Source organism: Prolixibacter bellariivorans ATCC BAA-1284, from assembly GCF_000621705.1.
Lineage (GTDB): Bacteria > Bacteroidota > Bacteroidia > Bacteroidales > Prolixibacteraceae > Prolixibacter > Prolixibacter bellariivorans.
The window spans coordinates 57,672-449,048 of record NZ_JHXO01000007.1 but is presented as its reverse complement, the minus strand read 5'-3'; the positions used below and the strand labels follow the sequence as shown (position 1 = coordinate 449,048).

The window sequence follows — 391,377 nt, the reverse complement described above, 5'->3', positions numbered from 1 at the left end:
AAATTGCTTTTCTGCAATATCGATCATTTGTGAAAATCCTTCGGAGCGGAGTTTCTCATCTTCCAGTTGTTTTTCCAACTCCTTAATACGTCTCAGAAGGGCCGTTTTGGAGATTTTATCATCCGGTTCCATACCAACAGAATAAACCTTTTCATTACCAAATTTACGAATCCATTTTAAAACTGTTGTGTGCCCTTTAATATGGTACTTCCGTCGGGCTGCTTCTTTGGTAATAAGCCCCATTTGTACTTCGTTAACGACTTGTTTTATAAAACTCTCGCTATACATACTAAATCCTGCCATAAGTTTACTTTTTGTGTAAACCTATTTCAGGACAAGACAATGTCCTCCTCTGGAGGAGGTGGCCGCAGGTCGGAGGAGGATTTTTTGGTGGACAATGAGAAATGCTTCTTCCGGGTTCAGAACAACAAAAAGAATAGAAACCCTTATAACTACAGAAACCCCTCAGCGTAACCTGAAACCAAAAAAAATCCCCATCCGGGCGGAACCAGACGAGGATGAATTATATAGAATTGTTTTTGGTTTTGCGATTTCGCGGAAGCGACGGGTTATTTCCGGTCGGCTCCCTGGCGATCGAGCATCCAGCCGGGATATTCGGGTGCCAGCTGGCTTACCTCGTTGAGTTGAGCGAGCTCGTCGGCACTGAGCTGTACGTTCACCGAAGCAAGGTTATCGGCCAGCTGCTGCGGCTTGTTGGCGCCCACAATCACGGTGGTGACGGCTTCCTGGTGCAACAGCCACGCAAGGGCAATTTGTGCCACGGTGACATCTTTGGCTGTGGCAATTTCGCGCATCACATCGATGATGTCGAAGGCTTTGTCTTTGTTCACCGGCGGGAAATCGAAGTTGGCCCGTCGTCCTTCGCCCGATTCCACATCGCGGCCGTATTTACCGCTCAACAATCCTCCGGCCAGCGGACTCCAGACCATCAGGCCCAGTTTCTGGTCGAGAAGGAGCGGAACCAGTTCGCGCTCGAGGTCGCGTCCGGCAATGGTGTAGTAGGCCTGCAGCGAAACGAACTTGCTGAGGTGCTCGCGGGCCGAGATGCCCAACGCTTTCATGATTTGCCAGGCAGCCAGGTTGCTGCACCCAATGTGACGAACCTTGCCGGCTTTCACCAGCGAATCGAGGGCGTCGAGGGTTTCCTCGAGCGGTGTCAATGCGTCGAAGCCGTGAATCTGGTACAGGTCGATGTAATCCATGTTCAGTCGTTGAAGGCTTTCGTCGGCCTGTTGCAGGATGTGTTTCCGGCTTAGACCGGAATCGTTGGGGCCTTCGCCCATCTTACCACGCACCTTGGTAGCTACCACCAGGTCGCTGCGTTTCAGGCCTAAATCGCGGATAGCCTGTCCGGTCATCTGCTCACTGAGGCCTTCGCTGTACACGTTGGCCGTGTCGATGAAGTTAATGCCGCCGTCGACGGCCTGCTTCACCAGTGCGTTAACCTGTTCCTGCGGCAGGGTCCCGATGGCGGTCCACATGCCGCGTCCGCCAAAGGTCATGGTGCCGAGGCACAGTTCCGAAACTTTTAATCCGGTATTTCCTAATAAGTTGTACTTCATGATACGTCTTTTTTGTTAGTTATCTTTTCAGCGTGGAATGCTGTTTAGGTGCTGTTTATTGGTGTAAACTGCCGGAAGGGCCGAAAAGTTGAATGAGGCGGGGATTGTTTTGATTCTTTAACGTTTGTTCCTTATTCTTTGGGCTTCTGCTAAATCATTTGGGTTACGGAAATTTTGTTCAGTGTCTTTAATCTGTGTCATCCGGGTTCAGACAAAAAGAGACGCGATGATTCGCGTCTCTTCGGGTAGGTTATTTGTGGTCGCGTTAGGGGATTGGAATTATTCTTAATGCCAGTTAAACCGGTAGCCAACATTCAGGCTGAAGGTCTGGTTATAATAATACTGTGGATGGGGAATCAGGTCGCGGCCATATGATTTGCCAACCGTTCGGTTCCAGATAAATTCGATGAGGATATCGCCGGGTTTGTCAGTCATCGACCACAGGTAGCCGGCGCCTACAAAGTATCCGGGCTCGGTATCATTGGCCCCCCGGTCATTCTCGTATGTATAATCGCTTCCTCCGACAGTCACCTTTCCTTTTTCTTTTGAGTTGAGCAGTTTGGCAAACGTAGGACCGCCCTGCAGGTACAGTTCGTTTTCCTTTACCGGGAAATAGATTTTCAATGGAACATCCAGCGTCAGGTAGTTTTGAATCCAGTTAATGCGGCCATCCACCGGTTCGAAATCCTGCAAATCGTTGTTCCAATGTTGGGTGGCATTAATGCGGGTACCCTTTTGGATATACGATGTCCCGATACCCAATGATAGTAAGTTGCTGAAACGGAAATCGAGGACGCCGCCGAAATTCATTCCGGGTTTTAAGCGATCGCTGGCGGCGCTGTTGGCATAAAAGTTATCCGGTGAGTCTCCGTTCAGAAATGTCTCGCTTTGCACATCCTTTCCATACATGTTCGCCAGGGTGAGGCCACCTTTCAGCGATAAGCTAATTCCTTTTTTGTTGTCTTGTGCCTGCGAAACGACAGGCAGAATCAGTAGTAGATACAGTGCTAATTTCTTCATGACAATAGATTAGTTTATTATCAGATGAAGAGTGGGGCAGGATGGTTGCTTATTCAGATAAATTTATCTTCTTTATTCGTTTATCTATTCCCGTTAGGTGAATGAAACTGACCACGGCTAGGATTAAGCTGATGCTGACCATTTCCGGTGAACCGAGAAACATGTTGAACCGTTCGGGTTCGGTGAGGTTGATGTTAGTTTCCACACGGTACAACCGGCTGCCAAACAGGAGCACCATCCATCCGAAATGCAATGCCCACGAGTATCCGATATGCCGGTTACTAACGATGAGGCTATTTCGTACGAAGCCAATAAGGAAAAGGGTGGTTAGAGTGGTCGGCCCGAGTGTACCGCGTTGGAGGAATATCCACCGGTAAAAGGCGAAATGACCAGCAGCAAAAAATAAGGCCAAAGCGGCTGCGGCTAACAGCGAATTGATTTTCCATTTGCGGACAAGCAGATACAGCGGAATTCCGCCCAGGATGATTTCTTCGTTGAGTATGTAGAAAATATCATGGTAGTAGTTCCGGTAATTCGTGAACTGAATGGCTACCTGGTTCCGGCTTCCGATATGTTGGATGAGCAGCATGGAACCGATAACTACGATAAGCACGAGAAGAACGGTTTTAGTGAATATTTTGAAGGATATCTTCAATCCGGTGACGCGAAGAAACTCTTTTCCCCAGAGAAGGTAACTGAAAAACAGGATAAGAGCCGTCCCGATGGAGGAGTACCACCAGCCGTTGAAATAGTAATAGGAAAAGAGCAGGTAAGAGCTCAATAGCAGAATGGTTAATATGGTATTTCTAATTCGCTTCATCAGGACAGAATTGGTTTTATCTGTATTGTCAGGTTGTTTTGTCAGGCGCGTTGGCCATCAGCATGTCGATGAAGTTATCCAGGCTATATTGCTCATGGTTTTTCTGGGCTTCCTTTAAGGCCTCTTTACCGGCTTCTTTCAATGCCTCGATATTGGCCGGCGATGCATCCGCCATATCTTTGGCGTAATAGCGTTTGTCTTGCGGAACATCAACGCGTTTGTAGTTGTACTGCTGTTCTTCGGCCAGTGAGCCAAACAGTCTTTTCAACTGGTAATCGACCGTATCGAAGCTACCGTCCATCATGATGTCGGGTGTCGATTTAGCCCATTTCAGCAATCCCCAGTTACTGCTCTTTTCCACCGCCGGTAAATCAAACTGTCCACCGCCGGTCCCAATGGAGAGAATCAGCATCTGTTCGGCCGATGGATAAGAAGCTTGCGGAAAGACAGAGTTCCGGCATTCGGCGTAACCACACATCGTCGGATTATTGGCATACACACCGCCATCGATATTCACCATCGTATTGCCGGTAACGAGGTTTTTAATCACGGCCGAGGGGAAGTACGTGGGAGCGGCGGAAGTGGAACGCGCCACATCTTTCACATAGAACTCCCGCTGTTTGTGTTCCGGTTCGCGGCTACTGAAGAAGAATGAAGATTTGGAAGCTAAATCGTATGTAGTGACCAGGCATGGTTTCACCAGTTCGCTCATCTTCAGTTCGCCGAACTCTTCGGCAAAGATGGATTCCAGGTTGTTGGCCGTATACTTGCTGGCATTGTACAGCTGACGCAAGCCAAGCCACGAATAGTGTTTGGAGGCATTGAAGATGCGGTAACCTTTCTCGGAATAGAACTCCAGCGCTTGCGAGGCTTTGTATTTGGTCAGTGGTTGGCCTTCTCTCTGTTCAGGGTTAGGCGTAAGGTAGAAGCAGGTGAGTATCCCTCCGGTACTTGTTCCGATGATAAAGTCGAACAGATCGGCTAACCGGGCGTTGGGATTACCGGTTTTCTCGATGAATTTGTTCTCGATGTATTCTAAAACCGTAGCCGGAATAATGCCGCGGATACCGCCGCCATCAAGCGAGAGGATGCGTACTTTCTTCATGATGAGGTTAATTGTGTTGGAGAGTAAATTTATTGAATAAATGCTATTCCGGCAAAACGGAAGAGTAGGAAAGGGGTGTTCCTCAATAGAATATAAGATTTCTAAATTGCGAAAGTAAAATGATTCAGTGGAATATATACCGGGACGATCTAAGTTCATCCCGGTATATATTTAAAAGTATTAGAAGCGGTATCCCAAGACAAAGAAATATTGGCCAACAGGTGAGTTTAAGAACACATAAGGAGATGAACCTCCCGTTCTCTTGTACCGGGCTTCCAGGGAATAACGATGATATTTTAAGCCGACACCTCCGATATAACCGAATTCAAGTTTCCTGACTTCATCTAATGCCTTCTCTTTTGTGTTTTTATAAGTACTCGTCACGATTTTCTGATTGGTTTCACTTATTTTCAAACCAGTGGTAATTCCACCATTGATAAAAACGAAACACCTGCTTATCGGATATTTGAAACGTACCATGTTATTCATTGACAGATAGCCGAAACCAAGTTCAGAATTTGTTCGTGTAGCGTTAATGGAGGAGTTGTATTCCGCGACGGCTTTATACGAACAATAGATTAGCTCATTATAAATTGAAAGTTTTCCCTGACCGCGTGGTATAACGTAATTGAGATACAAGCCTGCCGTTGGATTAACGGACTTAGGAATATGGACTCTCGTTAGGTAGTCAAATAAATCACCCCCCGAAAATTCAGCCATTGTGATAGTTGTCCCTGCTACGATACCAAACTCAACGGTACCATTATCAACCTTTTTATTAAATTTTGTTGTTTGTGAGTTCTGTTTGTAGTAGGTCAGGAAGAGTTGACTCAAACTTGACTTAGTATAGTCCGTATGTGGAGCTAGCTCCTTTATCGATGGAGCATTGTTGAAATAGAATGCCAGCTGGCCGACATATCTTTTATCTCTGTAAATTTTGTTTTCTGAGTGTAACTTATAGACGTTGTAGATTAGTAGAATGTACTTGTTATGGTATTTGATATAGAAGTTATTTATTCCGAGGCGATTTTTGTAATGATACAGGCTTTTGTCGCCTTGTACCAATGTTTGAAGAAATGTTGTATCTACTTTTGCTTCCAGATTACTTTCATCACTTAGATTGCTGATAATCCTCGAGTTGACAGACGCTTTTACAATGGCACTTACATATATCTCGTCGCTGACCTGAAATGATTTGATGTCGAGCGGGGTGTACTTGTGAATACTTGGCTCATTGTCTTGTTTAAAAGCTATTTTGTTCGGATTCTCATCCCAATTCCGGTAGTCGATGGAGCCTTTTAACGTGTCCCCCTGAAGAGTCACAATGTATCCCGGTATGAAGTTTTGCTGTGAATAGGTGGTCAGAGATAGAAATGTGATCAGAATCAGGAATGATAGAGATTTGACGATTTTTGCTGTTTTCATAGGTTAAGCATTATTGTTTTAATAATTATCATCGGATTAGTTTACTTGTTTTAAAATGCAAGTTTCGAATCGATACTCTTTAAACCGATAAAAAGAGTTGGCCGGTGGTATCCGAAGTTCAGGAATTCCATAGCAACGACCAGGTATTTGTCTCATATGAAAGCCGTTTATACAAACAGAAACGTATAGAGTTAAACATGAAGGTTAGCCGGGCAATGATAAAAATCCGGTTATTTCCATTTGAGGAGACAGGTCTTTTGTTCATCTATTGTTGATTGTGTAGGTCGAATAAGCAGAATCAAAAATAGAAATTTATTTAATAAAAATAATAGCCGGGAGAATTAGACCTTTGTGAAGCTGACTATTTTTTCTCCTTTTTAGCTTTTTTCATCGATATTTTGGTGGAAGATGGAAACCATGTATTGGTACAATTCGGGATGTTTCTGGTGAAACTCGTGCGGACTGTTGAAGAAGTACTCGCTAACCACGGCCAGAAATTCTGCATTGTTGGTTAGTGCGTAGGGGTTGATATCCGATCTTCCCCTTTCAATTTTGAGCATTTCTTCTTTGATAGCTTGAAGCCAGGGCAAAACGTAAGCATTGTCAAGCAGAAATTCAGGTACTCCGTCAACAGCACCGTCAATTTTGTCAATCAAATGAACAAATTCGTGAACTCCCACATTGTTTTTGTTTTTTGTGCCGTCAAATCCGGCCAGTAAGTCGGGTTTCGAAAGGATGACCGTTTTATTCATGAAACGATTTCCCACCATACCGGTAATGTTTTCATGGACGCCGGTATAACGGGCAGTCTGGAACTTTTCGTCAAAAGAGTTGGGGTAAATTAATACCTCTTCTACATCGGGATATTCGAAATAGGGGAAGGCAAAAGTTGGGATAATGGCGCTGGCCGCTACCAAAAGACGTGTCGAATCATCAAGTGATGTATCAATCCCTTCGATTCTTTTCTCGGAAAGGAAAAACAGAATCCGTTCATTGAATAACTGACGCTCTTCAATCTTCAGGTTTCGGTAGAACAGGGAATGCTGCTCAAGAAACTGTACCCATTCGTTGGAGAATGGTTGATGAAGCAATTTCAACCGCTGGTAATATTTTCGGTTATAATGCCAATGGGCGAGGCCAATGCCCAGAACAATCACCAGTGCGAGAATGATTGGCCGGTCTGATTTAACCGTCAGGACAATTGCGGTATATCCCGCCAAAATAATAATACTTAAGACCGCTGAAGTGATTTGACTACGTTTGATTTTGCGGCGATAATAGTTCTCCAGTTCTGTCATATATTATTCAAATGATTTTGATACAGATATTTGTTTACTGCTTGTAATTACTGGCTCAATCTGCCTGTGCAACGACGGACAATTTACTATTTATGCAGGTAATACCTGATATGGCCCGGTAGGATAAATGCGACCAGCCAGCCAATGGCCTCCATCAGCAGTTGATCGGTTAACGGCAGCCAGGATGCCACATAAGCCAGTATGGCGAAGATGATACCTCCGACGAGGAGAAAAGGATAATGCAGGATACCGCCGCTAATCACAATGGCGAAAGCAATGACGACCATGAATATGGGATGTTGCAGCTCGAAGTTGATTTGGTGCAGTACATTAAACTGAATGAGGTTGATGAGCACCAGGCCAACAAACAGGGAAGCCCAGACATACCGCAGGTAGATTTCCTCTTTTGCCACAGGCCTGGTTTGACGCAGGAGATAAAAGACGGTAATAATAAGTGCTACAGCTCCCAGGACGATTCCCAGGTTTCCGAGTAAGGACTGTACATGCGAAGAGAGAAGAATTTTCTTAAAAATATAATTGGTCAAATAGCTGTAAAACATCACCCATCCCCAAAGGATGAGTAGCGCTCCGGGCCTGAAAACAAAGTGTTGGATGTGATGTGACAATCCGGAAAAGACTTCAAATGGTTGCTCTTCGTCAGGTTGTTTTGATTCCATGTCTGTTCAGTTGGTTGCTTATCAGACAACTAATTTAGCTATTTTCCTAAAAAAGAAAAGAGTATCCGGTCATTACGATTAGCCCAACAAAGAGAAAGCCTCTCCCGGTTTGTTAATACCGGGAAAGGCTATTTATCTTTTCGATTCCTGTTTGGTGTGGTACCCGTTTTACCTAACCAGTACCATACGCGCAATCAGGAATTTCGTTTTTGCGAATAAACGCGTGGCCGTTTGGGCCGACTGCTTCTTCCTTCGTTGTTGTTATTCCGATTGGCTTGCCGCTGGCCCTGAAAAGACCTTTGCGGTTTCGACTGATGCAATACAGGGGCTTCCATTCCATCACTTAGATAAGGATGTTCAGCTACCACCGGAATATTCTGAGCAATTAGCTTTTGAATATCACGCAGATAAGCCTTTTCCTCGGTATCGCAAAACGACATGGCGGTACCGCTGGCGCTGGCCCGTCCTGTCCGGCCAATGCGGTGAACGTAGGTCTCGGGAATGTTGGGCAGGTCATAGTTGATGACATGCGACAATTCTTCCACGTCGATGCCGCGTGCGGCGATGTCGGTTGCCACCAGAACGCCCATCCGGCCGCTTTTGAAGCTTCCGAGTGCACGCTGACGCTGACCTTGTGATTTATTGCCGTGAATCGCTCCGGCATCGATACCGGCTTTTCCCAGTATCCTGACAATTTTATCCGCTCCGTGCTTGGTGCGGGTAAAAACGAGTGCCGAATTCACCGACTCATTCTTGAGCAGGTGTACCAGCAATTTCGGTTTGCCCTGTTTGCTGACAAAGTATACCGACTGTTCTACCTTTTCGGCAGTCGTTTGTTTCGGCTGAATGGTTACCTTCTGTGGATTGCCCAACAGTTTGTTCGACAACTTGACGATATCCGGCGGCATAGTAGCCGAGAAGAACAGTGACTGCCGTTTGGACGGTAATTGGGCAATAATCTTTTTAATGTCATGAATGAAGCCCATGTCAAGCATTTGATCGGCTTCGTCCAGCACTGAGTACTCAATATCTTTTAAGGAAATATATCCCTGGTTCATCAGGTCGAGTAAACGACCCGGCGTGGCGACCAAAATGTCGACACCTCGTTTTAACGTCTGAACTTGCGGGCCTTGTTTTACGCCTCCAAAAATGACGGTGTTCCTGATGCCGGTATATCGACCGTACGTCGAAAAACTGTCTGCAATCTGAATGGCCAGTTCTCTTGTGGGTGTTACAATGAGCGCCTTGATTTTGCGCTGACCATTATGTTGTTTCCCTTTTTGATATAGATGTTGTAGGATGGGGATGGCGAAAGCGGCTGTTTTGCCGGTGCCAGTCTGTGCACAACCGAGCAGGTCTCTTCCTTTCAATAAAATGGGGATGGATTGTTCCTGAATCGGGGTGGGTTTTGAATATCCCTCAGCAGCAAGTGCTTTCAGGATAGGTTCGATAATCTCTAATTCTTTAAATGTCATATATTATATGTAGATCAAGGCGGCTAAGGTAGTGTAATTAATTGGATTTACTGTTATGAGTAGATTAAGGGAGAATTCAGAAGAAGGGGAAGGCGGGAGTTCTTGTATTTGTTGAAATGGCGATAGTGAAGCAAACTCATCCTCCACACCACCGGCTGGGGCGCGGAGGGTGAGCTGAATGATTATATTCCGATTGGCTGCACCACTTTGCGCAGTTCCGCAATATCAAAGATTTGGTATTCTACGTTCTCCGGATTGTTAAATGCTGAACGATTGTAATTCCAGCTGGAAATGTTTTGATTGATGGCTTTCAGGAAACTGTTATAGGAAATTTCCTGTTTGAGATTTTCCAGCGTCGCATAGCCGTTCAGGTAACGGTTGTAGGTATCGAGAGACAAATATCCGAGGTATTTATTCAGATTGTGTATCTCGCCGTTGGCTTCGTAGATTTCGTTCAGATTGATGTCACCTACCATGGTGGTTTCAAGAAGCTCAAAATCTGTTTTATCTTCCGATGTATAGAATCCCAGATACATATGGCCGGGAATGAGAACAAGAAAGGGCTTGATGTCGATCTTCATTAACACAGAAGCAAGAAAAACACTGCCATCGACACAGTTGGCCTGCGAATTCTGATAAACTTCGTCGAATGAACGGACATATTGTGAAAACACTTTTTGAGACGGATTGCTGGTGGCAGTAATCGAGCTGTATTTTACATTCCGGAGTTGAAGTGCATTCCAAATGGCAAACACCTGGTTCATCACTTCTTCTTTGCTTACCTGGTATCCGGTAAACGCATCAACCATATGGCGATAAAGGACTTCTTCCAGAAAGTTGTCGATACTTGGATTATTTTCATTCACATAAGCCGCAAACATCCAGCCCAAGTCGACATAGTTGCCCGAATCGTCGATAAAACCATACACACATTCATTCACCGAGCGGTAGTTTAACCGAAGGTTTTTATTGTCTGTTTCTTCTCCGTTAATGTAGCAGGCAAATGACAGGTCAACGGTACCGGGTTGTTTCAGGCTTTTCAGGTTCTCGTAGTTCCAGTTGATCATGGGGAAGAAAGCTTTTTCTTTTTCCGCCGTGTCGAGATGCGCATGAAAGGCAGATTCATTGTTAATCAGCGACGGTGAAAGATTGACTTTTACTTCGGTGTGCTCAGTCGGGTTAACCATGCTGTACTTGAAAAGCTCAAAACTTTCTGCGTTGCGTGCCGAGTAATTTGCTAATCCAAGTATCAACGACGGATAGACCGAACTCTCAAAGGCTTCGTCGTAGGCTACCTGAAAGTTGACCTGGTTGGAATAGATGGTCTGGTCAATGGGCAAATTGTCTTTCTCGCAACTATTAAGAAAGAGGAGGCCGAGCAGCAAAAGATAAAGCGGTGATTTGAAGATTAATTTTTTTTTCATCGGAAACTTGTAGATTAATTGATTAATAGAATTTATAGCAATCGTTTATTGCTGTAATATTGCTATTTGAATAGTTGTCATCGAGTCAGTTCGTTTTGGCAATTTCAGTTAATGCTCATTTATATCTATCCGGAAGAATTAAACTTTCACCAGACAGAATTCTCCTGCATGTTCCGAAACCGTTATGGTGCTTATTTTAATCTCTCGTTTGGTTAATTGGTCGGCGAAAGTAAATTCTACTTTTCATAATGCAAAATTCCGGTAAGAAATTGCTGCTCAAATGACGGTATGTCACCCGTTGCCTTTTTCCGTTCATCCCGGATTTTTGCACGTTCACCACACAAAATGATACGTTCACCATCAAATCGGGCTAAAAACGAAAGTTATCAACAGCTCAGAAATTAGAATGAATCTAATCTTAAAGAGGAAGGGAAGGAATGTAAAAACGCCGGGACAAATCGACCCGGCGTTTTTCTATATCGTAAGATGTTAATCTTTCTGCTATCCGGATTGCTCTCTCTGTTCAGCCTTTGTAAACCTGTCGCAGAAACTCAGGTACTGATACCGGATGTTTTCCGGTTACCCGGAAGATGATATCCGAAGTCTGCTCAAATTCGCCTTGTGCGATTCCTTGTGCGAAACCGGCAAAAAGTGCGATAAATTGGGCTGGGACACCTGCTTTGGTCAGTGTATTGTTGTACTCTTCCAGTGAAGGTGATACGTACTGAATGGATTTTCCTGTGATTCCTGATAGTTCTTCAGCCACTTCTGCAAATGAATATGCCTTTTCGGCAGTAACATCATAGGATTTGTTTTCATGTCCTTTTGATGTGAGAATTTCAGCAGCCAGGTTAGCCATGTCTTTTCGCGAGACAAAGCCTGTTTTCCCGTTACCTGCCGGAAGGTAAATGACTCCGGTTTCCATAACTTTTTCGCCAAGATACATGGGGAGCATGTCCAGATAAAGGTTCTGCTTTAAGATGGTGTACGTGATTCCGGATGACTTCAGCCAGGCTTCCGTTTTGATGTGTGCTTCGGCTACCATGGCAATTGGTGAAGTTTCGGTTTCGTTTATCCGTTCAAAGCTGGTATAAACCACATGCCCAACACCCGCTTCCACGGCTGCTTTCACCACGTTTTCATGTTGAGGTAGCCGATGGGGAATATCACTTCCGGAAACGAAATAGAGTTTACTGATTCCCTGGAAAGCTTTCACCAGTGATTCGTAATCGCCGTAATCGGCTTTACGCAGTTCAACACCTCTGCCGGCGATATCGACAGCTTCTTCCTTTTCGGGATTTCGAACCATTGCAGCAATATTCGAAGCTTCTGTTCTCGATAGTAGGCTTTTAACTACTTTTTGTCCCAGTTGGCCGGTTGCACCGGTAATTAAAATATTTGCCATCTCAGTGTGTTTTAATATTAGTATATAAAATATCTTTACTTACTTTTGGTAAGTCAAAGTTATTGGGGAATTATTAGGAATGCAATACGGTACGCGCGGGTTCGGTACTTACCCGGAAGTAACTAAAGGTGAATGTCAGGAGAATAGGATGAAAGAAAATTCAGAAGTTTTTTCGATGAGTGAAAGTTGCCCCATCCGGAATGTGCTGGATCGGTTTGGTGATAAGTGGTCAATACTGGTTTTACTGGTACTGAGTGATGAAGAGAAGATGCGTTTTAACGAACTGCATAAAGCAATTGGCGATATATCGCAAAAGATGCTGACCGTGACGTTGCGGACACTGGAAGCAGACGGTCTGGTTTCGCGAGAAGTGTTTCCCGAGATTCCCCCGCGGGTGGAATACCGTTTAACGTTGTTGGGGAAGAGTCTGATGCCACACATTCATGGTTTGGTGAAATGGGCAAAAGATAATCAGGAGGTTATTGTATCGAAAAGAAAGCAATATGCATAAACCGGAGGCAAGCAATAAAGCTCACCTCCGGATATATCTTATGCTAATGCGTCGTACATGACTTCGATGGGATGGATGGCTTTCCGGCCGGTTCCGTCTTTGATGTGGTGACGACAACTGGTTCCGGGCGCGGCAATGGTGGTTTCGCCCGCCGATTTCCGGACTTCCGGAAAGAGCACCATTTCGCCAATCTGCATCGACAGCTCGTAGTGTTCCTTTTCGTAACCGAATGAACCGGCCATCCCGCAACACCCCGATTTGATTTCGCTCACCTGGTAATTGGGTGGCAACGAAAGCATCTGTTTAGTCGGCGTCGTAGAGGCTACCGCTTTCTGCTGGCAGTGTCCGTGCAGTTTAATTTCGCGTTGTGCGGTGGTAAACTGCTCCGCCGAGATGTTACCTTTTTCCATTTCCCGCACAAAGAATTCTTCGAACAGCAGGGCATTTTCGCCTAACGATACGGCAGCTTCGCGTAGGGGTTCATCTACCAGTTCGGGGTATTCGTCCCGGAAGGTAAGAATGGTCGACGGCTCGATGCCAATCATTGGTGTTTCCACCGAAATCTTATCCTTCAGCATGCGCACATTGTCGTTGGCTATTTTCTTCGACTCGCGCATAAATCCTTTTGATAAAAAGGTACGGCCGCTTTCGCGATGCTTCGGTATTTCGACCGAATATCCCAACTTCGTCAGCAACAGAATGGCCTTGATACCGATATCAGATTCCTGGTAGTTGGTAAATTCATCGGCGAAGAGGTATACTTTGCCTTTCAAACCCTCTGGTTGCCGGTTTTTATTGGCCCAGCCTTTCAACGTTTTACTGGTGAAGGCTGGCATCGAGCGTTTGGGGTGAAAACCGATAAGCCGTTTGGTGAGGCCCATGTTCATGTTCCAGTTGGCCAGTGGTGAAACCGCTGAAGCCAAACCGCTCATGCGGGGCAACCAGGCAATCAGTTTCGAGCGAAGCGGTGCTCCGTGCTCGTCATAATAATATTGCAGGAACTCGGCTTTGAATTTCGCCATGTCGATGTTCGACGGACATTCTGCCTTACACGCCTTACACGAGATACACAAATCGAGCACCTGGTATATCTCCGGATGGTCGAGCGGCTTATCGTTTTCGGAATGGTGCAGGAATTCGCGCAGAATGTTGGCTCGTCCGCGTGTCGATTTGTCTTCATCGCGGGTAGCCATGAACGTTGGGCACATGGTTCCACCCACTACTTCCGATTTCCGGCAATCGCCGGAGCCGTTGCATTTTTCTACAGCCCGCAGGAATCCTTTCGTCGACGAGAAGTCGCTAACGGTTTCTATTTCGGGATAATGGTTGTTGAGGTTGTACCGGAGATTTTGCGTAATCGGCGGCACATCGGTGATTTTGCCCGGGTTGAGGATATTCCACGGGTCCCAGGTTTTCTTTAGCTCCTTGAACAGCCCGTATATTTCGTCACCGAACATAAACGGAATGAACGAACCGCGCAGGCGGCCATCTCCGTGTTCTCCCGAAAGGGAACCGCGGTATTTTTTCACAAGGCCAGCTACATCCTGCGCCAATGTAGAATACAGCTCCTGATCTTTTTTGTCTTTCAGATTGAGTAACGGGCGAAGATGGATTTCCCCGGTAGCAATATGAGCGTAAAAAACACATTGTAAGCCGTGACCGTCGAGCACCTGCTGAAATTCGGCCATGTACTCCGGTAATTTATCCGGACTTACCGCCGTGTCTTCAATCACCGTAGTACTTTTCCGGTCGCCCGGAATATTGGAAAGCAATCCAAGGCCAGCGGTACGTAGGTTCCAAACCCGCTGAATTTGCTCGTCGCCAAAGATGAGCGGGAAGTGATAACCGTAGCCGGCCTCTTCCATATCTTTCACCAGCGCCTCGTGGATGGCTTCAATTTCCTCTTTTGTTTCCCGCGCAAATTCTATCACGAGCACGGCTTTCGGCTCCCCTTGCAGGAAGAACCGGTTTTTACGTTGCTCGATATTCTCTTTGGTACACTCAATAATAATGTCGTCCATCATTTCGATGGCCCCAGGCTTGTGTTGCAGCGCTACAATATTTCCCCGGAATGCATCTTCCAGTGAAGAAAAGTGCGCCGCTATCACGCCTTTTACTTTCGGCGGAAGCGGAATCAGGTTCAGCTTGATGGAGGTCGAGAAAGCAAGGGTTCCCTCAGAACCGGCCAGCAATTTGGCTATATTAAATGGTACGCCGTTTCCAACGAACGGGTCAGTATCCATCAGAATGTCGATGGCGTAACCCATGTTCCGGCGGGTCACACTCTTTTCAGGGTAAACCTCCTCAATTTTCCGGCGGGTATCCTCGTTCTCCAGCATTTCTTTTAGCTGGAGATAGATTTTCGTTTCCAGCTTTTCGGGATCGGCGTTGCATTTTGCCTCAAATTCCTTTTTAGATAAAGGGCCAAAAGTAACTTCGGAGCCATCGGCCAGGAAAGCTTCTACTTCCAGAATATGATCACGAACACTTCCGTAGATGAGCGAATGGAGGCCGCAGGAGTTATTTCCCAGCATGCCGCCAATACGACAACGGTTTGCTGTTGACGTTTCCGGTCCGAATTGCAATCCGTAGGGTTTCAGGTAAAGGTTCAACTCCGCCAGGTTAACGCCCGGCTCCACACGCACCCATTTTTCTTCCTGGTTAAATTCCAGGATGCGGTCCATGTGTTTCGAGATATCCATCACGATGCCGCTTCCCACTACCTGTCCGGCCAATGAAGTTCCGGCAGCACGGGGAATGACGGAGAGCTGATTTTCGCGGGCATGTTTCAGAATGCGGATGATATCGGATTTATTCTTTGGAATCGTCACGGCCATGGGCTTCTCCCGATAGGATGATGCATCGGTTGAATAGATGATGCGATGTACCTGATCGGTAAATAGTTCGCCTTCCAGTTCCTTGGCCAGTGATTCAAATAGTTCGGTACTTGACATGTTTCAATGATTTGGTGAAGCTAAGATACAAAAGATCAGTTATGCAACATCCAAATTATTTATACTCATTAAATGCTTTGAAAATTAGGGAATAGAGCACTGTTTTGGTAGTTTTGTTTTCATCCTAAAGTTGTCATACAACCTACCAAAGCGTCGTGGATCGGGTAGGGATGTGAAATCTTTATTCAAGTCATAGCGGTGTAATTAACTAGCATAAGTGAAAAAGTTATGGGCCGTTTGTAAAACATGACGAATGAAACCTTTTGTCTGAAAAAATCGAAGTAGCTTGAATAAAGAGAATACATCAGAGGGCAAAGCGAACATTCATTTGAATAAGTTATCATTCGTTAACGAAAACATGACTTTGTTACATTTTCAGGACAGGCTATTTTCTGTAATTTTGCAGTAATTTTTGAAGGTTGAAGTCAAAAGTTTTAAAAGACATATAGTAATGGAATTATTGAATCAGATTAAAGAGCAGGCCCGGAAACTGAACCGGACGATTGTCCTGCCGGAAGGAGAGGAGATTAGAACGTTAAAAGCCACGGACATTATCCTGAAAGAAGGAATTGCGAAAATCGTGTTATTGGGCGATCCGGGTAAGATTGCGGACGAGGCAAAAAAATGTGGTGCCAACATCGAAGGAGCAGAAATGATCAATCCGAAGACCAGCGGAAAGCGTGATGCCTACGCCGACTTGATGGTGGAAATCCGGAAGAAGAAGGGGCTGACCAAGGAAGAGGCGCTGGAAATGCTGAACGATCCGTTGACCTACGGACCAATGATGATCAAGGCTGGCGATGCTGATGGCGAGATTGCCGGAGCGATTAATGCCACTGGCGATGTGTTGCGTCCGGCTTTCCAATTTGTGAAAACCATGCCAGGTGTTAGTGTGGTATCAGGAGCATTCATGATGTTTCTGAAGGATAAATCATTTGGACATGATGGCGTATTGGTATTTGCTGATTGCGCGGTAATGCCCGATCCGGACGCTCAGCAGTTGGCTGAAATTGCGGTAACCACAGCCAAAACCGCCAAAGCAATTGTTGGAATGGAGCCCAAAGTTGCCATGCTTTCCTTCTCGACAAAGGGTAGTGCCAAACACGATTTGGTCGACAAAGTTGCCCAGGCAACCAAGCTGGCGCAATCCATGGCCCCCGAATTAAAAATCGACGGAGAAATGCAGCTGGATGCGGCCCTGGTAAAAGAGGTTGGGGAATTGAAAGCTCCGGGAAGCGAAGTGGCTGGTCAGGCGAATGTGTTAGTATTCCCGGGACTGGAAGCCGGTAATATTGGTTACAAGCTGGTGCAGCGTTTGGCTGGCGCCGAAGCGGTGGGACCGGTATTGCAGGGAATGGCAGCTCCCATCAATGATTTGTCGCGTGGATGTTCGGTCAGTGACATTGTGAACATGGTCGCCATTACTGCCAACCAGGCACAATAAAAGAATACAATTGGTTTTTCCCGAAAGGAAAATACGAACAGAGATATTTCATATTTGATTTCGATATAAAAATGGCAGAGATTCAGGTAGAGCCCATTGAACTCTATGGACTCAGTAAAAAGCAGCAGATTAAAACGCTGTTTTCGAAAATTGGAATTGTTGGATGCGGTAGTGTAGGACAGAATATTGCCAGGATTGCCAGTGTTTACGGCATCGAAGTGGTATTCATCGAGCTTTCGCAGGAGAAAATTCAGGAAGCTTACGATCAGATGAGCAGAGTGCTCGATCAGCGAATCGAAAGCTGGGGAATGACCCAGAGTGAGAAAAAAGCGATTCTGGCTCGTATTAAGGGAAGTCTGGATTACAATGATTTGGCTGATTGTGATTTTGTGATTGAAGCAATTCGTTCGCAGGCTCATGAAGAGCGGAAAATCAATGAGCGGAAAGAGGTTTTTCACCGCATTGAAGAAGTGGTGAGTCCTGAGTGCATCATTGGGACCAACTCTACAACCATCATCATTACGGAACTTTCTTCCGAATTAAAACACCGGGAACGTTGTGTGAGTTTGCATTTCTTCGTGCAGTCGCCTGAAGCTCGCGTTTGCGAAGTTGTCAGAGGCTTGTACACCTCTGAAGATGTTTACGAAAAGGTGAAGAAGTTTGTAGTGATGGTCAACCGGCTGGTTATACCTGTTGAAGAAGCTGCCGGATTGATTTCCATTCGTCTGTTTTCATCTTTGTTGAACGAAGCTTGTGAGGTTTTGATGGAAGGAGTAGGCGAACTTCCCGACATTGATAAAGTGATGAAAATCGGTTTTGGAATGCGGTTCGGTCCGTTCGAACTAGCCGATATTTTGGGATTGGACAAGATGGTTCGCTGGATGGATAATTTATACAGCGAATTTGGCAAGACCAAATATAAACCGTCTCCCATTTTGAAGCGACTGGTTCGTGCCAAGCGTATGGGCCAGGAGGTCGGCGCAGGATTTTATACCTACGACGAAAATGGAAGAATGATAGATAATGCGCATTTCAAAACATTCAATGTTTAATTCGCTGCGGCGATATTTTACCGACAGTTTGAAAGACCATTCATTCTGTTCGGACAGAAAGGAAATAATCAAATGAAAATATTAGTTCTAAACTGCGGAAGTTCGTCCATCAAATATCAGCTCTTCAACATGGCTGATCAGCTTGTGCTGGCCAAAGGTGTTGTGGAAAAGATTGGAATGCAGGGCTCTTTCCTGAAACATGAAAAGGAGTCCGGTGACAAGGTCAAGTTCGAAGGTGAAATTCTCGACCATAAAATTGGTATTGAATATGTACTGGGCGTATTGACCAGTCAAAAGCATGGCTGTATAACAGGACTCGAAGAAATTGAAGCAGTCGGTCACCGGGTAGTTCATGGTGGTGAGGCTTTCAAAGGAAGTGTCTTCATTAATGATGAAGTGATTCAGGAAATGGAGAATTGTGTTGAGCTGGCCCCGTTGCACAATCCGCCGAACCTGAAAGGAATTTATGCAATGCAGGCGCTTTTGCCCGATGTTCCCCAGGTGGGGGTGTTCGATACAGCGTTTCACCAGACCATGCCGCAACATGCTTACATGTATGGAATTCCTTACGCATTGTATACTAAATATGGTATTCGTCGTTACGGTTTCCACGGAACCAGTCACCGGTATGTTGCGCGCAGAGCTGCTGAAATTTTGGGACTCGATCAGGAAAATTCAAAGATTATCAGCTGCCACTTAGGTAACGGAGCTTCGGTATGTGCCGTGAAAAATGGCGAATCGGTTGATACCTCCATGGGATTCACACCGGTTGAAGGCCTCATTATGGGAACCCGAAGCGGAGATATTGATTTAGGTGCGGTAACCTTTATCATGGATAAGGAAAAAATCGGCACCAAGTCGGCATCAACGTTGTTCAATAAACATGCCGGAATGCTCGGAATCAGTGGTGTTTCATCCGATGCCCGTGATATTGAAATTGCTGCATTGGAGAATGGTAACGAGCGCGCTCAGCTCGCCATGAAAATGTACGATTATCGTATCCGGAAATACATTGGCTCGTATGCTGCGGCTATGGGTGGAGTTGATGCGCTGGTATTTACCGGCGGAATTGGCGAAAATGCCGACATTACCCGTGCAGGCGTTTGCGAAGATCTGGAATTTCTGGGAATTGAGCTCGATGAGGACCTGAATAATGGTCTTCGTGGCAAAGAACAATTAATTAGCAAAGAAGGCTCGAAAGTAAAAGTGGTTGTCGTCCCAACCAACGAAGAACTGATGATTGCGATTGACACTGAAACCATCGTTAAGAATCAATAATTGAACGAAATATAAAAGCGTCGGTTGTGAAAATTCCGGCGCTTTTTTCAAACCAAAAATCAAACCAAAATGAACATCCTTGTCCTGAACTGTGGAAGTTCGTCTATCAAATATCAGCTGCTCTCTATTCATGGTAATGCGGATTTGTTAGCAAAGGGTATTGTCGATCGAATCGGGATCGAAGGAAGCTGTTTGTTGCATAAGGTTCCTAACCAGGAAGATTACCTGGTGAAGACCGAAATCAAAAATCACAAAACAGGTATTGGGCTTATCCTGAAGATGCTTACCGAACAGGAGGTAGGTGTTTTGAATCAGCTGGAAGATATCGAAGCGGTAGGGCATCGTGTAGCGCATGGCGGCGAAACATTTACCGAGGCGCGCATCATCGATGAAGATGTAAAGAAGGGCATTAGCGACTGTTTCGAACTGGCACCGCTGCATAATCCGGCCAACTACGATGGGATTAAGGCAATGGAAGAGCTTCTTCCCGGCGTACCGCAAGTAGCAGTTTTCGATACGGCTTTCCATCAGACCATGACACCGGAGGTTTATCTCTATTCGTTGCCGTATGATTATTACGAGCGTTTGCGGGTTCGTCGCTACGGTTTTCATGGAACCAGCCACAAATATGTTGCTGAGAAAGCCTGTAAGTTCCTGAAAAGGGATATCAAAAAACAGAAAATTATTACCTGTCATTTAGGGAACGGTGCTTCCATCACGGCTATCGATGGCGGGAAATCGATTGATACTTCGATGGGATTCACGCCCAACGAGGGGTTGATGATGGGAACGCGTAGTGGTTCTATCGATCCGGGGGCGTTGTTATATATTGGCTGCCGCGAAGGTATGGATAGTAACGAACTCAACGACATGCTGAACAAGGAAAGTGGCGTGAAAGGTATTTCGCAACTTTCATCCGACATGCGCGATTTGGCTACGGCTGCACGAGAGGGAAATGAGCGGGCCCGTTTGGCGTTGCAGATGTACGCTCACCGGGTGAAGCAGTACATCGGGGCTTATGCTGCTGAATTGAACGGGCTGGATATACTCGTATTTACCGGAGGAATTGGTGAAAACAATGATTATGTCCGGGATTTAGTCTGCAAAAATCTTCAGTATTTAGGAATCATCTTCGATGACGAGAAGAATGTGGGCTTGCATGGTCAGGATGAAATCATTTCGCTCCCGGGTTCTCATGTAACGGTGATGACAGTTTCCACTAATGAGGAGTTGGTTATTGCACGTGAAACGTACAACTTGACCAATGTAGAATAATTCTAAATTAAAGACGTTGCCTTTCGGAATTTTCAACGAAAGTTTTGAATTGTAAAGCCCCGCCATGGCATAAGATGAATTTTCTTATCCGGACGGGGCTTTTCTATCATCCTGAAAGTAATAGTTTAAGAGCATGTTATATCATGCCAAATCCTAACATTTCATAGGTTTTGGGAATATTTCATTTCGTAATTTCAACATGTGTAAACGGATGGATAAGTTCCACAGTCATTTTGTGCAGTTGATTGTTATGGTGAATAGAGAAGAATGACACAGACTATCGCCGTTTCGAAGCGAAATCGTTAAATGAATTTTGATAAAACAGATTATCCTATGGGAATTAATCGACTGGAAGATCTTTTTGAGGCGGTAAAAGGCCGTCCACGGCGCAAATTAATAGCCGCTTATGCCAACGACGAACATACCATTGTAGCCATCAGCAAGGCTATCGATCTGGGATTGATTGAAGGAATTCTGGTGGGAGATGAGGAAGTCATCGGTGGTGTTTGCCGTCATGAAAATATTGATCCGGCCAAATTTACCATTGTCCATCAGCCCAATGAGCAGTTGGCTGCGACCGAATCGGTCACCATGATCAACAATGGCGAAGGTGACATTATCATGAAAGGTTTGGTTAGCACCGATAAATTCATGCGGGCCATTCTCAATAAGGAAAACGGTTTGTTACCTCCTGGAGCTGTACTGAGCCACGTAACCGCGATGGAAATTCCTAATCATCATAAACTTCTCATTGCCAGTGATGTGGCGATTATTCCCGAGCCGGATTTGAAGCAAAAGGTACAGATGATTAACTATATGGTACAAACGGCTGTAGCATTGGGAATCGAGAATCCGAAAGTGGCAGCTATTGCGCCGACTGAGTTGGTATTACCCGGCTTGCAATCCTGCACGGAAGCAGCGCTTCTGTCGAAAATGAATGAACGCGGCCAGATTAAAGGTTGTGTAGTTGACGGTCCGCTGGCTCTGGATGCGGCTGTTGATGAAGAGGCAGCACAAATAAAAGGCATCAAAAGTCCGGTTGCCGGAAAAGCCGATTGTCTTCTGTTCCCCGACTTGAATTCGGGTAATGTATTCTATAAAACCAATACCAAACTGGCTGGCGCCGAATCAGCAGCATCACTGGTAGGAGCTAAAGTTCCTGCGGTTCTCGCTTCGCGGGGTGATTCCATCGAAACCAAGTTATATTCAATCGCATTGGCAGCAATGCTGGTTAAGTAAATAATTCATCTTATGAGAGATATACATATATTGGTTATCAATCCCGGTTCAACCTCTACCAAAATTGCCGTGTATGAGGATGTCCGGTGTATTTTCCTGAAAACGCTACGGCACTCAAAAGAGGAGCTGGATCAGTATAAAACGGTTACCGAACAGTACGAATTCCGGAAAAATGCCATTCTGGAAGAACTGAAAGCCGATCGCATTGATTTGAATAGCATGTCAGCGATTATTGGTCGGGGAGGCTTGACCCATCCTTTGGAATCAGGCGTTTATGAAATCAATGAGCGGATGGTGGAGCACTGCAAAATAGGCATTAGCGGTATGCACGCCTCCAATCTGGGTTCGATGATCGCTTACGAGCTGGCACAGGAAATTCCCAATTCGTTGGCTCTAACAGCCGACCCGGTTGTAACCGATGAAATGAATGATATTGCCCGTGTGAGCGGACATCCCAACTTCGAGCGTCGTTCGATTTTCCATGCCTTAAACCAGAAAGCAGTTGCCCGCCAACACGCTGCCAAATTAGGACGACTTTACAGCGACATGAACCTGATTGTTGTTCATTTGGGTGGCGGTGTTTCCATTGGGGCGCACAACAACGGCCGGGTGGTTGATGCCAATAATGCGCTCGATGGCGAAGGACCATTTTCTCCGGAAAGAAGTGGCACGTTGCCTGCCGGTCAGCTGGTGGACATGTGTTTCAGTAATAAGTACTCGAAAGAGGAAATTAAAACGATGATTAGCGGTGAAGGCGGCTTTGTGGCTTACCTGGGAACCAATGACGCCCGCGATGTGGAAATGGCGGTGAACGAAGGTGATGAGCGGGCCATTTTCTATCATAATGCCCTTGCATATCAGGTCGCTAAATCCATTGGCGAAATGGCTACAGTATTGAAAGGCCGCGTCGACGGTATCCTGATTACCGGCGGTATGGCATATGATAAAACCCTGATGTCGTTGATTCGTGAGCGGGTCGATTTCATCAGCCAGGTATACATTTATCCTGGACAGGATGAAATGAAAGCACTTGCTATGAATGCGCTGAATGTTGTAAGAGGAGAAGCAAAAGTGAGGGTTTATAGCCGATAAGTTAAGGAATACCTGCTATACATTAAAAAAAGGTTGTCGCTTCGTTAATACGTGACAACCTTTTTTATATTTACATGGTTTCATATTATTTTAGAACCAAACGATATTTCTGCCAACATGGATACCTATCATCTGATTATAGTCATCTGTCTTATTGTTATTACTTCATTTATTTTTAATGTATTAAGTAATAAGACCAATATACCCAGTGTATTAATGTTGATTACGTTGGGTATGGTTGTAAAATATTTTTTCGACCTGTCCGGATTTCAGCAGGCATTTATGCCAACACTGGAGCTGCTGGGGGTAGTAGGTCTCATCATGATTGTACTGGAGGCAGCACTCGATTTGAAGCTTTCACCGGAGCGCTGGCCGGTTATCTGGAAATCGACGCTGGTAGCATTTCTGACACTAAATATTACCACTTTCGGCTTTGCCGGAATGATGATGTTCGTTGTTCAGGGACTTGAATTTACGGTCGCATTATTATACTCGCTTCCACTGGCCATCATCAGTTCGGCCATCGTTATTCCCAGCGTACACAAGATGACGCGTACACGAAGAGAATTCATGATCTACGAAAGTACACTTTCCGATATTTTCGGGATTATGGCTTTTTATATTTTGTTGGAAAATACCAATGCAAATGGTTTTTGGGAAATAGTTGGGAATGTTAGCTTGAATCTGAGTTTAACGGTGTTGATCTCCTTTATCGGAAGTTTTATTCTCCTTTATATTTTTCAAAAGCTAGTGGTGATCAAAACAAAATTTTTCCTGTTTCTTTCACTGTTAATCCTTTTGTATGCCGAAGGAAAAATCTTCCATCTTTCTTCCCTGCTTATCATCCTGGTTTTTGGTTTGGTATTGCGTAATCAGTTTTTGTTTATTCGCGGAAAATTATCCAAATATTTCGATCATCAGGCCATAGGCGTTCTGTTCGATAGTTTTAAAATGATAACGGAAGAAACGTCCTTTCTGGTAAGATCCTTCTTCTTCGTGGTATTCGGTATGGCCATATCCATCGGCGATGTGTTGAACTGGCAGGTATTGTTGCTCAGTTTCGCCTTTTTGGTAATTCTGTACCTCATACGTTTTGTCATTTTTCGAACCGTGGTCGGCAAAGATATTTTTCCTGAAGTTTTCATCGCTCCCCGCGGATTGATATCCATTCTTCTTTTCTTCGATATCCCGGAAGAATTCAAAGTACATGAAATTGAAAGTGGGATTCTGGGAATTGCCATTCTGGTCACCAGCCTGGTGATGGGTTGGGCCCTGGCACAATGGCGTAATCGTATGCAAGTTGGTACCGAAGAATAAATCCCTTTATTGAAGATAATTTGCTGTTTCGTTGGCGATTAGCATCTCTTTTTCTAAATTGGATGCAGAAAAGAACGAGATATTGCAGTTATGAGGTGTTTTTTCTTGGCCCAATTCTTTGAGTCAAGGTATTTATACACACATAAATTAAGGATTGAAAAGCTATATCCGAACAGAGTAGATTCTTCATGCTTGAGTTTATTCTGTTGGGAGAGAGAGAACTCGCAGATGAAAGCGGATTTGTAAGTCCAGTTCACATTTCGTTCTATTCAAGGGGATTACAGGTAGAAGCAAGAAAGATTAGTATCTCAGGCAAGTAAAAAGCGTTTGTTCCGGGATTTTATGAGCTGTAGACAGAGGCAATAAAACAGATATTTTTCAGGTTATTATACTAAATAAGTATTATATCGTATGAGGAGACTATTCTTGCTTTACCTGGCAATTGCTGTATTTTCGCTGACAAGCTGCCATCATCATCGGGAACCGGATGTAAAAGTTACCGGCCAATTAAAACAATGGCACACTGTTACCCTGATGATAACAGGACCGTTGGTCGCTGAATTCTCAGCCGACAATCCGTTTCTTGATTACCGGCTGGAAGCCACTTTCACCAATGGAAACAAAACGTATGTAGTACCCGGATTCTTTGCAGCCGACGGGAACGCAGCCGAATCAGGCGCCGTGTATGGAAACAAATGGGAAGTTCGGTTTTGCCCCGATAAAACCGGTACCTGGAACTACAAGGTTTCGTTTGTGAAAGGCCGAAATGTAGCCATTGCCGACAACGCGGACGTGAAAGGTGAGGCGGTCAATCCCAATGGATTCGAAGGTAGTTTCGAAATAGCACCGTCGGATAAGAAAGGACGTGACTTCAGGGCACAGGGAAGGCTTGAATACACAGGCGGCCATTATTTGAAATTTGCCGGTTCTGGCAAATATTTCTTAAAAGCTGGTGCTGACAGTCCGGAGAATTTTCTGGCGTATGCCGGATTTGACGATACCTACAAACCAGGAGCATTGCAAAACCGTGAAGGCGAAGCAGCCTCCGGTCCAAAGCTTCATGAATACGAACCGCACATCAAAGATTGGCATGAAGGCGATCCTGTGTGGCACGGCGATAAAGGCAAAGGAATTATTGGTGCATTGAATTATCTTGCCTCGCAGGGAATGAATTCGGTTTATTTTCTGACGATGAATGTGCAGGGCGATGGCGACGATGTTTGGCCCTGGTCGCGCAGAAATGAACGCTACCGCTTCGATTGCTCCAAACTCGATCAGTGGGAAATTGTGTTCGACCACATGGATTCGCTGGGAATTATGCAGCATGTGGTTACGCAGGAAACCGAGAATGAAACCTTGCTTGATAACGGAAACACCGATGCGCAGCGAAAGCTTTACTACCGTGAATTGGTTGCCCGCTTTGGTCATCATCCGGCATTGGTTTGGAACTTAGGCGAAGAGAACGGACCTGCAGACTGGACACCCAACGGACAAAACGATGCGCAACGTAAATCGATGGCATCGTATCTCGCCAAAATCGATCCGTATCATCATCCAATCGTTATTCATACACATTCCGATAATGCAAATCGCGATAAGGTTCTTATTCCCATGCTTGGATTTAAATCCCTGGATGGTGTTTCATTGCAGATGGGCAATCCTTACGATGTACATCAGGTAACGAAAAAGTGGTGGCAGAATTCCGATACCACACAACATAGATGGGTAGTTACTCTGGACGAAATTGGTCCGGCATGGAAAGGTGCCTTACCCGATAAAAATGATGCGCAGCACGATACTATTCGTCACCAGTGCTTGTGGGGTAGCTTGATGGCTGGTGGAGCAGGAGTGGAGTGGTACTTCGGATATAAGTTCCCGAATAACGATTTGAACTGCGAAAATTGGCGCTCACGTGAGAATCTGTGGAAGCAGACTAAAATTGCTACGGATTTCTTCCAACAATATGTGCCATTCCAAAACATGCAACCCGCCGATAACCTGATTATCACCAACGACAGAGAGCAATCCTATTGTCTGGCAGATCCGGGAAAAACATATGTCATATACCTGGCCGAAGGAACAACCTGGTCGCGATTTAAAGTGAGCAAAGCAGGAGAAATCTACAATATCTCCTGGTTCAATCCCCGCACCGGTGGTGCCTTACAAAAGGGAACAATGGAAACAACCACAGGAGACGGGTGGATCGATTTCGGACGTGCTCCTTCCGACAAGGATAAAGATTGGGTGGTTTTGCTTCGAAGAAAAAGTTGATTTTACAACGAAGCCCAGATACGAGCCAATGAATGGCCCGGGGCTTTGATATCCAAATCGAGGAAGTAGCCGAAAGGCGTTTGCGCTGTTTGGTATTCAGCATTCTGCAGGCGTTTTTCGGCTGCGTCGAAAATGGCCTTGGTAAATCCGGGCGAAGCTTTCGATTCGGACAGGTGGGCAAATGAGTGCAGGACGATATACTGCGTGTCATTCTTCCGGGCTGTCCATTTCAAATGGTTTACCAGTTTTTTTTCCCTGCTGGCTATGCTTTTCTCTTCATCATCTTCCTCCATCTGGATAAACGCAACAATGCAGTTTTCGTGGGCTGCCCCTTTTTCAATGGTTTCCACTTCATCTAAATTCTTAATGGCAGGCTCATAAGCGAACCGGTCGGCATAAATAACCAAAACTTTCATATGAATATAGTTTGTTCTTTTTGCTGTCAGTGAAAAACGCTCACTGACAAGTACGATTTGGATGATAAAATTAACGATTCTGTGAAACAAACCGGCCGTGCTCCCAAAAAGCTACCGTTTTGATTAATGAAGTTTCTTATATTTACTTTGTAAATACTTCCCCTTTTATGAACAGGCATGTGATTTTCATTTTGTTGGCTTTTGGATTGTCACTTTTCCCGGAGGTCATGACTGCGCAAATTTCTTATGGAGGTCAGCCCGCTTCCTTTTCTTTAAAAGAAAAAGCGGCTGTCGTGATTCCGATTGTCCGGATGGAGCATGTATCCAACAGGCAGTTGATGAAAGCGGAACCGCAAAGTGGCTTGAGACTGAAGCCCTACAAGTTTGCTCACACCTTCAAAGTCGATATTACTCCGCAGAATTCGGGGACATGGACGGTGGCTGCTGATGGAACCAAAATTTGGAGGGTGAAGATTCTGTCACAAGGAGCTTATTCCCTGAATGTCATTTTCGACCGGTTTAAGCTGCCCGACCATGCGAAACTTTTTATTTACAGTCCTAATCATAAAAAAGTATTGGGCGCCTTTACTGCCAACAACGAATCCGGCTATGGGACGTTGGCTGTTCGTCCTTTGGCGGGCGATGAGATGGTGGTTGAATATGACGAACCGGCGGACGCTGAATTTTCAGGCCAACTGCGTATTACGAAGGTCAATCATGATTACAAAAATGCATTTGGAGACCGGCCCCTTGGTCAAGCAGGTTTGTGCAACGTAGATGTTTATTGCACCGATGGGCAGGATTTGGCATTGCAAAAACAATCGGAAGTACGGTTGATTATAGCCGGAAGTGAGCTCTGCTCAGGAACCATGGTGAACAATACCTCTCAGGATGGAACCCCTTATTTAATAACCGCTGGCCATTGTATTACTTCAGCAACCGATGCGGAGCAAACTGTTTACTATTTCAATTACGAAAGTCCGGATTGTGGGCAGAACCTGGGAAGTATTGACGGGTACGTCGATCAAACTGTTTCCGGCTCCATTCTGAAGGCTCGTTCCGATTCACTCGATTTTGCTTTGGTCGAAATGCAAAACATGCCTCCAGCCAATTACCGACCTTATTTTTCCGGATGGAATAACAGCGCTTCCATTCCTGCATCAACTTTTGCGATTCATCATCCCAACGGAGATGTGAAGAAGTTATCGCGTGATAATGATTCGCCGGGAGTGGGATCCTTTTCATCCAAGTATATTTCCAATGCATTTTGGGTCATTCATCGCTGGGACGTTGGAACCACCGAAGCAGGTTCTTCCGGAAGCGGTTTGATTGTTAATTCCAGTCACCAGTTGATTGGAACACTAACTGGTGGAGCAGCAACTTGCGCGGACCCCGTGAACGATTACTTCGCCATGCTGAATAAGCAATGGAGTTACTACAGCGCATCGAATATGCAATTGGCCATTTGGCTGGATCCTTCTGGTAGTGGAAGCACTTCTGTCAATGGCTTGGATCCGTATGCAACAAATCCTAATCCCTGCGAACTGTTTTCGAATGTTCAGTACGGTGAAAAGTATGTAAAACAGAAACTGGCCGATAATTCAGGTTATATAACCGGAAAAAACTCGTTGAAAATTAGCGCTTACGCTGAAAAGTTTAATCAGTCGTCGCAGGCTGAATTGCAGGCCGTGGCCATCGCGTTCAGTCAAACGGTGACGAGTCCGATATCCGCAGGAAAGTCTTTTAACCTGAATGTTTACGATGCAGACCCAAACACTGGTTTGCCTAACAATGTGATAGCTACCCAATCGGTTTCGATAAGTAGTTTGCAGGATTCCTCGATGAATTACATTCCATTGACGAATCCGATAACCACCACCGGTACGTTTTACGTTGGTTACGATCTCGATTACAATAATACGCAAGACAGTATTGCTGTTTTCAATGCTCCGGCCCGCGACGCTGCTACCTATCCGGTGAATACTGCTTATGGCAAAATTGACGGAGCTTGGCTTCCGTTTGACCAGATTGCTGACATCGGCATCAAAACGTCGTTGCTCATCAAAGCTCATGCCTGCAACGTTTTACCAACGGATGTTGTGGATACCAATTATCATGATAAGCAGTTCGAGGTTTATTATCCTACTGGTGGTTTGAACAACTATGTGTATTTGCAAAATAACGGAGCGGAAGGAAATGCGGAGATATCTATTCTGGATGTAATGGGAAGGACCTTACACCAGGAGCAACGCTACCTGACAAATGAACCAGTAAAAGTCTCCATTGGAAATCACAATTCCGGAATTTATTTCATTGCGGTAAAAACCGATAAGGTTAGAGAAGTGATGAAAGTCCGGTTAAGAACCGGACGATGATTTTTCGATAACGAAAGTTAGGCTTATCTTTGAGAAAATTTTCATTGGATGCTTCGTAAACTCTTATTTCTGGCCTTATTCATTCCATTTTTTCTGTTTGGATGCAAGTCAAAAAATCACGGTTCACCGGAAGGGAAAACTACATCTGTGTCAACTTCAGTGAAATACGCACAGGGATTTACCATCGAAGATTTTAAAACGTATAAAAAGCTGACGGTGCTCAACCCATGGCAGAAGTCGTCCGGTATCTCGTACAGTTACTATCTGGTACCACGAAATCAAAAGGTGCCGTCCTCGCTGAAAGGGAAGAACATCGTGCGGACTCCTGTTCGACGGGTCGTTTGTCTCTCTACTACACAACTTGGATTTCTCGAAGCACTGAACGAAACTTCTTCGTTGGTAGGAATTCCTGACATCAATCTGGTTTCCGATTCATCGATTATTCAACGATATCACGATAAGAAATTATCAGAAGTAGGATACGCACAAGGCTTGAATTATGAATTGTTACTGAGCCTGAAGCCGGATTTGGTGTTAACCTACGGTGTTGATGGCGAGGTAAGCGCGCAATTAAATAAACTGAAGGATCTGGGAGTTCCGGTGATGTTGGTGGGAGAATATCTCGAAAGTACTTCAATGGCCAAATGTGAATGGATAAAGTTCGTTGGTGCGATCTATGGCAAGCAAATGGCAGCGAAGAAGTGGTTCAGCCGGATTGATAGCAGCTACCAGCAAATTAAGGAGGAAGTGGCAGATGTGGATTACCGTCCCAAAGTATTAGCCGGTTTACCCTGGAAGGACAACTGGTGGATGGCGGGAGGAGAATCCAACCTGGCCAACCTGATTCGGGATGCCGGCGGTGAATACCTTTGGCATGAGAATACTTCCCGCGATGCTTTTGTGGTGTCTATCGAAGATGTTTTCATGAAAGCAAAATCAGCTGATTTCTGGATTAACAGCGGTACGGCCGCATCAATCAAAGATTTGCTATCTGTCGATGGGCGCTTTTCATCTTTGCCGCCGGTAAAAAAGCATAAGGTTTATAATAATAATGCCCGGATGAGTGACGGAGGAGGTAATGATTATTGGGAAAAAGGGGTTGTCCGGCCTGATTTGATATTGAAAGATTTGGTCACCATCTTTCATCCCGATAAAGTGACCGACGGAAAATTGTATTTTTACCGGCAATTAAACTAACAGATGGATCATACGAGCCCAACAAAAACAAAACGAAGTCTTCGTCCGGAAGGAAGCCTTTTTCTTTTGGCTGTTTTGGTTGTTATATTCTTCATTCTCGATCTGTTTATTGGCTCCTATCATATTTCGCTCAGTAATATTTTAAAAGCGCTTTTTGCTCCCGGTCAGGTCGATTCGCAATTAGTGACCATCGTTCGTCAATTCCGTTTGCCTAAAGCATTAACAGCTTTGTTGGCCGGAGCTGCATTGTCAGTTGCCGGACTGCAAATGCAAACCGTTTTCCGGAACCCATTGGCCGGACCGTATGTGTTGGGCATTAGTTCCGGGGCAAGTTTGGGTGTGGCATTGCTGGTGTTAGGCGCGGGAAATTTATTTGCTGCCGGGGCATTCAGCGTAATGGGCGCCTGGTCGGTTGCAGGAGCAGCCTGGATTGGAGCGGCTATCATTCTTTTATTGATTCTTGCTGTTTCGGCTCGCGTAAAAGACATCATGACCATTTTGATTTTAGGCATACTCTTTTCCAGTGCTACGTCAGCCATTGTGAACATCATGCAGTATTTCAGTAACGAATCGATGCTGAAATCCTTCGTAGTCTGGACCATGGGAAGTCTGGGAAGTGTGACCAATGCACAACTTCATGTGCTCTTGCCCGGTGTGCTGTTGGGACTGTTTTTGGCGATTATTTCCGCCAAGTTACTCGATGCCTTTTTGCTGGGCGAAGATTATGCGCGAAGCATGGGAATGAATGTGCAACTGGCCCGCGTGTTGATTTTTATTTCGACTTGTATTTTGGCCGGAAGCATTACTGCTTTCTGTGGTCCCATTGGTTTTATCGGCATAGCCGTTCCACACATCGTTCGGATGGCCTTGAGAACGGCGCGTCACCAACGCCTGATTCCGGGTTCTATTCTACTTGGTTCAGCTACTATGCTTTTCAGCGATATCATCTCACAACTTCCCGGTTCAGAATCAACTTTGCCGATTAATTCCGTTACAGCGTTGCTGGGAATTCCGGTGGTTGTTTGGATTATTTTGCGGAAGAAAACAGTAGGAGCGTTGAGTTGACATGAGTGAGAGCACTACCATAAAACTGAAACAGGTATCAGTGGGTTACCGCGATTCGCGTGGCAAAGAACGAATTGTAAAGAGCGGAATATCGCTTGGCGCTGAAAAAGGCGAACTCGTTGCACTCATTGGTGGAAATGGAATTGGTAAAAGTACGCTACTAAGAGCACTTGCCGGATTTCAACCGCCCATTACTGGTGACATTTCCGTTTCCGGAAAATCCATCAGTGCCTATCGGGAAAAGGAATTAGCGACGATGATGAGTTTTGTTTCCACCGAAATCATCCGGGTAGCGAATCTCAGCGTTTTTGAGATGGTGGCATTAGGACGGTTTCCGCATACCAACTGGTTTGGTAAATTAACGGATGAAGATCGGCAAATTGTCAATGAATCCATTCGGATGGTGGGATTGGATGGTTACCAAACACGACCCATCAACCAAATTTCCGACGGCGAACGTCAGCGGGCCATGATTGCCCGTACACTGGCTCAGGACACCGATATCATTGTTCTTGACGAACCCACAGCTTTTTTGGATGTCCCGAATAAATATGAGATCGTTAGTATACTCCATCATCTGGCTCGCGAAAAAAACAAAACCATCATTTTTTCGACGCACGATTTGAATATTGCCGTCAGCGAAGTCGATATGATTTGGTTGATGCTGCAGGATGATGTGGTTCAGGGAGCACCGGAAGATCTGATCTTAAATGGACAGTTTCCGTTACTGTTCCAAAAGTCAGACCTGACTTTCGATATGGAAAAAGGTGATTTCCGTATCAAAAGGCATTTAAAGCATGCGGTACAATTGACCGGAAAGGGGGCGGAATTATTGTGGACGCAAAAAGCGCTGGAAAGAAACGGACTGGAAGTAACAAATGAAGCGGATACCAATATTGAAATCACTGTCCGGTCAGAACCACCATGTTGGCAGGTCCAAACAGCGGACAGTGATAAGACATTTTATTCGGTTTATCATTTATGCCGGTATTTGCGCGAACTGTAATTTCGTCACTTCTGCGCCAGCAAAGGGGCGGTAGCTTCCAATGGTTTGTCCTGCATGTTGGACGCGTGTTCCATCAGTAGCAGAACGCCGTGCTTCTCCCACCGTAGGCGCAAATACTCCAATTGTCTCAAATCAGTTGCGTAATAAGCACCTTGCCGGAAATCTATCTTCTCGAAAGGAACATTTGTTTCTTCGTCAAGAGCGGTTGTCCAGTTATTGGTTAGGTGCTTGAGGAAGTCAGACCGACGAAACATCGTTTGCAATGTTCCGTTATCGTAGCAACGGCGTGTGTCGAGGAATCTTACTTCATCCGGCTGCGAGCCGTATCCGTATTCCATTCGTATGAAAGAAGCCATCAGCAGTTGCTGACCATCGATGAAATATGACTGCTTCATCATGCCTCCCTCTTCAGAACTGGACTCCTCGAGGAGGAACAGTTTATCGTGGTAATACCAGGCGGTTATGTAACCTTCGGTATCTCCAATCAGCCAGTGCTTGACCAGTCGCTGGGTGGCAGGGCTGTTTTTAAGGGATGTCTCAATTTCGATCAGCTTTTCGGGGGAATTTTGGGGGGAAGAATAGTCATCCACAACACCTGCTTTCCCAGGGTAAGCAAAAAGAAATATAAAAATCATCATCCCGGATATGGCTCTTTTTTTCATCAGTGGGGTTTTAAAAGATGCCCGTTAGAATGATTGGATTAGTTGGTAACGTCACTTAGTTTTCTTAGGTTTCGAAAAAAGTTACGGCAAAAGGAGGGTACAATGCCACAAATTGAATTAACAGTTATTAACAATTTTAGGCTGTATTTGCAAATATATTGTTTAATTGAAAGATAATCAGTCAATAATAAAATGGCAATTGTTCATTACTTTTCGGAGTTTGAAGTCGAATATTGCATTATTATGTTTATAAAATGACTGGGATTAAAGTGTCCTGCTTCTCTGAATTTCTCCCATCCATCCATTCCGACAATGACGTATACTGACTTATTTGCCTCTATTTTAAAGCGTTTTCGGAGAATTTCCAATTCCTCTGATGACAATTGGGCATGCAATTTTCCCGAGTTCTTTCCGGTTAAATCGATGAATACAAATTCATTTTGCTTGAAAAGCTGGTAGTTTTTATCGATGGTTTGCTGAAAGGCAAGTTCCTCTTTAACCGGTTCTTCTTTTAATTGATAAAGCACCACCACGTTTTTCCACAGGTATGGTTTTAGCGGATTCGACGCCTTTATCGCATCAGGGTGGAAAATGGAGAGTAAGGTAAATGCAAAGAGTAGAACAGAAAGTTTATTCGACATGATAGGTTTTGTTCAATTATTGTGAAAAGATACTAAAATCAGGAGATATTGTATTTCAGGAATGTGTAATTTAAAGGTTGAAAGAACATCGTTATTTTATTTAGAATAGACGAGTGTAAAGCTGAATTATTAACAACCAACAAATCAACGAACCTGAAAACTAAGCTTATGTTGAAGCAATTTTTTGTTCCTGTAGTCATTGTTTCATTATTCCTGATAGGATGTCATCAACGGGAAAACAAGACAGAGAGAAACACTGGCACAGTTAAAACAGAATTGAACAAGCCTCTTGGTCATGCTAAAGCTGATACATCAGGTATGGCATATTTTGCCGGTGGTATCTTCATGATGGGGGCAGACAGTGGATTGTCAAATGAGAAACCGGTTCATCAGGTAACTGTTAAATCATTTTATATCGATAGGACGCCCGTAACTGTAGTTGATTTTAGGCGGTTTATAAAAAGTACAGGCTATATCACTGATGCTGAAAATTTTGGAAATGCCGGAGTATTCAATTTTCAGAAAAATCAATGGGAGCTTGTTTCGGGTGCTACCTGGGAATATCCTTTTGGACCAGACGGACCAAAGGCCCAGGGCAATCATCCGGTTACGCAGGTCAGCTGGAATGATGCATCGGCTTACGCCGAATGGGCAGGAAAGCGATTACCGTCGGAAGCAGAGTGGGAGTATGCAGCACGTTGTGGAGGGAAAAGCAAATCCCGGTTCAGTTGGGGAAATGAGTTGGTCGTTAATGGTAAATATCAGTCCAATGTGTGGCAGGGGAGTCAATTGACTGCTCAACAGGGAGCCGATGGATTTGTATACACTTCACCGGTAGGGTATTACGGTAAAACCGACTGTGGTTTATCCGATATGGGCGGTAATGTTTGGAACTGGTGTGCCGATGTCTATGCGGCTTATCCGGGTAGTCAGTACCAATATCAACCAACCGAGAATGTCAGGGTCATCCGGGGAGGTTCTTTCTTTTTCGATGCCAACGGTGCTTATAGTTATACTGTTTCCGGCAGATCGATGAATTCCATTGAAACGTCGCTGTTCAATACCGGTTTTCGTTGTGCAATAGGTAAAGAGCAAGAGATAGTGAAATAACGTCCATTTTCTATCTATTTTCATCATCTAATAGAAATATGTCCATATAATAGATATAACTTTTTAAAATCCTTGTACAGTTCATACCATATTCCTATCTTGGCATTGGTGTGAAAAGGGAAAGCTACCTGTTATTCGGGTAAGCTTTCCTTTTTATGTTTGTATGAGGTGATATTTAAACAGCTAATCGTCCACTATTTTAAAGATTACCTTATAACGATAAATATTGTTGTAAAAGATTTTATTAAGACTCAAATCTAAAAATTAACCGACCATGAAGATTCAACGAGTAACTCCGCGTGAATTATTGTTTTTTCTGGCAGGCGTACTGATTGTATTTCTGCTGGTTGTCGCGTGGGAGTGGAACGACATCAAGGATGTTGTATCCGGAAAAGGGACCACAGATATTGAAAATATTCATTTTAGAGAATAACTGATTTTAGAATGCTTGTTTCCAGATGACAATGGCATACATAGATTGTAAGTGAATCCAACCTGTATTTAGTCAGTTGCCATTGGGTTTATTTCGGTCACAATACTTTGATTGTTAATAGAAGACTCTGCTTGTTTAATAATGCAGAGAATGAGTCGTCTTTTACAATAGGTCTTTGCGAAACTATATAAGCTCCCAGGGAATTCGATTCAGCTGTAGATGAAAAATTTGTTCTTACCGCAAACAATCCTTATTTTCCATTTATAAACAATAGATTTCGTGCTATCACAATCATAGTTGCTGGCTGAATGGAAAAGATTTTATTTGTCATGAATCCCGTTTCCGGAGGCATTGATAAGGATGAAGCCATCCTCCGGATTCACTGGCTCGCAGTGAGAGAGAAATTTGATTTCAAATTTCAATATACGACCGGAGTGAATGATGACGAAGCTTTGCGCCATGAAATCAATTGGTATCGTCCGGACAGGGTGGTTGCATGTGGTGGAGACGGTACGGTTTTGCTGGTAGCCCGAAACTTGCTCAATGAAGACACCCCGATAGGCATTTTGCCTTTGGGATCGGCCAATGGTTTGGCAACCGAACTGGCTATTCCAGACACATTGCCCGAAGCAGTAGAGTTGGCTGTAAATGGACAGACTTCACGGCCAATTGATTTGCTTCGATTTAACCAGAAATATCTGGGAATACATTTGGGAGATGTTGGCGTTAATGCGTTGATTGTGAAAAACTATGCCAAATCTGGCGATAGGCGAATGGTTGGTTACGCCAAGCATCTGTTTCGTGCATTTCAGGAAAGTGAACTGATGCGGTATACCATTAAGACGCCCGAAGGTGAGTATCAAAAAGAAGGTTACATGTTGGCTTTTGCCAACGCGCGAAGATTTGGAACCGGCATATATCTGTCGCTAAATGGTTCCATGTCGGACGGTCTTTTTGAAATATGTAATTTCCGGGAAATAGAACTCGAGGAATTGATCAATTTGGGGCTGACCAAGTTCGAACTGTTTCTCGACGAAGAGATGTATTCCGATGTAATTAGCTGCAAGGAGGCTGAGATTACCATCGACCGGAAAATCGATTTTCAGATTGACGGAGAATACATCGGCAAAGTGGATCATCTGACGATATCGATGATCGAATCGGCTGTTAAGGTAATTGTGACAGGAGGTGAAGATGAGGAATAAGAAACCGGTCTTGCTTAGTTTTCATGCCATTTCGAACGGCAGTACAACATTGGTATTCGGGCAACTGATTTACACCCGGTACCGGAAATTTTCATTCACGGATTATTCCCGGATGGAAACCTTCAGGCGACTAGCCGCTTTGTATCTGGCTAATCGAAGTCGGAATTGCCGGGTTGAGTTGGTTTTTGACTCTGCTACCATCGAAATGAAAACGGACAGGAATGGTCTTTTTTTTGGGAAGCGAAATTTTAAGAAAACGCCTGCACATTTAGAGGAAGTGCGCATCATGGGAAATACCGAAGTACACATTCCTGAAAATTTGTACACCCGGCACGTCCGCCATCTCGATGCACATACGCTGGTGATTTCTGATATTGATGATACGTTGCTCCATTCGTTTATTTCGAAAAAGCTTCTGAAATTTAAAACCTTAATGTTGACCCGTGTTGAAAAGCGGAAAACCGTTGATAACATGGTCCGGTTGGTGAACCGTTTACACGAAGATGGGGCAGCACTGTTTTACTTATCGAACAGCGAACAAAACCTGTATCCGTTGATTTACCGTTTCCTTCGCCAAAATAACTTACCTCCGGGACCTGTTTTTCTGAAGCACTTCCGGAAAATGCGCCATGTGTTGACCGGAAGAAAACTACCACGTAAGGATTTACATAAGTTGGAAATTCTCGAAGAAATTATTCAGCTTTTCCCGGCCAAAAGTTTTGTGTTGGTCGGAGATAATACACAAAATGATCTGAGCATTTACATGCAGGCTGCCGCTGATTATCCAAAGCAGATTATTGAAATTGTGATTCGCCGGGTTGTGGAAAGTGAACGAAATCAGCTGATTGTTGATGAGTTTACGGAGGAATTAAGGTCCCGAGGAATCGGTTTACATTATGCCGATAGTTTTCCCGAAAGCTTACTACAGTAGTCTGTCTCTTCAATGAAAGACATTAATTTCCTATCTTTCACTTGCCATAGTAAAATGGTAACCTTAACAGGAAACTAAACCTGCACCATCTGATTGATAAGGAATTTCCGGTGATATGGTGCAAAACTCTTTTCGGGTATGCGCAAGTTATTTCTTTTCCTTTTGTTGATGAGTCTCATTTCCGGTTGTGAAAGAGGAGAGGAGTTTTCTTTTGAATGGACACCCGGTGCATTTACAGTGAATCCGGATGCCTCACCCGAGGCAAAGCAATTGTTGCAATTGCTGTACGATGTCAGTGGGAAATATACCTTGACGGGGCAGCATAATCATCCGGTTTTTATTTCCGGACGAACCGAAGAGGCGAAGCAGCTGACAGGTTATTATCCGGCCGTTTGGGGGCAGGAATTTGGTCAAAGCCTCGCCAATTCGCTTGATGGCGTTAATTTTAGACAGCGGAATATGGAAGAGGCGATTCGCAAATATCACCAGGGCTTTGTGATCACGCTGATGTGGCATGCCATCCGCCCGATTGATGATGAGCCGGGAACCTTCGACGGCAATGTAATGGCCAGGTTGACCGATACGCAATGGAGGAAGTTATTGACTCCGGGAACACGTCTTCATCAACGTTGGTGCGATCAGGTCGACGTAATTGCCGGCTATTTGGCTGAGTTGCGCGATGCCGGTGTGCCTGTGTTGTGGCGTCCGTATCATGAACCAAATGGTGATTGGTTTTGGTGGTGTGGCAATCCGGAGCGATACAAAAAGCTCTACCGGATGTTGTTCGACCGTTTTATCAACGTGCATCATTTGAATAACCTCATTTGGGTTTTCAATGGAACAGAAATCCGGAATAACGTAATGCCATATGCGGATTTTTATCCAGGTGACGACGTGGTAGATGTATTGGCAACAGACGTGTACAGCGAGAATTTCCAGCGCTCGGATTATCAGGATTTACTAACGTTGGCCAACGGAAAACCGATTGGTTTGGGCGAAGTAGGAAAATTGCCTCCGCCCGACACGTTGGCGAATCAACCGAAATATTGCTGGTTTATGTGTTGGAGTGGTTACCTGGCGGAAAAGAATAAAGCAGCTGATATCGAAGCTGTTTACGATGCTCCCAACACGCTCACGTTAGACGAATGGAAGGAATTCGTACGGGAAAGTACTCCACCGAACTAATCTTGCTCCTTCTTCGCAATACTCAATCCCAGCCGAATCTTATGGTAGGGAATCTCACCGTTCAGGTGGTCATAAATTGGTTTCAGCTCGTGTTTTAAACCGGGTGTCAGTAATGCTGCTTCAATTTTTTGCAGCTCTTTCTTTTCCAAAAACTCCTGTAGTGAAATATCGTAGTCGCTTTCGTACAAATAAGCCAGATGCGAGCAAACCGTAACAATGTTCAGGTTCAACCGTTCGGCAATTTCTTCCGGATTGTATCCCTTTTTCAGGAAATCGTAGGTTTTTTGATACCGATTGGTGGCTTGCTTTTCATTCGTATTGCCAAATTGGTTGAAATCCATGATAGCCCGAATGAAGATAATGCCAAACTGTTCATATTTGAATTCGCCAACACCGGAAATCTGCCGCATGGCAAATTCGGTGATCGGTTTGGATGTCGCCATTTGTTTCAATGTGGCATCGGAAAAGATGATGTAGGGTGGTACATTCCGTTCTGCAGCCAGCTCCTTCCGAACGGATCTGAGGTGTTCGAAAAGAGCATTGTCCAACTCTTCGACTTTGTTTTGTGGCTGTTTCTTTTCCTGCTGCTGCTTCCAGCGATTTTCTGCTTCTTCCGGCGAAACCAGATTGATTTTCTTTCCGTCGAAAAGGACATCCCGGCTCAGCGACGTTAGTTTCAGTTTGTTTCCGTCGTTATAAGCTACTTCGAATAATCCCATATTCAGCAGTTGAAGCAGATATTCTTGCCAATCCCGGTAAGAAATGTCACGGCCGGCCCCGTAGGTTTTAATTTCGGCCCAACCGTTATCAATCAGTTCCTTTCGCGCAGAACCTCGCAGAATATCAATTAACAATCCCGAAGATATCTGTTCTTTTACTCTCGCAATGGCGGAAAGCGCTTTCTGCGCGATGACCGTGCCGTCGAAAACAGCCGGCGGATTCTGGCAGACATCGCAGTTCCCGCAGTCTTCATCGTAAGCCTCGTTGAAATAGTTGAGCAACACTCGTCGCCGGCAGGTCCGCGCATCGGCAAATTGCTGCATGCGTTCTAATTTCTGCGTTAGCAAATCTTTCTGGGTACTTTCCTCAATAAACTGTTTCAGCGTCAGCACATCCCGGTAGGAATAGAAAAGCAGGGTATCGGCCGGAAGTCCGTCACGGCCCGCTCGTCCGATTTCCTGGTAATAACTTTCGAGGTTTTTCGGCAAGTTGTAATGAATTACCCACCGGACATTCGGCTTGTCGATACCCATCCCAAATGCTACCGTGGCACAAACAATCTGAACGCGGTCGTTAATAAAATCCTCCTGAGCAGCTTGCCGTTCGGAATCTTTCATGCCGGCATGATAACTTACGGCATCAAGCCCTTCGCCGTTAAGTTTGTTGGCCAGTTGTTCGGTTTGTTTTCGGCTCAGGCAATAAATAATGCCGGACTGGTTTTTTCGTTTGCCAATAAACCGTTTGATGTTTTCATATTTTTCCCTTCCGGGAAGGACGGTAATGCTCAGGTTTTCGCGGTCGAAAGAACTAATGTAGGTCTGTGGTTTTCGCAAACCTAGTTGTTGTATAATATCGCTCCGGGTAATGCGGTCGGCAGTGGCCGTCAATGCAATAATGGGAGCCTTGAATTCGCGCGAAAGAAAGTTCAATTGGGTGTATTCCGGACGAAAGTCGTGTCCCCATTGTGAAATACAATGTGCTTCGTCAATCGCAAACAGGCTGATATCTATGGTTTTGATTTGACGGTAAAAATCCTGCGAAAGCAGTTTTTCGGGGGAAACATACAACAATTTGATTTTCCCTGAAATGACGTCCCGGAAGATTTGAATTGATTCAGAAGGTGAAATGGTTGAATTCAGGTAGGCGGCACCGATTCCATTGGCACGCAGCGCATCTACCTGGTCTTTCATCAAGGAAATGAGCGGTGAAACGACGATAGCCGTTCCTTTCTGTACCAAAGCCGGAAGCTGAAAGCAAAGCGATTTTCCACCGCCGGTAGGCATAATAGCGAGGCAATCGTGACCATCAAGTATTGCCTGAATAATCTCTTCCTGTAATGGCCTGAAGGTTTCGTAACCGAAGTATTTCCTGAGGGTTTCGTATATCATGGATATGAAAAATGCCCAAAGATACAATTCCTCACCTGTCCAAAAACGGCTTTAACTGTTTTTCTTGAGATGAGATTTTTGTTAGTCGTCGTAACGTCCGGCGGAAAAATCGATCATGGCTTTCATCACACCATCTTCGTAATTGGCTACCAAAGCATAAGCTTTGTCTGTCTCTTCAAACGGGAAATGGTGAGTGACCATCGGAGAAACATCCATGGTGCTATCGGCCATTAAATCGAGTGCCGGCCGGGTAAAACCATTTTGGCGACGAACATTTTTAATGGTAATTTCCTTTCGGCGAAGTTCATCGACAGGGAAGGACCAGTGACTGAATTCTGGTATGCCGACTATAAGTAAAGTTCCACCCGGTTTGAGCAACTGAATAGCCTGCTCGACAGCTTCCTGTTTCCCGCAGCATTCGAATACAAAATCAAGTTGCAGAGGTTCTTTTCGGGTGATTTCACTTACTACATCCGTTTCATCGGGATTACCGGTCCAGCCGGCTCCGGAATCCCGGGCAATTTTCAGCCGGTGTTCGAGTCTATCGGTCACATATACTTTAGCAGGTTCCTGTAACTGTGCCGGAAGTAAAACACTCATCCCGATAGGTCCGAATCCTAAAATTCCAATGGATTTTCCTTTTAAATCGCCGGCCAGTTTGGTGGCATAATACCCAATTGCCAACGGCTCTGAAACCACGGCTTCATCAAATCCCAAACGATTGTTGATGGCAAAACAGGAGCTCTCGGGGATGACTATGTATTCGGAAAGACAGCCTTCGGCCTGACCGGGATTGCCCAGAAATTTAAGATTGCGGCAGGTGTGAGGCCGTCCCGCTTCACACTGATCACAATGACCACAAGACATAGCCGGGTCGATAGCCACTCTATCACCAATATTTACGTGCTGAACACTTTTGCCTACAGCAGCTACAATACCAGCCCCTTCGTGGCCCGGCGTAAACGGATAGCTGATGACCTGACTTCCGATACCGCCTTCTTTGTAATAATGCATATCGGAGCCACAAACCCCAACACGTATCATTCGTATGAGAACATCGGTATCATTTACAATCTCTGGCATGGGACGCTCCTGTATTTCCATCTTTTCTTTGCCGGTCAGTGCAAAAGTTTTCATGTATTTATTCATGGCGATACTGTTTCAGTTTTTATTGTCAGGCTTCGGTTCTTATTTCAACATTCCAGCACAAGCTGCATTTACCTAAGCCAGTAGAAAGGGGGCGAAAAATCTTCCAATTTACCGGATTACAACAGGAAAATAAACTCTGCGAAAAGTTGTCTTGATATACCTTGTGTCTGTAAATCTTAATTGATTAGGATAAGATATAAAAAAAGACGCAAAATCAAAGCATTCGGCCTTGAAAATTGCGTCGTTAAAATATTATCAGTTATAGGGAAATCAGGAAGAAACTTTTCGGCCGATGGTTTCCATTTCCAGTTCTTCTAACGATTTGCCTTTTGTTTCGACTAATGCAAAGTGATAGAATAGGATACTCAACAACGTAGCGGCGAAGAAGAATGCAAAAACCCATCCGACGCCAATTTTTGCCGATACCAACGGAAACAACAGCGCTATTACAAAGTTGAAAAACCAGTGAGAGAAAGATCCGATGGCTGCTCCCCGCGAACGAACATTGTTGGGGAACATTTCCGACAGAATAACCCAAATGACAGCTCCCTGCGAGAAAGCGAAAAACGCAATGTACCCAACAAGGTAAGCCAGCAACTGGTATCCTGCATAATTACCGGTGATGTACGACCAGGCAAACAACCCGAGAAATACAGACATACCGGTAGCCCCCACATAAAGCAGGAATTTACGCCCGAACCGGTCGATGAAAATCATGGCAACAATGGTAAAAGCCAGGTTGGTTATACCAATCAACACAGACTGGAACATAGCAGATTCGGCAGAGAAACCGGCAACCCGGAAAATATCGGTGGAATAGTACATGATGACGTTGATTCCCGCCATTTGGTTAAACATCCCGACCGCAATGCCAATCAACACTAATTTCAGGTAGGGAGGCTTGAACATGAATGAGTACTTCTTCATCACGTTTTGGTCGAGCGAATCCCTGATCTGATTCATCATGATTTCCGCATCCTGGTGCGGATTGACCTTGTGAATAACAGCGAGCGCTTCGTCGATACGGTTCATTTTCACCAACCAGCGCGGACTTCTGTCGATGAAGAAAAGCAAAAGGAAATAAACGCCTGACGGAATGGTTCCGGCCAGAAACATCAAGCGCCAGTTACTGTGTCCAATGCTGTCGATGATGTAGTTGGAGAAGAATGCCATCAAAATACCGGTGACAATAGCTAGCTGATTAGTGGCAACCAATCGTCCTCGCAGTTTGGGCGGGGCAATTTCGGAGATATACATGGGAGTTAGCACTGATGCGCCACCTACTGCAATTCCGCCAATTAAGCGGGCCGTAATGAAAACGGTCAGGTTGGTAGCCAATCCGGCACCAATCATCGAAAGGAGGAACATAACAGCCATTACTTTCAGCATCTGGCGCCGACCGAATATATCGCCGGGTTTTCCAATGAAAAGTGCTCCGATGATACAGCCAACCAGTGCCATACTCACTACCACACCTTTCATCGCTTCAGAAAAGCCGAAGAATTGCTGCACATAAAAAATTGTTCCGTTGATGACGGCAGTCTCGAATCCAAACATCAGTCCGCCAAGGGCCGCCACGAAGGTGACAAAGTACAAGTGATTTCTCATGATTCGGATAGATCTATTGATTAAGCGCCTCAAGATAACGATTTTCTGTACAATGGACAGAACACTTTGTTAGGATTGATTATCAAGTGGATGATTGTTGCCAAAATTAAAACCAGCCTCAATTGAAGCAGGTTTTAATTTCATCAGAAAGGAGTAATTATTTTATTGCGGATAAGCTTCCATATCTTCATCGCAATGCCATTCTTCTGGGCAAAATCTTTCCGTTTCAGAGAAGAAAAAGGCAGCTTCTTTAGCAGCATTTTCGTCACTATCGGAACCATGAACGGCATTGTGCGAAAGCGACTCGGCAAATAATTTTCGTATGGTACCTTCACTGGCTTTTTCCGGATCGGTGTTGCCGATGAGTTCGCGAAATTCAGCTACAGCATTGTCTTTTCTTATGATGGCAGCCACGATGGGACCGGAAGACATGTAGTTGACCAGACCATCGTAAAAGGGTTTTCCTCTGTGAACCTCATAAAATTTGGCAGCTTGTCTTGCCGATAATTTCGTTAGTTTAAGTGCTTCCACCTTGAAACCATGTTCTGTAATCATGCCGAGAATGGGACCAATCAAATTACGGCGAACGGCTCCGGGTTTAATCATCGTTAGCGTTGTATTTCCAGCCATGTTGACAAATTTAGTTGCGAATAGAAACATCCGTATGACCGATGAGTTCATCAGGGTAACCATTTATAACGGATGGCAAACAGTATTTTTGTTCGAAAATCACATTGATTTCTCTTCAATCAAAATTAGGAAATTGAATAGACTGACCGCTAATAATTAGTTGCTGTTAAACATAGTATCAATTTTTTCTGAAATTGGATCCGTCTCAGACTTTTAGGTTTCTTCCGGTGAAGAGTCAGGGAAATAATTTAAAATGTTCAGGTGCGAAACAACCAATATTCCTATCTTTGCATCTTACCTTTAAAAAGAGATCAATTTTGAGAAAATTATCCCCCGAAACAATAGCGAAAGTAAAGGAAGTGCTGAGTGAAAATGTTCGGAACATTGTTATCATACCGCATGTGAATCCGGACGGTGATGCTGTTGGTTCAAGTTTGGGATTGTGGCGAGTGCTGAAGAACGCGGGATATGCACCAACGGTTCTTTCGCCGACAGATTATCCAGCCTTCCTGAAGTGGGTGAATGGAACAGATGAAGTGAAAGTGTTTGAGCATGAACCAGCTGTTTGTGAAGAAATTCTCAATCACGCCGATTTGGTTTTCCTGCTCGACTTTAACGCTCCGGACAGAGCTGGTAATCAGCTGGGAGCACTTATTGAAAAGGTAACCAAACCCATTATTCTGATTGATCATCATCCCGATCCGGCTGATGTGACAGAATTGATGTTTTCGCATACCGAGGCCAGCTCAACAGCGGAATTGGTATACCGGTTTGTAGAAAGCCTGGATTTGGATAAACACCTCGATAAAGATGCTGCTGAAGCATTGTTCACCGGATTGATTACCGACACCGGTTCTTTCAGTTACAATGCTTCATCTCCTGATATGTACGAAGTGGTTAGCCGGTTATTGGAAAAAGAAGTTGATAAGGACCGAATCAACGACCACATTTATAACAACTTTTCGGCACACCGAATGCGGCTTTTAGGTTACAGCTTGGATAAAAAAATGAAGGTTTTTCCGGAATACCATGCAGCTTATATTTCATTGAGTCGGGAAGAATTGGAGAGCTACCATTTTGAGCCAGGTGATACGGAAGGTTTTGTGAACTATCCGCTCTCGATAAGCGATGTAATATTTACTGCTTTGTTTATGGAAAAGGACGATTTAGTGAAAATCTCTTTCCGTTCAAAAGGAGGTTTCCCAACAAACGAATTTTCCAGTATGCATTTTAACGGCGGAGGTCATATAAATGCTTCCGGAGGAGAATCAAGATTATCGCTCGCCGATACCATTAAGAAGTTTGAAGAGTTGTTGCCTGAGTTTTCTGCAAAACTAAAAGCTGAGCACCGGAAACTCAGACAATGAATTCGGGAAAGGAATGGGAAAGGTGAACCGAATTTTAATAAATTAGCGCTGAAATTTTAAATCAGTCGGAGCTAAAAGGGTATCTGAAGACCGACATACGTAAGTTTGAATAGTTAATGTATGAAATATATGAAACGTAGGGGATTAAATTTTTTATTACTGGTTGTTGTGTTGGGTGTGGGGTTTGTTTCCTGCAGTAAAACAAGCCGCCAAAAAGCCAGGGAATTGGAAGTGGAATTACGGGATAAATATGTCGCAAAGTATTATCCGGATGCACAACCAACCCCGTCAGGACTTTATGTCATTAAAGAACAAGACGCGCCAGCGGGAGCCGATTCGATTACTGTTGGTGATCAGGTAAAGGTATTTTATACCGGAAATTTGATTGAAAGTACTGATTCAACCGGTGTTCAGGATGGTTATGTATTTGATAGCTCTGGTGATTACGAACCATTCACCTTTACAGTTGGTGCCGGCTCTGTAATATCAGGCTGGGAAGAAGCCATTCAGCAAATGAAAGAAGGGGAGAAAGCTGTATGGATTATCCCATCAACTTTGGGATATAGTGGAACGCCTCAATCGGGTGTCCCTGCCTATTCAACGCTTGTATTCCATGTCACGGTCTACAAAGTGATAAAAAGCAATTCCGATCCAGTGATAATCGAACGACAATTTTAAATACGGACCGCGGAACTTCACCGCGGTTTTTTTCAATAAATGAATTGGTAACGTGACGCGTACGGATCTCATCAAAAAACTGTTGCCAGGGTTTATCCCGCTTTTTGTTTTTATCCTTGCGGATGAAATATGGGGAACCCAGGTTGGTATTGCCGTTGCGGTAGGTGTTGGAGTTATTGAGTTAATCATAACCGGAATCAAAGAGCGACGCCTCGAGAAATTTGTGCTTATCGATACGGCTTTGCTTGTGGTTCTTTCGCTGATTTCCATTCTACTCGACAACGATATCTTCTTCAAACTGAAGCCCGCATTGATCGAATTGATTCTTTGTGCTGTTTTGGGGGTTTCTGCCTTTGGTAAATTGAATATCGTGCAGATGATGGCCGGACGTTACATGAAGGATGTTTCGTTCAACGAGCAGCAAAAGGTACAGATGCAGCGGAACCTTCGGAATATGTTCTGGATTTTTCTGGCGCATACCGGCCTGATTGTTTTCTCTGCCTTTTACATGAGTAAAGAGGCCTGGGTTTTCATCAGCGGAGGATTATTTTACCTGATTTTCGCGGCGTATTTTGCCTTCGAATGGTTTCGCAACAAACGCATGCACGGAAAAATGCCGATTATAGCCGATGACGAAGAGTGGTTACCAGTAGTAGATGAAACGGGAAAAGTGATTGGGAAAGCTCCTCGCTCGGCTTGTCACAACGGCCAGAAAATTTTGCACCCGGTGGTGCATCTTCATGTTTTTAATCCGAAGGGACATATTTACCTGCAGAAGAGACCGGAAAATAAATTGGTACAGCCCGGTAAATGGGATACAGCCGTGGGCGGTCATATTTCTTTCGGTGAATCTGTAGAGACGGCATTGAAGCGCGAAGCATATGAGGAAATTGGTTTGACGGATTTTCAGGCGCGTCCGATGGCCAGTTACAAATGGGAGACCGAAGTTGAAGCCGAACTGGTGTACAGTTACCTCTCATACGATTACAAGAAAATCCGTTTACACTCCGACGAAGTTACGGAGGGAAAATTCTGGAGCCGTGCTCAAATAGAAAAGAATCTGGGTAAAGATGTATTTACACCTAACTTCGAATTTGAGTTCAAGATGATGAATCAATTGCGTGACCAGAATAGCGCATTAGCTTGATTCTATTGTTTTTGTGCGGAAAATGCTTTCTGACAAGCGGAAATAATTTCTTTCCTAAAGTTGAGCAACTGATTTTGTTGTTCTTTCGATAATCCAAAACGCAAACGAAGCCGGTTTCGAAAAATTCTCCAGCAACGGATTAGCCGGTAAGCAAAAACTCCACTCACTGGCATGGCGATAAGATAAAGCACTTTCCACCATCCGGGGAATAGTCTTCCCCCAGTCAATAATCCAACAACATACATGGCTGAAAAGGCCAGCATTCCCAGTACAAAATAGAATGAACTCCTCATTTGTGAATCCTCTATCTTCCTGTTAACATGCCTTTTCAGGTAGTAGTGGGGGAGCGCATGATGCAACCAACCAAAGGCGATAATCGGAGAGACTAATAGGAAACCTAAACCGGTTATAAATGCTTTTCCGGGTGTATAAAGTTCTCTTTCCAGCGCCTCTTCTTTAATTTTTAGTTCGCATTGTAACTCATCGTATTTCTGTACTTTACCAGATAGCGACTCAATAAAAGAATCATCATTTTCTGCCGCTTTTTCCAATTTCTGAATGGTGAGTTGGTCGGCTAGAAAATGGTCCTTCAACGAACTGGCCGAAAGGTTTGCTTCTTTCAGCATGGTTTTCCTGTACAGCAGCCTAATCGCTTCATACAACTCGTAATGTTCGGTGTCCCGGATATCAATCATCAACGGCGATAACTTTTCCTGTATTGCATCACGCAGCTCCAACTGAGCGCGCTGCGGATTTTCCCGGTAGGAAGACAGAAAGTCATTAACTTCTAATGGGGTGCCATAGTTGATTTGAAGAGTTGATTGCGTATTCTGGTAATCGCTGTAAAAGATGCCCACCGGGATGATCACTAAATCTTTCCCCAAACCACCACTTTCTTCAGCCTGAAAAGCAATCCGGGGAACAGCCTTTTTGAGCGGTAACAGACTGCGCTTATCGGTGTGTCGAGCTTCCGGGAAAAGGCAGAGTGGCGTTTTATGCTGCAAAATTTCGATGGTCTGCCTGAAGGTTTTTTCGTTTTTCCCGAGGTTCTCCACTCCGTCACGAATTCGGTATACCGGAATAATTTTAAGAAAACGGAGGAACGGGCGGTTCGTTGCACTTTTAAATATATCGGCCCGACCGAGGAAAACAATTTGGGATGGAAGTGTGCAAACCAACGCCAGCGGATCCATTAGGGCGTTCTGATGATTTGGGGCAAAGATGACGGGTTTGTCTTTGGGAATATTCTCCCTTCCGGTTACAATTACTTTTCTGTAAAACAGCCGATGCGATGTTTTTACGAGTACGCGAACGAAATCATATGCGATGGAGTAGCGATATATCTTGCCCATAAGTTCTCTTTATTTCCCTTCCACATGGCTGTGAACATTCGCCACTTGTTCTTTATCCGATTCGTCAGTTACAGGATTACGGGACCAGAACCACGAAAGGCTCAAGCCGGAAACGATATGCCAGATGCCCCACCAGGCAGCAATGATGGCCATGCCGCCCAATTCCATATCGGGCGGGAATATTTTGGGATTGAAGATCAAAGCAAGTCCCAGACCCGAGTTTTGAATACCCGTTTCGATGGCAATCGTACGCCGATCGGTTTGTGGTAACTTCATCAGGCTGCTGGCGCTATAGCCGGTGACCAGAGCCAGTGCATTATGAATTAATACAATAATGAAAATCAAATGGATGAACTGGATGAAGAACTCAAAATTCTTGGCCAATGCAATCACCACAAAGGCGATGAAAATGCCAACTGACAATTTCCGGATTGGGCCACGTATTTTAACCGTTAAACGGGGAAAACGGCGGGCAAAAATCAATCCCAGCACCAACGGAATACCAAGCAAAATAAACACCGTCTGAAACATTTGTCCGGAATCAATATGCAAAGGACGCAATAATGCTTCAGCATCGTGGCGGTTGTAAAAATGTGTATATAGACTTCCCCAGAAGGCGAAGTTTAGTGGTGTCATGAATGTGGCAGCAAGTGTTGCAATGGCCGATAAGCCAATGGATAAAGTGGTATTTCCTTTCGCCAGCGACGAAATAAAGTTGGAAATATTTCCGCCGGGACACGAAGCTACCAGAATCATTCCCAGGGCCACAGTTGGCGTCGGGCGCAAAAACAGAACGAGTAAATAGGTAAGAGCCGGTAGAAGCAGAAATTGAGAAACCATTCCCGTTAGGGTCGATTTCGGGCGGGTGATAATTTTACGGAAATCGGAAACATGAATATCCAGCGCAATACCAAACATGATAAAGGCCAGTGCTATGTTTAGAGCCAGGATTCCGGCCGGACTAAAATGCAGGCGCACGTGATCCAATACTTGCAGAGAATCTTCAAACATAGGATTAGACTTTCAGAGCCCAAATATATTGATTTGTGGCTAAAATCAAACGGTTGTTGTTGTGCATGTGCAGCTATCGTGCTCGACTTCAGTCTTTATGAAGCAGAAAAATCGCTGGTCTTTTGTGCAGTTCCGGCAATCCTTTTTTCCATTGAGCAACCGATTGCGTTTTGATGTATTCGCTTTCCAGCGTGATGTCGGCTGCGATGCAAAGCCTTGTTTGGTCATGACAAGCCTGCAAAATATCTTCCAGCAGTTTCATGTTTCGGTAGGGTGCCTCAATGAAAATCTGCGTTTGGTGTTCGGTGGCCGAACGTCGCTCCAAATCTTTAATGGCGCGCTGCCGTTCTCCTTTCGGAATGGGGAGATAACCCACAAAGGCGAAGTTTTGTCCGTTCATTCCGGAAGCCATCAGCGAAAGCAAAATAGACGAGGGGCCGACCATGGGAATCACGCGAATGTCTTTCTCATGGGCCAGCTTGACCACATCGGCGCCGGGATCTGCCACACCGGGACAACCGGCTTCCGAAATGATGCCCGTATCGTTTCCGTTTAAAACGGGATGCAGGAAACGTTCCAGCTGTTTCCGGTCGGTATGCTTATTCAGTTCCATGAACTCCAGCGCATCGATATCGATATCGCGGTCCAGTTTCTTCAGGTAACGGCGTGCCGTACGAACGTTTTCGACAATAAAATACCGCAATGAACGCACGGTTTCAACGAGTGTGGCGGGAACGACATGGCCGGGTTCGGTATCGCCAAGCGTAGTCGGTATGAGGTATAGATTTGCTGTTTTTTTCATTTGCGCAAAGGTAGCAAAACCTGTCTGTGAATGATCCGTTTTTCTTTGCGAACCGAATCGGCTTTTTCCATAGCGATGGTTTATTTTTGTTATTTTTGGAATCAATCGTCGGCAGGAATCGTCGATTTCCGGCCGATTGTTGCGATCTCCGCAAGACATAATTCCTCAGTTTAGGCTGGTAGTAACAGGGTATTTGTATTCTGCTACCGCGAAAAGTCCGGAGATGGTTAAAAAGAAAATTCAACATGAAAATAACATTACTGGGAACAGGAACTTCGCAGGGAGTGCCGGTAATTGCCTGCAATTGCGAAGTCTGCCGTTCAACTGACCCACACGATAAGCGATTGCGAAGTTCGATAATGATTGAAGAAAACGGTACCCGCGTTGTGGTGGATGCCGGGCCTGATTTTCGTCAGCAGATGCTGCGGGAGAAGGTGCAAAATATCGATGCTATTCTGTTAACGCACGAACACGCCGACCATATCTTCGGCCTCGATGACATCCGCAGTTTCAACTGGATTCAAAAAGCCCCCATCGATATTTACTGCGAAGCTCGTGTCGATAAGAACTTACGGACCATCTTCGACTATGTTTTCAGCGAAGAGAAATATCCCGGTATTCCGCAAATGAACCTGGTGCCTATTGATGGTTCGGTTTTGACAGTTGGATCGCTCGATATTGTTCCCATTCGGGTGATGCACCACCGGTTGCCGGTGTACGGTTTCCGGGTAGGGAAATTTGCTTATCTCACCGATTTCAGCACGATTGCTGACGAAGAGCTGGAGAAACTAAAAGGGGTAGAGGTCGTGGTGATTGATGCCTTGCGGAAAGAGTCGCATATTTCGCACCTGAGCTTGGGCGAAGCCATCGATATCATCGGGAAAATTGGTCCGCGCAAAGCGTATATCACACACATCAGCCACCAAATGGGACTGCATAGTGAGGTGATGAAAGAATTACCAGAAGGCGTAGAGCTGGGATATGATGGTGAAGTGTTGAAGGTGAATTGAGTTTATTGGTTGGCCTGCCGCATCCGCGAACGGTTTTGCAGGAAGGGCAGAAGGACGATAAATCCGCCGGTGAAGAAAACCATTCCGGCGATAGCCAGCGCTGATCCCAGCGAGAATTGGTCGGTGTACCAACCCAAAAACGGTCCCACACCGGCAAAGATAATCCGGATGACAAAGCTTCGCACCGAAAGTACCGTGGCTCGGTTGGCCGACGTGGTGTACTGAATGATGTAGTTCTTCAGCACCGGCGTGGCAATTCCCCTGACAAAATAGAAGATCACCAGAATTGCAATTCCCCAAACTGTCATGGTTTGACTAATCGCTACGTACGAACCGGTGATGAACACCAGAATGAGGAAGACCGTTCGTTTTTGACCCAGTGCATCTTCAAACTTGTAGGCGATGATAGAAACCAAGCCGGCCAATAGATTTAGCACGGTCCAAAGAACGCCGAACATTGAAAGTGGCAGCGATATCTCCTTGAAAAAGGGTTGGACGAACCATGCCATTGTTAAGGTGGCTGTCCCGATGACGGAGGAGTATAAAATAGCGGTGCGCAGTTTTTTGTTCTCGACCAAAGAATGGCTGACAACCTGCAGAATGTCTTTCCACCCCGGCTTTGCATGTCGATCGTCGCGGGGAGGTTCTTTCAGCGAAAGCGCAGCGGGAACGCCAATGAGGGCTACCAAGGTTTGCCCGTAATACGGATAGCGCAGGCTCAAGGTCGCCAACAATCCGCCCAGCACACCGGCAATGGCCTCGGCAAAGTTTCCGATGGAGGTCACGCGTCCTTCCAGCTTCAGGTACTCCGATTCACGTTTTTCGGCTTTCAGCGAATCATACAGCAAAGCTGAATCGGAGCCGGAAATAAGGCTTTGCCCAACGCCCAGTACCATTTCGGCTACCAAAAATTCACCAAACCGGTAGGAGAAGCTGTAAATACCAAAGCCAACGGCTCCCATTACCGTTCCGGCCACCAGCGTGGTTTTTCGGCCCCATACATCGGCAAAGTACCCGGAAGGAATTTCGAGCAATACAATAGCGACGGAGTAAATAGCCCGGAGGAAAAACACATCGTGCATGCTGAGACCGTTGTCCTGATAAAAGGGGACGACAATGGGCATCACCAGCATGAACCATTTGGCACATTTGATGATGTAGAGCCGGAAGATATTTTGGCTGTAGGAGCTCCCCATAACGCGTGCAAAAATAACGAAGCTTCCGGTATGGCCAATTAATTTAGTATGATCATTCCCGGGGGGCTATGTTGACTATTTTCGTTCATACGTATCGCCTGGCTCTGGCCAGACAGTTCTTTTAGTCTGGAGAACGTACATGGCTGGCTACAGGCTGTTCATTTGAATTAAATGGAGCATCTGGCTGCCGCCAGGTTGTTCATTTGAATTGAGTGGAGTATCTGGCTGCCGCCAGGCTGTTCATTTGAATTAAACGGAGCATCTGGCTACCGCCAGGTCGTTCATTTGAATTAAACGGAGCATCTGGCTACCGCCAGGTCGTTCATTTGAATTAAACGGGGCATCTGGCTGCCGCCATGTAGTTCATGTAAATTAAACAGAGCATTTAGCCAGCGATAGGCCGTTCATTTAAATGGAACGAAGGCACTGCCGATTGCCAGGTTGTTGCAATGCAGCAATAAAGTTGATCGCAGGAGTTGGTGTAGAGAAAACTATTTTCTTCAGGATTGGTTTATGGAGAAAGAAACTTAAATAGAACTGGTACAATATGCCCGACACCAACGGAAGTCTGCCAACGGCAGGATTATTAGTGATTAAAGACAATAGGTTATTGTTGGCCTACAGCAGGAACAAGCAGGCCTGGTATCTGCCGGGAGGGAAGATCGATAACGGCGAGACCGCTCTGGAATCGATTCACCGGGAAATTCGAGAAGAGTTGAACCTACAGCTAAAGCCTGATTTGTTACAGTATTATTGCCATATTACCGCTCTCGCTTATGGTGAAGAGCGCTTAATGATGGAACAGGAGTGCTATTTGTATGAATTATTAGACCAAAAGATTGTGCTGGGCAGTGAGATAGCGGCTGTTCAATATTTCGACCGCGAGACCTATTTACAAGAACCAGCGCAGGTGGAAGGAGTGCTGAAGGCGTTTGATAAGTTGGAAGCCGACCAGTTGTTGCATTGATTAACGAATCTCATTAAAAAAAAAAGGCTATCCATGACTTCATAGACAGCCTTTTCCTGTTATCAGCCAAGCTGCAATTTTCAGTTCTCCATCTTCCAGCCCACGTGTTTTTCAATGGCGGCAATCATTTTTCCGGCAATGTCCTTGTTCGTTGCCGATTCGATCCCTTCCAATCCGGGCGAGGAGTTGATTTCCAATAATAGTGGTCCCTTTGCCGAACGAATGATATCGACACCTGCTACTTTCAGGTTCATGGTTTTGGCCGCCTTGATGGCGATGCGCTTTTCTTCGGGAGTCACTTTTACGATGGAAGCAGTTCCGCCCTGGTGCAGGTTGGCCCGGAACTCTCCGGGGGCCGCTTCCCGCTGAATAGAAGCAACCACCTTGCCATCGATCACAAAGCAGCGAATGTCTTTCCCATTGGCTTCCTTGACAAACTCCTGCACGAGGATGTTGGCATGCAGACTCTTGAACGCATTGATGACACTTTCGGCTGCCTTCTTCGTTTCGGTGAGAACGACTCCTTTGCCCTGTGTACCTTCCAGCAGCTTCACGATAAGCGGTGAGCCGCCTACCATTTTAATCAAATCCGACGTATCGAGCGGCGAATTGGCAAAACCCGTAGTGGGAATATCCAAACCGTTTTGCAACAGCAATTGCAATGAGAAAAGCTTATCGCGCGACTGGCTGATAGCTGCCGCCGAATTGAGTGCAAAAATCTTCAATGCCTCAAATTGCCGGGTAAGGGCACATCCGTAGAAAGTCTGACTGGGGCGAATGCGTGGAATAACAGCATCCAGGTCATTCAGAATCCGTCCTCCACGGTAGTGAATTTCCGGATTCGTGGCATCCAGTTTCATGTAACAGTGCCGGATATTCAGGAAGTGCATCTCATGACCGCGTGATTCGCCGGCCTCCATAATGCGCTGGTTGCTGTACAGGTTCGGGTCAGAAGCCAGCAACCCGATTTTCAGTCCCTGTCGTGCCGGCTGGTTGGGCTGGTACAACTCATTCAGGTGGTCAGTCGATTTCTGTCCAAACAGAAAACGAGCTTCCGGATCGACGAGCATACGGCCACTCATGGCTTCCCGGCCCAACAACATGCGATATCCCATCGAATCGCGGTTGGCCAGCGTCAGTTCAATCTCCCACGAAGCATCACCCAAAGCAACCATTGTCTTGATGACATAGCGGCGTTCGCTGATGCCACTCGAACTTTTCACGGTTCGGCGATCAATAATTTCGGCTTCACAATGAACCGACGTTTTTCCATCGTTCTGAATGGGGGGAATGTCGAAGTTGACCCACGGAACACCTTCCTTTTTGAAAAGTTGGATATTTATAGCGTGAATGGAGGAGGTTTTCGCTCCCGAATCAACCCGCGCTTTAATGGCAGGGACATTCAAACCAGGAAGTGAGCACCATTCTTCGCTTCCGACAATGATCTTGTTTTCGTTTATCATGTTAAATTTTCATGCGATATTTCATTCTTCTTATCGGAATTCAGTTAAATATCGCTCTTCACCTTGTTGATAACTTGTTTTTTACAACCGTTTCGCAACGGTAGATTAGCAGTTGCAAATAAATCTTTTTTTTGGATTAAAACGGTGTTTTACTTTAACGCTGTGATAAAAAAGTTTAATTTTTTCACGTCATTTCATTTCTTCCTGGAAAGGGAAGTCAGATAGCAGACGATTCAATTTATTTAACCGACATAAACCTGTTGATAATGAGAAAAATAATTTTAGCCATGTTATTACTTGCCAGTTTTCTTCTCCCGGTAAGCGGACAAACACCGGTGGTTCCGGAGTTAACGCCGCAAAAAGCCGCTCAATTTGCCGACCTGGTATTGAAGAATGTCGATAAGATTTACCCAAATAAAATCAGTCATACCATGAACGGGCCACAGGATGCACAGACTCCGAATCGGTTGCATCCGGCTTTTTACGGTTGTTTCGACTGGCACTCAGCCGTACACGGACATTGGTTGCTCGTTCGCTTGTTGAAAATGTACCCCGATTTACCGCAGCGTAAACAAATCATCGATGTGCTTGACCGTCATTTTACCAAAGAGAATATGCAAACCGAAATCGCCTACTTTCAGGCGCCGGGGCGCGAAAGTTTCGAACGTCCATATGGATGGGGCTGGCTTTTGAAACTGCAGGCTGAATTGCTTACCTGGGATAATCCGAACGGAAAACAGTGGGCGAAGGCGCTGGCTCCGCTGGCGGAAGAAATTGTTCAGCGGTATCATTTTTACCTGCCGGGATTGTATTATCCCATCCGGAGAGGTGTGCACGAAAATACGGCTTTGGGATTATTGCTGGCGTTGGATTATGCGAAAGTAACCCGGGATTCGACCTTTGAAAATTTGCTGAAGGAACGAGCTTTGTTTTATTACGAGAATGACAAGGATATACCGGCTGGTTGGGAACCGGGTGGCGATGATTTCTTATCGCCTTCACTTATCGAAGCCGACCTGATGCTGCGTGTTCTCGATCGCAAAGCTTTTCAAAATTGGTTCAGAGATTTCATGCCACGCATACCGGAATCGCTGCAAGAGCCGGCTGTTGTGAGTGATCGCCATGATCCGAAAGGTGTCCATCTCGATGGCCTGAATCTGAGTCGGGCATGGTGTATGTTCGATATAGCCAAAGCGTTTCCGCCGGAAAGTGTGATGGCCCGGCAGTTGATTCAATCGGCACACCAACATGCTGCTGATGCTTTGCCTCACGTATTATCGGAGAACTATGTCGGGTCGCATTGGCTGGCCACTTTTGCGGTTTACATGTACGATTCGATGGGAAATAAGGACTAGGCTGGCTATTTCAGGGTAAGTTTTCTGATAATAAGCAAATGTCAGGATATGTTTTTGAAACTAATATTTTGAACCGGCCGAATATTCAAATCTGTTACATTTGGTGGAATAAAACTAATGAATCCAAACACGTGTGGTAGAAGCAGGAAAGCTGTATCTGCTTTTCGTGTGTCGATTGATGATAAAATGAAAACCGTATGAATCTTTATTTTCCTGAGAATTACAAGCCGCTTCTTGATTTGAAGAATACGGAGAAGGCCATCAAGTTTGTGAAGGATTTTTTCCAGGAGAACCTATCTGCAGAACTGCGATTGAGAAGGGTAACTGCTCCGCTTTTCGTTTTGAAGGGAACCGGTGTGAATGATGACCTGAATGGCGTGGAACGTCCTGTTTCATTTCCCGTAAAGGAATTCGATGATCAAGAGGCTGAAGTAGTTCAGTCGCTGGCCAAATGGAAACGAATGATGTTGGCGAAGTACGGAATCCCGGTAGGGTACGGTATCTATACCGATATGAATGCCATTCGGGCCGATGAAGAGCTTTCAAATATTCATTCTCTCTACGTCGACCAGTGGGACTGGGAAAAGGTAATTACCTCTGACCAGCGTACATTGGATTTCCTTAAAAAAGTGGTTCGGCAGATTTATTCTGTGTTGTTGCGAACCGAGTTTATGGTGTACGAAAACTATCCGAAACTGAAACCATCACTGCCCGATGAGATAACGTTTATTCATGCGGAAGAACTGGCGGAGCGTTATCCGGATCTTACTTCGAAAGAAAGAGAAGACGAGGCAGCTAAAGCCTACGGTGCAGTCTTCATTATTGGAATTGGCGGAACGATGGCTAATGGTGAGGTTCACGATGGTCGGGCTCCGGATTATGACGATTGGTCATCTTCCAACTCCGATGGGTACAAAGGTTTGAATGGTGACATCATTGTTTGGAACAGTATACTGAATCGCTCTTTCGAATTGTCGTCAATGGGAATTCGCGTCGATAAGAAGGCTCTGGAAAAACAACTAAAACTGACAGGCACGGAGGAACGCAAACAATTGTTGTTTCATAAAAAGCTGCTGAAAGGTGAATTGCCGCTGTCCATTGGTGGTGGTATCGGCCAGTCGCGTCTGTGTATGTATTTCCTTCGGAAAGCCCATATTGGTGAGGTACAGGCCAGTTTGTGGCCGGAAGATATGGTGCAACAATGTGCTGATCATAATATTGTATTGGTTTAAGGAATAAAATCAGGCAAAATATCCCCGTTTTCCTTTAGGTAACGGGGATATTTTATATATTTGCACCGCAAAATAAGGGATGGTCTGGTAGCTCAACTGGATAGAGCAGCAGCCTTCTAAGCTGCCGGTTGCGGGTTCGAGTCCCGCCTGGATCACGAAAAGCCGCTATCATGCGGCTTTTGTTTTTTGATGGAAACAGAAAGGAAAACTTTTTAAAGCAAGAACATTGCGCTGGATGCCTGAAAGAATGCAGTGATTAATGATAAGTGAATTACAACGTTGCAGCCTCTGCAAAATATTCATTCATTCCATCAATCCCCATTAATAAGAATTGATCTTGCAAATGCACAGCTCGATTAATAAGTTCTAAATCATCCAATTCATCTGCCTCGCGCAAAATTGTGGTTAATGTAGAAATCAAAGGTTTTGAATGCCATAAACGTGGTTGGGATTCAAATGATTGCAATTTAGAAAGCAAGCTTTCGCATAACTCTAATGCCACCACCGGATCAATTATTGCTTGATATTCGATCCAGTCGATAAAAGAATGCATTTGGGGCTCTTTATCATCATCTAGAATCAAAGAGTTTATGAATAACTTACCCGTTTCAACATTGATGTATTTACCTTTTTCATCTAGCCTAAAAGCTCCATCTATTTTATGTCCGAATTCCTTCTGAATGTTGTTTTCCTTAATAAACACTCTAAATGATTCTTGACATAATCCATCTTTATTTTTCTCCAAATTGGCTATAAATACACTTAATGCTCCATCCCAAACATCTTTTTTATTTATTTCTTTTAATTCACTGAAGAAAACTTGTTGATTAATATGGCCTTGAATCATACACAAAGCAGAAAGTCTACCCCACGTTGCCCCCGCTTCATTTATTGCTTCATTTTTTATCCGCTCCAGGCATGGTCTTACCATTTCATAATTTTGGTAGTATTGATGATACAAGAATTTTTCGCCTGCCCCCCACAAAAGTGTTTGCTTCTTACTAAAGATGATATTAAAAATCTGCCAACCCAATTCTTTGCTTTTATAACCTGTGTAAGGCAGACCCCATAGTAAAGCAGCTTGAACCTCTTGTGCCTTATCGTTTGCCAGTTTCTCTGTTAAGCTAGTAATGGATACAAATGGTTTTACCCCCAAATCCAGTAACTTATTCAATATTGCTATAGCAGAGTTGGCTACAACACCTCTTGTGCAGTTTAATGATTTGGTTAAAATATCATTAGATGTAACTTTATCGCCATTTAGGTCTTGAATATTTAACCTCTTGCCGTCTGGATCAGGATGGTTACTCAAAGGTAAAAGTAATTTAGTAGCCCGCTTTAAATCCTCTTCACTTGGCAATGCTTCAATACAATTTTCAATCATCCTTGCATAAGTAATATCTTTTTGAAATGAAGAGTGATTTATTTCTATTCTGTCAAGCAGATTATGAGCGATATTATTGATGTCAGGCAGGGGGCTTATTGGTTTATAACTACTGTCATTTACTTTCCCTAATCTACAACTAATATGATAGCCGACCCCATCCAATATTGCTTCTTCAATTGAATCTGAAAATTTATCGAACTTAGGGTTGTTTATTATTTTTAGGTATTTAGCAGGGTTATTCTTAGCCAAGATAGAAAGAGTACTGCTTAATTGTGGCAATCCTCCTTTATTATCATCAGCTGGATGGAAACTATGCCCTTTGTAATCCTTATAATAGTTGAAAAGGGTGAACAACGCTTCAATACTTAAGTTATCTAAAATTTCGGCGCTTACCGGAGAACCTACCCATCCACCACTTGAATATTTTTCCCTAACGGGGAGGTAGTAACCAAATTGTGGTATAAACTTGTTAATGAAATTATTTACACTATTTGCTCTCAAATAAGCTGGTATTCGGACAAATAATTCAAACTTAACACGATTATGCCAATTCTTAACATGTTCTTCTTGTTCCGTATGCTCAGGGAATAAGTTTTCAATTACATTTACTATTTTATCTTGAATTTGCTCTGGAAGCAGGTGAAAAGATTCATTTATTAGTAAACCCAATTCATAGTTTAATTCACCAGCTTCAATAAGCTCTTTGTCCAATAGTTGACTGGTTATTCCATCTAAATTTGTCTCAATATTTTCCAAATATGCCTTGATCAATATATATCGAAAAGCCAATTCTTTAGATGTTCTCAGTTTTGTTTCCTCTTTCTTCCACCATTCAGTATTATTTTTTGCATGGTTCAAAAACGCTTCTTCTACAGCTTGCATCAATATTGATATATTCTCGATATAGATGCTGCCAGAACGAGAAATATTATTCGGAATACTTGTGTATTCTAATAATTTGTAGGTCAGTCCATCTTCTTTCCAATAAGAAGAGCCTTTCACCCAGTTCAATAATGACTTCAATACAAGATTTCGAAATTCTTCTGATTTTATAAGATGTTTTTGAAGAAAAGTACCATCTTTTAGGTCATGGCTTTCGCAATACAGTTCATTTTCTTTACCCCAGTTGCTCATTTCTTTTATCGAAATATCACGAGTCATCCAATCCCACAACGTTTCATAACCATCGCCTGTAGCTTCTATGTAATTACAGTAAATTTTTCCCATAGAATGAGAGTCCGTATTATTGGATTCTTTAAGCGTGTGAATAAGATCTTTTACACCATCAACACGATAATGCTTAAATCGTGTCAAGCTATGACATATTATCCATACACTATTTCCGCCCCAGTTTTCCTTTAGAGCATTATTCCATATTTCTACAGTCTCATTGGGGTAAAAATTCATCCATGCATCCAGTTTCCATAAGAAGGTGAAAAGCCATTCATAATTATCTGGCTGATGAGCAAAAGATGGATACCATTTGTTTGCAATTAATTCAAACCAATGACTTGATGTTAAAGCATCAAGAAACCTTTTAAACAGATCATTTTGCCTCAAAAACATCCATCTTATCAAATTCCAATCATCATTTTTGGGAATCATTTCAGCGTATGTTTCCACTACTAACCTTTTGAAATGATAAGCTATATCATCATTTGAAAGAGTTTTGCGAATATTTTGGCTAAAGGATTTAAACGATTGACTCCTCACGAAAAACAAATAACTGCGGACTGATGGCCGGTAAAAAGGTAAAGGGGGATGACTCAATATCAGTTGAGTAAGTGTAATTCCGCTTTTTAAAGCATTGTTTGCTACAAAATTATCAAACAAGGTTTGATGACTAAAACCCACTTTGCCATCAGCTTCCTCGTTTAGAACACCTTTACTTATCAAGTGGTGAAGAATGTGTTCGTCAATATTTATCACCGTTTTAGGAAGACTGTGCTCCCTCTCTTTTAACAGCTTGTCCGCAAAAGAAAATATTTTTTCAAAAATGTGATCTACAAGATCTGTATCTTGTAACAATGAAAAATCGATAAAAGCCTTATATAAATCGTAGGTGGTACGAACATTAAATACACCTTGAAAACCTGATAATCTTTCAAAAAGGCTTAAATTTTGAGGAAGGCACAGCAACTCCTTCAAATCTGGATTTAATTGTCCAACATTAACATTTAACTTATTTAGGATTGGAATGACAGTATTTTGAAAGTTAAAGTCACTAAGCTTAATCTGAACATCCCATTTTCGATCACGAAGTTTTGGGTCGTATTTTAAATCGAATTCCCGACAAGCTGCGACAACTGTGACATTTTGTATAATCTGTAGTTGATCAATTAGCTTTAGAAAGAAATTTAGTGCGGCGTGATCGCGTTGGCAGGAAAGAACATCCAAAGAATCTATAACAACTACAACATGTGAAACAGAGCTTAACAAGCCGCAACTTTCCACAATTTCTTTGGGTAGGGAATTCTCCTCGGAATTAATCTTGGCAAACCGATCCCCTTTTATAAATAGCAACTGAAACTTGTTGTCACCATCAATCACATCAGCCAGGTCCAATAGCAAGCATGTTTTTCCACTACCTGGTCCATCCTGAATTAAAATGGTCCTTTTATTTTCTCGAATTTGTTTCAGCGTGTCATCAAGTTCTTTCCTTCTTATCTTTTCGCCTGTAATGGTTCTTTTCCAATCATTTCTGCCAATGACTGATGTTCTTTGGAATTGCTGAATAATTTCTTTTTTGCTGAAATTCGGTAGTCTTGTTAATCCTTTACCTGCTAATTCTCCCCATACATCTTGTGCCCTGATTTCGAATTTGCCGACTAAGTCCTTTGATTGGTATCTGTTTACAAAAGTTTCCAGCGTGTCTAACGCAAGAGCCGGATGTGTCACGAGTCTGCTCAAAGACTCCTCGTTCATTTTAATCCACTTTTCAGTATTATGATGTGAACCAGTACGGACTCTTTTTAATAAGTAGAAAATTTCTTCTTCAGAACGCTCCCATTCATCTACCAATATGGAAAGTGCTTCGGTTTTCGGCCTGCTTAACTGCTCTTTAAAATCACCGAAATTTGGGTGTATGCGACATTCCTCAGGTAGGGTTGTAAATTGCCCTAACGGCGTGGACGAGTACAATTCAACAGTAATGTGTTCGCCTTGTTCTAATTGAAGAAGAATCTTTGGTAGTTCGCTTCCCCAATCCTTTATTGACCATACTTTAGCATTTGTTTGATTTTTTTTGGCTTGAATGTGCCTTCTTGAGCCATTTTTACAGACAACGACAATATCGTCAACCGGAACTTTTTCTTTTATTCCAGATAATCCATTGGACTCTACCTGTATATATTCAATTGCATCATTGGTTAATAATTCAATTAGCCAGTTTATAGCTATTGCTCTTTGATAATCATCTCCCTGGTTTGAATAAGTTCCTGCTTTACTCATACGGAATTATATTGTTAAAAACTAGTAAATTAATGCTTTGTAATCTTTTGTCTACTAGTTTGCAGTTTTATTAGAAATGAAGTTTCTGCTTCTGAATTTCAGCAATCATAAACTTAATCAGAGTATTGCAATCTTCAAGCAAAAAGTTCGACATTTCTCAGGTTTGGTCAACACAAAAACTAAACTCCACGATCATATTGATGCGGAGTTTTTGTTTTTTTATCACTTGTGGGTGAAAAATTCGACCGGGAGAATCAAAATACGTTGGATATCTGTATTCCCAAAAACCATCCACTCCAAAAGCTGTTTTTGCCGTTCTGGAGCGCTCCTTCAATGTGGTTAGCATTGCTTGTGATTAGAATTTCTCCTGTTGGCTTTTCCGCTGATTTTTTGGGAATAAAATAGTTCTCGGAAATACCGCCTCTGAGACTGAGGTGTTTAAATAGATCATAATTCAATCCATGTCTCATGGTTAATTTAAGACCTTGAGCTGTCAGCTTTTTAGAATCATGTATGGAAGTGCTACTGATATCTGACCAAAAAGCAAATTTTTTGTTTAACGGGAAGTTACTCCCGAGACCATATCCGAATCCTAAGCTATTATTTTCTGCAGCCAGATTAATTATTGAATATAGTTTCGGATTTCCGGTTTTAAAATTAATATCGATTGGAAAAGTTTCGTTATGAGATAACTCAAGCGAGTAGGTGCCGTGTTTCACAATATTAATCAAACCTACCTGAAAGCCCGCATTGATGGTGTCTGCGATATTAACAAGTCCGAATTGCAAGCCGTTTAACGTCTTTGTTTTATTCAGAATCGTCGTTATTTGAGCTCCTTTAGCATTGTTTCGGTTCAGATTGATTAGCGAGGAAAGTTGCATACCGTTTATTTCTCCACTTTCATTATATATCCCCGCCAGTTGCAGACCTGTGGCCATTTTTTTCGAAATGTTGGCTACTCCGGCAATTTCGGCCCCGGATGCCTCATCGTGGTCGATATTAATCACACCGCTTATCTGAACTCCCGTTACTTTTCCTTTCGCTACATTTAAAACACCGGCAACCTGGGCTCCATTGACAGTTTTCATGGCAATATTTGAAATGCCACTGATTTGACCCCCGGAAATAGTACCCCGCAGAGAGTTATATACACCACTCACCTGAAAACCGTCGACATTGCTTAGGTCCATGGTGTAGATTCCCGAAAATTGTGTTCCATGTACATCACCTAAAACAACGTTGGCAATGCCCGCAGCCTGGAAACCTCTGACTTCTTGTTGAATAATATTGGCAATCCCACCAAATTCTGCTCCGCTTAGCCCTTTTGAATAGCCCGCCAGGATATTGAAAGAAGCATGGTTGACTCTTAATCCTTTGACAAAAGAATTGGTGCCGGCTTTGGGCAAAAAAGAAAGCTGTACCGGCATTATTTTTTCGGTACTAAGATTGGAGGAGGCATAAATTGCTTCCGGAGGTACGAGCCTTTGCACCAGTGACAAATTTTCGAAGTCTTTCAGTTTCAGCTCAGCATCCTCCGTTCCGATGGGAGTCAGGGCGATGGGAGAAGATTCCCTCTGGCGCAGCCTCAAATCGATTCTCTGGTTTCCCGGGGTAACATATATAACCGTGTCTTTATAAGAGCGAAGTCTGACGAAAAGGCTGATGTTTTTATCATTTGTGTCAAAATCAAAGGCAAATGAGCCGTCTTTCTGGCTAATGACCAGTTTTTGATTTTCCGGGTCATAAACAATGGCAGAGTCCAGCGGTGCATCTGAGCTATTGGCGATGTAACCAGTGATTTGGAATGAATTTTTCGCTTCGCTTTTTGGTGTGCTGTTGATGATGATATGATTTTCGACTTGTTGGAACGTTGCCTCATGTTGAAACAATTCCTTTAGCGCATCACGAACTTTAATATCCCGGGCTGAGAGAGACACGGTTTTGGTTTCGTCGATGTTGTCGGGATTGTAAGCAAAAAAGAAGTTTCCCTGTTTTTCAATGTCATGAAGTATTTCGCCAATGGTTGTATGCTGAACATTAATATTAATTCTAATATTCAGCAGATTTTGCGTTTTTGCGACTTGACTGAGAAACAAAAAGCTCAGAAAAAACAGAATGAAATACTTAATCTTCACTTTTTAGGGTAATATAATATTCATTATTCGATTTTTTAAATTTCAATCCGTAGGTCTGGGTAATTACATTCAGAATTTCGTTAATGCTGTTGTCTTTAAACTGCGAAGTAAAGCGCAAGTTTGTATTGACCGGATTATCAATATCAATTCTGACGGAATAACATTTCTCAAGGTTCGAAAATACCTCACCAAGAGGTACGTTGTTAAAAATTAACGTCTTGTCAATGCTGAAGAATTCTGAAGGGGCCTGCTTTGTTTCCCTAATCAGGTTATTATCGGCCGGAATAAAACCACTTTCTCCTTTGCGAAGCGTCAACGAATTTACATCTGGTTTCGAAAGCTTCACAACACCAGACAGGACATCAACATAAACCCCGTCATTTCTAATCACGTTCACATTAAACTGTGTGCCGAGAACCTCTACTTGCCCATAAAGAGTTTTAACGATAAACGCATGTGCAGTGTCTCTTTTTACATGAAAAAAGGCCTTTCCTGTGAGATGGGCTATTCGGATATTTGATTTCTTATCGAAAAAGTAGTCAAGCTTTGAGCCAGCATCGAGAATAACCTCCGTTCCATCCGGCAGAACTTCCTTTTGAGACTGATTATCGGCTGTAAATGTTACTTTGTCAGATTTTTCCGGAGTGAATAGGAAAAAGGCAATAATCAGAATCGCTGCAATTGCTCCCAGGTATGGAAGGATGATTTTGTACCTCGCCTTAGCGAGTAGGGGTTCCATCTTATGCCAGGCTGCTTCCGGATTGGGACGTTTTTTTTCATCGGCAGTGCTGTTTAACCAAATGGTTGCGAAACTCTCAAAATAAGCCATGTTTTGTTCCGATTCCTCCATCCACTCGGAAACCATTTCCTTATCGGCGGAAGTCGCTTCGCCCGACAGAAATTTGGCTAATAAAGCATCATCGATATGTTTCGACTTCTTATTCACACTTTTGGTTATGTAATGTTTGCTTATTTATTGTTCGTGCCCTGTAAAACAAAGCAAATAAAACCAACGGGGATTCTCCTGCCAGTTCCGTTCTTAAAGTGGAAAGTGCTTTTCCCATTTGGTTCTCAACGGTTTTGATTGAGATATTGAGCTTTTCAGCAATTTCTTTATATTTCAATCCGTCCATTCGGCTCAGCAAAAAAACTTTCCGACGTTCGGTCGGTAATTTTTCAATTGCTGCTTGAATTTTAGCGTTTAGTTCTTTCCCGATTAGCAGTTCATCCAGGCTTTCTCCTATATAGTTGCTCTCATCTTTATTTGCTATTTCATATTGTTTTATCACGTTTTTGTGTTTTAAATAATTAAGCGACGTATTACGAACCATTTGATATAGATAGGCCTTAACGGATGTTTCTATGGCAATTCTCCCTTTGTCCGTCCATAATTTGAAAAACACTTCCTGAACAATATCCTCACTCAGACCGTAGTCGGCTACAAAACCATAAGCATAGGCACACAGAACTGAATAGTGTTTTCTAAACAATATTTCGAAACCAGATTTTGTTTGCCATTTAGTACCGGTAGCTTCCATTCAAAAAGATTGTAGCTGCGAATCGATCTCAATATCGAAATTAGTAATTGCTGTATAAAAGTATGAGAAAAAAACGATCCGCAGCAACAATGATAATTTTGATTTTTATAATTTGATTACTACTCCTGCGTTTGCGCCAATCCATAGGGAGGTCGTGTGGTAACGGCCTTTGGCTTCAATAATAGAATAAGGGATCCGAATAGCATCATTTGTTTTCTTATTGTTCTTTTCAATATAACAATTGAATGTTGGTCCGATTTTTAAAGCGATGTGTTTGGTCAAATTATATTGATAATCCAGATTAGCTTGATTCAGGAAATCAGGTATGTATTTAAAATCATTTTCGAAAAATTGGGTCGTAATGAGCTCCAGGTTGATTTTATTCTTTGGAGTGATATCGAAGATGCTTCCCAGGCCAGATCCCGCACTGTAAAACTGCGTATTGTTACGAAAGCTAACGCCAAACTGAAAAATGGTATACAGCTTTTCAACCCCCATCTTGTATGAGATTTGGCTGAATAATTTTTCGTCGGTTGACAATTCAAAAGCATAGTAACCATCTTTAAAAATGTTAAGTAGTCCAAGAGGTATAATCGAATCACTGGCAGTTTGGCCAATATTGACTACTCCTAATTGGAATCCTTTTCCTCTGGGAGCAATATTCACTACCCCAATTTGAGCTCCGGTTACACTTTTCGTAGCAATATTAATGGTCGATAACTGCACCCCTTTTATTGCTCTGGAGGAATTAAAAACACCAGAAACCATTGCTCCGTTTACATCTTTCCGGGTTATGTTTGAAACGCCTGACAGGACAACGCCAGAGCTATTTCCGGTGGTTGTGTTGCAAACTCCGGCTATTTGCCACCCTTTTTGATTTCCTTTCACCATGTTACTTACCCCGGCAAGTTGTAAGCCATTTGCGGTTTCGCTACTGTCTGCTGCAGCCCTAATTGTCCCTGCCAAACTGCCTGGAGTAGCTATATTGAAAACTCCGGCGATTTGTAATCCTTTTACATTACCTCTGGCAATGTTCCCAACAGAACCTAATTCAAAGCCGTTTACACCACCAGTAATTCCATAAATGGTATTGAAAGAAAAGTGGTAATTGTAATTGGTTGAATTGAGGCCGGAAGAACCAATGGGGTAGAAGAATGTAACCTGAGCTTTTTTTTCATTCTGGGCTTCAGTTACTTTTACAATGCCTAAAACGAACAGCATCGTCGCTAATAAGAAATAAACCTTGTTCATTTTTTTCTCTATTACGTTTAATAAATTGTTTCGTCGATGCTGTGACAACTTTCTTCGAAAATCCCCCTATCGAAATGATTTTTTTTTGTTTCCTGGTACAACAAACACGTGAAGGGCGTGCAATAATTGATATGCATTAGTGTAGGATGGCGTGTGTTTTTTTGAATTTATCGCAGTAAGCGATGATAATAACACGGGGACAGGCCGATGGCTCTCAGCTTAGGCAGCAGATATGTTTAAGTTTTTAACCTGAACTTTTTTTGTGTATTTTTATGTTATATTAATCTGGTTTACCGGAAGAAATAACGCTAACGTCCATTGAATGAGTTAGAATTCCTTGAAAAAATCCTAAAAATTAAACAATAAAACTTTCAAATAAACGTAATATCTTTGAAAGAAAAGAAAATCCTTCTTCGCCGAAAAACCGCGTGATTATGAAAAAATTTCAATTCAGAATAGGTCTCATTGTATTACTTCTGGGGGTAAGTGGCTTTGTAAGAGCTCAACAAGTCGATATTGCACAACTTCAGCGTAAAGCAGTTTCCAATGATCCGGTAGCACAGTTTACGCTTGCGACGTACTACGAAGCAGGCCATGGAGTAAACCGAAACCCTAAAGCTGCGAGGTATTGGTATTTCAAATCGGCGGAGGCGGGATATGAAAAAGCTGAATACCGGCTGAGTCAGTTATATCAATTCGGAAAACTGGGCCTTTCGCAAAACGTTGACAGTTCGCGATATTGGCAAAAGAAGGCTGGATATGACGGAAATCTGGATGCACAGAAGGAGTTATATCATCATTTCGACAAAGTACAGCCTGAAAGGGAAGCAGCGCTATACTGGATGAGGCGATGTGCTGAAAACGGCGATAGTGTTTATATGTATTTGTTAGCCAAGGCTTATGCTGATAAGGAGTTTGGCGAAAAGGAAGCAGATGCCCAATCGTATGACTGGTATGAGAAGTCAGCAGAGGCCGGATATCGGTTGGCACAAACCGAGATGGGAAATATTTACCTGATGGGCATTGGCCGCAAAAAGGACTATGGACAGGCCATGGATTGGTTCAAAAAAGCAGCAGCGCAAAATGAACATGCTGCATTGTATAATATTGGTACCATGTATGAAAAAGGGCAGGGGGTAGAGAAGAATCACAGAAGAGCGCTCAGTTATTATAAGAAAGCCAGTGAAAATGGAGACGTGGTGGCCAAGTTTTATATCGCAATGAATTATGTACTGGGCGATGTTGCGCGGAGAAATCTTAAGCAGGCGGCCAAATATTTCAACGAATATTACGGCGAAGCAAAGAGTGAATTCCTGAAAAGTGAAACGTTAAAATATTGGAAGCGTTATAAGCTGGATGACTTTTTGGGTAAAAACGAAAAGCGAAACATCGAGAAAAAAGAAAGAAAAGCGGATAAATCCCACACGACTTCACTATTTTAAGATATTCTGAAAAATTTATTTTTTTAAAGGACGGCTTAGGCTGTCCTTTTTTTGCATTGGCAGATAATCCTGTTTATCAGAAGGCCTCACCATGTTAAATGAGGAGAGTTGGAGCACGAGCAGGAAATTAAAGACCGACTGGCCGATTTGGAAAGAATGAAACAAGATTTCCTCAAGTTACGTAAATAACTGAAAACACTTCCCAAACTTGAGATAATGGTCATTTTCCTTACGGGGAGAATGGCCTTTTTTCTTTCAATAATTAATGGCTGCCATTATTTTCAGGTGATTCGATTGTAACCGGTTAATTCGAAACGGAAATAATCCAAATCACCTTCCGGGAGTTTCCAGCTGATTGTTCCTTTGAAAGGAATCTTGAAACCTTCTGCCTCACGGTATTCCTCCAGATGTGCCACCCATTTATCCAGCTCAAAATGGCCATGTATTTCTCGGTAGCGTTTGGCCGTAAACATTTCAACCTCGCCGGCGGCGTTGAAATGAAATACACCTTCAGCGGTTGAATCACCTGCGATAATGGTAGCCATCGCAGAATTTTCATCCATTGGATGCCATGTTATTTCGTCCCGAAGAAAAGCTGTCGGATACCAAACCATTTCCGCTAAATAGCGCATTAAAGAGCCTTGATCGACCTCACGGGTTTCGGCCACAGCCAGGTTACGCAAACCGAGAAAATTGATGCGCATACTCCCTCTTTTGCCGTCGAACATATCTCTTACCAGGACGGGGAAAGTGTTGGCCCGCCATAGGAAACCTGGCTTTGCGGTAGAAACAAATTGTTCGGCTCTGAAAGGCATCCATTTCTGCTCCCTGTCTGTTCTGATTTCCCCTTTCTGGCTGATGCGTAACCGGAGCAACTCTCTTTTATCTTCCACTCCGGCATACCTAAGATACCGTTGTACCGGTTCCGGAAGTCCTTCAAGTTTATCGTCTCTGATAACGCCCGGAACGATACCTTTGCCAGCTGACATCAAGCGTTTTACCTCTAGTGATATTTTTCCTTTAAATACCAGCGAACCGATGATGATGACCAACAGTGATAAAACAACAATTCCGGCAACAATCATTAGTACAATGCTCATATTTATCGGACTTTAAGTTCAATTCGATCAAAGTTAGCAGGAATAAAAGGAAAGGCAAAAAGAGTGGTGGTTTTCGGTAGCCGGGAAGAAAATCGATTTTAAAAAAATCAGGTTGACCCTCTAATGACCATTCTACTGGTGATGTTGTGAATTTCCGGCGTTACCATAAAGCTATGTTCCGCCTGTATGCGATTGAATAATACTTCAGTGGCTATTTTGCCAATCTCGAAACCCATAGGCTGGATGGCTGATAAAGGCGGATTGTACATGGTACTAAATGGTTCTTCACAAAAACCAATGACGGCAATATCCTCAGGAATTCGGAGACGATTTGTGTAAATGGATTTCATTATCCCCGTCATGGTGAGGTCGCTGATGGCAAAAATTCCATCGGGTGGCGTATCCTGATTCAATAACTGGTGAGTTGCACTCTCCACTTCGTCGATTGACTGTCCGGAAATAATGTATTCGTCTTTAATTTCCATTCCTGCTTCATGCAAAGCCATTTTATATCCTTTCAGCCTATTTTTACTGATAAGCAGATTGGGGTGACCAATACATATGGCAATACGCTTTCTTCCGGTCTCCAGCAAATGCTTTACTCCATCGTAGGTTCCGCGGATATCATCCACCAGAACCATATCAGCTTTGATTTCTTCGGGAACACGGTCGAAGAATACAATGGGAATATCACGGTCGATCACATTCTTGAAATGGCTGAAATCTTCCGTTCTCCGGGAAACCGAAGCGAGAATACCTTCCACATTATTGGCCAGCATGGTATCAATGCCGTTGACTTCCCGGTCGTACGATTCATTTGATTGGAGAATCATCAGCTGATAGCCGTGCTGATGCACAATTTCTTCAATACCCTCGATAACTGACGGGAAAAAGAAGTAGGAGATATTGGGAACCAGCAAACCAATCATCCTGCTTTTACGGTGGCGCAGCGAAATGGCCACATGGTTTGGTTTGTAGTGCAGTCTTTCAGCGATTTCCTTAACTGCTCGTTTCGTTTCAGGGCTAATGTCAGGATGGTCTTTCAGTGCCCTACTGACAGTCGATTTGGATAATCCCAGGAGTTGTGCGATGTCTTTGATCGTAATACTCTGACTCATGCTTGGTTTAGCTGATGACATTTCAAAGGTAGAAATTTCTTCCAGTATTAATTCTTCGTAACGTAAATGTTAAAGAACAATGAAAAAGTTATCAACCGCAACCGGTTGCGAAACCGGTTGAAATGAAAAGCGGGCTTCAACCACCTGTAAATCTATTGTTTTTGGAAAGTTGGGAATATAGATTTGTCATCTGATTGGTACAAATGAAAACATGTTTTCGAAGAATTTCGGTTTGAAAATTTGTATTTGAAATCACATAAATCCAAAAACTATGAAACGGAAATTAATGCAGCTCACCCTGATGCTGCTAATGGTCCCTGTTATCTCACTTGCCCAGGGAACCGGAATTATTAAAGGGAAAATCACCGACAAAAAGACCGGTGAGCCGCTGGTGGGCGCCAGTGTTTTGATTAAAGGCACTTATACAGGTACAATTACCGATGCGAACGGAAATTACCAACTTACCAAGGTAAAGGCTGGTTCTTACGATCTCGTATCGCAGTTTATCAGCTACAGTAAGTCGCAAAAAAGTGTGACAGTTACTGCCGGTCAAACTGCAACGGTTAATTTTACGCTGTCGCAGGACCTCATCGGTCTGGATCAGGTAGTTGTGACCGGTGTGGTAAATCCTAAATCTGCCATCAACTCAAGTGTTTCGTTGACGAGTCTGAAACCGAAGGCGATGGAGCAGTTTAGTGCCACCACAACTGCTGAATTATTCAAGAATATTCCGGGTGTTCACTCCGAATCAACCGGAGGTGAAGGTAACGCCAACATTTCGGTGCGTGGTGTACCAATTTCAACCGGAGGTGCTAAGTTCCTGCAACTTCAGGAAGATGGTATGCCGGTAATGCAATTTGGTGATATCTCTTTTGGTAACGCCGATATTTTCCTGCGTTCCGATCAAACCGTTGCCCGTATCGAGGCACTGAAAGGTGGTAGCGCATCGACGCTTGCCAGTAACTCGCCAGCCGGTATCATCAATTTCATCAGTAAAACCGGCGTGAAAAAAGGTGGAAGTATCGGAACAACCGTTGGTATTGATTACCAGTCATTCCGAACCGATTTCGACTATGGAGCACCGATTGGTGATGGTTTCCGTTTTAACATCGGTGGTTTCTATCGCGAAGGTGTCGGTCCGCGTAACGCTGGATTTACGGCCAATAAAGGTGGTCAGATTAAAGCTAATTTCACCAAAGAGTTTGATAAAGGCTTTGTGCGGTTATATCTGAAGCACCTGAACGACCGGGCTATTTCGTACATGCCCATGCCGGTAATGGTAACCGGTACCGGTTCGAATCCTACTTACAAATCGATTCCCGGATTTGATGTAAAGCACGATGCCTTGCAAAGTCCTTACTTTCTTCACCAACTGTCAGTTGATGCTAACGGAAACAGTAAGTCGTTCAATATGGCCGACGGAATGCATCCAATTTCTGATGCAGTGGGAGCTGAATTCAATTTCGATCTGGGTAATGGTTGGACGGTTCATGACAGAGGACAGTTAGCGTTCAACCACGGTTCATTTAACTCACCTTTCCCGGTAAGCATTAAGCCAGCTGACGAAATGGCAACCAGTCTGGCAGGAGCCGGGTATACATTGAGCTATGCAAACGGTGCGAATGCAGGTACACCACTAACGCAGTCCCAACTTTCCAACTTGAATGGAAACGGCTTGCTGATGATGTTGCATACGTTCGATGTGGAACTGAACAACCTGGACAATTTCACCAACGATATACATATCTCGAAACAGCTGGACAACTTCCACGTAACTGCTGGTTATTATCACGCTTCGCAGCGTATTGCGATGACCTGGTTGTGGCAAACATATCTGACCGATGTTCAGAATCAGCCACGGTTGATGAACGTTGCCAGCGCGGATAATTCATTCTACAGCGAAGGCGGTCTTACGGCACATGGCGTTCCGGCATGGGGTAACTGTTGTACTCGTGGATACGATATGACTTACACCATTGATGCACCGTATGCTAACATGGGGGTAGATGTAACTGATAAGTTGAATGTTGATGCAAGTGTTCGTTACGATATGGGCGATGCTTTCGGTTATTACCTTGGCAATGAGCAGGCACAGGTTGACGTAAATAAAGACGGTAATATTTCGCCGGTAGAACAGAGCGTGACCATTCTGGACAACTCGAATCCACATCCGGTAGATTATACATTCCATTATGTGTCTTATTCAGTTGGTGCCAACTATAAATTCGATTCACATAAAGCTGTCTTCGCCCGCTATAGCAAAGGTGGACGTGCCAATGCCGATCGTCTGTTGTACACGCCTTTTATTACCGATGCTGGTAAAACCGTTAAAGGACTCAGCAACGATGGTCTTAAGCAAGCTGAGTTGGGATTTAAATACAACTCACCGGTTGCCGGTATCTTCCTGACAAGTTTTTACAACCACGTGGATGAGCAGAATACAGAGTTCAACAAGATCATCAATAATAAATACAAAGCATATGGTGCTGAACTGGAGGCGGTCATCCGGACAGGAAATCTGAATATCAATTCGGGTGGTACTTTTACGAAAGCAGAAATTACCAAGAGTCTCACAGCGGATAACGTAGGTAATACGCCACGCCGAGTTCCTACCTTGATGTACAACATCAGTCCATCGTACACAATTGGTAAGGGAGCATTGGGAGTGAGCATGGTAGGTACAACCAAAGTATATTCACAGGATGACAATTCGGTTGTGTTGCCAGGATTTGTATACCTGAATGCTTTTGCCAATTATTCCATCACAAAAGGATTATCAGTGAGGATGAATGTAAATAATTTAACCAATACACTTGGTTTTACTGAAATGGAAGCAGATCCATTTACGAATAATGCAGTCAACTACATGCGTGCCCGCCCGATTACCGGACGAGCAACAACCATGACCGTTACCTATTCATTCTGATGTAATGAGGGATTACTTGAAATTGCATAGGTAAGTTTGGAAAGGAGGGGAGGAAGGCGTTGGTTTTCCTTCCCTCCAAAACCAACGCGAATTGAGATTGAATACCCTGATATGGAGAACAAAGTACAGCTGATTACGTATATTGACCGGTTCAGTTGCCGGAATATAAATGAACTACATCAACAATTACTTCGGGAAGAACTGAAGCCGCTATTTAGTGGCGTTCATTTGTTACCGTTTTTTTATCCCATCGATCGGGCAGATGCTGGTTTTGATCCCATCGATCACCGAAAGGTAGATCCCCGTTTGGGAACCTGGGAGGATATCAAAGCGTTAAGCCGGGATGTTGATGTAATGGCTGACTTAATTGTGAACCACGTTTCCGCTGAATCGCAACAGTTTCTCGATTATTTGGAAAAAGGCGAAAGTTCTCCGTTTGCCGATATGTTTCTTACCTACCGGAAGATTTTCCCGCAAGGAGCGACCGATGAGGATTTACTAAAAATTTACCGCCCACGCCCAGGTTTTCCATTCTCCCGTTTTCAGTTTAAAGATGGAACCGAACGCTTTGTCTGGACAACCTTTACCAGTAACCAAATCGATATTGATGTCAACAGCGAGCCGGGGAAAGCATACCTGGAAAGCATTCTGGACACCTTTCAGGATGCAGGCATTCGCATGATTCGACTCGATGCTGCGGGCTATGCCATCAAACTCCCGGGAACTTCCTGCTTTATGATCGATCAAACGTTTTCGTTCATCGAAGCTTTGACACAAAAAGCCCGCGAGCGAGATATGAATGTGCTCGTGGAAATTCATTCCCATTACAAAACACAAATCAGTATAGCTGAGAAGGTCGATTATATCTATGACTTTGCCCTACCGGTGCTGGTGCTCGATACACTGTTTCATAAAAATGCAACCAATCTGAAAAAATGGTTGCGTATGAGTCCGCGGAATGCTTTTACCGTGCTGGATACACATGACGGAATTGGTATTGTGGATGTAGCCTCGGAGCAGGGAGAGGCAGGTCTGATTGACGACAAAGACATTGACCATATTGTCCGGAAAATTCATGAGAATTCCGGAGAAGAAAGCAAAAAAGCCACGGGCGCTGCTGCTTCCAATCTCGATCTTTATCAGGTTAACTGTACCTACTTTGATGCGTTGGGACGCGATGAAAACAGTTACCTCATCGCCCGCGCCATTCAATTCTTTTCACCCGGAATCCCGCAAGTTTATTATATGGGATTATTTGCGGGAAGCAACGACATGAAACTTCTTGAAAAAACAAATGTTGGTAGGGATATCAACCGGCATTATTACACAGCGAATGAAGTGGACGAGTCGTTGCGAAAACCTATTGTAAGAAATCTGAGAAAGTTGATTGAATTCCGCAATTCCCATCCAGCTTTCAATGGAGAATTTGAAATTGTGGACGGGGAAAACGATGAATTGAAATTGAACTGGAGTAAAGGGGACGAATTCACGCAATTATTTGTCGACCTAAACAATATGCAAATGTCAATCAACTATTCTTCTCCCAACGGAGAACAAAATCTGGACCTTATATAAAACTAAGTAATGAAAGACTTAAGTCTGAGCCCGCTTGATATTGGTATCATCATCGTTTATATTGTTGGTATCATCATTTATGGTCTCAAAAAAGCTAAGAGAAAGGACTCGGAAGAATATTTCCTGGCGGGAAGAAACATGACCTGGCCGATTGTCGGTATTTCGCTTTTTGCCGCGAATATTGGGAGTAGTACATTAATCGGCCTGGCTTCGGATGCATTTAAAACCAATGTGGCTGTTTATAATTACGAATGGATGGCCGCTGTAGTTCTGGTTTTCTTCGCCGTCTTCTTTCTGCCATTTTATCTGAAATCGCGAGTTTACACCATGCCGGAGTTTCTCGAACGCCGTTACGATAGCCGCTCGCGGTATTATTTTTCGTTTATTACCGTCGTCGGGAATGTCATTATCGATACAGCAGCCGGACTTTATGCCGGTAACCTGATTCTGAAACTCATTTTCCCGGAAGTCAATTCCACGGTAATCATCATTGTTCTGGCGCTGGCAGCTGCTGCCTATACTATTCCGGGTGGTTTATCATCGGTGGTTCACACCGAGGTTATCCAGGCCATGATTCTGGTCGTTGGCTCTACCATACTTACTTACTATGCTTTTTCGGCAGTAGGAGGCTGGTCCGGTTTAATGAATGGCCTGCACGCGCAGATTGATGCCGGAAAACTGCATACGACCACTAAAGAAATTTTCAGTCTGGTGAAATCAAGCAAAGATCCGTTAATGCCCTGGACCGGTTTGGTATTTGGTGTTCCGCTGTTGGGATTCTACTTCTGGGCCAACAACCAATTCATGGTTCAGCGCGTATTGAGTGCCAAAAACCTGAACCATGGTCGCTGGGGGGCATTATTCGCTGGTTTACTGAAGCTTCCGGTAATCTTTATTATGGTACTTCCTGGCGTGATAGCGATTGTACTGTATTCCAAAATGGATATTAGTAGTTTGCACTATTATACCGTGAACGATGCCACCGGAGCCAGAATGTTGTGTACCAACCTGTCACAATGTCCCAACTTGACCTATCCGGTGTTGATTTACAGTTTGTTGCCAAAAGGAGTTCTCGGACTGGTCATTGCCGGTTTGCTGGCTGCTATGTCTTCGAGTGTGAGTGCGACCCTGAATTCTGCGTCGACACTGATTACAATGGACTTTGTGCACAAGATGAAGCCGGGACTAACCAGTAAACAGTTGGTTCGCGTTGGACAAATTGCTACGGTTATTCTGGTGGTCATTGCCGCTTTGTGGGCTCCACAAATTGACCGGTTTGGTTCCCTATTTCAATACCTTCAAATGGTATTGGGACTGATTGCTCCTCCTGTCGTGGCCGTTTTCCTTTTGGGGCTATTCTGGAAAAGAGGCAATGCGAATGGTGCCTTTGTCAGTCTGATAACCGGATTAGTGATTGCCATATTTGTATTCCTTTCGGAAATGTATGGTTGGTCAGATACCATTAACAACATTCACTTCCTGAATAAAGCTCCATTACTGCTAGTTATCTGTATGGCAGTGCACGTGGGAGTGAGTCTCGCTACCGCGAAGCCATCAGTTGACAAGGTTGAAAATATGACCTGGTCAACAAAGATATTCCGGGAGGAAACAATTGAATTGAAGGGATTACCCTGGTATAAAAATTACCGTTACCTGTCAATTATATTACTGTTGCTTACCGCAGCCATAGTCTTTTGGTTCCGGTAGATGTTTTTTGAATCTATACAATAAGAAACCCTCTGTAAGTCCATGTTATCTTACAGAGGGTTATAATATAAAAATGGGGTAGCAACGTAATTTCTGAAAATTGAATTTCAGATTATTTTATACCAATTAAGCGTATAACACTGGCTTTACCATTGTGAAAAGGGCCTTCCTGTAACTCGATTTCCTCTTTCCAAATCTTCAGTTCGCTCAATTCCTGGAAATCAAATTTCAATTCTTCTTCCGAAAAAAGCATGGCCACATCTCTCGGACCACCGGTTTGATTATGAATTTGTTCTTTTGAGAATCCTTCCAGAATAAATGTGCCTCCCTCTTTCAGCGAACTCAGCATTCTTCTATGCCGTTTTGTTCTGTCGGATGCCGAAGCGTGAGTATATATCATCGCAACACAATCGAAATGCTCTTCAGGAAGGAGAACCTGGCTGTATCCGGCAACTTGATATTGAATGTGAACCCCTTTTTGCCCGGCAAGACGCAATGCCTTTTTTTGCCCTTCGGCACTGGTATCAAAGGCAACGACTTTCCATCCCCTCGATGCGGCATAAACCGAATTTCGACCCTCGCCTTCTGCTGGCAACAAAAGTCTTCCGGGGGCTAACTTTGCCAATTCCTCCCGAAAAAACTGATTTGGACTTGTTCCGTAAACATATTCTTCGGCGGCGTACCGCTCATCCCACATCGTTCTACTCATCTCACAGTTATTAATCAGAATGCAATATTATCTCAACCTGAAATTCTTCAAAAGGTTGACTCGTTTTGGTTAAAAAACGTGAAGGATAAGAACACAAGAGAGAAAAAGCAGGCGGAGAACTTCCCCTGCCTGCTTTTTATTCCATTGAAACGGAATGGATATTCAGAAATACTAGAGAATATTCCCGCGTTCGTCGAGTTCGGCTTTGGGATTGTATACAATTTCAATCATAAAACCATTTGGGTCGCTAATGTATCCGCGGTAGCCGCCCCAAAAAACAGTCTCGGGTTCCCGAACAACTTTCACTTTTTTCTTTTCGAGCTTCTTAATCAATTTGTCCACCTCATCCTTGGTGCGTGTGTTGTAAGAAATCGTGAAATTACTGAAACATCGGGCACCGGGAACGGTTTCGGCATCACTGGCCAAAGCCGCAACAGGGTACAAAGCGAGAATGATACCATTTAATTTGTAGAAAATGATATTGCCGGTACTTTCCTCTGTTTTTTCCCAACCCAACAGATTGCTGTAAAAATTTTCTGATTCTTTCAGATTTCTGACGCCAAGCGTTAAGTACGAGATTCTTTGTTCCATGGTTTGTGTTATGATTTAGCGTAATTATTGGTTTTATATAGTTTCGATATTCATGAATTTACGAAGCAGTTTGGTGAGCTTTATTCATTCATACGTCAGGGAATTTGTATGGTAACCCTCGTTAAATATTCTCTGGATTCTTTACGGTTAATTGGTTTAGCACTTCACCGGTATTGATGATGGTATTCGGTTCGAATAGCAGGATACTGACCTCCTTTTTAGCAACCGGACGATGCTCCGTTCCCTTTGGGATAATAACTAATTCGCCCTCGTTTACTTCAATGCTTTTGTCCCGAAGCTCCATAGTAAATGAACCATCAATGACCATGAACAACTCATCTTCGTTTTCATGGCTATGCCACACAAAATCGCCCCGGAATTTTACCACTTTCACCAACTGTTGATTGAGTTGTCCAATAACTTTTGGACTCCAGTGATCGGTGAATTTGGAGAATTTCTCTTTCAAATTGATTTTTTCAATCTCAGACATGACCGAATGTTTTGGTTTTAACCTATCCTCATCAATAACATTTCCGACGGTTGCATCGGAGGAGTATTACTATCGGAAATTGTATCGATTAATATAATGAAAGCGGGTGAGAATTAAAAAATGAAATAATAATTATCCGATAAATTATTAAATGCGATGCTAATGAAATAGAAAACCCGGCTCTACTGAACCGGGTTTCACTTCAGTTATGATGATAGATCAATCGAGTAATCCTCTGTTTTTCAGTAACGGTTCAATTCCAGGTTCTTTTCCGCGGAAGTTGACATATAGCTTCATGGCTTCATCGGTGCCACCACGTTCCAGAATTTGCGTGCGGAAGGCTGTAGCCACGGTTTGATCGAAAATGTTACCAGCTTCCCGGTAGGCTTCAAAAGCATCGGCATCGAGTACTTCGGCCCAGATGTAGCTGTAATAACCACTGGAATATCCTCCCGAGAAGATATGCGCAAAGTAAGTCGATTTGTAGCGCGGAATGATTTCGCCCATCAGCCCGATTTTATTCATCGATTCAGTTTGAAAGCTGTTGACATCAATATCCTGAGCTTTTGTAATAGTGTGGTAATCCATATCGAGGAATGAAGCTGCCAGGTACTCAACCGTAGCAAATCCCTGATTGAATTTACCGGCTTTCACCAGTTTATCGACCAATTCCTGTGGAATTACTTCTCCGGTTTTGTAATGACGCGCATACATTTTTAGCACTTCAGGTTGTGGTGCCCAGTGCTCCATAATTTGTGACGGAAGCTCAACAAAATCGCGGGCAACAGCAGTTCCCGAAAGTGAATTGTAATGCGAATGTGATAACAGTCCGTGCAAGGCGTGACCAAATTCGTGAAACAGGGTTTCAACTTCATCGTAGGTCAGCAATGCGGGTTGGTCGCCGGTCGGTTTTGAGAAATTGGTAACAACAGAAATCACCGGACGGACGTCTTTCCCATCCTGGTTAAAGTGTTGTTTCCGGTAGCTGGTCATCCAGGCACCTCCGCGTTTGGAAGCACGTGGATAGAAATCCATATAGAGTACCCCGATTTCAGAACCATCCCGGTCCTTTACTTCAAATACCTTACAATCGGGATGATACAGCGGCATGTTATCAAGTTGTGTAAACGACAGACCATAGAGTTTATTGGCTACCGCGAATGCGCCTTCCCGAACATTATTCAATTCGAAATAGGGACGCAATTGTTCTTCATCCAGATTGTATTTAGCCTTGCGGACTTTTTCGGAATAATACCACCAATCCCAGCTTTGCAGCTTGAAATTACCACCTTCGACATCAATCATGGCCTGCATATCGGCACGTTCCTCTTCGGCGCGCTTCAGGGCAGGAGTCCAAACCTTTTCGAGTAAGGCATAAACATTCTCCGGCTTTTTTGCCATACGGTTGTCCAGCAAAAAGGCCGACCAGTTGTCATAACCCATGAGGTTAGCTTTCTGCAAACGCAGATTAACCATTTTATTGATGATGGCTTTATTGTCGTATTCGTTGTCGTTATTTCCACGGTTATACATGGCTTTGTATAACTTTTCACGCAGGTCACGACGTTGGGAGTAGGTGAGGAAAGGAATCCAGCTGGGCTTCTGCAATGTAAAAACCCACTTTCCATCCATACCAGCTGCACTAGCTTCTTCTGCAGCTGCGGAAATGGTAGATTCCGGCAATCCGGCCAGATCATCCTGGTTATCGACGACCAGCTTGAAATTATTGGTTTCTTCAAGAAGATTTTCGCCGAACTGAAGGGAGAGAAGCGATAACTCCTCATTAATTTTCTTCAGTTGTTCCTTCTGTTCCGGTTCCAGGTTGGCGCCGCCTCTGACAAAACCTTTATACGTTTCTTCGAGAAGTCTCTTTTGCTCAGCCGATAAGTCGAGCTCATCTTTTTTGTCATAAACACTTTTGATGCGGGCAAAAAGCTTTGCATTCAGATTAATGGCATCGCTGTGTTGTGACAAGAGCGGAGCTACTTCCTTGGCAATAACCTGAATGGAATCGTTTGTATTGGCTCCCTGAAGATTGAAAAACACATTACTGACCTTGTTAAGTAGCTGTCCGCTGTATTCCAGAGCATCGATGGTATTAGTGAAGGTCGGTGCTTCTGAATTATTGACTATCAGGTCAATTTCGGCATTCTGCTCCTCCATACCCTTTTTGAAAGCAGGCAGGTAATCGGCATTGGTAATCTGCTCAAAGGGAGGAACCTGGAATGGCGTATCGAACGTTTCGAAAAATGGATTCACTCGCTGTTTTGGTTGTTTGTTTGCTGAGCATGACAACAAAAATACTGCTGTCATAAGCAGAATTAGAGATTTGCGTTTCACGTTAGTTAGGTTAATTGTTAATACTGGTAATTTGTTCGCAAAATAGCAAAATACCCTCAGACCCACAATGTGTTTTAGATACACCGGAAGGGGAATAAGGTCCCTGATTTTAATCTGAAAAAACTCATTTCAATAAGCAGGGCGGTTGAAAATGAAGTATTTTTTCATTTAACATGAATTAAAAACAATTGTCCTTAATAAATATTTTGTATCGAAAATTCATTGTAGATTTCAGGAAATCGAAAGATTTGTTGGTTGTGACCATAAAACCTGTTATTTTCAAGACTGTTTTAAGTGGTAGAAGCGGTTTCTTTTAGTAAATCAATTTGTTGAAGTAATATTGGCCCGAATGAATATTTTCAGGCATCATCATATCCGCAAGTATGTTGCATTGCTTTTCCTGCTGCTGACTCTGGAATTCAGTCTCGGGTATGGTAAAAGTTATGGTATGTTACCCATATCAAACGAAAGTCATGTCGAGCTTGCGACTGCAGGTGATTCTCCGGTCGACTATTTTGGTATAGCAGATTTCGACAAACAGGAGTTGTATGATACCTTGCTCATTATCATTTTTCTACTCCTGATATTTATCCTTCTTACATTCTGGTTACACACACAAAGGCGCAAGCTAAGAGCTATGAATATTGTCCTTTCGGAACAAAGAGCTGAGCAGGAATTGTTGTTGGATGAAATGCGGAAGAAGGAACGTGAAGTGAGTCATTTGAATCATGTTCAAAATCGTATCCTTTCCATTGTCGGTCATGATTTGCGTGGTCCGCTGTCGAGTATGTATGAAATTTTTCGCGCCTATGCTGCCGGTGATATGAAAATTCAAGAAGAGGAGTTGGATATTTTTATGAAGGAGTGTTACCAGCAAACGGGATCGATATACTTTCTGGCGGAAAATTTACTTTTTTGGGCGAAAAACCAGCATGATGGTATCGAATCATTTCCCGGTAACTATTCGTTGCGCCGAATGGGCGAGGATGCGATCAGCTTAATGCAACAAGTTGCCGGTTCGAAGGAGATACAAATTCAGTTAGATATTGATGATGAGGCCCGCGTACACTGTGATTACAACCAAATTAGTTCCGTTTTGCGGAATTTAGTCAGCAACTCCATTAAATTTACCACCGGGGGAGGGAGTGTGCTGATTAGCAGCCGGGCTATTAAAGATGAGTATGTGATAACGGTTAGCGATAATGGCGTTGGCATGGAGCAAAACAAGCTTGATTTAATGCTCCGACAACGTATTGGTTATACAACAAAAGGAACAGATAATGAATCGGGAACGGGTCTGGGAATAAGTCTGATTGCCGAATTTGTTGAGAAAAATGGCGGAAAATTGATTGGTTCAAGTCGTCCCGGGCACGGAACTTCTTTTTCCTTTTCATTGCCTGTCGCTGCGAAGGAAAGAAATGAAGCAAATAGCGATTCGGAAGTCTGAAAGTTCCGTTTCTTAAAATTTAAGTTATTAACTTATTACTTTTCAGAATAAACCAAACATCAAAGCCTCCGGGTCGTTCGAATTTTATATATTGAATTAGAATTCAGTTTGTCCATCAACCCGTTTATGAAAAAAAATGTACTCTTTTTCATCCTCTTTATAGCGACCATTCAGGCATACGGCCAACAAGTCCACGATGGTATTAACGCAGCGCAGTTTGGGTTGCGCGAGCAGAAAGATGCCACACCCGCTATTTTAAAAGCGCTGGATGCCTGCTATGAATCAGGTGCGTCGCGATTAATTATCCCAAAAGGGACATATCATTTCTACCCAGATTATGCCTTGGAAGAATATTTAACATTGACCGGGGCTTCTAATGGACTAAGAAGAATCGCTTTCCCTTTAATCAATTTTGAAGACCTGGTTATCGACGGTTCGGGGTCCACCTTTATTATGCATGGTATGATGTTGCCATTTGAAGTTCAGGAATGCAAAAATATCAGCATCCGAAATATCAATATCCGGTTTGTTTCATCGGTGTGGGGTGAAGGAACAGTCACGGAAGTAAATAAAGATGGTAGCTTCTTTACTATTGAGACAAACCGGGGCGATAGTCTGGAGGTGTCAAATGGGGCTCTTTCGATTAAGAACGGAGGAGAAAACCTACCGGTTGAGATAGTGGGTTGGCTGCGCCCGGGTACGTCCGGTAATTGTTCATTTTCACCCTCGAGTATCGAGAGTTCTGGTATTATATCGGTTAAACCACTAAGTCATGGTAATTTTTGGATTGAAGTTCGCGGCAATAAATTACCGCGCAAAGGATGGAAACTAGTTTGGGAGTCAGATAGTGAAAGGTTGGAAGGAAAAATTTCACCAGCATTTCATTTATCGGGTTCCGATGGAGTCAGGTTGTCCAATATCTCCATCGCTCATGCTCCCGGTAAAGTCATTGTTGCGGAACAATCTGGGAATGTAATGTTGGATAGATTGAATGTGCTACCTGACAGCGTGGTTGGGCGCAAATTATCGGTGTTGACCGATGGCGTTCATTTTATCGGATGTCAAAAGAAGATAGTGATTTCCAACTGTAAGTTTTCCGGCATAATGGGAGACGCCGTTTCGGTGTCCGGACTGACTCTGAAGATCATTAAACGAATTACTAACAATGTAGTTGGCGTTAGGCCGGTGAATGAAAAACAGTGGGGAAGTCAGTTCGCGCAAGTAGGAGATACCATCCGTTTCATTGATACGAAGAAATCCAGCCTTTGTTGTGAAAGAGTCGTAACGCGCATTCGCGATTTGAATGAGCAATACCAGGAATTTTGGTTTGACAGGGCTTTTCCTGAAACCGTTCGGGAAGGAACTTTACTGTCTAATATTTCGCGGCAGCCGGAAGTTGTTTTGCGAGGCAATCGATTCAGCAATATTATTGGCAACGGAATCAACTTGCAAACATCAGGAAAAATAATTGTGGAGGGAAACATCATTCGTTCCGGTAGGCACGACATTAATTTGGGTGGCGAATTCGCTTCGGCATTCCAACCAATTATGTTGGATCAGGTATTTATCAAAAACAACACATTTCGACGTTGTAGTACCGGTAAAGCGAATGACGCTCTTATTATGATTGGTCCGATCATTTCGGACACCCCGGCCGATACAACTTATTTTCATAAAGATGTAACCATTGAGGGGAATACGTTTTATAATGAAGGCAAGAGCATTCTGGCTGCGGTTGCTACCAGCGGGTTGGTTGTTCGTCAAAATACAGTATTCAATCCGGCTTCCGCCAAAATGACGAATTCGTTGATTCGCTTGCAACGTTGTAAAAAGGTTGGGATTGTAGGGAACCGATACTTGGATAAGCAGGAGGCCCGTTTGCAGGTAGAGCAGGTGAGCGACCTGTTGTTTTTTGATAACGAAGGGATTAAAGCTCCATAAGTTTCTGTTTCGATTTAAAACACTAACTAACAAACCAAACCATGAAAACGAATCGACGAACCTTTTTATCTGCTGCCGGTCTGGCATCGGGAGCGTTCCTGTTACCATCCATGAAGGCAGGTGTACCTTCTATTCCACAGAAAACCCGTGTTAAACTGGCTGTCTCAACCTATTCATACTGGCATTTCAAAGAACCCAAAGTTTCAGTTAATACCGTTATTGACAAGGCAGCCGGGCTGGGAATTGAAGGGGTAGATGTGCTGCACCGACAATTGGATAACGAGTCCAAATCCTATCTCAATCGGTTAAAACGACATGCATTTGTCAACGGTATCGATTTAGTCTGCCTCTCTATTCATCAGGATTTTGTATCACCTGATGAAGAAGAGCGGGAAAAGAATATTCAACACACTCTTCGTTGTTTGGAAATTGCATCCGAAATGGGGATTCCCTGCATTCGGTTAAATTCCGGAAGGTGGGGTACCCGCAAATCATTTGACGATTTGATGGCTCACCGTGGACACGAAGAGCCTATTTCCGGGTATGATGAAGATGATGCATTCCGATGGGCTATTGACAGCATAGAAAAGTGTCTTCCGCGAGCTGAAGAATTGGGTGTCGTGATGGCTCTTGAAAATCATTGGGGATTAACTTCCACTCCCGAAGGCATGCTACGAATAAAAAAAGCGATCGATTCGCCATGGCTGGGCTTGTTAATGGACACGGGAAATTTCATGGAAGACCCCTATCATAAACTGGAAATGATAGCTCCTTACACCATTTTTGTGCAGGCCAAAACTTACTTTGGAGGAGGGGAGTGGTATTCTCTTGATTTGAACTATAAGCGAATCGCCGAAATATTGGAAAATGTCGGTTATCAGGGTTATGTATCACTTGAGTTCGAAGGAAAGGAGCCTGCTAACGAAGGCGTTTCAAAAAGTATCTACCTGCTTCGGGAGGCATTTCATTCTTAATAAATTATCGGGCAGGAAGCAAAAAAGGGTGCAACTCCCGAAGAAGCAGCACCCCAAAAAAATGGTAGAATTATTTGTAGAAGCATAGGTAAAACGTGTACCTATCCCTCAATATTGTCTCTAATCGTTTTCTTATGTGCTTTTTTATTAACAAAATGAATTGATTCGACACCAAACTACCTGTTAATGTGTGGAGTTTGATAGAAATATTTTTTTTCATTCAAATTTTCCATCCTTCACGGTAGGTGTGATTGATCCATTCATTTGCCATTTTGGCTGCAGACAATTCCTCCGTCCAGCTGGTATGAAATTGTGGCTGACCATCAATCTTTTTGTATTGATGCGACCTAATGATTTTGAATTTGTCGTCAGTCGAAATGTTGGTAAACTTCATATTTTCACCATCCCATTGAAGTGGTCTGTTGAGCCCTTGTAGCCGAATGGCCAGATTGCCCATCAAAACCATTTCGGAAAGTGGACCAGCATAATCAAAATTCGAGGAAGTTAATGCAACGCCCTCTTTTCCTTTCATGCAGGCGCGTACCCATTGCATTTCATGTCTTCCACCTCCCAGCGGGTCATCAGCATATCGGGGCAGTTTAACCTTTGTTACTGGGTTGTCATGACCAGGAAGCAATAATTTCCAGTCGCGACCGTAGTAATCACACACCAGTTTTCCTTTGGAACCGATGAATAAATTACCACCGCCCCAGCCACCCATGGGCTCGCCATCGGGCAATTCTTTCGGACGGGGAGGCAACAAACCGCCATCGTGCCAGGTTACCTTTACTTCCGGAAAATTACAATGCTCCAGATTTGTCCTTGCCGGGAACGTGTACTCAATCCGCGAAGCTTCCGGTGCACTTTCGGTATTGCAAATGGTTGAACTGGCTTCGACCTGAACGGGATATTTGAGTTTAAGCGCATAAAAAGGCACATCCAGAATATGGCATCCCATATCGCCTAATGCACCTGTTCCAAAATCCCACCAGGCGCGCCAGCTCCATGGAGTATACGCCGAATGATAAGGACGATAGGCTGCCGGACCCAGAAATAATTCCCAGTCGAGGGTTTCCGGAATTTTTTCCGCCTGTTTAGGCCGTTCCAGGCCCTGCGGCCAGATTGGACGGTTGGTCCAGGCGTGTGCCTCTTTAATATCTCCCAGTATTCCGCTTTGTATAATCTCAGCAACTTCGTAAACGGTGTCGTCGGAGTGGCCTTCGTTTCCCATTTGCGTTACAACTCCTGTTTGTCTTGCCGATTCTGTTAACAAACGAGCTTCACCAACCGAATGAGTCAGCGGTTTTTGCACGTATACATGTTTCCCGGCTTTCATGGATGCAACCGCGGCTATTGCGTGTGTATGATCGGGCGTGGCAACAACCACTGCATCTATGTCCTTTTGCTTTTCCAGCATTTCCCTGAAGTCCTTGTATTTTTTAGCTTTAGGATACTGTTGAAAAACCGGAGTAGAATAATCCCAATCAACATCGCATAATGCTACAATATTTTGCCCGACCATGTTTTTCAAGTTCACTTTCCCTTTTCCTCCAATGCCAATACCGGCAATATTCAGTTTGTCGCTTGGAGCTATATGCCCTAAGCCGGAAACAGCATAGCTAGGGATAATTGTAAATGCAGCTGCAGAGCCGGCTGTTGTTCTGATAAATCGTCTTCTGGTAAGCTGATTGGATTTTTTCATTTTGTAGTGTTGTTAGTTTAGTTCAATAAATATAAAGATTTCAGAATTAACGATGTAAAACTATTTTGGCAGATAGTTCATTGACAAAATGACTTAATGGTAAAGAGAATCGTCTGTAATATTTAATACAACTCATAAAAAGGTTGTGAAGCTTAAAAGTCATATAACATTTGAGAACTTTAAGTATCATAAATTTGCAATGTGATTGTTGACTGCATAATTTTACTTTATTGAACCTGGCAGACGAATTAACAGCTTATGACAGAAAGTGTGTGCCACCTTTACAACGAACTAGATGATGAATAAAAACACCGTAACCATACTATTTACGGTTGCTTTGGCTTTTGTATATACCACAGCTTTAGGACAGAATCCAGACATTGATATACTGAAAGTTGTCAATCTTAACCGGAATTCCGCGCTAGATTGGCCATTTAAATTTATTTCAGCGGCGGCTTTCCCAGTATCTTATGGAATTCCTTTGATGATTTTGATGACCGGTTTCCGTAGGAAGAAGAAGAGTTTGAAACGTAAAGGTTGGTACATGGCCGGAAGTATGATAATGTCTGCCATTGTGGTCAATATTCTCAAGTATACTTTTGAACGCCCGCGACCTTTTATCAGCTACCCGTTTATTGAAAAACTGTCGGCCGGAGGAAGTCCGTCATTTCCATCGGGCCATACTTCCGATGCCATGGCAATGGCTATGGCGCTGAGTTTGATGTATCCCCGCTGGTATGTTATTATTCTCTCGTTCTTTTGGGCCGGGTTGGTTGGATATTCCAGAATGGACCTCGGTGTACATTATCCGAGTGATGTGTTAGCTGGAGCTATCGTAGGTGTAGGATGTTCCCTGGTTGTATATTGGCTTTTCAAAAAGCAATCGTCAAAAGTTGGCCATCCCATTTGGGCGTAAAAAAAAGACTGTCCGGAAAGAACAGTCTCATATTTGTATTGCATCTGAATCTTTATTCTTCTTCCGATTCTGATTCTTCATCAATCGGCTCCAAATCATCGGAATCATCGTCATCGGTAGCGCTATTGTCAGCCAGCAATTCGTCATCATTCAACGGACGAAGATTATCCGGAATGTCATCATCCTGACCAAAATAGGGAAATACATCCATAATCAGGCTTTCGTTGACGGCATTTATTTCAAAATCGGCCATCATCCCCTGCATGTTTTCCACTACCTTTTCATAGGCATCTCTCACGGTTTTTGCTAAAACCAAAACATATTGTGCAGTTCTTTTCTCTTTGCCCTTTTCCTCATCAATGGTAATGAACGACACTTTTGCTTTAAACCACCGATCACCATCTTCCGAAGGAATAATTTCGGCAACATTGGTTTTGGCAATTTTGGTAACGGTGAATTCACCACTCACCATTGTTTCCAGCTCTTTATAAATGCGGCTTTCTGCTTCGCTAAACGACACGGCATCCAGAAGGTAAGCTTCATTTACCTTTTTCTCCCGTCCGTTTTCATCAATCTTTACATACTTTGCTTTACACTCGAACCACGTATTCATATAATCATATTTTACCCAACAAATGTAACTTTTTCAATTCATCAGGCGGTATGCTTCAATGAATAAAAATGTGATTCAGGACTAAATGCCAGTAAGCATGTTGATTAGGCCGATTTTACCACGACAATAGGTCTGGTAGTTTAATATTTTGTCGAGATCCGGAAGGACAAATCTTCGCTAGATAATATTCTTTATAATTGGTTTTCAGATGAACAAGTGCTAAATTGAATAGCATTCAACCAGAAAAATGAACCAATTTAATCGAGTTTCAGTGATGAAAAAAACATGGATGTTACTTTTAATTCTTGCCGGTGCCTTATGTTTTACGCAACCGGTACAAGCCCAGGGCTTTTTAAAAAAGATGGCTAATAAAGCTTTGAAAAAGACCGAGGAAAGAGCGGAGCAGCGAGCTGAAGATAAAATGGATCAGCAAATTGATAAGGGGTTGGATAAACTGGAAGATTCGCTTGCAAGAGACAGTGTAAGCAATAGTGACGGTGAAGTTTCGAAGGAGGTCAGACAGCAGCAGCGAATGCAACGGATGATGAAAAGTATGGGAATGTCGGGAGAGCCAGTCCCTATTGAAAAGGAATATGATTTTAAGTATTCCACAAAGATGGTTGTAAAGTCCTATAAAAAAGATGGTACGCTTGAAAGTGACGGAACAATGGTCACATTTATGAATCCGGGAAAACATAATTTTGCCTATGAGTTTGAAGGAAGAAGTACGAACGAGGGCTCGAAAGGGAAAGGGATTTACATATTCGATTATAAAAATAAGGCCACAATTATTCTCTCCGATCAGGACGGAAAGCGCACGGGACTTGTTTATGGCCTGGATTTGATGATGAATGCAGATTCATTGTTTGATGCGGGTGAGGAGATGCCGGACAATGCCACCGATATGTCGACCCTAAATCCGAATTTGAAGAAAACCGGCCGTACAAAGACCATTGCCGGCTATAAATGTGAGGAGTATGTTTACGATGATGAAAAAGAGAGAGCTGATATTTGGATTACCCGGGATGTAAAATTGCAAACCAGGGATTTGATGTCTGCTGTTTTTAAGTCAGCTATGTACTCCAATGGTATGCCCTGGGGTTTTTTAATGGAAAGTGAATCGCTTGATAAAGAAACCGGTGAACGTTCGGTTTTAACAGTAACCGAAGTGAATAAGAATCGTGATATGAAATTTGATTTATCACAATACCAGGTTACCAATATGGGCTCATTTAAAATGCCGCAGTCCGATCAGAAATAGTATTGTAATAATTTTAACTTTTTTTATAATAAAATCCCTGTCCAGATCTTTCTGGTGGGGATTTTTTCTTTTTGCTTTGCCGTATATGCATTGAAGTTGTAAATAAAATCAAGAATTCCTGAACAAAGTGGCAACATTTCAGTTTCCTAATTAATCAAAATTCCTGTCATGAAACTAATACAATTAACGCTACTCCTGTTGTGCTTCCTGGTTGTTCCGGCTAGAAGCCAGAATGTAGCGCAGAGTAAGAAAGTAGATGAATCGGGTAACGATGTACTTCCCTGGAACAGGTTGCTCCGGCCCGCCGGTAAACAGATTTACTTTGGCGATAAAAGCCTGGAGAATCATGCGCTGGATGCAGCCTTATCACCTGATGGTAAATGGCTGGCGGTTGAAGAGCGGTACAGCGTAGTTTTTATCGATACCGAGGCCGATTCCATTGTTTTTACCCTGCCGATAAAATCGAGGTCGGAACTGGCCGGAGCCATGAGTACCTATTCCGGAATTATTTGGCACAAAACAAATAATGGGATGGAAGTATTGTGGAGTGCCGCAACGAGCGGTGGAAAATCATTTGTTATTCGTGCAAGCTGGAAAAATAGAAAAGCAGGAATTACAGACTATTTCTCATATGACCCGTTGCCACCGTCAAAAACAGCTCTGCCTAATGAATTGCTGATTCGGAAAGAAAACAACCGGGATTACCTCTATGTAGTACTGAACGGTAACAATGAACTGGTAAAACAGGATTTAGTAACCGGAAATGTGGTATGGAGACAAGATACCGGAGTTGCTCCTTATGGGATTACCGAAGCGAAAGGGAAACTTTTCGTAACCAACTGGGGAGGGCGATTGCCGCTTGGTGATGACGATGTAGTGGCAGGTGTTCCGTGGGGTGAAGCAAAGGTTTCGTTAACTACCGGGGCGACACGCGAAGGAAGCATTTCTGTATTTGATCCGAATAGTGGTCAGTTAATCAGTGAAATTATTACCGGGCTTCATCCCAACGAAATAGTCTCATCTCCGCGAGGAAAATATGTATACGTAACCAACTCCAACAGCGATAATGTGTCGGTTATTGATCCTGTTTCGGATAAAATTACCGAGAACATCATGGTCCGATTGCAGCCCGGCTTGAATAAGTACTGGGGCGATTCACCCGATGGAATAACCGTGTCGAAGAACGGGAAATTCCTGTATGTTGCCAATGGTATTGATAATGCTGTAGCGGTTGTACGTCTCGGAAAACATGCCTCAGCACGGGGATTGAAGCAAAAAAGCGAAGTCATTGGATTCATTCCTACCGGTGCATATCCATCCTCGGTTACCATTGCTGATAATAAGAAAATGTATGTTACCAATATCGAGGCGACTGGTGCACACGTAGGATTACATCAGGGGCCGGAAAAAACACTGGCATACAACACTCACCATATGTTGGCTTCGGTTTCGGTAATTCCCATGCCGGATAAAAAGGAACTGGAAAAACATACCAATACGGTAATCGCCGTCAACGATTTAGCAAGAGTTAAGCTGGCAGAGTTACCGGCACGTGTAGGTGTTGAACCAAAGCCTGTTCCTGATAGAATTGGTGAACCATCGGTATTTAAACATGTGCTGTATATCATTAAAGAAAACCGGACGTATGACCAGGTATTAGGTGATGTTCCGAAAGGCAATGGCGACTCTACCTTATGCATTTACGGACGAAAGATAACTCCGAACATGCACCGGCTGGTCAACGATTTTGTTTTGATGGACAATTACATGGCTTCCGGTAAATGTTCAGCCGAAGGACATCAATGGACCGATGCTTCCATTGTAACTGATTATGTGGAGAAGAACGTGCGTGCCTGGTTCAGAAGTTATCCGCACGTACAGTACGATGCATTGGTTTATGCTCCAACCGGATTTATCTGGGACAACGCTTTGAAGCATGGGAAATCGGTAAAAATTTACGGCGAAGCGGCTGTTCCTGAATTTGATAAATCATTGGGGTGGAAAGACATTTATCAGAAATTTGTTAATGGTGAACCATTTCATTTTACCAATAAAACAACGGTAGGACCGGTAAAACCAATCTTGAGTCAAACCTACCCTGGTTATGACCACCATGCCATACCTGATGTCATGCGGGCAGCTGCATTCGTTAAGGATTTGAAGAAATACGAAAATATGGAAGGAGACTCACTTCCTCAGCTAATGGTTATGGCACTTCCCGCCGATCATACGGCAGGAACTCGTCCCGGCTACCCAACTCCAAGAGCAATGGTTGCCGATAATGATGTTGCGCTCGGTCAGATTGTGGACGCCCTTAGTCATAGTCGTTTTTGGTCCAACACGGTTATTTTTGTTACCGAAGATGACAGCCAGACAGGATGGGATCATGTTTCAGCCTATCGTACGGTTGGAACTGTAATTAGCCCGTATTCCCATAAGGATAAAGCGGTACATGCTGCCTATAATCAACCGGCCATGGTTCGAACCATAGAACAAATTCTGGGGCTTCCTCCGATGAATATTCAGGATGCTATTGCGCCAACCATGGATGCCTGTTTCGGGCAAACACCCGATTATACTCCATATAACGGAGTTAAGAACGAGGTTCCGCTAGACGAAATGAATGCAGCACTTTCATCCTTGAAAGGAAAAGCATTGCATTATGCCAACATTAGTCTGGAGCCGCAATATGACCATATCGATGGGGGAGACGATGACATGTTGAACAAGATACTTTGGTTCAGCGCAAAGGGAAAAATCCCTTACCCTGCGAAACTGGCAGGAAAAGACGATGACGATGATTAACGTTCAGAATGATAGATGAGTAAGGGAGGCCGTCGGCCTCCTTTTTTTATGATGTTAAGTGTATTAACGTAAATTTTATATAAAAATATCTAAACGAGTATGCTCGATTTCAAAAAGTGTTGTACTTTTGTTAGTGAGTATTAACTAACGCATCATGTATACCGAAAGACAGCTGGAGATTATTCACACGGGAATCAAGCTAATTGCTGAAAAAGGCCTGCAGGGATTGACGATTAAAAATCTGTCGAATGCCATTGGTATATCAGAACCGGCCATTTATCGGCATTACAAAAATAAGAAAGAGATCCTGGTGAACATCATCGACTTCTTTTCAAAATCTACTGAATTAAAGATAACCGAGATTGCCAAAAGTGATTCACCAAGCTTCGATAAACTAAGATTGGCTTTTGAGTTTCAGTTTAGTCGGCTACAAAAAAATCCTGCGCTAATCTCTGTCATTTCCTCCGAGGAGATTTACCATGGGGAAGATTACCTGAAAGAGAAAATTAGAGATATAACGCTTTTGGTCGCAGGACAACTAGAGGCTATCGTGAAAGAGGGGCAGGCGAAGAATGAAATCAGGGACGATCTTCCTTCATCCCAGATAACAATCATCATTATGGGCGCGATGCGCATGATGATGATGAAATGGCAGTTATTTGATCAGAAAATAAACCTGGTGGAAGAAGGTGTCAAAATTCTGGAAAACGTATTAATGCTCATCTCGAAGAAGGAATGTTAGCATCATAGCTGGAATGAGTTAACAAGTATTATGGATTGGATTAAAATTGACAAGGATGAAAATAGTGCATCGAAATCCGTGGATGCAGTCCATCAGTGGAAGAGAAGTGGACTTGCAATATTTATACGAGAATAAATCACTGCAAATTCTTCAGTTTGATTTGTTACCCGGAGAAAGCATGGGACCAAAAATTTTGCCATGCGACATGATTTACTATATCGTGGAAGGAAATCCTACCATCCGCGTTGCTGAAGACAAGATGATTGGGTCGAAAGGTACATTGGTAGAGTGTCCTGCACATCTGGTGCATAGTTTTAGCAGTAATGTAGGCGATACCATTCAAGTGCTTGGAATCAAAGTGCCTGCGGGCGAAAAGACAGATCAATTCCGGAATCATTTTTTTTATGGTATGTAGGTTAGTTAGTATTAACTAATACTAAAATAACTTAATAAGTATAAAGGTTCAGACGTAATTGGACGAAGAGAATTGTGTGATGAAAAGTCTGTTTAAAGGCTCGTTGACGAAGTATGGTTTTTTGGGAATTATACTCCTGTTAACTACGACAAAGCTATTGGCTCAGGAAACATCGGAGTCACAAAAATTAATGTCAGAATACATTGGAATGGTGCATTCTCCCAGTTATATAACATTCAAACAGGGGATTGGAAATCTAAATCCGCTTTTGTTCGAAGCGGTAGTGGCACCCTATTATCTGGTGAATCTGTCGCATAATGGCGAGTGGGCAATGGACATTTCCTTTAAGGGAATCATCCGGATGAGAGATCAGCGTTCCTATCCGATTACTACGCCGAGTTACATGCCCAGTCTTACGGTGTACCGGAATTTTGGTGATCGGGATATTTACAAAGGAGAATTGCTTTCCTTTTTAACATTGGGGCATCATTCCAACGGACAAAGCGGACCGGTATATAATTCGGACGGTACATACAATACCGAAGACGGAAATTTTGCCACCAATTTTATTAAGGTTGGATGGATGCTCATAGACGATCAGTCAAAAGGAAATCAGCTTATTCCGGAGTATTTTAAATTCGGTTTTGAAACACATTTACTGAATTCGAGAGGCTTAGTGAATGATTATGGTCTTTTCAGACTCAATTTCGACTCGGAATTGAAGAATTATCTGGGAGCAGTAAGAAGCCTGATTTCTGGTAACGATTATCGGGAAAAAGAACCAGACAGTTATTTCAACAAAAGTCAGTTGAGATATCACATGCATTTTACCTGGATGATTGATAATCGCTCGCCGGAAAGGAAATATGATTTATCGAGACAATTCGATTTTTCATTTCGGGTGGCTTATCATCCTAAACTGCTGAATGATATATCCTTGTTCGCAGAATATTACTATGGACAGGATTATTACAATATCTACTTCAATAACGAACTATCAGTCTTTCGGATTGGTCTGATGGCTTCCAATTTTCGTGTCAGATAGATTGTAAGTAGCCGTTATAAAAGAGTTTATTTCAAAAATCAACACAGATTATAAAGTATTCACATTGTATGAAAAAATTCATTTGGGATAATAAATATTTCCTCCTTCCATTATTGATGTTCTGGACTGTATTGGCGTTTTTATTACTCGCTTATGGTTATCATGACAGCTTTCTGGTCATGAACAGCATTCACTTTAACTGGCTCGATTACCCTATGCTGATTTTAACATGGCTGGGCGATTCATTCTTTCTGTCAGCATTGATGTTACTTTTATTTATGCGCAAGGATATGAATATGGTAATAGTAGCCATAATGAGCGTGGCTATCACTGGTTTGCTCGCACAATTCCTCAAGCATTGGGTATTTTTTGAATGGAACCGACCGTTAACGGTATTTGCCGGAAAAGATATGGTGCACTATGTTGGTGATTATATCTTGCATAAATATAGTTTTCCATCAGGTCACAGTACAACAACAGCTGCTGCATTTACCGTTATTGCCTGGCATATCAGAAAGAGAAAAATAATGCCTGTTGTGTTGGGCTTGTTGACGGTTGTTGTATCCTATACCCGGATTTATCTGGGTGCCCATTTCCCTGGTGATGTATTGGCCGGAAATCTATTGGGCTTTATTGGTGCATACTTTACCATACGTTTTCTGGCTCCGGTTATTCGTCATTATTTTGGCAGAATATCAACGAGCAAACGTCGTCATTGGCAACGCTCTTTATTTGTGGCAGCATTAATTGTGATGATTACCATAATCATTCATCCTTTCAGTTAATAAGCAGTTATAATCTCATAGCTTGGTAAAAAAAAAGGCAGCCTGATAAACAGGCTGCCGGCAATCCGTATTGGATTAAGGAATAAAAAGGCAAAAATTGGATCGAATTTAGGAGCATGATCCAATGTCTTTATATATAATATTTTACTTGATTACGTCCTGGTCCGGTTATTCAATTCTGGCAAACTGAAATAACCATTATAAAATTAACAAAATATCTTTGAATATACAATCCTTTTTTTCACTTCCTCAAATAAATATTATGTAATACAATTTAATGTAGTGGTTATGAGTATTTTTTGATATAAACACTTATTATCACGTGTAGATGTTTGTAGTGTTGGTTAAAAAACGTTAAATTGAAGACGATTAATAAGAAAATTGACACTTTCTTCGTTGTAGTTAACGAGGAATTTGCATTTTTGCTTTCTGAAAAGCACTTCTCAAAACCTTAAGAATTATTGACGGAGCTTATTGATTAGCAGACTGAGATCATTTGGGAACCCCCACCATCATCCCAACTGTTCGTAAGTCCGTTTTTCGATGGAGCATTTGTTTGTGTTTTTAATAACAAATTCCCCTTTGTATTAAAAAGTAATCACTTGTAAACAAAATCTTATGGTTATGAAAAATAGGATGTTTTTGTCCGTAATTGTTGCAATGGCAGCTGTTGGAATGTGGAGTTGTTCACAGAACTCTGACGGAGGAGTTACCGATGTTAGTAATCAAACATTGAAGGAAGCCATCACGAATAGTGCAGATCAGGTAAGCACGGCGATGAGTGACATTAGTAGTTCTGATGGTTACAAGGTAATAACCTCTGGAAACAGTAATCTGAAGTCGGCAGATGTCTCTGCGACCGGAGATGAAATGTTTTCCGACAGTATTACCCTGGCCGATGTTAGCGGAGTTTATGAATACCAGGATTCGGTACTTAATGAAATGCATTGGGGATACAGTTCTTACATGTACAATCACTTCAAAATGACGGCAGATACTTCGTTGTTTATTATTAAGCTTCCTGAAAAATTGGCCGTACATCATCCGGAGTATTGTTTCTACAAACCACAACAGGATACGGATACCCTGGTGAATAATTTTGTCATCACTACATCAAAATACCGGTATAAATATGCTTTCCCCGGTGGTTTGTCCTATAGCCTGGGAAGTGATATTGCTGTTTCTGACACGGCAGTTGGTAATCTGGATATTGAGTGGATGATGGGCAGTCCTGAAAAACCGTACAGTTATGCATCAACATTTACTTTTGCCAGCGGTTACGCAGTTGGTATGCAGGCTGAGAGGACAGATACTACCAAGCTTTACGACTACAATCTCTCTGATGGCGATCAAACGCTTTACGACGAGATGGTTCAATGGAGTAAAGATACTGGTACTGGTGTCTATACCAAAGTACACTCTCTGACTATTGGCGACGTGAAGATCGTACATACCCATACAGCAGACTCCGATTCACTGGAAGTATATAAGGGTGGAGAACTCCAGCAAAATGCTACTGTAACTGTTGTTGACAATAGTAGTCAGAATGACAGTGACGCAGAATACACCACTTTCTGCAACAAGTATCGTGACTACGAGATTACCTTCGATGACAGTACCACGGTATTACTGTCTGATCTACTCGGACCGACAAGAGACACGTTGAGTCAGTTGTTCACCTCGATGCATGAGATGAAGTTTGCTACACATTTGGTCAACTACATTGCATGGAATGTATACTACCGTGATAAGATGAAATTGAACGATAATTAATCATCACATTCAATAGAATTAAAAAATCCGGTTAACGCCGGATTTTTTTTGCGATAAAGTGTGTATTAGTGGTGTAGTCATGCTGAATTATGATTCATCGTATCAATTTCATGTTGGTAAATAGTCCGGGATTTGAGTTGTTTGTTATCAGTTGATTAAATTCTTTCTAAATAAACATGCTTCTAACAAATATTACACTAATTTTGAAGCATTATTAATAAGCAGTTCCGAGCACTTGTTTAGCTGTTTAATATTTGAGTCTTCAAGTATTAGAGGGGCTTAATTAAACAGCATTTCGGGTTTAGGAAGTTTGCGTTGAATTGAAAAGGCGATTGCGTGCAATGCCTTAATTGACAAGTTTTAGATATTATGAGTAATACATTTGGTTCGGAAATGAAAAATGAGTTTCGGGCTGTGAATAGTGAAAGTGTTGCGCAGCAAAAGAAACAGCTGGACTGGATAAACAACCACTTGAAAGGGGAAAGTTTTATCCCCGGGAAATATTTCGTACACGCCGAACAGGAAAATGGAAATTCCGGAGATGGTAATATTCCCTTGACCATTTTATATGGAACGCATACTGGTCATAGCGAGGATATTGCGTACCGAATTTTTGACGTGGCAGAAGCCTCAGGTTTTGAAGCAAAAATCTTCCTGATGGAAGAATACAGCTATTCAGAGGTCGCCAATGCCAAAAATGTTCTGATGATTCTTCCCACACATGGTGAAGGCGACCCGCCAGTCAATTCGGTTGACATGCTGGCTTATTTACGGAGCGATGAGTGTCCTTCGCTTACCGATGTGAATTATGCCGTTTTGGCGCTTGGAGACAAGATTTACAAGAGCTTCTGTAAGGCAGGTGTTGACTTTGATGAGGTGATGAAGGAGCGCGGTGCCAATAATATTCTGCCCATTGTCAAGTGTGATGTGGATTATGAAGAAGATGCATCCAATTGGATCACGACTGTATTACAGGTTGTTCAGGAAGTAAATGGAGGTGCAGGCAATGAGCCTATGGCCGGGGTGACCGAGAGCAGTGACTCAAAAGATACCAGCTATTCGAGGAAAAATCCCTATTTCGCACGCGTTAAACGGAAAGTACGTTTAACCGGCGAGGATTCGTTGAAAGATGTTTACCATGTTGAACTAGACATTGCCGATTCGGGATTTACTTATGAACCCGGCGATAATGTTGGAGTGTTTGGTAACAATCCGGTTGAATTAGTCAAAGGCATTCTGGATTATACCGGCATCGATGGTCAAACGGAAGTGGCGTTGAAAGAATGGTCGCTTCCGCTTGAAACAGCACTGCGTAACCGGTTGGAAATAAATATTCTGACCAGCCATATATTAGCCAGTTATTACGAACTGACCAATATTGAAGCATTAGGAAATTTGCTCGCTGATGAGAAAAAACTGGATGCATATTTATATGGACACGATGCGCTGGATATGTTGACGGATTTCCCGGCAAAAATAACAGCCAGCCAGTTGGTAAGTGTGTTGCCCGAATTGTCTCCTCGTCTTTATTCCATTGCCTCCAGTCAGAAAGTATATCCCGACGAAGTTCACATCACGGTCGTCGCTGTTCGGTACCGAAATCGCGATCGTGACCGCAAAGGAACTTGTTCTACTTTCCTTACCGACCGAATTGAAGAGGGGAGCTGGATTCCGGTATTTATCGATCGCAACCTTGGATTTAAGATGCCGGAAGAATTGGATGCTCCGATGATTATGGTAGGAGCGGGAACCGGCGTAGCACCTTATCGCAGCTTTATTCAGCAACGAAATGGTGATCACATTAATGGAGAATCCTGGTTGTTCTTTGGCGATCAGCACAAAAAATCAGATTTCCTCTATCGCGAAGACTGGGAAAAGTTCAGACAGGAAGGTGTTTTGACAGAGTTGTCACTGGCTTTCTCGCGCGATCAGGAACAAAAAGTATACGTTCAGCATCGAATGCTGGAGAAGAGCAAAGAACTATATAACTGGCTTCAGAAGGGCGCCTATCTTTATGTTTGTGGAGATAAAACGCACATGGCCCGCGATGTTCACGAAACGCTAAAAAATATAGTCGCAGCTGAAGGCGGTCTTGAACCGGAAAAAGCTGAAGATTTTCTGAAAGAGCTAAAAAAGCAAAAGAGATACCAAATTGATGTTTATTGATTGATATTTTGCTACCGGAATTATTCCGGACTGAATGGAAAGAGGAGAGAATATCTCCTCTTTTTTTTGTTCAAAGTATTCTGTTGTATCATTAAGGTAGCTTTTCATCTTCATGGAAATGAAGTAATTTAGATAGATTGGAGTATGTGTATTGATTGTTGTGGTTCGGTTTGTGTGAAAAACTAAAGATACCGAATATGAAACATCCACTCAAACTTCTAATCGCCTTTACACTGGTAGCCATTGGTTTTGTGGTGCCAAATTTCTCTCGCGGCCAGGGATTATACGTTGAGCCGAAAAACGATTTAGATCGTAAAGTTCAGCAGTTTCTCATTGCACACAAGCAAAGCTGGCACGATATGAATATTCCAAGGGCTGATGGTAAGCTTCTCTACAAAATCATTGTCGACAATAACTATAAAAGTGCAGTAGAAATAGGTACCTCCACCGGACACTCCGGAATTTGGATTGCCTGGGCATTGAGTAAGACAGGAGGAAAACTCATTACTTTCGAGATAAATGAGCGCAGATACCAGGAAGCACTCGAACACTTCAGAGAGGCAGGTTTATCGGATTACATTGACGCCCGGCTGGGAAATGCCCGGGAATTGGTTCCTAAACTGGAAGGTAAATATGATTTTGTGTTTAGCGATGCCGATAAAAACTGGTACACTAACTATTTTAAGGCAATGGCACCGAAATTGAAAGTGGGCGGCTGTTTTACGGCACACAATATTCGAAAAGGTGGAGGCTATTACGGGACGGGTGAGTTTCTTCGATATGTTGAAAGTCTTCCGAATTTTAAAACGACGGTAGACGAAAATGGTGGCGGAGTTTCCATTAGTTATAAAATTGCTAAGCCTTAATCGATTGTGCTTTCCAGCGAAAATCATCAATTACAGCGTAAACTGGGTCTACTGGCATTGCTAAGTATGGTGGTTGCTAACATGATTGGCGCCGGGATTTTTACGACTTCCGGTCTTATCATGGCGCAACTGCGAAACCCTTTCCTTTTGTTATTATTATGGGCGTTCGGAGGTTTTATCGCATTTTGCGGAGCCTTAGTGTACAGCGAACTGGGCGCTGCAATGCCCGAGGCAGGCGGGGAGTATGTTTTTCTTTCTCGTCTTTACCATCCGTTATTGGGATTTCTCAGTGGCTGGATTTCCTTTGTAGTTGGTTTTTCAGCACCGATAGCTGCATCGGCCATAGGTTTCAGCGAATATATCATACAGGGTGTTCCATCTGATTGGGTAATGGAATATCATCTCTCTAATCTATTTGCCATAAGAGTGTTGGCTGTACTGGTGATTGCTCTGTTTACCGTTATTCATGTCCGGGGAATTGAGACCAGTGCCAGGTGGCAGAATATTTTGACAGTTTTAAAAGTAGTTTTGATTACCGGGCTGATCATTTCCGGCTTTATATGGGGAAAGGGTAGTTGGGAGCATTTTGTTTCCGAAGCCTATACCATAAAAGGTCCGGGTTGGCGAAGTATCGGACTTTCCCTTATCTGGGTCATGTTCGCTTATAGTGGATGGAATGCTGCTACCTATCTGGGTGGCGAAGCTGTTTGCCCGCAGAAAAACATTCCACGTTCGCTGCTTTTCGGAACCCTCGTTGTTATTTCTCTTTACCTTGCTTTGAACTTTCTTTTTATTTATGCCATACCTCCTGAAAAATTCCAGGGAGAAATAACGGTCGGTGCTACGGCGGTAGTCCATCTTTTTGGCGAGAATGCGAAATACATTTTATCATTTCTGATTGCATTTGCCCTTTTGTCCTCCATCAGCGCCTTTATCGTGTTAGGACCTCGTGTTTACTATGCAATGGCAAAAGACGGATTCTTCTTTCGTTTTGCTGCCAAAGTAAGTTCACGATACCGCATTCCGGTTCGTTCCATTATCCTGCAAAGTAGTGTATCCGCTTTAATGGTCATGACAGGTACGTTTGACCAGATACTAACTTTCATGGGATTCGCTTTGGGTATCTTTCCCATCATTGCTGTACTAGGAGTGTTCCGGTTGCGCAAATTAAAAAGAACAACCTACCGGCATCCCGGTTATCCTTATGTTCCGGTCATCTATGTGGTTACAGCAGTAACAATGCTGGTTTTAACTGCCATCGAACGTCCTGCAGAATCATTAATTGCCATCGCTGTGATTTTAGTTGGGATTCCTGCCTTTCTACTTTTCAAGAATAGTAATGCTTAGTCTTGTTAAAAATTCATTCATTGACTGATTGACATAAAATCAGTATTATATGCCTGTGAACTAGATGCGTGAGTTGATATCTAAAGAATATCAGATAACATAAATATTGAGTGTGTGAACAATAATTAAGATTATGAAAGTATTTATTTTAATAACTGATTATCAGGTGCTAATCATTGGTTTGTTTGTATTAGCGCATAAATAGGAGTAAAACATCTTAAATTAAGATTATTTCAACAGCGGACAGGGGAGTTAGTGCATTAAACAATTTAGATATTATTGTATAAATTAAAGAAAGTCAATATGTTAAAGTTTTCACAAAAGATGCGAATTTGGATCGTCAACATTTCTTTTGAGTTGAGAAAGGCATACATTTAATTGTTATTTAAACCAAATAAAAATAGCTATGAAAAAGACAATGTTCATTTTCGCAGTTTTGTGTCTAATGATTGCACCTTTCTGGGCACAGGCACAGGACGATTCCCGAATCCCATTAATTGGGGAGAAAGCTCCAAGTTTCACTGCTGAAACAACACAGGGTACACTAAATTTTCCGCGTGATTACGGACGGAATTGGAAGATTCTTTTTAGCCATCCACGTGATTTCACGCCGGTTTGTTCATCTGAAATTATCGAATTATCCCAAATGCAAGAAGGTTTCAAAGAGTTGGGTGTTAAATTGGCGGTCGTGTCTTCCGATACACTGTCTCAGCATAAAGCTTGGGTGAAAACCATCAATGAATTAAGATACAAGGACAGGCAACCTGTTAAAATTGATTTTGCTTTAATTGATGATAAGAATTATGTAGTTGCCAAAAAGTATGGTATGATGCACAGGCCAGTCAGTACATCGGAATATGTGCGCGGTGTATTTGTTATTGACGGTAAAAATATCGTCCGGGCTGTTTTCTTTTATCCTCACAGTGTTGGTCGTAATATGGAAGAAATAAAGCGTACGGTCATTGCTCTCCAGACAACTGATAAGGAACTGGTTTATACGCCAGCCAACTGGATGCCGGGAGATGATGTGCTGGTTCCTTATTTTCCTTATACAGATAAAGAATTGAAAGATGATCCTAAGGTAGCGGACAATTTCTACAACGTTGGACACCTAATGCATTTTAGAAAGTCCAAGTAATTGGATTGCCAATGCTCAAATAGTGAATGACTTCAGAAAAGTCATTGCTCTCCCCAAAGCTCCCAAATTCCCCACCGCTAACTGGTTGTTGCGGAGTAGGCCCGGCGAGGCTTAATAAAACACCGGTTAACCGTTCGGAAAATAAAACTCCGAACTCCTATCTAAAACTTGTGAGGTTTAATTCCCGTAAAAACGAATGAGACGGTGACAAACACAAAGACTAGCATAAATTTAAAATCAATTTATATTTAAAGCCTTGCAGATGACGCAAGGCTTTCTTTTTGTTCTGACTAAATCCATGTCTTTAAATATTTGGGAGGGACAGTATTGAAAAATCTAAATATGTCTATTCGAAGCCAACATTCTGCTATTTTTGCCGTTGGTATATTCATAAATACACTAAAGCCTAATCTAACCTTTTAGTGAACATCGATGAAAAAGAATTTCAATACACTAGAGCCAGGCATTTCTCAGCATAATTTTATTGCTTTTCTCTGGCATGCCGGCTTCCTGGCATTTGCCCAAAACTTTATGGATATCGATACGGTCATTCCAGCGATGTTGATTGAGGCCGGCGGAAATTCGGTGCATGTCGGTATCATGTCTGCCATCTTGCTGGGAGGTTCCAGTTTTACGCAAATCATTTTCGCGCCTTACCTGAGTAACCAGTCACATAAAAAGAAATTCCTGTTACTGGGAATCAATTCCCGGATATTGTCACTGTTAGGACTTGGACTAATCCTTTATTTCTGGAAATCGAACGGTAGTTTTCCCATCCTTTGGATGATTTTTCTTTTCATTACTTTATTTGCGCTGGGAGGAGCTTTTGCCAATATCAGCTACACCGATATTATCGGAAAATCGATTCGAACAGAGGCCAGAAAGTCATTCTTCTCTGCCAAACAAATTATCAATGGCACCATTGTGTTGTTGTCGGTTTTAGCGGCTCGTCAGGTGCTGGTTTCCAGACCATACCCGGTAAACTATGCTTTTATGTTTTTTATTGGATTTGCGGCCCTGTTTATCGCCTCATTAGGATTTTGGTCGATAAAGGAGACTGTTCCGTCGCGCACGCGAATTGCCGGTATACGTCACTTTATGGAGGTGATGAAACAGGAGTTGAAGGCCAATCCACGGTTAAAATACTTTCTGGGCTTTATTAATACACAGGGAATTGCCATCAGTTTTTTGCCATTTGTAATTCTCTATGCCAAGGAGTTCTACGGTACAGAAAGCAGCGATACTGGCTTTTTCCTTATTAGCAAAGTACTGGGCAGTGTAGCTGTTTCTATGCTGGTTTTCGGCTTTCGGAAACGCGTTCGTTACCGGTATCTGCTCTATTCCAACGTTGTTTTGGCCCTGGTCATGCCCTTGCTCATTATGCTACCTGGCGGAAGACCATCATTCTTTCCGGTATTTATTGTCGGTGGGGTAGTGTATGCCATGTATTCCATAGCCATGAACGGCGTGTTGCTGGAAGTTTCGGGTAATGATAACCGGGCATTGTATGCAGGCTTTGCCGGAGCTGGCAACATCATTCCTGCGTTGTTTCCCATTGCGGGTGGCTGGATCATCCATTCGTTCGGATTTCATGCTTTTTTTGGTTTGTTTATGGGGATCGTTCTGTTATCGCTCTTTTTCGTATTTAAAATTCATTGTAAAAAGTAAGTAAGCTCACCAACCACTCCGAAACGGTTCAATTTTTATTAAAGTTGGAGTTCCAACTATAATCATTAATTTTGTTTTCGAACTAAATCGTTTGTAATGGGAAAGCACCGTTCAGTTGGGCGACTTATCAGTATTCTTCACCGCGCATCGCAAATGTATTTTCAGCGAGAGTCACTGCCCTTGGGATTGCCACATGGCCAGTTTCAGGCACTTCATTTTATAGCTGAAAATGAAGGCTTGCCACAAAGTCAAATTCAGACCCACTTTGAACTCGACAAGGGAAGTGTTTCCAGCCTGGTGAAAGGATTGGAAAAAAATGGATTCATCGTGCGGAAGTCGGACGAGCTGGATAAACGTGCTGTAAAGATTTACTTGACAGCGAAAGCGCGAAAGCAACTTCCTGCCATCAATAAAGTTTTTAAAGAATGGACGTGTCAGCTATTGGCTGGATTTTCTGATAAAGAGAAAGAAACGCTGTTTGATTACATGGGACGGATGATGGCCAATGTAAAAGACTGAAAATTGGATTAGCTGAACTCATTTCAGAAATAAAAAACGAATAATATGCATTATTTCATGATTGAAGGGACGTTTTACGGCCCGGTTCCGGTTAGTCCGGAAGAATTGGAGAATGTTATTAAGGAACACATTGCTTACCTGCAACGAGGTTTCAATGAAGGTTGGATGCTTTTTTCAGGGCCAAAGGCACAAACTGGTGGCGGAATTATCCTGATGAAGGCTGGTTCGATGGAAGAAGTGGAACAATTTCTGGCAGATGATCCGCTGAAAAAATCCGGTGTGCAGGAATACCATGTAGTGGAGTTCCGTTTTCACGACGGTCAACCGGAAGTGAAATCGTGGTTTAGTTAATCTTTTCTATTTGCATTTTAACACCCCAGGCAGATATATGACCATTCAAAAAACGAGCAAATACTTTATCGTCGTTACTTCAGTGCTGTTGGCTTTCCTGACAGCTTTGTCGCCATTTGGCATTGATACCTATTTGTCGGCCATGCCGGTTATGGCTAAGTCATTCGGTGTTAATATCCATCTGATTGAAATTACCCTGACATTATATTTCCTGGGTTTTGCCATGGGGAATGTATTTGGCGGACCGCTTTCTGATTCTTTCGGTCGCAAAAAAGTAGCCTTAACCGGCGTTTTGCTTTACGGATTATCTTCTGCTGGTATTCCTTTTTCACCCAATGTAGAGATGGTCTGGGCACTGAGGGTTACACAGGCTTTTGGCGGCGGATTTGCTTCGGTAACGGCTATGGTATTTGTCCGCGATTGGTTTGAGGGAAAGCAAGTGGCAAAACTGGCAACCCTTATCGGGATGATAATGATGCTGGCCCCTTTGTTTGCCCCGGTTATTGGAGCTTTCTTACTTGACTGGGGCGGTTGGCATGCCATATTTTTCTTCCTGGCCACCTACGCCGTAGTGTTGTTTTTCATCTTTCTTGCGTTGATGCCCGAATCTCGTCATCATGCGCATCTCACACACAGGGTAACAAAGGAGCAGTTGATTGGGAAGTACCGGATATTTTTTCAACATCGCAAGGCGGTGATGATGTTGCTGACCATCAGTTTTGCCACAGCCGGCATGTTTACCTTCATCACCAGTTCGTCATTTATTTACATCGAATACTTTGGTTTTACCCATCGTGTTTTCCCTTTGCTTTTTGGCGCCAATGTGATTCTTTACATTGCACTTTCGTTACTGAATAACTGGCTGCTAAAAAATAAGGAGCCCGAGCAAATGATGAAGCTTGGGCTGCTCCTTCAGCTGATTGGCGGTATTTTTATGTTCGTTGGTGTATTACTTCCTACGCCACCCTTTGCCATCATATTTGGCGCCATCGTGTTGTTTGTGGGGAGTCTGGGATTGATATTTGGCAACGGGACGGCTGTTATCCTCAATCTGATGCCGGAAATCAGCGGTTCGGCCAATGCTACCATCGGTGTTTCGCGGTTTATTCTCAGCTTTATCGCAGGTACCATTCCAGCCCTGTTTCAAACGGGTACGCTTGTCCCGATAGGAGTAGTCATGTTTAGCTTGTCTGTGCTGGCCAACCTGTTCTATCTGGTTTTCAAGCGAAGCTGACTCTCTTCCGGACTTCATCTCCTGAGCAAAACCAAAAAGTCTCACGGGCTGTTTTAATGATGAATGCTTGCTAAAAGGCAGCTATCGACCAAATGATTGTCCACAAAAATATATATACATGAAATACCGGAAATTAGGAAAAACAGAAGAGGAACTCTCAGCCGTCGGATTGGGCTGTATGGGCATGAGCTTTGCTTACGGGCCTGCTAACGAACAAGAGAGTATGGCTACATTGGAGAAAGCCCTGGAACTGGGCGTCAATTTCCTCGATACAGCCGATGTATACGGAAATGGAGCCAACGAGGAACTTCTATCCAAAATCTTAAAACAGAATCGGGACAAAATCTTTCTGGCGACCAAATTTGGTTTCCGTTTCCCGGAAGGAACCGGGCACGTGCCGAATGCCAACGGAGCGTACATCGATTGCTCGCCGAAATGGATCAAACAGGCAGTAGAGAAAAGCCTGAAGCGACTGGGTATCGACGCCATCGATTTGTATTATGCCCATCGGATCGATCCGAGTATTCCTGTTGAAGACACAGTAGGGGCTATGGCCGATTTGGTGAAAGAAGGGAAAGTACGTTACCTCGGACTCAGTGAGGCCTCGGCCGAGTCCATTCGTCGGGCCAATGCAGTGCATCCTATCCAGGCGTTGCAAAGCGAGTATTCGCTGCTCACCCGCGATGTGGAAAAGGAAATATTACCCGTTATCCGGGAATTGGGCATCTCGCTGATTCCGTTCTCGCCGCTGGCACGTGGATTGATGACCAACAAGCTGGATGTTTCCGGCCTGACCGATACCGATTTCCGGAAATCGTTACCGCGCTATAGCGGAAAGCACTGGGACAACAACCTGAAATTGGCGTCAGCTTTCGCTGAATTTGCCGGTGAGAAAGGTTGCACACCCGCTCAACTGGCGCTCGCATGGGTATTGGCTCAGGGCGACGATGTGATTCCTATTCCGGGAACGAAACGCATGAAATACCTCGAAGAGAATGTTGGCGCTGCCGACGTAGAACTCTCTGCTGCCGATTTGAAAGCCATCGAAGTCCTGCTGAAACAATATCCCGATATTGGCGAGCGGTACAGCAAAAAGATGGCCGATCAGGCGTCGAAGTAACGTATAACCTCATAATAGGAAGAAAGCCGCAGCGAAATCCTCGCTGCGGCTTTTGTCTACCCTAAAATCAAACTTATGGCTAATGATGGACAAAACAATTCAACTGAATGAACCTATTCTACTACGGTTTCGTCTTTTTGACTGCGACCGCTGCGAATGGCCAGGGTATTCTGATAGTATTTGATTTTCTCGTTCAACTCGTTTACAAACGTTTCCACGCCATCGGCAGCTATTTCCAGCGTGATAGCTGCGTTAATGCGGTCGACGATTTTGTCGTACAGCGGGTCCAGTTGTTGACGTACTGATTTGACATTACCGTTGGGCCGGCCGGCCATTTCACTATTACGCAGATCGAAAGTCGTGGCAAATTCATCATTTTGAGTCTTCAATGCCTCCACCCAACTTGTCAGCCCGGTTTGGGCTACATGGGGCGCGTACGTTTCACCCTGCAAATCCTTCACCAGACTTTTCACGGCGGCGGTTTCCTCGTTGTAGGGAAGTTCGCGCACGTTTCCGTGCTGGTTCATCAGCCGTTCCAGTAAGGCAGCACTTTCCGCTTCCTCATCGATTGGGCTTGTCAAGGTCGATTTGATGCGGAAGTTAATGGCGCTCCAGGTATTATCGCGGCGAATATCCAGCAGACTCATTTTTTTCGATAGGCTGCTGCCATCTTCAACCCCGATGGCTATAGCCTCGTTACTTAGCACTACAGTAAAAGCGGGAAACTGGTTAACCACGCCTAAGGTTTCGGGAGTGGTCGCCGTAATCATCTTGCTAAAGTCAGACATGAACTGGTAGTGTTCGTTGTTACGCAGGGGGCGCAACGTAAAATCAATAATTTGTTCCATAATTTTTGGTCTTGGTGATAAAATAAGATAGAAGTTACGGCTATCCGTTTTATAAGGCAACAGGAAAAAACATGTTTATGATCATAAAATCAGTAATAAAAGAGCAAACAGAAACCGAATAGCAATTTCATGGTGTTAATTTATACATAATCTAAATAATATCAGATTAAGCGGAGCTATCATCCTCGAATAAGGACGTCCGTGAGCAATCCGGCTTCACGCATGGGAGGCATGAAAAAAAGCCTACGTATTTTAGTGCCCCGGAGCCATGGCATGGGAGAACGCGTACGGTTTTTGGTCCCCCGGAGTCAGGGCATGAGAAAACGCCCGCTGTTTTTCGTCCCCTGGAGCCAGGACATGAGAGAACGCACACGGTTTTTGCTGCCCACGTGTAAGGGCACGTGAAAACGCACACGGTTTTTTAGCACCCGAATACCGCGTAGCGGTTCCAGTATGGTAGAAAACAGCCCGGAAATGGATGAATCTTCCTCGTAGGGGATGGACGATATTTACTGCCAGGGCTACCATCGAAAAGAGGAAAACAGGCCAACCGGATAGGTTATTCCCACCGATGATGGATAAAAAGTGTAGGGGAGTGGAATATATTGTAAAATGAATTAGCTATTTTCGGTGATGGTTAAAAAACAGAGGCAAACAGCTACACTGAACTATTGATTGAACTGAATTATGATGATCCAACGAAAGCCAAAAAGATTCATTAAATGACCATCGAGCAATATATTGATACCGTTAGTAAACGATACCAGTCGGGTATATCCAGTGAACATAGCTATCGGGGCGACCTCGAAAATCTGATTCGCAGTTTAACCTCCGAAGTGGAGATTACCAACGAACCATCGCGGGTGACCGATTGTGGTAACCCCGATTATGTGATTACCCGGGGCAAGATACCAGTAGGTTACATCGAAGCGAAGGACCTGGGAAAGGACCTGAACAGTAAATCGTATAAAGAGCAGTTTACCCGATATAGAAAGGCACTCGATAACCTGATTATTACCGACTATTTGTGGTTCCGGTTTTTCCGGCACGGTGAATTGGTGCATGAAATCAGGATAGGAGAGATAAGCGATGGTGTTGTACAGCCATTGTCCGGTAATTTTCGTGAATTTGAATCGCTCGTAGCTGATTTTTGCACGTACATTGGGCAATCCATCTGGTCACCCAAGAAGCTGGCCGGATTGATGGCCGCCAAGGCCCGGCTGCTGGAAAATATTTTGGAACGGGCGCTCACTTCGGATGAAGAGACGCATGAAAATACCGCTTTAAAAGAGCAATACGAGGCATTCAAACAAATTCTGATTCACGACCTCACGCCCAAAGCCTTTGCCGATATCTATTCGCAAACGCTGGCTTACGGGATGTTTGCCGCCCGCTTACACGACCCCACAGAGGAAAATTTCAGCCGGCAGGAGGCAGCGGAACTAATTCCCAAAACCAATCCGTTCCTGCGGAAATTGTTCAACCACGTGGCAGGCCCCGATATCGATGAGCGCATTCGTCGCACGGTGGACAACCTCGCCGAGGTATTCCGGGCCACCAAAGTGGAACGGTTAAAGGCAAACTTTGGGAAAGCCACCCAAACGCACGATCCCATTATCCATTTTTACGAAACCTTTCTGGCTGAATACGACCCGAAGTTGCGCAAATCGCGGGGCGTTTGGTATACCCCGCAGCCGGTGGTCAACTTCATCGTGCGGGCGGTCGACGATATTTTAAAAACGGAATTTGGTTTACCCGAAGGGCTGGCTGACACCTCGAAAACCAGGATTAAGATAAAGGATGTGGCCAAGGCAACCGCCGACCGGCGTTCCAAGGTGAAACAAATTGAGCGGGAAGTGGAAGTACACAAAGTACAGATACTCGACCCGGCTACGGGAACCGGAACCTTTTTGGCTGAAGTGGTGAAACACATCCATAGCCAATATTTTGAGCATGTGCAGGGAGCCTGGAGCCAGTACGTGGAAAATGATTTGGTGCCGCGCCTCAATGGGTTCGAATTGCTGATGGCATCGTATTCCATGGCCCACCTGAAACTGGATATGCTGTTACGTGAAACCGGTTACGAACCGCAAAAAGAGCAGCGCTTTAACGTGTACCTCACCAACTCGCTGGAAGAACACCATCCCGATACCGGCACCCTGTTTGCCAGCTGGCTCAGTTCGGAGGCCAACGAAGCCAACCACATCAAACGCGATACCCCGGTGATGGTGGTCATGGGGAATCCTCCCTATAGTGGCGAAAGTGCCAACAAAGGGAAATGGATCATGAGGCTCATGGAGGATTACAAGAAGGAGCCGGGGGGTAAGCAAAAGCTGCAGGAGCGCAACCCCAAATGGTTGAACGACGATTATGTGAAGTTTATTCGGTACGGGCAGCATTTCATTGAGAAAAATGGGGAAGGAGTATTAGCTTACATCAATCCGCACGGTTTTTTGGATAATCCCACCTTTAGGGGAATGCGATGGAACCTGTTAAAGACTTTCGATAAGATTTATACCATCGATTTGCATGGCAATAGTAACAAAAAAGAGACTTGTCCCGACGGTTCTCCAGATGTCAATGTATTTGATATTAAGCAAGGTGTTTCTGTCAATTTATTTGTTAAGACAGGCAATAAAAAATTAAATGAACTCGGTCGGGTCTTTCATCGCGATGTCTTTGGAAGTAGAGAATTAAAGTATAATTTTCTTCAGACCAATAGCATAAAGACTGTTGCTTTCGAAGAACTACCAATTAGAGAAAAGATGTTTTACATGGTGCAAAAAGACTTTGATATAGAAGGTCTTTACCAGAAAGGTTTCAAAATTAACGAGCTTTTTATTACAAATAATGTTGGTATTGTAACATCCAGAGACTCATTTATAATAGATGCTGATACGATGACTTTATCAAACAGAATTAATGAATTTTTGGTGCTGTCAAAAGAGGAGATTAAGAGTAAATATGGATTGAAAGAGAATAGCAATTGGAAAATTAATGAAGTTAAGAGAAAGATATCTCGATTAAATCAAAATTTAATATCAAGAATTACCTATAAACCTTTTGATAATAGATACATATATTACGACCCTGTGTTTATTGAAAGGAGTAGATTTGATATTATGCAACATCTTTTAAATAAGGAAAATGTAGCACTGGTTGCATCACGACAATGCACTGATGAATGGAAGTATATTTATTGTACAAAATATATAAACGACTTTAATCTAACCGGAACTGCTGGTCGTTTTGGTTCTGGTAGTACTTTCCCTCTATATATTTATAATAATATATCACAAAAAACAATTGATAAGGAGCAGCGAAAACCAAACTTTGATATCAATATTATCAATTCTATCTGTAAAAAAATTGATTTAGATTTTACTTTCGAAAAAGAACCGGAAGGCAATGTTTGCATGGCGAACAGCCCGGAGGTACGGAATGATTACAGAACCACGTTTGCACCCATCGATTTGCTCGATTACATCTACGCCGTATTGCATTCACCTACCTACCGAGCAAAGTACAAGGAATTTTTGAAGATTGATTTTCCGCGGGTGCCGTATCCCAAAGATGCCGAAACCTTTTGGCAATTGGTGGAACTGGGCGGCGAGTTACGGCAGATTCATTTAATGGAATCGCCACGGGTGAACGAATACATCACCAGCTACCCGGAAGCCGGCGATAATGTCGTTACACGGAAAATTACCAAAACCAGTCCGGGCTTCGAGTTAACTGACGAAGAAAACCAATTGGGCAGGGTTTGGATCAACGACCGGCAATATTTCGACAGTGTGCCGTTAGTTGCCTGGGAGTTTTACATTGGCGGTTATCAGCCGGCGCAAAAATGGCTGAAAGACCGCAACGGCCGGATGTTGAGTTTGGAAGATATCCACCATTACCAGAAAATCATTGTGGCGCTGATGGAAACGGATCGCTTAATGAAAGCCATCGATGCGATTAAAATCGAATAACAAAGTGGTATGATGAAACTATTCGGTCAAAGTATAGTATCATTATCTTCTCCTTCAATTAATCTGCACCCGGGGGGGCTGGAACGATTATGATTAACTTAATACATTCAATTTGATGAAGACATTTCATAGTGATATATCAGGAAAAGAATTTCCGGTTGCCGAAAGGATTACAGGTAATTCAATCAGGCTATCGTTGATGAACCTCATACAAATGGATCATCCGGAATTTACACCGGATAAAAGTTTATCCGTTAGCGAACTGAACACCTACCGTGAAAAATACATTTCGGAATATTTGGTAAAGCAGGTTGGCGAACTGACCGAACTGGAGAAAACGGTCATGACTTCGCTGACAGACAGGACAACGCTGTCGGATAAAATTGATGATGATGAGGAGCAAGTTTATACGTTTGGACAACGAATTGCCGACAAGGTAGCCACCTTTGGCGGCAGTTGGACCTTTATCATCACGTTTGGTGTTATTTTGTTTTTTTGGATTCTCCTAAACGTTTATTGGCTCGGAAATAAGGGCTTTGATCCGTATCCCTTTATCTTATTGAATTTAATCTTATCCTGTTTGGCTGCTCTGCAGGCTCCGGTTATCATGATGAGTCAGAACCGGCAGGAGGAAAAAGACCGTGACAGGGCCAGGAAGGATTATATGATTAATCTGAAATCGGAATTGGAAATCAGAACGCTGCATGAAAAAATGGACCACTTAATGATTCATCAGCAACAGGAGTTGCTGGAAATTCAAAAAGTTCAGATTGAGATGATGAACGATATTATGGAACGCATTGATAAAAACAGGAGTAACCGATAGATTTTAGTATTTAAGGTCGGTTGTCCGAGAATATAGTATGATATAGTAAATTGATTAGCACGATGAAATCTTTCCGCAAAATCATCATCATTACCTTTTTTATATACTGGGGCGGGTACATCGGTGTAATGTATCTTTTCAGCCTGTTTGGACATAAAACATTCAATGAATCAACGGTCTGGGTTGGGTTTATATCGGCTGTTTTTTTCGAGGTGATTTACTGGGGCTTGCTTTGGTACACCTTCAAGCCTAAAATCAGGTACATTGAGGCGGAGTCCGATGCAGAACCGGAGTTTCGGGATACCCAAACACAGGAGGTTTCGGTGCCGGATGTTGAGTTCAGTGTAACGCGTTTGCGCGAAATTTTACCGCCACACGTGCATGTGACGTATATGGACGAAGAAGCGGGAGTAATGAAGTTCCGGACACCTTATAACCGTAAGGCCTGGGGAATCCTGACCCATATAGCCTGGCAGCAGGAGAGTGGAACGGTTATGTTGTCGAGTTTTCCTTTGTCGGTATACACAAAGACTGCCACGCGGAAAGCGAAGGAGCAAAACGAGGCCGTGGCACAATTGATTCATGCCCTGGGCGAAGATGTGTAATGCCTCTGGTGGAAAATACCGCGTAGTGGTTGCCGTATTGTAGAAGGAAATGTTCAAGGAAATGAAATATTCCCCGTAGGGGATGACCAATAACTAAGCAGAGCTAACGAACCAAATGAAACCGTACGTAAAACTGATTGTTATCTATTTCTTCCTGCTGCTGGGGATGTTTCTCCTGCTGCGCCTGCTGGCCATCTGGCTGCTCAACCGGCCAATGGACGCACCTGTGCTGGTCACCGGGATTGTTTGGATTATCCTGTTCAGTTTGATTTACTGGGGAGTCCTTATCCGGGAATTTAAGCCGCGGTTGGATTACATTCAGAAGCCCGGTTCGGAACCACCGGGCTTTAAAGTAACGGTTACTAAAGAGCTGGAGGTTCCTTATCAAGCTCTCTCTTTTCAAAAACTTCATGACGAACTGGCCCGGCGATATGAAGTAATCTATATGAATGAAGAGCAGCAGATTATTAAACTTCGCGATCGCTTTACCCTTTCTTCGTGGGGAGCCTGTACTTATCTTCATTACGATAAGGAGCAGAGTAAAATCGTGGTGGCCAGTTATCCCATGTCGAGCCGAACAATGAAGCAGGGGAGTGCCGGAAAGAGGCAGAATGAAGCTATAGCCGAAATAGTACAACAAACGACAGTTCTGTCGAAAGAGAATGCCATGGCGTAAAGAAGCCCAACGTTAATACGTATGCTAACCAACCATATACACTGCGACCAAATCGTTTGTCAGTCAGGGGCGATGGGAAGTTTGGCAAATATATTTTAAAGTCGGCTTAGGTAACGATTAGTAACGGAATCTGAATACTATGTCGTAGAGAATCAACGGTGGTACCATACACCATGTCTTTGACTCTCTTGTGGCCATGTGAACCTACCACCAGAAAATCGATGTCATTTTTGGCTATTAATTTACTGATTTCCGACGCCGGGTCACCAAACCCGATTTGTGAATCGGCGCTGTAACCAAGTTCTTCCAGGCTCTTCTGGTAGGCTTCCAGGTTGGCGGCATCCAGCTGCGTTTCATAATCCATCGACTTATCGCCATGGTAACGGGCCGCAGCACTTTCTACTACGTGAATGAGCGTGTACGAAGCTGATTTGCCTCCCTGCGACAATGCATTTTGAATAATTTTCTGCTCGTTGCCGGAGAAATCGATGGCAATGCCGATGTGTTTGTATTTTACAGGTTCATTCAATTGGAAGGCTTCGGCTTTACCGTGTGGCCATTGTTTTTTCTTTTTCTTGGAAGAAGTGAAGAACGGATACACAAAAATGAATGCCAACAACACAAGAGCTGCTATGGCTATCGGCACAACCAGGGTATAAATGTAAATCCGGTTGTCGCCGGCTGATTTAACCCAGGACGTGATTTCATCGACAACCAACTTAATGTTCAGGTAAACAATCACAGCTGCACTTAGCCAGGCCAGAATTTTCACCCACAACTTAATCGTGAATTCTTTCATCACTTTCCTGTCGGAATTGAAATGAATGAGCGGAATGACGGCAAATCCCAATTGAAGACTCAACACCACCTGACTCAATACCAAAAGGCTTCCCAAAGCACCGTCGCCAAAATATATGATAGTGAAAAGTGCCGGAATAATGGCGAGCAACCGGGTGATTAACCTTCTCAACCAGGGCTGAATTCGAAGATTGAGGTGTCCTTCCATTACGATCTGACCAGCCAAAGTACCGGTAATCGTAGAACTCTGTCCGGCAGCGATTAATGCGATAGCAAAAAATGTTGGAGCCGCTTTTCCGAACAATTTTTCAAGGAGTTTGGAGGCGTCTTGTATTTCAGCCACATGGAAATAACCGTTGACATAAAAGGCAGCAGCTGCCAAAATCAGAATAGTGGCATTTACCAGAAAGGCTAGGTTCAAGGCGATGGTTGAATCGAAGAAATTGAACCTAATCGCCGCTTTCAGCCCTTTGGAGGAACGGTCGATTTTTCGGGTTTGTACCAATGATGAGTGCAAATACAGATTGTGCGGCATCACGGTTGCTCCGATAATACCAATAGCGATGTATAGAGCGTTGCCACTCAGATTGGAAGGAACAAAACCTTTTATCACATCACCGTACACGGGCGAGACGATAACCATTTCAGCGAAAAATGAAAGCCCGATAATGAAAACGAGCGATACAATGAAAGCTTCCATGGTTCGCATACCCTTATTCATCAGAAAGAGCAATAGCACGGTATCCAGGGCTGTCAGACTGACGCCCCAGATAAGTGGCAGTCCAAAGAGCAGATTAAGACCAATGGCCATCCCGATAATCTCAGCCAGGTCGCAGGCTGCAATGGCAATTTCGGCCAATATATACAGCGGAATGTTGGCCCATTTTGGGTACGCATTTTTCGAAGCCTGTGCCAAATCCATTCCCCTGACAATTCCCAGCCGGGCGCTAAGCGATTGCAAAAGGAGGGCTATTAAGTTCGACATCAGCAGCACCCAAATCAGTTTGTAGCCAAATTCCGAACCTCCGGCAATATCGGTAGCCCAGTTTCCCGGGTCCATATATCCCACGCTAACCAGGTAAGCAGGCCCGATAAACGCTAATATTTTTCTCCAACCTTTCTTGTCGGTTTTGACAGTTGAATGTACTTCACTTAACGATTCTGTCTTCATATATTATGTCGTTATATTCTCAATAATTCGAGAGACAAAAGTATGGAGTTAGAGTATTCTAACAAAATTATTTTGATCTTTTTCTTACTTTTGTTGTCAATCACTGAAGAACTATGGCCTCAGTAACTGAAGAAAATTATCTGAAAGCACTATTCATACTCGTTTCGGAACGAGGAATGGCAACGATCTCTGACCTGAGTAGTTTACTAAAAGTAAGCCTTCCCACCGCGAACAGTATGATCAAAAACCTGAAAAAGCAGGATTTGGTCAATTACGAGAAATACAAGCCACTTTCATTAACCGAAAAGGGAAAGAGAGAAGCTGCATTGGTTTTGCGCAAACATCGTCTTACCGAAATGTTTTTGGTTACCCAAATGGGATTTGGTTGGGAAGTCGTTCACGAGATTGCCGAACAAATAGAGCATATCGACTCGTCAATATTTTTTGAGCGGATGGATGAATTGATGGGACATCCAACGATTGATCCGCATGGTTCACCTATTCCTGATAAAGACGGCCGGATTGCTGAAGAAGTTTATGAGCAGTTGAGTAGTTGTAAGGTCGGTGACAAAGTCCGGTTAATAGCGCTGGCTCATTCAGCGGCCGATTTTTTAAAGTATCTAAATAACCGGGATCTCCAACTCGGCGTTGAGATGAAAGTTATTTCAGTTGAGCCATTTGACGGGAGTATGGTGGTCAGTTATTCAAATCATTCGTCAGAGACCCTAACTCATCCGGTTTGTGAAAGGTTACGGGTAGAACTTTTGGAACATTGATAGATTAGGGGCGGATTAGGTAAAAAGGAGGAATCGATAAAACTGACGACTCGTCTTTGCATGCATTTCCTGTACAAATTGCACATGCTGCAAATATTTTGTTTTTTATTATCTCCATCATTTCTGCGTAGCCTTTCATTTCACAGTAGTTGTCAAGCCAGCCATTAGCTTTATTTCCTCTTGCCTTTTAAACTTAGGTTCAGTCCTTCCATGCAGCTTCTTTTGGAAACCATACTAAATTATTTTCCCACTGGACGATTGTTTCGTTGTTACTTCCTGGTTATCATATGTATTTAATAGATTTTAATGCATAGACAACCTTTTCATTAAGAGTGGGTGATACACTATTAACTACCGTGATATTGGATAATGAGCCATCGGATTGCCCCCAATGAACCGAATAGTTACAAAGCTATGTGAAAAGATTGTTCCTTTTTGACTTGTACGTACAAGTCAAAAGCCTTAGTTTTATAAAAATTTCATTTCAATGAAAGAAAAGAGATACAAGCAAGTTCAGGATTTCCTCAAGCTTCAGATTCAGAAAGGATATTATGATGTTGGCGATTATTTACCATCGGAAAATGAGCTTTGCTCTACCTTCAGTATTACCCGAACAACTGTCAGAAAGGCTTTGGATGAGCTTACCAGGGAAGGATTTATTGAGCGTCATCATGGAAAGGGGAGTATCGTTCGTGAAAGGAGGAAATCGCTTGGATTATTAAATGTGAAAGGTTTCTCGGAAGCTGTAGGTGAAGATGTCAGCACGATTTTTTTACAGGGTCCCCACTCTGATTTTTGGAGTCCTGAAATACATTTTAAAATCAGTGAAAAAGAACTCAGTCAGCCGTGTATTCATTTTTCCCGTTTAAGATGTGTAGGCGAAGTTCCGGTAATGATCGAACACAACTGGATGAACGGCACATGTCTTAAAGAGTTCTCAGATATCGATTTTGTCAACGGTTCGTTTTTTAAAACGCTTAGCCAACATTACCATATCGAGATTGTGGGTTCAGAGCAAGAACTTCGAGCGGAGAATGCCCATAAAGATTCGGCCGATTTATTAAAAGTACCACTCGGTTCGCCCATTCTACACATATCGGTAAAATTTCACACCAGTAACAGTAACTTTAATATATACAGTGAATTGTATTGTAACACGAATAACTACCCTGTTGGAAATAGTTATTACCTGTAACCGGTCTTTTTCGACATAAAAACCAACCAGACTATGAAAAAAAATGCTTCTCTTTCACGCAGAACTTTCTTCAAAACAGCAACACTTGCATCAGGAGCTGTATTGGGAGCGCCTCTAGTTACAGCATGTTCTGAGCCAGATGCCCAGAGAGACTCAGATGATCGGGCTTTGGGATTTGCGGACCCGGAATTTCACCAGGCAGGTGTTGCCGGTATACTCTTTTCTCAAATCGGATACGAAATCGGATATCCTGTCCGGATTATTGCCCGACTTCCTAAAAAAGATCTGTTTCACGAAAAAGCAATTTGTAAGCTGAATCCGGTATCTGATGAAAAAAAGTATCAAATGGGATTCAACTATTGGGGCGAAAAATGGGGAAGTCATTGGTGGATCGCGGATTTCCAGGCAATTGAGGAAACAGGTGAGTGGGATATTGAGGTTTCAGCAGATAATGAACGGATTTTTAGGGACAAGGGGTTACGGGTTGGCAAAGATATATTTTGGGACAGCACCATCGAGTTGTCGTCGGTAGATATGCTTGAGCGACGGACTCATTTCACAAAAGTGGGCGCCGGTTGGCAGGATGCTGGTACGTTATGGGTTGAAAGTCCTGCTCAAAGTGCAATGATCATAGCTCTTGCTGAATTGCTGGAACATACCTCCGGACGGTTTGATAAAGCCTTTTTGCAAAGGATACATAAGCAAATTATGGTGGGATGCGACTATTTGGTGATGACACAGGAAAAGGCATACGAACTCGGCTTTCCTGAAGGAGCGATGTCACACGACCTGCTGGGACACGAAAAGGATGTTTTGCCCAATGACGCAACAAAAGCAGTAGTGGCCCTTGAAAAGGCAATACGACTTCTACCGGATGAGTATCAGGGAAAAAGGACAACCTATAAGATAACATCACAAAAAACATTTAAGTGGCTGAACACAAAAGCGAAACCAATGGGTGATTATGGATTTAGCCGATTTCTCAGAGGATTGTCTGAAACAGATCCGGTACCAAACGATGAGTGGCAAACCCGCGATTTAGTGATGTTGTGCTGGGCGAGTATTGAGCATTGGAAGAACTCAAATGAGAAAGCGAAAGAAATGGCCATCGATTTGGCAAATAAAATTATGGCCCGGCAAATTCCAAAAGAACAAAGTGAAGATGGATATTTTGGGCACTTTAAAGAGTTTAATAGTGTCTCATATAGCGAAAAGTCGTTTATCCAGGGTATTGTTCTCGGGCAGTTTGGTGCTGATATCGGTGGATTTTACCCGAACTATCTGATGCCGATAATCGAAATGCTCAAACTATGGCCGGATGAAGCTGACGCGCCGAAATGGAAAAATTGTCTGCAGCAATTTAGCTATGGATACCTGATACCATCATGTGAAAACAATCCTTTTTTACTTGTGCCCCAGGGAATTTTCGGAAAGGAAGGCCCGGTTTGGTTTTGCGGGACTTTTCATGGCACCAACGCTATTTATGGCTACACGGCAGCTTTGGCTCTTGAATTATCGCGGCTGTTTAATGAGCCCAAACTTAAAAATATTGCCTATGGAAACCTGCAATGGCTCGTCGGGCTGAATGGAGGAATAACACGGGAAAACCTCCGCGAGGGGTGTGTAATCTTTAGCACTGATGTGCCTGAAAATATTGCGTTGCCTGCAAGTATGATGTGTGGAGTTGGAAGCAGGTGGGCAGGCACGTGGTTTCAAACCAGAGGAATAATTTGCAATGGGTTCTCAACCGGGAAACAATTTATTTACGATACCGAACCTAAAAGAGCAAATGACGGTCCTTTCTCCCTCACCGATGAGGACTGGATTCCACACAGTGCCGGCTGGTTAACCGGATTAATGAGACTTTAGGAAATAATTAAAAACATAAAAGCAATAAAAATGAGCAAAGTACACGAATTAGCAAAAATGATCGACCATTCCATTCTTCATCCCACACTGACTGATGAAGATTTGAAAAGAGAATGTGAAGTAGCCAAAAAGTATGATGTTGCTTCGGTATGCGTAAAGCCGTATATGGTTTCATCGGCGGTAGCACTGCTGAAAGATACAAACGTGTTGGTGGGCTGCGTTATTGGCTTTCCCGCAGGAAACTCAAAAATAGCGGTGAAAGTTTTTGAAGCAGAAACAGCTTGCCACGACGGAGCAGTAGAAATTGATATGGTAATCAATATTGGAAAAGCATTGCAGGGCGACTGGGAATACATCGAAGAAGAAGTTGGTGCTGTTACAAAGGCCTGTCATAAAAACGGCGCTATTGTAAAAGTAATTTTTGAAACAGACTACGTAGCCAAAGAGGCTGATCTCATTAAATTATGCGAGATCTGTACAAAAGTTGGTGCTGACTATGTGAAGACTTCAACAGGGTTTGGCTTTGCTAAAGGCGATGATGGGAAATATTCCTATGAAGGAGCGACCATTCCAAATCTTGAACTAATGAAAAAGAACGTAGGTCCCCACGTAAAAGTGAAAGCTGCTGGAGGAGTTCGTACGCTAGATGGTCTGCTGGCTGTTAAAAAGGCAGGATGCACCCGCTGCGGTGCTACAGCAACCAAAACCATTATTGAAGAAGCGATTGAGAGATTCGGGGATCACGGCTAATTAAAACTGACATCCCGGAAGAAAGCTTAAAAAAGGCGTTTACAATCCGTACCCAGAGCAATGCGTCTTAGTTCTGGAGAACTTTAAATATAATTTTTGCAGATACCAGTATGTGAAATAAAACACCATTTAAAATTGGAACTTTATAAATCAGCAAACCATGATTGAGGAAATTAATTTGTCAAACAGTCAACTGCTAAGCATTGCCAATGACTTTAAGGAAAAAATAAAAACCGGTTTAAAGACCGACAGTACCGAAATAAAGGCACTGCCTACCTATATTCATCCAAAGAAGAACGAATTAAAAGGGGAAGCGGTTGTATTTGACCTTGGAGGAACAAATTTCAGAGCCGCAGTCGTTTCGGTAGGGAATGATATTGTAATTAAGGAGATGGTCGAAAAGGATATTACAGAAATGAAAATTTCAGGGTATTCTCAAACCGATTTGTATCAGTCGCAATTAGAGATCATTCGTAAACTGAATATTCCTAAAGGCCTTCCGGTAGGCTATTGCTTTTCTTACCCGGCTAAATCGCTCTTTAATGGAGATGCTGAACTAATTAAATGGGTAAAAGGAGTGAGTATTGAAGATATGGAAGGTCATGCAGTTGGCAAACCTTTGATTGATTATTTGAATGAAAACAGTGATTTTGATTTCAGGGAAATCACGGTAGTAAATGATACGATTGCCAGTCTTTTCTCAGGATTGATGAATACCGGTTTTGATGCATATGTTGGTTTAATTGTCGGAACCGGTACAAACATGTCCACATTCTATCCTTCGGAAAATATCCCCAAACTGAATGAACTAAAAAAATGGATCGGTGAAACGCCGGTGAACCTGGAATCCGGTAATTTCTTTCCCCCACATTTATCAAAATTTGATGCTGTAGTAGATCAAAATTCAAACAGCCTGGGAGCGCAACGATTTGAAAAAGCTGTTTCCGGAATGTACCTCGGAAGTGTTTTCAGGGAAGCTGTTTCTGATAAAAATTCTTACAGAAACCTGGACGCTGCCGGGTTGACAAATATGATCAAAAACCCGGCTGATCATAAAAAAGAGCATATTGAACTTGCATACCGCATTTATGAACGATCAGCCAAATTAGTTGCTGCTTCGCTAGCAGGACTTATCGAATCGCTTCATGAAGTAAATCCGTCGATAAAACGTATCCAGATACTTGCTGAAGGAAGTTTATTCTGGAGCGAACTCAATGAAGGACAGGCGGGGTATTCGAAAATAGTTGCTGGTTGTTTAGATGAATTATTAAGCGAAATTGAACTAGGAACAAAAGAAGTAGTTTTTTCAAAGGTGTCAAATGCGAACCTTATCGGAGCAGCAATTGCCGCGCTTTCAAAATAGCAAGTGCTGCAATGATGAATTTATCGGAAAATGTGCGAAGAGAAACCGGTAATAAAAGAAAAAGACGAAATGGAAAAAATCCAAATCGTCTTATCTTGTCGGGGTGGCCGGATTTGAACCGACGACCTCGTCGTCCCGAACGACGCGCGCTACCGGGCTGCGCTACACCCCGAACTTTTTGTCAGGCGACTCATATCGTTTGACGGCTGCAAATGTAAGGGATTTTCGGTTTTTAGCAATAGCTTTTCCTGAAAAAAATGCGCGTTCTATCGCACTACATTGATAATGGAAGAAATAGGAAACATAAAATTTTTTCTTCCCAATATTTGGTGCTGAAGAAATCGATTGTAAAGGGAAACTTAAAAGCTTCAACTAAACTTTTCGCGGTAGTAATTTACTTTGAAATCCTGTAGAGGAGTGGGAGAGCCGGCATACTTGTGTTGATTGTCCTTCCATATTTTGGTTTGCGCCCAGGCGCGATTGGCTGCTCCGGAAGGAGAGTAGAGGATAGTTAGTTTCACAGGTCTTCCAAAAACTTTAGGTTCAAGCACTAATTCCCTGTTTCGTCGGATTTCAGGGGTAATTTGCCGTCCAAGTATATTGACATAAAACAACTTAAATGAATTGTTCTTCTGGAAACCACTGGTGAAAAAGATTTCACGAATGTTGGATTGGCGAATTTGCTCCAGTAATTCGTGGTTCAAACGAGTAGGAATCAAATCCTGGTCTGAAGCGGAGTTATTTGTTCTGATACATTCCCGAATGGTATCACTTACTCCAATCCGGTGTTTCCTCAAAAAGTGAAGGATGGAATCGAGCGTTAATTCCTGTCCAAACTCTTCCGGAAAGGCCTGCTGAAGAATTTTCCATAAACTAAGGCGGTTTCCATAAAAGAAAGGCAACTTAAATTGCGAAGCATCGTGAGGGTGGATGGTGCCCACAATCAATTTCTCGGCTTTTAGGGAAACGGGATACTTATCAAGGTATAAATGTCGGGTTATTCTTTCCATTGCATATTTTAGTGGCTTCGAACTGGTGCAGTAAATTAATTAAAATCCGGCAAACAGAGCTATACTGTATCGAGGACATTTATTGTGCGCATCCTTTCGGAATTAGTGGAATTATGCTTAATATTGGAAGACCTCCAACAGGCAATTTTTCATATTACTTGCTAAATGGTAATTGAAGATTCTGGCTAAATGACTAATAAATCTAAAATAACAAACTGATGAAACTATTTATGTTTTTGATTCCCATCATTGCTCTTTTTTCCTGTTCAACACCTCCGGCGAATGTAGCCGATATTGGTGTGTTTAACGAAGCCACTGACATTGGTCAGGTAAAAATAAAAGGGAGCACGGTTTATCATCCGGAAACGCAGACCTATACCTTAACAGGAAGTGGTACCAATATTTGGGGAACCAGCGATGAATTTCAGTTTGCCCGCAAAAAACTGGGTGGTGATTTTATCATGACCTGCATGGCTCATTTCGAAGGTGAGGGTGTTGATCCCCATCGCAAAATGGGGTTGATGTTTCGTAGCGATTTGACCGGCGGTTCGGTATATGCCGACGCAGCCATTCACGGTGACGGACTGACCTCTTTGCAATATCGCCCGGAAGCTGGAGCAGAAACGAAAGAAGTAAAAGCGGAACTGTCAGCTCCGGATGTAATTCAGTTGGAGCGTCAGGGGGATACCATCATTATGCGGGCAGCCAAATTCGGTGATCCATTGCAGGAAACCGGCCGTATTACTTTGCAATTGCCCGATACGGTATATGCCGGTTTATTTGTCGGTTCACACAATCCGGACGTATCGGAAACTGCTGTTTTTGAGAATTTCCGTATCGATGTTCCGGCACCGGAGGGAGTAAGCGGTTATCAGAACCCGTCGCCAAGCCGGTTGGAATTACTGGACGTAGAGACCGGCCACCGGAAAGTGATTTATGCAACCAATACGCATATCGAAGCACCTAACTGGTCGCCTGATGGCAAATTCCTTCTTTATAACTCAGATGGCAAAATCATCAAATTTCCGTTGGATACGATTAATCCACAGGTCGTGAATACCGGAGTGGCGCAGAGTTGCAATAACGACCATGGTATTTCATTCGATGGAACTATGCTGGCCGTTTCCAGTCAAACCAATTTAGGCGACGGTAAGTCGGGGTCTATCGTTTATACCATCCCGATTGAAGGCGGAGACGCTTTCCGGGTAACCGATAATGCACCTTCGTACTGGCATGGCTGGTCGCCTGATGGAAAAACGTTGGTGTATTGCGCCGAACGAAATGGCAATTACGACGTATACAGTATTCCGGCAACTGGCGGAAAAGAAATCCGTTTGACAACCGCGGAAGGACTGGATGACGGACCAGAATATTCACCGGATGGTAAGTATATTTACTTCAATTCGGTTCGCTCGGGTTTGATGAAAATTTGGCGCATGAAACCCGATGGAAGCGACCAGGAGCAAGTGAGTTTTGGACCATATAACGATTGGTTTGCACACATTTCGCCTAATGGCAAACGAATGGTATATGTTTCCTATCCACCTACCGTTGCACCGGGTAATCATCCACACAACAAACGGGTCATGATTCAGATGCAGGACACGGATAGCAAGGAATCGAAAGTGATTGCTTACCTTTATGGCGGACAAGGTACGATGAATGTTCCTTCGTGGAGCCCTGACGGAAAACAGGTCGCTTTTGTTTCATTTACTTACGGCGATCCGGAAGAATAGCCTTAGCGATATCGTTAAATAAAGTACCCTGTCTGTGAATTAACCCGGACAGGGTATTTTTTGTAAGAAGCCCATGAAACAGCAACGTTTTTTTTCATTAGCCATTCTTGGTTTATTATTGATTCTTTGTCCTTTTAGTAGTGCCGCTCAATCATCTGATGAAGTTAATGCGCTACTTGATGTGAGTGCACGTCATTTCCTTCCGGGACAAGTTATCAAGGTGGATGTACAATTGAATAATCACACATCGCGATTGATAAAGAGCCGGACAAGGTTGCAGGTTGTGAATCAGGGGGGGCTGGAAAGTTGGAGTACGTTACTCAGGATACCATTGAAAGCCAATCAGTCCTTCCGTATCCCGATGATGGTAAAAGCTCCTGAAGTAGACGGGAAATATATTTTACGGGCAAGTGCAGATGAAAACGGAGCTAAATTGAGCGATGACATTCCGTTTGATGTTTTTCAACCGGAGAAGTCGAAGAAGTTGTCGAAAATCATGGTCTATGTTCCCGATTACGAACCCGCGTTAAAAAAGTTTGTAGAGGAGTGGAAGATCAATGCGCCATCATTTAGCTGGGGGCAATGTATGCTTTGTTCGTACCGTACCTGGCAGCGCCTTCAAAACGGAGATACCGATGTCCGCGCTGAAGTTGAGCGGGCTCTGCGTCGCAATATGTCGGTTATTTTTCTTGATTTTGGACCGGCAAAGATGCCGGATATCGATCAGACTGAAATAGATCTTCCCTTCCGGATTTCCACCTATTTTTCCGGCAAGGCAAATCCGGAAAAAGCATTTTCGATAGTATCAAAAGATCAGGAACTGAATTATCATTTACAAAATATGGAGAGCGGGAACTGGAATGGTTTTGATGCAGTTACAGTTCCTCCTGTCCGGATGAATGTGAAGGTAAAAGGTGGCTCAAAAAAGAACATTGTTCAAGCCGGGAAAAATCCATACCGGTTTCCGGTTGTCTCAATTTCTATCGGGAAAGGGCGTGGTAAGGTTATTCTTTCGCAATTACTAACCGACGGACGTTTACTCAAGCCAGACGGGAAAACACCGACAAAAAAAGATGGATTACAATATGATCCATTGACAGTTCAATTGGTGCTAAACCTCATTTCCATGTCGGTCGACAATAGTTTGCTTCAAGGGGCTAGCAATTAGGCTACACATTCAATACATAGAATCATTCTTCCTGAAAAGGAAATAGATAAACGTGCCTATCGGGAAAAGAAAGAGAATGACGATGGCCCAAAATACACGGGTGTTGTAGCGGGACGTTCGGGAAAGCAAATCACGGATGGCTGAAATGGTTAAAGTCAGGAAGAACAGAAGGAGTAATATGGTAACAGTCGTAGTCATTTCATCCCATTAACTTTAACTGTAGCCATAACAAGCAACACTAGGTAAGGTTTGCTTTTTCGGGCGCATTATCTGCTCGTCTATGTTATTTGTTTTCAGTCTTATTAAACCGAATATTAGTTCCTTTGCGGAGGCTTGCTCAACAGAATATAAACTTGTAGTCGCGCAGCCGGTATGATGTTTTTCCCCGCTGAAAAAGGAACGGCTGTACCGATATCCAGCGTTAAGCCAGCCGAATTGCTAAAAGGAAATATCCGTCCAATGGTAATTAAGCCGGAAAAGGTGTCGTCACTGCCTCCAACTTCATGGTAATAATTAAGCCCTTGCCGGGTGAACCAGGCGTGTCGTAAACTTAACCTGCTAATGGCTCCAAAGGAATAATTATGGTCCAGCGTTAGCGAACGCATATTTAGTTCGAAGTCGCGAAACCATCCGGAAGAATTGTGAGAAGAGGAATGGATAAAACCATAATAGACGCCGAACTCTGAGCGGGGAGAGGTCTGTAATTTCAGTCCCGCGTGATACAATTCTGGGACACCCAAACCGCCGACTACTGATAGCTTTGGCACAAACTGAGCATTGGCAGCTAACGTGAGTGTAAGCATAAAACAGAAGCTGAAAATCCGTTTAATGGTTTGACGCAGCCACATGTTAGTTCTATGGGTTGGTTTCCTATATTCAAGTTACAACCCAATTGTTGTCAGTGCAAGCTGACCGTATTTTCTTTTCAGTGAAAAGAACTAAAATTTGTTCCAGTGGATGATTTCGGAAGCTTTTTTCCGCTTTTTTGCAGGAATAGCTTGTTCTTCCGGGTATCCTAACGGGATTAAAGCAATGGGCTCTAAATGACTAGGTAGTTTAAAAAACTCAGCACATTGCGATACGTGGAAATTGCAAACCCAGCAGGTTCCCAGTCCCAATTCTGTCGCAGCCAATGTAATGTGGTCAACCGCAATAGCCACATCAATATCGGTATGATCTTTCCCGTCTTCTTTGCGGTGCCAGCCCTGATGATGGTCGCCTAATACGACAATTACTGCCGGCGCGGTGCGAAACCAATCTCGGTGGTAAACCGGATAAAACTCCTCCAAAACATCTTTCTCCGTTAATACGATAAAATGCCAGGGTTGAAAGTTAACAGCTGATGGAGCCAAGCGGGCAGCTTCCAGAATCGATTCCAGTTTCTCGTGTTCAACAGGTTTAGCAGAAAAATTTCGTACAGAGTGACGTTGTTGTACAAGGTCTATAAATTGCATATCGAATGGATTTTAGGCGTGATGTGAACAAATATACAAAGAAAACTTTCCGTCGGCTATTCTGGTTCATGTTGTACTATGTTATCGGCATCTGCCAGCAATTTCATCCGGCGATGTACCCGGAATACCATGTAGAAAATAAACGGAATGAAAAGAGCCAGAAGAATCTGATTACCTGACATCAGAATGAAGTCATACATTCCGTGAAAAATAAAGGGAATCAGGAAAGCATATCCCAGAAATATTTTCCGGGCTTCGGGATAAAATTTAGCCATACTGAGATGAAATCCCATTAATGCACCAAACATGGCATGTGCCGGAACGGCGGTAAGTGCTCTGGTTAATCCGACCGACAGACCATTCGTGCTGGTGAATACGTACAACAGGTTTTCGACCAGCGCAAAACCCATGGAGACGAATACGGCATAAACAATTCCATCGAACCGCTGATTGAACTCACGGCTGTGCCAAACCAATATGAAAGAGGCAAGAAACTTGAAGCCTTCTTCCGTAGCTCCGGCTACGACAAATGCCTGGTAAAATGTGTTCCAGTAGCCGGTGAAGAGAGGCCCAAACATCATGAGTACTCCCTCTACCAATGTTACCGGTAGTACGCTGATAATACCGAACATAAGTCCCTTTGCCAACAAATAGAAAGGCTCTTTTTCATATTTATCTCGCGAATAAATATAAAAGAGGATGATAATTACCGGGGCAATTGCCAGGAGCATCAGATGCATGGTCGCGGTTAAGTTTTGTATTGAACACGGGAAAATACGGATAAATGAAAAAAGGATGACAATATTGCCATCCTTTTCTTTTATGATAATTCAATTTCTATTGAAATTCCACTTTACAGTAATTGATACCATAGGCATCGTAGCGTTTCACTTCATCCTGCATCCGATTCATAAAATCGTCGTAATTGCGGCTTCCCTTGGGCGACCAAACTACCTCAGCTAATGCCGCAATGCGCGGGAATACCATGTATTCGACACGTTCGGGAGTTGCCATGTATTCGGTCCAAACATTTCCCTGAGCGCCCAGAATATATTTCCCCTCTTCTGCAGACAACTCTTTGGGAATCGGTTCGTATCCGTAAACCTCTTTGAGCGGAGTAAACCCGCCTATCGCCAGAGGTTGTGTCTTGGGATCGGCTTGGTAATGGTCGAAATAACAATAATTGCCTGGTGTCATCACAGCATCGTGATGTGCCTGTGCAGCCGCGATACCGCCTTCTTCGCCGCGCCATGACATGACAGTCGCATTAGGAGCCAATCCACCTTCTAGAATTTCGTCCCAGCCAATCATTTTCTTGCCATGTGCATTCAGGAATTTTTCGATCCGTTGCACGAAATAACTTTGTAGTTCATGTTCGTTTTTCAATCCTTCTTTTTTCATGCGGGCCTGGCAGTAAGGGCATTTTTCCCACTGGGTTTTCGGACATTCATCGCCTCCAATGTGAAAATATTCGCCCGGAAACAGCGGCATCACCTCGGAAATAACATCTTCAAGGAATTGGAACGTTTCTTCTTTACCCGCACAATAAACATCGTCGAAAACGCCCCAAGTTGTTGCTACTTCATAAGGACCACCGGTACATCCCAATTCGGGATATGATGCCAACGCTGCTAAAGCATGTCCGGGAAGTTCGATTTCCGGAACGACTGTTACATAACGGGCTTTGGCGTATGCAACAACATCTTTGATCTCGTCCTGCGTATAAAATCCACCGTAAGGTTTTCCATCGTATTCTTTTGACTCATGAGCATGCCCTATGATTGTCTCTTTCCTTTTAGAACCTATTTCGGTCAGTTTTGGGTATTTCTTGATTTCAATACGCCAACCCTGATCCTCGGTGAGGTGCCAATGGAACACGTTCATTTTGTTCATGGCAATGTAATCGATGTACTTTTTTACGAAATCGACCGGCATAAAATGACGTCCCACGTCGAGGTGCATACCACGCCAGCCGAATCGGGGAGTATCTTCGATTTCAACGGCGGGAAATACAGCTTCCGATAGTTGTTGACGAGACGGGGGCAGTAGCTGAATCAAGGTTTGAACACCGTAAAACAAACCATTTGGTGCAGAGGCTTTCAGTACAATTTGTTTTGGCGTTACAGATAGATTGTAAGCTTCTTTCCCAAGGTTGAGACTTTTGTCGAGACCGATAAATATGGCCTTTTTTTGTGGTGAGTCAGCTACATCGACAGAAGCATTCAGACCATAAAAATCAGACAAGTGAGCCGTAAGAAAACCAGCAATTTGTTTCAGTTCCGGGTTATCTTCGTTTACCAGAACGGGTGTTTTTTTATTCAGGACAAACACGCCATCTGTGTTCACAACTTTGGCCGGTTCCGGAACAATTTTCACTTCAGGCCGCGTGTATTGCTTGTTTGAGCATCCAACAACTGCAGCTAGAATAACCAGCATAAAGAATCCTTTTTTAAGTTTCATGTGTTTGTTGTTTAGTTTCCAGTTTTAAATAAAGTGGGATATCATTCGGAAATTAATACAAGGTAGGTATTTCGGAAGAATGCAAAGCGAGCATTTCATGGTTGTCAGGTTTTGAGTTAGCGGCGAGTTAAAACTACAAAGAAGATCTTTTATGTCATAATGTGAACGGCTGGTTTCTCTAAAATATTGGAAGTAATATTAACCTGATTTTAAAAAATAGGAATTTGTCCGATTTTTATGTTGAGATGTTTGCATTTTTGAAATCATGTCCATATGTTTGTCAACACATCATGCATATTCTTGGGCAAAGAAGATGTTTGATATTATGAAGAAGAGTGGAGAGATTAGGCTCTGTGAAGCTCTGGCAACCGGAAACATCCATGGTGCCAAAACCTAATCATAATAAACAGCAAAACAATGAAAAAAGAACAAATCATTACACCAAAATTTACTGCCGAGGTAACCATTTACACCTCGGGATTGATGACTGCTTCTTCTATGATGCCCACCATGACTATGTCCATGCGATAGCCTTCAGGCATATCCGTGCTTGGAGGCATTTCCGACCGGTCCGTTCCGGACCACCCATCATCTGAAACAACTTATTTTCTTACATCTTATTAGGGATTATTATGCCGAAGATTGTCGTAAAATTCGGCGGCTCGAACCTAAAAAGCAAGAGTGACGTGCGCCGCGTGGTAAACGTTATCAAGAACTATGATGAACCTCTTGTGGTTGTTGTGTCCGCCTTCTATGGAGTTACCAACTACCTGATTGAATCGCTGGAGAAAGCCCGCCAAAATGAAAAAGTGGCCGGTGAAGTAGGCCGTTATCTTTATCAACTGAAGAAAGAGGCGCTGGAAGAGCATCCAATCGCAAGCGAATTGCTGGAGCGGGTAGAAACCGACATCCGGAACCTGCTTGATGAATTGGAGAATTACCTGCAGGGAATCGCCCTGACAGGTGATGCATCCCCCGCATTAGAGGATTTAATCCTGGCATTTGGGGAGCGTTTGTCGGCCGTATTCCTGCAAGGCGTGCTCGAGGGGTACGGTTTGGATGCTCAATATGCCTCACCCGAGGAAATTGGGTTGGTTACCGATGGCGAATTCGGTAGTGCATCCATTGATTTTCAGAAAGCAACAACTCCGGTGAGAGAAGCTCTTTCGGGGAATCGAATTTATGTTGTTCCGGGGTTTTACGGAGTATCAGATGAGGGAAAAGTAACCTTACTGGGCCGCGGAGGAAGTGATTATTCTGCTGCAGCTCTTGCCCGTTGCATCGGAGCCTCGTCGTTGGATATCTGGAAAGATGTAGATGGCTTTTTAAGCGCCGATCCGAAGCTTGTTGATGGGCCCGTACGGATTGAGCGACTGGCATATGCAGAAGCAGCAGAGTTGGCCTATTTTGGTGCAAAAATACTGCACCCTCGCACGGTTGAACCATTGGTCGACCCACACATCCCCATTCGGGTATTCAACATTTATGGCGACATGGATGTAGAAAAGCCGCTATCCATCGTGAATTCTGACCAAACCATTCGCGAGGGTGTGGTGAAGAGTGTTACCTACAGCGATGATTTTGGTGTGCTGAAACTGAAAGGTCCCGGTGTAGGGCTAAAACCAGGAATTCTGGCCCGTGTAACAACAGCACTGCATTTGGCCGGAATCAATATTAGCTCTGTTATTACATCTCAAATTTCCATCAACATACTTTTAGCCAAAAAGGATTTGCGCAACGCTTATGCGGTGGTCAGTGCCGAAGAGCTACCCGCTGTCAGCGAGTTGTTGGTGATCGAAAAAATTTCGGTCATCGCGGCAGTAGGCGATGGTTTGATCGACAACTACGGAATCGCTGCGCGGATTTTTTCATCGATGGCGAGCAAAGGAATTAACGTAGTGATGAGTTGTTCGGGGGCGTCACCGGTCGTCAGCTATTTTCTCGTCAACTGCGACGACCGTTCCAAAGCTGTAAGAGCAGTTCACCAGGAGTTTTTTGAACCAAAATCTATTCAGGTATAAAATCATTCCCAGGCGGGGAAAATGACACAGAGCGGTGTTCTGTGTCACATAAAACAGTAAAATCAATTATTAATTATAAAAATGAGCATTATGAGTCAGGGAAGTAAACACTTCGAAACGTTACAAATTCACGCCGGGCACGAACCGGATGCGTCTTCATTATCGAGAGCAGTACCTATTTATCAGACCACATCGTATGTGTTCAATGATTCGGAGCATGCTGCCAACTTGTTTGGATTGCAGGAATTTGGAAATATCTATACCCGGATCAACAATCCTACTACCGATGTGCTGGAACAGCGTATGGCTGCACTCGAAGGGGGAGTGGCTGCACTGGCGCTTTCATCGGGTCATGCAGCGCAGTTTGTTACGATTACTACGTTGCTGGAACAGGGCGATAACTTTGTGACCTCGCCATTCCTGTACGGAGGTTCGTTCAACCAGTTCAAAGTATCGTTTAAAAAGTTGGGGATTGATGCACGGTTCACCAAGGATTTGAAACCGGAAAGTTTCGAGGCGCTGATTGATGAAAACACCAAAGCGCTCTATTTCGAAACCATTGGAAATCCGAGTTTCGCTATTCCGGATTTTGAAGCGATTGCGGCTGTTGCCAAAAAGCACGACATTCCCGTGATTGTTGATAATACATTCGGTTGTGGTGGAAAGCTGTTCCGCCCGTTGGAACACGGTGCAAACATTGTGGTGGAATCAGCCACCAAATGGATTGGAGGACACGGAACTTCTATTGGCGGAATCATCGTCGACGGAGGTAATTTCAACTGGAATAATGGCAAATTCCCTGGTCTGACAGAACCTTCGGAAGGATATCATGGGCTGCGTTATTGGGAAACCTTCCAAAACATTGCTTTCATCATCAAAGCGCGAGTGGAAGCACTTCGTGACTTCGGTCCGGCATTGAGTCCGTTTAACGCATTCCTGTTATTACAGGGATTAGAAACATTGTCACTTCGGGTCGAGCGTCACGTGGAGAATACAGCGAAACTGGCTAAATGGCTGTCGCAGCATCCACAGGTTGAATCGGTCAGTTATCCGGGTCTGGAAAGCCATCCCGACCACGGTTTGGCAAAAAAATACCTGCCTAACGGAACCGGCGCCGTACTTTCATTCATTGTAAAAGGTGGAAAAGAAAAGGCGCGCCAGTTTGTCGATAGGCTGGAATTGGTTAGCCACCTGGCGAATGTAGGCGATGCAAAAACCTTAATCATTCAGCCTGCCGCTACCACGCACCAACAGCTGAGTGACGAAGAGCAGCTGGCAGCTGGAGTATTACCCGCCTCGTTGCGTGTATCGGTCGGTATCGAACACATCGACGATATCATTGCCGATTTTGAACAGGCTTTTCAATCGCTTTAGTTGATAAATGGCCGAATAGGAATAGTTTGCAGGATTCGTTATTTTCGAATCCTGCAATTTTAACTTCAAAAACAGAGTAAAATGCCTTTAAACTTGCCCGATAAACTGCCTGCCATTAAAATGCTCAAGAAAGAGAACATCTTTGTCATGAGCAAGAGCAGGGCTGCGCACCAGGATATCAGGCCGCTGAGAATTGCCATTGTGAATCTGATGCCGCTGAAGGTGAACACGGAGACGGATTTAATCCGGCTGTTGTCGAATACGCCTCTCCAGGTAGAGATCGACTTGCTGCAACTTGGCGGGCATACCCCCAAGCATACACCGGCTGAACACATGCAGGCATTTTATCAGCGATTTGATTCGGTTTCACAGAACAACTATGACGGAATGATAGTCACTGGAGCGCCGGTGGAATTACTGCCCTTTGAAGACGTTGATTATTGGAATGAATTAAAGGCTGTAATGGATTGGTCGGTTCATCACGTGACCTCTACCTTGTTCATATGCTGGGGAGCTCAGGCAGGACTTTATCATTTTTACGGTGTGCCGAAACATCCATTGGACAAGAAAATGTTCGGTGTATTTGAGCATTCGGTTACCGATAATAAATTGCCGATATTCAGAGGTTTTGACGACATATTTTATGTCCCGCATTCACGACATACCGAAACACGCAGGGAGGACATCGAAAAAGTTCCTGAACTGAAAATTGTTTCTTCTTCGGCAGAAGCTGGTGTGTACATGGTAATGGCACGAAAAGGAAAGCAAATTTTTGTTACCGGTCACTCTGAATACGCACGTATTAATCTCGATTCAGAATACAAACGTGATGTAGCGAAAAACTTGCCCATTGAAGTTCCCAGAAATTACTATCCCAATAACGATAGTTCTCAAAAGCCGCTAATGCTGTGGCGTGCTCATTCTAATCTGTTGTTTTCGAATTGGCTGAACTATTACGTTTATCAGGAAACGCCTTTTAATTTGAAAGATATAAAGTAGTAATCTGCTATTTTTTCTTTGTATCCAGGCTTTTGATTTCGACAGCAAATTTCTCTGGTTGGCTCACTATCCGGGTATTTCTCGGATGTTTGCGTTTGTAGTTTTGTGCTTCTTTCCCGGTCACATACAACATTGAAGCACTTACCTTGCTTGAGAAATCAGAAAGAAATTGCTCAAAGTCATCCTTTGGCGACGAGGTAATAATCGCTGTAAAATAATAATCGAAATGAAACGATTCAGCGATGGTGAGAATATCGGAAAGTGGAACTGATTGGCCCAGGTAGAGCGTGTGATGGCCGTTTTTTCGAGCGAGGTAATTGTAGAAAAGCAAACTGAATTCATGGTTTTCGCCTTCTGGCAGGAAGAAAAGCCCTGAAAGTTGCTCGTTCCCATCAGTCTTCGGTAGCTTATCGGTTTCAATAATTAGTTTCTGACGCAAAAAATTAAACACGAAATGCTCTTGCGCGGGAACGATACTGTTTGCCTGCCACAATGTGCCTATTTTCTCCATTAAAGGGAAGATATACTGATAGATGGCTTTCTCAACACCAGCTTCCTGTATCAACGATTCTACTTCCAACTCTAAGCTATTGACGTCTAGCGAAAGCATATAAAAAATCAGTTTCTCTATGCGGTCGTTGGTGTCTTCAGGTTTGGAATTAACCTTCAGTGCGTGATGATACAATTCTTCTTCGGAGAGAGCCGCAATTTTGGAGATTTTAAAGCCGCGGTTCACCAGTAAGGAGATATTGATGATTTTCTTCAAATCATCATCGGAATAACGACGAATATTCGTATCCGTGCGTTGGGGAACCAACAAACCATATCTTTTCTCCCAAATGCGAATGGTATGTGCTTTTATTCCCGAGAGATTTTCTAAATCCTTTATTGTATATGATGCTGACATTGCTTTCAAAATGAGGTTAGGCTAAAGATAAGCATTTTGAATAAAAGGCCGGAAATCAATTCCGGCCCTCCATTGATCAACCAAACGTATATATTTAGGGAACGATAACTTTATCGATGACGTGAATAACTCCGTTTGTTGCCTGTACATCGGTAGCCACCACATTGATATCTCCATCGATAGTTACTCCACTTTCTGCGACAGCAATATCCAGCGATTTGTTCGAATTAAGAGTTGGCACTGAGCCTGATGTAAGCGTGCTGGAGAGTACATTGCCATTTACAGCATGAGCTGTAAGTATCGGCGTCAGGTCTTCCGCTGTCAAATCGGTTGTGCCGGAAATACCCAACTGAGAATAGAGCGCATCAAATGCAGCATCTACAGGGGCGAAGACGGTATAAACATCGGAACCGTCAAAGGCAGCAACAAGATTAGCCTGTGAAAGCGCTGCAACCAACTGTGAGAATGCCGGATTGGAAACAGCGAAATCAGCAATTGTCTGAGGCAAAAGCACTTTGTCGATAACGTGTATGACACCGTTAGTTCCAAATACGTCGGTCGCAACTACGTTCGATTGGCCATTCAACTTCACACTACCATCCATTAACTGAATGTACAAACTCAGATTATTTTCATTGGCCACTGATAGGGTAGGAACGTATCCTTCAGCTACACTAGCGGCAGGAACGCTTGTTCCAAGAACATGATAAAGCAGAATGGGAGTAAGGTCCTCCGCAGTTAAATCATCAAGGCTCGATAACCCAAGGTCCGAAAGGAGCAAAGCAAACGCATCGTCCACAGGCGCGAATACCGTAAGGTTATCCCCATCATTCAGCGCACTCACCAGGTTGGCTTTGGTGACTGCATCAACCAATGATGAAAAAGAAGAGTTCATGACCGCATGGTCGACGATTGTCGGTGGTGCCAGCACTTTATCGACGATGTGAATCACACCATTACTGGCCTCAATATCAGCCGTTGTTACATTGGAATATCCATTAATCCGAGTCTCATTTCCTTCCGGGAAATAAATACTCACGTAATTATCTTCTGATGCAGGCAACAATGATGCTGCGTAGCCGGCTGAAATGTCAGATGACATGACGCGTGCATTAATTACATGGTAGAGTAAAACATTGGCAAGAACTTCTTTGGGAACTTCACTTAGTGAGCTGAAATTATTGTCCGTCAGAAATTGTGCAAACGCTTCGTTGGTTGGCGCAAATACGGTGTAGTCACCTGATTTGGTGAATGGGTCAACTAAATCGGCAGCCTGAAGAGCTGCAACAAGTGTACTCAGGTTTTCAGTTCCGATTGCTTTTTCAGCAATGGTCTGTTCCATTTTTGGTTGCTCTACCGTGGTGGTATTATCGTCATCGTCTTTACAGGACATAAAGACAAAACCCATAAGCAACATCGTGACTAAAAGTCTGGAAATTTTAATTGTTTTCATAACATGCAGTGTTTGATTAGACGTAAATCATTTTCATTCTGCATGTAATACGCATGAGAATACAATAATGTTTAAGAAAACATCAAAATAATTAAACAAAAACACATACAATACTGACTGTCAGCATTAAAATTGCTTATTTATTTTTCTTATTATGTATTCTAAACCATTGATTTTAATTTCGAGCATCTGTTCAAGCATTTTCCCCAAACTTCCTTTTGGAAAGCCTTTTTGTTTAAACCATACCAAGTAAGGTTCGGGTAAGTCAACCAGTAGCCGATCTTTATATTTCCCAAAAGGCATACGTGTTTTGGACAGATCAAGCAGTTCTTTCCGTTGTTGTTCGGCATTAATCTCCATGATTTTCATATTTAGATAGTCGGGGTAATGACCAATTCAGGCGGACGCTTAAAAGTCGGATTGTGATAATGACGACTATTGTTGATAATACATTAAATGATTCGGAAAGTGGGGTAAACTTATATAGGATTACGAACAGTACTCCACCGGCAAAACAAGCGGTAGCATATATTTCTTTGTGAAAAATCAGTGGAATTTCGTTGCTGAAAACATCACGGAGAATACCACCGGCCACAGCAGAAGCTACTCCCATCATAATGGCCATTGGTATGGGAATTCCAATTTGTAGTGCTTTTTCGAGGCCAATAACGGTAAAGACACCGATTCCAATCGTATCGAAAAGAAAAAGGGTTGTTCGCAGCTTTTGGACAAACTTTCTGAAAACAATAGTGAAAATAACAGCCGCCACAATGATATAGAAGTAGTGGATATCTTTCATCCAGGATACTGGAGTGCTTCCAATTAAAATATCACGGAGAGTCCCACCACCAACTGCTGTTACAAAGCCAATGAAGAGCGCTCCGAACAGATCAAATCTTTTTTGCATGGCGGTATGTGTACCACTGACGGCAAATACAAAGGTACCAGCTAAATCAAGGAAATTAATCATGGTGAAGTTTATATCAGATGCAGCCGCAGACGAATCCGTCAGCTAAGCCTTCCAGCAATTCGTCTACTTTTTGTTTTTCTGCAGCGGTATTATGACAATCAAGGCACACCGGGAGCATTACCTGGGGGTGAATCAGTAGTAATTTTTCCTCTTCCGATGCCTGACACACAAAACAATTTCTGGAACTTTTATTAGGCATAAACAAATTTAATTTATTCCAAACGAAATATCATCGGAGGAACCAGATGCCTGCACATTGACCCGTTCCATCACGAATTTGCCGGTTGTTCCCTCATCGTCAATACTATCTCCGGTTATCTTTCCCTCGTTGTTAATTCTTCCTTTCCACGAGTCCATTTCATATATAATATCCTGGTTATTAAACAGAATTTCACATGATTTGGATTTTAAAGAAACGATACGGCCGGTAAGGGTGCCATAAATTTCCTGTCGGACAATAAAGGTTTCTTCGCCTTCAATCTGTTCTGCAAACTGAAGCGTTCCCGATATTCTGGAACCCATTTGCTCCAAATCAGCGTATCCTGTATCGGTGCCATAGCCGAAATCTTCAGAGAACAGCCATCGGCCGGTTATATCAATCGTTTCCGACATACTTTCCAAATTAAATGGTGAAAATAAGGAAATTTTTGATTCCCGCTTAAAACAGATTTTCAATACCATCCATACCAATCCGGATGAATGTTTCGTTTATAGTAAGTTATAAGCTTATCGGCATGGGAACTTCTGGTCACCTGATGTCTCTTGTTTTTATCGATTTGGCATGGTCTAGATGATTGAAATTGCCAATATTTTGTAGTAACTTGAGCCATATAACCCCCAGATGTGTTATGAAGAAAGAATTCACAAAATATTTTTACCTAGCAGCAATTTTTCTGTTAATACTAAATTTTCAGGGCAGATCTCAGACATTTCCATCAGGAAATAGTCCGGTGATGGGAGCAGGAGGAGTAATTAGTTCAAATGCACCATTACTACAGGATCAGGATAGTACTTCCAGTGCATCGCCAGAATCAGCTCTTTATAAAGTGCCTGATATGTATGGAGTTGGTTGGGATATGCCTGTCGATCAGATTCTAAGCGGCAGACATTTTCCCAATTATATATATGTAAATGGCACAGAAGTGCAGCTGGCGCTGACGTCTTTAAAACCGCTGGCGTATCATCCGATACCGTTTGTTCGCGATACCACTTTTAACAAACTGGGAAATATGACTTTTAGGGCCAAAGCATTTCAGAACCTTTTGCTTTCGAATCTGGTACAGCTCATTAAAAGTGAAAAACAACGTACAAAGGAAGAGCAAATCAGTGTGGAAATAGATGGTTTGGTCATCGATGAGACATTATCCAAGGTTGGGCGCGATTTTTATGAAGCTTTCTATTCGAAATGGGCGGCTCCGCTCGACGCTAAAGACTATACCATATTTGTTAAAGAAACGCCTCCAAGGATGAATCGTTTTACTGTTTCAATCTATGTCAACGATGACGAAGTATTCTCCTCATTTTTGGCTCCAAGGGAAGAAATTATTGATGCATACGCTGATTATGCGGTCAGGCAGACAGAAAGTTATTTAGAGCAACGGGAGAATGTATCTCAAACATTGGAAAGCCCGGATATGGCCGGAAGCGGAATTTATTAATTAACCACATCTCTCAACCTGTATATTACATCCTATATCTTTTAGGATTAAGACAGTTCTGTCTTTGCGCGATTTTTTTCAGGCTCTCCATATTGAATACTAGTAATCAATATTTGAAAATTGTCTATCTGATAAGTTCTATCATCGCTAGGACGTTGATGATAGACGATTTTATCATTGTATACCATCGAAAAGGGGCCCACACTTTTTGCTGCAATTTGATGCTTGCCAGGGATATAAAAAGAAAGGGAACTTCAAAGAGTTCCCTTAATCTATATTTTGATATTCTGTATTTGTATTCGGTCTACCAATCGGGCATATCACCTTGGATAACCGCTGTAGCTGTACCCGTTGTTGTTGTATCAGAGGTGGCCTCCAGGTAAGCGTAATAAATCGTTCTTGGGCCAATTGTTCCGATACCAAGTGAATAAGTTAAACCGACACCGGCGCTTAATATTTTCGGGTAAAAAATACATTGTCCGGCCGTTTTGCTAATGTCAATCTCATGCTCGTTAGTACCATCAACGTTAATTTGATATAAGCGAGCGTCAAGCTGAGTACCGTCCGGTGCATCCAATCCGGAAGCATCATGTGTAAAGTAAACAGTTTCACCATCAAAGGAGAAAGTCGGTGAATCAGTACGTCCCGGCTCATTCCCAACCAGTAGGTGCATATCTGTACCATCATCATTCATTACATAAATCTCAGAATCATAGATGTTTGCACCGACGGTCTGAACTACGATTTTATGCCCATAACGTGACCAGTCACAATACCAGAAATCGCGACCAGGAGGAGCTGTTGCCAGAACGGTTGCATCATAACCTTCTTTGTTCACTTTTATCAACTTATCGTTGTGAGGGTAAATGATGTATCCACCATCGGGCGACCAGGCAAATCCGGTGCCATTGTTATTAAAACCGGTAATCGGTAATTGCGAGACTTGCGTAATATTTCTGCCATCCAGGGTCATGGTATAAATTTGATTTGCACTACTTCTGTCCGAAATAAATGCAACCTTATCTTCCGTTGGAGATTTTCTCGGGTACCAGTCTTTGGATGGATAATGCGTTATTTGATATTGAATTTGCGTGGTACTGTCGTACGAGAATATTTCGTAATTATTGTCGGTTACTTTCGTGTATACTAAAAGATTCTTCGGTACAGCCTGTGTTTGAAAAAATCGTTCTGTGGTACTACCAATTTCGGTACCCTCAGCTTCAACTTTAAGGTGCCATGCATAGTTGGCATTGTACTTAAGACCGGTAACTGTAAAGGTTGTGTCGGTAGTATTGGCTATCCATGTTGAATCTTCAAGAGTTTCCATGCTTCTGGTAACCAAACTTACATCTATCGTTTTCCCTTGATAAGTTGTCGAATTAAAATGCCAGTCGAAAGTCAAACTAACGGGTTGGTCAGTTGCTCCGTCTTGCGGATCTTTTATTTCAATAACATCATCAGCCGGATTGGTCGTTGTTTCCTTTGTCAGGTATAGGTCAAGCGTATTTGTTTCCCCCTCCGTGATCGTTGTTTTCTCAGTATAATTCAAATACCCATCTCTGGACGCCGTCATGGTTACATCACCCGCTTCCACCTCTGGAATGGAATAATGACCAACAGAATCGGTATATACAGTTTCAGATGTAGGTGACGTTGTGATTTTTACTCCCTGAAGTGGTTCATTGTCGAACTCACTCATGATAACTCCCTCAAGCACTCCGTACTGGACAATGTCATAAGGTTGCTCTTTGCATCGCCAGAAGCTGAGCAACAACAAAGTAACGAGAAGAAGTTTAAAAGAATAGTATTTTTTCATTGCCTGTGGGGGGTTAGATATTATTAATACACACCATTGATTAAGATGTTTTATTTGCCACCATTGTTAAGATGAAGTGTCATCTTACCGTTCATTTTAATGGTCATACCATTGATTTGGTTATAACCATTTTCCTGAATATAAAGCTTACTACCGCTTCCCCGTTGCGAAATATTATAGGTACTTCTTAAAGAACTATAATCAGAAAGAGAAGCGTCAATGGCATGATTATTTCCTTGCTGTATTATTTGGCCTGTTATATTGTTACCACTCAAATCCAGATTCAATGTATTTTCATTACCCATCTGTCTTGCATTTGTGACCAGACCTGAGCCATTTAAGGTTAATGCAGCCTGGTTGGAGTTTCCATATTGAGTCACAGTTGTATTATTCGAATGCGAATAACTGGTCATATCATTAATCTCAGCCTGATTGTAATTACCCGTCTGGTTTATCTGAGACTGAAGAGACATATTTTGCAAAGCCGCTTGCTCATTAATAAACATTTGCTGCATGAGCAATTGCTGATGAATTTGATCTTCTTGTGATGTTTGGACGTCCTGGGCCTGAATGTTTGAAGCGACAAACAACGTTCCCAACAATGTGAATAATATGATCAGATTTTTCATGACTTTCATTTTTACATAAGTTACGAAAAGTCAGGAATAATGTCAATCAGACATTATTTCCGTTTCTTAAAATCCAGATATAAATTAAGACCAATCTTTGCGCCGAGGAAATAATCATTGAAATATCCATGATTAATCCCGTCGATATTATCATTTAGAAAGTAATTGCTATTTACCTCCATAAATAAACCAGCATTACTGTGCAGGAGGTATTCCATTCCAATTCCACCCTTTATATATGGATAGATATTGTTGGTGTAAGCAGCACCAACTCCAACATCGAAGTAAGGAGAGAATACTCGTTGCGGAAATAGATTAATACCATAATTCAACTCACTATGGATTGCGGTAGTGCCAAAATATCTTCCACTCTTTAATCTTCCTATTCCAGCATTCAGCGACAGAAATGAAGTTCTTTTCTTAGGCAAATAGGAAACGCCGAAACTTCCTCCACCAGTGAGGCTCGTTTTTCCCCAGTCACTTTGAAGTTGGTATAAATCTGTAGAAAAATTCAGTGCAAATTTATCTCTGCGCTGCTGTAAAATATTCCCCCAGAAATTCTCCTCATCTCTTTGATCTTTTTCATGCAAATACTCTGTGAATATAGGAGCTTCAACATCGGTAGGGTTTTTGAGCTTCCATAATCCATCGAAAACTCCTTCCATAATTAAGTCGAGTACCGCCTTTTCAACGGCTTCCTGAACGGCTAGATCGGTAGGTTCATTATAAGTAAAGCCGGTTTCTGCTTCCAGTAATTTATTGGTTGCAACATATTTAAAAACCCCTGCACTAACCTCTTGTGAAATAATGCGTTTTGTGACGTTTACGGACTTCAGAATTCTCCCACTATTGGTTGATATGGCCCGTAAATAAATAGAAATTCGATCCTCCCTGTACTGTGTATTGGCTCCAATACCCAAATAACGGGCACCAGCTCCACCAGTAAGAATATTGTAATCGTAAGAGATAATACCACCTTCCAGAATGATACCTGCAAAGAGTAGGGGGGGGAGCGATGGTTCAGCAGAGCCAGAATTTTGCGAATAATTTTGGCGACTGGAATTAATGATTTTTCGCTCATTTAATAGATTGGCCAATCCCTCTCTTTCGATGGGAACAAACCACTTTGAATCTTCCAGTGCTTTCAGTAAGATGGAAGTAGCACCCTGAGTAATGGCTGTAGACCAGGAAGAACCATAATCCGAGGCCTTATATTGTCCTGTTTGATCTCTGAATTTATAAACAGCAGCAACGATTGGTTCTTCGGGGGCCGGAAGCTCCGCAAATTTCGAAGTTATTCTGGTGTCCTGACCAATACGCGCTGGGGTGGGAGCCATGGGTTGATTAAAGTAGGCATTGCACGATCCCAATAGCAGGGCAATAGTAAGAAATATGGGTATTTGGATTTTTTTCATGGGGGAAGATCGGTTATAAATTTACAACTGTTGTATTTACTGATTTGGAATCGTAATACTTGACTGACCCCCGGTTTGTGTATCCAAAATATTAACGTCTAACCCTTGAGTTCCCTGTTTAATGTCGATTTGATAATTACCAATGGTATATTGTCCATTCTGTAGACTGAAATTACCGAACTGATTCTGTAAGATTTGACTTGCTAATTGGTTCAGAATCTGGTTATTCAGATTGGATGCGAAGTCGCTGAGATTTGTTTGCGATTGGGCAAACGGGTCTGTGGAAGTACTGGTTGATGTCTGCTTTTTCTGTGCGTCGGCTGAACTCAACAACCAGCTGTAGTTATATGTGTTGCCTCCAAATGAAGGATTGACAGGCGTATAGACAAAGTCCTGTGCATTTGCCATAAATGGTAAAAGGCATAACCATATTATTAGGATCCTCTTCATAATGGTAAATTTAGTAGCATTAACTATATACTAAATAACTAAAATTATTTGACTTTAGTGTATGTAATAACAAAGTTATCGGCATAATCACTTCTTTCGTAATTCATTGAATGCATTGCATAGGTCACCCATTGATTTGCATTATCGTATTTAAAATCCAATGAGTCTGAATAATCAAAGTCTATTGATGTATATCCAGCTGGCTTGATACGCCATTGATTAAATGGAAGAACATTCTTATTGGATGTCAATTGATATTGCTCTTTGGATTCTTTCATGAGCTGAGTATGTACTTGAATGGGAACCGAAAAGTTAACACCTGGTAACTGGGTGTATTGCGTAACTTTCAAATCCTGGTTCTCATAAAAGGTTTTACCAAATAAAGGGAAAAGCAGTGACAAATTACTAAGGAAGCTAGTCGGTAACTGTTCAGAGGGAATATAGATGTTTTTGAGATTGATTAATGATTGTTTTACCTGTTCCTTGTCGAGTGGGCTTACATCGCGGGAGGGTAACTTTTTTAGAAACTCATCAACCATATTCAGATAAAAGGAGCGAACAGAATCGGGATTCAAAACAGAAATAGGTATGCCTAGGTTGTTAAATTTAATTAGCAAGTCAACGGTTTTTCCTTTGCTCCATTCCTGGAACCAATCGAACATTGGTCCGGGATAGTCCTGAAAAATATTAACTGGAAATCCCTGAGCTTTCCAAAGTACGACAAAACTTGAATCGTCTTTCGATTTAACCGTTAATTGCTGGATGCTGTTATAGTTTCCGGTCCAGTGAAAATCACCCTGTTTTACAGTTTTCTGAAGGTCGGCCTGGTATTTTATCGTGGTATTTACTTTCCATTGAGGCGCAAACAGAATAGTTGGTTTATCTTCCTTCTGTGCAGAAACTGTCATCATACTAAAAGTCAGTAACAGGGTAAAAATGACTGCTACTGATTTCATGTTTTTCAGAGTTATTTTCATAGTACATTAGTATTAAAAAAAGCTGCCTGCCGAAGCAGGCAGCTAAGACCCAAAATCAGTTATGATTTATCAATATAAATAATTCGTATGAAAATTGGATCGAAAACTAAGTGTGATTTTGAAAAATTAATTATTGAACGATGGTAGCCTGGTTTTTCATACCAAACTGCTGTACCAATGAAGTGTTACCAGAACCGCCGGTCACCTGAACACTCTTGTTAGCCCAACCATACTGTTCTGCTAATACAGTGTTATCATGTCCACAAACTTTCTGATAAGCTACGTTGAAAGCACCATTCTGCTCAACATATGCTTTGTTGTCTTTTCCGGATACAACCTGTGCAGACAAGTTGCCGAAACCATTCTGAGAAGCAAATGTTTCGTTGTCTCTTCCGGTAACTTTAGCAGAAGCTGAGTTGAAAGAACTATGAGCACCTTGCTTAATTACAACGTGGTTGTCTTTACCATCAACCCAAGCAGCGGCCATGTTGCCTAAACCTTGTTGCTTGATGCCAACTTTGTTATCTTCACCCATAACAATGATACCTGCGATGAGGAATGCACCGTCTTGAGAGATAGTAGCAACGTTGTTTTCACCAGCTGCAAAGATTCCAGGAACGAGAGGAGCAAGGTCAAATGAATAATAGTGACCAGGAATTTTACCGCAACAAGCCAAGTCTACAGACGACATGCAGACACCACCTTGTCCAGGATAAAATGAATAGTCAGTGTAAGCGCAGAATCCACCACAAGGATCGGTGTTAGCGTGAATCTGACCACCAGCTACGTTACCATAACCTACCTGCTTAATAGAAGCTTCGTTACCTACTCCTAAGATGCGAATAGTTGCCAATGATTTTTTAGCCTGAGTTTGGTTGATATTGGCTTTGTTCCACATACCCAGTTGAGAAATAGTTGCGTCGTTGTTATCCATTTGTCTGTGATGGCGGCGTCCACCGTCTGCAAATACGACACTGCTGATCATTACAGCTACTAAGAGTAAAATTACTTTTTTCATAATTTTCAATTTTAAGATTGGTTTATAAAAAAGGAGATTTTGGGTTTTAAAGTATTTTTATTAAGATTTAATCTATTTTAACGTAATACAATTTATGAACATCAATTCTAAAAAGCAATAGCTCAAAAGAATTTTTTAACTTATTAATTTTTTAATTAAAGAAGTAGTTGAGTTCATTAGTCGAGTGAGGCTGTTAAATACGACGTACTCAATAGCTTCAATTGTACTCTCGAATGTGACTGGATTGTTTTTCCCACCATAAACATGATCGGAGGGTGGACCCTCGAAACCTTCACTTTTAAACTGGTTTCCATACTGGGCAATTTCCTGGGGGAAGGAGGAAGTGTTGACCAAGAATTCAGGAACCAGCACCGTTAGATGCTTTGTCATAACCTGGTTTTAAAATTGGTTTTTGTTTTGTATTTGGTAATGCCAAGTTACGAAAGTCTAACCTTACGTGTCAAGATCTTTGACAAGAAATTTTATAAAAAAATCGTTATCGAATAGGTGTAGATAGGCTATAACCCAATAAAATCAACAACTTGAAGGGCGTAAAAAAAAGTTGATTTTTACAAAATATTTTAAAAAAACATACGTTGAAGGGAATGGTGAAGGTCATTTTGATCGATTTTTAATTAAGTAAATAACATCAATAGGGTAGAGAATTTGAGCCAAAACTGTTGTTTTTCTCATCAGGGTTTGCCAATATTGCAATTGAATCCACGACAGTCGTTTTCGGTTTTAAGATTGGTTTTTTGTATTTGGGTTTTAAAAGATCATTTGGTTTTAAACTGACTTCAATCTTGTCGTGGATTCTTTCGTCATTAAATTTCCTTTCTTTTTTCTACAAAATCGTTATCTGAAATCATTGAACAGAATCTTTTCTGCAGGGAGTTTCCATGCTTTTCTTGTGTTATATTTACATGACAAAAGATAAATTCAATCAAATTATATGAAGAAAATTATATCAACTCCGGATGCCCCTGCAGCAATCGGGCCCTATAGCCAGGCTATTGAAGTGAACGGAACGCTCTATATTTCCGGGCAAATACCGCTTAATCCTTTAACAAAGGAAATACCCGAAGGCATTACTGCACAAGCCGAGCAGGTAATGAAAAACATTGAAGCCATTTTAAAAGCCGCTGGTTTTGGTTTTGATGAGGTAGTGAAGTCCACTTGCTTTTTGACAGATATGGTCAATTTTAAGGACATGAATGAGGTTTACGGGAGGTATTATGAAACGAATCCACCGGCAAGAGCAGCTTTTGCGGTAAAAGAATTGCCGCTGGGTGTATTAGTCGAAATTGAAACCATTGCCGTAAAATCGTAGAGAAACTTAATCGGTAGTGACGTATTTCAGAAGACCAAAATTTTAATCAGATGAAAAAAGCCGTCAAAAATTGACGGCTTTTATATTGTTTGAAAAAATGTAATGTCGGAAAGAATTTAATCAATAATAATGTTTTATAAGTTATATAACCTTACTCGGAAACAACTTCGAATTCAAGTTCAAAGTATACTTCACGGTGCAGTTTAATTTTCGCAATATGTTTACCAACCTCTTTAATGGCATCCTGTTTAATGGTAATCTGTTTGCGATCGATGTCGAAGCCATTTTCTTTCAGAGCTTCAGCAATCTGAATATTATTAACTGAACCGAAGATTTTTCCGGTCGTACTGGTTTTTGCACCAATACTGATTTTCAAGCCTTCGAGTTTAGCTGCAACTGCCTGAGCTTCCTCTTTCAACTTCGCTTCTTTATGAGCACGTTGACGTTGGTTTTCGCTTAGTACTTTTTTAGCCGATTCGGTGGCCACAACAGCCTGTCTTTGCGGAATGAGGAAGTTACGTGCATAACCGTCCTTTACTTCTACAATGTCATCTTTACTACCCAGGCGGGGTACGTCTTGAATCAGAATGATTTCCATAGTCTTACCTCCTCCTTTTTTATTTCAACAAATCGGTTACATAAGGCAGCAAAGCAATCTGACGGGCTCTTTTTACGGCCTGCGCTACTTTACGCTGGTATTTCAACGAAGTTCCGGTAATTCGACGGGGAAGAATTTTACCCTGTTCGTTCAGGAATTTCTTCAGGAATTCCGGATCCTTGTAATCAACATACTTAATTCCGTTCTTTTTAAAACGGCAGTATTTTTTCTTTTTGATTTCGACTGACGGCGGGGTCAGATACCTGATTTCGCTTGTATTACCTGCCATGATTTAGTTCTCCTTCTCTTTTTTAGCTTTTACTTTGTTTCTTCTTTTCTCGCTGTACTCAGCTGCATATTTCTCCAGTTTCACAGTTTGGAAACGGATGACACGCTCGTCGCGACGAAACTCAGTTTCGAGCTTGTTAATAAAAGCCGGATCTGCTTTAAATTCGAAAAGGTGATAGAACCCAGTCGATTTTTTCTGAATGGGGTAAGCCAGTTTTTTTAATCCCCAGTGTTCTTCGTGGAGCAATTCACCTTTGTTGCCGGTAATCAGCTCTCTGAACTTGTCAACCGCTTCCTTTATCTGGGCTTCAGATAAAACGGGAGTTGCAATGAAAACGGTTTCATACTGATTCAACATACTGTTTCAGTTTTATTAATAATAATTGTTTTAAAACCGCGCAAATATAGGAACTATTTGTATGAATTCAAAGATTGTAATAGCCGAATTTGCTTCAATATTAAGCCAACTGAAACAGCTCAGTTTTATTCGGCAAAGTGTCGTACTTTTGACGCCGAAAACAAAGAGCCGCATGTTCCGGAATTATCGATCATATTATTATAATATATTACATCTTGCTTTTCCGCTGATGCTTTCACAGGCCGGACAGGTAGTGGTGCAGCTGGCTGATTCGGTAATGGTTGGACATGTTGGTACGCCCGAACTCGCAGCTGCATCGTTTGCCAGCAATCTGTTTTACCTGGTTATGATGCTGGGAATGGGGATTACATTCGGACTGACACCATTGGTGGGGCAGGCATTTGGCCGAAATCAATTCCGCGAGGTTGCGATATATTTTAAAAACAGCTTGTGGTTGAATTTTGCCTTCACCATAGTGTTGACTTCAGCTTCCTGGGGCGTTTCTTATCTCATGCCATATATGGGACAACCGAAGGAGGTAGTTGCTTTAGCGATTCCTTACTTCAGGGTTCTGAGCATTTCCATGCTGCCCTTTCTCTTATTCTTCACATTGAAACAATTTGCAGAAGGTCTGGGCAATACACATATTGCTATGATGGTGACCCTGACGGCCAATGCACTGAATATTTTTCTGAATTACTTTTTGATATTCGGAAAAGGCGGATTGCCTGCGTTAGGACTTCTGGGGGCCGGTTATGCTACATTAGTTGCCCGTTTTGCTATGCCGGTTATGATGGCGTTGCTTCTCTATTCCAGAGGTAATTTCAGAAAATACCTTTTATTCTTTCCATCGGTTCGGTCTGGCACACAAAAAATGGCTGAGCTATTGAAGATAGGTTTACCAATTGGGGTACAGCTCGTTCTCGAAATAATTGCTTTTAACTTTGGCGGAGTGATGATGGGGTGGTTGGGAGCCGTTCCGCTGGCTGCTCACCAGGTGGCGCTTGGTATGGCAACCATGACATTTATGATTTCCAACGGTATTGCCATGGCTACCACCGTTCGGGTCAGCAATTGGATGGGCGCGCACCGGTTAAGGGAAATGAGAATGGCCATTGAAGCATCGCGGCATCTTGTTTTACTCTTTATGGGACTGTCGGCCGTTGTATTTATCGTGTTCCGAAATATACTTCCAGTTGTGTTTACTCCTGATAAAGCTGTCATACATCAGGCATCGATACTTTTGGTCGTTGCTGCTTTTTTCCAGGTTTTCGATGGATTACAAGTAGTCTCACTGGGATGTCTGCGGGGAATGGCCGATGTGAAATATCCCATGTATATGGCCGGAATCTCGTACCTTTTAATAGGAATACCGGTTAGTTACCTGTTTGCATTCGTCCTGAAGTTCGGCCCTGCCGGAATCTGGATTGGGTTTCTTGCCGGTTTGGCTTCCGCCGGAATATTCTTTTATGTCCGCATTCGATACAACATCAGACACATTGCAAAATAAAAAGCGGGAAGTTGAAAACTCCCGCTTCATTAGTTTAGCATAGCTAGGTCAGAAAATGTTGTGGTTTTAGTAAAAGGTCTGAACCTTCAGATTCAATCAAAATGCTCATCAGGTTTAGCATTAGCTAATTTAGCACTAATTATTAATTTTTGTTAAAAATGTTAATGTAGTTACAACAATTACTAATTCTTTATTGAAGCAAAATGTCTCTAACATTCACATAAACAGTGAATAATATGACATTTGTTATTAATATGTTTTTCAGCATATTCTTTATATAAGACTAATTCATCCTGAATGCGAATGATTTAAAGCATGGCAGTCAAAATATTTCTGAATGGAGGCCTGCAATAGATGACATTTATTAGCGATTTGGATCGGCAAATTGCCTTATTTTGTAAAAGGAAGAGACATTTTTGCTTCTGCGAATGGATTGTGCAAATCTATCCGGATTGACAGTAATTAAAATCATTCATCCGATAAAAGAAGAAATTCATGAAAGCAATAAGAAAGAGTAAACCAGAAAAAGGACTTTGGCTCGAAGATGTTGCCATTCCGGAAGTTGGAGTAAATGAAGTGCTGGTCAAAATAAAAAAATCGGCAGTCTGTGGAACCGATTTACATATATATAAATGGGATGCCTGGGCACAGAAAACCATTAAGACGCCCATGACTATCGGACATGAATATGTCGGAGTAGTTGCCGATAAGGGAAACGAAGTAACACATTTCGAAATAGGCGAACGGGTAACGGTCGAAGGTCATATTGCTTGTGGTTATTGCCGTAATTGTCGTCGGGGGCGTAAGCACATCTGTGATCATACAGTCGGGATTGGTGTTAACCGCGATGGTGGATTTGCCGAATATGTGGTTGTACCTTCCGAAAACGTACTAAAGATTGATGCCCGGATTCCCGATGAGATTGTTTCCATTATGGACCCGCTGGGAAATGCGACACACACAACTCTTTCTTTCCCCCTCATTGGTGAGGACGTTTTGGTTACAGGTGCGGGTGGCCCAATTGGTTGTATGGCCATTGCCATCAGTAAATTTGTAGGAGCGCGCAATGTGATAGGAACCGAATTGAGTCCATACCGACGTGATTTGGCCATGAAAATGGGTGCAACAAATGTGATTGATCCGCGAACGGAAAGTTTGGAGAAGACGATGCATGATGCCGGGATGGTTTCGGGATTTGACATTGGCCTGGAAGTATCCGGTTCGCCTGTGGCTTTCGATTCAATGATTAAGCACATGTATAATGGCAGTAAAATCTCTTTATTGGGAATTTTGCCGGATACGACACAAATCGAGTGGGATAAAGTTATTTTCAAAGGAATTACCCTGAAAGGAATTTACGGAAGAGAAATGTACGAGACCTGGTACAAAATGGAAAAAATGTTGTTGTCAGGACTCGATATTTCGCCGGTTATTACGCACCGTTTCCATTACACCGAATTTCAGAAAGCGTTTGAAATCATGGAAGAAGGAAATTGTGGTAAAATTATTCTTGACTGGGAAGATTAAAAACTTCGATTTTCGGGGAGGGGAGTGTTGGAGTGAATTCCAATTTTACTAAATTTGCCACCCGAAAATTGCCACTTTAGCTCAGCTGGTAGAGCAGCTCATTCGTAATGAGCAGGTCGTGGGTTCGAGTCCCATGAGTGGCTCAGGTAAAAGTCTGTTGAAAGTTCAGCAGACTTTTTTTGTCTCCTGTTTTATTCGGAACGAAAGTTCATAATTACTACATTTATCGAAATTCTGTAAAATTATGGCTAACCGAAAGCGAAACCGAAAAGTCGCTATGCCGCCCACTATGGAAGGTTTCAAGCCGTTTGGTGTTCCTATGAAAAATCTCGAACCGGTTATTTTACTGTTCGAGGAATATGAAGCGATACGGCTGATTGACTATGAAAACCTGATTCAGGAAGAGGCTGCCGAACGGATGGGCGTATCCAGACCAACTATTACCCGGATTTACGAGAGTGCCCGGAAGAATATGGCAACTGCTTTTATCGAAGGGAAAGCCATTCTCATCCAGGGAGGTAATTTTGTTTCGGACGATTACTGGTATCGTTGTAACGAGTGCAAGGAAGTAATGATTACGATGAAGCCAATCTTACGATGCAGGAAATGCCACTCAGATGATTTAATTGAATTAAACGCAAAACAATGAAAAAGAAAGAAAATTCAGATAACTGCATCTGCGTTGTTTGCGATGTTCGTATTCCCCATCAGTGTGGCACCCCTTGCCGTGATGTTAAATGCCCGAAATGTGGAAGAAGTATGTTGAAAGAAGGTTCTTATCACCATCAACTTTATCTCTCCAAATTCATTCAAAATAAGGATGACTCAGAAAAGTAATGCTAATTACTGAATCATTTTTTCAATACACTTTCCTTTGATTATTGAATAACATCCCTGACTGTTTCTTAAGTTTTCTGCATTCAGCATGTAAATGTTGAAATGTTTTTCTTATTAAAAAGAACATATGTTCACCTTGTTCCTTACCTTTGAAAGGTGAATACTATTTTCATGGGTGAAGTGAATCTTAAAAAGAAATACATATGTTCCCGGAATGCGTTACATGCCTGATAAAACAAGCAGAATATTATTTGAAAGGTCTTTGCCGGAATGATGAGAGGGTGAATGATATTACACTCGATCTGATTCGTGACATGGCCAGTTCAGAACATTCGCAAAAGACAGCTCCCATTCTGCCTGAATTCCTCAATAATGCGATTGAAACCCGCTGTGCTAATGGGATGAAACTCAAAAAGGACAAATCCCTTCAGAATGCCCGGATGCTTCAATTAGCGGATGAATTTCGAAACGACATCTCTCTTTCGATAAGTCCTGTACAGCGCGCTTTACAGTATGCGCTCAACGGAGGCCGGATTTTTCCGAATGCATATAGTGAAAATATCCTGCGGGAATTTATGGTCGGCAACTCACGGATGATTCCGGCCATCGACGATTCAGGAAAATTGTTTAATCGAATTCGGAATGCCAAAACCATTTTGTATGTCGGCAATAGTTGCGGAGAAATTGTTGCAGACAAGCTTTTCATTGAGCGGATAAATCACCCGGGCGTGTATTATATCGTTCGTGAGCGTCCTATTTTAAATGAGGTAACCAAAGAAGATACAAAAGAAACCGGGATGAATGAAGTAGCCAAAACGATAGCTATGCCCTCCAATTTTCAAATACCGGTGCAACTGCAAAAGCGGTCGACGTTTCAGGAACTTTATCAGAAGGCAGATCTGGTCATTGCTAAAGGGCATAATAATTTCTGGAAATTTCAGGAGGAGAAAACAAAGGACGTTTTCTTCTTGCTGTCCGGGCACTGTCAGGTAATTAATGAATTACTGAATATTGAGAATAACGATACGGTGGTGTTGTACAATAAGGATTTTGCTAAAAAGAATAACCAGATGAATGTGGAAGAAACACTGTGTGGCTGAGTTCTTCGTAAAGCGGGTGTGTCAAATCAATAAAATTAAAAGTCATGTCAAGGCTAAATAGAAGAGGCCCCGAAAATGAAGGAGCTAAAACCGGATGCGGTCTGGGACGTTGCCGAAAACCGGATGACAATACCAGTAAAATGGCTTACGGCACGGGCATGGGAAAAAGAAGAAAAAGCACTGGAGAACAGGGACGCGGACAGCGTTTGCAAAGCGGACTTCTGCCCGGAATGAATAAATAAATCGTCCTTTTTTCGGAATAGATGAGTGCGATTCTTTTGTGCAATCGGCATTTTCCATACCGATTGCATAGAAATATTAAATGTGTAAATTGCTGAAGCTTCCACCAATAAAACCTGACTTTATGAAATCCAATTTGCGTTTTGCTTTAGCTGTGAATGCTCAACATCTGTTTGAGTCCAGACATTTTGGCGATGCCGAAAAATTCCTGCTATATGACTATCGTGCAGGTGAAATGGCCTTTTGTAAGGAATTAACTAATCCGGCTAAAAGTTTCCACCATTCATTTGCTCATGGTTCCGAAGAAAAAGCCAGTTTACTGACCGAATTATTTGCTTCCGAAAAGGTTGATATTCTTGTTTCAAAGAAGTTTGGGGGCAACCTGAAACGGGTCAATCGCCATTTTATTCCGGTCATCATAATGCAGGACTCTCCCAAAGAGGCTTTGGAAATCATGCAAAAGCATATCCATTGGTTGATGGAGGAACGTCACAAACACCCGGCAGCGTTCCAGCTTTTTCAAATCAATCAAGGGATTCTAAAGACATCAGTGCGGCAGGATAAACCTTTGCATCGAAACATGTTTTTTGATGAAACGGAAAGAAATTGATGAGCTGTTAAATCGGGTTTCCAACTTGATAGGAGAACAGCGTTTAGGAGAAGCTCTTAATGCATTGAACCAACTTGAGAAAGCAGAAAAACTTCCGGAAGTGAAGATATTGCGCATTCAGTTGGAAAGCATTCTCCGCTATCAAAATTTAGACATTTACGCCAATACCAATCTTTTTATGGATCCCTGGTTGGAGTAAAAAAGTCCCCGAAATTTGCCATTCACAACAAATCCGGGGACATTTCATATCACCGTTAATTACAGACTCTTTATCTCACTAACCAGTGCTTGCAACGAGTCTTTTGCGTTACCGAAAAGCAATCGGGTTTTCTCACCAAAGAATAATTGATTTTCAATTCCGGCATAACCTTTTCCTCGTCCGCGCTTCATAACAATAATGTTTTTCGCTTCATGAGCATGAATGATGGGCATTCCGGCGATTGGACTGCCGGGGTCGTCAATAGCTGCAGTATTCACGGTATCGTTGGCGCCAATTACCACCGCCACATCGGTATTGGGCATATCCGGATTGATGTCGTCCATTTCGACCAACTGACTGTACGGAACATCGGCTTCCGCCAGCAGAACATTCATGTGTCCGGGCATTCGTCCGGCAACAGGATGGATGGCATAGCGAACATTTACCCCTTTCGAAGCGAGTAATTGATCAAATTCATGGCAAACGTGCTGTGCCTGAGCCACGGCCAATCCGTAACCGGGAATAATGACCACGTTCTGCGAATAGCTTAGGAGGATAGAAGCATCACTCAGCGTAATTTCTTTCATGGTACCGCCTTCAGCTTCCGCAGAAGAGGGGCCGCCACCAAAAGCTCCGACAATCACATTGAGCAACGAGCGGTTCATGGCGTTACACATCAAAACAGTGAGTATACTTCCTGCCGCTCCAACCAGAATACCTCCAAGGATCATGGCCTGGTTATTATAAATAAAACCGGCCATGGCAGCAGCAATACCGGTAAAACTGTTCAACAGCGAAATGACGACCGGCATGTCGGCACCTCCGATAGGCATAACAAACAGAACGCCATACAAAAGCGACACTCCAAACAGCACGTATAGCTCCCAACTAAGCTCTGAAGTATTTTTTCCGGATACGAGCATGTATACAAAAATGGCCAGAACGAGAATGAGCAAGGCAATATTCACGTACTTCATGATACCAGCCCTAATATCCTTAATTTTTCCGTCAAGTTTTCCATAGGCAATCATCGAGCCGCTAAAGGCGATGCTACCGATAACCAACCCGAGCAGTGTAACCAAGACAAGCCGAACATCGTGAATATCGGCATGCGGAAATTCGAGTAACGCAACCAGTGCCGAAGCTAAACCGCCGGTAGCGTTGAAAAACGATACCAGCTGTGGCATAGCAGTCATTTTTACTGTCCGGGCGATGTACCAACCGAGAACTGTTCCGATGCCAATCGATATGATAATGATCCAGATGTTTGTTAATGCGATTCCCTGTCCATCCGCATTTTTGTGCAAGAACATGGTCGAGATCATGGCGAGCAACATACCGGCTCCTGCAATGATATTTCCGCGCCGCGCAGTTTCAGGATGACTCAGTAATTTCAATCCATAAACAAACAGTAGTGCAGCCAGCAAATAGCTAAACTGAAGAAGGGTTTCACCCATCGTAAAGGGCGTACCGTTTAGTGTTCCGATAATTTTATCCATATCGATCGCTTATTTCTTTTTCTTCTTAAACATTTCCAGCATTCTGTCGGTAACCACAAAGCCACCTGCCACATTGAGAGTGGCAAAAATGATGGCAAAGACGCCAAGAACCAGTTCGGTAGAAATATGGCTGGTATCGGCGTGGCCAACCAGAATTATTCCTCCGATGATGATAACACCGCTAATAGCATTGGCTCCCGACATGAGCGGCGTATGCAACACCGACGGCACGTGGGAAATCACTTCAATACCAAGAAAAATAGAAAGGGCGATGACAAAGATGACCTCCTTGTAGGTATAGAAATATACTAATATCTGTTCCATATCATTCGTTTTTATTGTTCATCAACGACTTGACCCGCTCACTAATTATTTCACCATCGCGGGTTATACAGGTTCCTTTGATGATTTCGTCTTCAAAATCGAGCAGAAGCTGACCTTCTTCATCAATCATAAGCGAAAGGAAATTGGAGAGATTTTTGCCAAACATTTTACTGGCATCCACAGGCATTAGGGACGGATAATTGGACTGCCCGACAATGCGAACTCCATGATGTTCGACTGTTTCGTTGTCTTTCGCAAGCTCACAGTTTCCTCCTGTTGAAGCCGCTAAGTCGATGATAACCGACCCGGGTTTCATCTTTTCTACCACTTCTTTGGGAACCAAAACCGGGGCTTTTTTACCCGGAATTTGCGCGGTTCCGATAACAACATCCGCTTTGATTGCTTTTTCGTTGATGGCTTCCTGCTGCCGTTTTTTGAAATCTTCGGTTTGTTCAATGGCATAGCCACCGGCCGCAGCATCTTCGCGGGCGCCTTCCACTTCAACGAATTTGGCACCCAGGCTCATTACTTCTTCTTTAACGGCCGAACGTACATCGAAAACCTGTACCTGCGCTCCCAGTTTTCGTGCGATAGCGATAGCCTGAAGTCCAGCTACACCAGCACCCAAAATCAGCACATTTGCAGGTCGAATGGTTCCGGCAGCCGTCATGAACATCGGGAAAAAAGAGGGAAGGAGAGAAGCAGCTTCCAGAACCGCCTTGTACCCCGAAACTGTTGCCATCGATGAGAGTACATCCATTGCCTGGGCCCGTGTAATGCGGGGAATGGAATCGAGGCTAAAACTGGTTATTCCGCTTGAAATAAAAGTCTTCACCAAATCGGTATTCCATAGTGGATTGTACTGGCTAATCCAAATTTGCTCCTTTCTCAGGCTTTTGACCAGCTCTGGCTCGGGAGGTTGAATTTGTATCACCACGGCAGCTTTTTCCAAAACTTCCTTTCGCGATACAATCTGAGCCCCGGCTTTTTTGAAATCCTCATCACTTTGGTAAGCGGTTTCACCGGCTCCTTTTTCGACGAGAATTTCGACTTTCTTCCCGATTAAAACGGAGACAACTTCAGGTAACATGGCGACCCGTTTTTCAGAACCGGCCTCCTTGAGTAATCCAATTATCATAAGTTGCTTATTTAATGGATAGTTTCTACATGAACGTATTAGTTTTTATTCTGTTTACCAACATATTGTACAACAGGAAATCATGAACGTTGAAAAACGATATCAATATGGGATGAACATGAGGAATCGGTAGTCGTGTTGAAATGACGATAATTACTTTTTCGTATAACAGGAAAGAAAGTTCCGCTTAGACTGCTTTTTATTAGAATATGAATGGAAAAGTCTTACGGGGAAGGAGTATTTTTTGAAGAAGAAAAAACTCAACTGAAAAAAATAGTACATTTGCGCTGATAATTTGAAAGGCGGCAGTAGCTCAGTTGGTAGAGCATCAGCTTCCCAAGCTGAGGGTCGCGAGTTCGAGTCTCGTTTGCCGCTCATAAAAAAGCCACCTACATACGTTGTCGTTGTAAGTGGCTTTCTATTTTGGTATCCTGTTATAATTTAAAGACTAAGCGAGCTGTTCAGCAATCAAAATCACTTTGTGTAATAAATGGTTGTTTTGTCTCATCGCTCAGGCGATTAAAATATACCGCTGCCTTCTCATTCTCTTTGCGATAGCTGAATAGTAGAAAAAGATCGAGATTGGCTGTTTCGTGGTTTACCTGTTTGTAGTTCTCCTGCGATATCAAGGCGAGTTCCTCAATTTCAGCGGCTGTTGGATGATAATCCCAAACTGTCTCCATAACTCCTCATTTTTAATGGTGAAAAAATGGTTTTGTGTTTGGAATCCAGTCAGTTTATATGGATAATAAATAGGTCGGTATCTGATTTAAAAATAGAAAAAAAGCTGAAAGTTGATTTTACGAAAACATCAATTATTCTTCGCGGCAGCCAAAAGTCTGTTCTAGTTGAAGAAATGCTGCATCCGTAGCCTTTTTGTCATCCAGCCCGCTTTGCACGAAAAAGCTGATCGTTTTACCTTCACAATTCAGGCAAATGATTTCACCTTCCATTTTGCTGCCGTTTACCAGGGTCGCATATTTGGAACGGTAAGCTTTTCGTCCGGCAAAAGTGACAGGTTCAATGGCGGTAAATTCAATTCCCGGCTGTTGATAGATTTGTGCCGCCCGCATATTTTTCTTGTGCGAATCAATAACCACATCCGGTTCAATATGTGCATTCAGCCAGGTAACCGTTATTACACCAGTAGCATCTTCGGTGTTGTGCTCAACCGAAAAATAATGTCCATCATCACCGACTGGTTCATCAGAGATGATTGTCCAGTCGGCTGGAAGACTGAAAGATACTCCATCTTTTAGAAACTGAATATCATCGTCTGCAGGCACTGCAGCGAAAGTAGTTGAAAGGAATAAAGCAAAAACGGAAAATATGGAAACCAGATGTTTCATAAGTCATATCTATTTAGATGTTACAAATATGATGAACCTTACCGGGAAAACGTGACAGTATTAAGAAAATTTAAGATAATTTGAACGCTGCCAATCGGTCCGGTTTTATAATTTGGCAGGGCATTTGTAAATCAGATAATGTTATTGCAAACGAAAGAAACTAAAAACAGAAAGATATGATTTGGATTATATTTATCGGATTTGCCCTTTTGAGCTGGTTGGTCAGTTACCAGTTGAAAAGCCGGTTTAAAGCGTACGGAAAAATTCCTACTGCTAACGGAATGTCCGGGCGTGATGTAGCAGAACAGATGCTACGGGACCACGGTATTCAGGGAGTGAAAATCGGCACGGTGTCAGGTCAGTTGAGCGACCATTACAATCCCGCCAATAAAACCGTAAACCTGAGCCGTGAAGTCTATTACGGTCAGAGTATTGCAGCGGCAGCAGTAGCTGCACACGAATGTGGTCACGCTGTTCAGCATGCAAAAGCATATGAATGGTTAGGACTGCGTTCAAAACTGGTTCCGATTGTAAGTGCCACGTCGAAGTACACCATGTGGATTTTGCTGGCCGGTATTTTTACCGTTCAGCGTTTCCCGGCCATTCTGCTGTTTGGTATTATCCTGTTTGGATTAACCACGTTGTTCAGTTTTATTACCCTTCCGGTGGAAATTAATGCCAGCAGCCGGGCTCTGGCCTGGTTGAAAACTACCGGTATTACGACAACTCAAACGCAGGAGAAAGCCCAGGATGCATTGAAATGGGCGGCATATACCTATGTCGTAGCTGCATTAGCCTCACTGGCCACCCTATTTTATTACATCATGATATATATGGGAGCACGCCGGTAAAGTCATTTGTAACATGTTTATGTCCTTTCATAGATTAAAAGGTCTGTTTCCATCGGGAAGCTGACCTTTTTTCGTAGCTATATTATTTCTAAACATTCAATTGTTTCGATTTATCTGCTTTTTCAGGATTAATGACCCGTGTATTTCCACCTTCACTTAATGAAAGGTCAACCGGGGTATTATTTTCCCACGAGCCACAGGTGAAATCGGGAACTTCAATGGAATTGGATTGGTTAGCAACCGACCACTCACTCAGTGGAGCAATGACACTCCATAGTGCTGCATCATACACATCTTGATCAAGTGGCAGGCCATTTCGAAGGCAATCGATCAGCCGCCAGTCCATAATGAAATCCATTCCACCATGTCCGCCGACCTCCTTAGCCATTTCACCAACGCGCTTCACAATTTCCGGCGTATACTGTTCTTCCAGCTTTTTTAACTCTTCAGGCGAAGCCCAACCGTGTTCCTTCGAAATTCGCTGTGGTGACGGCCATTTTTGTGCAGTGGCTTTGGTACCAGTAATCTGATGAATACGGGAATAGGGACGAGTGGAGGTAACATCATGTTTTACGGCGATGGTTCGTCCTTTCGTCGTCCGAATCAATGTGGTATTGTGGTTTCCCCGGTATTTTTTCCCGGCAAACTCCTGATAAAAAGAATCTTCCTCTGCCAATTCATTCGCCATTTTAGCCATCTGGAAATCGTTGGTTTGCATCGAAGTGAGGTATTCCATCTTATCACCACGGTTTACGTTCATTGCCTGGCAAACCGGACCTAGACCATGAGTGGGATAAAGGTTTCCATTCCGGAAGTTTTCCTTTAACCGCCACATATCGGTATAGGCGCCGTCAGATTGTTTATTGTCCTGCGGCTTGGCGAAATTCATTCCGAGTAAAGTATGGAGATAAGCTCCTTCAGCGTGCACAATGTCACCGAAGAATCCTTGTCGTGCCATGTTCAGTGTCAACAATTCGAAGAAATCGTAACAGCAATTTTCCAGCATCATGCAATGCTTTTTTGTTCTCTCTGAAGTTTCAACCAATTGCCATGCTTCATCGACGGTTGTGGCAGCAGGAACTTCGGTTGCTGCATGTTTTCTGTTTTCCATGGCATAAACAGCCATCGGCGTATGCCAACTCCAGGGAGTGCAGATGTATACCAAATCCAAATCTCCCCGTTCGCATAACTCCTTCCACGCCGAATTAGTTCCGGAATAGGCTGTAGCTTCGGGAAGTCCCATTTCCCTGAGTGCCTTTTGGGACGCGTCGACGGCCGCGGGACGTTTATCACACAATGCTTTGATTTCAACCCCGTCGATGTGGGCCAATCTAACCACAGCGCCTGAACCACGATCACCCAGACCAATGATACCAATACGCACTTTTTCCATTTTGGGAGCGGCATAACCTGACATGTTAAATCGCTGCGTGTGTTTCTTCTTAGCCGCTTCTTTGATTTCGGGAAGCGCGCTTACGGAAGTTTCATTTTGTTGTTTCTGCTGGCAGGAAGACAACCCGCCGGAAAGAATACCTGCACCAGTTAGGCCTGCCAGGCGGAAAAAATTTCTTCGGTTTGTTTTCATTCTTATTAGATTCAGTTCGTGTTAGTTTCAGGTAGATACAGGTACTAAGATCCAAAATTGAAAGTAATAAAAGAAATGATTGGCTAACTTTGCGCCGTTTCATTTTAACTTAAACAATCATTTTATGAACAAAACAACTGGCAAGCGCCAGGCACCCGAAGTGGTGACGTTCAGAAAGTGGGGCCGGAAAGGATACTCGGTCTTCAGCAGCCTGCACAAAGTGGTGCGTATCGGCTCGCTGGGGGCAATGTATCTCTTGCATGCCATACCTTCGAACGCCGCAGATAATCTTCTGGATGCCCGCCGCGACACCCTCGATCTGACGAAAGACGTTCATCAGGTCGATGAGGTAGTGGTGAGTGCGCAACGGGCCCCTGTAACCTTCTCGCAGGTGGCTCGTGTCGTTACCGTCATCGGGAAGGACGAGATTGAGGCTGCTCCGGTTCAGAGTATTCAGGACCTTTTAGAGTACGCCCTGAATGTTGATGTACGACAACGTGGTAATTTCGGTGTTCAGGCCGATGTCAGTATCCGCGGAGGTTCTTTCGACCAGGTTCTCATCCTGCTCAACGGCATCAACATCACCGACCCCCAAACGGGTCACCACAATTTAAATCTCCCCATCAGCCTCGATGCAGTCGAACGCATCGAAATCCTCGAAGGGCCCGCGTCCCGGGTTTACGGACCCAATGCCTTCAGCGGAGCCATCAACATCATTACCGGAACCAGTGACCAATCGAACGTGAAAGTACGCGCAGCAGGCGGACAGCACGGCTATTACAATGCCGGTATGTCAGGTACTGTGGTTTCGAAACACATGAAAAACTTCGTGGCAGCTGATTACCGGAAATCCGATGGTTATATCGACAACACCGATTTCGATATTGCCGAAGGGTTTTATCAAGGGAAAATCATGACCAATGCAGGTAACCTGGATATTCAGACCGGTTACACTAACCGCGGATTTGGGGCCAACAGCTTCTACACGCCTGCTTATCCCAATCAGTACGAGCGCATCAAAACTACTTTCGCCTCAGCCAAAATGGAGACCGGGAAGATTGTGCATTTCACACCTTCTGTTTACTGGCGGCGCAACCAGGACCGTTTTGAGCTTTTCCGAGGCATGGTTGATGCGCCTTCGTGGTACACACAACACAATTACCATTTGACCGATGTGTACGGAACGAATCTGAATGCGTGGTTTACTTCCCCGTTAGGAAAAACAGCATTTGGTTCCAATTTCCGGAGTGAAAACATCTGGAGTACCGTGTTGGGAAAAGATTTAGACAAACCAATTAATGTTCCGGGAGAGAATGGTATTCAGTTCACGAAATCCGATTCCCGGACCAACTTCAGTATATTCCTGGAACATTCGGTCTACCTGAAAAACTGGATGTTCTCGGCCGGATTAATGACCAACTGGAATTCACAACTGGGCATGAAATGGAATTTGTACCCCGGAGCTGATGTGAGTTGGAACTTCAGCAAAATAGCCCGTTGGTATGCCTCGGTGAACAAATCACTTCGCATGCCCACTTTTACCGATTTGTATTACAGCAGTCCGACCAATGTGGGAAATCCGGATTTGAAACCCGAGGAAGCCACCACACTTGAATCCGGAATCAAGCTGGAACAGAAAGGATTGATAGGCCACTTTTCATATTTTCACCGGTGGGGGAAAAACATGATTGACTGGGTTCATCAACCTGATGAGACAGTCTGGCATGCTGAGAATCTGACCAAAATAAATACCGATGGGGTAGAGTTCGCGGTACGAATCAATCCCAACGAGTTATTCGGAAAGAAGACCTTTATTCATTCCATCGATGTTTCGTATGCATGGATGAACCAGAACAAACAGAGCGGAATTTATGCTTCCAGGTATGTACTGGATTACATGAAAAACAAGCTCGACATAGGTGTTTCGCATGCTATTTGGAAACATTTGGGGGCAAACTGGCAGTTTTCCTACCAGGATCGAAATGGCGCTTACACCCGCTGGACAGGAACCAGTTACGGCCAGGAAGTGAGCTACAAGCCATTTTGGCTGGCCGATGCCCGTTTATACTGGAAGAGAAGAGGAACCAATATATATATGGGAGTCTCCAATTTGTTGGATAAAACCTATTACGATTTCGGCAATCTGGTACAGCCAGGTAGATGGATTCGGTTTGGAATAACACAGCAAATCGATTTCTGATAATAAACTAATGGATTCGATCCGGGATGTTGTAAAAATGCATTCCGGATTATATCCACTTTACTTTTGTCAAGGTTTTACGCCAATTTATTTACTATATTCGTGCACCAAAAAAATAAGAAACGAAGCATATGTTAAAAGGAATTTTGGCGATTTCCGGTCAGCCCGGACTTTTCAAAGTAGTATCCGAAGGAAAGAATAACATCATTGTCGAATCGTTGCTGAACGGAAAGAAGATGCCGGCATTTGCCAGCTCTAAAATCAGTTCGCTGGAAGATATTGCCATTTACACTTTACAGGAAGATGTTCCATTGAAGGAGGTTTTCAAAAACATCATTGAGAAGGAAAATGGTGGTAAAGCAATCAGCCATAAGGCATCAACGGAAGAGCTTACCAATTATTTTGCTGAGGTATTGCCTGATTATGACCGTGACCAGGTATACATTTCCGATATCCGGAAGGTTATTCAGTGGTACAACCTGTTGCAGGAAAAGGAGTTGCTGAATGACGATGATGAGGAAAATGAAGAAGAAACTGAATCTGAAACTTCGGAAGACGATACCAAAGAATAACTCATTTATAGATAAAAGGTGAGGGCATTCAGCATTGAATGCCCTTTTTTTATTTCAGAAATTTTTCGAGTACATGGAACAAATCCTCGAAATCGAGAGGCTTGGAAAGAAAATCATCAGCTCCAACATCAAACGCTTTCTTTCGATCCTCTTCCATGACATTAGCCGTTTGGAAAATAATCGGGATGTTATTTTGTTCTTTTCGCAGCTTTTTTGTCAAATCAAATCCATTGATGTCCGGGAGACGAATGTCCATCAGTATTGTCGAATAATTATTCTTTTTTAGACTTTTTATCCCTTCGCTTGCATTTTGAGCTAAATCTACCTGGCAACCGGTTTCCTTAAGCAGTCTTCTTAGCAGGAAGAAATTACTCCGATCGTCGTCAATTAATAGAATTTTCTTACCGGTCCAGTCGTACATTTCCGGATCAAAAGCTAGTTCATCAGGCGATGTATTTTCATCAGTGAAACCTGAACCTGCGGGGAAGGGGAGAGTTAAATAGAAGGTCGTTCCTTTACCAACTTCCGAAGTGAAATCGATAGTACCACCCAGTAGTTCCGCAAAACCTTTGGCGATGGACAACCCTAGCCCGGTCCCTCCGTATTTATTCAGATGCGTATCCTGCGCTTGCCGGAATCGTTCGAAAATGGCCTGGCGTTTATCCTCCGGAATACCAATTCCCGAGTCTTTCACAAAAAACCGAATGGTAGTATGGTCAGAAATCTCGTATCCAAATTCAATTTCGCCTTCTTCGGTAAATTTAAGTGCATTATCAACCAGGTTGATAATGATTTGTCTTAGCCGGCCTTCATCACTGAAAATGAAACTCTCCTGATCTTTCAGTGCTGCAGTGACGGCCATATTTACTTTCGACTTCGAAAGATTGAGCTTAGGCTGGAATAGTTTATACAGGTCGTTTAGCATCCGGTTCACCGAGAAACGGTTACGAACAATGTTGATCTGACCGGCCTCAATTTTCGACAGGTCAAGAATATCATTAATGATATTCAGTAATTTATATCCGCTTTGCGTGATATTCTCCAGAAAATCCTGTTTTTCGTCTTCACCAATATTCGAAAGTTTCAGCAACTCGGCAAATCCCATAATCCCGTTCAGCGGGGTCCTGATTTCATGAGACATATTGGCCAGGAAAGCAGACTTTAGCTTGTCGCTCTCTTCCGCTTTTTCTTTAGCGAACAGTAATTGCTGTTGTGCTTCTTTCATTAGTGTCACATCGCGGGAAACCGCCAGAACAGAAATGATTTTATTATTGGTCGAAAACTCTGGAGTTAGGCGCCAAAGCATGATCACTTGTTTCCCTTTGCGCTTGTGATGGGTTTCGATATGTTTTGACTCACCCGATTTTAATACGTACCCGAGTGTTTCATCCCATTTCTTCCGTTGACTTTTCTTCCAGACCTTTTCAGGAAGTGGTTGACTCATGATGTCAATCAAGCGGAGCTGGAAAAGTTCCTCTGCCTGTCGGTTCAGGTAGGTTACCCATTTGTGGCTGTCGTAGCGAATGATGGCATCCTGGTTGTTTTCGGCAAGACTTCGGAACTTTTGCTCATTGACCATCAACGAAGTTTCGGTCATTTTTCGTTCACTTACGTCTTCCAGAATCGCTGCTATTTGGTTTCCCTGCAAGGGGTAAGCGGTTATTTCCAAATACCGTCCGGTGTCTTTAATGAAAAATTCTTCCTGTATAACGGCCTGATTTATCAGTATTTCATCCAAATAGGGGAACCAGTAGCGGGCTTGTCTTCCCATCAAAACGGAGGCTAGTTTACCTGCGTATTGATTTCGGGGAAACCCGGTTACTTCTTCGATGGCTTCGTTGACTTCAACAAATTGAAAGTTCCTGATGTGGGCATCATCATCCTTTATTACATCAATAATCATAAAACCATTGCGCATATGCGAAAATAGCGACCGGAAGCGCCGTTCACTGGCTTTTAACGAGTCACTGATGGAAGTTTGAGTCGTAATATCTTCAATCATACAGACAATGTACTGTACTCGACTATCATCATCCTTGATGGAAGAAGCTGTTACTTTTAACCATAATGTCTCTTCATGATTTAACCGGTATGCCTTGGTCATGACAAGCGAATCAGTTCTCCCAACAACCAGTTTCTTCAAAGCCTCTCTGGTGTCGTTCACATCGTCCGGTTGCATGTGACGGGCAATGTAATCCATATCGATTCGTTCGCCACGTGCATTCAGGATACTGACAAACCGTTCATTCCACATGAACAGTTTTCCATTTCCATCGAGAATAATGATTCCCAGCGGAGCATTTTCAAAAATGGAAGAAAGTCGCTGCTGACTTTGCTTTAAGGCATTTTCGGCTAATTTGCGATCGGTAATATCCAAAAGCGAGGTGAGAATGGCATATACCTTTCCCGCATCGTTTTTAAGTGGCGCAATGGCCACTAATCCAAAAAGTAAGTGGCCATTCTTGCGCTCCAGCCTAATCTCCCGGGTTATCTCATTTTTTCTACCTTGAAAAATCTGTTCAATTTCAGGAAGCATCGCAGAATGATCTTCTTGATGGACAATTTGTGTCCAGTTCATTACTTTGAGCTCGGATTGAGCATACCCTAAAATTGAACAGGCTTTCTCATTTACTTCAGCAAAGGAATGATCGGCCAGGGTAATTATATTCCCAAGCAAGCTATTATCAAAGAACTTGCGAAATTTCTGTTCTGACTCGCGTAACGCGTTTTCAACCAGACTCTGCCGCGTGGTATCGCGCAGGTTGACTAGTAAAAGTTGCTGATTATTAACCTGAATAGATGACAACTGGATTTCTGCATCAAACAAATACCCCTTCCTGCTAAGATGCTGCCAATGAAATATGGGTTTCTCTCCTGAAAGCGCTTCATTGAAGATTGTAATAGCTTTTTCTTTTGAAGGTTTACCATTGGGTTGCCTTTCGGGAGACAGCTCCCAGGGGAAGTGACCAATTAACTCACTACGTGATGTTTCAAAAAGTGCGGCTGTCTTTCGGTTACAATCCACTATTTCGCCGGATTCCTTTAAGAGCAGAATAGCATCGTTGGACACTTCAAATAATCTCCTAAACTTGCTTTCACTTTCCGTTTGCCTGATTTCCGCTTCCTTCAACTGTGTGATATCTCTTGAAATCTGGAGAACATAAGGAGTCTTTCCGTTGTCGGACCAAATTCGGGTAAAGCGGGTATCCATAAAATGATTCTGACCTACTTGATCGTGAATACGGTATTCAGCCACCGAACTTCCTGACTGCAAGGCTGTCTGAAAGGCATTGTCGTAAATTTTTTTGTCGTCAGGCAGTACCAGATTGCGTTCCAGTAATTTCGATTGTTGCAATTCGCTATATCTAAGCGACTGGTAATAAGCGGTATTGACCAATACTTTCGTTTGATCTTCTTTTAGAAGGGCAATCCGGTCATTGGCCCCGTTTATTAAAGCATGGTAAGAGGTAGGGTTCTCCTTAGGCGAAGCATCTATCGTGAAAAAAGCCGAAATGTCATGGATTGTTCCGGTTAACATTTTTCGATTGTCGTCGGAAATAGTTAAACGAACCTTTTCCTGGACATGAAGAATATTTTTGTTTTTGTCAATGATCCGGTAGTTTAGAATGCGATTAACGTCAGGAACAAGTAGCGCATGTTGGCGGTCGACATATTTGAGATCTTCCGGGTGCACAACCGTATCGAGGAAAGTGTAAAACCGTTCATCAACCTCGCCACGATGGTATCCGGCAATTGCCAAAAGTTCGTTGGACCAGAAGCCTTTTATTCCATCATCTTTGAAATAGCCTGTGCCGGTTAGTTCCCAAACCTGCCCAAGTTCTTCAACTTTGTTTTCTAATTCAGCTATTCGTGCCCGAAGCCGAAGGATATCATTCCTTTCCGTCATTTTATTGTGTTTAACGCAACTAAAAGTAGCCAAAAGGGGAGTTTCGGCAAAATAGCCAACAAAAAAGGGGAATCAATTCGATTCCCCTCAATTACTAGCTTCGTATTATTGTCATTGAACGTTCCTGGCTAATACATCCAACAGATTTTTAAAATCTTTTGGAGTGTAGCCAATTGATTCAAAAATGATCTTACCATCAGGCCCGATGACGAAATTCCGCGGAATAGACTGCTCTGCAAACAAGCTGAAGATTTTCCGTTTCTCATCCGGAATAATAGGAAATGTATAATGATTCTCCTTCTTAAACTTGTTAAGCTCGTCAGCTGTCTGTTCGCGACCAAAAACTAACATGACAAAATTGGGATTATCCTTGTACTTATCCCAGATTTGCTTCTGAACTTCAGGTAATTCCTTCCGACAGGGAGGACACCAGGTCGCAAAGAAATTAATCATCACCACTTTTCCTTTGAAATCGGAGATGGATACCTTTTTCCCGTTTTGGTCGTGGAATTTGAACTCCGGAACAGATTGCCCGGTTTCAACTTTTGTTCCTGTGCCATTCGCAAAAACCAGGGTGGCAAAAGCCAGAAAAAGGCTGAGTAGGATGGTTTTTTTCATGTGACTTATTTACGTGAATAAATTGTCGTAACTAAAACTTTAGTTATGCAATGAGTTTTACGAAAGCTTCTGCTCGATATAACTTTTTACATTCGATTCGATACGGGCAGCAACATCATTTGCTTCAGCTTTTTGAAATGTGTCACCGGTAATCTTCTCGAAAAGCTCAATGTAACGCTCAGAAACCTGGTTAACGAACTCCTCATTCATTTCCGGAACTTGCTGACCTTCCTGTCCCTGGAATCCGTTTTCGATGAGCCACTGGCGTACAAATTCTTTCGAAAGCTGCTTTTGTTTCTCGCCTTTGGCCAGTCTCTCTTCGTAACCATCAGCATAGAAATAACGCGAAGAATCGGGCGTATGAATTTCATCAATCAGATAAATCTGACCGTTCTTCTTACCAAATTCATATTTGGTATCTACCAAAATCAGTCCTTTTTCGGCAGCCATTTCCGTTCCCCGCTGGAATAATTCACGTGTGTATTTCTCAAGTAACACGTAGTCTTCCTCACTTACCAGTCCCTGGGCCAAAATTTCCTCACGGGAAATATCTTCATCATGACCTTCGTCGGCTTTGGTAGTAGGAGTGAGGAGTGGCTGATCAAATTTCTGATTCTCTTTCATTCCTTCCGGAAGCGGAATTCCGCAAAGGGATCGTTTTCCGTCACGGTACTCGCGCCATGCGTGTCCGGTTAGGTAACCACGGATGACCATTTCCACTTTGAATGGCTCACACATATGTCCAACCGTTACCATCGGGTCGGGAGTCGCGATTTTCCAGTTGGGAACAATATCGGCAGTTGCATCCAGAAACTTGGCTGCAATCTGATTCAGTACCTGTCCTTTATAAGGAATACCTTCCGGAAGAACCACATCGAAGGCAGAAATCCGGTCGGAAACAATCATTGCCAGGTAATCGTCGTTGATGTTGTACACATCACGCACTTTTCCCTTGTAAACGCTTTTTTGTCCTGGAAAACTGAAATCTGTCTTAATAATGGCTTTACTACTCATGTTGACAAAGTTTAATGGTTTTTATAATGCTTATTTCGATTTGTCGTAATGGTCATATGCCTCCACAATATCACGAACCAGTCGATGCCGGATAATATCGCCTTTATCGAACTCGATGATGGAAATTCCATCCACCTCCCTTAAAATTCGCAGTGCTGTTATTAACCCCGAAGGCTGTTTTTTCGGCAAATCAATCTGCGTAATATCGCCGGTAATCACATATTTTGTGTTCAACCCCATACGGGTTAAAAACATTTTCAACTGTGGAATGGAGGTATTCTGCGCTTCATCCAAAATGACATAGGCATTGCTGAGTGTACGTCCGCGCATAAAAGCCAGCGGCGCAATCTGTATAACGCCGTCTTTCAGGAATTCTTCCAGCTTACGGGGAGGAATCATATCGAGCAGCGCATCATACAACGGCTGGAGATATGGATCGATCTTCTCTTTCAAATCGCCGGGTAGGAAGCCCAGATTTTCTCCGGCTTCAACGGCCGGGCGACTCAAAATAATGCGTTTTATTTCACGGTTCTTCAGCGCACGAACAGCCAACGCAATAGCGGTATATGTTTTACCGGAACCGGCCGGACCGATAGCAAAAATCAAATCATCTTTTTTTGCTTTTTCGACTAGCTTGTGCTGATTAGGAGTGCGGGCGCGTATGGGTTTGCCGGAATTGCCGAAAAGTAAGATATCTTCCTGTCCGGGAAATTGCTGGTCGATGGTCTTCACCGCGTCCATCATAATTTGATGAATGCTTTCGTCCGACAAAGAATTGTAATGGTAGTAGTGGTCAAGTACCAGCTGAAATTTGGTGGTAAACTCCTCTATTTCCGTAGGTTCGCCTTTTACTTTAACGCTGTGCCCACGGGCTGTGATGATTAGTTTTGGGAAGTAGGACTTTATCAGATCAATTTTGCTGTTCCGTACTCCGAAGAAAGAAGTATGTTCTACGCCTTCGAGTTCAAAAATCTTTTCGATCATAGACAGTTATTATCACCTCAATGAAAGGCACTACAAAATAAACACTTTTTTTCGTGTTGGTGCGACAACCTTTCGGCAGATTAACCCTACACAAGAATTTATTAACTTCGTTCGCAAATCAAAACTCGGTAAAGCCGTTTTGGTTCAAAAAAATAAATTGTCATATACTAAATAACGGATTACATGGCGAAGAAGGAACACCTGGAGGCATTTGGAAAGTTGCTGGATATAATGGACGAACTGAGGGTGAAATGCCCGTGGGATCGGAAGCAAACCCTTGAATCGCTTCGCAAGTTAACCATCGAAGAAACATACGAATTGGGTGATGCCATCATCGAGCGCGACTTTCCTGAAATAAAAAAAGAGTTGGGCGATATTCTGCTGCATATTGTCTTTTATGCCAAAATTGGTGACGAAATGAACTCATTCGATATTGGTGATGTGATTAATGCGCTGACGGAAAAACTAATTTACCGGCATCCACACGTATTTGGAGATGTGTCGGTTGCCGATGCATCGGAAGTGGAAGAAAACTGGGAAGCGTTGAAATTGAAGGAAAAAGGGCGTAAGAAGAAAGTTCTGGAAGGCGTTCCTGCAGCGCTTCCGGCATTGGTTAAAGCCAATCGGATACAGGAGAAGGCGAGGGGAGTCGGCTTCGATTGGGAACACCGGGAACAGGTTTGGGACAAGGTGAAAGAAGAACTGTCGGAGGTAGAGCACGAACTGAAAGTAAATGACCAGGTTAAAATGGAACAGGAATTTGGCGATCTATTCTTTTCGCTGGTCAATGCCGCACGATTGTACGATATTGATCCGGAAACAGCACTGGAACGCACTAATAGAAAATTCATCCGCCGATTCAACTACCTTGAAGAGAAAACGCTTGGTAACGGACGTTCCATGCATGATATGAGTCTGGAAGAGATGGACAAATACTGGGAGGAAGCGAAGAAACTGGATAAAAATTAATACAAAAGAAAACGGCCCCGAAGGGCCGTTTTTTAATTGCTGTTATTCTCTAATGCCTTGGGTGGCTCTGTCGGTGAGACAATCTTGACCACCATTTTTTCTTCTTTGGCATTGTAATCAATGGTTATTGTTGAGCCATCTTCAATACGGTTCTGAATAATGGCTTCAGCCATCTCATCCTCCAGGTATTTCTGAATAGCCCTTTTCAACGGACGGGCCCCAAACTGTGGATCGAAACCTTTATCGGCAATAAAATCTTTCGCCTTTGCGGTGATTTTAAGCTTATAGTTCAATGCTTCAACACGCCCGTACAAGCCTTTAAGCTCAATATCGATAATCTTGCCAATGTGCTCTTTCGATAACGTATTGAAGAGAACCACATCGTCCACACGGTTCAGGAATTCAGGAGCAAAAGCACGTTTCAATGCTTTCTGAATAATGTATTTTGCGTGCTCGTTCTCATCTTCAGTTGTTTTCCTGATATTGAATCCCAATCCTTGACCGAAGTCTTTTAATTGGCGGGTTCCAATATTGGACGTCATAATAATGATTGTATTCCGGAAATCAATTTTACGCCCCAAACTGTCAGTCAAACGACCTTCGTCCAACACCTGCAGCAACAAGTTGAATACATCAGGATGTGCTTTTTCGATTTCATCAAGCAACACCACAGCATACGGTTTTCTTCTGACTTTTTCCGTCAGCTGGCCACCTTCTTCGTAACCAACGTATCCGGGAGGTGCACCTACCAAGCGCGACACAGAAAATTTCTCCATGTATTCGCTCATATCAATCCGGATAAGCGCTTCGGTGGAATCAAACAGATACTCAGCAAGTACTTTTGCTAACTGCGTTTTTCCTACACCGGTAGGTCCAAGGAAAATAAAGGTTCCAATCGGTTTATTCGGATCTTTCAGTCCGGCCCGGTTTCGCTGAATGGCTTTAGTAATTTTCTGCAAAGCTTCATCCTGACCAACTACATTGGCTCGCATGTCGGCCAGCATATTCTTCAGCTTTTTACCTTCTGCTTCAGCAATACGCTGTACAGGTATACCAGACATCATGGAAACTACATCAGCAACTTCCTCTTCACCAACAGTTTCACGATGACTCTCCAGTTCCTTTTCCCACTCTTCCTTCTCTTTGTCGAGTTTGGCTAGCAGGTTTTTTTCATTATCACGGAAACTGGCGGCCAACTCAAAATTCTGACTCTTTACGGCCTGAATCTTTTCATTCCGGGTATTTTCAATCTGATCTTCCAGTTTTACAATTCTGTCAGGCACTGTAATGTTGGAGATATGAACCCTTGAACCTGATTCGTCCAGTGCATCAATGGCTTTATCAGGAAGATGTCGGTCGGTGATGTAACGGGTTGTGAGTTTCACACAAGCGTCAATTGCTTCCGGTGTGTACATCACGTTGTGGTGATCCTCATAACGTTCCTTAATGTTATTGAGAATTTCGATGGTTTCCTCAATGCTGGTCGGCTCAACCATCACTTTCTGGAAACGACGTTCCAAAGCACCGTCTTTTTCAATGTGCTGCCGGTATTCATCCAGGGTGGTGGCTCCAATACATTGAATATCACCACGAGCCAACGCTGGTTTCAGCATATTAGCTGCATCCAGCGATCCGGTAGCGCCACCAGCACCAACAATCGTGTGAATCTCATCGATGAAAAGAATCACGTTGTCCACTTTCGACAGCTCATTCAGAATCGCTTTCATGCGTTCCTCAAACTGTCCGCGGTATTTCGTTCCGGCTACAATCGATGCCAAATCAAGGCTTACTACACGTTTGTCAAACAACACGCGCGAAACTTTTTTCTGTGCGATACGCAAAGCCAAACCTTCCACAATGGCTGATTTACCTACGCCTGGTTCACCGATCAATACCGGGTTATTCTTCTTGCGACGGCTTAAAACCTGCGCAATCCGCTCAATCTCTTTCTGACGACCAACAATCGGATCAAGGCTGCCTTCAACGGCTGCTTTGGTAATATCGATACCAAAATTGTCGAGAACCGGAGTTTCGGTTTTTGGCGATGAACCTTTGGTGCTTCCTGAACCACCTTGTCCGCTTCCGCTACCACGACCACCATACATATCGTCCTGGTCATCGCTGTCTTCCGGAAAATCGGATTTGTTTTTGGTCTTTGAAAGATGCTCAAGTTCGGTTTTAACATCGTCATAACCCAAACCATAGTCATTGAACAGCTGACTTACCAGGCTATTTTGATCCTTCAGAATAGCCAGAAGTAAATGTCCTGTACTAATGGTCTGTTCGTTCAATGAGCGTGCTTCGAGGTACACAATTTTCAGAACTTTCTCAGTGCTCTTCATCAATGGAACCGAAGCATCGGGCTCAAGAGGTTTGTCATTAATAACTGCTTTTTCCACATCCTTTTTAATGCCGGAGAAATCAATGCCTAACTGGGTCATAATATCAATGGCAACTCCCTCACCATCTCTTAGAATTCCAAGAAAAAGGTGTTCAGTTCCAATATGATCATTCCCCAGTCGGATAGCTTCTTCACGACTGTAGGAGAGGACATCTTTTATTCTGGGTGAAAATTTTGAATCCATACTCATCAGCTAACTGTGTTTGCAATTGCTTATCAAATACTGTTCCGGGTAATCCGGAATTACTAAAATAGCTATTATTTCAGTTTTTTCATGATGTTTTAGCCAAATTAACAACCGACCACATCAGCATGTTCAGTGGATTAGTGCTGGAAACGAGAAAGTTTACCAACTCATAATTTATTATCTGTCAAAATAGGTAATCTTTCTGACTTTTCGTCATTTCAAAACCTATATAATATGTAAAACAGGAGTTTGAGTTTGTCAGGAAATTGAAGCGCAAATAATTCACATAGATACCTTAATTTTACTATTTTTGTGTGACCTTAAAAGACACGTTAGAAATTTTTAATTTAAAATAAATGGCTGACGGAGAAAAGATAATTAAGATAAATATCGAAGAGCAGATGAAATCTGCCTACATCGACTACTCGATGTCGGTAATTGTTTCAAGAGCTCTTCCGGATGTTCGTGATGGACTGAAGCCAGTTCACCGAAGAATCTTGTTTGGGATGGGAGAGTTGGGAATCTACTCCAATCGCTCGTATAAGAAATCAGCAAGGATTGTTGGTGAGGTATTGGGAAAATACCACCCGCACGGTGATTCCTCTGTATATTTTGCCATGGTTCGTATGGCACAACACTGGTCGATGCGATACCGGTTGGTTGATGGACAGGGAAACTTTGGATCAGTCGACGGTGATAGTCCGGCTGCGATGCGTTACACCGAGGCTCGTCTTCAAAAACTCGCGGAAGAAGCGTTAGCCGATCTGGACAAGAATACGGTTGATTTTGCGCCCAACTTTGATGAGTCGCTGAAAGAGCCAACTGTGCTTCCGGCCAAGTTTCCGAATTTGCTGGTGAACGGTGCATCGGGTATTGCAGTGGGTATGGCAACCAATATGCCACCTCACAACCTGACGGACACCATTGATGCGATCAACGCTTACATCGACAATCCTGATGTTGAAGTGGATGAGTTGATTGACTTGATCAAAGCGCCCGATTTCCCGACAGGTGGAATTATTTACGGATACTCTGGCGTACGTGAAGCCTATGAAACCGGTCGCGGCCGGATTGTCATGCGTGGAAAGTCAGAGATCGAAGTAACTCCGAACGGAAGGGAAAAACTGATCATTACTGAAATTCCGTATCTGGTTAACAAGGCAGAACTGATTATTAAAATCGCCGACCTGGTTAACGAAAAGAAAATCGATGGAATTGCCAATGTCAACGATGAATCTGACCGCAAAGGAATGCGTATTGTGGTCGATATCAAGCGTGATGACATGGCCAGCGTTGTGCTGAATAAGTTGTATAAATACACGCAGTTACAGTCGACTTTCAGTGTAAACAACATTGCGCTGGTAAAAGGCCGTCCACGTATGCTGAACCTGCGCGACCTGATTCGCTACTTTGTCGAGCACCGTCACGAAGTGGTTGTACGGCGTACACAGTACGAACTGGACCAGGCAGAGAAGAAAGCTCATATCTTACGCGGTTTAATTATTGCGATCGATAATCTGGATGCTGTTATCAGTCTGATTCGTGCGTCAAAAACGCCGGAAGAGGCAAGAGAAGGCTTGATGACGAATTTTGATCTGGATGAGATCCAGGCTCGCGCTATTCTGGATATGCGTTTGCAGAAACTGACCGGACTGGAGCGTGATAAACTTCACGAAGAGTATGATGAGCTAATGAAGCAAATCGAGCATCTGAAAAATATTCTGGCTAACGAGCCCGTCCGGATGCAGATTATCAAAGATGAATTACTCGAGATTCAGAGCCGTTACGGTGACGAAAGAAGAACGGAAATCATCCATTCAGCCGAAGAATTTAATCCGGAAGATTTCTATGCCGATGATGAAATGGTCATCACCATTTCGCATATGGGTTACATGAAACGTACGCCTTTAACTGAATTCCGTACTCAATCCCGTGGCGGGGTTGGTTCCAAAGGTTCAACAACCCGTGACGAAGATTTTCTGGAGCACTTGTTTATTGCTACGATGCATAATACCATTCTGTTGTTTACTGAGAAGGGTAAATGTTTCTGGCTGAAGGTTTATGAAATTCCGGAAGGAGCAAAAGCGTCCAAAGGCCGTGCGATTCAAAACCTGCTGAATATTGAACCGGACGACAACGTTAAAGCATTCATCAACGTTAAAAATCTCAAGGACGAAGAGTATATCAATAATAATTACATCATTCTTTGTACCAAGAAAGGTGTCATCAAGAAAACTTCACTCGAGGCTTATTCGCGTCCACGCCAAAATGGTGTAAATGCCATTACGATTCGTGAAAACGACCAATTATTGGAAGCACGACTTACGAATGGTAATAACGAGATCATGATGGCTGTACGCTCCGGAAAAGCCATTCGTTTCCCGGAAGATAAGGTGAGAGCCATTGGCCGAACAGGCGCCGGAGTGCGAGGAATTACGCTGGGAGGAGAGAAGGACGAACTGGTTGGTATGGTTTGTGTAGAGAATGAAAGCGAGGATATCCTTGTTGTTTCCGAACACGGATTCGGGAAGCGTTCTAAAATTGATGATTACCGGGTGACCAATAGGGGCGGTAAAGGTGTAAAAACCCTTAATGTTACCCCGAAAACAGGTTCTCTGGTAGCCATAAAAAGTGTGAGCAACGATGACGACCTGATGATTATTACACAGTCGGGCGTCACCATCCGTCTTCCCGTTCAGGATATTCGGATGACGGGGCGTGCAGCACAAGGTGTTAAGCTCATTAACCTGAGAGAAGATGATTCGATTGCATCTGTTGCCCGTGTAGAAGCCTCCGACACTGAAATTGAAGTTTCAGATGATACTGTACAGACTGATAATGAATCTGATAACGAAGTAGTAGAATAATTTGTTGGAAAATTTGTACTTTCTGAAAATTCAAGCAAATTTGTAAGTAGCAAAATGATAATCAATTCAAACATGAAAAAAGTATTTTTTGTAGCCATCCTACTTCTTGCCGGAACTACTGTATTCGCGCAGAAAGGTAAAGTATCCAGTGCTGAGAACTATAAAGAAAGCGGAAAGCTGGACAAAGCTCTGGAGACTATAGAGCAAACGGTTGATCCGAATAATGACAAATCAGACAAAACGCTTGATTGGCCTCGTACATGGGAAGTTCGCGGCGAAATCTATCAGGCAATTTTCGCATCGAAAGATGAGAACTATAAAAAACTGAGTGACCACCCCTTGGAAGAAGCCTACAAGTCATACATGAAGGCGCTGTCATTGGACGATAAAGGCCGTTATGCCAACGGTATCAAAATTAAATTGACATTTCTGATTCAGGATTTGACAAAAGCTGCTGTTAATGCCTTCCAAGCCGAAAAATATGATGAAGCCACTAAGTACTTTGAGAACATTTTGGATATCGAAAAAACCGATATGTTCAAGAAAGATACACCGGTTGACACAGTCATTATTTACAATACTGGTTTAGCAGCAACCAATGCCAAGCAGTATAAGAAAGCAATTGACTACTTTAAAGAGTGTATCAAGTACGATTACAACGGTGGTGCTTCATACGGTCAGATCATCAGTGCTTATGAAGCAATGGGTGATACAACTGCCGCAGTCAACTCAATGAAAGAAGGTTTTGAAGCATATCCGGAAAGTCAGAATATCCTGGTTTCGCTGATCAACTATTACATGTCGAAGAACAAATCGGAAGATGCGATTTCATATCTTGATAAAGCCATTGAGAAAGACCCGAAGAACCCGACGTTCTATTTTGCAAAAGGAGCAGCTCTCGACAAACTTGGTCGTTCGGACGAAGCATTGAAAGCATACCAGCAGGCAACCGAGGTAAATCCGAAATTTGCGGATGCTTATTACAACATGGGTGTTGTTTATTTCAACCGTGGTGTAAAACAACTGGAAGTTGCTGCGAAAATACCGCCGACAGAACAGGATAAATACGAAGCTGAAAAAGGGAAAGCCGATGTTCAGTTCAAGAAAGCAATTCCTTACATGGAAAAAGCCAGTGAACTGAATCCGAAAGACCGCTTTATCCTGGAGCATCTTAAAAACTTGTATTACCGTCTGAAAATGATGGATAAGTTTAAAGAAGTTCAAGCCAAACTCGACAGTTTGAAATAATTCAACAAGGATATTAAAAATGGGGAGGCCAAACAGCTTCCCTGTTTTTTTACATCATTAAAATAACATAATATTAATTATAAGACAGGTGATGGATTATTAAATTACTTATTTCGCTATTCAATGTATTTAATTAGTCCGAATAAGGTTTAACATATTAACTTTACCCTAAATTCATAAGTTTAACCTAAAGTTTAATTCAATGAAATTTTTGTTTTTTATCTCCATTCTATTTCTCTCGCTTAATTCGATGGCACAAAGTACATTAAAGCAAATTACGGCTGGTGAATGTGAAAATCCCAAGGTATTTGAGTCGTTTCGTAACAATACAAAAGTTGTGAAATACGTTGCCGCGGACGGAACAATTTTAGAATTAGGAGACACACTTGTTATGGGAAAGCCTTCCGGATTGGTTACTTCGACTGAAAATAACGTCGAAACTCTGAATGGTGTTACTGAAGCAAAATCCCAAACAAAGCGGGATTTCGTTACAATTACAATGGGAAAGCCGTTGGGAAATCCAAAGTTCATTAAAAGTGAAGCGTTTGCCAAGGCTAATATGCAAGGTGAAAAGGTCATTATATCGGAAATGCGACTTTACCATAAAGGAAGTAAAAAGAAACCGTTGGCACTGACAATTCTTCTAGGTGAACCTAATGGTCGCGCTTTCGGTCTGCATAAATACATGACCATTTCAGATTATGAAAAGTCTGTTTTGACAGGTGAGATTAAATCATTAAATACTCCACTAACTCGAGAAGAAGCTATTGCAAAGCTAAAAGAATCGAAAGATTTACTTGATTTGGGCGTCATTACAAAAGAAGAATATAGTAAACGAAAACAGCACTTGACACCCATCATTTTGAAAAAGTAGGTTGTTTAAAAATCATCTCTATGTACGTGTGGTCAGTTTGAATCAAATATTGAATTCTCAGGAAGATTAAAAGTCTGCGAATAAACAAAATTTAATGAAATACGTATGTAGTAGCATGAGACATGCAATTTTCATTATCGGACTTATTTTATTTGGAGCGATTACGAGCCAGGCACAAAACTCAAAATCGAAACAAAGCAATCAAACTATGGTGAAGAAAACAGACAAAGATTGGAAAGAAACCTTAACTCCGCTACAGTACGAAGTTACCCGGAAATCGGCAACTGAAAGGCCGTTTACCGGCGCTTATTACGATTTCTATCAAAAAGGTTCATACCATTGTGTTTGTTGTGGGGCATTGCTGTTCAATTCTGATTCCAAGTTTCAATCAGGCTGTGGCTGGCCTAGCTTTAGTGATATTGCGAACAACAAAAATATCAAAGAAGTAAGAGATACCAGTCATGGAATGATTCGAACCGAAGTTCGTTGTGCTCATTGTAACGCACACCTGGGACATGTTTTTAACGATGGCCCGCCACCAACCGGATTGCGTTACTGCATTAATTCAGCGGCGCTGAAATTCGTTCCAGATACAGTGAAATAAAAAAACATCGTCTCAGTTAATCTGTGGCGATGTTTTCAGTTTGCGTTAATTAATAACTCGTTCTTCATCAGGATAAATTTGTCGAATAATAATCTTCCAGGCTTAAATCAATAATCTCATTGAGATCGGCGATGATTTTCTTTTTAGGAGTTTGCCTGAATGAAACGTCATTTTCCTGTTTCTCGCCAATGATATCTTTCAACAGATACATGGCCTTAATCATTTTTCTCAATTTCTCTCGGTTTTTTCTCATAACTCCAGGGAATAGAGGTTAACAATATAAAGTTACGGCCTTTCCGTCGGAGAGAAATGAATAAAATTGTTATGTAAAAGTTAAATAATTATCTCTCAGGGCCCTACTCCATGTCAATAGAGCGGGTAATATAGCCTGAATAATCTTTAATGCGTGGCTTGTATTCTTTGTGAAACAGTTCCGATGAAATCAGAAAATCTGCTGTTGAACGGTTCGAAGCTGTTGGGATGTTGTACAATACCGAAATACGCAACAATGCTTTCACATCGACATCGTGCGGTTGTGGCTGCATGGGATCCCAAAAAAAGATGACCATGTCGATCAGTCCTTCGCAAATCATCGATCCTAATTGCTGATCACCACCTAATGGTCCTGATTTCAAACGGGTCACCTCTGGTGGAACAGCGTCATTTTCAACGCATTTCTGCTTAATGGTTTCTTCAACCAGCTTGCCGGTAGTTCCAGTACCAACCAGTGAATGCTGAGCCAGTTCATTCCAGTTGTAGGCCACCCATTCCATCATATCTTTCTTCCGGTTGTCATGCGCAACCAGTGCAATTCTTTTCTTCTTTTTCATTATTTCTGTCATTATACCCTGATTTAATCCAAGATGGTTGTTAAATCCTGATACGATTATGCTGTAAAACTAATAAATAAACATAACTGTCGAAGCGAATAAATGCTTACCAAAACTTCAACTTTTCCTGAAAGAACAGCACAATGCCCGATTTGTGTTCATATTCCCTTAATGAATAGTCGTCATATTTCTGTATGTTGTTCTCTTGGATAATCGAGCGGGCCAGCTGCGCGTACTGACTTTTCTCGGAATAGCGGCTTAAATACGGGAGTAGTTCAATGGATGAGGCTCCTTCCCAGCGTTTCATTCGGAATTCTTTGTAATATGGCACCCTGGCAATCGTCAGGTAATAGTTACTGATGGATTGTATGCAGGAAGAATAACTTTTCAGGTAAATTGTACGGCCATTTCGCTTGTATTTCGACGCGATGCGTGAATCGTCCTGGTCAAACGACCAAACACCAAAAATGTTATTCCCTTCCCGGAAGAAACGCGATGTACCCCAGCCCGATTCCAGTGCAGCCTGGGCAATTACGAGGCTCACGGGATGTGGGTAAATTCTTCTTTTCAGTACATCGATGGAATCCGTTCGGTATTTCAATAACATCCTGTTCAGGAAGACGGTATCGGCCGGAGCAACGGATTCTGATTTAACCATCCGATTATCAATAAATTCAACATGCCGTAAGTCTTCCATCAGCCGGTGGCGGACTATCATAACGGCCGGAAGCATAAACTGAATAAACTTCTCCTTGCGAATCTGCGGATCTAAATCGGTAAAGTCAGGTACGCCTTGGTACTTAACGGGAATAATAGTGGAATCGCCGGGAGGAATAATACTGTCAACACTGGTAATATTCTTCTCCAATAACTGTAGTTTCTGCGTTCTGAATTCAGGTGTTCGGGTTAGTAAAGCAACTAAAATCACTACTCCGGTAACGACAATAACTTGAAAAAGTCTGTTCCTTTGCCTTAGTTTCATAAGTTACAAATGAGCTACAAATGTAGCCTAAATATACGAATACCATGCCAGGGACAATCTCCCGCAGCATGGTATTGCATATTTTATCAATGAAAAGTATCAGATAATCAGTTAAATGACTTCTTGAGGTCAGCTACCCAATCTTCGATACGTTTATTGGTTTTCCGTGCCTGATTTTCCTGGTCAAGCGCAAGTCCTGCAAATTTGTCACCCCGAAGGCTTACCGAGCTTTCGAAGTTGTATTCATCGGCCGAAACAAACCCGACAAGTTCAGCTCCCTGCTGTTCCATCAGTTTGCCCATGATACCGATTCCGTCACAGAAATTCTCGGGATAATTGACCTGGTCGCCCAATCCATATATGGCCACTTTCTTGCCTTTCAAATCCATCTCCTCGATGGCCGGCACAAATTCGTCCCAGTAATTAGGCAATTCACCATCAAACCAGGTTGAAACACCCAGTATCAAATTATCAAAACTGGCGAATTTCTTTTCGTCAACTTCTTCTACGTTAAGGGCCTCTACATCTTTCTCGCCTAAAGCTTTCTGTATCTTTTCGGCCACTTTAGCGGTTTTCTGTGTATGGAAACTATAGAATAATCCTATTTTCTTCATTGCTAAATGGTTAATCTTCAACTAAAGTTTTAGTACTTGAGTAATGCGGCCATACCGTTATAAATCTTCTCATCATTCGGAAGAATGGCTTTCTCGAGAATACGGTTGAAACCTACCGGTGTAAAGGTTGAACCTAGACGCTGAACCGGTCCGTCGAGATATTCAAAAGCCTCAGAAGTAATGGTAGCAGCTACTTCAGCACCAAAGCCTGAGAATACTTTATCCTCATGAACCACCAATACTTTACCCGTTTTTTTCGCCGATTCAATGATGGTTTCCTTATCCAACGGAATAAGTGAACGTAGATCGATTACTTCAACACTATGACCTTCTTCCTCCAGCTTGTTGGCGGCACTGATACACATGTGGGTTGTATTACCATAGGTAATTACCGTCAAATCAGAACCTTCTTTGCGTACCCGGGCTTTGCCGAATGGAACCTCGAATTCTTCAGGAATCGGGGTTGCAGCAATTGGTGAATTGTACAGTGCTTTGGGCTCCAGGAATAAAGTCGGTCCTTTTGAACGAAGCGACGTACGCAACAAACCGGCTGCATCATCAGCAAACGAAGGATACACTACCCGGATACCGGGGAAAGAGGTCAAGGCACCCTCAATATTCTGAGAGTGATACAAACCACCACCGATATATCCACCTGAAGCCAGACGAATGGTCACATTCGGAGCAAATTTACCGTTGGTACGCCAGTATTCGTGCGTCATCTCGACAAACTGCTCCATGGCCGGCCAGAAATAGTCGGCAAACTCAGCGCCTTCCACTACAATGCGGATTTTGTCGCTAAAACGCGACATACCGTTCGCTGTACCGGTGATATAGTCCTCGGCAATCGGGCCGTTAAATACACGTTCAATGCCAAATTCCTGCTGCAATCCTTTAGAGACATTGAAGATACCGCCTTTGTCTTTATTGGCCATATCCTGTCCCCAAATGAAGGTATCGGGATTACGACGAAATTCTTCTTTCAGTGTACCATTCAGTGCTTCAATTAACTTCCTTTTCTCACCTTCCTCATTGTGAAGACCTTCCGGGAATTTTTCCGAAACGTATGGTTCAGGAAGTACAAAATCGAAGATCGATTCCGGATCCGGATCCGGAGCTTTCAATGCCTTTTTATGTACATCCTTAACTTCCTGCATTGCTTTGTTGGTCAACTCATCCAACTCCTCTTCAGTGAAGCGGTTGTAACGAAGCAACATACGACGGAATTTACCCAGCGGATCATATTCTGCCACATAGTTCAACTCTGAGTCGTTACGATACAGTTCGTGACGGTCGGAGTTCGAGTGTGAATGAATGCGCACGCAATTGGCTTGTACAATTACCGGTTTCTGATTTTCCATCGCCCACGCTTTCGCTTCAGCCATGGCATTCATCGAATCGAACACATCTTTACCATTACAGTGAATGATGCGCAGATTTTTGAATCCACTGAAGTTATTCGCCACTTTCCGGTTGGCCGTCTGGTCTCGTTTCGGAACAGAAATTCCATAACCGTTATCCTGGAAAACAAACACTACCGGCAGCTGCTCATTCGATGCACCGTTGATGGCTTCATATACATATCCCTCAGAAACAGACGATTCGCCCTGTGAGCTGATGGAAACACCTTTGTGCTTGTAGTACCGGATAGCGCGACCCACACCAACTGCATGAAGCGTATGATTACCAGTACAAGATGATACATTGTGAATATTCCACTCCGGCTTGGCAAAGTGGTTCGACATGTGGCGACCACCCGAACCAACATCCGTAGCTTTGGAAATCCCGTTCAGGATCAACTCCTCAGCAGTCAGACCGGCAGATAGGTTTGTCAACATATCACGGTAGTAAGGAAACAGGTGGTCTGTCTCTTTATCAAAAACCTGACCGATAGCCAGCTGAATGCCGTCATGACCGGCATACGGTGCATGATACGACCAACCAATCGCCTGTTTCAGGTAATTGGGAGCCTTCTCATCAATGGCACGACCAACGGTCATCAGGTAAAACCACTTGGCTAAGGTCTCCTTATCCGTCTTTTTAATATGGTAATTCTTGGGAACTTCAAGTTCGTGAAGATTCTCTTTCATTTTATTTCCTTTTGTAATAATCTTTTATCCGTTTGTCAATTAGATTTCGCGGTTGGGATCGTGTTCTTCCAGAATATCGGCCACACGGCGCAGGAATTTACCACCCAACATTCCGTCAATCACACGATGGTCGTATGACAGTGACAGGAACATTTTATGACGGACGACAATCGCGTCGCCGGTCGGTGTTTCCATTACGGCCGGTTTCTTTTCGATGGTACCAACAGCCAGAATAGCAGTTTGCGGCTGATTGATAATCGGTGTTCCGATGATGTTTCCAAATGACCCAAAGTTGGTGATGGCAAATGTTCCTCCCTGCAGATCATCCGGACTCAGGTTGTTCTTACGTCCCAAGGCGGCCAAGCGGTTGATATCCTTTGTCAAACCAAGCAGGTTCTTCATATCAGCATCTTTAATTACCGGAACCACGAGATTGTTATTCTCGGTTGCTACAGCCATACCAACATTAACATGCTTGCGCAAAACAATATTGTAACCGTCAACCGATGAGTTAACGTACGGGAATTCAGTCAGTGCTTTGGCAACTGCTTCAGTAATCAGTGGCATGAAGGTAATTTTCTCGCCGTACTTTTCAAGGTATTCACCTTTTACTTTGTTACGCCACAACACCATATTGGTCATATCGGCTTCAACAACCGAAGTAACGTGAGGGGCCACATGTTTCGATGTAACCATGTGATCAGCAATCATTTTGCGCACGCGGTCCATTTCCACAATCGTATCTTCGGCACCGATAGAAACCGAAACTTTGTGTTGCGGAGCCTGAGGAGCAGCTTTTGCAGTCTGGGCTGACGCACTGGCGGCTGCAGGTTTCGCAACTTTTCCTGAACCACGGTTCTCGAGGTAAGCCAGAATATCTTTCTTCTGAACACGACCACCCTGTCCACTTCCTTCAATCGATTCGAGCTCTTCGAACGAAACGCCTTCCTTATCGGCGATGCTGCGAACCAGCGGTGAATAGAACCGGCCCGATTGTTTGTTTACATTTCCTTGTGAAGCGCCGGAATCTTTTGCCGTTTCCGCTGCCTCTTCTTTGGCGGCAGGTTGTGTTTCTGCCTTTTTATCGGTAGTTTCTTCCGAAGAAGTGTCCTCTTCTTCGTCTTCCCCATCCATCGAAATCAACATAACAACTTCCCCAACCGCAACCAGGTCGTCTTCGTTGTATTTAACTTCTTTTACCTTACCGGCAACCGGTGAGGGAATTTCCGAATCCACCTTGTCGGTGGCAATTTCGAAAAGAACATCGTCCTCTTCAACAGTATCGCCCTTTTTGACAAACATTTTGGTGATTGTAGCCTCCTGGACACTTTCACCCATTTTGGGCATCATCACTTGAAAATCAGACATTGTAATTAAACGGTTTTATGGTGAATGATTATAAATCGATTTTACATTTTCACCTCCTTTAACACACTAAAGCGTGAAAGGTTTGAAAAGGGTTCATTCTACTTTAAAAATAATGCACAAAAATGTAATGTTCAGATATCAATTCAAAAAAAAGAGCACCAAAACCTGGTGCTCTTTTAATTTGTATGTGTTGTGTATTAGTTTATTGCAAGTATGTCTTTAGGCCGATGATATTCAAACAAATTTTGGTCAGGCCACGTTTTTACCCGCCGACAAATACGATCCATCAGGTGACCTAGGTCACCTGTAAAGTTGGGACCTTTCCAGCTGCTGGTATTGGTAATAATCACATATTCGAGGCCATCAGGACGACGTTTCATAATGGCAGCCGTTCCGGGCATACTACCTGTTCGCCACCAGTACCCCGAAGCGGTAGTACCACGCCAGCCCAATGGTTCGAATCCACGCGGATTCGGAGTAGTCATTTCTCTAATACTCTCAGGCGACAATATATCCGGTACACCGGGAAAACCGTCGATAACAACCAATAACTTCATCAGTTCGACAGGAGAAGCGACCCAACCCCCGGCTGAACTAAGGAGTGAAATGTCATTTCCACCATTTGATTTAGGAAGAATCAAACCAGAGCCATCACAAGCCGTAACCGGAAGAGAACCCCGTTGCTCGTAATACTTTACTTCGTTTGGATATTTGTTCTTATATAAATTGTGTCCGATGTGCATATCGGTAATCCCCGCCGGCAACAATACATTGGCCCGAACATAATCCTCGTACGGCATTCCGGAAGCACGGGCAATCACTTCGCCCAGCAACACAAAGCCCAGGTTTGAATACGAACTCATCGTACCCGGCTTGAAATGCAACCGATGACTGGTGACAAATTTTAAATACGTGTCGATGGTAGCCGGAAGCGGATCACCCACCTTGCGGGCAATAACATCGGGCATAAACATCGGGTCGCCGTATTTCTGTGTCCAACCGCCGGAGTGATTCAATAATTCCCGTACGGTAATATCGGTCATGCGCCGGTCGCGATACGGCATATATTTCTCGTCGTTGATAATTCCATCCTTGCCAAACACCTTTGAGTCGAGCGATAATTTACCACTCTCAATGAGTTTAAAAATGGCAACAGCCGTAATCAATTTTGAAACACTGGCAATTCTGAAAATATTACGAGGTTCGGTAATGACATTATTTTCTTTATCAGCATAACCGTAACCATGTGCAAAAACCAACTTCTCGTCCTTTACCACAGCGATGGAAACACCGCGCAACTCATTTCTATCCATAAAACGATCCACCGTACGTTCGATATAGTCAGAGTAATCAAACGTCGATAAGTCATTGGTAAGCCTCTCATTAAGCGGTTTCATGTCAGGAACCGAAAAGCTGTGTTTTGGAACACCCAGGTCAGAAAAGCCGGGTGTAAAGTCAGACATGACAAACAGTAATGCAAAAATAAGTCCCAATAAATACCTCATAGGCACTGTTCCGGAAATAGTATTGTGAAAATTCACTAAAATATCGAAGCACAATTAAATAAGTGCCGCAATTTTATAAACAAAAGCCTGTTCAAAAAACAGGCTGCATGTTATATAACGTTAAATTTCATTAATTCGTATATTCACAAATGTAATTACAATTGTAAACTACCGACTAAGTCAGTTACCGATTCAATTTTGTGACGCACCAGGTAATCCTCTATACCCTCTACAATCTTTACAGGAGCAAGCGGATCGACAAAACCCGCCGTTCCCACCTGGATCGCAGAAGCACCCGCCAGCATAAACTCAATTGCATCCGCAGCATTCATGATACCTCCCATACCAACAATCGGTATTTTCACTGCCTGTGCTACCTGCCAGACCATCCGCAGTGCAACCGGCTTAACTGCAGGTCCTGATAAGCCACCGGTAATTGTCGAAAGCACCGGTTTGCGCGTCTCAGCATCGATGGCCATCGCCAGCAACGTATTGATCAGCGAGACACTGTCGGCACCTACACTTTCCACCGCACGGGCAATTTCATCAATAGCGGTTACATTTGGCGACAGCTTCACCATTAAATGCTTTTTGTACACTTTCCGCACAGCGCGAACAACCGCTTCGGCCGACGGACAACTGGTTCCGAAGGTCATCCCACCTTCCTTCACATTCGGGCAGGAAATATTCAGTTCAATCCCCGGAATGTATTCCAGTTCATTAATCTGTTCAGCACATTCAGCATAATCCTCCGCCGTAGACCCCGATACATTAACCAGTACATTGGTCTGATACTTCACCAATTTCGGGTAGATATGTTCGCAAAAATACTTAACGCCAGCATTCTGAAGACCAACGGTATTCAACATTCCAGATGGTGTTTCAGCCATACGGGGATAAGGATTTCCCTGGCGTGGATTCAAAGTCGTTCCTTTAACAACGAAGCCACCCAGCCGGTCTAAATCGAAAAAATCCTCGAATTCAACTCCGTATCCAAATGTCCCGGAAGCCGTCATAACCGGGTTCTTCAGGTCTAGATCGCCTATCTTAACACGTAAATCTACCATTTCAAATCCCTTATATTAAACACCGGGCCATCTGTACAAACACACTGATGCCCACTGGTTGTTTCTGTCACACAACACAAGCAAACACCAAAGCCGCAAGCCATGGTATTCTCCAATGAGACTTCGCAAAAGACGTCAGCCGCCGCCGCTTTAGCTGCAACAGCTTTCATCATTGGCTCTGGTCCACATGTGTAAACTCCATCGAACTTTTGTAAATTATCGCTTAGAACCGAATGATCAGTCACCCGGCCTTTTAATCCGTGTGTACCATCTTCGGTAGTCGTATAAACCTGTCCATACTGAGCAAACGAATCCAGTTCCATCAGGTCATCTGCTGTTCGGGCACCTACCAGTGCATGAATATCAGCCTTGAGATTGAGTTTTGTCAGCTCCTGAGCGAAGAAAAGTAAAGGAGCGATGCCAAAACCGCCGCCTACCAGTAAAATACGTTTATTGTTTTCGGGGAATGAAAACCCATTTCCGAGTGGGAAAACAACATCCACTTCCTCACCTTCAGGCGTTGATGTAAGCACATGTGAGCCAGGGCCTACATCCTTAATAAACAAGGACATGGTGTTTTTTTCATAATCAACCCCGTAAATGGAAAACGGCCGGCGAAGGAAAGTACTCTGCGATTTCTCGACGCGAACATTTACAAACTGGCCGGGAGCGATTTGTTCCAACTTGACGGGAGCCTGCAACTCCAGGAGATGATGGTCCCGGTTAAGTTGGATATTCGAGAGAACCCTGAGGTTCTGAACAGTCTTATTCATCATCTTAAGCCACTATTTGAAGGGCAAAGATAGCTGAAAAAACTATTTTGAGGGTTTGTATGCTTTAAAAGTTTTATCGGAGTAAAATACCACAATACGTTCAATTTCGCCAGGACCGTCATCCCAAATATTCTCCACTTCCTTTTTTGACATATAGGTAGCCTGTTCCTCCGATTGTACCAACGCTGGTTCATTGGTTTGTTTCGGCACCGTTTCCAGTCTTTCAGGCTTTTGCAGAACTGGAGGTTCAGGTGAAAGCCGATTAGCAGGTTCTGCATCCCTGGTTTCGGCAAATAAGTCCTTGTTCGGCCGATTTTGCCGCTCGGTCATATCACCTTCGCCAAGCAGCAACCAACGGGTATTTAGCCCGGGAAAAGCAGCAATCATCTTTTGAATAAAGGAAGCACTGGGATTATTCCTTCCGTTCAATACGTGCGAAACACTGGAGCGTTGCACACCAATTTGATCGGCAAATTCAGCTGGCGACAGATGCTCACTTTGCAAAAACTGATTGATACGTTCTTTCATTTAATTACAATTGGTTCTTAGCGGACTGTTGAAATTCACAAATAGTAACAGCAAATGCCAACCCATGAGCCGACATTAATTTGGAACATTTCATTTGTGAATTCCTGTCATGACAAATGTAACAAAACAAAATATAACGGACAACATTAGTTGTACACATATTGCAATTTACAATTGTACTAAAGGTGAAAGTAGTCTATCAGTAAGAAAATGAGGAGAATTAAATTTTTTCCATAAACAATCATACACCATAATCCATTGTTTTACTAGCATATAATACTTAATCCTTAGGTATGCTATTGATGTAAATAACCATCAGTATTCAACTTAAAGTATTAGTGCCTATATTTGATGTAATTTACTGGTATAGATACTAATAATGTTATATTTGCATAGTGATTAAGCGTATTTCGTCATATTTGCATACAAATGTATTTAAACTCTTAAAGTTTTACTTGTATTTTTGCATGTAATATGTTGATTTAATGAACTTAAGCTATTGCTATGTCGATATGAAATTAACAGAGACATCCTGTTTACAAATTAAACTTTTCATTAATTAATAATGTGAATTTAAATTCATTTTGTGGAAATTTCATCAATTCACATTAGTGACTTATTGATATTGTTCACAAATGTTCTTCGAATTATCTTGAAACATATGTGAACTACGCATTGGTTGACATATGTCTTTTTTGAATGTATTTGCAGTTGGTTGCAAAACCAGACTAATTGAGGTTTGTAAATTCAGAATTTGTCTTCTGCACAAGCGAAGACAAAATTTTCAGGTATGTGCAATGACTCAAAAGGAAGTTTAGGAAGAATTTGAGACTTGAAGGGACGGATTTCTTTATCTGAGTGCGCTTTAACTACAACCCCATTGTATCCTAATTAACTTATAATCAACTGTAAGAAGATATTTCTTGGGCTATTAACTTGCTGAGAATTGAATGATTTGTGGTCAACCTGGTATTGATACAGATTTTTCAGCGTAGAAATGGATATGCAATTATCTGATGAAAGAAACCATCAAAACAAAATTCAGGTCTTCCTCTGTCAGAATTAATCCGCAGGTTCATTTCTGAAATTACAGTGCAGAAAAATTAACTGAGAAAAGTACATCGAGGCGATAATCATTCAAATCGGGCATATAACTGTACCTGACTCCCAGATTGGCAGGCGCTTTAAAACGGAGGAAATGACAATTGGTCGTAACTTCTGCTCCATAGGATTTAAAACTAAAGTTATAGTTGATTGTCTGGTTGTTCTGCGAAGCCAGCGCTTCCGTCCATCCATAATCATAAAAGCCACGCAGATTAATACGTTTTAGGTAAATCCATCTCCCCAGATTCCAGTCCGGGTAAAGTAAAGGCAACGTATAATCCGTTCGTAATGTAAACAACTGGCGGTTGGTAAAACTTTTGTAACCTCGTGGATACAAAATCAGGTCAGATAGTAGATTACCAGATGCAGAGAGCTCTTTTTGCTGATACCCGCCATAAATACGAATCCCATGATGGCGGAAGAATCCCGGAAGGTATTCATACCCTGCTGCCGACCACTCCGTTCCATAATCCAGATTCCCAATAGGTGTGTGCCGGAAATTGAAATCGACAATCTGTCCCCACCGCGGTTGCAGGTCGCGCAAACTTTGCCGGCGTAAATTGTGAAAGTACAACCGGTAAGTAACGGGCACGATATTCCCCTCAAAAAACTGAGAAGGTGTAGAGGCATTATGTCGGATACCGGTAAACTCCATTCTTGCTTCCGGCTGAAGTAGTCGGTACCACTTACCACGTGAAAAATCCAACGGAATCCGGGCATCCAAATCAACATTCCACTGATTCCAGGAAAAATCAACCAGCGAAGTATCGACACGAACAACTTCACCAGCCTGATTGGTATAATTGGTTACCTGATAGTACTGCGATTTACGTTTGCCAAAACTTGTTTCCAGTTTTAGAATGGGAAGCCATCCTGCATACTCAAGGTTCGCGTACCACTTGCCCGTCTTATCGTTCACTGAATAGTCATACCCAAATTGAGAAATCATACTGCTCAGCTTATTCTGCGACATGATGGAAAAACCAGGATGGATGGAATAGTCCGTCGTATTGACATACACCGGCGCCCAACTGTGAATATCGAAAAGGTGTCCGAGTTTGCTGTACCTGGTAGATGGATAAATGGCTGAGTCCGGTTCATTTATTTCCACGGCCCCCGGTCCTTGCTGTGCAACCGTTTTGGCCGGTTCCATATTGACTTCGTTAAGCTGCTGAGATTTTTTCCAAAGCAACGATTTTTCATTGGTCTGAACTACCCGGAAACCATCCGCTGAATAATCGGCATATAAAAGCTTTTTCCCATTTGGTGAAAACTGAATATCACGAATGCCAAACCGTGAAGAAGTGACTTGAAAATTTTCCCCGGTCGTTAAATCCAATGCAAAAATATTATCTATCCCTGTTTGGGCCGATGCATAAAACAGATAATTACCTTGTTGTACAGGCCGACGGATTTCGACATAGGAAAAAGGCATCAGCTTTTTAAGCTTGCCAGTTTCTGCATCCAGTTCAGCCAGCGTTTTTCCTTTGTCGCCCAACACTACCGTGAAAATATGCTTTCCATCCTCACTCCACGATGGTGTCAGAAAATACATGCCGTCAGGAGCCGGAAAAGACTTGATAATATCACCGTTCTCAGGCGAAAACAGCAAAATGGAACTTTGGTTCTCACTCCCGACTTCCACAGCACACAAATGTTTTCCATCTCTCGAAACCGACGGTGCCAGTACCTTTTCGTGATAACGGCGTTGCCAGGCCGTCCCTTTATAAATATCGTATACCCGAAGCAGCGAAAATTCCCGGTGCTCCCAGCGTACATCCGGTTGCTGCTCCACCCAGTAAATCCGATTGTTCCCATATGTTATCGATTCGCGATACCAAGGCCCCGGAGCCACCAGTTTTTTTTCAGTACCATCCGGCTGTAGCAAAACAAACCGACTAATATCATCGATGGAAGTTTTTAGCGTAACCACCGTTGAATCATTCACATAATAAGGATACTGGTAACTGGTGTAGTATCTGGGATGAGTAGAGAGAACTTGAATTGGGGTCAACCGATTTAAACTGTCCTGATGCTCCCACTTCGCTTTCAGACCGTTGAATATTTCATGGTACAGGCCGATTTTATTCTTCCCGGTAGCCAGTTTCAGTCCTTTGTCAAAGGCAGTAAGCGATAAAGGCTGTTTAGCAACCCGATCCAATACACCCGCCCAAACATCGGCACCATAACGACTTCGGGTTCCTGCAACCAATTGATATCCCAGCTCATAATGATCGGGAATAAAATTCTTGTATGAGCCCAGATATGCCTTGTCGTAAGAATAGATTTTCTTTTGCAGAACCTGAGCCCGCAAATTCATTTCGAAGGATGGCAGGCGCCCGCGACCTGCATGTGAAAGGGCTGTTTCAGTGGTAACGGCATCCCCTTCCAGGAACCAAAATGGCAGGTAAGCACCCACAGCCACAGCAGCAGCTTGCTGCCCCAGTATTACCTTGAAAATACCAGGCAGCTCCTCGCCGATTTTATCAATCTGCACCACATGCCTGAACTCATGAATTGCCAACTGCTCCAGCCATTTCTGCGGATACATATCCTGAGACGGAGTGGGAAACATCTCCACCCGGGCGGGAGCCCAGGCGGCAAAACCATTGGCATGAACGGTTTTGGTATGTAATATAACAGAGATTTTTCGTGGTTGATGTTCCAGTGTCTCGCTGGCATAACTGTACACTTTTTCCAGGATAAAAGCCACCTGTTGTGCTTTCTGCTCAAAATCTTCCGGATAAATTACCTGAAAATTCGGCGTATTTATTTGCCGCCAGTGAATCGAAGCAGGATCCTGTCCGTTGATATAGTACTGACCGTAGGAAGTCATACCGCTTGCCAGCAGGATGAGTAACACGAAAAACTTTCTCATATGCAGAAACAGTTAAAAAGCAATAGCTAATGTTTGGTCGATTGCAACTCTTCCTCAATTAAATGCGGGCACACTTCACTGTGAGCCACTCTCTTACTTGTCCCGAAACCAGAGGTCCGACTTCCTGAAGAACAACATGATGGTAATCATTCAGCCACTCCCGCTCTTCAGTCGTCAATAAATCCGGTATTACTGCACTCGTATCAATCGGGCAACGGGTAAGCGTTTCAAATTTCAGAAACCGACCAAAATCCGATTCTTGTCCCGGTATACAAAGAATCATGTTCTCCGTCCGAATACCGTAGAGTCCAGCTCTGTATATCCCTGGTTCGTTTGATAATATCTGTCCAGGCCGGATAATTTCCGGATTCAAATCCTGCCGGATACTCATCGGACCCTCGTGCACATTCAAGAAATGGCCAACTCCGTGCCCCGTTCCATGACCATAATCCATATCATTATCCCACAATGGCTTTCGGGCTAGGATATCGAGTGCCACACCCCGGGTTCCTTCAGGGAAACGGGCTAAACTCAAACCGATCATTCCTTTCAGTACCAACGTAAAATCGCGTTTTTGCTCTTCTGAAAGCGGGCCAACAGCAACTGTCCGGGTAATATCAGTCGTACCGTCGAGATACTGACCGCCCGAGTCGATCAGCAAAAATCCTTCAGGCAACACTTCCTTATCCGTTTCTTCCGTTACACTGTAATGAACAACCGCACCATGCTCGGCATACCCTACAATTGAGTGAAAACTTTCGCCGGCAAACAAATCCTGCTCAGCTCTGAACTCCCTCAATTTTCCATCAACGGTCAATTCAGTTATTTTTTCTTTTCCCAGATGTTTCTCCAGCCAATACAGGAAGTTCACCATAGCAGCACCGTCACGAATGTGCGCTTTTTTCATACCTGCTATCTCTACCGGGCCCTTAACAGACTTCAGCAAGTTCGCCAGTGAAGACGCTTCCACTATGTTGCAGGTTTCATGAACCGACTCATATAATAAAGCACTGGTTCGGTCTGGGTCGATTAACAGCGTTTTATTCTCAGTATTCTTGATAAATGAAAGAAACTCACCGTAGCGATGAATATGAATTCCTTCCGATTCCAATTTCTCATTCAACACCCGATCAATCTTTCCTTCCGGAACAAAAAGATGCGCTTCTTTCCTGTCGATATATCCATATCCAACAAAAACCGGATTGTAATCGATATCGCTACCGCGAAGATTAAATGTCCAGGCCAGTTCGTCAAGCGCGGTTATCAGGATTCCATCGGCCTCCTTCTCCAGCAAACTTTCCCGCAACTTGCTCAGCTTTTTCTTGCGGGAAGTACCGGCAAATTCAGGCATTAGCTCATAGGCTGGTGAATTGGGAAGTATCGGCCGATCGTTCCATAATTCACTGACCAGATCAACTGAAATATCCAAAGAAATAGTCTTCGCACCTAATGACGCTTCCAAACTACGTTTTTCGTTCATCGAAATGGTTAAGCCGTCTAATGCCACTTTGGAACCTTCCGGCAAGGCTTTCTTCAGCCAGATATCATAAGGAACCGTATCGATTTGCCGGTCTTTGAACATTTGAATTCCACTACCGGCCAGTTGAGTTTCAGCTTGCAGAAAATAGCGGGAATCAGTCCAGAGAATGGCTTCATTTTGTGTAACCACTACCCTTCCATAAGAACCGGTAAATCCGGAAATCCATTCCCTTGTATACCAATGTTTCGGAAGATATTCACTCATGTGCGGATCGGTACCGGTAATGATCCAGGCATCAATTCCGCGTTGCTTCATCAAATCTCTTGCCGCTGCAAGACGTTCTGGTACAGTCATTTTATTTCGTTTTCGATATAGAATTCAATAATATTCCGCATGCTGTCGGAACAAAGTTCATGAAAAGGAACCGCCTTTATGTCATAAAATTCGACGGCTGAAATATCGTCTTTCGGCTGAGCTGCCTTCAGATTATCAACTTCGCATACAAAAGCCAAATCAAGCGTAAAGACACTATAGCCCGAAAAGACGTATTCGTTGGGAAAGGAAGTCAGGTAGCGCAAACTGGTAACCGAAATACCCAGTTCCTCCCGGATTTCTCTCCGAACAGCATCTTCAGCTGTTTCCATCACTTCCACAAAACCACCAGGTAAATCGAGCATTCCGAAGTTTGGCTCAATAGCCCGGCGTGACAACATGAGTTTCCCATTCGAATTAAATATAAGGCAGGCAACCGCGGCCGAATTATTTACAAAATAAACAAATCCACAACCTTCGCAGGAAAATGAAATACCCTCTTCTCTTGCCTTAAAATGACTTGAACCACAACGAGGACAGTGACTTATCACTCTGTGAGGGTGTGTGTCTGACATCATATATTATAAACTTGACAATAAAATACTTTTCTGACTAAATTCACTCGTTATTTAAGGAATCAAATGCCGGACGCGCATCCAGTCGATCACTAAATTTCGCCATTGGTCATGTGGTTTTCCGCTAACGTGCATGCCAAATCCATGACCACCTTCCGAAAAAATATGCATCTCGGCCGGTACATTATTTTTCTTTAACGCCATGTAAAATTCAATACTGTTTTTCGGTGGAACAGCACCGTCATCATCTGCCAGGAAGAGAAAAGTTGGAGGAGTTTGTGGCGTTACCTGCAATTCATTTGAATATTCCTGAACCAACTCCTTTGATGGATTCTTACCAAGAAGATTTTCCCGTGATCCCATGTGTGTCCACTCCTTTTTCATGGTCACCACCGGGTACCCCAAAATAGCAAAATCGGGGCGGCAACTCTCCCGCTCTATCGGATCGGTAACATTCGGTTTTCCGGAATCGAAATGTGTTTCGGCAGTTGAAGCTAAATGACCTCCGGCTGAAAAACCGGCAATTCCCACTTTATTCGGATCGATGCCCCACTTTTTCGCGTTAGCTCTAACAGTTCGGAGAGCGTGTTGTGCATCCTGCAAAGGAATGCCGGGGTGACCGTAAGGTAAGCGATATTTCAGTACAATCCCAGCCACGCCATGTTGCTGAAGGTATTTGGCAAAATCGTATCCCTCGTGATCCATGGCTTCAATCCAATAACCACCACCAGGGCAAATGACCACTGCCGTTCCGCTGTTTTTTTCCTTTTCAGGAAGATAAACCGTTAATGTTGGTTCGGAAACAAACCGAACCCTTACGCCATCAAAAGTTTCCTCAGGTTTGGGCGAAACATTTGGTCCGGGAGTTCCATCGGGCCAAAGTTTCAACGTTTTCTGTGAGAAAGCAGATTGTAAACTAAACATAAACAGCAGGATAACTAACAGGAAATTTTTCATAAGACTAAATTCGACATTAAATTTTATCTAGTTATTGCCAAAGCAGGTTGTAACCTGCCGAAAAGGAAGTCCTTCTGCAGCCATAAACTTATTTTAAATTCTTTTAAAAACAGAATATTTGCTCATAAACATGGTTCCAATTTATGCCTTAAAATCGGGGGGTATAACAATTTTTAACTTAATTTTGCGGCCATGGAACTGGAATTAATCTGGAAAGGATTTATTATCGGAGTTGCTGTTTCTATTCCCCTGGGCCCAATCGGAATGCTTTGCATACAACGTACAGTAAACAAAAACTGGCGTTCCGGTATGTCGGCGGGTTTGGGCGCTGCAACATCCGATACGATTTATGCTATTATCGCCGGTTTCAGTATGACGATGATTATTGATTTCATCACGGCACATTCCATCTATTTCGAAATCTTTGGTGCCATCGTTCTCATCCTTCTCGGGTTGCACATATTTAATTCGAACCCTTCGCAGGAACTGCAAAAATTCAAGAAAAAAGGCTCGACCTACCTGCAGGATTACTTCTTTACATTGCTGTTAACCGTTTCAAATCCGATGGCTGTATTTGTATTTATTGCGGTGTTTGCCGGTTCGGGACTGGCGCTGAAATTGTCGGCTCCTATGAAGTCACTGATGATCATTACCGGTGTATTTGGCGGAGCTTCCAGCTGGTGGTTCCTATTAACGGGAATGGTGAATCTTTTCCGGCACAAAATTAATCTTCACATGCTTTGGTGGGCCAACAAAATTGTCGGCATTGTGATCATTATTTTCGCGATCGTATCTTTTATCTACCTCCGATTCGATTGATTATTTCCCCAGCTTATTGCGAAGAATTTCCTCAAAACGATCCGGTATTTTGCACGGTCGTCCAGTGTTGTAATCCATAAACGCCAGAACTACTTTTCCTTCATTAATCAACTCTCCTGCTTCGTTATAAATTTCCGAAATTAAGGGAAATTTCACTTTCGGTACCTCCTTGACTATTGTCCGGATCGTCAGCAACTCATCGTAATAAGCTGGCTTATGGTAATTGATGTGGAGTGAGCGTGCCGGCAGAAAAATCTTGTCCTCTTCTTCCAACAGACGATATGATTTATAGATTTCGCGAATCATATCTGTCCGGCCGATTTCGTAAAAACGGGGATAATTGCCGTAATATACCACTCCCATTTTGTCGGTGTCGCCGTAGCAAACGCGGTATTGACTATCGAATGAAAACATATCAGTGTTACTTAACAGGTGAATCCGGCTCTTTAGCCATATGATTGAATGTTAGTTTATCGAGCAACGATGGGAAAAACTTGCCCAGGAAAACCGTGAATTTTCCTTCCACGAAAGTGAGAATCAACTGCCGCTTCCGCTTTTTTACCGCATTGGCAATGTGCACGGCACACTCTTCTGCACTCATCATTTTCTCTTCATTACGCGGTGTTTCGCCTTGCGAAGTTCCGTTAGCCGTCAGTGCTGATTTTCGAACTTCGGAAGCAGTGAAGCCAGGAGCGGCCACCAACACATGCAATCCTTTTTTCAGGTTCTCGATGCGAACCGTATCTAAAAATCCGCGAACGGCAAACTTCGAAGCCGAATAGGCTGTTCTTCCCGGCAGGCCAACATGACCCGCAATGGAAATCACCCCTACCAGCGAACCTTTACTTTCGAGCAGATACGGCAAGGCATACTTGGTACAATATACGGTTCCATAGAAATTCACATCCATGACTTTATGCATCACTTCCAGATCCATATCCTCAAAATTCGCCCGCATGGAAATACCAGCATTGTTTATCAGGATATCGATGTGGCCAAACCGGGAAACTGCTTGCTCTACCAGGTTCCGGCACTCTTCTTCAACCGAAACATCGGTTTTCACCGAAAGGATTTCAGTGTCTGAAAGCTCTTTTTCTAATTCCTGCAGACGCTCGGTGCGTCGTGCTCCCAAAACAAGTTTCGCTCCACGCGATGCAAATTCGACAGCCAATGCCCGTCCAATCCCGGAAGAAGCACCGGTTATGATGACAACCTTATTTTTCATTGTACAAAAATTCGAAGTTACTAAACCGGAATGGTCCTTACCGGTTTATTTAAGGTAAACAAAAGTATGTTTTTTTCGCAAACCCACTCTGCCGAAGAATAAATGTTGCTTTTTAATTAATGTATAAATGCAGGCACATACTTTTAAACCACCTGAAAGCGTTGTATTTTTAGACAAGTTTCTTACCCCAACCAGAATTGTGAAACAATAAATAACAAGCACGTGAAACAAATCATTTTAATACTCCCGCTTTTGGCAATATTTCTTTTTGCAAGAGCACAAGATCCCCATGCTGAGATTCAGAAGAAAGCCCGGGAATTCCATAAAAAAATGGAATCGGCGATGAAAGATATGCGGGATGAAATGAAACAAGCCTCCAATCAGCAGACTGAGCCGGGCAACCTGGTGCAGGAGCATAAACAGCTTCACAACACTACATCACAGAACGAAATTGAGTTTCGGGTTACCCGGAAAATCACTCAACTCGAACTTTCTATCAACGGTCACAGCACCATTGGTAATATGGATATCGAGTTGCTGACTCCAAATGGAAATAAAATGGCCAGTATTCACATGAAAAACGGAAATTATGCCAGCTGGTCGCGCGTAGTTAATGTGAAGGAAAATCATTCGGAATTTACCGGACACTGGAAATTCATCATCAAAACCGAAAATACGACGGGCGAATTTACCATACGTGCCAACGGGAATTAGCCGGTTTTCAGAAGGATACTGAACGAACGAAAATTCATCGCTCAAAGAGTGGTAATTTTTTGTATTCATCTTTTGCATAAAAGAAAAATGACCGTATATTTGCACCGCCTTTGAAAAACAAGGGTACTACAAAGGATGACTGAGTAGCTCAGCTGGTAGAGCAACGCCCTTTTAAGGCGTGGGTCCTGGGTTCGAGCCCCAGCTCAGTCACTTTTCAGAAAAGCTTCTCCGAAACGGGAAGCTTTTTTTTGTTCGCCCCATTCCCGCTGTCGCGAAAATCGCCGGTTTTGATGCAAACTACTCTGCCACTCATGAAAAGAACAAACCGAATGATGCAAACTACTCCGAGCTTCGTGCAAAGTACCTGGCGACTGCCGCAAAGTCAGTCGGCGGTAAAGAAATGAACTCAGCGAGGCACGAAAACTACTCTGTCGGCAAAGAAATGAACCCGGCATGCAAAGAAACAAGCTTTGCAACCGAAGAACTCCTCTTCCCGGAGGGGAAAAAGCCGCACGCAACCTTAACACCTACTCATCTTTCGGAAGGGAGAATAAAACAGACTTGTAACCAGATTGAAAAATTTCGGTTAGTTTTGCATGACGACTAACTTTTGGGGATGCGAAATTGAAACCAATGCGGCTAAATCCGGATGAAGAAATTTGGGAACGCTTTAAGCGTGGTGATGAAAAAGCCTTTTCCTATATTTTCGACACTTATCATTTGCCTTTGTATGAATATGGGCAACGATTTACTTCGGACGAGTTTTTGGTTCGCGACAGCATCCAGGATTTGTTTTTCGAACTGGCCCGAAAAAAAGACAAACTCTCTTCTACTGACAACATTCTTTTTTATTTGCTGAAATCGCTGCGGTTGAAAATCTTTGCTAACCTCAGAAAGAACAACCGGAAAGGGGAAACCGTGCTGGATGATGAGCGACTGGACGAATTCCGTCTCAGTTATACCACGGAAGTCGATCCGGAAGAAAAAGAACTACGACTCGACCAGTTGGCACAAGCCATTAACGAATTACCTCCCCGGTTAAAAGAGACCATCTATCTGAAATTTTATAAGAATTTGTCCAATCAAGAAGTGGCGGAAGTGATGCAAGTGAACTACCAAACGGTTGGAAACAACGTGCAGAAAGCTATCAACAAATTAAAAGAATTGCTGGACACTACCTCCGAATCCATCCTCCTCTTTTTCAACTCTTCATTTCGCTAAAGCTGCAAAATCCGGACACCTCTCCCCTTCCTTTTAGCGGTAAAATCACAAATATGTTTTACAGCACATTTAACAGAGGGGTATATAACCAACGGTTTGGCTTTTTAGGATAAAGAGTAAACCGAACACCATGAAAAAGAACATCTCTGATCATTTGTTTGATAAACAATTTCAGAACAAGCTGACCAAAGATTCGCTCCGGGATTACCACGAGGAAAAAAGGAAAAACCGCGAATCGGCCCTGGCCCTGTTGATTGGTTATGTGCTGAAATGGAAACGAAATGAGATTCAACAATCACAAATCGGAGACGATGATTTCAAAAGAATAAAGCACGAATCACTCGATATCTTTCGCCGCAAAAGCAAGTTTTCAGGTCATTTTATCAAACGATTGCCTCGTATTGCAGCAGCAGCTTCCATTCTTCTTATCCTGGGAGTAACCAGTTATTTCCTGGGCGAAAGGCATTTCTTTTCTTCCGGTGATTTGCAAAGCCAGGTCATTGAATTCAATACTCCGCGCGGACAGCAATCGGAAGTAACGTTGCCCGATGGCACATTTGTGGCACTGAACTACGATTCCAAACTGAAATACCACATTTCGCCTGACAAAAAACTACAGGAAATCGAATTGGTTGGAGAGGCCTATTTCAAAGTGACACACAATAAATCACGCGTTTTTCGGGTCATTACGCCCAATATGAGTGTGAACGTACTAGGGACACAATTCGATGTTCGGGCCTATCCGGAAGACAACCGAACAGAAACCACGCTATTGAAAGGAGTTGTGGAAATTAAAGATATTCCGCAAAAAGAAGCGCCGGTAATGCTGAAACCGGGTGAACAATGGAGTTATGACAAGAGTACCGGGCAGGATAAAGTTGTAAAAGCCAATGCCAATCTGGTTACCACCTGGCGAACCGGCGAGTATCACTTCAACCGGCAACCACTAAACGAGATAGCGAAAACACTGGAGCGGATGTACAAAGTGAACATACACTTCCGGGATGTTGAACTCGGCAAAGAAGTCTTCTCGGGAGCTGCCTACAAAGACGACAACATTGAAAAATTCTTTGATCTGGTTAACCTGACGATTCCCATCAAAGTACAACGTGACAGCACTGATATATGGATTGAACGGAAATAAAAACAATAAAACCGGGAAATGTTGGAGCACTTCCCGGCTGTTAAATTAAAAACGAATAGTTGGAGCTATTCATTTGTAGAACTTAGCATTACAAATCTATGAAAAAAAAGTTTCGATTGCTTGCCTTTCCCAGGAATGGCATGATTAAACTATGGTTAATTATGCGACTAACGTTCGTCATTTTACTTCTAAGCCTGATGCAGGTCTCAGCCAGTGTTTATTCGCAGGAAACCCGACTTTCGGTCAACCTCGAAAATACGACCCTGGAAAATGCACTGAATCAGATTGAACAGCAAACTCAGTTTGTTTTCTTTTACAATGCTGACCAGATTCAGTTAGATGATCGCGTTAGCATAAAAGCGAACGAGAGTAACATTGAAGACGTTCTGAACCGGTTATTTGAAGGTAGAAACATTACCTACAAAATCATCGACCGACGCATTGTACTTTATCCCAAAAATGGTAGTGAGGAACCTACCAACACTACCCAGCCGCAGTCTCATCCTTTAAAAGGAAAAGTGACTAATCCCAAAGGAGACCCTATTCCCGGTGTTACTATCGTGATAAAGGGAACGACCAACGGAACGATCACTGATTTTAACGGGAACTACAATCTTGCAGATGCCCCGGTTGGCACCACGTTGGTTTTCTCGTTTGTTGGAATGAAAACCCGCGAAGTTGTTTTAAACGGCGAGCCTACTCTGAATGTAATCATGCAGGAGCAGGCCATTGGTTTGGACGAAGTGGTGGCTGTGGGTTACGGCTACCAGAAGAAAAAGGATTTGACCGGATCGATTGTCTCGGTACGTACCGGAGATATGGAATCCCTTCCGGTTCCTAGTGTAAGCGATGCCTTGCAGGGACGGGCAGCCGGCGTTCAGATTATCTCGAATGGAGCGCCGGGAAGTGATGCAACCATCCGGATCCGTGGGCTGGGAACCATTAACAACAACAACCCGTTGCTGGTTATTGACGGTGTTCCTACCCAGGACGGACTGAATCAGTTAAACATGAATGACATTGCATCGGTCCAGATATTAAAGGACGCTTCCGCTACCGCGATTTATGGTTCGCGTGGTGCCAACGGTGTCGTCATTATTACTACCAAGTTGGGTAAATCGGGCAAAGGCAACATTAATGTCGACTACAACTACGGAATCCAGCAAGCCACTAACATGATTAAAGTGTTGGATGCATCGCAGTTTGCCGCATTGCACAACGATATGATGGCCAATGCAGGTCTGGAACAGAATCCGGCTTATGCCAATCCCTCATCGCTTGGAAAAGGCACCGATTGGCTCGGAGCGCTGTTTAGCCCGGCAGGTATGCATAACCTGTCAGTCTCCTATTCCGGCGGAAGCGAAAAAACAAGCTATTACATATCCGGAAATGTATTGGATCAGGATGGAATTGTGATGAATACCAACTACAAACGGTACACCGTACAGTTCAATTCCGAGTCGAAGGTTTTCAAGAATGTCAAATTTGGCAACCGCCTGACTTTGAATCACGATATTAAAAGCAAAGGCGATTACAACATCGGGAATACGATTAAAGCGCTTCCTACACAACCAATATATAACGAAGACGGAACGTATGCCGGTCCGGAAGGACGTCCGTCGTGGGATGGCGATATCCGCAACCCGATTGGTTCGGCTAAACTCATCGACAATTCAACCAATGGCTACAATGTCCGTGGTGCAGTATACGCTGAAATTACCCTGCTTGATGGTTTGGTTTTCAAAACCAATGCGGGTTTGCAGGCCAATTTCTGGTACGATCGCACATGGTCGCCCAAGTACGACTGGAAACCGACTCCTCAGGATCAATCGTACCTATACCAGGCATCCAATAAGAGTATTACCTGGGTATGGGACAATACTCTCACCTACACTAAAACGTTTAAAGATGTTCATCATCTGACGGCCATGGTAGGTACCAGTGCCCAGGAGAATCGCTACGATTTCATGAAAGGTTCCATTCAAAATTTTGCCAGCGATTTAACACAGCAACTGGGCAATGGAACCGATCAAGTGACCCTGGACGGGAATGCTTCTGAATGGTCATTACTTTCCTACATGGCACGAGTAAACTACAACTACGCCGACAAATATTTGGTAACTGCCACCGTTCGTCGTGATGGTTCATCACGTTTCGGTTCCGGCAATAAATGGGGAATTTTCCCGTCGGGTTCGGTGGCATGGCGCATTTCGCAGGAGAAATTCTTCGAGAACATTCATTTTATCGATGATCTGAAAATTCGTGCCGGCATCGGTTTCACCGGAAACCAAGAGATTGGTAACTACTCATTCGCCTCGAAACTGGAAACTGTAAAATACAACTTTAATGACAACATTGTCAGTGCCGTTGTACCCAACATGATGCCTAATCCGAATGTAAAATGGGAATCACAGGAGCAGATCAACCTCGGTTTCGATGCCACGATTCTGAATCAGCGAATCAACATCACAGCTGATGTGTATCAGAAAAATACCAACGATATGCTGGTACCGATGTCGGTTCCGATTTCGACCGGATATTCTGACGTAGATGTTCCTTCCATCAATGCCGGTAAAATGGAAAGCAAAGGAGCGGAATTAACCATTTCGTCCAGAAACATTGACAAAGGCGGTTTCAAATGGAACACCGATTTCAATATTTCCTACAACGAAAATAAGGTGACCAGTCTGAATGATTCCATTCCGATGACTACCGGCAGCTTCAATTTCAACTTTGCAGCTGCACGTATAGCCGAAGGACAGCCGGTAAATGAATTCTACGGATTTGTGACCGATGGCATCTTCCAGAATCAGCAGGAAGTTGATAATCATGCCGTACAGGTTCCCGGACTCGATCCGTACAACCGTACCTCAGCAGGTGACATCCGGTTTAAAGACCTGAACAGCGACGGTGTTATCAACGACGCTGACCGTACCTACCTGGGAAATCCCAGTCCGAAATTCATTTTCGCACTCAACAATACCTTTTCCTATAAAGGATTCGATCTCTCTGTATTTCTACAGGGCGTATCCGGAAATAAAATTCTGAACGTTAACCGGATTTGGAGCGAAGGAATGGCTGTTGCATACAACCAGACCACCGAAACGCTGAAACGCTGGCAGAAAGAAGGTGATCAAACGAATGTTCCTCGTGCAATATTCAACGATCCGAACAAAAATACCCGTCCATCCAATCGCTGGATTGAAGACGGCTCGTACCTGAGATTGAAAAACGTAGTTTTCGGATACACGTTACCTGATAACCTTACCAGGAAATGGGGAATGAATAAAGTAAGAGTTTACTTCTCCGGTTCCAATCTTTATACCCTAACTAACTACACCGGCTTTGACCCGGAAGTACAAGACTCGAGCATTGATGGCGGTGGAACAGTCAATGGTATTGACAACGGACTATATCCGGTGACCAAAACATTCAGTTTCGGCGTCAACATGAATTTCTAACATGCAAAAGATTGAACAATGAAAAAATATTTCATACTGATATTAGCAATGTTTATGAGTGTCGCCTGCAGCAAAAGTTTTCTGGAAAAGGCACCACTCGACTCGATCAATACGGCAAACTTCTTTCAAACGAAAGAAGATGCCATCTCAGCCATTAATGGCGCTTACCAACCTTTACAGTGGCCCAAACTGTACAACATGCGTATGTGGACCACCGATATCATGGCAGGCAACAGTATCGTCGGTGCCGGTGGCGGAACTGACGGTATTGAGACACAAGATGAAGCCAACTTCGTTACCACGACAGACAATGCCGGAGTACTTGATTTATGGCGCGGACCGTCACCCGGTATACTGCGTTGTAACATCATCCTGCAAAAGGTCCCGGACATGAACATCGATGAAAATCTGAAAAACCGAATCATTGGTGAAGCCAAATTCCTGCGCGGATTATACTACTTCATCCTGGTACGCTTCTTTGGTGATGTTCCGTTGATTACCGTTCCACAGGAACCTGGTGATGACCTTCGTCCTTCGCGTACAGACAAAGCAGCTGTTTATGAACAAATCATTGCTGACCTGACGGATGCCGAGCAATTGCTCCCGCCCCGCTCCTCATATTCATCCAGTGACCTGGGAAGAGCATCAAAAGGTGCTGCCGCAGGTTTATTAGCAAAGGTATATCTGACACTTGGACAGTGGGATAAAGTGGTTACACTGGCAAACGAAGTAGAATCGCTGGGTTATGCTCTAAATCCCAATTATGCCGACAACTTCGATGTAGATAAGAAAAACTCAGTCGAGTCTCTTTTCGAAATTCAGTATACCGGAAATGCCGGTGAGGGTTTCTGGGACAATACCAATCAGGCATCATGGCTAAGTACCTTTACCGGTCCACGTAACTCCAATATGGTGGCCGGCGGCTGGGGATGGAACCAACCTACCCAGGAGTTTGTCGATTCATACGAACCTGGCGATCTCCGTAAGGATGTAACCATTCTATATGATGGGTGTCCGCAATTCGACGGCATGGATTACGATCCGGGCTATTCTACGACCGGATACAATCTGCGCAAATTTCTGGTTCCCAAATCAGTTGCGTCTTCATATGACAATAGTCCGATGGATTTCCCAATACTGCGTTATGCCGATGTGTTGCTGATGAAAGCCGAAGCGCTGAACAATTTGGGCAAAACATCCGAGGCTGAAGCACCACTGAATGAAGTGCGTGCCCGTGCCGGATTACCTGCAGTAACCGGTTTATCGCAAGCCGATTTCAAGGCGAAGGTATTGCACGAACGCCGCATGGAACTGGCGTTCGAAGGACAACGTTGGTTCGATTTGATTCGCGTTGACAACGGCGATTACGGGCTAAACTTCCTGCATTCCATCGGCAAAGTGAATGCCACCAGCAAATTTCTGCTGCTGCCCATTCCTCAAAAGGAAATTGATGCCAATCCGAACCTGACACAAAATCCAGGTTATTAAAACAGAGGAGAATAACCCGAATATTGACAATTTGGAAAAGAACAGAGTTTTATTCAGTTCATTTTTCCTCTGCGGAGGAAGCTCTGCTCCTTTTCATTTAAACCAATGAAATAATGAAAAAATACAATATTCATATACATCAGAAGAAACAGGCGTGGGCGAATATCAGCTCACTAACGCTCATTCTGTTGCTTAGCTTATCATCGGTGTTCATGATGAATTCATGCACCAAGGATGAACCCATTACTATTTCCATGGGAGCACCGGTGGCGCTGTCGACTTCAGCCGATAACGTTGTGCTTGCGCAGAAAAATGATGCCAGTGTTGCAGTCAGCATTAACTGGACAGCCGGCAGTAACCAGGGAACCGGTAACTCCATCTCCTACACATTGGATCTAGATCAGGATGGCAACAATTTTGCCAATGCCAAGTCCTACAACATGGGCAAAGCCGTTTACCAGAAAGATTTCACGGTAAGCGAATTGAATGACTTGCTTCTGAACTATTGGAACGTTCAGCCCGGAACCGCCGTAACACTGGAAGCTCGGATTACGGCCAAAATCGCCGGCGAAACCGTCCCGGATGACGTAACCGAAGCATCGAAGTTTGCTGTTACACCGTATGAACCGGTTTCCAGTACACTATACCTGATTGGTGATGCGTCACCAAATGGCTGGGATGCCAATAATGCAATAGCAATGACTCCGGATGCAAACGATCCGACCACATTCTCTTATCAGGGAACGTTGAAAGCCGGAAATCTGAAATTCATTACCACGCTGGGTTCATTCCTGCCTTCTTATCAGAAAGGCAAAGACGAAAATACGTTGATCTACCGCACAGATGCTGCACAACCAGACGATCAGTTTACCATTGCAGAAGATGGCATCTACATTATTAAGCTGAACCTGGTGAATTTGACCATCACCATTACCAAACAACCCGGTCCGCCTTATGATAAGCTCTATTTGGTCGGTGATGCTACTCCAAATGGTTGGGATATTGCCAATGCTACACCAATGGTTCAGAATCCGGATAACCTCTTCCAGTTTACCTACGACGGCGTGTTGACACCCGGAGATTTCAAAATTCCGGTCAACCGGAATACCGACTGGAGCCAGGATATGTACATGCGTGATCCCTCCGATTCAACAAAGATCTATTTGCACAACGGCGGTGATCCGGATGATAACAAATGGACGATAACCAATGAAAACCAGTATCACGTCATGGTTGATTTGAAAAAAATGACCATTACCATCGAGCCGTTGAAGCTCTACATTGTGGGATCGGCGACTTCCATTGGATGGGATATCACCAACGCGATTGAATTGACACAGGACCCGAATAACTGGTACATCTTCACATTCCAGGGAGATTTGGGAGAAGGCGAATTCAAATTCCCGGTTAACAGAAACAGCGACTGGGGACAAGATATGTATATGCCTGATCCGAATGATCCGACCAAAATGTACCGGCACATCGGTGGCGAAGCAGATGACAACAAGTGGACTATTTCTGCTGCCGATGCGGGAACCTACACCCTTACGCTTAATGTTCAGGATTTAACCATTAATATTCAGAAACAATAAATTTAATAGCTGGCGGAGTGTTCATCTCTCCGCCAGTTTTACAGCAGATTAAAACCTAACGGGGTTTCAACTATGATAGTTGTTATTCAGAAAGTTAACCGAAAATGACAAGCCTTAATAAACTATATTATCTACTTATCGTATTCATACTCGCAGGTTGCAGTAAATCGGACGCACCCGCTCCTTCACCTGACGGACCGGATAATCCGACGACCAACACCGCGGTAAAACTCTCAACCGACAAAGCCTTGTATCATCCCGGCGATGTGATACAGTTTACGGCCGACAAGGGGTTAACTTCCTCGGCAAAAATCAGATATCGTCATTTAAATGAAGTTGTCAAAGAAGAGGATTTCCCCGGGAAAACCTGGCAATGGACGGCTCCAAATACCGATTTCACGGGTTATATGGTGGATGTGTACGAAACCGTCGATGGCAAAGAAGTGGTGTATGGAAGTATTGGTGTGGATGTTTCATCCGACTGGACACATTTTCCCCGATACGGTTTTCTTTCAGAGTTTTCGGGTGATGTGACTAGTGATGATATCAATACGCAACTAGCAAAGGTCACCCGCTATCATATCAATGGAATTCAATACTACGACTGGCAAAACAAGCATCATGCACCACTGAAGATGGATGGCTCACAACCCGCCGCGGAGTGGCAGGATATTGCCAAACGAGATGTCTCCTTCGACGTGGTGAAAGGTTACATCGATAAAGCGCACGAATACGGCATTGCCTCCATGTTTTACAATTTGCTTTACGGTGCCTGGGACGATTATGCTACAGATGGTGTTTCATCTACATGGATGCTGTATAACGATGCCAATCATCAGAATGTGAACAAGCACGATTTGGATAACAACTGGGCATTGAGTGACATCTTTGTCCTCGATCCGGCCAATCTCGACTGGCAGAAATACATCGACGATCAAACGGCGTTGGTTTACCAGTTCCTTGATTTTGACGGCTGGCATCTGGACCAGTTGGGCGATCGGGGAACAGTCTACGATTATAATGGACAGCAAGCTGACTTGCCTTACGGATTCAGCTCGTTCCTGAATAATTTGAACCAACGTTTTCCGAATAAGAAAATGGTGATGAATGCGGTCAATCAATATGGTCAGGCCAACATTCTGTCGACGCCGGTAAATTTTGCCTACACCGAAGTTTGGTCCCCCAACGATAAATACGAGGACCTGGCTAATATCATTCAGGACAACACTAAAATGGGCGGAGCAGGTACCAAAACAGTATTGGCTGCTTACATGGATTACGACAAAGCCAACTCCACCGGCTATTTCAATACGCCGGGCGTGTTGATGACCGATGCCGTTATTTTCGCTTTCGGCGGAAGCCATCTGGAACTTGGAGAACACATGCTGGCCAAGGAATATTTCCCTAACAACAACCTGTTGATGCGGACCGACCTGAAAGAAGCGCTGACCACTTATTATGATTTTCAGGTAGCTTATGAGAATCTATTGCAGGCCAACGGCGATTTCAACACGCCGTCAGTGACTTCACTTGACGGACAAATTAATGTCAACAGTTGGCCGCCACAAACCGGAAGTGTTGCTGTGGCAGGAAAAGATTTCGGTTCTACGCAGGTTATCAACTTATTGAATTACATGGACGCTACCAGCCTGAACTGGAGGGATGCTTCAGGAACGCAACCTTTTCAGCGTGTGATAAAAGATTTATCGCTGCAGATTGAGACTTCAAAAACAGTGAAGAAGGTCTGGTACGCTTCACCCGATTATCGCTACGGTTCATCCGAAGAATTGGCATTTACGCAAGACGGTTCTAACCTCACCTGTACCGTTCCGGAGATGCAGTATTGGGGAATGTTGGTGATAGAATATAATTAGCAGAAAGACCAGAGAAACAAATAGAGAATAAGTAAAAAGAGTAGAAGGATCATCGGTTCTTCAGGGGATGCTTTGTGTTTCCTGAACCAAATAATAAGACGAAAAATGATAAAACGAATCATACAAACGGTAGCTTTTGTGCTCTTCTTTGCAGGAATAATAAAAGCTTCAGATGTTATTCATCCGGGGAATTGCCGGAGTTATTCAGTCGAGGGAAATACGGCTGTATTTACCTGTGAAAACAACATCAACGTTCAGATAAAAGAAGTCGGTCCCGGAATCATCCGAATATGGTACGATACCGACGATTTTCACAGAAATAATCAGTCATTTGCCGTAGTAGCCGACGAATCCAATGGGAACCAAAAGCTGAATATTTCGGAGCAACCACAACACTACGAAATATACACCGGCGATTTGATCATCCGGGTACGGAAAGCTCCTTTCCACATCAGTATTTTCGACAAGTATCAGAAACTATTGATGGATGATTACCAAAATCGCGGTTTCGAAATGGATTCCACCCGAATGGCCAGTTACGTTAGCCTGCGTCCGGGGGAACGCATCTACGGACTGGGCGAAAAAAACGGTTCCATCAATCGCGTTGGTCACCAGTTTAAAATGTGGAACAGTGATAATCCCTGTTACGAGGTCGACAAAGACCCACTTTACAAAAGCATTCCCTTTTTCATGAGCAGCGAGGGTTACGGAATCTACTTCGACAATACCTACAAAACGATCTATCATTTTGGCTCTGAATCAGGCGATAACTATTCGTTCGCAACTCCCGGCGGCGAGATGATTTACTACTTTATCTACGGTCCTTCTTACAAACAGATTATCGGCCGGTACATGAATCTGACCGGTCATCCCATCATGCCGCCCGATTGGGCACTCGGATTCTCGCAATCGCGTGGTATGCTAACCAATGAAAAGCTCACACGCGAGATTGCCAAAGGCTTCCGCGACCGGCAAATTCCCTGCGATATCATTTTTCAGGACATTGGCTGGACGCAGTATTTGCAGGATTTCAATTGGCGAAGGGAGAATTACACCGACCCGGTGAAGATGCTAGAAGACCTCGAAAATCAGGGATTCAAAGTAATTGTTTCGCAGGACCCAGTGGTTTCACAAAACAACAAAGCACAATGGACAGAAGCCGATTCGCTGGGCTATTTTGTGAAAGATATTCGTACCGGAAAATCGTATGACATGCCCTGGCCCTGGGGCGGAAACTGCGGCGTGGTCGATTTCACTAATCCTGCAGTCGCCGACTGGTGGGGTAACTACCAGCAAAAAGTAATTGACCAGGGTGTACGCGGTTTCTGGACTGATATGGGCGAACCCGCCTGGAGTAACGAAGAGAGCACTGACCGGCTCAACATGAAGCACTACCTGGGCATGCACGCCGAAATACACAACGTTTTCGGCCTCACCTGGGACAAGGTTGTAACCGAAGAATTTGAAAAACACAATCCGAATACTCGCATTTTCCAAATGACCCGTTCGGCTTTCGCCGGAATGCAGCGGTACACCTTCGGTTGGTCAGGCGATTCAGGTAATGGTGACGACGTGACTCAAGGCTGGAAAAAACTCACTGCACAAATTCCGTTGGCCCTTTCCGCCGGGATGGGCGGTATTCCCTTCTGGAGTTGTGATATTTCGGGCTATTGCGGCGATATAACCGACTACCAGGCCGAAGGCGAGCTCTATACCCGCTGGATGCAATTCGGGGTATTTAATCCCATCAGCCGCGCCCACCACGAGGGTAACAACGCCGTGGAACCGTGGCGGTTTGGTCCGGAAGTAGAAGCCATCTGCAAAAAAGCTATTGAACGGAAATACCAGCTTTTCCCATACATCTACTCGTATGCACGGAAAGCGCATGATACAGGCCTTCCGCTAATGCGCGCCCTAATGCTCGAATATCCCGATGATCCGGAAACAGCCGATCTAAATAGTGAATTCCTTTTCGGGAAGGAATTGCTGGTTGCTCCGGTAACGGAAGAAGGCGCCGCTTCGAAAAAAGTCTATCTCCCGGAAGGCGAATGGATTGACTTTGAGCATCCGAAAACGGTTTATACCGGGAAGCAGTGGATTGATTATCCGGTTTCGCTGGAAACCACGCCCCTCTTTGTCCGCAAAGGTTCCATCGTTCCCATGATGCCGGTCATGCAATTCATTAAACAAAACCCGCGTTATCCTTTAATCCTGCATGTTTATCCGGCTTCAGTGAATAAAAAGGCCACTTTTTCGGTATACGAAGACGACGGCGAAAGCAATGACTACAAACGAAACATCTTCGCCGAAAGACAACTGGTTTGCAGCACGACCCGCGAAGCTTATGCCATTAATTATTCACTGAAGGTATCAAATGGTTACGAACTTACTCCCAGAGAGTTAGTTTATCAGCTCTATTTGGATAAAGCTCCGCATTCCGTTATCACACAAGACGGAAAAATGAAGAAAGTAAAGGAAGCCTGGAATCCTTCCGGGAAACATTTCGCGAAGCGCGTTCAATGGTCCTGGGATAAGGCTGCACATGTGTGTACCATTTACGTCCCGGCCAACCAAACAGTAGCACATATAACCATCGAAAAATAGCGACTAACCGCATAACAATGAAACAATTACTATCAATTGCCATGGTATTGCTTTTCGTGGCGACCTTCTCTTCCTGTCGGAAAAAGGAAAAAGTGCTGTATCAAAGTCCGGAATTTACGGTCTATTCCGACCGGGTTGTTCAGGATTCCTTTGTAGCCAAAGCGCTTTCGGATACGCACATGGTGACCAACTACAAAAGTCCGGCGAAACAGGCATTCAGTCCTCTGCTTCAATTCAAATTCAGCATCAATGGCAAGGATAATGAGCTGGACTTCAATGTCAATCACGAGGCTGATTTAAGCCCTACCGGGAATCAACCGGTGGTCATCAATGCCGTATTCGGAAAACGAAGCGAACTTTCACCCGAGCATCAGTCTGCAGTAAACCTACCGGAGAATACCAAAGTGCAGTTCAATCTCGATATGCGTCCGGTACTGAACGCTTTCAAAACCAAAGGCTACTACGAAGATATTCATGGTAATAAAATTTACCGGAAGGATTTTAAGGGCGTGTACATTGCCGGAAGTGCTTATCCGTTGAACTGGGACTTCGAGAACCTGCCCAACAACAAACAACTGGAACTCACCGACCCTGATGGCGATGGCATTTACAGTGTAACATTGGTCTTCAATGCTTTTGATCCGGATGCGCATGTCGGACCTGAATGGAAACTGAAGAATGACATCGCTCAATATCCGGTTTTTAGGAGTGAGTCTCCGCTACTGAATTCCATCTACCGGCTTTCTTTGGACGAGCTGAAACAGGACATTGAAGCCGACAGTACCTTTCGCACCGGCGATAAATGGGGCGGTGTCTGGACCCGGGACATCAGCTACAGCATCGTACTGTCGCTGGCAATGTTAGAACCGGAGGTGGCCAAAATCAGCTTAATGAAGAAAGTGAAAGATGGCCACATTATTCAGGACACCGGGACCGGCGGTGCGTGGCCTGTTTCGTCCGATCGGGTTGTGTGGTCTTTGGCTGCCTGGGAGATATACAAAACCACCGGTGACAAAAACTGGCTGAAAACGAGCTACGAAATTGTTCGCAACTCGGTAGAATGCGATCAACGGACCATCGTTGACCCGGCAATCGGTTTGATGCGTGGGGAATCATCTTTCCTCGACTGGCGGAAGCAAACGTATCCGCGTTGGATGCAGCCCGTCGATATCTATGCATCAATGAACCTGGGAACGAATGCCGTTCATTACCAAACGCTCAAAGTGTTGGGCAAAATGGCCAATGAATTGGGAGCAACCGATTCGTGGAGTGCCAAAGCTGATTCACTGAAAAAGAGCATAAATGCACACCTGTGGGAAGCAGACAAGGGCTACTATGGGCAATACCTTTACGGTCGAAACGCCTTTAGTCTTTCGCCGCGTTCTGAATCCCTGGGCGAAGCGTTTACCTTGCTTTTCGGTATTGCCGATTCATCCAGAAGCCAGTCGGTGCTGGAAAATACACCGCTTCTCCCCTACGGAATTCCCTGTATTTATCCGCAAACCCCGGGTATTTCGCCATACCACAACAATGGCAGCTGGCCCTTTGTGCAGGCATTCTGGACTTTGGCTGCAGCAAAAGAAAAACAGCAAAGCATGGTCGCCTATAGCTATGCGACTCAGCTTCGGGCCGCAGCCTTATTTTTGACAAACAAGGAAAACATGGTTGCTGAAACGGGCGATTTTGCCGGAACCGTACTCAATTCCAGTCGCCAGTTGTGGAGTATTGGGGGTCAACTGGCCATGACTTTCCGAATCATATTTGGTATAATCCCGGGACCCGATAGTCTGCGTTTTCATCCGGTTATTCCGAAAAACTTTGGTGGAACTTACCATTTGGATAATTTTCATTATCGTGAATCTATTTTATCACTGACAGTAAGTGGATTTGGTAATTCTGTTTCAACTTTTAAATTAGATGGGAGGTTGCTCAAAACACCTGTTATTCCTTCCGGTTTAACCGGAAAACATACCGTTGAAATGGTGATGAACAATCATCCGGACAGACCTGCTGTGAAAATGGCTCCTTTTATAACTGCTCCTGCTACTCCCGAGGCAGAGCTCAAGGGAGAAGTTTTGACCTGGAACTCCATCAAAGGGGCTGCCAAATATCGCATCGTCAAAAACGGAACGGTTGTCTCAGAAATAAAGGATACCACAAGCCTAATTTTTAAAAAGAGTGTACCTGCAACTTACCAGGTTGACGCGGTGGCAAATGATGGTACAACTTCATTTTTAAGCCAGCCTGTTGAAATTTTTCCAACATCCTCTCTTATAGCAATTCAGGCAGAGCAATTCAATTATCCATTAAAGAAAGAAGTGAGTGGATATATAGGTAATGGTTACGTTGAATTCAATCTCGAAAACAATCGGCCTTTTAGTTTCAGGGTAACCCTCCCAACGACTGGAGTTTACCGCTTCCGTTTTCGATATGCCAACGGCAGCGGACCGGTGAATACCGACAATAAATGCGGTATTCGCTCTTTCTATCTAGACAATCAATTTAAAGGAGCGCTGGTTTTTCCGCAAAGGGGAAAAAACGAGTGGTCCGATTGGGGATGGAGCAATGTAGTGGATGTAAAGTTAAGCAAAGGTACACATCAGTTCAGTATACAGTTTGATGATTGTAACACCAACATGAATGGTAAAGTTAACCGATTCTTACTCAATGAAATTCAATTAGTTCGAATACAATAATAAACAGAACACCAGAGAAGCAGAGGCGCGAGGATTGGCGTCTCTGCTTCTTTGATAAATAGATACGGTGTTTAGAGTATTTAATGAAAAACAGCAACTTCCAGTCATTAGATGAGAGATAGCTACCTGGCTTGACGAGCATCACAGTCAATTCATTGCAAAAAAAATTCATTCTCCGTAACTTCGAATAAAGGAGTCCAGAAAGTCAGCATCTTATAAGAAATGCCATGGACAGGCAAACCACAAATTCGCAGACTTTTGTTCAAAAACTCACCGAAATAATTGAGACCAACCTGAAAAATGAACAGTTTGGAGTAAGTGAATTGGCCCGTGAAATGGGCATGAGCCGCTCAAATCTTTACACGAAAATAAAAAGGATAACGAAAAAGTCAGTTAGCCGTTTTATCAGCGAAGTCCGTTTGAAAAAGGCCATGGAATTACTTAAGCAAACTTCCTTGACGGTCTCAGAAGTTTCTTACGAAGTGGGTTTTGGTAGTCCAACTTATTTTAGCAAGTGTTTTCATGACCATTACGGAGTTTCCCCTGGAGAAGTTAACAAAGACAATGAAAGCTATTCTGAGTCTGAACCGACTCCCCAACATGATATTGATATTTTAAAAAGACGGAATAAAACGAAACTCATTTTCGCGGCAACCACCGTAATCATTTTGGTTATTATCTCTTTCATGGTTGTAAAGCCACTCTCCTTCCGGGAAAGAAATGAAGAAAAGTCCATTGCGGTTCTTCCACTTAAAAATTTGACCGGTGAAACAGAAAACGATTATTTGGTGGATGGTATACATGATGCACTAATTGGTGAATTGGGCCGGATTGAATCACTTCGGGTAATTTCCAGAACCTCTACGCTCCGTTACCGCGACAGCAACATGCTGTTAAAAGACATTGCCAACGAACTGGGTGTCAATACCATTATGGAGGGATCAATAATCGGTGCCGGTGATAGCCTTCGGATGCTGATCCAGTTAATTGATGTGTTTCCAAAAGAAAGGCACATTCTGTCCAATGAATATCATGACGGCATTAGTAATATTTTGACGCTTCAGTCTGAGGTGGTAAAAGATATCGCCAAAAAAACCGACTTGAAACTTTCGAAAAAGGAAGAACAGCAATTAAACAGAGCACGAACAATCAATCCGGAGACCTACAAAGCCTATCTGAGAGGCATGTATTACGTAAACCAGGGAACAAAAGAGTCATTTGAGAAAGGCATTGGTTACTTAAATGAAGCAATTAAAAAGGACCCGGGAGATCCACTTGCCTACGCAGGTCTGGCTCTGGGATATGCCACCAAGGGGCATGGGCAATTGGAATCGGAAGAATCATTTCGTCGTGCCATGTCAGCTGCTAACAAAGCAATCAAATTGGATCCAACAATTGACGAGGCTTATACAGCCTTAGCTTTGCTTTATTTATATGATTTATGGGACTGGGCAAAGGCAAAAGAAACCTTTGAAGGTGCCCTCGCCAATAATCCCAACAATGCAATTGCCAACGCTCATTTTGCCTGGTACTATGCTCTTTTTGGTGATTTTGAAGAATCGGTTCGTTATGCAAAAAGGGCGGTCATGATTGAACCGTTGTCAGCTTCGTACAATGCATGGTTAGCCATGTTGTATATTCACATTGAAGAATATAATTTGGCGGAAAACTATGCCCGGAAAGCGTTATCCATTAAAGAAGATACACCATATGGGTATTTTGTGTTGGGCGAGATATGTATCATAAAAGGTCAATATCAACAGGCCATTGAATATCAGGAAAAATTACCTAAAAAAGGAACCTATTATAAAGTAATGCGCGGCTATGCGTATGTGAAAGCAGGACAAAGGGAAAAAGCATTGGAACTCTGGAATGAGATAGAAGATTACGCGAAAAATCATCGGGTAAATTGTTGCTATAGAGGTATGATGGCGGCCTACCTTGGATTCACGGACAAAGCCTTCGAGTTATTAAATGAAGCCATCGATCGGAAAGATTATCCAGTAATTTATATTAATACTTATGTGTTTACCGAAAGTATCCGCAATGATCCCCGTTTCGATAAACTGCTTGTAAGACTGAATTTGCCAACGGGTAAATCGCCCGTCACAGCTCATCATAAAAGCAACAATCTGATTAAAAATGACCATTTCATTTGTCCAGACTTCATGTATTCACCAGATAATTTGTCCTTTAAAGAGCACTATTTCGACATAGTTTCAACCCAACAAACCATAATTTAAATTCCTTCCCGAAACTTTAAGTTTTTGCCGTCATAGTTGCTATGTAACCGCTGCCCAATGGTTATATATTTCTTTACCGATTGGAGAAAGAATGTCTAACCAAAAAATCAAAATCATGAAAACAAAACTGTTATTGCTATTATTATGCCTGGTCATCTCAGTTCCGGCATTTAGCCAGAATGAAAAAGACCATACGACACTGGAAGAGGTGCAGGTTTCGCCTCCCGAGTTTACAGGTATCGAAGGAGCAACGCGATTCCTGAACGGAGAGAATGCCAACGTATCGCTTCTGAGCCAGTATATGCTGAATCATGTAACGTACCCTGAGATTGATATTGAAAGTATCAGGGAAGGAAAAGAGATCATTCGTTTTACTGTCCATCCTGATGGCTCCTTAACTGATTTTGTTGTAGTCAACAGTGTATCTCCCAGCATTGATCAAGAAGTCATCAATGCCATAAAAACAACTGAGGGCATGTGGAAACCGGGTTACAACAATGAAACCATCGTCCCTATGGAAAAAGAATTCAGCATTGTCTTCAAAATTCCAGGAACGCGCAGTCTTCAATCCCTTGCTGCTAGTCGCTACAAAAGAGGCAGTAAGCTACTCCTGATTAAAGAGAATCCGAAGCGGGCACTTCGCCATTTTGAACAAGGCCTGGTTTATGTTCCAGCGGACAAACCGATGCTATTGTTACATGGGGTGTGCCTTTATGAACTGGGTGACAAAGAGCAAGCCTGTCAGGATTGGAACCGCATCAAAGCACTGGGTGGAATTGAAGCTGAGGGGTGGCTGGAAAATTTTTGTGAAATGAAAGGCTACGCTGAAATGACGGAAATTATTAGCAAATGATTGCAAATAACTCTATGTGTAAATGTCCATTGAGCATTGAGAAAAGAGAGGATTTTGTTACTAACACGGTTCCTCTCTTTTCTTTTGCGTTAGATGAAAATTTTTAGACACAACCAGTTGAGAAATATATCATCATTTGACGAGAACCAGTACCTTGAAAAAAGGGAATAGTGATTTTTAAAATCCCATCGTAAGCCTGAAAGTAGTTCCTTCCTTCTCACTATCCACAACTAGATTATTCTTAGAAAATTAAGAAGACAAAGATGCAGCTTATCAGAAAAGCGATTCTTCTCGTAACCGATGAACCTTCCTTTTGGTCGAAAAGGAAAAAATCTTTCAGAAAATGTAGTTATTTCCGAATACCTTCGTCTAATTGGGTGTAATAAGCTTACAAAAATGGAAATACCAACATCTGAAAAAGCATTCGAGCAGCTGATATTTGAAAATCAGGCAATGTTGATAAAGGTTTGCAACATTTTCTGTAAAACGCAGACCGACAAGGATGACCTTTTTCAGGAGATAACCATCAACCTGTGGAAAGGATTGTCGTCGTTCAAAGGGAATTCCAAATTGTCGACGTGGATTTACCGGGTAAGCCTGAATACCGCCATTTCGAAAGCTGGAAGAAAAAAGAAACGACTGGTGCAGTATCAGGATAAGCTGCCGGAAAGCGCGGCAATTGGTTCGAATGATGATTCAATTGACGAAGAGCAAATACGAATCCTGTATAAAGGAATCGAGCGACTCAAACCAGTTGAAAAAGCGCTGATTCTGCTTTATCTCGAAGAACACTCGTACAGTGAAATTGCCGACATCATTGGAATAAGCGAGAAAAATGCCGGAGTGAAACTACACCGCATCAAACGCAAACTCGAAAAGATCCTTCAGCCTTACATCACCCTCAAACACGCGGAGTCATGAAAACGAACGATATAAAACAAATCTGGAAATCAGCCAACACCGATGAAACAACAGGTAAACGGTACTCATTGAGTAAAATTCAGGATTACCGGAAAAATAAATCACATCAGATGTCAACGTCTGGTTCCCGGGCCATTTGGTTTGATATCGTCTTTAAAGCTTTGATTGCTGCAGCGTTGTTGTTTTTACTTGTTTTTCAGGTAACACAGCCAGTTTATCATCAAATTATTGTTGTTCTGATATCCGTTACCGTATTGCTTTTGGGATTGAATTTTAGTTATATCAAAAAGCTGAAAGCCGTTAAGGAAACAGATGCCATAATGGAAAACCTGGAGAATAAGCTGCATTATTTTAAAACTACCTTCCGGAATTTCATTATCAACAGTTCCCTGTCAAATCCATTATTTGTATTGACTGGTTTTTTCTTCTATTATCAGTTCAAATACCACGAAATAAGGATGGAACTCCCCTGGAACGATCCTATCCTATATCTGTTCCTGTTACTGGCATTCATCATCTCGTTCGGGGCTCAATGGGCCAATTACCGGAGCCAGGTGAAAGAATTGACCGAAACCATTGAAGACCTCTACAATGAAAGTCTCGCTTCAATGAAGATTGCAGAACGCCGGATAAAAAAGCGGAGAAACGTTATCATGTACACCATTTTAATCCTTCTCGGGTTATTGATTTTCCTTTACATTCTGCGATAATTGAAGATTTTTGGAACACGATTAAAAATAAAAGCCACTTCCGTTAAGTCAGGAAGTGGCTTTTTGCATTGTATTTCGATACGTTATTTCAATGGATCGGCTCCAAGCGTACCATATAACTCCTCGATATAGGCTTCTGACTGAACATGAGCCAGTTCTTTTCGGGCAGCTTTAAGTTTCGCTTCCAGCTCAAGCTTTTGAACGGCTTCTTTCAGGTTTTCACGCTGCATTGCATCTTCCAGGTAAGCGATGGTTTGATTCTGGAATTTGATATCACGATCCTGTTTAACTTTCAAGCGATGCTTGTACCAATCGCTGTTCATCACATAGTCCCGGGTAAACATTTTACGAACTTCGGGATGTTCCCGATCCTTGCCTTCATATTCTCCGTTAACCATAATGGAGACCAGTGACTGCAACGGCGGACACAATGCTTCGTAGGTTCCGTCCGTCATCAACCCTTCCGCTACCCGCTTTTGGGTAATCGAAAGATTCTTCAGCGAATGCACAAAAGTATCCATATCCTGCAATTCGGGCTGGAGCATATCTTTCGTAAAAACAGCATCCGGGTTATTGAAAATACGGCCAAGGAAATGGTGAACAAACTTGATGGTGATGCGGTATCCCAACAAACTCGCCTCTATTACCTCTCCATCGTGTTCAATATTGTTCACTTTTTCCAGGTAACCATTTTTGATCAAATATTTCGGGTCACGCTCGTCTACCGACATGCGCGAAATAACTTCAGGCATTAACAGGCTGATATCGTGATCGACTTTATATTTAGGACCAACATAACCGGCAGCTGATGAGAGCGGCTCGTATCCTGTAAGAATATACGACAGCAACGCATTGTTCAGGTCGGCAGCTACCAAAAGATTGTTAAACGGCCCTTTGGTAAGCGCACCCTCCGAACCAAAACCGGTAGTAGATGGTGATTTACCGGTAATGCTACAGATAAAGTCGATAAACAATTCCGGTAATTCCTGGTAATGAATTGGATTATAAATAGCCAGTGGCGGTACGTTAGCCTTTTCGTCGGCCGGGTTATTCCTTCTTCCCGGAAGGACACTGTTCACTGGTAAATAAAGGGGTTTATTCAATGGTATCTTGCGAAAGATTCGTTCGCAGGTTTCTGCCAGGTATTTGTCCGTTGAGTCCACCAAATCGGGGCGAACCTGCAAATACCGGGGATTTTGAGACGGAGCACCATTTACCAGGCGAGGCTCCGATGGCACTACCAGGTAATTGGGTTCATCACTTTCCAGGAAATTATTAATCAAATCCTTCACTGGCTTAGTATAGAAATCAAAGCCGATGGTATCTTCTTTAATCTCCTTCACCTGCTCACGTGTTAAAGGCTCGAAATTCGACAGGAAGGTATTCGGGTTAGTCAAATCAGCTTCGGCCTGTTTATCGTATCCTTTCACCACACAATCATCCGGACGTTGAAAGAGACGGGCTTCACAGTTGGTCAGTAACTTCACGCTGGGATTTGAATATTGCGGATTCAAGTCCGACAGCTGATCGGTTTTCACAATGATGGAAGCAGTAATATCATCTTCTACCTGAACTTTTTGGGCAGGATAGAAATCCTGTCGCAACTGGAAAATTCGCCACGAATTGTCCAAATCGTGGCCTACACGCAGATAGTTGGAAATCAGCTTGCGGCCCATGAATTTTAATTCATTTCCTGAACTGCCGTTTATCTGGTCGACCGAAAAATACTCGCGCCAGTGTTGGCTCCATTCCGTGTGATAACGCCTTTTAACAATGTAGATTAAGTCTTTTATCCGTTGTGGAACAGATTTCAACCAGTCGTTGTATTCATCGGTGTATTCATTGGCCGGTGTCAATAACTTGATAACCGAACCCAACGATCGGTTTGTATCCATAATACTGCGAGGCGGCCGTTTGTAATCAACCGGTATTTTGAAACGGTGGGTGAAATCTTTTTGCATGATTTCGTCTACCATATCCAAATCTTTCTGCAAATCATCGGAAACGATGACCGACCCCTGAATCATAGCATCCCTGATGGATTTAGAGATTTCCGATTTTCCACCACCGGAAACAGTACAGGGCTTGTGACACAGCGTTCCTTCGGCCACCGCACCGGTAAGATGCCAGTGGTGACCATTCATCCGTTTCCGCATCTGTATCCGGTAGCCCGACGGCAGAATGTAATATTTCGTAGGCAGGAGCTTAATACTATGATTGCCTTTACCATTCGTCCAACTGACCGTTTGTTCATAAATATTGAACTCAGCATTTTCAGGCACATAAAGAATATTCGGATAATTCTTATCCTGACCATATCCTTCCGGCTGAATATCCATCATATCGCCATAAAGCCTGGTTATTTCTTTAAAAGTAAGATTGTTGTCGGGAAGGCGGTCATCCAGCATGAAACGCTCACCTAAGTCGTAGCTTTGGAAAGCAAGCGCACCACCGGCATGCTCCTCTTCGCAAAGTCCGTATAGGTTGGCTGAGTAACTGATTTGTGTTTTCACCTCTTTTTTACAGTATCCGAAATAGTTATCGGCAATAATGGTTACCACCACTCCCCGCTCATCACGGGCTGTAATCTTAAATGCGCCTCCGTCGTTGTATAGCTCATTCTCATCCCTCCAGCACATTCCATCGAGGCGCTGCCGTTCGGTGGCGTCATCGTAATGTGGAAGTCCCAAATCTTTTTTCTTCATGTGAATGAGATGCGTAGCCAGAATAACGCATCCCGAATGTCCCGTCCAGGTTTCGGGATCAAGTGCCGCATCATTTTCCGGCAGATTGGGATCACCTGCATTACCAAAAATAGATTCGACGAAATCGAGGTTACTAATCAGGTTTCCGGGTGCCAGAAAGAGAATCTCCATAGCCTTTTCCTTTGTAACACCAGCGACTTCAGGTACGACAACCGGACGTAGCATCAGGCTCAGAAATACCTCCGCTTTTTCTTCCTGGTCGGAAGTAAACGGAAGCTCCATCAAATCGATTGGGGGAGCTAAAGCTGCTTCCAACAGTTTGGCAAAAGTTTGTTTCGGAACCGCTTTCTTATCGTTCGGAACGGGTAGCCCTCCTTCTGCCACGTGAAAAACTCCTTTGGTGGTACGTTTATCATGTTTCGGATTGTGCAGAATTCCCTGCGCAGTCCGGTACGACCGAACCATGTCTGTTTCGTAAGAATCTTTGTTGGGAGAAATAGACATCATGCGGGCCAGACCATGTGTGTCGAGCACAAAAGAATTTCCCGGCAAGGAAATATTTTTTTCCCCGGAAACATCAGCCAGGTAGTCGTTCAGGAAGGTTTGAATCCGTTTTCCGATAGGCGATAAATGACTGGACAGAATACGGGACTGCTCTTTGTAATTGTCCAGTAACGGAGAGGCTATTTCCAAAAACTGTGCGGTTCGTTCATCCTCATAGTAAGGATATCCAAGCGCAGCCAGTTTTAGATTAATGTACTGAATCTTCTTTTTCTTGTTGACAGTACGCGTCTTTGTATCAATACCAGCACCAAAAGTCTTTCTCATCGTCAAATCCTTTTTATTATTTAGTAATCTGCTATCAAATTTACAAATAAATCATGCAGTAAAACGTTGCAATATGTACAACGAGCAAGGTTTGCAAAAGTTTTAAAATACAGGTAATATACGGTGATTTGAAAGGATTAAAAATTGGATTCCACAACACAACTTTTTAGCTCATGTTTTGGAAAATCGTAATTAGGATGTTAAAATAAAAGCGCTAAAAAAGCCCTAAACATCGGCATTATTTGCTGTTCAGGGCACTTAACTAGTTATTTTAATACACTACATATCTAATATTTAAGTTTAAGCAGATAGCCGTTCTTGACGGAACGCACCAGTACAAATTGCAGCCCTACACCGACCACTTTCCCGACAACTGTTTCATCCTCTCCACCTTGCGTAAAGGTCGTTGCGTACATATCTCCCGCACGGTAACCTCTGTATTTTTTATTGGGCGAAAAAACGCTATTGACAGACATGTTTGCTACTTTAAAGTTGCCACGACTGGTTTTGTATGATACGCGCATCCGGCCACTCTTTTTAACAGCAACAACAGTTCCTCTGAGTGTCTTGTCAAATATAACCGAATCACCCACTTCAAATAACTTGTTCGCCATATTGGAGGTTCCAAGGCTATTAAGATAGTTAGGAGAAAATGGTGAAACGTCTTCGGTGCCGGTTTTCTTTACTACATCGGCGCTTACCGTCACCTTGGTTTGGATATAAACCAACCAATAACTCTGTTTAAAGTCGACCGTAAAATTCATGTACATTTCATCCTTCTTTAGCGGGCGCGATTTCATCATATTTTGTTTGGCCTGAAGGACCAACGCATCCTTCGATAAACCGCCTATACCGAATACATGGGCTGTTTGGGCGACGCCGACGGCCATATCTTCATACTGAATGTTTTGATCTGATACACCCGAACTTATCATTCCCAGGTGGGTTGCGCACGATGAAAACAGAATCGCTATCATTAGCGCCGGGATAATACGTTTCATAATATGGAATTTTTAATTAGTGAAAACATGTTACAAGTGGTAGATACAATACAACCCTTATTAGTTGCCCGTATCTCATGCCTTGTTGTCCTTTTTTAAGAATAAATTATCAACAGAATTACAACATCACCTGCCTAAATTAGCACTTTAAGACCAAAAAACGGATCAGGAAGGATACATTTTATTAACATATTTAGACGACATAAAAACATCCAAAAAGGATCGGCGGTAACGTTTCCCAAGAGCCACAAAGCATGAATCCGAACTGCAGCAACATTTCCCGAAAATGGGAAAGCATGAGTCAGAACTGCGGCAACGTCTCCCGGAAGTGGGAAGGTATGAATCAGGATTGCGGCAGCGTTTCCCGGAAGTGGGGAAGCATGAATCAGAATTGCGGCAACCTTTTCCGAAAATGGGAAAGCATAAATCCGGGATAACTGTATGACCAAAACCGCAGATACTATATTATCACATAACGAATTCAAGGATTTTCACTGCAAAGTAATTATACAACTACTCAGTTTATGAAAATACATAGGGTGTTTTACAATGTTTTTAGTCTTTATGACAATAAAATAATGATCATAAACATATTTTTTTGTTTTGAATTTCGTTGTCGAAAATTGTAAATTTCTAATGTTTTTCCACTATAAACTAATTATCATGAAACAAATCGAAGACTTTAACCTGTATCCGTTGCGCAACAATGAACACGACCAGTTCATGACCGATATCAAAAAGCTTATTGAGGCCACAACGCCCGAAACGCTGGGAATTACAGCCCTGTATCCTGAATTTATTGCCACGCTGAACAAACTTGATAGCGCGGTGCGTGTAGGCAACGGTAGTAGCCTCTCGGCTAAAATATCAGAGATGGATAATCGTCGGGACAGGACCTGGAGAGCCATACATAAACGGGTTGACGCCACGATTGACAGCCCGGTTGAAGAAGAGGTCAATAGTGCAGAGCTTGTTCAACGGGTTATTTCGCTTTACGGCGATATACGAAGAGTACCCTATAACGAAGAGAGTGCAGCCATAAGCAACTTAGTAAACGATTTACAAAGCGTGAAAAACGCTCCGCATGTGGAACAAATCGGGATAAGCCACTGGGTGGCTGCTCTGAAAGATCAGAATCAGGTATTTCAAGATATCTTCAACGAACGCAATACCGAGTTGTCGGAGCGTGGAAATGGCGATGTGCGTTCGGTCAGGCTTGTTATCGATCCATTGTATGAAAAGATAATTGAACGGATTAATGCCACTATCACACTTAACATGGCTGCCGAAAGTGTGGAGGCATTCGTCAATGAGCTGAACGAGAAAATCAAGTATTATAAAGTACAACTGTCCATTAGGGCCGGTCGCAACAACAAAGAATAAATGATAAACGAATAGATTTAATTTGTTTTTTGCTCATATTGTTGTTTTTCCCACATAGTGGTTTTTAAGGTTAAATAATTTGGTTAGAACGAGCTGTAACGCTAAGTCGGTTATGGCTCGTTTCTTTTGATATTAGGCGAACGATGAAATAAAAGTCATTCTCTTTTACATTTTTTTCAACCTCTGCCCTCTTTAAGTTGTTAAACCGGAGAAATAACCTGAAAAAAGAGTTTTAAACCATTCAATAAAAAAGAAACAATGGCAAAACTGGTATTGGTCCGTCACGGACAATCCCTTTGGAACAAGAAGAACGTATTTACCGGCTGGGTAGACGTCCCGCTGTCAACTGTCGGAATTGAAGAAGCGCTGAAAGCTGGTGAAACACTGGCCGACGTAGAATTTGATGCTGTATATACATCGGTACAGGTTCGTGCCCTCGAAACGGCAATGATTGCTATGGCACAAAACAAAAGCGAAAAAACACCGGTGGTGATTCATTCTGATGGCAAGATGAGCGAATGGGGTGTAATTTACAGCGAAGAGATGAATAAAAATATCATTCCGGTTTACCGCGACTGGCACCTGAATGAACGTTACTATGGTGAGTTGCAGGGAATGAACAAAGCCGAAACCGCAAAAACCTACGGCGACGAGCAGGTTCACATCTGGAGAAGAAGCTACGATGTTCCGCCGCCAAACGGCGAATGTTTGCAGGATACGGCTGAGCGTACCATACCCTTCTTCAAGGAAAACATCCTGAAACAGCTGAAAGAAGGCAAAAACGTGTTGGTTTCAGCTCACGGAAACAGCCTTCGTTCCATTGTAATGTTCATCGAAGAACTGTCTAAAGAGGAAGTACTGAAGCTGGAAATTCCCACCGGTGTTCCGTTGCTCTTCAGTTACGAAAACGATAAACTTACCCGGGAATAATTGACTTTTCCGGAACAAAAATATTAGGCGAACAAGGATTTCACTCCTGTTCGCCTTTTTTAGGGAACAAAAGAAAAAAGGATGTCTGAGTTGTCAGCAGAGACAGAACGGTTGGTTTTACGGTCACCGAAAGAAGAAGATGCCACTTTATTTCATAATTTTCTTGTCGAAAACAGAGATTTCCACAAAGAATGGGTACCCACACGAAATGAAAACTACTATACACATGAAAAAGCGCGGCAGCTTATTATAAACTCACGTGCTTCTTATGTGGAAGGTAGCAGTTGTCTCCTATTCATTTTTGAAAAAAGCAAAAATGAACTGATCGGCACCATTTCACTGACCAACATCGTTTATGGTCCCTTTCTTTCAGCATTCCTGGGCTATGAGCTCACCGCAAAAGAATGGAATAAAGGGTATATGACAGAAGCTGTAAAGGGAATGATAAAAATTGCTTTTCAAACCTTAGGATTACACCGAATTGAAGCCAATGTGATGCCTCGTAATAAGCCGTCTGTGAAGTTATTAAGTAAATCGGGATTTACCGAAGAAGGAATTAGTCGGAAATACCTAAAGATAAATGGTATATGGGAGGATCATCTGCATTTTGTAAAATTGAATAAGGAACTGGAATAGATCGATGATATCACTCAAACAAACCAACTCCGAAAACTCTGATTTTATACAACTTGTTTCGGAGCTCGACGCCGATTTACGGGTGCGCGACGGTAACGAACATGCATTTTACGCGCAATTCAACAAGATTGACCAAATCGGACATGTAATTGTGGCCTATCAGGGTGAAAAACCGGTAGGTTGTGGCGCAATAAAACCGTATGATGGTAACACAATGGAAATTAAGCGGATGTTTGTTCTTCCGGAATTGCGGGGAGAGGGTATTGCATCAAAAGTCCTGAATGCTTTGGAAAGATGGGCAGCGGAACTTGAGTATGAAAAATGCATTTTGGAAACGGGCGTGAAGCAACCTGAAGCCATTGCTCTATACACCAAAAACAACTACAACCGAATTCCCAACTACGGACAGTACAAAGATGCGAAGAGCAGTGTTTGTTTCGAGAAAAAAGTGAAGCAGTCGTAAAAAAGTCTGTCACAACGAAATGCGACAGACTTAGTTTTCATGTTTCTGTTTCTAACCTGAGCCTTATGACTGGTTTGTTTCTTTTCCCATCCAAATAAGAACGATGATTCCCAACCGGGCAATCAGGAAGACAATCAGTCCAAATACCGGAGCTAAAAGTGACACTTTAAGCCCGCCGGCAATTAGAGACATCGATATATCACCGACCTTCTCAATGACACCAAAAGCCTCAATTAAGCCGATCGTTTGTCCCAGAAATCCCCAGACAATGGTAAACAGGCCAATTGAGCCGATTAGAGAAAGTGTTTTCGGGTTATTCCCTTTTTCCAGAAATCCTTTTACGATAAGCACCAGAATCAGGATCAACAGGAATAAGATGGGGAACATGAAGAGCGGACCTCCTTCGATAAGTTTTGCGAAAAATGAAGACATAATTTTTTCTTTTTGGTTGAACACTAATCCAAATGTACCATGGTCTCTTGCTCCAAAATATTTTTTGCGACCAACGAACAGTCAACACCGGTTTTCGACCAGATAAGCAAGATAAAACGATTTTTCGGGCTTATTTCTGCAAAATCGGGATATAATTTGGTATTTCGTCTATAAAAATCCGCAGATTCAGCTAAATTCCCTATCATTATCGTCATGTTTCAGGGAACAACCATAAAACTTCGTTCGGTATTGCTGCATACCATGTTTTGGGTGGTAGTCTGGTTTTTCTATGTCTACTTCTTCAGTTATAAAACCGACAACATTACCTATGTGACCTGGTTTGCCAGCTTTCTGTTACCGGTCACTATGGCTGTCACCTACTTCGTGGTCTATTTTCTGATACCAAGATATTTACTAACAAAGAAGTACCGGCTTTTTGCACTATATGGGGTCTATACGCTCATCATGTCGACCTACCTGATTATTGTGACAATCATAGGGAGCTTTATCTTTCTCACAAACATCCACATAGCCGACATGCCGCTCATGAGCCGAAATTATATATTCATCCTGATTATCGTTTACCTGATAGTCGGTATTATCAGTTCGGTCAGTTTGCTGAATAATAACTTCCGGATTCAGTCACGCAACCGGGAGTTGGAAAAGAAAATTCTGGAAACGCAATTGCAATTTAAAGAACAGGAACTGGATTATCTCAAAAAACAGATTCATCCCCACTTTCTGTTCAATACCTTGAATACACTGTATGGTTTTGCACTGAAGCAATCGAAACAAACGCCCGAAATCATACTGAAGTTGTCCAATATTCTGGATTATATACTCTATCAGGTCAATAAACCAAAAGTTAGTTTGAGCGAAGAAGTTCTGCACGTAAAGGAGTACATTGAACTCGAGAAAATCCGTTTTCAGGATACATTGAAAGTCTCTATTGATGCAGAAGAAATCGACGACAATGTTCCGATTGCCCCCATGTTGTTGATTCCGTTTGTGGAAAACGCGTTTAAGCACGGAAGCATTATTGACGGATTTCTGACAATTGAAATGAATATTACGCTAAAAAACGGGCAATTACATTTCTTCATTCGAAATACGACCAGAAACCACAATGAAAATGACGGGAATGGTGGTATAGGCCTCGAAAATATCCGAAAAAGACTGGAATTGAACTATCCTGATCATCACGAATTAAAAATTGAAAAAAGAGAAAACTGGTACGCTGTTGACCTGACGATAACCGATTTAAAGAACTAAAAATGTCGAAAACCATTCACTGCATTATCGTCGATGACGAGCCCATCGCTCGCGAAATTCTGGAAAGTCATTTGAAGAAGATCGACTCCATACAAATTGAAGCCAGTTGCAAAAATGCAATTGAAGCGTTTCATATCATCAACTCGAAAAAAGTTGACCTGGTTTTTCTTGACATTAACATGCCCGACATTTCCGGCCTTTCTTTTGCCAAATCGATTAACCGAAACATCAAAATCATTTTCACCACCGCCTACCGGGAATATGCAGTCGATGGTTTTGATTTGCAGGCGGTAGATTATCTGCTCAAGCCCATTTCCTTCGACCGGCTGTTTCAAGCGGTCAATAAATATTTCGATGAAAATCTTTCCACTAACCACGATATTTCAGAAGAAACAGAGGAGGAAAAAATCGACTTCATTTTTGTTCGCTCCGACAGAAAAATGATTAAGGTGAATTTTTCCGACATTCTTTACGTCGAAAGTCTGAGCGACTATGTGAAGATTCATTTGGATGACAAAACCATTGTTACGCGGGAAACCATTACCAGTATCGAAGGCAAATTGCCACAAAAAGAGTTTCTCCGCACACACCGGGCCTATATTGTCTCCATCCCCAAACTCGAATCATTTACCAACGAATATGTGGAAATCGGAAAAAAAATGGTTCCTGTCAGCCGGACCTACAAAAATGCTGTTTTAGCGAGGCTTGAGAATTATTAAGAATCATTCCTGCTTTCCTTCATCTTCAACGGCGCTTTTTTGAATAAATAACATATTCGGTCAGCAGTAAAAACAAAGGAAACAGTATGCTTAGTACTGATTGTGTGTCTACTCCCACCACATTGGTTCCGTGAATAATATTCAATGAACGAAAAAGCAAAAAAATAATCACGCCAAGGGTAATACTCTGTAGGATACCAAATATCCAAAATGCAGTTGTTCTCATAGCTACTGGTTTAGTGATCGACTGATCAAGTTAATAGTTCCTCTCGAAAGAGAAAAGGAAGCAAGCAGGATTCACCTCACTTGTCTGTGATATCATCCAGCCAGATTAAGCCGTCGAACGATAACAACAGCTGGTCATATTTAAAAACAATGTCAGTTAATACAGTTATGAGGAAAGTCAAAAAAAATATTTTCAAAAAAAATCACCCGTTCTGAACTTCTGAAAAAAAAGTAGTTGCCCCATACGAAGGCCATTGTTTTAGCGGGATTCAGAATTCATCTTTTGATTTTCTAACAAAAGATTCTACATTTGCATCGCCTTTGAAAAACAAGGGTACAACAAAGGATGACTGAGTAGCTCAGTTGGTAGAGCAACGCCCTTTTAAGGCGTGGGTCCTGGGTTCGAGCCCCAGCTCAGTCACTTTTTTTCAACGTTCTTTTTTTCATTGAAATTATGGCAGAAAACGAAAAATATTTCAGCCATTACGATTAAAAAATACATTCAGTTTTGCATTTCAACGAAAAGAAAATATATTTGCACCGCCTTTGAAAAACAAAGGCATCTAAAGGATGACTGAGTAGCTCAGCTGGTAGAGCAACGCCCTTTTAAGGCGTGGGTCCTGGGTTCGAGCCCCAGCTCAGTCACTTTTCAAAAAAGCCTCCTATTATTGGGAGGCTTTTTTTGTTTCCCTCCTACCTTGAATCGCAAAAAGACTTTGTATTGATTATCATAAATTTCATTTCTTTTCATTAAAAGAAAATTCAATCAGTAAATACATTCCGGGCGAAACTTTATTAAACAATTTCGAAAAACACTTAACCTACAGTAATACTGTGAAATAGAATGACTATTCATGTTGTTTTATACTAAAAGGAAGCCCGCCTACCGCAAAGTGTATAAAAATGTTTCATTTTGTGCGTAATTTAGAATCAATCTTTAAACTTTTTTTTATAAAATAGTGTATCAGTGATTTATGTCATGCCTTATTTAGAATAAGTTCAATTTAATGAAAAGAATCCCCTCCGATCGTTTGCTAAAACAAAAAACTTAGGATAATTTTGATAGTACATTTGATCAACCAAACACGCATTTTAGTCAATCAACGCGAACTTTAATCATCAAAAACCATGACACAGATTCAATTTCAAAACACCTTAATCAGTCTGGAAGACCGGTTGTATCATTTTGCCCTAAGTTTAACAAGTGACCCGGAAAAAGCGCAGGATTTGCTTCAGGAAACCTACCTGAAAGCACTCACCTACCGCGATAAATTCCGGACAAACACCAATTTCAAGGCCTGGATTTATACCATTATGAAGAATACCTTCATTAATGACTACAGGCGCAACGTAAAGGCGAAAAAAACCTTTGATTCAGCCAATAACAATTTCCATCTCACCCTTTCCAAGGATGTTCATTATCCGGCTCCCGATTCTATTCATGCGGAGAAAGAGATTTACAAGAAAATTGACATGCTTGAGAAAGAATTCAGAGAGCCTTTCCAGATGTTTCTGAGCGGGTACAAATACAAAGAAATCGCTGAAAAGCTTGACTTACCGTTAGGTACAGTTAAAAGCCGCATTTTCTTTACCCGTAAAAAGCTCAGTAAGTGGTTAAAAGATTATGCAGTTTAAATAGCTGAAAAATAAGTCTTCAATTTTTCTTCAAGGCCCGGTTAACAATTGTTTCACCGGGCTTTTTGTGTTCAAGCCAGCTAATGATTAACTTTAGTCATCAAAAAAAATACACGATATGACCAACATTGCAGTACACCTTGCCGAGGGATTTGAAGAGATTGAAGCCATCAGCATTATTGATGTTCTCAGGCGTGCCCGTTTCGATGTTTCAACTGTTTCCCTTACAGGAAAGAAAGAGGTAAAGGGTAGTCACAGCATCCCGGTTGTTGCAGACAAACTATTCGAAGAAGTCAATTACGATGATATTGAAATGATTGTTCTGCCCGGAGGTATGCCGGGTGCACGCCATTTAAACGAGCACGAAGGTTTAAAAAAACAGATTAAAGCTTTTGCTGCCGAAGACAAACCCTTGGGCGCTATTTGCGCTGCACCGCTTGTTTTTGGGGAATTAGGACTTCTTGAAGGCAAGAAAGCTGTCTGCTACCCCGGATTTGAAAAATACCTGAAGGGTGCAACCATCCTGAAAGAACCGACGCTGCAATGTGAAAATATTATCATGGGAAGAGGCGCCGGCGTTGCCATTAAATTCGCATTAAAAATTGTCGAATACCTGGAAGACAAAAAGGTGGCAGAAAAACTGGCCGAAGCGATGCTGGTCGAGTAGCAATCGATATCCACATATCACTTGAAAATACTGATGGCATCTCATGCCGGATGCCATTGTCATATCTACCTGCTTGCATAAGTTAAATAATTGTAATAAACACAAAAAGCTATTTAACGTTTTTTCACAATCTCCTTCCTTTTATTAATTTTCGGCAGATTTGTATCTCTATTTAAGCCTAATCAATACTAAACGCATCATGTTAAATCCTAACCAAAAACTTTCCAATGCCCAGCTTGCAGCATTGCTCATACTTCGTGTGGTGATCGGCTGGCATTTTCTCTATGAAGGTATTACCAAGCTTTTGAATCCCAACTGGACTTCGGTTGGCTATTTAATGGATTCAAAAGGATTTTTTTCCGGATTTTATCATTCACTGGCGGCTTCCCCCAAATTACTTCCGGTTATCGACGCTTTAAACGAATGGGGACTTGTCCTCATCGGCGTAGCATTGATAATGGGCCTGTTTACCCATTGGGCCATTTACGGAGGCATGTTGTTGCTGGCCATGTATTATTTCTCTCATCCACCTTTCATTGGATTAACGTATGCCCTTCCTTCCGAAGGAAGTTACCTTTTCATTGATAAGGTGGTCATCGAATTTTTTGCCATGTGGGTATTATCCCTTTTTCCTACCGGGAAAATTATTGGATTCGATCGGTTGCTGGTTAAAACAAAGTGAAATTTAATTATTTGAGAGGAACGAGAAATGAGTGATAATAAGCAAAATCAGGAACATACAGAACAGACCGAGAATAAAAAGAATGTAGGCCGCCGCGACGTGATTAAAAGTCTGGCAACAGTTCCGGTGTTGGGTGCCTTTGCCTACGGTGTTTACAAAAAGAAACAATACGATCGCCTGCTGAGTAATTCAATTACCGATGAAGTTGGTATGAGTTATGAAGAGCCGGCCGCCACTCCCCCTTCGGACCTTAGCGGAAAACCGCTTCGCGTTGGATTGATCGGATACGGTATCCGTGGAAAAATGCTCGCGAAAGCGTTGGGCTTTGCTCATCCCACCATGGTGGACGAGTGGAAAGAAGGCGCCATGAGTAATAAGGACGATAAACGGTACGAAGAGTTTCTTCAACAGGAAAACCTCGGAATTCAGATTACTGCTGTTTGCGATATCTTCAACACTTACGAAAAAATGTGTGCCGAGGCCGGTGCCAATGTCAATCGTGAAGGAACCGGTGGAACCATGGGGCCAATGCCCAAAATCTTTAAGAATTACAAAGAGCTTTGTGCGTCACCCGATATAGATGCCATTGTTATTGCTGCGCCCGATCACTGGCATGGCCCAATGACCATTGAAGCAGCGAAAAATAGCAAGCATGTTTATTGCGAAAAACCCATGACATGGACCGTTGAAGAAACCTATGAGGTCCGAAAAGCAGTAAAAGAGAGTGGAATAACCTTCCAGTTGGGACATCAGGGACGTCAGACTGACAGTTACCAGAAAGCCAAAGAAGCCATCGAAAAAGGTGTGCTGGGGCCAATTAACCTGGTAGAGGTAACCACAAACCGGAATACACCAAATGGTGCTTGGGTATATCCAATACATAAAGACGCCAATCCTGGAACCATCGACTGGGAACAATTTATAGGGCCAGCACCCTGGCATGAATTCAGTCTCGAGCGCTTTTTCCGCTGGCGTTGCTGGTGGGATTACAGCACTGGTTTATCAGGCGACTTGCTGACACACGAGTATGATGCCATCAACCAAATTATGAATGTTGGTATTCCGGATTCAGCGATGTCAACGGGAGGCGTCTATTTCTACAAAGACGGACGGACGGTACCGGATGTGTTGCATACAGTGTTTGAATTCCCGAAACAAGATTTATCACTGGTATACAGCGCCACCCTTTCCAGCCAACATCAACGCGGGAAAGTAGTAATGGGACACGATGCCTGGATGGAGCTCGGACAAACCCTTACCATCAATGCCGACGTAGAATCGACGAAATACGCTGACAAGATCAAGAAAGGTATTATCGATCCGGAACTGCCTATTTATTCTTATATTCCCGGCAGGAAAAATGCAGATGCCGTTACTTCAGCTACCGAAAAGTATTTTGCCGGACGAGGTCTGCTATACACTTACAGGGGTGGCAAACGCGTTGATACAACGCATCTGCACATGAAAGAGTGGGTCGACTGCATCCGTGACGGGAGAGAGCCCAGTTGTAATATTGATCAGGGTTTCGAAGAAGCCATTACAGCACACATGGGAACACTTTCGTATAAGCATAACAAAAAAGTGTTCTGGGATGCTGAAAATGAAAAAATCATCGTGTAAATTTACATTCTAACTAACACTATAAACCGATAAAAATGGGAACAAGACGCGATTTTCTTAAAAAATCAGCTATGCTCACAACCGCTGCAATGGTAGCTCCCACAGTCCTTTCTTCCTGTGGTAAAAAACAAAAAGAAATTGGCCTGCAGATTTACACTGTACGCGATCAGCTAAATGAAGATCTGGAAGGCACACTAAAAAAAGTTGCTGAACTAGGATACAATTCGGTTGAAGCCGCCGGTTTTGGTAATGGTCGTTTTTACGGAAAAGAACCGAAGGAATTTACCAAGATGCTCAACGACATGGGCATGAAGTTCATGTCGAGCCATACGGTATTTGAACCGGATGTTGCTGATGACGTTTGTGCAGCTCACGCCGAAGCTGGTTGCAAGTACATTGTTTACCCTTATCTGCCGGGCCAGTTCCGCGAAAACCTCGACGGTTACAAGAATACTGCGGACAAACTGAATACCTTAGGCCAGATTGCTCAAAAGCATGGCCTTCAGTTTGCCTATCACAACCATAATTTCGAGTTCGAACCCATGGAAGGACAAATTCCTATGGATGTGTTACTAGGCAATACCGACCCGAAATTGGTAAAAAGCGAGTTGGATTTGTATTGGATTACCAAGGGCGGACATACCCCGGTTGAGTATTTCAATAAATTCCCTGGTCGTTTCGAACTCTGGCATGTGAAAGACATGGATAACACTCCGGAACAATTTTTTGCAGCTGTAGGTACCGGAACAATTGATTTTAAACCGATATTTGATGCACGCGAAAAAGCAGGAATGAAACATTTCTTCGTGGAAGAAGATCGTTGTAAAGGCGATATCTGGGAAGATTTGAATACCAGCTTTACGTATTTGAATAACGCAAGTTTTGTATAACGAAATAAGGTCCCGCCGGATTTATTAAAATCCTTCTACTCACCTTACAAAAAACAAAAAGCCCGGCGGGGCTTTTTTTATGCTTTAACGTTTGCTACAGACTTTTCAGTTTATCCAACTGTGTTTTCGGGTATGATTCACCGGGCTTAAGCGCCAGTGCTCTCCGGTAGTAAAAACGAGCAACCGAAATGTCCTTTTGGTCGAACGCCTCATCAGCCTTTTTCACAAAAGAACGGAATTGAGTTTCTTCTTCGGACGCGTGTTTTTGTTGAACCGCTTTCTCCACTTCAACCAGCTGCTTTTTCGGGTAGTCCTCTCCTCCTTTAATCTTCAGCGCCTGCTGATAATAAAATTTTGCCAACGTGAATTCTCCGGTTTTCAAACTCGCATCCGCCTTGCTGATGAAACCTTGATATTGTTTTTCTCTTTTAGCCAGCAACTCCGCTTCAATCGCTTTGTCACACAAATCAACCTGCTTTTGCGGATACTTTTCCGAAGGCTTGTACTTCTGTGCCTCGTAATAAAAGAAACGGGCAACCGTCCATTTTGACTCGGCGTAAGCGGCATCCGCCTTTTTGATATTTTTCAGATACAAATCCTCTACCACGCCGGTGTAGTGAAAATTCAGCGTGTCTTTTTGTTCCTGATACGTCGAACTTTTCTGTGATTGCTCAGCCAACTCTTTTTCTTTCGCAGCCTTTTCTTTTCGTGCTTGCTCTGCCAGCAGTGCATTAATCTCATTCACCCGGCGGATGGGATACGTTTCCTCCGGACTGATTTTACTGGCATCGGTATATGATTGCCTTGCCGCCATCAACTGATTATTTTTCGCTTGCTGGTCAGCCTTCGCAATCAAATCAGTATACTGTTTTTCCTTTTCTGCCTGTTCTTTTTCTGCCATAGCCCGCTGTTGCTGCAATTGCTTCTGTTCCGCCAGAGCCTGTTTTATTTTTTCAAGCATCGTAGCCGGATAAGTTGCATCGGGTTGTAATTGCAACGCTTCATTAAAAGCAGCAACGGAACTATCGTATTGTTTGAGTCCAAACAAACTATCGCCTTTTGCTATCGCAGAAGAAAACCGACGTTGTTCCGCTTCAGCTTCGGCCTGTTTTTGTGTTGCTTCGGCCAATGCCAACTTTTTCTGTCGCTGTTGTTCGGCAAGAGCAGCCTTTATTTTGTCAATTTGTTCCTGGGGGTATTGGGCATTCGGCTGAATCTGCAAAGCCTGTTGAAAAGCCAGCGTAGCTTCCTGGTAAGATTTAATCGTGAACAAACTGTCTCCTCTTGCTACCGCAGAATTATACTGTTGCTGTTTGGCCGCAGCCAGTGCTTTTTGCCGGGATGCTTCATCAGCTGCTTTCTTTTGAGCAGCCAGGGCATTCTGAATTTTGCCTAACATTTCCTGGGGATGTTTGGCATCGGGCTGCAGCTGCAAAGCCTGATTGAAGGATGTTGTTGCATCAGCATAGGATTGCAGGACAAATAGACTATCTCCTTTCGAAACAGCAGCATCGTATTGTCGCTGACGAGCTTCGGCCAACGCCTTTTGCCTGGCAGCCTCCTCTGCAGCTTGCTTTTGTGCGGCAACCGCAGCTTTAATTTTGTTCAACATCGCCTGCGGATGTTTTGCATCGGACTGCAACTGTAAAGCCTGATTAAAAGCGGTCGTCGCTTCAGGATAAGATTTAACGGCAAATAAACTGTCGCCTTTTGCAACCGCCTGCTCAAATTGTTTTTGACGTGCTTCAGCCAAAGCTTTCTGTTTAGCAGCCTCCTCCTGTGCTTTGTTTTGCTCAGCAATAGCCTCCTGAATTTTGCTTAGCATCTCTTTCGGATGCTGCGCATTCGGTTGTAACTTCAGGGCTTGGTTAAAGGCATCAGTTGCATCAGCATACGATTGTTGCTCGAATAATTTATCCCCTTTTGCTACAGCTTCGTTAAATTGCTTCTGAAGAGCTTCGGCAAGCGCTTTTTGCTTCGCAGCTTCTTCCTGTGCTGCAATCAAACCATTTACTTTATCAACCTTAGCTTTGGCATTCTGACTATCAGGTTTAATCTTCAGTGCTTTGTTGTATGTATTCAGGGCCTCCTGGTATGCTTTATTGGCAACCTTTGCATCTCCATCGGCTATTAGCTGTTTAAATTCTTCATCCTGCTTTGCCTGCTCTTCTTTCAGTTTGATTTGTTCACCAAGCAACTTAATCTTGTCCTTAACAAAATTGTCCTTCGGTTTTAAATCGGCAGCCTGTTGATATACGGCAATGGCTTCCGCCAGTTTTCCAGCTTCTTCGAGAGATTTCGCCTCATCCAGCTTCTTCTGATATGATTTGTCAGCCAGTTTGGTTTTTTCGTCATCAATCTTCTGACGTATTTGCATATCGTTGAAGTACGATTCCGAATCGAAATTATCCACCTTAGCCGAATAGAATATTTTCCCCACCGGTTTCTTTGAAAACGACGGATCGATTTCCGGCACAACCTTAAATAAGGTAACAACAAACTGAACAGGTGGAAAATAAGGATCACGCTCCAATACTTTATCCGGGATAACGGTTGTCAGAATCAACATCTTCGGGTAAAAACCACTTTTTCGGAAAAAGAGCTGATAATTATGCTGATACGGCAATTCAAAGTCGAATTTCCCTGCTGCTGTTACATCTATCTTTTTCTCAACTTTATTATTATCTGTATTGAGTACTTCAATGGTTGCCCCGTCAAATCGGCCTTCATCCAACCGCACTTTTCCGCCAACTTCTAATATTTTCGGTTTCTTTTTTTGAGCATGTGCAGAATCCGGAAATGACAACAATATCACTCCCAACAATAAAGGAATCAGAATATTATGCAACGAAGTAGAGAAAGTATTCATAAAGTACGGCGAAACCTGATAATAGATGAAACATAAAAGTAAGGAAAACTTTAATTCTACCTAACAAAATATTATCGGGGATTAAAACTTTTGGTATCTTTTAAACATCGGGTAAAACACACTGAATAAGTAAAAATACCTTTTCTTTGTAACGGTAATTTGCAGGAGATATTATATTCCTAATACCGAATATTCTAACCACTAACTAATTTTTTCGATTTTGAGTCAAGCACAAGAAGACCTAAACAAACCGGCTTTGTGGCAGGCATTTCTTCCGATTATCTTTCTGATAACGCTGCTCAGCATGAATGTCTGGTTTTTCGAGGACACACTGGCCGGTGCCAACCAGATTGCTCTTCTACTTTCGGCCGCTGTTGCAGGTCTCATTTGCCACAGGCTAAAGCGTAGCTGGACAACCATACAGGGACGGGTCCTAAAGAATATCAGCTCAGCAATGCCCTCGATGCTTATCTTACTGCTCATTGGTTCACTTGCCGGTACCTGGATGATTAGCGGTGTGGTTCCTGCGATGATTTTTTATGGATTGGATATTATTTCTCCCAAATTATTCCTTTTCTCAGCCGTGGTCGTATCCGCTATTGTTTCGGTTGCCACCGGAAGTTCCTGGTCAACCGTTGCGACCATTGGTGTCGCTTTGCTGGGCATCGGTAAAACGCTCGGATTTAGTGAGGCGGTAGTAGCCGGAGCCATCATCAGCGGGGCCTACTTTGGTGATAAAATGTCGCCCCTCTCCGATACGACGAATCTGGCTCCCGCTATGGCCGGCACCGATATCTTCACACACATCCGGTACATGATGTATACCACGGTTCCCACGATGACGCTTACGCTCATTATTTTCCTCATCATGGGAATCACTCACGACTTTACCCAAATCACCATTAATGTTGACGATGTAAAGACAGCCATTGATGGAACCTTCAATACGACGCCATTACTCTTCATCGTTCCAATAACGTTGCTGATCATCATTATCCGGAAAATGCCTGCCCTCCCTGCCCTTTTCATTGGAACCATGCTGGGCGCTCTATTTGCAGTCATTTTTCAACCACAAATCATTCAGAGCGTTTCCGGTGAATCAGGTATTTACCTGAAAGATGCCTATATAGCTGTAATGCAATCGATGTTTGGCGATATTAGTCTGACAACCAGCGACGCCGCGGTAAACGAACTGCTACATACCTCCGGAATGAGCGGGATGCTCGACACCATATGGCTAATCTTATCCGCCATGGTTTTTGGTGGCGTAATGGAAGCCGGCGGCCTGTTGAAGCGCATAACCAGCGAAATTCTCAAGTTTGCGCACAGTACCGGCTCACTGGTATTCTCCACTGTCAGCAGCTGCATATTTTTCAATTTCACCGCTTCCGATCAGTACCTGGCCATCGTAGTTCCCGGGCGCATGTTTTCGCAAACCTACCGGGAAAATGGTCTTAAGCCGGAGCTCCTCAGTCGCACATTAGAAGATTCTGGAACCGTTGTCTCCGTGCTGATTCCCTGGAATACCTGCGGTGCGACACAGTCACGGGTTTTGGGCGTCCCTACACTGGCCTATCTGCCTTATGCCTTTTTCAACCTGATCAGTCCGGTGATGACAGTTCTGGTGGCTTATCTCAACTTTAAAATACGCCGGTATACATCGGATGAGCTGCAGAAAGAAGGAATTGAACTGACAGGAAAATTGAAGCGGTGATCTGTTCTCCTACCGGGAAAATCTCAAAAAGACAGGGAACACTCTTAATCCTGAAAAGCTCCACTGACAGCGGGGATACGGACGAGCCTCGATCTTTCTACTGTTCTCTTTTCATCTTTCTACTGTTCTTTTTCTTCCTTTCTAAGTAGAAGTGATCCACCTTTCTAAGTAGAAGTTTTTAAAAAGAACAGTAGAAGTGTATGAACTTATACGTAGAAGTTTTCCCGGCAGAAAAAACAATTCAATTGCCCCTAACAGTGAGCAGGAAAAAATACTGCTGGGACGCATTCGCTAAAAGAAGAATCAAGAGACAACAAAAGGCCGTCCCCAAAAAAATATTATGGAGACGGCCTCTTTATATTTTGCTGTTTTTTAAATCGTTACTTAAACAGCTTATTCAGCTCGTTACCCAGCTTCTTCGCGGCATCCTGAATCTGTTTTTTCGATGACTTTTTGAACTCCTGCTCTACCAGCTTTTTGGCATCATTCAGATTCACTTTCACTTCCGGTTGCTTGAATGTACCTCCGATAGTCACTCCGACCGGCAGTTTTTTAATATTTTCAGTTCCGGGTACGAAGCCCAGGTACTTGTTAATATCGCCGCTTAAATCGTTCTTATTGACTTTGAAATCAATTTTGTAATCCAAATCCTGACTGACCGTTTGGTGTCCCGAAACAACTGCCTCCTGGCCGGCAATCTTTGTTTTAAATGGAGACACGTCCAGACCACCGTTCACGATTTTAAATTTCGTGGCAAAATTATCGATATCTACCTTGTCGAATTTGTTCTTCTTGAAATACTTACCGATTTCCTGGAATACCTTTGCTCCTACAATCTGAATATCAGATGTGGAAATGTCGCCGTTTCCGTTAAACGACTGAAAAACGGGTTCCATATTCTTCGTTAGAAAGCCGGAGATAGACAACCCCGTACTGAATTCGCCGGTACTGTTCGACGCAATCGGGAGCATGGTTCGTACCGTTGATAAAGAACGATAAGCCTGCGGAATATCAAATCCCTTCACCTTTAAATTGAAATCAAATTTTGGTTTTTGCGGCTGCGGCATTTCATAGGAGCCATTCATCGTCACCTGACCGTTCAGCATGTTCATGTTCAGACCATCCAACAAAAGTTTTTTGTTCCGGACAATTACCTGACCTTTTGTCCCGGTAATCACCATCTTATCGTACAGGATTTTATTGATGTTGGCCTGCATCACAAAATCGAGGTGATTGGGAACTTCAATGGCTTCCATTTTGGTAGTGTCGGTCTTCGCGGTATCGGTGGTTGCCATACTGGCCATCAACTGATTTACATCCAAAAGATTTGAACTCACCTTCAGGTTACCTTTCAACGTTTCATTCTTCAGGATATAAGGCCAGTAATTAGAAAGTGAACCGGATGCCGAAAAGTCTGAATGTCCCATATTCCCTTTTAGTGAAGCGAGCGATACTGAACGTGAGTTCATCGTCATATCAGCCGAGGAAATGGTAATTGGCATGGGCAAGTCTTTCGAAACCATCCGGAATCCTTTCAATTGAACTTTTCCTTCGGTTTCAAACTTGTCGTATTGCTGCTTATCGATAGCGGAATAAGGTCCGTTGAACTGAACAGCCGCATCAAGCAGACCGCGGATATCCATTGAATCCATTGGTAAAGCCTGTGCTACCGTCGTAAAATCGATTTTTCCGTTCAGCTTTCCTTTCAGCTGCATGTCGCTCATCGGATGCGCAATGGAGAGATTCGCCGAAACCGGGTTTCCGGCGGCGTTCGCTTCGAATTTATTCACATTCACGGTCATCAAATCCAAATCGCCTTCGGGTTTTTTCACACTGGCAGCCAGGTTGATATTTTCCACTGCTTTGGGTAGATCCGGATATTTCAACCAGCCATTATCCAGCTTCAGGTCGATACCAAAAGCCGGATAGCTGGTTTCGGTGTAGGCTCCTTTTACAAAACCTCCGAACGCCACATTGCCTTTAGTTTGAACATCCTTCAGATACGATTGGTACTCTTCCGGAACAAAGCCCAGCAATTCGTTAAAGCCGGAACCTGGTGAACTGAATTTCAAATCGAAATCATAGCTGGAATCGCCAATGGCGAAGCTACCGTCGATTTTCACCGGTAATTTATTGATGTGCGTCTCATTTTCGGCAACGGCAAATTTCATCTTATCGAAATTAGCCGTTAGAACCGTTTTCATATCGAGACTGATATCCTTCGCATACCGGCTTCCCTGGTAATCGAAGGTGATGTTTTTCACCTGTGCATCCGTTTTCAGGGTACTGTTGGCACCGTCCATGGTTCCCGACAAATTGAAATCGCCTTCATTCATCGAGAAAGACATGGGCGTTGATTCATCGGTATAGCTCAGCGATAAATTGTGCACCGAAATCTTGTCGAGGTTCAGCTGCATCTCTGATGCTGTTGTATCCGTAGTCGCCGGCTGCTCACTTGGCGTTGTAATATCCCAGTTGCTTTTGCCGGTCTTATTCACCTTGAGCGACACCTTCGGGTTATCAACGATAATTTCATTCACATCAATTCCCTCGTCCATGTGCCACAAGCTCGACAAATTAATGGTGGTCGCCACTGAGCCCACACTCACCAAAGTATCGTTGGCAAAATCACCTTTCCCGATAATTCGCAGCCCATCCAGTTCGGCATACACCTTCGGAAAGCTTTTGAACAAAGACAAATTGACACCATCGAGTTCGACTTTGGCGTCAACCATTTCGTTGGCCTTATCAAGTGCTTTCTTATAAATCTGATCTTTAAAAATCAGAGGAACGGCAATCATAGCAGCTAATAAAACCACCACAACAATACCAATAATGATGAGTGCTTTTTTCATATCATCGTTTTTTATTTATCTATATTTTTCTCATTCCGGTTAACCGGAAAACAAGCGAAGTTTTGAGAGTCAAAAAGAAATAAGTCTGGTTATTTCGCTGTCTGTCTTTTACTTCAACAAAGTATTGCGTAACAGGTTCAGGGCCGACTGCGACGAACGAACAATATTTCTTCCGCGGTCATTACCAAAGTTATATTTTTTTGAAACAACTCCGTCAGGACCGGCAACGGCTATCCAAACCAAGCCAACCGGTTTTTCCGGAGTACCTCCCGTTGGTCCTGCCACTCCGGACGTAGCTACGACATAATCAACGCCCAATACTTTTCGTGCACCAACAGCCATCGCTTCTACGACTTCGGCACTTACAGCTCCGTGTTCGATGAGCAATTTTTCCGGAACACCGAGCACTTTTTCTTTTACCTCGTTGGAATACGCTACCACGCTTCCGCGGAAATAATCAGAACTACCCGCATCAGACGTAAAAAAGTGAGCGATATTTCCCCCCGTACAACTCTCTGCTGTTCCGACAGTTTGGTTACGTTGCTTCAGCAACTTGCCAATATTTCCGGTGAGGGTTTCATCCTCGAAACCGAAAATCTGTTCCGGAATAATTTCCAGCAGCTCTTCCACTTTTTCATCGAGTACCTTGTTCATCACATCGCGATCTTCGCCGGAAGCACTCAATCGCAGCCGGATGTGCATCGGGTTGGGCAAATATGCCAGTTTGATGAACGAAGGCAGGCTGTTTTCCCAATCGGCAATGCGTTCGGCTAACATCGACTCAGGCAATCCCTGAGAAAGCACGGTTCGGTGAATAATGGGTGTGGTTTTGAAACGGGTACGAACCCGGGGCAAAATTTGTTCGCTGACCAATGTCTTCATTTCGAAGGGCACACCAGGCATGAAAACAAAAACACAGCCGTCTTTTTCCATCCAAAGTCCGGGAGCCGTTCCCATCCGGTTATGTAACACCACTGCACTTTCGGGAACCAGCGCCTGATCACGGTTAAGGCCGTTCATCTGCACTCCGCGCGGTGCCAGCAATGCCTGAATGTGCTTCAATACATTATCGTCATAAACAAGCTGTGTACCAAAAAACTGACAAATAGCGTCTTTGGTTCTGTCATCTTTTGTCGGGCCTAATCCACCGGTAATCAGTACCAAATCAACATTTTCGGAAGCATCTGAAAGTGTCTCCAATATGTGATCGTGTTCGTCTGATATACTGGTAATTTGCCGGACGGCAATTCCTTCGTCGTTAAGTTTTCTGGCCATCCATGCCGAATTGGTATCGATAATCTGTCCGATGAGAATCTCATCGCCAATGGTAATTAAATCTGCTTTCATCAAGTATTATCATCTGTTCATGGGCTAATGAAACCAACATAACCGATTTCATTACTCAGGGTTAAATTTCCGTCTAAATTACGGAAAACAACCTTGCGTTCATCTTCAGGATGCCATAAACTTGGACCATGGTTGCTTACTATTAACATCCTTTAGCACGAATACACTAATTACTGAAATCCACTCACCGATTCGCCATTTTTGGGACATAAAAAACCTGTCTGATTGAATTTCCAGACAGGTTTTTGTGTTGAGCCAATACAACTATTCAATCCGGATGGCAGTACCGCCGCCCGGTTTTAATGTTATTTCAAGTGGTGTACTGTTATTCACACGTTGCGAAATCACCATATAATCATCTCCGCGCCGGTCTGCATTCTTTCCGTCGACAAACATCTGTGCCTGATGCTGTCCCTCGCTGATAAAAGATAAATCAATCCTGATGGTACGTTCCGTCCAATTATTCAATGCACCGATGTACCACGTGTTTCCCTTTCTTCTGGCCAATACAACGTATTCTCCCAGTTTGCCGTCAAGCGGAATCGTTTCGTCCCAGGTAACCGGCACTTCCGACAGGAACTTCAGAATGTCAGGATATTTTTCGTATTCGGTCGGAGCATCGCAAAGCATCTGCAAAGGAGCGAAATAGCAAATGTACATACCCAATTGTTGGCATCGCGTTCCGTAGCTCATTGGCATACTGTACGAGGTAAAGAACTGCCCCTTGGCAGCGTTCCGCATGGCACCCGGAGTATAATCCATCGGCCCGGCCAGCATTCTGATATAGGTAATATCAACGTTGTGCTCCGGCGTATCGGGCGAGGTAAACTTGTTGTATTCATTTCCCCTCACCGATTCAAAATTCAGCACATTCGGATAGGTTCTTTCCAACCCGGTTGGCTTGGAACAACCATGATAGTCAACCAACAAGTGGTGTTTGGCAGCCTCGGCGGCCAGACGTTCATAGAAATTGACGGCTACCTGGTCATCCCGATCTATAAAATCGACTTTTACACCGGCTACTCCCCATTTTTCAAACAAGGCAAGCGCCTCATTCATTTGCCGGTCGATGGTATGCCAAACCGTCCAGAGCAGTATTTTCACACCTCTTTTTCGTCCATATTGCACCAACTCGGGTACGTCGATACCTGGCTTGGGCAATAAGATATCGAACTGATCGGACCAGCCTTCATCCATCAATACATAGTCGATGTGGTGACGTGCGGCGAAATCGATATAATACTTGTACGTATCCATGTTGATGCCGGCCTGGAAGTTGACACCTTCCAAATTCCAATCGTTCCACCACTCCCACGATACTTTTCCCGGTTTTACCCATGATGCATCGAATTGTGCTTTCCGGGCCAGACGATAGACAATATCATTTGCTGCCAAATCCTTGTCTTCCGGAGCAACAATCAGCACGCGCCAGGGAAATTCCCGTGTTCCGTCAGTCTGGGCCATATAATCGGCGCGTCTAGTTACCCTGAGATTGAAGTTCCCATGCCCGCCTTTTTTCACCTTTTCGGGATAGCGAGGAAATAGTCCCGTAAGAAATGGCCGACCAGACGCATTATCGAAATGTGTCAGATACATTCCCGGATAATCGTACAAATCAGCCTCCGTGACGGCAACTTTGAGATTTTCTTCGTCGACAATAACAGGAATGGATGTAAAATCAGCCTCCTTCAAAGACTGAATAGGTGCTTTGGTATAATTTTTTTCATAAGATGTCTGGAAGTCTCCAACCTGATGAGAAATCAGCAGATAGTTTTTCGGAAAACGATATTCAACTTCTTCATCCTGAACCTTGACATTTCCCCGAAAAGCGGTTTTCCACCGATAAGCTATTCCATCGTTATACGCTCTGAAGATGATAGAATACTTTCCTTCGAATACCAACTCCAATTCATTATAATCATCCGGAATTTCGCTGCGAAACCACCAATAGGGTTTAATCACAGAACTGTTGGAACGTGTTAGTTGACTAACAACCTGATCACGGAATCCAAGTCTCTGGTTGTCGACCGTCAGACTCAGCGGCGAGTACCAAAGAATATTCTGGTCATTATAATCAACCGAATAATAGAGCTTATCGGTTTGCCGAATAGTGACCTTAATTTTACCGTCGGGTGAACGGAGTGGTTGGATGTCAGCAGCCTGCAAAAACGAAAAACTGCAGAGCAATATAAAGGAAAGCAGAATCTTATTCAACTTCATCACGTCAGGTTTAATTGGTTAGCAACAGTCACAAATTTAATGACTTCGCTTTAAACTAACGTGATTAGCTACAAATAAATGGCTTATAAGTTATTTGTCACCTGAATCCAATCCATTGAAATTTTGCAGATAATTTTCCAGCCGTCTCATCCCTTCTTCCAGGTTTTCCAGCGAATTGGCATACGAAAAACGAAGATAACCTTCGCCATTTGCACCAAAGTCGATGCCTGGTGTAACTCCGATATGAGCTTTCTCCAACATATCGAACGCAAGTTTATACGAATCGTTGGAGAGGTGGCTGGCATCGACGAAAATGTAAAATGCACCGGTTGGTTCTACCGGAATAGTAAATCCCAATTCCCGTAATCGCTGAATGAGAAACTTACGTCGTCTGTCGTAGGTTAGCCGCATCCGTTCAATATCCGGACCACCTTTCTCCAAAGCTGCGATTCCTGCCCGCTGAGCCACCGAATTGGCGCAGATAAAGAGGTTTTGTTGCAAAATCTGCAAATGACGCATGTATTTCTCCGGAGCAATCAAATACCCCAGACGCAGACCGGTCATGGCATACAACTTCGAAAAACCGTTCAGCACAAATGCTTTATCGGTAAACTCCAGGATTGAATGTGCCTTTTCGCCGTATACCAATCCATGGTAAATCTCATCGGAGATAATATATGGAGAATACTGAGCAATGGCTTTCATGGTTTCCGGAGTCAGTAAATTTCCGGTAGGATTCATCGGCGAATTAATAAGAATGGCTTTGGTTCGTTCTGTCAGTTTCCCGCAAATACCTTCCGGAGTATATTGAAATCCGTTCGTTGCCTCTACAGGAACAGTTACCGGTTTGCCACCCGCATAAGTCACAAAATTAGCGTAACAGGCATATCCCGGATCGGAAAGAATTACCTCGTCTCCGGCATTCAGCAACACAGACAAAGCCAAAAGAATTCCGGGAGAAGTACCTGATGTAACCAGAATTTGTTCCGGTTTTACCGAAACACCATATGTATTCTTATAATGTCGGCTGATGGCTTCGCGCAGTTCCGGATCACCCAGGCTGTGCGTATAATGAGTATAACCACTTCGAATTCCTGCTTCACAGGCTGCTTTCACACATTCCGGCACATCAAAGTCCGGCTCTCCCACTTCCATGTGAATGATATCGACACCTTGTTTTTGCAGTTCATTGGCGCGTTCGAGCACCTCCATGACGATAAAAGGCTTTATCTGGCCAAGCAGACGGGCTTCCATGCTTCAACGGTTTTTGATTGGGTTTGATAATGCTAAAGTTACCCAACTTTCCCGCAAGGAGAAGAATTATCATAATTTTCTTGTTGAAATTATTAGCATTTACTCGCACTAATTCAGATAATTATATCCGAATATTCGTCAAGTTGCTGGTCATCCCGTTTGAAAAGCCGTAAATTTAATCAGCGATGTTCATTAAAGCACCTAATACCTGGCTTGCGAGGCCTCCACTCTACTTTACTAATCTTCAAATAACCAGCCATGAAAAAGAAAATCGCCATTGTACAGGTTCCCCCGATATTTATGGATTTGGAAAAGACCATTGCGCTCTGCTGTGAGTTAATTGCTGGAGCAGCCAAAAACAACGCCGGTCTCGTTATGTTTCCGGAAGCTTATATTCCCGGTTACCCGGCATGGATTTGGCGATTAAGACCGAGTACCGATTTTGAAAAAGCCAAGGTAATGCACCGCATACTGGTGGAAAATTCGGTCGATTTATCGAAAGACGGATTAGCGAAAATCCGGAAAGTGGCAAAAGACAACAAGATTACCGTGGCCATTGGCATGAACGAACTTAATGCAGAAGCTTCAGGCACTACGCTCTACAACACGTTTGCGATTATCAGTCCGGATGGAAAACTGGCTAATGTTCACCGGAAGTTAGTTCCAACGGTAGCTGAGCGGATGACCTGGGGACGCGGTGATGCCTCAGGGATGAATGTGGTGGAAACCCCTGCCGGGAAGATTGGCGGTCTCATTTGCTGGGAAAATTACATGCCCTTATCGCGATATGCGCTCTATACACAAGGCTTAGAGCTCTACCTGGCTCCCACGTGGGATTATGGCCCCAACTGGATTGGTACGATGGGGCATATAGCCCGGGAAAGCGGATGTTGGGTAGCCAGTTGCGCCACACCTTTCCAGGGAAATGACATCCCGGAAAATTTTCCTTATAAAAAAGAAGTTTTTCCGAATGAAGAGGAATGGTTCACCGATGGAGATGCTGTTCTGATCAATCCCTTCGGAAAGATTGCCGCAGGCCCGATGAAACGGGAAAAAGGTATCCTATACGGAGAGTATGACTTGCAGGATATCATCGATCGGCGGCGTTCGCTCGATGTAGCGGGCCATTATTCGCGACCCGATATTTTCAGTTTAACTGTGAAAAAGTCGAAACAGCCGCTCATCAATATGACTTAAAAAAAAGCGCTGAAATCACCTTCAACGCTAACTAAAATGACTTAACAGCTTACCGTAAGTCGTATCCGAAGGGATAGAATCCCAGTCGCATCAGTTTAAAATGCTGCAGGCCGAATGGAATTCCGACGATGGTGATACAAAACAGAATTCCGAACAGAAGATGTGTAACAGCAATCCAAAAACCGGCCAAAATGATCCAGACGACATTCAACAGAAACGAAATGACCGGGATACTGCCGCCGGTTGGAACAACATGCTTACCAAAAGGAGCCAGATGAGCAATTCCCAGTTTAAAAGCCTGCAATCCCCAGGGAATGCCAACAATGGTCAGGCAGAGTATCAAGCCGCCCCAAAGATACTCGAAGAAGATAAAAACGCCTCCAAAAACGAACCAGATAATATTTCCAAGAAGTCTCATAACGAATTAGGTATAATTGTCCTTTCTACGGACGTTTGGGTTCATAGAAACATCGCTTGGGAGAAACAATCTTCCCTTCGTCTTTCAGCTTTTTCAAAGCTTTGTCGACCATCTTTTTGTCAATGCCGGCACTCTCGGCGATTTCTCCACCTTTGAGTGGACGACCGGCTTCGTCCATGGTTTGCAAGATTAGTTCCGTGATTTCCATTGGTTAGAATGTTAGAGTTTTGAGATGCTATTCATCAGGAAATGATCAGCCAGAACCAGCGCTGCCATCGCTTCCACAATGGGCACAGCCCTTGGCAATACACACGGATCATGACGACCTTTCGGATTAATGGTCACTTCATGTGATGAGCTGTCCACCGTATGCTGCTCTTTCAACAAGGTAGCAATGGGTTTGAAGGCGACCCGGAAGTATATGTCTTCACCGTTGGAGATTCCTCCCTGCACACCTCCTGAATGGTTCGTTTTGGTGCGAATCGTCTCTCCGTCTTTCACAAATACATCATTGTGTTCTGACCCGGACAGACGGGTTCCGGCAAAACCGGAGCCATATTCAAAGCCTTTCACCGCATTGATACCCAACATAGCATGGCCCAAATCGGCATGCAATTTATTGAAAACCGGCTCACCCAGTCCTGCAGGAGCTCCGGTTGCAACGCAAGTAATGACACCGCCAACCGTATCGTGATTATGTCCGGCTTCTTCAATACGAGCAATCATTTTTTCAGCCGTTTCCAAATCCGGACAACGGACAATATTCGATTCGGTTAAACCGAGATCCAATTCAAGGTAACTTTTCTTTACTTCTACCTCGCCTACCTGCGATACATACGCCTGAATGTTTACACCTATATTCTGCAGTAATTGCTTGGCAACTGCTCCGGCAGCTACACGGGCAATGGTCTCACGCGCCGAGGAACGTCCGCCCCCACGGTGATCACGGCGTCCGTACTTCTTAATGTAGGTGTAATCGGCATGCGAAGGACGAAAGATCTCCCTGAGGTTATTGTAATCCCTTGAGTGCTGATCTTTATTTCGAATAATGAAACCGATGGGCGTTCCGGTGGTTTTTCCTTCAAAAATTCCGGATAGGAATTCAACTTTGTCTCCCTCTTTTCGTTGAGTCGTGATATGCGACTGGCCAGGCTTACGGCGGTCCAAATCTTTCTGCACCTTTTCCACATCCAGTTCCAGTCCGGACGGGCATCCGTCAATAACGCCGCCTATCGCTACTCCGTGTGATTCTCCAAAAGTGGTTAACCTGAATATTTGTCCAAACGTGTTCATAGGTTGAAATAAGAAACCCGGGAAAGTCCCGGGTTGATAAAAATACGTTAATTTCTTTATTCGGAAAAGAAAATGTTTTTAGGATTTGCTTAGCAACCGCAACTTCCGCCGCCGCTTCCGCTTCCACAACCACAACCACCGCCTGCATGGGCATGCTCGTGCTCGTGTTCATCGGTGCTACAGCTTCCGCTTCCACAACCGCCGCCGCTTCCGCAGCCACAACCGCCCTGGTTGTATACAGCAGCCAATTCTTCAGCTGTTGCATCGCGTACTTCCAGAACCTCACCTTTGAAGAACAAATCTTCTCCTGCCAGCGGGTGATTGAAGTCCATGCGTACTGTATCATCTTCAACCGCCAAAACAATTCCGTTCATACGTTGTCCTGAAGTCGACATCATCGGAACAGTATTTCCCGGTTTAACCAGCTCTCCATCAAACTCGCCGTTGACTTCAAAAATATGCTTGGGCAGATTAATGATGGCCTCTTCGTTCACTTCACCATAAGCATCTTTTGCCGGAATTTCAACGTCAAATACGGCACCATCAGACAATCCAGCCAGACGTTCTTCGAACATCGGCAGCATCAATCCGGCTCCGTAAAGAAATGTCAAAGGATTTTCTTTCCCGGCATTCTCGAATACTTCTCCTTCCTTCCCGTCTACTCTGAGTTCATAAGTAAGGGAAACCATTTTATCTCTAGCAATTGTCATAATAAGCTATTTAATACAAAAATTTTGCGTCGTACAAAGAAAGCATGAACAATTCTATCATGCAAATATCACTTATCAAAAATACATTAATTTAGATTAAATTTAACACAAAATATGTCATCGAGGTCGCTAATTAATAGCCTATAGCCTCTCCATCTTTTCTCGATTCAGATGCTCCGTAATAAACATCATTTTTCGCATCGTACATAATAGCCTGATAACCACCATAAATTCCATTTTCAAAACCAACACGATGTCCCCGTTGCATTAACGTTCTGATAGCTTCGTAGCCAAAACCGCTTTCCAGTGAAATCTGTCCGGTTCCGTCAGCTGGCGTGCCTGTCGGTGATGTAGAACCATCATGACTGATACGCGGAGCATCACCGGCCTCCTGCAGGCCCATACCAAAATCGATGATGTTCATCAAAATCTGCACATGTCCCTGCGGCTGAAAATCACCACCCATCACACCAAAACTCATATATGGCTTTCCGTCTTTGGTAACAAAAGCGGGAATGATGGTATGGAAGGGCCGTTTCCCCGGTTCGTAGGTATTGGCATGTCCCTCTTCCAGGTTGAAAAGCTGACCGCGATCCTGGAGCATAAAGCCCAGTCCCGGGGGAACCATTCCGGAACCCATTCCACGATAGTTCGACTGAATCAATGAAACCATATTTCCTTCATCGTCAGCAGCCGTCAGGTAAACTGTTTCTCCCTGGCTGATTTCGCCGGCTGAATATTTTCCTGCCCTATCGGGACGAATCAGTTTTCGGCGCTCTGCAGCATATTTTTCAGAAATCAAGGTTTTCACCGGAACATTGGCAAAATCCATATCAGCATAATACTTCGCCCGATCTTCGAACGCCAGTTTCTTAGCTTCCGTGAAATAATGAATGTGATCGGCTGAGCCGAATCCCATGGAAGCAATATCGTAGCCTTTTAAAACCTGGAGCATTTGTAACGCAGCAATTCCCTGTCCATTCGGCGGAAGCTCCCAAACATCGTAGCCGCGGTAATTAACCGAAACCGGCTCTACCCATTGCGAATGATGGGCAGCCAAATCCTCGTACGAAAGGTAACCTCCCTGCTCCTGAATAAAATCGGCAATAACATGCGCAATGCGGCCTTTATAAAAAGCATCGCGGCCGCCTTGGGCAATTTCCCGGTAGGTGCTGGCCAGCATAGGATTCCGGAATACTTTTCCTTTATAGGGCGGTTCACCGTCTGACATGTAAGTCTCTGTCACATTGGGGAATTTCTTACTGAAATATTCCACAGAGCGGCCAAAATAGTAGCCAATGATTTCCGTCACCGGAAATCCTTCTTCCGCATATTGAATCGTCGGTTCCAGAATATCTTTCATCGGAAGCTTACCAAAACGTTCGTGTAACGAGAACCAGCCATCGACACAACCGGGAACTGTTACCGGAAGCGGACCAAACGGCGGTATTTTCTTCAATCCTTTTTCTTTAAAAATCGCCAACGTTAAAGCTTTTGGTGAACGCCCGCTGGCATTTAGTCCGTATAGTTTTTTCGTCTTAGCATCCCAGACAATGGCGAACAGGTCGCCTCCCATTCCGCTACCAGTTGGTTCCATCAATCCCAGCGCCGCATTGGCTGCAATGGCGGCATCAACAGCCGAGCCTCCTTTTTTCAGAATATCAATTCCAATTTGTGTTGCCAGAGGCTGACTGGTACAAACCATGCCATGGCGCGCCATCACATCAGAGCGAGTGGCGAAATTCTTACCGGTTATCCGGTCCTGTGCAAAAAGTGAGATACCTATCAGGAAAAGCAATACCAGAGAAGCAAATTTCTTCATTGTTAGTTCGGTTAAAATAGAACGGAAATTTACAGAAATTCTGTCAAACGATAGAAAATCAACATGACAAACAAAAAAAACAGGCGTCCCCGAAAGGATTCACCTGCCTTTTTTAATGAAACTTTATGAACCTAAAAAAAAGCTAAACAGTCCAAACTATTTGCATCGCAATATTCCTTGTCACATGCTATTCGTTTTCTGTGGTATGCTCTTGTTTTGCTTTTCTCCTGAACCAAAGAAGAACAAGAAATGCAAACAATATCAATCCGAATATCGGAAGAATACCATTGGCTGAGTCATTACCATGTGGTTGTATTGACGCCAGTACCGAACCTTTATCTTCACTGTCAACTGACAAAGGTTCTGCTTTCTCCTGTTCTATTTTTTGAATCTCTGTAGTCTCTGTTGTTGCAACGGCTTCGTGTTTCTCCGTTTCGGTTTTCTCCTTTCGGGCGGAATCCTGTAGCACTTTCTCCGGCTCAACTTTTACGGTTTGGGCAATGATCTCAGCAGAATCTGATTGAGTTTGCACAGTCAGATTTTTCTTCTCGTTGATGGCGGTGACTTTGGGAGTTTTCCGAACAGAAGCCGATTGATTTGCCTGAATTTCCAGCGTATTGTCAGTCGTATCTGCTGTTTCCAGAGAGGCAGCCACTAGCTGGTTGTCCATACTGTCTTTTCTGGCAGCCTCTGCTTGGTTGGCCTGTTTTTCCTGTTCAATTTTCTTCCCCAATGACACTATTTTTTCCTTTACTGAATCGTCTCCCTGTTTTAAATTGACAGCTCGCTGATATTCATCCATGGCTTGGGCCAAATTTCCGTCTTCTTCAAGCGTTTTTGCCACATTCAGCTTTTCTTGGTAGGTAGTAGCCACTTCTTCATCGATTTTTTCGCGTATTTGCACATCATTGAAGTATGACTCCGAATCAAAGTTATCCAGCTTGGCTGAGTAGAATATCTTCCCAACTGGTTTCTCTGAGAAAGAGGGATTAATTTCAGGAATTACCTTAAACAAGGTAACAATCACTTTGATGGGGGGAAAATAGGGATCCCGCTTCAATACTTTTTCAGGAATCACTGCATTCAGAATCAATTTTTTGGGATAACATCCTCTGCTTCTGAAAATGAAGTAATAGTCATGCTGAAAAGCCAACTGCAAAGCAAACTTGCCCGTTTCATCAACGGTCGCAGTTTGTTCAAGCTCATCGTTGTCTGCTTTGTAAACTTCGATGGTTGCGCCGTTCAATCCACCTTCGTCGGTGCGTATTTTTCCTTCAACTTCTAAACCCTGTACTTCTTTGTTCTTTGCGTAGGCAATGTCGGGTAGTAGCAAAACCCCGAAATTCAGCATCAACAATAATATACTGACACGAAATGACATAGAAAAAGTGTTTTTTGGTTTGGTTAAAATACCGCAGAGTCCAAGGTCACTGGCAACCAACACGCAGCGATATTTCATTTTTATAACGAAACCGGGCGTCGCATTATTATATCACTGATAATGAATATTATTGAAAAATGTTTACAACTACTATTCAGTGAAGATAATTCAGTATAAAAAAAGACGAACGCCCACGTTTCGGGGACATCCGCCTTTTCACAATCAAGTATGTTAAGCAGGAATAGTGATTTTCAAAACAGTTACGACATAACAATGGTATATTCCTGCCAGATGTTGATTTGCTACTCTCCTTTCGAAACTACTTCGTAACGAATATTATCAAGACAAACATACTTAGGTGTATTGATGCCATAATCGCCAACATCAGAAGAGCCAAAGCGGAAAGTCAGTTTATTTACTTTGCCCAGACTCGATAAATCTACTTTGGTCCACTCGTTCACAATGTAATCCTGATTATTGTCGGTGAAGCGGTAATCGGCCAGGTAAAACTCTACGGTTCCAATCGAATCGCCGGCTGCATCATAGCCGATAATGTCCACTTTAAACCAGTCGGCATCATTCCCTGTATCGCCTCCGAATTTCTTGCTATAGGAATCTCCGTCTTTCATCGAAAGCGCTGAATAGGCGTCATTACACAGCTCAATGCTTTTTACCTGATATTCCTGATCATTCAGAAATGAAAAGTACGCATCACCTGAGTATGACGGAAAAAACAGGGCAAATGTATTGCCGTTATTGGCAGCGTCATAAACACTATACTGATTGCCGGAACCGGCAGTTTGGGTATCATTCAGTGTAGAATACGAAAAACTGTTCCAGCTTGACCAGTCAGCGTTATAACTGTTCGGGAAGATCATATCGCCAGAGTTAAATTCACCCGATGCATCGCTTCCGTTCCAGTAACCTGAAGAAGGTGTCTGGAGATCTTCAAAATCGATGGTTTTTACTTCTGTAATAGTTTCGTCCGATTTATCGCAGGCAGTAAAAAATAAAGCAACAGCAATTGTACTAATGAACAATCCATTAAATTTCTTCATGATTAATCTCTTTTTTTGTTTGATTTAGGTTAATTCGGAGGTCATTCTGAAGCTCACTAATGCATGACATACATAAACATGCTTCGTAGTTTTCCCTGAGCGTTTCACACAACGCATCAGGCAATCTTTCACGGGCACACCAACATTGCTGAATGTCGTCCTCCCGACACTCGAAGGTGGAACCACAGCGCGGACATACTTTTTCCATAATAATGACTTTAAATTAGTGGATGATTCCGGCTTTCTTTCAAATGTGAAAAATGAATAACAATTGCTTGCAGTTCATTTTTGCTATTTATCCCGAAAGCAAAAATTAATTGTTGAATCGTGGCAGGTCTTCTGGCTCACCCGGGTTTCCTGCACCTTCCCGTTTCAAACTGAAACAGTGGTTTTGCGGATCAGGAAACCCATAATTACGGGCTTACAGCTGCGGGAACAGCTCCGGATTTTCACCGGATTCCCTTTTCATTTTCTTCTCCCCGACCGGGAGTTGAAAAACCAAAATTCACGTCAAAGATATACGACATTTTCAAATTATGATCATTTTTTAACAGGATATTTTGCTTACTTGCCAGCAACAATAGCATTTGATTTTTTACTTACGACCAAGATTTTTAGGACATGATTAAGACCCGGAAGATGGTTAATCTGACCCGGCTGGTTGTGCTTGCCGGTATCGTCATTATCTATCTGATTATTATTTCACAATTTCATTAAAGTAAAAGAATTCGCTGCGAATGGCTTCTTTTTCTATTCCAGAACTGCCATTTTTAGTACTTTTAATTTTTTAAAATGTGGACAAAATGACTTCGGAAACGACCCGGAAACGCATTCTGGAATTAAGAGAAGAACTCGAGCAGCATAATTACAATTACTACGTATTAAATCAGCCAATTATCGGTGATGAAACTTTCGACCATTTGATGAATGAACTCATTGAATTGGAGAAGGAAGCGCCGGAGTTGAACGATTCCAATTCACCTTCACAGCGCGTGGGAAGTGACATCAACCAGCAGTTTACGCAGGTTCGTCACACCTACCCGATGCTTTCGCTGAGCAATACTTACTCAGAAAGCGAAGTTCAGGAATTTGACCAACGTACCCGAAAACTGGTGGATGAGCCTTTCATCTATGTTTGTGAGTTGAAATTCGACGGAACTTCCATCAGTATTACGTACGAGAACGGACAGCTGGTTCGTGCGGTAACCCGCGGTGATGGCGTTCAGGGCGATGATGTTACAGCCAATATAAAAACCATACGAAGCGTACCGCTGAAGTTGAAGGGTGATTATCCTGAAAAATTCGAGATTCGTGGCGAAGTGCTGATGCCGTTCAGTGCTTTTGAAAAACTCAACGAAGCACGCGCCAAAGCTGGAGAAGCGCCGTTTGCCAACCCAAGAAACGTTGCATCAGGAACCTTGAAGCTGCAGAACTCGTCTGAAGTGGCGAAACGCAACCTCGACGCCGTATTTTATTATGTACTCGGCGATAATCTCCCATCGGATGGTCACCTCGAATTGTTGGAAAAAGCGAAAAAATGGGGCTTTAAAATCTCGGAACACACGCGTGCCTGTAAAACAGTCGATGAAATTTTCGATTTCCTCCGTTACTGGGACGAAGAGCGGAAAAACCTTCCCGTAGCAACGGATGGTGTAGTTATCAAAGTCAATTCACGGAGAATTCAGGAAGAGATGGGTTACACAGCCAAATCTCCCCGCTGGGCCATTGCCTATAAATTCAAAGCTGAACGGCTGGCCACCCGCCTTAAAGCCGTTACCTACCAGGTGGGACGAACCGGCGCGGTTACACCGGTCGCTAATTTGGACCCCATATTGTTGGCGGGAACCATTGTGAAAAGAGCTTCCCTTCATAATGCCGATATTATTGCCAATCTCGATTTACACCTCGACGACCAGGTATACGTGGAAAAAGGCGGTGAGATCATTCCCAAAATTGTGGGTGTCGACACCAGCTCCCGTAAAGCCGACGCTGCAAAAGTTGCATTCATAACCAACTGTCCGGAATGTAATACACCTCTCGAACGGACTGAAGGCGAAGCTGCCTATTATTGTCCTAACGAAAACGGATGTCCTCCACAGTTGAAAGGAAAGATCGAGCATTTCTGTAGTCGCGGTGCCATGGACATAGAAGGACTGGGAAAAGAAACCATTCGGCTTTTCTTTGATAAAGGATTACTCACCGATGTAGCCAGTATCTATCATCTTCCTGAAAAGCAAAAAGAAATTCTTGCTCTGGATTTCTTTCAGGAAAAATCAGTTAACAACCTGGTAAACGGAATTGAAAAATCGAAGCAACAACCTTTTGAGAAGGTGCTGTTCGGTTTGGGAATTCGCTTCATTGGTGAAACAGCAGCCAAAAAAATTGTTCGTGCTTTTGGCTCTATTGAAAAACTGGAAGATGCCTCACTGGAAGAATTGATTGCCGTAGATGAGGTTGGTGAGAAGATGGCACAATCCCTCCGGAATTATTTTGACGACGAAAAAAACCGTATTTTAATCGGGCAATTGCGCAGTGCCGGACTCCGAATGGAAGCCGATCAGAGTTCTATGCCTGCTTCAGAGAAACTCAAAGGCCTTACCTTTGTGATTTCCGGAAACTTTGGCACGTCGCAGCGTCGAAAAGAACTGGGTGAATTAGTAGAGCAAAACGGCGGAAAAAATGCCGGTTCCATAACCGGAAAAACGGACTATCTGCTGGCCGGTGATAAAATGGGCCCGTCGAAAAGAGAGAAGGCAGAGAAATTAAAAATACCAATCATCGACGAAGATGAGTTTCTCAGGATGATTGAAGCGTAAGAAGCAATTATGATACAGCGAAGAAGACGAATAGTAGCGCGATTAAAATTTGTCACATTCAGACATGAATACTGATTAAATTACAGCGAAACCAATATGCGAGCTTACGATTTGTAAGCAGAAATATTATTACTGTCAATCTTAAATAAGAATAACCAATCAACGAATTCGTAAATTTGTCCCAATATGTTTAAAAAAGCTCTCCAAACTGTTACGCTGAAAAGGCTTCATAAAAGGTACCGGAACCCTGGTCGTAACGTGCTGGTCAATACATTCAACACGGCGAAATCTGCAGCAATTCTGTGGTATCCCGAAGATGACGGAGCAATGGAAAGCTACGAACATATGAGAAAAGTTCTTACAGAGCACGGCATTAGCACCCGGGGATTGGCGTTAGTTGATTCAGCTGACGAAAAAGAAACGTTCAGTAAAGCATCGCATTCGCGGTTCTTTACGGGAAAAGAAATCGACTGGAAAGGAAATCCCAAATCGGATGATTTGAAGAGTTTTACTGATACCCAGTTTGATTTGCTTTTGGATTTGTCCATTTCTGAACTGATTCCACTACAGAGCATTTTAGTCAACTCTGCTGCCAGTTTTAAAGTTGGCTGGAAAGAGCCGGAAAACAATTTTTACGACTTAACTGTAGAAATCTCAGGGAAAAAGAATTGCCGTTATCTGACCGAACAGATTATTCACTATTTGGAATACATCAATCGAAAAGGTTAATTAAGCATTATGGGACAGAAGTTTCGCGGAGCAGGTGTCGCCCTCATAACACCATTTAGGAAAGACAGTACAATTGATTTTGATGCACTTGGGGATTTAGTCGAGGATATGATTTCCGGAGGCATCGACTTTCTGGTTGTTTTGGGAACTACAGCCGAAACCGCTACCCTTTCGGCAGAAGAAAAGAAGAATGTAGTTGATTTTGTTGCTGAAAAGAATGCCGGCCGACTTCCCATCGTTGTTGGAGCCGGAGGAAATAACACGCAAGAAGTAGTTGAAGGACTGAAAAATCTGGATGCAGATAAAATCGACGGAATCCTTTCTGTTGTCCCCTACTACAGCAAACCTACACAGGAAGGCATTTACCAGCATTTTATGCAGATTGCCAAATACAGTCCGGTCCCTGTTATTCTGTATAATGTTCCTGGTCGTACCGGTATGCATATGGATGCAACAACAACTATCAGACTGGCCGAAGCTTCCGATAAATTTGTCGCTATTAAAGAAGCCTCAGGCGATTTGAATGAACTCGCTATTATTCTCCGTGACCGGCCCGAAAACTTCTCAGTTCTTTCGGGAGATGATGGTCTGACCGTTCCGGCTATTTCGCTGGGTGCCGACGGAGTTATCTCTGTAATCGCCAACGGATTTCCGGCACAAGTAGCTGATATGGTGCACTCGGCTGTAAGTGGAGACTTCCCAAAAGCGTCGGCACAACACATGCAGTTTCTAAACCTTTTCAATCTTCTTTTTGTTGAAGGTAACCCGGGAGGGATTAAAGCTGCACTGAATGTTAAAGGCAAAGTACAGAATGTTTTACGCTTACCTTTAACAAAAATCAGCGAAATCATTTACCGGGAAATTACCGAAGAAATGAAAAAGATCAACTGATAGCTGACGAGTAATCGTTATCTTGCGCCACCAAACGATATGAGATTTACCGCCATCTATATTATTTTTCTGATGGGCCTTTTGCAGGCCTGCAGCCCTCAGGTTTCCCAGCAAATGCAGGAACCTGACATGAAGACGCCGGACCCGGCGTTAAGCATTGTCTATTTTCCATCGAAGCTTCAGCACAGCCTGCTTAATTCAAGTTGGTTGAAAAAAGTCGGGAAAGATTACGCAACAGAACGACCAGTTTGTATTGTTGGGAGTATTGCGATTCCGGCTTCACTTGGTACATCGCCAAAAGCGGTTGTTCCCGTTGTGGAGGCCAAGCTGGCTGCTTCCGGTTTATTAAGGGTGATTCATGGAGGAGACAGAAGAGCCACGCTTTTTACGACCACTACGCTCCCATCGGAAAGCGCACAATTGAACTGGGCTGCCAACCAAAAGGCCGATTTTCTGTTGACTGGTGAAGTGATTCGTAAATCGGGAAACGGAAAATACAAGGTACACTACCAAATGAAATCCGTTCCTAACGGGAAAAAAGTTTGGGAAGATTCTGTCACCATCAACATGCAATAATCAACGGCAGACCCGGAACCAGGGTTGGTAAAAATCCTCCTTATTGTAAATCAACGGTTTTCCATTCCACTGTGTCACTTCGCATCCCGATGCTTCGCAGATAGCGTGGCCAGCAGCGGTATCCCACTCCATGATGTTGCTCAAACGCGGATAACAGTCGGCGGTTCCTTCCCCGACCATGCACATTTTTAATGAGCTCCCACAAATAACCACATCTACATTTTCTTTCCCCTTTTCCTCCATCAGCTTGTCGAAATACGCGCTGGTTTCCTTATTCATATGCGATAAACTTCCTACCAGCGTAAACTTTTCATGTTGGTTTTCCAGCGGAAGCTGAACGCCTTTGGCAAATATCTGCTCGGCCGAAAGCGTATCAGCATTGGCTGTGCGGTAAGCACCTTTATCGGTACTGCCAAAATAGAGATATCCGGTAACCGGAACGTAAATCACACCCAATACCGGCTGGTTTTTATCGATAAGCGCAATATTCACCGTGAAATCATCGCCGTTACGAATAAATTCCTTCGTTCCGTCAAGCGGATCAATCATCCAGAAATAGCCCCACTTTTCACGCTCTTCGTATGGAGGAAATGTTTCTTCTTCGCTTAAAAAGGGAAAGCCATAAGGAGTCAGCATTTCAATAATCACCCGACTGGCTTCCTTGTCAGCCAGTGTAACCGGACTTTCATCTTCCTTATACTCCACTTCCAGGTCTCTCGAACGGTGAACTTTCATGATGGCTTCACCAGCTTCCAATGCCGCACGGATGGCAGGCTTCAACAATGATTTGGGTTCAAATTTCTCCATAACATATTTTCAAACCCAATAAAGGTAGGAAAGTTCAACTGCCAGCAAAACTCGCTGTTCAACAAAAGAGATATCCGTTATCTTTGCGTTTGATGTACGCCATAATCGACATAGAAACCACCGGAACCAGTCACCGAAACGGGAAAATTACCGAAGTCGCCATCTACATCCACGATGGCCAACAGGTTACCGATTCATTCGTCAGCCTCATCAATCCGGAGTGCTACATTCCGTACAACATTACCCGGTTGACCGGCATCTCCAACGAGATGGTTGCTGATGCACCCAAGTTCTACGAAGTGGCCAAACAGCTCGTAGAAATCACGGCCGGGAAGATTTTCGTGGCGCACAATGTGGCATTCGATTACAACTTCGTTAAGGAAGAGTTTAAACGGCTCGGCTACGACTACCGTCGGAAAACGCTTTGCACCGTTCAGCTCAGCCGGAAGTTGTTGCCGGGACACCGCTCCTATTCCTTGGGAAACCTTTGTTCCGATCTGAATATTTCCATCAACGGACGCCACCGGGCCGGAGGTGATGCTTTTGCCACCGTTAAGCTGTTCGAGATTTTGATGCAGCAGAATAACGAGCAAACGCAGAATCTGTTTTCGAATGCGCCCAAAGAGCTTCCCAAAGAAAAACTCGAAGCGCTCCCCGGGCAAACCGGTGTTTACTACTTTCTGAATGACTCGGGAGAAATCATTTACATCGGGAAAAGCAAGGACATCCATCAACGGGTTCTTTCGCACCTGGCCAACAACAGCACCAAGAAGGCCATCGAAATGCGCAGCAAACTGGTGGATGTTGACTGGCAAATTACCGGCAGCGAGTTGGTTTCACTATTGCTCGAGTCGGATGAGATTAAAAGTCACCAGCCACTGTACAACCGGGCGCAACGGCGTACCCGTTTCCACTATGGCTTGTTTACTTTCCAGGACGAAGAGGGTTACCAGCGCTTCGAAGTCAGAAAGATTATCGACGGGGAATTGCCGCTAACCAGTTTTTATTCCGCCGCTGAAGCCAAAGAATATTTGCACAGCTTGGTTGACAAATACCAGCTATGCCAAAAGCTCTGTGGTCTGTATCAAACCGATGGCTCCTGCTTTCACTACGAAATAAAGAGCTGTAACGGTGCCTGCATTGGTGAAGAATCTCCGGAAGAGTACAACCAAAGGGCCGAAACGGCGGCTGCCAGGCTTCAGTTTCGTTCCCCCAACTTTTTCATCATGGAAGAAGGACGCCGGAAAGGCGAATGGGCCATTGTAAAAGTGCAGAACGGACGCTACACCGGCTTTGGCTATGTCGATGAGGAAAGCTCAACCGAAGGCGTTCAGGCTTTGCACGACTGCATTTCGTCCCGGCAGGACAACCGCGATACCCAGGGAATCATCCGCAGCTACCTGAAAAAGCATCCGGCAACGCGCATCATCGAATTTCGTATGGAAGAATAAAACTAAGCCGTCAGGAGAAGTCTCATTTGCTTAAGGGCGGTATGAGTGCCCGTCAGGACAGCTCGACAAGTCGTAAGATTCCATCGAATGCTTGTCAGGACAACTTGCCAGCCATTCAGGACGACCTGAAAGTTCCTAAGGACAACTCGCATGGTCGTAAGGACAACTCGCATGGTCGTAAGGACACCTCAAAAGGTCGTCAGGACAAGTTGCCAGCTCCTAAGATTCACGCTGTAGTGCTTCAGGGCAACTGTAACGATAAGGGAAAAGTTATCCTGAACCGTTTTCATGTTCTCCTGACAAGCTTTTCATCTGTTCTGAAAGGATTTTTACCTGTCCTGAACCGATTTCTTCTAGTCCTGAAGACCAGTCTGCCAGCCCTGAAGCCATTGGCCTATCTCCTGACGAAACACCGGGAAGCCCTTAACCTGTCCGATGGTGCGAAAATGCAGTGGTGGGCTCTCCTGACGGCTGAGGAAGTTGTCCCAGCCCCTTCCCCGGTTGCACCAAGAACATGTCATGGCCAAATAATTTTTTTGTTAACTTGGATGAGCTTAACAACCAACAAAATGACGACAGACCGAAGCCTATTGAAAAGATTAAGAATCCGGTTGACAAGCTTTTTGACGACTCAACATAATAGGTGTTGTTATACCCCCATAACTGGTAGTATAACAACACCTACAAATTTGTTAAAAGAGAAATAACAACCATATTTGATACACACTAGTTAACCATAAATTTGAAAAAATGAAAATACTTACTCTTTATATATTGAGTTTGATTTTGTCTAACGTTTTATGTGCGGAATCAAATTCAGAGCAAATTTTCGATGACACTAAACTGGTAATTTCCACTCCGCAAAATCAAATATCGAAAGACTCAATAGACTTAAAGAAACTTGGAGAAGATATCCTTAATGGAAAAGCACATCTAAACCAAATTGACGAGAAAAGCCTTGACCTATTGGTTCAAAAAATAATAATAAATGATTCAATAGAAAGGGCATTCTATATTATAGTATTTAAAAAAATACGTAAGAAATTACCCGAACTTATCGCTAATAGTGATTACGAATTCCTTCCCTCGGATATTGGTGATTATACGAAGCTATATTGCCTTAATTATCCCAACGAATTTTTTAAAATGGACAACAGCGACATAACATCATTTGCTTATGATATAGGTGAATTAATAAGAACTGAGGAAGAAGACCCTAAAGGATATGCAAAGGAATATATTTTGGAAATTAAAGAAAAAAGTGACCCAAAATATTCAAGTAAAATTGAAATATTTTCTAATCAAATCAATAGAGTTATTATAGATGGAAAATAAAAAATCTATGGTTAACAATTTGTATATGGCAGGCGGGGGTTTTAGCGGTCTGACAAATCAGACCTTGCTCCCATTTGCCTGCGGGTCTGACAGGATTTCTGTTGGAAATCCCGCCCGACCATATACAAGTGACCGTTAACCAAAATTTAGGAACAACGACCAAATGAAAAAAATACTGACAGGATTAATATTCTTATTAATAAATTTTACTTGCTTTTCACAGACTATAAAAAAACTTGAGCACGAATTGAGTTTTTATAAATCTGGCGAAGAATGGGGGAATAAAAAAAATATTGCTTACAAATTATTAGATATTGACAGTCTGAATGCAAGAGCGATTAATTACTTAGTTGAAGTCTATGGTAGAAATAATCAAAAAGATTCGATCAATTTTTTATTTGACAGATTAACAAAAGAGAATCCTAATAGTCCAAAACCATTCCTAATAAGAGCTCAAGAGCGAAATGCCCATTTTGCAAGACTAACCGATACTCAACAAATCAAATACTTAAAAGAAGCCTACAAACTCGACAGTGTAAATGTGGAAGCCATTTATAGCTTGGGTAAGTTGTATTATGAACTTTTCATTAAAGAATTTAAAACGACCAAGAAAAAGGCAAATCTTGATTATTATTCAGCAAATGCAATCAAATACTTTTCTACTCTCTGCAATCAAAACGAAAGATATAAGGAAACTCTAAAATTTCCATTAATACAACTTGCAAACTATAATGAAGACTTAAATAAGAAAAAACTTTATGAAAGCTATAAAATACAGTCATCTTATTTTCCAATATCTGCTTTTGTTGATTTACCAAGTGATTGGCAAACTAATTACTCAGTTAATGTAATTGATTTTGTATCAGATTCAGAATTTAAAGTTTCAGGAGTTGAGTCAGCTCTTTTTCATATCAATTGGTATGCATCACACCTCAATGCTTTGGATGAACCTGTATTAAGTGATTCTTTGCCGGCAAAAGTGTTTAGATTTACTTGGTTACGTACATTTCACAATCCCGTTGTAATCGGATTGGAAAATTTTAATGACACTGTAACATTGTATTGGAAAGTTTGTGATGGTGCTGGTGGTTATGCCCCAGGAAAAATAATAGAAAATAAGAGTAAGGTATTGACAATTAAAGAGTGGAATGATTTTGTAGTAAGTGTTAATTCGATTAATTTTTGGAATTTACCTACTACGCAAAGTGGAATTTTAGGAACAGACGGAGCACAATGGATTTTAGAAGGAAAAGAGCTTGGGAAATATCATGTTGTTGATAGATGGTCTGGTGGAAAAATTGAAAGTGTGTGTTTGAAATTATTAGATCTGACTGATTTAAAAATAAAGCAAGATGATATATATTGATAAAGAAAAACTTTAGCTAACATCGTATATTAAACATTAGGCAGTCTGTGGGTTATCGAACGTCTCAGCTCGTGTCAAAGTTACTTGTAACTTGACAGGAAAGTGCTTCGAAATGCCAAACGTTTCATATACGTAACCGTTGTGAGATACTTTGAAAAAAGAAAAACCATGCATAAAAAGTCGTAAATTGACTCAAAACATAGAAAGTATGAAAGCATTAAATTTATTCCTAATTAGTTTCATTTTTGCAACTACCGTTGCTGTTGCACAATCAAGTGATGAAATAAAAATCAAACAATTGGAAAAACATTGGACTGAATTACTTGATAAGGGGGATACAACTTCGTTGTTAAAAATCTGGTCTGAAAATTACGTTGTAAACAATCCCAATGGTAAAATTGTAACTCCTAAGGAAATAGTTGCACTCATGAAAAGTGGACATAAATTTCCGGCAGTTGAAAGAATAATTGAGAAAATCACGTTCAATCAAGACATTGCAATTGTAATGGGCAAAGAGTTACAACAACCCCAAAATATGACCACGAACCATGATGATTGGATTCCAAGAAGATTCACAAACGTTTGGATAAAAACCAAAGAAGGATGGAAACTGGCGGCAAGACAATCAACCCGGGTTATTTCGCAATAAATGATATAGATATAAATTACACTTTTACTAATTTATCCTAAACTGAACAATATGAAAATTTTAACTTTATCCCTGGCCTTTCTCTTCTTAATAATTACAACACAAGCACAAAACCAAAGTAAAGTGTTCGATTCGAAAACACTTCAAAGCAATATTTTAAAAATGGAACGTAAGTATTCGATTTATCTGCCAGAAGGTTATGAGTCGTCTGAACTTACTTACCCGGTTCTATACCTGTTGCATCCGGCAGGTCCATCTAATACTGTTCCAAATCAGCAATCATGGTACTACTATGGAGGATTAAAACATTATTTGGATAAAGCCATTGAAAGTGGTGAAATTACACCAATGATAGTCGTAACACCTGATGCCAACTTTGAAACAAAAAGAATCAGTTATTGGAATGACCCCGAAGGTGATTTTAATTTTGAAGATTTCTTTTTTGAAGAATTTATACCGTACATAGAAAAAAATTATCGTTGCAGAACAGAAAGAGATAGCAGGGCTTTGGCAGGTGCTTCTTTAGGTGGGGCAGCTGTTGTGCAATATATCCAACACCAACCTGAAAAATTCTCTGTTGCCTGTGCATTGTCTGGTGCGGTAAGAAAATTTGATTATGATTATTTGAGAAGAAAATTTCCAAATGTTAGTGAAAAGAAATTGATGGATTGGTATAAACCGTATGATGTTTTCGCTTATTATGATAATTTACCAGATGATACAGAAAGTAGTATAAGATTGTACATCAGTTGTGGTGATGATGACCACTTATCACCGAATAATGTAATGTTACATACTGTTCTTAAAAAGAAAGGTATAGAACATGAATTCAGGATTCAGAATGGAGCACATAATTGGAGCTACTGGCGTTCTGTTACACCTGAATTTATAAAGTATATTTCGGATTCATTTCGTAAATAAATAATATAATGATGCATCCTATCAATGTTAGGATAAAAATAAAAGGGATGACAATTAAGTGTGATATTGTTTTCTTGTCTAGTTACGCACTAGCTGGATTTAAAAATTTTTGAGATAAAAAGCCGGTCGAAAACTCAACCGGCTCCTGTTCTATTTCTGATGATTATCAAGCATCCAGTTTGTCGAGTGCAAAAGCATAAGCACCCAGCGAAATGGCACGGCTTGCTCCAATACGGCTAATTCCCACGGCCAACATCGGCTCCGGATTGTACACCACTGTTTTATCACTTTGTGGCACCTTAATCTCAGCCGTTTTCTGGTGCAATAAAGCAGATAAGCCCTCTTCGGTATCAGCACTAACCACTTTCTGTACCAAACGGGGCATCGTTTCGCCATCCGGCAAATCAAGCGTACCATTCATCTCAGCCAATGCTGCGGGCATGATCAGTTCGGCTGCGCCGGAAAGTCCACCTCCAATTACGATCAAGCCATCAAACGTAGTAGCTAGATGAGTCAGCACATCGCCTAAGGTGTCGCCTACCGAAGCAAAAGCCTTCATTGCTGCTTCGCTATTCCCGGGACGCATGCCTTTGGCAATTTCGAAAATATCTTTCGGCGTTAGTTCTTCTGCATTGGCATCGCCGCTGTACTCGCCATAATGACGTTTTACAGCGCGAATAGAAACACCGTCCTCCGCACACCAGTTATGATTCAGTTTATTCCGGTAGGCATAAATTTCAGCAGCCATGGCATTGTCTCCAATAATGAGCTTACCTTCGCGAACCAAACCACCGCCAAGACCAGTTCCCAGCGTAATTCCTACCAGATTGTGGTAACGTTTGGGTGAACCCGCATCCTCCAGGCTTTTATTGATTTCGGGAAGGAAACCACCCAGCGCTTCACCGTAAGCATATAAATCGCCGTCGTTGTTAATGTAAACGGGCAAATTGAATTTCTCTTTAAGAAATGGACCAAGAGCCACGCCACCACGGTATGCTGGCAGGTTCACCAAATCACCAATAATTCCATTGGGATAATCAGCCGGGCCTGGAAACGCAAAACTAATCGCTGCAGGCTCTTCATTCAGTTCGTCCTTCACTCTGGAAAAACCATCCACCATGTTGGCCAGACTTTTTTCCAAATTGTCTCCGTTTGAGGGCAATGTAATAGGTTCAACGATATTTTCTCCACCGCGAATCGCTGAAAAAACGAAGTTCGTTCCTCCGGCATCGAGCGTCATGACTACTCGCTTGTCTTCAAATAAGTTCATTGAATAACCGTGTTTGTGATTTTCGGAGGTTGAAAATACAAAATTCCCTCTAAAACGTGTCCGATTTCCAACCTTTTGGAAAGTGTCTAAACAAAAAAAGCCCGGACAAGTCCGGGCTTTTTTGAATTTTGTATCGTTTCTTACATATCCAGATTTTTCTGAATCAAGTCTTTCAGTTGTTTTGCCTGTGGGTCACTCGGGTCGAGTTTCACTGCTTTTTCAACAAAAGGCATAGCGGCTTTAAAATCAACCTTTGCTTTAGCAACCTGTGCTTTGTATTTGTCATCAGTTGTTTTGTACTTGCCGGCTTTTACATCATTAGCTGCGGCCTGTAAGATAGCAGCACCTTTTTTGTAATGAGCATTTCCTTCTTTCAGGTAATAAACGCCCAAAAACGATTTGATTTTTTTACTATTCGGGTACTTTGTAAGACCTGTTTCAAGTGTCTCTTCAAATTTTGGCATGTTATTCAAATGCCGGTACGAATTGGCAATGTACAAATAAGCATACTCAGCTTTGTAGCTAGCGTCAGCCGCCATGGTGAAATACTTAATGGCCTGATCCCACTTTTTAATTTTGTAAGCAGAATAACCCGTGTTGTAAATCATCACATAGTCCGGATCCTGGTCGCCCCAGTTCGCAATAGCTTTTTCGAAATTGGTCATCGCTTTTGCATAGTCTTTTGAACGCAAAGCTTCGTTACCAGCATTCTTCGATGCGATTGCATCTTGATTATTGTCCTGTGCAAAAGAGGTTCCCAAAAATCCCACAGTAAAAATTAAAACAGCGATCAGTTTCTTCATTGTTGCTCCTATTTTAAATTGTCTATCAATATTTATGTTTATCATATTCTATTAGTAAGCTCAAAAATAATGATTTTAAAAAAATATGAAAGTAGTTACATGTTTATTTTTCATCGTCGCTTTATACAACCGACCACTGAATATAATCGTATCTACTCATAAATCTCATCTTTTTATTGAAAACTCCCCCAAAAATAAGAGGGTCCTAAGCATAAAATGATTATCAGGGGTTGAATCGGTCCTTGTGGTAAAATTTTAAAATATTCTGAATCATATCGATATACCCTTTTGCATTTTTGTTTTCCGGTTCAACTGAAGTAACGGCGTTGAAGCAATTCAGCGCATTTCCCCATTGCTGCTTCTTATAATAACTCATTCCTAAAAGCATGTTGGCTTCCGAATCAGATTCATTTACTTCACCATTATTCAACAGTGAAAATACTTCATCCAACTCTCCCCGCTCGTATGCTTCTTTGGCTTTAGTCAAATCTTCTTTCATATTTCAAGCTTTCCCTTCTCAGTTTTATCTGTTCTCTTTATTTAACAGTACAAATTGTCACGAAAACTGTGCCATATTTTCTCAGGTATCTGATTACCTATCTGGATTTGATATTGTCTGCACGTCCAACCGACAGGACACCATGCACATTACGTAATTTCTTTATCAGAAAATCGAGGTGTTCCAAATCGTTTACAAAAACACGCAACGTCCCTTCAAAATTGCCGTTTTCCGAGTTAACCGAAATTGAACGCATTTGCACCCCAACATCTTTGGAAATGATATGCGAAATATCGCTGACAAGTCCCATCTCATCCGTTCCGGAAATGTGAATCGTTGTCTGAAAGGAATTTCGTTTTCCGGTATCCTTCCAACGAGCTTTAATGACCCGGTATGGATAACGTTCGAACATCTGAGGCGCATTAGGACAATTCATCCGGTGAATTTTTATCCCTTCCCGAATGGTGACAAAACCGAAAATATTGTCGCCGAAAATCGGGTTGCAACACTGAGCCAGTTTGTAATTGATATTCCGGATATCATTATCAATTACCAGGAAATCACCTCCCGTGTCGAAAGTTAAATCCTTCAAATCGGAAGCCGGTAAAATTTCCGACAACTTATCCTTAACTGTTTCTTCTTCCTTACCTCCGGAAAGCACCTCTTTTATCTCCAACGGCTCAATCTTCCCAATGGCAATATTGTAATACAAATCGGCAGCCAACTTCAGTTTGTAATGCTTTAGCAAGTTGCGAATAACCTGGTCGTTGTAATCAATCTTCCAGTTTTTCAGCTTACGCAGAAGCATTTCTTTACCATTATCAGCTTGTTTTTTCTGTTCCTCGTTTAAACTCGATTTAATGTGTGATTTGGCTTTTGACGTAACGACAAATTCGAGCCAATCGAGTTTTGGTTTCTGATTATTGGAGGTTTCTACCGAAATATGATCCCCGTTCTTTAGCTTGTGCTTCAGCGTCACCATCCGGTCGTTCACTTTACCACCGGTGCAATGATCTCCAATTGCGGAATGTATCTCGTAGGCAAAATCCAATAAGGTTGAGCCAGCAGGCAACTTCTTTAAATCACCTTTCGGTGTGAAGACAAAAATCTCATCTTCATAAATATTGACCTTAAACTCTTCGATGAAATCCACCGGATTCATTTCAGTATTCTCCAGAATTTCACGAATATTTTTCAGCCAGTCATCCAGTTCCGAAGTGCCCTTTCCACCTTTGTAACGCCAGTGGGCAGCCAGGCCGTTTTCTGCCACATCATCCATCCTGCGCGTGCGAATCTGAACTTCCACCCAACGCTTTCCTGGTCCAAGCACCGTTGTATGAAGTGATTCATAACCGTTTGACTTGGGAATGGTAATCCAATCGCGCAAACGTTCTGGGTTCGATTGGTACTCTTCGGTGACAACCGAAAAAGCCTGCCAGCAATCCGATTTTTCGTCATCCGGCTTCGAGGTTAAAATGATACGGATGGCAAACAGGTCGAACACTTCATCAAAATCGACTCCCTTTTTCTTCATCTTGTTCCAGATAGAGAAAATCGATTTGGTCCGGGCCTTCATCTCAAAGTCGAAGCCTCGCTTTTCCAGCTTTACTTCAACAGGTTTTACAAATTCCGAAACAAAGTTTTTCCGTTGCTCATCCGTCTCTTTCAGTTTATCAACAATATGCCGGTAGTCTTTCGGATGTAAATACTTCAATGAAATATCTTGCAACTCCGAGTTGACTTTATATAGCCCCAGGCGGTGAGCCAGCGGGGCATACAAATGCATCGTCTCGTGCGCATGCTTTTTGTGTACGGTATGTGGAAACCGATCGAGCGTACGCATATCCTGAAGTTTGTCGGCAATTTTAATCAAAATAACCCGCACATCGCCGGACAGCGCCAACATCAGCCTTCTGAAATTTTCGCTTTGCAGCGCGAGGTTATCTGTTTTGATGGCATTGATCTTGATTAAGCCGTCAAGAATCTCACAAACTACTTTGCCAAAAAGCTTCTCGATTTCCTGTCTACCCTTGATTCCTTCCTCTTCGGTATAAACATTGTGCAACAACGCTGAAATGACAGAATCCGATGCCAACCCAATTTCATTGGCCGCCAACTGCGCTACCGCGATGGAATGCAAAATCATCGGTTCGCCATTCGACCATGTTTTATCACCAATCTTTTCCTTGGCCAGTTCAAAAGCACGATGTACCTGCACCAACTCCTGATCACTGAAATTGCGGGAGCAACCAGCAATCAGTTTATTATACTCTTCTGAAATACTTTCCTTAAAACTATCTGTCACTACTATTGATTTACAAGATCCGTCACTGCATAAAATTAGCAAATATGAGAGGAGATTGGAAATGAAGTTTATTTCATCGGGTTGGGTGCGACCGGAGTGGTTCGGTAAAAGTCGGTTTGCGGGTATCCCCCCGGCATGTTGTAATACCCGCTATTATAAGGGTTTCCATACTTACTGATACTGAATTCGGCCTGCATGCTGAACTTATCTGAGAACTTATATCCCACAAATAAAGAGCTCCCGTAATTAGTGAGGTTTTTGATTGCCGGATTCATCTCATTTTCAGCCTGAAAAGTCTGTGAAACGAAACCGGTTCCGCCTAAGAATAATTTTTCGTTAACAGCATAGGTCACCTGCCCAATGAATGATGAATAATAATACCGACCGCTCATCACCGGGTATTCATTCAGATAGTAAGAATAAAGCGGCATATTTTCGAAGCGGGACACTCCCATTGTTCCCAACATATCGACGCGCCAGCGCTTATGAGGCGAAAAACTAAACCGGGGAGCGACATATTGGTTGAAGCCGTATCCACGCTTAAAATTAGTAAATACCGACGTTCCTACTTCAACACCGAAGTCATGCGGAATGACCGTATCTGTTGGCGATTGTTGCAACTGAAGCGACAAAGACACTGGTATTTCTGGTTTCTTCACCGACAATGAATCCGGCTCCCCGGCCAGGGCAGCCTGTATAAAAACTGTAATAAATAGCAACGTCAACATGCCATATTTCATCCTCATAATCACTACATTAAAGTGCATCTGATTGGGGCGAAAATATTCCCGGTTCAAGATTGCAAATATCGTTCATCATTCCTCACAAAAACCAGACCATCAATAATATGAACAGGGGTTTTTATTTTTTGATAAATTACCGTAACTTTTCTCAAAATTTTACCCTTTATCAAAATCAATTTTTAACCTAAATAAGTATTCCATGATGAAAACTTTACTCTCCCTCCTAAAGGTATTTACTTTAATGAGCATCGTATTGCTCTTCAGTAAATGTACTAACGATTACCACGTATCAGTGGATAGTCCGGTAAAAGAGAACATACCTCAAATAGATGCATCGGGATATCTGACACAAGTTAATGAAGTTATCCATCTACGTTCAGTAAATGATCAACTGAAGTCTGTCAGTACTTTAAATCTGACTCTCGTTCACAAAGCGGATGTAAGTGCGCCAGAAGGTGATTTGCCTCTGAGTGCATCTTGTCTTTATATAAAAGACGATGTAGCTGTTGTTGGTTATAATGTCCAGGGAAATGAATACGGTGGTGCATTTCAGATTATCAAATTTAAAGAAGAAACCGAGCAGGTAGAAACGGTTGTATCCAATCTGCCCGTCGACGTGAACGACATCCTGCTTAAGGATAATATCGTATATATGGCTTGTTCCGATCCGAAAACCGGTGCAGCACTTTATACCTATAATTTAACCACATCGGAATTTACGCGCGCTTTTATTCTTTCGAAATTGCTGGAAGGACAAACGGTTGCTTCGGCTAATGGTTTGGTTTTATCAGATTCTGAAGCCATGATGTCTGCCGGAAACACCAACGGTGGTTTGTTTTGGGTATCGGAAGGAACCGAAGGTTTCAGCGGTCTTAACTATTACGGAGCCACTTCAGCCAGCTCTATAGCCATGAGTCCGGATGGAAATCACCTGGCCTTGTTGGTCGGTGGTAACGAAGGCGACAAAGCTAGTCTTGTTTTGACCGGAACCGACGGCACTTATGAAAAGACGATAACGCTGTCTGATGAGCCGATAACGCATCAGAATGTTGCAACCGAAGATATGTACAGTGGAAAGACCAAGGTGCGTTTTATTACCAATAATTTGGTAATGGCTACGCTCGGAAGCCAGGGTGCTGTAATCGTAAATTTGAACTCCGAAGCAGTAAATTCAACCCCCTCATACATGTTGCATTCGGGAAATACAAACAGTTTTGCTTTCGATGATAAATTTGTGTATTACGCTAATGGAGCTGACGGACTATGGCTTGCATCCCTTAATACCATATATCCCACCCATATGGTGTCCCCCCCATGGTGGGTTTGGGATACGCAATCCAGTGCACCTCCAGGATCAGTTAACGATGTAGCATCCGATGGTTCGAAGTGGGTAGTGGTCGCTAAGGGGCTCGACGGCGTACACATTTTGAAGTTTGTCGATGACGGATGTGGCTGCAGTTTCTAATTGCGGTGCCTGGAACTCCGACAGAGAAGAAAAAAACTAAGCAATTGATAATTCAGTAAAGAACTCAGGCCGGTGAAAATCTGGCTTGAGTTTTTTTATAGGGGCCCAACTAACAAAATGAGGGATGAGCGTTTTGTCGCCACATTTATAAAAATTGCCGCGAAAGCTCTTTCCTCGTTCCAGTCCAATCATCGAAAAAGGAATTTCAACTGTGAGATTCCAATCCGATAGAACATCTTCAGGCGGTAATGTATCCGGATGTAAACTCGTGTTGCGTCTAATCAGTGCCAACTCTTCCGGCAGCAAACGCCGCCTCTTCTTCCGCTCAGCTCCCACCGCAGACAAACAAACTCCCAGTGCATTGAATTCAAAGTTCCGGTAGTTTTCATTCTCCTGCAGGAAAAATTCCACACACGAATCTTCATACACCGGTTCCTGATCGTTTCGGTTAACTGCCCTCACATAATCCTTCCGTACCGCATAGTACAGCCAAAGCGATTTACCCGAATGTCCCAGGCAAACGGAAACTTCCGGCTTATGCGGAAAATCGGGCCAGTTGATTTGCTGAAGTTGAATTGTTACTCCTTCAGTAAGAAGCAATTCACGGGCATTTTCCGAAGTAAGCGCTGGCAGATATGGAATTATTGGAGCTTTCATGACCTAATAAATTTGGTTGCTGCAAGCTACAAAATACACCTTGCACAAAAAAGCCGGAAAACCTGTATGACGATTTTCCGGCTCCAACAAGATCCATTTAACTAATTACTTCCTCACAGATGCCTCCTTGTGCACCCGTTCCAGTTCGACTGTAAAATGTCGCAGAATGGGCGCTTCATGAGTGATACTAAATCCATGTTTTAACTGGTCCCTGCGATCGTAAACATTCTTCAATATCGCAGCTACGTAATGCATATGATTGTTGGTATAAACTCTTCGCGGAATGGCTAAACGAACTAACTCCAGTGCCGGGTACCGGTTTTCACGCGAATGCGGATCACGGTCAGCCAGCAATGTGCCAATCTCCACTCCGCGCACTCCACCTTCGAGATACAGTTCTACAGCCAGCGTTTGTGCGATATATTCGTCTTTCGGAACATGTGGTAAAAACCGTTTGGCATCGACAAAAACAGCATGTCCGCCAATGGGCTGCTGAACCGGAACACCATATTCGATGAGTTTGTCGCCCAAATATTTCACCTGCTGTATGCGGGTATCCAGATAGTCAAACTCAACCACTTCCTGAAGACCTACAGCCAACGCATTCATATCGCGCCCACTCATACCACCATAGGTTATATACCCTTCGTACATGATAGTATGCATCGAGCACTTTTCCACCATTTCCTTCTTCCGGAAGGCCATAAAACCGCCAATGTTCACCAGGCCGTCTTTCTTCGAGCTCATGGTCATGCCATCGGAATACGAAAACATTTCCTGAACAATATCTCTAATCGACTTATTCCGGTAACCATGCTCGCGCATTTTGATGAAATACGCGTTCTCTGCAAAACGAGCGGCATCAAAAATAACCGTGATACCATATTTTTTTGCCATCTGGTACACATCCTTCAGGTTCTGCATCGAAACCGGCTGACCACCGGCCGTATTACAGGTAACCGTCACAATAATCATCGGGATACGCTCCTTTGGGTTGGAAATCAGTACATGCTCCAATTTATCCAAATCCACGTTCCCTTTGAACGGATGTTCTTTAGTTGTGTCGTAAGCCTCTTTAATCGTACAATCGATGGCGTCGGCATGACGAAACTCGATATGCCCCTTGGTGGTATCGAAATGAGCATTTCCCGGAATCAAGTCACCAGCTTTAATCAGCGATGAAAACAACACGTTTTCAGCAGCCCGTCCCTGGTGACTGGGAAGGAAATATTCAAATCCGGTGACGTCTTTAATGGTTTCTTTCAGATGATAATAAGAAGAAGAACCGGCATAACTTTCGTCACCGGTCATAATCGCGCCCCATTGGCGATCGCTCATCGCTCCTGTCCCACTATCCGTCAGCAGGTCGATAAACACCTGCTCGCTACGGAGGTTAAACAGGTTGAATTTTGCGTTTTTAATCCATTCTTCACGCTCTTTCCGGGTACTTTTCCGGATAGGCTCAACCATTTTTATTTTATAGCTTTCTGTAAAAGGTAAATCCATCTTAATATGAGAATTTAGGGTGTTCAGGCAAAATCCGGCGAAAGCCGAATCAATCGTTATCAATTATGAGAATGCGATGGATTAATAAAAAGAATCCCTGTTCTTCAGATTCCGGTACAGCTGAAACATCAGCCAAAATGTGTAAATGGACATTTTCATGTTAACTCCCTTACGTATGTTACAAATATAGGGAATGAAACAGGTGCAGTATGTGTAGCGAAGTAGAAAAGGGTAATGCCAATTTTTATTTTACAGAGGGTTCATCTACCGGAGTGGGATGCGAAAAATAACGGTCATTTCCGTAAATTACATTGATTTTTCCGGGAAGTATCTGCAATGTATAATGTCCCCGTTTCAAAGTCTCTCCGTCGGATTCACCCGGAATAGGCCTGTCCGAATCGAAGATAATTTGTCGTGCCGTATGCGTTGTCACATGCTTGTCACGAATGAAGCTTCCATTGTACAAACCTGTAAAATTTCGGAGTATCCCCAAAAGCCCTATTCGTCGAATAACAGTCGCCTGAAATTCACCGTTATCAGGGATAGCTCCCGGAGCCTGCATCATACCACCTCCGTTGAATTTTCCTATTCCAACGCTGGCGCTGAAAAGAACGGTTTCAAAGGCTTCCCCGTCAATGAAATAACGCAACCGACGACTTCGGTGAGACAAATAACTGGAAACCAGGCTCTGCACATACACCCGGATGCCTGACTTGCCCTTATCCTTTAAACGATTGGCCCGGGCGGCTGTCAATGCGTCGAAACCAAATCCAGCCATGTTCATGAAATAGCGGGTTACAGTTTCAGTAGGACGGCGAATTGTTATTTCTCCTACATCCTGACGGATGGTTTTACCTTCCAGAATGGTTTCAATGGCCTTTTTGTAATCATCGGGTATCCCGAAAGTCCGAATCCAGTCATTTCCTGTTCCCACCGGAATCATTCCAACGGTTACCTCTTCCGGCGGACAAGCACTCTGCTGAAAAACTCCGTTTACAACTTCATTCAACGTCCCATCTCCTCCGGCGATAATGATATTCCTGTAACCGGCTGTCACCATTTCACCGGCAAGGGAAATGGCATGACGGGGATAGTCGGTTGTCACCATATGGAAATTGATTTTGTGCTTTTTCAGCAGCTTCATAATCTTTCCCTTATCGTGCGCTCCTCTTCTACTTCCCGCATGTGGGTTCAGGATAACCAGCCAGTCAGATTGTACCATTTTTTCTCAAAAATTATGTTGCGAAAGATAGTAAAATTGGGATCAAGCGAACAGCGCGGGAATGTGTTATGCATCATCCGAAGAATTCGGATTCATTTTATCAAGGAATTCGTCAATAAAAAGGTTCATATGGGCAAAATGACTTCCCTCCCAAAACACCTTACCACAGTCGGTGCAACGATAAAACTGGTCGTAGTAGCGGCGGGTACCGGTTTCAAGGTCTTTTGCTACCTCTTCTTTAGGCACCTCCTCCATATGGCCATTGCACTGCATACATCGGGTAAACGGACGAATAGCCCGAATAAGACCAAAGTGATCAATCACTTCCGAGAGTTGTTTCTTTGAATGCTGTGAACGGAGCCAGTAACCATACAACACACGGTTATATTTCAGGATACCCAAATCACGGGTTAGCACAATCCGGTTTTCCGCTACTGCAATATCGGCAATCACATCGTCATCCATATGGTTACGATACAGCGTGTCGAACCCCAGCATACGCAGGTATTTGGCCAGTTTTCCCAGATGCACATCGAGGATAAAACGAATCTCTCCCGGTAGTGCCGGACGAAGATGAATATTGGACGTATCGTCTAACAACTTAGCTGTTGGATATACATTTACCAGGTCACCAGAAGAAAGTGATCCATCAAACCCAACAGCATGACCGTTTATCGTCAGTACATCAATTTCGACATGGGGAATGCCCACCGATTCCACGGCATCCTTCACTGTTTGCCCCAATCGAAGCTTTACCCTGAAAGGTTTTTGCCGGTAATCTGATGGCAGGAAATCATTCAGGTTACCGAAAGCACGAATCCATATGAAAGAAAGTTTTTTCATCGAACCGTCATGTTATCAAAGGTAAGAAATCCTCCTCCGGGAAACCGGAATTTCATTTTTTATGGATAATCCGATGACTTTTACCGTCATTTTCGGGCTTCCGCGGGAAAAAATTAAAAAACCTTTTAAATTTGCAGCCGGAAAAATCACAAAACTCAATATCTGTAAGAATATAACGTATGGGACGCGCCTTTGAATACCGCAAAGCCAGGAAGATGAAACGCTGGGGCACCATGGCCAAAACCTTCACCAAGCTGGGAAAAGAAATTGCTATCGCTGTTAAGACCAATGGCCCTGATCCGGTAGCCAACTCGCGCCTGAGGGTGCTGATTCAAAACGCGAAAGCGGCCAATATGCCCAAGGATAACGTGGAACGGGCCATTAAGCGAGCAATTTCGAAGGATCAAGCCGATTACAAGGAGTTGGTTTACGAAGGTTACGGTCCCTATGGTATTGCCGTGTTAGTAGAAACTGCCACCGACAATCCTACCCGCACCGTTGCGAATGTGCGGAGCTATTTCAACAAATGCAACGGCTCGTTGGGAACTTCCGGCTCAGTAGATTTCATGTTTGAACACAAATGCAACTTCAAGGTAAAAGCCAAAGAAGGGCTCGACCTGGAAGAACTGGAACTTGAACTGATTGATTTAGGAGTTCAGGAAATCTTCGCTGAGGATGAGGATATTCTTATTTACGGTGAGTTCGAATCCTTCGGCCCGATTCAGAAATACCTCGAAGAAAACGATTTCGAGCTGGTAAGCGCCGAGTTTGAGCGTATCCCTGCTGATACCAAAGAACTGAACGAAGAACAAATGGCAGAGATTGAAAAACTGCTGGGCAAGTTGGAAGAAGACGAAGATGTCACGAACGTTTTTCACAACATGAAAGAAGCAGCAGAATAAACGCTTCGTAAAAACATAATGAATAGCCCTGAGGATTCTTGATCTTCAGGGTTTATTTTTTCAGTACTTGCTGAGGTAAGCAAATTTTCATCATCAAGGGTGGTAATTTCCCATTACATCGGCAATAGCTTGATAAAGCTCCTCTTTTTTCACCGGTTTTGCTATATAACCATGACATCCCGCCTCAAGCAATAGGTCCCGCTCTTCGAGCATAGCATAAGCTGTCTGGGCAATAATCCGGGTCGTCAATCCCTTCCCTTTAATTTCCTGAAGAAATTCATACCCGCTTTTTACCGGCATATCAATATCCAGAAGGATTAAATCAGGTTGATTATCCTCGAGCATATTCATCAAAACCTGTCCATTGGAAGCATGTTTTATCTCCCCCACGCGGTTTCTTAAAATTTCTCTAAGATACATGTAAGAATTACGATCATCTTCAGCGATGATAATGCTCAGATCCTGAAATTCACCTTTCGAATCAGCAGTTTTTTCTCCTTGTAACAAGGGGTGCTGAATTGTTTGATAAGGAACGGTAAAACTAAAGGTTGTGCCGGCACCAGCATGGGAAGTAAACCAGATACTTCCGCCCAGAAGTTCCACAATACCTTTCGAAATGCTCAGCCCCAGTCCGGCCCCTTCATGATGTCTGTTTTCATCTACCTGGCGGAAACGTTCAAAGATGACTTCTGCCTTTTCGGGAGGTATCCCAACCCCAGTATCTTTCACATAAAACTCAACAAACTCCCCATCAATAGTCTGTTTCAGATTGAAACCAACCGTAATCTGCCCCTTCAATGTAAATTTCAATGCATTGCTAAGCAGATTATCGACAACCTGTTGGACCCTGATGGCATCGGTTTGCAAATGGACTTTTTCGGCATCTGGTGGAAGTTCCAGCTTAAACTGCAAATCAGCGTTATTAATTATCGATTCCGACTTCTCAAAAGTGAGATAACTGTTTCGGAGCAACTTTGCTGGCTGACAATCAACTTTATATATCCGAAATTGTCCGGCTTCGATCTTAGAAATATCAACGATATCGTTGATAATCTGCAACAGGCGTTTACTCGAATTCTGAATAATTTCGATAAAGTTATCACGTTCGGGATCGTCCGGTTCCAGTTCACTCAACAGATTGGAAAAGCCCATGATGGCATTCATCGGTGTCCGGATTTCATGGCTCATATTGGCCAGAAAAATGGATTTCAACCGATCGCTCTCCTCTGCCTTTTCTTTTGCCTGCAACAATTCTATTCCTGTTTGTACTTCGCGGGTAATGTCCTGGAGCGTTCCGTGACGCTTGACCGGTTTTCCCTCTTGATTATATTCGGTGACATAGCGTTGTTCGAGATGTTTTATCCGGTCATTTTCCAGCAACAGACGAAACTTAACCTCACTGTATTTTTTCCCGATTTTAACAGAGGCAAATGACCGTTCCACTTTGTTCCGGTCATCCGGATGGACAAGTTTCATAAATGCATCGAAAGGAATCTCCGTATTACCGCTTTCTATTTCCAGTATATTGCCGATAGCTTCCGAAAAATGCATTTTCTGCGATGCAAGGATAAAGTCCCAGTGCCCGATTTGAGCCAGCGTTTGGGCTTCTTTCAGCTTGCGTTCACTCTCCTTCAATGCTTCCTGTGTCCGATAAAAATCAGTAACATTACGGGCTACACCAAGCACGCCAATCAGGTTTCCTTCCGAATCGTACATGGGGGTTTTAACCGTTTCAAACAACGCCTCATGTCCGTCATCGGCATAAGTGACCCATTCCAGGTTGGTCTGCGCCTCATTTGCTTCAATTGTTGCTTTGTCTTTTTCACGGAAGAAGTTTGCCAAATCAGTTGGAAAGAAATCATAGTCGGTTTTACCGATTAAATCTTCAACCGGCACTCCCAATAACCGCTCAAACTCATGGTTACACGAAATGAAGCGCCCATCCTTGTGTTTTAGCCAAATTAAGTCGGGAATTGTTTCAAAAAGGGTTTTTAACTGTTGCCGCTCGTTTTCCAGTCGTAGCTTAGCCTCTTTCCTTTCCGTAATATCCCGAACAAACATCATATGTGCCAAACGCCCATTGTAATTTAGTGTACTGGCCGTTAATTCGACTGTTATCAATCGCCCGTCTTTATGCTGAATAACGGTTTCGTAATTCGTTGGCGCGTCCTTTCCGGTAGTTCGTGCAATATAATATTGCTCTAAACGAGAACGCTCTCCGGGTGCAATGAATTCCAGAAAATTTTGGTTTAAAACTTCATTTCGTCCATAACCAAAAGCCGATGAGATCATATGATTGGCAAACCGTACCAATCCATCCTGCAAAATCACAATGGTATCACCGGCCCCTTCGACCAACGTCCTGTATTTTTCTTCACTTTCGTGAAGGGCGTTTCTGGTCTGCCAGTTCTGATTCTGTTTCAGCATCAGCTTTCCTAACAAAACGTTACCTATCGGATAGACAGTTAACAATGGCAAGGCAATTTCCGATAAGGTATGCCACCGTATTTCTGCCGGAAGTAAGACCGAACATCCCAGCATGGCCAAATGAACGGTAACCCCTAATGCCAGTAATTCCAATAACTGATTATTACAAAACCAGTTCGGGCGAAGATTCCGCCAAAGAATTCCAACGGTACCCGATGTAATAATTACTGCTATGCCCATCCACATTCCTTCACCACCTTCGAGGATACGGAAGATACCGGTTGCAAGCATCGCAATGACAGTAGGAACCAATCCGAAAAAAACACCGGATATCGAAAGCATTACGGAACGGGTGTCGAAAACCAGGCCGGGTTTCATGGTCCATTGCGATAACATCAGAATAATCCCGATGGCACCCAGTATGATGCCGGTAATTAGTTTATCGGAGAGTTTTTTCGAGTTCTCTTCCCCAACCCACAGATAATCATAAAGCATGCTGAAGGCCAGAAGAATGGCTGTATTTTGCAACAGCGCAACCACAATCGAATTATTCATTCTCTATCACTTTTGCGAATGGCGCGACAAGATGACCTATTTGTCAATCTTCCAAAAGGCTCTCTCTCATATAACCGATATGTATTCTGACACACATTCAGTTCATCGTCGGGTCAATCAATACAAATTTATAACGATATAGGGATGAATAAAATTGCGTGAAACGGTCACTAACTCACCCATTCATTTATCCGGAGTAGAGACCAAATCAAGAACATGAGATGCAGAAGAGCCTGTGACCAGACTATAGAAAATTCTTATCGAGGAACTCCTGAAACTTTTCTTTGTACTGGTCGCCTACCGGGATGTACACCTTATCAAAAATGATACGGTTCCGTTCGATGGTCTCTATTTTAGCCAGGTTCACAATATAGGAACGATGCACCCGCATGAACCGGTCTTCGGGCAATTTAGCATCCAAAGCTTTGAGTGAATTAAGCGACAAAATAGGTTTCCGTTCATTTTGTACATACACCTTGATGTAGTCTTTCAGACCTTCGATGTAGAGGATATTATCGAAATTGATGCGCCGGATTTTATATTCCGACTTGATGAAAAGGTATTCGCTATTAGCTTCGATTTGGGTATGGGCCTGATGTTCGAGGTTGAACATATTCTGCACTTTGACCGCCGCTTTCAAAAACTCCTCGTAGCTGAAGGGTTTCAACAGGTAATCGACCGCATTCAGTTTAAAGCCTTCGAGGGCATATTTTTCGTAGGCTGTGGTGAAGATGATTTTGGGTGGTGACGTCAGTGTGCGGGTAAATTCGGTTCCCGACAAGTCGGGCATATGAATGTCGAGAAACAACAGGTCGACTTGCTCGTGTGCCAAAAATTCCATGGCATCGAGCGGATTGTCAAACGTATCCACCAGTTCAAGAAAAGGTGTTTTCTGAATGTAGCCCTTGATCAGTTGCAGGGCAAGAGGTTCGTCGTCGATGGCTATGACCCGCAGATTCATTTTTTCGGTTTTTAGGTTGTTCACAAGACAATTTCTTTAAGACTCGCTAATCTGAATGGTTAGCAGTACCTGGAACATTTCGTCATTCTCATCAATTTCCAGTTTATGTTTTCCCGGGTAAATCAGGTTCAACCGCTTCCGGGCATTTTCCAAACCAATCCCCGAATGTTTTTCTACCGATTTCCCGGAAAGCACTTTGCTATTCCGGCACATGAAGTTGATGTTCCCCTCCTCTATCTGCAAAACAATATCGATAAACGACTTTTCGCGGTAGCTGATACCATGTTTAAAGGCATTTTCGATAAATGGGATGAACAACAACGGCGACACTTTAATATTCTGGGTTTCTTCCGGAAACGAAATATTTACCGTCACCTTTTCATTGATGCGCAGTTTCATTAAATCGAAGTAATTGCGCATAAAACCGATTTCTTTTTCCAGCGGAATCAACTCGCTCTCTGATTCGTACAACAAATAGCGCATCATGTGCGAGAGTTTCAGTACTGCTTCACCTGCATCATTCTGATTCAAACTGATTAACGAATAGATGTTGTTCATGGTGTTGAAGAAAAAGTGCGGACTGATTTGGCTTTTCAGCAGGGCCAATTCGGAATTCAGCTTAGCTTTTTCCAAATCTTTCCGTTCTGCTTCATTCTTCGCAAGTTTTCCCATTACCCGGAGTCCCATGGCAAATCCTGAAATAAGAAAACTCGTAATCAAATAAATATAAATGTGAAATTCCTGTGGAGGCGGTTTCGGAAAGTTATTCTTCTTCCAGATTTCCCGCATGGCTTCCATGAACCGTTGTTCATCTGCTGTAACCAACAGGTGATTCCCCCAGACGCTCACCCAGTAGAGCGCGAAAACCATAACGGATATTAGCAAAAAGTACATCCATCTCCGGTCTTTCAGAAAGAAATGCGGAATCAGCCAGATATAATTAATGTAAAACACTGCTGCATACACTGCCGTGTTGAAATAGAGCCGTCCCGACATCATTCCACTGCGTCCCCAGGCCAGCATCATTAAGTATTGTGGCAGGAAGAAGAGGAAAATCCAGGCCAGCACATGCAACAAGATATGCAAGCGGTTACCGTAGAGTACTTTTCGTTTCATCAGTTAAAGTTTTTACCCGTGCCGTCAAATTTGATTTCAACAGCACGGGCAAGGATTTATATCCTGAAGTCCCTAAGATAGCAGAATTTACTCATACCGGAGAGCGTCAATCGGATTTAAGCCGGCAGCTTTACGGGCCGGATACCAACCGAAGAATATTCCGATAGCGGAACATACCAGGAACGACAGAATCACTGAACTGGACATCACATATACCGGCCATCCCATGATGGAACCCACCAGGTTGGAAGCCAGGTACCCCAGTATAATTCCCAGTATTCCGCCGATAACACTTAGCAGAACCGACTCGATAAGGAACTGCATCAGAATATCGATACCACGGCCACCGATGGACATACGCAGCCCGATTTCGCGGGTACGTTCAGTGACTGAAACATACATGATGTTCATGATACCAATCCCCCCCACCAGGAGTGAAATTCCGGCAATAGCTCCCAACAGGGCCGTCAGCACGTTGCTGATGGATGAGAACGTACTCACCAGTTCCGATTGGGAGAAAACCCGGAAGTCATCTTGTTCTTTACCCGTGATTTTGTGCGATTTCCGTAACGCCTTTTCCACTTCATCAATGGCGGCATTTGCCTTTTGTTCGCTGGCAGCTGACATGCTGATTCCCTGTATATAATCGATGGCCAGGATTCGTTTCTGCACGGTTGTATATGGGGCCATGATGATGTCATCCTGGTCGCGACCAAAAGAGTTATCACCTTTAGGAGCCAGTACCCCGATTATCTTAATGGGAACTTTCTTGAAGCGAATGGTTTGACCAATGGGATCGGCATCTTCTCCGAACAGGTTCTTTACCACGGTGTGACCAACCAGACAAACCTTTCCCATCGATTTGATTTCGCTCTCGGTGAACATGCGTCCGCTGGCCAAATCGTACTTTTTGATGTTCAGATACTCATCATTAATGCCGTACATCGAAGTCGGCCAGTTTTTATTACCATATACAGCCTGTCCGCTGGCACGCAGTTCAGGCGAAACGGCGACAACATCAGGACAACTATTTTGAATTGCAGTAATATCTTTCAGTGTCAGCGACTCCGAGTTTGTATTTCCCAGCTGCACGCCGCCTCTTTCCATGGAAGCCGGCATCACCTGAATGAGGTTGGTTCCCATGGACGACATCTGCTCCTGGATACTTCGTTTCGAACCTTCGCCAATGGCCAGCATGGCAATCACCGAGGCCACCCCGATGATGATCCCCAGCATGGTTAAAAATGCCCGGAACTTGTTTCGCCGCAAGGCATTGATGGCTATTTTAAATAAATTGGAAATATTCATCTCGCAAAGGGTTTAAAGTGAAACATCCACATCCTCGTCGGGCGGGAGCTGATTGAGCATCTCCAGAGCACTGAGCCGATCGGTTACCGGATGTTCGCCTTTGATAAGGCCATCACGGAAGACAATGTTCCGCGTAGTAAACCGGGCAATATCCGGCTCATGCGTCACGAAGACAATCGTTTTTCCTTTATCATTCAGTTCCTGAAAAAGGGCCATGATCTCGTAAGAAGTACGCGTATCCAGGTTTCCCGTGGCTTCATCGGCCAGGATAACCACCGGGTCGTTGACCAGCGACCGGGCAATTGCCACACGCTGCTGTTGTCCGCCCGAAAGTTGGTTGGGCATGTGGTGCATCCTGTCAAGCAAACCGACAGCTCTTAGTGCTTCCGTCGCACGTTCTCTCCGCTCTCTACTGCTGACCTTACTATTGTAATACAACGGCAATTCTACATTTTCTAACGCCGAGGTCCGTGGTAACAGGTTATATGCCTGAAAAACGAACCCCAGCTTCTTATTTCGCAGGCCAGCCAGTTCATTCCGGTTCAGTTCGCCCATGTTGATGCCGTCGAGCTGGTATTCGCCAATAGTCGGTTTTTCCAGACACCCGAGAATATTCAGCATGGTTGACTTCCCGGAACCGCTGGCTCCCATGATGGCTACAAATTCACCGGAATTAATTTCCATATCGATTCCCCTGAGCGCTCTTACCGTTACCTCCCCCACGTGGAAATCTTTATGAAGATCCTTTACCTGTATGATGGTATGATTCATAACTTGCTTATTTTTTGTTCCGATGAGGACGGTGCGGCATAAACGGACTGTTGGCCATCCTGTCACCAGCCTCCGACATATTCTTCTCACTCATCGATAAAACCACCTGTTCGCCCTTTTTCAGGCCCGAAAGAATCTGGACATCCGTTCCATCATTGATGCCGGTTTTCACTTTCACCGGATGTATCATCACACCGTTTTTGATCCAGACACGCTGATCTTCACTACTCGCATTTCCATTACCTTCTGCCCCTTCGTTCCTTTGTCCAAACTCCTTGTGCCCTGGAGCTTCCGAAGCCCAGGCTCCGTGTTGTGGATGATCTTTCTCCGGCAATTGCTTCATATAATCAGCCATCAGGGCATGATCGGGCTTGAACAGCAATGCCTGCATGGGGATTTTCAATGCATCCTTAGCTTCCTGCACGAAGATGGTAGCGCTGGCCGTCATTCCCGGTAACAGCTTTTTATCGGGGTTGGGTGCCGAAATGATGACAGTAAAGGTTACCACGTTGTTGGTCGTCACCGGTTCGAGACGGATTTCAGTAACCTTACCGGTGAATTTCAAATCGGGATAAGCGTCAACGGTAAATTCAACCCGCTGTCCGTCTCTTACCTGGCCTATGTCAGCTTCGTCCACATCAGCTTCTACCTGCATCTGAGTCAAATCATTGGCAATGGTAAACAGCGTCGGGGTGTTGAAACTGGCTGCCACGGTTTGTCCTTCGTCTACGGCACGGTTCAATACCACACCATCGATGGGCGAATAAATCGTTGCGTAGTCGAGGTTGGTTTTACTCTTGTCGTAGCCCGACTGGGCACTGATTACGTTGGCTTTGGCCTGCTCGTAATTGTATACCGCCTGGTCGTAATCGGTTTGCGAAATCAGTTGTTTCTCGTATAAGGGTTTTAATCTTTCGTAATTGGATTTCTGGTATTTCAGTTCAGCTTTCGCATTGTCCAGCGTAGCCCTGGCCTGATCGAGCGAAAGCCTGAGTGGCTCCTCGTCAATTTTCGCCAGCACCTGTCCTTTTTTCACATGCGAGTTAAAGTCGACATAGAGCTTTTTGATTCGTCCCGAAACCTGGGTACCTACTTCAACGGTTTGAATGGCTTGAATGGTACCGGTAGCCGTTACGGTATTACTGATGGTACCGGTCGTCGCCTCTGCGGTTTGAAAGTCGATTGTTTTGCCTTTATCCTTCAAGTAATGGCGAACCACGAGACCGCCGATGGCAATCACCGCGATGGCCGATATGATAATGATGGTTTTCTTTTTCATTTTATTCTGTTTTAACGTCTGGTTTTACTTACAGGGTTAACGGTACTCCGGAATAGAAATCGAGGATTTTATAACTAAATATCAGGTTGTATTTTGATTGCAGCAGATTGCTCTGTGCGGTAATTTGATTGGTTTTTTGTACCAGGAAATCCACCGAGTTGATGAGTCCCTGCCGGTATTTCTCTTCGGCTACCAAGTACGACTCGTTGGCTGCATCATATTTTTCCACACTGGCTTCGTATTCTATCTGGGCCGATTTTACATCGGTACAGGCCTGCTCAATCTCTTTCCGCAACTGGTTTTTCACATCGATTTCCTGCAACTCGGCATTCTGTGTCCCTATTTGAGCTAGCTCCACATTCGATTTCACCTGTCTGTTGTCGAAAATCGGGATGGAAAGGCTCAGGCCCACCGAAGGCGTCAGTTGGTCGCTCAGCTGAGTGCGATAGTCGTTGCCTGTCTGCAAACTGGTATAGCCCGTATTCACGCCGGCATTCAGCGCCAGCCTGGGCAAATATCCTGCTTTGGCAATATTCACGTCGAGGGCAGCACTTTGCTTGCTCAGCTCCACGCTTTTCACTTCGGGTTTAAAACCCAATGCTTTCAGGTATATATCCTGCGGAATCGGGTTACGTTGCTGATTGACCAGCGAGTCGAGTACCGGGCGGATGATATGAAAATTATCGGTTACCGGAAGCTCCATCATCTGCATCAGATTCAGGCGGGCAATGGCCAAATCCTTTTCGGCATTTGCCAATGTCAGTTTCTCACTGGCCAGCTCCGATTTCACCTGCAGGTAATCTGACCGTGAAATCACCCGAAGAGACAATTTCTCACTGGCCAAATCCACCTGTCCTTTAGTCGACTGAATTTGATTCCTGGCATTGGTCACTGCTTCCTGTGCATAGAGCACCTGCAAATAAGCATTCAGGATATTCAGGCTCACGGTCTCCTTGTTGGTCTGAATATCGTAGTTGCTGCTTTGCAGGTTCAAATCGGCCTGCTTGACGGCATTGGTCAGCTTTGCTCCGTTGAAGAGGGTCAGGCTGGAGTTCACGCCATAATCGGTGCTGTTGGCTCCCGAATAGCTATTAGAGATACCATTGTTTTTACTCCAGCTGAAGTGCTGGTTAACCGATGCATTGAGGGAAGGCAGCTGGTTCGCGCGTGCCTGGTTAACCTGCACTGTATTACTTTTGTAAGTAAGTTCACTTCCCCGCACGGTGACATTTTTTTTCAACGCATACTGTATACAATCCTGTAACGTCCACTGGGTCGAATCGGCGGTTTGTGCCGAAACACCTGAGTTGGAAAAGTACAGGATGATGATCCCGATGATGGAAATATGCCTGATGATTGTTCTCATGCTCTCGCGTTTTTATTTTACCGAAAGGTAGTTTCAGGCGCCCCCGATAAAAAAAAGGAATAGACCGGGAAGGGGATTTTATCGACGAAGGGAAGGATTTTATCGAAGCAATGAAAAATGAGTAATGAGAAATGAACAATGAAAAGTTGACAAATAAAGGTGTTGAAGGAATGTAACACAGAAGATTGTTGGTAGCGGACTTTAGTAGAGTCACGATACATCGTGCCCGGACACCGAACCCATAAATACCACCAGGAACCGACGTCCCGAAGGGACAACTTAATTTAGCCCAATGGCAACGCCTTGGGGATGATGACAACGATCATTTCGTGCACCCTGCAAGGGCAGGTTATTATTAATGTCGCGCCATTACCCGGGGTTTCGCCTTTGAATGTTCGAAACAATGGTTTCTACTCATCCCAACCCTTCTCTAATCATAGAGAAGGACCACGCCGCTGCATATCCGCAAGGCATCAATTCCAAAAACAAACTTATTGTCTTCCCGGGAAAAAATAGAAATACAGACTTCGATGTTGTCTCCGGTCTCCTCCCATATCTATGATTAAAACCTGTTATATAATACCCCGGAAAAGCGAAATTTTTTGCCCATATTTCAATGGGGAATATTGAAAAGAGAAAACGTCACATATTGCCGGTTAAACGCGACCGGACAACCTAACAGGAATCTTAAAAACCTGCATGATGAACCACAGTGCCAAAACCAAAAAAGAACTCATCGCTGAGTTGCAGGAATTGCAACAGAAGTACCAGTCACTAAAGAAACAATACGACAAAAACATCGTCAGCCAGAAACAGGCTAATTTGGACTTGTTGGAAAGCGAAAAACGCCTTCGGGAAATCAGCCAGAGCGTCTGGGTGTGGGAAACTGACGAAAAAGGAGTCTATACCTACACTTCGCAAACGGGCATCGACATGTTTGGCTCATCGCTGGATGATATCATTGGGAAGACCCCCTTCGATTTTATGCCTCCGGAGGAAAAAGAGCGGGTAGCCCCGCTGTTTGCAGAAATTACGGCCAGTAAAGCGCCCATCAAAGATATGGAGAACTGGGTCATCAAGAAAAATGGTGAGCTGTGTTGCGTTCTCACCAATGGTGTTCCCATTCTCGACGAAAAAGGAGACCTGAAGGGGTATCAGGGTGTCGACCGGGATATCACCGAATGGAAAAAGGCTGAAGCGGAAATCAAACGCATGAACGAAGAGTTGTTGATTAGCAATGCCGAAAAAGACAAATTCTTCTCCATCATCGCGCACGATCTGCGCAGCCCGTTCAACAGTTTTCTGGGCCTGACCCAAATTATGGCAGAAAACCTGCAGGACCTGACCATGGAGGAGATACGCAAGTTTACCCTCACGATGCGCGATTCGGTCTCCCATCTGTACAGTTTGCTCGAAAATCTGCTGCAATGGTCGCGGATGCAACAGGGAATGATTCTTTTCAATCCGGAAATTATCCCCCTCTGCTCCATCATCATCGACAGCCTGGATATTATAGCAGAACCGGCCCAAACAAAGGAGATTGAAATCACCTGTGCTATCCCTAATAACCTGGAGGTATTCGCCGATGTGAATGTGGTACAGACCATCATCCGGAACCTGGTTTCCAATGCGGTAAAATTCACGCCACGAGGCGGGAAAGTCGATATTGCGGCTAAAATACTGCCCGATCGCTTTATCGAAGTATCGGTTGCCGATACGGGGATTGGCATGAACCGGGAGATGCTGGACAAACTCTTCCATCTCGACGGTAAAGTCAACCGCGAGGGAACCGAAGGAGAAGCCAGCACCGGCCTGGGGTTGATTCTCTGTAAAGAGTTTATCGAGAAACAAGGCGGCAAATTATGGGTGGAAAGCGAGGAAGGAAAAGGTTCTGTCTTTTATTTTACCCTGCCATTTGCCGAAGAATCGGAAAAGCGAAACCTGGACGAAAACGGAGCTGTCGTTGCCGAACCAGCCGATGAGGACGGACAACTGAAAGTGCTGATTGTGGAAGACGATGAAACATCGGAGCTGATGATATCCATAGCCGCGAAGATGTTTGGTGACGAAATTGCTCTCGCGAAAACCGGCGACGAAGCGGTGGTAATTGCCCGCGGCAATCCCGATATCGATCTGATTTTAATGGATGTGCAGATGCCCGGCTTGGACGGCTACGAGGCAACGCAGCAGATCCGGAAATTCAACAAAGACGTCATCATTATCGCCTTAACCGGCTTTGGATTTACCGGCGAGCGGGAAAAAGCCATCAAAGCAGGCTGCAACGATTACTTTTCCAAACCGGTGAACAAATACAAACTGAAAGCCGTCCGGCAGAAGTATTTCAGTAAATAAACGAACTATGCTCCAGCCCTATATCCTGGCAGGTTTTCGCAACCTGTCAGGATTTTTTTGTACGTCCCTACGGGACATCTCAATTCAGCCCAATCGCAACGCCTTGGGGTTAATGGCACCGATCATTTCCTGCGCCCTGCAGGGGCAGTTTACCATTAATGCTGCGCCATTACCATTGCGGTCGAAACAGCGACTCTTTTTCAATCATAGCCGTTGTGCGACCGCATACACGTTCCGTTTCCATAACCCAGGGTTTCGCCCCGGGCTGAAGTCAATTGGCCTTTCAGGCCGAAAAAAACATACACCAAATTTTGTCTGATGGATTTGGCACAGACCACTACCGGGGTTTACCACCACCAACAGGGTGTTATAATTGGTCGCCAATCGGACTCCTCTATTTTACGTAATGTTGTATTTTGAAGGTAGGCTGTAGGTTCGTCGTTCCTTCGTTCTTCCTTCGTCGGAGCGAGGGTGTACAACTTAACAATAAGTGCGATTTTAAAAAGCCATTTTCCAAGCCGTTTTTTCCGTTGCTGAAAACGAAAAAAGGGAGAGCATCGCCCTCCCCTCACTTTCAAAAAATGAAAATCACAGACTCTTTTCCTCCTCTGTCAGGTTGCCGGGCACATCGGTTGCCCGGATCATGATTTTATCGCCGTCGAGCGATTCGTTGGTAGCAGTAGCCGTATAACGCCACCAGATGGTTCCCGGCTCCAACTGTGCCGTACCACTTTCCACTTCGGTGCCGTCGGCGTTTTGGATGGTGACAGTTACTTCGGCCACGTTGAAATCGTCGGTGGCGCGTACCAGGATATAGCTATCAGGCTGGCCGGTATAGTTGCTCAGGTCCACTTCGTTGATTTGCGGCGCTTTCATGAAATCGGCGACGGCTACGTTATAGGCACTTTGTCCTTCTTTGGCTGCAGCCTCGTATGCCGCCTTCATTGTTTCATCTTTGGTTGCCGATTTTCCATAGATAACAGCTTCCTGAAAATGATTTTGATTGTTTAGCTGTGCTTCCGACGGTTCCACTGTTCTCTCCCGGGGAGCGGCAGCTACAATGGTTTTTCCGTTGACGTTGCGGAATACAATTAGATTACCCAGCTTACCGCTGAGGCCGGTGGTAACGATGTTATTGCCAACTTTTGCCATAACATTTCGAATTTAAAGGTTAATGAATAGATTAGTTATCACTCGAGACAGCTACTTCTCTCCTTCCGGTGGAAACGCAGAAGGAATGGTTTGCTATCCTTTTTTTATTTGTTGGTGGATTACAATAAGTAAACCGTTAGTTAGTTTTTGATTTCAGGAGTCTGTCATCTCCAAAACGTTACCATAAGTTACAACATTCTGACGAAAAGTTTCTTATGTTTAGGAGCAGGTTTTGGATAGGGAATAATACTTAGCACTTTATTTTATTGGAGTTTGGCTGTGTTCTACCTTATATGAATGGTGTGGTGTTGAAAAGTTATTGAGTGAAAGGCAATGCCGGATACGAAAAGGAAGCGGCAAATCGTTAATTTAGAGGATCAGTAAAACAAAAAAAAGAAAGACGATCTAAGTGGTAGTGAAAAGTTGGGCTTCATCCCCTAATCAAGAAATAATAACAACCTATATAGAAAAAGTAACACAATTACGTTGGGTTACACATACGTTAGCAGTAATTATTAATGAAGAAAGATTTTGACATATCCCCCAGATTATCCAATCGTATAGTTCACAGTCTGACTGAGAGTTTATACGCTTCTGGAATATTTACTGATGATGACATCAAAGACAAAAAATCACTTTGTTTCGCTCTTGAACGTATCATTGATAATGGAGGTATTGATGAGTTGACAGTTGACTACACGCAAAGTCTAACTGCAAAAGCCAGAAAGTATAAAAATTCTAATGAACTTGACTACGCAAGAATATTCTATGCAACCTACTTTGAACATGAGGTTAATGCCTTAATATATTTATTCTGTTTAAGAAACAAGATTGATAATAAAACCCAAACAGCAATAATTCAATCTGTAAATATATGGGGGAAATTTACATGGTTGTTGCAACTAATGAACTACCCTAAAATTAATAAGAACCATCTGAATACTATCAAAATGTTGGCTGACTCTAGAAATTCATTTATTCATTACAAGTGGAAAGATACCTCTGATTTCCATAGTATTCCGGATTCAGAAAAAGAGCAAGAAAAAATTGATAATGAATTTGAACGAATCGAAAAAGCAGTGAAGTATTTTAGAAATTATTGCAGCAAAATAAAGTTTAAAGGAAATAAATCGAGGATTAAGAAATTGATAAAATAAAAAAGCTGCGAACAATGTATATAGTGCATATCCTAAGGTATACACACCATACACTTTTATTAACACTACCATTGAATATCAATCAATCCGCTTCATGAAAATCGACCGCATCGACCATATTGTCCTGACTGTTGCCAACATGGCGGCAACCATCGAATTTTATACCGAAATACTGGGCATGGAACTGGTGGTTTTTGGCGACAACCGGAAAGCGTTGTCGTTTGGAAGGCAGAAAATCAACCTGCACCCAAAAGGCAACGAATTTGAGCCCAAAGCCTCCGCTCCCACCTGCGGCTCGGCCGATATTTGTCTCATCAGCACTACCGCCATTGAGGAAGTGAAGGCCGAGCTCATCAGCAAGGGCGTAAAGATTATCGAGGGCATAGTGGAGCGGACCGGCGCCACGGGAAAAATCCGCTCGCTTTACCTCCGCGACCCGGACGGCAACCTGATTGAGATTAGTAATTATGCGTAAATTTGTGGGAACATTCATCATAACCACATGAACAACATCCTCACCCGCCTCCGAGAAGAACTGCAAAACAACGCCACGGAAGAAACCCGGATATCGGGGCAGCGATTCTTCAAAGGAGAACTGAAATCGTACGGCGTGAAGACGGCGGCCGTGCATAAAATCAGTAAGGAGTTCTTCAAAGAGCTCCGCTCGGAGAGCAAAACCACCATTTTTGCCTTGTGCGATGAGCTATGGCAGTCGGGCAACCTGGAAGAGTCGGTTGTGGCCTGCAATTGGTCTTACTCTCTCCGGAAACAGTACACTCCAGAGGATTTCGACGTGTTTACGAAGTGGGTAACTAATTATGTAAATAATTGGGCTTCGTGCGATACTTTGTGCAATCACACCGTCGGCGACTTTGTGATGATGTACCCGGAGTTTCTGGCCCAATTAAAGGAGTTTGCGAAGTCTGAAAACCGTTGGGTGAAGCGTGCTGCTGCCGTAACGTTAATTATTCCGGCACGAAGAGGTCTGTTTTTAACATATGTATTCGCCATCGCTGATATTCTACTCCGCGACACCGATGATTTGGTACAAAAGGGTTACGGCTGGATGTTGAAAGCAGCCAGTGAGGCACACCAACAGGAAGTGTTCGATTACGTGGTTCGCAACAAGGCAGTGATGCCCCGCACGGCATTGCGGTATGCTATTGAGAAAATGCCGAAGGAGATGAAGGCGGTAGCGATGGCGAAATAGAAGAGGTTTCAGGTTAGCTTCGCATTTCAGGTTTCAGGTTAGGCTTCACGGTTACTTTAGTTTCTGTTGTTTCTGTTGTTGGATACAGGTTCAGTCGAATCGTACTCTTCATTGTTCATTAATTAAAGGTTACAGGTTGCGCTGCGTTGTTACTGTTGTTTCTGTTGTTACTGTTGTTGAGCTTCGCGGTTTCAGGTTTCAGGTTTCATGTTTCAGGTTGGGCTTCTGTGGTTATTATGGTTTCTGTTGTTGCAGGAGGAAGGTTATAATCGTATTCTCCCGCTCTCCACTTCACCCTTTCTCCCACTCACCATTTTGGATTCCGTTGAAAATATTATCTTTCGTCCGTTTGAAAGGGCCGGCTTTAGTGCCGATAATAAATAAAAACCTCTGATACATGCAGTTATTCTCATCCATCCGTTTGATTCGTATTTTACCGGTTGTGGTAGCCGGAATACTGGGGTTCTCTCCCATCGCCAATGCGCAAAACAGTCCGGTAGTGGCTGATGGCGCTCAGCTGAAGCTCATTTCCAACCAGTTTTCCTTTACCGAAGGGCCGGCTGCCGACGCCAAAGGAAATGTATATTTCACTGACCAGCCAAATAATAAAATCTGGAAATACAGCACCGATGGTAAACTGTCAGTTTTTATGGACAAAACGGGCCGTTCCAACGGTATGTACTTCGACCGCAAGGGGAATCTCATCACCTGTGCCGATTTGCACGACCAACTGTGGTCCATTTCGCCCAACAAGAAAGTAACCGTATTGGTAAAGGATTTTAAGGGACACCGGCTCAATGGTCCCAACGACGTGTGGATTGACCCGAAAGGCGGCATGTACTTTACCGACCCGTACTACCAGCGCGATTACTGGAAGCGCAAGCAACCCGCCATCAAAAAACAGCGTGTTTATTACCTCACACCCGACCGGCGTAAAATTATCATCATGGCCGACGACCTGGTGAAACCCAATGGCATCATTGGCTCACCAGACGGAAAACAACTGTATGTAGCCGACATCGGTGCCAACAAAACCTACGTGTATCAAATCGAAAAGAATGGCCACCTGAGCGATAAGAAACTATTCACGGCGATGGGTTCAGACGGTTTGACACTCGATAGTGAAGGTAACCTCTACCTCACCGGGAAAGGCGTAACAGTCTTCAATAAAGAAGGCAAAAAGATTGATCATATTGACGTTAAACAGGACTGGACGGCCAATGTAACCTTTGGTGGACCACATTTCAAGACGCTTTTCATTACCGCCAGTCACGGCTTTTACAAGCTGCCGATGAAGGTAAAGGGAGCCAGGTAAGAAATAGTTAAAGGGTTTCATGTTTCAGGTTACGCTTCGCGGTTTCTGTTGTTGAAAGAAGACATGAGACACCAGAGGAGAGATGTTAGACAAGAGAGACTTCAGGTTGCGCAGCGTTCGACCCCGATGCTGCGATCGGGATTTCGCTTTGCTCAACCTTAGACAATATGGAATGGTCTTTCGATTGTTCATTATTCATTACTAATTACTCATTGATTCAAGGTTTCAGGTTAATGTAAACAACTATTATTTGCATGGTATATGAAAATAGAAACGGAAGAACATAACATTCCTAAATATCCTTTTGAAGCCGATATGAATAGCGGGAATCCCATGTTTCGCATTCACCGGATTGACCATAAAACCAACTACAAAAAGTCGGAGTTTCTCGTGCCTCATCGCAAGGATTATTATTTTTTCGCCTTTGTAAAACAGGGAAACAGCCGGCATTGGATTGATATGAAACCTTATACACTCCAACCGGATACCTTTTATTTCACCACACCTCATCAGGTGCATCTTAAAGAGGAAACAAAGCCATTTACCGGTGTTGGCTTCAGTTTTAACAGCGATTTTCCGGAACTGGAAGGAGAAGCATTTAAAGCACTTCCCATCATCCAAAATCCATATAATGGTCACGAATTGAAACTCAATCCGGATGATCTGACTTTTGTAGAAGATATCCTGGATAAGACATTGATTGAGTATCATAACAAAGAGGCAGACTGGCAGAACAATATGATATCGGCCTATATGAGGGTTTTAATGATTTATCTGAGTCGTTTATACAATGAGCAGTTTACGATGAAAGAAGCCGGGCCCAACAGGGACCTGCTAAAACGGTTTACCAATCATATCGAAGAATCGTTTGCTCAATACCACGAGGTGAACGATTATGCCGAACTAATGAATTTGTCACCCGGGCATTTAAGTGAACTGGTAAAAGAGCAAAGCGGCAAACCAGCCATTACGCATATCCATGAACGAATTTCACTGGAGGCCAAGCGTTTGTTGTTTCATACAGAACAGAGTGCAAAGGAGATTGCCTTTTCTCTGGGATTTGAAGACGCTTCTTATTTCAATCGTTTCTTCAAGCGAATCAATGGTCAAACACCGCTTCAGTACAGACAGCAAATCCGCGAAATGTACCATTGAAACCGGTAAGTGTACCGTTTAAATCATCATGGCGAAAATATCTTTGCTGTTATCATTTAAAAACGTGAGAAATGAAAACAGCTTTGATTACCGGTGCCAACAGAAGCATTGGATTGGAAACAGCCCGACGGTTAGCCGGGAAAGGATATTTTGTGTATTTAGGAAGTCGTGATTTATCAAAAGGGAACGAGGTCGTTGACTTGCTTAAACGAGAAGGCCTCGGGACAGTAGAAGCCTTACAAATCGATGTATCGGATTCAGAATCCATACTTGCGGCCCGTGAGATAGTTCGTCAAAAGTCAGGCGGACTGGATATACTCATCAACAATGCCGGCATTAGCGGAGGATTTCCACAGACACCAAGTCAAATGGACACAGATACCATTCGCCGTGTTTTTGACACCAATTTCTTCGGAACCATTCAGGTAACACAAATCTTTTTGGAATTATTAAAGAAATCTGATACCCCACGCATTGTCAATGTAACATCGGGCCTGGCTTCACTGACTTTACACAGTGACCCGACGTGGCAGTACCATGCTTTCAAAGGAGCAGCATACGGTCCGTCAAAAACGGCATTGAATGCGTTTACCGTTGCTTTAGCTTATGAACTTAGGGAAACAGCTTTCAAAATCAATGCAGTCGATCCGGGTTTTACAGCCACCGATTTTAATCAACACCGTGGAACCGGAAAAATAGATGATGCTGCTGATTTCATCATTAAATACGCCCTCATTGGTAATGATGGTCCTACAGGGAAGTTCTTTAGCAAAGACTTGAATGGAGAAGGTGATGAAAGTCCGTGGTAAACCTTGCCTGCCCTTATCACGTTAAAGGACTTAAACCAAAATACCTAAAGCATGAACAAAGGGCGTATGGAAGCCTTCAGCGACGGAGTGCTGGCGATTGTTATCACCATCATGGTGCTGGAAATAAAAGTTCCACATGGCCATGAGTTTATCGACTTAAAACCGGTCATTCCTGTATTTCTGAGTTACGTACTGAGCTTTATCTACGTTGGAATTTACTGGAACAATCACCACCATATGCTGCATACGGTAAAGCGGGTGAATGGCAGCATTTTGTGGGCCAATTTGCATCTGCTTTTCTGGCTTTCACTCATCCCGTTTGTGACGGGATGGATGGGTGAAAATCATTTCAGTCCCACTCCTCTTGCCTTATATGGTGTTGTCCTGTTGATGGCTTCGATAGCCTATTTCATTCTGCAAAACCTGATTATCAAAAGTCACGGACATACTTCTCTTCTGGCGAAAGCCATTGGAAAAGATATCAAGGGTAAAGTATCGCCGATATTGTACCTGATTGCTATCGGTTCCAGCTGGTTGAGTCAATGGTTTTCCGGAGGCGTATACATTCTTGTCGCCCTCATCTGGCTGATTCCTGATAAACGGATAGAACGGACAATTACAGGAACCACTTCAAAAAACTGATGTATTCGATTTCGATCCGAAATGAAGGCTCTTCTTGTGATGTCCCCAGCAAATTGCTTAAGTTTGCCGATTCATTTCAGGAAGTAACCACACGCAAAAACAATATCCATGTCTTTTAAAGGAATTATTTTCGATTTGGATGGTACGTTGCTCGATACCATCGAAGATATTGCCGATTCGATGAACCAGGTTCTCAGTGAAAACAACCTGCCGACGCACAATACAGAAGCTTACCGGCTGTTCGTTGGCAGCGGCATCAAAAACCTGGTAAGGAAAGCCCTCCCCGAATCGCACCGGGACGAAGCAACAGTTCAGGCCTATTTCCAAACGATGTACAACCTTTACAGGGAAAACTGCGTGAACAAAACCAAACCGTACGACGGGATTACGGATTTACTGGACGACCTGGCTAAAAGGGATTTAAAACTCGCCATTCTGTCGAATAAAGCAGATGAAATGACACAACAGACCGCCAGGGCGCTTCTTCCTGAAGATTACTTCAGCATCATCGCCGGACTGACGGATGAAGCGCTAAAAAAACCCAATCCGCAAAAAGCGCTTCAAATGAGCAAAGAGATGGGCATCGATCCGAAAGAAGTGATTTATGTGGGCGACACAGACGTAGATATGCAAACAGCTACTAACGCTGGCATGTATGCCGTCGGTGTGTTATGGGGATTTCGGGGCGAGAAAGAACTGCGTGCCAACGGAGCACAGAAACTGATAAGCCACCCATCGGAGCTATTAGGACTGTTATAAAAAGCTGTGCCTATTCCTTCTATTAGTTTTGTAAAGAGTTGGTAAATTCATTCAGGCGTGTAAATTTGGGGTACAAAGCAAATCATGTTCCTAAACCCGGCGAAAAGCTTCGGGTTTGATGAACATCACCAAACTGCGACTTTATGATGCCCTTACTGATTGTCCTGGCCGGCGTGCTTCTGCTCCTGCTGCTGATTACTGTCTTCAAGCTCAACGCCTTCATCTCGTTCACACTGGTCTGTCTTTTTGTGGGGTTGGCCATGGGCTTGCCGCTGAATGCCATCATTGATGCGCTGAAAAAAGGGATGGGCGAAACGCTCGGCTTACTGGTGTTGATTCTGGGATTTGGAGCGATGTTGGGTAAGTTGGTGGCTGACAGCGGTGCGGCGCAACGAATCACCCAAACATTGGTTGGAGCCTTTGGTTTGAAAAGAATCCACTGGGCCCTGATGTTAACCGGCTTTATTGTCGGTATCCCCATGTTTTATTCCGTCGGCTTTGTCATCCTGATTCCCATCGCCTTCACCATTGCCGAGGCAACTGGGCTGCCTTTGCTCCTGGTCGGGTTGCCCATGCTGGCGTCCCTTTCGGTAACGCACGGTTATCTACCGCCACACCCCGCACCCACAGCCATTGCAGCCATGTTTCATGCTGATATAGGCGATACCATGATGCTCGGTTTGCTCATTGCTATTCCGGCCATCATTGTAGCGGGCCCGATACTCTCCCCCCGCTTCAAAAAAATCAAAGCAAAACCGCTGGCGGATTTCACCGGACATGAAGTTTTGGACGAAAAGGATTTACCATCAACGTTCATCAGCATCTTGACCGCTCTAATGCCCGTTATTCTGATTGCTTTTTCAGGAATAGCCAACCATTTCATCCCCAAGGAATCCGCCATCTATCCATACATCGAAGGAATTGGAAATCCGGTGTTGGCGATGTTGTTGTCGGTACTTTTTGCCATTTGGTCTTTGGGAGTTCGCCGTGGAAAACGTATTCCCGATATCATGGACCGGCTGGCACACGCTGTTTCCAGTATCGCCATGATTTTGCTGATTCTGGCAGGAGCCGGAGGCTTGAAAGAGGTACTGGTAGCCAGCGGCATCAGTGAATATTTGGGAGAATTGCTGCGGCATTCACAAATGTCGCCCCTGTTCCTCGCCTGGCTGATAGCAGCCGTCATTCGCGTGTCGGTCGGCTCTGCCACTGTAGCCGGAATGACCGCTGCCGGAATTGTTTTACCACTCGCCTCTTTACCACATGTTTCAGCTGAATTAATGGTATTGGCCATTGGTTCCGGAAGCTTAATGCTTTCGCATGTGAACGATGGCGGCTTTTGGATGTTTAAAGAGTACTTTAACCTTTCGGTGAAAGAGACGTTTATGACCTGGACCGTAGTGGAAACAACTATTTCTTTAGTTGGTCTGGCAGGTGTTTTTGTCATCAATCATTTTATATAAACCAAACGAAAATGAACACAGTAGAAGAAAAAATCAAAGCTTTGGGACTGGAACTGCCGCCCCCACCGCCATTGGGTGGCATTTATCATCCGGTCGTTGTTACGGGAAATCATCTCTACGTTTCGGGACAAGGCCCGCTGAAGAGTGATAAGCAACTCATCAAAGGAAAAGTTGGCCGAGACTTAACGGTTGAAGAAGGACAACTGGCCGCCCGTCAGGTGGGACTGGCCATGTTGGCCACCATCAAGGCACAGATCGGCGATTTGGGAAAGATCAAGCGTTTGATTAAGACCCTGGGAATGGTCAACTGTTACCCAGAGTTCGAACAACATCCGCAAGTCATTAACGGGTTCAGCCAGTTAATGGTCGATGTGTTTGGCGAAGAGAACGGCAAGGGCGCCCGCAGTGCCGTTGGCATGTTTCTTCCCGGCAACATCGCCGTAGAGGTAGAATGCATTTTTGAACTACAGGAAGAAGGTTGATATGTGGTATTCCGTCACCAATGAATCATCGGTTTTCACGCCATCTGTATTGCTTTACCCCGACCGGATAGAAGAGAATATCCGAAGAATGATTGCGATGGCCGGCGATGTCAACCGGCTTCGCCCTCATGTAAAAACACATAAAATCCCTGAACTCATTCAACTCCAGGTTGGAATGGGTATTCGCAAGTTTAAATGCGCCACCCTCTCCGAAGTAAAAATGGTGGCTGAGAACGGCGGTGAAGACATCTTGCTCGCCTATCCGTTGTTAGGACCTGCCATTGCCTGGTTTCTGGAATTCACCGATCGCTTTCCTGGTATAACTTTCGCCATCACCATCGACTCGCTTGCAGCAGCTCACATGCTTGACACGGCTGCTTTTCAAAAAGGACAAACGGTTCGGGTTTTCATCGATCTGGACACCGGCATGCACCGGACCGGAATCATTCCTGGTTCAGCCGAAATCCTCGTGGATTACATCCATAGTAGTGAAAATCTTCATTTCGCAGGTTTTCACTTTTATGATGGACATGTTCATGAAATCGACTTAGCAGAACGAAAGGCTCATATCGACCGTGACTTCGAAAGCGTCGCTCAGCTGGTGAAAAATGTGAATGAGAAAGGCATAGAAGTGCAAGAAATCGCTTGTGGCGGGACACCCACATTTCCAATACATGCGCAATACCCCGAACGAACGCTGTGTCCGGGAACGCCCATTCTTTGGGACGCAGGCTACACCGAAACCATCCCCGACCTCGATTTTCTGCCGGCTGCCGTTATCGCCGGACGAGTGATTAGCAAACCACATGGCAACGTATGCTTCGATTTGGGTTATAAGGCTTTTGCTTCGGAAATGCCTCACCCAAGGCTCCAATTTCTCAATTTTGAGCCCGGCGAGGTGGTCAACCACAGCGAAGAACATCTGGTGGTCACCCCTGACCGTGAAGAAGATTTCGAAATTGGGGAACTGGTCTACGCATTACCGAAGCATGTATGCCCCACGATGGCGCTCCACGAGAAAGTGTATGTGGTCAATAGTCACCAGGTAACCGGAACCTGGGACGTAACCGCCCGGAAAAGAATTTATTAATTGATTAGAAATCAAAATGGAAAAAGATAAAATATTGTGCTTCGACGCTCACCTGGACATCTCAATGAATGCCATGGAGTGGAACCGTGACCAACGTTGGACGGTCGAAGAAATCCGCGAAAGCGAAAAAGGCATGACAGATAAACCAGACCGCGGTAAGAACACGGTCTCATTTCCCGCCTTACGGGAAGGAAAGGTAGGCTTGGTTGTCGCCACACAAATTTCGCGGGTAGTAAAGCCGGAAAGTCCAATTCCAGGTTGGTATTCGCAGGAACAGGCCTGGGCGCAAACACAGGGACAGCTGCAATGGTACCGCACCATGGAAGAGGCCGGCGAAATGAAGCAAATTGTGGACAGTCAAACATTAACAGAAAGCCTGGCATTATGGAAAAATCCCGATGAAAAGGCGCCAATTTGCTACTTACTTAGTCTCGAAGGTGCCGACTCCATCATTTCGATGAATCACCTCGAAAGAGCTTATAAGTATGGCTTACGGGCCATTGGTCCGGCACATTACGGACCGGGCGTATATGCCAATGGAACCGACTCTTCCGGAAGACTGAATCCCAAAGGAGTCGAACTGCTGAAAACCATGGAACAACTGGACATGATTCTGGACGTGACCCACCTGAATGACGATGCCTTCTGGCATGCGCTGGACATTTACAAAGGAAGCATCTGGGCGAGCCATAACAACTGCCGTCACTTTGTCGACCATAACCGGCAATTCAGTGATGACATGATTCGGGAACTGGTTAACCGCGAGGCGGTCGTTGGTGTCGCGCTTGATGCATGGATGATGGTGCCTGATTGGATTCGCGGCGTTTCTACACCCAAAGGACGGAATGTATCGCTGGAAATCATGGTCGACAACATTGATCACATCTGTCAGCTGGCCGGCGATTCGCTACATGTCGGTGTCGGCAGTGATTTGGACGGTGCTTTTGGAAATGAACAGTGCCCGTACGATCTGGATACCATCGCAGATATACAAAAACTGCCCGGGTTGCTCAAAAAGAGAGGCTTTAGTGATGAAGATGTGCAAAATGTTATGCACGGCAACTTTGTGCGGTTTCTACAGGAGTATTTTAAATAACCGGAAAGAAATGACTGATTTGATTTATCTACAGTTTTCAAGAATTAAATGCTGAAACAGTGAAGAATCTGACAATCGAAATTAGTCAATGAAATGAAAGAAGTTTTTGGAACCATATTGATTGTTCTATTTGTTCTGCTTTCCCTCCTCCACTTCTACTGGGTTTTTGGTGGTAAAAAAGGACTTGATAAAGCACTGCCCGCCGACAATAATGGTAATAAAGTATTTAATCCGGGAAAAATTGAAACGTCAATTGTTGGTTTTGGATTGTTGTTATTTGCCTTGTACTACTTTTTAAAGGTTGGAAATTTAAAAACAGAGTTGCCCAGTGTAATACTTGATTATAGCGGTTGGATTATTTCATCTGTTTTTATTCTGCGCACAATCGGAGATTTTAAATACGTCGGTTTTTTCAAGAAAATAAAGAACACTGAATTTGGGAGATTTGACACTAAATATTTCACGCTTTTAAGTTTAATTATTGGAATACTCGGAGTAATCGTAGAGTTGATGTAACTGAAAAGTAAACTAAAACGACGCACAGACCACAACTACCATAAGCAATTATAACAGAAAGAATATATAGAATAGTGCTAACTATTCAGTGAATCTTTACATTTTAGGCAATGCACAATAAATAAGGCTACATCGCGGTTATTATTAAGTTCCAGTCGAGTAGATTTGAGTTGTACCTGCAGCGAGCAAACATCAAAAAACTGAACAACAAATGCCCGGCTTGAAACGACTATTCCAACTAAACATACATGCATAAAAAACCCTCATACGAAGCATTAGAAAAGCAAATAGAAGAACTCAGCAAAGGAAGTACAGAACGTCTGGAGCAGCTGCTTAAAAATTCATTTGACATGATTGTGCTGTTAGATTCGAATGGCATTCAGCATTATGTAAGTGAATCGTGTGAGAAGATTCTGGGTTATCGTCCCGACGAATTGATACAGATACCGGTTATTGAGCAATTGATTCATCCCGAAGATCAGGAAAAAGTGTTGCTTGCCCTTCAGGATATTGTTAAGAATTCGGACAATGGCGGAACGCAGTACAGACACCGGCATAAAAATGGTGGTTGGGTTTATCTTGAGGCTGTCGGCTCCAATCAAATTGATAATCCACTCATCCAATCTGTCATCCTGAATGTACGTGATATTACGGAACGCAAAAATGCGGAAGATGCGCTGATTGAGAGTAAGGCCCGCTTAAGCGAACTCAATGCCACCAAGGATCGTTTTTTCTCCATTATAGCCCACGATTTGAAGAGTCCGTTCAACAGCATTTTCGGATTCAGTGAACTGCTGGTCGAACAGATGAACAGGAAAGACTACCAGGGAGTTGAAAAATTTGCCGCCATCATTAATCGTTCATCGAAGCAGGCCATGGATTTATTGACAAATCTGTTGGAATGGGCACGCGCTCAAACGGGCAAAATTGAATTTAATCCGGAATACATCGAACTGGTTACCTTAATTAATGAAGTCGCTGAATTATTTAATGATTCAGCGCAGCAAAAAGCTATCACCATTATCAAAGACTTACCTCACAACCTTCCTGTTTTTGCGGACAAATACATGATCGGTACGGTTTTGAGGAACCTGATATCAAATGGAATAAAATTCACTCACCCAGGAGGGAAAATACGCGTCAGCGCCAAACAAAATGAGAATCAAGTAACGGTATCGGTTTCCGATAATGGTGTTGGGATTGAAAAAGAAACCATCGACAAACTGTTCCGGATTGAATACAGTTATTCAACTACAGGTACCGCCAGTGAATCCGGAACCGGGCTCGGATTATTGCTTTGCAAGGAATTTATTGAAATGCATGGTGGTAAGATATGGGTGGAATCTGAACCAGAAAAAGGCAGCGTATTTCTTCTTACGCTACCAATCGCTTAATGGGTGGTTATTTGGGCGAATCGACTCATAAAACGGCAAATTAATACAAAAGCAACAAGTATTGGTCTCTGCCCTTACATAAAAAACTCCTCTGCCCGCCAACAGAGGAGTTTTCAATTTTATATCATTTAAAACATTGGTAATACCGGTTTGGTGCCCATGATTTCGTCAATCCGGTCTTTCACATCCGGCGTCAGTTTCGGGTACACTTCCAGTGCTTTCAGGTTCTCTTCCAGCTGTTCTTTTTTGGTAGCACCCAAAATAGTAGTGGTCACATTCGGATTGCTAATGGTCCATGCAATCGACAGCGTTGCCAGTGAAGTTCCCAAATCATCGGCTACTTTCTTCAGATTTCGGACCCGTTCAATTTTATCGTCATTCAGAATGTTGTTTTTCAGCCATTCCATCTTTTTGTCATCCAAACGCGAGCCTTCCGGGATACCATCGTTGTATTTTCCCGTAAGGAGACCCGAAGCCAGCGGACTCCAGATAGTGGTTCCCAAACCAACATCTTTAAAAATCGTCAGGTAGTCTTTTTCCAGCTTCGTGCGCTCGAAGAGGTTGTACTGCGGCTGCTCCATGGTCGGGCCAATAAGGCGGTATTTCTCAGCTACCATAAATGCTTCCATAATTTCGGCAGCACTCCACTCCGACGTTCCCCAATAAAGGATTTTTCCCTGTTGAATCAGGTGATTCATCGTCCAAACCACCTCTTCAATGGGAGTTTCCTTGTCGGGACGGTGGCAGAAATACAAATCGAGGTAATCGGTTTGCAAACGCTGCAATGCTTCGTTGCAGGCCTCCACCAGGTGCTTCCGCGATAGTCCGCGTTGCGTGGGTTTATTGTTTTCGCCATGAATGCCAAAAAATACCTTACTTGACACCACATACGAGGTACGGTCCCACTGTTTCTTCTTCAGGACACGTCCCATCATCTTTTCGCTTTCACCCATAGCATAGGCTTCGGCGTTGTCGAAAAAGTTGATACCACGCTCATAGGCCAGTCCCATCAGCATATCGGCTTTGCTATCATCGATTTGCTGATGAAATGTTACCCAACTTCCCAACGATAACGTACTCAGTTTTAATCCAGATTTTCCGAGTCTTCTATATTCCATCATATTAATATTTTGATTTTACAAGGTTTCGAATGAAACTTCTACCGGGGAAACAAAGCGAGGAAAGGAAAAGTTCAGCACACTCCTCAAATGCCTAAGCAAGCAAAAGCTCCCAGCCGGATGCATTCCAACAGGGAGCTTTTATAGAATATTTCGATAATTGTCGTCTCTTATAAAACCTTTGGCAGGTTATTCATAAAATACTGCGTACCTTTCACTTCATACTCTTCCGGCGCTTTTTTCCAGTCCATATCGATACGAACAACCGGAGAAGATAATAAAGAACCGATATCGTTCTTCGTCAATGTCACCGAACCATTGTAATAGGAAATATTGTAATTACTGAAGAAATGTTCTTTAAAACCCGGGTTGTATTGAAACTTCAACTCCTGGCCGTTCGCCAACAAAAAAGTTACGTCTTTCAAATCTCTCATGAAACCGAAGTAGCGGTTAGCATCTCCCACTGCAGCAGCCCACTCCAGGCGAATGGATATCACTCCTTTTTCGTTAACACACTCGGCACTACAACGCATCCGGCCTTTTTCCTCGCCAAAGAAACGAGCCAGTCGCGGACTGGATACATCGATAATTTGCTCCTTCATCGTCGAATCCACCCGGCTCGAATCAATTTTCATCGACCAGGAAGCCGGCGCCGTTGTTACTACGGGTGCGACAGCAGTCTGTGACTGAGTAGCGGAATTTGGAAGTGTATCTTTTACAAGCTGTCCTTCATCATACTTCCAGGTCCCGTTAGGAAACAACAGAACTTTATTTCCGGAGGCAGTTGTCGCCCTGATTTGAGCCGAAACTTTGCCCGCCATCAGGAGTATCAACAGAAAAGCAATAGCGTAAAATATTCTCATGGCAATGAATTTCCGTCTAAAATACAAACTTTATCTGCTCGTCCTTCCGCAAAAAGCAGATTACTTGCCGGCCAGATGAACTTTCAAATCCTCGACAAACGGCATGAGGTGATCGACCGTGACATGCTCCATCACCACAATCTTGTACCATTTCGGTTGTCCGTGACTGTCGGGAACCAGTCCGTATTTTTCTACCAATCCGGTTGGAATACTACTCGCACGCATCGTCACCAGGTTCGACGAAGGATTCCGGTAAAAAGGCACGTTAAGTTCTTCCAGCTGGTTGCAGAGCCATTCGGTGCGGTAATTCAGGATATGAATCTTCTCGAACCAGCCATGCGGACCGTAAGTCTGCAGAATCATCCAAACGGAAATAGCATTGGCACCAGAGCGGCTACCGATAATCGTGGCATCCATTCCCTGGACATACTGCGCTTCTTCCGTAGTAGCATACTTCATCCAGCCTTTCCTGATAAGAAAAATACCGGTACCAAACGGAGCCTGTACCATTTTGTGTGCATCCAGCGTAAACGAAGTAATTTCCGGATTCAGGAAGGTCAGATCTTCATCGGTTGTACTAAACGGATAAACAAATCCGCCATACGCACCGTCGATGTGAATTTTATACTCCACACCTGCCCTTTTCAATGCAGCAACATAGGTCTCGACCCGGTCAACCGATCCAAACATGGTGGTCATCATATTCGAAACCACGATGAAATACCGGATACCGGATGTCTTCGCCTCTTCCAGCTTTTGCTCCAAAACTTCCGGCTGGATTTCACGGGTCGTGTCATCTACCGGAACGGAAATCACCGGAAGGTTCATAATGTTTCCGGCTTTGGGCATGGAATAATGTGAATCGGCCGAGCAAAGAATGGCAATCTCGTTGTTTTTCGCCCCGCTTTCGCGGATGAAAAAGTTGCGGTAAATCCAGATAGCCTGCATATTTGCTTCCGTTCCACCCGATGCGACATAGCCATCATGTGAATCCGGGGCACCTTTCAGAATATCTTCTGCTACCAGGGCAATCAGTTCCCGTTCTATCTGCTGCGTTCCGGCAAAAAATTGCTCCGAATCACCCAGCGTATGGCACCCGATGTGATTCGGGTTGTGCACCATGGCCGATAGAAACGGCGCATCTTTCAGGTACGTGGCATCCTGGTTAAACACATTTTCGTCGAGGTGCGAAGCCGGAATGCCCAGCGTGGTTCTTTCTTTATAGTTGATATTCCGGTTCAGAGCGCCAAATACCCGCTCTCTGATTTCGTCTCCGGTTAACTTTTTCCAATAATGCATAATCCAATTTTTATCCGGCCCAAAGATAAACAAGCCGGCAAGGAAGGTAAGTGACGGATGTCAGTTATCAGGAAAGACTTGTATTGTATAGGTCGAAGATTATTTTTTCAGCATTTCACCTGTTCTCAAATAGTGATTGATAGCCTTCTCCCACCAAATCATGCTTTCGCGGAAACGGTCCTCGAATTTCGTTTTGAGCCACTTATTCTTCTGCTCGTTTAATGCTGTATACTCATAAGAAATCCGGGATGTGGTTGTTCCGTCTTCCCTTCCGTTTAATCGGATATTGATTCGGACAACCTCTTCTTCCGGGGTAACCCGGACAAATTCGATTTTGAAGTTGATTTTATCATAAACAGTCACATACCAGATGGTATCTTGTTGACCATGATGCGGCGTGGAAAAAATACAGCCCTCTTCAATCAATCCCGATACCGAATGAATCATGGTATAATCCCAGCCATCAAGCCAGTCCTTTTCCCGGACAGGACACAACAACGGAAAGACCGCTTCCGGTGCCGCAAGATTAAGTTGCTGATAGGTTCTTGATACCTGTATTCCCTGAAATTCCACTATTCCCTGTTTTAGTTGTCGGTTAAACAGTTTTCAACGTGTAAAAACCACTTCCATTATCAACTCATAACCTCCGCCAAGGGTCGGGTACTGCATCTTCAGGATAACTTTGTCCGGCCCTTCTTTGGTAAATGTTTGCACTAGCAGCGAATCGTGCCAGTTCATGGCCAGGGTATCATCATCCAAAAATTCACAGGTAGCGCTTAAGAAGTTACCCGAATTTTCAAACCACCAGTAGCGGTAAATCTCCGTTTTTTCGTCCCAGGCAAATATGCCTTTTGCTTCGCCGCCCGATGCGGTTGCATAATCGAAAATCACATAACGGCTGTTCATTTCCTTGGTAAATTTACCCACGCCGGTGTCGGTTCCGGCCGAACTCAGGCTACTTTCCGGAATATGGTAAGTTAAGTTCCATTCTCCCAACAAAAAATCAAATCGGTTCATCATTCGTGCAGGCATATCGTTTATTATTGTTTGTGTTCTGTTTCCCGATAACTAGACTTACTCACTGCCGGTCATTTCCATCATTCTCCCTCCCTGTGCGTTCCGGTTACCTAATGTAACAAGAAAAACCAGGAATTTGTATTTGAAAGTTTACAAAAATCCACCATCATTATAACACCACGTTATAGGAAATAACAATTTACGATTTGCATTCCTTATCCTACTGCCTTTATTTTACATCAGAATTTAAGAGAACAAAGTCCGTTAAAAGGACCTTTATACCATCCACTAACCAGCCCTGTGAATTAAACCTGCTTGTTGTTAATCCGGTCATTTGTAGATGACCCATGTCGAATTATTTAATTTCAAATGCCATGAACCGTAGAATTGAAAAAGGTATTAAAGAAGTGGATGCAGCTACTGCCTACGAAAAAATTAAAAATGGTGCTATCTTGATGGATGTTCGCGAGTGGGAAGAAATTGAACAAGTAGCCTTTGATGTCGAGAATACACTGGTAATGCCCATTAGTGAATTCGGTGCCCGGCTGGATGAAATACCGCGCGATGTAGAGGTAATTATTGGTTGCCGGAGTGGTTCACGCAGCTTTCAGGTAACCTGGGTTCTTTCGGAGCAGAATTTTGATAATGTGATCAACCTGAAAAACGGCATCATCAATTGGGCACAAAGCGGACTTCCTATCAAGGTCCGGGAAACAGCAAAATGAACTGATAACCTGATGGCTTAACAACATCAATTGATTTAACGACATAAACCATGATTTTACCGTATTTGTATGCCCTTCTTAGTGGATTATTATCGGGCGGCGCTTTAGGAATGACCGGTGGCGGCGGGTCCATTCTGGCCGTTCCGTTGTTGGTTTATTTGGTTGGTCAGGATGTTCATCTAGCCATCGGGACTTCATTGATTGCCGTTGGCGTTACTTCACTCATTTCTTCAGTCAGCTACATGCGGCAATCGCTTGTGAAATTTCGCATCGCCTTCCTGATGGCGGCACCGGGGTTGGTCAGCACCTATCTGGGCGCTTTGCTCAACAAACAGTTTAAAGGGCCGGTTCTGTTGCTTTTCTTTTCGCTGCTGATGATTTTCATCGGTTACCTGATGACCCGGAAGAAGAAAAATCAAACGGACGATTCCGCTGAACCAGGAAAAATCAACTACACCCGGATTGTTGTGCTGGGTTTTATCACCGGATTTGCCAGTGGTTTTTTCGGTGTGGGCGGAGGTTTCCTTTTGGTTCCGGCGTTGTACCTGGGCGCCCGGCTGAAAATGAAAGAAGCCATTGCCACTTCCCTTTTTATCATCTTCCTTTTCGGAACGTTTGGACTAGCCAGTTATCTCATTCAGGGACGCGAAGTCAATTTGTTGATGAGTGCTGTATTTGTTGTTGGAGGATCGCTTGGCGGAATTATTGGTGCCTGGTACGCCAAACGTCTCAATCAGGCCCGGCTTCGGTACATCTTTTCCATTTTCATTATCCTTATCGGGATAGGTATTTTTGCTCAAAATCTGTTGGAACTAATATAATCCGGTTTCCCGGAATCAACATCTCTCCCATTTTCCAGCCATTTCCATTCTGTGCTTTGCCCGAAAAGTCTTATTTTGACGGGCAAAACTAACGACCGTTGGAACACTCACTCATCGTCAGGCGCGGAGAAGAAATCGTTTTTACCAGTAACGAACACTGGCTGCATCCGCTTTTTGAACTCGAAGACTACCTGAAAGGGAAAAACATACCACCTTCAGAACTTTTCGTGCGCGATAAAATTGCGGGAAAGGCAGCAGCCTGTCTAATGGTGCGTTTAGGAGTCACCCGCTGTCGTGTAGAATTGCTCAGCGAGCGGGCTATTCCGGTTTTCAGGGCGCATGGTGTAGAATTTTCCTACGGTGAACTGGTCGAGCATATACAGTGCCGCACCGAAGATCTGATTACGGATGCCATGAGCATCGACGATGCCTACCTTTTTCTGCGAAAGCGTGCCGGACGTGTTCAAGGTTTACCTGTAAAGATTGAGAACTTGACGGTCGATATCGGTCGGAAAAGCATTCTCGAAGACCTTAGTCTGGAACTGGGACGCGGCGAACAGTTAGTGATTCACGGGGCAAACGGTACCGGAAAAACCACATTGTTACGCACACTTCTCGGATTTATTCAACCAGTTCAGGGAACCATTCGCATTGGCGACATCAACGTTGGAAGCAATGAATGGCGACAAAACCGCAGCTTGGTGGGCTATGTACATCAGGAGAATGTCAAAAATACCTTCCCGATTTCCGCCGAAGAGGTGGCTGCTATAGGACTCAGTGAACGTAAACTTTCCTCAAAAGAAATTGCATACCGGGTGGAAGTAGCCATGCGGCGAACCGGCTGTTTCCATTTGGCCAGGCAATCCTATCACAGTCTATCCGGCGGCGAAAAACAACGGATTTCCCTGGCTCGTTGCCTGTGTCAGAATGCGCGTGTGTTGCTTTTTGATGAGCCTACTTCATTTCTCGATTCGAGCGGAAAGGAAGATTTATTGGAATTGCTGAATGAACTTAGTTCAACCGAAGCGCCAACCATGATTCTCGTCTCCCATGAAACGGCCTGGCTCGATCAGCTGAACTGGCCGCGAAAAGAGCTTAAAGGAGGACGGTTATGTTAGAGATGCTTTCCCTCGCTCCCATTTTGAAAGGTCTGCTGGTACTGACTTTCGCAGGATTTACCTTCCCGGTAACGGGCGTTTACCTGCTACGCATGAACCTGCTACCACTACGCTTCATGCTGATGCACGGTGCTATTCTGGGAGGTGCTATCGCATTGGCCATGCAGTACAACCCATTCTGGACCACGATGCTGGTCAACCTACTGATGGTGCTGTTGATGACCAAAACCTCGCGTTCCATGCAGGTCGATACCGGACAAATCAGCATGTTCATGATGGTCATCTCCATTTCGTTGGCTTTCATCTTCATCTATAAATTCAATGTTCCCGCACAGGATACACTTTCATTGTTGTGGGGAAGTTTGTTCGCCCTCAGCTGGCACGAAGTAATTGGCGTACTGGCCTTTTCAGGCCTTTTACTGGCCTTTCAGTTCCGTTACCGGCGGAAGCTCCGTGCGGTGTTCTTCGACCGCGAAATTGCCTTCTCTTCCGGTGTAAACGAGGGCCGATTGTACTATGCGATCATCCTGCTGACTGCCATTACCGTAGCAGCCGCCATGAAACTCATCGGAGCGCTCCTGCTTGACGCATTGTTGCTGTTGCCGGCGCTCATTGCATCGCTTCACGCGAAAAGTTTGCGGGGCGTCATCATCTGGTCGTGCCTGTGGGGCGGCATTTTTTCCCTTTCGGGATTCTTTCTCTCGCTGGCAATAGACATTCCGGCCAGTTCGGGTGTTGCATTAATGGCGTCGGTGGTTTTCCTAATCATCTACGTAAATCACAAACGCTTTAAATCATAAATCAATCCACACATGAAATTTTCACCAACCCGTTGTTTCCTTGTTTTGCTAATGCTGATAGGCTTTTCATTTTCCGCAAAAGCGCAGAATGTGGTAGCCACCAATGCCTGGACTGCGGCTTTCGCCGAAGCAGCCGGGGCAAAAAATGTCACGGTACTGGCTCCTTTTCAAATGCAGCATCCCACGGAATACGAATTGCGTCCAGGCGACATTCCGCGTGTGATGAAAGCCGACCTGATCGTATTTGCCGGTTATGAAACGATGATCGACAAGATGCGAAAAGGATTACATGTCGATGAGAGCAAAATGCTGCAAATCGATACACGTTATGATTTACCGACCATTCGGAAATCCATTATGAAAATTGCTGAAAGGCTCGGAACAAAGGAACAAGCCGAAGCGAATATCCAACAGATTGAAACCGTGATTGACGAGGCGAAGGAGACACTGAAAAAAGATGGAATACTAAATAAGCCGGTGTTAGTTCACTTCTTTCAAAAACCTCTGGCCAAAGAGCTTGGCTTGCAGGTAGCCGGTGTCTTTGGTCCGGCACCACCCGAAGCCCGACAGATTGGCGACATGTCGAAAACCAATGCCATGCTAATTATCGACAATGCGCACAATCCGGTGGGAAAACCGTTGAAGGAAGTGCTTCCTGATGCCCAACTTGTCTCGTTGCTCAATTTTCCGGGCACACATCATACCAAGACCCTACTGGATGTAATTCGGTACAATGTGCAGCAATTAACCCGCGCTTCTTCTGTTATGAAAAAGTAGACTGTTTCGTTAGGTGTGTTTACATGTTATTTAACCAAACAGCAAAAATTAAAATCGGATTTTTGGTTGAAAATTCTATTTTTGAGAAAAACTGAAAACTAAACTAGTATATGTTAAATATGAAGAAATCACTCAGTATTCTTTTTACCCTTTTCCTGGTCAACCTGGCGGCCACCGTTTTTGCGCAGGACGTTACCGGCGTTTGGACCACCATTGACGACAAAACCGGCAAACCCAAATCGGAAGTCAGGATCTATGTTCAGGATGGTAAATTGTATGGCAAAATCATCAAATTATTCCGGGAAGACCCGAATGCCGATCCTCTCTGCGACAAATGCAAAGGAAATCTGCACAATCAACATATCCTGGGCATGCAAATCATTAATGGGTTGACCCAAAACGACGATGGCGAATGGGTTGGCGACGACGGCATTATGGATCCTGAAAACGGTAAGTTTTACGATGTAAAAATCTGGCGTGAAGGCAACGTGCTCAGAGTGCGCGGGTACATTGGATTTTTGTACCGAACGCAGAAATGGGAAAAGAGTTGACGGAAGAAGAGAGACATTAGACAAAAGATTATAGAGAACTTTCTAAGACAAGATAAAAAGCCCCGACTTCGTAATGATGCCGGGGCTCTTATTTAGTCTTTTTACGTGACACAAACGCTATGCAGCAGCCAGCTTACCTTCTTCTCCTACATTTGAAGAGCGGGTAAAACCACTTTTGCTCAGCAGCCAAACAATAACAAATCCCCAAACAAAGTTAGAGGAAGCTGTTTCGATAAAGTGCGCCAGCCGGACTTCCGAAACCATCAAAGCGTTGGGCAACAAATGCTGGGCATTCATCAACAAAGCGAACAACAAACCAACCATCAGGGCTTTGAGCCAAACGCCGGTTCTCATCGCCAACATCACTGGGATGGCAATGGCAATCCAAACCAGTCCACGAACAATCTGCAAAAGATGCAATTCAGAAAAAACAAATGCTCCAAGTTGAGCGATAAAATTAGGCTGCGACTCGATTCCCTCATACAATGCCCGGACTTCCGGCACCCGCCAGGCAATAAAATACCCGGCCAGCTGATACAAAAACGGATACACCACCACGCTAAGTATTGCTATATTCAGCCAGAACATTTTTCCCGGTACAAACTTTCCAGTCTTGCCATCAGCTTCTTTCCAGTTTCCGGTAATACGCACCGCTAAAGGGCTCCAAATGGTCGCAAGAACAACTCCGGTAAACATCATCGACCAGGCCAGGTTTACCGGCATTTTCAAATATTCCCCGAAGAAAACAGCTTCGACAGCACTCAGAGCAAACTGGACGACAAATATTTCCAAAGCCAGTAAACCGACCAGCTTCCATCCTTTCCAGTTGGAAAAGTACATTAGCGCATACAAAAGCGACGTATGAATCAAGCAAACGACCGTCATCCTTAGCAGCAGTTGCCCGGCATCGACTCCGGATGCACTCAGCTCGAACGGAAATAATTGGCTTCCAATTCCTAAACCGACGCTCCAGATTATCTGCATCATGATACTTAATAACAATAGTTTACCTATTGCTATGAAAATTGTCTTCATTCGTTACAAGTTTGATTAATTGATTATGATTCAGAATTATCAGAAAGATTGTTTTCAATTTTTTGGAGCACTTCCAGTGTCCGGTCAAGCTCCTCATCCGAAAGGTTGCCTAAAGCCTGCACATATATTTCACCGGAAAGCATCACCAGCTGATCCTGCAGGTTTCTCCCATGGTCAGTCAAAAAAATACGCTTGGCACGCTTATCATCCATATTGTCCAGGCGCCGGATAAGATCGCGCTTAATCATATTATTGACCACACGTGAGATGGTTGTCTTATCACGCTGGCTTCTGTCAGCCAACTCCTTGATACTGATTCCTTCGTTGTACCACAATATGGTTAACAATGAAAACTGTTCAGGCGTAAGGTCCAGGTTTTCTTTGCGGAAGACATTCTCGACATGCTGGTGCACCTTCCTGGCAATGGCTCCCAACTGAAATATCAGGTTGTCGTCCAATGATTTTGGAATTCTCATGACTTTTTAGATGTATATGCAACCAAATTACGGTATCGAAATGAGAAAAGCAATAGCAAGCAATAAAAAAATCCGGCTACAAGACTGGAAAACAGCCTTGAGCCGGATATGAGCATTGATTGAGAGAGGGATTTTTTCTATTCCCTATTCCGGGCCAGAAAATATAGTGCAATGGGCCGGTAAACTGCATGTGCAAATTTCGAGAAAGCAAACAGAATGACCAGTTCCATTGATATAATGGTGTGAATCATGAAGATAACCTGACTAAGTGTTTCACTCAGATTAAACGAAACGGCCACCTCCATCCAAAAACCGGTTAAGCCGGCCACCCACAGGAAGAACAAGAACATCCAGTCCGCCAGCTTGGTGGCCTCATATGTTTTCGTAGGTTTCGTGATGCGGTAGAACATCGCCAGTGATGTTCCGTAAATAAGGAACAATCCGGAAACGGTACCCAGGATGCGGGACGGCAGCCAGATGGTTGTTGCCGGATCTTTAAACAGGAAGTCAAGAATGGTAGCTACCAGCAAGCCGATAAAGCCCCACATGATAGACCAGTGAACAAACCACGGACGAACAAGATTTGGTTTGGTACTCCAGTATTCACCTTCGTCGGTCGAACACTTTTGGTAACGTCCCATGGTTCCAATCTCGGTCATAACCTCGCCTATTGATTGAAAAATTGATTTTTTGGTTTTATTTGAGTCTGTATTGTGTTTGCTGTTCAGTCTGCGGCTCATGCTGAAAATACCCAAAAGAGCCGTCAATCCGGTAAAGGAAAAGACAATCAGTCCCATCAAGTGAATGACCGCATAAGGCATCCAGCTGAAAATCCAGCGCGATACCGTGAAGTCCGGTTTCATGGTTAGTAAAAAGAAACCCAGAATCGTTGCTAAAACAAGGGTCAACAGAATGGAAAACGGATTGCTTTTGAAAATGAGCTTCGTGATACCCGATGGTTCATAATTCGCAATCGCATAACGGCGTAAACCAGCCATTAATTCGCCCGGATCGGCCTGACGAGGACAGGTTGCAGAACAATCGCCACAGTGATAACACATCCAGAGTTCTTTGCTGCTCAGAATTTCTTCCTTCATTCCCAGCATACTGTAGCGAATCATCATTCTTGGAAAACTGGCATTCTCTTCCGTCAGACTACAAACGGCTGTACAATTACCACAGTTGTAGCAGGCGCTGAAATCGACCGCTCCATACTTTGCTATATCTTTTGCCAGTTTAGGATCTACCTTTGACATAACTGTTTAGTTCTTTTGATTCAAGTGATAGTAAAAATACTCGTCCATGTCATCGATCTCGCCGGTCACCACATCGCCATACTTTCGCATCGACATCACATAATAGGTTGCTTCATGGGCGGGAAGTTCAGTCGCACGGGCAATTTCCGGAATGGTTTTCGGGCCTTCCTTCAATGCCTCTTTGATTAACTTCTTCATTTTATTGTAATGCTTGATATTGGCTTTCACCTCATCCGAAACCGTCCGCTTTTCCTTCATTACCTTGACGGTACGTTGTTTTTCTCCTGCCATCTTATCGATTGTTATACAGTTTACAATTCGGCGTTAATAATCACTTTCCGTAAGGGCATCAATCATGCCTTCAATTTCGGTATTGGTGTAACCGGAAAGCTCAATGGCATCGGTCGGACATACCGGAAGACACATTCCGCAACCTTTACAGTTCGATTCGATGACGCGGGCCACTTTCTTTCCGTTCTCTTCAATAAATTCGAAAGCTCCGAACGGACAGGCCGTTGTACATTTGTCGCAAGCTTCACATTTCTCCGAGTCAACCGTCGCCATGATGGGCTCAAGCGTGATTTCCTCTCGTTTCAACAGCGAATATGTCTTGGCAGCTGCTGCCAACGAAGATTTCACCGATTCGGTAATGTTTTTCGGGCCCTGGCAAACACCGGCAATCAGCACGCCATCAATGGTAGTTTCCACCGGGCGCAGTTTCGGGTGAATTTCGTTGTAAAATTTATCCCGTCCACGAGGAATCTTCAGCGACTCACCTATTGCATTGTCTTTCCGCGGTATCATTCCGGTGACAAGAACCACCAAATCAGGCTCTATCTCAAGTTCTTTCCCGGCCGTTAGGATATCATTTACTTTAACTACCGTATGCTTTCCATTCCTTGAAACTTCCGGGAACGTATCTTCATTGAACTGAATATAGATATCGCCGTTTTTCGATGACTTTTCGTAAAGTACCTCCTGTTTACCGTAAGTACGAATGCCCCGGTTGATGTGATAAACAGTCATTTCCGGCACTTTTTCACGCACCTTAATAGCACTGTGAACAGCAGAGGTACAGCAGTAACGCGAGCAATATTTGTTCTCGCCTTCCGGCTGACGGCTTCCGACACAGTAGATATAGGCCATACTCCGGATTTTCTTTCCATTGACGACCAGATCTTGACCGTTAAGTTCCAGGTAGCGTTCCAGTTGCGGCAGAGTGATAACATTATCGTAGTCACCATAACCAAATTCTGATTTCTCCGGCTCATAGGGATCAAAGCCGGTGGTAATCATCAGCGAGCCGGTTTGAAGCGTAATACGCTCTTCTTCCAGGTTCAAATCGACAGCTTCGCTAACTTCGGCACATTTACCACATTGGGTGCAAGTTGCTGCATCGATGGAGGCGATTTCCGGAAATTGGCCGGGATGATAATTCATCAACGCTTTCCGCTTGGTGATACCGAAGTTGAATCCATCAGAAACTTCCACCGGACAAACCTGAATAGCTTTCTCCAGTCCGGAAGTATCAGCATCTTTCTTTATGCCACGCGGAGTGATTTTCACCTCAATCTCGAAGTTACCGACACTTCCTTTCTTTGAAACAAGTTCAGCACCTGTAAACAGATTGATATTCTGACGCTTATTTACTTCCTGGTAAAGATATGATACAACTGATTTTCCGGTTTCGCCAGGCATAAAAAGCTCGCCCCATTGCGAAGTGCGACCACCAACATAGTGCGCTTTTTCAATCAGGTACACTTGCGAACCCATATCAGCCAGCTCAATAGCTGCCTTCATTCCGGCTACTCCAGCGCCAACTACTGTCGTAATATTTTTTGCTGAAATGGAAACCGGTTCCATGGCCACTGAGTGGGAAACCCGCTCTACAGCGGAACGCACCAGGGCAATGGCCTTTTCGGTTGCACCTTTTTTATCATCGGAGTGTGCCCATGAACTTTGCTCACGGATATTTGCGTGAACATAGTTATACGGATTCAGTCCGGCCCGTTCAGCAACTGCACGGAAAGTAAAGAGGTGTAGTTTCGGGGAGCAGGAAGCCACTACAATTCCATCGAGTCCCAGGTTTTTGATGTCTTCCGCGATTTCCTTCTGTGAGGAATCGGCACAGGCAAAAATGGTATGTTTGGCAATGGCAACGCCGCCAATCTTTTCGGCTTCTTCCCTGACTTTGTTGACATCAACAACGTCGGAAATATTACCGCCACAGTGACAAACGTATACGCCAATCTTGTTCTTCATGCAAAATGAGTTGAAAGTTAGGAAACCCCGGATGCCGCGACGAAGCGTTTATTCGTTCCGAAAAAGCAAAAACATCGAAAACTTTACCGGGAAATATTCCCAAATTAATTTAATTCATTATTCAAGTAATCTATTCTTACAGCCACTGATACAATCATTTACTCAACTTCCGCAAGATAACTGGCTGCTTCGGATGACGCCGATCCGGCAGATAGGATTGAATCCGGAATATCCATTGGTCCGGAAGCAGCACCTGCCACAAACACACCGTCGATATTCGTCATAGCCGGACGTTTCAGTTCATCGATTTGCTTCACGTACCGATAATCATCAAATTCCAGTTTCTGGGTCTTGAAAACCTGACCGATTTCGTCGTTGGCCAAAATTCCTACTGAAAGCACCACCATATCGTGCTCGACCTCTTTCACCTGGCCGGTTTCAATATCATCGTACCTCAAAATGAGGTTACCATTCTCTTTTTCAGAAATTTTACCGATTTTTCCTTTCACAAATTCAACACCCATACCTTTGGCAGTTTCGTAGAATTCGTTGAATCCTTTACCAAACGAGCGAATATGCAAGTAGTAAATGGTTACATCGGCCATGGGTAATGCTCCCATCAGTAATTGTGCCTGCTTGATGGAATACATGCAGCAAACCTGCGAGCAAATTGGATTTCCCACAGTATGGTCACGGGAGCCCGTACAAAGGACATACGCCAGGTTATCGGGCATTTTTCCATCACCCGGACGCAGAATCGTATTGAAAGGACGTGTCGGAGCCAGTTCACGCTCCATCTGCATGGAGGTGATAATATTTTTGTGTTTTCCATAACCGTAACGCGGCATCTTAATGGGATCGAATAGTTTGTATCCCGTAGCCACTACTACGCTTTTAAACTGATAGGTCTTCTCTTCAGGCTCCTGGGAAAAGTCGATTGCATCCGACGGACAAGCCTTTTCGCAGGCACCACACAACGAACAGTTTTCGATATCGATGGCAGCAATACGCGGATTGGCAATGCTAAACGGCACAAAAACCGCTTTCCGGCCAACCAGATCAAACTGGTACTGATCTTTCACTACTACCGGGCAAACTGGTTCGCATTCCTGACAACCCGTACAAGCGTCCTCTTTCACATAACGGGGATTGCGTAAAATACGGGCTTCAAAGTTCCGTTCGCCTTTCTTTTCAATTCCTTTTACCTCGCTACCGGTAAAGATGGTAATATTGGGATGCCGGGCTGTTTCCGATACTTTTGGTGTGGTAATACACGCAGCACAGTCGAGTGTAGGAAAAACCTTGCTCAGCAGAATCATTTTACCGCCAATCGAGAGTTCCTTCTCCACCAGAAGGACCTTGTAGTCCATCTTAGCCAAATTCAGCGCTGTTTCCTCGCCGGCAATTCCACCACCAACAACCAGTGCGTCGTATGTTAATACTTCGTTCTCCATGTTACATTTCTAATCGTAAAAAATTCCGTTTACGCCGGTGTTTTGGAAAGCGCTTCGTAAAAAGATTTCATGTGTTTTACAAACGGTTCGGCACACACCGAGCACAATGCCGCCATCTTCAAACGGGCCGGTTCAATCCCTTTTGCCTTCATCATCTCATGCGTTTGAGCAATAATGGCAGCTGTTTTATCGACACAACTTTCACCATAAGAGCAATCGGTTCCGTCGGCAGCAATAAAAACACCATCAAATCCCTGTTCGAAAGCATGCATAATCCACCGTGATTTCACTGAGCTGGAGCATCGTAACGGAATGGAATAAACGGTTGGCGGGTAATGCATTTTCAACAACCCCGCGAGATCAATCGCGGGGTCGGAAATCTTTTCCGTTGAAAACACTAAAATCTTGGGAGCTTTGTTCGCCATTTTAGTCTTTTGTTTAAAACTTACGCTTTGCGCAGATAAATTTTGAAAAAGCCTGATTCTTCGACGGTTCCCATGTATTCATGGTTTTTCTTGGTAGCCCATTTGGGAATATCCTTTTTGGTACCTTCATCGGCTGAAAGAATTTCCATTACTTCGCCTGATTTGATTTCAGCAATGGCTTTTTTGGCGGCCAACAGCGGACCTGGACAAGCAGTACCACGAGCATCAACAACTTTGTCTGCCTGAATTGCAACTAATTCTTCCTGTGACATAACTTTGAGTTTTATTATATGAATAATTGAATAGCACTCTCTTCTGCATCAGAGAGATAGGTTCCAACACCGCAGTAATCCAGCTTCGGATAGTCAATCATCTCATCCTTACTGAATCCCATCAGGTTCATCGACATCTCACAAATATTGATCTCGACACCTAACTCACCAGCTGTTTGAAGTAAATCTTCAAGAGAGGCTACGTTCTTTTTCTTCATCAATGACTTAAGCATGGATAAACCAGCTCCGGCCATGTTCATTTTCGATAGTTTTACATCAGAGGTGCCTTTCGGAAGCATGGCTCCAAACATTTTGGATGTCAATTCTTTTTTCTCAGCCCTTTTCTCTTTGTCGCGCAAAGCGGAAATAGCCCAGAAAGTGAAGAAAAGCTTTACTTCCATGTCCATCGCGGTAGCACCTGTGGCAATAATCATAGCAGCCAGAAGTTTATCGAGTTCACCTGAGAAAACGACCATCGAAAGTTGGTCCTTCTTTTTGGTGGCTTCCAGTTGCTTGATTCGACGTTCCAGTTCCAGTATTTTCTCTTCCACAATCAAACCCTCTTTAATTAAATGAACAAGTGTACGTCAGATTCCTGGGCCGCGGTGATGTACTCGCTGATACCTACGATATCGTCAACCAATTCGTTGAAATCCTCCAGTTTTTCAGCACCCCAGATTTTTCCCGCCAGGCCGCAAACATGAATTTTCACGTTCGAAATCTCTTTGGCATCGCGGAAAAACTCCAGCCAGGGATTCACATTCAGTGCTTTCAACGAATCCAGAAATTCTTGTTTCAGCTGAGGATTTTCGGCCATTTCCAGTTTCGTTGAATCTGCAGCGATATCTTTTCTGAAGGCACGTGCTCCTTGCAGAAGCACATAAATATCGACATCCATGTCATCGGCTGCTGCTCCGGTCAGTACCACCCCCGCTGCGGTGAGTTTATCGATACTTCCGGAAAAAAGCGCCATTGTCATTCTCTTAGGCATGATTCTCTTGCTTTAATAATTATGTAAACATTGACATATTAACAGGGGTAAAAGTATAGACATACACATCAGGGTAAAAAGAAATCGGTGTGAGGTTTATTTTGTTTCGGTGTGACATCGATCACATTTTTTGCTACATTTGGGGTCGTTAAGGTTTAGCAATAGTAGTTATTACCATGAGTCAGTGTCTGTGCCTGAATTGTAAAGTACGTTCGGCGGCAGCAAACCACCTTTCGATAGATGAGCTTGATCTGCTGGGGAAACGAAGTGTAGAAGTTGAGTTTGATAAGGATGAAGTCATTTTTAAGCAGGATGCATTTTCCAGTAACATTGTCTACCTGCGCGAAGGAATCGTAAAATTGACAATGCGGGGACATAACCGCGAACAAATTCTGAAAGTTTTAAAAGCTCCCACCTACCTGGGAATTCCAACGACCATCGGTGATAAGATAAACAACTACTCGGCCGTTGCCCTGACACCTGTTTCGTGTTGTTTTATCGACCGGGCTACCTTCAAAAGCTTTGTTGAATCGAATGGCAAATTTGCATACGAGATTCTGACCACCATCAGTAAAATTGAACTCCGACAGTTTCATAATTGTGTTAACCACATCCAAACGCAGGTTACCGGTCGCGTTGCCGGCATGCTGCTCGATTTTTCCAGAAATCTTTACGGGAGTAATCATTTTCAGTTAACGCTCACCCGGCACGATTTGGCCGATCTGTTAGGGACTTCCCGGGAAACGGTCAGTCGTATTCTGACAGATTTCGTTACCGAGAAATTGATAGAGGTAAAAGGGAAAGACATCACCATTTTAAATGACGAAAGGCTGGAAAAGATCAACCTGGCCGGATAATCCCCTCTCATTCTTTTCAAATACATTCTTTACTCCACTCGGGCTTCCTCTCGTTAACGCTGGTTAACAAAGTATAGGAAGCTTTAATACTTCTGCGTCCATCAATTTATTTCACCGTTTGTTGAAATAATCAAAAACACATTGCCACCATATAGCACAGAGCAAAAACGATGGATTCAATAAAATATAGTAGTCATGAAAAAGAAAGTATTATCGCTTTTCGTCATGCTGATTATCCTGACGATGGGCACTTCGGTTATGGCAGCTAGCCACTCAAAAGCTGCAAAAGACACGTTATCCTCATTCATTTATCCACCTCATATGATGGGCCCCGGAGTAATGCAACCAAACATGATGCTGGCCCGTCAAATGATGCGCCAACACCGGGGAATGATGATGCAGGGATACCACGGTCCGGCTTACCCGAATGTAATGAAACCCTATTTGTTTATCGTCAATCAGATTCCGGAACTCCGGCTTGAGCTATCGTTGTCGGACAAGGAATACGAAGAACTGGTTGACTTACGAACCGAATACCTTCAAAAGAAAGACGGTTTGGAAGGTGAACTTAGCAAGATGAACCAACTACTGCACAATGAGTTGATGAACAATGCGAATGACAAGACAGTGAAAGAACAACTCTCTTCCATTGCTGAAACAAAAACCAGTGTTATGATGGCGGCCTACTCCACGGTGGAAAAGATGAGAACGGTGATGAATTCAGATCAACAGAAAAAACTCGACCAGATGATCTACAAAATGTTAAAAGACAAAAAATCAAATAACAATGACCCCATGTTTTATCAGAGGCCATACTATGAATAAAGTTAAACGATGATTCCGGCCACTGGTTGTACATCCCGGCAGTATGTTTCTGGTAGAAGCATCTGTCGGGATTTTACATTTAACAGGAAAAATTAGATACACAACTAAATATTAATCAATCAAATCACTACTTTTGAATGAACCCAAACGAACCCAATCCTTATGAAACGCTTTCTTGTTTTACTTCTCTGCCTCTTTCCTTTGATTATCAATGCACAAGAATTACAACTGGTTTGGTCTGACGAATTTGATTACGAAGGCCTTCCCGACACTACCAAGTGGAACGATGAAACCGGCATGGTTCGCAACAACGAAGCTCAGTACTACACCGGTCATCGACTGGAAAATGCCCGCGTAAATGACGGAAAACTTATCATTACAGCACGAAAGGAACCTTTCGAAGGAGCTGAATATACCTCGGCAAGTCTGAACACAAAGAAGACCTTTAATTTCACCTACGGAAGAATTGAAGTACGTGCCCGGCTTCCCAAAGGACGGGGAGTTTGGCCAGCAATCTGGACACTTGGAAGTAATATAGACAGTGTGAGCTGGCCTGCTTGTGGTGAGATTGATATCATGGAATATGTTGGTTTCAATCCCGATACCATTTATGCCAACGTGCATACCCGTGATTATAACCACATGCTCGGAACTGGCCGGGGTGATAAAGTCCGCCACGAAAAACCATGGAAAGAGTTTCACGTATTTGCCGTTGACTGGTATCGTAATCAACTGGTCTTTTCCATAGAAGGCGTCCCCTACTTTACCTGCAAAGACAACGGCGAAGGTGAAGGTGCCTGGCCTTTTAACAAGCCGCAATTTTTACTTATTAACCTGGCCATTGGCGGCTCATGGGGTGGTCAGCAAGGAATAGATGACTCAATTTTCCCGGCCGAATACCAGATCGATTACGTGCGGATATACCAGTGGAAGGAATAAAAACACCAGCTACTTTTTTAGATTCTTCAAACGGGCCAACAACGGTGGATGCGAGTAATGGAAAAAAACATACGCTTTGTGTGGCGTCAGATTGCTCAGGTTTTTCACCGAAAGCTTTTTCAACGAATTCCCCAACGCTTCAGCCAATCCATAACTTGCAGCGAAACTGTCGGCCTGGTACTCGTTTTTCCGGGAAAAAACATTCATGCCCATCCCGATAAGGAAAGAAAGTGGCGTGTACAAAATTCCAAAAGCTACCAGTCCCACATGAAAACTTACCACATTCGCTCCCAAAGCCAAAGCGGGTTCCGGCTGACCAACGACAAGTGAGAAGATATACAGCATCACTGCCGTATTCAGCAACGACAATGATAAACCGAAAACAATATGCTTCTTCTTGTAATGACCTATTTCGTGTGCCAATACAGCCACAATCTCTTCGTTTTCCATCTCGTCCATTAGTGTATCATATAGCACGATACGTTTTTTCGCGCCAAAACCAGTAAAATAGGCATTCGCTTTGGTCGAACGTTTCGAGCCATCGATAACAAAAATATTGTCCAGTTTGAATCCTGCCCTTTCAGAAAAACGTTGAATAGCATCCCGTAACTCCCCGTCTTGCAGCGGCTTCTGCTTATTGAAAAGTGGAACTATCAATGTAGAGTAAAACATCGTCATAAACAGCGAGAAAGCTGTAATAACGATCAAGGTGTAGATCCAGAACATTCCCTGTGTCTGTTCGTAAATCCATACAATCAACGCCAGCAAACCACCCCCGATAACAGCAGCAAGCAACAAGCTTTTGATATGATCGAGGATGAAAGTCTTCACGGTAGTTTTATTAAAACCAAACCGCTCTTCGATAACAAAGGTGCTGTACCAACCAAATGGCAAAGTAAGGATATCGGAAGCAAGGCCAATGATGCCAAAAAACAACAAAGCCAGCCAAATAGGATTGGTTGTCCACTGCCTCAGGTAATTATCGAGCCAACCAAAACCGCCAAAGGCAAACATCAGGATAACCACAAAGAAACTCAGAGTAGCTGTAATCAGAGAGAACCGGCTTTTAGCCTTTTCATATTTCTGTGACCGGGCATATTGTTCCTCATTGTATATTCCCTTCAGCTCGTCAGGGAGATTGACTGATAAAGAGTTTGAATTCAGGTATTCGAGGTAACGTTCAAAAACAAAGTCAAGAACAATGATTACCAAGATGATATAATAAACAGAATTATGCATCGAATGTAAAAATTGATTTGTGCGGAGCGAATGTACAAAATATCACATTCCACAACAACCAACATCAACCGCCAAACTGCTTTTTCAGCTTTCGCTGCTGTTGCAAGCGTGTAGCCAGGATATTAATGTAGTCCATGCATTTCTGCTTATGGTCTTCGTTATTGTACACATGATATGATTTGGAAGCCCATTCGAGTGCCAATTCAAGATGACCGAGCATTTCGCAGGCCAAAGCCATATTGTAAGTCGCCTTTGCTTCGATGTTTTTATTATCGCTTTTGGCCATCTTCGTCCAGATTTCAGCGGCTTCCTCCCATTGATTTTTCACGACCAGACTATCGGCTCTTTTCATCTCTTCGTTACCCGAATAATAAATCAAACGGTCAGTCCATCTCCAGGAAGGAACAAACAACATAGCCACCCGGATACCATTGTTTTCGCCATACTTTTCAAGCACGTTGACAAAAGTTTTCGGGTATCTGTTGTTTTTCTCATAAGCAATTATTTCCGCCCGGTTAGGAATCCAGAGCATGGTATCGGCGTATATTTTCCAATACGTGTTTGAACCTCCAAGTGTATTAAAGAAACTCCACCGTGAGCCCAGAACCACCCGTTTTACGAGCTGTTTATTAGTGCTGTTATCACTTATCCAAACGGTATCAAGACCAACCAGAGCCTGAACTCCCATGGAATCACAAAAAGCCGACATTTTAGAGCGCAAAACGGAATCGGGTAACGCCAGTCCTTTCGGGAAAAAGTCAAGCCCGTCGTGTACTACAGCAACATGATGAAAGTACTGAACACTGTCTGTTTGTGATTCAAATCCTTTCAGACTGGTAGCAGCATAGCAGTTGACGACGCTATCTGCATTCGTCTTGAATTCAATTCCATTCGAGACTGGATTCCGGTGAAAATCGACCAAAGCGAGGTTCACAACACTATCGGGCAACGAAACGACGGCAGGCTCCATCACCTGCATATCGACAAATCCAAAATTATTGGTCGTATAACACCCCGAAAACAAGAAAACAACTAAAATACTCAATAATAGATGTTTAGGTTTCATTATTTCATTTGTTGGTTTAGTCTGGAAATTTGTTTTTGGCGGGCCAAAAGAACAGCGAGGTACTGTCCCGCCACAGGACCATATCGTTTACCATCCATCGATTTCACCGCTTTTGATGCCCAACTAACGGCTAAATCCATTTGGTTCATCATTTCGGCAGCAACAGCCAGGTTTAGTTCTGCAATTCCACGGTTTTTAGCACCCTGAACCGAAGCAAGCCGGTTCCAGATAGCCGCAGCTTCCTCCCATCGGTTTTTCTGCGCCATTTGCGTGGCTTTTTTCCATTCATCACCGGAAGGGGTCACAATGGTACGGTTGGCCGTTGCCCACAAAGGTCCCATATGATGGGCATATTGCTCTCCGGCAATTTGAGCAGCCATTTCGACCGCTGCTTTTCGGTCCGGATTCACTTTCTTCATATCCAGATTGCCATATTGGTCGTAGCGCTCCCAAACCAAATTGTCAGTATAGCGAAAATGGTCGACTGGCTTGTCCTTTCCCGGTAGGTAAAGTGCCCAAAGCGCATTGATTTTCACACTGGATTCTCCTGAATCATCTCGCACTCCCGGGGTTACTTTGGAATAGAAATAGCTCAGCATTTCCAGCGCCACCAGCCCGTCAACATGGCTTTCCTGACATATTTGTGTTACAAAATTAGGCGACAAGGGCAAAACATGCTTACCACGATGTGGTCGAATGGCATTGTACGGATACGTCACAATCGTATCGTAACGTCCCGTAGCCAGTATTTTCTTCTGAAGATTGCCTAATGCGGAATGGACTGCCAAGCTATCAAGCCCCTCATTTTGCTTTTCAGAGGCCTTTTTTAGCTTATAATTGAAACTATAGTAATTACCCAGTGTATCGACGTCGTATTTAAAATTACGGGCTATAAACGCCAAATCTCGCATATGTGCAGGAAGCGTCACCTTGCCGGGTTTCAGTACTTCGATGGGAACCAATTGAGTGGTGGTACATGAAGCAAAAACAAGTGTGCTGGCCACTATCGCCAAAATAAACCGACATGTTTTCATGATTTCAGTATTTATTTTGACCGGCGAGTTTAGTCCCCTACCTGACCTAATGATTAATCGGTCTCTTTCTCTTCGTCGATCTGATTCAGTAATTTTCTTCGTTTGTCCAGTGTTCTGAGATATTCGTCTGTTTGGTGCCGGTAGTAAGTCTTGTACGACTTCACTCCCCATGCAATCGCTTCTTCGATATCGCCGTTCATTTCATTGGCCAGCGCCAGATTAAACTCCACCTTACTCCTTCTGCTTTTTGAGCCAACATCGGCATACTGTTCCCAAATCTTTTGAGCTGCCTCCCAATCACCCTTTTCTGCCAAAGGAATGGCTTTATCAATATCTTTCTGCCCGGTCGCGAACATGTGTCTGCGCGCATCCTTCCACTGTGGAGCGATTTTGCGAGCCAGATCCTGCCCGGTAACTACTCCGCCTTCTATCAGTGCTTCCTTTATCGACGGCAGTTTGTAGTACATCTCTTCGGCTGTGTATCCGTAAGAATCCCAGAAAATTGTATCGGTAACATCGAAAGTCCTAATTCTTTCACGATGTTTCGGATCGTAAAGTCTCCACCTGGAGTGATACGTAAGATCTAATGCTCCATAATAGGTTTCGACCATATTACCGGAAAAATCCTGTTCATAACCGCTGTCGAAATCGGTGTTGATCTCCTCACTGAAACTTTCCAACACCAGAAGAGCATCGGTATTGAAGTTTTGGCACATAGTCGATACGAACTCCCAATCCAGAGGCTCGGGGCTAATGGTCGAAGGCAGGAAGTTCGTCAGATTTTTTTCCTTGGGAATAACCACATCAAACCGTCCGGAATTGAACAATTGATGTGCTGCCACCTGAATTACCGTATCAGCAGCAATGCTATCGCGAAGTGTAGTATCCAACTCCAAATGACGGTCAGACAGCAACTGTTCCAGCGAATCACGATCCCAGTTTTTAAAATCAGGTGTCATGCTCCGGTTAAAAACCGTCAGACTTTGAATGGAATCGGGAACATAGGAAGGTGGCGGCTGAAGCAGCTGGATATTAACCGTCCGGACAGCCGAGCAACCACCAAGCAAGGAAACACCTATCAGCGCAAAAAGAAAATAAAATATGAGGCGGGTTCTATTCATCTGACACCTATTCAAGAATCTTTTTATTATACCTATAAATATATATTCAATTAAACAACAAATAGTTTAATTACATCAATTAAAGAATTAACTCAAGTAGAAAAATCTGATTGAATCAATACTTTCGTCAATAGCTACCCCAATAGCGGCGTAAAAACCACTCTATTGCCAGCAAAATCACCAACAGGAACAAAACGAACTCATAACGAATGGCATCCATCATCACTACTTCTTCCGTTCTTTCGCTCTTACTTTGCAGGAGTTTCTTCATATTCGGAAACAACTGTGCCAATTGAGAAGCATAATAAGCCTTGCCTCCCGAATATTCCGCCATCGCCTTCATCACCTGCTGATTTGCCCGGGTTTCCAGCATTTCAGTTTGCGTGGCCATCACCTCAAAATCACCGGATTCCTTCAGCGAATCTGTCCCAACCTTCGCAATAGCAGAAAAATGATAGCTTCCCGGCGTTAAATGCCCCGCATCCAACTCATATCCATCATCACCTTCCGTGAAAACGTAATGAAATAATTTACCAGCATCATCAGTCAAATCCAATGTAACGGCGGAATTACGCACCGGTTCATATATCGCGTTGAACAAGGTGGCCGAGAAACGAACCGTCTCGTTGGCCAAAACCATCCGGTTGAAGTGAACATTGAACTGATCTTCATTCCGCTTTAACGCAAGATACCGGGCAGTGTTAACAATCCAGTCATTAAAAAGACCTTCGTTTCCGTCGACTGACATAGCCGAAATTCGCCATTTCCAGATTCCTTCACCAGCTAAAATAGCTTTTTTAATACCTTTCTGCTCCCCCATGACCAAGGCCGGATTCTCATCGTTTTTTCCTGTCTGGTAGAACATGGTTTCCATGAAGGGCTCCACTTCCGTCTTTCCTTCCGGGACAACCAAAGGCATTTGCGTACCCAGCCATTCATTTAGCCGTATATCCGGATGGAACAAGCCAAAGCCGGGGTTAATCTTCATCTGAACGTCTGCCAACTGTTCATTTCCACCAACAATTTTCATACCAGTATTTAACTTATTAAAAGCCGAAATACTGCTTTTAGCTCCCAGAATAAACCAACGGGAAGTCCGTGAATCGATGAAACGTTTCAGATGAGAAATTCCGGCTCCTCCTGTTCCAGGTAACTGATAAAAGATGAGTAAATTAAACTTCTGCGGTGAGTAATCCTCAAAATGAGCGAACGGAGCCACCACCACTCTGAACTGCGGATCGGATTCCAGCGCATCGGTCAGTGCACCAATGTCGGGATGAGGTGCCCCGGCCAATATCAAAATTTTCCGCTGATTATTCAGCACATCAATGGTGAGTATTCGCGTATTATTGGCAATATTTTGCTCTCCTGCGACCGGATTCACCTGAATTTTGTAATGCTGCAATCCCGGCTTATCGCTTTTTACCCGAAAGGATTCCTGAAGAAAAACGGAAGGTCCGGTAATCCGAATAATCCGCTGCCCAACTACTCTCCCGTTTTGTGTAATGGAAATGCGATTTTGCCCAGGTTGCAAACCTTGTCCGCTAATCTCTACTTCCACCGGAAACGCTTTTCCCGGAAAGGCAGTTGGATTGGCCCGCACCCGGCTTATTCGTAAATCACTATGCAATGTTGTATCTCCCTCCAAAACAGAATACACTGGATATCCAAGCGTTTTAACGAGGTTGACCGGATTCTGTCCGGCATTGTAAATTCCGTCGCCAATAACCAACATAGCCGCCGGCTTCTCATAAGCGTGTTGCCCCGCAACCGTCTGAATTGCATCTGAATAATTTGACAAATTACCTTTGTAATCAGGGCTGGTTTCCTTCTGAACAGAATCGGAAAACGCGTACCACTTCAAATCAGCTACACCTGAAAGTTCAGAAGTCAATTGATCTTTCAGCGAATCCAAAGCAGAACGAATCTTCACCGAATCCGGATGATTGAGCATGGAGGAGGAATTATCCTGCAAAACCAAAATCAATGGTTTATTCTTCACTCTCTTCTTTAGCTTAATCACAGGCGAAAGCAATAAAAATGTCATCAGAAAGAGCACTGCAAACCGCAATCCTTTCATCGACCATAACTGCAATCGGCTCAGATTATCGAATGCATCACTGGTACGATAAAGCAACCGAGTTAAAAACCAAGCTAATGCCAGACAGAGAAGGATAAATATTTCGGGATATGCTGTTGAGAAAATCACACCTGTCAATCATTCGTTAAGACACAAAAATAAAAACAAACCATCATTCCGAACATAAAAAAGGGCTACATTATCAGCAGCCCTCAAGTTTAAGTTCAGTTTATTCATTTAATAAACTATTATTCAACCTATTCCTTTGAATGAAAAACCAAGAGCGGTATAGTGGTCTGGAACAATAACTCACGGGCCACACTCGGCTTCAGAATAGAGGTAAGCAGATTCCGCTTATGTGTTGTAAGTGAAATAACATCAATCTCTTTGTCCTTGATATATTGCTCGATACCTTTTACCTGATTATCATTCTTGATTAAATCGAAATCCATGGGAATATCTTCCGGAATTCCGGCATACTTCTCTTTAAAATGATTTAAATCGTAGTTAGCAAAAGGATTTTCATTCGTCGTATCGATATGTACCACGTGAATATGCACATCCAGAGGCCGGGCGATATTCAGTAACATCCGGATAGCCGGACCGTCCGACTTATCAAAGTTTGTCGCATACATGATGCGCTTAAACATCTCATCCTTGTAAACGGAATTTTCAGGAATAGCCAGCACCGGAATCTTCGCTTTCTGCATAATCTTGGCTGCTACACTACCATACCAGTAGTCTGACCGCGATTTTCCCTTGGCGCCGAGAACAATCAAATCAAAATTTTCGCTGTCCGACAGTTCCAGAATAGTTTCTTCAGCAATCCCCCCCACCAATCGTGTTGTCAAAGTAATATCCATTAGGTTTTTATCTTCCATATACTTCCGGAGGTCGCCTACAAATTTTGTCATTCCCCTGGTGGCATGTTCCTCTATTTCATTAAGTGCATCGGTAACACTGCTCGGATAGATGTAGGTATTGTCGTATCCCCATGGACTAACAATCGGATTAAAAAAGGCATGAACCAATACCAGTTCGGCCTGCTTTTGTTTCGCCACATGCACAGCGTACTTTGCAGCATTAAGCGCAAAAGCGGAAAAATCTATCGGCACAAGAATTCGCCGGATGGCAGAAACCATATCGTCTGGTTCCTGGAATTCGGGCCCGTACTTTTTATTTACCTGGTCGATGATTTCCAAAGCTTTTTCCACATCTCCTTCCCTGACCTGAAGTTCAACCCGGTTGTGGGCTTCGGCACGGATAGCATAGCGCAATCCCTGATTCAGAATGCAGCTTTCGATACCGGCCGAATCGAGCCAACCTTTCATCAGGTAAGCACGGTGCAGATAGCTAAAACGGGCAACGGTAACCAACTTATCAGACATAGCTTTAGAATTTAGAGTTTACGGATTCAAACGGCCGCACATGGCTGTATTTCAAAAAGTGAAGAACGCTTCTGCTTCGCTCAGCCCTGCGGCTACTATAAATTTACCAAAATACATTATGAAAACCAACTGAAAACGAGGAAAGAAAAGGGCATCCACATCATTCAGTCATCTAATTTTTCTGTTTGTTCTCTTATGAAGTATATACAAAACAACCTTTATGTTTTCCTCATAAACATTTGTTTTCCGGTCTTCATGATTGTAAACGACCAAACGAGAATTGTTGTTGAAAATCAATTCGATATTTAACAAAATTTAGTTGGGGTACACTGCATATTGACAAACAGCAATAATTAAAACAATTAATATTGTATTAAATTACTATTCTGACAATTAACAAGGTATTATAAACAATTAGATTAAGTAATATTGAAGTATTATGGCACGCCTGCCAGTGAAACAAAAACGAGCAAATTGTTGAAGACATTCCCCTGAAGAATAGCTTGTAAAACGAACAGAAGGAATACCGCAAAATAGTCTTGCATCCGCTGAGATCCGTTTTTGCCACCGGCCAAAAACAACAATACGCCCGGGCATCCAATTCATCGAAAGGTTCTCAAAGACGGTAGGTGTACGATAGGCCGGTAATAAAATCACGGTCGGGTTTCGACACGTTAAATTCCTGCTGCAAACTGAAAAACAAGCTGAAGCGATTCTTCTTATTCAACGAGAATTTGGTTCCAAGAGTGTATCGAAATTTATTGAATTCACCGGAATTTTTCCCATGTAGCTGATAGTACAACTCACCCGAAAAATAGGGGTCCCACCGACTGTCGCGAATATGATATTCCACTTCGCCTTTTTGTCGCAGGAATGAACTGTCATCGTTCCCTCCGGCAATGAAATCATCTTCGTTGGTATAGCGCAAACGATAAGACAATTCCACACTTTTTATTTCGTGGCTTACCTCAGCATCAACAATAAAACGGTGAAGCGTTCGCCAGGCATTGTCTTTATCCCGATCCTTTGTGAATCTGTACCCCGCCCCCATGCTTAACCAGTCCGTCACATCATAACCGGCGCTCAGTTCAGTAAAGTAACGTCCAAGAGTTGAAACGTTATCGGAGAAACGAAATTCCTCATTTAATTCGAATTTCCATTTGTGAAAATCTTTACGAACGCCGGCACTCGTCCAGATTCCATAATTGTCGGCTGCAACCACAGGCGCTGTACCAAACAGGAAAAGAACCAGCCCTGCGAATGTGATGATGATTTTCTTCATAGCAAAAGAAACTTAGGGCTTGCGGGAAGCCTTTTCCTGGTAAGGATGATAAAAGATGGTAATTTCAGCGGTATCGCGAAGAAAGTTGATGTCACCCACTTCAATTCGATTGATTTCCAAACCCGTTCTTTCTTCCAAATCAGCCAATAAAGCACCGTAATTTTCCGGCTTAATCAGTTCTATGCGTTCGTAAATAACCGTTTTCTGCGTCTCCTGACGGTTGGACCACAAACGCTCCATTGCCCAGGTTACCGCAATAATGGCAACGTTGGTCATAAACAACTCGGCATAACTTATTTCCGCACCCGCCAAAGCATTGATGACCGAAATCGCAATGATCACAAAGAGAAAAGTCATCTCTTTGATGGGAATGGTATCCGTTCGGTAACGAAGAATACCAAACACAGCAAACAAGCCCAATGCAAAGCCAATTTCCAGCTTAACACTTTCCAACAGGAAGGAGATGAAAAACACGGTTGTGCCAATCAGAATGTACGTAAAATAGTACTCCTTCCGGCGGGAAATACGGTAGTAGAGGTAACGGCCAATAATTGTTATTACCAGTAAATTAAACAGGAAACGGAGCGCTAACTCCAGTGTGTCCGGTCCGTTTAACCACTCAATTCCGAACAAATCGGCGACTGGCAAAAACAAGGGAACCGAAGTGATCAATGGCAAAATAGTCGTCATGATGAGTGTCTAGTTAGTTTATTCAGCAGCCGGATTTTCTGTTTCATCCGATTAATTTTCCTGTCGGGATATAACATCGAAACTCCGATACAATATTTTGAAAAGCCAATTGGCCTGATTCCATGTCTGCGTAAAATGCGGGTAAATCCGACATGCCGGCTGAACTGCTCCTGTTTCAACTCAATTACCGCCAAATCACCAAGTGCCTGCCAGTTCTCCTTATCAGTTGAAAAAAAGATGTCAGTATCAATCGTAATTCGTTCATTTACGGTTCTATGAACTAACGAAACCCGCTTAAACCTATTATACAACTTAGTTTCCAGATCTTCCCGATTATAAGGCGTTTGTTGCATTACAAATTGCTCTTCCACCTCATTTTCTTCTGGAATATGTTCCTGGCGGGAAATGCGCTTTTTAATGGTCCGGTTGCGGTTCATTTTAAACTTTGATTCCAAAAATCGCATTCCCGTAAGGGGATATTCCCGGAAACGGATCTTGTACCGATTCAATTTGCCATTAACATGCGCATTGAACATCGCAAAATCCGGCGTATCGAGGTAACGTGTCCGATACGGCAGATTCCTCTCTCCTTCGATACTCAGAACCTGGTAATCCGACCAAGTTTCCTCCATAATTTCTTCCAGTTTATCTACAGAAACCACAAATTTTGAATCCACGCGGTTCATCAAACGTGCCTTATCCGCCGCATCCAAACTAATGGGCTCAAAATGATTGAGTAAAGACTGTAAATCAACTGACATTCCTGACCATTTTTTATCATTCAAAGATGCCTGATTTATTTAACATCAAAAAAAATATCGGCGGAAAACCGCATTTGAAGGCAAGAGAAAATGCATCATCATTTATTTTTGCCGGAAAACCCCGTTGCAATTAATAAAAGAAATAAAAATACGACCTGTTACCTCTTGTTTTCATGCATATAAAACATGCCTTAATTTTTAAAACTTGTTTTTGAACATAAAAGTTTTGGATGCGTGCGCAGAAAAACTTTACTATTTTGCGCATTCATTAAAAAGCTGTTTTATTGTTTGGGATTTCCAAAAGCAATGAAAATAATCGTTGCCGGTTATCTTTTCATAATTCAGAATATTACCATAACTCAGTTAAAGTATTGGTAAGTCGAAAATATTCAACATCGTTTCTAAATGATGGCTGTATCGACTAAACAGTCATCGGTTTTTATGCTTTGGTGTTTTTAGTTTATGATTAGGACAAGAAAGGGGACTGAATTACTTCAGCCCCCTTTTCGTTTTTCGGTAATGTTGTTTCCTTATTTCTCTTCCGGAATTTTAATCAGTACTTCAACCAACAAATCCCAGAATTTAGTCACTGTTTCAATTTCAAGCTTCTCATCAGGTGAGTGCGCCCCGCGGATGGTCGGTCCAAATGAAATCATGTCCATCGACGGATACTTATCCAGAAATAATCCACATTCCAACCCTGCATGAATCGAACGAACAATCGGCTCCTGCTTAAAAAGCTTGCTGTAAGCCGTCCGGGTAATATCCATGATTTCCGATTCGGGATTCGGTGTCCAGCCCGGGTAACCGTCGCTATGACGAATTTTGGCGCCGCCCAACTCGAAAACGGCTTTCACCATGGCAGCTGCATCCTCTTTGCCGCTGTTCAAATCACTTCGCTGACTGGTCGTCACCTCAATTTGATTACCTTCCTTGAATTTCACGGATGCCAGGTTCGTTGATGTTTCCACCATTCCCGGCATACGGAAGCTCATTCCAAGTACACCGTGCGGACAGGCATACAACGCCTGAAGGAACTTCTGCTGAGTTTCATTATCCATTACCGTTGGGGCAGCTTCGGTGCTTTCGAGCTCCAACTTCAGTTTCGGCTCAGTAATCGCCAATTCGTTCTGCACGGTTGAACGGAAAACATTAAAATCAGCGGTTAATTGCTCCTTTTTATCCGAAGGCACCAATATAACAGCAAAAGCTTCACGAGCAATCGCATTACGTAAGTTTCCGCCATCGAACGAAGCGAGACGTGCTCCGTATTTCTGCGTAGCGCCCCATATGAAGCGGTTCAGTATTTTGTTGGCATTTCCCCTACCCTTATGAATATCATCTCCTGAATGACCACCTAACAGTCCGGTTACCGATAATTTAACAGCAAACATCCCGGCAGGAGAAGCTTCCGGTTGATAGTTAAATGTGGCAACTGTGTCGACACCACCAGCACAACCGATGAATAACTCACCTTCGTCCTCCGAATCGAGATTCAAAAGAATTGAGCCGCTCAAAAATCCGGGCTGCAAAGCAAACGCACCAGTTAGTCCAGTCTCTTCATCTACCGTAAAAAGAGATTCAATCGGGCCGTGCTCAAAATCTTTAGCCGTAAGAACCGCCATAGCGGCAGCCATACCAATTCCACAATCGGCACCGAGTGTGGTACCTTCGGCCGTTACCCACTCACCATCTACATAGGCTTTGATCGGATCCTTTTCAAAATCATGTTCGGTATCGGAATTCTTCTCACACACCATATCGATGTGCGACTGCAGAATAACCCGTTTTACCTTTTCTTTTCCGGAAGTAGCCGGTTTGGAGATTAAAACATTTCCTGCCTCGTCCGTTTTTGCATCCAAATTATGTTTTTCAGCAAATTCGAGCAGGAACTGAATAATCTGCTCCTCCTTTTTCGAAGGCCTGGGAACCTGGCAAATGTCTTCAAAATAGTCCCATACAGGCTGAGGAGAGAGCTTATTTAACTTTCTCATGGAAGTAGTATTTTTGATTTCGTAATGGAACGAAAGTACAAATTCGCCGGGGAATGACAGGAATCAATCGTTAAAATTGTTAAATTGCCCAACGAAAATTAAGACAAGACACAAGACAATAGCATGTATTGTTTATTCGTTTATCTCTACAAACATTAATTTTTAATCTTATGAAACGACTACTTCTGTCATTCGTATTGGTGGCTCTGACCACCTCGCTGTTTGCTCAACTACCGATCAGCCTTGGTATTAAGGGAAGTATCAACTCTACAAAAATTACGACCGACAATGCCATTGCCGGCGCATCAAGCTACACCCTCAATGACCTGAAGGCAGACGCAGCTAACGGTTTCAATGTTGGTGCTTTTCTGCGACTGAAACATAACAAGGTTTTTCTTCAGCCTGAATTGCTGTACAGTGTGCAAAAAGGAAAAACAACTTATTCAATTCCTACCTCTACAACGCAAAGTGGTTTGGAAGGAGCTGTCACACAGCACATGGATGTGAAGTCCGTTCAGATACCGTTGTTGCTTGGTGTTAAAGTACTCGACCTGAAAGTTGCTTCTGTTAACCTGATGACTGGCCCTGCCATGTCGTTTATCCTGGACGGAAGTGAAATCACACTCAATAAAACAGATGGTGTTGCAGTTGACCCAAGTCTGTACGACCCGAGCAACTTCAAAAACAACACCTGGGACTGGCAGGCAGGCGTCGGTGTCGATGTAGCTATGTTGTCTCTTGACGTGCGTTACGCATGGGGATTGACCAACGTATCAGAAGGTGTCTCCAACAATGATCCGACAGTTATTGGCTTTAAAAACAAAGGCAACACACTGACCTTGTCACTGGGCATCAGATTATTCTAAGAAGACATTTCATACAAGAAATATGACGGCCGGATTTATTCCGGCCGTTTCTTTTGTAAACCTTACCGAAAAAGGCATACAGGTAATCACATATTGTTAAAATATTATATCTTCACATTTCGAAGATCAACTGAACCTGGATTTTGAATTTCGAAGTACTCATAGTATTTGTTGTCCTGGCATTCATATTGATATCCCTGTACTTTGAGATACTGGGACCATCATTTACATTTGTTATTGCCATCTCTGTTCTGGGCGTTTCGCGCATTCTAACTCCGGCCGAAATCCTCAGCGGGTTTGCGAATGTACAGTTGGTCGTCATTCTGCTCCTTCTTTTGCTTGGTGACATCATCCGGCAAACGCCCATCATGGAAATGATTTTCGACAAGGTGTTCAAGGGGGCACGAACGTACCGGGGTTTTATGCTCAGAATGATGACGCTGGTCGCCGGATTTTCAGCCTTCCTGAACAATACGCCGCTCGTAGCCATCATGATGCCATACGTACATCACTGGAGTAAACGAAACAATACTTCGCCTTCCCGGTTATTGATTCCACTTTCGTATGCAGCTATTCTGGGAGGTTGTGCCACACTAATTGGTACTTCCACCAACCTGATTGTAAACGGAATGGTGCTCGACCAGGAGATCATTCCCGGCCTGCCTTCACTCGACATGTTCGATTTTTTCCCGGTAGGTTCTGCCATGGCAGTCATCGGGATTGCCTATATGCTCTTATTTAGCAAGAAATTACTGCCGGAACGAAAAGATGCTATGTCCCAGTTTCGTACAAGGAACAGGGAATATATTCTGCAAACACAGATTAACGAGGGCTCACCCCTTGCGGGGAAAGATATCCGGAATGAAAACCTCGACAGACTGAAAGGATTGTACCTGGTAGAGTTAATTCGTGACAATGAGCGTATTCCGGCCATTTCGCTCACCACACAACTTCGTGTAAACGACCAGTTGGTTTTTGCCGGTGATACCGAAACCATTGCTGATATCATCACACAAACGGATTCAGGTCTTTCATTTCCAACACTTGGTTCGTTGCAGGACAGCAAAAAGAGTGAAGTGGTAGAAGTAGTTATTTCGCACAACTCTTCCCTTATCGGGAAAACCGTTATGGAGGCCAATTTTCGTGGGCGTTACGACTCGGCGATTATTGCCATTCACCGTAATGGAGAACGAATTTCGGGTAAGATTACCTTCCAGAAACTGAAAGCGGGTGACGTTCTTTTGCTCTTTGTGGGAAAAAGCTTCGAAAGCCGTTCGGCCGGCACACTCGACTTTTATTACATCTCAAAAGTAAAAGCTTTCAGGAAACTTGAAAAGTGGCAGTATTTTGTCCTTTTCGGTGGAACCGGACTGGCCATATTGCTTTCAGCGTTGCGATTGGTGCCCTTGTTTACTTCGCTGTTGGTACTCATTATCCTCATTAACATGCTGAAGATTTATCCGCCGAAAGATATTCCCAAGAGTATCGATTACGAACTGGCCATGGTCATCGCATTATCACTTGCGTTGGGAACTGCCATGCTGAAAACCGGTGTTGCAGAAATGCTGGCGAATAGTCTTATCTCCATCTTCTTACCTTTCGGGAAAGTGGCCCTTTTGGCGGGAATATACCTGATAACATCATTATTGGCCAACCTGATAACCAATAAAGCTGCAGTGGCGCTTATATTCCCCATTTCATTAACCATGGCATCAAATCTGAGTTTGCCACCGCAACCGTTTATTCTGGTAGTAGCTTTCGCTGCCGCAGCCAACTTCATGACACCAATCGGTTACCAGACCAACCTGATGGTTTATGGTCCGGGGGGGTATTCTTTCCGCGATTTCTTCAAGATTGGTTTTCCGCTCACATTGCTTTACATGGCTGCAACGGTAGCCATATTAGGGCTCACTTATCTGAGGTAAACTCCTTCTAGCTTATATTTCCAAAGTACCGAACAGCCAACATGGTAGTATCGTCTCTTTGTTCAAGTCGGCCACGGAATGAAAGCAATGCTTCCAGGATGCGCTCCACCATCTCTTCCGGTTCAACCTGCCCTATCTGAGCAATTTCGTAACGCAACCGATCCTGTCCGAACATTTTTCCTCCTTCATCATGCTCCTCGGTTACACCATCGGTATAGGTAATCAGCATTTCTCCTGGTTTAAAGACCATTTTCGTCTCATCAAACGTTTGACGGGGCATTACTCCTACCGGGATACCATGTGAATGTTCAAGAATTTCTACAGAACCATCTCTCCTAAGCAGATAAGGATGCGGGTGACCGGCATTACAGTAGGTAAAAGTCCCGGTCGATATTTCCAAAACAGAAAGGAAAACAGTCACAAACATATCCGATTCGGCATCAGAGCATAACTCTTCATTCAGGCGTTCCATAATACTGCTCACCTTCATGTCCGCATTGGCAATTCCCCGCATCAATGTTCGCGTCATTACCGAGAACATAGCTGCCGGAATACCTTTCCCAAGCGTATCGCAAATCGAAATACACAATTTATCCTCATCCAGGAAAAACACATCGAACAAGTCACCTCCAACAGAACGGGCCGGAATTAGCTTTCCGAAACAATCAAACTCTTTCCTATCGGGAAAAATGGGAAACCTGGACGGTACAATGCTCATTTCGATGGAACGAGCCAGCTCCAATTCCCGGTCGAGTTCTTCCTGGTCTCTTCGACTCTGAGCCCATCGCGCATGGTAATTCTCCATTCGCTGCTTCATGTGCGCTAAACCTCCAGCCAGCACTTCAAACTCGTTTCCAACTACTTCCAATGGGTCACCTTCTTCTTCCATAATTCTGCGCGCTTCATCGGCCAGTTGCGTGATAGGCGTTGTTACCGAACGCGATAGCAAAATGGTAACTGATACCATCACACCGGTTCCGATCAATACCAGGAACATCACCAGGATAATGACCTTTCGCAACTCACTCAACAACTCAGAATAGGGAACCAAAACCATCATTAACCAGCCATTTTCAGTCACCGGCCAGTAAACAGCCGTGGCACGTCGTCCGCCATAACAAACCGGATTTAACAGCGTTTTTCCGCCAACACCCCGTGAAATAATTCGTTTTATTTTGCTGAGATCGCCCAGTGAAAAACAATGGCTCAGTGTATCGACATTCTCATTAAGAAAGGCCGGTTGGGGATGATATACCACTTTTCCTTCCGAAGAAAAAAGAATAGGAAAACCACTTTTATAAATTTTAATTCCTGAAAGTTCGCTATAAACCTCCTCCAAAGACATCACTGCACATGCAATGGCCGGTACTTCCCTTCCGTTTTTCTTCACACGAAACGGAATAGCGTAGGCAATACATTGTGTTTTATGCCCCTCCACCCAAAATGGCTCGGACCAACCTGCCTTACCCGAAACAAAAACCTGGTGGTACCAGTCCTGTAATTGAGCACACATCGGCAGATCGCTGCTTGAACCGACGATCGCTGAATCTTTCCGATAAAAAAAATGATTAACTTCTTCCGAGCTATTGAGATTTTCCTTCAGCTGAACAGCTTCCAGATGAGGATTTGACTTTAAAACAAGCTGCAGCAGATCTTCCATCTCCTGCTCATTATCCATCTGCTTAGTACCTGATTCAATGATTTCTGCCGATTTACGTGCATGTACAACTGCATCGTTCACCAGCAGGGAAGCAGTATGTGTAACCGTTTGAGCCCGGTCTGCTAAACCGTCAAGAATGGTGTCGCGTGTAAAACGATAACCAATAGCCACAATCAGCATGGTTAGGGTAAAACCAGCCAGTAACAGATAGAAACTTAGGTGAAAAGCAATATTTTGATTTTTCATAGAAATCCAATTGACTTCTCTAAAATTATGAAAATCAAAATTAACTTCAAATTATAATTATTGCATCCAAACCCGTGTACCGGCAAATTGACAGGAATGAGCAGCCACCTCCGCCGCTTTTTCGAGAGCGGGAACAAAATCGTGGAAACGGTTTAAATAGTAGGCAAACGCTCCGTGGAAAATATCTCCGGCGCCCAGCGTATCCACTGGTTTAACCTCAGGAACAGGCAACTCAACCACATCAAAGCCGTCTTTATACAAGATAGGTTTCCCTCCACGGGTAATGGCCATGTGACGAATTCCTTTCTCCGACAGGTAGCTAAAAAGCTCCTTTTTGCCCGAACACCAGGGCGGCATAAATTTTTCTGAACAGATCGCGTAGTTCACGTGCGGCAGCAGTCGTTCAATTCCATCCTTCCAGCTACCTCCGTCCAGAATGACAGGAATATCACGTCTTCTGGCTTCACAGGCTACCTCATGTGCTTTCTGCATATAAAAACCGTCGAGAAGGACGAAATCAAACTGATTCTCCTCCATTAAACCACGACTATCAAAACTGACGTCGTATTCAGCCGGCTGGTTGGTAAAGATGGTTCGATCGCCATTTTCCGATGTTGTTACAACCGAAGTGATTACCGGCTTTTCCTCCCGATGAGCCGCTAAATCGTGATGTTCGATATTGAATTTGCGTAAATCTTCCTGTAAAAAGGAATTAAAAATATTTTGACCAAAAGCCGAAACCAGATGGGCTCTTCCTCCCAAATGAGAGTAAGTGACAGCGGCGTTAGTAGCGGGTCCACCTATCAGTATATCGGGTGCATCGTGCGATTTAACTTTATTGTCAGGTCTGGGAAACTGATCAACAATATGATGGATATCTATCGTGGTCAAGCCTAAGAATAAGCCTTTCATGATGTAACAAAAATGATACAATTAAAATTCAGCCGCGAATATAGAAAATAAAAAGGCCGCCAATCATGACGAGCTTCCGAAACTGCATCAAAAACATATTTTTTAACAGCGGCCCAATCTATTTATAGATATTTAAATGTTAGCAAACGCATTCAACTAGCGCATTGCCCGGAACCAAACCGGTTTATCCGAACAAAAAAGGGCCGCTCAATGGCAGCCCTGATTCATATAGAATGCAATTCCATTTTTCGGTATCAGGTATTCATTCCACCGCAAACATTTACCACCTGTCCGGTTACGTAAGATGAGAGATCGGAAGCGAAGAAAACGCAGGTGTTCGCTACATCTTCCGGAGTTCCGCCCCGACGCATGGGGATCTGTGCTTCCCATGATTTTTTCACATCTTCCGGAAGAACGCCAGTCATTTCGGTAATGATGAATCCGGGAGCAACCGCGTTGTGGCGAATACCCCGTAAGCCCATCTCTTTGGCCGCTGATTTCGTGAATCCAATGATTCCGGCTTTCGATGCAGAATAGTTACACTGGTTCGCATTTCCCGAAACTCCCACAACGGAACTCATATTAATAACACTGCCCGAAGCTTGTTTCCACATAACCGGCTGAACCGCTTTGGTGAAGTTGAAAACCGATTTCAGGTTCACGGCGATTACCGCGTCCCACTGATCTTCAGTCATTCTTTTCAGTGCACCGTCTTTCGTAATCCCGGCATTGTTCACCAGAACGTCAATGCGGCCAAAATCATCAGCAATTTGCTTTACAACAGCCTGAGTTTCCTCGTAATTGGCAGCATTCGATGCATAACCTTTTACTTTTACACCCAAAGCAGCAATCTCTTTTTCAGTTGCTTCAGCAGCTTCATTGATCACCAAGTCGGTAAAGGCAATGTTGCAGCCTTCCTGAGCAAAACGCAGTGCGATAGCTTTACCGATTCCTCGGGCCGCACCAGTAACAATGGCAGTTTTTCCTTCTAAAAGTTTCATGTGTTGTATAGTTTACTTTAATGGTCATCAAGAAATGCCCACATCTCCTACCGGGAAATAACCAACGCTATTTTTCCGGCGGGATTTTGTTAACGAAAAACAAAAATATAAATCTTTCCCAAGGATAAATTTTCAACTGGTCATTTCTCGGGATAAATTCACCCATATTCCATCCAAAATTGTCTTTCACCGTAAAATTCGAACTTACGCGTTGAAAATTCAACCGGCCGATAGTTGCCTCACGCGGGCCAACAATTCCGGAAGTACCTCTCCTGCTTTCCCTTCCAGGAAAACATGCGTAATTTGATTGGTAAAAGGTGTCGTTTCCGGGTTGATTTCAATAATGGTCGCTCCGTTTCGCGCTGCTTCGTACGGGACCATCGAGGCCGGCATAACCTCGCCGGTGGTACCTACGACCAACATGACTTCCGCTTTGCGGGCTGCTTCGAACGATTGATCATACGCTTTGCGCGGAATACCTTCACCGAAGAAAATGAAATCGGGTTTTAGCACCGAGCCATCTTCGTGGCAACGAGGAGGAAGTTCACTCATATCGATCTCAGAAGCAAAGTGGCGGGCTCCACATTGCGGACAAACCACCCATTGCGAATTCCCATGAAACTCCCATACCGTTTGGCTTCCGGCTTCCTGGTGAAGGTTATCGATGTTTTGCGTGACCACACTTTTCAGCCAGCCTTGTTGTTCCAATCCGGCCAATGCGATGTGTCCCGGATTCGGTTGCGCTTTCCCGAAGAAGTCGTAGAATATCTCTTTGATTTTCACCCACGAATCATGGGGATTCGAATAGAAATAGTCCAAATCGAGTATTTTGGGATCATAACGGCTCCAGAGACCTTTTTCCCCCCGGAAGGGAGGGATTCCACTTTCGACGGAAATACCGGCTCCCGTAAACGCTACAGTATAACCCGACTCTCTGATGAGCCGGGCAGCTTTATCCAGATAATCTGTCATATTAAAATATTCAAGGGGTTAAATCAAGATTTTTCTACGTTGGATTTCGGCGTATCATTTGCCGGATTTTTCTTCTGTTCCGGGAATACAACGCGGGTTTGCGGAAGATATTCAGGATAGTTCTTTTGTACAAATTCCACCAGCTTTTCGCGAACCAGCACACGCAAATCCCAGGCAGTCGGCGAATCAACCGCACTAACTAACGCTCGTAACTCCAATGTACTCTCCTTGGCATCGGTTACCTGAAGCACATTCACCTGTCCGTCCCACAAATCGGTATCTTCCAGTATTTCGGTCAACGCCTCCCGCATTTTTTCTACCGGAAAGCGGTAATCGACATAAATGAAAACGGTCCCCAGAATTTCAGCTGTTGTACGCGTCCAGTTCTGAAACGGCTTCTCGATGAAATAGCTAATCGGAAGAATGAGACGCCTTTTATCCCAGATACGAACCACCACATACGTCAGGGTAATTTCTTCAATCCAGCCCCACTCGTCTTCTACAATCACCACATCTTCCAGACGGATAGGCTGTGTAATGGCAATCTGGAAACCGGCCAGTATCAAACCAATGCTTTTCTGTGCAGCAAAACCAATAATAATACCGGCAATTCCGGCGGAAGCCAGGAGACTAACTCCAATCTTATGAATCTTATCGAAACTCATCAGAGCGATGCCAATCGCAATAACCAGCACCACGGCAATGAGCAGGCGTTCGAAAACCCGAAGCTGGGTGTGCATCTTTCGTGCTTTCAGATTATCCTTCGTATCTAAATCGTATCGGCGAAGCAACACGATGCGAATACTTCGAATGGCATTAATAATAAGCCAGGTAACCAGAAATATGGTAAGAAGCGTAAAGATATGCTGAAAGTCAAAAGGCAGTTTTTTACTAAAATCCATTAATGGTTGAATGGACAATAACACCAGCAACGCAGCCAAAAAAGTGAGCGGACGCGTAATTTTAGTTAGGGTCTGTATCCATCCGGCATCCGCCTTTTCATGCAGACTTCGTTTCACCAGGCGAATGATCAGATGAGCACCGAAGAACCCTACAATCAGACCGACGATTAATACTAGAACGTTCAGATAGTCATTATTAAACATAAGAGTATAGTCTTTTTACTAAAGTAAACAATCCTTGACGATATTGTTTTCCCGGCAAAAATATTACCCGGATAATTAAGAAAAGTTTCACACAGCAAATCGAGCTACTATTTTGAATCCTGAAGTTTGTCCGTATTTTTACGAACAAGTAGCTATTTTATTATTATGAAAGAAAACCTGATCAAAGATATCTTCACGGAAGACCAGCACCGGTTAGCCCGAATCGCCAAAGCTTTGGGGCACCCGGTCCGGGTGTATATTTTGGAGTTACTTTCCCGTCAGTCGTGCTGCTACAGCGGAGACCTCTCCGAAGAATTACCCATTGCGAAGTCAACCCTCTCCCAGCATTTGAAAGAACTAAAAGATGCTGGTCTTATCCAGGGAGAAATCGAAGCACCCAAAATCAAATATTGTCTGAACCGGGAAAAATGGTCCGAAGCACAAATCCTGTTCAAAAAGTTTTGGAATGAATAATTCTGTTCGTATTTTTACGAATGACGAACGAACCAAAAACAGGAAGTTATGGACTTTCAAAATGTAAAACCCATCCACATGGATATCAGAGTCCTGGGAACGGGTTGCCCCAAATGTCGGGCATTGGAAAAAGCAACCAATGAGGCAGTAACCGAAGCCGGACTGGATGCTACGGTCTCCAAGGTGGAAGACATTGTAGAAATCATGAAAATGGGCGTAATGACCACTCCGGCGCTGGTGGTTGATGGAAAAGTAGTTGTAAAAGGGAAAGTACCGTCGGTAAAAGAACTGAAAAAACTGCTAACCCAAAACCAATAACCATGAAATCGCCAAAAACTGCTTTTCTTGCTTTGCTTCTATTCATGGCAGGCACATTCACCTTTTCCCAAACGTCGGCCAGTACTTCCAAAGCACCGGAAAAACAAGCCAAAGTCAACGTCTACTATTTCCATTTCAATACGCGTTGCGCTACCTGCCGCGCGGTCGAATCGGAAGCTCAAGCTGATGTGAAGGAACTGTTTGGCGATGACGTCAGTTTTGCTGCCTATAATCTGGATGACAAAGCCGGCGAAGCAAAAGGCAAAGAGCTGGGTGTTTCCGGACAGACGCTGTTAATTGTAAAAGGAAATCAGCAATTCAATATTACCACCGAAGGTTTTATGTATGCCCGGACCAATCCCAAAAAGTTCCGGCAAATTATAGAAGAGAAGATTAAACCGTTGCTATAAACGATGGAAGAATTTCTGAGTGGAATACTCGAAAGTAGCTCACTTCCCTTTGTCACGGCACTAATCCTGGGACTGATGACAGCCATTAGCCCCTGCCCTTTGGCGACCAACATTACAGCCATCGGGTTTATTGGCAAGGATATGGAGAACCGGAACCGGGTATTCTATAACGGACTGGTGTATACACTGGGAAGGGCCATTAGCTATACGGCACTGGCTTTGATTATTTTCTTCGGTGTCGATCAGTTTTCCTTATCAGGAATTTTTCAACGCTACGGCGAAAAAATTATCGGCCCGTTATTGATTGTGATTGGCCTGTTCATGCTGGATATTTTGAAAATCAAGTTTCCCGGTCTGGAAAACATCACACGACGTTTTGAAGAAAAAGGCGCTAAAACCTATTGGGATGTTCTCTTGCTCGGTATTCTGTTCGCATTAGCCTTCTGCCCTTACAGCGGAGTACTCTATTTCGGAATGCTGATTCCGTTAACTGTTAGCAGTGTTTCCGGACTCTACCTTCCGATTGTTTTCGCCATTGCCACCGGAATACCCGTCATCATTTTTGCCTGGCTCATCGCCTTTGCCATTTCCGGTGTCGGCGTATTATATAACCGACTCAGGATTTTTGAAATCTGGTTCCGGCGCGTTGTTTCAGTCGTATTCATCGTAGTCGGTTTCTATTATGTTTTTACGGTTTACTTTTAGGAAAATGGGAAAGAGATGAGAGAAAAAGTAATTGCACTCAACCGAAATATGCATGGCTGGTTTTTTCCCGCCATCCTTTTGCCACTTTGGATTGTCGTTTACTGGCAACTGCAGCACATGGCAGATTTTCTCATTGATGATGTGTTTGGAATGGCTGCCGGCAAGCACCTGACGGAGACCCTTCGTTTCTTCATCTTCGAGGTTCCCAAAGTGTTGTTATTGTTAGTACTCATCATCTTTGTCGTCGGCATCCTAAGAACATATTTCACTCCGGAGAAAACCAGGAAAATACTGGAAGGGAAATCCTTATTTACCGGAAACATCCTGGCTTCGTTGCTGGGAATTGTAACTCCTTTTTGCTCCTGTTCCGCGATTCCGCTGTTTCTTGGTTTTGTAGAAGCGGGTGTTCCGCTGGGCGTTACCTTCTCATTCCTCATTGCTGCCCCGATGATTAATGAAGTAGCCCTGGTATTGCTGATAGGCCTCTTTGGCTGGAAAGTGGCTCTCATCTACGTGGGAACCGGCCTTATCATTGCCATTCTGGCGGGCTGGATATTAGGAAAACTGGGATTAGAAAAATATGTAGCTGAATGGGTTTATGAAGTAAAAGCCGGTCACAGTAATGATGAAGAAGGACGAGTACATTTTCAGGAAAGAATACGATCGGGGTACGACGCAGTTATGGAGATTGTGGGGAAAATCTGGATATACATCCTCATTGGTATTGCTGTCGGAGCCGGTGCTCATGGTTATGTGCCCGAAAATTTTCTCGGTTCCTTATTGGGCAACCAGAATTGGTATGGCGTTCCAGTCGCCATTTTACTCGGCGTACCGATGTATTCCAATGCTGCCGGAATCATTCCCATTGTCAGTGTGCTTTTGGAGAAGGGCGTCTCGCTCGGCACTGCCCTCGCTTTTATGATGTCGGTCATCGCCCTTTCCCTGCCGGAAATCATCATCCTGAAGAAAGTGCTCAAATGGCAATTGATTTCGGTCTTTGTCGGCATTGTTACCGTCGGCATACTCATCGTTGGTTTTGTCTTTAATCATGTGATGTAAAAGAGCGGAAGAATTAAGACAATAGACTTCAGACAAGAAACAAAAAACGTTTTCAGGCGTCAGATTGCTGTAGCTGACATTGTTCCTGTCGTTCCTGTTATTCCTATTGGTTCGGCTTTCGATGGAGCTGGCCTATTTTGTGTTCATCGGTGAATTTCATTTGTGTCAATCTGCGGAAGTTCCCCATTCTCCCACTCGCCATTTCAGGTCCTCTTCTTTTCAGCATGAAAAAAACAAACACCTAAAAAAATAATTCGCTAAACATTTGCATTTCTCAAAAAAGAATTAACTTTGTAAGTAATTACTTACATCAAAGTCATGGAACGGCAAAATAGCGAAACAAGGCAAGGCCAAATCAAGCAGGCAGTACTCGACATCATTTATACCGATGGCCTGAAGAACCTGTCTACCCGCAACCTGGCCAAACGCATTGGCATGAGCGAAGGTGCCATCTTCCGGCATTTCGCTACCAAGCAAGACATTATACTGTCGATAATCAACGATGTACAGACCGATTTTATCGGGCAGTTGCGGACAATTGCCACCTCTTCGCTGGAACCGGAAGAGCGCTTACAAAAGTTCATTTGCTCAACCGTTCAGTATCTTACTGACAATAAAGGCATCACCATGCTTCTCTTTTCGGAAGCATCACACAATAATGACGAACAACTAAAATCAACGCTTCGTCACATCTTCAACAACCAGAAATCATTGGTTAGTAAAATCTTCCTCGACGGAATTGCCGAAGGTACCTGGGATGAAGCCATACCCGTTGAAAATCTCGCTATGCTTTACATGGGCATTCCGGTATCACTGAACATTGAGCTCATTCTCAACGGTGGCGAGTCACAGGTCGACAATTTCTGCAAGAAGATGCTGAGTCTTATGCTTAAATTATTGAAACGGTAATTTTTTTTACTTCTTATTGTAAGTAAACACTTACTTAAAGTCTGGAATCATGTTATACGGAATTGTTTTTTTCATCATCGCGGTTGCATCATTCATTTTTGCCATGCTGGGCCTTGGCGGAGGAATGGTGTATGTACCGGTCCTGAACTGGGCTGGTTTCGATATGATCTCCGTTGCCATTCCGCTTGGTTTACTTTTGAATGGCTTAAACACTGGTTTGGTACTTATTCCGTTTGCACGGAAAAAGATGGTCGACTGGAAAGGCGGTGCCGTCATGGCTGTCACAGCCTTAGTAGCCTCACCTCTCGGAGCCATGACCAGCGACAAAGTACCGGTACAAACCCTGAAAATCTTGTTTGCTATCATGGTTGTCGCGGCAGCAGTTCGCATGATATACGCCTCCAAGATGGCTGAACCGGACCAGATGATGTCCATGAAAAAGCGAAGCATCATCGGGTTCTTCGTTGGTGGTTTTGCCGGCTTCGTAGGCGGAATGCTCGGACTGGGCGGAGGATTCATCATTGCCCCAATCCTCATGATGATGGGCTACAAGACCAAACAAGCGGCTGCCACCACAGCCTTTGTAGTTACCTTCTCTTCCATATCAGGGTACCTGGGCCACGTTTCGCAGGGACATATGAATTGGCCGTTGACTATCATTGTCGTCATTGCCGTTATTATCGGCTCACAATTGGGAGGACGGTACATGACGCAAAAAGCCAAATCAAGACAGGTGAAGGTGATTTACGCCATCGTCTTGCTGGTCATTGCTGCCAAAATGGTGTACGGCGTCATCCATTAATATGCATCGTGTCATGAAAAGATTGAAATTATTAGCGCTGCTCCTATTCTTTGCTGCATCCGTTCAGGCGCAGGAAAATAAGGGTCCGCAACTAAACGGCTACATCCAAACCCGGTTTTCGAGCAATCTGAATACCACGTCGGAATTCATGGTTCGACGGGCCAAACTGTGGCTCAAAGGCGATGTACCGAGGCTCGATTTCATCAGTTACAAGCTGCAGGTGGTTTACCGCTCGTTCAAAGATCAAAATTTCACCTTTCAGGACGCACTGGCGGATATTCATCTAAAAGAAAACGGGCTGTTCCGGCTCGGGCGGTTTGTGCCTGATTTTATGATGCAACGCATGCAGCCCGATTACCGGATTCCGGTTTTGGAGCGGGCCACCGTCATCAATGCGCTGAATATGAACCCGAAGTACGGAGCTAGAATGATTGGACTTGAATACCTATATAGCCACCCCGGCCAACCGTGGCATGCCAGTATTGGGTTGTTCAACGGAAACACAGACAAACCCGCGCATAACAACAATTCCCTGCTGGTGACTTCACAGTTAAACCGGAAATTCAGCTTCGCGGACAAATCGGATTTGACATTGGGAGGTTCTGTTGCCTACCGGAACATTACGCAAATGAGTCTGCCGACAATTTATGCCGCCGGCTCACTCATTTCAGGAGATGATTTCCGCTGGGGTACGGAAGCCCTGCTTCACTCTGGCCATTTCCATCTGCAGGCCGAATATATTCAGGCACTATTGAACAGTGAAAAAGCAGATGGTTACTACCTGCTGGGTTGGTACGATTTCAATTCACATTACCAACTAACAGCGTTTACCGACAAATACACCGACTTGAATCCCGCAACAGCGAATCATTCCTGGTACGGACTGGGATTCAACTATCTCATGACCGAAAAAACAAAACTGATGGCCGACTTTAGATGCAGCGACCTGGACCAAAATCCGGTTTATTCGGCCAATATCCAGTTGCAGATATTCTTCCGGTAGGAAGAAATTAAACATTAGAACAACCGTTGTTGGAAATTACCAGAAAGCGGAGAAATCTTCACATTTCTGAACTTTACACAACGGATCATAAAATTGTCAAACTTAAAATTCAACATCATGATCAATCCACAAGAATGGCTCGAATTCGGGCAAAAATTTCACGGACACAAATGTCCGGCCATGCCGATGGGACTGCGCGTTGGTGCAGCTGCCATGAATGCACTGGGCGTTGAACGCGCCAATGACGGACAACTCATCGCTTTTGTCGACCTGGGCGATGACCACTGTGCGACCTGTTTTGCCGATGGTTTGCAGGTGATTATGGGAACCACTTTCGGCAAGGGAAACATAAAAAAAACACACAAAGGTAAATGGGCTGTTATTGTTGTCGACAAGGCCACCGGCAAAGCAGTCCGGGTTACTCCACGCGCTGAAGCGATGCTGGCCAACAAACAGACCTCCTTCTTCAAAGACTACCGTGAAAAAGGCATTCCGGCCAGCAAAGTTCCGGAAGAGACCATTGAACCACTCGTGAAGAAGGTAATGAATGCCCCGGCCGATCAAATCCTCATCGTGTCGGAGGTTTTCGATTACGATTTGAAGCAGCATCCCCATAGCTTCAACAGCTTTGTTTGTGAGGAGTGCGGGGAGATGACCGTCATGGAATATGGCCGCATAAAAGGCGATAAGAAGGTTTGCATTGACTGTGCAGCCAAATAAAGATTACTGCTTTTCATAATTTTCTGTCATACTTGCCAACCCGGTATCTTGTGAGGGAATACACCCCCGACAAATACCGGGTTTCTTTTTACCTGAACTTCCCTCCTTTTACGTCATAGATTTCGTCGTTTTTGCCGTTGAAGAGTTTCAGGTTACGCTTCGCGATTTCGGTTCTCCACGTTACACTTCCAGGACAGCATTCAATTGCCCCGTGGCTTCAGCCCGGGGGTATGAGCAACAGGCAGGTCATGGGCTTTAGCCCAATCATTTTCATTCTATAAACCACCATCATTTTGCGGTCGAAACCCGCATACCATTTCTATTACGACTATCTCGCGACCGCCAGGAATGCTGGTATTTCTGCGCTCCCACGGCTGAAGCCATGGGCAATTCATCTTGATTGTGATTCAAGGATGTCATCCCGAGAAAGGATTCTATCCTTATAACCATTTCATAGCCATATTGCACAATGTGGCTGTGGCTGCCGGAAGAGATTTAAGCCTGAGGTCCTTTTACGATTGATATCTTGCAACACATGAAGGATACAATTCGACGGATAGCTTGTAGTGCTATTTCTAGCCAACCCACCAATTGTTTCTTAGTAGATGAAAAAATCTGCATTTTTTTGACGTATAATTACGTCACTTGAATATTTGACGTATATTTGCGTCATAAGAAAGCCATCATGGTACAAAGTAAAACCGAACTATTCGAGCAGGAGCTCATCGAAAAGGCGGCGCTTTTCAAAGCGCTGGCTCATCCGGCCCGGTTGCAGATACTGCAGTTCCTGGCTGCGACACAATCGTGCATCACCGGCGATATTTCCGATGAACTACCGTTGGGAAGAACCACCGTTAACCAGCATTTGAAAGAGCTAAAAGCGGCAGGCCTCGTAACCGGTCACATCGAGGGGGTTAAAACCAAATACTGTCTCGATATGGACAATGTGAAACGCCTTCGCGAAGAATTAGGCGGCTTTATCGATGATTTACACATAGACAATTATTGTTGCGAATAACCCATATAAATCATTCATCCATTTAAATCCTCCAAAAACAGATGAACGTACTTATTTTATGCACCGGAAACTCGTGCCGCAGTCAAATGGCCCACGGTTTTCTGCAATCATTCGATAAACGCATTAACGTACAATCGGCCGGAACCGAAGCTTCAGGCAAACTGAATGAAAAAGCAGTGGCCGCCATGAAGGAAATCGGCATCGACATCAGTCACCACACTTCCGACCCGGTAGACAAATACCTGAACGACGAATGGAACTATGTGATTACCGTTTGCGGTGGCGCAAACGAGGCTTGCCCGACCTTCACGGGAAAAGTAAAACACCGGCTGCACATCGGTTTCGACGACCCCTCACATGCTACCGGAACGGACGAATTCATCTGGAGTGAATTCATCCGCGTACGTGATGAGATTAAAGCGGCTTTTTACAAGCTCTATACCGAAGATATCAAACCTCAAATATAATCTGCCATGCAAGTAAAACCCGAAGATCTGAAACTGCTCGTGCAGGAAAAATACGGAGAGATAGCCTCACAAAGTAAGGAAACAAACCAGTCATCCTGCTGCGGTGGGACCAGTTGCTGCGGTGATTCCACCTACACCATTTTCAGCGACGATTACACCATGCTGAAAGGTTACAATGCCGATGCCGACCTGGGGCTAGGTTGCGGTTTGCCCACCGAGTTCGCCCGTATCAGCGAAGGTGACCATGTACTCGATTTGGGAAGCGGTGCCGGAAACGACTGCTTCGTTGCCCGCGCCATCACCGGCGAAACCGGGAAAGTAACCGGCCTCGATTTTACCGATGCCATGCTCGAAAAAGCCCGGAAAAACCTGGAGAAAACCGGCTTCACCAATGTCGAATTTGTGAAAGGCGACATCGAAGAGATGCCGTTGCCGGAAAATACCTTCGACGTGGTCATCAGCAATTGCGTACTGAACCTGGTTCCCGATAAGGAAAAAGCTTTTAGCGGTATTTTCAGGGTACTGAAACCCGGAGGACACTTTTGTATCTCCGACGTGGTGCTGGACGGTGATCTGCCGGAAGGCTTAATCAAGGAAGCTGAATTGTATGCAGGATGTGTATCGGGCGCTATCCAGCGTAAGCAATATCTTTCCATTATCGAAGAGAAAGGCTTTTCCGATATCAAGGTAGAAAAGAACAAAGCCATCACCATCCCTGATGATATCCTGAGCAATTACCTGTCGGCGCGGGAGATGATGGAGTACAAGACTTCCGGAACCGGCATTTTCAGCATTACCGTTACCGCTAATAAATAAAAAACGATAACTATGCCTTCGAAACCCCGTCTGAAATTTCTGGATCGTTACCTCACACTGTGGATTTTCCTGGCTATGGCCATTGGTGTCCTTTCCGGGTACTTTTTCCCGGGCGTTGCGACCTTTTGGAATTCCCTAAAATCGTCGCCTGACAGCACTACTAACTTACCCATCGCCATTGGGCTCATCCTGATGATGTATCCGCCGCTGGCCAAGGTGAAATACGAAGAACTGGGCGATGTGTTCCGGAACTACAAAGTGCTGGGCCTGTCGCTGGTGCAAAACTGGATCATCGGTCCGGTGGTGATGTTCCTGCTTGGCATCCTGTTTTTCAAACTCTTTCCGGGCGAAAATAACGCCAACCTGCCCTACATGTACGGGATCATCATGATTGGTCTGGCACGTTGCATCGCCATGGTGATCGTGTGGAACGAACTGGCCAAAGGCGATACCGAGTATGCAGCCGGACTGGTAGCGTTCAACTCCATCTTCCAGGTACTGTTCTTCTCGGTGTATGCCTGGTTTTTCATTGCTATCCTACCGGGATGGTTCGGGATACCGACCAGTCACGCTGTCGACAACATCACCATCGGGCAAATTGCCGAAAGCGTATTCATCTACCTGGGGATTCCGTTTGTTGCCGGATTCCTTTCGCGCTTCCTGCTTATTCGGGCCAAAGGAAAGGATTGGTACCAACGGAAATTCATTCCCAAAATCAGTCCGATAACGCTCATCGCCTTGCTGTTTACCATCATCGTGATGTTCTCGCTGAAGGGAGAATACATCATCCGGATACCGATGGATGTAGTGCTGATAGCCATACCGTTGCTCATCTATTTCATCGTGATGTTCTTCCTCTCTTTCTTCATGAGCAAAAAGATTGGCGCCAATTATGCACAAGCCACTACCCTGTCGTTTACGGCAGCCAGTAACAACTTTGAGCTGGCTATCGCGGTAGCCATTGCCATTTTCGGCATGAACTCCGGCGAAGCCTTTGCGGCGGTGATTGGTCCGCTGGTGGAAGTGCCGGTGATGATAGCATTGGTGAATGTCGCCTTCCGGCTGAAGAAGATATACTTCTTGAGGTAGAGTGTGGTTGTTTGCAAAGGACGGTCCGGTAATATTGGGAATACGAATTACACGAATTTTTACTAATTACGCGAAACGAAGTTCGACGAAGTCAATTTCACTTCGAGTTTGCAAACAAGCAGGCCTGAAGGGCCGGTTCAATTCAGCCCAATGGCAATGCCCCTCGAAATTCGTCGGGACAGGCTTGGGTAATTCAATGCCCCGCAAGGAAAAGAGGTACACGTTTCAAGCATGATTGGAATACGGATGTTCCTGCGCCGCCCAAACCGGCATTGACATGAAATGCCAAACTGTTCTGTAACCTGATTAAAGCTCGGCCACGATGTATCGTGGTCCTACCTGGCCGGCATCCATTTTGAATGGTTTAGCTACCCCTCTTTTCAGATAATGCCTTTGTGGACATTGTGCTTTCTTTGTGTTCATCGTGGTTTATTTTTTTAACACAAAGGACGCTAGGCTTTAACACCACGAACACAAAGATGACACATACATCGAAGCAGAACAACAGGAACTACAGGAACAACAGAAACGGCGGAGCCTAACTTGAAACTTGTGACCGCGCAGCTTAACCCGAAACGCCTTTTGTCTCTCATGTCTATCGTCTGTTGTCTTCAGAATTTGTATCTTTGTTCCCCTTAAAAAGGAGACCAGAAAGATGATCGATCAATCAACCATATGCGCCATTTCCACCCCACCGGGCGTGGGTGGCATCGCGGTAATCCGCCTTTCAGGACAAAAGGCCATTGCCATCACCGAGAAAGTTTTTACATCACCCAACCAGGAAAAGAAACTGGCTGAGCAGTCTGCCAATACCCTCCATTTCGGTACCATTCGCAGCGGTGAGAAGATTATCGACGAGGTGGTGGTGAGTTTGTTCCGCGCTCCCCATTCCTTTACTGGAGAAGATGTGGTGGAAATTTCCTGCCACGGCTCGCAATACATCCAACAGGCCATCCTGGAGCTGTTGCTTTCGAAAGGAGCCCGCATGGCCGGTCCGGGTGAGTTTACCCAACGGGCATTCCTGAACGGAAAGATGGACCTCTCGCAGGCCGAAGCGGTGGCCGACCTGATTGCTTCCACTTCGGCCGCTTCACACAAACTGGCCCTGAATCAGATGCGCGGTGGTTTCTCGCAGGAGTTGATTAAGCTACGCGGAGAATTGCTCAGCTTTGTGTCACTCATTGAGCTGGAACTTGATTTCAGCGAGGAAGATGTGGAGTTTGCCGACCGTACCCAACTGCTCGATCTGGCTACCCGCATCGAAGAGATGATTGGCAAACTGGCCGATTCATTCAAGCTGGGAAATGTGATCAAGAACGGTATTCCGGTGACCATCGCCGGCGAAACCAATGTTGGTAAATCGACCCTGTTGAATGCGTTGCTCAACGACGAACGCGCTATTGTTTCAGAGATTGCAGGCACCACCCGCGACGTTATCGAGGACGTCATCAACATCCGGGGTGTCAGTTTCCGGTTCATCGACACGGCCGGTATCCGTACCACTGCCGACAAAATCGAGAGCATGGGCATCGAGCGGACGTACCAGAAGATTAAACAGGCCAGTATTGTATTGCTGCTGCTCGACCTAACCCGGGAACCGAAGAAATACCTGCAGAACCTGGAAGATGTGCGCCAGCATATCAACCAGCAGAACCTGATCATCGTGGGCAACAAAGCCGATCAGGTAGATGAGGACGTTGTCCGGAAAATGCTGATGGATATTACCCTGGCCGATAACGAAGATATGGTCTTCATTTCCGCCAAGATGGGCCACAATATCGACAGTCTGAAGAATCTGCTACTGGAAACAGTCAACCTGGCCAAACTCAACAACGAAGAGGATGTGATTGTGACCAACGCCCGTCACTTCGAAGCGCTCACACAAGCACGTGAGGCGATCAACCGTGCGATTGAGGGATTGCATAACGGCATTACCGGCGATTTCCTTTCACAAGATATCCGCGAATGCATGCACCACCTCGGCCTCATCACCGGTGAGATTAGCACGGATGAGGTGCTGGGGAATATTTTCAGGAACTTTTGTATTGGTAAATAAAGGCAGTTTCAAGTGTTAAGTGTTAAGAAAGACGCAAGACGATAGATGCGAGAGGTTAGACACGAGATGCGAGATATGAGATTGAACCTTAGACCTCTTAATTACTCACTACACATTATTCATTGTTAATTGTTTCAAAGGTTTCAGGTTGAGCGGAAAGGTTTCTGTTGTTAGAAGAGTTTTGTGGTTTCTATTGTTGAGCAATGATGAGCGATAGTGCCATTGCGGTCGAAAGAATCTTCCCATTTCAATCCAGGCCAGTGCGTGACCTTATTCGCCCTACCACATTTTTGTTCCCATAGCGGCGCCAGGGGTTATTGCTGCAAGACCGTTGGCCTTGTCAGGCTGAAGGCCTGAAAGCACAAAGCCCGGGGTCAGAAATCACGGTGTAACCGGGATGACGCCACCCCGGGTTAGACGCTCCGAAGCGAGCAGAGGCGCACATTCCTGTCTGCTTTGGAACGAATACATTGTTGCGCCGCACGTGAATGGTTGAAGGAAAGACGACCAACCAGAGACAGCAACCGGGTCTTTCAATGGTTCTGGTTTCTGTGGTTATGAATGTTTCTATGGTTACTATCGTTACAGTTGTTGCTGTTGTTGCGCTCTTATCAACGTCATCGCTATTGCGGTCGAAACAACCTTCCCATTTCAATCCGCACCATCACACGACCACCGGTACGCGTACTTGCCAACCCGGGGTGGCTAAACCTCACGGTTTCTTACCCCGGGCTATGGAGCTTGAACTCCTTCAGAGTTTGCCGACCAATTGGCCTGATTGAGCATTAAGTGCATGGCAGAAACTCATCTAAATGCTCCTCAATTGATAAAAGGCAGTGCCATTGGCGACCTGTCCTCCTCCCGGAGGAGGTGGCTGACAGGCCGGAGGAGGATTTCGGTTGAATGCGCCCAACACACAGGAGAAACGGGGGCCGCTCCAACCTCGGGGAACGGCCCCCTGCCATTCAGGCTTCACTACTACTTGTCCAAATAGCCGAACGGCCTGTCATCCCTCCTGTCCCTCACTCTCTGCGTTTTCCTTTTTAAATGAACCCACCAATCTGCAGCAAACGGGAAGCAGGGCCGGCTTTCCCCAAAAAGCCGAACCCCGGCAGGGCACCTGACGCTCAGGTCCCAAAAGCTAATCTACCGTGCTTCCCTACTGTTACGAACCTACAGGTCCTGCTGCACTATTTTTAATCAGATGTTTCTTAATTGGCCACCTGGTAACCCTCATTCTGAACCAGGTTCGGGTTCACCGACAACTGGGCAAACGGAATGGGATATAATGTAAGATGCTCACTGTTGGTAGGCTGGTGGTCCCACCAGCTCCCGGTCAGGAACTTGCCAAACCGGATCAAGTCGGTCCGCCGTTTTCCTTCGAAAATAAATTCACGGCCTTTCTCTGCCAGCAGCTCATCCAGTGTCAGGGTCGTGGGCGTATAGGCATAGTCGCCCGTTGCCCAGTCCTCAGCGGTAAATGCCCGCTGGCGCACCTTGTTAATCAGGTCCACCGCCTCGGCTGTGGCCACCCCGTTGTTCTTACGCATCAGCGCTTCGGCTTTCATGAAGTAAAACTCCGTCAACCGGTACAGCACCCAGTCGTTACTCCAATAGTGTTCGTCCTCCCAGGCGCCCGGACGGTACTTGTTGAACCGGGCACCGCTGTTCTCTTCGCCGGTAATCATGCTCGATTCCGTTCCGCCCGACTTGTTCAGCCGGATGTTGCTGACAAACACCAGGGGCTCCCCGGCATATTCAACGGTCCCGTTCACCGGTGTCGCCGGGTCGTCATACGCGTACTGGGTGCCTATCAGCATCCATTCCTTCTTTCTCAGGTCATGGTCATCAAAGGCATCGTAAGCCGACGGGATGACTACCACGCCGTTGTTCCCGTTCCGGTCGCCGCCATAAATGTATTTCTGGGCGAAATGGTAGAAGTCGCCGGACCAGCTGCACCGGTTGCCCGATGCCTGGTAGTCATACGACAACACCAGGATGTTCTCGTTCGACTTTTCGGTATTCTGGTTGCAGAAAGGGGTCAGCAGGTCATCGTCCAACTCCAGGGTCCCATGCTGGGCGCCTCCTTCCCCGGCCAGTATCTTGTTGCAATACGTGATGCAGTCGTCCCAACGGGGCGTACCGGTCCACTCTTCCGCATTCAGGTACAGGTCGGCCAGGACCGCATAACCGGCTATTTGGGTGAAGCGCCCCGAATTGGCGCTGGTCATCTCCGGAAGGTCGTCGATAATAGCCAGCATTTCCGACTCGATAAAACCGAATACTTCCTGCCGGGTATTGGTCTCCGGGTATTCCGGCTCGGCCACTTTGGTCACAATGGGCACATTACCAAAGGTGTTGATGGCTCCCAGGTAGTAATAGGCCCGGTTGGCCCGCAGTTCGGCGACAAAGGCCGCCTTCTCGCTTTCGGTTATCCCCATGGCTTCCGGTTCACGGGCTTCCAGTCCTTCGATGCCGCTGTTGCAGTAGCCCAGCCCCTGGAAAATCAGGTTCCAGCAGTCTTTCAGCGAGGAATGGGTATAGTCCCAGGTGTGGTAATGAAACTGTATCCACTTGGCGTCATCGTATCCGTGGATGCCCTTCTGGGGCCAGGCCAGCTGGTCGGCCGAAAACTCGTTTAACCGCCAGCAGTTCTCCCGCGACTGGCAGGCAAATACCGCCCGGCTGTGGGTGTAGGGACGCAGGACCGCCGACATCACCTCATCGTGGGTGGTATAAAAATTGGTCGTGGTCAGGTCGCTGTATACGGTCTCGTCCAGGTTGGTACACGCGGCCAGCAGCCCGAGACTCAACACCATCCATATCAACAGGTTATTTTTCTTCATCTGGTTACATATTAAAATTGAACATTCAAACCGAGCGTGAAACTCCGGGTAACCGGGGTACCAACATAGGCGGCCATGCCCGGTGACAGGCCCGTATCGTTCAGCTCGGGCGTTTCGCCGGAGTACCCGGTAATGGTGAACAGGTCCCGTGCCGTGGCATACACCCTCAGCGACGGAACGTTGGGACGACGGCCCCGGAAGGAGTACCCGAGCGTGATGTTATCGAGCTTGACGTAGCTCCCGTTCTCCAGGTAGTAATCGGAATATTGGTAAGAGGCATTGAACCCCGATTCGACCGCCCCGGTCAGTACATTGTACCCCGATGCCAGTGTTTTCAGGTTGCTGTAAGCCAGCTTCTGCCGGTTCAGGATGTCGAACCCGAATTTTTCCATGAAGGAGACCGACAGGTCAAAATTCTTGTAGGTAAAATAGTTGGAGAAAGAGAGGTAATACTTCGGCATTCCGTTCCCAATCACCGTTTTATCTTCCTCGGTGATCTCCCCGCCGCTCACTTTTTCTCCTTCCTTGTTGTAAAACAGCCACTCGCCGCTTTCGTCGAAGCCGGCAAAACGTTTCCCGTAGAAATCGCCCACGTCCGATCCTTCATACAGGCGCACAGCATTTCCCAGGGCCCCGTACCCGCCAATGCCGCCAAACTCGATGTAGTCGGCTGCATTGCTCGAGAACTTGTCGAGGGTGTTCGAGAAGGTGTGGCTCCCCACCAGGTCGGCTTTCCAGGTGAAATCGTCCCCGGAAACCGGGATGGTATTGAGCGTCACCTCTATCCCCTTGCTGGAGATGACCCCGATGTTGGTGGTATAAGTAGAATGGATATTGGCCGGGATGGCCGAGGTGACCCCGGTCATCAGCAAATCGTCGGTCTTGCGTTTGTACAGGTCGACCGCGGCGGTCACCCGGTTATTCAGCACCCCGACGTCGACGCCCGCGTTCCACTCCTTCTTGGTTTCCCATTTCAGGTTGGCATTGGGGTTCCGGCTGGGTCCGTAGGTCTGTATCCACGAGCCGTCGTCGGCCAGGTAATAGCCCCCGGTACCGATGGTCGCCAGCGACTGGTAAGGCCCGATGCCCGAATTCCCGGTAACACCGTACCCCAGCCGCAGCTTCAGGTTCGACAGCACCGGCACAGTCTCCATAAACGCCTCGTTGGTCACGTTCCAGGCAACCGAGGCAGCCGGGAAGTTTCCCCACTTGTTGTTCGCCCCGAACTTGGACGACCCTTCGCGCCGGTACGATACCTGCGCCACATAGCGGTTGCTGAACACATAATTGATACGCCCGAAAAAGGCTACCAGCGTTTCGTCTCCCTTGTAACTGCCCATGCCGGCTTTTCCGTCCACCAGGTAACTCCCCGCCCCCAGGTCGTTCTCCTGGCTGGCATCGTTCAGGAACCCTTTGTTCGAAGCATCGAAGCTCTCTTCCACCCGGTAGCGGTAGCTGTACCCGCCAACGGCGTTGAACCTGTGCCGGTCGGACAGCACGGTGGTGTACTCAACCGTCGGCTCGAAGGCCTGTTGGGTATTGACATACGAACTCTTGTAGGCGTACCCGTCGCCGTTGTAGCTGTTGACCGATACCCGGGAGTTCTTGTCGTAGTATACATTATTATTGTAGTTGTCGCGCTGGATACTCACGAAGGCCGAGAGTTTCAGATCGGTCAGCGGCTCTAGGATGACTTTGGCGTCCAGCGAGGTGGTTTCCTGCAGACGTTTGTTTTTCTGCTGGTGCAACCGCGCATATTTATTCTCGTCCGACGCCATGTCTTCATAAAAGGTGCCGTCGGGGTTGTACATGGGGTTGGTGGGGTTGGCCCGGGCAGCCGCCTCCCATCCTTCGTTCCCCAGCATGTTCATGTTGTTGTAGTTGGTGGCCAGGTTCGACTGGAAAGTCAACATATCATTAAAACCCTTTGTCTGCAGCGACATCCGGGCGCCGTACTGTTCGCGCTCGTTGGCCAGGGCAATACCGTTCAGGTTGTTGTAATACACCGATGCCCTGTACACGGTATGTTCATTTCCGCCCGAAACCGACAGGTTATGGCTTTGCGACAGGTTCTCGTCATCGATGATGGCGTTGTACATATCAGTATCACCGCCCCGGTCGTAGGCCGACTCATCGTACCCCAGGCCGGCCATGGCTGCCCGGAATTGGCCGGCATCGAGGAAATCGGGGGTGTTCTTTTGATAGTACCGCGTAACAAACGTAGCGTACTCGACCCGGGTCGCTCCCTGCATTCCCTTTTTGGTGGTGATCAGGATGACGCCCGCATTGGCGCTCGACCCGTAGATGGCCGCGGCCGAACCGTCCTTCAGTACCTCTATCGACTCGATGTCTTCGGGCCGCAGCAGATCCACGTTGCCGCCCGGAATCCCGTCGATGACCACCAGCGGCGACCGGCTCCCGTTGACCGAAACAACACCCCGTAGCTGGATGGCCACACCCTCGGTGGGTGAGCTGCCACCGGTCCGGGTAACGGTCAGGCCGGCAATTTTTCCTTCGAGCAGCGAGCGCACATCGCGGTTTCCGGCCCGGTTGAACTCAGCCGGTTTCAACGAGGTGATGGCCGTGGCAATATCCGACCGTTTCAGGGTTCCGTACCCAATGGCCACCACCTCATCAATGCCAATGGTTGTCTCCTGCATCACCGCATCGAGGCGGATTTTTCCCTTTACAGGAATCGCCTGTTTCTGCATGCCCATAAACGAGAAGACCAATACGCTATTCTCAGGGACATGAGCGAAGCGGTAATTCCCTTCGGCATCGGTGATGGTCCCAATAGCCGTTCCTTTTATCTGTATGCTCACCCCGGGCAGTGGTTGCCCCTGGGTATCGGTTACGGTACCGGTGACACCCCGGTTCGCTTCCCGGCTGATGGCATTCAACACCCTGCCCGGGTCATTCTGTTGCGCCACGGCCGGCAACGGGCCAAAACCGCTTACCGGGAAAAACAGTACCAGCAAAACGGTGCGCCATAACAAGGCGTGTAATTTTCTTTTCTTTTTCATTCGTTTGGTTTTATGATTTAATGGTTGGTGTTTCTTCCACCCTGTCAGTGGTTGTAAACCCTGACAGGGGTTTTCTCAATTACCACCCCTAAATCCCCTAAAGGGGACTCGAAGTTCGTAGCACACGTTAGACAGTGATATTTTTCAGCTGTTTGACAAACCGGAAGTACAAAGTCAACAGTAACTCGGTTTGAAACAGCGGCCCAAAGTCCCCTTTAGGGGATTTAGGGGTGAAAGAAAGCCCGCCGGGACACCTGGCCCCGGCAGGCTGGGCTGACTACGGCCACCCGGCTACAGGTGGCCATCGCTCTGGATTAGTTAGCTGGTAAATGATTAGGAACATGGTTAGTTAGTTTGGATGAATCGGTTATTGAATTGTTTCGCAAAAGGACATAGTTCTCCCACATACCCTGTCAGTGGTCGCAGACCCTGACAGTGGTTTACCCATTTACCGCCCCTACCCCGAATCCTCGGGGCCCTAAAGGGGACCTGGAGTTCGTAGCACGCGTTAGGCAGTGATATTTTTCAGCTGATTTACAAACCGGAAGTACCGAGTCAACAGTAATTCTGTTTGGAACAGCGGCCCAAAGTCCCCTTTAGGGGATTTAGGGGTGATTGTTCTAACCTGTCAGGTTTTCAGAAACCTGACAGGTTTCGTGTACCAACAGGTTTCGTGTACCAACAGCTTTCCAGGTAGGGCCTGCCGGAGGAGCAACACACCGGCAGGCAATCTGAATTCTGAAGTCACCGCCCTGGCGGGGGCGGCCGATTGGGTTGGATATTTACTTGGTTTACAGGATTCATGGTTTGGTATATTTAATTTCATTCACCCGGTCAGTGGTTGCAAACCCTGACAGTGGTTCTCTTTCTTGTCCCTCTGGTAGTCACCCCTGTCTCCCCTAAAGGGGACTTGGAGTTCGCAACGCGCGTTAGGCAGTGATATTTTTCAGCTGTTTGACAAACCGGAAGTACCAAGTCAGCGGTAATTCTGTTTGGAACAGCGGCCCAAAAAACCTGCCGGAACCGAAATCCCGGCAGGCAGGCTTTGAGCTGAACTGACCGCCTTGCAGGTGGCGGTTTCTTAGAAAAAGTATGATTAGGATGAAAAGGGTTCATAACACAGTACGTTTACAGGTTTAGTTACCATCTCTCCCGAAGGGAGAAAAATAGTTCATGGTTTGTGACCGCGCTTAATGGCCAACCCGTTCAACGCCTGCTATTGGAAGGTGCGGTTGCCGGTGCAGCAACCGGGTAAAGTGAGTGGAATAACAACAAAAAAAGAAGGCGCGAACGATTGTCATTATTCCTACAATCAGGCTCCGCAAGGGCCATCGCAAGAGAATAAAACAATGTCCGCGCCCCTATAGTATATAAGGGCGCTTCCACTATCTGACCTCTTGCATGGAATTTTGCCGATTCGTTTTAAAGGCCAAAAAAGCGCTATGTCATTTTGTACTGTAAGTCCAGCACAAAATTATCATTTCATTTACAATCTAATTACAGTTGCATCCTATTTTTATTTAAAGTTCATATTCATAAATCCGGTTCAAAGTAAAGAAGGCTAACCGAAGAAATAAAAATAATTCGGCCAATAATTATTGATATCATGCAAATAATTATCATCATAATCAGCATTTTGCTATTTTCGTTATATTGTATTTCTAATGAAAAAAGATGGAAACAAAAGAAAAGACTTTGAAAAATACGCACCACGGACACGCTATCAAACGGATACGGCGTACCCTGGGTGTCAAACAGGAAGCCTTAGCCAGTGATTTGGGGCTCAGTCAGGCGCAAATATCAACCTACGAACATAAAAAAGTCATTGATGACGGAATGATTGAAAAGTTTGCCAAAGCTCTCAATGTCGCTCCTGAGTTTATTAAAGAACTGGAAGAAGACCCGGTAACGGTAATTATTGAAAACAATACCTTTGAAAAAGGAAGCAGTAACATTGGAAAAGTAGATGGAGATCATATTATAAATAATAATCCCATCGAACAAATCCTGGAATTGTCTAAAGAGAAAACAGCGCTTTACGAGCGCATTGTTGAACTGGAAAAAGAAAAGAGTGCATTATTGGAGAAGTTGTTGAAGGAGAGGAAGTAGGGACTTGTCGGATAAGATTGAAGGTGCACAACAGAGCTATGGTGCATTTGAAAATATCGTCTACCCAAAATAAACTCATAACCTAAAATGAATAAACCAAAAACAACAAAAGAACTTCTTGAGGATTTTAAATCTCAAATGAATTCTCTTGCATATCGAGATGAGACTGCTTTAGATAAGACTCGACGAAAAGGAAAAATGTTAATTTCCAATATTTATGGGGATAAAAGTGACTACATAGAAGATTTTAACAATATATCGTTTTATCCAAGTTTTGCTCCAACTGATGAAATTTATAAACATGAAAGATGGGAACAGGGTAAAAGTCAGATTATTAATCTGATGAATACTATGATTGAGGAATCAGACTTATTTGGTGATAAAAGTGGAAATTCTCAAACTAAAAAACTTTTGGGAAAAGATTCAAAAAAAATATTTATTGTGCATGGACATGATGAAAGTATAAAAACTAGTGTTGCAAGATTCGTTGAAAAACTTGGATTGAATGCAATAATACTTCATGAACAAGCAAGTAAAGGAAAAACAATTATAGAGAAATTTGAGGAACAAGCTTTATCATCAGTTTTTTCAATTGTGGTGCTCACACCAGACGATATTGGCTATCCCAAAAATAATAATGAATTATCCGGATACAGAGCTAGGCAAAATGTGATTTTTGAATTAGGATTTTTTTGTGGAGCAATTGGAAGAAAGAATGTATTTGTACTTTATAAAGAAGGCGTAGAAATTCCTAACGACTATTTAGGTGTTGTGTATACACAATATGATGCAGCAGGCGCATGGCAGTTAAACTTAGCGAAAGAAATGAAACAAGTCGGACTCGATATAGATATGAATAAAGTCTTTGAGTAAGAAACGCACCACAATGTGCCATATTATATTGCATAGCGGGTTTTGGAGATACGCCAATTGCGGATTCTCGCATCGCAGTTCCGTGTCCTGCCGGACAGGAAATCACCCGCTATCCGCCACGTAACTTATAATTTTCCGTTCAAGCAAAAGAATAAGAAAATAAGCATATATTGATATATCAACTAAAAGATAAAATATGAGGGTCTTTTTTAGTTATTCACATGACAATGATAATCACAAGAATTGGGTTCTTAATCTTGCTAATGATTTAAAAGCACGGGGATTTGAACCGATTTTAGACCAAACACATTTAAAGCCAGGAAAAGACATTTTACATTTTGCTGAATCAGCAGTTGAGTCATCAACTTATGTTTTAATGATTTGCACCCCAAATTATGCTCTTAAAGCAAATAATAGAACTTTTGGTGTTGGTTGGGAAGTTTCAATGATTACGTCAGAATTATTCAATGGAGCTGATGGAAAATTCATTGCGATTTTGAAAGATGGTGAACCAGAAATATCAATTCCAAAATTTATGAAGACAAAATTATATATTGATGTCAGAGGCTCAAAATTTACAACAGCATGGAATGATTTGTGTAATCATATGCGCAATAACGGAGACTCAGACCAGATAGGTAATTTATTATTTGAAGCCTTGTTTAAATATGACAAAAACCGGATATATGACCAGCCAAGACTTCAAGAACTGAAAAGATTTACCCAATTTATTGAGACAGGTAAAAATTCGGATAATCGTTGGTATGTGCTAAGAAAAGACCCAATAAAAGGGGATTTAGCAACAATTTTATTTAAAGAATAAATGGATAAAGACTGAACGCACAGTGCATATTACATAGCGGGGTTTGGTGATTTTCGAGCCGTGGAAACCCTATGATATGACTGCAAATCATAAAATAGACAAACAGAAACAATGAAGGTAAAATTTGAAACAATAAATTCAACACATAGAATTGGATTAAATATTTCACCAAATGAGGGTGACATTGCTATTGTTTCAATTGATAATGTAGGATCACCTGGAATGTTAAATAGGTTAGTCCTAAAAGAATATGGCTATACCGAACTTGATTTGCCAAACAAAGAAGAATTAAGTCCTGGTTTCAGTCAAATTTTCACAGAGAATAGAAAAGCAATACTTTTTGTTGTTACAGTTAATGGTCTTGATACAAATAAAAATCTTGAGGAAAACCTATTCCAGACTTTATTAGAGTTTCGTGGATGGTTTAAAGATAAAAAACTTTGGATACCACTGATGGGAACAGGTGTTGGTGGTTTATCATTGGAGGACAGCTATTCAATTACAGTTGATGTAATTAATCGTTTTCAGCAACAATTTCCTACCGAAACTAACATACTTATTTCCGTTCCTAATTCGAATGAAGGGAGGGAACTTCATCTGAAAGTCATTGAACAAAGCTCAACAGATAAAATAATTAATGAGGATGCAGAAACTTTTATTAAAAGTCTTGATGCTAAATTTTATTTAGTTGGTGCTTATTGGTCCGGGAATGACCAAACTGACCGTTTTATAAAAGAGGGAATTTGGGAAAAGGGTCATGAGGATGAAAGTTATTCCGAAATAATAAATTCCATAAGAGCCAATGACGTACTCATAATAAAATCCACTTATTATTCAAATGGAACTAGTTACTTAAAAGTAAAAGCTGTTGGCGTTGTTTCTGAAAACAAACGAGACGGCACAACTATAGAAGTTGAATGGAAAATAACTGGGCTTTGGGAAGATTTTGAAAATTTAGGTTTTTTCAGGAATACAGTTCAAGAGGCTCCTCCTCAGTATACTACAATTATTTTATCAAGACTTGATAAAAACCGCTGGAATGACCTTCGCCCACCAATACCCCCTAAAAAAGATACAATCGCAGGACTAATAAGTGATTCAGATAAAGGAATAGACTATTTAGAAATTACAAAGGATGTAAATGCCTTTGCAAAGGTAGTTTCTGCAAAGAGTTTTGAACCGCCACTAGCTATTGCACTATTCGGGAAATGGGGTTCAGGGAAAAGCTTCTTTATGCGTAAACTAAAGGAACAAATTGTAAGGCTCTCAACAAATAAAAGTGGAATTTACTGTGAAGGTATTGCTCACATACATTTTAACGCATGGTCGTACATGGATTCTAATTTATGGGCAAGCATTGTCACTAAAATTTTTGAAGAACTAAACGAATACATTTCTGAAAACAAAAAGGAAGAGATAGAGAAAAAAGAAATTGAAAAGCAACTTACCAATCAACTTTCAATTACGAAGGAAGAAATAGGAATACTTGAGCATAAAAAGAGTTCAGTTGAGGAACAAATAACAAAACTTGAACAGAAAAGAAAAACCATCCATGATGAGTTAGAAACGAAAATTGAAAAAGTAAAAACTGATACCGTCTGGAAAGTTGTAGAGAAGGTTAATAGTGAGTTTAAAGCCAAAGAAAAAATTTTAGAAGTATTAAACGAGAATGAGTCCTCTTTAAAAACTCAGGATGATTTAAAGAGAATTATACCAGAAAAATATTGGAGCAATCCAGAAAAGACCTATCTTCTTGCTAAATCAAGAATTACATTTTTAAAAGAGTTTTTCAGAAAAGATAAAATCCAAACCAATCTGATATGTCTTGCCGTAATTCTTTTAGTAATTATATGCATTCCTCTGATTCTTGAACTGCTTTCTTTTCAAATAAGCAAAACAAATTTTTTAATTCCACAGGCAGTTCTTTCAATGTTAATTACAGGAGGTGCAATTTGGAGAAGAGCAGAAATCGTTTACAAACAACTTCAGCCTATTGTTTCTTCTCTTTGGAAGATTAAAGAGGCACATGAGAAACAAATCAACGAGGCAGTTTCTAAATTTGAGCAAGGAGAAAAAGCATTGAAACTGGAAATAGAAAAAGGTAAGTCGGAAGTTTTGTTGATTTCAGAGCAAATTCAAAAGGCTGAATCAATCAAGACCGATTTAGAGTTCAGAATAAACAATGCTCTTACAACAGAAACTCTTTACTCATTTATTGACAGGCGTTCTAAAAGCGATGACTACAAAAAGCACCTTGGAATTATTTCCACTATCCGAAGGGACTTTGAAATATTGAACAGCTTATTTACAGACCACAATCAAGAAGTTGAGAAAATAAAAAATGCTGACAAGTTTAAACGGAATTTTAAAAAGCCGCTTGAAAGAATCATTCTTTATATTGATGATCTAGACCGCTGTCCAGAAGAAAATGTTGTTCAGGTATTAGAAGCGGTAAATTTGTTAATGGCGTTTCCTTTGTTTGTTGTTATTGTCGGTGTTGATTCCCGTTGGGTTAAAAATGCTTTAATAAAAAAACATGCTTTACAATTTACTGGTAAGCTCAATGGAGATGATTCTAGTGGTTCAGACCTTGAAATAATAGAGCCTTCAAATTATTTGGAAAAAATCTTTCAGGTTCCTTTTCACTTGAAAGATGCAAAGGATATTAGCGTTAAGGAAATGATTAAGAAGTTGGCCCAAAGCAAAGCACAAATCGCTGAAACTGACAAAGGAAGGTACGTTGAAAATGGACATGTTGAAGAAAAAATTAATGCCCCAAGGAAAGAAGAAGCTATTTCAAACCTGAACCCTAATAATGCAAACAATACAATTCTTGTTGACAAACCAGAAGCATTGATCTTAACTGATGATGAAATTGCTTTGATGCAAGATATGTCGGAAGTGATTGGAAATAACCCAAGGGCAATTAAGAGATTCATAAACATATTCAGGATAATCAAAGCACACGAGGAATTCACTTACACATTAGATACAAATAACCAAGAGTTGACAGCAATCATGTTTCTACTTGCATTATCTTTAGGGGATTACAAAAAACTTATGCCTTCTTTTGAAGAATATATTCAAGAAGAAAACAATAGCTCGAAACAACTTACTCTGTATTTACAATCCATTCATGGAGTTACTGATTTGGATAATCTCAAACATAATCTTAACGTCACTTTATCTGACAAACAAAGTTTTAGAGTGCTTCAGAATATTCCGATAGCCATTCTTAAAAAGCAGAACTCATTTATCAGACGATTTACATTTAAGCAGCTATGATTTTATAACGAAAATATATAAAGCAAGATAAGATGCAAGAAGAAGGGCAGCCGCTAATCGAGTAGCCCGCCCCACTAGCAATTACTAGCAGGGAGAGGCTCTCCACCACTCAGCGTACGGGCCTCATATACAGTAGTTCATTAAGATGTGGGGCAACAAAGTTTCTCGCTCAGGAGGTCATTAAATAAATAAACTAAAATTTAAGTATTTGGATTTATTCAAAACTGTAATATGGTATAAAGAAGAGGCTCTACCTCTTTTAACTCAGACTAAGGAATTCTATGAAAAATTGGAGTTAGAAACCGCAATTGAGTTTGCCTCAACAGGGAAAGAACCCAATGGGAAGATGCATTCGCACCAAAGGCGAGTTGGTTATAGAAAAGGCATGTTGGGAGCAGATGAATTAGCCAGAAAGATTGAAGAGATCAAAAGATGTACTTCTTTTGATGACATATTTAGTATAACAGAGACTGTCAAAAAGGATATCTATCGTCTCGGTGATCTGTGGAGTTATGATACAGCATTAAGAATCGGTTTTAATTTGCAAATTTATCCTCAACAGGTCTATGTCCAATGTGGTGTTGTTAAAGGAATAAAAAAAGTACTTTCTGGCGGAATTCCTAAAGAAAGATGTGTACCCACTTCAATACTTCCTTTCGAATTACAAGAACTTAAAGCTTATGAAATGGAAAATTTCCTTTGCATTTATGGAAAGAATAAAGAAAAAGTATTGTGTTGATTCTGCACCTCGCCCTGGCGCGTTGCCGACAGTTCCCAAATCCACAGAAAGACCATACTACCTGTATCATTTGTTCTGTAAAAATTTATTAACTTGAGCAGCAAAGCCGAGCAAATGCCTGAAACTCGAATTCAAATAAGTCCCAAGAATTTAATACCATACGATTTTAAAGATAATCGATTTGATGATTATGAAATATAAGATACCAAAGGTACACATAACACTCCCGTATGGGAAATATATGTTGCTTCTGGTACACGTTTAAACTAGTTGTATGCCATTATGGAAAAGCTAAAAGATTAATATTTATGAGCCGACTTTTAAAAGATGTAAATGAGCTTTATAAAAATTTAATCCTTACCAAAGAGCAAGGCATGATCATCTTTGTACTACACAAAAAGGTTAAGGACAAAGAGATTCCACGATATTTCTCTTATCGTGATATTGAAAGAGCTATAATTGAGGCAAATGCTAATGAGCCAGGTGCCCTACCTCACACTGAGCGTATTTTGAAAGTACTCCTTCATTATTTTATTGAACACCCTCCGCGTCAGAGAAACAAGTTTATGTTGACTGACTATGCGGTGAAATTTATTGAGTTAATCAGAGATAAACTTGATAGCCCCTATAAGAGATTCCCTTTACGAAAGACGTTCGAACAATACGCTCAATTTAAAGCTGACAGTATAGAAAACATCAATGATTTCAGAGGATGGTACGAAAGAGGCTTTCATAAGGCCACTAAACAAACGGTTCTTGACCATCTGGATGCACTAAAGGATGAAGTCAATACTTCAATTAATGAGCTAAATTCAATTCTGAACCAAGACTTTGAAAAGGCGATTGAAATTGCTGAAAAATTTACGACTGTCTTCAATAGGATTGGCGAAAAAACTGAAGAGATAAAGGATACACTTCGACTTGAAAACGTATTGGACCAAGAAATTCAAGCAGTTGTTGATATGTATTATGAAAGACTGGAATCTTATAAGCATCCTGAAAATGAAATCGAAAAACAAGAGTTCGATTCTATAAAAAACGAATACGAAGAGGCACTACTAATAAAGAAAAGTGTGTCTGACTTTTTTCTGAGAGTAGATGAGCGCCTTGCTCAGTTAACTGAAAAAGCCCTCTTTGCCAGTAGTCAGCTTAAAAATCTTCAAAATAACTTCCGCAGTCACTCTAGGTTTAGAATTCACTTGAAGAGGTTCTTGGAGTTTACTCTGAAAGAAGCTGCCTTTACCAAAGATGGTCCCACTTTACCAGAAAAATTCCCTAGAAAGAGTATTCCTCATGAAGAATTCAAATTCATTCATGTGCCTTACTATGATTCATTCATTACGCAGGAAAATAAAGTGATTCCGGCGGTAATAGATGACGTATATGCCAAACAAGAAGGTTTGAAAGTAGAGAGAGAGTTGTTGAGGCAAGAGAATTCTGCTAAGCTGGTTAAGAAGTACAAGAATATAATTAGAGAACAAAAAGAGCTAGACTTCACTGATCACTTTTACAAAATATTAAGAGATGAAGAGGATGCTGAAATAGCCTTGAACGTAGGGTTTGAGTTATTCCAGTTTGCGAATAGCCATCCTGATTATAAGGTGAGCATCAAGAAAGAACTTCCTACTGAAAGGGACTTAGAAAATATCTGGACATGGAAAATGAAGATTTTAAAGAAGGGGTAAGAACACCTTTCAGTTTCTTATCAGAAACGTTGGCACAAGAACACTTTGCAGATTTAAACATTGAGCTTCTGAGGGGGCGGCATGTCCAAAGTGACCAATATTATCTATTTCAATTACTCACACAGTTTTATGGAGATTTAAAGCACTATTATCGAATCCTTTATGGTCTAGAATTGGTAGTAGGGGTCGCTGCAGAAAGACGATTTTACTACTTGGATTTTCCCGAAGAAGGGAGAGGTCGATTGGACAAGATTTCCAGGAGTAAAGAACTTACCGTGATTCAGACTATGTACGGCTTGATGCTATTGAATATGTTCTACGATCGTTACTTCGAATATCCAAAAGAAATACGATTTGAGGATATTGAATATGAAGTAATACAGGGAGAAAATAGTGCCCTCTACAAGAAGCTACTGTTTGGAGAAGACCGGGAAACGTACTCTAACCCAGAGTGGACTAACCCGATAAAGTCTATTAAAAGTGTTATCAGAGATTTTGAAAAGCTTGGTTGGGTACAGAGGTTGTTAAACGAAGATGGAGAAGAAATACACTTCATTATAAAAGAGCCGATCCTCAGATTTCAAAAGTTATACGAGAAGGAAATAGAGAAATTTGAAGAGTTTGTCGAATCTTACAAACAGCAGAAATCATGATTCGATATCCACGAATATATTCAATATCTACCGTAGGAGTAGTAATGCATTACAACCAAGACTACCTATTACATCCTGTCAGAACAGACTTTACAGGCCGTAATGGAATAGGAAAATCTCTCATAGCCGATTTACTGCAAATAATTTTTATAGCTGATAAAAGTAAAATCAAATTTGGCACTGAGAGTGTCAAGAAGAAGGATCGACAAATTCACACACTTCCTTATAAAACAACCGATGCTTACGCATTTATTAATATTGAGGTGAGCAAAGATCGCTTCATGGTAATGGGGGTCAATATCAGAAGTAAAAAGAGTCAGCACCTACGTTCTTTCTGGATTTTAGATAAAGCTTATCGCGAAGGAGAAAGTATTGAACTGTCAGAGCTCTTAATTTCTAAGGAAAATCTAATTCTGCACAAAGATTTCATTGTCAATCAAAAGATACCTTCCATAGAGGAACTCTCAAGGCATCTGAGAGATAACAAAAATGTTTATCTCAGACATTTCACTTACAGGGAGGATAAAAACGAACTGTATTCATTTTTGTATAATAAGGAAATACTACCCATCAATCTCGTCCTTGAAGAAAACTTAAATGCTTTCGCCAAGATTATTCAGTCCTTTTCAAAGGCAAAGACACTGGATACTGAAGACGATAGAAGCCTTAAGGACTTTTTGTTTGAAAGCAGTGCTGACGCTTTTGAAAAGCAGTACGAAGAACACAAGGAAAGCCTTGATAAACTTCTGAATGATTACAAAGAGTTAGAAGAATATATTGACCGGACAACACTTAAGCGAAGTAGGCTGACCACCTTGAAAGATTACGAGGAGGCTAGAGATGAAGCCAATAAAAAGCTGTTGCTAGCCAATTTTATTCAATCGAGAAGCGACTTGGATATAGCGCGAAAAGCTTCGAAAAGGGCACAACGCCTCTATGAACTCGAAACGGAAAAACATAACAAGTTAAAAGATGGTAATCCCAAACTTTCGAGAATCGCGGGAAGAGCAAAAGAATTGTTAGAATCCTCTGAAACAGCTTTGCCCAAGCTAACTGAGTACAAAGATATTTATAGTTTAATAAGTGCCGATCTAAGAACAATTAAAGAATTGTCGAGCATTGAGTTACCAGATATCGAGGGAGAAAAGAAGGAAGATTTAGATATCACTCAATATGACCAGAAAGAAATAAGGCGGAGGATTGACCACTTTGTGACTATCTATAACCGCTATGGTTCTATTGAAAACATTACCAACAAAATAGCGGAACAGTCTGAATTAGTATCCAAACGCAAAACGGAGCTTGAGATTAAAATCAAAGGATTAGAAGACATAATTGAATTGTTGTCAAAGAAGAAAGAAGGCACTCTTTTTTCTAAGTTACTTGACGAGCAACAAGTTCTATCTGAGGCTCAGGAGACCATTTTAATCTCGTTGTTAGTTGATGTTAACTGGGAAAGACCAGATCAGGTAATGAAAGGTATCAGGTATGTCGATGACTTTGAGGTATTGAACGAGAAAAAGATTTATAAAGACAAAGAGAACAAGGGCTATTGGTTTGATGCCGGAGGGCTAAATCATTTTGTTCCTATTTCTAAAGAGAAACGAGTTTTTGCTGACAAAGCAAATTTGACCAATGCTGCGAGTAGTAAAAAAGAAGAACTTCAATCAAGGATCGATCGACTTAGTAGTGAAATAGAAGAACTGGATAAATTTCAAAAAGGGCAAAAGTTCCAATCATATCTAATCGAAACTGACTACGAGCTGGATCAGGATGTCCTTGACTTCACTGTCCAAAAGGAGTTGAAGAAGGGATTGGGCATTATTCAAAACCTATCGCGAAAAATTTCAGAAATAGAATGTCAGGTTGATGTCAATAATTTGAGACTTAAAGAAGTGTCTGAAAAACTCACAATCTTACCAGATAATGAAGAATTAAGCCAACAGCTAATGCAATTACAAAACACAATAGCTGTAAGGCGAAAGAGAGAACAAAATTTGAGAGAGGAGCTCATTAAAAGAGAAAAGGATGAAGAGTATCTTTCAATCAGATTACCGGAATTGTGTAGTTCAAAGATTACCACTCAGGAACATGTCAACTCAGCTACAACTAAATACAATAGTCATACTAATGCGATGCTAAAAGCGTTGCCTGAAACGGATATCGCATCTATTATTGAGCAAGATTATTTGCACTTCTCAATTCAGGATCTTGAGGATGACCTTTCAGACAAGAAGGAAGATTATGTAACGGAATATAAGTCATTAGCCAATCATTTTGAAGAGACAAAGTTTAATATTGAGATCAAGGAACAGCTGGATCAAAAAACTTATGTGTTCGAAGTGTTAGAGGCTGCTTTACTCGGACGCATTGGTCACAGAGATAACATTGAGGATGCTCTAAAAAGCGCCAATAGAGAAAGGCTAAAAATGATGGATGCTATTCATGAGACTATGCTGAATATCTTCAAGCAAACAAAGGGGAAATACGAAGAATACCGATCTACCATTGGACGATTGAACACCTTCTTTAAGGGGAAAAAGATTAGTGAACAGTACTACTTTCAAATTAAATTTGACCCTCATGACGATTTCGACATCAATTGGATTAACAAGTTGCAACACTCGGCCAAAGAGGTATATAAAGAAGGGGAATTGGCATTTGGCGAAACGGTAGAGGCATTTGTTGAGGACTTTTTTCAGAAAGCAACAGGATATGGCCAAAAAATCAAATTGGTTGATTTGCTAAATCCCAAAACCTATTTCACGCTAAAAACCAAGTTTACTGATGAGGATAACCAGGACAAACCAGGTAGTACAGGGGAAAGCTACTCGGCTATTGTACTTCTTGGTATTGGTAGACTGTCTATTGTACACGAAAAAAATCGTCCGGGAATCAAATTCTTAATTCTAGAGGAAACTGCAAATTTGGATCGAGTCAACTTCAACACCTTCCCAGATATAGCCAATAAGTTTGGATATCAAATACTTACAATGACTCCTAGACCCTATGGGTCAGATTCTGAGCAAGGGTGGTATCTGCATTGCCTCCTTCGAGGTGTAGGAGATAAATACAAAAATTATCCTGTACCCAATAGCTATTTCAAAACAAATGAGAGCAAAGAAGATTTAACAACCTTTCTAGCAGCCAACACTGATTAGCATGAATTGGATTACTCTTAAATCACTTAATGAAGTTTACCATCACGGTCAAACAAAGACAAAAGCTACTTTAAAGAAGGATTCAACGATTAAATCAATCCTTGGTACTAGAGAGCTCATCGAGGTAGGTGATTCTCTAATTTCCGGTGATGGTTATGACGAGTACTATGAGAGGTACCACCGTGATAACTTTTTAGCATACTCGGAATTCCTTCAGTTGAAAGGGTTTCTAAAACCGCAAACACGTTTTGAGGAAAGTGATATAAAAGTTCTCATGGATATAGATTCGAAAATGCAAAGCGGAGAACTCCTAGAGATTAGAGATCAAATGATAGAAGCCGAAGAATCTGTTCGCGGTGTATCATCCATGTTCTTCAAAAACGAAAAGTATCTACTTAATAAAGATTCGTTGATAGATGCTGTAAAAGAAGTACTTGGCATTGAAGAATTGGCAGATGACAAAGATCAACAGTATAAGTACGTTCTTGAATGTCAGGACCCCAAAGCTATAGTGCTATGTGAAAATCTTGATTTCCTGAAAAAGCCATCAAAACCGAGAAAACATAATATTGAACTTTGGTATGCAGGTGGTAAAAACGTGTCAAAACTAGACTATGTAAATTTAAGAGGATTGCCGGTGTTTTATTCTTGCGATTGGGATTATGATGGACTATTTATTATTTACCCTCTGGTAAAAAAGAAAATCCCTGATATTAAGCTTCTTTTCCCTTCGGCAGAGTCAAAAAGCATAAAAGCTACAGATCACAAGAGTCTTTGGCAAGGACATGAATTAATCAAAGCCTTTTCAGGTTTTAATATCAATTCATTTCCAAACGAATATCAGGAGAAGATTAGAAGTTTAATTGGGCTTGACCACTGGATAATTGAAGAAGATAACGATCTCATTAAAATGGTAGAAGAACAGTTTTGATGTTTCGTCGAAATCATTGAAAAAACTGTATATACACTAATTAAGAAAGTAATATGACCAGTGAAATTTGCCCATTGCCATCCTTGTTCCTGTCGTTGCAAGGAGTTTTCTCGCCAACACTAGAAAGGAATAAAAACGGCATACAATCGAGTAGGCTGCCGATAGGCTAAATACCTATCGGAGACCCTCTCACATTTACCCTGTAAAATGAGATTCTGATTTCACAAGTCGAGCTGTACGTACGCGACGCTCCCTCCTTTCGCTTTGCTCAGGAGCGTATACAGCGGTTCATTAAGATGTGGGGCAACTTTTCGGTAATAGGATAGTATGGAGTCATAGCCACGCTTTTGCAACCGGAAGGGCGGAAAAATGAGATTATGCGATCACCTGGTGGTACCTTACGCCTACCATTGGAAGGATAAGGTAACTACCCGGAACAGGACATGATATCTACCAGCGGAAGATCCTTAGTACTATATGGAGCAAAACCTTATAACCATTTACAGAAGATCCTTAGTACCATTTGTGAAGAAACCTTATAACCTCATGCGGCTGGTAGTCGTAAGGGATTTTTCCCTGGCCCGGAGATGCGCATCTCGCCGCCGCGGGAAGCTCAACTCAAGAGCGCTGGATTTTCTTCTTCATCTCGCCAGGGAAAGTTCTTCATCTTTGTCGGGAAACTTCTTCAACTTCACGCAGAAAGTTCTTCATCTTCGTCCACAAAGTTCTTCATCTTTCGGCGTAAAGTTCTTCATCTCCGGCCGTAAAGTTCAGCTTCGCCCGGAGGTGAGATGCGGTTTGGGTTTGGGAGGGTTCAAATTCCTTAGGGAAACCATTTCCGCCACCGCTGGCCCGGGCGACTTTGACAGGCTCACGCACCTATCGCCTAAGGGAGATACTGGGTCGACTTACTAAACAGAGAAGGCCCCCGCCTGACATATTACAACTTGTTAGCATCAGCTATCAATTTTTATTTCGGGAACCAAACCTTTCTATATAACAAATCACATTGTCATCTATATCTAAAAATGAAATTAGCTCAACAAACAGTCTCCAATACAAATTGGTAAGTTTTTTTAACTTGATAAAAAACTTACCCCTAGAGATATATAAGTTTAAGTCAATTAATTTTTGCCCCATCTAAAATGAGTTTTATTACAATGCGGATGGTTAATATTCTTCTTTGTACAATTAATAAAGCTCACTTCTTTTTAAGCGTGAATGAAATCCCGGCTTTCGCCGCGCCTGAAACTCCTGTACCCATAAAGCCAACAGAACCGCTTAATCCAATCTCAGCGTTTATAGTAATTTCATCCAGCAGGAAATCCGTAGATTCATCACTTTTCAACGATTCGATTATTATCGAAATATTTTCATTGAATTCTATTATATTTTTTTGTAACTCTTCAAGTTCTATAGTGGTTGGAACTCGCTTTGAAAATAGAGACTTATTGTCTCCTCTTTTAGTGTCATACTTCTCTGTAAACAAAGTTACTTTCTTGCTCATGATAATCAATTTAGTATTGTATTTCCATAAATTGAATAAAAGTAGCCACCAATATCTTTCATCTGTCTATGAATCTGCTTCGATGATTCAAAAAGGACTCTATCTAATTCTATATTGCCTTGGTTACCATTAAAAACTCTTCTATAAAACTCCATAGAAAATCTATTCGCAATCACATCGGGAACCTCTATATCAACACATATTACAGTTGAAACCTTTCGATTAATAAACTCTCTAGTAAAATTAAATACTTCTTCAACATTACTGTTTTCTGTTTTACAGCCATTTAGAAATATGATCTTTCCAGTTAATATTTTCTCCTCAATTAATGATATCTCATGTCTTGTATATCTTGTCTGCCCATCTCCGAAGTCCATATAAGATTCATATCCATCTTCATGCTTGAAATGACATGCAAAATGTAATATATCAAATTGTGTACTCTTTATTATTTCTGTCAACTCTTCTTCGCTCCCAAAATCCTCTTCACATCTAGTATAAAGATTTATAAGGCCATCAGATTCGAGACTTCGATAATAATTCACTTCCTCATCTTCAATTCCGGGCAAACTTTTGGAATAAATACAAAGAATCGTTTTTTTATCTCCTTTGGTACAATTATTAGTGCTATTAACACCTGAAGCCCGCTTCCGAAATCTAAACCGGGCGGCAAGGAAACTATCAAAATCGTTTGAAAACTTCTCCAAATCCGTTAAAAATTCATACGGAATTATAAACATCTCAGAATAAACTATAATAACCTCGGGATCAACCACATATCGGTCAAATAAATATTCCCACAATTCACTAAATTCACCTTCTTTATTTATTGACAATTTTTTTCTTAATCTGTCTCCATCAACAGCAAGCCTACGGTAGAGTGCATGCCTTCTTTTCAAATCTTCACTATCGTCACTCTCAAACTCCAACTCTCTTAGTTGGTCATATCTAAGTCTAATCTCATTCCTGAGCTTTTGCATTTCATACCTTTCAAAAGGCAAGCTAATCATGAAATCTTTATAATCATCATCTGAATCTCCTTTAATTGAAACCATGATAAACAACTCATCTCTGGTAGCAAGTTCTCTAATTTTTATCTTAGATTCTTGTGCAGCTATTGTTATAGATGATTCCTCAAACAGATAGGGTTTTTTCTCGTCAGGGGTATTTTTCATAACTACTTAGAACTTATTATCTGGAAAGTCATGGGGATTTTCTTTATAGTTTCAAGGTCTTGTAGAAATTCAATTTCAATAAATTCAGCTCCCAATTTTTGAGGTGTAAACTTAACATCAAACTCACCAATGTTTTCTGAATTAAATTCTATTTTTTTAAATGGTGGTCCTTCTAGATAAGAACTTGTTGGATTGACTATCACAACAAATTGCTTCAATAAAGAGTCTCTTTTCAAGGGATCGTCAACTTTAACTGCAATTTTTAAATCATATTCCTTGTCTGCATATAGTTTGTCATCTCCCTCGTGCGCCAGATACACCTCTACTCCAAGATTGTAGGCGTTTTCATTCTCAGTAATCGTTTGCATAGTCTTTTCTTGTTCAGTGATATGGTTAGCAATATCGAAATTCTCTTTTACAATCAGTATCAGTTCAGAAGTCATTCGATAATTAATCAACTTCAATTTCTCCTCCGAGATAATTGAATGTCGTTTCCCCAACCGTTTCATTTCCCCCTCAATTATCGAACTTTTAACTGTTGGAACTTCACCACTACTAATGAGCATCTTTGCAATATGCTGCTTCGCATACGTCATAGAACTTTTGTCAAAATCGGCATTTTTATTATCTATCCATTTTTTGAAGATCTTATCTGCATATTCTTCACTAAATGCTCCCTTCTTTACTCCATTCAATAAATGCATTTTATAAATAACCCCGGCCTTTTTTAAAATTGACCTCGCGGTATAAGTTGGCTGAGCACCAACACGTAACCAATATAACGCGCGTTCAAAATTCAACTTATAGGTGCTTGGGATTGTATAAGTTCTGTATAGACCGACTTTTTCAATAAATTTACCTTTGAGAGGAGCTCTAGCATCAGCAACTACAATCCAATAGTGCTTTTGTTTTCTTTTACCTCTTGGCATCAGTCTTATTTTAACAGACATAACGACATATATTTTAGATACTTAAGTTACATTAAAACACAAGTATCTCTACATTTAAATATCAACAAATCCTACGTAACAGCATGAATATGTGCGCCTTAATATGTTTATAAATCATATCAATAACCACTTCCAATTTATTGCGAGCACTTAACCTTCTAAAAGCGTGGACCTTTAATACGTCCTCAATTTTCTTCCTAGCGAACATTATCAAACAACAACTGACTAATTATGCAATAAAACCAGCTAATAATTTTAATAAAGTCAATACGACTCAAAGTGAAATTCGAGATATAACCTGCTCTATTTTACAACATTGGGGGGAAGACAGAATATCCATAAAATTCACTAATTTACTTCCTGATTCAGACCACCAGATTATGAGACCTAAACTAAAAATCGTCATCCACTTGCGATCACATTGCCCCCACCCGTGCAGGTACCTGTTCTTCGTGAGTGGATTCCCTGAGACCGGCTTCCGGGCCTGCTAACCGCACACTGGCCCCACTCCTACCCGAATGCTCCCGATAGCCATCGGGATTGGGGATATGAAAATAATACTGGAGAAGCCCAATGCACAGCACCTGTTGAACAGACGTCTTTGTACCGGATATTTAGAGAAGCAAATAACAAATCACCCGGTGTTTCCTTTCACCAATGCTCCTAAGAATCGGGTAAAATCAGAAATGTCTCCATCAACACTGGCACGCTCCAGGGCTGCCATATAATCATCCCGCTCCTCAACAGGAATAACAGTCCATGAATATCCGCCTGAGGCCAGCATGGCATTGAACAAGAAACGTCCTACCCGACCATTACCATCCATATAAGGATGGATATAAACGAAAATAAAATGACCAAGAACCGCCCGGACACTTGCATTCTTTTCTGCATGCAACAACTCAAACAAAACAGGAATGGCATCGCGCACTGCTTCGGGACTAAGTGGCGTATGCATTGAACCTTTGATATAAACCTGACTGGTTCGATAACCGGCAAGATCGGCTGGTTTTAATAATCCTGCAGCAACGCCGGGAGCGAACAACTCACGATACCAATCTCCATGATCGGCATCTGCAACTTCTCCGGCATTCTCGCCCTCAAGAATTCTACGTATACTCTCTTTTACAGCCTGAAATGCCTGATAATACCCACGAGCGGCCATAGCATTACGAGTATCCCTGTCCGCCTCGTTGCCCCTGGGATTCCATCTCCCATCCCGCACCCGTTCAATCAGATCGGTTGTCACCCGATATCCTTCGATGGACAGCGAATGATAAGCATCCTTAGTGTAGTGTTCTTCCACCATTGCCAGGTAGGCGTCAATATCAGAAGGTAATTTCCGGGGCTCCGGGAAATTCGCCAGCACAACTTTTCTCATCTGGTGCCACATCAACTTTATACGACTGATATATGGTGAACTTTCCCGACTGCTCAGAAGGTGTTCCGGCAATCTTTCTTCAAATGGATCTTCTTCCCGAACGTCATACCCGGCTGATTTCATCGTTTTAAGGATATTATCGGCTATTCGGGAATTCCCAATATTCCGAAAAGCTCCGGCCAATCTTCCGGCAATCACACTATGCCCCCCATCCAGAAGTTGAGATAGTATTACCGACGCGTCTTTAACCATGGTCAGACACGTTCTGGCATCCGTACTATGCCGGGCAAAAAAATCCGGCCCAACGGCTATCAGACCTGTTTCAAGGGGATAAAGCTGCAATCCGTTACTGTTGACCAAGGCAGTTTGGGCAGGGATATCAAGCCTAAGATCGAAAATGGAAGTTCCGTGTAGAAGCTGTACAACATTGTTATTTGCTAAAGGTGAACGAACCAAAAGCTGTTTAGGAATAACCCGGCTTCCGCCATGAAGCAACAATGATTGGTCCGGAGACAAACACCACTTGTCACCAAAACGCTCATTGAGATATCGGGAAATAAAATCCCAGAATGACATGTACCAGGATGTTGTATCCCCCGCTCTTTCATCGGGGCGACACGAAATATACCATCCCTTGATGACGTCCCTGACGAACCCGTTTGCCTTCAGTAACTTTTTATGAGGAGCTTTTAGCTCGGAAGCCTTGATAATAGCAATGTCATTCTCTTTTTGCAGCTTCCTAAGTTCAGCAAGCGCTTCGGCCAATTTTTCATTCGGTGTTGCCATAACAATCCCCAATTAAGTGAAAAGAATATTATCACTACCTTTAACTGTAGGATATTTAGTTTATACTCACGTATCATATTTAGTACATGCAAAAGTACGTTTTTTAGTATTTACCAACGCACCATATTTAGTATATTCGCATCAATAGTCATCAACACCAACCATATAAACCTCATTACCAAACAACAACAACAACAACAACAACAACAACAACAACAACAACAACAACAGGTTATTCTATTATACAATTATGGAATGGTGTTTTGCCTGTCGTAGCAGTGTAATCTTAGCGAAAATGACTTGGTACAATAGATAGGTAGCCAGCAGCTTTTCATTTCTGCCCAAAAATAAAGGGAATCTCGTCTATTATTTTCTTTATGTCATTGGAAAGGCTTAGCGTCTCTGTATTCAAATCCCTGTAAATTCCCATTACATACTCTTTGTCGGTTTCTTTCTGTGCGGTCCCTAGTCTGACTGAGTAGTTGTACCACCCATTGAGAAATGCAGACGCGGTCTGGCTTATTTTCTCATCTGTCTCTTTAATTCCCTTCAGAAAATCACCGGCAATATCCCATCCGCCATACCGGCTCAAAATCTTTAATACGAACCGTTTTGTATCGTTTGTTCCCCGGTCATAAATACTTCTCAACTTCGGCAAATCATCGAATAATCTTTCTTTGGGAATAATATGGGAACAAGTCCATTTTACCATAATGGCAGAATCGTTGAGTAACTCAAAGGCTTGTTCCTTCGCCGTATCGTAATCCAAATTCGAAATAGCAAAAAGTCCGGCAGCCCGAAGTTTTGAAGAATCTGACTTCAGGAACGCACGTAACATGTTCATGTCGGTTTTATCGCCAACTTCTGACAACCCGATGATATTCCCCGGTCTTGGATTCTTTCGAATCTCCTCCCGGTACCTCTCAGGATAATTTATGCTGCTGATTTTTGATAGTTGTGCGCGGGAAATAGTCCTTATGGCCGTTGAATTGTCAAAGAGCATATCGCACAGTTCTGTCCGGAATTTGCCCAACTGGGGCTCAGGAATCTTACCGATCGCATAATGCCGTACTTTCTGACTTCTGTCGTTCAACAGCCTTTTTAAGATTTCAGGACGTTCAACTAAGTCCATATTCCGGACCGCTAACAAACGAATCAAATAATTTTTGTCGGTCAAAATCTTCTCCAGTATCTGACCGTCTAATTTGTCGCGCAAGATTAAATTTCTGAATATAAAATAGCGATCTCTTTCCTCATAAGCTTCAATGTCCCGGATGATTCGTTCGATGTTCCCGTCGGCAAAAATGGATTCGGTTATTTCCGCATGAATATCCCGAAGGTTCTCCCTTTCAACTTTCAATAACCAGTCAATGATTTTATGATGACGAATAAGAAATTGTAGCTCCCGTTGTTGGATTAGTTCACTGATACCGTTTTTAGCAGTCTGTCTGATGGCAGGAACCCAATCGGCTAATCGAAAAAGGATAAAAGGGAAAGTCTCTTCTCCAGGAGATTTAATCAGATGCACCAGGGCTTCCTCCCTTACATAACCATTGCTATTCATCGAAGCTACACAGAACAAGCTATTCTGAACATCAGCCTTAAAAGCGCCAAACCTGTGCAGATCTTCTTTCCTTAAAGAGATATGCCTTAATGTGTGATATAAAGACTTATTTTTGAATGCCTTTTGAGATGTCAGTAGTCGGTGGATCGTTTCGGCACAGTCGTGGGATATTCTGGGATCCGGATTGAAAATCCATTCGAAGATAACGGAAATCTGACTCAACTCGGTCATTGACTCAAAGCCTGGGCGATTATTTTTTGCCACAACTCGCGACTTAGCTCTCCCAAATATGTTATCTAAAACTCCCATTCATTTAAGTTGGTTACCACGTAGGAGTAAATGTATTTCAACATTTCTTTTATACCAATTACAAACTGGATTTATCTTCAATTGTTGGTCTTAGGTCTTGCCAAATTAACAAAATATTGTAAACTCAGCAGCAAGCAGAATTTTCGTCGATTAATTCACTACAGGAAGAAAACGTTTGTTTATGTTCAACTTAATTTGAGATGAGCTTCTCAATCCGGCGACTTCTTCATCTCGTCGTTATCTTAATATTTTGATACACTTTTCTGCATTTCGGGAGTAGAATATCCATAAAATTCACTAATTTACTTCCTGATTCAGACCACCAGATTATGAGACCTAAACTAAAAATCGTCATCCACTTGCGACCACATAGCCCCTACCCCTGCAGGTACCTGTTCTTCGTGAGTGGATTTCCGGAGACCGGCTTCCGGGCCTGCTAATCGTATACAGGCCCCTTTTCTCTCGCCGGGCAGGACCCGGTTCGTTACCGAATCTCCCTATTGAAGTTCCCCCACGGTTACACGAGGAAACTCCGATTCTACTATCAATTACTATTTGCGCCATCTTCCCTGTTAAGGGAGGATACGCTTATCCGATCATTTAAAAAAAGCAGATCCAATGTCTATATTATTTTCGAAAGTCCAGCGGGTCAACCCACGGGATACCGCAGCGGCGAAGAAATGGTACATCGTGCCTAGTCGCGTTGAATTGAAAAATGAGAAAGTGATTGCCGAAGCACTCACCAAGAACACCACGCTGAGCCGTGGCGAGGCTTCCCTGGTCATCGACGAACTACAGTCGGTGATTATCGGCTTCCTGCTGGATGGTTACTCCGTCCGCATGGGCGACTGGGGTACGTTTAACCTCACCCTGAACAGCGCCGGCTCGGACACCGAAGCGGAGTGTACCGCCGAAAACATTAAATCGGTGAATATCCGCTTTCGTCCCGGCAAAGACATGAAGGAGGCGCTGGCAAAAGCAACCTTCGCTCCGCGTTAGTATATCACTATCTTTATTTAGCCCCTGGAATGCGTTTTCAGGGGCTTTTTATGGGCTTAAATTCTTTTTATTAGAAGAACTTCTTCCTGTACTTTTATCTTGTCATAAAAGTACCAAAAGGACAAGTCAAAGTGATCCTTCGGCCACACATCAATCATTGTCACAAAATAAAAGTTGCAACCCTAACAGTAAGGGTCACAACTTTTTCGTTAAACGTAAAAAACTATGAGAACTTTGCTTAAAATCAAAACTTACATGTCTTTCCTGTGTGCAAGAGAGTTAATAAAAACAGGTATGTTAACTCTTGCCACAAGTATCTGTGACGACAATCAATCATTAGTTACTTGCCTGTTTAGGATAAAGCACGATTTGAATAAAATTCTTTCCACTGAGATAGTCCCGGGCTACTTTCCTGACATCTTTAGGTTTTACACTATTCACCAATTCGGAATATGTAAGCACATCATCCAAAGGGGCGTTGTCCAGGCACTTCTGTCCCAAATAATTCAACCAGAAATCATTGCTTTTCAATGAGACCTCCAATTGGCGGGTTCGCTCTGCTTTAAACTTATTCACGTCGACGAGACTCGGTCCTTCCTTTTCAAGCTCCTTAACCTGTTTCAAGGTCTCATCAATCAATTTCTGCACGTTGCCAGGCTTACAACTAAATGAAATGAATAACGAATACCTGTTTTCAGGGTACTTGCTGTAATGAGCATACGCTCCAACCCCGTAAACGCCACTTTCCTTTTCCCGAAGATCTTCGGTCAAACGAATCGTAAGAATTCTGGACAGCGCATTCATCCTTGTATTTTCCAACGTTGTATAGTTATATTTCCCACTAAAAACCAGCTCAACCGTTGACCGATTATCAATCCCGCTGAAAATCTCCTTTTTTATTCTGCCGGAAGGAAAATGAATATTCAAATTGCAAGCTTGTTCTTTCCGGTTAAGCTGCGGAAGTGCCCCCAAATACTTAGCGACAAAAGGCTTTATGGAGTCAACCTTAAAACTTCCGACAAAAACGAACGTAAAATCACTGGCATCGGCAAACCGTTCCTTGTAAATTGAAAAGGCTTTGCTGATATTAATCTCATCTAGTTTCTTCACGCTTGGCCCGGTTCTCCTAATATTATAATTCCCGAGTATGGCGGATACCGAATCCCGAAAAACCAACGTCGGATTGTTTGAGCGGTTTTCGAGTATTGCTTTTTCTTTGCTCAGCAACCCTGTGAACACTACCGAGTCGGCCCGGGGCTCCTCAAAATACCCGTACATCATTTGAAAAGCCGTTTTCATATCCTTTGGCGACATTTGGCCCTGTAACCCCTCAAAGCGTTCACTCATAAACGGCGAAACATTCACTCTTTTTCCATTCAGGAACTTGCTCAACTCAATCGCATTGAAATTTCCAAGGCCACTATTGTTTACCAGGCGTGCAGCAGCATCAGCTGACTCAAAGTCTTTATCGCCGGATAGCGAGGTCCCGCCAGGACTGTAGGCAAAAAACGAAATTTCATCGTCTTTAAAATCAGTTGGTTTCAATAACACTTTCAGTCCGTTGCTAAGCTTCAGTTCTGTTATCCCAAGCTCCTTTAATTCTCTCTCCGATACTATTTTTCCGCCGGTTATTTTTTTCGGCAATAGCGTCTGACCAGATACGGAATCTTTGTACGGTGTCAACGCGCTATCTGCCACTTCTTTCATCCACTGCTCAACATCAGTCTGGCTTGGCAATTTACCTTTGCTGGTTTCCGGTGCCATTACCAGAATGTCCCGGTTGGTCACTGTATTGAAGTAGGTTTTCATAATCCGG

General features: G+C 43.5%; 329 protein-coding genes, 7 tRNA genes, 1 pseudogene and 2 riboswitches (1 of these 339 cut by a window edge). Of the genes and pseudogenes, 176 read left to right on the top strand and 161 right to left on the bottom strand.

Annotated features, from left to right (window positions below):
* From T426_RS23320 to T426_RS0109815, 11 genes and pseudogenes are all read right to left on the bottom strand, one after another.
* Nucleotides 1–303, bottom strand: a pseudogene (locus T426_RS23320) (hypothetical protein); the annotation flags it as partial.
* Nucleotides 304–569: 266 nt separating this feature from the next.
* Nucleotides 570–1,583 carry an aldo/keto reductase gene (locus T426_RS0109860; protein ID WP_025865217.1) on the bottom strand — a complete coding sequence of 338 codons (1,014 nt, stop codon included), beginning with the start codon at nucleotides 1,581–1,583 and terminating at the stop codon, nucleotides 570–572.
* Nucleotides 1,584–1,868: 285 nt separating this feature from the next.
* Nucleotides 1,869–2,603, bottom strand: a complete 735-nt coding sequence (locus T426_RS0109855; protein ID WP_025865218.1) for an outer membrane beta-barrel protein — start codon at nucleotides 2,601–2,603, stop codon at nucleotides 1,869–1,871.
* Between the two features lie 49 nt (nucleotides 2,604–2,652).
* On the bottom strand, nucleotides 2,653–3,423 hold the full coding sequence (locus tag T426_RS0109850; RefSeq protein WP_027585616.1) for a hypothetical protein: 771 nt from the start codon (nucleotides 3,421–3,423) through the stop codon (nucleotides 2,653–2,655).
* Nucleotides 3,424–3,451: 28 nt separating this feature from the next.
* Nucleotides 3,452–4,528: a patatin-like phospholipase family protein gene (locus T426_RS0109845; protein ID WP_036984735.1), complete on the bottom strand. Its 1,077-nt coding sequence runs from the start codon at nucleotides 4,526–4,528 to the stop codon at nucleotides 3,452–3,454.
* A gap of 180 nt (nucleotides 4,529–4,708) precedes the next feature.
* Nucleotides 4,709–5,953, bottom strand: coding sequence for a porin family protein (locus T426_RS0109840; RefSeq protein ID WP_025865222.1), 1,245 nt, complete (start codon nucleotides 5,951–5,953; stop codon nucleotides 4,709–4,711).
* A 377-nt stretch (nucleotides 5,954–6,330) separates the two neighbouring features.
* Entirely contained in the window at nucleotides 6,331–7,251 is a 921-nt protein-coding gene (locus tag T426_RS0109835; RefSeq protein WP_082229532.1) for a M90 family metallopeptidase, read from the bottom strand.
* Between the two features lie 86 nt (nucleotides 7,252–7,337).
* Nucleotides 7,338–7,928, bottom strand: coding sequence for a hypothetical protein (locus tag T426_RS0109830; RefSeq protein WP_025865225.1), 591 nt, complete (start codon nucleotides 7,926–7,928; stop codon nucleotides 7,338–7,340).
* A 194-nt stretch (nucleotides 7,929–8,122) separates the two neighbouring features.
* Complete coding sequence (locus T426_RS0109825) at nucleotides 8,123–9,403, bottom strand: DEAD/DEAH box helicase (protein ID WP_027585614.1); 1,281 nt, start codon at nucleotides 9,401–9,403, stop codon at nucleotides 8,123–8,125.
* 182 nt (nucleotides 9,404–9,585) lie between these two features.
* Nucleotides 9,586–10,827: a hypothetical protein gene (locus T426_RS25070; RefSeq protein ID WP_025865226.1), complete on the bottom strand. Its 1,242-nt coding sequence runs from the start codon at nucleotides 10,825–10,827 to the stop codon at nucleotides 9,586–9,588.
* Between the two features lie 523 nt (nucleotides 10,828–11,350).
* On the bottom strand, nucleotides 11,351–12,232 hold the full coding sequence (locus T426_RS0109815; protein ID WP_025865227.1) for an SDR family oxidoreductase: 882 nt from the start codon (nucleotides 12,230–12,232) through the stop codon (nucleotides 11,351–11,353).
* A 175-nt stretch (nucleotides 12,233–12,407) separates the two neighbouring features.
* Here T426_RS0109815 and T426_RS0109810 point away from each other — a divergent pair, with 175 nt between their 5' ends.
* The gene (locus T426_RS0109810) at nucleotides 12,408–12,743 is read left to right on the top strand and encodes a winged helix-turn-helix transcriptional regulator (protein ID WP_199898652.1); all 336 of its coding nucleotides are present in this window, start codon (nucleotides 12,408–12,410) and stop codon (nucleotides 12,741–12,743) included.
* A gap of 38 nt (nucleotides 12,744–12,781) precedes the next feature.
* Here the strand turns inward: T426_RS0109810 and T426_RS0109805 are convergent, their stop codons facing one another.
* On the bottom strand, nucleotides 12,782–15,697 hold the full coding sequence (locus T426_RS0109805) for an FAD-binding and (Fe-S)-binding domain-containing protein (protein ID WP_027585613.1): 2,916 nt from the start codon (nucleotides 15,695–15,697) through the stop codon (nucleotides 12,782–12,784).
* Nucleotides 15,698–16,148: 451 nt separating this feature from the next.
* Here T426_RS0109805 and pta point away from each other — a divergent pair, with 451 nt between their 5' ends.
* The 8 genes from pta to T426_RS0109760 all read left to right on the top strand — a co-directional run bounded on the left by pta (nucleotide 16,149) and on the right by T426_RS0109760 (nucleotide 26,665).
* Nucleotides 16,149–17,141 carry a phosphate acetyltransferase gene (pta, locus tag T426_RS0109800; RefSeq protein ID WP_025865229.1) on the top strand — a complete coding sequence of 331 codons (993 nt, stop codon included), beginning with the start codon at nucleotides 16,149–16,151 and terminating at the stop codon, nucleotides 17,139–17,141.
* Between the two features lie 71 nt (nucleotides 17,142–17,212).
* The gene (locus tag T426_RS0109795; protein WP_025865230.1) at nucleotides 17,213–18,193 is read left to right on the top strand and encodes a 3-hydroxyacyl-CoA dehydrogenase family protein; all 981 of its coding nucleotides are present in this window, start codon (nucleotides 17,213–17,215) and stop codon (nucleotides 18,191–18,193) included.
* 72 nt (nucleotides 18,194–18,265) lie between these two features.
* Nucleotides 18,266–19,471 carry an acetate/propionate family kinase gene (locus T426_RS0109785; RefSeq protein ID WP_025865231.1) on the top strand — a complete coding sequence of 402 codons (1,206 nt, stop codon included), beginning with the start codon at nucleotides 18,266–18,268 and terminating at the stop codon, nucleotides 19,469–19,471.
* 69 nt (nucleotides 19,472–19,540) lie between these two features.
* Nucleotides 19,541–20,746 carry an acetate/propionate family kinase gene (locus T426_RS0109780; protein ID WP_025865232.1) on the top strand — a complete coding sequence of 402 codons (1,206 nt, stop codon included), beginning with the start codon at nucleotides 19,541–19,543 and terminating at the stop codon, nucleotides 20,744–20,746.
* 333 nt (nucleotides 20,747–21,079) lie between these two features.
* Entirely contained in the window at nucleotides 21,080–21,985 is a 906-nt protein-coding gene (locus T426_RS0109775; RefSeq protein WP_027585612.1) for a phosphate acyltransferase, read from the top strand.
* Between the two features lie 12 nt (nucleotides 21,986–21,997).
* The gene (gene buk / locus T426_RS0109770; RefSeq protein WP_025865233.1) at nucleotides 21,998–23,077 is read left to right on the top strand and encodes a butyrate kinase; all 1,080 of its coding nucleotides are present in this window, start codon (nucleotides 21,998–22,000) and stop codon (nucleotides 23,075–23,077) included.
* Between the two features lie 117 nt (nucleotides 23,078–23,194).
* Nucleotides 23,195–24,394 (top strand): cation:proton antiporter domain-containing protein, encoded by a 1,200-nt coding sequence (locus T426_RS23310; RefSeq protein ID WP_036985406.1) that lies wholly within the window; start codon nucleotides 23,195–23,197, stop codon nucleotides 24,392–24,394.
* A gap of 411 nt (nucleotides 24,395–24,805) precedes the next feature.
* Nucleotides 24,806–26,665 carry a DUF5060 domain-containing protein gene (locus T426_RS0109760; protein ID WP_025865234.1) on the top strand — a complete coding sequence of 620 codons (1,860 nt, stop codon included), beginning with the start codon at nucleotides 24,806–24,808 and terminating at the stop codon, nucleotides 26,663–26,665.
* Between the two features lie 2 nt (nucleotides 26,666–26,667).
* Here the strand turns inward: T426_RS0109760 and T426_RS0109755 are convergent, their stop codons facing one another.
* On the bottom strand, nucleotides 26,668–27,081 hold the full coding sequence (locus T426_RS0109755) for a threonyl-tRNA synthetase editing domain-containing protein (RefSeq protein WP_025865235.1): 414 nt from the start codon (nucleotides 27,079–27,081) through the stop codon (nucleotides 26,668–26,670).
* Nucleotides 27,082–27,248: 167 nt separating this feature from the next.
* Between T426_RS0109755 and T426_RS0109750 the strand changes: the two genes are divergently transcribed.
* The 4 genes from T426_RS0109750 to T426_RS0109735 are packed head-to-tail and all read left to right on the top strand — an operon-like array spanning nucleotide 27,249 to nucleotide 32,724.
* Entirely contained in the window at nucleotides 27,249–29,456 is a 2,208-nt protein-coding gene (locus T426_RS0109750; protein WP_153637621.1) for a trypsin-like peptidase domain-containing protein, read from the top strand.
* Nucleotides 29,457–29,504: 48 nt separating this feature from the next.
* Complete coding sequence (locus T426_RS23305) at nucleotides 29,505–30,653, top strand: ABC transporter substrate-binding protein (protein ID WP_025865238.1); 1,149 nt, start codon at nucleotides 29,505–29,507, stop codon at nucleotides 30,651–30,653.
* Nucleotides 30,654–30,656: 3 nt separating this feature from the next.
* Nucleotides 30,657–31,718, top strand: coding sequence for an iron ABC transporter permease (locus tag T426_RS0109740; protein WP_051568969.1), 1,062 nt, complete (start codon nucleotides 30,657–30,659; stop codon nucleotides 31,716–31,718).
* A 1-nt stretch (nucleotide 31,719) separates the two neighbouring features.
* Nucleotides 31,720–32,724, top strand: coding sequence for an ABC transporter ATP-binding protein (locus tag T426_RS0109735; protein ID WP_025865239.1), 1,005 nt, complete (start codon nucleotides 31,720–31,722; stop codon nucleotides 32,722–32,724).
* 5 nt (nucleotides 32,725–32,729) lie between these two features.
* On the opposite strand, the gene T426_RS0109730 is transcribed toward T426_RS0109735, so the two are convergent.
* Nucleotides 32,730–33,386, bottom strand: a complete 657-nt coding sequence (locus T426_RS0109730; RefSeq protein ID WP_027585609.1) for a hypothetical protein — start codon at nucleotides 33,384–33,386, stop codon at nucleotides 32,730–32,732.
* Nucleotides 33,387–33,592: 206 nt separating this feature from the next.
* Entirely contained in the window at nucleotides 33,593–34,027 is a 435-nt protein-coding gene (locus T426_RS0109725) for a DUF4174 domain-containing protein (protein WP_025865241.1), read from the bottom strand.
* Nucleotides 34,028–34,195: 168 nt separating this feature from the next.
* On the opposite strand from T426_RS0109725, the gene T426_RS0109720 reads away from it, so the two are divergent.
* The 5 genes from T426_RS0109720 (at nucleotide 34,196) to T426_RS23300 (ending at nucleotide 38,891) form a co-directional block, all read left to right on the top strand.
* Nucleotides 34,196–35,137 (top strand): formylglycine-generating enzyme family protein, encoded by a 942-nt coding sequence (locus T426_RS0109720; RefSeq protein ID WP_025865242.1) that lies wholly within the window; start codon nucleotides 34,196–34,198, stop codon nucleotides 35,135–35,137.
* 274 nt (nucleotides 35,138–35,411) lie between these two features.
* Nucleotides 35,412–35,570, top strand: a complete 159-nt coding sequence (locus T426_RS25740; RefSeq protein WP_153637620.1) for a hypothetical protein — start codon at nucleotides 35,412–35,414, stop codon at nucleotides 35,568–35,570.
* Between the two features lie 308 nt (nucleotides 35,571–35,878).
* Nucleotides 35,879–36,775, top strand: coding sequence for a diacylglycerol/lipid kinase family protein (locus T426_RS0109710; protein WP_025865243.1), 897 nt, complete (start codon nucleotides 35,879–35,881; stop codon nucleotides 36,773–36,775).
* Nucleotides 36,765–37,706: a phosphatase domain-containing protein gene (locus T426_RS0109705; RefSeq protein WP_027585607.1), complete on the top strand. Its 942-nt coding sequence runs from the start codon at nucleotides 36,765–36,767 to the stop codon at nucleotides 37,704–37,706. The genes T426_RS0109710 and T426_RS0109705 overlap by 11 nt, the downstream gene beginning before the upstream one ends.
* A gap of 138 nt (nucleotides 37,707–37,844) precedes the next feature.
* Entirely contained in the window at nucleotides 37,845–38,891 is a 1,047-nt protein-coding gene (locus T426_RS23300) for a glycosyl hydrolase (protein ID WP_025865245.1), read from the top strand.
* On the opposite strand, the gene recQ is transcribed toward T426_RS23300, so the two are convergent.
* The 4 genes from recQ to ndk form a co-directional block, all read right to left on the bottom strand.
* Entirely contained in the window at nucleotides 38,888–40,999 is a 2,112-nt protein-coding gene (gene recQ, locus T426_RS0109695; RefSeq protein WP_036984752.1) for a DNA helicase RecQ, read from the bottom strand. The two genes, T426_RS23300 and recQ, sit on opposite strands and share 4 nt — an antisense overlap.
* 81 nt (nucleotides 41,000–41,080) lie before the next feature.
* On the bottom strand, nucleotides 41,081–42,148 hold the full coding sequence (locus T426_RS0109690; protein ID WP_199898654.1) for a zinc-dependent alcohol dehydrogenase: 1,068 nt from the start codon (nucleotides 42,146–42,148) through the stop codon (nucleotides 41,081–41,083).
* 270 nt (nucleotides 42,149–42,418) lie between these two features.
* Nucleotides 42,419–43,756: a sugar porter family MFS transporter gene (locus T426_RS0109685; RefSeq protein ID WP_027585606.1), complete on the bottom strand. Its 1,338-nt coding sequence runs from the start codon at nucleotides 43,754–43,756 to the stop codon at nucleotides 42,419–42,421.
* Nucleotides 43,757–43,918: 162 nt separating this feature from the next.
* The gene (ndk, locus tag T426_RS23295) at nucleotides 43,919–44,386 is read right to left on the bottom strand and encodes a nucleoside-diphosphate kinase (RefSeq protein ID WP_025865248.1); all 468 of its coding nucleotides are present in this window, start codon (nucleotides 44,384–44,386) and stop codon (nucleotides 43,919–43,921) included.
* 317 nt (nucleotides 44,387–44,703) lie between these two features.
* On the opposite strand from ndk, the gene T426_RS0109670 reads away from it, so the two are divergent.
* The 3 genes from T426_RS0109670 (at nucleotide 44,704) to T426_RS25535 (ending at nucleotide 47,578) form a co-directional block, all read left to right on the top strand.
* Nucleotides 44,704–45,753, top strand: coding sequence for a DHH family phosphoesterase (locus T426_RS0109670; protein ID WP_051539076.1), 1,050 nt, complete (start codon nucleotides 44,704–44,706; stop codon nucleotides 45,751–45,753).
* Between the two features lie 129 nt (nucleotides 45,754–45,882).
* Nucleotides 45,883–46,431, top strand: coding sequence for an FKBP-type peptidyl-prolyl cis-trans isomerase (locus tag T426_RS25065; protein ID WP_159103354.1), 549 nt, complete (start codon nucleotides 45,883–45,885; stop codon nucleotides 46,429–46,431).
* Between the two features lie 52 nt (nucleotides 46,432–46,483).
* Complete coding sequence (locus T426_RS25535; protein WP_025865251.1) at nucleotides 46,484–47,578, top strand: septation protein IspZ; 1,095 nt, start codon at nucleotides 46,484–46,486, stop codon at nucleotides 47,576–47,578.
* A gap of 2 nt (nucleotides 47,579–47,580) precedes the next feature.
* On the opposite strand, the gene T426_RS23280 is transcribed toward T426_RS25535, so the two are convergent.
* From T426_RS23280 to T426_RS0109645, 3 genes are all read right to left on the bottom strand, one after another.
* Nucleotides 47,581–48,930, bottom strand: a complete 1,350-nt coding sequence (locus T426_RS23280; RefSeq protein WP_025865252.1) for a 1-acyl-sn-glycerol-3-phosphate acyltransferase — start codon at nucleotides 48,928–48,930, stop codon at nucleotides 47,581–47,583.
* A 9-nt stretch (nucleotides 48,931–48,939) separates the two neighbouring features.
* Nucleotides 48,940–49,941 carry a bile acid:sodium symporter family protein gene (locus tag T426_RS23275; RefSeq protein WP_051539078.1) on the bottom strand — a complete coding sequence of 334 codons (1,002 nt, stop codon included), beginning with the start codon at nucleotides 49,939–49,941 and terminating at the stop codon, nucleotides 48,940–48,942.
* Between the two features lie 88 nt (nucleotides 49,942–50,029).
* Nucleotides 50,030–50,743: an SAM-dependent methyltransferase gene (locus tag T426_RS0109645; protein ID WP_025865254.1), complete on the bottom strand. Its 714-nt coding sequence runs from the start codon at nucleotides 50,741–50,743 to the stop codon at nucleotides 50,030–50,032.
* Nucleotides 50,744–50,988: 245 nt separating this feature from the next.
* On the opposite strand from T426_RS0109645, the gene T426_RS0109640 reads away from it, so the two are divergent.
* Nucleotides 50,989–51,753: an MBL fold metallo-hydrolase gene (locus T426_RS0109640; protein WP_025865255.1), complete on the top strand. Its 765-nt coding sequence runs from the start codon at nucleotides 50,989–50,991 to the stop codon at nucleotides 51,751–51,753.
* Nucleotides 51,754–51,755: 2 nt separating this feature from the next.
* Here the strand turns inward: T426_RS0109640 and T426_RS0109635 are convergent, their stop codons facing one another.
* Complete coding sequence (locus tag T426_RS0109635; RefSeq protein WP_027585603.1) at nucleotides 51,756–52,949, bottom strand: MFS transporter; 1,194 nt, start codon at nucleotides 52,947–52,949, stop codon at nucleotides 51,756–51,758.
* Nucleotides 52,950–53,496: 547 nt separating this feature from the next.
* Here T426_RS0109635 and T426_RS0109630 point away from each other — a divergent pair.
* On the top strand, nucleotides 53,497–53,916 hold the full coding sequence (locus T426_RS0109630) for an NUDIX hydrolase (protein ID WP_025865256.1): 420 nt from the start codon (nucleotides 53,497–53,499) through the stop codon (nucleotides 53,914–53,916).
* 80 nt (nucleotides 53,917–53,996) lie between these two features.
* Here T426_RS0109630 and rimK read toward each other — a convergent pair whose 3' ends face one another.
* Entirely contained in the window at nucleotides 53,997–55,379 is a 1,383-nt protein-coding gene (gene rimK / locus T426_RS26300; RefSeq protein ID WP_036985405.1) for a 30S ribosomal protein S6--L-glutamate ligase, read from the bottom strand.
* A gap of 266 nt (nucleotides 55,380–55,645) precedes the next feature.
* Here rimK and T426_RS0109620 point away from each other — a divergent pair, with 266 nt between their 5' ends.
* From T426_RS0109620 to T426_RS0109610, 3 genes are all read left to right on the top strand, one after another.
* Entirely contained in the window at nucleotides 55,646–56,734 is a 1,089-nt protein-coding gene (locus T426_RS0109620) for a DUF2891 domain-containing protein (RefSeq protein WP_025865257.1), read from the top strand.
* 197 nt (nucleotides 56,735–56,931) lie between these two features.
* Nucleotides 56,932–57,966, top strand: a complete 1,035-nt coding sequence (asnA, locus tag T426_RS0109615; protein WP_025865258.1) for an aspartate--ammonia ligase — start codon at nucleotides 56,932–56,934, stop codon at nucleotides 57,964–57,966.
* A gap of 81 nt (nucleotides 57,967–58,047) precedes the next feature.
* Nucleotides 58,048–58,121: transfer RNA gene (locus T426_RS0109610), tRNA-Arg, on the top strand.
* Between the two features lie 116 nt (nucleotides 58,122–58,237).
* Here T426_RS0109610 and T426_RS0109605 read toward each other — a convergent pair.
* The 5 genes from T426_RS0109605 to T426_RS0109580 all read right to left on the bottom strand — a co-directional run bounded on the left by T426_RS0109605 (nucleotide 58,238) and on the right by T426_RS0109580 (nucleotide 67,727).
* Nucleotides 58,238–62,803, bottom strand: coding sequence for an AAA family ATPase (locus tag T426_RS0109605; RefSeq protein ID WP_025865259.1), 4,566 nt, complete (start codon nucleotides 62,801–62,803; stop codon nucleotides 58,238–58,240).
* Between the two features lie 254 nt (nucleotides 62,804–63,057).
* Entirely contained in the window at nucleotides 63,058–64,938 is a 1,881-nt protein-coding gene (locus tag T426_RS0109595) for an STN domain-containing protein (protein ID WP_027585600.1), read from the bottom strand.
* Complete coding sequence (locus T426_RS0109590; RefSeq protein WP_025865263.1) at nucleotides 64,928–65,884, bottom strand: FecR family protein; 957 nt, start codon at nucleotides 65,882–65,884, stop codon at nucleotides 64,928–64,930. Before T426_RS0109590 ends, T426_RS0109595 begins: the two co-directional genes overlap by 11 nt.
* The gene (locus tag T426_RS23270; RefSeq protein ID WP_051568968.1) at nucleotides 65,877–66,476 is read right to left on the bottom strand and encodes an RNA polymerase sigma-70 factor; all 600 of its coding nucleotides are present in this window, start codon (nucleotides 66,474–66,476) and stop codon (nucleotides 65,877–65,879) included. Before T426_RS23270 ends, T426_RS0109590 begins: the two co-directional genes overlap by 8 nt.
* A 105-nt stretch (nucleotides 66,477–66,581) precedes the next feature.
* Nucleotides 66,582–67,727 (bottom strand): LA_2272 family surface repeat-containing protein, encoded by a 1,146-nt coding sequence (locus T426_RS0109580; RefSeq protein WP_025865264.1) that lies wholly within the window; start codon nucleotides 67,725–67,727, stop codon nucleotides 66,582–66,584.
* 434 nt (nucleotides 67,728–68,161) lie between these two features.
* Between T426_RS0109580 and T426_RS0109575 the strand changes: the two genes are divergently transcribed.
* The gene (locus T426_RS0109575; protein ID WP_027585599.1) at nucleotides 68,162–69,169 is read left to right on the top strand and encodes a tetratricopeptide repeat protein; all 1,008 of its coding nucleotides are present in this window, start codon (nucleotides 68,162–68,164) and stop codon (nucleotides 69,167–69,169) included.
* A gap of 281 nt (nucleotides 69,170–69,450) precedes the next feature.
* Here the strand turns inward: T426_RS0109575 and T426_RS0109570 are convergent, their stop codons facing one another.
* A complete protein-coding gene (locus tag T426_RS0109570; RefSeq protein ID WP_027585598.1) occupies nucleotides 69,451–70,269 on the bottom strand; it encodes a DUF6544 family protein in 819 nt (272 codons plus the stop codon).
* Between the two features lie 107 nt (nucleotides 70,270–70,376).
* Nucleotides 70,377–71,387, bottom strand: coding sequence for a LacI family DNA-binding transcriptional regulator (locus T426_RS0109565; protein WP_025865267.1), 1,011 nt, complete (start codon nucleotides 71,385–71,387; stop codon nucleotides 70,377–70,379).
* A 271-nt stretch (nucleotides 71,388–71,658) separates the two neighbouring features.
* Here T426_RS0109565 and T426_RS0109560 point away from each other — a divergent pair, with 271 nt between their 5' ends.
* The 3 genes from T426_RS0109560 (at nucleotide 71,659) to T426_RS0109550 (ending at nucleotide 77,595) form a co-directional block, all read left to right on the top strand.
* Entirely contained in the window at nucleotides 71,659–74,313 is a 2,655-nt protein-coding gene (locus T426_RS0109560) for a TonB-dependent receptor (RefSeq protein WP_025865268.1), read from the top strand.
* Between the two features lie 111 nt (nucleotides 74,314–74,424).
* Nucleotides 74,425–75,888 carry a sucrose phosphorylase gene (gtfA, locus tag T426_RS0109555; RefSeq protein ID WP_025865269.1) on the top strand — a complete coding sequence of 488 codons (1,464 nt, stop codon included), beginning with the start codon at nucleotides 74,425–74,427 and terminating at the stop codon, nucleotides 75,886–75,888.
* 9 nt (nucleotides 75,889–75,897) lie between these two features.
* Nucleotides 75,898–77,595, top strand: a complete 1,698-nt coding sequence (locus T426_RS0109550; RefSeq protein ID WP_025865270.1) for a sodium:solute symporter — start codon at nucleotides 75,898–75,900, stop codon at nucleotides 77,593–77,595.
* 112 nt (nucleotides 77,596–77,707) lie between these two features.
* Here the strand turns inward: T426_RS0109550 and T426_RS0109545 are convergent, their stop codons facing one another.
* The 4 genes from T426_RS0109545 to T426_RS0109530 all read right to left on the bottom strand — a co-directional run bounded on the left by T426_RS0109545 (nucleotide 77,708) and on the right by T426_RS0109530 (nucleotide 81,698).
* Nucleotides 77,708–78,304 (bottom strand): class I SAM-dependent methyltransferase, encoded by a 597-nt coding sequence (locus tag T426_RS0109545; protein WP_027585597.1) that lies wholly within the window; start codon nucleotides 78,302–78,304, stop codon nucleotides 77,708–77,710.
* A gap of 171 nt (nucleotides 78,305–78,475) precedes the next feature.
* A complete protein-coding gene (locus tag T426_RS0109540; protein WP_025865271.1) occupies nucleotides 78,476–78,895 on the bottom strand; it encodes a VOC family protein in 420 nt (139 codons plus the stop codon).
* 121 nt (nucleotides 78,896–79,016) lie between these two features.
* Complete coding sequence (locus tag T426_RS0109535) at nucleotides 79,017–79,385, bottom strand: cupin domain-containing protein (protein ID WP_153637619.1); 369 nt, start codon at nucleotides 79,383–79,385, stop codon at nucleotides 79,017–79,019.
* A gap of 219 nt (nucleotides 79,386–79,604) precedes the next feature.
* The gene (locus T426_RS0109530) at nucleotides 79,605–81,698 is read right to left on the bottom strand and encodes a M3 family metallopeptidase (RefSeq protein WP_148303800.1); all 2,094 of its coding nucleotides are present in this window, start codon (nucleotides 81,696–81,698) and stop codon (nucleotides 79,605–79,607) included.
* A gap of 376 nt (nucleotides 81,699–82,074) precedes the next feature.
* Here T426_RS0109530 and T426_RS0109525 point away from each other — a divergent pair, with 376 nt between their 5' ends.
* The 3 genes from T426_RS0109525 (at nucleotide 82,075) to T426_RS0109515 (ending at nucleotide 86,087) form a co-directional block, all read left to right on the top strand.
* The gene (locus T426_RS0109525; RefSeq protein WP_025865273.1) at nucleotides 82,075–83,172 is read left to right on the top strand and encodes a sensor histidine kinase; all 1,098 of its coding nucleotides are present in this window, start codon (nucleotides 82,075–82,077) and stop codon (nucleotides 83,170–83,172) included.
* Nucleotides 83,173–83,298: 126 nt separating this feature from the next.
* Nucleotides 83,299–85,113, top strand: coding sequence for a right-handed parallel beta-helix repeat-containing protein (locus T426_RS0109520; protein WP_027585595.1), 1,815 nt, complete (start codon nucleotides 83,299–83,301; stop codon nucleotides 85,111–85,113).
* Nucleotides 85,114–85,154: 41 nt separating this feature from the next.
* Entirely contained in the window at nucleotides 85,155–86,087 is a 933-nt protein-coding gene (locus T426_RS0109515) for a sugar phosphate isomerase/epimerase family protein (protein ID WP_027585594.1), read from the top strand.
* 220 nt (nucleotides 86,088–86,307) lie between these two features.
* On the opposite strand, the gene T426_RS0109510 is transcribed toward T426_RS0109515, so the two are convergent.
* The gene (locus T426_RS0109510; protein WP_027585593.1) at nucleotides 86,308–87,789 is read right to left on the bottom strand and encodes a Gfo/Idh/MocA family protein; all 1,482 of its coding nucleotides are present in this window, start codon (nucleotides 87,787–87,789) and stop codon (nucleotides 86,308–86,310) included.
* A 295-nt stretch (nucleotides 87,790–88,084) separates the two neighbouring features.
* On the opposite strand from T426_RS0109510, the gene T426_RS23265 reads away from it, so the two are divergent.
* A complete protein-coding gene (locus tag T426_RS23265; RefSeq protein WP_051539086.1) occupies nucleotides 88,085–88,705 on the top strand; it encodes a phosphatase PAP2 family protein in 621 nt (206 codons plus the stop codon).
* A gap of 52 nt (nucleotides 88,706–88,757) precedes the next feature.
* On the opposite strand, the gene T426_RS23260 is transcribed toward T426_RS23265, so the two are convergent.
* Nucleotides 88,758–89,318, bottom strand: a complete 561-nt coding sequence (locus tag T426_RS23260) for a DUF4494 domain-containing protein (RefSeq protein WP_025865277.1) — start codon at nucleotides 89,316–89,318, stop codon at nucleotides 88,758–88,760.
* Nucleotides 89,319–89,679: 361 nt separating this feature from the next.
* On the opposite strand from T426_RS23260, the gene T426_RS0109495 reads away from it, so the two are divergent.
* The 16 genes from T426_RS0109495 (at nucleotide 89,680) to T426_RS0109420 (ending at nucleotide 108,553) form a co-directional block, all read left to right on the top strand.
* Entirely contained in the window at nucleotides 89,680–90,579 is a 900-nt protein-coding gene (locus T426_RS0109495) for a DUF4412 domain-containing protein (protein ID WP_159103355.1), read from the top strand.
* A gap of 168 nt (nucleotides 90,580–90,747) precedes the next feature.
* The gene (locus T426_RS23255; protein WP_025865279.1) at nucleotides 90,748–93,384 is read left to right on the top strand and encodes a bifunctional YncE family protein/alkaline phosphatase family protein; all 2,637 of its coding nucleotides are present in this window, start codon (nucleotides 90,748–90,750) and stop codon (nucleotides 93,382–93,384) included.
* A gap of 154 nt (nucleotides 93,385–93,538) precedes the next feature.
* The gene (locus T426_RS0109485; RefSeq protein WP_025865280.1) at nucleotides 93,539–94,126 is read left to right on the top strand and encodes a TetR/AcrR family transcriptional regulator; all 588 of its coding nucleotides are present in this window, start codon (nucleotides 93,539–93,541) and stop codon (nucleotides 94,124–94,126) included.
* A 55-nt stretch (nucleotides 94,127–94,181) separates the two neighbouring features.
* Nucleotides 94,182–94,541: a cupin domain-containing protein gene (locus tag T426_RS0109480; protein WP_027585592.1), complete on the top strand. Its 360-nt coding sequence runs from the start codon at nucleotides 94,182–94,184 to the stop codon at nucleotides 94,539–94,541.
* A 79-nt stretch (nucleotides 94,542–94,620) separates the two neighbouring features.
* Nucleotides 94,621–95,586, top strand: coding sequence for a hypothetical protein (locus T426_RS0109475; RefSeq protein ID WP_025865282.1), 966 nt, complete (start codon nucleotides 94,621–94,623; stop codon nucleotides 95,584–95,586).
* Nucleotides 95,587–95,654: 68 nt separating this feature from the next.
* The gene (locus T426_RS0109470; RefSeq protein WP_025865283.1) at nucleotides 95,655–96,371 is read left to right on the top strand and encodes a phosphatase PAP2 family protein; all 717 of its coding nucleotides are present in this window, start codon (nucleotides 95,655–95,657) and stop codon (nucleotides 96,369–96,371) included.
* Nucleotides 96,372–96,995: 624 nt separating this feature from the next.
* Nucleotides 96,996–98,144, top strand: a complete 1,149-nt coding sequence (locus tag T426_RS0109465) for a hypothetical protein (protein WP_027585591.1) — start codon at nucleotides 96,996–96,998, stop codon at nucleotides 98,142–98,144.
* Between the two features lie 369 nt (nucleotides 98,145–98,513).
* Nucleotides 98,514–100,310, top strand: coding sequence for a diflavin oxidoreductase (locus tag T426_RS0109460; protein WP_025866052.1), 1,797 nt, complete (start codon nucleotides 98,514–98,516; stop codon nucleotides 100,308–100,310).
* 197 nt (nucleotides 100,311–100,507) lie between these two features.
* Nucleotides 100,508–101,176, top strand: a complete 669-nt coding sequence (locus T426_RS0109455; protein WP_025866051.1) for an O-methyltransferase — start codon at nucleotides 100,508–100,510, stop codon at nucleotides 101,174–101,176.
* Between the two features lie 6 nt (nucleotides 101,177–101,182).
* Complete coding sequence (locus T426_RS0109450; RefSeq protein ID WP_025866050.1) at nucleotides 101,183–102,523, top strand: APC family permease; 1,341 nt, start codon at nucleotides 101,183–101,185, stop codon at nucleotides 102,521–102,523.
* Between the two features lie 406 nt (nucleotides 102,524–102,929).
* Nucleotides 102,930–103,661 carry a redoxin domain-containing protein gene (locus tag T426_RS0109445; protein WP_051568967.1) on the top strand — a complete coding sequence of 244 codons (732 nt, stop codon included), beginning with the start codon at nucleotides 102,930–102,932 and terminating at the stop codon, nucleotides 103,659–103,661.
* Nucleotides 103,662–104,093: 432 nt separating this feature from the next.
* Nucleotides 104,094–105,329, top strand: coding sequence for an MFS transporter (locus tag T426_RS0109440; RefSeq protein WP_027585587.1), 1,236 nt, complete (start codon nucleotides 104,094–104,096; stop codon nucleotides 105,327–105,329).
* A 96-nt stretch (nucleotides 105,330–105,425) separates the two neighbouring features.
* Nucleotides 105,426–105,848 carry a MarR family winged helix-turn-helix transcriptional regulator gene (locus T426_RS0109435; RefSeq protein ID WP_025866048.1) on the top strand — a complete coding sequence of 141 codons (423 nt, stop codon included), beginning with the start codon at nucleotides 105,426–105,428 and terminating at the stop codon, nucleotides 105,846–105,848.
* Nucleotides 105,849–105,893: 45 nt separating this feature from the next.
* Nucleotides 105,894–106,199, top strand: a complete 306-nt coding sequence (locus T426_RS0109430) for a YciI family protein (RefSeq protein WP_025866047.1) — start codon at nucleotides 105,894–105,896, stop codon at nucleotides 106,197–106,199.
* Nucleotides 106,200–106,236: 37 nt separating this feature from the next.
* On the top strand, nucleotides 106,237–107,433 hold the full coding sequence (locus T426_RS0109425) for a multidrug effflux MFS transporter (RefSeq protein WP_027585586.1): 1,197 nt from the start codon (nucleotides 106,237–106,239) through the stop codon (nucleotides 107,431–107,433).
* A 118-nt stretch (nucleotides 107,434–107,551) separates the two neighbouring features.
* Nucleotides 107,552–108,553, top strand: a complete 1,002-nt coding sequence (locus T426_RS0109420; RefSeq protein WP_027585585.1) for an aldo/keto reductase — start codon at nucleotides 107,552–107,554, stop codon at nucleotides 108,551–108,553.
* Between the two features lie 113 nt (nucleotides 108,554–108,666).
* Here T426_RS0109420 and T426_RS0109415 read toward each other — a convergent pair whose 3' ends face one another.
* Nucleotides 108,667–109,401 carry a DUF6261 family protein gene (locus T426_RS0109415; RefSeq protein ID WP_027585584.1) on the bottom strand — a complete coding sequence of 245 codons (735 nt, stop codon included), beginning with the start codon at nucleotides 109,399–109,401 and terminating at the stop codon, nucleotides 108,667–108,669.
* Between the two features lie 722 nt (nucleotides 109,402–110,123).
* Here T426_RS0109415 and T426_RS0109405 point away from each other — a divergent pair.
* The 4 genes from T426_RS0109405 to T426_RS0109390 all read left to right on the top strand — a co-directional run bounded on the left by T426_RS0109405 (nucleotide 110,124) and on the right by T426_RS0109390 (nucleotide 115,482).
* Nucleotides 110,124–113,375: a type ISP restriction/modification enzyme gene (locus T426_RS0109405; protein ID WP_027585583.1), complete on the top strand. Its 3,252-nt coding sequence runs from the start codon at nucleotides 110,124–110,126 to the stop codon at nucleotides 113,373–113,375.
* Nucleotides 113,376–113,490: 115 nt separating this feature from the next.
* Nucleotides 113,491–114,201, top strand: a complete 711-nt coding sequence (locus T426_RS0109400) for a DUF1003 domain-containing protein (RefSeq protein WP_025866040.1) — start codon at nucleotides 113,491–113,493, stop codon at nucleotides 114,199–114,201.
* Between the two features lie 62 nt (nucleotides 114,202–114,263).
* On the top strand, nucleotides 114,264–114,806 hold the full coding sequence (locus T426_RS0109395) for a hypothetical protein (RefSeq protein WP_025866039.1): 543 nt from the start codon (nucleotides 114,264–114,266) through the stop codon (nucleotides 114,804–114,806).
* A 115-nt stretch (nucleotides 114,807–114,921) separates the two neighbouring features.
* Nucleotides 114,922–115,482, top strand: coding sequence for a hypothetical protein (locus T426_RS0109390; RefSeq protein ID WP_025866038.1), 561 nt, complete (start codon nucleotides 114,922–114,924; stop codon nucleotides 115,480–115,482).
* A gap of 106 nt (nucleotides 115,483–115,588) precedes the next feature.
* On the opposite strand, the gene T426_RS0109385 is transcribed toward T426_RS0109390, so the two are convergent.
* Entirely contained in the window at nucleotides 115,589–117,451 is a 1,863-nt protein-coding gene (locus T426_RS0109385; protein ID WP_025866037.1) for an Nramp family divalent metal transporter, read from the bottom strand.
* 113 nt (nucleotides 117,452–117,564) lie between these two features.
* Here T426_RS0109385 and T426_RS0109380 point away from each other — a divergent pair, with 113 nt between their 5' ends.
* From T426_RS0109380 to T426_RS0109360, 5 genes are all read left to right on the top strand, one after another.
* Complete coding sequence (locus T426_RS0109380) at nucleotides 117,565–118,227, top strand: metal-dependent transcriptional regulator (protein WP_025866036.1); 663 nt, start codon at nucleotides 117,565–117,567, stop codon at nucleotides 118,225–118,227.
* Between the two features lie 487 nt (nucleotides 118,228–118,714).
* The gene (locus T426_RS0109375) at nucleotides 118,715–119,422 is read left to right on the top strand and encodes a GntR family transcriptional regulator (protein ID WP_025866035.1); all 708 of its coding nucleotides are present in this window, start codon (nucleotides 118,715–118,717) and stop codon (nucleotides 119,420–119,422) included.
* 33 nt (nucleotides 119,423–119,455) lie between these two features.
* Nucleotides 119,456–121,291, top strand: a complete 1,836-nt coding sequence (locus tag T426_RS0109370; protein WP_027585582.1) for a hypothetical protein — start codon at nucleotides 119,456–119,458, stop codon at nucleotides 121,289–121,291.
* Nucleotides 121,292–121,321: 30 nt separating this feature from the next.
* The gene (deoC, locus tag T426_RS0109365) at nucleotides 121,322–122,041 is read left to right on the top strand and encodes a deoxyribose-phosphate aldolase (protein WP_025866033.1); all 720 of its coding nucleotides are present in this window, start codon (nucleotides 121,322–121,324) and stop codon (nucleotides 122,039–122,041) included.
* Nucleotides 122,042–122,201: 160 nt separating this feature from the next.
* Nucleotides 122,202–123,404, top strand: a complete 1,203-nt coding sequence (locus T426_RS0109360) for a hexokinase family protein (protein ID WP_025866032.1) — start codon at nucleotides 122,202–122,204, stop codon at nucleotides 123,402–123,404.
* A 98-nt stretch (nucleotides 123,405–123,502) separates the two neighbouring features.
* Here T426_RS0109360 and T426_RS0109355 read toward each other — a convergent pair.
* Nucleotides 123,503–123,576 (bottom strand) — tRNA-Pro (locus T426_RS0109355).
* 196 nt (nucleotides 123,577–123,772) lie between these two features.
* Nucleotides 123,773–124,414 carry a uracil-DNA glycosylase family protein gene (locus T426_RS0109350; protein ID WP_025866031.1) on the bottom strand — a complete coding sequence of 214 codons (642 nt, stop codon included), beginning with the start codon at nucleotides 124,412–124,414 and terminating at the stop codon, nucleotides 123,773–123,775.
* A gap of 218 nt (nucleotides 124,415–124,632) precedes the next feature.
* On the opposite strand from T426_RS0109350, the gene T426_RS23250 reads away from it, so the two are divergent.
* Nucleotides 124,633–126,150, top strand: a complete 1,518-nt coding sequence (locus T426_RS23250; protein ID WP_051568966.1) for a TolB family protein — start codon at nucleotides 124,633–124,635, stop codon at nucleotides 126,148–126,150.
* 73 nt (nucleotides 126,151–126,223) lie between these two features.
* Nucleotides 126,224–127,318 carry a hypothetical protein gene (locus T426_RS0109340; RefSeq protein WP_027585581.1) on the top strand — a complete coding sequence of 365 codons (1,095 nt, stop codon included), beginning with the start codon at nucleotides 126,224–126,226 and terminating at the stop codon, nucleotides 127,316–127,318.
* A 9-nt stretch (nucleotides 127,319–127,327) separates the two neighbouring features.
* On the opposite strand, the gene T426_RS25530 is transcribed toward T426_RS0109340, so the two are convergent.
* The 5 genes from T426_RS25530 to T426_RS0109320 all read right to left on the bottom strand — a co-directional run bounded on the left by T426_RS25530 (nucleotide 127,328) and on the right by T426_RS0109320 (nucleotide 131,232).
* Complete coding sequence (locus tag T426_RS25530) at nucleotides 127,328–127,516, bottom strand: PLDc N-terminal domain-containing protein (RefSeq protein WP_081782554.1); 189 nt, start codon at nucleotides 127,514–127,516, stop codon at nucleotides 127,328–127,330.
* A 116-nt stretch (nucleotides 127,517–127,632) separates the two neighbouring features.
* Entirely contained in the window at nucleotides 127,633–128,166 is a 534-nt protein-coding gene (locus T426_RS0109335; protein WP_025866297.1) for a hypothetical protein, read from the bottom strand.
* Between the two features lie 90 nt (nucleotides 128,167–128,256).
* Entirely contained in the window at nucleotides 128,257–128,772 is a 516-nt protein-coding gene (locus T426_RS0109330) for a nitroreductase family protein (RefSeq protein ID WP_025866298.1), read from the bottom strand.
* Between the two features lie 56 nt (nucleotides 128,773–128,828).
* Nucleotides 128,829–129,512, bottom strand: coding sequence for a PrsW family glutamic-type intramembrane protease (locus tag T426_RS0109325; RefSeq protein ID WP_036985403.1), 684 nt, complete (start codon nucleotides 129,510–129,512; stop codon nucleotides 128,829–128,831).
* A gap of 97 nt (nucleotides 129,513–129,609) precedes the next feature.
* Nucleotides 129,610–131,232 (bottom strand): beta-N-acetylhexosaminidase, encoded by a 1,623-nt coding sequence (locus T426_RS0109320; protein WP_025866299.1) that lies wholly within the window; start codon nucleotides 131,230–131,232, stop codon nucleotides 129,610–129,612.
* A gap of 320 nt (nucleotides 131,233–131,552) precedes the next feature.
* Nucleotides 131,553–131,638, top strand: a riboswitch (SAM riboswitch).
* A gap of 226 nt (nucleotides 131,639–131,864) precedes the next feature.
* Between T426_RS0109320 and T426_RS0109310 the strand changes: the two genes are divergently transcribed.
* The 3 genes from T426_RS0109310 (at nucleotide 131,865) to metA (ending at nucleotide 135,626) form a co-directional block, all read left to right on the top strand.
* A complete protein-coding gene (locus T426_RS0109310) occupies nucleotides 131,865–133,253 on the top strand; it encodes an aspartate kinase (RefSeq protein WP_027585579.1) in 1,389 nt (462 codons plus the stop codon).
* A gap of 90 nt (nucleotides 133,254–133,343) precedes the next feature.
* Nucleotides 133,344–134,627, top strand: a complete 1,284-nt coding sequence (locus T426_RS0109305; RefSeq protein WP_025866195.1) for an O-acetylhomoserine aminocarboxypropyltransferase/cysteine synthase family protein — start codon at nucleotides 133,344–133,346, stop codon at nucleotides 134,625–134,627.
* A gap of 81 nt (nucleotides 134,628–134,708) precedes the next feature.
* Nucleotides 134,709–135,626 (top strand): homoserine O-acetyltransferase MetA, encoded by a 918-nt coding sequence (gene metA / locus T426_RS0109300; protein ID WP_025866196.1) that lies wholly within the window; start codon nucleotides 134,709–134,711, stop codon nucleotides 135,624–135,626.
* Between the two features lie 7 nt (nucleotides 135,627–135,633).
* Here metA and T426_RS23245 read toward each other — a convergent pair whose 3' ends face one another.
* From T426_RS23245 to T426_RS0109270, 5 genes are all read right to left on the bottom strand, one after another.
* A complete protein-coding gene (locus T426_RS23245; protein WP_025866197.1) occupies nucleotides 135,634–136,533 on the bottom strand; it encodes a MerR family transcriptional regulator in 900 nt (299 codons plus the stop codon).
* 94 nt (nucleotides 136,534–136,627) lie between these two features.
* The gene (locus T426_RS0109290) at nucleotides 136,628–137,986 is read right to left on the bottom strand and encodes a fasciclin domain-containing protein (protein ID WP_025866198.1); all 1,359 of its coding nucleotides are present in this window, start codon (nucleotides 137,984–137,986) and stop codon (nucleotides 136,628–136,630) included.
* A gap of 126 nt (nucleotides 137,987–138,112) precedes the next feature.
* Nucleotides 138,113–138,346, bottom strand: coding sequence for a DUF3820 family protein (locus T426_RS0109285; protein WP_025866199.1), 234 nt, complete (start codon nucleotides 138,344–138,346; stop codon nucleotides 138,113–138,115).
* Nucleotides 138,336–138,956: a trimeric intracellular cation channel family protein gene (locus T426_RS0109280; RefSeq protein WP_025866200.1), complete on the bottom strand. Its 621-nt coding sequence runs from the start codon at nucleotides 138,954–138,956 to the stop codon at nucleotides 138,336–138,338. Before T426_RS0109280 ends, T426_RS0109285 begins: the two co-directional genes overlap by 11 nt.
* Before the next feature lie 207 nt (nucleotides 138,957–139,163).
* Nucleotides 139,164–139,568: a hypothetical protein gene (locus tag T426_RS0109270; protein WP_148303873.1), complete on the bottom strand. Its 405-nt coding sequence runs from the start codon at nucleotides 139,566–139,568 to the stop codon at nucleotides 139,164–139,166.
* A 236-nt stretch (nucleotides 139,569–139,804) separates the two neighbouring features.
* On the opposite strand from T426_RS0109270, the gene T426_RS0109265 reads away from it, so the two are divergent.
* Complete coding sequence (locus T426_RS0109265; RefSeq protein WP_025866203.1) at nucleotides 139,805–140,614, top strand: CsgE family curli-type amyloid fiber assembly protein; 810 nt, start codon at nucleotides 139,805–139,807, stop codon at nucleotides 140,612–140,614.
* Between the two features lie 304 nt (nucleotides 140,615–140,918).
* Here T426_RS0109265 and T426_RS0109260 read toward each other — a convergent pair whose 3' ends face one another.
* The 6 genes from T426_RS0109260 to T426_RS0109235 all read right to left on the bottom strand — a co-directional run bounded on the left by T426_RS0109260 (nucleotide 140,919) and on the right by T426_RS0109235 (nucleotide 146,919).
* Complete coding sequence (locus tag T426_RS0109260; RefSeq protein WP_025866204.1) at nucleotides 140,919–142,430, bottom strand: carboxypeptidase regulatory-like domain-containing protein; 1,512 nt, start codon at nucleotides 142,428–142,430, stop codon at nucleotides 140,919–140,921.
* A gap of 50 nt (nucleotides 142,431–142,480) precedes the next feature.
* Entirely contained in the window at nucleotides 142,481–143,059 is a 579-nt protein-coding gene (locus tag T426_RS0109255; protein ID WP_148303874.1) for a hypothetical protein, read from the bottom strand.
* Nucleotides 143,060–143,112: 53 nt separating this feature from the next.
* On the bottom strand, nucleotides 143,113–144,474 hold the full coding sequence (locus T426_RS0109250) for a CsgG/HfaB family protein (RefSeq protein WP_027585576.1): 1,362 nt from the start codon (nucleotides 144,472–144,474) through the stop codon (nucleotides 143,113–143,115).
* A 36-nt stretch (nucleotides 144,475–144,510) separates the two neighbouring features.
* A complete protein-coding gene (locus T426_RS0109245; RefSeq protein ID WP_025866207.1) occupies nucleotides 144,511–144,924 on the bottom strand; it encodes a curli production assembly/transport component CsgF in 414 nt (137 codons plus the stop codon).
* A gap of 44 nt (nucleotides 144,925–144,968) precedes the next feature.
* Nucleotides 144,969–145,880, bottom strand: coding sequence for a hypothetical protein (locus T426_RS0109240; RefSeq protein ID WP_036985402.1), 912 nt, complete (start codon nucleotides 145,878–145,880; stop codon nucleotides 144,969–144,971).
* A 151-nt stretch (nucleotides 145,881–146,031) separates the two neighbouring features.
* Entirely contained in the window at nucleotides 146,032–146,919 is an 888-nt protein-coding gene (locus T426_RS0109235) for a hypothetical protein (protein ID WP_027585574.1), read from the bottom strand.
* Nucleotides 146,920–147,871: 952 nt separating this feature from the next.
* Between T426_RS0109235 and T426_RS0109220 the strand changes: the two genes are divergently transcribed.
* Nucleotides 147,872–148,249 (top strand): RidA family protein, encoded by a 378-nt coding sequence (locus T426_RS0109220; protein ID WP_025866279.1) that lies wholly within the window; start codon nucleotides 147,872–147,874, stop codon nucleotides 148,247–148,249.
* Between the two features lie 151 nt (nucleotides 148,250–148,400).
* Here the strand turns inward: T426_RS0109220 and rplI are convergent, their stop codons facing one another.
* Genes rplI through rpsF form a run of 3 tightly spaced genes read right to left on the bottom strand, consistent with a single transcriptional unit; the run spans nucleotide 148,401 to nucleotide 149,493 of the window.
* Entirely contained in the window at nucleotides 148,401–148,847 is a 447-nt protein-coding gene (gene rplI, locus T426_RS0109215; RefSeq protein ID WP_025866280.1) for a 50S ribosomal protein L9, read from the bottom strand.
* A gap of 19 nt (nucleotides 148,848–148,866) precedes the next feature.
* On the bottom strand, nucleotides 148,867–149,136 hold the full coding sequence (rpsR, locus tag T426_RS0109210; RefSeq protein WP_025866281.1) for a 30S ribosomal protein S18: 270 nt from the start codon (nucleotides 149,134–149,136) through the stop codon (nucleotides 148,867–148,869).
* 3 nt (nucleotides 149,137–149,139) lie between these two features.
* Nucleotides 149,140–149,493, bottom strand: a complete 354-nt coding sequence (rpsF, locus tag T426_RS0109205) for a 30S ribosomal protein S6 (RefSeq protein WP_199898749.1) — start codon at nucleotides 149,491–149,493, stop codon at nucleotides 149,140–149,142.
* A 61-nt stretch (nucleotides 149,494–149,554) separates the two neighbouring features.
* Here rpsF and T426_RS0109200 point away from each other — a divergent pair, with 61 nt between their 5' ends.
* The 9 genes from T426_RS0109200 (at nucleotide 149,555) to T426_RS0109165 (ending at nucleotide 155,516) form a co-directional block, all read left to right on the top strand.
* Entirely contained in the window at nucleotides 149,555–151,003 is a 1,449-nt protein-coding gene (locus T426_RS0109200; protein ID WP_234406903.1) for an MATE family efflux transporter, read from the top strand.
* 495 nt (nucleotides 151,004–151,498) lie between these two features.
* On the top strand, nucleotides 151,499–152,530 hold the full coding sequence (tdh, locus tag T426_RS0109195) for an L-threonine 3-dehydrogenase (protein WP_025866284.1): 1,032 nt from the start codon (nucleotides 151,499–151,501) through the stop codon (nucleotides 152,528–152,530).
* A 70-nt stretch (nucleotides 152,531–152,600) separates the two neighbouring features.
* Nucleotides 152,601–152,673, top strand: a tRNA-Thr gene (locus T426_RS0109190).
* 101 nt (nucleotides 152,674–152,774) lie between these two features.
* A complete protein-coding gene (locus T426_RS0109185) occupies nucleotides 152,775–153,179 on the top strand; it encodes a DUF134 domain-containing protein (RefSeq protein ID WP_025866285.1) in 405 nt (134 codons plus the stop codon).
* The gene (locus T426_RS25525; RefSeq protein ID WP_081782549.1) at nucleotides 153,176–153,367 is read left to right on the top strand and encodes a hypothetical protein; all 192 of its coding nucleotides are present in this window, start codon (nucleotides 153,176–153,178) and stop codon (nucleotides 153,365–153,367) included. The genes T426_RS0109185 and T426_RS25525 overlap by 4 nt, the downstream gene beginning before the upstream one ends.
* A 203-nt stretch (nucleotides 153,368–153,570) precedes the next feature.
* On the top strand, nucleotides 153,571–154,467 hold the full coding sequence (locus tag T426_RS25060; RefSeq protein WP_025866286.1) for an ARMT1-like domain-containing protein: 897 nt from the start codon (nucleotides 153,571–153,573) through the stop codon (nucleotides 154,465–154,467).
* 44 nt (nucleotides 154,468–154,511) lie between these two features.
* Nucleotides 154,512–154,709, top strand: coding sequence for a hypothetical protein (locus T426_RS25520; RefSeq protein ID WP_025866287.1), 198 nt, complete (start codon nucleotides 154,512–154,514; stop codon nucleotides 154,707–154,709).
* A gap of 122 nt (nucleotides 154,710–154,831) precedes the next feature.
* On the top strand, nucleotides 154,832–155,317 hold the full coding sequence (locus T426_RS0109170) for a NifB/NifX family molybdenum-iron cluster-binding protein (protein ID WP_027585573.1): 486 nt from the start codon (nucleotides 154,832–154,834) through the stop codon (nucleotides 155,315–155,317).
* A complete protein-coding gene (locus tag T426_RS0109165) occupies nucleotides 155,298–155,516 on the top strand; it encodes a hypothetical protein (protein WP_027585572.1) in 219 nt (72 codons plus the stop codon). The genes T426_RS0109170 and T426_RS0109165 overlap by 20 nt, the downstream gene beginning before the upstream one ends.
* Nucleotides 155,517–155,575: 59 nt before the next feature.
* Here the strand turns inward: T426_RS0109165 and T426_RS0109160 are convergent, their stop codons facing one another.
* Genes T426_RS0109160 through T426_RS0109150 form a run of 3 tightly spaced genes read right to left on the bottom strand, consistent with a single transcriptional unit; the run spans nucleotide 155,576 to nucleotide 158,477 of the window.
* Complete coding sequence (locus tag T426_RS0109160; protein WP_234406821.1) at nucleotides 155,576–157,015, bottom strand: NAD(P)(+) transhydrogenase (Re/Si-specific) subunit beta; 1,440 nt, start codon at nucleotides 157,013–157,015, stop codon at nucleotides 155,576–155,578.
* Between the two features lie 9 nt (nucleotides 157,016–157,024).
* A complete protein-coding gene (locus tag T426_RS0109155; protein ID WP_025865405.1) occupies nucleotides 157,025–157,339 on the bottom strand; it encodes an NAD(P) transhydrogenase subunit alpha part 2 in 315 nt (104 codons plus the stop codon).
* 1 nt (nucleotide 157,340) lies between these two features.
* Nucleotides 157,341–158,477, bottom strand: coding sequence for a Re/Si-specific NAD(P)(+) transhydrogenase subunit alpha (locus tag T426_RS0109150; protein WP_027585571.1), 1,137 nt, complete (start codon nucleotides 158,475–158,477; stop codon nucleotides 157,341–157,343).
* Between the two features lie 302 nt (nucleotides 158,478–158,779).
* On the opposite strand from T426_RS0109150, the gene T426_RS0109145 reads away from it, so the two are divergent.
* Nucleotides 158,780–158,852: transfer RNA gene (locus T426_RS0109145), tRNA-Gly, on the top strand.
* Nucleotides 158,853–158,938: 86 nt separating this feature from the next.
* On the opposite strand, the gene T426_RS0109140 is transcribed toward T426_RS0109145, so the two are convergent.
* The gene (locus T426_RS0109140) at nucleotides 158,939–159,160 is read right to left on the bottom strand and encodes a hypothetical protein (RefSeq protein WP_025865406.1); all 222 of its coding nucleotides are present in this window, start codon (nucleotides 159,158–159,160) and stop codon (nucleotides 158,939–158,941) included.
* A 132-nt stretch (nucleotides 159,161–159,292) separates the two neighbouring features.
* The gene (locus T426_RS0109135; RefSeq protein WP_025865407.1) at nucleotides 159,293–159,826 is read right to left on the bottom strand and encodes a DcrB/PsbP domain-containing protein; all 534 of its coding nucleotides are present in this window, start codon (nucleotides 159,824–159,826) and stop codon (nucleotides 159,293–159,295) included.
* Between the two features lie 176 nt (nucleotides 159,827–160,002).
* On the opposite strand from T426_RS0109135, the gene T426_RS0109130 reads away from it, so the two are divergent.
* Nucleotides 160,003–160,677, top strand: a complete 675-nt coding sequence (locus T426_RS0109130; RefSeq protein ID WP_025865408.1) for a zinc metallopeptidase — start codon at nucleotides 160,003–160,005, stop codon at nucleotides 160,675–160,677.
* An 88-nt stretch (nucleotides 160,678–160,765) separates the two neighbouring features.
* Here the strand turns inward: T426_RS0109130 and T426_RS23235 are convergent, their stop codons facing one another.
* Nucleotides 160,766–162,262 carry a Gfo/Idh/MocA family protein gene (locus T426_RS23235; RefSeq protein ID WP_025865409.1) on the bottom strand — a complete coding sequence of 499 codons (1,497 nt, stop codon included), beginning with the start codon at nucleotides 162,260–162,262 and terminating at the stop codon, nucleotides 160,766–160,768.
* A gap of 124 nt (nucleotides 162,263–162,386) precedes the next feature.
* Between T426_RS23235 and T426_RS0109120 the strand changes: the two genes are divergently transcribed.
* Nucleotides 162,387–164,462 carry a TonB-dependent receptor plug domain-containing protein gene (locus tag T426_RS0109120; protein ID WP_025865410.1) on the top strand — a complete coding sequence of 692 codons (2,076 nt, stop codon included), beginning with the start codon at nucleotides 162,387–162,389 and terminating at the stop codon, nucleotides 164,460–164,462.
* A gap of 131 nt (nucleotides 164,463–164,593) precedes the next feature.
* The gene (locus T426_RS0109115; protein WP_025865411.1) at nucleotides 164,594–165,034 is read left to right on the top strand and encodes a DUF5606 family protein; all 441 of its coding nucleotides are present in this window, start codon (nucleotides 164,594–164,596) and stop codon (nucleotides 165,032–165,034) included.
* Between the two features lie 49 nt (nucleotides 165,035–165,083).
* Here the strand turns inward: T426_RS0109115 and T426_RS25055 are convergent, their stop codons facing one another.
* The 4 genes from T426_RS25055 to T426_RS0109095 form a co-directional block, all read right to left on the bottom strand.
* A complete protein-coding gene (locus T426_RS25055; RefSeq protein WP_027585569.1) occupies nucleotides 165,084–168,941 on the bottom strand; it encodes a PAS domain S-box protein in 3,858 nt (1,285 codons plus the stop codon).
* 111 nt (nucleotides 168,942–169,052) lie between these two features.
* The gene (locus tag T426_RS0109105) at nucleotides 169,053–169,559 is read right to left on the bottom strand and encodes a peroxiredoxin family protein (RefSeq protein ID WP_027585568.1); all 507 of its coding nucleotides are present in this window, start codon (nucleotides 169,557–169,559) and stop codon (nucleotides 169,053–169,055) included.
* Between the two features lie 57 nt (nucleotides 169,560–169,616).
* Nucleotides 169,617–170,573, bottom strand: a complete 957-nt coding sequence (locus T426_RS0109100) for a phosphoribosylaminoimidazolesuccinocarboxamide synthase (protein ID WP_025865415.1) — start codon at nucleotides 170,571–170,573, stop codon at nucleotides 169,617–169,619.
* Nucleotides 170,574–170,603: 30 nt separating this feature from the next.
* Complete coding sequence (locus T426_RS0109095; protein WP_025865416.1) at nucleotides 170,604–171,557, bottom strand: PhoH family protein; 954 nt, start codon at nucleotides 171,555–171,557, stop codon at nucleotides 170,604–170,606.
* A gap of 183 nt (nucleotides 171,558–171,740) precedes the next feature.
* On the opposite strand from T426_RS0109095, the gene mazG reads away from it, so the two are divergent.
* Entirely contained in the window at nucleotides 171,741–172,526 is a 786-nt protein-coding gene (mazG, locus tag T426_RS0109090; protein WP_025865417.1) for a nucleoside triphosphate pyrophosphohydrolase, read from the top strand.
* Between the two features lie 32 nt (nucleotides 172,527–172,558).
* Here the strand turns inward: mazG and T426_RS23225 are convergent, their stop codons facing one another.
* Nucleotides 172,559–175,111, bottom strand: a complete 2,553-nt coding sequence (locus tag T426_RS23225) for an ATP-dependent Clp protease ATP-binding subunit (RefSeq protein ID WP_025865418.1) — start codon at nucleotides 175,109–175,111, stop codon at nucleotides 172,559–172,561.
* A gap of 359 nt (nucleotides 175,112–175,470) precedes the next feature.
* Here T426_RS23225 and gyrA point away from each other — a divergent pair, with 359 nt between their 5' ends.
* From gyrA to msrB, 4 genes are all read left to right on the top strand, one after another.
* On the top strand, nucleotides 175,471–177,981 hold the full coding sequence (gyrA, locus tag T426_RS0109080; RefSeq protein WP_027585566.1) for a DNA gyrase subunit A: 2,511 nt from the start codon (nucleotides 175,471–175,473) through the stop codon (nucleotides 177,979–177,981).
* A 72-nt stretch (nucleotides 177,982–178,053) separates the two neighbouring features.
* On the top strand, nucleotides 178,054–179,229 hold the full coding sequence (locus T426_RS0109075) for a tetratricopeptide repeat protein (protein WP_025865419.1): 1,176 nt from the start codon (nucleotides 178,054–178,056) through the stop codon (nucleotides 179,227–179,229).
* Between the two features lie 202 nt (nucleotides 179,230–179,431).
* A complete protein-coding gene (locus T426_RS0109070) occupies nucleotides 179,432–180,103 on the top strand; it encodes an SHOCT domain-containing protein (RefSeq protein WP_027585565.1) in 672 nt (223 codons plus the stop codon).
* Between the two features lie 115 nt (nucleotides 180,104–180,218).
* Nucleotides 180,219–180,707, top strand: a complete 489-nt coding sequence (gene msrB / locus T426_RS0109065; RefSeq protein ID WP_169737680.1) for a peptide-methionine (R)-S-oxide reductase MsrB — start codon at nucleotides 180,219–180,221, stop codon at nucleotides 180,705–180,707.
* 67 nt (nucleotides 180,708–180,774) lie between these two features.
* On the opposite strand, the gene T426_RS25735 is transcribed toward msrB, so the two are convergent.
* The 14 genes from T426_RS25735 to T426_RS0108995 all read right to left on the bottom strand — a co-directional run bounded on the left by T426_RS25735 (nucleotide 180,775) and on the right by T426_RS0108995 (nucleotide 197,770).
* Nucleotides 180,775–180,960, bottom strand: coding sequence for a hypothetical protein (locus tag T426_RS25735; RefSeq protein ID WP_153637618.1), 186 nt, complete (start codon nucleotides 180,958–180,960; stop codon nucleotides 180,775–180,777).
* A 103-nt stretch (nucleotides 180,961–181,063) separates the two neighbouring features.
* Nucleotides 181,064–181,537 carry a methylglyoxal synthase gene (locus T426_RS0109055; RefSeq protein ID WP_025865422.1) on the bottom strand — a complete coding sequence of 158 codons (474 nt, stop codon included), beginning with the start codon at nucleotides 181,535–181,537 and terminating at the stop codon, nucleotides 181,064–181,066.
* A gap of 106 nt (nucleotides 181,538–181,643) precedes the next feature.
* On the bottom strand, nucleotides 181,644–182,519 hold the full coding sequence (locus T426_RS0109050) for a glucosaminidase domain-containing protein (protein WP_025865423.1): 876 nt from the start codon (nucleotides 182,517–182,519) through the stop codon (nucleotides 181,644–181,646).
* A gap of 107 nt (nucleotides 182,520–182,626) precedes the next feature.
* On the bottom strand, nucleotides 182,627–183,133 hold the full coding sequence (locus T426_RS0109045; RefSeq protein ID WP_025865424.1) for a flavodoxin: 507 nt from the start codon (nucleotides 183,131–183,133) through the stop codon (nucleotides 182,627–182,629).
* 29 nt (nucleotides 183,134–183,162) lie between these two features.
* On the bottom strand, nucleotides 183,163–185,223 hold the full coding sequence (locus tag T426_RS0109040) for an alpha-ketoacid dehydrogenase subunit alpha/beta (RefSeq protein ID WP_025865425.1): 2,061 nt from the start codon (nucleotides 185,221–185,223) through the stop codon (nucleotides 183,163–183,165).
* A 39-nt stretch (nucleotides 185,224–185,262) separates the two neighbouring features.
* The gene (locus T426_RS0109035; RefSeq protein ID WP_025865426.1) at nucleotides 185,263–186,591 is read right to left on the bottom strand and encodes a dihydrolipoamide acetyltransferase family protein; all 1,329 of its coding nucleotides are present in this window, start codon (nucleotides 186,589–186,591) and stop codon (nucleotides 185,263–185,265) included.
* A 197-nt stretch (nucleotides 186,592–186,788) separates the two neighbouring features.
* Nucleotides 186,789–188,054 carry a serine hydrolase domain-containing protein gene (locus T426_RS0109030; RefSeq protein WP_159103361.1) on the bottom strand — a complete coding sequence of 422 codons (1,266 nt, stop codon included), beginning with the start codon at nucleotides 188,052–188,054 and terminating at the stop codon, nucleotides 186,789–186,791.
* 197 nt (nucleotides 188,055–188,251) lie between these two features.
* Nucleotides 188,252–189,163, bottom strand: a complete 912-nt coding sequence (locus T426_RS0109025) for a dihydroorotate dehydrogenase (RefSeq protein WP_025865428.1) — start codon at nucleotides 189,161–189,163, stop codon at nucleotides 188,252–188,254.
* Nucleotides 189,157–189,939 (bottom strand): dihydroorotate dehydrogenase electron transfer subunit, encoded by a 783-nt coding sequence (locus T426_RS0109020; RefSeq protein ID WP_025865429.1) that lies wholly within the window; start codon nucleotides 189,937–189,939, stop codon nucleotides 189,157–189,159. Before T426_RS0109020 ends, T426_RS0109025 begins: the two co-directional genes overlap by 7 nt.
* A gap of 39 nt (nucleotides 189,940–189,978) precedes the next feature.
* Nucleotides 189,979–190,464: a helix-turn-helix domain-containing protein gene (locus T426_RS25050; RefSeq protein ID WP_025865430.1), complete on the bottom strand. Its 486-nt coding sequence runs from the start codon at nucleotides 190,462–190,464 to the stop codon at nucleotides 189,979–189,981.
* A gap of 1,087 nt (nucleotides 190,465–191,551) precedes the next feature.
* Entirely contained in the window at nucleotides 191,552–194,446 is a 2,895-nt protein-coding gene (locus T426_RS0109010) for a hypothetical protein (RefSeq protein ID WP_025865431.1), read from the bottom strand.
* Between the two features lie 58 nt (nucleotides 194,447–194,504).
* A complete protein-coding gene (locus T426_RS0109005; RefSeq protein ID WP_025865432.1) occupies nucleotides 194,505–196,280 on the bottom strand; it encodes an aminopeptidase P family protein in 1,776 nt (591 codons plus the stop codon).
* Nucleotides 196,277–196,813, bottom strand: a complete 537-nt coding sequence (locus T426_RS0109000) for an NUDIX hydrolase (protein ID WP_025865433.1) — start codon at nucleotides 196,811–196,813, stop codon at nucleotides 196,277–196,279. Before T426_RS0109000 ends, T426_RS0109005 begins: the two co-directional genes overlap by 4 nt.
* 54 nt (nucleotides 196,814–196,867) lie before the next feature.
* Entirely contained in the window at nucleotides 196,868–197,770 is a 903-nt protein-coding gene (locus T426_RS0108995) for an alpha/beta hydrolase (protein ID WP_025865434.1), read from the bottom strand.
* A gap of 192 nt (nucleotides 197,771–197,962) precedes the next feature.
* On the opposite strand from T426_RS0108995, the gene T426_RS0108990 reads away from it, so the two are divergent.
* A complete protein-coding gene (locus tag T426_RS0108990) occupies nucleotides 197,963–198,589 on the top strand; it encodes a LysE family translocator (protein ID WP_025865435.1) in 627 nt (208 codons plus the stop codon).
* Here the strand turns inward: T426_RS0108990 and T426_RS0108985 are convergent, their stop codons facing one another.
* Nucleotides 198,590–199,003, bottom strand: coding sequence for an acyl-CoA thioesterase (locus T426_RS0108985; RefSeq protein ID WP_025865436.1), 414 nt, complete (start codon nucleotides 199,001–199,003; stop codon nucleotides 198,590–198,592).
* A 7-nt stretch (nucleotides 199,004–199,010) separates the two neighbouring features.
* Nucleotides 199,011–199,814 carry an SDR family oxidoreductase gene (locus tag T426_RS0108980; protein ID WP_025865437.1) on the bottom strand — a complete coding sequence of 268 codons (804 nt, stop codon included), beginning with the start codon at nucleotides 199,812–199,814 and terminating at the stop codon, nucleotides 199,011–199,013.
* Nucleotides 199,815–200,036: 222 nt separating this feature from the next.
* Between T426_RS0108980 and T426_RS0108975 the strand changes: the two genes are divergently transcribed.
* The 14 genes from T426_RS0108975 to T426_RS0108905 all read left to right on the top strand — a co-directional run bounded on the left by T426_RS0108975 (nucleotide 200,037) and on the right by T426_RS0108905 (nucleotide 221,335).
* Nucleotides 200,037–200,528, top strand: a complete 492-nt coding sequence (locus T426_RS0108975) for a hypothetical protein (RefSeq protein ID WP_025865438.1) — start codon at nucleotides 200,037–200,039, stop codon at nucleotides 200,526–200,528.
* A gap of 137 nt (nucleotides 200,529–200,665) precedes the next feature.
* Nucleotides 200,666–200,738 (top strand) — tRNA-Lys (locus tag T426_RS0108970).
* A gap of 423 nt (nucleotides 200,739–201,161) precedes the next feature.
* Nucleotides 201,162–201,749 carry an RNA polymerase sigma factor gene (locus T426_RS0108960; RefSeq protein ID WP_025865440.1) on the top strand — a complete coding sequence of 196 codons (588 nt, stop codon included), beginning with the start codon at nucleotides 201,162–201,164 and terminating at the stop codon, nucleotides 201,747–201,749.
* 130 nt (nucleotides 201,750–201,879) lie between these two features.
* Nucleotides 201,880–202,893, top strand: coding sequence for a FecR family protein (locus tag T426_RS0108955; RefSeq protein WP_025865441.1), 1,014 nt, complete (start codon nucleotides 201,880–201,882; stop codon nucleotides 202,891–202,893).
* Nucleotides 202,894–202,991: 98 nt separating this feature from the next.
* The gene (locus T426_RS0108950; RefSeq protein WP_027585560.1) at nucleotides 202,992–206,354 is read left to right on the top strand and encodes a TonB-dependent receptor; all 3,363 of its coding nucleotides are present in this window, start codon (nucleotides 202,992–202,994) and stop codon (nucleotides 206,352–206,354) included.
* Nucleotides 206,355–206,372: 18 nt separating this feature from the next.
* Nucleotides 206,373–207,842 (top strand): RagB/SusD family nutrient uptake outer membrane protein, encoded by a 1,470-nt coding sequence (locus T426_RS0108945; RefSeq protein WP_027585559.1) that lies wholly within the window; start codon nucleotides 206,373–206,375, stop codon nucleotides 207,840–207,842.
* Nucleotides 207,843–207,955: 113 nt separating this feature from the next.
* Nucleotides 207,956–209,434: a SusE domain-containing protein gene (locus T426_RS0108940; protein ID WP_025865443.1), complete on the top strand. Its 1,479-nt coding sequence runs from the start codon at nucleotides 207,956–207,958 to the stop codon at nucleotides 209,432–209,434.
* Nucleotides 209,435–209,538: 104 nt separating this feature from the next.
* Entirely contained in the window at nucleotides 209,539–211,308 is a 1,770-nt protein-coding gene (locus T426_RS0108935; protein WP_027585558.1) for an endo-dextranase, read from the top strand.
* 105 nt (nucleotides 211,309–211,413) lie between these two features.
* Nucleotides 211,414–213,912, top strand: a complete 2,499-nt coding sequence (locus tag T426_RS23210) for a glycoside hydrolase family 31 protein (protein WP_051568965.1) — start codon at nucleotides 211,414–211,416, stop codon at nucleotides 213,910–213,912.
* 17 nt (nucleotides 213,913–213,929) lie between these two features.
* Nucleotides 213,930–216,608, top strand: a complete 2,679-nt coding sequence (locus T426_RS0108925; protein ID WP_025865444.1) for an alpha-L-rhamnosidase-related protein — start codon at nucleotides 213,930–213,932, stop codon at nucleotides 216,606–216,608.
* A 227-nt stretch (nucleotides 216,609–216,835) separates the two neighbouring features.
* Nucleotides 216,836–218,851: a helix-turn-helix domain-containing protein gene (locus tag T426_RS25045; RefSeq protein ID WP_025865445.1), complete on the top strand. Its 2,016-nt coding sequence runs from the start codon at nucleotides 216,836–216,838 to the stop codon at nucleotides 218,849–218,851.
* Nucleotides 218,852–218,966: 115 nt separating this feature from the next.
* Nucleotides 218,967–219,704 (top strand): energy transducer TonB, encoded by a 738-nt coding sequence (locus tag T426_RS0108915; RefSeq protein ID WP_036984824.1) that lies wholly within the window; start codon nucleotides 218,967–218,969, stop codon nucleotides 219,702–219,704.
* Nucleotides 219,705–220,100: 396 nt separating this feature from the next.
* On the top strand, nucleotides 220,101–220,625 hold the full coding sequence (locus T426_RS0108910; protein ID WP_025865447.1) for an RNA polymerase sigma factor: 525 nt from the start codon (nucleotides 220,101–220,103) through the stop codon (nucleotides 220,623–220,625).
* Nucleotides 220,622–221,335 carry a hypothetical protein gene (locus T426_RS0108905; protein WP_025865448.1) on the top strand — a complete coding sequence of 238 codons (714 nt, stop codon included), beginning with the start codon at nucleotides 220,622–220,624 and terminating at the stop codon, nucleotides 221,333–221,335. The genes T426_RS0108910 and T426_RS0108905 overlap by 4 nt, the downstream gene beginning before the upstream one ends.
* Nucleotides 221,336–221,418: 83 nt before the next feature.
* Here the strand turns inward: T426_RS0108905 and T426_RS0108900 are convergent, their stop codons facing one another.
* Both T426_RS0108900 and T426_RS0108895 read right to left on the bottom strand, forming a co-directional pair.
* Nucleotides 221,419–224,868: a PPi-type phosphoenolpyruvate carboxykinase family protein gene (locus T426_RS0108900; RefSeq protein WP_051568963.1), complete on the bottom strand. Its 3,450-nt coding sequence runs from the start codon at nucleotides 224,866–224,868 to the stop codon at nucleotides 221,419–221,421.
* 287 nt (nucleotides 224,869–225,155) lie between these two features.
* Nucleotides 225,156–225,869 carry a DUF6567 family protein gene (locus tag T426_RS0108895; protein ID WP_025865449.1) on the bottom strand — a complete coding sequence of 238 codons (714 nt, stop codon included), beginning with the start codon at nucleotides 225,867–225,869 and terminating at the stop codon, nucleotides 225,156–225,158.
* A 296-nt stretch (nucleotides 225,870–226,165) separates the two neighbouring features.
* Between T426_RS0108895 and T426_RS25730 the strand changes: the two genes are divergently transcribed.
* From T426_RS25730 to T426_RS0108870, 5 genes are all read left to right on the top strand, one after another.
* Entirely contained in the window at nucleotides 226,166–226,306 is a 141-nt protein-coding gene (locus tag T426_RS25730) for a hypothetical protein (RefSeq protein WP_153637617.1), read from the top strand.
* Between the two features lie 226 nt (nucleotides 226,307–226,532).
* The gene (locus tag T426_RS0108885) at nucleotides 226,533–227,252 is read left to right on the top strand and encodes a DUF6261 family protein (RefSeq protein ID WP_153637616.1); all 720 of its coding nucleotides are present in this window, start codon (nucleotides 226,533–226,535) and stop codon (nucleotides 227,250–227,252) included.
* A 258-nt stretch (nucleotides 227,253–227,510) separates the two neighbouring features.
* Nucleotides 227,511–228,182 carry a 2,3-bisphosphoglycerate-dependent phosphoglycerate mutase gene (locus T426_RS0108880; protein WP_025865453.1) on the top strand — a complete coding sequence of 224 codons (672 nt, stop codon included), beginning with the start codon at nucleotides 227,511–227,513 and terminating at the stop codon, nucleotides 228,180–228,182.
* An 81-nt stretch (nucleotides 228,183–228,263) separates the two neighbouring features.
* On the top strand, nucleotides 228,264–228,818 hold the full coding sequence (locus T426_RS0108875) for a GNAT family N-acetyltransferase (protein ID WP_025865454.1): 555 nt from the start codon (nucleotides 228,264–228,266) through the stop codon (nucleotides 228,816–228,818).
* Nucleotides 228,819–228,822: 4 nt separating this feature from the next.
* On the top strand, nucleotides 228,823–229,281 hold the full coding sequence (locus tag T426_RS0108870; RefSeq protein WP_025865455.1) for a GNAT family N-acetyltransferase: 459 nt from the start codon (nucleotides 228,823–228,825) through the stop codon (nucleotides 229,279–229,281).
* Between the two features lie 63 nt (nucleotides 229,282–229,344).
* Here T426_RS0108870 and T426_RS0108865 read toward each other — a convergent pair whose 3' ends face one another.
* Nucleotides 229,345–229,713, bottom strand: a complete 369-nt coding sequence (locus tag T426_RS0108865; protein ID WP_027585554.1) for a MotA/TolQ/ExbB proton channel family protein — start codon at nucleotides 229,711–229,713, stop codon at nucleotides 229,345–229,347.
* 213 nt (nucleotides 229,714–229,926) lie between these two features.
* Between T426_RS0108865 and T426_RS0108855 the strand changes: the two genes are divergently transcribed.
* Complete coding sequence (locus T426_RS0108855) at nucleotides 229,927–230,985, top strand: sensor histidine kinase (RefSeq protein WP_027585552.1); 1,059 nt, start codon at nucleotides 229,927–229,929, stop codon at nucleotides 230,983–230,985.
* Between the two features lie 2 nt (nucleotides 230,986–230,987).
* A complete protein-coding gene (locus T426_RS0108850; protein WP_025865616.1) occupies nucleotides 230,988–231,704 on the top strand; it encodes a LytR/AlgR family response regulator transcription factor in 717 nt (238 codons plus the stop codon).
* A 25-nt stretch (nucleotides 231,705–231,729) separates the two neighbouring features.
* On the opposite strand, the gene T426_RS0108845 is transcribed toward T426_RS0108850, so the two are convergent.
* Entirely contained in the window at nucleotides 231,730–231,930 is a 201-nt protein-coding gene (locus tag T426_RS0108845; RefSeq protein WP_027585551.1) for a hypothetical protein, read from the bottom strand.
* A gap of 347 nt (nucleotides 231,931–232,277) precedes the next feature.
* Between T426_RS0108845 and T426_RS0108840 the strand changes: the two genes are divergently transcribed.
* The 7 genes from T426_RS0108840 to T426_RS0108810 all read left to right on the top strand — a co-directional run bounded on the left by T426_RS0108840 (nucleotide 232,278) and on the right by T426_RS0108810 (nucleotide 237,423).
* Nucleotides 232,278–232,350: transfer RNA gene (locus T426_RS0108840), tRNA-Lys, on the top strand.
* Between the two features lie 151 nt (nucleotides 232,351–232,501).
* Nucleotides 232,502–232,574 (top strand) — tRNA-Lys (locus tag T426_RS0108835).
* 483 nt (nucleotides 232,575–233,057) lie between these two features.
* A complete protein-coding gene (locus T426_RS0108830) occupies nucleotides 233,058–233,564 on the top strand; it encodes an RNA polymerase sigma factor (RefSeq protein WP_025865617.1) in 507 nt (168 codons plus the stop codon).
* Nucleotides 233,565–233,682: 118 nt separating this feature from the next.
* The gene (locus tag T426_RS0108825) at nucleotides 233,683–234,231 is read left to right on the top strand and encodes a DJ-1 family glyoxalase III (RefSeq protein WP_025865618.1); all 549 of its coding nucleotides are present in this window, start codon (nucleotides 233,683–233,685) and stop codon (nucleotides 234,229–234,231) included.
* A 199-nt stretch (nucleotides 234,232–234,430) separates the two neighbouring features.
* The gene (locus T426_RS0108820) at nucleotides 234,431–234,913 is read left to right on the top strand and encodes a DoxX family membrane protein (protein WP_025865619.1); all 483 of its coding nucleotides are present in this window, start codon (nucleotides 234,431–234,433) and stop codon (nucleotides 234,911–234,913) included.
* A 27-nt stretch (nucleotides 234,914–234,940) separates the two neighbouring features.
* Complete coding sequence (locus T426_RS0108815; protein ID WP_025865620.1) at nucleotides 234,941–236,533, top strand: Gfo/Idh/MocA family protein; 1,593 nt, start codon at nucleotides 234,941–234,943, stop codon at nucleotides 236,531–236,533.
* 35 nt (nucleotides 236,534–236,568) lie between these two features.
* Complete coding sequence (locus T426_RS0108810) at nucleotides 236,569–237,423, top strand: sugar phosphate isomerase/epimerase family protein (protein WP_025865621.1); 855 nt, start codon at nucleotides 236,569–236,571, stop codon at nucleotides 237,421–237,423.
* A gap of 94 nt (nucleotides 237,424–237,517) precedes the next feature.
* Here the strand turns inward: T426_RS0108810 and T426_RS0108805 are convergent, their stop codons facing one another.
* The gene (locus T426_RS0108805) at nucleotides 237,518–240,292 is read right to left on the bottom strand and encodes a tetratricopeptide repeat protein (protein WP_025865622.1); all 2,775 of its coding nucleotides are present in this window, start codon (nucleotides 240,290–240,292) and stop codon (nucleotides 237,518–237,520) included.
* Between the two features lie 220 nt (nucleotides 240,293–240,512).
* Here T426_RS0108805 and nhaC point away from each other — a divergent pair, with 220 nt between their 5' ends.
* On the top strand, nucleotides 240,513–242,006 hold the full coding sequence (gene nhaC, locus T426_RS0108800) for a Na+/H+ antiporter NhaC (RefSeq protein ID WP_025865623.1): 1,494 nt from the start codon (nucleotides 240,513–240,515) through the stop codon (nucleotides 242,004–242,006).
* A gap of 380 nt (nucleotides 242,007–242,386) precedes the next feature.
* Here nhaC and T426_RS0108795 read toward each other — a convergent pair whose 3' ends face one another.
* The 4 genes from T426_RS0108795 to T426_RS0108780 form a co-directional block, all read right to left on the bottom strand.
* Complete coding sequence (locus T426_RS0108795) at nucleotides 242,387–244,861, bottom strand: AsmA family protein (protein ID WP_025865624.1); 2,475 nt, start codon at nucleotides 244,859–244,861, stop codon at nucleotides 242,387–242,389.
* A 108-nt stretch (nucleotides 244,862–244,969) separates the two neighbouring features.
* The gene (locus tag T426_RS0108790; protein ID WP_025865625.1) at nucleotides 244,970–246,208 is read right to left on the bottom strand and encodes a competence/damage-inducible protein A; all 1,239 of its coding nucleotides are present in this window, start codon (nucleotides 246,206–246,208) and stop codon (nucleotides 244,970–244,972) included.
* 264 nt (nucleotides 246,209–246,472) lie between these two features.
* Nucleotides 246,473–248,428, bottom strand: coding sequence for a glycoside hydrolase family 97 protein (locus tag T426_RS0108785; RefSeq protein WP_025865626.1), 1,956 nt, complete (start codon nucleotides 248,426–248,428; stop codon nucleotides 246,473–246,475).
* 90 nt (nucleotides 248,429–248,518) lie between these two features.
* Nucleotides 248,519–249,682, bottom strand: a complete 1,164-nt coding sequence (locus T426_RS0108780; protein WP_025865628.1) for a pyridoxal phosphate-dependent aminotransferase — start codon at nucleotides 249,680–249,682, stop codon at nucleotides 248,519–248,521.
* A 258-nt stretch (nucleotides 249,683–249,940) separates the two neighbouring features.
* Here T426_RS0108780 and T426_RS0108770 point away from each other — a divergent pair, with 258 nt between their 5' ends.
* Entirely contained in the window at nucleotides 249,941–250,879 is a 939-nt protein-coding gene (locus T426_RS0108770) for a carbon-nitrogen hydrolase family protein (protein WP_025865629.1), read from the top strand.
* A 49-nt stretch (nucleotides 250,880–250,928) separates the two neighbouring features.
* On the opposite strand, the gene T426_RS0108765 is transcribed toward T426_RS0108770, so the two are convergent.
* From T426_RS0108765 to T426_RS26295, 8 genes are all read right to left on the bottom strand, one after another.
* On the bottom strand, nucleotides 250,929–251,297 hold the full coding sequence (locus tag T426_RS0108765; RefSeq protein WP_025865630.1) for a YccF domain-containing protein: 369 nt from the start codon (nucleotides 251,295–251,297) through the stop codon (nucleotides 250,929–250,931).
* Between the two features lie 25 nt (nucleotides 251,298–251,322).
* Nucleotides 251,323–251,505: an HTH domain-containing protein gene (locus tag T426_RS0108760; RefSeq protein WP_025865631.1), complete on the bottom strand. Its 183-nt coding sequence runs from the start codon at nucleotides 251,503–251,505 to the stop codon at nucleotides 251,323–251,325.
* A gap of 11 nt (nucleotides 251,506–251,516) precedes the next feature.
* Nucleotides 251,517–252,590, bottom strand: coding sequence for a chorismate synthase (aroC, locus tag T426_RS0108755; protein ID WP_025865632.1), 1,074 nt, complete (start codon nucleotides 252,588–252,590; stop codon nucleotides 251,517–251,519).
* A gap of 89 nt (nucleotides 252,591–252,679) precedes the next feature.
* Nucleotides 252,680–253,300: an FKBP-type peptidyl-prolyl cis-trans isomerase gene (locus T426_RS0108750; RefSeq protein WP_025865633.1), complete on the bottom strand. Its 621-nt coding sequence runs from the start codon at nucleotides 253,298–253,300 to the stop codon at nucleotides 252,680–252,682.
* 133 nt (nucleotides 253,301–253,433) lie between these two features.
* Complete coding sequence (gene ggt / locus T426_RS0108745; RefSeq protein ID WP_025865634.1) at nucleotides 253,434–255,122, bottom strand: gamma-glutamyltransferase; 1,689 nt, start codon at nucleotides 255,120–255,122, stop codon at nucleotides 253,434–253,436.
* Between the two features lie 187 nt (nucleotides 255,123–255,309).
* Nucleotides 255,310–256,503 carry a hypothetical protein gene (locus T426_RS0108740; RefSeq protein ID WP_153637615.1) on the bottom strand — a complete coding sequence of 398 codons (1,194 nt, stop codon included), beginning with the start codon at nucleotides 256,501–256,503 and terminating at the stop codon, nucleotides 255,310–255,312.
* 302 nt (nucleotides 256,504–256,805) lie between these two features.
* A complete protein-coding gene (locus T426_RS23195) occupies nucleotides 256,806–257,561 on the bottom strand; it encodes a DUF4465 domain-containing protein (protein WP_025865636.1) in 756 nt (251 codons plus the stop codon).
* Nucleotides 257,548–257,769, bottom strand: a complete 222-nt coding sequence (locus tag T426_RS26295) for a cysteine-rich CWC family protein (protein ID WP_081782519.1) — start codon at nucleotides 257,767–257,769, stop codon at nucleotides 257,548–257,550. The genes T426_RS23195 and T426_RS26295 overlap by 14 nt, the downstream gene beginning before the upstream one ends.
* Nucleotides 257,770–257,873: 104 nt before the next feature.
* Nucleotides 257,874–258,079, bottom strand: a riboswitch (cobalamin riboswitch).
* 285 nt (nucleotides 258,080–258,364) lie between these two features.
* Between T426_RS26295 and ligA the strand changes: the two genes are divergently transcribed.
* The 4 genes from ligA to T426_RS0108710 all read left to right on the top strand — a co-directional run bounded on the left by ligA (nucleotide 258,365) and on the right by T426_RS0108710 (nucleotide 262,573).
* Complete coding sequence (ligA, locus tag T426_RS0108725; RefSeq protein ID WP_025865637.1) at nucleotides 258,365–260,377, top strand: NAD-dependent DNA ligase LigA; 2,013 nt, start codon at nucleotides 258,365–258,367, stop codon at nucleotides 260,375–260,377.
* A gap of 186 nt (nucleotides 260,378–260,563) precedes the next feature.
* Complete coding sequence (locus tag T426_RS0108720) at nucleotides 260,564–261,106, top strand: DUF6913 domain-containing protein (RefSeq protein WP_025865638.1); 543 nt, start codon at nucleotides 260,564–260,566, stop codon at nucleotides 261,104–261,106.
* 9 nt (nucleotides 261,107–261,115) lie between these two features.
* On the top strand, nucleotides 261,116–261,997 hold the full coding sequence (gene dapA, locus T426_RS0108715) for a 4-hydroxy-tetrahydrodipicolinate synthase (RefSeq protein WP_036985400.1): 882 nt from the start codon (nucleotides 261,116–261,118) through the stop codon (nucleotides 261,995–261,997).
* A 39-nt stretch (nucleotides 261,998–262,036) separates the two neighbouring features.
* Entirely contained in the window at nucleotides 262,037–262,573 is a 537-nt protein-coding gene (locus T426_RS0108710) for a hypothetical protein (RefSeq protein WP_025865639.1), read from the top strand.
* Here the strand turns inward: T426_RS0108710 and cysQ are convergent, their stop codons facing one another.
* A complete protein-coding gene (gene cysQ / locus T426_RS0108705; RefSeq protein WP_025865640.1) occupies nucleotides 262,574–263,380 on the bottom strand; it encodes a 3'(2'),5'-bisphosphate nucleotidase CysQ in 807 nt (268 codons plus the stop codon).
* Nucleotides 263,381–263,472: 92 nt separating this feature from the next.
* Here cysQ and T426_RS0108700 point away from each other — a divergent pair, with 92 nt between their 5' ends.
* Nucleotides 263,473–264,831 (top strand): exonuclease domain-containing protein, encoded by a 1,359-nt coding sequence (locus tag T426_RS0108700; protein WP_025865641.1) that lies wholly within the window; start codon nucleotides 263,473–263,475, stop codon nucleotides 264,829–264,831.
* 353 nt (nucleotides 264,832–265,184) lie between these two features.
* On the opposite strand, the gene T426_RS25725 is transcribed toward T426_RS0108700, so the two are convergent.
* Nucleotides 265,185–265,352 carry a hypothetical protein gene (locus T426_RS25725; RefSeq protein ID WP_153637614.1) on the bottom strand — a complete coding sequence of 56 codons (168 nt, stop codon included), beginning with the start codon at nucleotides 265,350–265,352 and terminating at the stop codon, nucleotides 265,185–265,187.
* 229 nt (nucleotides 265,353–265,581) lie between these two features.
* Here T426_RS25725 and T426_RS0108690 point away from each other — a divergent pair, with 229 nt between their 5' ends.
* From T426_RS0108690 to T426_RS0108675, 4 genes are all read left to right on the top strand, one after another.
* Nucleotides 265,582–266,166 carry a hypothetical protein gene (locus tag T426_RS0108690; protein WP_025865643.1) on the top strand — a complete coding sequence of 195 codons (585 nt, stop codon included), beginning with the start codon at nucleotides 265,582–265,584 and terminating at the stop codon, nucleotides 266,164–266,166.
* 163 nt (nucleotides 266,167–266,329) lie between these two features.
* The gene (locus tag T426_RS0108685) at nucleotides 266,330–267,532 is read left to right on the top strand and encodes a tetratricopeptide repeat protein (RefSeq protein ID WP_025865644.1); all 1,203 of its coding nucleotides are present in this window, start codon (nucleotides 266,330–266,332) and stop codon (nucleotides 267,530–267,532) included.
* 208 nt (nucleotides 267,533–267,740) lie between these two features.
* On the top strand, nucleotides 267,741–268,181 hold the full coding sequence (locus T426_RS0108680) for a nuclear transport factor 2 family protein (protein WP_027585543.1): 441 nt from the start codon (nucleotides 267,741–267,743) through the stop codon (nucleotides 268,179–268,181).
* A gap of 51 nt (nucleotides 268,182–268,232) precedes the next feature.
* Entirely contained in the window at nucleotides 268,233–269,102 is an 870-nt protein-coding gene (locus T426_RS0108675) for an alpha/beta hydrolase (protein WP_025865646.1), read from the top strand.
* A gap of 166 nt (nucleotides 269,103–269,268) precedes the next feature.
* On the opposite strand, the gene T426_RS0108670 is transcribed toward T426_RS0108675, so the two are convergent.
* The 5 genes from T426_RS0108670 to T426_RS0108650 form a co-directional block, all read right to left on the bottom strand.
* On the bottom strand, nucleotides 269,269–270,372 hold the full coding sequence (locus T426_RS0108670) for an ROK family protein (protein ID WP_025865647.1): 1,104 nt from the start codon (nucleotides 270,370–270,372) through the stop codon (nucleotides 269,269–269,271).
* 140 nt (nucleotides 270,373–270,512) lie between these two features.
* Nucleotides 270,513–271,175, bottom strand: coding sequence for a tetratricopeptide repeat protein (locus T426_RS0108665; protein ID WP_025865648.1), 663 nt, complete (start codon nucleotides 271,173–271,175; stop codon nucleotides 270,513–270,515).
* Between the two features lie 223 nt (nucleotides 271,176–271,398).
* Nucleotides 271,399–271,674: a tetratricopeptide repeat protein gene (locus T426_RS23190; protein WP_025865649.1), complete on the bottom strand. Its 276-nt coding sequence runs from the start codon at nucleotides 271,672–271,674 to the stop codon at nucleotides 271,399–271,401.
* Between the two features lie 97 nt (nucleotides 271,675–271,771).
* Nucleotides 271,772–273,979, bottom strand: coding sequence for a RelA/SpoT family protein (locus tag T426_RS0108655; RefSeq protein ID WP_025865650.1), 2,208 nt, complete (start codon nucleotides 273,977–273,979; stop codon nucleotides 271,772–271,774).
* 68 nt (nucleotides 273,980–274,047) lie between these two features.
* Nucleotides 274,048–274,725, bottom strand: a complete 678-nt coding sequence (locus tag T426_RS0108650) for a hypothetical protein (RefSeq protein WP_025865651.1) — start codon at nucleotides 274,723–274,725, stop codon at nucleotides 274,048–274,050.
* 196 nt (nucleotides 274,726–274,921) lie between these two features.
* Between T426_RS0108650 and T426_RS0108640 the strand changes: the two genes are divergently transcribed.
* On the top strand, nucleotides 274,922–276,187 hold the full coding sequence (locus T426_RS0108640; RefSeq protein ID WP_153637613.1) for a hypothetical protein: 1,266 nt from the start codon (nucleotides 274,922–274,924) through the stop codon (nucleotides 276,185–276,187).
* 36 nt (nucleotides 276,188–276,223) lie between these two features.
* Here the strand turns inward: T426_RS0108640 and T426_RS0108635 are convergent, their stop codons facing one another.
* The 4 genes from T426_RS0108635 to T426_RS23180 all read right to left on the bottom strand — a co-directional run bounded on the left by T426_RS0108635 (nucleotide 276,224) and on the right by T426_RS23180 (nucleotide 280,415).
* Entirely contained in the window at nucleotides 276,224–276,844 is a 621-nt protein-coding gene (locus T426_RS0108635; RefSeq protein WP_025865654.1) for a carbohydrate-binding family 9-like protein, read from the bottom strand.
* Between the two features lie 105 nt (nucleotides 276,845–276,949).
* A complete protein-coding gene (gene tnaA / locus T426_RS0108630) occupies nucleotides 276,950–278,350 on the bottom strand; it encodes a tryptophanase TnaA (protein WP_025865655.1) in 1,401 nt (466 codons plus the stop codon).
* Nucleotides 278,351–278,594: 244 nt separating this feature from the next.
* Complete coding sequence (locus tag T426_RS23185) at nucleotides 278,595–279,572, bottom strand: diacylglycerol/lipid kinase family protein (RefSeq protein WP_025865656.1); 978 nt, start codon at nucleotides 279,570–279,572, stop codon at nucleotides 278,595–278,597.
* A 66-nt stretch (nucleotides 279,573–279,638) separates the two neighbouring features.
* A complete protein-coding gene (locus T426_RS23180; protein WP_025865657.1) occupies nucleotides 279,639–280,415 on the bottom strand; it encodes a Mut7-C RNAse domain-containing protein in 777 nt (258 codons plus the stop codon).
* A 179-nt stretch (nucleotides 280,416–280,594) separates the two neighbouring features.
* On the opposite strand from T426_RS23180, the gene T426_RS0108610 reads away from it, so the two are divergent.
* Entirely contained in the window at nucleotides 280,595–281,317 is a 723-nt protein-coding gene (locus T426_RS0108610; protein WP_025865659.1) for a YebC/PmpR family DNA-binding transcriptional regulator, read from the top strand.
* Between the two features lie 93 nt (nucleotides 281,318–281,410).
* Here T426_RS0108610 and T426_RS0108605 read toward each other — a convergent pair whose 3' ends face one another.
* The 7 genes from T426_RS0108605 to T426_RS0108575 all read right to left on the bottom strand — a co-directional run bounded on the left by T426_RS0108605 (nucleotide 281,411) and on the right by T426_RS0108575 (nucleotide 291,100).
* Nucleotides 281,411–284,299, bottom strand: coding sequence for a PAS domain S-box protein (locus tag T426_RS0108605; protein WP_027585539.1), 2,889 nt, complete (start codon nucleotides 284,297–284,299; stop codon nucleotides 281,411–281,413).
* Nucleotides 284,300–284,543: 244 nt separating this feature from the next.
* Nucleotides 284,544–285,260: a LytR/AlgR family response regulator transcription factor gene (locus T426_RS0108600; RefSeq protein ID WP_025865662.1), complete on the bottom strand. Its 717-nt coding sequence runs from the start codon at nucleotides 285,258–285,260 to the stop codon at nucleotides 284,544–284,546.
* A 36-nt stretch (nucleotides 285,261–285,296) separates the two neighbouring features.
* Nucleotides 285,297–286,376, bottom strand: a complete 1,080-nt coding sequence (locus T426_RS25040) for a sensor histidine kinase (protein ID WP_025865663.1) — start codon at nucleotides 286,374–286,376, stop codon at nucleotides 285,297–285,299.
* 87 nt (nucleotides 286,377–286,463) lie between these two features.
* Nucleotides 286,464–287,684: an ABC transporter permease gene (locus T426_RS0108590; RefSeq protein WP_025865664.1), complete on the bottom strand. Its 1,221-nt coding sequence runs from the start codon at nucleotides 287,682–287,684 to the stop codon at nucleotides 286,464–286,466.
* A gap of 12 nt (nucleotides 287,685–287,696) precedes the next feature.
* On the bottom strand, nucleotides 287,697–288,455 hold the full coding sequence (locus tag T426_RS0108585) for an ABC transporter ATP-binding protein (RefSeq protein WP_025865665.1): 759 nt from the start codon (nucleotides 288,453–288,455) through the stop codon (nucleotides 287,697–287,699).
* 7 nt (nucleotides 288,456–288,462) lie between these two features.
* Nucleotides 288,463–289,734, bottom strand: a complete 1,272-nt coding sequence (locus T426_RS0108580) for an efflux RND transporter periplasmic adaptor subunit (RefSeq protein ID WP_027585538.1) — start codon at nucleotides 289,732–289,734, stop codon at nucleotides 288,463–288,465.
* A gap of 28 nt (nucleotides 289,735–289,762) precedes the next feature.
* The gene (locus T426_RS0108575; protein ID WP_025865805.1) at nucleotides 289,763–291,100 is read right to left on the bottom strand and encodes a TolC family protein; all 1,338 of its coding nucleotides are present in this window, start codon (nucleotides 291,098–291,100) and stop codon (nucleotides 289,763–289,765) included.
* Between the two features lie 699 nt (nucleotides 291,101–291,799).
* On the opposite strand from T426_RS0108575, the gene T426_RS25035 reads away from it, so the two are divergent.
* Nucleotides 291,800–293,452, top strand: a complete 1,653-nt coding sequence (locus tag T426_RS25035) for a hybrid sensor histidine kinase/response regulator (RefSeq protein WP_025865804.1) — start codon at nucleotides 291,800–291,802, stop codon at nucleotides 293,450–293,452.
* A gap of 588 nt (nucleotides 293,453–294,040) precedes the next feature.
* On the opposite strand, the gene T426_RS0108560 is transcribed toward T426_RS25035, so the two are convergent.
* Nucleotides 294,041–294,604, bottom strand: coding sequence for a hypothetical protein (locus T426_RS0108560; RefSeq protein WP_025865803.1), 564 nt, complete (start codon nucleotides 294,602–294,604; stop codon nucleotides 294,041–294,043).
* A 518-nt stretch (nucleotides 294,605–295,122) separates the two neighbouring features.
* Between T426_RS0108560 and T426_RS0108555 the strand changes: the two genes are divergently transcribed.
* The 14 genes from T426_RS0108555 to T426_RS23165 all read left to right on the top strand — a co-directional run bounded on the left by T426_RS0108555 (nucleotide 295,123) and on the right by T426_RS23165 (nucleotide 307,692).
* Nucleotides 295,123–295,761 (top strand): hypothetical protein, encoded by a 639-nt coding sequence (locus tag T426_RS0108555; RefSeq protein WP_025865802.1) that lies wholly within the window; start codon nucleotides 295,123–295,125, stop codon nucleotides 295,759–295,761.
* A 94-nt stretch (nucleotides 295,762–295,855) separates the two neighbouring features.
* Nucleotides 295,856–296,236: a VOC family protein gene (locus T426_RS0108550; protein ID WP_025865801.1), complete on the top strand. Its 381-nt coding sequence runs from the start codon at nucleotides 295,856–295,858 to the stop codon at nucleotides 296,234–296,236.
* Between the two features lie 27 nt (nucleotides 296,237–296,263).
* On the top strand, nucleotides 296,264–296,971 hold the full coding sequence (locus T426_RS0108545; protein WP_025865800.1) for a DNA alkylation repair protein: 708 nt from the start codon (nucleotides 296,264–296,266) through the stop codon (nucleotides 296,969–296,971).
* A 397-nt stretch (nucleotides 296,972–297,368) separates the two neighbouring features.
* Nucleotides 297,369–298,286, top strand: a complete 918-nt coding sequence (locus T426_RS0108535) for an SMP-30/gluconolactonase/LRE family protein (RefSeq protein WP_081782529.1) — start codon at nucleotides 297,369–297,371, stop codon at nucleotides 298,284–298,286.
* 261 nt (nucleotides 298,287–298,547) lie between these two features.
* A complete protein-coding gene (locus T426_RS0108530; RefSeq protein WP_025865798.1) occupies nucleotides 298,548–299,441 on the top strand; it encodes an AraC family transcriptional regulator in 894 nt (297 codons plus the stop codon).
* A gap of 71 nt (nucleotides 299,442–299,512) precedes the next feature.
* Nucleotides 299,513–300,250: an SDR family oxidoreductase gene (locus T426_RS0108525; protein ID WP_025865797.1), complete on the top strand. Its 738-nt coding sequence runs from the start codon at nucleotides 299,513–299,515 to the stop codon at nucleotides 300,248–300,250.
* Nucleotides 300,251–300,301: 51 nt separating this feature from the next.
* Nucleotides 300,302–300,892, top strand: coding sequence for a TMEM175 family protein (locus T426_RS0108520; RefSeq protein ID WP_027585537.1), 591 nt, complete (start codon nucleotides 300,302–300,304; stop codon nucleotides 300,890–300,892).
* Nucleotides 300,893–301,000: 108 nt separating this feature from the next.
* Nucleotides 301,001–301,651 (top strand): HAD family hydrolase, encoded by a 651-nt coding sequence (locus T426_RS0108510; RefSeq protein WP_025865796.1) that lies wholly within the window; start codon nucleotides 301,001–301,003, stop codon nucleotides 301,649–301,651.
* Nucleotides 301,652–301,794: 143 nt separating this feature from the next.
* Nucleotides 301,795–303,114: a gluconate:H+ symporter gene (locus T426_RS0108505; RefSeq protein ID WP_234406869.1), complete on the top strand. Its 1,320-nt coding sequence runs from the start codon at nucleotides 301,795–301,797 to the stop codon at nucleotides 303,112–303,114.
* A gap of 11 nt (nucleotides 303,115–303,125) precedes the next feature.
* Nucleotides 303,126–303,596 carry a RidA family protein gene (locus tag T426_RS0108500; protein ID WP_025865794.1) on the top strand — a complete coding sequence of 157 codons (471 nt, stop codon included), beginning with the start codon at nucleotides 303,126–303,128 and terminating at the stop codon, nucleotides 303,594–303,596.
* The gene (locus T426_RS0108495; RefSeq protein ID WP_148303836.1) at nucleotides 303,574–304,686 is read left to right on the top strand and encodes a D-TA family PLP-dependent enzyme; all 1,113 of its coding nucleotides are present in this window, start codon (nucleotides 303,574–303,576) and stop codon (nucleotides 304,684–304,686) included. The genes T426_RS0108500 and T426_RS0108495 overlap by 23 nt, the downstream gene beginning before the upstream one ends.
* Before the next feature lie 16 nt (nucleotides 304,687–304,702).
* Nucleotides 304,703–305,782 (top strand): dipeptidase, encoded by a 1,080-nt coding sequence (locus tag T426_RS0108490; RefSeq protein ID WP_025865792.1) that lies wholly within the window; start codon nucleotides 304,703–304,705, stop codon nucleotides 305,780–305,782.
* Nucleotides 305,783–305,875: 93 nt separating this feature from the next.
* The gene (locus T426_RS0108485) at nucleotides 305,876–306,298 is read left to right on the top strand and encodes a DUF3995 domain-containing protein (protein WP_025865791.1); all 423 of its coding nucleotides are present in this window, start codon (nucleotides 305,876–305,878) and stop codon (nucleotides 306,296–306,298) included.
* 248 nt (nucleotides 306,299–306,546) lie between these two features.
* A complete protein-coding gene (locus T426_RS23165) occupies nucleotides 306,547–307,692 on the top strand; it encodes a PAS domain-containing sensor histidine kinase (protein WP_051568962.1) in 1,146 nt (381 codons plus the stop codon).
* 128 nt (nucleotides 307,693–307,820) lie between these two features.
* Here T426_RS23165 and T426_RS0108475 read toward each other — a convergent pair whose 3' ends face one another.
* The 5 genes from T426_RS0108475 to T426_RS0108455 all read right to left on the bottom strand — a co-directional run bounded on the left by T426_RS0108475 (nucleotide 307,821) and on the right by T426_RS0108455 (nucleotide 311,992).
* Nucleotides 307,821–308,810, bottom strand: a complete 990-nt coding sequence (locus tag T426_RS0108475; RefSeq protein WP_025865789.1) for a potassium channel beta subunit family protein — start codon at nucleotides 308,808–308,810, stop codon at nucleotides 307,821–307,823.
* A 170-nt stretch (nucleotides 308,811–308,980) separates the two neighbouring features.
* Nucleotides 308,981–309,673 (bottom strand): hypothetical protein, encoded by a 693-nt coding sequence (locus T426_RS0108470; protein WP_027585536.1) that lies wholly within the window; start codon nucleotides 309,671–309,673, stop codon nucleotides 308,981–308,983.
* A 60-nt stretch (nucleotides 309,674–309,733) separates the two neighbouring features.
* Complete coding sequence (locus T426_RS0108465) at nucleotides 309,734–310,972, bottom strand: pyridoxal phosphate-dependent decarboxylase family protein (RefSeq protein WP_025865787.1); 1,239 nt, start codon at nucleotides 310,970–310,972, stop codon at nucleotides 309,734–309,736.
* Between the two features lie 99 nt (nucleotides 310,973–311,071).
* Nucleotides 311,072–311,545 carry a hypothetical protein gene (locus tag T426_RS0108460; protein WP_025865786.1) on the bottom strand — a complete coding sequence of 158 codons (474 nt, stop codon included), beginning with the start codon at nucleotides 311,543–311,545 and terminating at the stop codon, nucleotides 311,072–311,074.
* A 33-nt stretch (nucleotides 311,546–311,578) separates the two neighbouring features.
* Nucleotides 311,579–311,992 carry a hypothetical protein gene (locus T426_RS0108455; protein WP_027585535.1) on the bottom strand — a complete coding sequence of 138 codons (414 nt, stop codon included), beginning with the start codon at nucleotides 311,990–311,992 and terminating at the stop codon, nucleotides 311,579–311,581.
* Nucleotides 311,993–312,363: 371 nt separating this feature from the next.
* Between T426_RS0108455 and T426_RS23160 the strand changes: the two genes are divergently transcribed.
* The 6 genes from T426_RS23160 (at nucleotide 312,364) to T426_RS0108425 (ending at nucleotide 316,781) form a co-directional block, all read left to right on the top strand.
* Entirely contained in the window at nucleotides 312,364–312,714 is a 351-nt protein-coding gene (locus T426_RS23160) for a rhodanese-like domain-containing protein (RefSeq protein WP_025865784.1), read from the top strand.
* 50 nt (nucleotides 312,715–312,764) lie between these two features.
* Nucleotides 312,765–313,535, top strand: a complete 771-nt coding sequence (locus T426_RS0108445) for a sulfite exporter TauE/SafE family protein (protein WP_025865783.1) — start codon at nucleotides 312,765–312,767, stop codon at nucleotides 313,533–313,535.
* A gap of 98 nt (nucleotides 313,536–313,633) precedes the next feature.
* On the top strand, nucleotides 313,634–314,653 hold the full coding sequence (locus T426_RS0108440) for a DUF1893 domain-containing protein (RefSeq protein ID WP_025865782.1): 1,020 nt from the start codon (nucleotides 313,634–313,636) through the stop codon (nucleotides 314,651–314,653).
* Nucleotides 314,647–315,453: a metal ABC transporter permease gene (locus tag T426_RS0108435; protein WP_025865781.1), complete on the top strand. Its 807-nt coding sequence runs from the start codon at nucleotides 314,647–314,649 to the stop codon at nucleotides 315,451–315,453. The genes T426_RS0108440 and T426_RS0108435 overlap by 7 nt, the downstream gene beginning before the upstream one ends.
* 12 nt (nucleotides 315,454–315,465) lie before the next feature.
* Nucleotides 315,466–316,230, top strand: coding sequence for a metal ABC transporter substrate-binding protein (locus T426_RS0108430; RefSeq protein WP_025865780.1), 765 nt, complete (start codon nucleotides 315,466–315,468; stop codon nucleotides 316,228–316,230).
* A 119-nt stretch (nucleotides 316,231–316,349) separates the two neighbouring features.
* Complete coding sequence (locus T426_RS0108425) at nucleotides 316,350–316,781, top strand: DUF2147 domain-containing protein (RefSeq protein WP_025865779.1); 432 nt, start codon at nucleotides 316,350–316,352, stop codon at nucleotides 316,779–316,781.
* Nucleotides 316,782–316,898: 117 nt separating this feature from the next.
* Here T426_RS0108425 and T426_RS0108420 read toward each other — a convergent pair whose 3' ends face one another.
* From T426_RS0108420 to T426_RS0108375, 10 genes are all read right to left on the bottom strand, one after another.
* Entirely contained in the window at nucleotides 316,899–317,816 is a 918-nt protein-coding gene (locus tag T426_RS0108420; protein ID WP_153637612.1) for a hypothetical protein, read from the bottom strand.
* A 23-nt stretch (nucleotides 317,817–317,839) separates the two neighbouring features.
* Complete coding sequence (locus T426_RS0108415; protein ID WP_025865776.1) at nucleotides 317,840–318,292, bottom strand: MarR family winged helix-turn-helix transcriptional regulator; 453 nt, start codon at nucleotides 318,290–318,292, stop codon at nucleotides 317,840–317,842.
* Nucleotides 318,293–318,429: 137 nt separating this feature from the next.
* Nucleotides 318,430–319,548: a 4Fe-4S dicluster domain-containing protein gene (locus T426_RS0108410; protein WP_025865775.1), complete on the bottom strand. Its 1,119-nt coding sequence runs from the start codon at nucleotides 319,546–319,548 to the stop codon at nucleotides 318,430–318,432.
* A 6-nt stretch (nucleotides 319,549–319,554) separates the two neighbouring features.
* Nucleotides 319,555–319,839, bottom strand: coding sequence for a hypothetical protein (locus tag T426_RS0108405; RefSeq protein ID WP_025865774.1), 285 nt, complete (start codon nucleotides 319,837–319,839; stop codon nucleotides 319,555–319,557).
* Between the two features lie 33 nt (nucleotides 319,840–319,872).
* Entirely contained in the window at nucleotides 319,873–321,810 is a 1,938-nt protein-coding gene (locus T426_RS0108400; protein ID WP_027585531.1) for a CoB--CoM heterodisulfide reductase iron-sulfur subunit A family protein, read from the bottom strand.
* A 158-nt stretch (nucleotides 321,811–321,968) separates the two neighbouring features.
* Nucleotides 321,969–323,264 carry a CoB--CoM heterodisulfide reductase iron-sulfur subunit A family protein gene (locus T426_RS0108395; protein WP_025865772.1) on the bottom strand — a complete coding sequence of 432 codons (1,296 nt, stop codon included), beginning with the start codon at nucleotides 323,262–323,264 and terminating at the stop codon, nucleotides 321,969–321,971.
* Between the two features lie 29 nt (nucleotides 323,265–323,293).
* Nucleotides 323,294–323,689 carry a hydrogenase iron-sulfur subunit gene (locus T426_RS0108390; RefSeq protein ID WP_025865771.1) on the bottom strand — a complete coding sequence of 132 codons (396 nt, stop codon included), beginning with the start codon at nucleotides 323,687–323,689 and terminating at the stop codon, nucleotides 323,294–323,296.
* A gap of 20 nt (nucleotides 323,690–323,709) precedes the next feature.
* Nucleotides 323,710–323,961 carry a sulfurtransferase TusA family protein gene (locus T426_RS0108385; RefSeq protein WP_025865770.1) on the bottom strand — a complete coding sequence of 84 codons (252 nt, stop codon included), beginning with the start codon at nucleotides 323,959–323,961 and terminating at the stop codon, nucleotides 323,710–323,712.
* Nucleotides 323,962–323,975: 14 nt separating this feature from the next.
* Nucleotides 323,976–324,512 carry a DsrE/DsrF/DrsH-like family protein gene (locus T426_RS0108380; RefSeq protein ID WP_199898698.1) on the bottom strand — a complete coding sequence of 179 codons (537 nt, stop codon included), beginning with the start codon at nucleotides 324,510–324,512 and terminating at the stop codon, nucleotides 323,976–323,978.
* Nucleotides 324,513–324,529: 17 nt separating this feature from the next.
* Entirely contained in the window at nucleotides 324,530–324,952 is a 423-nt protein-coding gene (locus T426_RS0108375) for a DsrE family protein (RefSeq protein ID WP_025865768.1), read from the bottom strand.
* A 176-nt stretch (nucleotides 324,953–325,128) separates the two neighbouring features.
* Here T426_RS0108375 and T426_RS0108370 point away from each other — a divergent pair, with 176 nt between their 5' ends.
* From T426_RS0108370 to T426_RS23155, 3 genes are all read left to right on the top strand, one after another.
* Entirely contained in the window at nucleotides 325,129–325,809 is a 681-nt protein-coding gene (locus tag T426_RS0108370) for a Crp/Fnr family transcriptional regulator (protein ID WP_027585527.1), read from the top strand.
* A 195-nt stretch (nucleotides 325,810–326,004) separates the two neighbouring features.
* Complete coding sequence (locus T426_RS0108365; protein ID WP_025865765.1) at nucleotides 326,005–326,634, top strand: hypothetical protein; 630 nt, start codon at nucleotides 326,005–326,007, stop codon at nucleotides 326,632–326,634.
* Nucleotides 326,635–326,796: 162 nt separating this feature from the next.
* Nucleotides 326,797–327,573 (top strand): glycoside hydrolase family 16 protein, encoded by a 777-nt coding sequence (locus tag T426_RS23155; RefSeq protein WP_025865764.1) that lies wholly within the window; start codon nucleotides 326,797–326,799, stop codon nucleotides 327,571–327,573.
* A 9-nt stretch (nucleotides 327,574–327,582) separates the two neighbouring features.
* On the opposite strand, the gene T426_RS0108355 is transcribed toward T426_RS23155, so the two are convergent.
* The 10 genes from T426_RS0108355 to T426_RS0108305 form a co-directional block, all read right to left on the bottom strand.
* Nucleotides 327,583–328,812 (bottom strand): M48 family metallopeptidase, encoded by a 1,230-nt coding sequence (locus tag T426_RS0108355; RefSeq protein WP_025865763.1) that lies wholly within the window; start codon nucleotides 328,810–328,812, stop codon nucleotides 327,583–327,585.
* Nucleotides 328,813–328,876: 64 nt separating this feature from the next.
* Nucleotides 328,877–329,878, bottom strand: a complete 1,002-nt coding sequence (locus T426_RS0108350) for a DUF6340 family protein (protein WP_025865762.1) — start codon at nucleotides 329,876–329,878, stop codon at nucleotides 328,877–328,879.
* Nucleotides 329,878–330,912 (bottom strand): DUF6340 family protein, encoded by a 1,035-nt coding sequence (locus T426_RS0108345; protein ID WP_027585526.1) that lies wholly within the window; start codon nucleotides 330,910–330,912, stop codon nucleotides 329,878–329,880. The genes T426_RS0108350 and T426_RS0108345 overlap by 1 nt, the downstream gene beginning before the upstream one ends.
* A gap of 53 nt (nucleotides 330,913–330,965) precedes the next feature.
* Nucleotides 330,966–332,033, bottom strand: coding sequence for a DUF6340 family protein (locus T426_RS0108340; RefSeq protein ID WP_025865760.1), 1,068 nt, complete (start codon nucleotides 332,031–332,033; stop codon nucleotides 330,966–330,968).
* 127 nt (nucleotides 332,034–332,160) lie between these two features.
* Nucleotides 332,161–334,242 (bottom strand): hypothetical protein, encoded by a 2,082-nt coding sequence (locus T426_RS23150; protein ID WP_036985398.1) that lies wholly within the window; start codon nucleotides 334,240–334,242, stop codon nucleotides 332,161–332,163.
* A 128-nt stretch (nucleotides 334,243–334,370) separates the two neighbouring features.
* On the bottom strand, nucleotides 334,371–335,501 hold the full coding sequence (locus T426_RS0108330) for a universal stress protein (RefSeq protein ID WP_027585525.1): 1,131 nt from the start codon (nucleotides 335,499–335,501) through the stop codon (nucleotides 334,371–334,373).
* Nucleotides 335,502–336,117: 616 nt separating this feature from the next.
* Entirely contained in the window at nucleotides 336,118–336,783 is a 666-nt protein-coding gene (locus T426_RS0108325) for a DUF2490 domain-containing protein (RefSeq protein WP_025866005.1), read from the bottom strand.
* 12 nt (nucleotides 336,784–336,795) lie between these two features.
* Nucleotides 336,796–337,473, bottom strand: coding sequence for a DUF4956 domain-containing protein (locus T426_RS0108320; RefSeq protein ID WP_081782536.1), 678 nt, complete (start codon nucleotides 337,471–337,473; stop codon nucleotides 336,796–336,798).
* The gene (locus T426_RS0108315; protein ID WP_036985411.1) at nucleotides 337,470–338,234 is read right to left on the bottom strand and encodes a polyphosphate polymerase domain-containing protein; all 765 of its coding nucleotides are present in this window, start codon (nucleotides 338,232–338,234) and stop codon (nucleotides 337,470–337,472) included. Before T426_RS0108315 ends, T426_RS0108320 begins: the two co-directional genes overlap by 4 nt.
* A 530-nt stretch (nucleotides 338,235–338,764) precedes the next feature.
* The gene (locus T426_RS0108305; protein ID WP_025866001.1) at nucleotides 338,765–340,228 is read right to left on the bottom strand and encodes an aminoacyl-histidine dipeptidase; all 1,464 of its coding nucleotides are present in this window, start codon (nucleotides 340,226–340,228) and stop codon (nucleotides 338,765–338,767) included.
* 170 nt (nucleotides 340,229–340,398) lie between these two features.
* Between T426_RS0108305 and T426_RS0108300 the strand changes: the two genes are divergently transcribed.
* Together T426_RS0108300 and T426_RS0108295 are read left to right on the top strand one after the other, a co-directional pair.
* The gene (locus tag T426_RS0108300) at nucleotides 340,399–341,094 is read left to right on the top strand and encodes a porin family protein (protein WP_025866000.1); all 696 of its coding nucleotides are present in this window, start codon (nucleotides 340,399–340,401) and stop codon (nucleotides 341,092–341,094) included.
* Nucleotides 341,095–341,237: 143 nt separating this feature from the next.
* Nucleotides 341,238–343,019 (top strand): SLC13 family permease, encoded by a 1,782-nt coding sequence (locus T426_RS0108295; RefSeq protein ID WP_027585522.1) that lies wholly within the window; start codon nucleotides 341,238–341,240, stop codon nucleotides 343,017–343,019.
* A gap of 7 nt (nucleotides 343,020–343,026) precedes the next feature.
* On the opposite strand, the gene T426_RS0108290 is transcribed toward T426_RS0108295, so the two are convergent.
* The 5 genes from T426_RS0108290 to T426_RS23145 form a co-directional block, all read right to left on the bottom strand.
* Complete coding sequence (locus T426_RS0108290; protein WP_025865999.1) at nucleotides 343,027–344,925, bottom strand: SpoIIE family protein phosphatase; 1,899 nt, start codon at nucleotides 344,923–344,925, stop codon at nucleotides 343,027–343,029.
* A 57-nt stretch (nucleotides 344,926–344,982) separates the two neighbouring features.
* Entirely contained in the window at nucleotides 344,983–345,837 is an 855-nt protein-coding gene (locus tag T426_RS0108285; protein ID WP_025865998.1) for a PfkB family carbohydrate kinase, read from the bottom strand.
* A gap of 254 nt (nucleotides 345,838–346,091) precedes the next feature.
* Nucleotides 346,092–346,838 (bottom strand): 3-oxoacyl-[acyl-carrier-protein] reductase, encoded by a 747-nt coding sequence (gene fabG, locus T426_RS0108280; RefSeq protein WP_025865997.1) that lies wholly within the window; start codon nucleotides 346,836–346,838, stop codon nucleotides 346,092–346,094.
* A gap of 219 nt (nucleotides 346,839–347,057) precedes the next feature.
* On the bottom strand, nucleotides 347,058–347,810 hold the full coding sequence (locus T426_RS0108270) for an SIR2 family NAD-dependent protein deacylase (RefSeq protein ID WP_025865996.1): 753 nt from the start codon (nucleotides 347,808–347,810) through the stop codon (nucleotides 347,058–347,060).
* A gap of 23 nt (nucleotides 347,811–347,833) precedes the next feature.
* Nucleotides 347,834–348,916: a mechanosensitive ion channel family protein gene (locus T426_RS23145; RefSeq protein ID WP_025865995.1), complete on the bottom strand. Its 1,083-nt coding sequence runs from the start codon at nucleotides 348,914–348,916 to the stop codon at nucleotides 347,834–347,836.
* Nucleotides 348,917–349,081: 165 nt separating this feature from the next.
* On the opposite strand from T426_RS23145, the gene T426_RS0108260 reads away from it, so the two are divergent.
* The 14 genes from T426_RS0108260 (at nucleotide 349,082) to mnmE (ending at nucleotide 360,762) form a co-directional block, all read left to right on the top strand.
* The gene (locus T426_RS0108260; RefSeq protein WP_027585521.1) at nucleotides 349,082–349,390 is read left to right on the top strand and encodes an ArsR/SmtB family transcription factor; all 309 of its coding nucleotides are present in this window, start codon (nucleotides 349,082–349,084) and stop codon (nucleotides 349,388–349,390) included.
* Nucleotides 349,391–349,468: 78 nt separating this feature from the next.
* Complete coding sequence (locus T426_RS0108255; protein ID WP_025865993.1) at nucleotides 349,469–349,708, top strand: thioredoxin family protein; 240 nt, start codon at nucleotides 349,469–349,471, stop codon at nucleotides 349,706–349,708.
* Nucleotides 349,709–349,710: 2 nt separating this feature from the next.
* On the top strand, nucleotides 349,711–350,118 hold the full coding sequence (locus tag T426_RS0108250) for a nitrophenyl compound nitroreductase subunit ArsF family protein (protein ID WP_025865992.1): 408 nt from the start codon (nucleotides 349,711–349,713) through the stop codon (nucleotides 350,116–350,118).
* 3 nt (nucleotides 350,119–350,121) lie between these two features.
* Nucleotides 350,122–350,823, top strand: a complete 702-nt coding sequence (locus T426_RS0108245) for an aromatic aminobenezylarsenical efflux permease ArsG family transporter (RefSeq protein ID WP_027585520.1) — start codon at nucleotides 350,122–350,124, stop codon at nucleotides 350,821–350,823.
* A gap of 15 nt (nucleotides 350,824–350,838) precedes the next feature.
* Nucleotides 350,839–351,882 carry a permease gene (locus T426_RS0108240; protein WP_082229530.1) on the top strand — a complete coding sequence of 348 codons (1,044 nt, stop codon included), beginning with the start codon at nucleotides 350,839–350,841 and terminating at the stop codon, nucleotides 351,880–351,882.
* 318 nt (nucleotides 351,883–352,200) lie between these two features.
* Nucleotides 352,201–352,791, top strand: coding sequence for a TetR/AcrR family transcriptional regulator (locus T426_RS25030; protein ID WP_027585518.1), 591 nt, complete (start codon nucleotides 352,201–352,203; stop codon nucleotides 352,789–352,791).
* Nucleotides 352,792–352,840: 49 nt separating this feature from the next.
* Nucleotides 352,841–353,593 carry a sulfite exporter TauE/SafE family protein gene (locus T426_RS0108230; RefSeq protein WP_051539189.1) on the top strand — a complete coding sequence of 251 codons (753 nt, stop codon included), beginning with the start codon at nucleotides 352,841–352,843 and terminating at the stop codon, nucleotides 353,591–353,593.
* A gap of 13 nt (nucleotides 353,594–353,606) precedes the next feature.
* The gene (locus T426_RS0108225) at nucleotides 353,607–354,596 is read left to right on the top strand and encodes a porin (protein WP_159103384.1); all 990 of its coding nucleotides are present in this window, start codon (nucleotides 353,607–353,609) and stop codon (nucleotides 354,594–354,596) included.
* A gap of 117 nt (nucleotides 354,597–354,713) precedes the next feature.
* A complete protein-coding gene (locus tag T426_RS0108220) occupies nucleotides 354,714–355,316 on the top strand; it encodes an FmdE family protein (protein ID WP_025865986.1) in 603 nt (200 codons plus the stop codon).
* A 685-nt stretch (nucleotides 355,317–356,001) separates the two neighbouring features.
* Complete coding sequence (locus T426_RS0108215; protein WP_025865985.1) at nucleotides 356,002–356,334, top strand: ArsR/SmtB family transcription factor; 333 nt, start codon at nucleotides 356,002–356,004, stop codon at nucleotides 356,332–356,334.
* 41 nt (nucleotides 356,335–356,375) lie between these two features.
* On the top strand, nucleotides 356,376–356,801 hold the full coding sequence (locus T426_RS0108210; protein WP_025865984.1) for an arsenate reductase ArsC: 426 nt from the start codon (nucleotides 356,376–356,378) through the stop codon (nucleotides 356,799–356,801).
* A gap of 6 nt (nucleotides 356,802–356,807) precedes the next feature.
* Nucleotides 356,808–357,617: an arsenite methyltransferase gene (locus tag T426_RS0108205; RefSeq protein WP_025865983.1), complete on the top strand. Its 810-nt coding sequence runs from the start codon at nucleotides 356,808–356,810 to the stop codon at nucleotides 357,615–357,617.
* A gap of 12 nt (nucleotides 357,618–357,629) precedes the next feature.
* Nucleotides 357,630–358,706 (top strand): ACR3 family arsenite efflux transporter, encoded by a 1,077-nt coding sequence (gene arsB / locus T426_RS0108200; protein WP_036985397.1) that lies wholly within the window; start codon nucleotides 357,630–357,632, stop codon nucleotides 358,704–358,706.
* 655 nt (nucleotides 358,707–359,361) lie between these two features.
* Nucleotides 359,362–360,762 carry a tRNA uridine-5-carboxymethylaminomethyl(34) synthesis GTPase MnmE gene (gene mnmE / locus T426_RS0108195; protein WP_025865982.1) on the top strand — a complete coding sequence of 467 codons (1,401 nt, stop codon included), beginning with the start codon at nucleotides 359,362–359,364 and terminating at the stop codon, nucleotides 360,760–360,762.
* Between the two features lie 1,211 nt (nucleotides 360,763–361,973).
* Here mnmE and T426_RS0108190 read toward each other — a convergent pair.
* On the bottom strand, nucleotides 361,974–363,608 hold the full coding sequence (locus T426_RS0108190; protein ID WP_025864997.1) for a RagB/SusD family nutrient uptake outer membrane protein: 1,635 nt from the start codon (nucleotides 363,606–363,608) through the stop codon (nucleotides 361,974–361,976).
* 11 nt (nucleotides 363,609–363,619) lie between these two features.
* On the bottom strand, nucleotides 363,620–366,631 hold the full coding sequence (locus T426_RS0108185) for a SusC/RagA family TonB-linked outer membrane protein (protein ID WP_051568960.1): 3,012 nt from the start codon (nucleotides 366,629–366,631) through the stop codon (nucleotides 363,620–363,622).
* A 1,674-nt stretch (nucleotides 366,632–368,305) separates the two neighbouring features.
* Here T426_RS0108185 and T426_RS0108165 point away from each other — a divergent pair.
* From T426_RS0108165 to T426_RS0108125, 9 genes are all read left to right on the top strand, one after another.
* Nucleotides 368,306–368,740 carry a helix-turn-helix domain-containing protein gene (locus T426_RS0108165; RefSeq protein WP_027585514.1) on the top strand — a complete coding sequence of 145 codons (435 nt, stop codon included), beginning with the start codon at nucleotides 368,306–368,308 and terminating at the stop codon, nucleotides 368,738–368,740.
* 87 nt (nucleotides 368,741–368,827) lie between these two features.
* On the top strand, nucleotides 368,828–369,613 hold the full coding sequence (locus tag T426_RS0108160; protein WP_025865882.1) for a TIR domain-containing protein: 786 nt from the start codon (nucleotides 368,828–368,830) through the stop codon (nucleotides 369,611–369,613).
* A 196-nt stretch (nucleotides 369,614–369,809) separates the two neighbouring features.
* Nucleotides 369,810–370,436: a toll/interleukin-1 receptor domain-containing protein gene (locus T426_RS25025; RefSeq protein ID WP_025865883.1), complete on the top strand. Its 627-nt coding sequence runs from the start codon at nucleotides 369,810–369,812 to the stop codon at nucleotides 370,434–370,436.
* Between the two features lie 111 nt (nucleotides 370,437–370,547).
* Nucleotides 370,548–373,721: a P-loop NTPase fold protein gene (locus T426_RS0108150; protein ID WP_027585513.1), complete on the top strand. Its 3,174-nt coding sequence runs from the start codon at nucleotides 370,548–370,550 to the stop codon at nucleotides 373,719–373,721.
* A gap of 208 nt (nucleotides 373,722–373,929) precedes the next feature.
* Entirely contained in the window at nucleotides 373,930–374,460 is a 531-nt protein-coding gene (locus tag T426_RS0108145) for a hypothetical protein (protein ID WP_025865886.1), read from the top strand.
* Nucleotides 374,461–374,768: 308 nt separating this feature from the next.
* The gene (locus T426_RS0108140; RefSeq protein WP_025865887.1) at nucleotides 374,769–376,145 is read left to right on the top strand and encodes a hypothetical protein; all 1,377 of its coding nucleotides are present in this window, start codon (nucleotides 374,769–374,771) and stop codon (nucleotides 376,143–376,145) included.
* Entirely contained in the window at nucleotides 376,115–376,798 is a 684-nt protein-coding gene (locus tag T426_RS0108135) for a condensin complex protein MksE (RefSeq protein WP_025865888.1), read from the top strand. Before T426_RS0108140 ends, T426_RS0108135 begins: the two co-directional genes overlap by 31 nt.
* Nucleotides 376,795–379,959: a coiled-coil domain-containing protein gene (locus T426_RS0108130; protein ID WP_027585512.1), complete on the top strand. Its 3,165-nt coding sequence runs from the start codon at nucleotides 376,795–376,797 to the stop codon at nucleotides 379,957–379,959. Before T426_RS0108135 ends, T426_RS0108130 begins: the two co-directional genes overlap by 4 nt.
* Nucleotide 379,960: 1 nt before the next feature.
* A complete protein-coding gene (locus T426_RS0108125; RefSeq protein ID WP_025865890.1) occupies nucleotides 379,961–380,890 on the top strand; it encodes a hypothetical protein in 930 nt (309 codons plus the stop codon).
* A gap of 1,201 nt (nucleotides 380,891–382,091) precedes the next feature.
* Here the strand turns inward: T426_RS0108125 and T426_RS0108115 are convergent.
* From T426_RS0108115 to T426_RS0108095, 5 genes are all read right to left on the bottom strand, one after another.
* Complete coding sequence (locus T426_RS0108115) at nucleotides 382,092–382,397, bottom strand: Pepco domain-containing protein (protein ID WP_025865891.1); 306 nt, start codon at nucleotides 382,395–382,397, stop codon at nucleotides 382,092–382,094.
* A gap of 5 nt (nucleotides 382,398–382,402) precedes the next feature.
* Nucleotides 382,403–383,572: a CHAT domain-containing protein gene (locus tag T426_RS0108110; protein ID WP_025865892.1), complete on the bottom strand. Its 1,170-nt coding sequence runs from the start codon at nucleotides 383,570–383,572 to the stop codon at nucleotides 382,403–382,405.
* A gap of 2 nt (nucleotides 383,573–383,574) precedes the next feature.
* Nucleotides 383,575–384,522: a 30S ribosomal protein S16 gene (rpsP, locus tag T426_RS25020; protein WP_025865893.1), complete on the bottom strand. Its 948-nt coding sequence runs from the start codon at nucleotides 384,520–384,522 to the stop codon at nucleotides 383,575–383,577.
* A gap of 634 nt (nucleotides 384,523–385,156) precedes the next feature.
* Nucleotides 385,157–386,689: a Fic family protein gene (locus tag T426_RS0108100; protein WP_027585511.1), complete on the bottom strand. Its 1,533-nt coding sequence runs from the start codon at nucleotides 386,687–386,689 to the stop codon at nucleotides 385,157–385,159.
* Between the two features lie 331 nt (nucleotides 386,690–387,020).
* Nucleotides 387,021–388,517 carry a HEAT repeat domain-containing protein gene (locus T426_RS0108095; RefSeq protein ID WP_148303848.1) on the bottom strand — a complete coding sequence of 499 codons (1,497 nt, stop codon included), beginning with the start codon at nucleotides 388,515–388,517 and terminating at the stop codon, nucleotides 387,021–387,023.
* Between the two features lie 663 nt (nucleotides 388,518–389,180).
* On the opposite strand from T426_RS0108095, the gene T426_RS23125 reads away from it, so the two are divergent.
* Nucleotides 389,181–389,561: an HU family DNA-binding protein gene (locus tag T426_RS23125; RefSeq protein WP_025865895.1), complete on the top strand. Its 381-nt coding sequence runs from the start codon at nucleotides 389,181–389,183 to the stop codon at nucleotides 389,559–389,561.
* 336 nt (nucleotides 389,562–389,897) lie between these two features.
* Here T426_RS23125 and T426_RS23120 read toward each other — a convergent pair whose 3' ends face one another.
* Nucleotides 389,898–391,377: the 3' portion of a M16 family metallopeptidase gene (locus tag T426_RS23120; RefSeq protein WP_199898715.1), read on the bottom strand. Its footprint extends 1,376 nt past the window's final position; only the last 1,480 of its 2,856 coding nucleotides appear in the window; its start codon lies off the right edge, out of view; the stop codon is at nucleotides 389,898–389,900.

What these genes read in the sequence shown, in the direction of transcription:
- T426_RS0108560 (WP_025865803.1), bottom strand. Translation starts at nt 294,604, where the DNA reads ATGGCAAAAGTTGGCAATAACATCGTTACCACCGGCCTCAGCGGTAAG.
- T426_RS25725 (WP_153637614.1), bottom strand. Translation starts at nt 265,352, where the DNA reads ATGACATGTTCTTGGTGCAACCGGGGAAGGGGCTGGGACAACTTCCTC.
- ggt (WP_025865634.1), bottom strand. Translation starts at nt 255,122, where the DNA reads ATGAAGAAATTTGCTTCTCTGGTATTGCTTTTCCTGATAGGTATCTCA.
- T426_RS0109815 (WP_025865227.1), bottom strand. Translation starts at nt 12,232, where the DNA reads ATGGCAAATATTTTAATTACCGGTGCAACCGGCCAACTGGGACAAAAA.
- T426_RS0109010 (WP_025865431.1), bottom strand. Translation starts at nt 194,446, where the DNA reads ATGAGAAAGTTTTTCGTGTTACTCATCCTGCTGGCAAGCGGTATGACT.
- T426_RS0109370 (WP_027585582.1), top strand. Translation starts at nt 119,456, where the DNA reads ATGAAAAAAAATGCTTCTCTTTCACGCAGAACTTTCTTCAAAACAGCA.
- T426_RS0108325 (WP_025866005.1), bottom strand. Translation starts at nt 336,783, where the DNA reads ATGAAGAAAATCATCATCACATTCGCAGGGCTGGTTCTTTTCCTGTTT.
- T426_RS0108675 (WP_025865646.1), top strand. Translation starts at nt 268,233, where the DNA reads ATGAAAATTTTAACTTTATCCCTGGCCTTTCTCTTCTTAATAATTACA.
- metA (WP_025866196.1), top strand. Translation starts at nt 134,709, where the DNA reads ATGCCTTTAAACTTGCCCGATAAACTGCCTGCCATTAAAATGCTCAAG.
- T426_RS0108305 (WP_025866001.1), bottom strand. Translation starts at nt 340,228, where the DNA reads ATGAGAAAGTTAAATAAGCTCTCTCCTCAGCCTGTATGGGACTATTTT.
- cysQ (WP_025865640.1), bottom strand. Translation starts at nt 263,380, where the DNA reads ATGGAGAAATTTGAACCCAAATCATTGTTGAAGCCTGCCATCCGTGCG.
- T426_RS0109460 (WP_025866052.1), top strand. Translation starts at nt 98,514, where the DNA reads ATGAGTAATACATTTGGTTCGGAAATGAAAAATGAGTTTCGGGCTGTG.
- T426_RS0109480 (WP_027585592.1), top strand. Translation starts at nt 94,182, where the DNA reads ATGAAAATAGTGCATCGAAATCCGTGGATGCAGTCCATCAGTGGAAGA.
- T426_RS0108410 (WP_025865775.1), bottom strand. Translation starts at nt 319,548, where the DNA reads ATGTCAAAGGTAGATCCTAAACTGGCAAAAGATATAGCAAAGTATGGA.
- T426_RS0108580 (WP_027585538.1), bottom strand. Translation starts at nt 289,734, where the DNA reads ATGAAAAAGAAAACCATCATTATCATATCGGCCATCGCGGTGATTGCC.
- T426_RS25530 (WP_081782554.1), bottom strand. Translation starts at nt 127,516, where the DNA reads ATGACTACGACTGTTACCATATTACTCCTTCTGTTCTTCCTGACTTTA.
- T426_RS0108690 (WP_025865643.1), top strand. Translation starts at nt 265,582, where the DNA reads ATGAAAATACTTACTCTTTATATATTGAGTTTGATTTTGTCTAACGTT.
- rpsP (WP_025865893.1), bottom strand. Translation starts at nt 384,522, where the DNA reads ATGTCTGTTAAAATAAGACTGATGCCAAGAGGTAAAAGAAAACAAAAG.
- aroC (WP_025865632.1), bottom strand. Translation starts at nt 252,590, where the DNA reads ATGAACACGTTTGGACAAATATTCAGGTTAACCACTTTTGGAGAATCA.
- T426_RS0109290 (WP_025866198.1), bottom strand. Translation starts at nt 137,986, where the DNA reads ATGAAAACAATTAAAATTTCCAGACTTTTAGTCACGATGTTGCTTATG.
- T426_RS0109735 (WP_025865239.1), top strand. Translation starts at nt 31,720, where the DNA reads ATGAGTGAGAGCACTACCATAAAACTGAAACAGGTATCAGTGGGTTAC.
- T426_RS0109630 (WP_025865256.1), top strand. Translation starts at nt 53,497, where the DNA reads ATGCCCGACACCAACGGAAGTCTGCCAACGGCAGGATTATTAGTGATT.
- T426_RS26295 (WP_081782519.1), bottom strand. Translation starts at nt 257,769, where the DNA reads ATGGAAAAAGTATGTCCGCGCTGTGGTTCCACCTTCGAGTGTCGGGAG.
- T426_RS0108985 (WP_025865436.1), bottom strand. Translation starts at nt 199,003, where the DNA reads ATGTTTTCATTCGATAGTCAATACCGCGTTTGCTACGGCGACACCGAC.
- T426_RS0108750 (WP_025865633.1), bottom strand. Translation starts at nt 253,300, where the DNA reads ATGACAATTGCTAGAGATAAAATGGTTTCCCTTACTTATGAACTCAGA.
- T426_RS0108395 (WP_025865772.1), bottom strand. Translation starts at nt 323,264, where the DNA reads ATGGAGAACGAAGTATTAACATACGACGCACTGGTTGTTGGTGGTGGA.
- T426_RS0109645 (WP_025865254.1), bottom strand. Translation starts at nt 50,743, where the DNA reads ATGAAAAAAACAGCAAATCTATACCTCATACCGACTACGCTTGGCGAT.
- T426_RS23210 (WP_051568965.1), top strand. Translation starts at nt 211,414, where the DNA reads ATGATAAAACGAATCATACAAACGGTAGCTTTTGTGCTCTTCTTTGCA.
- T426_RS23180 (WP_025865657.1), bottom strand. Translation starts at nt 280,415, where the DNA reads ATGAAAAAACTTTCTTTCATATGGATTCGTGCTTTCGGTAACCTGAAT.
- T426_RS0109240 (WP_036985402.1), bottom strand. Translation starts at nt 145,880, where the DNA reads ATGAAATCAGTAGCAGTCATTTTTACCCTGTTACTGACTTTTAGTATG.
- T426_RS0109455 (WP_025866051.1), top strand. Translation starts at nt 100,508, where the DNA reads ATGAAACATCCACTCAAACTTCTAATCGCCTTTACACTGGTAGCCATT.
- rimK (WP_036985405.1), bottom strand. Translation starts at nt 55,379, where the DNA reads ATGATAAACGAAAACAAGATCATTGTCGGAAGCGAAGAATGGTGCTCA.
- T426_RS0109375 (WP_025866035.1), top strand. Translation starts at nt 118,715, where the DNA reads ATGAAAGAAAAGAGATACAAGCAAGTTCAGGATTTCCTCAAGCTTCAG.
- T426_RS0109740 (WP_051568969.1), top strand. Translation starts at nt 30,657, where the DNA reads ATGGATCATACGAGCCCAACAAAAACAAAACGAAGTCTTCGTCCGGAA.
- T426_RS0109160 (WP_234406821.1), bottom strand. Translation starts at nt 157,015, where the DNA reads ATGGATAAAATTATCGGAACACTAAACGGTACGCCCTTTACGATGGGT.
- T426_RS0108470 (WP_027585536.1), bottom strand. Translation starts at nt 309,673, where the DNA reads ATGAGAATATTTTACGCTATTGCTTTTCTGTTGATACTCCTGATGGCG.
- T426_RS23225 (WP_025865418.1), bottom strand. Translation starts at nt 175,111, where the DNA reads ATGGATTCAAAATTTTCACCCAGAATAAAAGATGTCCTCTCCTACAGT.
- T426_RS0108135 (WP_025865888.1), top strand. Translation starts at nt 376,115, where the DNA reads ATGGAAAATGAAGATTTTAAAGAAGGGGTAAGAACACCTTTCAGTTTC.
- T426_RS0109430 (WP_025866047.1), top strand. Translation starts at nt 105,894, where the DNA reads ATGCATTATTTCATGATTGAAGGGACGTTTTACGGCCCGGTTCCGGTT.
- T426_RS0108150 (WP_027585513.1), top strand. Translation starts at nt 370,548, where the DNA reads ATGAAGGTAAAATTTGAAACAATAAATTCAACACATAGAATTGGATTA.
- T426_RS0108400 (WP_027585531.1), bottom strand. Translation starts at nt 321,810, where the DNA reads ATGAAGAACAAGATTGGCGTATACGTTTGTCACTGTGGCGGTAATATT.
- T426_RS0109045 (WP_025865424.1), bottom strand. Translation starts at nt 183,133, where the DNA reads ATGAAGAAAATAGGATTATTCTATAGTTTCCATACACAGAAAACCGCT.
- T426_RS0108915 (WP_036984824.1), top strand. Translation starts at nt 218,967, where the DNA reads ATGAAAACAAAACTGTTATTGCTATTATTATGCCTGGTCATCTCAGTT.
- T426_RS0108685 (WP_025865644.1), top strand. Translation starts at nt 266,330, where the DNA reads ATGAAAAAAATACTGACAGGATTAATATTCTTATTAATAAATTTTACT.
- T426_RS0108710 (WP_025865639.1), top strand. Translation starts at nt 262,037, where the DNA reads ATGAGATTTACCGCCATCTATATTATTTTTCTGATGGGCCTTTTGCAG.
- T426_RS0109380 (WP_025866036.1), top strand. Translation starts at nt 117,565, where the DNA reads ATGGCCTCAGTAACTGAAGAAAATTATCTGAAAGCACTATTCATACTC.
- T426_RS23155 (WP_025865764.1), top strand. Translation starts at nt 326,797, where the DNA reads ATGAAACGCTTTCTTGTTTTACTTCTCTGCCTCTTTCCTTTGATTATC.
- T426_RS0109580 (WP_025865264.1), bottom strand. Translation starts at nt 67,727, where the DNA reads ATGAACAAGGTTTATTTCTTATTAGCGACGATGCTGTTCGTTTTAGGC.
- T426_RS0108875 (WP_025865454.1), top strand. Translation starts at nt 228,264, where the DNA reads ATGTCTGAGTTGTCAGCAGAGACAGAACGGTTGGTTTTACGGTCACCG.
- T426_RS0108340 (WP_025865760.1), bottom strand. Translation starts at nt 332,033, where the DNA reads ATGAATAGAACCCGCCTCATATTTTATTTTCTTTTTGCGCTGATAGGT.
- T426_RS0108510 (WP_025865796.1), top strand. Translation starts at nt 301,001, where the DNA reads ATGTCTTTTAAAGGAATTATTTTCGATTTGGATGGTACGTTGCTCGAT.
- T426_RS0108520 (WP_027585537.1), top strand. Translation starts at nt 300,302, where the DNA reads ATGAACAAAGGGCGTATGGAAGCCTTCAGCGACGGAGTGCTGGCGATT.
- T426_RS23195 (WP_025865636.1), bottom strand. Translation starts at nt 257,561, where the DNA reads ATGAAGAAATTTAATGGATTGTTCATTAGTACAATTGCTGTTGCTTTA.
- T426_RS0109835 (WP_082229532.1), bottom strand. Translation starts at nt 7,251, where the DNA reads ATGACAGAACTGGAGAACTATTATCGCCGCAAAATCAAACGTAGTCAA.
- T426_RS0109170 (WP_027585573.1), top strand. Translation starts at nt 154,832, where the DNA reads ATGAAATCCAATTTGCGTTTTGCTTTAGCTGTGAATGCTCAACATCTG.
- T426_RS0108330 (WP_027585525.1), bottom strand. Translation starts at nt 335,501, where the DNA reads ATGTCTGATAAGTTGGTTACCGTTGCCCGTTTTAGCTATCTGCACCGT.
- T426_RS0109755 (WP_025865235.1), bottom strand. Translation starts at nt 27,081, where the DNA reads ATGAAAGTTTTGGTTATTTATGCCGACCGGTTCGCTTATGAGCCTGCC.
- T426_RS0108765 (WP_025865630.1), bottom strand. Translation starts at nt 251,297, where the DNA reads ATGAGACTTCTTGGAAATATTATCTGGTTCGTTTTTGGAGGCGTTTTT.
- T426_RS23270 (WP_051568968.1), bottom strand. Translation starts at nt 66,476, where the DNA reads ATGGAAGCTACCGGTACTAAATGGCAAACAAAATCTGGTTTCGAAATA.
- T426_RS0109850 (WP_027585616.1), bottom strand. Translation starts at nt 3,423, where the DNA reads ATGAAGCGAATTAGAAATACCATATTAACCATTCTGCTATTGAGCTCT.
- T426_RS23255 (WP_025865279.1), top strand. Translation starts at nt 90,748, where the DNA reads ATGAAACTAATACAATTAACGCTACTCCTGTTGTGCTTCCTGGTTGTT.
- T426_RS0108845 (WP_027585551.1), bottom strand. Translation starts at nt 231,930, where the DNA reads ATGAGAACAACTGCATTTTGGATATTTGGTATCCTACAGAGTATTACC.
- T426_RS0108905 (WP_025865448.1), top strand. Translation starts at nt 220,622, where the DNA reads ATGAAAACGAACGATATAAAACAAATCTGGAAATCAGCCAACACCGAT.
- T426_RS0109330 (WP_025866298.1), bottom strand. Translation starts at nt 128,772, where the DNA reads ATGCAATTTATAGACCTTGTACAACAACGTCACTCTGTACGAAATTTT.
- T426_RS0108110 (WP_025865892.1), bottom strand. Translation starts at nt 383,572, where the DNA reads ATGAAAAATACCCCTGACGAGAAAAAACCCTATCTGTTTGAGGAATCA.
- T426_RS0108220 (WP_025865986.1), top strand. Translation starts at nt 354,714, where the DNA reads ATGATCAATCCACAAGAATGGCTCGAATTCGGGCAAAAATTTCACGGA.
- T426_RS0108225 (WP_159103384.1), top strand. Translation starts at nt 353,607, where the DNA reads ATGAAAAGATTGAAATTATTAGCGCTGCTCCTATTCTTTGCTGCATCC.
- T426_RS0109565 (WP_025865267.1), bottom strand. Translation starts at nt 71,387, where the DNA reads ATGAGTCAGAGTATTACGATCAAAGACATCGCACAACTCCTGGGATTA.
- T426_RS0109200 (WP_234406903.1), top strand. Translation starts at nt 149,555, where the DNA reads ATGAATTCAAAGATTGTAATAGCCGAATTTGCTTCAATATTAAGCCAA.
- T426_RS0109120 (WP_025865410.1), top strand. Translation starts at nt 162,387, where the DNA reads ATGAACAAAACAACTGGCAAGCGCCAGGCACCCGAAGTGGTGACGTTC.
- T426_RS23125 (WP_025865895.1), top strand. Translation starts at nt 389,181, where the DNA reads ATGTCTATATTATTTTCGAAAGTCCAGCGGGTCAACCCACGGGATACC.
- T426_RS0109395 (WP_025866039.1), top strand. Translation starts at nt 114,264, where the DNA reads ATGAAATCTTTCCGCAAAATCATCATCATTACCTTTTTTATATACTGG.
- T426_RS0109785 (WP_025865231.1), top strand. Translation starts at nt 18,266, where the DNA reads ATGAAAATATTAGTTCTAAACTGCGGAAGTTCGTCCATCAAATATCAG.
- T426_RS0108245 (WP_027585520.1), top strand. Translation starts at nt 350,122, where the DNA reads ATGGAAGAATTTCTGAGTGGAATACTCGAAAGTAGCTCACTTCCCTTT.
- T426_RS0109510 (WP_027585593.1), bottom strand. Translation starts at nt 87,789, where the DNA reads ATGAAAAAATCCAATCAGCTTACCAGAAGACGATTTATCAGAACAACA.
- T426_RS0109690 (WP_199898654.1), bottom strand. Translation starts at nt 42,148, where the DNA reads ATGAATAAATACATGAAAACTTTTGCACTGACCGGCAAAGAAAAGATG.
- T426_RS0108950 (WP_027585560.1), top strand. Translation starts at nt 202,992, where the DNA reads ATGAAAAAAAAGTTTCGATTGCTTGCCTTTCCCAGGAATGGCATGATT.
- T426_RS0108315 (WP_036985411.1), bottom strand. Translation starts at nt 338,234, where the DNA reads ATGTCAGTTGATTTACAGTCTTTACTCAATCATTTTGAGCCCATTAGT.
- T426_RS0109440 (WP_027585587.1), top strand. Translation starts at nt 104,094, where the DNA reads ATGAAAAAGAATTTCAATACACTAGAGCCAGGCATTTCTCAGCATAAT.
- T426_RS0108535 (WP_081782529.1), top strand. Translation starts at nt 297,369, where the DNA reads ATGCAGTTATTCTCATCCATCCGTTTGATTCGTATTTTACCGGTTGTG.
- T426_RS25070 (WP_025865226.1), bottom strand. Translation starts at nt 10,827, where the DNA reads ATGAAAAAAAAATTAATCTTCAAATCACCGCTTTATCTTTTGCTGCTC.
- T426_RS0108865 (WP_027585554.1), bottom strand. Translation starts at nt 229,713, where the DNA reads ATGTCTTCATTTTTCGCAAAACTTATCGAAGGAGGTCCGCTCTTCATG.
- T426_RS23235 (WP_025865409.1), bottom strand. Translation starts at nt 162,262, where the DNA reads ATGAAAACAAACCGAAGAAATTTTTTCCGCCTGGCAGGCCTAACTGGT.
- T426_RS0109150 (WP_027585571.1), bottom strand. Translation starts at nt 158,477, where the DNA reads ATGATAATTGGATTACTCAAGGAGGCCGGTTCTGAAAAACGGGTCGCC.
- T426_RS0108825 (WP_025865618.1), top strand. Translation starts at nt 233,683, where the DNA reads ATGACCAACATTGCAGTACACCTTGCCGAGGGATTTGAAGAGATTGAA.
- T426_RS0109725 (WP_025865241.1), bottom strand. Translation starts at nt 34,027, where the DNA reads ATGTCGAATAAACTTTCTGTTCTACTCTTTGCATTTACCTTACTCTCC.
- T426_RS0108125 (WP_025865890.1), top strand. Translation starts at nt 379,961, where the DNA reads ATGAATTGGATTACTCTTAAATCACTTAATGAAGTTTACCATCACGGT.
- T426_RS0108210 (WP_025865984.1), top strand. Translation starts at nt 356,376, where the DNA reads ATGAACGTACTTATTTTATGCACCGGAAACTCGTGCCGCAGTCAAATG.
- T426_RS0109020 (WP_025865429.1), bottom strand. Translation starts at nt 189,939, where the DNA reads ATGATGAATAAGACTGTTCAGAACCTCAGGGTTCTCTCGAATATCCAA.
- T426_RS0108980 (WP_025865437.1), bottom strand. Translation starts at nt 199,814, where the DNA reads ATGAAAAATAAGGTTGTCATCATAACCGGTGCTTCTTCCGGGATTGGA.
- T426_RS0109245 (WP_025866207.1), bottom strand. Translation starts at nt 144,924, where the DNA reads ATGAAGAGGATCCTAATAATATGGTTATGCCTTTTACCATTTATGGCA.
- T426_RS0108925 (WP_025865444.1), top strand. Translation starts at nt 213,930, where the DNA reads ATGAAACAATTACTATCAATTGCCATGGTATTGCTTTTCGTGGCGACC.
- T426_RS0108285 (WP_025865998.1), bottom strand. Translation starts at nt 345,837, where the DNA reads ATGAAAGGCTTATTCTTAGGCTTGACCACGATAGATATCCATCATATT.
- T426_RS0109285 (WP_025866199.1), bottom strand. Translation starts at nt 138,346, where the DNA reads ATGGAGATTAATGCCGAACAACAACGGAAAGAACTGCTTGATCTGTCC.
- fabG (WP_025865997.1), bottom strand. Translation starts at nt 346,838, where the DNA reads ATGAAACTTTTAGAAGGAAAAACTGCCATTGTTACTGGTGCGGCCCGA.
- T426_RS0109750 (WP_153637621.1), top strand. Translation starts at nt 27,249, where the DNA reads ATGAACAGGCATGTGATTTTCATTTTGTTGGCTTTTGGATTGTCACTT.
- arsB (WP_036985397.1), top strand. Translation starts at nt 357,630, where the DNA reads ATGCCTTCGAAACCCCGTCTGAAATTTCTGGATCGTTACCTCACACTG.
- T426_RS0109710 (WP_025865243.1), top strand. Translation starts at nt 35,879, where the DNA reads ATGGAAAAGATTTTATTTGTCATGAATCCCGTTTCCGGAGGCATTGAT.
- T426_RS0109795 (WP_025865230.1), top strand. Translation starts at nt 17,213, where the DNA reads ATGGCAGAGATTCAGGTAGAGCCCATTGAACTCTATGGACTCAGTAAA.
- T426_RS0108870 (WP_025865455.1), top strand. Translation starts at nt 228,823, where the DNA reads ATGATATCACTCAAACAAACCAACTCCGAAAACTCTGATTTTATACAA.
- buk (WP_025865233.1), top strand. Translation starts at nt 21,998, where the DNA reads ATGAGAGATATACATATATTGGTTATCAATCCCGGTTCAACCTCTACC.
- T426_RS25065 (WP_159103354.1), top strand. Translation starts at nt 45,883, where the DNA reads ATGAAACGTAGGGGATTAAATTTTTTATTACTGGTTGTTGTGTTGGGT.
- T426_RS0108215 (WP_025865985.1), top strand. Translation starts at nt 356,002, where the DNA reads ATGGTACAAAGTAAAACCGAACTATTCGAGCAGGAGCTCATCGAAAAG.
- T426_RS0108320 (WP_081782536.1), bottom strand. Translation starts at nt 337,473, where the DNA reads ATGACGACTATTTTGCCATTGATCACTTCGGTTCCCTTGTTTTTGCCA.
- T426_RS0109805 (WP_027585613.1), bottom strand. Translation starts at nt 15,697, where the DNA reads ATGTCAAGTACCGAACTATTTGAATCACTGGCCAAGGAACTGGAAGGC.
- T426_RS0108455 (WP_027585535.1), bottom strand. Translation starts at nt 311,992, where the DNA reads ATGATGAACCGATTTGATTTTTTGTTGGGAGAATGGAACTTAACTTAC.
- T426_RS0109560 (WP_025865268.1), top strand. Translation starts at nt 71,659, where the DNA reads ATGAAACGGAAATTAATGCAGCTCACCCTGATGCTGCTAATGGTCCCT.
- T426_RS0109310 (WP_027585579.1), top strand. Translation starts at nt 131,865, where the DNA reads ATGCCGAAGATTGTCGTAAAATTCGGCGGCTCGAACCTAAAAAGCAAG.
- T426_RS0108525 (WP_025865797.1), top strand. Translation starts at nt 299,513, where the DNA reads ATGAAAACAGCTTTGATTACCGGTGCCAACAGAAGCATTGGATTGGAA.
- T426_RS0108555 (WP_025865802.1), top strand. Translation starts at nt 295,123, where the DNA reads ATGAAGAAAGATTTTGACATATCCCCCAGATTATCCAATCGTATAGTT.
- T426_RS0109135 (WP_025865407.1), bottom strand. Translation starts at nt 159,826, where the DNA reads ATGAAACATCTGGTTTCCATATTTTCCGTTTTTGCTTTATTCCTTTCA.
- T426_RS23245 (WP_025866197.1), bottom strand. Translation starts at nt 136,533, where the DNA reads ATGTCAGCATCATATACAATAAAGGATTTAGAAAATCTCTCGGGAATA.
- T426_RS0109475 (WP_025865282.1), top strand. Translation starts at nt 94,621, where the DNA reads ATGAAAAGTCTGTTTAAAGGCTCGTTGACGAAGTATGGTTTTTTGGGA.
- asnA (WP_025865258.1), top strand. Translation starts at nt 56,932, where the DNA reads ATGAATCTTTATTTTCCTGAGAATTACAAGCCGCTTCTTGATTTGAAG.
- T426_RS0109515 (WP_027585594.1), top strand. Translation starts at nt 85,155, where the DNA reads ATGAAAACGAATCGACGAACCTTTTTATCTGCTGCCGGTCTGGCATCG.
- T426_RS0108485 (WP_025865791.1), top strand. Translation starts at nt 305,876, where the DNA reads ATGAAAGAAGTTTTTGGAACCATATTGATTGTTCTATTTGTTCTGCTT.
- T426_RS0108585 (WP_025865665.1), bottom strand. Translation starts at nt 288,455, where the DNA reads ATGAATCATACCATCATACAGGTAAAGGATCTTCATAAAGATTTCCAC.
- T426_RS0108545 (WP_025865800.1), top strand. Translation starts at nt 296,264, where the DNA reads ATGAACAACATCCTCACCCGCCTCCGAGAAGAACTGCAAAACAACGCC.
- T426_RS0109035 (WP_025865426.1), bottom strand. Translation starts at nt 186,591, where the DNA reads ATGTCTGATTTTCAAGTGATGATGCCCAAAATGGGTGAAAGTGTCCAG.
- tdh (WP_025866284.1), top strand. Translation starts at nt 151,499, where the DNA reads ATGAAAGCAATAAGAAAGAGTAAACCAGAAAAAGGACTTTGGCTCGAA.
- T426_RS23275 (WP_051539078.1), bottom strand. Translation starts at nt 49,941, where the DNA reads ATGTTTGAAGATTCTCTGCAAGTATTGGATCACGTGCGCCTGCATTTT.
- T426_RS0108600 (WP_025865662.1), bottom strand. Translation starts at nt 285,260, where the DNA reads ATGAATCTGCGGGTCATAGCCATCGACGACGAACCTCTTGCCCTGCAA.
- T426_RS0109640 (WP_025865255.1), top strand. Translation starts at nt 50,989, where the DNA reads ATGAAAATAACATTACTGGGAACAGGAACTTCGCAGGGAGTGCCGGTA.
- T426_RS23265 (WP_051539086.1), top strand. Translation starts at nt 88,085, where the DNA reads ATGATGAATAAAAACACCGTAACCATACTATTTACGGTTGCTTTGGCT.
- T426_RS0108100 (WP_027585511.1), bottom strand. Translation starts at nt 386,689, where the DNA reads ATGGCAACACCGAATGAAAAATTGGCCGAAGCGCTTGCTGAACTTAGG.
- T426_RS0108940 (WP_025865443.1), top strand. Translation starts at nt 207,956, where the DNA reads ATGAAAAAATACAATATTCATATACATCAGAAGAAACAGGCGTGGGCG.
- T426_RS0109140 (WP_025865406.1), bottom strand. Translation starts at nt 159,160, where the DNA reads ATGGAGACAGTTTGGGATTATCATCCAACAGCCGCTGAAATTGAGGAA.
- T426_RS0108300 (WP_025866000.1), top strand. Translation starts at nt 340,399, where the DNA reads ATGAAACGACTACTTCTGTCATTCGTATTGGTGGCTCTGACCACCTCG.
- T426_RS23300 (WP_025865245.1), top strand. Translation starts at nt 37,845, where the DNA reads ATGCGCAAGTTATTTCTTTTCCTTTTGTTGATGAGTCTCATTTCCGGT.
- T426_RS0109845 (WP_036984735.1), bottom strand. Translation starts at nt 4,528, where the DNA reads ATGAAGAAAGTACGCATCCTCTCGCTTGATGGCGGCGGTATCCGCGGC.
- T426_RS0108475 (WP_025865789.1), bottom strand. Translation starts at nt 308,810, where the DNA reads ATGGAATATAGAAGACTCGGAAAATCTGGATTAAAACTGAGTACGTTA.
- T426_RS0109720 (WP_025865242.1), top strand. Translation starts at nt 34,196, where the DNA reads ATGTTGAAGCAATTTTTTGTTCCTGTAGTCATTGTTTCATTATTCCTG.
- T426_RS0109825 (WP_027585614.1), bottom strand. Translation starts at nt 9,403, where the DNA reads ATGACATTTAAAGAATTAGAGATTATCGAACCTATCCTGAAAGCACTT.
- T426_RS0109840 (WP_025865222.1), bottom strand. Translation starts at nt 5,953, where the DNA reads ATGAAAACAGCAAAAATCGTCAAATCTCTATCATTCCTGATTCTGATC.
- T426_RS0109115 (WP_025865411.1), top strand. Translation starts at nt 164,594, where the DNA reads ATGTTAAAAGGAATTTTGGCGATTTCCGGTCAGCCCGGACTTTTCAAA.
- mazG (WP_025865417.1), top strand. Translation starts at nt 171,741, where the DNA reads ATGGCGAAGAAGGAACACCTGGAGGCATTTGGAAAGTTGCTGGATATA.
- T426_RS0109855 (WP_025865218.1), bottom strand. Translation starts at nt 2,603, where the DNA reads ATGAAGAAATTAGCACTGTATCTACTACTGATTCTGCCTGTCGTTTCG.
- T426_RS25060 (WP_025866286.1), top strand. Translation starts at nt 153,571, where the DNA reads ATGTTCCCGGAATGCGTTACATGCCTGATAAAACAAGCAGAATATTAT.
- ndk (WP_025865248.1), bottom strand. Translation starts at nt 44,386, where the DNA reads ATGGCTGGAAATACAACGCTAACGATGATTAAACCCGGAGCCGTTCGC.
- T426_RS0108230 (WP_051539189.1), top strand. Translation starts at nt 352,841, where the DNA reads ATGTTATACGGAATTGTTTTTTTCATCATCGCGGTTGCATCATTCATT.
- T426_RS0109340 (WP_027585581.1), top strand. Translation starts at nt 126,224, where the DNA reads ATGAAACAGCAACGTTTTTTTTCATTAGCCATTCTTGGTTTATTATTG.
- T426_RS0108190 (WP_025864997.1), bottom strand. Translation starts at nt 363,608, where the DNA reads ATGAAGAAAAATAACCTGTTGATATGGATGGTGTTGAGTCTCGGGCTG.
- T426_RS0109570 (WP_027585598.1), bottom strand. Translation starts at nt 70,269, where the DNA reads ATGAGCATTGTACTAATGATTGTTGCCGGAATTGTTGTTTTATCACTG.
- T426_RS0108770 (WP_025865629.1), top strand. Translation starts at nt 249,941, where the DNA reads ATGAAAAAGAAAATCGCCATTGTACAGGTTCCCCCGATATTTATGGAT.
- T426_RS0108435 (WP_025865781.1), top strand. Translation starts at nt 314,647, where the DNA reads ATGTTAGAGATGCTTTCCCTCGCTCCCATTTTGAAAGGTCTGCTGGTA.
- T426_RS0108205 (WP_025865983.1), top strand. Translation starts at nt 356,808, where the DNA reads ATGCAAGTAAAACCCGAAGATCTGAAACTGCTCGTGCAGGAAAAATAC.
- rpsR (WP_025866281.1), bottom strand. Translation starts at nt 149,136, where the DNA reads ATGGCAGGTAATACAAGCGAAATCAGGTATCTGACCCCGCCGTCAGTC.
- T426_RS25055 (WP_027585569.1), bottom strand. Translation starts at nt 168,941, where the DNA reads ATGACGGAAAGGAATGATATCCTTCGGCTTCGGGCACGAATAGCTGAA.
- T426_RS0109000 (WP_025865433.1), bottom strand. Translation starts at nt 196,813, where the DNA reads ATGTCAGACACACACCCTCACAGAGTGATAAGTCACTGTCCTCGTTGT.
- T426_RS0108900 (WP_051568963.1), bottom strand. Translation starts at nt 224,868, where the DNA reads ATGAGAAAGACTTTTGGTGCTGGTATTGATACAAAGACGCGTACTGTC.
- T426_RS0108160 (WP_025865882.1), top strand. Translation starts at nt 368,828, where the DNA reads ATGAATAAACCAAAAACAACAAAAGAACTTCTTGAGGATTTTAAATCT.
- T426_RS0108445 (WP_025865783.1), top strand. Translation starts at nt 312,765, where the DNA reads ATGATTTTACCGTATTTGTATGCCCTTCTTAGTGGATTATTATCGGGC.
- T426_RS0109550 (WP_025865270.1), top strand. Translation starts at nt 75,898, where the DNA reads ATGAAAGACTTAAGTCTGAGCCCGCTTGATATTGGTATCATCATCGTT.
- T426_RS0108740 (WP_153637615.1), bottom strand. Translation starts at nt 256,503, where the DNA reads ATGTCATTTCGTGTCAGTATATTATTGTTGATGCTGAATTTCGGGGTT.
- T426_RS0109250 (WP_027585576.1), bottom strand. Translation starts at nt 144,474, where the DNA reads ATGAAAAAAATCCAAATACCCATATTTCTTACTATTGCCCTGCTATTG.
- T426_RS0108370 (WP_027585527.1), top strand. Translation starts at nt 325,129, where the DNA reads ATGAGTCAGTGTCTGTGCCTGAATTGTAAAGTACGTTCGGCGGCAGCA.
- T426_RS0108605 (WP_027585539.1), bottom strand. Translation starts at nt 284,299, where the DNA reads ATGAATAATTCGATTGTGGTTGCGCTGTTGCAAAATACAGCCATTCTT.
- T426_RS0109025 (WP_025865428.1), bottom strand. Translation starts at nt 189,163, where the DNA reads ATGGTAGATTTACGTGTTAAGATAGGCGATCTAGACCTGAAGAACCCG.
- T426_RS0109780 (WP_025865232.1), top strand. Translation starts at nt 19,541, where the DNA reads ATGAACATCCTTGTCCTGAACTGTGGAAGTTCGTCTATCAAATATCAG.
- T426_RS0109415 (WP_027585584.1), bottom strand. Translation starts at nt 109,401, where the DNA reads ATGGAACAAATTATTGATTTTACGTTGCGCCCCCTGCGTAACAACGAA.
- rplI (WP_025866280.1), bottom strand. Translation starts at nt 148,847, where the DNA reads ATGGAAATCATTCTGATTCAAGACGTACCCCGCCTGGGTAGTAAAGAT.
- T426_RS0109435 (WP_025866048.1), top strand. Translation starts at nt 105,426, where the DNA reads ATGGGAAAGCACCGTTCAGTTGGGCGACTTATCAGTATTCTTCACCGC.
- T426_RS0108640 (WP_153637613.1), top strand. Translation starts at nt 274,922, where the DNA reads ATGATGAAAACTTTACTCTCCCTCCTAAAGGTATTTACTTTAATGAGC.
- T426_RS0109420 (WP_027585585.1), top strand. Translation starts at nt 107,552, where the DNA reads ATGAAATACCGGAAATTAGGAAAAACAGAAGAGGAACTCTCAGCCGTC.
- T426_RS23260 (WP_025865277.1), bottom strand. Translation starts at nt 89,318, where the DNA reads ATGAATACGTGGTTCGAGTGTAAAGCAAAGTATGTAAAGATTGATGAA.
- T426_RS0109335 (WP_025866297.1), bottom strand. Translation starts at nt 128,166, where the DNA reads ATGTGGCTGCGTCAAACCATTAAACGGATTTTCAGCTTCTGTTTTATG.
- T426_RS0109540 (WP_025865271.1), bottom strand. Translation starts at nt 78,895, where the DNA reads ATGGAACAAAGAATCTCGTACTTAACGCTTGGCGTCAGAAATCTGAAA.
- T426_RS0108780 (WP_025865628.1), bottom strand. Translation starts at nt 249,682, where the DNA reads ATGGAAGCCCGTCTGCTTGGCCAGATAAAGCCTTTTATCGTCATGGAG.
- T426_RS0109385 (WP_025866037.1), bottom strand. Translation starts at nt 117,451, where the DNA reads ATGAAGACAGAATCGTTAAGTGAAGTACATTCAACTGTCAAAACCGAC.
- T426_RS0108855 (WP_027585552.1), top strand. Translation starts at nt 229,927, where the DNA reads ATGTTTCAGGGAACAACCATAAAACTTCGTTCGGTATTGCTGCATACC.
- T426_RS0109100 (WP_025865415.1), bottom strand. Translation starts at nt 170,573, where the DNA reads ATGAGTAGTAAAGCCATTATTAAGACAGATTTCAGTTTTCCAGGACAA.
- T426_RS0109575 (WP_027585599.1), top strand. Translation starts at nt 68,162, where the DNA reads ATGAAAAAATTTCAATTCAGAATAGGTCTCATTGTATTACTTCTGGGG.
- T426_RS23280 (WP_025865252.1), bottom strand. Translation starts at nt 48,930, where the DNA reads ATGGGCAAGATATATCGCTACTCCATCGCATATGATTTCGTTCGCGTA.
- T426_RS0108885 (WP_153637616.1), top strand. Translation starts at nt 226,533, where the DNA reads ATGAAACAAATCGAAGACTTTAACCTGTATCCGTTGCGCAACAATGAA.
- T426_RS0109535 (WP_153637619.1), bottom strand. Translation starts at nt 79,385, where the DNA reads ATGTCTGAGATTGAAAAAATCAATTTGAAAGAGAAATTCTCCAAATTC.
- T426_RS0109760 (WP_025865234.1), top strand. Translation starts at nt 24,806, where the DNA reads ATGAGGAGACTATTCTTGCTTTACCTGGCAATTGCTGTATTTTCGCTG.
- T426_RS25520 (WP_025866287.1), top strand. Translation starts at nt 154,512, where the DNA reads ATGTCAAGGCTAAATAGAAGAGGCCCCGAAAATGAAGGAGCTAAAACC.
- T426_RS0108185 (WP_051568960.1), bottom strand. Translation starts at nt 366,631, where the DNA reads ATGAAAAAGAAAAGAAAATTACACGCCTTGTTATGGCGCACCGTTTTG.
- T426_RS0109235 (WP_027585574.1), bottom strand. Translation starts at nt 146,919, where the DNA reads ATGAAAAAAGTAATTTTACTCTTAGTAGCTGTAATGATCAGCAGTGTC.
- T426_RS25030 (WP_027585518.1), top strand. Translation starts at nt 352,201, where the DNA reads ATGGAACGGCAAAATAGCGAAACAAGGCAAGGCCAAATCAAGCAGGCA.
- T426_RS0109260 (WP_025866204.1), bottom strand. Translation starts at nt 142,430, where the DNA reads ATGAAAAAATACTATTCTTTTAAACTTCTTCTCGTTACTTTGTTGTTG.
- T426_RS25035 (WP_025865804.1), top strand. Translation starts at nt 291,800, where the DNA reads ATGATGAACCACAGTGCCAAAACCAAAAAAGAACTCATCGCTGAGTTG.
- T426_RS23185 (WP_025865656.1), bottom strand. Translation starts at nt 279,572, where the DNA reads ATGGTACAATCTGACTGGCTGGTTATCCTGAACCCACATGCGGGAAGT.
- T426_RS0109705 (WP_027585607.1), top strand. Translation starts at nt 36,765, where the DNA reads ATGAGGAATAAGAAACCGGTCTTGCTTAGTTTTCATGCCATTTCGAAC.
- T426_RS0108375 (WP_025865768.1), bottom strand. Translation starts at nt 324,952, where the DNA reads ATGCCTAAGAGAATGACAATGGCGCTTTTTTCCGGAAGTATCGATAAA.
- T426_RS0108415 (WP_025865776.1), bottom strand. Translation starts at nt 318,292, where the DNA reads ATGAGAATTCCAAAATCATTGGACGACAACCTGATATTTCAGTTGGGA.
- T426_RS0109350 (WP_025866031.1), bottom strand. Translation starts at nt 124,414, where the DNA reads ATGGAAAGAATAACCCGACATTTATACCTTGATAAGTATCCCGTTTCC.
- T426_RS0109325 (WP_036985403.1), bottom strand. Translation starts at nt 129,512, where the DNA reads ATGCATCTGATGCTCCTGGCAATTGCCCCGGTAATTATCATCCTCTTT.
- T426_RS0109545 (WP_027585597.1), bottom strand. Translation starts at nt 78,304, where the DNA reads ATGAGTAGAACGATGTGGGATGAGCGGTACGCCGCCGAAGAATATGTT.
- T426_RS0109305 (WP_025866195.1), top strand. Translation starts at nt 133,344, where the DNA reads ATGAGTCAGGGAAGTAAACACTTCGAAACGTTACAAATTCACGCCGGG.
- T426_RS0108880 (WP_025865453.1), top strand. Translation starts at nt 227,511, where the DNA reads ATGGCAAAACTGGTATTGGTCCGTCACGGACAATCCCTTTGGAACAAG.
- gtfA (WP_025865269.1), top strand. Translation starts at nt 74,425, where the DNA reads ATGGAGAACAAAGTACAGCTGATTACGTATATTGACCGGTTCAGTTGC.
- T426_RS0109485 (WP_025865280.1), top strand. Translation starts at nt 93,539, where the DNA reads ATGTATACCGAAAGACAGCTGGAGATTATTCACACGGGAATCAAGCTA.
- T426_RS0109050 (WP_025865423.1), bottom strand. Translation starts at nt 182,519, where the DNA reads ATGAAACTAAGGCAAAGGAACAGACTTTTTCAAGTTATTGTCGTTACC.
- T426_RS0108995 (WP_025865434.1), bottom strand. Translation starts at nt 197,770, where the DNA reads ATGAAAAATTTCCTGTTAGTTATCCTGCTGTTTATGTTTAGTTTACAA.
- T426_RS23165 (WP_051568962.1), top strand. Translation starts at nt 306,547, where the DNA reads ATGCATAAAAAACCCTCATACGAAGCATTAGAAAAGCAAATAGAAGAA.
- T426_RS0109255 (WP_148303874.1), bottom strand. Translation starts at nt 143,059, where the DNA reads ATGAAAAATCTGATCATATTATTCACATTGTTGGGAACGTTGTTTGTC.
- T426_RS0108680 (WP_027585543.1), top strand. Translation starts at nt 267,741, where the DNA reads ATGAAAGCATTAAATTTATTCCTAATTAGTTTCATTTTTGCAACTACC.
- tnaA (WP_025865655.1), bottom strand. Translation starts at nt 278,350, where the DNA reads ATGGATTTACCTTTTACAGAAAGCTATAAAATAAAAATGGTTGAGCCT.
- T426_RS0109185 (WP_025866285.1), top strand. Translation starts at nt 152,775, where the DNA reads ATGGCTAACCGAAAGCGAAACCGAAAAGTCGCTATGCCGCCCACTATG.
- T426_RS0108365 (WP_025865765.1), top strand. Translation starts at nt 326,005, where the DNA reads ATGAAAAAGAAAGTATTATCGCTTTTCGTCATGCTGATTATCCTGACG.
- T426_RS25740 (WP_153637620.1), top strand. Translation starts at nt 35,412, where the DNA reads ATGAAGATTCAACGAGTAACTCCGCGTGAATTATTGTTTTTTCTGGCA.
- T426_RS0109685 (WP_027585606.1), bottom strand. Translation starts at nt 43,756, where the DNA reads ATGAGAAATCACTTGTACTTTGTCACCTTCGTGGCGGCCCTTGGCGGA.
- T426_RS0108250 (WP_025865992.1), top strand. Translation starts at nt 349,711, where the DNA reads ATGAAATCGCCAAAAACTGCTTTTCTTGCTTTGCTTCTATTCATGGCA.
- T426_RS0109075 (WP_025865419.1), top strand. Translation starts at nt 178,054, where the DNA reads ATGAAAAAAGTATTTTTTGTAGCCATCCTACTTCTTGCCGGAACTACT.
- T426_RS0109030 (WP_159103361.1), bottom strand. Translation starts at nt 188,054, where the DNA reads ATGTCTGACTTTACACCCGGCTTTTCTGACCTGGGTGTTCCAAAACAC.
- T426_RS0109520 (WP_027585595.1), top strand. Translation starts at nt 83,299, where the DNA reads ATGAAAAAAAATGTACTCTTTTTCATCCTCTTTATAGCGACCATTCAG.
- T426_RS0108820 (WP_025865619.1), top strand. Translation starts at nt 234,431, where the DNA reads ATGTTAAATCCTAACCAAAAACTTTCCAATGCCCAGCTTGCAGCATTG.
- T426_RS0109320 (WP_025866299.1), bottom strand. Translation starts at nt 131,232, where the DNA reads ATGAAACTTAAAAAAGGATTCTTTATGCTGGTTATTCTAGCTGCAGTT.
- msrB (WP_169737680.1), top strand. Translation starts at nt 180,219, where the DNA reads ATGAGACATGCAATTTTCATTATCGGACTTATTTTATTTGGAGCGATT.
- T426_RS0109360 (WP_025866032.1), top strand. Translation starts at nt 122,202, where the DNA reads ATGATTGAGGAAATTAATTTGTCAAACAGTCAACTGCTAAGCATTGCC.
- T426_RS0108260 (WP_027585521.1), top strand. Translation starts at nt 349,082, where the DNA reads ATGAAAGAAAACCTGATCAAAGATATCTTCACGGAAGACCAGCACCGG.
- T426_RS0108270 (WP_025865996.1), bottom strand. Translation starts at nt 347,810, where the DNA reads ATGACAGATTATCTGGATAAAGCTGCCCGGCTCATCAGAGAGTCGGGT.
- T426_RS0109810 (WP_199898652.1), top strand. Translation starts at nt 12,408, where the DNA reads ATGAGTGAAAGTTGCCCCATCCGGAATGTGCTGGATCGGTTTGGTGAT.
- T426_RS23310 (WP_036985406.1), top strand. Translation starts at nt 23,195, where the DNA reads ATGGATACCTATCATCTGATTATAGTCATCTGTCTTATTGTTATTACT.
- T426_RS0108810 (WP_025865621.1), top strand. Translation starts at nt 236,569, where the DNA reads ATGGGAACAAGACGCGATTTTCTTAAAAAATCAGCTATGCTCACAACC.
- T426_RS0109220 (WP_025866279.1), top strand. Translation starts at nt 147,872, where the DNA reads ATGAAGAAAATTATATCAACTCCGGATGCCCCTGCAGCAATCGGGCCC.
- T426_RS0109405 (WP_027585583.1), top strand. Translation starts at nt 110,124, where the DNA reads ATGACCATCGAGCAATATATTGATACCGTTAGTAAACGATACCAGTCG.
- T426_RS0109730 (WP_027585609.1), bottom strand. Translation starts at nt 33,386, where the DNA reads ATGAAAAAAAGAGCCATATCCGGGATGATGATTTTTATATTTCTTTTT.
- T426_RS0109860 (WP_025865217.1), bottom strand. Translation starts at nt 1,583, where the DNA reads ATGAAGTACAACTTATTAGGAAATACCGGATTAAAAGTTTCGGAACTG.
- T426_RS0108945 (WP_027585559.1), top strand. Translation starts at nt 206,373, where the DNA reads ATGAAAAAATATTTCATACTGATATTAGCAATGTTTATGAGTGTCGCC.
- T426_RS0108785 (WP_025865626.1), bottom strand. Translation starts at nt 248,428, where the DNA reads ATGAAGTTGAATAAGATTCTGCTTTCCTTTATATTGCTCTGCAGTTTT.
- T426_RS0108405 (WP_025865774.1), bottom strand. Translation starts at nt 319,839, where the DNA reads ATGGCAGGAGAAAAACAACGTACCGTCAAGGTAATGAAGGAAAAGCGG.
- T426_RS0109095 (WP_025865416.1), bottom strand. Translation starts at nt 171,557, where the DNA reads ATGATCGAAAAGATTTTTGAACTCGAAGGCGTAGAACATACTTCTTTC.
- T426_RS0108575 (WP_025865805.1), bottom strand. Translation starts at nt 291,100, where the DNA reads ATGAGAACAATCATCAGGCATATTTCCATCATCGGGATCATCATCCTG.
- T426_RS0109445 (WP_051568967.1), top strand. Translation starts at nt 102,930, where the DNA reads ATGAAAAAGACAATGTTCATTTTCGCAGTTTTGTGTCTAATGATTGCA.
- T426_RS0109165 (WP_027585572.1), top strand. Translation starts at nt 155,298, where the DNA reads ATGAAACGGAAAGAAATTGATGAGCTGTTAAATCGGGTTTCCAACTTG.
- T426_RS0109400 (WP_025866040.1), top strand. Translation starts at nt 113,491, where the DNA reads ATGAAGACATTTCATAGTGATATATCAGGAAAAGAATTTCCGGTTGCC.
- T426_RS0108550 (WP_025865801.1), top strand. Translation starts at nt 295,856, where the DNA reads ATGAAAATCGACCGCATCGACCATATTGTCCTGACTGTTGCCAACATG.
- T426_RS0109620 (WP_025865257.1), top strand. Translation starts at nt 55,646, where the DNA reads ATGAGAAAAATAATTTTAGCCATGTTATTACTTGCCAGTTTTCTTCTC.
- T426_RS0108420 (WP_153637612.1), bottom strand. Translation starts at nt 317,816, where the DNA reads ATGAAGACAATTTTCATAGCAATAGGTAAACTATTGTTATTAAGTATC.
- T426_RS0108425 (WP_025865779.1), top strand. Translation starts at nt 316,350, where the DNA reads ATGAAGAAATCACTCAGTATTCTTTTTACCCTTTTCCTGGTCAACCTG.
- T426_RS0109155 (WP_025865405.1), bottom strand. Translation starts at nt 157,339, where the DNA reads ATGGAACAGATATTAGTATATTTCTATACCTACAAGGAGGTCATCTTT.
- T426_RS0109605 (WP_025865259.1), bottom strand. Translation starts at nt 62,803, where the DNA reads ATGAGTAAAGCAGGAACTTATTCAAACCAGGGAGATGATTATCAAAGA.
- T426_RS25045 (WP_025865445.1), top strand. Translation starts at nt 216,836, where the DNA reads ATGGACAGGCAAACCACAAATTCGCAGACTTTTGTTCAAAAACTCACC.
- T426_RS0108355 (WP_025865763.1), bottom strand. Translation starts at nt 328,812, where the DNA reads ATGCATAATTCTGTTTATTATATCATCTTGGTAATCATTGTTCTTGAC.
- T426_RS0108830 (WP_025865617.1), top strand. Translation starts at nt 233,058, where the DNA reads ATGACACAGATTCAATTTCAAAACACCTTAATCAGTCTGGAAGACCGG.
- T426_RS0109390 (WP_025866038.1), top strand. Translation starts at nt 114,922, where the DNA reads ATGAAACCGTACGTAAAACTGATTGTTATCTATTTCTTCCTGCTGCTG.
- T426_RS0108385 (WP_025865770.1), bottom strand. Translation starts at nt 323,961, where the DNA reads ATGTCACAGGAAGAATTAGTTGCAATTCAGGCAGACAAAGTTGTTGAT.
- T426_RS0108760 (WP_025865631.1), bottom strand. Translation starts at nt 251,505, where the DNA reads ATGGAAATCACGGAACTAATCTTGCAAACCATGGACGAAGCCGGTCGT.
- T426_RS0109040 (WP_025865425.1), bottom strand. Translation starts at nt 185,223, where the DNA reads ATGAAAGAGAATCTTCACGAACTTGAAGTTCCCAAGAATTACCATATT.
- T426_RS0108960 (WP_025865440.1), top strand. Translation starts at nt 201,162, where the DNA reads ATGCGGCTAAATCCGGATGAAGAAATTTGGGAACGCTTTAAGCGTGGT.
- T426_RS0108345 (WP_027585526.1), bottom strand. Translation starts at nt 330,912, where the DNA reads ATGAAAACATGTCGGTTTATTTTGGCGATAGTGGCCAGCACACTTGTT.
- T426_RS0108290 (WP_025865999.1), bottom strand. Translation starts at nt 344,925, where the DNA reads ATGAAAAATCAAAATATTGCTTTTCACCTAAGTTTCTATCTGTTACTG.
- T426_RS23250 (WP_051568966.1), top strand. Translation starts at nt 124,633, where the DNA reads ATGAAACTATTTATGTTTTTGATTCCCATCATTGCTCTTTTTTCCTGT.
- T426_RS0108955 (WP_025865441.1), top strand. Translation starts at nt 201,880, where the DNA reads ATGAAAAAGAACATCTCTGATCATTTGTTTGATAAACAATTTCAGAAC.
- T426_RS0108935 (WP_027585558.1), top strand. Translation starts at nt 209,539, where the DNA reads ATGACAAGCCTTAATAAACTATATTATCTACTTATCGTATTCATACTC.
- T426_RS25730 (WP_153637617.1), top strand. Translation starts at nt 226,166, where the DNA reads ATGAGTCAGAACTGCGGCAACGTCTCCCGGAAGTGGGAAGGTATGAAT.
- recQ (WP_036984752.1), bottom strand. Translation starts at nt 40,999, where the DNA reads ATGATATACGAAACCCTCAGGAAATACTTCGGTTACGAAACCTTCAGG.
- gyrA (WP_027585566.1), top strand. Translation starts at nt 175,471, where the DNA reads ATGGCTGACGGAGAAAAGATAATTAAGATAAATATCGAAGAGCAGATG.
- T426_RS0109530 (WP_148303800.1), bottom strand. Translation starts at nt 81,698, where the DNA reads ATGACAGCAGTATTTTTGTTGTCATGCTCAGCAAACAAACAACCAAAA.
- dapA (WP_036985400.1), top strand. Translation starts at nt 261,116, where the DNA reads ATGGGACAGAAGTTTCGCGGAGCAGGTGTCGCCCTCATAACACCATTT.
- T426_RS0108115 (WP_025865891.1), bottom strand. Translation starts at nt 382,397, where the DNA reads ATGAGCAAGAAAGTAACTTTGTTTACAGAGAAGTATGACACTAAAAGA.
- T426_RS0109495 (WP_159103355.1), top strand. Translation starts at nt 89,680, where the DNA reads ATGGCTAATAAAGCTTTGAAAAAGACCGAGGAAAGAGCGGAGCAGCGA.
- T426_RS0108500 (WP_025865794.1), top strand. Translation starts at nt 303,126, where the DNA reads ATGAACACAGTAGAAGAAAAAATCAAAGCTTTGGGACTGGAACTGCCG.
- T426_RS0109775 (WP_027585612.1), top strand. Translation starts at nt 21,080, where the DNA reads ATGGGAATTAATCGACTGGAAGATCTTTTTGAGGCGGTAAAAGGCCGT.
- T426_RS0108850 (WP_025865616.1), top strand. Translation starts at nt 230,988, where the DNA reads ATGTCGAAAACCATTCACTGCATTATCGTCGATGACGAGCCCATCGCT.
- T426_RS0108815 (WP_025865620.1), top strand. Translation starts at nt 234,941, where the DNA reads ATGAGTGATAATAAGCAAAATCAGGAACATACAGAACAGACCGAGAAT.
- T426_RS0109525 (WP_025865273.1), top strand. Translation starts at nt 82,075, where the DNA reads ATGAATATTTTCAGGCATCATCATATCCGCAAGTATGTTGCATTGCTT.
- T426_RS0108895 (WP_025865449.1), bottom strand. Translation starts at nt 225,869, where the DNA reads ATGAAACGTATTATCCCGGCGCTAATGATAGCGATTCTGTTTTCATCG.
- T426_RS0108130 (WP_027585512.1), top strand. Translation starts at nt 376,795, where the DNA reads ATGATTCGATATCCACGAATATATTCAATATCTACCGTAGGAGTAGTA.
- T426_RS0108635 (WP_025865654.1), bottom strand. Translation starts at nt 276,844, where the DNA reads ATGAAAGCTCCAATAATTCCATATCTGCCAGCGCTTACTTCGGAAAAT.
- T426_RS0108390 (WP_025865771.1), bottom strand. Translation starts at nt 323,689, where the DNA reads ATGGCGAACAAAGCTCCCAAGATTTTAGTGTTTTCAACGGAAAAGATT.
- T426_RS0108505 (WP_234406869.1), top strand. Translation starts at nt 301,795, where the DNA reads ATGATGCCCTTACTGATTGTCCTGGCCGGCGTGCTTCTGCTCCTGCTG.
- ligA (WP_025865637.1), top strand. Translation starts at nt 258,365, where the DNA reads ATGACTTCGGAAACGACCCGGAAACGCATTCTGGAATTAAGAGAAGAA.
- T426_RS0108255 (WP_025865993.1), top strand. Translation starts at nt 349,469, where the DNA reads ATGGATATCAGAGTCCTGGGAACGGGTTGCCCCAAATGTCGGGCATTG.
- T426_RS0109425 (WP_027585586.1), top strand. Translation starts at nt 106,237, where the DNA reads ATGACCATTCAAAAAACGAGCAAATACTTTATCGTCGTTACTTCAGTG.
- T426_RS0108590 (WP_025865664.1), bottom strand. Translation starts at nt 287,684, where the DNA reads ATGAATATTTCCAATTTATTTAAAATAGCCATCAATGCCTTGCGGCGA.
- rpsF (WP_199898749.1), bottom strand. Translation starts at nt 149,493, where the DNA reads ATGTTGAATCAGTATGAAACCGTTTTCATTGCAACTCCCGTTTTATCT.
- T426_RS0108610 (WP_025865659.1), top strand. Translation starts at nt 280,595, where the DNA reads ATGGGACGCGCCTTTGAATACCGCAAAGCCAGGAAGATGAAACGCTGG.
- T426_RS0108530 (WP_025865798.1), top strand. Translation starts at nt 298,548, where the DNA reads ATGAAAATAGAAACGGAAGAACATAACATTCCTAAATATCCTTTTGAA.
- deoC (WP_025866033.1), top strand. Translation starts at nt 121,322, where the DNA reads ATGAGCAAAGTACACGAATTAGCAAAAATGATCGACCATTCCATTCTT.
- T426_RS23160 (WP_025865784.1), top strand. Translation starts at nt 312,364, where the DNA reads ATGAACCGTAGAATTGAAAAAGGTATTAAAGAAGTGGATGCAGCTACT.
- T426_RS0108700 (WP_025865641.1), top strand. Translation starts at nt 263,473, where the DNA reads ATGTACGCCATAATCGACATAGAAACCACCGGAACCAGTCACCGAAAC.
- T426_RS0108465 (WP_025865787.1), bottom strand. Translation starts at nt 310,972, where the DNA reads ATGCATTATTGGAAAAAGTTAACCGGAGACGAAATCAGAGAGCGGGTA.
- T426_RS25735 (WP_153637618.1), bottom strand. Translation starts at nt 180,960, where the DNA reads ATGAGAAAAAACCGAGAGAAATTGAGAAAAATGATTAAGGCCATGTAT.
- T426_RS0109105 (WP_027585568.1), bottom strand. Translation starts at nt 169,559, where the DNA reads ATGAAAAAAACCATCCTACTCAGCCTTTTTCTGGCTTTTGCCACCCTG.
- T426_RS0108240 (WP_082229530.1), top strand. Translation starts at nt 350,839, where the DNA reads ATGAGAGAAAAAGTAATTGCACTCAACCGAAATATGCATGGCTGGTTT.
- T426_RS0108990 (WP_025865435.1), top strand. Translation starts at nt 197,963, where the DNA reads ATGGAACTGGAATTAATCTGGAAAGGATTTATTATCGGAGTTGCTGTT.
- T426_RS0108670 (WP_025865647.1), bottom strand. Translation starts at nt 270,372, where the DNA reads ATGAACTTATTTGAAGACAAGCGAGTAGTCATGACGCTCGATGCCGGA.
- pta (WP_025865229.1), top strand. Translation starts at nt 16,149, where the DNA reads ATGGAATTATTGAATCAGATTAAAGAGCAGGCCCGGAAACTGAACCGG.
- T426_RS0109465 (WP_027585591.1), top strand. Translation starts at nt 96,996, where the DNA reads ATGAAAAATAGGATGTTTTTGTCCGTAATTGTTGCAATGGCAGCTGTT.
- mnmE (WP_025865982.1), top strand. Translation starts at nt 359,362, where the DNA reads ATGATCGATCAATCAACCATATGCGCCATTTCCACCCCACCGGGCGTG.
- T426_RS0109070 (WP_027585565.1), top strand. Translation starts at nt 179,432, where the DNA reads ATGAAATTTTTGTTTTTTATCTCCATTCTATTTCTCTCGCTTAATTCG.
- T426_RS25025 (WP_025865883.1), top strand. Translation starts at nt 369,810, where the DNA reads ATGAGGGTCTTTTTTAGTTATTCACATGACAATGATAATCACAAGAAT.
- T426_RS0108650 (WP_025865651.1), bottom strand. Translation starts at nt 274,725, where the DNA reads ATGAGGATGAAATATGGCATGTTGACGTTGCTATTTATTACAGTTTTT.
- T426_RS23145 (WP_025865995.1), bottom strand. Translation starts at nt 348,916, where the DNA reads ATGTTTAATAATGACTATCTGAACGTTCTAGTATTAATCGTCGGTCTG.
- T426_RS0108910 (WP_025865447.1), top strand. Translation starts at nt 220,101, where the DNA reads ATGGAAATACCAACATCTGAAAAAGCATTCGAGCAGCTGATATTTGAA.
- T426_RS0108790 (WP_025865625.1), bottom strand. Translation starts at nt 246,208, where the DNA reads ATGAAAGCAGATTTAATTACCATTGGCGATGAGATTCTCATCGGACAG.
- T426_RS25525 (WP_081782549.1), top strand. Translation starts at nt 153,176, where the DNA reads ATGAAAAAGAAAGAAAATTCAGATAACTGCATCTGCGTTGTTTGCGAT.
- T426_RS0109005 (WP_025865432.1), bottom strand. Translation starts at nt 196,280, where the DNA reads ATGACTGTACCAGAACGTCTTGCAGCGGCAAGAGATTTGATGAAGCAA.
- T426_RS0109055 (WP_025865422.1), bottom strand. Translation starts at nt 181,537, where the DNA reads ATGAAAAAGAAGAAAAGAATTGCACTGGTTGCGCATGACAACCGGAAG.
- T426_RS0108350 (WP_025865762.1), bottom strand. Translation starts at nt 329,878, where the DNA reads ATGAAACCTAAACATCTATTATTGAGTATTTTAGTTGTTTTCTTGTTT.
- T426_RS0108490 (WP_025865792.1), top strand. Translation starts at nt 304,703, where the DNA reads ATGGAAAAAGATAAAATATTGTGCTTCGACGCTCACCTGGACATCTCA.
- T426_RS0108165 (WP_027585514.1), top strand. Translation starts at nt 368,306, where the DNA reads ATGGAAACAAAAGAAAAGACTTTGAAAAATACGCACCACGGACACGCT.
- T426_RS0108805 (WP_025865622.1), bottom strand. Translation starts at nt 240,292, where the DNA reads ATGAATACTTTCTCTACTTCGTTGCATAATATTCTGATTCCTTTATTG.
- T426_RS0108665 (WP_025865648.1), bottom strand. Translation starts at nt 271,175, where the DNA reads ATGAAGAAACTGATCGCTGTTTTAATTTTTACTGTGGGATTTTTGGGA.
- T426_RS0109270 (WP_148303873.1), bottom strand. Translation starts at nt 139,568, where the DNA reads ATGTCGGAAACGATTGATATAACCGGCCGATGGCTGTTCTCTGAAGAT.
- T426_RS25040 (WP_025865663.1), bottom strand. Translation starts at nt 286,376, where the DNA reads ATGAAACGAAAAGTACTCTACGGTAACCGCTTGCATATCTTGTTGCAT.
- T426_RS23305 (WP_025865238.1), top strand. Translation starts at nt 29,505, where the DNA reads ATGCTTCGTAAACTCTTATTTCTGGCCTTATTCATTCCATTTTTTCTG.
- T426_RS0109280 (WP_025866200.1), bottom strand. Translation starts at nt 138,956, where the DNA reads ATGATTAATTTCCTTGATTTAGCTGGTACCTTTGTATTTGCCGTCAGT.
- T426_RS0109830 (WP_025865225.1), bottom strand. Translation starts at nt 7,928, where the DNA reads ATGGAATCAAAACAACCTGACGAAGAGCAACCATTTGAAGTCTTTTCC.
- T426_RS0108720 (WP_025865638.1), top strand. Translation starts at nt 260,564, where the DNA reads ATGTTTAAAAAAGCTCTCCAAACTGTTACGCTGAAAAGGCTTCATAAA.
- T426_RS0109265 (WP_025866203.1), top strand. Translation starts at nt 139,805, where the DNA reads ATGAAGAAAGAATTCACAAAATATTTTTACCTAGCAGCAATTTTTCTG.
- T426_RS0109470 (WP_025865283.1), top strand. Translation starts at nt 95,655, where the DNA reads ATGAAAAAATTCATTTGGGATAATAAATATTTCCTCCTTCCATTATTG.
- T426_RS0109635 (WP_027585603.1), bottom strand. Translation starts at nt 52,949, where the DNA reads ATGGGGAGCTCCTACAGCCAAAATATCTTCCGGCTCTACATCATCAAA.
- T426_RS0108140 (WP_025865887.1), top strand. Translation starts at nt 374,769, where the DNA reads ATGAGCCGACTTTTAAAAGATGTAAATGAGCTTTATAAAAATTTAATC.
- T426_RS0109130 (WP_025865408.1), top strand. Translation starts at nt 160,003, where the DNA reads ATGATTTGGATTATATTTATCGGATTTGCCCTTTTGAGCTGGTTGGTC.
- T426_RS0108795 (WP_025865624.1), bottom strand. Translation starts at nt 244,861, where the DNA reads ATGAAAAAAGCACTCATCATTATTGGTATTGTTGTGGTGGTTTTATTA.
- T426_RS0108430 (WP_025865780.1), top strand. Translation starts at nt 315,466, where the DNA reads ATGAAATTTTCACCAACCCGTTGTTTCCTTGTTTTGCTAATGCTGATA.
- T426_RS23190 (WP_025865649.1), bottom strand. Translation starts at nt 271,674, where the DNA reads ATGAAAGAAGATTTGACTAAAGCCAAAGAAGCATACGAGCGGGGAGAG.
- T426_RS25050 (WP_025865430.1), bottom strand. Translation starts at nt 190,464, where the DNA reads ATGAAAGAACGTATCAATCAGTTTTTGCAAAGTGAGCATCTGTCGCCA.